The sequence below is a fragment of the Streptomyces sp. NBC_00370 genome (assembly GCF_036084755.1).
Taxonomy (GTDB): domain Bacteria; phylum Actinomycetota; class Actinomycetes; order Streptomycetales; family Streptomycetaceae; genus Streptomyces.
This window is the reverse complement of record NZ_CP107968.1, coordinates 3,601,610-4,058,013: the sequence shown is the minus strand read 5'-3', so window position 1 is coordinate 4,058,013 and position 456,404 is coordinate 3,601,610. Positions and strand designations below refer to the sequence as shown.

The window sequence follows — 456,404 nt, the reverse complement described above, 5'->3', positions numbered from 1 at the left end:
TGGTCATTGGCGCAAGTCTGTTCGCGGGTAGACAGCTCTGTTGCAGGGCTTTCGCTCCTACGATCCGGCGGGGACGCCGTTTGTCGTTCCCGCTTCTGACCCGCCCCTCAACGTAGCCCGTACGCGTGGTTGTAAGGCGCTTCGGCGTCGGTGGCCCGGAGGAAGTGAGGCTGCTTCTTGGACCTGCCGCCGCTCGTACGACAGGAGACCCCAATAGGGGCGCTGCAGTCGCGGCACTCCCAGTCGAGAGCCTCCGCCAGCCCCCGCTCTTTGATCTGAGCCAGCACCGCTTCGCGCTCCTGCCGCCAGGCTTGCCTGTCGGGCCCCATTGCAGATAGCTCCGAGTCCTGCAGTCGGCGGAACGTCCGCTGGCGCTCGGGGTCTGCGAGGGGCCCCGACAGAGGCTTGGTGACGACGGCAGTCTGAGCCGCGCTTTCGCCCGCTTCCAGCTCGGCTTCCAGGTCGTCTACTCGCTGCCGCAAGTGGCGCTCGAAGTCGTCCAGCGTTGCCCCAGGGTGCGTTCCGGAGAAATCCAGGGTCTCCAGATGGAAGCGGCGAAGAACGCTAAGCGTGTATCGCGCCTTGTGGTTGGTGAACTCGCGCATTGCGGTACCTGTTTGTCCTGTCTTCTGGCGTTGTCGTGCAGGCGGGGGTCAGAGGTGCCGGGCGAGCGCGGCCTCCAGACGCTCGACTGCATCGCCATGGGCGCTCAGATACGGCTGCATCACCCACACGTCCTTGCAGAAGGGCGCGAATCCCAAGGACTGCCATATGCCCTGGACCACGGCCTTCTCTCGCGCCTCTCGCGCGTCGCCGTCCCGTTCACCGACCGGGATGTCGATCGGGTACGGATGTGTCGCCACGAGCGCCGCATGGCCTGCGACCCAGCGGAGCAGACGGCCGATCAGCAGTCGGCCGACGCCGCCCAGCCCACGCCACGCCGGTGCGATTCGTGCCCGGTCGATGATGACGACCTGGTCACCACTCACCAGGCACTCCTCCAGATCGGAGTGCAGGCCGAGATCCCCTGACTTGTCGAAGATCGGTGCGAAGTGCTCGTAGTCGGCGTCGCGCGAGTCCAGCGACTCGTAGACGTTTCCGATGCGCCACAGGTCCAGCGTCAGGCCGGACATTGTGAAGATCGTCAACTCTTGCCGCTCACCCCGGGACAATTGGGCCAGCGATACGCCAGGGGCCAGGAGCCGCGCGTTATCGGCCTCGGCTTTGTCGTCGTCCGGCTCCCACAGGGGCAGAACGGCGCGGCAGTGCCATTCGAGTGTTGCGGGATCGTCATGGGCATCGGATGCGACCACGGAAGCGGATGATTCGAAACGTAGCTCCAGGCGGTTCAGATGCGTCAGGAGGTCCGTCCTGGAGAGTGCGGCTTCGGTCATGAGGCCACACGCTAGCCACGCGGTCGGCTGCGTATGGGGCGATTCCCAAGACGGGTGGCGATCCTCTCGGCAGGCACTTCGGTGCGAGGTGGTGCGCCACGTGCCCTCCGAGCAGGGCCTCGTGCGAGATGGGGCACGCGGAGGGCACGCAGCCCTACAGGGGGTCAGATAACGACAAAGCCTCAGGCATCTGACCTGAGGCTTTACAAAAGAGCGGGTGACGAGAATCGAACTCGCGCTCTGAGCTTGGGAATCACCCGGTGCTCCGGCATCAACATGCCATCTGATCTGCGGAACAGGAAGATAGAACGCGGATCCGAGCGCCGTATCGGTGCCCGAGTCGACCGCTGTGTACCGGCGCTACTGGCACGTTATGGCACGGCCGCGGCCAGCGCGGGCCGTAGGGTCGCTCGGAGGGCGAGCAACGCCATGAGGACCGACGCTCCGCGACGGGCGGATGCCGTGCGACTGCAGCCCTATCCTTCCGAAGCCTGTCGGGGCACAGGCGGGTCACACGAAGTTACCGCGACCGTACATCGACGACGGCGTCCCAATCCGAAGAACCACTCATCTGAGTAAATTGGCTGATTGAGTGTCAGAGGCGGTGCTAGCGTCCACAAACGTCACACGGAGACTCAAAGTCCCCGTCCGCACCAAACGCCAGGACGACCGTGAAGATCAAGCGCGTGCGCATCGAGAACTTCTGCTGTCTGCACAAGGTGGACGTGACCTTCGAAGACATCACCTCCTTCATCGGGCCGACGGGAGTCGGCAAGTCCACGGTGCTGCGTGCGCTCGACTGGTTCTTCAACGGCGAGAAGGGTGTAGCCCTCAGCGACGACGACATCCACTCGGCAGCTGAGGATGGGCGCATCTCCGTGGAGGTGGAGTTCGACGGACTCACCGACCACGACCGCCAGACTCTCGGACGGTACGCGCCTGACGGCGCCGCGAGCGTGAGTATCTGGCGCACCTGGCACAACGGTGAGGACAAGATCACAGGCAAGGCGCTCGCATACGGGCCGTTCGAGGAGGTACGCAAGTGCGAGAAGGCCATGGAACTGCGTCGCGCGTATGACCAGTTGAGGGAGAGCGACACAAGCCTGGGGCTGTCGGCCGCCGGGACCAAGGACAAGGTCCTGGAGGCGATGCTTACGTGGGAGTTGGCCAACCGTGACCGTCTCACCGAGGCAGAGGTCGAGGACACTCACTTCTTCGGCTTCGCCGGGCAGAGCCGCCTCGCCCAGCTGATCGACTTCGTGTTCGTCTCCGCCGACCTGCGGGCGTACGAGGAGGCCGACGATCAGAAGGCGACTGCGCTCGGCCGTATCCTCGACCACGCTGTGGACCGCTCACAGGCAAACGAGCAGCTCGGCGAGATCGAGGAGAACGCTCATCTGGCCCGGCAGGAAGTGCACAGCAAGGTGTACGGCCCTCTGCTGGACGAGGTGTCTGCCGCGCTCTCGGCGGAGGTCGCCAAGTTCACCACCGGCCGTGAGGTGGTCGTGACCCCCACGGTGCAGGCTCCGAAGCCCGCCCGAACGACCTTCCGGGTGAGCATCCGGGACGGTGCTGCTCAAACCTCGGTGCACCGGCAAGGGCACGGCTTCCAGCGCGCCTTGATCATTGCCGCGCTGAAGTACTTGGCGGACCGAAGACGTTCGGCCGACGGAATTCGGACGTTGTGCCTAGCTATCGAGGAGCCCGAGCTCTTCCAGCACCCTCCTCAGGCGCGGACCTTCGCGAAGGTGCTCCGCGAACTGGTCGCCACCTCATCGCAGGGGTGCACTCAGGTCATGTACGCCACTCACAACCCGGTCTTCATCGATCCAAAGGGGTACCACCAGATTCGGCGCCTGCGCCGCGCTGCCGGTGAGGAGCATCCCGTCACCGAAGTGGTACAGGCCACGGAAGGGGACCTGTGCAGAGTCTTGGACGGGCTCGTCGACAAGAAGGTGATCAGGAGCAGGACCGAGGGCACGCTGAGCGGCGCGCTGGCGGAGGGCTTCTTCGCCCATGCCGTGGTCTTGGTCGAGGGGCGCGGGGACGCGGGAGTGATCACCGGTTGCGCTGACCGGTCGGGGATTAACCTCGGAGCGGAGGGCATCAGCGTCATCGAGGTTCACGGGAAGGACAACCTCATGATCTCCGACGCACTCTTCAGTGCCCTGGGTGTGTCCTGCTACGTCGTGTTCGACGGCGACGCCGGCATGGAGGAGCGCAAGCGGGCCTCGGTGCAACATCTCATCCCGCAGCAGCAGCGGCAGGAGAAGGAGCAGGAGTTCGAGCGCCAGGGAAGGAAGAACCGGAGCAAGAACGCGAATCTTCTGCAGTACCTCGGTGCGACGCCCAGTCCCCAGCCCGCCGACGACACGACCGGCCGCTACACCGTATTCGAGGACACCCTGGAGACCCACCTCGACCAGTACTGGCCTACCTGGGAGGAGCGCAGGCAGGAACTCGTTCGTGCCGGCGAGGGAGTCGACGGGAAGAATGCGGCAACGTACCTGGAGACGACCCGAACGGTCGCGACGGAGCCACCGTTCTTGCTGCACGCCTTGCTGGAGAACGTCCGGTCTCTGACCGGGCGACCGTAGCCGGCTAGTTCGACCGCCAGGCTTGTCAGGCAGGGAACGGCCTAGACAACAAACAAGGCCCGGGTCTTTGACCTGGGCCTTCGTCGTGGAGCGGGTGACGAGAAGCGAACTCGCGCTCTGAGCTTGGGAATCAACGGTCCTAGGGCAGCTGATAGGGCTCTGACATGCACTTTCCCGTGAGAAATCATGGAGCGCCATGGCCTCTGGAAGCTGCACCTGACCGCTGTTGTCCGCTCTGCTGGGCACGGATGGGGCACGGAGCTAGCGGTGCAGCGGGCCCAGGCCATGGGGAGTGCTGGGGTGGCCAGGGCAGGGGTCGATGCCGCTGACCGGGTGTGGGGCATCCCGCCGAGCAGTTGGTCTTCGGCGCCATCAGGATCGTGCCGAGCTTTGCGCCTCGGTTCCAGCGCCTATGGGTGCCGTTCGCTCATTCGGGGCGGACAGGTTTGTGCGCGGCTATGGCGAGCGACGGCCTTCGGTAGAAAAATGTGGGAAGGATGCCGCGAGTCATCAAGGTCGTTCACCCTGAACGTCTCGACGCCATAAGTAGAGGGCGATAGGCTATGGGTGGACGGAGTCATAAAAATAGGAGGATTCTGTGGGCGAGAGCGAAGAAGAGTCAATCCTAGAGCCGTTGGATCGCAAGAGCTTGCGTTTCACTAGTCTACAAGTTACGAATTGGAGAAACTTTACGAGCTTTTCGGTCGATCTCCAGCAGCGAATGTTTCTGGTTGGCCCTAACGCTGCAGGCAAATCTAATTTTCTGGATTGTTTTCGATTTCTTTCGGAAATTGTTTCTGTGGGAGGTGGTTTTGAAGCTGCAGTTACTCGTCGCGGGGGTGTCAGTATGATCAGGTCATTCGCTGCTCGAAGGTATCCTTCAATTTCGCTTCGAGTGACGCTCGGAAATGCCGCATCCCCCAACGAATGGATGTATGAACTTAAGTTCAAGCAGGACAATAATAGGCGCCCGATCATTGAGGCGGAGAATGTTCAATATCGAGGTAATGACGTGCTACGGCGCCCAGATGTTGGTGATCTTAAGGATTCGGAGAGACTGAAGCAGACGCATCTTGAGCAAGTTAATGTCAATCGAGAATTCAGAATGGTTTCTGAATTCTTTTCGAGTCTCCACTATTTGCATATCGTGCCGCAATTGGTTCGGGACCCTGATCGATCTGTAGGTAAGAGGAATGATCCGTTTGGAGGAGACTTTCTGGAGCAGATTGCGCGCACTCCTAAGCCGACGCGGGATGCGCGTTTGCGCAAGATTGTCGATTCCTTGCGAGTTGCAGTCCCGCAGCTAAAAGAGCTTGAGCTAACGGCTGACGTTCGAGGGGTTCCGCATTTGCGAGGAAAGTACCAGCATTGGCGGCCTCAGGGGGCGTGGCAGACGGAAGACCACTTCTCGGATGGCACTCTCAGGCTTCTGGGGCTTCTGTGGGCGGTGGCGGAGTCCAAGGGCCCGCTTCTACTGGAGGAGCCTGAACTATCCTTGCATCCTGAGGTGGTGCGCTATATTCCGCAGATGTTTGCCCGGGTTCAGAGGAAGTCAAGTCGGCAGATTTTGGTGAGTTCTCACTCACCTGAAATCCTGAATGACCCGGGCATTGGTTCAGATGAAGTATTGGCGCTTCTTCCTGAATCTGAAGGAACGGCAGTTTCTTCACTCGCGGAACATGGTGAACTCCAAGCGATGCGGGATGCCGGTGTTCCGCTAGGGGATATCTTGAAAGGGCTCACAGCTCCCGATGAAGCTGGTCAGCTCAGCTTTTTCGTGGGGTGAGCATGATCTCAATTACTGCTGTCGTGGAAGGCATGTCTGATGAAGGGGCTGTAAAATCCATTCTGAATGAATGCGGCTTCTCTGTCGGAATGTTCCAGGGGCGTAGTGGGTGCGCCGAGATCATCAAAAAACTTCCAGCGTACAATAATGCAGCAAAGTTCTCGCCCTGGTTTGTTTTGCTAGATCTGGACTCTGTCGACCTGTGCGTGGTTGACAAAGTCCAGAAATGGATGCCGCGACCCTCCGAATTAATGATATTTCGGGTCGCTGTGGCAGAACTTGAGTCCTGGTTGCTTGCCGACAGCGAGGCCATTGCTGATTTCCTGGGTGTGTCGCGAGCAAAGATTCCTTTCGATCCAGATGCTCTTGCTGATCCGAAGCAAGAACTCGTTAATCTGGCAAGGAGGTCACGGAAGCGAGATATTCGTGAGGGACTCGTTCCGCGTCCCAGAAGTGGAACTAGTGTCGGCCCTACGTACGTGTCCGACATCAGGGAATTTGGCCAGACTCGCTGGCGCCCACGGATCGCTGCACATAATTCGCCGAGTCTTCGCCGTTGTCTGAATCGCCTGGACGAACTGGCAGATCGGTTGAACAGCGGCTAAGTCGGCGGAGTGGGCTTGGCCAGTTTCCTGCCCGGTCATACCCGATGGGAGGGGGCTGAAGTCGTGGAGCCGACCGCCCTACATGCGCGGCTGGGTAGCCGGTGCGAGTGCCGCGTTGTGGAACGCCAGGGGCTGATTTCTCGGGGGCGCAGCGACCATCCGCGCGCCGCACGGCACGGGTTAGGCAGCCTCACGTGGGGTGGCCCACTCGAAAAAAGAAGGGCCCGGACGGATGCTCCGGGCCCTTCTGCTGCTACTGGCACTTGGCGCCTATGTACCGCCGCCCCGAGCCTTGGGTCGGCAGTTTGCGGTGCGCCCAGGAGGCCATCAGGCCGCAGCGTTGGCTTCCCTGCCCCTTCGCGTCCGGCGGTGGAGGATCTCGTCGAAGGTGGTGCGGACGCCCGTGGGGTCGATGTAGTGCATCGCCAGGAGGGCGGCGATGACGGCGCCGACCAGGTCGTTCTGGACCTCGGACCAGGTGTGGTCGTCGCCGCAGGTGGTGAGGCCCTTCAGGCCGTGGAGGGCGTGCATGGCCTCGCCGGCTTCCTCGGCGACCTTGCCGACCTGGAGGGCTTTGAGCTCCTCGTCGGGGAGGTGAGCGCCGGCCGCTCGGCAGACGGCGGAGAGCTTCTCGATGTTGTCCCACAGGGTGTCCACGTCGGACCTCCGATCGATGGGTTCGGTTATTCCTGTGCGGGGCGTCCGAGCTGGCGTACGGTCCATCCGGCCATGCGCCAGGCGTCGGCGTCGATGAGGTTGCGGAGGTCGACGAGGACCGGGGCCGCGACCAGTGGGGCGAGGGCTTTGGGGTCGGCCTCGCGGAAGTGGGGCCACTCGGTGGCCAGGACGATGAGTTCGGCGTCCTGAGCGGAGGCGTCGAGGGTGTCGGCGTAGTCGAGTTCGGGGTTACGGCGCAGCGCGGCGGATACGGCGTGCGGGTCGTGGACGGTGACCGTCGCGCCGCGCTGGTGCATCAGCGCGGCGATCGCCAGGGCTGGGGATTCGCGGACGTCGTTGGTGCCGGCCTTGAAGGAGGCGCCCCAGACGGTTACGCGTACGCCGTCCACCGGGCGGCCGAGGGTCTGCTCGATGAGCTTCAGCACGGCGGTGGGGCGTGATTCGTTGACCTCTTCCGCTGCGCGCAGCAGGGTCGCGGCCTCGGTGGCGCCCAAGGTGCGGGCGGAAGCGGTGAAGGCGCGGACGTCCTTGGGGAGGCAGCCGCCGCCGTAGCCGGGGCCGGCATTCAGGCCGCCGCGGCCGATGCGCGGGTCGACGCCGATGGCCTCGGTGAGTTGCTGGACGTCGGCACCCGCCGCGGCGCACATGTCGGCGACGCCGTTGATGAATGAGATCTTCATGCCGAGGTACGCGTTCGCGGCGCCCTTGATCAGCTCAGCGGTGGCCGGGTCGGTGACGAAGAGCGGGATGCCGTCGGCGAGGAGCGGTGCGTACACCTGGCGTACGACGTCTTCCGCGCGGGCCGAAGGGACGCCGACCACGATCCGGTCGGGTCGCAGGGTGTCGTCGATGGCGTGACCCTCGCGGAGGAACTCCGGGTTCCAGACGACCTCCACGTCCTCGCCGGCTGGAGAGAGGCGCGAGAGAAGTGCGCCGAGGTCGCGGGAGGTGCCGACGGTGACCGTTGACTTGCCGATGATCACCGTCGGGCGGGTCAGGTGCGGGGCCAGCGCACGAGCGGCGCCGAAGACCTGCCCGGTGTCGTAACTCCGCCCGTCGGCGTCGATCGGCGTGCCCACGGCCAGGAAGTGGACGTCGGCGAACTCGCCCGCCTCGGCGAGGCTGGTCGTGAACCGCAGCCGCCCGGACGCGGTGTGGGTGGCGAGGAGTTCCGGGAGGCCCTCCTCGTAGATCGGGCACTTGCCGGCGTTGAGGCGGTCGATCTTCGCCTGGTCCAGGTCCACGCCGATGACCTCGTGGCCGATCTCGGCCATGGCAGCGGCGTGGGGGATGCCCAGGTGACCACAGCCGATGACGGATACGCGCATGATGGGGTCGACGCTCCTTTCCTTGCCTCTCGCCCGCCCGGGGAATCCGGGTCGGTCGGGTGCGTCACGCTAGCGCCAACACCCGACGCGGCCCTCTTCGTGCAGGTGGATCAACCAGCTTGCTGCTTCAGCAGGTTGACGAAGGCGGGCAGCGCTTCGCCGGCGGTGGCCCGGCACACCAGGTCACCGTCCTGGGGCCCTTCCAGCGGGTACGGCATGAACTCGCCGTCGTGCCAGAAGCCCTCCGGGTCGAGGTAGACGACCTGCATGCCCCGCTCGCGGGCGCGAGCCTGCACCTTGCGTCGGTCGGCATGCAGACCAACGACGAGGAGGGTCTTGGCGCCATCGACCCATTCGACATCGGGCACGGCCTGGTCGTACCGGCGCATGAAGCACTCTTCGAGCCCGGCACGGGCGGCCAAGACATCGAAGTTGTTGGTGATGACCGGCCCCACGAGGTGGCCGGCGTCCTTCAGCTCTTTGAGCGCCAACATGGCAGCGGTGGGCTTGGCGAGGAAGCATGCGCGGAACATCTCAACGAACTCCGCCGCCTTCTCCTCCGGCTCGGTCAGTACCTCGTGGAGGAGCGTGTCGGCCGTCGGCGAGAGCGTGAAGCGGTGCTCGCGCGGTTCGTGCCCCTGGCGGTCGGTGACCCGGTAGATCTCGTGGAGCCGGTGCAGGGGCGGGATGCCCGCCTCCACCGACGTACCGCAGCCGATCTCCACCTGAAATGGTCGCAGGTTCGTCAGCACGGACAGGTCCGGGATGCGCGTCGGCGTGCCTGGGCGGTCTTTGCGCCGAATGCCGGCGGACAGCACGTTCCACGGGAGTTGCCTGACCGCGGGTGGAGGGGCATAGGCCACTGATGCGATCTGCACGTCCAGACTCTGGTAGCCACGGGGCAGCGTGCGGCCGACAGCTGCGTCCTGAGGGTGGACGTCGTGTTCGGTGATGCGGCACTTCAGGTCCCGGCGGGTCCATAAGAAGCCGCCAGGTGCTTCTCTCCAACCGCCAGCGGCGAGCGAGTCCATGAGCGCGTCATGGTGGGCGTCGATCTCGTCGGCCGGGGCGGACGTGGAGTGGTAGAGGTACAGGTCGGTCAAGCCGATGGCCGGTGCCGCTGTGGTGGGCACCAGGCCGTACCGGTAGCGGTAGTGAATGATCCGCCGCCGGGCGTCGTCGGAGGTCGCCCAGCCGGACTGGCCGGCGGTGTCCTTCTCCTGAGTGCGGCGCCAGATGCCCTCTTCGATGTAGCGGGGGCGGTCGGCGTCACCGAAGTATGTGTTCCAGACTCGCTGTTGCTCGGGGACGAGCTGGTCGATGACGATGTACGGGATGTCCACGATTCCTCCCTGAAAAATCACGCGTGGATGTTCCAGATGGCTGACGGGGTGCGGCCGAGCGGCAGACGGATCGCTCTGGAGCCGGTGCGGCATCAGCGGTCGGAAGGCGGGCTCTCGACCGCTGCGACGGCAGAGGGTCGGTGGCCGGCGCCGTCGAGAAGCGGAGTGGCCTGCTCGTGCAGTGCCCAGGCCGGACCGACCAGGCCGACGACGGCCAGGAACACGAGCGCGAGCCGGTCCCCGCCGTCGGGCCGTGGGGGGATGAATGCGGCGCTTCGTGCGTGCCGGTGTCGAGCCCCGGTCACGGGGTGCCGCCGAGAGCGCGTTCGTGCGCATCCAGGAGGCGGCTGGTCTGCGCGTACAGTCGCTCCAGCTCCGCCGTGGTGAGGATGAGTGCGCCGTCGAGGGTCGAGCCGTCGTCGAAGTGGAACTCGACGGGGACCGACCCCTGTCGGGCCCTCCGGTCGTAGACCGCGTCCCGGCCGGCCAGCAGCGTGGCGTGCGTGGCCTTCGCCGGCACGGGCCTGAGCGTCGTCCCGTCGGCGGGCGCGGACCACTGCGTTCCGCCTCCGGGCGGGCGCAAGTGGTAGGTCGTGGCGGAGCCCTCACCGGGGAGGGCGACCACGACCCCGACACGACCCTGGCGGGCGCTGTCGGTGGCGAGGTCGCCGAGCCGTGGAACGAAGGGGGATGCCGTACCTAACTCGACTCCCTGCGACGGGAGGTGGGGAAAGGCTTGTCGCGTCATGCTCTGAAGTTAGGGACACGACGACCCTCGAATATGAGCCGGAGGAATACGACCCCTATCCGTCCAGGTGGAAGCGGTCGGACATGCGCCGCAACTTCTCTCGCGTCACTGCTCGTTCCGCGTAGACGATGCTGCGCAGCGTCGAACGGGCGATGGGGTGGTTCCGTACGAGCTGGGGCGCGATCCGCTCGGCAGCCTCCAACTCGGCCAGGGCCTTTATGCGGTTTCCGTCCCACAGCCAGGCGCGCGCGACATCCATGTGGTGGTGCCCCTGGCGGGAGTTGGGCAGTGACCCGACCAGGTCTGGGCTGGTGCGGCGGTTTATCTCAAGGGCCTTGCCCTGCTTGCCCATTTCCAGAGCCACGCTGATGGCGTGGATCTGCACGTTCCCGGCGGAGAAGGTCAGCGAATGCCGGTCGTACACCGGCGCTCCGACGTACGCGTCCATGCGTTCGGCAGCAGCTTTCGCGTGACCGATCCGGTCCTCGGCCTCCGAGGCGCGGCCGGCTCGGGCGGCGGAGACCGCAGCTCGCAGTTGCAGTGTGCCCCAGGCTCTTACGGCCAGGGGTTCGCCACGGTCGTACTCCTGCTCCACCGAGGTGATCGCCTTGTCCGAGAGCGTCAGGGCGTCGGTCCAGTCCGCTGTCGCCCACATGTCCCAGACCCGCATCCAGTCGGCGACGGCGGGCAACACGGGGTCCCCCGACAGCCTGGCCGACCACGCGGCCCGCTCGCACGCCATGGCGACCAGTTCGGGATGCCCGAGGGCGTGGGCGGCGGTGTGCGCGAACTTGCAGCACACGGCGTAGACGGCGTACGCCTCCTCCCGCTCGTGCCCCTCCGACTCCTCGGCCAGGGCACGCGCCTCGCGGAACAGGTCGGGGAGAACCCGAAGAATCGCCACGTTGGAAGCGGTGTCCCGCAGGCGGTGCAGCCGGGTCACCTCACGCCACAGCTGCGATGAGGGTCGCGGAGTCCCATTGAAGACGGGGACGAGGTCGTAGCGGCGCAGTTCGCGCAGAATCGATGAGGCGGCGACCTGCCACTGGTTGTCGTCGGGGGAGTTGCTGTACGGGCGCCCGATCAGGTCGTTCGGATGGACGTGCAGCTCGGCGGCCACCTGGTTGAGGAGCCCGACCCGGTCCAGCTCGATCAGGCCACGTTCCATCTTCGACACCCAGCCCTGCGACTTCCCCAGGGCCGTTGCCAGGTCGGCCTGCGGCATGCCCAGCCGCAGCCTCGCCCTGCGAGCGCGCTTGCCGATCTCCTCGGCTTCCTCCAGCATCTGGACACCTCCCGGCCGCCGGACGTTCCGGCGCGACCGCCGGTCTGTCCGTACAGAGTTCGTCTTCTGCACGGTACCCATGACGCGGCCTCCGCGTGAGAGAGAACTCTTGCCGTACCGGCGACCGGTCGCTCGTCCGAAGCAGGCGCCGAGTCCTCCGCTGTGCTGCACTACGGCAGGGGATCATGAGACCCACTCATCACATTCCGCCGGAGGCCCAGTGACTGTCGTGACCGTCTTGCACCCTGGTGCCATGGGCGCGGCGGTCAGCGCCGAGCTGGTCGACGGCGGCCACGAGGTGCTGTGGGTGCCGAAGGAGCGCAGCGCGGAGACGCGGCGCCGTGCGAGGGACGCCCACGCCACAGCCTGTGACTCGCTTGCGGAAGCTCTGTCCCGTAGCGCGGTTATTCTCTCGGTCTGCCCACCGCAGGCAGCAGAGGACGTGGCCGCGGCCGTAGCTGCGCACGCTTTCGACGGGGTGTACGTCGATAGCAACGCCATCAGCCCTCAGCGCGTACAGCGGATCGCCGAGGGAATCCGCCCCGGCTCCGCAGTCGTCGACGGTGCCGTCTTCGGTCAGCCGCCGGGGGAGGGGCGTACGGCGCGGTTCTATGTCGCAGGGTCCGGCTCCGCCGTTGACCTGGTCGCGTCGTTGTTCACGGACACGGCCCTGCATGTGTGCCGGGTCGGTGACATGGTCGGTTCCGCTTCCGCTCTGAAGATGGCCTTCGCCGGTTACCAGAAGGCCGCTCGTACGCTCGCCGGCGTCGCGCACGCGCTCGCCGACGCCCATGGGGTCGGCGAGCAGCTGACGGCCGAAGCGGAGGTCATGGTCTCCGCGATTCTCTCCGATCCGGAGTACCTGCCGAGCGTGGCAGCTCGGGCCTGGCGGTGGGCACCCGAGATGGAGGAGGTCGCCGATGCGCTTCGTGCGGCTGACCTGCCCACGGACTTGGCGGAGGCCACCGCTAGCGTGCTCACCCTCTGGGAGAAGGACAAGGGCCAGTACGACTTGCCGGTTGCGCATGTCCTCTCCCAGCTCCGGTCAGAGAGGATCTGATCTCCTCATGTCGAGGGCGGTCACCTCCGCCAAGAGCGCGACGTGGGAGCGGTGTGCGGGGCCGCTGTCACGGGGGTCGGCGGAGGAATGGAGCGCAGAACGGTGCTGCGAGCTTGTGCCGCCAGAGCTCGCTGACTGGGAGCGGGCCTCTGCGAGAGTCGATGCACACGCCAGGCCAGGGTCCTGGCCGGAGACCGGGCGTCGTCGAGAGCGCGCTCGTCCGCTGCCTGCTGCAACAGGCGTTTGGGGTCGTGGCCCGTAGCCTCTGCATCGGCCATCGCGGTGATGAGTGCCTGCGCGGCAGGATCGGCGAGGACCTGGTCGGCATGGGCAGGGGCAGCCTGGCGGATGAGCCGGGCGTATTGGTCCGCAAGATTCTGGGGCGGGCGTTGGCCGAGGCCCAGTAGAGGCGTGGCTGCCGAGTGGTCGTAGGCGGCCTGGAGGTGAAGCAGGCTCTTGTGGGCTGCGGCGACCTGTTGCTCATGCTGTCGTCGGTCGTGCCAGCGTGCGGCGGCGATGACGACGAGGAGCGCGGCGTCGAGAAACATCGCCAAGGCGGCTCCGTCCTTCGGTGCCGGCTCGCGGAGCATCGCCTTGACCGCGCCGCGTAGTGCACGAGCGTGGTGGTGCTCGGCGCGAACGCGCGAACGGGTCGCCCGCTCGAACGCTGAGGCTGCCGAGCGAAGTTCGGTACGAATGGACGGCGGCGCGGTGAGAGCTACGGCGTCGAGCGCTTCGCCGAAGGCGGCCAGGTGGGCCTGGGCGGCCTCGGCGTCCGGCTGGTCGAGGTGGTGGGGGATGCGCTCGGTGGCTGCGGTGGCTTGATGCCATGCGTGCGGACCGAGACGCTCCTCGACGGCGGATGCTGGAACCTCCACTGCGGCGAGACGGCTCTGAATCTTCGGGAGGGAGAGGTCCGGCGCCAGGGTGGAACCGGAGAACCACACCGGCTCGGCTTTGGCATTCCGGTCGTTCTCCAAGGCGACCTTGTAGCCGCGTGGTTCTCCCGACGGGAAGTGCAAGACCTCGATGAGCACCCCCTTGGTGCGGGTGAGTAGAACCAGGAACTCGTCGGTGTCGGTGGCGGCAGCCGCCGCTGTGCGGACCATGGTGCGCAGGCGCTCGCGGGCAGCCTTGGCCTGCCCGTTTCGCAGGGCCATCTCCTGTTCGGCGCGGTGAGGCCGTTTGGCGGCCGTGCGGTCGCCGCGGATGACCTGCTGCAGCCCGTATTCCTTCTCGATGGACACGAGTTCGCGGTCGGCGGTGAGGTAGTCGTTCCAGTGACGCGCGGGGCGCAAGTCGCCTCGGACCTTCGTGGCGGCGATGTGGATGTGATCGGGCGCATGGCGTACGGCGATCCAGCGGCAGCCGTCTGGGTCGTCCGCCGGTGCGACGCCGGTGGCCGCGACAACGCGGCGGGCGATGTCCGCCCACTCTGCGTCGTCCAGGATGCGGTCGCCGGGTGCCGCGCGGAGGGAGCAGTGCCACATGTGTTGCTTCGGGGCGCGGCCCAGTCGGGCAGCTTGCTTGACGCGTAGGTCGAGGTCCTCGACGAGCTGCTGCCTGGCCGCCGCTATGTCGTCGGCGCGGCCGGGGTCGGGGGCGTAGCCGTCCCAGGAGGCGACGAGGTGGGGATCGGTGTGTTCGTTGGCGCGGCCGGGGCCGTAGAGGTAGCGGATGAGGCCGGCGGTGCTGCTGCCGCTGCTGATCTTCGCGATCATCGGGAGCCCTTGTTGGCCATGGCCTGGTTGGTGGCTGCCGCGATGTGGCGGACGGCGGCGCCGACCGTGTCGAAGGTGCGGTCTGCCTCTGCGAGGAGCGTGGTGTCCCCAGGGTGTGGGCGGTCGCCTGAGTTGAGTTTCTTGGCGATCTGGTTGATGTTGTGGCCCACCTTGGCGACCTCGGCACGCAGGGCCGTGAGTTCGTCGATGTAGTCGTCGAGCGCGGTGCGTTGGCCGGGCAGGGCCAGGTCTCCGTCGATGTGGGCCATGACGACGGCACCGACGTAGTGGGCGCCCGCGATGTTCAGCGACCGGGCCTTGGCCATGATCTCGGCCTTCTCGTCGGTGCTGTAGCGGACGTCGACGCGTTCCTTGCGCTGGGATTCTTCGCGTCGGCGGCGGCGCGCGACACGGTGGAGTGCGGCGGCTTCGGCGGCACGCGGCGGCGGAACAGCGGCGACACCGGTGTCGCCGGGGTGTTCCTGCTCGGACGCCCCCCGGTGCCCGAGTTCCTCCGCCACCCCCGGGGCGGAGGATTCCCCGTTGGACCGGCCCCTGGACGGTCCAACGGGATACCTTGCTCCGCCTTTTGCCGGGGTCTGGAGCGCCTGTTGCTGCGGGGTCGTGGGGCTGTTGTCGAGGCCGCGCATGTACGTGGGCTCCTGCGAGTGTCGGTGAGGGGCCCGCCTCTGCCGTTGCGGTACGGAGGAGGCGGGCCGGGCTGGTGGGTGCGGACGGCTGCGGGCTCAGCCGGTTTTGGGCGTGGCCTCGTCGCGTTCGGCCTGCAGCAGGTCCTTGACCTGGTCCAGGCGGCTGCGGGAGATGCCGAACTCCTCGTCCCGTATCGCTTTTTCGATGTTGCGGCGCGAGACTCGGCCGGCTCGTCCGAGGGGAGCGGTACGGCCGATGGCCAGGGCCTGCTCCAGGGGAACGCTCGGTCCGTTGCCTTGTGGCTTCCCGGGCGACGGCGTGGCTCCCGCTGCCTCCTCAGTAGGCGGCTTTTGCGGATCACCGGCGGCTGCGGTGGCCGACCCGGAATCGTTCGGAGCTTGCTGCTGGGCCGAGTTGTGGCGGTTGCCGGTGTTGTGGCCGTCGGGGGCGACAGGGCCTCGGGCCACAAGGAGGTAGAAGTGGACGGCTCCGGCCAGGGCGAGCGGCGCGATGGCGGAGATGACCCCCACGGTCACGTCGTCGAGGGCGAGTGGGCCGTTGGGATCTTGCTGGTTGAGGCGGATGGCGTGCAGGACGTTGGCCCAGATGCTCGTGGCCGTTGCCACGCCCACCAGCGCGGAGACGTAGAGGCGGGCGGACAGAGGTCCTGTCCGCAGGACGAGCAGGGCGCCGATCCCGATGGCGATGAACCCGTCGATGACGAGCGGGAAGGCGTAGGTGAGCGCGCGGTGGATGTGGCTGGCGGCGGCCATCTGGCGCAGGGCGTCGTAGGAGAGCGCGAAGGCCGCGACGGCCAGCAGCGCCACGCCCGCGCGGATCGCGGCGGCCAGCGGCGGCGGGGCAGCGGAGGACGCCGCCGCGGCGGTGGGGGAAGGCAAGGGAGGTTCTCCAGGGTGCGGGGTGTGGCTGTTGTGCTGATGGGGCTGTGGGGTCGGAGAGACCCGTCGCGACTCGTCCCGTGCCTGGTCAGAGCAGGTACGGGTGGGGGCGGTGAACCCGCGTCGACTCGTCACGGAACCGCGACTCGTCACGGCGCTGACCTGCGCGGAGACGGGTCGCGACGGGTCGTGCCGGGTCAGGCCCCGGCTGTGGCTTCCGGTGCGGGCTCGGGGCAGTACCGCGCCCAGGAGTCGGCGAACTGCAAGCGGGTGAAGCCCCGGGCCTGGACGTTCCCGTGGAAGCGGCGCGGGGCGGAGTTGATGCCGTACTCCTGGAGCAGGATCTGAAGGCCCCGAGCGCTCAGGCCCCTGTCCGTGTACTCCGGCCAGGGAGTCTCCTCGTCCTTGTTGAGGATGTCGAGGAGGCGGCTGGTCCGGAGCATCGGCGGGTTGCCCTCGGTGGCGAAGGCGCGGCGGATGTCGGCCAGGAGGCGGATGCTCAGGCTGCTCCGGTCCTGGTCCTGCGCGGCCTCGTGCTTGGCCATGACCTGGCAGGCGGCACGGGCGAGGTCGGGCCACGGACCGCCGGCGAGGTCAGCGACACAGACCAGTGGCTGCCAGGTGTCGGCGGCGCGGTCCTCGACCGGCATGGCCGGTGTCAGTTCCATCGCGTCGGTGTGGAGCGGCGCCAGCCAGGCGACGAGCCGGTCGCGCAGCGCGTGGAGTGGCGGGGTGTCGCGGAAGGTACGGAACTCCGCCACCTTCTCGCCCGGCCCCCGGCGGCGCATGCGGATGACGATCGACCGGTCCATGATCGTGTCGGGCAGGTCGCCGATGCCCGCGAGGGCCGCCATGGCGAAGGTGGGGAACTTCGCGACCTCGTGGTTGGGGCCGCTGACCCGGAGGGTGGGTCGGTTGCGCTGGTGCCCGGCGTTGAGCAGGCCGCGCATCTCCTCGTTCTTCTCCGCGACTTTGGCGGACCCGAAGAGAGTGTCCGCCTCGTCGACCAGCAAAGTGGGCGGGGTGTCGGTGATCGACCGGAACACCGCGGCGGCCGAGGCGTTGACCGTGATCAGCGGATTGTGGACGCTCTCGGTGATCACGTCCAGCAGCCGCGACTTGCCGCACCGCTTGGCCGGCCCCACAACGGCCAGCCTCGGCGCGTGTTGCCACGCGGTCTGGAGGTGGGTGGCCGCGACCCAAAGGGTCACCGCCGTGAATGCTTCCTCGCTCGGCAGTACGACGTACCGGCGGACCTGCTCGCGCAGGTCGGCCAGCACCTGCTCGCCCTCGGAGGCCGGGGCGCGACCAGGCTCGTCGGCGGGCGGCTCTGCGGGCGCAGACGGTGGTGTGGAAGCGGCTGGTTGCCCGGGTATGGCGACGGTCGGCCACACGGGGGGTGCGGCAGGGAGGGATGGCGCCTTCGGCTGTGGATCGGGCATACTCGCGTTAGCTCCTCTGCTCGCGGGCCATATGGGACGGCAATCCCGGCCACGCGGGTTGATCGCTAGGGATGGCGGTTGAGAGGTTTGCGCTTGGCCCCCCGGCTCTGTCGGGGGGCTTTTCGCGTCATCGGGGGTCGGGCGCCTTGGGCGCGGTGCTGGTGGGAGTACCAGCATGCCACACGATTGCCGATCGCAGAAGTCTCTTGCGTACCGCAGGACGCGTGCTACGCTTTCACTGTCCCTGCGAACGGCAGAGACTCGCTACGAACGGAAGGGGGTAGTCGCGGTGGACGAGGAACCCAAGCAAGGCGTCCTGATCAGCGGCGAGGAGAACGTCGCCGTACGGATCAAGCTAGAACGCGAAGCCCGCGGCTGGAGCACCAACTCTCTGTCCGACCGCCTGAACGAGGCCGGCTTCGACATGAACCCGTCCGCAGTTTGGCGCATCGAGAACCGCAAGCGCCGCATCAACGTGGACGAGGCGATCGGCTTCGCCGAGGTCTTCGGAGTCGACCTGCGCAACCTGGTCGGGCCGCCCCAGCTCGCCGCCAAGGCCCGTGCCATGGAACTCATCGACGCCGTGGCCGACGCCTTCCGCGAGACGCAGCGCGCCAACGCCGCCTTTACGAAGGCCCGGGACGGCCTCGACGCCTACCTCGTCGAACATCCCGACATCCGCGAAGAGGCCGACGTGATGGTCTCCAACGCCATGGCCCAAGCAGCCAGCAGCCACCTGCTGGAGACGTACGGACCAGCGGCGGGGGACCATCCGGCCGACGAGAACGGCCCCAGCAGCGACGCCTGACCCCACCTCCGCCTCTGGCCCGCAAACCACAGGGGCGGACGCTCGTACACAACCGCCATCCCGAACGATCAACCCCGCAGGCCGGCATTGCCGTGCCACACGCCTGCGAAGAGAGGAACCCGCCTTGCCCCGGCCGGCGATACCCCATGCCTCCGCGCAGACCGCTCCCCCGGCGAAGGAGGTGACACACACCGCTGACCGCCTCCTCACCGTGGAAGAGGCCGCCGAACGCCTCGGCACCGGAGTCCGCTTCATCCGGCGCCTCATCTCCGAGCGCCGCATCCGCTACGTGAAGCTCGGCAAACCCGTCCGCATCCCCGAGGCCGTGCTGACCGCGTTCATTGAAGAGCGCACGGTCGAACCCATGGCCAGGAGCCGCTCCACGTTCGGGAGGGCGGCTTGATGGCGCGCGTACAGAGGAGGGCGCCACGCCGGAGCTTCGGGGCGGTCCGCAAGTTGCCCTCCGGGCGGTACCAGGCGCGCTACCCCGGGTCGGACGGTGTTCTGCGCGCGGCGCCGGAGACGTACGAGACGAAGCGCGAGGCCGAGGTCTTCCTCGCGCAGGTCCAGGCCGACCAGACGCGCGGCGACTGGATGGATCCCACCGCCGGCGAGGTGCTGTTCGTCGAGTACGCCACGCGGTGGATCGACGAACGCGGTGTCGCGCCCACCACGGACGAGTTGTACCGCAGGCTGCTCCGGCTGCACCTGGAGCCCACGTTCGGCCAGTTGTACGTGAACGTGATCAGCCCCTCCAAGGTCAGGACCTGGCGCGCGGAGCGGCGGAGGGCCACGGGGGCGACGACGGTCGCCAAGTCGTACCGGCTGCTCAAGGCCATCATGGAGACGGCCGTCGAGGACGACATGATCCGCAAGAACCCGTGCCGGATCCGCGGCGCCGGACGTGAGGAGGCGGACGAGCGCCCGGTTGCCACGGTCGCTCAGGTCTTCGCCCTGGCCGACGTGATCGGACTGCGCTGGCGCCTGCTGGTGCTGCTCGGCGCCTTCGCCTCGATGCGCCCCGAGGAACTGGCCGAGCTGCGACGAGGTGACATCGACCTGGATGCCGGATTGGTGTGGGTACGCCGTGCCGCGCCCGAATTGAACACCGGTCGCCGCGTCGTCGGTGACCCCAAGTCCCGCGCGGGGAGGCGGGAGATCGTGCTGCCGGCCTTCGTGCACGTTGACGTGCGGCAGCACCTGGACTGGTTCGCCCAGCCCGGCCCGGACGGGCTGGTGTTCATCGGCGAGAAGGGGGCGGCGCTGCGCGGCACCACCTTCGGCCGCAAGTGGCGCAAGGCGCGCGACACCGTCGGCCTGCCGGGAGAATTCCGCTTCTACGACCTGCGGCACACCGGCAACACCCTGGCGGCTGACACCGGCGCCAAGTTGAAGGACCTCATGGTCCGCGCGGGCCAGTCCTCCGAAAGGGCGCAGCTGATCTACCAACACTCCAACAAGGAGCACCAGCGCAAGCTCGCAGCGGATATCGACACGGATGTACGCCGTCAGCGAGTGAGGGCGGTGGAAAGCGTCGGCGAGGGTGCCACCGTCCATCCGCTCGTTCCGCGCCCGCGTGATATCGACGGGCTCGTCTCGCGGGAGGCGTGACGTCGTGCTGAGCGCCGGACCAGTGCTCCGCTGGTCCGGCGCTTCACGTCCGCACGCATGCACGAGCCGGTCGTCGTGTGGCGCAGGTCACTCGGAATGCGTCTCGCGATGCGGGACGCCCCGACGTGAATTCGTCGCGGGAGGGCTTGCGCGCCTCAATTCGGCGCGGTAATCCGTCCCTTATGGCACGCGAATGGCACGCGGCGCCAGAATGGTCTAGACAACAAGAAAGGCCCGGGTCTTTGACCTGGGCCTTCGTCGTGGAGCGGGTGACGAGAATCGAACTCGCGCTCTGAGCTTGGGAAGCTCATGTTCTACCATTAAACTACACCCGCGCGGACAGCCTGATGGGGCGTCGCGTCGTCCCACACTCTACCTCACCCCTCGGCCACCGGTGCAGACCGGGCCGGGGGGTGCGTGTTGTTCGGGGGGTGGACGGGGGCGGTGGGGGCGGGAGTTGGGGCGTAGGTTGGGTGTCGGAGTGCCGGGGGGTGTGGTGTTCCCTTCATCCCCTAATGTGGCGTTCGTCCGCGTTTGCTTGGGGAAGGGAACCGATGGATTTGATGGAGCGCACCGTCGTCCGCTGTGCCGATGGGCATGTGTTCAGTACTACGTCGTTCCCGATGCAGCAGCTGGAGGCCGGGCGGATCGGGCCCGGGCGGCTGATCCGGTGTCCGCGTTGTGCTCGGTTGCGGCATGCCGTGCCCGTCGAGGTCCGGCAAGGCTGAGGCCCTCCACGGGTAAGGCTCGGCGGCGCTGAAGGGCGGCGCTGAGGCTGGTGGTGTGGGTGCGCGGGCTGCCCGGATTGGGGTGGTCCGCGTGTCCCCCGTATCCTCGGGGCGTGCTTCTCTCCGACAAGGACATCCGGGCCGAGCTCGACTCCGGACGCGTACGCCTCGATCCGTACGACGCCTCGATGGTGCAGCCGTCGAGTATCGATGTGCGGCTCGACCGGTTCTTCCGAGTGTTCGAGAATCACCTGTATCCGCACATCGATCCTGCCGTCGAGCAGGCCGATCTGACGCGGCTGGTGGAGCCCGAGGGGGACGACGCGTTCATCCTGCATCCCGGGGAGTTCGTGCTCGCGTCCACGTACGAGGTCATCTCGCTGCCCGACGACATCGCCTCCCGGCTGGAGGGGAAGTCCTCGCTCGGGCGGCTGGGGCTGGTGACGCACTCGACCGCCGGGTTCATCGACCCCGGGTTCTCCGGGCACGTCACCCTTGAGCTGTCGAACATGGCCACCCTGCCCATCAAGCTCTGGCCGGGGATGAAGATCGGGCAGCTGTGTCTGTTCCGGCTGAGTTCGCCGGCGGAGTTCCCTTACGGTTCCGAGCGGTACGGCTCGCGGTACCAGGGGCAGCGGGGGCCCACGGCCTCGCGGTCCTATTTGAATTTTCACCGGACTCAGGTGTGATGGTCGTATGAGTCAGCAGCGGGAGAATCTGTCGTACGAGAAGTTCGGCCGCGCGGTGCGGGAACTCGCGCAGAGTGTCGCCGACGACGGGTACGAGCCGGATGTCGTGCTGAGCATCGCCCGCGGTGGGGTGTTCGTGGCCGGCGGGCTCGCGTACGCGCTGGACTGCAAGAACATCCACCTGGTCAACGTGGAGTTCTACACCGGCGTCGGAACCACCCTCGCGATGCCCGTGATGCTCGCGCCCGTGCCCAACGTCGTCGACTTCTCGAACAAGAAGGTCCTCATCGCCGACGACGTCGCCGACACCGGCAAGACGCTCAAGCTGGTGCACGACTTCTGCCGGGCGCATGTCGCCGAGGTGCGCAGCGCCGTCATATACGAGAAGCCGCAGTCGTCGGTGAAGTGCGAGTACGTGTGGAAGCGCACCGACGAGTGGATCAACTTCCCGTGGAGCGTCGAGCAGCCTGTCGTGCGGCGTACCGGACAGGTGCTCGACGCCTGAGCGGGCGGTTCTACAGGGTGCCCAGCTTGATCAGGGACAGCAGCGCGATCAGCTCGATCGCCGACGCGCCCAGCGCCTTCGGCCACGGCAGGTCGTGCGACTTGCTCACCATCGCCGTGAACAGCGCGCCCGCGGCGATCCAGGTCAGCCAGCCCAGCACCTGGACCAGGCTGTTCTCGCCGCCCAGGAAGACGCCGAAGATCAGGCGGGGGGCGTCGGTGATCGACATGATCAGCATGGACAGGCCCACCGTCGGCTGCCACGCGCCGTCGCCGCCGAGCTGGCGGGCGAGCGTGTGGGTCACCACGCCCAGGATCAGGCTGCCCACCACGAATGCCACGCCGGTCGTCAGGACGTACGGGATCGCCGTCGACAGCGTCGCGCTTATGGCGTCCTCGCGGGCCGTGTCGAAGCCGAAGAGCGCGAGCAGTCCGTAGAGAAACGTCACCGTCAGCGCGGGGCCCCAGACCGGGTAGTCGCGCATCTGGAGGAACGTCATACGGGGCCGCATCACGATGCCGCTCAGCAGGTCCCGCCAGCCCAGCCGCGGGCCCGACGGCGCGGCGGCCGCGCCGGCGCGGTACGTCGCGCCGTCACCGTACGGGTCGTCACCGATACTGAACGCCTGTGTGTGACCAGGGTTGTTGGCGTACGGGTCGACGCCGCCGCCGACCTGCTGCGGGTGCTGGGGATGCTGCGGGTGCTGGGGCTGCTGGTACGGGTCGCCGAAGTACTCCGGCTCACCGTTGTAGCCCCCCTGCCCCGGCGGCGGTCCGCCCTGCGGCCCGCCCGGCTGCCACTGCTGCTGGCCGTACTGAGGCGGCGCCTGCCGCCCGTACGGCTGCTGCTGTTGCTGCCGTTGCGGGTGTTGCTGCGACGTGCGGTTGTCCCGGCCGCGTCCGTTCCTGAATCCAGCCACGCAATCGAACGTACCCGCTCCTGGCCGGGGCAGCGGGCGGGGACGGCGAACGCACGTACCTTTGCGGCCGACCTGTGACATCCCCTAGGGGGACCCTGGGGGGCTGTTGGGGGGGGTGTGGAGAGGGTGTGGGGGTGAGGTGTGGGGGTGGGTGCGGGTGGGATGTGGGGTGGGTGCGGGGTGGGGCGTGGGCGTGCGGGGGTTCCTCGGGTCCTCCTGGCCCGCCGGTGTCAGGGGCTGAAGATCTTCGTGCTGAATGTCAGCACCGGATGGTCCGTCCCCGCCCCCGACACGTACACCGCGATCAGATCCGTCGTCTCGCCCCTGTGCGTCCGCGTCACCAGGTCCTGCTTCTTGTCGCCGTCGAAGTCCGCCGCCCGCAGCAGCTGCGTCAACGGCTCGCCCTTGCCCTGCGGCAAGGCCGGCGCCGCCGGCAGCCGTACGGCCTTGAAGCGGTACGCGCCGCCCGGCCGGTCCGGTCCTTCGGGGCCGCCCAGCAGCAGCTCCCCACGGCCCGCCGCGCCCGTCGCCGTCGCGCGCGTGGCGTGTACGAGGTCGTCGTACCCGTCGTCGTTGACGTCCGCCGCAGGGGCCGGTGCTTCGAGTACGGGGCCGCCGCCCGGGACGGGTGCCGCGGCGCCGCGCGGGGCGCCGGTACGCGTGAACGGGCCGCGCAGGTAACTGACCTGGCCGCGGCTTGCGGTGACGGCGAGGTCTTCCTTGCCGTCACCGTCGAAGTCGCCGCACACCGGGTGGTCGGGCCACTCGTTGCCGAAGCGGGCCTTCGCCGGGATCTTGAGCACGACCGCCTTGCCGCTCAGCCCCTCCGGGCCGCCGAACAGCAGCTGGAGCGGGACGGGCGGCGCGCCCTGGCCGTCGTACGGCGGGTCCGTCGTGATGACGAGGTCCCCGAAGCCGTCGTGGTCGAGGTCGCAGGCAGCCTCCGCGTCGAAGGCTGCGGGCAGGCTCCCGTCGACGCGTGCGCCGTTGGCGCGCGGGCCGAGGGTCTGGCGTACGGCGGGGTCGAGGGTGCGGGGCGCTGCCGTGCCGTAGACGACGCCGATGCCCGCGTCGTCGCCGAGGCTGTCGTCGGCGGGCTTGACCAGGTCGTTCAGCACGAGGTCCCGGTGGCCGTCGCCGTTGAAGTCGTCCGGGAGGCGGCTGCCGTCACCGCGCGGTACGGGGCGCGCCGGCGGTGCGTCCTTGCCGGACTGCGGGGCCGTGTCGCCGTTCTTGGCGCCGGACGGTCCTTCGGCACCTGAGCCGCCGTCCCCGCCCCCCGACCCGCCGCACGACGTCAGCAGCAGCGCCGCCGCCACGACCGTCGCACCGGCCGCCAGGCGTCCGCGCGCGATCAGTCCCCGCCCCACGATCAATCCCCGCCTCGTCCACGTCATCGGTGGTCATACACCGTCATGCGTCGTCATGTGTCGTCATGTGTGACACATGATGCGGCCAAGGTCGCACGCTTCTCAACAGACGAACGGCCGGGCCCGCTTCCCACGCAGGCCCGGCCGTCCTCACCGACAAGCGGTTACTGCGCCGGCTCCGGCTCCGCCACCTTCTCCGTCTCCGGCTCCGCGGGCGTCCGCACCGAGTCGAGCAGCAGCTGCGCCACGTCGACCACCTGGAGCGATTCCTTGGCCTTGCCGCCCGTGGCGGAGCCGCTGTCCGGTGCGGCCTTCTTGGCGTTGACCGAGTCGGTCAGCATCACCAGGCAGAACGGGCACGCCGTCGACACGATGTCCGGGTTCAGCGAAAGCGCCTCGTCCACCCGCTCGTTGTTGATGCGCTTGCCGATCCGCTCCTCCATCCACATCCGCGCGCCGCCCGCGCCGCAGCAGAAGCCCCGCTCCTTGTGGCGGTGCATCTCCTCGCTGCGCAGCCCGGGCACCTTCGCGATGATCTCGCGCGGCGGGGTGTAGATCTTGTTGTGCCGGCCCAGGTAGCAGGGGTCGTGGTACGTGATGAGCCCTTCGACCGGGGTCACCGGCACCAGCTTCGCCTCGTCCACCAGGTGCTGGAGCAGCTGCGTGTGGTGGATGACCTCGTACTCGCCGCCCAGCTGCGGGTACTCGTTGGCGATCGTGTTGAAGCAGTGCGGGCAGGTCGCGATGATCTTCTTCGCCGACCTGGGCTTCTTCGACTCGGCCGTGGAGCGGCCCTCGTCGTCCAGCTCCTCGCCGAACGCCATGTTCAGCATCGCCACGTTCTCCTGGCCGAGCTGCTGGAACAGCGGCTCGTTGCCCAGGCGCCGGGCCGAGTCGCCCGTGCACTTCTCGTCGCCGCCCATGATCGCGAACTTGACGCCCGCGATGTGCAGCAGCTCGGCGAAGGCCTTCGTGGTCTTCTTCGCCCGGTCCTCCAGCGAGCCCGCGCAGCCGACCCAGTACAGGTAGTCGACCTCCGACAGGTCCTCGATGTCCTGGCCGACGACGGGCACCTCGAAGTCGACCTCCTTCGTCCACTCCAGGCGCTGCTTCTTCTGCAGCCCCCAGGGGTTGCCCTTCTTCTCCAGGTTCTTGAGCATCGTGCCCGCCTCGCTCGGGAAGGCGCTCTCGATCATCACCTGGTAGCGGCGCATGTCGACGATGTGGTCGATGTGCTCGATGTCGACGGGGCACTGCTCCACGCACGCGCCGCAGGTGGTGCAGGACCACAGCACGTCGGGGTCGATGACGCCGCCCTCTTCGAGCGTCCCGATCAGCGGCCGTTCGGCCTCGGCGAGCGCCGCCGCCGGTACGCCGGCCAGCTGCTCGGCCGACGCCTTCTCCTCGCCCTCCATGGTCTTGCCGCCGCCGGCCAGCAGGTACGGGGCCTTGGCGTGCGCGTGGTCGCGCAGCGACATGATCAGCAGCTTGGGGGAGAGCGGCTTGCCGGTGTTCCACGCGGGGCACTGCGACTGGCAGCGGCCACATTCGGTGCAGGTGGAGAAGTCGAGGATGCCCTTCCAGGAGAAGTGCTCGATCTGCGAGACGCCGAACACGTCGTCCTCGCCCGGGTCCTCGAAGTTGATCTCCTTGCCCGCCGAGACCATCGGGAGCAGCGGGCCCAGCGCCGTACCGCCCTGCGCGTCGCGCTTGAACCAGATGTTCGGGAAGGCCAGGAAGCGGTGCCAGGCGACGCCCATGTCGGTCTTGAGCGCGACGGTGATCATCCAGATGAAGGAGGTCGCGAGTTTGATCAGCGCGACCACGTAGACCAGGTTCTGCAGGGTGCTCAGGCTGAGTCCCCTGAAGGCGGCGACCAGCGGGTACGACACGAGGTACGCGGCGCCGTAGCCGTCGGTGTGGTGCAGGGCGCCTTCGAGGCCGCGCAGCGTCAGGATGCACAGGCCGATGACGAGGATCACGGCCTCGACGAAGTACGCCTGGCCGAAGTTGGAGCCGGCGAAGCGGGACTTGCGGCCCGCGCGGCCGGGCAGCGAGAGCTGGCGGATGACGATGAGCGTCAGGATGCCGAGCGTGGTGAGGATGCCGATGAGTTCGACGAACACCTCGTACGGTGTCCAGTCGCCGATGACCGGCAGCAGCCAGTCGGCCTGGAAGAGCTGGCCGAAGGCATTGACCAGGGTCAGTACGAGGGTGAAGAAGCCGACCGCCACGAACCAGTGCGCGACGCCGACGACGCCCCACTTGTTCATCCGGGTGTGGCCGAGGAACTCCTTGGCCACGGTCAGGGTGCGCCGGCCGGGTTCGTCCGTCCTGGTGCCTGCCGGTACGGGCTGGCCGAGCTGGGTGAACCGGTAGATCTGCGCGATGGCTCGGGCGAACAGCGCGACGCCGACGACGGCGAGTACCAGCGACACGATGATCGCGGCGAGTTGCATTTGGGCTCCTCGGGCCTGCGAGGTGGGAAATCCCGCACGCTACTAAGCGGTAACTTAATCAGTCCGTCCTGAGCGTACCCACTTATCTCACCGCGATGTAGCGGCGCAACCGGTGATCTGTGTCGCTCAGTGCGGCCTGGGTGCTCATTTGAGCACATCGGAGTTCGGCCGCGTGACGCGCCTCGGCGCGGGCGGGTCGGGCCAGCTGGAGCGCCGGTACGGAGCGGGCCAGGATCAGCAGGTCAAGACCGATCCAGTGGTGCTCGACGTAGTGCTGGTCGAGCAGCGGCGCCTCGTCCCAGGGCAGCGCCGAGTGCCGCCGTACCTGGGCGAGGCCGGTCAGCCCCGGCCGTACGCTCTGCCGCCAGCGCGGCGCTGCGCCCGGCGAGCCGACGACCAGCGGCGCCGGGCCTACGAGCGACATCTGGCCGCGTACGACATGGGGCAGCCGGGAGAGCAGGTCGAGCCGGAACCGCCGGGTGCGCAGCGAGCGGACGATGAACGGGTGGCCGTCGCGGCCGGTGCGGTAGTCGCTCGCGAGGATGCCGCCGGGCGGCCGGGTCGCCGCGACGGCGAGGGCGGCGACGGCGAGTGCGGGGGCGGAGACCGCCAGCAGGACGGAGCCGAGCGTCAGATCCAGGAGCCGCTTGGGGTCCGCCAGGAAACGGTTCGCCAGAAGCCGCTCGGGCGTGACCGGGAATCGTTCGAGGGACGCCGGGAATCGTTCGGGGTTCGCCGGGAATCGGTGGGGGGTCGGCAGGAACCCTTTGGGGGTCGGCGTTCGTTTGTCGTAACGATCCATCCTGAATCGAGCCATAAGGCGCACCTGCCCGTTCTGTTCCATTCGTCGGACTTGTCATAGAACGATCGCACGGCGATACGGCTCGGCCCGGGTTAGCGGCCATTCCGGGGCCGTGTCAGGCCAGGTCAGCTCCTGCGGCGCGGGGTGGCGGCACAATAGTTGAGCCACCTTGGCTCATGTCCTTTGACTCTCATGGATCTGTCATGCATCCTTGAGCCTGTTCCACTCAAGTCAGCTGGAGGAATCGAAATGGCACGTGCGGTCGGCATCGACCTGGGCACGACTAACTCCGTCGTCAGCGTTCTCGAAGGCGGCGAGCCCACCGTCATCACCAACGCCGAGGGCGCCAGGACCACGCCGTCCGTCGTCGCCTTCGCCAAGAACGGCGAGGTGCTCGTCGGCGAGGTCGCCAAGCGCCAGGCAGTCACGAACGTCGACAGGACCATCCGGTCGGTCAAGCGCCACATGGGCACCGACTGGAAGATCAACCTCGACGGCAAGGACTTCAACCCGCAGCAGATCTCGGCATTCGTGCTGCAGAAGCTGAAGCGGGACGCGGAGTCGTACCTGGGGGAGAAGGTCACCGACGCGGTGATCACCGTCCCGGCGTACTTCAACGACTCCGAGCGCCAGGCGACGAAGGAGGCCGGTGAGATCGCGGGCCTGAACGTCCTGCGTATTGTCAACGAGCCGACGGCGGCCGCCCTGGCCTACGGCCTGGACAAGGACGACCAGACGATCCTGGTCTTCGACCTCGGTGGCGGCACCTTCGACGTGTCGCTGCTGGAGATCGGTGACGGCGTCGTCGAGGTGAAGGCCACCAACGGTGACAACCACCTCGGTGGTGACGACTGGGACCAGCGCGTCGTCGACTACCTGGTGAAGCAGTTCGCCAACGGACACGGCGTGGACCTGTCCAAGGACAAGATGGCTCTCCAGCGTCTCCGCGAGGCCGCGGAGAAGGCGAAGATCGAGCTGTCGTCCTCGACGGAGACCACGATCAACCTGCCGTACATCACGGCGTCCGCCGAGGGTCCCCTGCACCTCGACGAGAAGGTCACCCGCTCGCAGTTCCAGCAGCTCACCTCCGACCTGCTGGACCGCTGCAAGACCCCGTTCCACAACGTCATCAAGGACGCCGGCATCCAGCTGTCCGAGATCGACCACGTGGTCCTGGTCGGCGGTTCGACCCGTATGCCGGCCGTGGCCGAGCTCGTCAAGGAGCTCACCGGCGGCCGTGACGCCAACAAGGGCGTCAACCCGGACGAGGTCGTGGCCATCGGTGCCGCGCTCCAGGCCGGTGTGCTCAAGGGTGAGGTCAAGGACGTCCTGCTCCTCGACGTGACCCCGCTGTCCCTGGGTATCGAGACCAAGGGCGGCATCATGACCAAGCTCATCGAGCGCAACACCACGATCCCGACGAAGCGCTCCGAGATCTTCACGACGGCCGAGGACAACCAGCCGTCGGTGCAGATCCAGGTCTACCAGGGCGAGCGCGAGATCGCGGCGTACAACAAGAAGCTCGGGATGTTCGAGCTGACCGGGCTGCCGCCGGCCCCGCGCGGCGTGCCGCAGATCGAGGTCACCTTCGACATCGACGCCAACGGCATCATGCACGTCGGCGCGAAGGACCTCGGCACCGGCAAGGAGCAGAAGATGACCGTCACCGGCGGCTCCTCGCTGCCGAAGGACGAGGTCGACCGGATGCGCCAGGAGGCGGAGCAGTACGCGGACGAGGACCACAAGCGCCGCGAGTCCGCCGAGACGCGCAACCAGGCCGAGCAGCTCGTCTACCAGACGGAGAAGTTCCTCAAGGACAACGAGGACAAGGTCCCCGGTGACGTGAAGACCGAGGTCGAGGAGTCCATCGCCGAGCTGAAGGAAAAGCTCAAGGGCGAGGACACCGCCGAGATCCGTACGTCGACCGAGAAGGTCGCCGCCGTCTCGCAGAAGCTCGGCCAGGCCATGTACGCCAACGCGCAGGCGGACGGCGCCACGGAGGCCCCGGCCGACGGCGGCACCGAGCAGCAGGCCAAGCAGGACGACGACGTGGTCGACGCCGAGATCGTCGACGACGAGCGTGACACGAAGGGTGGGGCGGCGTGACCGAGGAGACTCCGGGCTTCGACGAGAAGCCCGACGTCCCCTCCGGCGCCTCCTCGGATGACGCCACGCCGCACGCCGCCGAGCCGGACTCCGACAAGGAGCCGGGCCCGGCGGCCCCGGCCGGGGACGCAGCACAGCAGATCGCTCTGACAGCTCAGCTGGATCAGGCCCGGATGGCGCTCGGTGAGCGCACGGCGGACCTCCAGCGGCTCCAGGCGGAGTACCAGAACTACCGCCGTCGGGTGGAGCGGGACCGGATCCAGGTCAAGGAGATCGCCATCGCGAATCTGCTGACCGAACTCCTCCCCGTACTCGACGACATCGGCCGGGCACGTGACCATGACGAGCTCGTCGGCGGCTTCAAGTCCGTCGGTGAGTCGCTGGAGAACGTGGCGGCCAAGCTCGGACTGCAGACGTTCGGCAAGGAGGGCGAGCCCTTCGACCCGACGATCCACGAGGCACTGATGCACTCGTATGCGCCGGATGTCACGGAGACGACGTGCGTCGCGATCCTGCAGCCTGGGTACCGGTTCGGCGAGCGGACCATCAGGCCCGCGCGGGTCGCGGTGGCGGAGCCCCAGCCGGGGGCGCAGGCCAAGGCGGCCGACGAGCAGGGCAACCCGGCCGGTGACGTCGACAGCAAGGAGAGCGGTGGCCCGGACGAGGGCTGACGCGGCAGTGACAGCAGTGACAGGCGGAGAGGAGGGACGTCGGGAATGAGCACGAAGGACTTCGTGGAGAAGGACTACTACAAGGTTCTCGGCGTCCCCAAGGACGCCACAGAGGCCGAGATCAAGAAGGCGTACCGGAAGCTCGCCCGCGAGTTCCACCCGGACGCCAACAAGGGCGACGCCAAGGCCGAGGACCGCTTCAAGGAGATCTCCGAGGCCAACGACGTACTGGGCGACGCGAAGCGCCGCAAGGAGTACGACGAGGCGCGCGCCCTGTTCGGCAACGGCGGCTTCCGGCCGGGCCCCGGCGCGGGCGGCGGTTCGTTCAACTTCGACCTGGGGGACCTCTTCGGAGGCGGCCCCCAGGGCGGTGGCGGACAGCAGCCCGGCGGCGCCGGCGGTTTCGGCGGCGGCCTCGGGGACGTGTTCGGCGGTCTGTTCAACAGGGGCGGCGCGGGCACGCGTACGCAGCCGCGCCGCGGCCAGGACATCGAGTCCGAGGTGACGCTCAGCTTCACCGAGGCGGTCGACGGGTCCACGGTCCCGCTGCGGATGTCCAGCCAGGCGCCCTGCAAGGCGTGTTCGGGCACCGGCGACAAGAACGGCACACCCAGGGTCTGCCCGACCTGTGTCGGCACCGGCCAGGTCTCGCGCGGCACCGGCGGCGGATTCTCGCTGACCGACCCGTGCGTGGACTGCAAGGGCCGCGGGCTCATCGCCCAGGACCCCTGCGAGGTCTGCAAGGGCAGCGGGCGCGCCAAGTCGTCGCGGTCCATCCAGGTCCGTATCCCGGCGGGCGTCAGTGACGGGCAGCGGATCAGGCTGCGCGGCAAGGGCACTCCCGGCGAGCGGGGCGGCCCGGCCGGCGATCTGTACGTGGTCGTGCATGTGCACGCCCACCCGGTGTTCGGCCGCAAGGGCGACAACCTCACCGTCACCGTGCCCGTCACCTTCTCGGAGGCGGCGCTCGGCGGCGAGGTGAAGGTGCCGACCCTGGGCGGTCCCGCCGTGACCCTGAAGCTCCCGGCCGGCACCCCCAACGGCCGGACCATGCGCGCCCGTGGCAAGGGTGCGGTACGTAAGGACGGCACGCGCGGCGACCTGCTGGTCACCGTCGAGGTGGTCGTCCCCAAGGATCTCGGGACGCAGGCACGCGACGCGCTCGAGGCCTATCGGAAGGCGACCGGAGACGAGGACCCGCGGGCGGAGTTGTTCCAGGCCGCGAAGGGAGCATGACGTCATGGACAGGGACGGTCGGCGCAGCCGGCCCTCGGCGTTCACGAGGGCCTACGAACTGACCGAGGAGACGCCGGTGTACGTCATCTCGGTGGCGGCCCAGCTCTCCGGTCTGCACCCGCAGACACTCAGGCAGTACGACCGGCTCGGCCTGGTCTCCCCTGACCGCACGGCGGGCCGGGGCCGGCGTTACTCGGCCCGCGACATCGAGCTGCTCCGCCAGGTGCAGCAGCTGTCGCAGGACGAGGGCATCAACCTCGCCGGCATCAAGCGCATCATCGAGCTGGAGAACCAGGTCGCCGCGCTGCAGGCCAGGGTCGCCGAGCTGGCCGCCGCCGTGGACGGCGCCGCCGCCGCGATGCAGCAGCGTGAGGCGCAGGTGCACGCGTCGTACCGCCGTGACCTCGTGCCGTACCAGGACGTCCAGTCGGCGTCGGCGCTGGTGGTGTGGCGCCCGAAGCGGCCCACCGACTGAGCCGCGCTTGCGGATACGCACCGAGCTGCTGGACCGGGCCCCGCCACCACCTGGCGGGGCTCAGTCCAGTTCGCGTTCCTCGCACGTCGCCCACCAGTGGGTGAGCTGGTAGACGGTGCGGAAGCCCAACCGCCCGCGCAGGTCCGTCAGATGGGCGTTGACCGTACGGGCGCTGTAGCCCAGGGTCTTGGCGATCTGCTGCTGGTCGTGTCCCGCGCACAGCTCGCGCAGGATGGCGCGCTGGAGCTGCGTGCTGACCACGGGGGCGCCGGACGGCGCCGGCGTCAGCCACTCGTCGGCCCGTACCCACTGCTGCTCGAAGACATCGGCGAGGAAGGCGCAGACGGCCGGGTCGCGCACCTGCCAGGCGCCGTCGGCGGCCGGGCGGCCCTCCAGCCGGTCCACCAGGAAGGCCAGTCGGCGGTCGAAGATGATCATCAGCAGGAACGGGCTGGCCAGCGTGCGGAACTGGCCGCCCTTCGGCCGCATCGTCCTCACCCGCTCATGCACGGCGGGGTTGGTCTTGTTGCTCGCGCGGTAGAGCGTGCGGACCGACACGCCGCGCTCCAGCAGCTCGGTGTCCCGGCCCTCGGCCAGAGCCAGGGAACGGCGCGTACGCGGCCCCGGCTGGGCGCAGAGCATTTCCTCCCGCGCGCTGTCGCAGGCGGCGGCTATGGACCGGTTGACGGCGTCCTTGCCCTCCACGAAGAGTGCGCCGGGCGAAGGAGCGGCACCCGGGCGGGCCGCGGCATGGCGTGCGCGCAAGTCGTCCACGGCGGTGTGCAGTTCGGCGACGAGCCCGACGGAGTGGGTCAGGGCGTCCCGGACGGATCCGCGCAGCCGCTGCTCCACGTCGTCCAGGTCGAGCACGCTGACGTGGCCGCTCGCCGGGTCCGTACGGGCGAGTCCGCGGCGGTGCAGGCTCGCCAGGCCCTCGGCGTCGGGCGGTACGTCCTCACCGGCCGCCAGGCGCGCGTACAACTCCCGTGCCGCGAGCGGCAGCAGGCTGTCTCGCGCGGGTTCGGCCTCTCGCGCCATCCGCCGTCGTCCCCACCTTCCAAAACCGGAACTTCTGACGTGCGAAGCGTCCGCCGTCTTGCCGTCGGGTCGCCGGTCGTGAAGCGTAGCTCCCCGTGAAACGGGTCAGCCCCCGGTGGCACCCGCCGGCACCGCCCTCAGTTCTTCTCGTCAAGGATCCCCGACTGCGCTATCAGGAAACCGAGTTGTGCGCGGCTGCCGCTGCCGAGCGAGGCCGCGAGCTTCGCGATGTGCGCACGGCAGGTGCGGACGTTCATGCCGAGCCGCCGGGCGATCGTCTCGTCGACCAGGCCCTCGATGAGCAGCTTGGCGATGGACCGCTGGACGTCGGTGATGCCCTCGGGGTCGGGGGCGGACGCGATGGGTTCGAGCAGTGGGGTGGCGCGCTGCCACAGGTGCTCGAAGACCTTGGTGAGATACGACACCAGACCGGGGTGGCGCAGTTCGAGCGCGACCGTGTTGTCGTTGCGGGCCGGGATGAAGGCCACGGTGTCGTCGCAGATGATCAGCCGCTCCACGAGCTGTTCGAGCGTGCGTATCTCCACCTTCGTACCGGCCATGTGCTCGACGTAGGCGAAGGTGGACTGGGTGTAGCGCACCGTGTGCTGGTACAGCGTGCGCATGCTGATGCCCCGGTCGACCAGCGGCTTCTGCCGCGCTATCGCCTGGCTGAGGACGTTCTCGCTGCGCCCGCCGCCCGGCTGGATGGTCAGCACTTCCGTCCTGCTCTCGGCGGCGGCCACATCGAGCGCGTTGTTGATGCGGTTGGACCCTTCGAGCACCGTGATGGCGTGGATGTTGGGCGGTGCCTGCGCGCTGAGGACGATGAACTGCTCGAAGGAGTCAGCGAGGTCGACGGTCTGCCGGCGGCGCTCCTGTATCTCCCGTTCGATGGGGTGCAGCCGCTGCGCCAGTGCGGTGGCGGGAGCGACCGGACGCAGCCAGTCGGGGTCGTCGGGATCCGGGTGCAACAGGGCGAAATCGATCAGGCAAGGAGCCGATTCGACCTCGTGCCTACCGATACGTCCGGAGCGCAGAGCCTGGGTGTAGATCCGTGTCCCCTCGGCACACAGTTCCGTAAGAGCGTGCCGATGTGTCTCATTTGAGTAAGTCGTACTCAATTCTCCACCCCTCAGGTTGCTGTACCTGCAGGAACATGATGCATCGCTCCTGTGGCGTTGGGGTCTACCAATGAGTCATTGTCGTGACGGACGGGGAGAGGAACTACTTAGTGAGGACGTAGCCGTTATGGGCAGGAGATTGCTTCGTTCGGCGCTGGTCGTCGCCTTTGCCGCCCCGGTGGCACTGGGCGGACTGAGCGCGCTCGACATGGGCTGGGGCAGCGCTCCGGCCGGTGTCCGGGTCGCGGCGGAGCAGACGCACGTGTCCGGAACGGTCTCGACACTGGGCGTGGCGGACATGGGATGGGGTCGCCGCGCTGTCGGCGCCGAGCCCGTGACGCCGCCGGACATGGGCTGGGACACCACCCCCGCCGATGTCGCGCCTGTCACCCCGCCCGACATGGGGTGGGACACCACCCCGGCAGACGTAGTCGCATGAACGTCCCGTCGGATGACCGGGTCCTCCGGCGCGAGATGGCTACCGCCTATCGCTCCGGATGGCACTTCATCGATCTCGTCACCGCGATCTCACACCGCGGCGAATCGGTGACGGTCACCCTCTTCGGCGAACCGATCGTCGTCGTACGCGAAGAGGACGAAGAGGTACGTGCCTACCGCCTCCTGAGAAGGCCGCGGGGCGCGCCGCAACCGGTGCGGTGTGTCATCAGGTACGACATGATCTTCGTCAACCTCGACCAGCGTGACCACCAGCTGGTCGAGCCACAAACCAACACGGCCACCCCCCGCAGTGCCTGAACGATTCCCCCGTCGTTCAAGATCGTTCAGGCGCTTCCCCCACACAACGGCGCCATCGTGGACCTGAAACACGATGGCGCCGTTGTGCTGTCCGCGTTCAGGGCCCGGTCCGACGCGCGGCCCGGCTCCCGCTCGGTGGCCGGTTTCAGCCGCGGCCCAGCGTCCGGTCGACGGCGATCTCGATGACCACCCGGTCCGGGTTGGGCGAGGGCGTGCGCCCGTAGCGGGCCGCGTAACGGCCCTCCGCCTCGGCGACGGCCTCGGCCTCCGCGCGTACCGTCGCGCGCCCCTCAAGCGTCGACCAGCGGCGTCCCTCGGCCTGGCACACGGCGACCCGCGCGCCGCCGGCCGCCGACTGGGCCGCCAGTACGTTGCGGACCTTCTTGCTGTGCTTGTTCGCGATGACGCGCGCGATCCCCGTCCCGTGGTCGTACGTGACGCCCACCGGGACCAGGTGCGGGGTGCCGTCGGGGCGGGCGGTCGTCAGGGTGCAGACATGGCGCTCGCGCCAGAAGGCGAGGAACTCCGGGCTGTGTTCGCGGCGCTGCTCGCGGCTGGGTTCGCGCTGGTCGTCGGACATGCGGCAAATCGTAGGCGGGGAAGGCCGCCGTTTCAGGCTTGAGTGGAATAGACTCAACTTTGCGCACGCTGACACTGTCAGACCCAGTGGAGATCCGCGCAAGGAGGAGAGAGCGCACGTGGACGCCGAGCTGACCAACAGGAGCCGGGACGCGATCAATGCGGCCACCAGCCGCGCCGTAGCGGCCGGACACCCCGATCTGACCCCAGCACATCTGCTGCTCGCCCTGCTCGAAGGGCAGGACAACGAGAACATCATCGACCTGCTGGCGGCGGTCGATGCCGACCTGGCCGCTGTACGGTCAGGGGCGGAACGGCTGCTGGCCGGACAGCCCAGCGTGACCGGCTCCACCGTCGCGCCCCCGCAGCCCGACCGCGAGACGCTGGCTGTCGTCGCGGACGCCGCGCGGCGCGCGAAGGAGCTGGGGGACGAATATCTCTCCACCGAGCATCTGCTCATCGGGATCGCCGCCAAGGGCGGCCGCGCCGGGGAACTGCTGGATCAGCAGGGTGCCTCGGCCAGGAAACTGCTGGACGCGTTCGAGAAGGCAAGGGGAGGGCGCCGGGTGAGCACACCCGACCCGGAGGGTCAGTACAAGGCTCTGGAGAAGTTCGGCACCGATTTCACCGCCGCCGCCCGCGAGGGCAAGCTCGACCCGGTCATCGGCCGGGACCACGAGATCCGGCGCGTGGTGCAGGTGCTGTCACGCCGTACGAAGAACAACCCGGTGCTGATCGGCGAGCCCGGCGTCGGCAAGACGGCCGTCGTCGAGGGGCTGGCGCAGCGCATCGTGAAGGGCGACGTGCCGGAGTCGCTGAAGAACAAGCGGCTGGTCTCGCTCGACCTCGGCGCGATGGTCGCCGGCGCCAAGTACCGGGGCGAGTTCGAGGAGCGGCTGAAGACCGTCCTCTCCGAGATCAAGGAGAGCGACGGGCAGGTCATCACCTTCATCGACGAGCTGCACACCGTCGTCGGCGCGGGCGCGGGCGGTGACTCCGCCATGGACGCGGGGAACATGCTCAAGCCGATGCTGGCCCGTGGCGAGCTGCGGATGGTCGGCGCGACCACGCTGGACGAGTACCGCGAGCGGATCGAGAAGGACGCGGCGCTGGAGCGGCGCTTCCAGCAGGTGCTGGTCGCCGAGCCGAGCGTCGAGGACACCATCGCCATCCTGCGCGGGCTCAAGGGCCGCTACGAGGCCCACCACAAGGTGCAGATCGCGGACGCCTCGCTGGTCGCGGCCGCCGCGCTGTCCGACCGGTACATCACCTCGCGCTTCCTGCCCGACAAGGCCATCGACCTGGTCGACGAGGCGGCGTCCCGGCTGCGGATGGAGATCGACTCGTCCCCGCTGGAGATCGACGAGCTGCAGCGCTCCGTCGACCGGCTGCGGATGGAGGAGCTGGCCCTCAAGAACGAGTCGGACCCCGCCTCCAAGCAGCGGCTGGAGAAGCTGCGCCGCGACCTCGCCGACCGCGAGGAGGAGCTGCGCGGCCTCAACGCCCGCTGGGAGAAGGAGAAGGAAGGCCTCAACCGGGTCGGTGAGCTGAAGGAACAGCTCGACGACCTGCGCGGCCAGGCCGAACGCGCCCAGCGCGACGGCGACTTCGACACCGCTTCCAAGCTGCTGTACGGGGAGATCCCCGGCCTGGAGCGCGAGTTGGAGGAGGCGGCGGAGGCGGAGCAGGAAGCTGCTCTGGACACCATGGTCAAGGAGGAGGTCGGCCCGGACGACATCGCTGACGTGGTCGGCGCCTGGACCGGGATCCCGGCCGGCCGGCTGTTGGAGGGCGAGACGCAGAAGCTGCTGCGGATGGAGCAGGAGCTGGGCAAGCGGCTGATCGGCCAGACCGAGGCCGTACAGGCCGTCTCCGACGCCGTACGCCGCACCCGCGCCGGCATCGCCGACCCGGACCGCCCCACCGGCTCGTTCCTCTTCCTCGGCCCGACCGGTGTCGGCAAGACCGAACTGGCCAAGGCTCTCGCCGACTTCCTCTTCGACGACGAGCGGGCCATGGTCCGTATCGACATGAGCGAGTACGGCGAGAAGCACTCGGTGGCCCGGCTCGTCGGGGCGCCTCCCGGCTACGTCGGGTACGAGGAGGGCGGCCAGCTCACCGAGGCCGTCCGGCGCCGCCCGTACTCCGTCGTCCTGCTGGACGAGGTCGAGAAGGCCCACCCCGAGGTCTTCGACGTCCTGCTCCAGGTGCTGGACGACGGCCGGCTCACCGACGGACAGGGCCGCACGGTCGACTTCCGCAACACGATCCTGGTCCTGACGTCGAACCTCGGCAGCCAGTACCTGGTCGATCCGCTGCCGTCGGAGGAGACGAAGAAGCAGCAGGTGCTCGAACTGGTCCGGTCGTCCTTCAAGCCGGAGTTCCTGAACCGCCTGGACGACCTGGTGGTCTTCTCCGCGCTGGCCAAGGACGAGCTGGCCGAGATCGCCAGGCTCCAGATCGACCGGCTCGCCAAGCGCCTGGCCGAACGCAGGCTCACCCTGGACGTCACCCCGGACGCGCTGTCCTGGCTGGCCGTGGAGGGCATGGACCCGGCGTACGGCGCGCGGCCGCTGCGCCGGCTGATCCAGACGGCGATCGGCGACCAGCTGGCGAAGGAGATCCTGGCGGGCGAGATCAAGGACGGCGACACGGTCCGGGTGGACCGCTTCGACGACGGCCTGATCGTCGGCCCGACAACGGCGGTGGCATCGCCGGACGCCCCGGTCGAGGGGCCTCCGAAGACGCTCTGACGGCGGCGGCGGCGAGCGCGGACCGACACGGTCCGACACGGGCCGCATGCTCCGGGTGGGCCTGGGCAGGCGACGGGAGACTGTCCCTGCCCCGGCCCACAGCCGAGCGGCGCCGACCGGGCTTGCCACTCCCCGCCCGCGATGGGGGAGGATGGCAGGAACCGTACGAAGGGAATTCTCGGTGAGCATCGACCCGTCCTCGATTCCGAATTTCGGGGGCCAGCCCCAACCGCAGGCTGCAGGACCGGCGGGCCCCGTCGTCCCCGACCAGGATCTGGTCAAGCAGCTCCTCGAACAGATGGAGCTGAAGTACGTAGTCGACGACGAGGGCGACCTCGCGGCGCCGTGGGAGGAATTCCGTACGTACTTCATGTTCCGCGGCGAGGACGACCAGCAGGTCTTCTCCGTGCGGACGTTCTACGACCGGCCGCACCCCATGGGCGACAAGGCCAAGATCCTCGACGCGATCGACGACTGGAACCGCCGCACCCTGTGGCCCAAGGTCTACAGCCACGTCCACGAGGAGGGCGACGGCCCGCCCACCGTCCGCCTCATCGGCGAGGCCCAGATGCTGATCGGCACGGGCGTGAGCCTGGAGCACTTCGTGTCCTCCACGGTCAGCTGGGTCCGCGCCTCCATCGAGTTCGACAAGTGGCTCGTGGAGCAGTTCGGCCTGGAACCGGGCGACGAGAAGCCCGAAGACGTCTGACCCACCAGGAACCACGGCCCGGCCGGGGCGCCGATCGCTTCGATCGCGCCCCGGCCGGGTTTTTTCCGCCCGGTTCCGCTCAGCCCGCGGCCGGCTCAGCCCGTGCCCCGCCTCAGCCTGTGCGCCGCCTCAGCCTGTGCGCCGCCTCAGGACGCGAGCGTCTTGAGGCGGGTCGCCGCCTCCGTCAGGACGTCGGTGCGTTTGCAGAAGGCGAAGCGGACGAAGGGGGCGCCCTGGTCGCGGTGGTCGTAGAAGACCGCGTTGGGGACGGCGACCACGCCGCAGCGGTCCGGGAGGGCGCGGCAGAAGGCGAAGCCGTCCGATTCGCCGAGGGGGCGGATGTCGGTCGTGACGAAGTACGTGCCGGCCGGGCGGTAGACGTCGAAGCCGGCCGCCGTCAGCCCCGCCGACAGCAGGTCGCGTTTGGCGCGGAGGTCGGTGCGCAGGTCGTCGAAGTAGCTGTCGGGCAGCCGCAGGGCCTCGGCCACGGCGTACTGGAACGGGCCCGCCGAGACGTACGTCAGGAACTGCTTCGCGGCTCGTACGGTCGTCACCAGCTCCGGGGTGCTCGTCACCCAGCCGACCTTCCAGCCGGTGAACGAGAACGTCTTGCCGGCCGAGCTGATGGTGACCGTCCGCTCGCGCATGCCCGGGAAGGTGGCGATCGGGACGTGTTCGCCGTCGAAGACCAGGTGTTCGTAGACCTCGTCCGTGACCACCAGCAGGTCGCGTTCGACGGCGAGTTCGGCGATCGCGGCCAGTTCGGCGCGGGTGAGGACGGTGCCGGTCGGGTTGTGCGGGGTGTTGAGCAGGATCAGCCGGGTGTTGTCGGTGACCGCGTCCCGCAGCTCGTCCAGGTCCAGGTGGTACGCGCCGTCGCGGGGGCGCAGCGTGACCGGGACGCGTACCCCGCCCGCCATGCCGATACAGGCCGCGTACGAGTCGTAGTACGGCTCAAGGGCGATGACCTCGTCGCCCGGCTCGACCAGGGCGAGCAGCGCCGCGGCGACCGCCTCGGTGGCGCCGGCGGTGACCAGGACCTCGGTGTCGGGGTCGAAGGCCAGGTCGTAGCGGCGCTGCTGGTGGTCGGCGATCGCGGCGCGCAGCTCCGGGACGCCGGGGCCCGGCGGGTACTGGTTGCCGCGGCCGTCCCGCAGCGCGCGTACCGCCGCCTCCCTGATCTCCTCGGGACCGTCGGTGTCGGGGAAACCCTGGCCGAGGTTGATCGCCCCGGTGCGCACGGCGAGCGCGGACATCTCGGCGAAGATCGTGGTGCCGAACTCGGTGAGTCGGCGGTTGAGCAGCGGGCGCCGTCCCGGATCGCGTGCGGTCATGGCGGCCATCCTGTGCCGAACCTCTGTAGTTGCTCAAGTCAGCTTTCGGTGCGCCGGGCCCTGGGGACAACCCAGTCAGTCAGGAAGCCGGCCCGATACGGGGCCGGTACGGCGGGGTCACGGGGGCTTCGCTCCGGGGGGACGGAAGGACGGTGAGGATGATGGCACTGGGACTGGTGGTAGTACTGGTCGCGGTCGCGTTCATCGGATTCGTGGCGAAGCTCGGCGGTCGCGACAGTTCGCGGCGCAGGCCGATGAGGAAAGGCGCGAAGCGCCGCTCAAGTGACCGGAGCTGGTGGGCCGGTGGTGGGTCGGGCGCAGGCGCGACGTACTACACCCAGAACGACGCCGGCTCCGGCGGGCATTCGGGCGGTCACCACGGTGGCCACTCCGGTGGTCATTCCTGCGGCGGCGGTCATTCCTGCGGTGGCGGCTCGTCCTCCTGCGGGGGCGGTTCGTCCTGCGGCGGCGGCGGGGGATGCGGCGGAAGCAGCTGACACGGGGCAGCTGATCCGCGGTGCCGAGAACGATGCCCGGTGGAGGTCAACCTCCGCCGGGCACCGCCCTGTCGGGGGCCGGCGGCGGGGAACAGATGAACCGCACCACCCCCGAGGGGATGGAAACCCCGTCAAGTTGGGTAAAAACGCTGTGAGCCCGGCACACTTCATGATTCCCTCGCAGTTGAGAGCCTCCAGCCCTCGGACCTCACGCGGAGCCGAGCAGGCGATCTCCCCACAGTTCCCTCGCTAGTTCGTCGCTCATCCTTCCGGGATGCCGCCGGTCCATCCGTCAAGCGTGTCTGCGGAGCCGACCCATGCTCACGACCCTCAATACCGCCTACACCGACACCCGCGCCGCCGATCTGGCCTGGGCGTTGGGCCGGGATCCGCTGCCGGCGCTCGCCGTCCTCGATCTCGACCTGAGCGGGGCGAGACTCCAGCTCAGACTGCTCGGCGCCTCCCACCAGGTCCTGCTGGAGGAGCGGCGCGGCGCCTGTTCGGAGACCGTCGCCTGTATCCCCGGCAGCAGTACGCCGCTTCCGCTCGGTGTCTCCGAGCGACTCGGCGAATGGGAGTACGAATTCGCCGCCCGCGTCGAGACGCTCTCCGCCGGTTCCTTCGCCGGCCGGGCACAGGAACTGCTCGCGCTGGTCGCCGACCACCCGAACGGGCTCGCCGGCACCTTCCCCGGCTCGCCGTACGCCTTCACGGCGATGCTGGCGCAGCGCGACGAGGACGGCTCGGGCGGGGTGCGGTGGCGCACCTGGCACGCGTACCCGCAGGAGGGTCAGCTCGTCGTCACCAGGACCCGGCTGGGCGCGCGTATGCCGGCGATGCTCTAGTTACACCCTTGTGGGTGACAAACGGCGAGTGCATCGTGACGTAGCGTTACCGGCATGATCGAGCAGATCGAGCAGGTCGAGCAGCCTGGGGGGTCGCCGCCCCGAGGCGGGGCGCGGCTGCCCGTGCGCGCCGACGCCGGCCGGTTCCTGATCCTCACGGTCGTCTTCGTCTGCGCCGCGTGCGGACTGGTGTACGAGCTGGAGCTGGTCGCGCTCGCGTCGTATCTGATCGGCGATTCCGTCACGCAGGCGTCGGTCGTGCTCTCCACGATGGTCTTCGCGATGGGGATCGGCTCGCTGCTCGCCAAGCGGCTGCGGCCGCGCGCCGCCGTCGGCTTCGCCCTGGTGGAGTCCGCCCTCGCGCTGCTCGGCGGCTGCTCGGCGATCGTGCTCTACGCGAGCTTCGCGTGGATGGGCGAGTCCCGGATCGCGCTCGTCGGCTTCTCCCTGGGCATCGGCGTGCTCATCGGCGCCGAGATCCCGCTGCTGATGACGCTGATCCAGCGGGTCTCCCGGCAGGACCCGGGCGGGACCGTCGCCGACCTGTTCGCCGCCGACTACGTGGGCGCGCTCGTCGGCGGGCTCGCCTTCCCGTTCCTGCTGCTGCCCTGGCTCGGCCAGCTGACCGGCGCGCTGGTGACCGGCGCGGTCAATGTCGTCGCGGGCGGCGCGCTGGTGCTCTGGGTGTTCGGCCGCGATCTGACGCCCCGCTCGCGCTGGCTGCTGCTCACCGCCAACGTGCTGGTGCTGTCCGTGCTGGGCGCGGCGATGTGCCTCGTCGGCGACTTCGAGCGGGCCGCGCGGCGCGCGGTCTACGGCGACCGGGTGCGGGTCGCCGTCCACACCGACGTCCAGGAGGTCGTGCTCACCGGCAGCAGGCGCGGGCCGCTCGACCTGTATCTGGACGGCCGGCTGCGGGTCAGCGGGCGCGACGAGTACCGGTACCACGAAGCCCTCGTGCACCCGGCGATGCGCGGGCCGCACGCGCGCGTGCTGATCCTCGGCGGCGGTGACGGACTCGCCGCCCGCGAGGTCCTGCGCTACGGCGACGTCCGTTCGGTCACCGTCGTCGAGCTGGACCCCGGCGTGGTCCGGCTGGCCCGTACGGATCCCGCGCTGACCGAGCTGAACGAGCACGCGTACCGCGATCCGCGGCTGCGTCCGGTGAGCGCCGACGCCTTCGCCTGGCTGCGCGAGGACCGGCACGAGAGGTACGACGTGATCATCTCGGATCTGCCGAACCCCGGGATCACCCCCAGCACGAAGCTGTACTCGGAGGAGTTCTACGGGCTCGCGAGCCGGGTCCTCGCCCCCGGCGGCAGGCTCGCCGTCCACACAGGCTCGCTCAGCGGCCAGCCACGGGCGTACTGGACCGTGGACGCGACGCTGCGCGCCGCGGGCTTCAGCACCAGCCCCTACCGCGCCACAGGACGTGACGCCGGGTTCGCCGCGGGGCCCGATCGGGCGAAGCCGGGCCGGCCGGTCGCGGGCGACTGGGGATTCATCCTCGCCTCGAAGGCGCAGGACCCGCCGCCGCTCGGTCTCGCGCCGGGTGCGCCACGGCTGCGGTCGGTCTCGGGCCCTGTGCTGCGGGCCGACGGCAGGGCGGCCGAGCGCACCCGGGTGCCGGGCCTCGCCCCTTCGACGCTGGTGCATCCGCGCTACACGGGCTGACGGGGGGCGACCGGCTGAGTAGGCTCGTTTGTCATGGACCATGAGGTGTTCGTTCCGGTTCCGGCAGAGATCCTCCGGCAGACGCTGCGGGACCCCGCCCGGGTCGCCGGCTGTCTGCCAGGTCTCCAGCAGGACGCCGACGATGCGGCGGGGCAGTTCGCCGGGCGCCTCAAGGTCCGTATCGGCGGCCACACCATCACCTACCGGGGCACCCTGACCGTCACGGAGCAGGACGGGGCGTTCTCCCTCGTGGGTGAGGGCACGGAGGCGCGCGGCTCGGGCTCCGCCCGGGTGACGCTGACGATCCGGCCCACCGAGGCCCCGGAGCAGGGCGGCACCCTGCTGGCCCTGCGGGGCGAGACCGACGCCAAGGGCCGGCTGGCCGAGCTGCCGCCCGACAAGGCGGAGGCGGCCGGACGCCGGCTGCTGGACCGGTTCGCCGCACGGCTGACGGAGGAGTCGACGGCCGGGGCGGCCGGGCCCGTGGCCGCGGCGGGCGCCGTACCGGAGCAGCCCGCCGAAGCCGATCCCGCTGCGGGCGGGTCGCCGGCCGACAGCACGGCGGCCGACGACGTGGACGAGCCCGGCGCCCCCGAGCCCGGGACTGCTCCCGAGGCCGGCGCCGGTGAGATCCCCGGTGAGATCCCCGACGTCACGGGCGAGATCCCTGACCTCCCCGAAGTCCCCGACGCGCCACGGGACTCCGTCTTCGACACGCCTGTGCCCCAGCCGCCCCTCGACGGCGAGACCACCTCGGGCGAGGGCGACTTCCACCTCCCCGACGACCTCGACGGCGGGGCGTTCGACTCCGACGAGCCGCCCGCCGAGGCCGCGCACGCCCGGCGCACCATGATCGGCCGCAGTGCCGAAGAGGTCGATCACGCGCCGCCGCGCGGCCGTTACGCGCCCGTGCCCGCCCCCGAGGCGGTCGGCGCCCGCGCCACCCTCCGCTGGGTCGGGCCCGCCGCCGCGCTCGCGCTCGCCTCGGCCGTGGTGGTCGGACGCGCGCTGAGGCGCCGCAGGTAGCCGGGTAACCTCATGGCGTGAGCAGCGAAGAGAGCATCCGGCTGACGGCGGGCGACGCCGAGTTGACCATCGATCCGGCCAACGGCTGCCGCATCAGCGGCCTGCGGGTCGGCGGCACCGAACTGCTGCGCCAAGGCGAGCGGTTCGGCTGCTTCCCGATGGTGCCCTGGTGCGGGCGGATCGGGAACGGCCAGTTCCGCAACGGCGGGGTGACCCACCAGATGCCGCTGAACTCGCCGCCGCACGCCATTCACGGCACCGGACGCGACACCGCCTGGCGCACCGAGCGGCAGGACGCGAGCGGGGCGGTCTGCACGTACGAGCTGGCGGAGCCCTGGCCGTACAGCGGCAAGGTCACCCAGACCTTCCAGCTCACCGACGACTCCCTCACGCTCGGCATGGGCGTGGAGACGTACGACACGTCGTTCCCCGCCCAGGCCGGCTGGCACCCCTGGTTCCTGCGTGACCTCGGTGACGGGGGCGAGAAGGTGCGGCTCGACTTCACCGCCGCCTGGCAGGAGGAGCGCGGCGCCGACCATCTGCCCACGGGCCGCCGGATCGACCCGCGCCCGGGCCCGTGGGACGACTGCTTCGGATTCCCCGACGGCGTCGATGTCACGCTCACCTGGCCGGGCCGGCTGGAGCTGAAGGTGACCAGCCGCGAGGAGTGGGCCGTCCTCTACGACGAGCAGGACGAGGCCGTCTGTGTGGAGGCCCAGACCGGGCCGCCGAACGGGCTCAACACGCTGCCCCGGCTGGTCACCCCCGTCGAGCCGCTGGAGATCACCGCGACCTGGAGCTGGCGCCGCCTCTGAGCCCGGGTCGTAAGCTCAGGGCCATGACTGACGTACGGGCCGAGCTGCTCCAGCTGATCAAGGACATCGCCGTGGTGCACGGCAAAGTGACCCTCTCCTCCGGGCTTGAGGCCGACTGGTACATCGACCTGCGCCGGATCACGCTGGACGGCCACGCCGCTCCGCTGGTCGGTCAGGTCATGCTCGACGCCACGGCCGAGCTGGACTTCGACTGCGTGGGCGGTCTGACGCTGGGCGCCGACCCCGTGGCGACCTCGATGCTGCACGCGTCGGCCGCCCGCGGGAAGCGGCTGGACGCCTTCGTCGTCCGCAAGGCGCAGAAGGCGCACGGGATGCAGCGCCGGATCGAGGGCACCGACGTCAAGGGCCGCCGCTGCCTGGTCGTCGAGGACACGTCGACCACCGGCGGCTCGCCGCTGACCGCCGTCGAGGCCGTACGGGAAGCCGGCGGCGAGGTCGTGGCGGTCGCGGTCATCGTGGAGCGGGGTGCGGCCCCGGCCGTCGCGGAGGCGGGACTGCCGTACGTGAACGTGTACTCGGTCGAGGAGCTGGGACTCGGCTGACCCGGACGACTCGGCTGATCTGGTCATTTCGTACGGCCCGGGCTGTTTCACGTGAAACAGCCCGGAGCCCGTCGGTGTCCGTACGAGAGTCTGGAAAGATGGGGGTGACGATGATGTCGCCGCCCAGGTCAGGGACAAGCACCGCACACCCATAGATCGCATAGGAGCCGACCCATGCCCATCGCAACCCCCGAGGTCTACAACGAGATGCTCGACCGGGCGAAGGCAGGCAAGTTCGCCTACCCGGCCATCAATGTGACTTCGTCCCAGACCCTGCACGCCGCGCTGCGCGGCTTCGCCGAGGCCGAGAGTGACGGCATCATCCAGATGTCCACGGGTGGTGCGGAGTTCCTCGGCGGGCAGTACAACAAGGACATGGTGACCGGCGCCGTCGCGCTCGCCGAGTTCGCGCATGTCGTCGCCGCCAAGTACGACATCACGGTCGCGCTGCACACCGACCACTGCCCCAAGGACAAGCTGGACGGCTATGTCCGCCCGCTGCTCGACATCTCCGCCGAGCGCGTCCAGGCCGGCCGTAACCCGCTCTTCCAGTCGCACATGTGGGACGGCTCGGCCGAGACCCTGGCCGACAACCTGGCCATCGGTGAGGAACTGCTCGCCAAGGCCGCCGCCGCCAAGATCATCCTTGAGGTCGAGATCACCCCGACCGGCGGCGAGGAGGACGGCGTCAGCCACGAGATCAACGACTCGCTCTACACGACGGTCGACGACGCGCTGCGCACCGCCGAGGCGCTGGGCCTGGGCGAGAAGGGCCGCTACCTGCTGGCTGCCTCCTTCGGCAACGTCCACGGTGTCTACAAGCCGGGCAACGTCGTGCTCCGTCCCGAGCTGCTGAAGGACCTCCAGGAGGGCGTCAGCGCCAAGTACGGCAAGGCGGCCGGCAGCGAGCCGTTCGACTTCGTCTTCCACGGCGGCTCGGGCTCGTCGGCCGAGGAGATCGCCACCGCGCTGGAGAACGGCGTCGTGAAGATGAACCTCGACACCGACACCCAGTACGCCTTCACCCGCCCGGTCGTGGACCACGCGTTCCGCAACTACGACGGTGTGCTGAAGGTCGACGGCGAGGTCGGCGACAAGAAGACCTACGACCCGCGCACCTGGGGCAAGCTGGCCGAGGCCGGCATGGCCAAGCGCGTCACCGAGGCGTGTGCCGCGCTGCGCTCCACCGGCACCCGGCTCAAGTAAGTCCCCTGCCGGGGAGTTGAGCAAAGACCCGACACACCGGGCCCGGCGCCTTCTGGCGCCGGGCCCGCGCCATGTCCGCTGGAGGATCACCATGGGCTACGACTTCGACACCCCCGTCGACCGGCACGGCACCTGGTGTGTCCAGTGGGACGGCGTCGCCGAGCGGTTCGGTGTGGACGGGCTGCTGCCGTTCACCATCTCCGACATGGACTTCCGGTCACCGCCCGAGGTGCTCGACGCGTTGCAGCGCCGCGTCGCCCACGGGGTGTTCGGCTACACGGACTGGCGCAACGAGGACTTCCTGTCCGCGATCGCGCACTGGTCGAAGACCCGGTACGGCACCGACATCGCCGCCGACGGCGCCGTCGCGACCAGCCGCGTGGTGTACGCGCCGTCCGTGCTCAACCAGCTCTCGCAGCTGCTGCGGATGTGGACCGGGCCGGGGGACGGGGTCGTCGTCCACACCCCCACCTACGACGGTTTCCGCAAGGCGCTGACCGGGCTCGGCCGCGAGCTGCGCGGCGTACCCGTCGGTGACACGGCCGCCCTGGAGCGGCAACTCGCCCACCCCGACAGCAAGATCCTGCTGCTCTGTTCGCCGCACAACCCCACCGGGCGGGTGTGGACGGAGGCCGAGCTGACGCTGTTCGCCGAGCTGGCGGCGGCGCACGGCGTAGCCGTCGTCAGCGACGAGATCCACGCCGACTTCGTCCACCCGGACTTCGCACCGCCCGGCACCCGGCATCTGCCGTGGACCCGGTTCGGCAGCGGCCGGTGGGCGCTGATCACGGCCGCCACGAAGTCGTTCAACTTCGCCGCGCTGAGCGGCTCGTACGGCATCATCGGCGACCCCGACGACCACGCGGCCTTCCTCAGCCGTATGTACACCGGCGAGGGGCTGGCCTCGCCTGCCGTCCTCTCCCTGACCGCGCACATCGCCGCGTACCGCGAGGGCGCGCCCTGGCTGGACGCGCTCAACGCGTACGTCGAGGACAACCTGCGGATGGTCGCCGAGCGGCTGAACGCGGCCTTCCCCGAGCTGGACTGGCGGCCGCCGCAGGCCGGCTATCTCGCCTGGCTGGACCTGCGGCCCCTGGGCATCGACGACGACGCGCTCCAGCGGGAGCTGATCGAGCAGCAGAAGGTCGCGATCATGCCGGGCTCGGTCTACGGCTGCGACGGCTTCCTGCGGTTCAACGTGGGCTGTCCGCGCGCCAAGGCGGAGCAGGGCATGGACGCCCTCGTCAGGGCCCTGCGGCGGCTCCGGCCCTGACGGGGTCCTTTTCCGTGCGAGGAAGGGGATGATGCGCGCATGGATATCCGCCTGTCATCGGCCAAGGGCCGTTGGGTCATCCTCACGACGGTGCTCGGCTCCAGCATGGCCCTGCTGGACTCCACCGTCGTCAATGTCGCGCTGCCGCACATCGGTGACGACCTGCACGCCGATCTGCCGGCGCTGCAGTGGACCGTCAACGCCTACATGCTCACGCTGGCCGGGCTCATCCTGCTCGGCGGCTCGCTCGGTGACCGCTACGGGCGCCGCCGGGTGTTCGTGTTCGGCATCGTCTGGTTCGCGCTCGGCTCGCTGCTGTGCGGCCTCGCGCCGAACGTGGGCGTGCTGATCGTCGCGCGCGCCCTCCAGGGCATCGGCGGCGCGCTGCTCACTCCAGGGTCCCTCGCGCTGATCCAGGCGAGCTTCCACCCCGACGACCGGGCGCGGGCCGTCGGCGTCTGGTCGGGGCTCGGCGGTGTCGGCGCGGCCATCGGGCCCTTCGTCGGCGGGTGGCTGGTCGACGGGCCCGGCTGGCGCTGGGTGTTCCTGATCAATCTGCCGCTGGCCGCCCTGTGCGTGCCGGTCGCGCTGCGGCACGTACCGGAGTCCCGGGACCCGGCGCACCACGGCCGGTTCGACATGGGCGGCGCGGTGCTCGCCGCTGCGGCGCTCGGGCTCGTCACCTACTCGCTGATCGCGAAGGTCTGGTGGTCGGGGGTGCTGGGCGTGCTGGTCGGTGCGGTCTTCGTACTGGTCGAGAAGCGCCGGCCGGACCCCATGCTGCCGCTCGGCATCTTCAAGTCGCGCCAGTTCACCGCGGTGAACCTGGTGACGCTGTGCGTGTACGCGGCGTTCGGCGGGTTCTTCTTCCTCGTCACGCTCCAGCTCCAGGTCGTCGTGGGCTACTCGGCGCTCGGCGCCGGTACGGCGCTGCTGCCGACGACCGTGCTGATGCTGCTGTTCTCGGCGCGTTCCGGGCAGCTCGCTTCGAAGATCGGGCCGCGTATCCCCCTGACGGTCGGTCCTTTGCTGTGCGCCACCGGCATGCTGCTGATGCTGCGTGTCGGCGAGCACGCCTCGTACATCGCGGACGTCCTGCCCGCGCTGGTGGTGCAGGGCGTCGGCATGGTGACCCTGGTCGCGCCGCTGACGGCGACGGTCCTCGCGTCCGTGGAGACCGGCAGGGCCGGTCTTGCCAGTGGCGTCAACAACGCGGCCGCCCGCGCGGCGGGTCTGATCGCGGTGGCGGCGCTGCCGCTGCTGGCGGGCATGGGCCCCGAGGCGTACCACTCGGCGAAGGAGTTCGGGGACACGTTCCGCCGGGCGATGCCGATCTGCGCCGGGGTGCTGGTGGTGGGCGCGGTGATCGCGTTCTCGACGGTACGTACGCGGCTGCTCGAACCCGACGAGCCGCACGGGCGCAGCGAGCCGGAGTGCCGGATCCACTGCGGGGTCGCGGGGCCGCCGCTCGAACCGGTGCGGCAGCCGCGGGCAACCGGCGGACCTGGCCGCGAATCGGTCCCGGACCTGTGACACTAGAGCCCATGGCCATTCACAAAGACCTCCTGGGGGGACCGCCCCCCACCGAGCTGCCCGACGACCCCGAGCCGCGCGAACTGCTCGCGAACGGGACGTCGCCCGCCGACGTCGCGGCGAAGTACCCGACCTCATCACTGGCCTGGGCACGGCTCGCCGACGACGCGTTCGAGGGCGGCCGGGTCGTCGAGTCGTACGCGTACGCGCGGACCGGCTACCACCGCGGGCTCGACGCGCTGCGCAGGGCCGGCTGGAAGGGCCACGGCCCGGTGCCGTGGGAGCACGAGCCGAACCGCGGCTTCCTGCGCGCCCTGCACGCGCTCGCGCGCGCCGCACAGGCGATCGGCGAGCAGGAGGAGTACGAGCGCTGCGCGACGTTCCTGCGCGACTCGTCGCCCGCCGCCGCCGACACCCTGGGCTGACCGGCCGAGACAAAGATCGTTCCTGAACGGTTGCGCGATCAACCTATTGAGGGCCCCGCCCGTCTTTTCCTACGGGCGCGGGCCCTTTGGTCCGTTCAGGGGGAGGTCCGGCATGGGGAACGAGTCGGGGGCGGGGAACGAGTCCCGGACAGGCCGGTGGCGCGTGGTGCGCCGCCCGCAGGCCGTCCGCTGCGGGCTGCTCGCCCTGCTGTGCCTGCTCGTCGTCACCATGTGCGGCGGGGCGCATGCCGCGCTGCCGGGCGGCGGACAGCAGCCGGTCTTCGTCACCGCGCGGTCGGACGGCGCCCCGGTCGGCTCAGGCCCGCTGCGCCGCTACTCCGTCGAGGTCGAGAAGGGCGCCGGGATATCCGCCGAGACCGCGGCGGCCGACATCCAGCGCATCCTCGCCGACCCGCGCAGCTGGGCCGCGCACGGCCGGGGCACCTTCCAGCTGGTCTCCTCGCGGGCCGACTTCACCATCAGGATCGCCACCCCGGCCGGCGCCGACCGGCTCTGTCTCGCCCAGGGCCTGGACACCGGCGGCGAGCTGAACTGTGAGACGACGGACGGTGTCGTGGTGAATCTGCGGCGCTGGACGCAGGGCTCGCCGACCTTCGACGGGCCGCCCGCCGAGTACCGCCACCTGATCATCAACCACGAGGTCGGCCACGAGATCGGCATCCGCCACCACCTGGGCTGCGCGGGCCCCGGCAAGCTCGCGCCGGTGATGATGCAGCAGATCAAGGGCCTCGACGGATGCCGCGCCAATGCCTGGCCCTACGACGACTACGGCACGTACATCACAGGTCCGGCGCGCTGAGCTGCCTGCCTTTATGATGCGAAGCAGGGGACCGGGGCTCCGAAACCGAAGGGATGGGGCGGACCGCTACCCGGAAGCGATTCCGAGGAGACAGCCATGCCGCACGACCCGACGCCGCAGGACCCCGAGACCCCCAATCTGGACTTCGCGGGCACCACGCCGTACGAGGACTACGTCCAGGCGGACACCCTCACCCATCTCCAGCATCTGCTCTCCGACGACCCCGGTGAGATGGTCTTCCTCGTCACCACCCAGGTCATGGAGCTGTGGTTCACGGTCATCGTCCACGAGTGGGAGACCGCCTCGCGCGCGCTGCGCGAGGACCGTACGCAGGTCGCGGTCGACGCCTTCAAGCGCTCCGTGCGCGAGCTGGAGGCGCTGAACGCCTCGTGGAAGCCGCTCGGCCAGCTGACGCCCGCTCAGTTCAACTCGTACCGCAGCTCGTTGGGCGAGGGTTCCGGCTTCCAGTCGGCGATGTACCGGCGGATGGAGTTCCTGCTCGGCGACAAGTCGGCGGCCATGCTCGTACCGCACCGGGGCGCGCCGCGCGTGCACGCCGAGTTGGAGAAGGCGCTGCACGAACCGAGCGTGTACGACGAGGTGTTGGGGCTGCTCGCCCGGCGCGGGCTGCCCGTGCCCGCCGCTGTCCTCGACCGCGACCTGTCGCTCAAGTACGTGCCGTCGCCCGAGGTCGAGGCGATCTGGGCCGGTGTGTACGCCGACCCGGACCAGCATTCCGAGCTGATCAGACTGGGAGAGGCGTTGACGGACGTCGGTGAGCTGGTGTGGCGATGGCGCAACGACCATCTGGTGGCGACCCGCCGCGCGATGGGCTCCAAGACCGGCACCGGCGGCTCCGCCGGGGTGGCCTGGCTGGAGAAGCGCGCCACGAAGAACGTCTTCCCCGAGCTGTGGACGGCGCGCAGCCATGTCTGACCCCCGCGCGGCCGTACCGGCCGTCCCTGCCACTCCGACCGTCCCCGCCCTCGCGGCGCGCGCCGCCGAACTCGACGCCGCCGACGAACTGGCCTCCTGCCGCAAGCTGTTCGCCCTCGAACCGGACGCGGTCTACCTCGACGGCAACTCCCTCGGCGCGCTGCCGAGGAACGTCCCCGAACGCGTCCAGGACGTCATCACCCGCCAGTGGGGCGAGCTGCGCATCCGCTCCTGGGACGAGAGCGGCTGGTGGACGGCGCCCGAGCGGATCGGCGACCGTATCGCGCCGCTCGTCGGCGCGGGACAGGGCCGGATCGTGGTCGGTGACTCGACCAGTGTGAACGTCTTCAAGGCGCTGATGGGCGCCGTACGGCTGCTCGACCCCGCCGACCCGGCGCGGGACGAGATCGTCGTGGACGCCACGACCTTCCCCACCGACGGCTACATCGCGCGCTCGGTCGCGCGGATGACCGGCATGCCGCTCGTCCCCGTCGACCCGGCCGAACTGCCCGGCTCGCTCGGCCCCCGTACGGCCGTCGTCCTGGTCAACCACGTCGACTTCCGCACCGGCCGGCTGCACGACTTGCCGGGACTCACCGCCGCCGTCCACGAAGCGGGCGGCCTCGCCGTCTGGGACCTGTGCCACAGCGCGGGCGCGCTGCCGGTCGGCCTCGACGAGCACGGCGTGGACCTCGCGGTCGGCTGCACGTACAAGTTCCTCAACGGCGGACCCGGTTCGCCCGCCTTCCTGTACGTCGCCGAGCGCCACCAGGAGCGGTTCGACTCGCCGCTGCCCGGCTGGAACTCGCACGCGGACCCGTTCGCGATGGCGCAGGACTTCACGGCCGCCGAAGGCGCCGTACGGGGCCGGGTCGGCACGCCCGACATCCTGTCCATGCTGGCGCTCGAAGCGGCGCTGGACGTGTGGGACGGGGTGAGCATCGACGCCGTACGGGCCAAGAGCCTGGCGCTGACGGACTTCTTCCTGGAGTGCGTGACGGCGTACGCCCCTGCGGGCAGGGTCAGTTCGACGACCCCGGCCGCGCACGCGGAGCGCGGCAGCCAGGTCGCGCTGCGCTGCGCCGAGGCGCCTGCCGTGATGGCGGCGCTCATCGAGCGCGGTGTGGTGGGCGATCTGCGCAGGCCGGACGTGCTGCGGTTCGGCTTCACCCCGCTGTACGTGGGGTTCGCGGACGCGGAGCGCGCGGCGCGGACGCTGGGCGAGGTGCTGCGGGAGATCCCGGCGGCGGGTTAGGGCCTGTTGCGGCTGTACGAGGCGGTGCGGCGGGTGGCGGAATCTTGACGAGTGGCGGCGTTCCCGCCACTCGCCGGGGGTGGCCGCGGTCGGCAGGATCGTCACTATGACGAAGACACAGTTCACCCCGCTCACCCCGCCCGCCTCAACGGTCACCGCCACCCCGCCCGCCGACCCCGCCGCCGCGCTCGCGCACTTCGCCGCCCGGCTGTCCTTCGAGGCCGACGTCAGCGACGTCCACGCCGACCTGGAGGCCCGTGCCCCCGGCCTGGTCGTCGTCGACTCCCGCGGCACCGAGGCCTGGGACCAGGGCCATCTGCCCGGCGCCGTCCATCTGCCCACCGCCGAGATCGCCGCACGCGCCGCCGACGTCGTGCCGGCGGGCGCCGTCGTCGTGACGTACTGCTGGGGCCCCGGCTGCAACGGCGCCACCCGCGCCGCGCTGGCCTTCGCCCGGCTCGGCATACCGGTCAAGGAGATGATCGGCGGCTACGAGTACTGGGTGCGCGAGGGCTTCGCCGTCCGGACCGCCGACGGTGTCGAGCGGCGGCCGGTGGACGAGCTGACCGCGCCGCGCGGCGCGATCTCCTGCGGCTGCTGACTGCGGGAAACAGCCCGCCCCTGCCTGGACGCTGCAAGTGCCCCCGCGTGGCTGATACCGTCCCCGCTGGTCAGATCAATTCGGCCGCCGTACCGAAAGGTTGGAGCACCATGCCGGATCCAGCGGGGCGCGATCCCGTCGCTCTCGACGTCGCCGAGAGCGAGTCGCTCTTCTCGCATCCGGCCGTCCTGCCCGATGCGAGCGCCGCGTACGGCGAGCACCCCGATCAGGTGATCGACTTCTACGCGCCGCGCGGCGGCCAGGAGCGGGTGCCGCTCGTCGTCGTGCTGCACGGCGGCGCCTGGCGCTCGCCGTACGACCGGGCGCACCTGTCGCCGTTCGCCGACTTCCTCGCGCGGCGCGGTTTCGCCGTCGCCAACGTGGAGTACCGGCGCGGCTCGGGGCTGCCGCACCAGGACACCGAGGCGCCGGTCGCCGGCCGTTGGCCGGAGACGTTCGACGACGTGGCGGCGGCGCTGGACGCGCTGCCCGCGCTCGTCGGCGCCGCCCTGCCGCAGGCCGACGTGCGGCGGACCGTGCTGACCGGGCACTCCGCCGGCGGCCACCTCGCGCTGTGGGCCGCCGCCCGGCACGTACTGCCCGAGGGCTCGCCCTGGCGGCTGCCCGCGCCGCCGCCGCTGCGCGGGGTCGTCGCGCTGGCCCCGATCGCGGATCTGACGAGCGCCGTCGACCTCGATGTGTGCGGCGGTGCGATCGGGCAACTGCTCGGTGACGGGCCGGAGTTCAAGCGGCGTAAGGAGAGCGCGGACCCGGCGGCCCTGCTGCCCACCGGGATCGCCACCGCCGTGGTGCACGGCCGGGAGGACATCACCGTGCCGTCGGCCGTGTCCGACGCGTTCGTGGCGGCCGCGGCGGGCGCGGGGGAGATGGTCGGCTTGACCCTGCTCGACGGCGTCGGTCACTTCCCGCTGATCGACCCGGCGGCCGACGCGTGCGCCGTGGTCGCGGAGGAGCTGGCGCAGCTCGCGTGGTGAAGTCGGTCGCGGCGAGGTGATTGCGGACGGAATGTGGCCGCGAGTCTTCCTATGGTGTCTGCATGACCAACCACGCGAATGCCGCCAGCAGTATCAACAACGGCAAAACGGATGATCCGCAGACCGTGCTCGTCACCGGCGCGACCGGCACCGTCGGCCGTCAGGTCGTCGCCGAACTGCTGCGCCGGGGCCACACCGTACGCGCGCTGACCCGTGACCCGGCGCGGGCTGCGGCGGCGGGTCTGCCCGCCGAGGTCGAGATCGTACGGGGCGACCTCACCGACCCGGCGGGCCTCGGTCCCGCCCTGGACGGCGCCACCGGGCTGCATCTGATCACCTTCGGCGGCGACCTGTTCGCCTCGCTGGAGACCGGGCTCGAGATCGCCGAACTGGCGGAGAAGTCCGGGGTCCGCCGGGCCACCGTCCTCTTCGGCGGCGGCCAGACCCCGCTCCAGCAGGCCGTCGAGGCCAGCGGGCTCGACTGGACCGTACTGATGCCGGTCGAGTTCATGGCCAACGCGCTGGAGTGGGCCGGCACCATCCGCGCCGAGGACACCGTGCGCGAACCGTTCGCGGACCGGCAGAGCGCCATGGTCCACGAGGCGGACATCGGGGCCGTCGCCGCGGTCGCGCTGACCGAGGAGGGCCACGGCGGCCATCGGTATCTGCTCACCGGGCCCGAGGTGCTCACCGTCCGGGACAAGACGGAGGCGCTGGCGGCGGCGCGTGGGCAGGCGATCACGCTCGTGGAGCTGACCGAGTGGGAGGCGCGCGAGCGCTGGATCGCGGACGGGAAGCCGCGTGAGGTGGTCGATTTCCTGCTGGGCGTCTTCGCCGACACGCCGCCGGAGGGACGCACGGTCGTCGGGACCGTCGAGGAGATCACGGGCCGGCCGGCGCGCACGTTCGCGCAGTGGGCGCGGGAGCACGCGGCGGAGTTCGGGGGACGCGGCGGCGCGTGATCGCGAGGGGCGGGGGGCCGCGCGATCACGGGGGTACGCGGGCGGCCCGACGCGGGCGCGCCACGGGCCTGACGCGGCGCGCGTGACGCGATTCACGGGCGCGGCGGGGGCGGGCCGCGCGGCGCGTGGCGTGGCTGAGGGGGGAGTGTTCCGGGCCGCGTAGTACCTGGGACGGACGCGGCAGGATCCGCTTCGCTGGTGACGACCCCGTCCGCCCCGACCCCTACCGTTGCAGTGTGACCGAGACAGATACCGGGAAGACCCGGAGCCCCGAGTTCCGCCTGGCCGCCGACACCGTCGCCGGTCTGCGCCAGGGCCTCTTCCACGACGCATTCGCCTACCGGCCGCTGGCGCCGCTGCGGCCGGACGGCCCGCTCGTCAGGAGGCTGCCGGACCGGATACGCGACGGCGCCGTCTGGACGCCGCACGCGGTGATCATGTTCGGCGCGCTGATGGTGCTGTTCGTCGGCCTCGGCTCCGGGTCGCCGTTGCTCGGCCTGGTCGCCGCGGCGCCCGTGGTGCTCACGCTGGCCAGGCCGGTGGGCGCCTGGTGGCTGGCGCTCGGGGTCTCGGCGCTGACGTACCTGTTCTACCCCGACGGCGGGATGCCGTGGACGCCCGCCTGCTTCGGCGCGTACCTCATCGTGATCACCGTGGTCGCGGCCCGTACCCGCCCGCGCACCGCCGCCTGGATGTGGGTGCTGACCGCGGTGTACGGGCTGTTCGCCGAGGCATTCCTCAGCCGGGGGTACTACGGCGCGTCGACGGCAGCGCCCATGCTCTTCGTCTCCGCGCTCTCCCTGCTGACCGTCACGGCGCTGCACATCCGCAGGAACGCGGTGCAGGAGGTCGCGGCCCAGCAGAGCGTCACAGCGGTGGAACGCGACCGGCGCACGCTGCTGGAGGAGCGCACCACCATCGCGCGCGAACTGCACGACGTGGTCGCGCACCACATGTCGGTCGTCGCGATCCAGGCCGAGGCGGCCCCGTACCGGGTCGAGAACCCGCCGCCCGAACTGGAGCAGGCGTTCGTCACGATCCGCGAGAACGCCGTGGCGGCGCTGACGGAGCTGCGCCGCGTGCTGGGCGTCGTACGGGCCGAGGACTACCAGGCGCCCGACGCCCCGCAGCCCACCCTGGCCGAGCTGGACGGGCTGCTGGCGAACGTCGGCGAGGCGGGTCTGACCGTACGCAAGACGATCACCGGCGCGGTGCGGGAGCTGCCGCAGGGCGTGGAGCTGTCGGCGTACCGCATCGTCCAGGAGGCGCTCAGCAACACGCTGCGGCACGCGCCGGGCTCGACGGCGGACGTCGAGGTCAGTTACGTGCTCGGCGGGCTGGGCCTGCGGATCGTGAACACGCCGCCGCAGGGGCCGGTCAAGCCGTCGCCGGGGGCGGGACACGGGATCACCGGGATGCGGGAGCGGGTGACGATGCTGAACGGCGAGATGACGGCGGAGCCGACGGAGGACGGCGGCTACGAGGTGACGGCGTTCATCCCGGTCCCGAAGGCCGAGCGGGACGAGACCCCGCAGCGTGGGGAGGCGTCGTCGTGACGATCCGGGTGCTGATCGTCGACGACCAGGTGATGGTCCGCGAGGGTTTCTCCGTACTGCTGAACGCGATGCCGGACATCGAGGTGGTGGGCGAGGCGGTGAACGGCCGCGAGGCCGTCACCCAGGTCGCCGCGCTCCACCCCGACGTGGTGCTGATGGACATCCGCATGCCGGAACTGAACGGCATCGACGCGACCCGCGAGATCGTCGCGGCGGACGCGGCGGCGAAGGTGCTGGTCCTGACCACGTTCGACCTGGACGAGTACGTCTACCAGGCGCTGCGCGCCGGCGCTTCCGGCTTCCTGCTGAAGGACGCGTCGGCGCGGCAACTGGCCGACGGCGTACGGGTGGTGGCGTCCGGCGAGGCACTGCTCGCCCCCACGGTCACCCGCCGCCTGATCACGGAGTTCTCCCGCCTGGCGGAAACACCCCGCGCCCCGGCGCTGGCCCGGGTCGGTGACCTGACGGAGCGCGAGACGGAGGTGCTGGTGCTGATCGCCCAGGGCCTGTCGAACGCGGAGATCGCGGAGCACCTGGTGGTGGCGGAGTCCACGATCAAGACGCATGTGAGCCGCGTCCTGGTGAAGCTCGGCCTGCGGGACCGCACGCAGGCGGCGGTGTTCGCGTACGAGGCGCGGCTGGTGACGCCGGGGTGACGGGGGGCGCGGTGCGGGTCTTCGGGCCCGTCGTCACCCGAATGGGTGATTGTCTGGCATATGCCAGCGGCACCACCGAGGGTCCGGCGATGCTGGTGTTCACCTGACAGGAGGTGCACCACGACAGTTATGGCAGAGCGCTCGACCCAAATGACGGTGACCGAGTTCGAGAAGTTCGCCGCCGCAGAGTCCGAGACCGTCAGGCTGGAATTCATCGGCGGGCGGATCGGAGTCAAGAAGGTGGCGGACGGAGACCACGGGGCGATCATCATGTGGTTGTTGCGCCAGTGCATGCAGGCGCGGCCGGACCTCGACCTGGACACCATGCAGGGACTGCGGGTCGAGGAGTACCGGGAGGGGCGAGCGCGTCCGGGCGCCTCGCTCGCGCCCGTCGCACACTTCGCCGGACAGGGGGAGTGGGCGGACCCCGACGGGGTGCTGATGACCCTGGAGGTGACTTCGTACGACTCGGACACCGGCCGCCGGGACCGCGAGGAGAAGCCGGCCGCGTACGCGGCCGCCGGTATCCCGGTATATTTGCTGATCGACCGTGACACATGCGTCATCACCGTGCACAGCAACCCGGACCAGGCCACAGGTGACTACCGCGACACGCGTAAGACCCCCTTCGGGGAGAGGCTCGTGCTGCCGGACCCCGTAGGTTTCGAGCTCGACACCGAGACGCTCAAGAACTTCGTGCGCTGACGCGACAGGCGGTCGGCGCCGTTGTCCACAGCCTGTGGACAACGGCGCCGTTCCCGTTCCTCGTCAGGTCTGCATGTCCCGTCGCCGCAGCCCCGCCAGGCCCCCCGCCACCAGCACCACCGCGAGCGCCGTCAGTGTCACGACCGGCGTCCACGTCATCTCCGTGCCCGGCAGCTTCGGGAGGTGGCCGAAGGGGGACAGGTTCATCACCGGCCGGGGCAGGTCGAGTGCCGGGCCGATCCAGCCCAGTGCCAGGGCCAGACCCGCCACCGCCCAGCCCGCCGGCGCCGCCTTCGGGGCCACGCCGTACAGCAGTACGGCGAGTGCGGCCAGCGTCCAGATCGCGGGGAGCTGGACCAGCGCGGCGCCCAGGATCGGCCCCAGGTCGTGGCCGTAGCCGAGGGCCAGGCCGAGGCCGCCCAGCAGCATGATCACGGCGGCTCCGCCGAACGCGATCAGCAGATGCCCCGCCGCCCAGCGCAGCCGGCCGACCGGACCTGCGAGGACCGGCTCCGCGCGTTGGGTCGTCTCCTCGCCGTTCAGCCGCAGCACCGAGGCGACCGCGTACAGCGCCGTGACCATCCCGAGCATGCCGACCATCGCGGCCAGGAACGAGTCCGTCAGGCCCTGTTGGCCGCCCATCCTCGCGATGATGTCCTTCGTCTGCTGGTTGTCGCCGACCAGATCGCCCGCGCCGTCCGTGATCCCGCCGAAGATGACCCCGGCGGCCAGCAACCCCGCGCCCCAGCCGAACAGCGAGCCGCGCTGGAGCCGCCAGGCCAGCCCGCCCGCCGTGGCCAGCTTGCCTTCGGCGGGGCCCGGACGGGCCGGCAGGAACGACATGCCGACGTCGCGGCGGCCGGTGAGGACGTACGCCACGACCGCCTGCACGCCGATCGCCGCCAGCAGGAGCAGCAGCACCCACCACCGCTCGTCGGCGTAGGCGCGTACGTTCTCCGCCCAGCCGATCGGCGACAGCCACGTCAGCACCGACGAGCCGTCCGTGGACGACGCGTCGCCCGCAGCCTTCAGGACGAACGCCGCGCCGATGACCGCGACCGAGAGGCCGCGCGCCAGCCGTGCGTTCTCGGTGATCTGCGCGACGATCGCCGCCGTGCAGGCGAACAGCATGCCCACGGCGCCGGTCGCGAGCCCCAGCGCCAGTGAACCGGCCGTTTCCTGGCCGTTCTTGGCGAGCACCGCCGTAATCAGCAGCACCAGGCCGGTGTTGGCGATCAGTGCGGTGAGCAGCGCGGCCGTGAGCGGTGCCCGGCGCCCCACCATCGCCGAGGACAGCATTTCCTGACGGCCCGTCTCCTCTTCCTCGCGGGTGTGCCGTACGACGACGAGCAGGCTCATCACGGCCGCCAGCGCCGTGCCGAAGCTGGTGATCCGCCAGGCCGTGAGGCCGCCGATCGAATCGTCGAACACCGGTCCGTACAGGGCGCGGAGCGAGCTGTTGGTGGCCATCGAGTGCGTGATGTCCGCGCGTTTGGCGGCCGTGTCGTACAGCGTGGTGAACGACTGCGCGACGGACGAGTACGAACCGGCCAGCACCACGACCCAGACCGGGATCATGATCCGGTCGCGGCGCAGCGCGAGCCGCAACAGCGGTCGCGTACTGGCGAGTTGACGCGAGCCGCCGGTGCGGCGCGCCTGCGGCAGTGCGGCCGGAGAAGCCGCGGTCGTGGTCATCGCGCCATCGCCTCACGGTCCGAGTAGTGGCGCAGGAACAGCTCCTCCAGCGTCGGCGGCGTGCTGGTCAGCGAGCGGATCCCCGACGCGGAGAGCGAGCGGATCACCGCGTCCAACTCCTCCGTGTCGACCTGGAGTTTGACCCGCCGTCCCTCGATGTCGAGGTCGTGGACGCCCGGCAGCCCGCCGAGCGCGCCCGGCGCACCGGCCAGTTCCGCGCTGACGCTCGTACGGGTCAGGTGCCGCAGCGCGGAGAGCGTGCCCGACTCGACGGTTCGGCCGAGCCTGATGATGCTCACCCGGTCGCACAGCGCCTCGACCTCGCTGAGCACATGGCTGGAGAGCAGTACGGTCCTGCCCCGGTCGCGCTCCTCCTCGACGCAGCTCTGGAAGACCTCCTCCATCAACGGGTCGAGTCCTGACGTCGGTTCGTCCAGGATGAGCAGATCGACGTCGGAGGCGAAGGCGGCGACCAGCGCCACCTTCTGCCGGTTGCCCTTGGAGTACGTACGGCCCTTCTTCGTCGGGTCCAGCTCGAACCGCTCGACGAGCCGCGCGCGCCGTGCCGTGTCGAGTCCGCCCCGCAGCCGGCCGTAGAGGTCGATGACCTCACCGCCGGAGAGGTTGCGCCACAGGGTCACGTCCCCCGGTACGTAGGCCACCCGGCGGTGCAGGTCCACCGCGTCCTTCCAGGGGTCCCCGCCGAGCAGCTGGGCCGCGCCGGAGTCCGCGCGCAGCAGGCCGAGCAGCACCCTGATGGCGGTGGACTTCCCGGCTCCGTTGGGCCCGAGGAAGCCGTGGACCTCGCCGGCCTCGACGGCCAGGTCGAGGCCGTCCAGTGCGTGTGTCCTGCCGAACGACTTGTGCAGTCCGGCGACCGTGATTGCCTTCGTCATGTTTCGGAAAGTACGCTACTTTCACAAACTTGTGAAGTTAAGGAAGTGTAAAAAGGGCTCGGTTAGGATGGCGGGATGAGCAGCAGCAGCGTGAGCAGCGACGGGGTCGCCGCGGAGCGCGATGAGCAAGCCGTGGCGCGCTTCATCGAACGCTTCGCTTCCGAGCTGACGGCGGGCGGGATGCAGCGGACGGCCGCCCGGGTCTTCGCCGCGCTCCTCGCCTCCGACGACGCGAGCCTCACATCGGCCGAGCTGGGGATACGTCTGCAGATCAGCCCGGCCGCCGTGTCCGGCGCGATCAGCTACCTCACGCAGGCCGGCATGGTCGGCCGCGAACGCGAACCGGGCTCACGCCGCGACCGCTACCACCTGCACAACGAGCTCTGGTACGCCACCTTCGCCGACCGCGGCTCCGTGCTGGTCCGCTGGCAGCACACCCTCAGCGACGGCGCGGACTCACTGGGCCGGGACACACCGGCGGGCGCGCGGGTCGCGGAGACGCACGCGTTCTTCAAATTCCTGCACGGCGAGCTGGGCGGACTGATGGAGCGGTGGCGGCAGAACAGGGACGAGCTGATCGCGAAGGAGCGCTGAGGCCGTCCGGCCCCGGCCCCGGCCCCCTTCCCCCGGTGAACGCGGCGGCTTCACGCCTCGCGCGCCTTCGTCGTACGAACCGGGTGGTCCCGCCACCGAGGCCGATCACCGTGACCGCCAGGCCGGCGAGTATCAGGTCGTCGTTGACGTCGTTGGCGACGGTCCCTTGCCACCGGTAGTCGTACAGGTCGCCCTCCCACGGCCCGTACGAGACCACCCAGCCGAAGTCCACGTCGCCGACCAGCAGCGGGTCACGGTCCGGGTCGCACTGGAAGGGGCCGCGGTGCATGGTGCCGTTCCAGGGGTCCTTCCACTTCACGACGCAGCTGCCGTCGGGCGCTTCCTTGACCACCGTCAGCTCGACCTGCGGATCGTCGTACGCCGCCTCGGAGGCGGCGATGCCGAGGCCCAGGACCGCGAGCCCGGCCAGCAGGACCCAGCGGAAGATCCACCGGTGGTGGATCGGGACCGGGTGGGCGGACGGCGTCTTCGACAGGCTCACCCCGGGCGCGGGCTTCGGCGCCGGCCGTTCCAGCAGGCCGCGCTGTTCCGCGTCCCGTATCGTCCGCTGCCGTCGCAGCGGCCCCCGTACCGTGCGTACCCAGACCAGTTCGCCGCCGCCCGGCGGTGCGACGACGCCGCCGGTGCGCGGATCGCCGCACCACCAGAGCACGCCGTCCGACTCGGGGCTGCCGGGGTCGACCAGGTGGCGGCGGATCGTCGTCATCGGCGCGACCGGCAACAGCGCGTCGCTCGCCGGGTCCTTGAGCACCACCGCCGCCCCGTGCGGCCCGTGCGGCGTGGCCACGGCGGCGCACGATGTCCAGGTCGTGGCGGCGAGCTGCCGCGCCATCCGGCGGGCCAGCCGCAGCGAACCGAGGCCGACGGCCAGCAGGATCAACGCCAAGGCGAGCAGGGATCCGGCGCTCGCGCCGAGGCTGCCTGCCGTCGCCGTGCCGACGGTGAGCAGGACCGCCCCCGCGGCCGTCCACCGCAGCGCCCGGCGGCGGTAGCGGGACAGCGCCTCCGCCGTGGCTCCGACATCCAGTGCCGATGTGACGTGCGTACTCATCGAACGGCCCCCCGGGCGTGCGTAGCTCTACCTGACGTTAGCCCTGGCGCCGCCTGCCGTCACCGGTCGCGGACGAATACGCCGCAGGGAGCGTCAGGCCCCAGGCCTCCGGGCGCAGCGTCCAGGTCCGGCGGCGTACGGGCCCGGTGACCCGGGCGTCGGCGCGGTAGCGGAAGTCCGCGCCCGACACCGTCACCGACAGGGCGCTCGCCCGTAGCGGCTCGGGCGATCCCGCCGTGCGGATCACGACCTCGGCGCGGCCCCCGTACGAGCGGACCGTCACCGCCTCGACCGGGGCGTCCAGGTCGCTGAGCACGACACCGTCCGCCTCCACGCGGAGCTGGTACGTGTGCGCCGCGGCGCCGTGCGGATGCGGGGCGGGCCGCACCAGCGTGCGGACCAGGGACCGGCAGGCGTGCCACACCGACGGGCCCGGTGGCCCCGCGGCCTCCCCGTTGGCGCGGGCGGGCAGCGCGGGGATGCGGAGATCGCCGAGCACCACCCCGTCGCTGTCGTCCACCAGCAGATCGAGCCGGCGCACCGCCCCGTAGAGCACGGCGCGCGCCGCCGCCACCGCGCCCGCGGGGACGCCGAGCGAGGAGGCGAGCGCGAGATCAACGGCGCTGCCGATCGGGACGAGGGACAGCGCCCCCGTGGCCAGTTCTCGCTCCTTGTGGAGCAGGGCGACCGTACGCAGCAGCGCCCGGTCGTCGCCGATCACCACCGGGCGCCGGTGGCCGCGTCTGGCGAGCGCGCGTGCGAACTCCTCGGGGGTGTCCGGCAGACAGATCTTGACGGCCGCACCCGCGCTCAGCACGTCTTTCGCGATGCGCACGGATTCGCCGTCGGTCCGGCGCGCTACCGCGTCGATGACCACCAGAAGGTGCTGCGCGCCGTTTTCGGCGGGCTCCGGAGCCGACACCTCGGTCCTTCCTCGGGTAGCATCTTTGTGCAAGAGCCCCTTGCGCTATTGCGCCAGGGGCTTCGTCTATTCCGGGGCAACCGGGTCGACGGTTAGGGCTGTCTCGTACAACGTTGTGCGATGGCATGTCGTGCCTTACGGCGCACTCGCGCCGAACGTACGGCGTATGTGCGCCCCCCGACCTTGGACATGCCCCGCCCGGAAGGGGTGTACGCCTGTGCCCGCACTTGTGCTGCTCGGTGCTCAGTGGGGTGACGAAGGCAAGGGAAAGGCCACCGACCTGCTCGGTGGGTCCGTGGATTATGTCGTGCGCTATCAGGGCGGCAACAACGCCGGCCACACGGTCGTCGTAGGCGACCAGAAATACGCACTGCATCTCCTCCCTTCCGGAATCCTCTCCCCGAGCTGTGTTCCCGTGATCGCCAACGGGGTGGTGGTCGACCCGGCCGTCCTGCTCTCCGAGCTGAGCGGACTCAACGAGCGCGGTGTCGACACGTCAAAGCTGCTGATCAGCGGTAACGCTCATCTGATCACCTCGTACCACACCACGATGGACAAGGTGACGGAACGCTTCCTCGGCTCGCGGAAGATCGGTACGACGGGGCGCGGCATCGGCCCGTCCTACGCCGACAAGATCAACCGGGTCGGCATCCGGATCCAGGACCTGTACGACGAGTCGATCCTGCTCCAGAAGGTCGAGGCGGCCCTGGACTTCAAGAACCAGGTCCTCGCCAAGCTCTACAACCGGCGCGCGGTCGAGGCCGGCCAGATCGTGGAGGAGCTGCTCGGGTACGCGGATCAGCTCAAGCCGTACGTGACCGACACGGTGCTGGTCCTCAACAAGGCCATCGAGGACGACAAGGTCGTCCTGTTCGAGGGCGGCCAGGGCACGCTCCTCGACGTGGACCACGGCACGTACCCCTTCGTCACCTCGTCCAACCCGACGGCGGGCGGCGCCTGCACGGGTTCGGGCGTGGGCCCGACGAAGATCAGCCGCGTCATCGGCATCCTCAAGGCGTACACGACGCGCGTCGGCGCGGGGCCGTTCCCGACGGAGCTGTTCGACGAGGACGGCGAGGCGCTGCGCCGCATCGGCGCCGAGCGCGGCGTCACGACGGGCCGCGACCGGCGGTGCGGCTGGTTCGACGCGGTGATCGCGCGGTACGCGACGCGGGTCAACGGGCTGACGGACTTCTTCCTCACGAAGCTGGACGTGCTGACCGGCTGGGAGCAGATCCCGGTGTGCGTGGCGTACGAGATCGACGGCCGGCGGGTGGAGGAACTCCCGTACAGCCAGTCGGACTTCCACCACGCGAAGCCGATCTACGAGTACTTGCCCGGGTGGTCGGAGGACATCACGAAGGCGAAGACGTTCGCGGACCTGCCGAAGAACGCGCAGCGGTACGTGAAGTCGCTGGAGGAGATGTCGGGGGCGCCGATCTCGGCGATCGGGGTCGGACCCGGTCGTACGGAGACGATCCAGATCAACTCGTTCCTGTAGCGGGGCGGTTGGGCGCGTAGGCGCCTGGGTGGTTCGGGGCCGGACGCTTTTGTGCGTCCGGCCCCGTCGTCCTTTCCGTGGGTCGGGTGCTTGCGGGGTGTTCGTTGCGGAGCGTACATTCAAAGTGTTCGCTTAGCATTGAACACTTCAGCCGGGGGCGACAGCCATGCGCGCGATCCAGTTCGACGAAATCGGCGGACCCGAGGTCCTCAAGGTCACCGAGGTCCCCGTACCGGAGCCCGGCCCCGGCGAGGTGACCGTCGATGTGGCCTACGCCGGGGTCAACTTCGCCGACACCAAGGCCAGGGCCACCGGATACCGGGTGCCGTCGCTTCCGTTCCGGCCCGGGCTGGAGGTCGCCGGGCGGATCCGCGCGGTCGGCGCGGGTGTCGTGGGACTCGCGCCGGGCGAGCAGGTCGCCGCCCTCACCCCGCAGGGCGGGTACGCCGAAGTCGTCGTCACTCCCGCGTCCTTCGTCTTCGCGCTGCCCGACGGTGTTCCGCTGCGGGTCGGCGCGACGCTGCCGACCGTACTGCCCACGGCGCACGCGCTGTTGCACGAGGTGGGGCGGCTGCGGGCGGGCGAGACCGTACTGATCCAGGGCGCGGCCGGCGGAGTCGGCCTGGTGGCAGGGCAGTTGGCCCGGCTGGGCGGTGCGGGCGGGGTGTACGGGGTGGTGTCCCGCGAGGAGAAGGTCGCGGAAGCGCTCAAGTACGGCTACGACGAGGTGTTCGTCGGCGACGGGTTCGCCGAAGGCGTCCGGGCCGCCACGGGCGGGCGGGGGGTGGACCTGGTCCTCGACCCGGTCGGCGGCGACACGCTGCGCCGCGGCCTGGAGTCGCTGGCGATCTTCGGCCGCCTGGTCTCCTTCGGAAACGCGAGCGGCGCGGAGGCCTGGCAGGCGGGCCAGCCCGAGCTGTACCCGCGCGGTCTCTCGGTGGCCGGCTTCTCGATCCTGACCCTGGCCCAGACGGAGCCGGAGGCGCTGCGCGCGGTGGCGGAACGCTCGTTCGCGCTGGTGGCGGAGGGGCAGGTCGTACTCCCGATCACGGCGGAATTCCCGCTGGGGGAGGTGGATGAGGCACACCGGCTGATGGAAACGCGCACCACTACGGGCAAGTTGCTGCTGAGCCTGGGGTGAGCGGTCACCCCGGCGGCCCCGCGTTCCGTTCTGCGCGGTAGCGGCCGGGGGTCGTGCCGATGATGTGGGTGAACGCGGCGATGAAGCTGCTGGGGTTGGCCCAGCCGCACGCGTAGGCGGTCTGCGTGGTGTCGTGGCTGTCGGCGAGGAGTACGAGGGCGTGGTAGACGCGTAGTTGGGTGCGCCACTCGTAGAACGTCATGCCGAGTTCGTCGCGGAAGAGGCGGCTGAGGGTGCGGGTGCTGGCTCCGGTGGTCCTGCCGAGTTCGGCCAGCGTGGCATTGTCCGCCGGATTCTCGTACAGCAGCCGGGAGACGGCCCGCAGCCGGTCGTCCCGAGGTTCGGGGAGATGCAGGGGCTGTTCGTGTGCTTCGCGGAGCTCGTCGACGAGGACGCGGTGGAGGCGGGAGCGGGCGGGGCGGGTGTGGGCGGGGCGGGTGTGGTGGGGTGCGTCGGCGTCGGTGTCGTAGTTGCGGGGGCCGGTCAGGGCGAGCAGGACCTCGCGGGCGAGGTCGGAAGCCAGGAAGACGACGGGACGGTCGGGGACGAGCCGGGCGAGGGACGGCGCGAGGAAGACGATCCGCATGTCGGTGTCGCCGTGGGCGCGGTGCTGGTGCGTGAACCCGGCGGGCGTCCAGGCGACGCGGTTGGCGGGCACGACCGCCGTGCCGCGCTCGCCGTGCACGGCCAGGACGCCGCGGGCCGCGTACACCAGGTGTCCCCGGGCGTGCGATTGCACGGCGCTCGTCCCGCCGGACGGCCAGAGGTGACGGCCGCCGGACGGCCATACATGGGACGTCACGCCGGGGAGCGGGTGAGGTTGGCGGCGAACGGGCATCAGTTGGCATTCTACCGGTGGCGCGCCATGGGTGGGTCGGACGAGGGTGGTGTGCGTGCGGCGATGCCGCGTCTTGAGCGGGCTTGAGCGGGCTGCTTGAGAGGGCTTGGAGAGAAGGAGAAACGCCATGGAGACGTTCGTACTCGTACCCGGGGCATGGAAAGGGGCCTGGGCATTCGAGGCGGTGGTCCCGCCGTTGGAGCGGGCGGGGCACACCGTGCACGCCCTGACCCTGACCGGTCTGCGACCGGACGACGACGACGCGACGGTCGCGACGGCCAACCTCGACACGCACGCCGAGGACGTGCTGCGGGCCCTGGACCGGCACGACATCACCGACGGGACGCTGGTCGGGCACAGCTACGCCGGGATGGTGATCGCGGCGGCGGCCGACCGCGCGGGCGGGCGGATCTCGCGGCTGGTGCACCTGGACGCGTATGTACCGCGCGACGGTGAGTCGTGCTGGTCGGCGACGAACGACCACTTCCGGGGGGTGTTCGCCGCCGGCGCCACGGACACGGGCTACGCCGTCCGCCCCCCGGCGGGCGGCGACCCCCGCCGCCGCCCCCACCCCCTGGCCGCGTTCCTGCAGACGATCCGGCTCACGGGCGCGTTCGCGAAGGTCCCGCGCAGGGAGTTCGTCTACTGCGCGGGCTGGGAAGACCGAACACCGTTCACGCCCCTCCGCACCCGCCTCCGGACGGACCCCACCTGGCGGGTCCACGACCTCCCGACGGCCCACAACGCGATGCACGAGGCACCGGAGGCGGTGGCGAAGATCCTGCTGGGGGGTTGAGGGGGGGTGTGCGGGTGGGGGACGCACGGGCCGGGCCGGGGAGTGGTGGCGGGTGCTTTGCCGGGTGCGGGTGCCGCGCGGCGGTTGAGTGGGGGGACTCGGGCTGGCTAAGCGTCCGCCCCCGCCGGGGAGCGGTTGGGACTCATGCCCCGCTGGTCATTGTGGGGTGGCGGGTGCGGGTCAGGGCGGCATGGGCCGGGAGCTGTGCGGACCCGGAAGTTAGCCGAACCGAGGGCCGCCCCTTTCTGTTGAGTGTCGCGGTTGCGGTCCGGGCGTCAAGGGCGCTCCTGCGTCGCGTCGCTTCGCGATGGGCTGCGCCCACCCTTGACTCCCGAACCTCCACCGCAAGGGAAGGCTGGGGGGGCGGCCGGGGGGGCTCCACGGGGGAGGCCCGGGAGTGGTGGCGGGTGCTTGGCCGACTGGCAGGTGCCACGCACCAGTTGAATGGGGGGACTCGGCCCGGCTCGGCGTCCGCCCCGGCCGGGTATCGGTTGCGACTCATGCCCCGCTGGTCACTCCGGGTGGGTGAGGAGCGGGCCGGGGAGCGGGCCGGTAGGTGGAAGGGGTGTGACTGGAGTGGCAGAAGGCGGCTCCTGAGACACCGATCGGGCGTCTTTTGCGTCCTGTGTTGCGTTAGACGCGCCGCAGGGCGCATCAGGCGGGTGGGGCCAGGGAGCCCCGGTCGGCTTCGGGGCGGAAGTGGGGTGCGTGGGATGCCACCACTCACGCAAGGCTCGCCTGCCGCACCTGCCCCCTGAGTCACACCCGTCCCACCGCCCAGGGGCCCGCACCGGCCTAATGCGTCCCGCAGCGCGTCTAATGCAACGCCCCACGCATAAGGCTTCCGACGGCTGCCTCACTGGGCACTTTCGTCCCACCCGCCCCGCCGGAGTCCAGATCCATAGGGCTGATGGGCATCCGCCGCCCAATGGCGCGTTCAACGCAACACGGGACGCAAAAGGCGCCGGATGACCGCCCCACGAACCATCTCCTATCACTCCAGTCACACCCGCCCCACCCACCGGCCCGTTGCCCCGGCCCAACTACCCCCGCCAGCAGGCCATCCCGCCCCGCCCCCACTCACAGCGACCAGCGGGGCATGAGTCTCAGCCGCTGCCCGGTGGGGGTGGACGCCGAGCCGGGCCGAGTCCCCCCATGCAACCGCCGCGTGGCACCCGCCAGTCGGCAAAGCACCCGCCACCACGAACCCAGCTCCCCCGTGGAGCCCCCCGGCCGCCCCCCCTCAAAGAAGTACTTGCGGTGGAGGGCCGGGGGTCAAGGGTTAAGCGCAGCGCAATCGGCGCAGCCGACGCGACGCAGGAGCGCCCTTGACGCCCGGACCGGAGCCGCGACACTCAAACCCCAGGGGCGGCCCTCGGTTCACCTAACCTCCCGGCCCGCACAGCCCCCGGCCCATGCCGCCCTGACCCGCACCCGTCACCACGAACCCGGTGCCTCCGCAGAGCCCGCCCCCGCCGGGGGTGATCTGATCAGCGTATAAAAATCCAGCACTGTGGGACGCGGAACCACATCGACCTCTGGGACCGGCGTGTCCTGCCTGACGGGTTGGTGCCCGTGGGTTTCGGTGTGGTTCTTCGGGGGTCGTTGGTGCCGATCGTTCTGTGGCTGGCCGTTGGCGGCCTCATTGGCTCCGTCGTCAGCCCGGTCGCCGCAGGCGTCGAAGGCGGGGTCTTCCTGGCCCTCTTCCTTCTGGGCTTCGGGCTCCGAAGACGGGCCGGGCACTCCGTCGGGTGCAGCCTGCGTGGCGCTCTGGGTGGGGTGTTCGACAAGTCGATGGTGGGGTTCTGAGCTGCGTCGACCCGTCAGGCTCGGCGCGGGGCGCGGTCTTCTGGGTGTACTCCTCGTTCCTCCAGTGCCGACCTGAGGCAGCGAAGGGCGTAGTACACGCGGGACTTGACCGTTCCCTGCGGGACGCCCAGGGTGTCGGCCGCCTCCTGGGTGCTGCGGTCCGCGAAGAAGGTCTCCCTGAGTACTTCGCGGTGTGCCGGCGTCAGCGCCTGCAAGGCGTCGTGTACCACAATCGACGACAGGATCTGTTCGTTGTCGTCCGCCTTGGTGCCCAGCTCGCTCAGCCAGGTGGCGCCGCTCACCTCCAACGGCCTTGCCATCCGCGTCCGGTGGGCGTCGATGACGAGGTTGCGGGCGACCCGGAACATCCACGGGCGGACCGCCATGCCTTCGGTGTCGACCAGGTTTCGCTTGTTCCAGCAGCGCATCAGCGTCTCCTGGATGACGTCCTCCGTGCGGTGTGTGTCCCCGCCCAGCATCCGCAGCACGTACGAGTAGAGCGCGGGCCCGTGTTCCAAGTAGAGGTCGCGCAGCGCTCGTTCCTCGGGGGAGACCGCGCTGGCCGATCCGATGACCGTCACGTTCATGGTGTGCTCCTGCTCCTTGGGAGGCCCGGTCGCAGTCCTGGGGCGACTGGGACCCTTGGCCTCCTGGGGGAACGGAGTGTTCCGAGGTGCGTTCCACGTTCGTTTGACGTTGGTTGTACGAGCCCATGGACTTGTGTGTAACCGGCCCGACTTCGGGGCAGGGAGCGGGCTCCGGCGACCGATCAGACGTATGCCGCCAGTGCGTCGACGTGTCTGCGGACCTGTTCGGCGAGTTCCAGGTCGCCGGGCGACAGCAGGCCGCGGGCTTCCAACGCCTCCCACATGTGCAGGAGTTCGCGGCCGTGGGCGACGGCGGCCCGGTCGTCGTCAAGCTGCTGCCAAGCAGCCGCGGCCCGCGCCACCTCCACCGGCGCCTGGTTGTCCCCGGCGCCGCATCGGATACGGGCCACGGCCAGGGCGAGCACGATGGCCTCGCGGTGGTCGCCGCAGAGGTGTGCGAGATACGCCTCGACGGACCGCGCCTCCAGTGCGTGCGGATGGTCCGCGCCGACCGTACTGGTCAGCCGCTCGCGCAGTTCGGTCGCTTCGTCGAGCGCCTCGTCGAGCCGGCCGACGGACGCCAACGCGTTGATGTGGCCGATCTGGGCGGCGTGTTCGGTGGGCACGTCGACGGGTGCGGGCGCCACCACGGGCGCGGCGTGCACCGAGCCCGCGTGCACCGACCCCGCGCGCGCCGCCGCCGTCGCGCGGGCGCGGGCGACCGCCGTGGCGAGGGCGCCGACCCCGGCCCGCGCGACGGCCCCCGCCTTGGCGACGGCCCCGCCACCCGGCCCCGCCCCGGCATCGGCGTCCGCGTCCGCCCTCGCATGGGCCGGCTCCGGCTCGGGGGCCGATACCGCAGCCGGCTCAGGCTCGGGGGCCGACAAAGGCTCCGGCGTCGGCTCCGGTTCGGGAGCCGACATCAGCTCAGGTTCCGGCTCCTGCACCGGCTCCGCCGCTCCCAGCACCTGGCTCGACCCGTCCGGCAGCACCCGCAGGAAGAACTCCGCCGCACCCGGGCTGTCGTGCACCGTCGCGTCCACGGCGGTGCCGCGCTGCTGTGCGAACCGGTGCAACTGGTCGAGTACCGCCTCGTGCACGGACTGTTCGGGCGCGGGGACGAGCGGGTCCCCGTCGATCTCGGCGAGCCCGTTGTCGGAAATGTACACGGTGAAGGGGGCCATGGCTGCCGTCCTCATGCGGTGGGAGTGGTGATCGGGAAGGCGTGGGGGAGACGGTGGGACCGCCTGCGCCGCGTCACGGCGTCTCGCTCGGGTCGGGGGTGACGCCGGGAGTCGCGCCTGACGGCGGCGCCGCGATGCCCTGGTACTTGGCGAACTGGGCGCGGATGGCCAGGACATAGCCCTGTGCCTCGTTCGTCTGCGGCACCCCTTTTGCCGCGCGTACGGCGTCCATCCCGATGTCGTAGCCGGCCAGGGCGAGGTCGAGGGAGGTGTCGAGGGCCCCTTCGCCGTCGCCCTTGTCCTCGACCTCCCCGTTGTCGAGCATCTGCTGGCCCTGCTTGGCCAGATCGCACAGGTAGCGGCCCTGGGCCATGATCGAGTCCTCGGCGTCCAGCGCGGACGTCTTGTCGTTCTCGTCGTCGTCCTTGCCGTACTGCTTGAAGATGTCGGGCGGCAGCTGTGAGAGGCCCAGTTCACCGTTGGGTCCTTTCAGGGCCGCGTTGAAGCCGGACTCCTTCTCGATCTGCGAGGCGATGACGATCGGGCCGATGGCCGGGCACTGCTGGCCCGCCCGCTCGATGGGGTCCACCAGGTCGGCGGGGACCGTGGTGTCGTCGAGCTGGCCCTTGCCGTTGCCCTGAAGGACGTCGACCATCTGGTCCGCCGTGTCCTGGTTGGAACTGTCGCTCCCGCCGCCTCCGCCGAACAGCAGGATCAGCGCGATGAGGGGGGCGAGCAGCACCCCGAATCCGCCGATGATCAACACCACGACGAGCGTGCCGACCAGGGCGAGCGGGGACAGCAGGCAGCCGCATCCGGTGCCGGCGATGATGCCGTTCCTGACGACGTTCGAGCCGCCGCTCTCCTCGCCCGCTCCCATGCCTGCACTCATGCGCGCGTGCCTTCTTCCCTTCGCCTTGAACCGTCATGGCCACATAGCCCGTTGTGCTGTCCGACGGACTCGACAGATCCAAACGGGCCCCGTGGCAAATAAGTTCAAACCAGTGGAAAACCAGATGAGCCGCAGCAGCGGAAGCACGAGCGAAGAGGGGGGCGGGACACATATGGGCACTCCTTCGGCAACGCCGCCGGGCCCACAGTCGTGGGTACGGGGGCCGAAGTCCCCACAGCAGACGCCCCCCGGCGGGGGCACGCCGCCACCCGCGGCGGCGCCCGTGCCGCCCCGTACGACGGCGCCCGCACCACCGCCGCCCGCGGTGACACAACCGGTCGCTCAACCGGCGGCACGGCCGGTGCCACAACCGGTGCAGCCGGCGGCACCAGCACCCGCGCGGACGGCCCCGGTCGCCCCGCGCCCCGCAGCCACCGCAGCCGTCGCCGCCCCGCGTCAGCAGGCCGTTCCGCAAGCCGCCCCCAGCCCGCCCCGCACCCCGCGCCCGCCCGGCGCGCGGCCCCCGCGCCCGCCGCCGAGGCGGGCTGGGGCCAGTCGCGGCGGCCGAAGGCGGCGCGCGGGCGCTCGCGTGACGAGGTCGGCTGGGTCAAGGCGCACGGCGGCGCCGGTGTGACGTCGCTGGTCGAGGCGCTCGGCGGGGTGGACGTAGGAGCCCGCTGGCCGGAGCCCGCGCGCGGTGAGCCGCGGCGGATCGTACTGGTCGGCCGGACCAGCGCGGGCGGACTCCGGTCCGTCTCCCAGGCGTTGGGCGCGCTGAAGGACGGGAAGGCCCCGCAGGGGCTGGACCTGCTGGGCGTCGTCCTCGTCGCCGACGCCCCCGGCCGGCTGCCGCTGGTGCTGCTGCGCCGCATCCGGGTGCTGCGTTCCGTCGCCCGTGTGCACCGGGTGCCGTGGATCCCGGCCTGGCGTACGGGTGGCCGTCCGAAGCACGAACCCAGGCAACTCGTCACCCTCGCCAAGCTGGTGGGAAGCGCGAGCTACGGCGAGGGAGCCGTCTCGTGACCCGGTCCGTGGCCGCCGCACAGTTCCTGGCCGACTACGCACCGCCGACGGACGCCAACACGATCCTCGGCCTTCTCTCCTGGTGTGCGTCGGCCTGCGGTGTCGGCGGACTGATCATCGTCGGCATGCAGATGGCACTCCAGTTGCGCCGCGGTGAACCGGGTGAGGGCGGCGCGCACTTCCGCGGTGTTTTCTACATCGTCCTGAGCTGCCTCATCGCCACGACGGCGGGACCGCTCGTCACGGCCCTCGGCAACCTCACGCTGCTCGGCCCCTAGTACCTGCCCCGCACCAATCCCGACCGACCGCTCAACTGACCTTCCCGCACTGACAGTTACCCTCCCGCCCACCGCTCATGCCGGGCGCCGACTCCTCGGAGAGATCCCCATGTCACTGCTCCTCGCAGTCTCCAACATCCTGGCCGACGGCACTGTGCCCAAGCCGGTGAGCAACGCCCCCGACGAACTCACCGGCAAGGTCAACACCGTCCTCGGCATAGCCGCCTGGGCCGGTACGGCCGCCGGTGTCGCCGGTGTGCTGATCACCGGCGCGATGATGGCCGTCTCCGTCAAGCGCGGTGAGAGTTCGGAGCACATGAGCCGGCTCGGCATGGTGCTCGGCGGCTGTGTCCTCGTGGCCACTGCGGGCCCGCTGATCAGCTTCGTCTTCGCGTAGGCCGGGCGGACGGACGTGTTGTTCAAACGCAGGGAGCGGCGGGTCGAGGAATCCGGGCCGTACTACAAGCAGCGGAGCTGGCAGCTGTCGGCGGGATTCATCGGCGTCGTGGTCGTGGTGGGCATGATCGTCACACTGACGTCAGGCCACAGCGGCACCGCCGACCGTGCGAACGCGGCTGCGTCCGTCGGTCCGCTCTCCGGTAAATCGGTCCCGAAGGGCGGCCGGCCGCAGGGCTGCCGCACCGACGACAGTGCGGGCGACGCGCTGCCCAAGGCCGCCCCGAAGGACATCAGCTGGCGGACGCTCGGGGTCTCGCGGGTGCCCGTCTCGGCATCGGCGGGGCCCACCCGGATCGAGGGCGACCTGTGGTGGTGCTACGCGCACACGCCCGTCGGGGCCGTGCTGGCCGCCCACATCATCCCGTCCCAGATGAGCGGCTCCGGCTGGCGCACCGTCACCAAGCAGCAGGTCGTGGACGGGATCGGGCGCGACATGTTCGAGTTCCAGCGCGCCACCGTGCAGGACACCGACAGCGGGAGCAGTACGCCGGTCGCCTCGTACGTCGGTTTCATCGTGTCCTCCTACGGGAGCACGGGCGCGACGGTGAAGCTCCTCCTCAAGGGCGAGCAGGGCTACGCGGCGACCACCATCGTGCTGCGCTGGAGCGGTGGCGACTGGAAGGTCGTGCCTGACGACAACGGTGCGCTGCACTCGCCGGTCGCGGCCGTTCAGAACACCACCGGCTACACGCTTTGGGGGGTTTGACGTGAACTGCACGTCCGGCAATCCGGTCATCGACCTGGTGAAGGGGTTCTTCAGCTTCCTCGGCGACCCCATCGGAACCATCATCGACCTGGTCGCCAAGACCATCCTCGCCGGTGCTGTCGCGGTGTTCGGGGCGCTGGCCACCAGCGTCCCGACGCTGGAGCAGAGCCAGACGTCGAAGAACATCAGCGGCGACACCCAGTGGATCGTGGTCTACCTCGCGGTCGGCTCGCTGCTGTTCGCCGCCGCCCGGATGGCCATCGAGCGGAAGGGCGACGCGGGCACGACCGCCCTGAAGGGCATCATGCGCGTGGTGGTCGTCTCGGGCGCCGCCACCACGGTCTGCCTGGCAGCCGCCGCCGTCGCCGACGACTACTCCAGCTACTTGTTCAACGACGCCGTGCAGGAGTCCCTGCAGAACGTCGGCGCCTGCTCGGACGGCGGCGGGATCCAGTCCTTCCTGCTGCTGGTCCTCGCCTTCCTGCTGCTGATCTCCGGCATCATCCACACGGTCCTGATGTACATCAGGCTCGGCGTGATGATGCTGTTGCTCGGCACGCTGCCGATGGCGGCCGCCGCCTCGATGACGGACTGGGGCGCCGGCTGGTGGCGCAAGCACCTCGGCTGGATGATCGCCTGGCTGCTCTACAAACCTGCCGTCGCACTCGTGCTCAACGCGGGTATGGCGATGATCAATACGGGCAAGAACAGCGGCTCCGGCGACAACAGCACCATCAACACACGTATCGCCGGTATCGGCGTGATGCTGCTCTCCGCCATCGCCCTGCCCGCCCTGCTGAAGCTCATCGTGCCGGCGACGGCCGCCATGGGCACCGGCAACCCCATGTCCAGCATGGGACAGGCGGGCAGCAACCTGGCGAGCGGCGCCGTGATGCTCGGCGGCCGCGGCGGCGGTTCCGGCGGCGGTGCGCAGGCGGGTCCGAGCGGCGCTTCGGGCGCCAACGGCTCGGGCGGTTCGTCCGGTGCGGGCGGCTCGTCCGGCGCCGGCGGCGAATCGGGATCGGCCGGCGGACCCGGGTCCGGCGGTGCGAACGGCGCCGGAGGTGCCGCGGGAGCGGGCCGGGCCGGTGCCGCTGGTGCGGGTGCGGGCGGTGCCGGTGCGGGAGCGGCGGCAGCGGGCGGACCCGCGGGTGTCGCGGTGCTCGCGGCGGTGGCCGCGGCGCAGACCGCCAGTTCCGCCGTGTCGGGCGCCGTGGAAGGCGCCGACGGCGAGTTGGGCAACAACAAGTGATCCCCGGGGGAGGCGCGACGGCGGGCCGGTCGACCCGTACGTCCTGCCGTCGCCTCCCCTGACGGACGGCCGCCGAGCTCCCTTCCCCCCGGCGGGAGCTCGGCGGCTTCCGCGGTCCCACCGCCACCGCCGTACTCCGTACCCCAACCGCCGCCGTACTCCGACCACTTCATGAAAGGAAACCGGATCCTATGTCCGCGGAAGCTGTCACTCATCCGACCTACGGAAACTGGCGCAGGCCAAGGCGGCCCGGGCTCGGACCACTCGGACTCGTCGGCACCTTCGGGGCGTTCGGCGGCCTCATCGCCACCCTGCTCGCCTCGCTGATCTCGCTGTACGCCGCGCTCGTCGTGTTCGTTCCCGTGCTGCTGTTCCTGATCCCGCTCACCATCCGTACGCAGGACGGCCGCAACATCTACCAGCTGATCACGCTGCGCATCGGCTGGTCGCGCCGGAAGGCCAAGGGCGCGCACCTGTACGTGTCGGGGCCGCTGTCCGCCCGCCCCGGCGGCCGGTTCCGGCCGCCTGGCCTGCTGAACAAGGTCACGGCGACCGAGGGCCGGGACGCCTACGACCGTCCCTTCGGCGTCCTGCACCACCCGGTCCGCAACCTGTACACGATCGTCCTCGGCTGCGACCCCGACGGTGGTTCGCTCATCGACCCCGACCAGGTCGACGTCTGGGTCGCCCTGTGGGGCGAGTGGCTGGCCCGGCTGTCCCACGAACCGGGGCTGCGCGGCGCCTCCGTGATCGTGGAGACCGCCCCCGACCCGGGCACCCGGCTCGCCCACGAGGTGCTGCCCCGGATCCGCTCCGACGCCCCTCCGGCCGCACGCGCGGTGATGGAGGAGGTCGTCGACCGCTACCCCAGCGCCTCGTCCGAGATGCACACCTACATCACCCTGACCTACGGCATCCCGGGCGGCCAGAGCCGTAAGAAGGACGACATCATCACGGATCTCGCGATCCGGATCCCCGGTCTGCTCAGCGGACTCGTCGCCGCCGGCGGCGGCGCCGCCTACCCGCTGTCGGCCGAGCGGATCGCCGAGGTCGTCCGGGTCGCCTACGACCCCGCCGTCGCCGCCGACGTACTCAACGCCCGTGCCACGCACGGCGGTACGGGTCTGGAGTGGGAGGACGCCGGTCCTGCGGCAGCGGTCGAGACCGTGAACAGCTACCAGCACGACTCCGGTGTCTCCAGGACCTGGATGCTGACCCTGGCACCGCGCGGCACCATCCGGTCCTCGGTGATGCGGGGCATGCTGGAGGCGGCCCCCGGCACCCGCCGCAAGCGGGTCGCGCTGGTCTACCGGCCCATCGACCCGGCCACATCGGCGCGGATCGTCGAAGCCGACCGGCGCAGCGCCCAGTTCATGGCGACGTCCGGCAAGGGCATGGTGCAGGCCCGCGCGGCCTCCGAGGTGCGCGCGGCCGAACAGACCGCGAACGAGGAGGCGTCGGGGGCGGGCCTTGTGGAGTTCTCGCTGATGCTGACGGTCACCGTCGACAACGCCGAGGAGCTGGCCGACGCGAGCGTCACCATCCGGAACCTGACGGCGGCCTCCCGGGTGCAGATGCGCCCGGCCGACCGGATGCAGGCGGCGGCGTTCACCTGCACCCTGCCCGCCGGGATCCTGCCGTGGGAGCAGACCCTCGTACCGCACGAACTGCAGGAGGCGTTGTGAGCCGGCGCGAACAGAAGCTGGCCGAGCGGGCGGACCGGCTCGCCGAGGAGCGGGCGAGCAAGCTGGCGCCGGGGGAGCTGCTCGAACCGGAGTCGCCCTGGGCGGAGAAGCCGGGGCGGAAGAAGCCGGCAGGGGCGCAGCCCGTCACGGGGCAGAGCCTCGACAAGGGCGCGACGAAGAGCGGGACAGCGGGCGGCAAGAAGGGCGGCAAGGAGAAGGCGCCGCCCCGCCCCAAGGAGCTGTACGTCCCGCCCCGCGGCTGGTACGGAGCGGGCGGCGGGCGTGTCGGCTACATGGACCCGCCCACCATGTGGCGCGCCACCACCGTGCAGGCCTGCGGCATGTGGCCGTTCGCCGCGGGGTCCGGCTCGCCGATGACCGGAGTGCCGCTCGGACAGCACCTGTTCACCGGTGCCACCGTCTGCGGCGACCCGCTGAGCTGGTTCACCCGGGCCCGGTACATCTCCAACCCCTCGCTGTTCATGCTCGGCATGCCGGGTCTGGGCAAGTCCACGCTCATCAACCGGATGCTGATCGGACTCTCGGCAACCGGCGTCGTCCCGCTGGTACTTGGCGACCTCAAGCCGGACTACGCCGACACCGTGCGCGCGCTCGGCGGCCAGGTGATCTCCATCGGCCGTGGCCGGGGCGGCATCAACGTCCTCGACCCGGGCGCCATGGGGTCGGCGGCGGCGAAGATCGGCGGCGAGGCCGGTGAGGTGCTGAAGGCCGAGGCACACGGCCGGGTGCTGAACATGGTCGCCGCGCTCATCACCATCGTGCGCGGCCGGCCCATGGACGACCACGAGCAGTCCGTGCTCTCGGCGGTTCTGCACCACTTGCGCGAGCGCACCTTGCCCGGGCACACCGTGCTGCTGCCCGATGTGCTGCGGGTCCTCACCGAAGGCCCGCCCCGGGTGCGCGCCGTGACGCTGGACCGCGGTGACGACGCCCGTTACCGGGACGCCGTCGACCCGCTGCACCGCTCGCTGCTCGGCATCCTCGACGGCCCGCTCGGTGACACCTTCGCCTCCGAGACGTCGACCCACATCGACCCCGACGCGCCCGCCGTGTGCATCGACATCTCCGGAATCGGCGAGGCCGACACCCAGTTGACGGCGGCGGCGATGCTCGCCGCCTGGTCCGACGGGCTCGGTACGGTCGCGGCCTGCCACGCGCTGGCCGACGCCGGACTCGCCCCGCGGCGCTGGTTCTTCACCGTGCTGGACGAGCTGTGGCGCCCGCTGCGCGCGGCGTCCGGCATCGTCGACCGTATCGACGCGCTCACCCGCCTCAACCGTTCCCTCGGTCTCGGCGACGCCAAGATCACCCACACCCTCAAGGACGCCGAAGCACTCGGCACGGACGCCGACCGCGCCAAGGCGCGCGGCTTCGTCGAGCGTGCCGGGATGGTGGTGTGCGCGGGGCTGCCGAAGACCGAGATGGAGGATCTCGGCAAGGTCGTCGGGCTGTCCCGGCGCGAGATCGAACTCGTCTCCTCCTGGTCGTCGCCCCCCGGCTGGGGTGTCAACGGCGAGGACGAGGAACCGCCCGGCCGTGGCCGCTTCCTGATCAAGGTCGGTGGCCGCCCCGGCATCCCGATCAAGGTCGCCATCACCGACGCGGAGCGCCGGCTGCACAACACCAACACCCGCTGGACGCCGAACGAGCAGACGCTCGAAGAGGCCGTGGCCAAGGCCACCGGGCAGGTGCAACGGGCCGCTCAGGAAGGGCCCCCGCCCTTCCCCGGCGGACCCGGCGCCCCCGGCATCGAAGCACCCGGGAGGTGGACCGCATGAGCGGACAGCGCGGCGGCGATCTGCACGACCTGCTGCCCTGGGCCATCGTGGCCGTCGCCGGCACGGGCCTGCTGATGTTCACCGTCGCCTGGTCGGGCGGCACGATCGGCGCCGGTTTCTCCGGACACGGCTGGGACACCCCGCCGTTCGCCATGTCGACCGTCTCCAGCCTGGTCTCCGACGGGCCGGTCGCGCTGTGGCCCACGACGCCGACCACCGCCGTCTACGCGGGCATCTTCGGCCTGCTCGCGATCGTCGCGATCCCGGTCATCCTCGCCGTGATCCTGATCCTGGGCCGCAGCAACCGCCCCAAGGGCCTCGCCAACAGCCGGGACCTCGCCGCGATGTGCCCCAAGGGCATCGAGGCGCGCGCCCGCGAACTGCGGCCGACGCTCAAGGGCAGGGGGCGGCTCGACCCGGACGAGACGGGCAACCTCCTCGGCGAACTCGACCCCAAGGGGCCCGAGCTGCGCAGCAGTTACGAGGACGTGGAGCTCGACCTCATGGCGCCGCGCGCCGGCAAGTCGACCGGCATCGCCGTGCCGCGCGTGCTGCGCGCGCAGGGCGCGGTGCTGCTGACCTCCAACAAGTCCGACGTGTACGCCGTCACGCGCGCCGCCCGCGAAGAGGTAGGCACGGTCTGGACGTTCGACCCGCAGGGCATCGCGCACAGCCCGCGCGCCATGTGGTGGAACATGCTCGCCGAGTGCCACACCACCGAGGGCGCGCGCCGGCTCGCCGGGCACTTCGTGGCCTCCGTCAACGACGACACGGCGAAGAAGGACTTCTGGATCTCGGCCGCCCAGAACACCCTGACCGCCCTGTTCCTCGCGGCGGCCCGCAGCAACACCTCGGTCCAGCAGCTCCTCGGCTGGCTCGCCGACCCCGCCGACCGCACCCCGGTCGACCTGCTCCGTGACACCGGACTCGTCGCGATGGCCGAGCAGTTGCAGGGCACGGTGCGTGGCGCTGTGGAGACCAGGGACGGCATCTTCGAGACGGCGCGGCAGACCGTGTCCTGCCTCCTCGACCCCGACATCCTCGCCTGGGTCACGCCCGATCCTTCGCTGCCCGAGTTCCGCCCCGACCTGCATGTCCTGAGCTCGGACACGCTGTACCTGCTGTCCAAGGACGGCGGTGGCTCGGCGGCCGGTGTCATCGCGGGCATCGCCGACGCGACGATGCGGGCCGGTGTGGTGGCCGCCGAGCGCATGGGCGGCCGGCTCGACCCGCCGCTGACCGCGGTGCTCGACGAGGCGGCGAACGTGTGCCGCATCTCCGACCTGCCCGACCTCTACTCGCACTTCGGCTCACGTGGCATCAACGTCGTGACGCTGCTGCAGAGTTACCGGCAGGGCGCCCGGGTCTGGGGCGACGTGGGCATGGACGCGCTGTGGAGCGCGGCGACCATCAAGCTGCTCGGCGCCGGCCTGGACGACGCCGACTTCGTCCAGAAGATCTCCACGCTCGTCGGCCAGTACGACGTGCGCACCCCGAGCATCTCGCGCAGCAAGGACGGCACGTCGCGCTCGTACTCGTACCGCCAGGAGTCCGTCCTGCCGCCCGACAAGATCCGGGCCCTGCCCAAGGGCACGGCGCTGCTGCTCGCGACGGGCGTCAAGCCGGCCCTGATCCGGCTGCGCCCCTGGTACAAGGAGCCGGGCTCGGGCGCCATCGCGGCGGCGGCGAAGGCGGAGACGGCGGCGATCACGGCACGCGCCGCGGCGCGGCTGACGGGCGTGAGCCTCGGCAAACAGGCCCCGGGCCGGGTGTGACTCCCGGCTGGGTGTGACTCGCGGGCGGGGGGCCGGTCGCGGGTCACGGTCACGCCGTCATGAGCACCCCGGCGCCGAACGCCAGCGTCGAGGACAGGAACCAGCCGAAGGCGGGCGACAGCAGGTACCGCGCCGTCCACAGCCCGGCGGACGTGGGCTGGTTCCGCGCGTAGACGACCGGGACGCTGCGGCCCAGGCGCGGCAGCCCGCACCAGGGGCCGCGCCTGCCCGGGTCGAAGACGAGGCTGCGGCCGAGGTGGTCGGCGAACATCACGAGCCCGCCGCGCCGCCGGTCCGACGTGCCACGCGCCGTCACGACACCCATCACCCGCAGGCCGCGCAGCCACAGGCGCAGGGCCGCCAGCACGGACCGCACGGCGAGCAGCAGAAAGCCGAGGCCGAGCCCCGTGCACAGCGCCAGCAGCAACAACTCCACTCCCACAACGACCCTTTCGTCTGCCGTACGGCCCTCTCGCGCACAACGGATGTCGCACGCGGCCGGTTCACGCGACCTTGAACCGCCGAACTCCCACGTCCGTTGTGCGGACGGGCCCCTTGGGCCCCTACCCCGATCGACGCGGACGAAGGGAGCTTCGGCCCAGATGAGACGGCCCCTGCGCGCGCACAGCTACCGGACGGCGGCTGCCGTCGTCCTGGCCTGCGCCCTGACGGTGACGACCCAGCAGATCGCCCGTGCCGACCCCGCGACTCTCACCCAGGTACGTGCCCAACTGGACACCCTTTATCACCAAGCGGAAGTCGCCACGGACAAGTACAACGCCGCCGACGAGAAGGTGGCCAAGCAGAAGAAGCGCATCGACAAGCTCAACGCCCAGGTCAAGACGACCGAGGCGAAGCTGTCCGTCCTCAACTCGCAGGCGGCGGCGGTGGCCAGGGCCCAGTACCGGGGCGGCGGCCTGCCCGCCGAGATGCAGTTCGTCCTCGACGACGACCCGGCGACCGCCCTGGACAACGCGTCCTTGAACCGCAAGGCGCAGCAGGCCAGGCACAGCGTGCTGGCCGCGCTCGGCACCACGCGCGAGGACCTGCGGCACCGCACCGACGACGCCTCCGACGAGCTGAAGGACCTGAAGGCGACCCGTCGCACCCAGAAGGACCAGCAGCAGAAGATCGAGAAGCACATCAAGGCGGCGAAGCAGCTGGAGTCGCAGCTGGCCGCGAAGCAGCTCCAGCGGATCGCGGCGCTGGAGCGCCAGGAGGAGGCCGACGCCCAGGCGCAGTGGGTGAGCACCGGCGTCCTCAAGAAGGTCGGCAAGAAGGGGACTTCGGCCGGTCGGAAGGCCGTCGCCTACGCCGCCAAGCAGATCGGCAAGCCGTACGTGTGGGGCGCCGAAGGCCCCAGCTCCTTCGACTGCTCAGGCCTCACCTCGCAGGCCTGGCTCGCGGCGGGCCACCCCATCCCCCGTACGTCGGAGGAGCAGTGGCGGCAGTTGAAGCACATCCCGGTCGACGACATGCGCCCGGGGGACCTCATCATCTACTTCGCTGACGCCAGCCACGTCGCCATCTACGTGGGCGACGGCCAGATCATCCAGGCCCCGCGCCCGGGGCGTTGGGTGTACGAGTCACCGGCGGCGTCGATGCCGATCCTGGGAGCGGTACGCCCGGACGCCTGAGTCCCGTACGCCGAACTCACCATTGACAGGAGGGCCGATGTCTACTGCGCCGCCGGAGAAGCCCGAGGTGCCTGGGCCCGGGGGAGGCGCCGCTCCCGATCCGGAGAAGCCCCTCACGCCACCGCACTTCATCCTCTACATGGAAGGGCCCGCCTACGCGAACACGCTGCGTCAGCTGACACTGTGGACCCACCATGTACTGCTGCCGGTCTACGGCAGGGAAGTCAGCTCCCAGGCCCCTTGGTGCTCCCGCTGGTGGGAACACGCTGAAGCCGTCGCCCAGTTGCACGGCCTGTGGCTCGCCTGGGGGCATCTGACCGGGCCCGGCTCCAACATGTCAGGACCTGCCAGCTGGCATCGCGACTTCCTCTCGCCGGTCATGGCAGCGCTGCGGGACCCGCAGGGCCCCTTCGCCGGATGCAAGCCTGGTGCCCACCGCGGGAAGGAGGTTCCTCCCGTCGACGCGATGGATCCGTTCGCACCACCGCCACCGCCACCGCCACCGCCACCGCCACCGCCACCGCAGGGGCAGAAGCAGCCGAGTTGGGAAAGACCACCGACCGAGCAGCCGTCGAGCTGACCTGTCCGCCGGGGGCTGAGGGCGATGAACCGATGCTCCGGCGCACGCGTTGTGCTCGGTGAGCGGAGTCTTATCCGGTCGGCAGCGCCCGGATACGGCGCCGCCACAGGCTCCGTAGGGAGTAACCATCCAGCCCTAAGGAAGGGTGAAAATGGCAGGCTCAGAACACTCAGACGACAGCGGTAATTCCAACGATTCCGTCCAGTCCGTCATGTCGGTCCATATTGACGCGAGGAGCGGGAACATCCGCACCTCGTCCAGGCCCGTACCCAACGACGCACCCCAGCTTCCGGCCGGCACGACGCCGGGGACGGCCGTGTACGACCAGACGAGTCGTACGTACTTCGCGGGCGTGGGCGGCAAGCTCAAGACGTTCGCCGCGAACACGAAGGCCTGGGTCAGCAAGCACGACAAGAGGATCAAGAAGGCCGTGATCGACGTCGCTCCCCAGCTGGCGACTTCGATCGGGGAGGCCGTCCCTGGAAAAGCGGGCGTCGCCTTCAAGGTGGTGGGAGTCGCAGGTCAGGCCTATATGGGCGCCTCCGAACTCAACACGGAGCGGAAGCGTGTCCAGGGCGGTGGCATGCGCGACACCGCGCAGGAGGCCTTGAGCGCCGGCCGGATCGTCTCCGCGGTGGGGAACGCCTGGGGCGCCGCCGGCAGCGGGGAGGCAGCCAAGTGGGCCGGCCAGGCCGGGACCTGGATCGGCGGCGGCAGCACCGTCGGCGAGGCGACGCACCACTTCCACAAGGCGGAGCGGGAGCGGGAAGCCAGTGACCCCGCGTACGAGTTGCCGGTGTACGAGGGGAGGGCCCACAACAACACGAACATCGGATACGAGCCGGGCGAGATGGTACCCGGATCGTTCCCGTCCTCACACGACTCGACCAGCAACGTAGGCTCGCACGAGGACTGGCAGGAACAGCCTCTTTACGCCGAGCACACCCCCGCACACGACCCGCGCTTTACGCAGCAGCCGACGTACGGCGGTGGCTTTAACGCGCAGCAGTCGCCGTACGCGGGTGGCTTTGACGCGCAGCAGTCGCCGTACGGCGGTGGCTACGGCTCGCAGCAAGGGAGCAATCCCTCCATGTCGTCGTACGGGCCCGTCAATTACTCGCCGGCCGGCGGTAACTCGGCCGCGAGCTACCTTCCGCAGGGCGATTACGCCCAGAGCCAGCACAGCAACTCGAGCGTCCCGGCGGAAACAAGCGGACAGGGCGCGCAGCGGGAGAAGGGGAAGAAGGTCGTCCGCCGCTAGCCGCGGTAAACGGCCGACGCACACCGCACCAGCCAGCTCGACGTACAACGGCCGCGTCCCCGGGGCGCGGCCGTTGTGCCGGGACCACCGCCGACAGGTCGGGAGGTACGCACATGTCGGCACCGGGGTTGAACCGTTCCGCCCGGAGGTCCGTTGTCGCTCGTGTCAGCACCTCCGACCTGAAAGAGGGGCACCGTGGCGGACGCGAACACGGCTTCCTCGACCAGGAACCGGTTGACCAGGAACCGGTTCGCCAGGCAGCGCCCCGAAGTCCGGCTGGCGCGCGATCTGATCAAGACCGATCACCAGCTGGGCAAGCAGCGGGGTGAGGAAGGCCCTGCGGACCTCGGGACAGAGATCGCCGACCTCTGGCGCCGTCTCATGGACCGCATCAGGGGCCGGTCCGCGCCGGCGCCCGCGGGCGGTGGCGGTGGCGTGGGTGGCGGCGCGAGTGGCGGCGGCGACGGCGGTGGTTGGTCCGGATACCCGCAGGGCGAGCCGCAGCAGTCGGCCGGCGCCGGGATGTCGGTGCACGAGGAGCGGATGATCCGCCTCGAAAGCCAGATCAAGAAGCTGTCGCCACGCCAGCACGAGGCTTTCGAGGACGCGGTCCTGAATCTGGTCAGAACCGACAAGAAGTGGCAGAAGGTCTTCGAGGAATCCCCCGAGACCATACCGACCGTGGTGCGGTTCGCCGGCAACGCGCAGCGGAGAGAGCTGCTGCGGGACGCGCCCCCGACCGCCGCCGACCTGAGGGCGACCGCGGATCTCCGCGAGCAATGGGAGCGCCCGGCACCGGCGGTGGGTTCCTCGATCAGGTCCGGTTTCCAGGGGCCCGGTCAGAACGAATTCAGCGGCGGCCACGAATTCGAAGTGGCCGCACAGACCAACCTCAGGGAATCGACCACCCACGCCGTCTCGACGCCGCGCAGGGGCGAGCTGACCGACGGTCACACCTTCGTCGCCTCCGAGCACCGGCACATACTGGACGACAGTGCGTCGGAATCAGCCTTCGTGACCAACTCTCCTCTGATGAGCCCGGTCTCACTGCCCACCTCCCCCGAACTGCACACCAGGTCGATCGACATCCCGCAGTCCATGCTCGACAGCGAGGGCCGGTCGATCGTGCGCGAGGCGTACGACAGCCCGCTCAGTCCTACGACGCCTCGCCCGTTTGACGTGCCGTCAAATACCGCCAGTCCGCAGCACGTTCAGGCGAAAACGCAGGGCAGGGCGCGAAAATGAGCATGACATCCGTCACCGGATGAACCAACCACCCCGCCCATCCGTCGTGCCTGCGCAAGCGAAATCGATCAACCAACCCGCGTAAGCCCAATGGAGAGGCACGCTCTATGCGCAGACGCACATCATTCCTGCTGGCGCTGCTGCTGGTCATCGTCGGTGTGACAGGCACCGCCGTAGCGATCCAGACGCACCGCTCCGACAGCGGGAGCATCGCAGCGGCCGGTGCCGTCGCCGACCACACCATCACCCTGCAGAACAAGACGGACGGCCGGATCTGGGTCGGCAGCAGGGTCAACGCCGACGGTTCGGCCGAGCTCACCGGGCTGCCGACGCTCGACCCCGGCCAGGCCGCCACCATCACCATTCCCGAGCGGGAGGGTGCCGGGCACTGGCGCGGCACGTTCTTCGCCCGCCAGGGCTGCTCCGGTGACAACGGCAGCACGTTCCACTGTGCCGTCGGTGACTGCGGGCCCTTCGTGGACCACTGCTCGCTCGGCGAACAGCCCGCGAGCCTCGCCGAGTTCAACTTCGACCCGGCCGACTCCCTGGCGCCCTGGTACGACGTGAGCTACGTCAACGCCGTATCGGCCCCTGTCACCATCACCCCCAACGACGTGGCACCACCCGCGAGCGGCGAGTGCGCCGTGGCGGGCTGCCCCGAGGATCTGCTGTCCGCCTGCCCGGCCGACAACCTGCAGAAGGACCAGGCCACGGGCAAGTCGCTGGTGTGCGTCAACCCGAACCGGGACGCCAAGACGCCGTACAGCGACATGATCAACCAGAAGTGCCCCACCGCGTACGCCTGGTCCAAGCAGGACGCCGAGGCGGGCAACAAGGTGATGTACCAGTGCACCAAGTGCAGTGGTCTGACGGTGTCGTTCGGGACCGGCAGCGCCCCGGCGCCCGCCCCCGTCGTCAACAACCCGCCGCCGCCCGCCCCGGTGGCGCCGGCGTCGCACCGTAAGGGTGTCAGCCTCAACCCGGTCGACGGCGCCTCCCAGGCCCTCGCCGACTCCGGTGCGTCCTGGTACTACAACTGGGCCTCGTCCAGTGGCGCTGTGGCCAAGCCGAACGGTGTCGAGTACGTCCCGATGATCTGGGGCCCCGGCTCGGTCACCGACGACGAACTGAACCATGCCCGCCAGGAGGGCACGGAGCTGCTCGGCTTCAACGAGCCCGACTCGGGCACGCAGGCCAACATGTCCCCCGAGCAGGCCCTGGACCTGTGGCCCCGGCTGCAGTCCACCGGGCTGCGGCTCGGCGCACCCGCCGTCTCGTACGGCGGAGACGTCCCCGGCGGCTGGCTGGACCGCTTCATGCAGGGAGCGCAGCAGCGCAATCTGCGCGTCGACTTCATCCCCCTGCACTGGTACGGGTCCGACTTCGGCCCGGACGCCGCCAACCAGCTGCGCGGCTACCTCCAGGCGGTGCACGACCGCTACCACAAGCCGATCTGGCTGACCGAATACGGCCTGATCGACTGGTCCAAGGGCCCGGCTCGGTATCCCAGCGAGCAGGAGCAGACCGACTTCATCAAGTCATCGACGCAAATGCTGAACAGTCTTGACTTCATGGAGCGCTACGCCTGGTTCACCCTCTCCACCGTGACCAGCCCGACGGGTCTTTACAACGGCACGACACCCAACGCCAGTGGCCGCGCCTATCACGACGCGGGCTGACCTGGCGGTTGAACCGTTTCCGCCGGTGATCCGTTGTACCGAAGTGCAAGCTCGCCGTGGTCCGCTCCGGGACCACGGCGAGCCACGGTAAAGGGGAAATCATGTCAGGCGGTCCGTCGATGCGCTGCGCTCCTGGCGCGCGCTTCGGGCGGTCCGTCCACCGCGCCGGACCCGCCGGCCGCATCGGTGTGACCGTTTGTGCGGCCGACGTGACCGTTTACCACGCCCACGGGCCCGTTTGCCGGGTCCGTGGAGCCGTCCGCCGTTGTGCTCTCCCGCGTTGTGTTCGCCAGCCGGCCGAGCCGTTCGCGGACCTGTTCGGCGTCCGGGTGGTTGAAGTCCGCGAAGATCGCGAGCGCTTGGCGCCAGCTCACCCGCGCGGCCTCCGGCTGGTCGGCCTCCAGATGGACGTCGCCGAGATGGCCCAGCGTATGACCCTCGCCCCACCGGTTGCCGACGGCCCGGTGGGTGGCGAGCGCCTGCTCGTAGAACGCCATCGACTCGTCGTACCGGCCGAGCTTGCGGTGGATCGTGCCGAGGATGTCGAGCGCGACGCCCTCCACCCAGCTGTTACCGCTGTCGCGCAGGATGGTCAGCGACTGCTCCATGCACTCCAGGGCCTCGTCGAACCTGCCGAGCCCCTGGTAGGCGTCGCCCAGGTTGCTCAGCAGGATCCCCTCGCCCCAGACGGTGCCGACGGCCCGCTCGATGACCAGGCCACGACGGGTGTACTCCAGCGCCTTGGCGAACTGCCCGGTCTGCAGGTAGACGTCGCCGAGGTTGGCCACGGCAGAGCCGCGGCCGTCCGCGTCCCCCAGCTCCCGGTAGGCGATCATCGCCTGCCACAGATGGTCGATGGCCTCGTCGAGCCGGCCCGCGCTGCGCAGCGCGGCGGCCATGTCCGCGAGGGCCTGCGCCTCGCCCCAGCGGTGCTGGGCGGCGCGGGCGGCGGCGAGTCCGACGGCCGCGGTGTCGACCCAGTCGTGCAGATGGCTGCGGAGGTAGAAGAAACCCCACAGGACGGCGGGCAGCCGCCATGCGATGCCCGGGTGCCCGGACGTGGCGGCCTGGTTCACCGCGGTGACCAGATTGGCCCGCTCGGTCTCGCACCAGTCCAGCGCCTGCTCGTGCGTGCTGAACTCCAGCGGCAGGCACGACGCGGGCAGGGGTTCGAGCCGGATCCGGCGGCGGCGCGGTGTGATGTACGTGTACGCCGCGTCGGCGGTGTGCAGATACCAGGCGAGCAGCCGCTCGACGGCCCGGTCCCGCTCCTGCGGCTCCTCCTCCGCGCCGACGCGTTCGGTGGCGTAGACACGGAGCAGGTCGTGGAGTGTGTAGCGGCCGGGGAAGTGCTCGGTGAGCAGATGGGCACGGGTCAACTCGCCCAGCAGGGCGCGGGTTTCGCGCAGCGGGAGCCCGGCGAGCGCGGCGGCGGCCGGCGAGGAGATGTCGGGGCCGGAGTGCAGGCCCAGCAGCCGGAACAGCCGCGCCGCCGGGTCCGACAGCGCTTTGTACGACCAGGAGAAGACGGCCCGTACGTCGGTGGTGAGGTCGTCGCCGCCCGCGAAGGCGTCGAGGCTGCCGTTGCTGTCGCGCAGTTCCTCGGCGATGGCGCTGAGCGGGAAGCCGGGGTACGCGGCCGCGTGGGCGGCGACGATGGCGAGGGCCAGCGGCAGCCGGGCGCAGCGCACGATGATCTCGTCGGCCGCCTGCGGCTCGGCCGCCAGCCGTCCGGTGCCGAGGCGGCGCGCCAGCAGGTCGTGCGCCTCGGCGGGTGTCAGCTGGTCCAGCGTCAGCGGATGGGCGCCCTCACCGGCGATCAGGCCGGTGAGCTGGTTGCGGCTGGTGACGATGACCACGCAGCCGGGGGAGCCCGGCAGCAGCGGGCGGACCTGGTCGGTGTCGCGCGCGTTGTCGAGGAGGACCAGCACCCGGCGGTCGACGAGCATGCTGCGGTACAGCGCAGCCTGGGCCGCGAGTCCCGCCGGGATGCGCATCGGGGGGACCCCGAGCGCGTCGAGGAAGGTACGGATGGCCTCGTCCGGTGTCACGACCGAGCCGGTCGGGTCGAAGCCGCGGAGGTTGATGTAGAGCTGCCCGTCGGGGAAGCGGCCGGCGATCTCATGGGCCCAGTGCACGGCCAGGGTGGTCTTGCCGATGCCCGCCATGCCGCCGATGGCACTGATCACCACCGTCGTCGGTGCGTGCCCGTTCCTCGGCAACAAGGCGCGCGTGCGGTCGAGTTCGGTGTGTCGGCCCGCGAAGGTGGGCAGGTCGGCGGGGAGTTGGGCAGGCCTCGCGGGCTGCGGCACCACCGGGCCTTCGGGTTCGTCCGGCGGGTCGGAGCGCCGTGGCGGTCCGGGGACGAGAGAGGCGTCGGCGGTGAGTATGCGGTCGTGCATCTCCCGCAGCGCCGCGCCGGGTTCGATGCCCAGCTCGGCGATCAGGGTGCGCCGGGTGCTGCGGTAGACGGCAAGGGCCTCGGCCTGTCTGCCGGACCGGTACAGCGCCAGCATGAGCAGTTGGCACTGCTGTTCCCGCAGGGGGTACTGGCCGGTGAGCGAGATCAGTTCGGCGATCACCTCTTCGTGGCGGCCGAGTTCGACGTCGACGTCCAACCGGGTCTCCAGTGCGGTCAGCCGCTCCTCGCTCAGCCAGGAACGCTCCGACTCGGCCATCGGACCCGGGACTCCGGCGAGCGCGGGGCCCTGCCATCCGGCGAGCGCGGTGTGCAGCAGTTCGCCTGCCTCGGTCAGCTCGCCGGCGGCACGGAGCTTCTTCGCCGCTGTGACCTGTTGCTCGAACACGGCCAGATCCAGGCACTCTTCGGGGAACCTGGCGAGATAGCCGTCGCCGACGGAGACGATCATCCGCGGGGTGTCGGCCGCTTCCCTGCCGGCCTCCAGAACCTTGCGCAGCCGCGACACGTACGTACGCAGGACGGACACGGCCGCCGCCGGGCGTTCCTCGCCCCAGACGGCGTCGAGGAGTTCTTCGAGAGTGGCGGGTCGTCCTCTGCGTAACAGCAGTGCCACCAGCACGGCTCGCTGCTGGGGCGAGCCGAGGTCCAGCTCTCGTTCACCGCGCCACGCCCGGACCGGCCCCAGCACGGCGAAGCGTACGGAATTCGTATAGGCGTTCACATCGCGGACTCTACTGAGCGCGGAGAGCCCCTCGCACCGCCTTGACGGAATGTCTAGTTCCGTCCCCGGTGATCGTTACCGGGCCGCCATGTCCCCGACATCTTCGGGCTCGCGGTCCCGGAATTGAACCGTTCCCGCGCGGTGTGCGTTGCGGTACGCAGGGTTCGCCGTGTGCGGACCCAACCGGGCCGAGCGGCCCTTGTCCCAAGGAAAGGGGTGCGTATGAGCGAGGGTGAAGAGACGGACGAGCCGAGCACAGGAGGCGACCGCTCCGTACCCGCGGCACCACAGCCGTTGCCCCATTTCGCCGTGGTCATCACCGGCGACGGCTCCGCCGCGATCGACGGCGAACCAGTGGAGGCGGCGGAGGGCGAGGCGGTCGACGCCGCGATCCTCGACACACTGCACCGCAACGCACGCGACCGTGACACACCCGTGACGGCGGCCATCTCCGATCCCTCCGCGGGGTACGTGGCGTACGTCGAGGTCACCCCCGACGGTTCGAGCAGGCTGCTGGACCAGCAGGAACCGACCGAGGCGCAGGAAGAACAGCCGGCGCCGGAACCGGCGCCCGTACCTGTCGAACAGGCCCTGCCCGCACCGGAACCGGTGCCGTTGCCCGTCGAGGACGACCTCGTGGACGACGATTTCGGACCTGCCGACGACTTCGCTCACCAACATGAAGAAGAAGAGGAGGAGGAAGAGGACGAGGACGACCGAAACGAACTGCCACTGGCCGCCGGTGCAGGGGCCGGTGCCGGGTCGGCCGGCGGGCCGCCTCCGATGATCATCCGTAGAAACGACTCGCGTCAGTCGGACGACGAGTACAAGTCGCCCGGCCTGCTCAACCGGCCCTTCTTCGTCGGTCCCGTGGCACTCCTCGTGGCCGCCCTCGTCATCATTCCGCTGGTCATGCTGGGCAGCGGCGGCGGGGACGAGAAGCAGAGCGCCCGTTCCAGCAGTGCGACGAGCGACATCCCCAGCAAGAAGCCGAGACCGACCCACTCCGTCAGCCCGATCATGGTGCCGCCGGAGCCCAGCACCTCACCCTCGCCCTCGGCCAAGCCGAAGCCGAAGCCGAAGCACAAGAAGGTGGACACGGAGAAGACAGGCGCCGGCGTCGTCACCATCACGGCGCGACCCCCGCAGGCCACGGCGACCGTGACGGCGAAGCCGAAGCAGGACACCGCAGCCACGGCCGTCAACCGCCTTGCCAAGAACGACCCTTCGGGCCGGCACATCTGCTACCGCGCGTACGTCTCTGGACAGGGCTGGCAGAAGCCCGTCTGCGACGGCACGATGGCGGGCACCTCCGGCCGGAACCTGGCCATCAAGGCCGTCAACATCGCGGTCCACGGCGTCGGTGGCTCGGGCGCCAACGCCTTCGTCCACAACCCCAAGTCGACCGACGGCAACGGCCAGTGGAAGACGCCGTGGTCGCCGGTCACCGAGGGCAAGGACCTCTACATCGGCAGCTCGAAGCGGGGCGCGCCGAACATGTCGGGCTTCGCCATCAACGTCGGCTCCGGCCAGGTCTGCCAGGTGGCTCGTCTTCACAACGCCGAGTGGGGCGGCTTCGGTTGCGCCGACCCTCGGCCCAACTACATCTTCGGCGGCACGCTGCGCAACGACACGTACCTGGAAGCTGTGAAGTTCTCGGTCTAGTTCGCGGTGTGAGTGAAGGCCCTGTCCGGCGCGGAAGCCGGGCAGGGCCTATGTCGTCCCGTCCGCCAGCGCGATGATCTGCCCGGACAGCTCGGTCAGTGCCGGGTCGCGCCGTGCCGCCGCCCTCGCGAGGCGGGTGATGTCCGCCGCCCAGTCGCCGGTGGCCCTGTCGTCCTCGTCGATCCGGGCGAAGCCCCGGTCCAGCAGGCCGCGCGCGTCGTCGGGCCTGCGGCGGCCCACCGCCTTGACCGCGCCGAGCGCGTTCGCGAGCGCGCTCGCCGGCCGGGACCACTCGCCCTCCCCGGCCCGCGCCGCCGGGTTGTCCGCGTCGTAGTCCGCCTCGTCCGCGACCGACTCGGCCCGTACGGAGAGGTCGAGCCGCCAGAACAGCGATACGCCGGCGAAGCGGACGAACAACAGGCGCCTGCGGTCCGAGTGGTGGAACTCCGGGTCGCTGCGCACGGCCGCGACCGGCTGCACACGCGCCAGCGTCTCCGGCGCCGCGGTCACACTCGCCAGGAAGCGCGCGTCGGGCACGACCCACTCGACGTCGATGTCGCTGAAGGCGTCGGCGGTGCCGGCCGCGAGCGAGCCGAGCAGGGTCGCCCGCGAGCCGGGGCAGGCCGCCTCCAGCGTGCCCAGCACCGCTGCCGCCAGGGCCGCACGGTCCTTCCATGCCACCATATCGATCCTCCTACCAGCCGTTCCCCGTCTCCGTGGCGGGATGTGGCCACGGCGCAAACCCGCCAGCGACATCATCCCCGTCCTCCCCACCGCTCTGGGAGTGTGGCGCCACCGCAGCACCAACAGCGCCCGGCCGTACGGCCTCTGTGCCGTTTTGCCGATTCACTTGGGGAGCAACATCGATGCGCCTGATATCGCGAACGGCCCTGGGGGCGGCGGCTGCCGCAGTTCTGGCCGTCACCGCGGTCGCGCCGTCCGTGGCCACACCACGGGCCGGCGTGAGCGACGGGACCGGAAAGAGCAGCGAGACGGGCAAGAGACCCGTCGTCGGCAGCGCGGCAGCGCAGCGCAAGAGCGGGCAGAGCCACACCGTCACCCTGGTCACCGGCGACAAGGTACGGGTCAGCGAGGACAGTTCGGGCCGCGGCAGCGCCACCGTACTGCCCCGCGAGGACGGCACACAGCCGCTCGTGCAGACCCGGCAGAGCGGTGACGACCTCTACGTCTACCCGGAGGGCGCGGCTGCCGCCATCGCGTCCGGCAGGGTGGACGACGAACTCTTCAACGTCACCGGGCTGATCCGCCAGGGGTACGACGACGCGCACGCCACGTCGATCCCGCTCATCGCCACGTACGACACGCCCGCCGGGTCCGTCGCACGCGAGCTGCCCGTGACCCCCCGTGGCGCCCGGCGCGGGGTCGTCCTCGACGCGATCGGCGGGGTGGCGCTCAAGGCGGACAAGACCAAGGCGGCCGACTTCTGGGCCGATGTCACCTCGCCCCGCAACCGGGCCGCGTCCCAGCTCAAGAAGGTGTGGCTCGACGGCCAGGTCACCTCGCTGATGGACCAGTCGGCCAAGCAGGTCAACGCGCCGCAGGCGTGGGCGGCGGGTTACGACGGCAAGGGGACGAAGGTCGCCGTGCTCGACACCGGCGCCGACCTCGAACACCCCGACCTCCAGGGCCGGGTCGCCGCGACCGAGAACTTCACCGACTCGGACACCGTCGAGGACCGGCAGGGCCACGGCACCCACACCGCCTCCACGGTGGGCGGCTCGGGCGCGGCCAGCGACGGCAAGGAGAAGGGCGTCGCGCCCGGCACCGACCTGATGATCGGCAAGGTGCTGAACGACAGCGGCTCAGGTCTTGAGTCCTGGATCATCGCGGGTATGCAGTGGGCCGTCGACCAGAAGGCCGACGTCGTCTCCATGAGCCTCGGTGACCCCGGACTGCTCGACTGCACCGACCCGATGAGCCAGGCGACCGAGGAACTCGCCCACAGCAAGGACACGTTGTTCGTCATCGCCGCGGGCAACGCGGGTCCTGGCAACAACACCGTCTCCTCGCCCGGCTGCGCCCCCAGCGTGCTGACCGTCGGCGCCGTCGACAGTGCGGACGCCACCGCCTCGTTCTCCAGCCGGGGCCCGGTCCTGGACGCGCACACCCTCAAGCCCGAGATCGCGGCGCCGGGCGTCGACATCCTGGCCGCCAACATGGGCGGGCGCGGGGTGTACGCGTACCGGACCATGTCCGGCACGTCGATGGCCACCCCGCACGTCGCGGGCGCCGCGGCGATCCTCAAGGAGCGGCACCCCGACTGGAGCGCCCAGCAGCTCAAGGCGGCGCTCGTCTCGTCGGCGCAGACCGACATCCCCGGCGACGTCCGGGAGACCGGCGGCGGCCGGCTCGACGTCAAGGCGGCGATCGGCCAGAGCGTCGTCGGCGCGCCCGCGATCCAGGGCGGCAGCTTCAACTGGCCGCAGGACAAGAGCGACCGCACCAGCGTCGACGTCCCGTACACCAACTTCACCGGTAAGCCGGTGAAGTTGAACCTCTCCGTCGGGCGGGTCACCGGCAACGACGGCACCACGGTCCGGTCCGCCGTCGCCAAGCTCGGCAAGAGCAGCGTCACCGTCCCGGCAGGCGCCACCGTCAAGGTGCCGCTGGCCGTCGACCCGGTGGCGCGACTGGCCAACGGCCAGTACGGCGACGTCACAGGCCGGGTCCTGGCGACCGGCGCAGGCGGTGTCAGCGTCTCGACGCCGTTCGCGCTGTACGTACAGCCGACGACCGTCACCCTGCGGGTCAAGCTCGTCGACCGCACCGGCAAGCCGGCCGCGGGCTCCTCCTCGCTCGACGTGATCGGCACGGACACCGCGACGGGTGAGAGCCGCTTCAACGAGGGCGCCACCGACCAGGTGTTCCACCTGCGCCCCGGCGCCTACTTCCTGTCCTCCTTCGTCGTCTCGCCCGACACCACCGACGCGACCGGGCAGCAGGTCGGTTCGGTCAGCTATCTCGGCCGCCCGCAGTTCGACCTGAAGCGCGACACCACCCTCGTCCTGGACGCCAGGAAGGCGCACCGCATCTCGGTCCGTACGGACCGGCCGAGCGAGGTCCGCACGACCACCCTCAACTTCGCCCGCAGCTGGGACAACCAGTGGCTGCACGCCGGATCGGTGTCCGGCGGCCGGCTCGTCAAGGACTACTACGCGGACGTCCAGGACCCCGCCAAGGACGGCGAGTTCGAGTTCGGCAGCTACTGGCGCGCGTACGCGCCGCAGTTCCAGAAGCTGACGGCGGTCGGCGGTCCCGAGCTGCACCCGGTGACCGCGAGCGTCGGCTCGGACAACCTCGACGGTACGGGCGAGGCCCAGCTCGTCGACGCGGGCAAGGGCACCCCGGCCGAGCTGACGGCCGCCGGAGTACGGGGCAAGATCGCGCTCGTCGAGGTCCCGGACGACGGCGCCCTCGGCGACGTGGGCACCGACGCCCTGGCCGCCGGTGCGAAGGCGGTCGTCATGCACCGCCCGTCCGCCGGGCGCTGGCAGCCCGCGTACGGCTTCGCCGGCGGCCCGCTGCCGACCGTCGCCGTCGAGGCGGCGGAGGCGAAGGCGCTCGAAGCGAAGCTGGCCGCGGGCCAGGTGACCCTGCGCTGGAAGGCGACGGCCACGAGCCCGTACGTCTACAACCTGGGCTTCCCCGAGGACGGCACGATCGGCTCCGACCGTACATACCACGTGCGCGACGGGCAGCTCGGCCGCAACGACTCCACCTACAACTCCATGGGCGTGGCGGCCGACTTCATCGACGGCGTCGGCGCGTACCGTCCGTCAGGCAGCGGACTGATCAGCGTCTCGGGCATCGACCTGGTCGCCATGCCGTCGACCCGCGCCGAGTACTACACGGGCGACGGCACGACCTGGGACCACTTCGTCTCGTCCAGCTTCCCGTTCGGCGAGTACATGATGTCGCCGGCCAGGGCCTACCAGCCCGGCAAGAAGGTCAAGGAGAGCTGGTACGACGGAGTGATCGGCCCGAACGCCGGCGTCGACGCGACCGGCGCACCCGCGCTCGCCGCCGAACGTCAGGGAAACCAGATCGGGTTCGCCCCCGCCATGTGGTCCGACACCGAACACACCGCCCAGCCGGGCTCGTTCGGCGACGCGGGATCGCTGCTGCTGCGCCGTAACGGCGAGGACTTCGACAGCAGCGGCTTCCCGAACGGGGTGTTCACCGTCCCGGCGGACGACGCCGAGTACGAACTGATCAGCAACAACACCAAGATCGGCTCGTCGTCGGCCAGTTGGCAGAGGTCGACCGATGTGGTCACCGACTGGACCTTCCGCTCGCACCAGGACGACAGCGCCTTCTCGCAGGGGATCCCGCTGCTCTTCCCGCGGTACGACCTCCCGGCCGACGGGGCGAAGACGCTCCCGGCCAAGGACGGCCTGCGGATCGGTCTCTCGGTCACCGGGCACGCGGGCTACACCCCGGGCGCCGTGGTGTCCGCCGCGCTGTCGTACTCGTACGACGGCGGCAAGACCTGGACGGCCGCCGAGGTCGACCGGCGCAAGGGCGCGTGGACGGCGACGGTGAACCACGCCGGAGCCGACAGCGCGGCGAAGGTCACGCTGCGGACCACTCTGGCCGACGCCAACGGCAACAAGGTCACCCAGACGGTGACCGACGCGTACGGCCTGCGCTAGGCCCGCGCAGAGGGCTGTCGCCCCTCGAACGCCGCCCCGCTCCCGGGACTCCGCGATGTCTCCGGGACCGGGGCGGTCCCATGTCGCATCCCATGTCACCTGTCACCTGTCACCTGTCACCTGTCACCTGTCACCTGTCGCCTTCAGGCCACGGCCCGGCTCAGTTGCCCTTCGTGTACGTCAGCGCCTCTCCCGTGGTCGTCACGCGCTGGAGGTCGCCGTTGCCGAGGATCGTCAGCGTCGTGGGCGCACCGGGCGTGCACGAGGACATCGGTTCGCCCTTCGTGACCGTCGAGGAGCCGATCTGGAGGGGAGCGTCCGAGGCCGGGGCGGACGAGAGCGGCGCCTGGAAGACGCAGTGGTACGAACCGCCGCCCTCCGTCGGCCCGTCCGCCGTGAGGGTCAGGACGGTGTCCCCCACCTTGCCCTGCTCGATGGTGAGTTGACGCGCGCTGAAGCCGGTCGGGGTGTTGACCCCGCCCTTCCAGCTCCCCACGAACTTCGTCGGTACGTCCCCGTCCTTCGGCGACGCCGAGTCCGAGGAGGACGGCGAGGACGTCGGCGGGGCGGGGGAGTCCTTCTCCGGCTGCTTCGGGTCGGCCGACGCCGCCACCGTCGTGTCCTTGTCGTCCTTCGAACTGCCGCTACCCATGAACGCGTACACGGACCCGCCGGCCCCGAGCGCCACGACCAGCGCGACGGCGATCAGCACGACGGTGCTTCGGGTGCTGCGCCGCTCGGGCTCGGGCTCGGGGAACGGCGCCTGCGTCCGGCCGTACGGCGGCGGGGGCGGGATCGTGCCGTACGGGGGCGGGGGCGGCGTCTGCTGCCCGTAGCCCGGCTGGGGATAGCCGTACGCGGGGGCAGGGCCGGGGCCCGCCTGCGGGTAGCCGTAGCCGTACGGCGGGGGAGGGGCGATCGGGCCGAACTCCGCGGCGGGAGCGGGTGTCGGCGTCGGTGCGGGTGCGGGCGTGGGCGCGGGCGCCTGGACGGGGATGACCGTCGTCGAGTCGTCCTCCGCCGGTCCTGCCTGCGACGCGCCGGGCGCGGGTGGCGCGGGTGGCGCCGATACGGGCACCTCGTCGGACGGGGAAGCGTCCGGAGCCGGTGCGACGGGGGACGGGGCCGGTGTCGCTGCGGCCTCGATCGCGCCGAGCGCGGGCGCCTTCGCCAGCCGGGCGAGGCCCTGCGGCCGGCGCGCGTACGACGTCGGGTCCTCGTACTCCAGCAACTCCACCGCGTGCTGGCCCAGTTGGGCCAGGAGCGCGCCCGGCAGCCACGGTTCACCGCTGGGCCCGGCACCGGAGTCCTCGGCCTCGCCCACCCGGGCCAGGATGTCCCGCGTGGTCGGCCGCGCCGCCGGGTCCTTCTGGAGACAGGCCCTGACCACCGTCCCCAGGCCTTCGGGGAGTTGGGAGGTGTCCGGCTCCTCCTGGGCTATCCGGAACATCAGTGCGTGCGGGCTGCTGTCGGCGGCGCCGAACGCCAGCCGGCCGGTGGCCGCGTAGGCGAGGACGGAGCCGAGCGAGAACACGTCGCTGGCGGCCGTCAGCCGGTCCCCGCGCACCTGTTCGGGTGACATGAAGCCCGGGGAGCCCACCGTCGCGCCCGTCAGGGTCAGCCCGGTGGTCGTGGTGGACTCCAGGGCCCTGGCTATGCCGAAGTCGATGACGCGCGGCCCGTCGATCGTCACCATCACGTTGGACGGCTTCAGATCGCGGTGGATGAGCCCGGCGGCGTGGATGTCCTGGAGGGCGTGCGCGAGACCGGAGGCGAGTATGCGCACGGACCGCTCCGGCAGCGGCCCGTGGGTGCCCGCCCCGGGGCCCAGCGCACCGGGTCTGCGCGTGCCGACGACCGACTGGAGCGAGGGTCCGGCGACGTAACCCGTCGCGAGCCACGGCACCTCGGCCTCCGTGTCGGCGTCCAGCACGGGAGCCGTCCAGGCCCCGCCGACCCGGCGCGCCGACGCCACCTCCTGGCGGAACCGGGCGCGGAACGTCTCCTGTTCGGCCAGCTCCCGCCGTACGAGCTTGACGGCGGCCGTGCGGCCCCTGTCGGAGCGCGCCAGGAAGACCTGACCCATGCCGCCGGCGCCCAGCCGTGCCAGCAGCGTGTAGGCGCCGATGCTCTGTGGATCTTCCGGTGCCAGCTTCTCCATGGCCGAGCGGCCCTCCCGTACCCCGATGTGTCCGACCCGCGAACCCGTACCGATCCGCGGACCCGAACCGGCTTTGTTAGCGAGGAGACTGCCATGTCCCGGGCGCCGGTTCCCCAGGGGCCGTACCGCAAGCCCCCGACCAGCGGCCCGGCCCCCGCCGCACGCTACTCGGGCCAGGCGGAGTTCTCGATCACGTCAACGAAATCCGTCCGTACGAACCCGGGTGAGAAGCGCGCCAGCACATCCGCCTTCACGTTCCCGAAGGCCGTGTCCGGCCGGTGTTCGATGCCCTCGGTGAACGCCCGCAGGATCCGCCGTTTGAAGTCCGGCCGCGGGTGGGCGGCGACCACCGCGTCCCTGACCTCGCCCGGTACGGCGTCGAGCCCCATCCCCAGGACGTCGAACTCCACGCCCGCGGTCACCAGTGCCACCTCGGGCTCCATGTGGGCGGGGATGCCGGGCGTCGTGTGCAGGGCGATCGCCGTCCACACGATCCGTGCGCTGTCCCGTGTCAGGCCGTGCCGCAGCAGGAAGTCCCGCGCCGCGTCGGCGCCGTCCAGTTCGAAGCGCTGCTGGGACGCGCGGTACTCCTCGGTCAGGCCCAGGTCGTGGAACATCGCGCCGATGTAGAGCAGTTCGGGGTCGTACGCCAGGCCCTGCCGCCGGCCCTGGAGCGAGCCGAAGAGGAAGACCCGGCGGGAGTGGTCGTACAGCAGCGGGCTCGTGGTGTCGCGGATCAGCTCGGTCGCCTCGGCGGCGAGGGCGCTGTCGGGGATCTCGATGCCGGCGATGCGCTCGGACATGGCGGGACGTTCCTTTCGCGGGATGCCGGTGCCGCTTCCGGTACCGGCGCTTCTCCCACTCTCGGGCCGCTCACCACCGTCCCGCCATGTCTGTCCGGACCCATATCCCACACATCTGGCCAAGCAAGCGCGTTACCGTCCCCGTATGGAGCGTCCGGAACGCAGAGAGATCGCCGTGCTCGTCTACGAGGGCGTTCGGCTGATGGATGTCGCGGCGCCGCTGGAGGTGTTCGCTACGGCCACGACGGCGCACGGAAGCGGGAGTGGCGGCGGAGGCCGGGGTGGCGGTTACGCCCTGACCGTCTGCTCCCTCGACGGCGGCCCGGTCACCACCTCCACCGGCACCCGGCTGCACGCCGACGCCGCTGCCGCCGATGTCACGGCGCCCCACACCCTGGTCGTCCCCGGCTCCGACGACCTGCCGCACCGGCCGCCGCCCGCCGGTCTCGTCGACGCCGTCACCGCGCTGGCCGGCCGGTCCGCACGTACCGCGTCCGTCTGCACCGGCGCCTTCGCCCTCGCGGCCGCCGGGCTGCTCGACGGCCGGCGCGCCACCACGCACTGGCGGCACGCGGCGACGCTCGCCCGGCGGTTCCCCGCGGTGACGGTCGAGCCGGACGCCATCTTCGTACGGGACGGCGACGGCCGTACGTACACCTCCGCCGGAGTCACCGCGGGCATCGACCTCGCGCTGGCCCTCGTCGAGGCGGACGAGGGCGCGGGGCTCGCCCGCGAGGTCGCCCGCGACCTGGTGGTGTTCCTGCGCCGCCCCGGCGGCCAGTCGCAGTTCTCGGTGGCGGCACGGACCCCGAGCCCGCGCCACGACGCCCTGCGCGTCCTGCTGGCCGAGATCGCCGCCGATCCGGCGGCCGACCACTCGCTGTCCGCGCTCGCGCGACGCGGCGGGCTGAGCCCACGCCATCTGAGCCGGCTGTTCACCGAGCAGATCGGCAGCACACCGGCCGCGTACGTCGAGTCCGTACGGCTGGAGGCGGCGCAGGCGCTGCTGGAGGCGGGCGAGACGGTCACCGGCACCGCGGGACGCAGCGGGCTCGGCAGCGACGAGTCGCTGCGCCGGGTCTTCCTGCGGCAGCTCGGGGTGACGCCGTCGGCGTACCGCTCACGGTTCCGTACGACGCTGCGTACGGCGGGCGGCTGACCCCCGCCGCACCCTCGCGCCCCGCCGCGAGGCGACACCCTGCCCAGGAAAGTGGCGCAGTCCATACACGTTGGCCGTACCGCCCCGGCCTGCGCGTTCCTACCCTTGGCGGCCATGACCCCTCATGTCGCCCCCGACCCGCAGACCGGCGCCCCCGACCCGCAGGCGGGCGCCGCCGTCAAGGCCGCCGACCGCGCGCACGTCTTCCACTCCTGGTCGGCGCAGGAACTGATCGACCCGCTCGCTGTCGCAGGCGCCGAGGGGTCGTACTTCTGGGACTACGACGGCAACCGCTACCTCGACTTCGCCAGCGGTCTCGTCTTCACCAACATCGGCTACCAGCACCCGAAGGTCGTCGCGGCGATCCAGCGGCAGGCGGCCGAGCTGGTCACCTTCGCCCCCGCCTTCGCCGTCGAGGCGCGCTCCGAGGCGGCCCGGCTCATCGCCGCGCACACCCCGGGCGACCTCGACAAGATCTTCTTCACCAACGGCGGCGCCGAGGCCGTCGAGAACGCCGTCCGGATGGCGCGGGTGCACACCGGGCGCCCCAAGGTGCTCTCCGCGTACCGCTCGTACCACGGCTCGACCTCCACAGCGATCAACCTGACCGGCGACCCGCGCCGCTGGGCGTCGGACACCGGCTCGGCGGGCGTGGTGCGCTTCTGGGCGCCGTTCCTCTACCGCTCGCCGTTCTACGCCTCGACGGAGGCGGAGGAGTGCGCACGCGCGCTGGAGCACCTGGAGTCGACGATCGCGTACGAGGGCCCGGCCACCGTCGCCGCGATCGTCCTGGAGACGATCCCCGGCACCGCCGGTGTCATGACCCCGCCGCCCGGCTATCTCGCCGGCGTACGGGAGCTGTGCGACCGGTACGGCATCGTCTTCGTCCTCGACGAGGTGATGGCCGGGTTCGGCCGTACGGGCAAGTGGTTCGCCGCCGACCACTTCGACGTCGTACCCGACCTGCTGACCTTCGCCAAGGGCGTCAACTCCGGCTATGTGCCGCTGGGCGGTGTCGCGATCTCCGGCGAGATCGCGGACACCTTCGCGACCCGTCCGTACCCCGGCGGGCTGACGTATTCCGGCCATCCGCTGGCCTGCGCCGCCGCCGTCGCCACGATCCGGGTGATGGAGGACGAGAAGATCGTCGAGAACGCGGCGCACATCGGCGAGACGGTGCTCGGCCCCGGGCTGCGCGAGCTGGCCGAGCGCCATGTCTCGGTGGGCGAGGTGCGCGGTACGGGCGTGTTCTGGGCCCTGGACCTGGTGCGCGACCGGGAGACGCGCGAGCCGCTGGTGCCGTACAACGCCACGGGCGAGGCGAACGCGCCGATGGCCGCCTTCGCCGCCGCGTGCAAGAAGGGCGGTCTGTGGCCTTTCGTGAACATGAACCGTACGCACGCCGTGCCGCCCTGCAACATCCCCGAGGCGGAGGTGAAGGAGGGTCTCGCGGTCCTGGACGCGGCGCTGACGGTGGCCGACGGACACACCGCGTGACGGCCCGAACGCGTCCGGTGCCGGGGGCCGTTCCGCGGCTCGTCCCGCCGTGTCCTGGGGAGCCCGGTCATGCGGCCACCAGGTCGTAAGGTGTGCGGAGCCGGGTGCCCGGAGCCGTTACGAGGGGACGCACACACCATGCCCGCCAACGGAGCTGTGACCCGCCATACCCTGCGGCAGCAGATCGCGGACGCGCTGCGTGACGAGGTGCTGGCGGGCCGTCTGCTCCCCGGGCAGGAGTTCACGGTCAAGCACATCGCCGAGCAGTACGGCGTGTCGGCGACCCCCGTCAGGGAGGCGCTGGTGGACCTCTCGGCGCAGGGTTTACTCGACTCGGACCAGCATCGCGGCTTCAGCGTCCACCAGTTCTCCGTCGAGGACTTCCGGGGCATGGTCGAGGCGCGCTCGCTGATAGAGGACGGGGTCTTCCGCAAGCTGCGCGGCGACGGGCTCGCGGCCCGCGCGCACGGCGAGCCGCTGGTGGCGGTACGCAGGCGCGGCGAGGAGGCCGCGCGGGCGGCCAGGGCCGGCGATCTGAACGTCCTCATCGGCTACGACCTGCGCTTCTGGCGCGAGCTGAGCGCGCTGGTCGCCAACCGGTACGTCTCCGACTTCCTGCACCGGATGCGCGTCCAGGCGTGGGTGTTCTCCGTGCCGTTCCTGCGGACGGACCCGGACGGCGGCAGCTGGCTGTGGGGCGGGCACGGCGAGCTGGTCGAGGCGGTGACGCTGGGGGACGCGGCGGCGGTACGGGTGGTGCTGGGGAGGTACACCGACCACCTGCTGCGCTGGGCGGACCGGCTGGACGGCGGGGCGACGGGGAGCCCGGACGCGGGCCCAGGCGCGGACCGAGCGGCTGACGGACCTTGATCGCATCCCCGCCCGTGGGGTGCACGCGGCGGGGGTGAACGCGGCGGGGCCTGGGTACCCGCTGTACGGGGCGGTCCGCGGGGCCGGTACCCGTGACTCGCCCGATGCGGGCGACCGGGACTCTTCGCTGAACGTGCCCGTCGCATTACGCTGTCCCGACCATCGCGACCATCGCGCGCACGCGTACGAACCCGTTGGAGAGCGAGCCTCCCTTGGCCTGTGACCTGTGGTTGGTCCCCCTCGTCGATGTGCTGTGCCACAGCCCCGACAACCCCTTCGCCGAAGAGATCGCCGTCTACGACAAGGCCCTGGGCGACGCGGGGCTGCCGTCCGTCCCTGTTTTCGCCTACATGCCGGGCCTGTCGGGGGACGTTGCCCCCGTGGCCGGATTCGACTACGACGCCCTGCACTTCCTGCGGCGCGCGTACTTGCTGCACGTCTGCGGCCTCGCCGTCACGCCCGTGGGCGAACTGGGCGGTGACTACGAGCAGTTGCTGGAGATGTTCGAGTCGACGGCCCAGCAGTCGCATCTCGTCTGGCACTACGACCACGCGGGGGCGTACGTCCCCGTGGACTTCGCCGCGCCCCTGTCCAACGACCAACTGCTTGAGGGCGGCGGCCCGCTGGGTTCGACCCAGGGCCTGCTCCGCGAGCTCGAAACCGTGGCCGCGTCGATCGGCATCGACCCGGCGAACCCTCCGACGCCCCCCGCCCCGCCGGAACGCCCCACCTCGCTGGAGGAGCCGGCGTCCTCGACCCCGTACGACGACAGTCCGTTCGCCCGTGAACGGCACGTGTGGCTGGGGCTGCACGCGGCTGCCACCAGGAGCCTGGGTCAGGGCTCGATGATCATATTCAGCTGACGGAAAGCAGGCTGTGGTGGGCGGGGTCCGACCCCGCCCATCGCCGTCACCGCGCCCCGGGGAGACCCGCCACCGGGGGCTACCGGGGCTCGGGTGGCCGCTGGCGCGGCATGTTGGGCCGGGTGCCGGGCGGCAGCGGGAACCGGCCGCCGGGGAAGGGCGAACCGGCGTCCTGACGGGTCGCCGTGCTCATCGGCATCGACTGGAGCACCAGCGGGGTGGGGCCCGAGCGGAACTCGACCATCCAGTCCGCGGTCTCCGCCCGTACCAGCTCCGTCACGTCCTCCGAGAACCTCCGCAGCACGCTCAGACAGCGCTCCGTCGCCTCGGCCGCCGTGCCCTCGGTCGGGCCGAGGATCTCCCGTACGCACTCCGACGCCCAGTCGAACTGCAGCGTCTGCAGCCGCCGCTGCACCGCCTGCGCCGTGGCGACATGCCGCATCCAGCCCGCCGTGAAGCCGAAGTACCGGTCGCAGGCCAGGCAGGCGCCGCCGAGGAGCAGCGCGACGTACCCCCAGCCCGCCGCGCCCGTCAGGGTGCCGGTGACGTCCAGCAGGGGCAGGGTCGCGCCGACGACGACCAGGGCGGCCGTCGCCGTCCGCAGGGCGCGGGCGGCGCGCCGTTTGCGGGAGCGGTCGGCGAGATACCAGCCGGCGGTGCGCAGCGCGCCGGCCTCGACCCAGCGGTACAGCTCGTCGAGCCGTTCGGCGGGCTCGGCCCAGTCGCCGAGCGGGAACGGGCTGCCGGTGAGATCGCCGCCCGCGCTCCCGCCGTCCCCGTCGGCGGCGCCGCCCTCGGCCACCGCCTCGTCACCGCGCCCGTCCCCGTCGGCGGCACCGGACGAGGCGCTTTCCTCCCGGCCGGGGCCTGCGGGCTCCCGGCCGGGGCCTCCGGGCTGCATCTCCGGCTGGCTCACCGGGGCACTCCTCTGCGATCTGCTGTGACTCCGCGTGACGTGCGGTGGGCGCGAATGAACTGCGCGTGAACACTGATACGTGCCGACGTGCATGCACTTCCTACCGCCGAATGGCGGCCTCCGCGCCCGGTAACCCGCGCAATCCCCCCAAACGTGGGCCTTGATCAGGTGGAGGAGCCCGCAGGCCCTCACTCGAAAGAGTTGGTCCCGGTGGGGTGGGGCGAGCCGGTCGGGGAACACGTAGGCTCGCCTTACAGGAAAATCGTCGTCGAATGCCAGGAGTGACCGTGATTCCCGGTGGTGGTCAGCCGAACATGCAACAGCTGCTCCAGCAGGCCCAGCAGATGCAGCAAGATCTCGCGCGCGCACAGGAGGAGTTGGCGGCGACCGAGGTCGAGGGTCAGTCGGGCGGCGGCCTGGTGAAGGCCACCGTCAACGGCTCGGGCGAGCTCCGTGGCCTGGTGATCGACCCGAAGGCGGTCGATCCCGAGGACACCGAGACCCTCGCGGACCTCGTCGTCGCCGCCGTACAGGCGGCGAACGAGAACGCGCAGCAGCTCCAGCAGGAGAAGCTGGGCCCGCTGACGCAGGGCCTGGGCGGTATGCCGGGCATGCCGTTCTGACGTCCTTCTTACGGGACGACAGCCAGTCTGAAGCTTGTCTTACGCATGCACCCGCACAGCAACTACCGTACGAGCGCATACGAAGACAGCCCCGAAGCCAGACAGCCGAAACCGCGGCACCGCAGCACTGAGGAAGGCATCCGTTGTACGAAGGCGTGGTTCAGGACCTCATCGACGAACTGGGCAGGCTGCCCGGCGTCGGTCCCAAGAGCGCGCAGCGGATCGCCTTCCACATCCTCCAGGCGGAACCCACCGACGTACGGCGCCTTGCCCAGACGCTCCTCGAGGTCAAGGACAAGGTCCGGTTCTGCGCCGTGTGCGGCAACGTCGCGCAGGAGGAGCGGTGCGGGATCTGCCGGGACCCGCGCCGGGACACCACGGTGATCTGTGTGGTGGAGGAGCCGAAGGATGTCGTCGCCATCGAGCGCACCCGTGAGTTCCGCGGGAAGTACCACGTGCTCGGCGGCGCCATCAGCCCCATCGAGGGCGTCGGCCCCGACGATCTGCGGATCAGGGAGCTGCTGACCCGCCTCGCCGACGGCACGGTCACGGAGCTGATTCTGGCGACCGACCCGAATCTGGAGGGCGAGGCCACAGCGACGTACCTCGCCCGCATGATCAAGCCCATGGGGCTGCGGGTCACCCGCCTGGCCAGTGGTCTCCCCGTGGGGGGCGACCTGGAATATGCCGACGAGGTCACGCTCGGGCGTGCCTTCGAGGGGAGACGACTTCTCGATGTCTGACGCAACGCTGCACGACGCCACGCAGGATCCGGACGACTTCTCCGTCCAGATCGCCGACCAGATCGAAAGCTTCATCGTCGCGGTCACCGAGGTGGCGAAGGGCGACGAGCCGGACAGCGCGGTCCCGTTCCTGCTGCTCGAATTCTCCCAGCTCATGCTGGCGGGCGGCAGACTCGGCGCGCACGAGGACATCCTCCCCGACGAGCGCTACGAGCGTGATCTGGGCCCCGAGCCGGACGTGGACGACCTGCGCGAGCGCTTCGCGGTGATACTGGAGCCGATCGACGTCTACTCCGAGGTCTTCGACCCGTACGAGCCCCGCAAGGCGCCCGTCCCGTCCCGTATCTCGGACGACATCGCCGGCGTCGTCGCCGAGCTGCGCCACGGCCTGGAGCACTACCGCGCGGGCCGCGTCACCGAGGCGCTGTGGTGGTGGCAGTTCTCGTACTTCTCCAGCTGGGGCTCCACGGCCTCGGCCACCCTCCGCGCCCTCCAGTCCCTGGTGGCCCACGTCCGCCTGGACCAGCCCCTCCCGGCCCTCGACGGCCTGGACACGGACCAGGACCTGACGGAAGACGCGGAAGACCTCCTGGCGGAGGAGGCGGGCCGCGTCATGGCAGCGGAAATCGCCGGCCCCCTGGGCCTGCGCACGGTCCGCACGGTCCGCTGACCCCACGCACCGCCAGGTCACTCCGAATCAATATCATCTGCCTGCTCGGCCAAATGCGGGAATCCCGGACCAGTCACTCACCTGAGTGACTGGTCCGGGTGATGTCTTGAATGGCCCCTGCTTTCGGCCCGCAACCTCTACGCTGGATTTTTCTGCGGACGAGTCCGCGTCCGAGGCGAGAGGTGGATCTTATGCCGGGCCGTAGTGATATCGGGAGCATCGGTGAGACCGCCAGGGAAGCGATCTTAACCAAGAGCGCGTTCACTAATTTCCTGGCCGCCGCCGTGGTGATCCACAACAGTGCGGTGCTGACCGTCCGTCGCAGCAGCACGGAGCGTTTCCTGCCGGGCGTGTGGGGAGTCCCGTGCGGCAAGCTGGATCCGGGGGAGTCCCCGGAGGCCGCTGTGGCACGCGAACTCGAAGAGGAAACAAATCTGACGGGAAGAGTGATCGCCCAAGTCGGGCGCAGCACTTTCTTAAGTCAATGGAACGGCCGGGTCGTGCACAATCGGCAGACGAATTTCTTGATTTTTCCGACCACATTGGCTGTGAAGTTACCTAAATCGGACCAAGAGCACCGATGGGTTCCGATCGAGGACATCGATAAAGCGGAATTGGACGCCCACAATCGGGACACCGTTCAACAGGCACTTGTCTTCATCACGTCGCCGGGCACCGACCCGCAGGTCAGGAACTTATGTATGACCGCGCGTTCCTGAGGGCCGCCACATAGAACTCGGTATCGACGGGCTGCCTGGGGATCCATTCCGGAACGACAGCCGTCGGCGGGGCGTACACCTCGGTCGTCAGCCGGCGGTGCCGTTTGTGAGCGCTCGGAGTCTGCAGGAAAAGCGTCACGGTGGCCGTCACGGGATGCGGCAGAACCTGGTGCAGCATGTCGGCGTCGAGCCAGTATTGACTGCCGGTCGCCAGATTCAGGTCGGCCGTTCTGCGGACGGCCGACAGGCCGGTCGCCCGCAGCCGCCAGCCCAGGTCGACCTCCCCGGGTTCCTCCGCGTAGCGGGTCATCGGCTGTTCCCGCGCATCCTGGGTGAAGAGCCGCATGGTCATGCTGCCGTGCAGTACGAGCGAGGACAGACAGAACCGGTGATTGTGGATGTGCTCGGGCACCGTCACGGTCGAGGACGGCGGCCAGATGTGTATGCGCAGGGTGTAGGCGGGGTCGTCCGCGAGGAGAGTGATCTTCTCGAAGCCGAGCGGATGGTGGTACGAACAGGCCGCACGCGCCAGCGTGTCCGCCGGATGTGTCGCGGCGTCGGCGATGAGTTCGTCGATGAGTGGGCCGAGCACGTCCCCGCGGGACAACTCCCCCAGCACGTGGGCGGAATCCAGCGGTTCCGGCCCGGCCAGTAAGTGGCCGGCCTCTTGTAAGACATGTGCGCTCATGGCAGTACCTCCAATTCCACCGAGCACAGAGCGTGGTCGGACACGCTGTGGTGCACGGAGCTGCTGTTCAGGGACAGGACGGGGTCGTACAGGATGTCGTCAACGGCCAGGCCTCGGTGGGAGGTCCGTTCTCTGATCGAGCGTCGCAGGGGCCGTTCCGGCAGCAGATCCGTCAGTAACTCCCTGCGCTCGGTGTTGAAGTCGGCACACAGCACCAGTGGGGCGGTGCCCAGACGCAGCAGGAAGTTCGCCAGGTGCTGCCAGACAGGCAGTACGGCTGGAGCGTCTGCTTCGGTTCCGAGTCGCTGGAACGGGTACAAGTGTGCGCAGCCGAGCCACAGTTGCTGTTGCTGCCAGGTCAGCAGGCCGGCCAGGACGCCCTTGTCCCAGCTGGTGACGGGGTGGTGTGCCGTTCCCCCGACCAGATCCGGGTTGGGTAGCAGCGTCTCTTCCCTCGCCAGCCACGGACGCCGGCTCAGGAGAGCGATGCCTGAGCGTCCGTTCCGGTGGTGCATGGCGGAGGAGAGCGGACAGGACAGCACCTGCGTCAGCCCGGTCCTGGCCGCGACGGTGTCCAGTAGTGCCGAGCCGCCCTTGGGGCCGAACGGCACTTCCTGCAGGGCCAGTACGTCCGGTCGCTGGGCGGACGCCTCGGCTGCCAGCGCCTCAGCAGCGGTCAGGTCCGGATCGGCCAGGTGAGGACCGGCGAGGTCAGGACCGGCCAGGTCGGGGCCGTTCATGAGGATGCCCTCGCGGATGTTCCAACTGGAGACGCGCAGCGTGGTGTTCACGCCGAGGGCCGGTGCGGCTGTGGTCCGCAGGAGTGCACCGCGTGGGCGGCGAGCACGGACAGCCCCTGATACGTCATCCAGACCGGACGCCGTTGCCGGTCGTCGTCCCATTCCCAGACCCCTTCTTGCTGCAACTCCCAGACCCTGCTGACGGCAGCGGCGAGATGGGCCCGCCGCTGTGCCACCAGGGCGAGAGCGGGGTCGGCCGGGTCGGCAGGCGGGTCGGCCGCAGGCATCGGCTCGACACCGAGCAGAGCCTTCGCCACCAAGGCCGCGGTGAAGTGGCGTACCAGCAGGTGATCGGCGCCATGCGCGGGATGGAGCCGCCGCAGGTGCTCGGTCTGGTGGGTGAACGTACCGACCCGCACCAGCCAGGTGACGCCCTGCTCCATGGCGTGCCGCGCTCTGTCGTCGACACCCAGCACCTTTTCGAGCCGGGCCAGTGCGAGTACGGCGTGAGCCGTGTGCGCGACCGAGACCGGGCCCTGCCGGGCGGGGCCGCTCGATGTGTCCAACGAGTAGCCCCAGCAGAGCAGATCGTCATGATCGGCGTCCCGTACGACACCGGCGACCAGCTCGTCGCGCAGCCGGCCCAGCGACGGTGAACCGGGAGCTGCGCGCAGCAGTCCCCGGATCACCGCAGTCACCACGTAGGTGCGGGACATTCCCTCGACATCGACACCGGGAACGAGCATGCCTTCCAGTACATCCAGTCCTTCCCGCAGCCGTTGCGGATCGGCGCCTGCCTGGCTGAGCGCCCCGAGCACGAGCGCGGTCACCTCCGGCCGGCTCACCACGCCGCCGGTCCGTGCCGCCCAGCCCCCGTCGGATTTGCGCAGCCGCCACAAGGTGTCGACCAGAGCGGGCGGATCGAGCAGTCCGTTGGTGCGGTCCAGGATGAGTGTGATGTGCAGACCGTAGGCGGTACTGATGGCGGTCGCCCGTTGTCCTTCCTCGCCTTCCTCCAGAAAGTGGGGCCATCCGACGAGTCGTCCCAGCGCCGGGTCGTCCACGGCCGAGCGGCAGTGCAGCAGGGCGGTCGCCGATCCGTCCATGAGCTGGGCCAGCCGGCCGGGGCCGAAGGCGGGGACCGGATGTGGCTCGTCATCGGCCGCGCCGCGGCCGGTCCGGGGGCTGTTCCCGCGCAGCCGGACGAGGGTGCTGAGCCAGATGATGATGCCGACAGCCAGGCCGGCGCACGTGGCGAGCGCGTACCTCGCGGTGTCGGCGGAGAACGACGACGGCAGGACCCCCACCAGGGACTGGAAGACCGCGTACGCGCCGGCGATCGGACCGTACCGGCTGAGCTGGACCAGCGCTCCCGAACTGCGGCTTCCGTCGCCCGGGGGGGGCTCGTCAGGTGACCGGCGAATCGCCATGGCGCCCTCCCCCGGTGAGGCCCGCTCCTGGCGAAGGGAGCAGCCTGCCAGTGTAGAGAACTCGGCCGACGGTGCGTAGGGCGCACGCAGGGCAGGGGCACGCACGTTGTGCGCCCCCACGCTGTGGAGGGGGCGGAAGGAAGCCGGGGACGGGGAAGCGGTCGTCAGGCGCCCGTAGTTGAGCCTGGGCGGATGATCATCAGGATCGTTACCGTCGCCCATAGCAGGTTGAAGACGCCCGTGAGCATGCCCAGGCGGCCGGCGACTGCCGTGACGGAGCCCGCGTCCGGGCCCTGGGCCGTGGTGAGGGCGGTTTCCTGGGTCGGCAGGATCAGGACGACCAGGATGACGGCGGCCGCGGCCGTCAGCGCGATGGACGCGATCAGCCAGCCGCTGCCGAGGACGCCGAGGCTGCCCGCCGTGGCCGCGCCGAAGAGCGGGACGGCGATGCCGATGATCGCGTAGACGTGGCAGATGCGGTGGAGCAGCCGCAGGTGCGACAGCGCCTCGGCGGTGTCCGAGGCGGCGTCCGATGCGGCGTCCGCGGCGCTGTGCGCGCGGCGCAGTGCCGGGGGGAACATGCTCGCGGCGACGGCGACAGGGCCGATGGCCAGGACAGCGGCCAGGACGTGCAGGGACAGCAGGAGTTTCGTCACGGTCAGGCTTTCGAGGTGGCGGGACGGCGGAACAGTTCGGTCAGCGGGCGCCCGCCGGACAGGCACCACACCGCGATGACGGGATCGCAGATCGCGCAGCCCGTCGAGGAGTGCTCGGCGAAGGGCAGGATGGGTACGCCACGGACCGCGTGGACGACGTCCCAGCCGGTGTGCAGCAGCCAACCCACGCCGATCCAGCGGTAGTCGGACAGCCCGCGCCAGGCGCAGTACGTCACCACGGCGGTGAACGCGATCTCCCAGCGCCCGACGCCACCGCTGCTGAGATACGCGGCGCCGGCGCCCGCGAGCATCAGCACGTTGAGCCGGCGGCGGTGCGGTTCGCGCAGCGGCGACATCGCCGCCACATACGCGAGGCCGATCACGATCGGCGCGACGACAAGCATCAGTGCGTCCTGTCTGCGGGAGTCCGGCACGTGCCGGCCGGCGTCGACCTGTGTCGGCCGGTGTCGGCCGGTGTCGACCGGGGGTCGCTCCAGACGCTATGCGGCGGCCGGGCCGTCTCCCAGTGGCGTGAGTGACACCTTTCAACGGGATATCGCCAATCCGAATCAAGCGGCCCTGACCTGCCTGAACCAAGGGCTACGACGCCTTAGGAGCGGAATCACCCACCCGCGCAGAGGTATGTTGTCGCCATGCACACCATCGCCGTCCTCGCCCTGGACCGGGTGGTCCCGTTCGACCTGTCCACCCCGATCGAGGTCTTCACCCGCCCCCGTCTCCCGGACGGCCGCGCCGGTTACCAGATACGGGTCTGCGCCGAGCGGCCGGAGATCGACGCCGGGGCCTTCCAGCTGCGCGCGCCCTGGGGGATCGACGGGCTCAAGGGGGCGGACACGATCATCGTGCCCGGTACGAACGATCCCCTGGCCCCGCTCTCACCCGCCGTCCATGACGCGCTGCGTGCCGCCGCCGCCGACGGGACGCGTATCGCGTCCATCTGCACCGGTACGTTCCCGCTGGCCGCGACCGGGCTGCTGGACGGGCTGCGGGCCACCACCCACTGGATCGTGACCGACCTGCTGGCCGCCACGTATCCGCGTATCGACGTCGACCCGGACGTCCTGTACGTCGACAACGGGCAGTTCCTCACCTCGGCGGGCGCCGCCGCCGGGCTGGACCTCTGTCTGCACATGATCCGCGGCGACTACGGCTCGGCCGTCGCCGCCGACGCGGCCCGGCTGTCCGTCATGCCCCTGGAACGCGAGGGCGGCCAGGCGCAGTTCATCGTCCACGACCACGCGCCGACACCACAGGGCTCCGCCCTGGAATCCCTGCTGGGCTGGCTGCAGGAGAACCTGGGCTCCACGCTCACCCTCGCCGACATCGCCGCCCAGGCGGGGACCAGCACCAGGACCCTGATCCGCCGGTTCCGCGAACAGACCGGCAGCACACCGCTCCAGTGGCTGCACCGGGCCCGTATCCGCCAGGCCCAGCACCTGCTGGAGACCACCGGCCACTCCGTCGAACGCATCGGTGCCCAGGTCGGCTTCGGCTCACCGACCGCGTTCCGCGACCGCTTCAAAAAGACGACAGGCGTGAGCCCCCACACCTACCGCCGCACCTTCAGCTGACCCCTTCGGGCAGCGCGGCGCGTCTCGTCGTAACTTCTGTGACATCCCCCCGTAGGTGAACTCTGTGCAGGCCGGGCGGTGTTCCGGGCCTTGCGGCGCGGGGCTGAGGGGGCGTCAGGCGTTCACGAAGTATTGACACGCTCTTGTCAGGAGCGGAACACTCCGAGTTGGGAGAGCGCTCTCCCAGCAAGCTGGCCGGCCGCCGCGGCGAGCGCCTGTCGTGGTGGCCGTCCGGTTCCGGGAATCCGCAATGACGCAGTAGGAGGTCTCCATGGCACGGAGGTCCAGAGTCTTCTCCGGACTGCTCTTGTTCACCGCGATGAGCCTGACCACGGTTGGCGTGGGCGGTCTCGCGATGATGGGGAGCGCATCCGCAGATACGCCGGCAGCCACGCACGCGGCTGCGCCGGCGAAGAAATCGGACGGGCACTCGGGCATGCAGATGGCCGGGATGAAGATGCCCGCGTCCACGCAGGCTTCGGGCGACGACCCGGACGGCGACGGATACATCATGGCCAATCCGCCGGTCACCGGCGTCACCCCGTCGACGTATGAGCCGCCGCACGCGTACTTCCACGAGTTCCAGGCCAAGTGCGCGCCGAACCACACCCTGCCCGACGACCCGATCGTCTACCCGGGACAGCCCGGGAAGTCCCATGACCACACCTTCATGGGCAACAGCCTCACCAACGCCAACACCACGACGGCCTCGATCGAGAACGGCACCACCGCGTGCCTGGCTCCCGGTGACAAGTCCGGGTACTGGATGCCGAGTCTGTTCAACGGGGACCAGAAGGTCCTGCCGGTCGGCGAACAGACCATCTACTACAAGTCCAGCGTCAACGACTACACCAGCGTCCGCCCGTTCCCCAAGGGACTGCGGTTCGTGGTCGGCAGCCCCATGCAGACCAAGGACGAGTTCAAGAACCTCAAGGGCACGGTCGAAGGCTGGGAGTGCGGGACGTCGTACAAGAACTTCGACTTCCCGGCCAGTTGCCCGACCACCCCGGACACGCAGCTCAACCTGCGTCTCCAGGCGCCGAGTTGCTGGGACGGCATCCACCTCGACACACCGGATCACAAGGCGCACATGGCCTACCCGGTCGCTTCGGGCAACAACCAGAACGTCTGCCCGGCCGACCACCCCGTGGCGCTGCCGATGATCGAGTTCAAGATGGCCTGGCCGGTCAACGGTGACACCTCGAAGCTCCGGCTGGCCAGCGGCGCCGGGTTCTCGTTCCACTACGACTTCTTCAACGGCTGGGACAACGCGACACTCAACGCGATGGTCACCCACTGCATCAACGGTGGCCTGCAGTGTGACGCGCACGGCTACGACGAAGCCCACCCCGAGAAGGGCGCGGCGCTCAACGCCAACTACGAGCTGCCGTAACCCTCGCCACCCCACGGCGCCCTTCGGTCAAGAACCATCCCCGACCAGCCGATAGAGCGCTCTCCCAACCCGGGCGCGGCGCGCCGGACCCACCCGACCCGCCGCGCCCGACTCCATGTCCCCCCATGAAGGAGCACAGGAACCATGCACCGTCCCCCCACCCGGGCATCCGTGGCCCGTAGTGCGAAACGCGCCGTCGCCCCCGTCGCGACCGCCGCGATGCTCGCCGGGGCCCTCATCGGGCTCCAGGCCCCGGCCGCGCAGGCAGCCGGCAGCGTCGTCAAGGTGACCGGATCACAGGGCAATTGGCAGCTCACCGTCGACGGAGCGCCGTACCAGATCAAGGGGCTCACCTGGGGCCCGTCCGTCGCCGACGCGGCCAAGTACATGCCGGACGTGGCGTCGATGGGCGTCAACACCATACGTACCTGGGGCACCGACGCCACGAGCGCGCCGCTGCTGGACGCGGCCGCCGCCAACGGCGTCAAGGTCATCGCGGGCTTCTGGCTGCAGCCGGGCGGTGGTCCCGGTGCCGGTGGCTGTGTCAACTACCTGACGGACACCACGTACAAGAACGACATGCTCGCCGAGTTCCCCAAGTGGGTCGACACCTACAAGGACAACCCCGGCGTCCTGATGTGGAACGTCGGCAACGAGTCCGTGCTCGGCCTGCAGAACTGCTACAGCGGCGACGAGTTGGAGCGGCAGCGCGACGCGTACACCACCTTCGTCAACGACGTGGCGAAGAAGATCCACTCCGTCGACCCGAACCACCCGGTGACCTCGACCGACGCGTGGACCGGCGCCTGGCCGTACTACAAGAAGAACGCGCCCGACCTCGACCTGTACGCGGTCAACTCCTACAACGCCGTCTGCGACATCAAGAACACCTGGGAGCAGGGCGGTTACACCAAGCCGTACATCGTCACCGAGACGGGTCCGGCCGGTGAGTGGGAGGTGCCGGACGACGCGAACGGCGTGCCCGACGAGCCCACCGACGTGCAGAAGGCCGAGGGGTACACCAAGGCGTGGGGCTGCATCACCGGACACCAGGGTGTGGCGCTCGGCGCGACGATGTTCCACTACGGCACGGAGAACGACTTCGGCGGTGTGTGGTTCAACCTGCTGCCCGACGGTCTGAAGCGGCTGTCGTACTACGCGGTGAAGCAGGCGTACGGCGGCAACACGGCCGGTGACAACACCCCGCCGCGCATCACGGACATGGTCGTCAACGGCGCCACCGACGGAGTGGCGGCAGGCTCCGACGTGACGGTCAGCACGAAGACGACCGACCCGGACGGTGACCAGATCACCTACCAACTCCTCTTCAGCAGCAACTACATCGACGGTGACAAGGGGCTCGTCCCCGCAGCGACCACCGACCACGGCAACGGCACGCTGACCGCGAAGGTGCCGGACAAGATCGGCGTCTACAAGGTCTATGTGAAGGCCACCGACGGCAAGGGCAACGTCGGCATCGAGACCAAGTCCCTGAAGGTCGTGGCCCCGAAGCCGGCCGGTACGAACGTCGCGCAGGGCAAGCCCGCCACCGCTTCGACCTTCCAGACCGACCCGACGGGCGGCTGCCCGTGCACGGCCGCCGACGCCGTGGACGGAAACCTCGGCACCCGCTGGTCGAGCGAGTGGGCCGACCCGCAGTGGCTCCAGGTCGACCTGGGCACCTCGACGAGCTTCAACCACGTGCAGCTCGCGTGGGAGTCGGCGTACGCGAAGGGGTACGACATCCAGACGTCCGACGACGGGCAGAACTGGACGACGGTCAAGTCGGTGACGGACGGCAACGGCAACGTGGACGACATCGACGTCAACGGCACGGGACGCTACGTCCGGCTGCTGGGCACGGCGCGCGGTACGGGCTACGGGTACTCGCTCTACGAGTTCGGCGTCTACCACTGATCTGCCGAGGAGTTGACCTCTCATGAACACACGCCTCGACCAGGCTCAGCCCTACACGCTCAGTCTGTTCCGTATCGTCGTCGCCCTGCTCTTCGTCTGCCATGGTGCGTCGTCGCTCTTCGGGATCCTGGGCATGGGCCCGCTGCCCGCGGGTGAGTGGCCGGGCTGGTACGCGGCCGTCATCCAACTCGTCGGCGGGACGCTGGTGTTGCTCGGTCTCGGTACCAGGGCAGCGGCCCTGGTGAACTCGGGATCGATGGCGTTCGCCTACTTCGACGTCCATCAGGCGCGCGGGCTGTTCCCGCTGGAGAACGGTGGCGAGCTGCCGGTGTTCTTCTGCTGGGCGTTCCTGCTCATCGTGTTCACCGGGCCGGGGGCGCTGGCGCTCGACCGGGTGTTCACGGCCCGCCGCAGATCGGCGCTCGCGGCGGCGGCCGCCTGACCGAGCCGTACGCGTGAGTGAGCCGTACCGCCGGTGCCCGGGACCGAGGTGGTCCCGGGCACCGGCGTACGCACGTACGGCTCAGGCCGACTCCCGTACCACCAGCTCCGGTTCGAAGATGACCGACGTCACCGCCCGGTCCTGGCGCTCGATGTGCTCCTGGAGCAGCCGGGCCATGTCGGCGGCCATGTCCTCGACCGGCTGCCGCACGGTGGTCAGCGCCGGCCGGGCGGCGGCCGCCACCGAGCTGTCGTCGAAGCCGACGACGGCGACGTCCTCGGGGACCCGTCGGCCGCGCTCGCGCAGCACCACGCAAGCGCCCTGCGCCATCAGGTCGTTGGCGGCGAACACACCGTCCAGGTCGGGCTCCTGCGCGAGCAGGGCGGCCATCGCCTCCTCGCCGCCGCGCAGCGTGAAGTCCGCCTCGGCCACCGGGGTGTACGGGTAGCCGTGCCGCGCCATCGCGTCCTGGAAGCCGGTCAGCCGGTCGTGGCCCGCCGCGACGTCCTGCGGTCCTGCGATCGTCACCAGCCGCCGGCAGCCGCGCGCCAGCAGATGCTCGGTGGCCAGTCGCGCGCCGTCCTGGTGCGCGAGGTCCACGTAACTGATCGGTACGCGGCCGGCGGGGCGGGCGAACAGCACGGCGGGCAGGCCCGCTTCGGCGACCATCGCGGGCAGCGGGTCCTCGGCGTGCGTGGAGACGATCAGCGCGCCGTCGGCGCTGCCCTGCCGCAGGAAGTTGACGACCTGCTCACGGGCGGCCGAGGTTTCGGCGAACATCAGCACCGGATGCATCGAGCGCGGCCGCAGATAGCCGATGACGCCGCTGGCCACCCGGCCGAAGAACGGGTCGGCGAACACCCGTGACGCGAAGGCGTTCTGGCCGGCCTCCGAGGCGTCGCCCGCCCCTGACACCACCAGGGCGATGATCTCGGCGCGCCGGGTGACGAGCGATCTGGCGGCGCGGTTCGGCGCGTACCCGGTGGCGGCGACGGCCTGGCGCACGGTCTGCTGGATCGCGGGGTCGACGTTACGGATGCCGTTGATGACCCGCGAGACGGTCGCCCGCGACACCCCTGCGGCCCGCGCCACATCCTCCAGCGTGGGCCCGCCGGCCTGCGCGTCCGACTCTCTTTTCATGGCTGCACTTTACAGCGGGCGGAGAGCGCTCTCCGGTCCGCCGACGAGTCCGCCGACGGGTCCGCCGCCAGGTCCGCCGGCCGGTCTCCCCGCACAGCGACCGGCCCGTCTCCCAGGCGTCACGTGAGTCGCTCGTGCCGCAGCAGCACGACCCCGTTCCCGAAGGTCCGCGTCTCGCTCAGCCGCAGCTCGGTCACCGCCGCGTCCGAAGGACGGAACAGCGGGGTGCCACGCCCGATGAGGACCGGGTGCACATAGATGCGGTACTCGTCGATCAGGTCGTACTGCCGGAAGGCCTCCGCCAGCCGCGCCCCGCCGACGGCGAGGTCACCGCCCGGCTGCGCCTTGAGGGCCCGGACCGCGTCGGGATCGACCTCCCGCTCGACGGTGGTGTTCCAGTCGGCATGGTCCAGCGTCGTGGAGTAGACGACCTTCGGCATGTCCCGCCAGATCCGGGCGAACTCGGCCGTCGCCGGGCTGCTGTCGGGGTCGGCGTCGGCGGTGGGCCAGTAGGACGCCATCAGCTCCCAGGTGATCCGCCCGTCCAGGAAGCCGCCCATGGTCCGCAGCTCGTCGTTGAAATGGGCGGCCAGCTCCTCGTCGACCATGTGCCAGTCGATCTGCCGCTCGGGCCCCTCGAAGAACCCGTCGAGGGACACCGACATCTGCAGGACGATTTTCCGCATCACAATCCTCACCGGCGGCCCTGGCCGCCCTTGTCGGGCTCCGGCCGCCCAGGTCCGAGCCGGGGGATCCGAGGTGGGGGGCCGGACACCTTCCATTGTGCCCGGCACGGCTGTGACGTGGCTTACGTTTCGTGTGTGTGACGTGAGCCGGGGCATGGATACCGTCCGAGCGGCCGCATGCGGCGTCCGGTGATCACGGAGTGAGCGGGACATCTCATCATGTGATACATCAGAGGCGTCGTGCGGCCGCTCGTTAAACTGAGACGACCGCATCAAATGGATCGAGCGAGGAGCGCACGTGGGCCTTGTCGTGCAGAAGTACGGAGGCTCCTCCGTAGCCGATGCCGAGGGCATCAAGCGGGTCGCCAAGCGGATCGTGGACGCCAAGAAGACCGGCCATCAGGTGGTCGTCGTGGTGTCGGCGATGGGTGACACGACGGACGAGTTGATCGATCTCGCCGAGCAGGTATCGCCGATCCCTGCCGGGCGTGAGTTCGACATGCTGCTGACCGCGGGAGAGCGTATCTCCATGGCGCTGCTGGCCATGGCGATCGCCAATCTGGGCCATGAGGCCCAGTCCTTCACCGGCAGCCAGGCGGGTGTCATCACCGACTCGGTCCACAACAAAGCGCGCATCATCGATGTCACGCCGGGCCGGATCCGTACGGCGCTCGACGAGGGCAACATCGCCATCGTCGCGGGCTTCCAGGGCGTGTCCCAGGACAAGAAGGACATCACCACGCTGGGCCGTGGCGGCTCGGACACCACGGCCGTCGCGCTCGCCGCGGCCCTGGACGCCGAGGTCTGCGAGATCTATACAGATGTGGACGGCGTCTTCACCGCCGACCCCCGGGTCGTCAAGAAGGCCCAGAAGATCGACTGGATCTCCTTCGAGGACATGCTGGAGCTCGCCAGCTCCGGCTCCAAGGTGCTGCTGCACCGGTGCGTGGAGTACGCACGCCGCTACAACATCCCGATCCATGTCCGCTCGTCCTTCTCGGGACTGCAGGGCACGTGGGTCAGCAACGAGCCACAAGGGGACCGCACGGTGGAGCAGGCCATCATCTCCGGTGTCGCCCATGACACCTCCGAGGCGAAGATCACGGTCGTCGGTGTCCCCGACAAGCCGGGCGAGGCCGCGAAGATCTTCCGCGCCATCGCCGACAACCAGATCAACATCGACATGGTCGTGCAGAACGTCTCCGCGGCCGCGACAGGGCTGACCGACATCTCGTTCACGCTCCCCAAGACCGAGGGCCGCAAGGCCGTCGACGCGCTGGAGCGTACGAAGGCGGCCGTCGGCTTCACCTCGCTGCGCTACGACGACCAGATCGCCAAGATCTCGCTCGTCGGCGCCGGCATGAAGACCAACCCGGGCGTCACGGCCGGTTTCTTCGAGGCGCTGTCCGACGCAGGGGTGAACATCGAGCTGATCTCGACGTCCGAGATCCGGATCTCCGTGGTCACGCGCGCCGACGAGGTGAGCGAGGCCGTACGCGCCGTCCACACCGCCTTCGGGCTCGACAGCGACTCCGACGAGGCCGTTGTCTACGGGGGCAGCGGACGATGACCGGCAGGCCGGCACTCGCGGTCGTCGGTGCGACCGGGGCTGTCGGCGCCGTCATGCTCCAGATCCTGTCCCAGCACGCCGACGTCTGGGGCGACATCCGGCTGATCGCCTCACCCCGTACGGACGGCCGCAAGCTGTCCGTACGGGGTGAGCAGACCGAGGTGCTCGGGCTGACGGAAGAGGCGCTGGAGGGCGTCGACGTCGCCCTCTTCCTCGTACCGGACGCGGTGGCCGCCCACTGGGCGCCGATCGCGGCGGCCAAGGGCGCCGTCGTCGTGGACAACTCGGCGGCCTTCCGTGCGGACCCCGAGGTCCCGCTGGTCGTGCCGGAGCTGAATCCGCACGCCGTCAGGTCCCGGCCGCGCGGCATCATCGCCAGCCCCGGCTGCACGACGCTCGCCATGATCGTGTCCGTGGGCGCGCTGCACGCCGAGTTCGGCCTGCGCGAGCTGGTCGTCTCCTCGTACCAGGCGGTCAGCGCGGCGGGGCAGGACGGCGTGGACGCGCTGCGCGGCCAGCTGTCGGTCGTGGCCGGTACGAAGCTGGGCACGAACCCCGGCGATGTGCGGCGCGCCGTCGGCGACACCACAGGGCCCTTCTCCGGGCCGCTCGCGCTCAACGTGGTGCCGTGGTCCGGCACGCTCCAGGACGGCGGCTGGTCGTCCGAGGAGACGGGCATCCGGCAGGAGACCCGCAAGGTGCTGGACCTGCCCGAACTGGCGGTGACGGCCACCTGCGTCCAGGTGCCGGTGATCACGACGCACTCGGTCGCCGTGCACGCCCGTTTCGAGCACGAGGTGACGGTGGACAGGGCGCACGAGATCCTGGCGACCTCACCGGGCGTCGTGCTCTTCGACAACCCGGCGGCGGGCGACTTCCCGACCCCCGCCGACGTGGTGGGCACGGACCCGACCTGGGTGGGCCGGGTCCGCCGAAGTCTGGACGATCCGAGGGCACTTGAGCTGTTCGTCTGCGGCGACAACCTCCGTAAGGGTGCCGCGCTGAACATCGCGCAGATCGCCGAGGCCGTGGCGGCCGAACGGGCCACCAGGCCCACCGGCTGAACGTCACCGGCACGACGGCGTAAGGCCTTTCGGAACTCTTTGTAGGATCTGTGCACGCCCTGTGAGCAAATCGCTGGTCTGTACCACTTGAACTGGGACGTCGTCGTGTCCGACGATGCAGACCGGCCTTTCTGTGTAAGCGCTGCAACCGCCGGGCGGCGGCAAGGCGTCTATGCGGTCACCCCGTTCGGTGACGCAAATATGGGGCATTGGGGGAGATCGGGTGCACATGGGGCCAAAGAGTGCAGCGTCAAATGCCGCGACGTGCGCGTACAACCCTGACGGGGGGAAGTGTGTCAAACAGGCGTGGCAGCAGAGGTTCTCGACATCACGGCTATCGGCCCCGTACGCGGCGCGATCGGCCCGGTACGCGGCGCGATCGGCCCCGTGCTCAGCCCCGTACGCGGTGCTACGGTGCGCCCGCTCCGGCGGCCCCGCCCGGCCGGCGGTATGCCGGTGATCGCTCCTGTGCCCGCCGCCCGGCCCACGCACATACCGTCCCAACGCGACGGTGCTGACGACACGATGGCCGCAGGCACCACTGTCGATCACCTCACCGAGACCTACCGCGCCCACTACCGGTCGCTGCTGGGTCTCGCCGCGCTCCTGCTCGACGACACGGCCTCCTGCGAGGACGTGGTCCAAGAGGCCTTCATCCGGGTGCACTCCGCGCGCAACCGCGTGCGCGAACCCGAGAAGACGCTGGCGTATCTGCGGCAGACGGTGGTGAACCTCTCCCGCTCCGCGCTGCGCCGCCGCATCCTCGGACTCAAGCTGCTGTCCAAGCCGATGCCGGACATGGCGAGCGCCGAGGAGGGCGCGTACGACCAGTTGGAGCGGGACGCGCTGATCAAGGCGATGCGCGGGCTGCAACGCAGGCAGCGAGAGGTGCTGGTCCTGCGGTACTTCGCCGACATGACCGAGGCGCAGGTCGCCAAGACGCTCGGGATATCCCTGGGTTCCGTGAAGGCGTACGGCTCGCGGGGCATAGCGGCGCTCCGCGTCGCCATGGAGGCCACGACATGAGTGGCCACAGCAGGAACGGGCCCGAGGGTCCTGACGGGCCGCTGGATGACGCGAGTAGGAACGGAACAGTGGACAACGGGCCGGAGAAAGAGCCGAGCGGCCTTGACGGGCGTGCGAACGCGGAGGCCGATGCGGCCAGCCAGGTCGAAGACCCCGGCGCCGACGCTGCCGGGAACGCCGCTGCCGCCGATGGTGACAGTAGCGACGGCGGTGACGGCAGCGGCGGCAGTGCCAGCGGTGACGGCAGTGACGGCGGTGCCGCGGACCGCGCGGACGGGACCCGCGTCCGCAGCGTGAGCGGCGTCAGCACCATCGGACTCGGTGGGACCGAAGCCGACGAGTCGGCGCTGCGCCTGCTGTTCCACACCGCCGTACAGGACCTGGAGCCGTCCGAGGACGCGCTGCAACACCTGCGTACGGCCGTGCCCAACCGGCGGGCCAGGAAGCGCCAGGTCGTCGTCGGCGCCGTCGCCGCCGTCCTGCTGTGCGGCACCGCGATTCCCGCGTTCATCCACGTCGCCAACTCGGGCGGCACGTCGAACGGCCGTTCCGTCAACGCGGGACACGACGAGACGCAGGGCGGTACGGGCCCCGGCACCGACTCCGCAGGAACCGAGAAGCAGTCGGGGCAGCCCACGGACGACGATCCCTCCGGTGACGGCGATCCGTCCAGCACGCTCTCCCCGGGCGACGAAGCCGCTTCGGGCGCGGCGAGCAACGGTACGGACGACAGCACGGGCCCGGCGGACAGCTTCGCCGTCGACTCGCCGACCTGTGAGCCGAGCCAGCTCGCCGTCACCGTCGCCGAGGCGGGCCCGCCGGAGGCCAACGGCACGGTTTACGGCACCTTCCGCGTGTCCAACGTCTCCAGCAGCGACTGCGCGGTCAGCGGCGCGGGGGCGATCGGTTTCAAGGCGGGCGGCGCCGCCGACGCCAGCAAGATCAATGTCGTGGAGCACGCTTCGGGCGACGCGGCGACCCAGCTGCCCGCCCCTTCCCAGCAGACCACGACGCTCCTGCTGGCACCCGCCACGGCGTACGAGGTGAAGTTCGCCTGGGTGCCGTCCGACACCTGTCCCACGCAGAACGAGTCCCCCGACCCCTCCCAGTCGACGGACGGCCCGGCGGGCGGCGGTGGCGAGAACAACGGTGCGGTCGGCGGCTCCGACGGCGGCACGGGCCCCGGACCGATCACGGACCCGGGTGCGGGTACGGGCGGCGGCTCCGGCGGCGGGACGGCGAACACCGCCGCGGTGACGAGCCAGCTCGGCGGCAGGGACGACGGCGGTACGGAGCCGGGCACGGTGATGGTGGAGCACTCGGCGGCGCCGGGCGAGCCGATCGCCGAGGCGGAGATCCCCAACGCGTGCGCGGGCACGATCTACAAGACGGGCGTCCTGGACGCCTCGTGACGGTCGGGTTCTGAGCCGTCGGTGCTGTGGGTGTCGTCGGTGCCGTCGCGGTCTTCGGTGCTGTGGGTGTCGTCGGTGCTGTCCGTGTCGCCGGTGTCGTCAGGATCAGGGCCCGGATCGGGACCCGCAGCGAGGTCCAGGCCCAGCGCGTGGTCCTTCGCCGCCTCCGCCTCACGGCGCAGCAGCCGGAACCACATGAAGAGCACGAAGCCCGCGAAGACGAACCACTCGCCGGTGTACCCCAAGTTCTGGAACGCCTTGAGGTCGAGCCCGGTGTTCTGCGGCGCGGCGGCCGGCACGGCCCGCAGCCCGTCGGACGACCGGCTCACCGTGATCCACGCGTCGTAGACGCCGTACGGCACGACGTTGACCAGCGAAGCCGCGCTGATCATGCCGATCTGCCCGGCCGGCAGCCCGCCGCCCGCCCGCACCCCGTCGCTGCCGGTGGTCTCGGACGCCTGGAGCGCGCCCGTCACGCTCACTTCGCCCTTCGGGGGCGCGGGCGGGCGCTGGCCGGCGGGCAGCCAGCCGCGTACGACGGGCAGGGCCTTGCCGCCGTCGGTGCGCAGCATCGTCAGGACGTACGAGCCGTCCTTGCCGTCCAGTTGCCGGTCGGGCACCAGGAACTGCTGGGCGTAACGGCCCCTTGCCTCGGCGTGCCGCCCGGAGGTGTTCTGGTCGACGGGCAGCAGCGAGGCCAGCGGCTCCGCCGCGCGGCTCGCCGGGTCCGGGCGGTTCTCGGCGGCGTCGTGGCTGGCGACGCGGTCCTCGAACCGGCTGAGCTGCCAGGTCCCCATGAAGATACAGACGGGGATCGCCAGCAGCGTGAAGACATTGATCCCCCACCAACGGGGGGTCAGCAGGAACCGGTACACACCTCCACGGTACGCAGCGCCCGCCCGTGGTCCGGGCCCGGGTCCCTTTCCCGGCGCCGCGTCGGCGCGCACATGTCACATTCTCGGGTCGGCGTCCGTCATGTCTGTGTGGAGGACAACGAGGTGGCAGAGGACGAGGTATTCCTGGCGGAGCGCTTCGAGGCCGACCGCGCCCATCTGCGGGCCGTGGCCTACCGGATGCTCGGCTCGCTGAGCGAGGCCGACGACGCCGTACAGGAGGCGTGGCTGCGGCTCAGCGGGAGCGACACCCGGAAGGTCGAGAATCTGACCGGCTGGCTGACGACGGTCGTCGGGCGGGTGTGCCTGGACATGCTCCGTACGCGCAGGTCGCGCCGGGAGGATCCGCTGGACGTGTACGTCCCCGATCCGATCGTCAGCGGTACGGAGGGCGCCGATCCCGAGCACGAGGCGCTGCTGGCGGACTCGGTCGGTCTCGCGCTGCTGGTGGTGCTCGAAGCGCTGCCGCCCGCCGAGCGGCTCGCGTTCGTCCTGCACGACATGTTCGGCATGCCGTTCGACGAGATCGCGCCCATCGTGGACCGCACCCCTGCGGCGGCGCGCCAGCTCGCGAGCCGGGGCCGCCGCCGGGTGCGGGGGACGGGGAACGAACCGGCCCCGGCCCCGGAGTCGGACCCGGCGCGCGGACGTGAGGTGGTGGACGCGTTCCTCGCGGCCTCACGCGGCGGCGACTTCGAGGGGCTGCTGGCCCTCCTCGACCCGGACGTGGTGCTGCGGGTGGACGTCGGCGGGCCGACGGGAGACGCGCCGGCGGGAGACGCGGCGGCGGGAGACGCGGCGGGGGTGGGTGCGCCGGCTGCGGGCGCGTGGGCGTCGAAGGTGGTGCGCGGGGCGCGCGCCGTGAGCGAGCAGGCGCTCACCTTCCGGCGGCTCGCCCAGGTCACCCGGCCGGTGCTCGTCAACGGCGCCCCTGGCCTGGTCGCGGTCGACGCGCAGCAACGTCCGCTGTCGCTGGCGGCCTTCGTCGTCAGGGACGGAAAGATCACCGAGATCGACATCCTGGCGGATCCGGCGCGGCTGAGCAGGCTGAACCTGACGGGGCTGAGGCCGACGGGACCGGGCGCGACGGGGCTGGGGACCGTCACGTAATCCGGCAGCCGGGCAGCCGAGAGCGCGGCAGCCGACTGCCGGGCAGCCAGGAGCGCGGCAGCCGACTGCCGGGCAGCCGAGAGTCGGGCAGCCGAGAGTCGGGCAGCCGAGAGTCGGGCAGCCAACATCCGGCACCCGGCACCCGGCACCCGGCAGTCGGCTCACAAAGCGGAAGGGCGGACGGCCGGGGGGCCGCCCGCCCTTCTTCCTTCTCCTGCTTTTCCTGCTTCTCCTGGGCAGGCCGCCTACCGGAGGTGCCGGCCGGCGAAGTCCAGCTCAAGCCGTACCTGCTTGATCCGCTCCTCCACCACCAGCGAGCCGTGCCCCGCGTCGTACCGGTACACCTCGTGGACCGCGCCGCGCGCGGCCAGCCGCTCCACGTAGTTCTCCACCTGCTGGATCGGGCAGCGCGGGTCGTTGAGCCCGGCCGAGATGTAGACCGGCGCGCGCACCGCGTCCACGTACGTCAGCGGTGACGACGCCTCGAACCGCTCGGGCACCTCTTCGGGCGTACCGCCGAGCAGCGTGCGGTCCATCGCCTTCAGGGCCTCCATCTCGTCGTGGTACGCCGTCACGTAGTCGGCGACCGGTACGGCGGCCAGGCCGACCGCCCAGGCGTCCGGCTGGGTGCCGACGCCCAGCAGCGTCAGATAGCCGCCCCACGACCCGCCGGCCAGCACCAGCTTCGCCGGGTCGGCGAGGCCCGAGGACACCGCCCATTCCCGTACCGCCGCGATGTCTTCCAGCTCGATCAGACCGACCCGGTGCTTGAGCGCGTCGGTCCACTCGCGCCCGTAGCCCGTCGAGCCGCGGTAGTTGACCCGGACGACCGCGTATCCGTGGTCGACCCAGGCGGCGGGTCCCGCCGCGAACGCGTCGCTGTCGTGCCAGGTGGGGCCGCCGTGGATCTCGAAGACCGTCGGGAAGGGTCCCTCGCCGGCCGGCCGCTGCACCAGCGCGTGCACCCGGCCGCCGGGCCCTTCGACCCAGGCGTCCTCGACCGGCACGGACGGCGGCGCCGCGAACCCGGGGGCGTCGAGCACGACACCGCCCGCCGTCGAGCGGACCTCGGAGGGGCGGGCCGCCGACGACCACAGGTACTCGATGGTCCCGTCCGGCCTGGCCGTCGCGCCGGACACGGACCCCGCGGGGGTCTCGATCTGGACGAGGGCGCTCTTCGTGAAGTCGTACCGCCACAGCTCACCGCGCGCCTCGAAGCTGTGCACGATCAGCAGCCCTGAGCCGTCCGGATACCACTCGGCGCTGACGTCCCCCGGCAGGTCGATCGCGAGTTCCGTCTCCTCACCGGTCAGCGGGTTCCAGACGACCGGCTCCCAGCGGCCGCGCCGCTGATGGCCGACGAGCAGCCGGCTGTCACCCTCGACCGGCGCGAACCCCAACACTTCGAGGCCCAGCTCGCGGGTGCCGCCCGCCGTGTCGTCGAGTTCGGCGACGACGGAGCCGTCCAGCCGCAGCACGCGCAGCGCCGAGTGCATGGCGTCGCCGTGCTCGGTGTGCTCGATCGCGAGCAGCGAACCGTCGTACGACAGGTCCCCGACACCGGCGGACTCCCGGTGCCGGTAGATCTCCTGCGGCGCCTCGCCCGGCCGTACGACGTGCAGCGTCGACCCGTCCTCGTCGGTGGACCGGCCGACGACGGCCGTGCCGTCCCTGCCGAGGGCGAGACCGGCGGGGTACGACGGGTCGAGGCCGGGGGCGGCCGGCTCGTCGGCGGACTGCTGCCCGCCGAAGGGCTGCCGCATCCAGACCCCGAACTCGTCCCCGTCGGTGTCGGAGAACCACCAGATCCACTCACCGTCGAGCGACAGCACACCGTCCGTCGTCCCGGTCGGCCGGTCGGTCGCCTGTCGCTGCTCCCCGGTGGCACGGTCCCACGCGTACAGCTCGTACGTCCCGGTCGCGTTCGACACGAACAGCGCCCGGTCGGGTGCGTCCTCGGCCCAGTCGGGCAGCGATACGCGAGGCGCCCTGAAGCGCTTCTCCCAATCCGGCATCGAACCGTTGATCTCAGTCATGCCCTCCATTCTGCGCCTGCGGCCGGTGGTCGGTGCGGGGGTCCACGCTCCCGGTACGGGGGTCCACGCTCTCGGTACGGGGTGGATACCGGGGGACACACAGCCGCAAAGCCCCTAAAGTGTCCGATATCCGGATAGGGTGTCCGGGATCGCGGAACCGGCGCGGGATCGTGCGGACGGCCGGGACCCCGATCGGCACGAGGGATCCGACGGGCAGCCGCAATCCGATGGGTGGCCGGGATCCGATGAACAGCCGGGATCCGACGGGCAGTCGGAATCCGACGGACAAGGGACAGACCATGTCGGCCACAACAGCACCGAGGCCCCAAGGCTCGCGTATGTACGACGAGCTGATGGCGGTGCACGCGATCATGCGCCGGGGCACCGCTCTGGTGACCGGCTCCCTCGACCGGCTCGCACACGAGAAGTCGGTCGGCGTCAAGGCGCTGGTGGGGACGGCACGTTGGATGATCCAGTTCGTCCATCATCACCACACGATCGAGGACGACCTGTTCTGGCCGGTGCTGCGTGAGCTGTGCCCGGCGGCGGTCGACGAGTTGGCCGTGCTGACCCGGGAACATCTGGTGCTCGACGTCGAACTGCGCAGGCTGAGCAGGGAAGTTGACGCACTCGCCGCGCTGGACGGCAGCAGGGACCGGGCGGACCGCGCCGACCGGGCAGCGGCGGCGCAGGCGGCGTTGCCGTCGGCCCGCAGGGTCGGCGAACTGCTCCTCGCCCACCTGGCGTTGGAGGAACCGGTCCTGCGGAAGCTGCTGCCGTACGTCGCGGACACGGACATCGTGCGGCTGCGCAAGGCCCTCGTGCACGGCGCCCCGCGCACCGGGCCGCACCTGGTCATCGGCCTGATGGAGGACCCGGACCCGGTCCAGGGCCGCCCGGACATGCTGTCCAACTTCCCGCCGCCGATCCGCTGGGCCCGCCCGCTGCTCCTGAACCGCTACCACGCCACGACGCAGGCGCTGGGCGCGGCTCGCTAGCGGACGCGGTGCGGGTGGGGGGACGCATCGGCGGACCGTGCGGCAGCCCGCCGGACTGGAGTCCTAGGCGTTACTGGGCATTACTAGGATGGATGACGATCACGGACGGACGGATGGGCGGCGTCGAGGTGCTTGTACGCAATGCGGGGGCCCATGACTGACTCGGCTCCCGGTTCCAGCTCCGGTGCCGGTGCCGCTGTCGGCTCCGACCTCGGTCCCGGCTCCGGCTCCGGCTCCGGCTCGGGCTCCGGCTCCGAGCCCGGTCTGCGCGCGCGCAAGAAGCAGCAGCGCTACGAGGCGATCTCGGAGGTGGCGATCGCGCTCTTCCTGGAGCGCGGCTTCGACGCCGTTCCGGTCGCCGAGATCGCAGCCGCCGCCGACGTCTCCAAGCCGACCCTCTTCCGGTACTTCCCCGCGAAAGAAGACCTTGTCCTGCACCGCGTCGCCGACCACGAGGACGAGGCCGCCAGGGTCGTCGCCGGCCGGCCCGACGGCGTATCCGCGCTCGAAGCGCTGCGGCGCCACTTCCGCGCCGGGCTCGACCGGCGCGATCCGGTGACGGGGCTCAACGACCACGAGCAGGTGCTCGCGTACCACCGGCTGCTGTACGGGACGCCGAGCCTGGTCGCGCGGGCGTACGCGTACCAGCAGCGCTCCGAGGACGCGCTGGCCGTGGCGCTCGGCGGCGGGATCGAGGGGCGGCTCGACGCGGGCCAGATCGTCGCGGTCCTACGGGTCCTCGCGATGGAGAACTGGCGGCGGATCGCGGCGGGGGAGTCGGCCGGGCAGGTGTATCCGGACGCGGTGGCGGCGGCGGAGGTGGCGTTCGAGCGGCTGCGTACGGGGCTGGGAAAATAACGTGACCGAGTTAAACTTTTAACTTGGTTGCGTTATTCTTGGCGGAATGACCGCACCCGACCCTGGCCCCGCCCACTCCCCGACCCTTGCTCCGGACCCGGATCTTGCTCCGGACCGGGATCTTGCCCGCGCTCTCGACCGTGAGCGGAGCTACCACGAGACCTGTCGCACCGCCTACCTCGGCATGGTGAGCGACGCCGACGAGCAGGTCGTCACCGGCGAGAACGCCTTCGCCTCCGGGGCCGACGCCGAAGTCCTGGGCCGCCATCTGCGCAGCTACGCCAAGGAGTTGCACCTCGAACCCGAAAGCCCGCTGTTCTTCGGGCGGCTCGACTTCGCGCAGACGGGTACGGAGACGACGGCGCAGGCCGGTGCGGGGGCGACCGCGGAGCAGGTCGGTGCGGGGACGACCGCAGGGCAGGCTGCCGTAGAGACCGTGACCGGCAACCATCGCGGTCAGAGCTACCACATCGGCCGCCGCCGCATCACCGAACACCCCTCGGCCCCGCCTCTGGTGGTGGACTGGCGCGCCCCCGTCGCCCGCGCCTTCTACCGGGCGAGCCCCACCGACCCGCAGGGCGTGGCCGTACGGCGCAGATTCGGCTGGGCGCCGTGGAGCAAGGGTGACCCGGAGGATCTGACCAGCCTCGAAGACGAACGGCTGCTGCCAGGCAGCGGATTCGACGGCACGGCGGACGCCGGGTCCGCAGCGGTCGGCGGGTCCGCAGCCGCCGGCACCATCCTCACCGGCGAGATCGAGCGGCCCCGCGTCGGCCCGATGCGCGACATCGCGGCCACCATCCAGCCCGAGCAGGACGAACTCGTACGGTCCGAACTCACCGACTCCGTCTGTGTCCAGGGCGCTCCCGGCACCGGAAAGACCGCCGTCGGCCTGCACCGCGCCGCGTACCTCCTCTACACCTACCCGCAGCGGATCCGCCGCAGCGGCCTGCTGATCCTCGGGCCGAACCGCACGTTCCTGTCCTACATCGCCGAAGTGCTGCCCGCTCTCGGCGAGATCGGGATCCGCCAGTCCACCGTCGCCGACGAGATCGCCCGCCACCCCGTGGAGACGGCGGACACCCCGGCTGCGGCCGTCGTCAAACACGACGCGCGCATGGCCGAGGTGCTGCACCGGGCTCTGTACGGGCGGGTGTCGGCGCCCACCGAACCCGTGACCGTCCACGACGGCTCGTACCGCTGGCGCATCGGCCTGGACGAACTGGCGCGGATCGTGGCCGAGGTGCGCGAGGAGGCACCGCCGTACGCCGTCGGCCGGGAACGCGTGCGCAGCCGCGTCGTACGGGTGATGCAGCTCCAGGCGGAACGGCGGTCAGGGCCGAAACCGGCGAAGTGGGCGCAACGGGTGGGCAGTTCGCGCACCGTCACTGCGTACCTGGACGTCGCCTGGCCGAAGACCACGCCCGAGGAGGTACTGGCCGAGGTGCTCGACGACCCGGCGCGCTGGTCCGACGGCCTCCTCACGCCCGACGAGCAACGCGCCGTCCACCGGCCGAGGCGGGGGCGCGGCGCCGCCGCCGCGCGCACCACGCGCGCAGCCAGGGCGCGCGGGTGGTCCGCAGCCGACCTCGTACTCCTTGACGAACTCGCCGGTCTCGCCGAACACCCCGAGGGCTACGGACACATCGTCATCGACGAGGCGCAGGACCTCTCGCCGATGGAGTGCCGCGCCATCGCCCGGCGTGCGCGGTTCGGTTCACTGACGGTGCTGGGCGACCTCGCGCAGGGCACCACCCCGTGGGCCGCCACCTCCTGGCCGCGACTCCTCGCGCATCTCGGCAAACCGGACGCCGCCGTCGTCCCCCTGACCGTCGGCTTCCGGGTCCCCGCAGCGGTACTCGAACTCGCGAACCGGGTGCTCGGCACGCTGGACGTCGACGTACCGGCGGCGCGTTCGCTACGTCGTGCCGGAAAGCTGACGATCCGTCATGTGGGCTCCCTGGAGGGTGGGGTGACCGACGCCGTACGGGACGCGCTCACGTACGAGGGCTCGATCGGCGTCATCGCGGACACCGCCGAGGCGGACCGGTTGCGTACGGCCCTCGCCGCGGCCGGCATCCGTACGGCCGCGGCGGGCGAACTCGGCGCCGACGCCGCCAGGGTGACGGTGCTGCCCGCCACGGCGGCGAAGGGGCTGGAGTACGACCATGTCGTACTCGCCGAACCGGCGGCCGTCGCGGAGGCGGAGGCCCGCGGCGCGCACCGGCTCTATGTGGCACTCACCCGCGCGGTGTCCCGCCTGGACGTCGTCCACTGCCGCCCGCTGCCTGCCGCGCTGCGGCCGCCGTCAAACGGCTGATCTCGCGCGCGACTTGGCCGGGTGTGCGGCTGGTCGTGTCGAGGACGGTGGCCTCCGCCTGCAGCCAGGGCAGGGCCTCCTCGTACGGGGTGAGGTGCTTGTGCCGCCACGGCCCCGCATTCCGGCTCTCCTCCTTGGCGTCGGTGTCGATGCGGTGGACGAGGGTGTCGCGGTCGGTGTGCAGCACGAAGTGATGCACGGGGATCGACCGCTTCTCCAGGCCGGTTCTGATCTCCGTCCAGTACTGCTCGACGAGCACCGTCTGCGGGACGACGAGAGTGCCGCCGACGTAGTCGAGCAGCTGCGCCGCGGTCTCGACGACGAGGCCGCGCCAGGGCGTCCACTCCTGGAAGTCGTCGTGGGGAACGGTGTCCAGCACGTGCTGGAGCATGTATCCGACGTACTCGGAGTCGAAGATCCGCGACTCGGGGATGAGCGGGACGAGTTCACGGGCGGTGGTGGTCTTTCCGGCGCCGAAGGTGCCGTTCAGCCAGACGATCATGCGCTGTGTGCCCCTTCCGGCATCTCCAGCGGCCCGTGCTCCAGCGGCCCGTAGACGGCATGCGGCGCGCCGGTGGCGAGGGCCCAGTACCGGTCGCCGTAGGACCAGTGCCACCACTCGGTGGGGTAGTTGACGAGCCCGGCCGAGGTCAGGGCGGCACACAGGATCTCGCGGTTGGCGCGTGCCTCGGATGTGATGTTGTCCGCCGCGGTGTAACAAGCGCCCTCACTGACCTCGGGATTGGCGTCCACGGCCGTCCCCATGTCGACCTCCCGCCCGTCGGCGGCGGCGAGGGTGAGATCGACGGCGGCGCCGGCGCTGTGCGGAGCGATCTCCGGCGGCGAGACGAACCGACTGGCGGAGTCCCGCACCTGCTGCGCGGACAACTCAGGCCCGGCGGCCCGCAGCCGCGCCGCGTACCCGTCGAAGTACCGGCGCTGCAACGCCGGGGGCCGGTATCCCTCGATGAACAACAGCCGGAGGCCGGCGGGCAGAAGCCCCTGAGCCCGAACGAGCCGCGCGTGGACGCCCTCGCGCAGATACGCGAAGGAGCCAGGAAAATACGCGGGATCCGCCCCAGCCCCCTCGGTCTCCCGCAGATCGACAAGCAACACACCGCGCGACCGCACGTCGACAAGCGGCTCGTGACACTCGGCCACGGCTATGGCGGCGATCTTCGGATCGGACATGAGGACGATCTGTTTCATGCCCCAATGACGCGGGAGGACGGCCGCCGGTTGCGGGTGGGGAGGCGGCCGAACGAAGGGCCGCGGGCCCACTTACGGTCGAGCGTTCGCGGTCGCGGCTCGGGCTCGGAGTCCGCCCTGCGGGGGGCTCCACGGACCAGACCGGGGCAGGCGCCGTGCGGCAGCTGTATGGGGGGGGACTCGGCCCGGCTCGGCGTCCGCCCCCACCGGGGAGCGGCTGAGACTCATGCCCCGCTGGTCTGGGTCAGAGCGCATGGGCCGGGTCCTGTGCGGGCCGGGAGGTTAGGTGAACCGAGGGCCGCCCTTTCTGTTGAGTGTCGCGGTTCCGGTCCGGGCGTCAAGGGCGCTCCTGCGTCGCGTCGGCTTCGCCGATTGCGCTTCGCTTCACCCTTGACCCCCGGCCCTCCACCGCAAGTACTTCTTTGAGGGGGGGGCGGCCGGGGGGGGGCTCCACGGACCAGACCGGCCGTCGTGACGGCGGCTTGGCCGACTGCGGGTGCCGCGCGGCAGTTGCATGGGGGGACTCGGGCCGTCTCGGCGTCCACCCCCACCGGGTAGCGGCTGAGACTCATGCCCCGCTGGTCACTGGGGGTGGGGCGGGTGCGGGTCAGGGCGGCAGGAGCCGGGGGCTGTGCGGGCCGGGAAATTAGGCGCCCGCAGGGCCGCCCCTGGGGTTTGAGTGTCGCGGTTGCGGTCCGGGCGTCAAGGGCGCTCCTGCGTCGCGTCGGCTACGCCGATTGCGCTGCGCTTAACCCTTGACCCCCGGCCCTCCACCGCAAGGGAAGGCTGGGGGGGGGCGGCCGGGGGGGGCTCCACGGACCAGACCAGCCGTCGTGGCGGGTGCTTGGCCGGGTGCGGGTGCCGCGCGGCAGTTGCGTGGGGGGACTTGGGCTGGCTTAGCGTCCGCCCCCACCGGGTAGCGGCTGAGACTCATGCCCCGCTGGTCCGTGTCAGGGCGCATGGGCCGGGTCCTGTGCGGGCGTGGACATTAGGCGGTCGGGGGGCCGCCCCTGGGGTTTGAGTGTCGCGGTTGCGGTCCGGGCGTCAAGGGCGCTCCTGCGTCGCGTCGGCTGCGCCGATTGCGCTGCGCTTCACCCTTGACCCCCGGCCCTCCACCGCAAGGGAAGGCTGGGGGGGGCGGCCGGGGGGCTCCACGGAGGCGCTGGGCTCGCGGTGACGGCGGCTCGGCCGACTGCGGGTGCCACGCGACAGTTGCATGGGGGGACTCGGGTCAGCTCGGCGTCCGCCCCCACCGGGCAGCGGCTGAGACTCATGCCCCGCTGGTCACCGTGAGTGGGAGTGAGGCGGGAGGGCGCCCTGGCGGGGGTAGTTGGGCCGGGGGGTGGGACGGGTGTGACTGGGGTGACGAGGGATGGCCCGTGGTGCGGTCAGCGGTCGCCTTTTACGTGGGTGGTTGCGTTAGGCGCACCACAGGGCACATCAGGCGCCGAGACGGTCACGGGCGGGGTTGTCTCGTGCGGGCCGTGGGGCGACGGGTACTCATCGGCCCTGTGGGGCTGGTCCCGGCGAGGTCGGTGTGACTGGGGTAACGGGGGATGGTTCGTGGGGCGGCCCTCGGGCGTCTTTTGCGTTCGGTGTTGCGTTAGACGCGCCATCCGGCGCATCAGGACGGAGAGGGGGAGTGGGCGTGGGGCGGGTGTGACTGGTGGGCAGGGGTGGGCTTATGGGATGTGGGCAGCAGGGCCCTTGCCGCAGCCTGGTTCCGCTCCGGGACAGAAGGCCGCCGGGGCCTCGGCAGCGGCCCATCCCTCCGCCGGACGAGACTCCACACCGCCTTGGTGCGCTCTGCAGCGCATGGAATGCAACTCCCCACGCATAGGGCGCCGGACGGTTGTCTCACCGGGCACTCTCGTCACATCCACCCCACGGGCCGCACAGAACATCCAGCCCCGGGCCGGAATCGGAGCCTGGTGCGCACCATGTTGCGCCTAACGCAACACGGGACGCAAAAGGTGTCCGCTGGCCGCACCACGGGCCATCCCCCGCCACCCCAATCACACCGACCTCGCCGGGACCAGCTCCATAGGGCCGATGAGTACCCGTCGCCCCACGACCCCCACGAGACAACCACGCCCGTGGCGGTCTCGGCGGCCTGATGTGCCCTGTGGTGCGCCTAACGCAACCACCCACGCAAAAGACGTCCGACGCTCGTCCCACAGGCCATCCCCCGCCACCTCAGTCACACCCGCCCCACCCACCGGCCCGTTGCCCCGGCCCAACTGCCCCTGCCGAGCACCCTCCCGCCCCACACCCACTCGCAGTGATCAGCGGGGCATGAGTCTCAGCCGCTACCCGGTGGGGGTGGACGCCGAGGCGGCCCGAGTCCCCCCATGCAACTGCCGCGCGGCACCGGCACCCGGCCAAGCACCCGTCACCACGAGCCCAGCTCCCCCGTGGAGCCCCCCGGCCGCCCCCCCCAAAGAAGTACTTGCGGTGGAGGGCCGGGGGTCAAGGGTGGAGCGAAGCGCAATCGGCGGAGCCGACGCGACGCAGGAGCGCCCTTGACGCCCGGACCGGAACCGCGACACTCAAACCTCAGGGGCGGCCCTCCGACCGCCTAAAAGCTCCGGCCCGCACAGGTCCCGGCCCATGCCGCCCTGACCCGCACCCACCCCACCCCCAGCGACCAGCGGGGCATGAATCCCAGCCGACCACCGGCCTGGGCGGACGCTAAGCCAGCCCGAGTCCCCCCACGCAACTGCCGCGCGGCACCCACACCCGGGCAAGCCGCCCCCACCACTCCCGGGCAGCGGGCCACGTGGCATCCCCGCCCCGCTCCGCCCGCCCCCGACCTACACGCCGCGCTCCGCCAGGTTCAGCCACGTCTCCACCTCCGCCGGGGGGAAGTGTCTGATCGCCCAGTCCGTCATGCGGAGGCTCATGTGCGCCCACGACGGGCGTAGTACCTCCGGCGGGAGCGTGTCCAGGAGCGCGTCCAGGCGGGCCGTCACCCCTGCGGCGCCCCGCGTGCCGTGGAGGCCGAAGCGTAGCGTCACCAGGTCGAAGCGGCAGTCGCCGCGGGCCGCGCCGTCCCAGTCGATGACGCCGGTGATCTCGCCTTCCTCGGCCAGGAAGTTGCCCGGGTGGAAGTCGTTGTGCACCGCGTCGGACCCCGGCAGCCGGTCGGGGTACTCGCAGCCCACCGCCACGATGCGGCGCTCCAGCGCCGCGCCACGAGCGCTGTGCCGGCGTAGCGGTTCGTGCAGGCAGTAGCCCGGACCGTCGGACCGCAGATACAGCGGCAGTTGGGGGATCCCGGGGTGGTCGGCGAGGCGGCCGGTCAGTGCCTCGTTGAGTGACAGGGCCTGGTCCAGGCCGTGGTGGTCGAGGCCGTCCATCGTCGTGCCGGGCAACAACTCCTGCACCATGACCGCCGCGTGACCGACCTGCGCGGCCAACTCCGTCGCCGGGCAGGGGAATCCGTCCGCGTGCAGGATCTCGCTGACCGCGAGCGGGCCGGACCGTACCTCCGCGACCGTCGTGTGGGGGCGCCACTTCAGGACGGACCGGTGGCCGTCCGGCCGGCGTACGTACGCGGCGCCGACCTGCCCTCCCGGGCAGGGGCCCTCCACGGTGAGGCGTACGCCGGTCTCGTCGTACAGGGCCGCCACCAGGGTCTCGGCGTCAAGGCGCTCCGCGCGCCCCCAGCTCGGAGGAGTAGTCATCCGGTCGATTATTCGGCACCCGCGGCCACGTCCAGCGCTGTTCCGTACAGGCGCGAGACCCGGATCCTGATCACCGTCCGACGGTCCGTCACCATCTGCTCAAGGAACTGCCTCTCGTCCGCCAGGTCGGTGAAGCCTGGCGTCAGGGACAGCAGTTCCCTGCCGACCTCGTCGCCTGCCACGGCCGACGCCTCCGTCACCTCCGCCTCGCCCTCCGCCACGGCGAACGACATGACGTCCGGCCCCTGCACATGCAGTGCGGTGTGCGGATCGTGCCGCAGTTGGCGGACCTTGAGGCGGTCGGCCGTTGTGGAAATACGTACGACGCGCTCCGCCGCGTCCCAGTGGTAGGCGACGGTGGACAGGTGGGGATGACCCGTGCGTCGGACGCTCGCCAGTACGCCGAACTGTTGTCCGCCCAGGAGCGTGGACGACTCGCCGTCCGTGAGAGCACGCGGCCCCGGCCCGGTGCCCAGCCTCCTCTCTGGCCCTGACCCTGACTCCGGCCCCGACTCCCGCCCCGACTCTCGCCCCCGCCCCGGCCCCGACCCTCGCTCCGGCCCCAACTCGCGCCCCGGCCCCACCCCCCGCACCCGCTCCACCTCTTCCCTCATGACGCGACGTCCTTCCGTTCCGTCTTCCGCAACACCGCCACCGCCACAACGAACGCCGCCACCAGCAGTCCCGCGCCCACCGCGAACGCCAGGTGGTAGCCGCTGGTCAGCGCCTCGCGGCGGCTGTCCCCCGCCGTCAGCAGGCCTTCCGTGCGGGACGCCGCCAGGGTGGACAGGACGGCGATGCCCACCGCCATACCGACCTGTTGGGTGGTGTTGAACACCCCCGAGACGAGCCCCGCGTCGGTCTCCTTCGCCCCGGACATGCCGAGCGTCGTCAGCGCCGGCAGCGCCAGCCCGAAGCCCGCTGCGAGCAGCATCATCGGGAGGACGTCGGTGACGTAGTTCGCGTGTACCGGTACGCGGGTGAGCAGCGCGAGGAGTGCGATCAGCAGCAGCAACCCCGCGAGCAGCACGTTCCGTTCGCCGAACCGCGCGTTGACGCGCGCCGAAACGCCCAGCGAGACCGCTCCGATGACAACGGCCGCCGGGAGCATCGCGATGCCGGTCTCCGCCGCGTCGTAACCGAGCACGTTCTGGAGGTATAGCGCCACCATGATCTGGAACGAGAACAGCGCGGCCAGCATGAGCAGTTGGACCACATTGGCGCCCGTGACATTGCGCGAGCGGAAGATCCGCAGGGGCATGAGCGGGGTGCGCGCCTTGGTCTGGCGTACGACGAACGCGCCCAACAGCGCGACGGCCACCGCGCCCAGGCCCACCGTGGGTGCGGAGAGCCAGCCGTGGTCCTCGACTTTGATGACCGTGTAGATGGTCAACACCAGCCCGGCCGTGGCGAGTAGCGCGCCGGTGAGGTCAGCCCCCGCCGCCAGGCCGAGACCGCGGTCGGAGGGTAGTACGGGGACGGCGATCAGCACCGCGGCGATCCCGATCGGCAGGTTGATCATGAAGATCCAGTGCCAGCTGAGCGTGTCGGTGAGCACGCCGCCGAGCACTTGCCCGATCGACGCCCCGGCCGAGCCGGTGAAGCTGAAGACCGCTATCGCCTTGGCTCGTTCGCGCGGATCGGTGAACATCGTGATGAGGATGCCGAGCCCCACGGCGGACGCCATCGCGCTGCCGACGCCCTGGAGGAAGCGCGCCGCGATCAGGGTCGCCGGGCTGGTAGCCACGCCCGCCAGCAGCGAGGCGCCGGTGAATACTGCCGTGCCGGCGACGAACATGCGCTTGCGGCCGATGAGGTCACCGAGGCGCCCCGCGAGCAGCAGCAGTGCGCCGAACGAGATCAGGTACGCGTTCACGACCCAGCTCAGACCCGCTGGTGTGAAGCCCAGGTCGTCCTGGATGGCGGGCATGGCCACGGTGACGATGCTGCCGTCCAAGATGATCATCAGCATCGAGGAAGCGATCACGGCGAGGGCGAACCGGCGCGAGCGGGCCGACGGTGCGGCTGGTGCGAGAGAGGTGGAAGGGGCGGAGGGGGTGCCGAGCGCAGACATGCGAAATCTCCTGTCCGAAAGAGCGACAGGAGTGACCGTAGCAGATAGTCCCGTAGCAGACGATCCTTATTGGATCGATGCTGGATGCCTTCAGGCTGGATGCCTTCAAAGGGCCTACGCGCGCTGCCGAGCCCGCCTCACCTGCTGCGGATTCTCGACAGGAGTCGACAGATACCCGCTGGTCAGCCGCTCCAGGACGCTCAGGAAGACCGCGCGCTCCCGCTCGGGGATCGCGTCGAGCGCCGCCGCGTGCACACCGTCGACGATCGCCTGGCTCCGCTGCGCGACCCGCGCGCCTTCCTCCGTGACCGCGATGATCCGGGCCCGCCGGTCGGTCGTGGACGGGCGGCGCTCCGCGAGGCCGGCCTTCTCCAGCGCGTCGACCGTCACCACCATCGTGGTCTTGTCCATGTCGCCGATCTCGGCGAGCTGGATCTGGGTGCGCTCGCCTTCCAGGGCATGGACCAGTACGCAGTGCATGCGCGCGGTGAGCCCGATCTCGGCCAGCGCGGCGGACATCTGGGTCCGCAGGACATGACTCGTGTGGTCCAGCAGGAACGAGAGGTCAGGTTCGGTGCGGGCGGGTGTCATGGCGGTCATGTTCACCAGCGTAACAATTCGTCCCGTCGCGGATTATCCCGCAGAGGACGGATGGCGTACGCGGCTCGGGCCCCGCGCTGCGGTCAGCGGGCTCCCGAGCGCGGTGCCCGCCGGCGATGTGGTGAGGAGCGCGGCGACGCGCCGTGCCGGGGGTGTACCCAGCCACACCCCCGATTCGGGTTGTACGCCCAATGTGTGCGCCGCTCACTGTCCGTAGCTTCGTGAGTGGGGCGCAGGGAGTGCCCGAAGGGGAGCGATGACAATGTTTCGTCGAACCAGCAGAACCCGGCCCGCCAGGAGCCCCGAGGCCCTGCGGCTGGTGGATGTCAGCAAGGTCTACGGGTCCGTCGACAACGCGGTGACCGCGCTCGACCGGGTGTCCCTGAGCCTGTCGGCCGGGACGTTCACCGCGGTCATGGGGCCCTCGGGGTCCGGTAAGTCGACGCTCCTGCAGTGTGCCGCCGGGCTCGACCGGCCCGACAGCGGGACCGTCGTGGTCGACGGCGAGGAGATGAAGGGGCGCAGCGAGGCCGAGTTGACGAAGTTCCGCAGGCGGCGGATCGGATTCGTCTTCCAGCAGTACAACTTGCTGCCGTCGCTCACCGTCGTCCAGAACACCACCCTCCCGCTGAAGCTCGCCGGCCGCACCGTCGACAACGCGCGGGCGACGGAGATCCTGGCCCAAGTCGGGCTCGGGGACCGGCTGTCGCACCGGCCCGACGCGCTCTCCGGCGGGCAGCGGCAGCGCGTCGCCATCGCCCGCGCGCTGGTCACCCAGCCGGCCGTGATCTTCGCCGACGAGCCGACCGGTGCGCTGGACATGCGCAGTGCGCGTGACGTGCTGGGGCTGCTGCAGGAGACCGTACGGATGCACGGCGGGACCGTGGTGATGGTGACGCACGACCCGGTCGCCGCGTCCTACGCGGACTCCGTGGTGTTCCTGGCGGACGGCCGGCTGGCCGGGCAGTTGGCATCGCCCACCGTGGACGCGGTCGCCGAGCGCCTCGCGCATCTGGGCGACGCCGTGGCCGCCCGGCAGGGCGCCGGGTACGACCGCTCCCGGCACGCCACCCACCACTCCGACCGCCAGACGGGGGTGTGAATCATGTTCGCACTGGCCATGCGTTCCGTACGGCAGCGCCCCGGGCGCTTCGTCGCCACCCTCATCGCCGCGCTCCTGGGCGCCGTGATCACCATGATGTTCAGCTCGCTGCTCGATACGGGCGGCGCGGCCGGCGTCGACAGCAAGAGCGCCGAGGTACTCAACACCTCCGGCGGTGTGGTCGGCGGATACAGCAGCCTGTTGGTGTTCTTCGCCGTCGCCTCCACCCTCACCGTGAACGTGCGCCAGCGCGACGACGAGATCAAGCTGCTGCGGTCGACCGGCGCGACCCCCGCGCAGATCAAGCGGATGGTCGTCGGTGAGGCGGCCATGATCGCCGTGGTGGCAGTGGTGTTGGCGGTCGGTCCTGCGATGCTGGCGGGCCGGGCGCTGCTGAAGATGTTCCAGGACAGCGACCAGGTCGTCGACAGCGTGGACTACGTGTTCGGGCCCATGGCGCTGACCAGCGGCATCGCCATCACTCTCGTCGCGTCGATGGGTGCCGCGTTCCTCGCGGTGCGCCGGGCGACGAAGGCCATGGCGGGCGGCTCCGGTGCGGAAGGGAAGCGGCGCGGCAACCGGCTGCGTAACGTCGGCGGCGCCCTGGCGCTGCTGGTCGGCGCGGGCGCCCTCGCCACCACGTTCGCGATGAACGCGACGGACTCCGCGCTGATGGCGGCACCGGCGGCGGGTGCGATCATGCTGTCCGTCGGCTTCGCCTGCTTCGCCCCTGCGCTGCTCCGCGCGCTGCTCGGGGTGTTCGGCGGCCCGATCGCGGCGGTGGGCGGCGCGAGCGGCTATCTGACCGTGCACAACATGCGGCAGCGCGCCGAGCAGCTGTCCGGGATGCTGATGCCGCTGATCTCCTTCACCGGCGTCGCGACGGCCACGTTCTACATGCAGTTGGTGGAGAACGACGCGATCAAGGCGTCCGGGCTGACGAAGTCGATCGACGACAAGAACCTGGAGACGCTGAACCTCGTGGTCGTCGGCGTCATCGCGGCCTTCTGCTGCATCATGCTGGTCAACAGCCTGTACGCGGCGACCACTTACCGGAGCAAGGAGTTCGGCGGGCAGCGGCTCGCCGGAGCCACCCCCGGGCAGGTGCTCCGTATGGTCGGCATGGAGGGTGTCGTGCTCACGGTGACCGGGGTGTTCTTCGGCACGGTGGCAGGGCTCGCCGGGATCCTGCCCTTCACAATCGTGCGGACCGACTCGGTCCTGCCGGACCAGGGTCTCGGCGTCTGGGTGGGCGTGGTGGCGGTCGCCGCGGTGGCGACGCTGCTGACCAGCCTGCTGACGGCGGTCCGTACGCTGCGCACGCCGGCGATCACGGCGGTGGGGCTTGCCGCCTGACTGCCGGCGCCGTCGTCGCGAAGACCGGAAGGGCAGCCGCTCGAAGGCCGAAGCGGCTGCCCTTGCGGCTGCTCACTTCTCCCTCTCCGGTGCCCCGTCGTGTTCCGCTGCCCCGTCGTGCTCCGGTGCCCCGCCGTGTTCCCCGTACAACGAGGCGAGTTCGGCCGCGAGTCCGGCCATCCGGCGTCTCGCCTCCGGTGGCGCGAGCACTTCCACCCGCGCCCCGAACCCGGCCAGTTGCTGGGCCACCACCTCCGGCGAAGGCCCGTCGATCTCGATGGCCAGCCACCCGTCGGCCGCCGGCTGCCCGACCCGCAGCCGCCCGCCGAACAGCCCTGCCAGGACGGGCTCGGCGCTCGGCTCCGCCCGCGCCCGTACCGTCGCGGCGAGGATCCGGTCCTCCATCCGCCCGGCGAGGGCGCGCCAGGCCGTGGGCAGGTCGAAGTCGTCAGGCCGTACGACGAGTTCGCCGGTCGGGTCGACGGAGGTGACACGGCTCAGCCGGAACGTACGCAGTCCCTTGGGGGCGTTCGCCAGCAGGTACGGGACGCCGGCCTTCGACGCCAGGCCGAGCGGGTCGACCGTCCGTACGCCGGGCGGGCGGCCGGGACGGCCGTAGCCGAGTCTGACCTGTACGCCGTCGACCACCGCAGCCCGCAGCGCGTCGAGTTGAGGCGCTGCGACGAGGGCGGAGCCGGACCAGTCCGTGTCGTCAGTAACCGCCGCCCGCGCTGCCGCCTCCGCGCCAGCGCGTAGCGTCGAGGGCAGGGCCCGTACCAACTTCCGCAGGGCCAGGCGCAGTTCGGGCGTCACCGCCGAGGGTCCCGCGACGAGGAACAGGGCGCGGATCTCGCCGGCCGTCAGTCCCGTGAGATCCGTACGCGCGCCACCGACCAGCGCCCAGCCGCCGCCGCGCCCGCGCTGCGAGTAGACGGGGACCCCGGCGCTCGCAAGCGCCTCCAGGTCGCGGCGCGCCGTCCGCTCGGACACCTCAAGCTCTGCCGCTACGTCGGCGGCGGTGACGCGTCCGCGCGTCTGCAGGAACAGCAGTGTCGCCACGAGACGGTCGGCCTTCACGGCGGCGGATCCTCCTTCGGGAAGCGGCTGCGGGAAAGTGGCCAGAAGGTGGCCTGTTCACTCCCCAGGATGGCACTGACCCATGGGAACCCCATGATTTCGCAGGATTTCCGCGTGCTTTCCGAACGGGAGAACAACATGATCGTGGTCACAGGAGCGACCGGTAACGTCGGCCGACCGCTGCTCCAGGCGCTGGCGGCTGCCGGTGAGCGGGTCACGGCCGTCTCACGCACGGCCGCCTCCGCCGCCCAACTGCCCGACGGCGTACGGCACCAGACCGCCGACCTCGCCGACCCGGCGTCCCTCGCTCCCGCCCTGGCCGGAGCCGAGGCGCTGTACGTCCTCGTCGCCGCCGACGGCGCGCGGCTGAACCCGCGCGACATCGTCGGCGCCGCGAAGGCGGCCGGCGTCGGCCGGATCGTCCTGCAGTCCTCGCAGGGCGCCGAAACCCGCCCGCGGAACGCCTCGCACGACCACCTCCGCGCGTTCGAGGACGCCGTGCGGCAGGGCGGTACGGAGTGGACGATCCTGCGCCCCGGCGGCTTCGCCTCCAACGCGTACCAGTGGGCGGAGACGGTCCGTACGGGGCGCTCGGCGGCGGCGCCGTTCGCGGATGTCGCCCTCCCGGTCGTCGACCCGGCCGACATCGCCGACGTAGCGGCTGCCGCGCTGCGCGACGGGCGCCATGCGGGTCGTACGTACACACTCACCGGCCCTGTGGCGCTGACGCCCCAAGAACAAGTGGCGGCGATCGGGACGGCGTTGGGTGAGCCCGTACGGTTCGTCGAGCTGAGCCGTGAGGAGGCGCGGGTCAATCTGCTGCGCTTCATGCCCGAACCGGTCGTGGACGGCACCCTCGCCATCATCGGCGCGCCCACGCCCGCCGAGCAGCGGGTGAGCCCGGACGTCGAACTCGTCACCGGGCGAGCGGCCCGTACGTTCGCTGACTGGGCGGTGCGGAACGCGGCGGCATTCAAGTGAGCGTCAGGCGCGCATCGTTCGGAAGAACTCCCGGATGTCGGCGACGAGCAGGTCCGGCTGCTCCATCGCGGGGAAGTGACCGCCCCTGTCGTACTCCGTCCACCGCACGATTTTGTTGGTCCGGTCCGCGATGTGCCGCAGCGGAATGAAGTTGTCGTGCGGGAACACGGCGAGGGCGGTCGGCGCGGTGGACGGGGCGGGCGGGTCGCCCCAGTAGTCGGCGTGCGCCCGCTCGTAGTAGATACGGCCGGACGAACCGGCGGTGCCGGTCAGCCAGTACAACATCACGTTGGTGAGGAGCTGGTCGCGGTCGACCGCGTCCTCCGGTCGGTCGTGGGAGTCGGTCCACTCCTTGAACTTCTCTGCGATCCAGGCCAGTTGGCCGATGGGGGAGTCCGTGAGCCCGTACGCGAGGGTCTGCGGCCGGGTCGACTGGACGTCGGCGTACCCCTGCCGCTCCTTGCGCCACCGCTTGTTGCGCTCCCAGGACGCCTGGGTGCGCTCGCGCTCGGCCGGGCTGAGCGCGGCGAGTTCGGCGGCGTCCAGCTCAGCGGGCGCCGCCGAGTCCGGCAGCAGGTTCAGATGGACGCCGATGACATGCTCGGTGTCCGTACGCCCCAACTCCCGGGAGATCCCCGCACCCCAGTCGCCGCCCTGGGCGCCGTACCGCGCGTACCCCAGCCGCCCCATCAGCACGGCGAACGCGGCGGCCACCCGCCGGAACTCCCACCCGGTCTCCCGGGTGGGCCCGGACAGCCCGAACCCGGGAATGCTCGGCAGCACGAGATGGAACGCGTCGGACGGATCCCCGCCGTGCGCACGCGGATCGGTGAGCGCCCCCGCCACCTGCTCGAACTCGACGATCGAGCCCGGCCAGCCGTGAATCATCACCAACGGCGTCGCGCCGGGTTCCGGCGACCGCACATGCGCGAAGTGGACGTTCGCCCCGTCGATGGTGGTGGTGAACTGCGGCCAGGCGTTGAGCCGCGCCTCGGCCGCACGCCAGTCGTACTCATGCCGCCAGTACCGCGCCAACTCCCGCACGTAGCCGAGCGGAACGCCATAATCCCACCCCACCCCCGGCAACTCGTCGGGCCACCGCGCCCGATCGAGCCGCTGATGCAGATCGTCCAGATCGGCCTGGGGAACGTCGAGGTGAAAGGGGGTGAGGTGCCCAGCCGGAGAGGTCATCGGACGGATGCTAAGCGGACCCACGAAGGAACGCGACCGATATCCGCCGCCCCCGTGGCCGGGCCAGGGTCCTGTCTATGCTTGAGGCATCACATGCATGTGAAGGTCCAGGCGGTGCGAATCGATCGACGGGGTTGGTGGTTCTTGTGCGGATAGGCGAGCTGTCGGAACGTACCGGCACCCCGCGGCGGTTGCTTCGGTACTACGAGGAGCAGCAGCTGATCGTCGCCGACCGCACACCGAACGGCTATCGCGATTACGACGAGGCCTTCGTGGACCGGGTCATGCAGATCAGGGGGCTGCTCGACGCCGGGCTGCCGACCCGGATCATCAAGCAGATCCTGCCGTGCCTCGACAAGCCGCGGGTCATCCACTTCCCCGACGCGACACCGGAGATGCTCGCCACGCTGGAGCAGGAGCGCGACCGGATGACCGAGCGGATCCGGTGTCTGGTCCGCAACCGGGACGCCGTCGCCGAATACCTGGAAGCGGTGCGGGACCCCGACGCGGTGCGCGACCGTGCCGACGCCGCCTCGTAGCGGCTCAGGGCGGGGTGCTCGCCGACCGCCCAGCTCGCCGACGCCGCCGTCGGAAAATCATTGGTGTGCCAGCGCGTGCGCCGCATAGCTTGTCAGCTCGTGACCGATGATCCGGAAGCGCCGGCCGATCCCCACCGTGCGCGGGTACGGTCCCACGAGGCCGCCGAACAGGGCCTGTTCTCGCGGACGTACGCCTCCACGACCGCCAGCTTCGCCGCCGTGATGTTCCTGACCGGGCTCGCCGCGCTGGCCGTCGTACCCACCTTGCCGACCGCCGCGCGCGACCTGGACGGGGTGTCGCTCTACCCGCTGGTGGCGGGCTGTTTCGTCGCCGCGAGTCTGCTGGGCGGGGTGCTCGGCGGGCACTGGGCCGACCGGGCAGGTGCGCACCGGCCGCTGGCCGCCGGGCTGGTCCTCGCGGTGGTCACGCTGCTCGTCTCCGGCGCCAGCGTGTCCGTCTGGCAGTTGGCGGCCGGGCGCTTCCTGGACGGGCTGGCGGGCGGGATGGTCGCCGTGTCGATCAACACTGCCATCGGCCAGGCGTACCCCGACCAACTGCGCCCCCGCGTACTCGCGTTGATGAGCGCCTGCTGGATCGTGCCGTCACTCGTCGGACCACCACTGGCCGGGCTCGTCGCCGAATGGTGGTCCTGGCGTGTGGTGTTCCTCGGCCTGGCCGCGCTCACACTGCTGCCCGCACTGGTGGTGTTGACCATGCTGCGCCGCAGCCCCTGGTCGCCGACGACCGCACCACAGGCGACCGTGCCTGAGGCGACCGCACCACAGGCGCCCGCGCCCTCCGACGGCCCGACGGACACCCCGCCACGGCGCCCCGCCCTCGCCGTCGCGGCTGCGGTGAGTCTGGGCGCGGCGCTCGGGCAGTACGGCGTCTCCGGCTGGGACGTACGCCATCTGCTGTTCACGGCGGGCGGGTTGGCCCTGCTGGTGACGTGCGCGCCACGACTGCTCCCGCCCGGCACCCGCTACGCCGCGCGCGGTCTGCCGGCCACGGTGCTGCTGTGCGGCATGGGTTCGGGGGTCTTCTTCACGCTGGAGGCGTTCGTACCACTGCTGCTCGTGACCGATCGCGACGTACCGCCCGTGGCCATCGGCCTCGTCTTCACCGGCGCCGCCGTCGCCTGGGCGGCGTCGTCCTGGGTGCAGAGCCGGTTTCTGGACGGCCGCCCCCGGCACCACCTGGTCGTGGCGGGGGCGGTCGTACTGGCGGTGGCGGTCGTGATCGCCGGCATCGGCACGCTTCCCGCGACGCCCGCGGCCACCGCCGCCTCGTCGATGGTCGTCGCGGCCGTCGGCATGGGCCTGCTCGCCCCGTCCCTGACCGTACTGTCGCTACGGCACAGCCCGCGCGGCCGCCAGGGCTACGCCAGCAGCGCCATGCAGACCACCCAGAACCTGGGCCAGACAACGGTACTTGGCGCCGCATCGGCCCTGTTCAACGCCTGCCTGGGCGTCGGCTCCTCCCAAGCGACGGGCTACGCCGCGGCCTTCGGCCTGCTGCTCGTCCCGTGCGTCGCGGCCACCCTGCTGGCAGGCCGAGCCCGAGCCACCCGTCCGAGCAGGCTGCCCGGGTGAACCACGCGCTGCTGGGACTCGCGACCAACACGGCCCTGCCGCCGGCCCTGCTCGACCGGCTGATCGCGGTCGCGGTCGCCGATGACGAAACCGCCGATGCCCTCGCCACCCCGCTGGTGGCCGGTCTGGGGTCTGGCGTGGAGCCGTAGGCGTACGAACGAGGCGCGCTCAGGGGGCGGTTCGCGTCGCCACTACCGCCACCGTCGTGTACCGCATCGTGAAGCTGCCGCCCGTCGCGTCGATGGCCGCGCCTACCTCCGTCAGTACCTCGGCGAGCTTGTCCTGGGGGAGTTGGGTGAACGCGCCCTGGGTGGGCATCTGGTCCAGCCATGCGTCGCGGGTGTAGGTCCAGGTCCAGTCGTACTCCCACTGCTCCGGTTCGCCGAACCCGCCCGCCTCGGTGATTCCGGCCACGGTCTTGGGGAGCAGTGCCCGGTACCCGTCCGCAGGCGCTTTCATCATCGCCTGGAGGTCGAACGGCGAGTCAGGCATGACCCGTTGGCAGACCGCTACGAGGGCCGCCGCCACGTTCGGCGGTAGTTGGAAGGCGTTCCAGAACACGGCCAGCCGGCCGCCGGGGCGTAGCGCGGCTGCCGCCTTGGCCGCGCCCGCGAGCGGGTCCACCCAGTGCCAGGCCTGGCCTGCGACGGTCGTGTCGAACGTCCGGCCGGCCGGGTCCCAGGCCTCGAACCTGGCCACCTCGACCTCGACCCCGCTGCTCCGCGCCAGGTCGGCCATGCGCGCGTCGGGTTCGACGCCGAGTACGCGGCAGCCCGCCGCCTGGAACTGCCGGGCGGCGATACCGGTCCCGCAGCCGACGTCCAGGACGTCGGGTCCTGGACTGGCGGCGGTGATCCTGGCCACCATGGCGTCGGGATAGCGGGGCCGGGCGCGGTCGTAGCGCTCGGCGTCCGAGCCGAAGGACTCCGCCGTCCGGCGGAGGCGATGAGGCGTAGTGGGCATGCGCCCACTATGGTGGGCACGTGCCCACTCGTCAACGAGGGCAGCCGAGGACCGAAGGAACGAGGGATCGCACGGTGCCCACAGGGGTGGCCATTCGTGACGTACGCGAGCAGCTTTTCGACGCCGCGGAGCGCGTCCTGCTGCGCGACGGGCCCAACGCGCTGACCAGCCGCGCGGTCACCACGGAGGCCGGCTGCGCCAAGGGCGTACTGCACCGGCACTTCGCCGACTTCGACACCTTCCTCGCCGAACTCGTCCTGGACCGTATCGGCCGCCTCGACCAACAGGCGGCAGCGCTTCGTGAGTTGACGGGCCAGGGCACCGTCGTCGACAACCTCGCCGGTGCCCTGACCGACCTCTTCGCTTCGGTCGCCCTGGCGATCCTCGGCCTCGTCACGTCCCGCGACGAGCTACGGGCCCGGCTGCGCGCGACCACGCCGGTCGGCATCCCCGTACTGACCGAGGCGGGCGCCGTGTTCGCCTCGTACCTCACCGCCGAGCGCGCGGCGGGCCGGATCGCGGCCGACGCCGACGTCGACACGCTCGCGCTCACCCTGATCGGCACCGGGCATCTGCTGTTCGCGGGACGGGTGGGTGCGCCGCCGGACGCGGAGGAGGTCCGCAAGGTCGTTGTCTCGGTCGTCGCGGGGTTCGTACGCGAGGAGTGAGGAGTAACGCCAAGCGCGTGGCGGCGCGGCCGGTGTCACACTCCCGGCCTCGGCGGTGTCTTCATGCCGCACAGTCGCACAGTCGCACAGCCGCACAGGCAGCGGCAGACAGACGTCCGAGGAGGACACCATGGCGCTACGCGTTCCGAAGGCCGAGCTTCCCGCCGAGTTCGAGGAGAGCTTGGTCAAGCAGCTCGGCGTCGTGCCCGAGCCGGTCGCGGTGATGTGGCACAACCCCAAAGTCGCTGAGGCGGCCCAGCAGATGGGGGGCAAGGTGGGTGAGTGGGACGTGGCGGACGACAGCCTCAAGACGTTCGCGCACATGGCCGTCGCCGCGCAGGTCGGCTGCAGTTGGTGCCTCGACATCAACTACTTCCTTGCGCAGCACCAGAATCTGGACCTGGCGAAGGCGAGCCAAGTGCCGCGCTGGCGGCAGTCGGACGTGTTCACGGAGCTGGAGCGGGACGTACTGGAGTACGCCGAGGGCATGACGCAGACACCGCCGGCCGTCACGGACGAGCTGTCGGCGCGGCTGCTCGACCGGCTCGGCCCTGCGGCGCTGGTCGAGCTGACCGTGGCCGTCGCCTTCGCCAACTTCACGACCAGGAGCAACGCGACGCTCGGGATCACGTCGCAGGGCTTCTCCGAGGCGTGCGAGATCCCGCTGGCGGCACGGCCCGGGACGGCCGGTGCGGGGACGGCCGGTGCGGGGACAGCGGGGGCGGGGACCTCCGGCGTGGCGTCAGAGGCACGACAGGCACGACAGGCACGACCGGCATGACGGACGACCCCGCCCGCGACGACCCGTTCGTCACCCATCGCAGCCTGCTGTTCACGGTCGCCTACGAGATGCTCGGCTCGGCGGCCGACGCCGAGGACGTACTCCAGGAGTCCTGGCTGCGCTGGGCCGACGTCGACCACACGCAGGTGCGCGACCCGCGCGCGTACCTCGTGCGGGTCGTCACCCGCCAAGCGCTCAACCGGCTGCGGACGTTGTCCCGCAGCCGGGAGGAGTACGTCGGGGAGTGGCTGCCGGAGCCGCTGCTGACCAGCCCCGACGTCGCGGAGGACGTGGAACTCGCGGAGAGCGTGTCGATCGCGATGCTGACCGTGCTGGAGACGCTGGGGCCGACCGAGCGCGCGGTGTTCGTGCTCCGCGAGGTCTTCGAGCTGCCGTACGGCGAAATCGCCGCGGCCACGGGCAAGTCGGCGGCGACGGTACGACAGGTCGCGCGACGCGCACGCGAGCATGTCGCGGCGCGGCGGCCACGGGTGCGGGTGAGCCGGTCCGAACAGCAGGCGGTGGTGGGCCGGTTCCTGCTCGCCCTGCGGACCGGGCAGTTGGACCTGCTGATGGAGGTCCTGGCGCCGGACGTGGTCATGATCGCCGACGGTGGGGGACAGGTGCTGGCTGCCCTGGTCCCGATCAACGGAGCCGATTCCGTCGCGGAGTTGCTGGCCCGCGCCAACCAGGTGGTGTCGGGGTTCGACACGACACCGGTATGGCTCAACGGCGCGCCCGCGGGCCGTATCGAGTTCGACGGTGAGCCGTCGGCGGTGAGCCTGGAGGTGGAGGACGGCCGGATCACCCGGATCTACGTGGTGCGCAACCCGCAGAAGCTGACGCGTCTGGACGCACCGTCCCAACTCGCCAGGTAGGCCGGAGCGGTGGGTGCGCCGGGCGGCGGGATCACGTCGAGCAGGGGCAGCAACTGGGCCCGCACCCCGGCCTCGTGCCAGTCCCGCGGTCGGCAGCAACGGCTCGATCCGCCCCCACAGGGCATCCGGCACCATCCACGGAGGACCGTTCCCCTTCCCCATGACTCGTTCAACGAGCTGGCCAGGAAGGGGATATGACGACGCCCAGGCTGTCCGTCAGGTGCTCTCACTCCCGCAGCTGACGGCCTGGAAATAGGGTGCGGTCGGCTGAGCTGGGTGATAGGCAAGCGATGTGACAGAGAGCCTTGAGTTTTCCGCCCTGCTGCGACTCATCGACGAGCGGTCGGCCGCGTTCCGGAGTGCGGTTGCCGCCGCGCCCAGCCTTGACGCGCCGGTGCCGTCTTGCCCCGGATGGACGTTGTTCGATCTGGTGCAGCACCTGGGTACGGGCCAGCGCTGGTGGGCCGCGGTTGTCGCCGCGGGCCCGGCCGAGGCTCCGCCGGCCAAGGATGCCGCGGCGGCGCCGCGCGAGCTCAAGGCGCTGCTGGCCTGGTACGCCGAGTCGAACGAGCTGCTGCTGAGTGCGCTGCGTGAGGCCGGCCCGGAGCGCGAGTGCTGGGCGTGGTGGCGCGCCGGCGTGTCGCCGGCGAATGGCTGGGGCGTCGCCCGGCGCCGGGTGCACGAGGTGCTGGTGCACACCTACGACGCCCAGCTCACCGCAGGCGCCGTGCAGCCGATGCCGGCGGACGTCGCGATCGACGGCGTGGCCGAGTTTCTCGACACCTGCAACTCCACCCCGGCGGCCTGGCCGCACGAGTCCGCCACCATCCACTACCACGCCACCGAGGGCCGCTCCTGGCTCCTCACGTTGGACGGTACCGGCGCCTGGCCCGCACCCCTCACGGACGACGCCGCGCCCGCCTCCGCTTCGGCCACGGGCACGGCCGAGCAGCTGCTCCTCTTCGTCTGGGGCCGCCTCACGCTGAGCGACCTGCAGATCAAGGGCGACCAGCAGGTGTTCGAGCGGCTGATCGCCTGGGAGCCCGAGGAGTAGCCGGTCAATACCGTCGGCGGCCGGCCAGTACGTCCTCGTACAGCGATGACCTCGATGGCACACGGCTGACCTGACGCGTTCAGATCCGGAGCCGTGTGGCGATCAACTGATCCCGTACCTGCGGTCCCGTAGCCGCGGTCCCGTACCCGCGGTCCCGTACCCGCGGTCTTCTGGCGATCAGAAATAAGGAGGTGTATCCACTCCTCGCCAGTCTCAACGTATAGCGCACAGGGGGCCTTGCGGCAAGGCCCCCGTCGTGCCGCAGAATCGTGCGTCCGGGCCGGGTCTGCGCGCCCGTGGTCGAACAGTCGGCCAATCCGCGAGACCCTGAAACCCTGCACGTCAGGCCGTACGCCTTGCTGCCCGCACCAACCCGCAAGCGGCCTCAGATCGGAGCTGACCAGTGAACCCCCCGTCCACCAGCGCGTTCGACCTTCCCGAGCGGCTTTCCGCCAAGGCTGCCCCGGCGCAGATCGCCCGCGACGAGCAGCATTTCGCCGCCATCGCCCGGTCGCTCCAGCAGACGATCGACGAGCTGACCGGCCAGCTCGACGCCGCGCGCAAGGGACCCGGTGGCATCGGCCGGCAGGCGATGGACCGGGACACGGAGGTTCACCGGCTGACCGCCCGGCTGCGCGCGCTGCGCCGCTTCGGCCTGGACCTGTGCCTGGGGCACATGGTCAGCGCGGCCGACGCTGAGACGGAGGGCGTCACCGGCACAGGCACGGAGACCGACGGCGACAGCGGCACCGGCACCGGCACCGGCACCGGCACCGAAACTGAGAGCGACGGTCCCGAGCCCGTGTACGTCGGACGGCTCGGCCTCACGGACAGCACCGGACGGCGGCTGCTGCTCGACTGGCGTTCCCCGGCCGTCGAGCCGTTCTTCGGCGCCACCCACGCCAACCCGATGGGCCTGGCGAGCCGCCGCAGGTACCGCTGGACGCGCGGGCGGATCAGCGACTACTGGGACGAGGTCTTCACCGCGGACGAGTTCGCCGCGCACGCCGCCCTCGACGACCAGTCCGCCTTCATCGCCAGCCTCGGCAGCAACCGCTCCTCGCGGATGCGGGACGTGCTCGGCACGATCCAGGCCGACCAGGACGCCATCATCCGCGCCGGATCGCGTGGCGCGCTCGTCGTCGACGGCGGTCCCGGTACGGGGAAGACCGTCGTCGCCCTGCACCGCTCCGCGTACCTCCTCTACTCCGACCCCCGCCTCGGCCACCGCAAGGGCGGCGTGCTGTTCGTCGGCCCGCACCAGCCGTATCTGGGGTACGTCGCCGACGTACTGCCCAGCCTCGGCGAGGAGGGCGTGCAGACCTGCACCCTGCGGGACCTCGTCGCCGAGGGCGCGGCGGCCAAGGACGAGACCGATCCGGGCGTGGCGCTGCTGAAGTCGTCGGCGAGGCTGGTGCGGGCGATCGAGCCGGCCGTCGCGTTCTACGAGGAGCCGCCCGCCAAGGGCATGAACGTCACGACCCACTGGTCCGACATCCCGCTGAGCGCCGACGACTGGGACGCCGCTTTCGAGGCGGCGGAGCCCGGCACCCCGCACAACGAGGCGCGCGAGCAGGTCTGGGAAGAACTGCTCACGATCCTGGTGGACAAGCACGAAGGCGACGCCTCCGAGGCCCTGCTGCGCAAGTCGCTGCGGCAGAACAGGGAGCTGCTCACCGCCTTCAACCGCGCCTGGCCGCTGCTCGAAGCGGCCGACCTCGTCGGCGACCTGTGGACCGTACCCGCCTATCTGCGCAAGTGCGCGCCGTGGCTGAACCCCGACGAGGTACGGCAGCTGCAGCGCGCGGACGCCCAGGCCTGGACGGTCTCCGACCTGCCGCTCCTGGACGCGGCGCGGCAGCGGCTCGGCGACCCGGAGGCCTCGCGACGTAACCGTCGGCACAAAGCCTCTGTCGCGGCCGAGCGGGAGCAGATGGACAAGGTCGTCGACTCCCTGCTCGCCGCCCAGGACGACGGCGAAGGCGTCATGACGATGCTGAGCGGCGCGGACATCCAGAGCGCCCTGGTCGACGAGGCCGCGACGGCCACGATCGAACCCGACCTGCTGGCAGGCCCGTTCGCGCACATCGTCGTGGACGAGGCGCAGGAACTGACCGACGCGCAGTGGCAGATGCTGCTGCTCCGCTGCCCGTCCCGCAGCTTCACCATCGTCGGCGACCGCGCGCAGGCCAGGCACGGGTTCACCGAGTCGTGGCAGGAAAGGCTGGAGCGGGTCGGGTTCGACCGGATCAACCTGGCCACGCTGAGCGTCAACTACCGCACACCGGAAGGGATCATGGCGGAGGCCGAGCCGGTCATCCGCGCGGTGCTCCCGGACGCGAACGTGCCGACGTCGATCCGTACCAGCGACCTCCCCGTCGTCCACGGCCCGGCGTCGGACCTGTCCGCGATCCTCGACACGTGGCTCGCCGCGCACGACGAAGGGATCGCCTGCGTGATCGGCGATCCCACGTTCCGGGCGACGAGCCGCGTCAGGTCGCTGACTCCCGCGCTGTCGAAGGGGCTGGAGTTCGACCTGGTGGTGCTGGTGGACCCGGAGAAGTTCGGCGAGGGCATCGAGGGGGCGGTCGACCGGTACGTGGCGATGACCCGGGCCACGCAGCAGCTGGTCATCCTCACCACCGGCTGACAGCCGGTGCGCTGTGAGGCGGTCCATGAGGTGCGTCACAGCGGCGTACGGGTGCGGGGCCGCGGCCCGGAGGCCCGGCGGCCGGTAACGGGCCACGCCCGTCCGCCGATCCGAGGACGGAGTGCCACCGTCCGGCCCCGCCCGTCGCCCGACCGCGCGCCCCGGCAACTTAGGGCACCCTTCCCTCTGCCTGTTGTGCCTGGTAGAGATGGTGTGGACCCACCCAGCACGTCGGAAGTCTGCACATGAACGAGGACAACCCCGCCGAGCTCATACCCTTCTCGATCGACCTCACCTTCGAGGAAGCCCGGCGACGGACCGAGGTCGTGGCCGCGCTCGGGCCCGACTGGGACCCGGTGGCCGCCCTCCAGGGCGAGGACGAGGCGTACGCCCTGCTCTACTCGGGCCTGGACGCCGAACAGCAGCGCACCTACGACATGCTCGTGGCGGCCGGCGTCCTGCCCGGGCCGAGGCCGGAACCGGAGTCGGGACCGGAGTCGGGGGAGGGGCCGGGGCCGGAGTCGGGGGAGGGGCCGGGCCGTGCGGCTGCCCATTGACCCAAGGGCGGACTCCTCGCGGCGCGCCTGGCTTGCCTGCCCCGTCTGCGACGACGCCCGTCATTGCGCGGTCTGCGCCGACCGCCGCAACTGCGGCGAGCACTGGCGCTACCTGATCTCCAACAGCGGCCCGGTCGTCCACCTCCAGTGCCCGCGGTGCGCGCACATGTGGTCCGTGAACACGCGCCCCGGCGTGTAACGCCGCCCCCTGGGGACTGCAGGCTTCGCGTTACGCCGCGTCCCCGGGGGCGGCGGGCCCGGCGCGGCCGGTACCGCCAGGGCCGGTACCGTCGGCGTCGTCCCGTTGGTGACCGCGCCGGGCGTCGCGGTCGAAGATGCCGAGGATTTCGCACGGCCCGCCCACCGCCCCCATCGCGTGCGGGAGCATCGTGGGGAACTCGGCGGCCTGGTTGGTCTCCACCCGGAAACGCCGGTTGCCCAGCAGCAGGTCGGCGGTGCCGGAGAGGACGACGAACCACTCACGGCCGGGGTGGGCGCGCATACTTGACGGGTTGTCAGGCGCCGGCCCCGTCATCCGCCTGCGCAGGACGGTCATGCCGGGATCGGCCCGGACGGACCACCGCATCATCTGGTGGGCGGCGTCGATCACGGGGCTGGAGATGACGTCGTCGGCGCCCGTCTCGACCAGCTGGTCCAGTGTGGTGTCCAGGGCGCGGGCGAGGGTGACGAGCTGGTCGACGGCGAGGCGCCGCTGACCGTTCTCGATCCGGCTGAGGGTGGACGCGCTGAGCCGGGCGCGGGTGGCCAGCTCGTCCAGTGACCAGCCCTGCGCCACGCGCAGAGCGCGGATCCGTTTGCGTACCAGGCTGTCGAGATCGTCATTGTCTTGCGTCATAGGCAACACCTTATGCCGCAGACGCAAAACGGTGCTTGTGTGGTCGTACGAGGGCTCGCGCAGGGCCCGCTGGAGACCCGCTCACCGCAAGGGAAGTACGACCATGCCCGAGAAGACCGAGACCGTAGACGCCGTGGTGATCGGCGGCGGCGCCGCAGGCCTGAACGGCGCGCTGATGCTCGCCCGCTCCCGCCGCTCCGTCGTCGTGATCGACAGCGGTACGCCCCGCAACGCGCCGGCGGAGGGCGTGCACGGCCTGCTCGGCCTGGAGGGCGTGGCGCCGGGGGAGCTGCTGCGCAGGGGCCGGGAGGAGGTGCGTGGGTACGGCGCCGAGGTGGTGACCGGCGAAGTGACCTCGGCCCTACCGGACCCCTCCGCCGTCTCCGATTCCTCAGCAGACAGCGACCCGCGCTTCACGGTCACACTGTCGGACGGCACCACCTTGCGGGCGCGCCGCCTGCTGGTCGCCACCGGACTGCGCGACGTACTGCCCGACGTGCCGGGCCTCGCTCAGCACTGGGGGCGCGGCGTTGTGCACTGCCCGTACTGCCACGGCTGGGAGGTGCGGGACGAACCCATCGGAGTCCTGGCCGTGGGCCCGGCCTCCGTCCATCACGCGCTGTTGTTCCGGCAGTTGACCGACGACCTGGTGTACTTCACCAACAGCACCGAGCTGGACGAGGAGACCCGCGCCCGCTTCGCCGCCCGCGACATCCGCGTGGTCGACACCCCGGTGGCGGCGGTCGAGTCCGCCGCGGACGGCACCATCGCGGGCGTGCGGCTGACGGACGGGGAGATCGTGCACCGTAGTGTGCTCGCGGTGGCGACGACCCTGTGGGCCCGTACGGAGGGCCTGGCCGGGCTTGACCTGCCGATGGAGGACCTGCCGGGCGGTATGGGCCGCCACTTCGTCACCGAGGTGGCGGGCGGTACGCAGGTACGAGGCGTATGGGTGGCCGGCAACGCCACCGACCCGATGGCCCAGGTCGGCGCCTCCGCAGCCGCGGGCGCCCTGGCCGGCGCACGCATCAACGCCGATCTGGTCATGGCCGACACGGACGCGGCCCTCGCCGCGACGCGGCCCGACGGTGTTGTGGCGGCGGCAACGGTCTGACTGCCGCGAGGTTCGGGCTGTTGCTCAGGCTGTTGGCTCATCGTCTCCGTTGAACGCGGCGATCAGGCCGTGGGGTGTGTCGTCGCCGAAGAGGAACTCGTGCAGTTCGTCGCCGTCCGCGGCGGCCTCGGCGCCACGCGGGAACATCGCCTTCTCGTACGCGGCGAGGGCGACTTCGACGTCGTCGGGGTGCGCGGCAATCGCCTTGCCGAGTTCCGCGCCGTCGTACATGGCGAGGTTGGCGCCCTCGCCGTTCGGGGCCGAGAGATGGGCGGCGTCGCCGAGCAGGGTCACCCCCGGCACCCGGTCCCAACGGTGTCCGTTCGGGAGGGTGTTGAGAGTGCGCAGGACCGGCGCGATCTCGCCGTCGGTGATCAGCGCGGTCAACTCCGGTGCCCAGCCGTCGAATTCCCGCGCGATCCGCGCGGCCGCCGTGGCGCCGTCGCTGAAGTCGACGGCGGCGAACCACTCCTGCGGTTCGGCGAGCGCCACGTACGTGTGCAGGTTGCCGTCCTTCTCCCGGTGGGCCATGATCCCCTTTCCCGGCGCGAGCGCGAACAGCGATCCGCCGCCGACCGCCTTGGCGGCGACCGGGTGCCGGGTGTCGCTGTCGTAGAGGTACGTCTCGACGTACGACCTGCCGGTGTACGTGGGTACGGCGTCGGAGACCAGCGGCCTGACCCGGGACCACGCGCCGTCCGCGCCGACCAGCAGGCTCGTGACGACGGTGCTGCCGTCGGCGAACGTCACCTCGTGGCGGGAATCGCCGAGACTGCGCACCCCGCTGACCTTGTGGCCCCACCGCACGGTGCCGGCCGGGAGCGAGTCGAGCAGGGTCTGCCGCAGCTCGCCGCGCTGCACCTCGGGGCGGGCACCCGCACCGTCGTCGGCCCTGTCGAACAGGACGGTGCCGTCGCGGTCGAGGACCCGTACCGCCTCGCGGCCCTCCAGGATGAGACCGCGGAACTCCTCGGTCAGGCCCGCCGCTTCGAGCGCCAACTGACCGTTGTAGTCGTGGATGTCGAGCATGCCGCCCTGAGCGCGGGCGGTGGGTGACGCCTCCGCCTCGTAGACGGTGGCGGGTACGCCGTGTACGTGCAGTACGCGGGCCAGGACGAGACCGCCGAGGCCGGCGCCGATGATGGTGACGTGCGTGTTCATGGTGACTCCTTGCAGCGCAGGTTGGCGCACGCGCCGGCGAACGCCGGCACGGCGAGGGGATGTTGGGCATGATGGAGATGTCTTGGCCGCGCGACCGAGCTGCGCGGCGGTCGGGCTGAGGGTTACGCCGTCAATCCGCGCAGTCGCTGCTACGACCACGCAGTGGCCGCTCCGTCCGCGCAGTGGTCGCTACGACCGCGTGGGCTGCGGCAGTTCCGCCGTGACCTTCGTGAGCAGGGCGAGCAGCGTGGCCCGCTCGGCCTGGTCCAGCGGGGCGAGAATCGTCTCGTCCGCCGCGGCCATCGCGGCCTCGAACCCGGAGATGAGTTCGGCGCCGACCGGCGTCGCGTAGACGCGCTTGCTGCGTTCGTTGCCGGGCTCCGTACGGCGCTCGATCAGGCCGCGCCGCTCAAGCCCCTGCAGAAGGCTCGATACGCTCGCCGCGCTCGTGCGGGTCATCTGCGCGATGTCCCGCTGGATCGCACCGGGGTTCTTGACCAGATAGCCGAGCGCGAAGCTCTGCTCGTGGCTGAGCTCGCGTGCCCGGATCCACTCCTCGCCGGCCTTCCGCTGGGCCCAGGAGATCCAGCGGATGTGGTCGAGAGTGCCGTTGGGCCGAGGTGCGGCTGCTGCGTCCATGATGAGAACTCTAACTGTTAGTTCTCTAACTGTCAACGCTCGAACTGATCGGCCCGATGGTGATGGCCGCGGGGCCCCGGCCGCCGCCCTTGCCCCGCTGTGCGCCGGCTACCGCCCGCGATCCATCCCGCCGCAGAGCCGCAGTGCGCTTTCCGCGGGCCGCCCCGCCGCACGCGAAGTCGGTCAATCCGGCTCATGCGCGCGCCGAGGATTGTCAGAGGTGCCTGGCACAGTGCCGCCGTGGACATCGACTCCTTCTGGAGCCTCTGCCCACGCCACTCGACCTGATTGGATTCCCGCATGACGGATTGGTCGCAGCTCACCCACGCGTACGGCCCTGCCGACGACATACCCGCCCTGCTTGACCAGCTCGCGTCGGATCCGACCTCCGAACGCTGGACCGACCTCTGGTCGGCCCTGTGCCATCAAGGCAGCGTCTATTCGGCCAGCTTCGCGGCCTTGCCCTGGCTGACCCGTGTCGCCGGCTCGGAAGACCAGGGACAAGCGGTCAGTGCGCTGACCCTGGCGGGCGCGATCATGGCCGGCGCCGACCAGCCGCAGGAGGCGGCCGGGGTCCGTGCCCGGTACGCGGACGAGGTGGCCGTCCTGCTGTCGCTGGCGAACAGGCACCTTCGGACGGCTGACGACGCCGACGAGTACGTCTACCTGCTGGAAGCCGTATTGAGCTTCGAGGGCGTCGACGGCTGGAGCGAGGACCTGGCGTGGGGGCTCACGAACGAGGAGTACCAGATCGCCTGCCCCGGCTGCGAGGTGGACCTGTTCATCGCCCTCGGCGAGCGCGGGTACTTCTCGACCAGCGGTGATTACGCGCTGTCGGACGACGTGCCGACCGAACCCCTGCGCCCTGCCGACCCCACCGACCCCGCAGGTCTGACCGGCATCGGCCGACGGCTCCACGACACCGCGCTCGCCGACAATCAGCAGGGCGTGGCCAAGGCGTTGACGTACGTCTTCGGCGACGCGACCTGCCCCGACTGCGCGGAGGACTTCTCCGTGGCGGCTCAGATCAGCGCCGACTGATCCGACCGCGCACGGACGACCGCCCACGCACGACCACGCCCGCACGACCACGACCGCACGACCACGCTCGGGAACGCGGTCAGGCGAACGCGTCCCCGTCAGCGAGGCCGCCCCACCCCCGACGCCTCCACCAACACCTCCCCGGCCGCCGTCCGCACGTACAGCACCGACCGCCCCGCGCGGCGCCGCTCCACCAGGCCCGCGTCCAGCAGCACCCGCAGATGCCGGCCCACCGACCCCAGCCCCTGCCCGGTCACGGCGACCAGTTGCGTCGTACTCATCGGGGTGCCGAGCAGCGTCAGCAGCGCGGCCCGTGCCGCCCCGACGAGGGCTCCGAGCCCCGCCGGGACGGGCCGTCTGTCGTGGTCCTCGGCGAGTACGCCCAGACACGGGTAGACCACGGCGTACCGTTCGCGTCCCTCCCACGACACCCAACTCGTCCTCGGCGTCACCGGCATGAACAACAGCTCTGCCCCGGCAGCGATCTCCCGGGGCGGATACGCCAACACGTTGACCTGGAACCGGCTTTCGCCGAGCCAGCGCGTCCCCGGGTTCAGCGAGTCCAGTACGGCGGCCCAGCCTCCCTGGTTCACGCGCGCGGTCCGCGCGACCATGTCGGCCTCCAGGACGCGCCGTCGGCGCGCCCAGTACGGCCGTACGGTCTCCTCCCAGACGTACGTCAGAAGCGCAGCCGCCCGTTCGGGCAGGTCGTCCCGCTCCAGGACGGCGGTGAGCGAACCCCCTGCGGACACCCGGAGGTTGGCCCGCGCCTCCTCGGCCCCGGCAGCCCGCACCCGTTCCACGGTCTGCTCGAAGCTCTCCCCGGCACACGAGGTGGGGCAGAAGAAGTCGGAGATCCAGGACGTGCCGATCGCGGTCTGTACGAGCGGCGCGGCCACCGGATCGGCGGCGAGGCGCGCGCGGTAGCCGGGCAGATGCGCGCGCAGCCACGTCTCCTCGCCCGGATGACCGCCGGCCCCCGCGTACAGCAGCTTCAGACTCGCGAAGGTCTCGGCGAACGGCGAGAGCACGAACCGGCTGCGCGCGAGGGTGTCCGTGCCGATCTGCCACAAGCCCACGCGTACGACCTTTCGTGTGTCGGCGAAACACTACCCACGGTCCACGGCCGCTCTCAGACTCCGACGCATGCGCAGCTACCGAACCCTGTTCCGCACACCGGAGTTCACCCCGTTCCTGCTCTCCTTCGCCGCCTTCGCCGCGGCCCAGACGATCGGCGGCCTGGCCCTCGGCACGCTGGTGTTCCGGGCCACCGGCTCGCCGCTCCTGTCGGCGGTGAGCATGTTCGGGCCCCAACTGGCCCAGTTGCTGGGAGGGGTGTTCCTGCTCTCGGGCTCCGACCGGCTGCCCCCCCGCGCGATGCTGACCGGCCTCGCGCTGGCCTTCGCGGCCGGTACGGCGGTGCTGGCGCTGCCCGGTCTGCCGGTGTGGGCGGTCTTCGCCGTCGTACTCCTCCAGGGCCTGGTCGCCTCGCTGGGCGGGGGAGTACGCGGCGGGCTGCTGAACGAGATCCTCACCAAGGACGGCTATGTGCTGGGCCGTTCGGTCTACAACATGCTCTGGGGCCTGACCCAGATGGCCGGGTTCGCGACGGGCGGCGCGCTGCTGGCGCTCCTGTCCCCGCCGACCTGCCTGCTCCTCGCGGCGGGACTGTACGTGCTGTCGGCCCTCGTCAACCGTCTTGGCCTCACGGCCCGTCCACCGCGCGCCACAGGCCGCCCGTCCGTCGCGGCGACCTGGCGCGCCAACGCGCTGCTCTGGTCCTCCCGCCCGCGCCGCCTGACGTATCTCGGTCTGTGGGTCCCCAACGGCCTGATCGTCGGCAGCGATTCGCTGTACGTCTCGTACGCGCCCCAGGCAGCCGGAACGCTGTACGCGTTCGGGGCGCTCGGCATGTTCGCGGGCGACATGGCGGTGGGCCGCCTCGTACCGCCCGCGGTACGCCCCCGGCTCGCGACCCCGCTGCGCCTGCTGCTGGCCGTGCCGTACCTGTTCTTCGTCCTACGGCCGGGCGTCGCTCTGTCGGCCGTGGCCGTCACCGTCGCCTCCGTCGGCTTCGCCGCGAGCCTGGTCCTGCAAGAGCGGCTGATGTCCCTCACCCCCGACGACCTCACGGGCCAGTCCCTCGGCCTGCACGGCACGGGCATGGCAGCCCTCCAGGGCATCGGCGCCGTCCTCGCGGGCACCCTGGCCCAACTGACTTCTCCGGCCACGGCGATGACGCTGATGGCGACCGCGTCCGTCATCGCGACCCTGACCCTCGCGGCCCTGAACAGAGCCGAGGCACGACGGCCCACGCCGCTCGACCGGCCCGGCTCCGTGGCCCGCGAACCCGGCCGCTGACGTGGCTCACTCCGCCGGCGGCAGGCACTCGTTGAGCAGCCCGACGACGTCGTCCCAGGCCCGTCGTGCGTGCACCGGGTGGTGGCCGACGCCGGGAAGGACGGCCTGGTCGACGTTCGGATGGTGGAAGGCGTGCAACGCGCCGCCGTAGACGACAAGACGCCAGTCGACCCCGCCGGCCTGCATCTCGGCGGCGAACGCGTCCCGTTGGGCGGCCGGCATGATCGGGTCCTCCGACCCGACCCCGGCCCACACCGGACAACGAATCCGCGCCGCCTCGCCCGGCCGCCCGGTGGTCAACGCGTTGACCGTCCCGATCACCCGCAAGTCGACCCCGTCACGCCCGAGTTCCAGCAGGATCGCACCCCCGGTCCCGTAACCGACGCCGCCGATCCGCCCGGGATCGACCCGCGGCTCGGCGCGCAACACATCAAGCGCAGCGTGCCCGATGCCCCGCATCCGGCCGGGATCGGCAAGCAGCGGGGTGACGTGCGCCAGCATCTCCTGGGGATCGGTGAACCATCGCCCGCCGTTGATGTCGAAGGCCAGCGCCACGTACCCCAACTCGGCCAGCGCATCGGCCCGCCGCCGCTGAAAGTCGTTCAACCCGGGCCCCTCAGGCCCCACCAGCACGGCGGCCCGCCGCCCGACACCAGCCGGCAGCGCGAGATGCCGACCATCGTCATCCCGTCGGCGGGGTACTCGACCGTGCGCGTCGTAACCGTCGTCATGAACGAGACCGTAAGTGGTCACCGCCCCCGATCGGCCCGGATTTAACCGTCGGCAGAACAGCGCGGAACCTGGTCAGTCCTCAGTCCTCAGTTCTCACTCTCAGCCCTCACGCTGGGCGGCGGCGACACAGAACTCGTTGCCTTCCGGGTCGGCCATGACGATGTGGTGCCCGTCGAACTCCTCCACGGCGGTACCGCCCGCCGCTATCAGCAGCTCGGCCTTCGCCCTGATCCGTGCCCACCGTTCCTCGGGACTGCCGTGTCCCGGCACCCGGACGTCGATGTGGAGCCGGTTCTTCGCCGTCTTGGGCTCAGGGACCTTGAGGATGGAGAGCGGGGGCCCGATGCCGTCGGGATCGCAGAGCCACGCCCCGTCGTCCACCGAGTCGTCCGCCGGAAGGTCGAAACTCGCGTGCCACTCCTCGCGGGTCGTGAAGGGCGCGGGCGGCGGCTCGTCGACGTACCCCAGCGCCGTCTTCCAGAAGCGGCCGAGGAGCGTCGCGTCCGTGCAGTCCAAGGTCAGACTGATCCTGGTCGTCATGGGCCGGAGCGTACTGCGCACCTCTGACTGTCCCGTCTCAATGGAAGTGGGCCATCGTGAGGCGGTGACCTGGGGTGGCTCAGGTTGAGTGAGACGGCAATGGCTGGCCTGTCTCACTCAACCTGAGCAGCTGTCCGTTGACATCGAACCCAGTCGCTCTCCCGTCGAGCGGAGTCGTGCCGCGTCTGGTGCTCCCAAACCACGACACGAGAGGGAACCGACGACAAGCCCGTCGGCTCTGCGCTTGGCCGCGGGGGCCGCAGAAGGGGGCCCGGTCGGCGAACCCGATGACCACGCCATCGATCGGTCCCGCGGCGGACTGACTGCGGCGTCACGCCCAGCCCCAGTGAGCTGTTGCACCCTCTTCTCCGAAGTCGTGGCGTGTCCTCAAATCGGCCTTCTCGGAGAATGGCTGTCGGGCCGATTAGTCGAGGTTTGTCTCCGGGCTTGAGCCGCGCCAGCCGCCGTTGACATACCACTTGTCGGCCGCCAGGGCCTTGAACAGGGCATAGCCCATCGTGTTGGGGTTACCCCGGTAGCGCCAGCCCTCGGCCTTGTGCTCAAGCCAGGGGGCGACGGAGTTAGTGGGCATCATCGTGAGGTCGTGGTTGGTTGATGCGATGTGGCTACTCACCAGAAGGCTGTACCGGTAGTCCAGGTCGAACACCTTCAGGTGTTTCTGGAGGCGTTCTGTGAGTGTGTCGCTCCAATCAGGGTGGGGGGAAACGAAGAACTTCATCGACGGCTGCTCATTGCCGCGTGGCCTCCTGAGACGAGCTCGAAGCCAGGGGTGGTGGGAGAAGTCGTCGAAGTAGGGGTGCAGGGTCTGGTCACCCGCATTGACGGGGACTGTCGCGCGCTTGCCGGTGTTGCAGTCGCGGCAAGCCGGGATGAGGTTAACCGGTACCACGCTGAGCAGCGGGTACGTGTTCTTGGGTAGGTGGTGATCGAGCGTGGTTACCAGGCCCTCCCCGCACAGGGGACACCGGTTATCCCGTCGACGGCCTTCTTGGTCGGTCGTACCTTTGAGCGCCTCGTAGATGTGGCGGCCCGGAGCACGGTCCTTGGCCAACCGGTCGGTGTAGACCCCCTCCAGTGCCTTGCGGTCGCGACGGGTGCCAGGCGTGGCGGCGAGGCCGGTGACGGTGTGAAGAGCCTGGCCCTGAGCGGCTGCCTCGTACGCACTTGCTGCATCGGCCACCGCGTCGGTGAACGACTCCAGCCGTTTTCGGCTATTTGGGCGGGCGTTGGCGATGCAGGTGGTGTAGACGTCGCGTGCGTCGAAGGTCGGAGGATCTATGTGCTGCATCAGCCGTGTCCCTCCACGTCGTCGCGCTGGCCGAGCAAGGCGCTGAGCACCAACTGTGCCTCGCTGCCAAGCCGTCCACTGAAGTGTTCCAGGACAGCGTCGTAGGAGTAGCCGACGTCGACCAGGCGTCGTAGTTCGTGCAGAAAGCCGGCTTCGGTGAGTTCCAGACCGAAGACCTCGTGAGTCAGCACGCCGACGTTCTCGCCGTACGTTTCGATGCGGGGCTGCGCGGCTCCGAGTTGCCCGCCGTAGCGCCAGAGTTTCCAGACGCAGTGGGCAGGAATCTCTTGGAGTACAACCGGAGAGTGTGTGGCGACGATGGCCAGCCCGTTGCGCTCGGCGAGCAGATCGGACAGCGCCCGCATGAACGCGGACAGCAGGGGCGGATGGAGGTGGGTTTCCGGCTCATCGATGATGACGAGGGTCCGCTCACTCACGTGCTCGATGAGCCGGGTCATGGTGAGCAGAACGAGCCGGTGGCCGGCGCTGAGACGGCGGAAGAGCTGCCGGGCCTTATTCTCGCGGCTGTTCAGGCTTGCGGTGTTCTCGAAGTTCTCCAGCCATCCCTCCTCCAGGAGTCCGCTCCCGGGATAGTCGAGGGTGCGCAATGCCCTGATCCATTGTGGGCTGCGCTCGCGCGTCAGACATGCCTTCATGGCCTGCGCGAAGTCCTTCCTGAGCCCGCCAGGGGTCTTGAACCTGGGGGATCGTGAACCCTGAACACGCAGGCCCACGTAGGAAGCGATGAACATTTCGTCGCCCTCGACGAGCGGGAAGTCGTCAAAGGCGCTGAACGAGACAGTCACCAGGTTGTTGAAGGATCGGCCCTCGCGGCCGTACTCGATGATCCGCCCGAGCTCATATATCTGCGGTTCGACCGCAGCGACGGCGCGGGCCAAGTGGGAAAGCACATATGACTTCCCCACGCCGTTCCGTCCGGTCAGGGCGTGCACGTTGCTGGCCGGCCGGGAGCCTGGTTCGACCTTGAATTCGAACCGCACGGAACTCATTGCCGGTGGCAGCGGCGGCTCGTAGGCGATATCGAAACTTACCCGGCGCGCTCCGCCGCGTGCGATGCGCCGCAGCTGCCCGCGCACGGTCGACATCTTGACGAAGCGCAGTAGCGAAGTGCGGGTCACATCTTGGTTCCGCGCGAGGCGGAAGGAGTCCTCGTCATAGGCGATATCCCGGAGCGCGGTGAGTACTTCCTCCCGGATGGCGCTGGGTATCTCGCTCAGCGTGTAGTAATAGCTTTCATCCTGGCCCACCGAGAAATAGCGCGAGCTGTCCAGGCGGCTGAAGCGCTCCGGGAGCAGATAGTTGGCGGGAACGTTCTCGCCATCCGTCGCCACGTGGCCAATCTTCACCGTGCCGACCTCGATCCAGCCATCCCTGGTCAGAACGCGCAACGTGAACATGGTGCGGTATCCGTCGTCGTCCCAGGTGTCGTGGACGAGGAGCGCATCGAAAAGATCCTCTGCCATGGCGCCACCTTCGGCCAAGCGACGGTCGTCATAAAATACGCCGAATCGCACGGTTTTCCTGGCCCTCCCCCTGCTTACTGTGCTCCGTGGTGATGTGCGATCTTAGGCGGCGGCGCGGGTGTGCGGTGGCGGACGTCGCGAACTCAGCGGCCCGGCTGGAGTGCGACGCTGGAGTCTGGAGTAGGGCCGCCGTTGCTTTGCCGCGGGCCGGTGCGGCTATGTGTTGTCGCTGCGGTGGTGGGCGTGCCAGAGGCGTCTGAGGGCTTCGAGCTCGGTTCGTGGGAAGTGTTCGCCCCACTTGCCTCGATAGCCACTTTCGCCGTAGGTCTGCGCGACCTCGTCGAAGCAGCGGATCACGGTGCGGGCGAGCTGGTCGATGCCGAGCTGGCTGGACCAGATTTCGGTTCCCTTGTTGTCGTGATCGCTGCCGTGACGCAGCTCCAGCACGCGGGTCCAGGTGTCCACGCCTTCGCGGTAGAAGATCCACCGGTAGGCGGTCGGTTCGGCCTCAAACTGGGCACGGGTCTCCGACCCGCCCGCGACGAGCTGGGCCACCGCGGTCAGGAGCTCCTCGGGCGCACTGGTGATGTGGGACGCGGTGAGCTCGACTCTCGCCTGGCGATCTTCAAGGGTGCAGTCCGCCCACCCGGATCCCGCCAGGGTCCAGGTGATGCGCATGCCGGATGTCACTGGTGCTCCTCAGCGAGGAAGGCCCGAACATCGGCCGCCAGGGAAGTCATCTGCTCGCCGGCCTCCAGCCAGGTGGTCACAGAGGCGCCCCAGCCACCTGCGGCCTGAGGCCACGGCCGCAAGGCCCAGGTCAGGCCGACGTGGCCGCCGGACCGGAAGACTGCCGACACCGTTAGGTCGTGGTCATTGGTCTGCCAGCTCCGTTCGCCGTCCCATCCCCGGTAGTCGGCGGCGAGCTCTTCCAGGAATGCGGTGAGATCGCTGTCCCAGATCCAGGCGACGACCTCGTTGACGCGAGCGGTCAGACCGGGAGCCCGCAGCTCGACGGCATAGTGCACGGAGTCTGCGTCGAAGCTGAACCGGTCGCAGAACGTCACGCCGACGGACGCATGGTCCTGGCAGCGGATCGTCACGCTGGCCTCATCGCCGGTGCCGACGTCGGGGGTGGTCATGGGTGGAACGCTAGGTCAGCAGGATGTTCGACGTCACTTGGATTCGCTGTCGGCAGGGTGGAGAACAGCTTCGGCGATTTCACGGACACGCTCCATCGTGATGCCGGTCCGCTGTTCGACCGCGAGAGGGTGGTCGGTCGGCTCCAGCTCGATGAACGGACGCTGTCCGATGGGGCGGGTGTGGACGTGGGTCTTCAAGTTGATGGTGCTGGGCGAGTAGAGGAAGAGGTCGGTGGACAGCCATCCGAAGTACGGCTCCTCGGATTCGCGTCCCCGGGTGTCCCAGAGGTCCGCGGCTCGGGCGACGTTGTCCCGGCTGAGGGAGACCCATGCGGCCCAGGAGAAGACCTCGTCGCTGCCGATGATCGGTATCTCGATCAGACCCTTGACGAAGTAGTGCTGTGCCTGGATGACGCACTGATCCGACGAGAGCAGGCAGTCCGCACGGTCGGCGAAACGCGGATCCCAGACGTAGGGAGCCGTGGCCGAGTAGTTCATCGGCAGTTCGGCGTGATGGCTGCCGCAGCACGAGCATGTGAATCCGAGGTCGCTGGTCATGAGCGGAGCCTAATGATCGGCTCCGACGTTGCTGACGTCAGTCCCGTCTCGGTGAGGGCAGAGGCAGTTCACCGTGCGTGTGCTGGGGAACGCTTCAAGATCCTTCGGATGAGCAGGGGAGGGAACTGGTCGTGCGGGTGGGCGGTTACGAGCCCGTCGAGGCTGGCCTCATGGTGGCGGACGGCCTCGTCGACCCGTTGGGCAAGCCGCACGATCTCTTCTTGGAGCCATGGGATGGCGGTTGTCCTCAGCTTCCGCTCTGCGGGTAGTCGCCTGTCGAACTCTCGGCGGAAGCGCTGAACCTCTCCCTGGCTTCCGAGGGCTTGATTTCGCCAGTAGAAGGAAGCGAAGAGAGCGGCGACCTGGACGACGTCGGGGAAGTCGGCGGCCTCGGCGTATGGGTATGGCCGGTGCCGACTGGTCTCGTCCGGATGGATCAAGCGGAGTCTGCGCTCCGTGCGGTCTGCTGCGTAGCCGTGTCTGGTCAGGTCGCGCCAGAGCTTGGAGCATTCTTCGTAGGCGGGCAGGATCCTGCGGTATCTGCTGTGACGGCAGAGCCGGTGGAGGCGCCGTTGAGCTTCAACGATCTCGGGCGCTTGCGCAACGCTGCACTGACCGGTTGAAGGGATCTCGACGCTTCGCTCAAAGTACGAGTCGTAGGCGGTGCCACTGCCTGTCCACCGGCGGTGCTTGACGCAGAGCTGGTTGAGGTCTCGGAGCCCCCAGATCTCGATCCGCCAGCTGATCTTTCCAGTATGTGCGGCCGCGCAGAAGTCGCAGGCCCAGGTCCGGTTGATCAACGGGTAGCCCGGATGGTGCCATGCCGTGGCGGTGGTCAGCTCGGGCAGTGCCTTCCTCAGAGATTTCGGTGCCTGACCGCTGCGAACGGCGAGGAGATCCAGCCTGTCCAGGGGCCTCTCCGCCGAGTAGAAGCGGCGGAGCACGTGCTTCGGGGGAACCCCGTTGAGCAGCGCGAGCCGCGTGGCATAGGACCGAACAGTCTCATTCGGAAAGGGCGGGGAGGTCAGAGGCAGAGGCCGTGCCCGCCCGGCCGGGGCCTTGACCTCGATCATGCGGATGTCCGGTAGGCGCTCTCGCTGGCGTGATCCACGTGGATGGCGTGCAGTTGTCGCCGGGTGATGCTTTCGCTGCCGTCCAGGATCGCGGAGATGGCTGCGGCACGGACAAGATGGGAGAGGCTGCCGATCATGCCGCCGGTCCGCTGGTAGAGGTATTTGTGCAACTTGGTCAATGTGTTGGGGGCGTGCCTGTGCAGGCGAAGGGTGCCCTCCATGGTCGCGACCAGCCCTTCCCATTCGCGGCCCAGGGGAAAGGGGCCGGTGTGCAGGAGGGTGCAGCGACCTGCGATCTGGCCGCCGCGGATGCCGGTGAACAGTCCGGAGTGTTCGACGTCGATGCCGGCGTAGATGAACGTGGCCGGCAGGTGCTCGGTGAAGTACTTCAGGTGGTCGGAGAGCTCCTCTCCGGCGATCGTGCCCAAGTTCATGAGGTGGATTTCGTCGACCAGCACCAGGTCCGTGCGGGCCTCTGTCAGCACCTGACAGACGGAATGCGTGATGTCGGCTGTGTTGTGGCGAGGGGTGATGGTCGGGATGTTGAGGAAGCGGGCAAACTCCAAGGCGAGCTTCCGGGGTGATCCTTTCGGCGGTGCGGTGACATAGACCACCGGGATGCGTTGGCCTTCGCCGGATCTCTGCCGAACACGCAGTTCATGAAGGCGCCCGAGCTGCCGGAGTGCAGTGGTCTTGCCCGTGGTGCGGTCGCCAGAGATGATCAGGCCGCGGCGAGCTCCGTGCTCGCGTCGGTTGAGCAGGGTCAGAAGGCGTCCCTGATGAGCGACTTCCTTCACTGTGGACGTGCGTACCACTTGGAGTTCTGAGTGGTAGTCGATGCGAGCTTCGTCGTAGTCGGTGCGTTCCTCGTCGCTCATCGACTCCCATCGAGGGCGGGGAAGCAGGTCGAAGGGGTGCGGGTCCTTCTCCACGAACCGCTGCCAGCCAGTGAGAGTGGTGGGCGGCTCCACACGTTCGTCTTTGTCGGCCCCAGAGCGATCATTTCCGGAGGGGCTCACCACCATCTTTTCGCCTCCTCACGAGCGTCGAAGATCCCCAGCGGCACCACTTTCGCCAACTCCTCGTCCTCATCGGCGGCATCGGAGACCTGAGCTGGTTCGGCCGGAAGCGCTTGCGAGGCGGCGGGCGTCTCGGGACGAGGCCAGGCCGACTGGCTGGTGGCACGGGTGCGGCCGACGACCTTGCGGTCACGCTGCTCGGCCGCTCGGCCCGAGCTCTTCCGCCGCCGGACAGGGCGTTCCTCGGGACCGTCAGCGGCCCGGTCAAGCAGCTCGACCGCAGCCTCAGCGACCGCTTCCTCGTCCGGCTTGCGCTGTTCACGTTCGGCCAGCACCTGACGGGCCCGGTCGAAGACCAGTTCACCCATGGGGACGGGCGAAGTGCGTAGATGGCGCCAGGTCGCGATGATCCAGTCCATGCCACGGTGGTTGCGTACCCAGACGCAGGAGATGTCATAAGGGTCGTAGTGGACCTCCCAGAGCCTCCCGTCCGGACCCGCCCCGGAGGGCTGGCGCCGAAAGGGGACAAGGTCGCAGGAATCGTAAGTACGGTTGTTGATCCGCACCCCTCCGGGACCGATGACCCTCCATTCGCGGGGCATGAGCTGGATGTACTCCTCCGGGCTCAGCGCGACCGACACGTATCCGGCCGCCGCCACCAGCGCGGCGTACTTCTCGTTCGGACTCAACGGGTGATCCGGCATCAACGGGTCTCGCAGCCCGCCGTGCGGCCTGACCTGCCATGTCGAAACGACCCATTCCTGGAGCAGTTCCTGGAGCTCGTGGATGGACCAAACCGCTTGTGCGGACGGATCCCTGCCTCGCATCTCGGCACTCCGGCCTGTGTAGCCGGGCAGATCCTGGGCGAACATCGTTGCCACGGAGCCCAAGGTTCTTTCAATATGCGGCTTGTCGGTCGGGGTGTCCGGATGCGCGGGCTGGAACGAGATCCCCAAGTGGCGGCAGGCATTACGGAAGTTGTCCGAGACGAACGCCTTCCCGCGGTCGCTGACCACCATCTCCGGGACGATCACCGGCTTCGCGGCGGCCTTGGCCATCCGTTCGTCGAGCGTCAGCAGCGAGGCATAGGGCAGCACCGACCGGGACATGCGCAACGCGTCCGACCAGCCCGGCCGCACCACCTCGGGCGTCATCGCCCGCGCCAGCAGCAGGGCGGCGTCCACCGCCTTCGTCGAGGGCCGCAACACCACCGCGGCCAGCGTCCTCGTCGCCAGATCGACCAGTCCGGTCAGCTCGCAGCGGTCCACTGTCCCGTCGTCGTGGACGACCATTACGTCCAGTGGCGTGGAGTCGATCTCCATCACTTCACCTGGTCGTGCTGTCGTCAGCTGCCCAAACATCCGCTTCGGCTGTTTGCCCAGCGAGCGGCGGGTGCGGGCCGAGCCCAGCAGATGTTGCCCGGTCGAGACTGCCTCCAACAGGCGGTAGAACGTCGCCCTGGAGGGCATCGAAACCGCTCCCTTGCCGTGCTCAGCAGCCAGCAGGCGTTCGACTTTGCGCCGCAGCACCTGTGCGGACACGGTCGGCTCGTCGGTCCGGCTGCTGACGATCTTCTCGATGGCCTCGACCACCCGCGGATCGGCCCGGCTCGTGCCGGTGGCGGGCTTGCGCTGCCGACCGTCCACTAAACCCGCCACCCCTTCGCGCTCGAAGCGAGAGCGCATCCGGCGCAGCGTGCTCAGCCCCACCTCCTCGCCTATTTCGCGTAGTTCGGCGAGCTTGGCCAGCTCCCGCTGCCGCAACGAGTTCACGGCCGGGTCGTACTCGGCCTTCACTGGGGTGCGCGCATCGACGTCTGGACGGCCCGTAAGCAGTTCGGTCAGGTGCCTTCGCCACCACTCGGCCCGCTCTGCGGCGTCTTCGGACAGTCCCTCCAGGACCCCTGCATCGGGCAACGACGGGCGACTCGGCGCGCTGCTGAGTACGGTGAATCCCTCAGAGGCCAGCAAGTTCCCCAGCAGCACCACACTGGCGGCCAGGGCGTCATCCACCAGCCGCACCGAAGTGCCGTGCAAGGCAGCCACGGTGTGTTCGCGCCCGTCGTAGCGAACCCGATCACCCAGCGACAGCAACTGCGGACGCGCCGGCATCCCCGCCCACCTCCTTCGCCATCGCAGGAACGAGGTGCACGCGCGTGGCCCCCGCCAGCAACTCGCCCCCCAAGTCAGCGGCCAACACACGGCGCCACAACAGGTGGAAGAGCACCGGCAGCGTGGCGATCGGATCCCCGACTTCCCGGGCCCCCGCAAGCAGTCCCTGCGGCTCTGCGAACACCGCTTGCAGGGCATCGGCGACCGGCTCGCGCCGCACCCGCGGGTGCCTGTAGCCCGATAGCCAGCGCAGATTCGCCGCCAGCACGGGATCGAGCATCCCGACTCGCTCGAAGCCCCAGCCAACCCGGGCGCAGGCCGCGGCCGTGGCCGCGAACTTCTTCGCGTCGTCCGGCTCGATCCGATCGTCCGGACGTACGTCCAGCACCACAGCGGTGCCGTCCCGACGGCGTACGAAGTAGTCCGGCGTATGGCGGGTCCGCCGGGGCCGGTCGCTGTACCGCCACGACAGCCGGAACGGCTGCGAGGCCACCGCCACCACATCCGGATCGGCGTCCAGCCTCATCAGGTGCCCGAGCTCCACCCACGACTCATAGCCCACCAGGTCGCCACCTGTAGCAGCCCAGTACCAGCCCGGGAAGTTCCGCTGCCCTCGGTACGAAGGGAACCCGCGTACCTGCGCGGCTGCCTCGAAACGGGTCGGCCACATCACCTCAAGCGGCCCGCCGTGCGGTTCGCCGCGGGCGTCTAGGTACTCCAGCCAGAAGTCTTCCTCAGCCATCAGCCACCCCGTTCGGCACCCGCCCGATACGAAGACCGTAGGGAACCCCGGTGCGGCAGTGGGTCAAGAAGAGCGAGACAGATCGACAGATGGTCACGGTTGACTGAGACGAGCGACCAGATGGTTCAGATCGACCGAGACTGGCTCATCTTCAGCGGGACACGTCACTGACGGCGCTCGGCGGGCTGGTGCGAGGTGGAACACTTTTGCAAGCATGCGCTTGCAAAAGTTAGCGGGGGTGGCGCAGCATGGGGGCATGGCATCACTCAACGTCGGCAATCTCGGTGAGTATCTGCGCGAGCAGCGGCGCAGTGCGCAGCTCTCGCTGCGGCAGCTCGCCGACGCCGCCGGGGTGTCCAATCCGTATCTGAGCCAGATCGAGCGCGGGCTGCGTAAGCCGAGTGCGGATATTTTGCAGCAGCTCGCCAAGGCGCTGCGGATCTCGGCCGAGACCCTGTATGTGCAGGCCGGCATGCTCGACGAGCGGGAGCGTGAGGAGCTGGAGACGCGTGCCGTCATCCTCGCGGACCCCTCGATATCCGAGCGGCAGAAGCAGGTGCTTCTGCAGATCTACGAGTCGTTCCGCAAGGAGAACGGCCAAGACGCAGAGAACGCCGCGGAGAACGTCGCAGGGGACGCCTCCGCTGCCGACGGCAGTGTTTCCAACCCACCCTCAATCTGATCCGGGAGGCCCAGTCATGGCCATCGCCGATGACCTGCGCAAGACCCTTACCGACCCGACGCCGCTCTACTTCGCCGCCGGTACCGCCGAGCTTGCCGTGCAGCAGGCCAGGCGGGTGCCCGGCCTCATCGACCAGCTGCGGAGCGAGGCGCCCGGCCGGTTCGACGCGGTGCGCAACACCGACCCCAAGACCGTCCAGGACAAGGTCGCCGACCAGGCCAAGGAAGCCCAGGCCACGGTGCAGGCCAAGGTCACCGAGGTGCTCGGGTCGTTCGACACCGACCTGCGGAAGCTGGGCGAGAGCGCCCAGGACCTGGCGCTGCGGAGTGTCGGCGTCGCCGCCGAGTACGCCGTGAAGGCGCGCGAGGCGTACGAGAAGGTCGCCGAGCGCGGCGAGCAGACCGTACGGACCTGGCGCGGTGAGGCGGCCGACGACATCACGGAGATCGCCGTCGCCGTCGAGCCTGAGCCCGCTCCCAAGCCGGCCAAGCCCGCCGCCAAGCCCGCGTCCGCCACGGCCCGCCCGGCCGCCACTTCGGCGTCGGCTTCGGCTTCGGCTTCCGGCACGGCCACCGCCGACGCCAAGAAGCCGACCGCGCGCAAGACCACCCCGCGCCGCGCCACGCCGGCCCGCAAGACCTCTTCGCCGGCGGCCAAGCAGACCGTCAAGCCCGGCCAGAAGCCCGTTCAGAAGTCGGGTCCCAAGGACGAGAAGTAGGCGCGACCACCAAAGCCGCGTACGGAATTCCGGCGGGCCGGGCACCTCTAGGGTGCCCGGCCCGTTCTCCGGGTACGTTGGCGTCAAAGGCTCAGGCCACCACTCCCTAGGCGGTGCTCAGCATGTTGCTCTCCGGATTCAACACGGTTCTGTCGATCCTCAGTCTGGCCATGCTCGTTCTCGCCGTGGTCGCGCTGATCTTCGCCGCGTTGGCCCGTAAGGACGCCTACCCCGCCGCCGAGAAGAAGACCAAGACGTTCTGGGTGGCCATCCTGGCCGCCGTCGTCGCGGTCAACCTGCTCATTCCGATGCTGTTCCTGCAGATCGCGGGGCTCGTCGCGACCATCGTCTTCATGGTCGACGTACGGCCCGCCGTCCGCGCGGTGTCCGGCGGCGGCCGCAGGGGCGGGTCGAGCAGCGACGGTCCGTACGGGCCCTACAACGGCGGACGCTGAGCCGGCAGCCGCGGCAGCGCGCCCGGCCCCGCCCCCGGCCCCCGTCCCGGCACCGGCAGCACCCCCGGGGACGAGGGCGGCGCCACGGCCGGAGCCGGGGCTGAGGTCGTCGACCCGGCCGCAGTCGTGGCCTGGGCAGTGGCCGTCTCCGGGCCCCGGCCCAGCAGCAGCACCGCCACATCGTCGTTCAGCTCGCCGCCGTTCAGCTCCCGCGCGCGGGCGACAGCCGCCTCCAGCAGCTCCTCGCCGCGCAGCCCGCGGGCGAGCTGGCTGTTGATCATGCCGACCATGCCGTCCTCGCCCAGCCGCTCACTCGCGCCGGGCCCCACGCGGCCCTCGATCAGCCCGTCCGTGTACATCATCACACTCCACGACCCGCCGAGCTGCACCTGCGTACGTGGCCAGCGGGCGCGCGGCAGCAGGCCGAGGGCCGGTCCGTTGTCCCCGTGCGGCAGCAGCCGGGCCGGCTGTCCCGGCCGGTTGAACAGCGGCGCCGGATGCCCGGCCAGGCACAGCCCGGCGCTCCGGCCGTCCGGCGCGATGTCGACGGTGCAGAGCGTCGCGAAGATCTCGTCGCTCTCCCGTTCGTGCTCCAGCACCTGCTGGAGCGTGGAGAGCAGCTGGTCACCGCAGAACCCGGCCAGCGTCAGCGCCCGCCAGGCTATGCGCAGCTCGACGCCGAGCGCGGCCTCGTCCGGGCCATGGCCGCAGACGTCGCCGATCATGGCGTGCACCGTGCCGTCCGGGGTGCGGATCGTGTCGTAGAAGTCCCCGCCCAGCAGCGCGCGCGAGCGGCCGGGCCGGTAGCTGGCGGCGAAGCGCAGGTCAGAGCCTTCGAGCAGCGGGGTCGGCAGCAGGCCGCGCTCCAGCCGGGCGTTCTCCTGGGCGCGCAGCACGGACTCGGTGAGCTGGCGCTGCGCGATGTCCGCGCGCTTGCGTTCGACGGCGTAGCGGATGGCGCGGCTCAGCAGCCGGCCGTCCAGCTCGTCGCGGAACAGGTAGTCCTGCGCCCCCGCCCGTACGGCGGCGGCAGCGCGCTCGCTGTCGCCCTCGGCGGCCAGCGCCAGCACGGCGTGGCGCGGCGCGAGCCGCAGGACGCTCTTGAGCGGCGCCAGCTCGTCGCTGTCGGTCATGCCCGGCAGGGCGAGGTCCACGAGGATGCAGTGGATGTCGTCGGTGAGCAGCCGCTCGGCCTCGGTGAGGTTACGCGCGGTACGGATCCGGACGCGGGTACCTGCCCCCTCGGGCAGCTCCGGTACGGAGAAGGAGCCCGCAGGATCGTCCTCGATCACCAGGAGCATGAGGTCGCCGCCGTCGGCGGTCTCCGCGGCAGGGAGGTTCCTCTCTGTTTCTGAACCTGTGCGCTGCCGCGGTACGGGTACGGGCATCGGTCTTGGTTTCCTTCCCTCCCCCCGAGGGCGCGGTGGGACGACGATCGACGCCCCACCAGACGGGGACCTTAGCGGTAGCCGGAGCCGTAATGGAATGCCGTACGGGTGATGAGCCTCTGTCATATGCCTCCGCATATGCCCTGCCCGTAAGGCATCCGACAGTAATTCGGCGGGATTCCGGCAGGAATCGGGCGGCGGTGTGCGGCGCGCCGGCCGTCGGCCATCCGGGTTGCCATGATGAACGTCACGTGACCGGCTGCTGCTCAGCCGGTCAGAACATGCGCTGCGTCACAGCCCGTCGCACGGCCCGGGGCGCGGCCGGGGCCACGGCCTCCGTCACGGCACCGGGGGCACGGCCTGCGTCACGGCATCGGGGCGCAGCCGGGCGCACGGCCTGCGTCACGGCACGCCCGGCCGTCACTTGTCCGGCCGTACGACCCCCAGGATCTGCATCGACCCCGCGCCCGTCACCGACACGTTCCGCCCCGGCCGCGGCGCCTGGATGATCGAGCCGTCCCCTATGTACAGGGCCACATGGCTGGCGTCGTTGAAATAGATGATCAGATCGCCGGGCCGCATGTCCTTGACCGCGACATGCGGCAGCTGCCGCCACTGCTCCTGCGAGGTGCGCGGGATGGTCCGCCCGGCCGCGAGCCACGCCTGTGACGTGAGCCCCGAGCAGTCGTACGAGGCCGGTCCCTCGGCGCCCCACACGTACGGCTTGCCGATCTGCTCCGTCGCGAACGCGATGGCCTTCTTGCCCTGCGTGCTCGCGCCGCGGTTGATGTCCGTGATCGCGCCTGAGCTGAGCCAGGCGGTCTGCGCGCGGTACGCCGCGTCCTGCTCCAGCCGCGCCAGCCGGGCCCGGTCGTCCTTCTTCAGGCTCGCTTCGAGCTTCTCGGCGGCGGCGATCTGCTTGGTGATCTCCTTCTTCGCCTTGTCCCGCTTGAGCCTGTTGGCTTCGAGCTTCTGCCACTGGGAGCTGGCGTCCGCCGCGTACGTCTCCAAGTCCTGCTGCGTACCGGTCAGTTCGGCCAGCAGGTCATGGGTGGCCTTCTGGCCTTCCTTCAGCCTGCCGACACCGTCGAGGAAGAGCTGCGGGTCGTCGGTCAGGACGAGTTGGGCCTCGGGCGGCAGCCCGGAACCCCGGTACTGGGCGCGCGCCGTGGCGCCCATCCGCGTCTTCAGCCCGTCGATCCTGAGCTGCCCCCGCACGATCTGCTGGGCGATACCCACGACTTCGGACGACTGCTTGGTGGTCTGCTCCTCGGCGAGGTTGTACGCGTCGGTGGCCGAGGCCGCTTTACGGTAGAGGCCGTCGATCTCAAGTCGTACCTGGTCGAGCGTCTTCGGACCGGTGCCGGGAGCACCCGGCGGCAGTTCAATGGGCGGCGGGGCCACGGGCGCCGGGGAGTTCGACGCCAGGGGCGCGGAGTTCGGCGGTACGGCCGGGGAGTTCGAGGGGGCGGCCGGGGAGTTCGGCGGTGCGGGTGACCTGGCAGGCGTCGACGTCGGCGCCGGGCGCGGCGCCGCGTACGCGCTGTTCGTCAACTCCGGGGCTGTGAGCACGGCGAGAGCGCAGACGAGACTGATCGCGGCCGCAGCGCAGCGACGTCGGCTCACAAGCTCCCCCTCAGGACCCGCCCCAGTACCCAACTCGCGTCACAGCGGCACCCGCGCTACCGCGTCACTGCGTTACCTCGTCGTGATCGTGCCATGTCCGGCATGAAAACGACAGAGGCAGTCAGATCCTCACAGGATGGCCGCGGCGCATGTGTCGGTGCCGCGGGTATCAGTGCCGCACGTGTCGGTGTCGCGGGTGTCAGGACGAAGTCGGAGCCAGCGCCGACCAGTTCACGGTCACTTCACCCTGCCGCCACCGCCGTCTGTCACCGGCGAGCGGCCAGTCCGCCGACAGGTCGCCTACGGCCCTGATCCAGCGCTGCCGCGCGCTCAGCGAGGAGTACGGCGCCGCGGCGGCCCACGCCCGGTCGAAGTCGCGAAGGAACGCGTGCACCGGCTCGCCCGGCACATTGCGGTGGATGAGCGCCTTCGGCAGCCGTTCCGCGAGGTCGGACGGCCGGTCGAGCGACCCGAGCCGGGTCGCGAACGTCACCGTCCTGGGCCCCTCGGGGCCGAGCGCCACCCACACGTGCCGCCGACCGATCTCGTCGCAGGTCCCCTCGACCAGCAGCCCGTCCGGGGCGAGCCGTCCGCGCAGCCGCTCCCAGACCGCCGCGACCTCGTCCTCCGCGTACTGGCGCAGCACGTTGGCCGCCCGGATCAGCACCGGACGCCGCCCGACGGGCAGCGGGATCTCGAAGCCGCCGTGCACGAAGCGGAGCCCCGCCGCCTCGTACGGCAGCGCGGCGGCGACCCTGGCCTGGTCGATCTCGACGCCCACGACCTCGGTGCGCGGCTCGGCCGTACGCAACCGCCGCAGCAGCTCGACCGCCGTCCAGGGGGCCGCCCCGTACCCCAGGTCGACCACGACCGGATCGGCGGCGGCGCGCAGCGCGGGGCCGTGCACGGCGGTGATCCAGCGGTCCATCCGGCGCAGCCGGTTCTGGCCCGTGGTCCCGCGGGTCACCGTGCCCACCGGACGTCTCGTGCCGTCCCCCGGACGCCCTGTGCCGTCCCCCGGACGCCCTGTGCCGCCCACCGGACGCCCTGTGCCGCCCACCGGGCGTCCTGTGCGCGACGGGGATGCCGGGGTCGGGACGGATGCCATACGAATGAGCCTAACGACCACGGGTATCCGGAACGACGGCGTCAGTGGTTGAGTGACCGCCGGTAATGATTTGGCAAAACGGAAATGCGGAGATCCCGTCCGCTGTTGCCAGGTGGCGGAGGGCGTTAATGCCCTCTCTTTGTCGTGCGCGGAACGCGCGGACCGGGCACCACGCCCTGGCGCGCATCACGCCCCAGAGCGAGAGGACCGTCGTAGTGAGCCAGTACGTGTCCCGCATCGCCGGCACGTTGGTCGCACCTCCCCGGCTCCGCATCCCGGGCCAGTCCCGCAGACCGCGCCGTATCGCCATGCTGAGTGTGCACACCTCCCCGCTGCACCAGCCGGGGACCGGCGACGCGGGCGGCATGAACGTCTACATCGTCGAGCTGGCCAAGCGGCTGGCCGCCATCGACATCGAGGTCGAGATCTTCACCCGCGCCACGACCGGCGGCCTGCCGCCCGTGGTGGAGCTGGCGCCGGGTGTGCTCGTACGACACGTCGACGCGGGCCCGTACGAGGGCCTGGCCAAGGAGGAGCTGCCCGCGCAGCTCTGCGCCTTCACGCACGGCGTGATGCAGGCGTGGGCGGGACACCGCCCCGGCTACTACGACCTGGTCCACTCGCACTACTGGCTCTCCGGGCACGTCGGCTGGCTCGCCTCCGAGCGCTGGGGCGTCCCGCTCGTCCACGCCATGCACACCATGGCGAAGGTCAAGAATGCCTCGCTCGCCGAAGGCGACACCCCCGAACCCGCGGCCCGTGTCATCGGCGAGAGCCAGGTCGTACGGGCCGCCGACCGGCTGATCGCCAACACGGCCGAGGAAGCCGCCGACCTCGTCCGCTTCTACGACGCCGAACCGGCGAAGGCCGCCGTCGTGCACCCGGGCGTCAACCTGGACTGTTTCGCCCCCGCCGACGGCCGCGCCGCGGCGCGCGCCCGGCTCGGGCTGCCTCAGGACGCGTTCGTCCCGCTCTTCGCAGGCCGTATCCAGCCGCTCAAGGCCCCCGACATCCTGCTGCGCGCCGTCGCCGTACTGCTCGACCGCGATCCGTCGCTGCGCGGACGGCTCGTGGTGCCGGTGGTCGGCGGCCCCAGCGGGTCGGGGCTCGCCAAGCCCGAAGGGCTGCAGAAGCTCGCCGCGCGGCTCGGCATCGCCGACGTCGTACGCTTCCGGCCGCCGGTCGGGCAGACGCAGCTCGCCGACTGGTTCAGGGCCGCTTCCGTGCTCGTCATGCCCTCGTACAGCGAGTCCTTCGGCCTGGTCGCCATAGAGGCGCAGGCGGCGGGCACCCCGGTGGTGGCCGCAGCGGTGGGCGGACTGCCCGTCGCGGTACGGGACGACGAGACCGGGTTTCTGGTGTCCGGCCACGAACCGGCCGCCTACGCCGACGCGTTGGGCCGCTTCGTCGACCACCCCGAGCTGGTCGACAGCATGGGCGCCGCGGCCTCCCGGCACGCCCAGTCCTTCGGCTGGGGTACGGCGGCTTCGGCGACGGCGGACGTGTACACGGCGGCGGTGCACGACCGGCGCCGTCGCGTACGCTCGCACCATGGCTGAGGATCATGGCTGAGGAGTACGGGCAGGAGCAGAGCGAACCCCGGGGCAAGTCCGACGGCGGGTCCGGCGGCGGGGCTGCCGGCGGGTCCGGCGGCGAGTCCGGGGGTGACTCCCGGAGCGCCGAGCAGAACGCCGCCGAGATCGTCACGCGGGCGCTCCAGGGCGCCGAGCTGGAGTGGGAGAGCCCGGAGCCCGGGTCGTACGTCGTCACGCTCCCCGGCACCCGCAAGCTGTCCACGACCTGCTCCCTGCGCGTCGGAAAGCACTCGCTGTCGGTCAACGCCTTCGTCGTCCGGCACCCCGACGAGAACACCGATGGCGTCCACCGCTGGCTGCTGGAGCGCAACCTCAAGCTGTACGCGGTGAGTTACGCGGTCGACCGGCTCGGCGACATCTATCTGACCGGCAAGCTCCCGTTGGCCGCCGTGTCCGACGACGAGATCGACAGACTGCTCGGCTCGGTCCTCCAGGAGGCGGACGGGTCGTTCAACACCCTGCTTGAGCTGGGGTTCGCGACCGCGATCCGCAAGGAGTACGCGTGGCGGGTCTCGCGGGGCGAGCCGACGCGGAATCTGGACGCCTTCGCGCATCTCACGCAGCGGCCGGCCGACTGAGGCCTCTCGCGCCCGTCCCCTCCGTCCCTCTCATAACCCTTCCGTAAGCGCTTTCTTCCGTGACATGCTCGGTGCTGCAGAGGGCGATCCGAGGGGGAACAGCGCATGGGTACGTCCGAACTCTGGCGTGAGTTCGCCGGCTCGCCCTACACCCATCCGCAGATCCCCTACGTCGGACAGGCAGGGCAGCGGGGCGGCGCCGAGCGGCTGCCCGAGTATCCGGTCGTTTCCGACGTATGGGAGTACGGCGCCGTGGGCGACGGCGTCACCGACGACGCGCCCGCGATCAACCGCGCCCTCGCCGCCGCGGGGGAGCGGGGCGGCGGCACGGTCACCGTGCCGGCCGGCAGGTACCTGATCAACGACGTGATTCGGATCGGCCACAGCGGTGTCGTGCTGCGTGGCGCGGGCAGTGACCGCACCACCCTGTACGCGCCGCGCGACCTCACCGAGCTGATCGGCCCCTACGGTCCGCGCGACGGCGGCCGGAAGTCCTCCTGGTCCTGGGCGGGCGGACTGCTGTGGCTGTGCCCGCAGGACCGCTGGACCGCGCTGACCGACGCGATCAGGGCCGGACGCTCGCCGCACGAGGGCTGGACCGGCAACGAACGCGACGAGTGGCAGCCCCTCAGCGCGCTCGCACCCGCCGCGCGGGGCGACCGTACGGTCCGAGCCGCCGATGTGTCACGGCTGCGGCCGGGGCAGCTCGTACTGCTCCAGCTCGCCGACGACGCGGACCACACGCTGCTGGCGCACATGGCGGGGGACGGGCCCGGCACCGCCACGTACGACTGGACGGGCAAGACGAAGCTGACGTCGTATCTGCCGTACGAGTGGCCGGTACGGATCGTGGCGGTGGAAGCGGATACGGGTACGGACGCGGCGGGCGAAGGGGGCACGGTCCCCGGCCGCGTCACCCTGGAGCGCCCCCTGCCCCTCGACGCACGCCCCGAGTGGTCCCCGCAGCTCACCACGCTCATCACCCCACTCACCGGCTCGGGCGTCGAGGCGCTGACGCTGGAGGCGGCCGAGACTCCACAGCCGCCGCATCTGCTGGACACCGGTCACAACGGCGTCGTCCTCCAGTGCGCCTACGACTGCTGGGCCGACGACATCGTCGCCCGGCACGTCGACAACGGCTTCGGCCTGGTCGCCGCCTCCGCCTGCACCCTGCGCCGTACCCGTGTCGCCGGGCGCGGCGCGCACCACCCGTACTACTGCCGCGAGGGATCGCACGACAACCTCGTCGAGGACTTCGCGATCGAGCGCCGCACGGCACCGGCGCCCGAGAGCACCCAGTTGCACGGCGTCAACGTCGAGGGTCTGTCCAGTTACAACGTCTGGTCGCGCGGCCGGATGGAGACGGGCACGTTCGACACCCACCGGGGGCTGCCGTTCGCCGCCGTACGGACCGAGGTCACCGTCGCCAACGACGGCCGGCACGGCGGCGACGGTACGGCGGGCCCGCTCTACGGCGCGCGCTTCGTGCACTGGAACGTCACCGTCACCAACGAACGCGCCGGTCTGATCAAGATCGACGAGATCGCGCCGTACAGCGCGACGGTCGGCATCAGCGAGGTGCGCGAGTTCGACCAGATCGATGTGCCGGACTTCGAGGGCGAGTTGCACACGCGCAGCGAGTACTACGGCAGTCCCGAGGCGGTCTTGCCCGTCAATCTGTACGAGGCCCAGCGCACACTGCCCCACTGACGCCCGCGCCTCCGAGCCCACTGCCCCACTGACGCCCACACCTCCCGCCCGCCGGGTCTGCCCCCCGCCCTCGATTCGTTATCAGCACCGGTGACGGACCGTCAGGCATTGGCCTGTATTGTCGCCGGAATCTGAGACAACGACGCCCTCAGACACAACGACGCACCACGGGGACGGTATGAAACACACTCGTCTGGGCCGCAATCTCCTCGTCATAGCCGCCGGCGCCGCTCTCGGCCTGCTGCCCGCGATGTCGGCGAGTGCCGCCGGCACCCAGGTCTACTCGGGCAAGGGCTGGAAGGCCCTCGCCGACATCCACTCGCTGTCCGGCGACGGCACCGGCTACACCATCCAGTTCGCCAGCGCCGACGCCAAGACCAAACTGACCCCGGCGGCCAAGCAGGCCGCGGCGCAGCTCACTTCGGTGACGGGCATCAAGTTCACCCTGTCGACGACGATCAAGGCCTCGACGGAGGCCTGCGCGACCACCCCGCGCCATGTGCTGACCCTGGGCGCCAAGTACCGCCCGCTGGACGGCCAGGCGGGCATGTCCGGTGGCTGGAACTGCTACAACACCGCCGACCGCAGCGCGTGGGGCGGCTGGGCGTGGATCGACACCGAGTACTGGACCGAGCCCAACTGGTTCAGCACCGACGCGACGGTCAACGCGTCCAAGATCAAGAACGCGGTCGTCCACGAGATCGGCCACACGATCGGTCTCGACCACCCCAACAAGGACCTCGACGGTGACGGCACGGTCGCCTCCTTCGAGTGCGACCTGACGACGGACAAGTACCTGCCGGTGATGTGCTCGCCCAACGGCGGCTACACGGCCGCGGCCGACGGCGGCAAGTTCACCTCGCTGGAGACCCCGGGGCTCAAGCAGCTCGCCGCGAACTGGACGCTGCCGGCGCCGGCCGCGAAGAAGGGCCCCGAGACTGTGGCGCCCGGTGCGGGTGCGGGTGTGGGCGTCGAGATGGGCGCGTTCGGCGGCTCCGCCTCGTAACACGCCATGCCTGGTGTACCGGGGATAATCAGAATTCCCCGGTACACAGTGGACAATCCCGGCATGAGTCAGCATGCCGGTAAGAGCGGCGACACCAGCAGCGGCACCAGCAGCACCAGCAGCACCAGCGGCGGCACCGGCGACGGCGCCGAACACGCACCGAACCAGAAAATGGCGCTGGCGGCGATGCTCTTCGCCGTTTCGATGACCTTCATCGACCAGACCATCGTGGCCATCGCCGCGCCGGACATCATCCATGAACTCGGTCTGTCCGCGTCCGGCATGCAATGGGTCGTCAACGCCTATCTGCTGGCGCTGGCGGCCTTCTTCGCGCTCGGCGGCCGGCTGGCCGACATCTTCGGGCACCGCAGGGTGATGGTGATCGGCACGCTGGTCTTCGTCCTGTCGTCCGTCCTGTGCGGCTGCGTACCGAACAACGACTTCGCGCAGAGCTGGCTGATCATCTTCCGCGCCGTCCAGGGGCTCGGCGCCGCGCTGATGTTCCCCGCAGCGCTCGCCGTCGTCATCGCGGTGTTCCCGGTGCAGCGGCGGGGCAGGGCCCTGGCGCTGTTCTTCGGTCTGTCCGGCGCGCTGACCGCCGTCGGGCCGCTGCTCGGCGGCTGGCTCACCGACTGGACCTGGCGGGCTATTTTCTGGGTCAACGTGCCCGTCGCGCTGATCGCCCTCGTCCTGACGGCGCTGGCGAAGATCCCCAACATCGCGCGCCGCGAACCCCTCGACGTACCCGGCGCGATCCTGGTCGCCGGCGGCATGGCGCTGAGCGTCCTCGGCTTCCAGCAGGCGTCGGCCTGGGGCTGGAGCAGCGCCACGACCTGGGCCTGCATCGTGGGCGGCCTGCTGATCCTGGGGCTGTTCGGTGTGTACGAGCTGCAGCAGGCGCATCCGCTGATCAAGCTGCGGGTCTTCCAGGACCGGGCGTTCACCGTCGACATGGTGGTGCTGTTCTTCGCGATGCTCGCCTTCGTCCCGGTCTTCTTCTTCGCCTCGGTCTACGCCCAGGTCTCCCTCAGCGCTTCACCGAACCAGGCCGCGCTCTACCTCCTCTACTTCTTCATCGGCTTCGGCATCGCGTCCCAGTGGGGCGGCCGGATCCTGGACAGCCGGGGCGCGCGCCCCGCCATGAAGCTCGGCACCGCGCTGGGCGCCATCGGGTTCGCGCTGTGGGCCGGCAAGATGACCGACCTGTCCATGCACGACCAGTGGCCGTACGCCGCGCTGGCCGGCGCGGGGATCGGTTTCCTGCTGGCGCCCGCATCGACGGACGCGGTCAACCGCGCGATCGGCGCCTCGTACGGCGAGGTCACCGGCATCACCCAGACCGTACGCAACTACGCGGCGAGCATCGGTCTCGCCGTGTTCGGCACGGTCCTCACGCATGTCACCACCAACCGGGTCGTCGACACACTTGAGTCCAAAGGCGTCCCGGACGGCGCTGCGCACAGCGCCGCCCACACCATCGCCGAATCCATCACGGGCAACGCGGACTCCCGCACCCCGACCGGCTCCGGCCCGGTCGCCACTGCGCTGCGGGACTCCATCGGCGCGATCCGGATGGACTTCGCCGAGGCCAACAGGGCGGTGTTCTACGCGATGGCGGGCGCGCTCGCGGTCGCGTTCGTCTGCTCGTACCTGCACCCGGGCACGAAGGTGACGGGGACGAACGCGGTGGCGGCGCCGGGCCGCACGCAGGTCCCGTAGGGAACCCGGCCGCTCATCGCCAAGCGGCGGGCTGGCGGAAGAAGTTGGGGCGCGCCTCGATCGTCTCGTACGGCCGGTGGAACACCGGTGTGGTGGACGCCGACAGCGGCGGCACGATCCAGTGCTTGTCGGCCGACACCGGGTAGCCCTTGCGCCGCTCACGGTCCTCATGCGTGACGAACTGCCGTGTCACGGTGTGGTGGTCGACCAGATGGACCTCGGCCTGCTGGAACGAGTACAGCACGGCGCGGTTCAGCTCGACCAGCGCCCGGTCCTTCCAGAGGGTCGAGTCGTACGAGGTGTCGATGGCCATGTGCGCGGCGACGAGTGGCAGCAGGTCGTAGCGGTCGGTGTCGGCGAGGTTGCGGGCGCCGATCTCGTAGCCGACGTACCAGCCGTTGAACGGGCAGGCGGGGTAGTCGATCCCGCCGATCTCCATCCGCATGTCGGAGATCGCGGGGACGGCGTGCCAGCGCAGGTCCAGCTCCGCGAACCAGCCGAACTCCGGGTGCGTCAGCGGCACTTCGAGCACGGCGTCCGACGGCAGCTCGAACCAGCGCGGCTCCTCTCCCGGCATCTGGACGATCAGCGGCAGCACGTCGAACCGGCCGCCGCGCCCCTGCCACCCCAACGACCTTGCCATGTCGGTCAGTTCGACGTGGAGCGGGTCGCCGGTGACCGAGCCGTCCGCGTCGCGGTAGCCGGCGTACCGGATCAGCTGCGGGTTCCAGATCCGGATCGCCGAGCCGTCCGGCGCGCGCTGCGGGAAGACGGTGATGACGGGCTGGAGCCGCCCGTCGGCCGACGCCGCACGCAGATGGCCCACGCACGCGTCGAACACCTCCTCGGCGCTGGTGACATCGCGCCGGTCGACGACGCGCAGCGCCTTCCAGTGCAGCCGCCCCACGCACCGCGCGTGGTTGCGCCAGGCCGCCTTCGCGCCGTGCGCCAGCTCCTCGGGGGTGTGCCGGTACGAGCCGGTGGCACGCAGCTCGGCGCGGACGGCGGCGGTACGGACGGTGCGCTCGCTGTCCGTGAGCCAGTCGGCGCCGAGCAGGAAAGCGGCAGCCTCGGCGTAGGCAGCCGGATCCGTAACCGCATCGGCCGCAGTCAGGTCAGTCATCAAGCTCGATACGGAAGCGGACGACCGGCCCGTCGAGGGTGATCGTGGCCTGCCCCTCGGCGCCCGCGTACGCACCCGTGCCGCCGACGACGGCCGAGGGACCGGTGTAGGGCCCGGCACCGAACCGGTCGATCATCGCGCTCAGCGCGATGGTGCCGCGGTCGGTGCGCAGGACGCGCTGGCACTGGGTGATGATGCCGCGGTCGGTGACGGCGACGGCGGAGCACTTGGCACTGCCGTCCCCCATGACCGGGCGGTTCCCGCCTTTGGCAGATCCCTCACGCAACCGAAGATAGGTAACCCAACTGTCGCCGACCTCCGGATGCCGAGGCTCGGTGTCGGCCTGCTTCTCCGCCACCCACGACAGGACGGTCGTGTCGTCGTCGTGGTCGGCGGGCGCGGCCGATCGCGGCAGTACGAACCCGGCGACGGCGACCATGGCGCCGAGGCCGGCGGCAAGACCGACGAGGGCACGGCGCGAACGCGGAGCGGACAAGGGAACCTCCAGGAGGCAGGACGGGAACGGTCGGCCGGCAAGACCAACAGAAAGCAGATCCCGGCCCCATGCTGCCCACCCCCTGCCGCCGACACCGCCGCCGCCACCCGTCCGGCGGCGGCGCACAGGAAGCACACCCGGCGCGGCGGGGGCGCCGACGGGGTCTATTAGGCTCTGGCCCATGGCCGACGCACCGTACAAACTGATCCTCCTCCGCCACGGCGAGAGCGAATGGAACGAGAAGAACCTGTTCACCGGCTGGGTGGACGTCAATCTCAACGACAAGGGCGAGAAGGAGGCGGTCCGCGGCGGTGAGCTGCTCAAGGACGCCGGCCTGCTCCCCGACGTACTCCACACCTCCGTCCTGAAGCGCGCCATCCGCACGGCGCAGCTCGGCCTGGAGGCAGCCGACCGCCACTGGATCCCGGTCCGCCGCTCCTGGCGCCTGAACGAGCGCCACTACGGCGCCCTCCAGGGCAAGGACAAGGCCCAGACCCTGGCCGAGTTCGGCGAGGAGCAGTTCATGCTCTGGCGCCGCTCGTACGACACCCCGCCCCCGGTCCTCGACGCGGCGGGCGAGTACTCCCAGATCAACGACCCCCGCTACGCGACGATCCCCCCGGAGGCCCGCCCCCAGACGGAGTGCCTCAAGGACGTCGTCGTCCGCATGATGCCCTACTGGTACGACAACGTGGTCCCGGACCTCCAGGCAGGCCACACGGTCCTGGTAGTGGCCCACGGCAACAGCCTCCGCGCCCTGGTCAAGCACCTCGACAACATCTCCGACGAGGACATCGCAGCCCTGAACATCCCGACGGGCATCCCGCTGGTCTACGACCTCGACAAGGACTTCCACCCGGTAAAACAGGGCGGCACCTACCTGGACGCGGACGCGGCAGCCGCGGCGATCGAAGCGGTCAAGAACCAGGGCAAGAAGAAGTAACCAGCACAGCTCAAGGCCCCCACCTGCGGTCTTTCCGCCGGTAGGGGCCTTAATGCTGCGCCGGGGCCGTCTCTGGGCCGTCAGCGCCGAATCGACCGGCCCCGCCAAAGCTGAACGCTGACTCGGAACGTCACCAGCAGGGCGATCGGGATGGCGGCCCACGGAGGGGCCGCCGCCCATGTAGCCAGCGCGCCGCCGCCGATGCCGATCAAAGCGAACGGCAGCTCCCGGAGGCTGATGCTGATGACCACGCTGTTCCGTGGCACCATGGACTTCTCCACGCGTGTTACCTGCTTTCAATGCGCTGATGGAGAACCGGGCCGCCTCCCCTGCATGGGAGGCGGCCTCTCCATTCGTGGCTAAACTCTACGGGTATTCCCTCGATCCTTGAAATCCGCAGATGGGCGGCTTGTTCGGCGATCCGGGAACTTCAGGCAGGTAGTACCTGTCCACGTTGGAATGTCGCGTGAGCTTCCGATGAGGTCTTTCCGCTCGCAGATTGTGCGGTGCAGCGGTGCGGAGCCTCGCCAACCGACTCTCAAGCCGCCACCTGCGGAGATGTCAAGGTGGGGTGTCTTTGCACTGTGTGTCCGATAGAAGTGGCATTAGAAGTCGCATTGCAAACAGCATTGTAAGTCGCATTGAAAGCCGCGCTGCAAGTCGTACTGCAAGTCGCATTGCAAGTCGCACTAGGAGTGGCATTAGAAGCCGTAGTATTAGTTGTCGGCTTGCTGTTTGGCTTGTTCTAAGGAAGCCGCATAACAATGACCATCACCGAGTGTAATCGCCAAATTTGTGGTAGATGGTTGTTACGTGATGACTGGAATAGCTAGTACCGTTGAAAGGTCCAGGTCAGGGCTTTGGTGGTGCGCCCGCGGCTGGACGGCATCAGGTGGGCGTAGACACGCAGAGTGAGACCGGGATCGCTGTGCCCCAGGTACTCCGCGTGCGGAGCGCCGGCCGCAGGCACCGGGATGACGCCCGCCGAGGCCAGAGCCGGCTTCCACGCTTCCTCGTTGCGAGAGGTTCGCCAGACGTGACCACCGCGCGGTGCCGTGGAGCAGCTCGAACCGCGGCAGGCGAATGCCGAGGAGGCAACGCTCCTCGGCATCCAGAAGTCCGCCCTTGTCACGCACATCCGGCGGACCTACTACAGCGACCAGGGCCAACCCGTGGAAACTGCGGCCATCGTCATCCCCGCCGCGCTGTGCGAGATCGTCTACGAGATCCCCATCGGCCGGTGTGGACGATCGCGGGATTCCCCAGGCCCAAGTTCACGTAGTGCTCGTAGGGGAGACGCCTACGTTGGGGTCCGAATCAGTCCCACCAGAGCACGACGAGCAGGTGGCGCTTTGCTGCGTCGCTGTAGAAGCCACGCAGGGCGTTGAAGTGCTTTAGCAGGTACTCGCGCGGTCCGCCGGTGATGTGATCAGCCCCGTGGCCGATCAGGCATCCGGCTTCGCGGTTGTCGGTAGGCAGGGTGGCCAGGAGGGAGTGCATGTCGATCTGGTCGAGCAGCTCCGAGACGCTCGCCACTTGAGTGCTGGACAGAGCCGTAGGGGCGGGCCCGAACGGGCCGATGGCGTGCGGGTGCGTACTGAGAAAACCTAGGTCCACAGTGGTGTCGCCGTTGGTGGCCTGGCGGAGAGCGTCGAGGCGAACATCATCGAGGCCAGACACCTCGCCCAGGCGGGTGAGCAAGGCCGGCGCCCAGTCCAGGTCCACGATGTCCGATGCCGGCGGATCCCAGCGAGGATCACCGTCTGGTGAGGCGCTGGCTGACTCGCGGCACGCGGCGAGATACTCCGCCGGAATGCGGGCGAGAAGTTGGGTGACGGCCATGATGGCAGTATCTCGGCGATGTCCATCGGATTCTCTGGCAGTCGCTTGGGGCCGCGCACGATCAGCGGGCACCCATGGTCCATGGGGACACGTGACCGTCGACACCTCTACCCGGACAGCGGGCGCTCGGGAAAGTGCCTGAGTCACGCGATCCGCTCTATCACTCCTTCTGAGCGGGCTCTCGGCGGTGATTCGGGGGCGATAGGTGGGCCGTCTCTGGGCCGCCCGACGGTGCTCAGCAGCCCCGACAACTACCAACGACGACCCACCCGCGGATTCGCTGCGAGGCGGGGGGCGTTGCGGCGCGCTGGGCCGCCTGTGGGCGGGGTCCCGCGAGCGCGGTCCCGGGACGGCGCTGGGCTGCCTCGGTAGCGGCTAGAGGCCGTCCTGTGCGATCAAGACACCGTCAGGTCCCATCGTGTAACTGCGGCGGCCCAGCGCCTCTACTGCTCTCCGCTTCGCCGCCTCGCTCTCCGCAGGATCGGGGCCGTTCGGGTCTCGTACGACGAAGCCGTGGAGCTCAATGTTCTCCGCGTCGACGTCGTCAGACTCCGGCATGCCCTCCTGGATGAAGCCGCAGAGCGCACGCAGCGCGTCTTCGCCGAGCTCCAGAGGGTGGAAGGGCAGTGCGTACGGATCGCCTTCCTCGCCCGGCCACGGAATGATCTCCGCCGGACGGTCAGCGTCATGAGCCCGGCTACTCCGCGAGGCGCTTAACTGCCTGCGTGGTGAACTGGACGCAGATGCGGGACTGCTACGGGGATGTCGAACGCGTCCCCGAACTCCTGGAGTGGGTGGAGCTCGAAGAGGACGCCCAGGCGTGGGACGAACTGGGGTATCGGCTGTGCCTTGAGCACGACCTTGTCTCTCCTGCCAGCTTCGCAGCCCTGCCTCGGCTGGTGCGCCTGGCGTCGAGGAGTGCACGGGCGCGTGGACTGGCCGGGGCGATCACACAGCGCGTGGCAGGGCAGCACGGGTGCGACGATCTGCTGGCTGACTGCGCCGAAGCGATCGTGGAATTGAGTGAGTTGTTGGACCAGCACCTTCGATCGCAGCCGGCGGATTACCTCGCGACCTTCCGCCACCTGCTCGCAGCCGAGGAGCAGTACCACTGGAGCACCGTCCTTGGGGACTTCACCGACGACTTCTACCAGCTGGCCTGTCCCCGGCATCGGCCGGTGGATGTACGAGACGGCCCTCCGTGACGGAGAAGGGGCGCTCGCCGACGGAGTTGCCCATCTCTTCGGCAGCGCCGAGTGTCCACGGTGCGCCAGCGTGTTCAACATCGCAGACGAGTACACGGCCGCCAACCTCCCCGCAATGCGGTGACTTGAGGTGATCAGGTTGTGCCGTCGCCTCGGGCGGTGCGTAAGGCGCCCTGTTCCAGGCATCCTTGCGGGGTGACAGCGCCCGGAGCCAACTACGTCAAGCTTCACTTCCGACTGGAGATAGAGGACGACTGGCCTCCTGTCGGGGTGGAGGGACTATGGGCCATCGACCTTGGGGACGGCATCGTGCGATTGGACAACGTTCCCTGGTTCGTTCCAGGGGTCGCCTGTGGCGATGTGTTCCTTGCGAGTGCCGACGAGGAAGGGCTGTTCTGGGCCGGTGATGTGGTGCGGCCCTCCGAGAACTGCACCATTCGGCTGATCGTGCTGCGCGACAAGGGGTCGGTCGCCGCGCGCCAGAGCGTGCTTGACCTCTTTCGTGACCTTGGGGTTCGTGGGGAGGGGGTCGAGCAGTTCCGGATGGTTGCGCTGGACGTCCCGCCCACTGCCGATCTCGACTAGGTGCAGAGTCTGCTCAACCACGGCGTGGCCCAGGAGTGGTGGGACGTGGAAGAGGGGTGTGTCACCGCTCGGTGGCGCGTTGTCGCCGATGGGCGGTGACGTCGGTCGGAGCGCGAGCCGGAGAGGGACGGCACCGTACGTGTTGAGGGCCCCCGTCCGTAGGCAGGGGCCCTCGTCGTGCGTTGGGTCGGTGTGTCAGCCGCCGCATTGGCAGGGGGCGCCTGACTGGCAGCCGCAGCCGCAGCCTGAGCCGCAGCCGCAGGCGGCCAGCAGGGGGAGGCTGGGCACTTCGGCCGGGGCTGCGGCGGGGGTTGCTTCCGGCGGGGGATCGGTCACGGGGGAATCGGCCATGGGCCCTCCTCGAAGGCGTGCGTCCTCGTAGGCGTACGTCAGTGCCGTCGCCTTGCCCCCATTGGATGCCCAGCACGGCGGGCGCATCAACGGCGCATGTACGCAGACGCTTCCGTACGCCCCCTCGTACGCCCCGACGCGCCGCACGACCCGGTGTGCCGGCTACGCGCCCTCTACCGGGATGTCCGCCTGCTGGATTTCGTCCGCGTGTTCGCCCGTCACCAGGTAGACGACCCGCTTCGCGACCGACACCGCGTGGTCCGCGAAGCGCTCGTAGTAGCGGCCCAGCAGCGTCACGTCCACGGCGGTCTCGATGCCGTGCTTCCAGCGGTCGTCCATCAGGTGCTGGAACAGCGTGCGGTGCAGCAGGTCCATCTCGTCGTCGTCCTGCTCCAGCTGGAGCGCCAGGTCGACGTCCTTCGTGATGATGACCTCGGCGGCCTTCGCCATCAGCCGCTGCGCCAGCTGCCCCATCTCCAGCAGCGTCGTGTGCAGATCGTGCGGCACCGGCGACTCCGGGTAACGCAGCCGCGCCTGCTTGGCGACGTGCTGGGCGAGGTCGCCCGCGCGTTCCAGGTCCGCGCTCATCCGCAGTGACGTGACGACGATCCGCAGATCCGTCGCGACGGGCTGCTGGCGCGCCAGCAGTGCGATGGCGCGCGCCTCCAGCTGGTGCTGCAGGTCGTCGACCTTCTGGTCCGCGGCGATCACGTTCTCCGCGAGCTTCAGGTCGGCGTCGAGCATGGCGGTGGTGGCACGCCCGATGGCGGAACCGACCAGCCGGGCCATCTCGACCAGGTCCTCGCCTATCGAGTCAAGTTCCTCGTGGTACGCGTCCCGCATGGGTGTGTCCCTCTCTTGCTCATGCCGTCTCTTGCTCATGCTCTAGCTCATGGTGAGCTCACGGTGTCGTGCCGGGCCGGGACGGATACCGCGACGTGTCCGGCCCCACGGTCCCACGTTCGGTGCGTTACGCGTCCGGAGCCTCCCGCACAAGTGAACCGGTACTTTCTCCTCGGTGAACTCTGAGCGACGAGTGTTCGAGCAGACACCCGGACGGCTGGGAGAGTGTCCGTGTCCGTGCATAACCTGGAGGCATGGACGTGAACGCGGCTGTCGCCGCATTGGCAGCGATCGCCGGCGTGTGTACCGGCGTGATCGCCATGCTGGCGTTCCGCTGGAGCGAGCGCGACCAGGCGAGACCGACGCGCACCTCGCTCCACACGGATGCCGTACTGCCCCCGGGCGTGGACACCGTGCTCTCCGTGCTCCGCTCGTCGGCCGTCGTACTCGACGAGAGCGACGCCGTGGTCAAGGCCAGCTCCGCCGCGTACGCGCTCGGCCTGGTCCGCGGCGGCAAGCTCGCCGTCGAACCCATGCTGCACATGGCGCGCGACACCCGCAGGGACGGCGAGATACGGCAGGTGGAGCTGGACCTGCCGCGCCGCGGCACCGGCCGCGGCGAAGCCCTCGCCGTGTCGGCGCGGGTCGCGCCGCTCGGCTCCCGGCTGGTCCTGCTGCTGGTGGAGGACCTCACGGAGGCCCGCCGTATCGAAGCCGTACGACGCGACTTCGTCGCCAACGTCAGCCATGAGCTGAAGACCCCCGTCGGCGCGCTCTCGCTGCTCTCCGAGGCTGTCATGGACGCTTCGGACGACCCCGAGGCGGTCACTCGCTTCGCCGGCCGCATGCAGATCGAGGCGACCCGGCTCACCAACCTCGTACAGGAACTCATAGACCTCTCCCGGGTGCAGAACGACGACCCGCTGGAGGACGCCGAGCCGGTACGCGTGGACGAACTCGTCGCCGAGGCCATCGACAGGTCCCGGCATGCTGCGTCCACGAAACAGATCACCATGGCCGCAGGCGGTACTGTCGACCTGCGCGTATGGGGAAACCGCGGCCAGCTCGCAGCGGCCCTCGGCAATCTCGTCGAGAACGCCGTCAACTACTCCCCGGCCCGCACCCGTGTCGGGATCGCGGTGAACCGGGTGACCAACGGCGGCGACGCCGTCGAGATAGCCGTGACCGACCAGGGCATCGGCATCTCGGAAAAGGACCGCGAGCGGGTCTTCGAGCGGTTCTACCGCGTCGACCCCGCCCGCTCCCGCGCCACGGGCGGTACGGGACTCGGCCTCGCCATCGTCAAGCACGTGGCCGCCTCGCACGGCGGGGAGGTCACCGTGTGGAGCTCCGAGGGCCAGGGCTCCACCTTCACCCTGAAGCTCCCCGAGGCGGGCGCCGCACGGGACCGTTCGACACCGATGACCGGCCTGGACGAAGACGACCAGGCCTCCTACAACGCTGACACCAGCCTGGTGCTGGATCCCCCGACCGTGATTCCTGCCCCGGAGGTCCTTCCGTGACCCGAGTGCTCGTCGTCGAGGATGAGGAATCCTTCAGCGACGCTCTTTCCTACATGCTCCGCAAGGAAGGCTTCGAGGTCGCGATCGCGACCACCGGGCCCGCGGGGCTCGACGAGTTCGAACGCAACGGCGCCGACCTCGTCCTCCTCGACCTGATGCTGCCAGGGCTGCCGGGTACGGAGGTCTGCCGACAGCTGCGCGGCAAGTCCAACGTCCCGGTGATCATGGTGACCGCCAAGGACAGTGAGATCGACAAGGTCGTCGGCCTGGAGATAGGGGCCGACGACTACGTGACCAAGCCCTTCTCCTCGCGGGAGCTGGTGGCCCGCATCCGCGCGGTCCTGCGCCGCCGCGGCGAGCCGGAGGAGGTCGCCCCAGCGGCCCTGGAGGCCGGTCCGGTACGGATGGACGTGGACCGCCACGTCGTCACGGTCGCCGGCGGCAAGGTCGACCTCCCGCTCAAGGAGTTCGACCTGCTGGAGATGCTGCTGCGCAACGCGGGCCGGGTGCTGACCCGTATGCAGCTCATCGACCGGGTCTGGGGCGCCGACTACGTCGGTGACACCAAGACCCTCGACGTCCACGTCAAAAGACTCCGCGCGAAGATCGAACCCGACCCGGGCGCGCCGCGCTACCTGGTGACGGTGCGGGGTCTCGGCTACAAGTTCGAGCCGTAAACCGCGGGCCGGCGACACCGCCGGCCGGCAACACCGCGGGCCGGCGACACCGAGGGCCCGCGACACCGCGGGCCGTGAGCCTGCCCGGGGCGCATTACCTCGGGCGCGGCAAGGCGCCCTGTCCGGATCTGACCCGGACAGGGCGCCTTGCCGTACGTACCGATCGCTCAGCCGAAGGTGCTCGCGGACGCCGTCGCCGAGCCCGACGGGTTGCCGGAAGAGCTCTCCGACGGCTTGCCGGACGCGTTGCCCGACGGGGAGCCGGACGGCTCGTCCGACGAGGACTCCGACGGCGAAGCCGAGTCCGAGGCGGATTCCGACGGGGTCGGCAGCGCGCTCGGGCCCACACCCTTGAAGTAGCTCTGCGACGGGACGACCAGGGCGCGCAGCCCCACGTCACCGGTCTTGCTGAAGGTGAAGACGACCTGCTGCGCGTTGCCGTTCATCGCGGCCTCGCTGCCGTTCTCGATGACGGCCGACGCGTTGCCGGCGCCACCGAGCTGCACCGAGCCGAGGGCCGGTACGGAGACGGGGCCCGAGCCCTTGGCCGCCGAGAGCTTCACGGTCGTGTTCGTGCCCGGCAGCTTCACCGCGTCGAGGGTCTGCTTGCTGCGGCCGTTGTTGAAGAGCGTGCCCGTGACGACCGCGGGGCCACCCGCTTCGGCCTTGGGCTGCGTGACGAGGTTCACGTTCTGGAGGGTGATGTCACCGATGGAGGTGGCAGCGCTGTCCGGCTTGACTTGGAGCGTCTGCGCGTTGTTGCCCGCACCGCACGCGGCGAGCGTGGCGAGCGAGAACACGGTGGCAGTAGCGGCGAGGGCGCCGCGTCGAAGGCTGCGGCTCACGGCGGCGGCAACTCCTTGGACGTATACGAAGGAACGGAACGGGAACGGTCGGGCGGTACGGCTGGGCGGAACAGGTCGGGCGGTACGGCTGGGCGGTACAGGTCGTACGTCGTGCTGCTGGCGGCTAAAGGCCTATCAGCGCGCTTAGGTTACCGAGCCGTTGTGGCAGCCCCGCACCCGACCCGCCCCCAACGGCCACCGGCCCCGGGCGGTGCGCCATCAGGGAGCCCCGTTCCTGTCCCCGTTCTCGTCCATAGATCCCGTGGTTTCGTCCGGCGTTCACATAACTCCGTTGATCAATTGTCCCGGCGGCCTCGCATTCACCGCCAATACCGCAGCGCCGGACTATCACCGGCGTATCGCGGGGGCGGAGTGATCAAATTCAGAATCCCTTGCCCGGCGATCCGCACGGATGACCGACATCCGAACGGAGTACGGGAACTTCACCCCTCGGAATCCGGCAAATCGGGACGTTCGCCCTCATCGGAGGGTGTTGTTCGGTGCGTAACGCATGTGTTTCCGTGCGCCCGCGCAACCGCTCCGACCTGCGAATACCGTCTCCAGGAAGCTGCTCGCAGCACGTTCAGGTTGCTGTTGTCAAGCCCCGAGATGCGCCCTGACCTGCGAAAACACCATTCAGAACGGGGCATTCTCGTGTTACCCTGGATAGCCACGGAAGGGGTACCTGTCACATGACGTTCAAGGTTGGCGACACCGTGGTCTATCCCCATCACGGGGCCGCGCTGATCGAGGCCATCGAAACTCGCCAGATCAAAGGCGTGGACAAGACCTACTTGGTGCTCAAGGTCGCCCAAGGCGACTTGACGGTGCGCGTACCCGCGGACAATGCGGAGTTCGTCGGCGTGCGCGATGTGGTCGGTCAGGATGGACTGGACCGGGTCTTCGAGGTGCTTCGAGCACCGTACGCAGAGGAGCCGACAAACTGGTCCCGACGCTACAAGGCAAATCTGGAGAAGCTCGCCTCCGGGGATGTCATCAAGGTCGCGGAAGTCGTACGTGACCTGTGGCGCCGTGAGCGTGAGCGCGGACTCTCCGCCGGTGAGAAGCGCATGCTCGCCAAGGCGCGGCAGATTCTGGTGAGCGAGCTCGCTCTCGCGGAGAACACGAACGAAGACAAGGCCGAGGCTCTGCTCGACGAGGTCCTCGCGTCCTGAATCACGAATGCCGTGGTGCCCGCTGACCAGCTACGCGGAAGATGCTGAGTCGCCGGGCGCTCCGGCATGTCCGTATATCCCCACCCCGTCCGACATCCGTCGCACATTCCCCGTACACACGACCGTAGCCGATTGGTCGTCCGGCGTGCCGGGCTTATCTGGCGTGCCGGGCCCGGCAGCTGGCGCAGCTCGTCTCGACCATGTGTCACGGAAGGGTCCGGTCAAGGCGTCGCGCCCGGCACGCTCAGGCCATACCCACGTCGGCCGAGGACACAAACCTGCCGGAGTGGAACCGATGTCAGACGAAGCCAGCCCGCACCGAACCGCCGCCGTGATCCCCGCGGCGGGCCGGGGCGTACGGCTCGGCCCCGGCGCCCCCAAGGCGCTGCGCGGCCTGGGCGGCACCCCCATGCTGATCCACGCGGTACGGGCGATGGCGGCGTCCCGCGCCGTGTCGCTCGTCGTCGTGGTCGCGCCGCCCGACGGCGCGGGCGAGGTGAAGAACCTCCTCGACGAGCACGCGCTGCCGCAGCGCACCGACTACCTGGTCGTACCGGGCGGCGAGACCCGCCAGGAATCCGTACGGCTCGGCATCGAGGCGCTGCCCGAGGGCATCACCACCGTCCTCGTCCATGACGCGGCCCGCCCGCTGGTGCCGGTCGACACCGTGGACGCCGTCGTGGACGCCGTACGGGACGGCGCGGTCGCCGTCGTCCCCGCACTGCCCGTCTCCGACACCGTCAAGCAGGTCGAGCCGCGGCCGAAGGGCGAGCCGGAACCGGTCGTCGCGACGCCCGACCGGGCCACGCTGCGCGCCGTACAGACCCCCCAGGGCTTCGACAGGGCCACGCTCCAGCTGGCCCACGAGACGGTGGTCCAGCGCGGCGAAGGCGCCACGGACTGCGCGGGGATGGTCGAGCAGCTCGGCTCGCCCGTCGTGGTCGTACCGGGCCACGAGGAGGCGTTCAAGGTGACCCGGCCGCTCGACCTGGTGCTGGCCGAGGCGGTTCTCGCCCGGAGGAGGGCCAACGATGAGTTCTGACGTGACGCGTACGGACCGGGTGGTCCTCCCGCAGGTCGGGATCGGCACCGATATCCACGCCTTCGAGGAAGGCCGCGAACTCTGGTGCGCCGGTCTCCTCTGGGAGAACGAAGGCCCGGGGCTCGCCGGCCACTCCGACGCCGATGTCGTCGCCCACGCCGCCTGCAACGCGCTCTTCTCCGCGGCCGGCCTCGGCGACCTCGGCGCGCACTTCGGCACAGGCAGGCCCGAGTGGTCGGGCGCCTCCGGGCTCACGCTGCTGACCGAGGCAGCGCGGATCGTACGCGACGGCGGTTTCGCCATCGGGAACGTCGCCGTGCAGGTCGTGGGGTTGCGGCCGAAGATCGGCAAGCGCAGGGAAGAGGCGCAGAAGGTCCTCTCCGAAGCCGTCGGCGCGCCCGTCTCCGTATCGGCGGCGACCTCCGACGGTCTCGGGTTCACCGGCAGGGGCGAGGGGCTGGCCGCCGTCGCGACCGCGCTCGTCGTCCGTACGTAGAGACGTAAGCAGGAGACGTAAGCAGGAGACGTAAGGGGGGCGGCGGGCGTCACCGTACGCCGGTACGGGTGACGCCGGCGCCCCTCGCTCCATCCCCGGACCGCCCCTCACGCCGTCCCCGGATCGTTCCCCGGACCAGATTTCCGTGTCCCCGTTGCCCAAAGCGTCCCGGGGCACTGTCCCGGGCGCACTACCCTTGTCGCGTGACTATTCGGCTGTACGACACCGGCGCCCGGCAGATCCGTGACTTCGTCCCGCTCACCCCGGGCTGTGTCTCGATCTACCTCTGCGGCGCCACCGTGCAGGCCGCCCCGCACATCGGACACATCAGGTCCGGGCTGAACTTCGACATCATGCGCCGCTGGTTCACGCACCGCGGCTACGACGTCACGTTCATCCGCAACGTCACCGACATCGACGACAAGATCATCACGAAGTCGGCCGAGCAGGGCCGGCCCTGGTGGGCGATCGGGTACGAGAACGAGCGCGCGTTCAACAGCGGTTACGACGTCCTCGGCTGCCTGCCGCCCAGCTACGAGCCCCGCGCGACCGGCCACATCACCGAGATGATCGAGATGATGCGGGTCCTCATCGAGCGCGGCAACGCGTACGAGTGCGAGGGCAACGTCTACTTCGACGTGCGGTCCTTCCCCGACTACCTCCAGCTCTCCAACCAGGACATCGACGACCTGCGCCAGCCGTCCGGCGACAACGAGACGGGCAAGCGCGATCTGCGGGACTTCGCCCTGTGGAAGGCCGTCAAGCCCGGCGAGCCCAGCTGGGAGACGCCCTGGGGCCGTGGCAGGCCCGGCTGGCACCTGGAGTGCTCGGCGATGGCGCACAAGTACCTGGGCGCCGCCTTCGACATCCACGGCGGCGGACTCGACCTGATCTTCCCGCACCACGAGAACGAGATCGCGCAGGCCAAGGCGTACGGCGACGACTTCGCGCAGTACTGGGTGCACAACGCCTGGGTCACCATGAGCGGCGAGAAGATGTCCAAGTCGCTGGGCAACTCGGTGCTGGTCTCCGAGATGGTCAAGCGCTGGCGGCCCATCGTGCTGCGCTACTACCTCGGCACCCCGCACTACCGCTCGATGATCGAGTACAGCGAGGAGGCGCTGCGCGAGGCCGAGTCGGCGTTCGCGCGGATCGAGGGCTTCATCCAGCGCGTCGTGGAGAAGAACGGCGGCGCGGCCCCCGCGGCCGACGAGGTGCCGCCGGCCTTCGCCGACGCGATGGACGACGACCTCGGGGTGCCGCAGGCCCTCGCGATCGTGCACACCACCGTCCGGCAGGGGAACTCAGCGCTCGCCGCCGACGACAAGGAAGCGGCTGTCGCCCGGCTCGCCGAGGTGCGCGCCATGCTCGGTGTCCTCGGCCTCGACCCGCTGGACGAGCACTGGGCGGGCGAGACCGACCGGGGCGAGGATCTGCACGGCGTGGTCGACACCCTCGTACGGCTGGTGCTCGACCAGCGTGAGGCGGCGCGCGGCCGCAAGGACTGGGCCACCGCCGACGCCATCCGCGACCAGCTCCAGCAGTCGGGGCTGTCCGTCGAGGACAGCGCCTCGGGGCCCCGCTGGACGCTGGGCCCGCGCTGACCACGGCCGCGGTTACGTACGCTGTCACTGAACCCCGTTACACATATGAACGCCGCGTACGCCGCGTACGCATCACGGAAGCAACGAAACAGGTAGGTCATGGCCGGGAACAGCAGGAACCGCCGCACGTCCGGCAAGAAGGGCATGCAGGTCGGTAGCGGCGGCCAGCGGCGCCGGGGCCTCGAAGGCAAGGGCCCGACCCCGCCTGCCTCCGCGCGCAAGGGCCATGTCAAGAACCGCGTCGCCAACGCGAAGGCCAAGCAGACCCAGCGCCGTCAGGTCGCCCGCCGTGGCGGCAAGGGCACCAGCGAGATGGTCGTGGGCCGCAACCCGGTCTTCGAGGCGCTGCGCGACGGTGTGCCCGCCTCGATGCTCTACGTGCAGCAGTTCATCGACAACGACGAGCGGGTCCGCGAGGCGCTCCAGCTCGCGGCCGACCGCGGCGGCATCCACCTCATGGAGGCCCCCAAGCCGGAGCTGGACCGGCTGACGAACGGCCTCAACCACCAGGGCATGGTGCTCCAGGTCCCGCCGTACGAGTACGCGCACCCGGACGACCTCGCCGCCGCCGCCTTCGACGACGGCGAGGACCCGCTGATCGTCGCGCTGGACGGCGTCACCGACCCGCGCAACCTCGGCGCCGTCGTACGGTCCGTCTCCGCCTTCGGCGGCCACGGCGTCGTCGTCCCCGAGCGGCGCGCGGCCGGTATGACGGCCGGTGCCTGGAAGTCGTCGGCCGGCGCCGCCGCCCGTACGCCGGTCGCCCGCTGTACGAACCTGACGCGGACGCTTGAGGCGTACCGCAAGGCGGGCCTGACCATCGTCGGGCTCGCGGCGGACGGTGACACCGAGGTCGGCGAGCTGGCGGCGCTGAGCGGACCCGTCGTCATCGTCGTCGGCAGCGAGGGCAAGGGCCTGTCGCGGCTGGTCGGCGAGACGTGCGACTTCCGCGTCCGGATCCCGATGCCGGGCGGCGCCGAGTCGCTCAACGCCGGTGTGGCGGCGGGGATCGTGCTGTACGAGGCGTCCCGCCACCGCGTCTGACGTTCTGGCGTCAGACGCGGTGACGTGCGGCGGTCCCGGCTGGCCAGGCGCCGCCTACGTGCCGCCCGCGTGCCGGCTACGTACGGCGGTTGAGCGCGCCGCGTGCCCGCAGGACGCGGCGTCTGACCCGTAGCAGCAACGGCGGTCGCACCCCGGCCCGCAGGACCGGGGGCGCGCCGTCCTGCGGGACCGTCAGCGACACCGGCAGCTCGGTCTCCTTCTGCCGGCCGCAGTTCACGATCCGCGCCTTCAGCTCCCAACTGCCGCCCTTACGGCCCGCGTTGATGGTGTCGGGGGCGAGCCGTGCCACCGACTGCTGGACCAGTCTGAACGCGCCGTCGGTGTCGCCGCCGTCGTCGCCGCTGCTGCTACTGCCGTCGACCGGGACGCGCTTCGCCGTACTCGTACCCGGCAGGAAGAACTCCTCGCCGCCGCCGCCCCTGCGGCGCGCCACGACGTCCAGCCGCGCTTTGTTCAGCCGGTCCGTGACGTCCAGGGCCTCCGGCGGTATGCCGCCGACCGGCAGTCGCAGCAGGTCGGCGCCGCCTTCGTGCGTGTACGTCAACGGGCCGTCGGGGCCGATCAGTTCGGCCTCGACGGTGACCTCGTCCTTCCCCGTCACCCGGGCCGTCGCCTTCGCCCGGATCGCCGCCTCCCAGCGCCCCAGCTCGGCCAGTTCGTCCGCCCTGCCCTGGACGACGAGCGCCACCACGGCGCGCTGCGGCGCCGGCAGCCCTGCGGCCACCCCTGGTGCGAACCGCTCCGTCACCACGGACCGCACCTCGCGGAAGAAGTCCGCGCGCCACTCGGCCGGCGCGTCGAGATACCGCGCCGCTGTCAGCCGCGCGACCATCTCCACCCGCAGCCACCGCCGGTGCAGCCGGTCGCGCAGCGCGCCCGGCTCCGTGTTCGCGTCCACGATGTCCAGCGCCTCGCGTACGTTGCCGAAGTAGCCCGCCGGGTCGAAGCGCCGGAAACCGGCGTTCGACGCGTCGGCGCGCGCCACGTGGAAGTAGCAGACGTAGTCGGAGAGCACCGAGATCCGGTCGGCCGCGAAGTACGCGGCCGTCACGAACACATGGTCCTCCAGGCGCCGCTTGCCCTCGGGGAAGCGCAGCCCGTGCTTCAGCAGGAACGACCTGCGGAACATCTTGTGCGGGGTGAGGCTGTCGATCAGCGGATCGGCTGCGAGCGTCGCGTCCGGCCGGTTGTGCCGGAACAGCTCGCGCGGCACGTTGCGGCCGCGGCCCGCCATCTTCCCGATGACGACGTCCGCGTCGTTCTCCTTCGCGTACGCGTAGAGCCGCTCCAGCGCCTCGTCGCCGAGCCAGTCGTCGTTGTCGGCGAACTGGACGTACTCGCCGCGCGCCCGGTCGATCCCGATGTTGCGGGGGCGGGAGGGCCAGCCGGAGTTGGGGATGTGGACGACGGTGATGTTGTCCTGCTCGGCGGCCAGTGTGTCGAGCCGGGCGCCGGTGCCGTCCGTCGAGCCGTCGTCCACGAAGATCGCTTCCCAGTCGGTCTTCGGCATCGACTGGCGCAGCAGTGAAGTGATCAACTCACCGATGTCGGCGCCCGGGTTGTAGACCGGCACGACCACGCTGACCTTGGGCGGCCCACCGCTCACGGCAGGTTCCTGCGTCTCCTCGGCGGCCGTTGCGCTTAAGTCCCGTGCGGGGTGGCCGTTCTTCTGTTCGTTCGCCATGGAAGCAGGATGCCGCAAAAGGAACACTTGCGGCGCGTCCGGCCAACAGATCGGGGCGGCGCCGGATGATCTTGACGGGTCTCGGACATATCGCGCGCGTCAAGGCAGTGTCCTAAACACAAGTCACTCGGTTAGATGAGTGTGGACACCAGAACGCCCCGGCCCGGGTTCGACGATCAGCCCCCGCTGAGCATGCTCAAGGTGGACTGCGATCCCGCGCAGGTCATCGTGAACCACGCCAGCTTCCGGGTGAAACTCGCGACGCCCCAGCGCACGGGCACCGCACGCGCAGGCACCGCACGCGCGGGCGCCGACACCGCGCGTATCCCCGCCATGAGCGGCACCGCAGGCAAGGCAGGCGCCGCGGGCGCCGGCGCCGTACGCCGCCGGGCACCCGTCGTCTGGAGCGGCAGGTCCGAACCGGGTGACCCCGGAGCGACCGGGCTCCTCCAGGCCGTACGGAACTCCTCAGCGGTGCGCGCGGGCGGCGTGGCCGCCGGCGGCGGCTATCCCGAAGCGGCGGAGGGCTACGACACCGGCGCCACGCAGGTCATCCCCCGGATCGACCTCGACGACGACGGCACGACCGTCGTCCCCGCCGTCCCCGGCGGTGGCGGCCGCAGGCCCGGGGGGCCGCTGCTGCCCCCGATGCGGCAGGCCGTCGGCGCGTACGACACCCCCGAACACGACCCGGACGAACAGAGTTACGAGCTCTACCCCGACTCCGACTCCGGTTCCGACACCGGTCGCGACGGGCCGCGCAGCCAACGGCACGGCGCCGACAACGTCCGGCACGCGTACTACCCGGGCCGCCGGATGAACCTCGGCGTGGTGCTGCTCCCGCTGCGCGTGTTCCTCGGGTTCATCTCCATCTACGCCGGCATGGGCAAGCTCTGCGACCCCGTGTACTTCGACGGCGGCGAGCGCGGCTCCATGGTGAAGTGGCTCAACTCGCTGCACCCGTGGGCCCTCGCCGAGCCGCTGCGCGACTTCGCGCTCTCGCACCCGGTGGGCGCCGGGCTGAGCGTCGCGTTCCTCCAGATCGTCGCCGGTGTGCTCACGGTGCTGGGTCTGTGGCAGCGGGTCGCGGCCTCCCTCGGCACGCTGCTGTCGGCGGCGCTGATCCTCACCGTCAGCTGGCGGACCGTACCGGCGTACGACGCGCCGGACATCATCTACCTCGCCGCCTGGTCCCCGCTGATCATCGCGGGCGCGCCCGTCTACTCCGTCGACGGACGCCTCGCGGGCGAGGCCTGGCGCAAGCTCGGTCCGCGCTCCGAGATCTGGGACCTGCGCAGGCACGTACTGCGCCGTGGCACGGTCATCGCGAGCGTCGTCATCGGGCTGACCCTGCTCATCGGGTCCGTGCTCGGCGGGGCCGTACGGTCGTCCGACATGGTGACGGTGCCGGGCCCGAACCAGGACCCGGTCAACCAACTCCCGGGCGCCCCACTGCCGCAGAAGTCGCGGCACAGCAAGGCGTCGCAGTCGCCGACCGGTTCGGACCGTACGAGCGGCCGTCCGACGGAGCCGTCGGCGGGCAAGTCGCAGAGCCCCACGGCGCAGCAGTCCACGGCGGGCAGCGTGGCGCCCGCCCGGCAGAGCGGCCCGTCGGACACGTCGGGCACCGCTCAGCAGCCCAGCAGGACGCAGGGCACGGGCGGCGGCCAGGCGCCCCCGCAGACGGCCCAGCAGGCGCCTCCGGCGACCGGCAGCCAGGGTCCCGCCTCCAGCGGCGGTACGAGCGGTGGCGGCGGCAGCACGGGCGGCGGCAGCGGCAGTGACGGCGGCGACAGCGGCGGTACGAGCGGCGGGTCGACGTCGGGCGGTGGCGGCGGGGCGAAGAACCCGATCGGCGGGCTGCTCGGCTGAGCCCGGGACACACGAGGGAGGGGCGGCCACCGGGACAGGGGTGGCCGCCCCTTCGTGACGTACCCGCACGTCGTGACGTATCCGCACGTGCGGCCTTGAGGAGCCTCAAACCCCGCCGGTGGCAAGCTCCTTGGCGGCCTCGGTGAGGTCCTTCGCGGTGTCGATGGCCCGCCAGTACGCGCCCTGCGGCAGCGGGAAGCCCGCCAGCCGGCGCTCACGGGCCAGCCGGGGGAACGTCGTACGTTCGTGGTCGCCGCGGTCGGGCAGCAGCTCCACGAAGTCCGGGGCGAAGACGTACACGCCCGCGTTGATCAGATAAGGCGACGGGGGCGACTCGATGAAGTCGAGGACATGCCCGAACTCGTCGGTCTCCACGGCCCCCCAGGGGATCCGGGGCCGGGCCAGCGCCAGCGTCGCCGTGGCGTCGCGCTCCGCGTGGAACGCCGCCATCTCGCGCAGCGAGAACCGCGTCCAGATGTCGCCGTTCGTCGCGTACCAGGGCTCGGTGGGGTCCTTCAGATGCGCGGCGGCGTACTTGAGCCCGCCGCCGCGCCCGAGGGGTTCGGACTCGACCACCGTGGTGACGTGGAGCGGCAACACGGCGTCCTCCAGCCATTCCTGGAGGACTTCGGCGAGATGGCCGCAGGAGACGACGGCGTCCGTCACCCCCTCGGCGGCCAGCCAGGAAAGCTGATGGCCGATGATCGGGGTCCCCGTGCCGGGGATCTCGACCATCGGCTTGGGACGGTCATCGGTGTACGGGCGCAGCCGCGACCCCTGGCCGCCCGCCAGGACCACGGCCTGCGTCGGATAGGTATGCATGCCGTGCACGATATGCGGGGCGGGCAGGGAGCCCTCGGTCAGCTCCCCGCGGTCTGCTGGGAGACCCCGTAGGCGAACGACGTGTCGCACACGGGACGCGAGAACGACTGCGCCCGTGTGGGACCGTAGTGGGCGACGGCCGCGCGGCCCAGGGACCGGGCGATCGACATGCAGTGCTTGGCGAGCGAGGGACGGGCCTCGACCTCACGCTGGAGATGGGTCAGGGCGATCCCCGGGTCCTTCTCCTGAAGCTCGACCAGGAGCTTGTCGCGGAGAATGTCCTGCGGGGTGCGGGACTTGGCCTTCACGGACGCGGTGTCCGACGAAGCGGTCATGATCTGCGACTCGGAACTGGACGCCCACGGGACACGCGCGACAGCGAGGGTCCCGGAGAGCACCAGAACGACGGGCAGTACGAAGGCGAGAGTTCGGCCGATACGGCGGGCTGTATGGGTCACGCAGGCGAGCGTAGCGGCCAGTGATGATTTGGCGACATTTAGTCACTCTGCCGGGGGATGGTTCGAGGGGTCTTTTCGAATTACGTGTTGACGACCCTCGGTCGAAGTGGCCTGTATCCCGGGGCATTTGTCGACTTACGCCGACGGCCCCGCACCGGAGTGCGGGGCCGTGCGGACGAATTCGCGCCGGTGAACGGGGTGGGCGCGTCAGTCGTTCCAGTCGATCGCTTCGATCGGGGAATCAGTCGGTGAGGCGCTCGCCGGTGGAGGTCGAGAAGACGTGCAGCTCGCCCGGGTGCGGGGTGACGTGGACCGTCGTGCCCTTCTCCGGCACCGAACGGCCGTTGACGCGGACGACCAGTTCCTTGGTCTCGTTGTCGAGCTCGGCCGAGCCGTAGACGTAACCGTCGGCGCCCAGCTCCTCGACGACGTTGACGGCGACGGCGAGGCCGGCCGGGGCGTCGTCGGTCGCCTTCGAGAGCGACTTGGTGGCCGCGCCCTCTTCACCGGCGATGTCGAAGTGCTCGGGGCGGACACCGACCGTGACGGTGGTGTCGCCGCGGTCGGCGGCGGCGGACAGCGCCTCACGCGAGACCGGGACGATGGTGTTGCCGAACTTCACACCGCCGTCGGTGATGGGGACCTCGATCAGGTTCATCGCGGGGGAGCCGATGAAGCCGGCGACGAAGAGGTTCTTCGGGCGGTCGTACATGTTGCGCGGCGAGTCCACCTGCTGGAGGAGCCCGTCCTTGAGGACCGCGACGCGGTCACCCATGGTCATGGCCTCGACCTGGTCGTGCGTGACGTACACGGTGGTGATGCCGAGGCGGCGCTGCAGCGAGGCGATCTGGGTACGGGTGGAGACACGGAGCTTGGCGTCGAGGTTCGACAGCGGCTCGTCCATGAGGAACACCTGCGGCTCACGCACGATGGCGCGGCCCATCGCGACACGCTGACGCTGACCACCGGAGAGCGCCTTCGGCTTGCGGTCGAGGTACTCGGTGAGGTCGAGGATCTTCCCGGCCTCCTCGACCTTCTTGCGGATCTCCGCCTTGTTGACGCCGGCGATCTTGAGCGCGAAGCCCATGTTGTCGGCGACGGACATGTGCGGGTACAGCGCGTAGTTCTGGAACACCATCGCGATGTCCCGGTCCTTCGGCGGCAGGTGCGTGACGTCGCGGTCACCGATGCGGATCACTCCGTCGTTGACGTCCTCAAGACCCGCGAGCATGCGCAGGGAGGTCGACTTGCCACAACCGGAAGGACCGACGAGGACGAGGAACTCGCCGTCGGCGACATCGAGCTCAAGCTGGTCGACAGCGGGCTTCGTGGAGCCCGGGTAGACCCGGGTTGCCTTGTCGAACGAGACAGTAGCCATGATCAGTGTGTCCCTTCACCGGCAGGAACGTGCCGGACGATCCGAGTAAAGGAATGGATCTTCCACAGGGAAGCGGAAGATGGGTCTAGTCCACCTGGGTGAACTTGGGGTGACGTTACCCCCGGATTTCCGATCTGTCAGTAGGTTCACCTGCACGAAATTCTGCCGGAGCACTGATCGGAGACGGCTACACTTCTCTCGCGCGCCTCCTTAGCTCAGCTGGCCAGAGCAACGCACTTGTAATGCGTAGGTCGTCGGTTCGAATCCGACAGGAGGCTCCGAAAACCCCAGGACTCACTCGCCGTGACCTGGGGTTTTTCCTGTTTCCTGGCGGACTCCTCAGCTGTCGCGCCGCGCGCCGTAGCGGAGACCGTCGACGAGCAGCGCGACCATTCGCTCGTCGGCGGTGCGGTCCACGCCTCCCGTGCAGATCCGGGAGACGGCGTACAGCAGGTCCAGCGGGGCGATGTCGGCGCGGACCTCACCGGCGGCCGCTGCCGCTTCGAGGAGTTGGCGCAGTGCGGGCTCGAATCTCTGTTGGAAGTAGGCGGGCAGCGGCTCGAAGGCGGGGTTGCCCGAGTGCAGGGCCGCGGACAGCCCGCGTTTGGTGCCGACGAACCCGGTGAAGCGGCGCAGCCAGCGGGCCAGGGCCTCGAAGGGCTCCTGGGTCGCGGCCAGGACGGCCGCCTCGTCGGCGCAGGCGTCCACCTCATGCCGGAAGACGGCCGAGACCAGGTCCGAGCGTTCGGGGAAGTGCCGGTAGAACGTGGCGAGACCGACTCCCGCACGGCCTGCGATCTGGCGCACGGGGGCATCCACGCCCGCTTCGATGAACACCTCACGAGCCGCCTCGACCAGTGCGTCGACACTGCGCTGCGCGTCTGCGCGCACCCGGCGGGCCGGCTCGGGGCGGGGCGTGCTCATGTGTCCCTCCGATTGCTAACTGAGAAGGTGTTCCGTATCGTCTAAATGGTAAGACGTTCCGTTTTACCGATCGTAACAGCAGCAGTACCGGAGGACAGCCATGAAGTACCGCACGCTGGGCCGCACCGGCATCCAGGTCAGCCCCTACTGTCTGGGGGCCATGATGTTCGGCGCCATCGGCAATCCCGACCACGACGACTCGATCCGCATCATCCACAAGGCGCTCGACTCCGGTATCAACTTCGTCGACACCGCCGACGTGTACTCGCGCGGCGAGTCGGAGGAGATCGTCGGCAAGGCCCTCAAGGGCCGCCGCGACGACGTCGTCCTCGCCACGAAACTCAACGGCGCGATGGGCGAGGACCCCAACATGCGCGGCGGCTCCCGGCGTTGGATCATGACGGCCGTCGAAGACTCGCTGCGGCGCCTGGGCACCGACCACATCGACCTCTACCAACTGCACCGCCTCGACCCCACGGTCGACCTTGAGGAGACCCTGTCGGCCCTCACCGACCTGGTGCGCAGCGGCAAGGTCCGCGCCGTCGGCTCGTCGGCCTTCCCGGCCTCCACCATCGTCGAAGCCCAGTGGATCGCCGAGTCCCGCGGATTGCAACGCCTGCGCACCGAACAGCCCGCGTACTCCATCCTCGACCGCGGCATCGAGCGCGAGATCCTGCCCGTCGCGCAGAAGTACGGCATCGGGACCCTCGTCTGGAGCCCGCTCGCCCAGGGCATGCTCACCGGCCGCTACCGCAAGGGGCAGCAGGCCGATACCCACCGCGGCGGACTCTTCAAGCACTACAGCGACGAGCGCCGCCTCGACGTGGTCGAGCAGCTCGTCCCGCTCGCCGAACGCTCCGGCATCAAGCTCACCCACCTGGCGATGGCGTTCGCTGTCTCCCACCCCGGGGTCACCTCGGCCATCATCGGCCCGCGCACCATGGAGCACCTGGACGACCTGCTCGCCGGTGCCGACACCACGCTGGACGACGCCCTGCTGGACGAGATCGACGCCATCGTCGCTCCCGGCACCGACGTGAGCCAGCTCGACATGGCCTACAAGCCGCAAGCGCTCCAGCAGGCCGGCCTGCGCCGCCGCCCCCTCGAAGAACGCCCCGCCGCCTAGTGCCGTGACCGGGACAGGAGGCTCTGAAACCCCCGGACTTGCCTGCGGTGCCCTGGGGTTTTGTGCCGCCCGGGGGCGTGGCTACCCGGCGGCCTAGGCTGGGCGCATGACTGACGCGGGGGGACGGGGCGAGCCGTCCGGGGTGTGGGCCACCGCCGTGGGCGTGGCCAGGGTGAGGGCGTTGGAGACGGCGCGGGAGCAGCCGCTGTTCCGGGATCCGCTGGCGGCGGCCTTTGCCACGGCCGGCGGGCTGGAGCCCGGGGCGCCGTTGCCGCCGCGCGCGGACGAGGCGTCGCGGCGGCGCTGGCTCGGGGTGGCCGTCTCGATCGTCATCCGGACGAAGTTCCTGGACGACCTGCTGGAGCGGGCGGTCGCGTCCGGGGTCCGGCAGGTCGTGCTGCTCGGCGCAGGGATGGACAGCCGGGCCTTCCGGATGGACTGGCCCGCGGGGACCAGGCTGTTCGAGGTGGACACGGCCGAACCGCTGGGCTTCAAGGCCTCGGTGCTGGGTCAGGAGCGGGCCGTGCCGCGCTGCGAGCGGATCACCGTCCCGGTCGACCTGCGCGAGGACTGGCCCGGCGCCCTGACCGCCGCCGGGCACGATTCGGCGCGGCCGACCGTGTGGATCGCCGAGGGACTGCTGATCTACCTGCCCGAGGACGCGGTGCAGTTGCTGCTCGAACGGATCGGCGCGCTGTCCGCGGCAGGCAGCAGGATGGGCCTGACACTGGGCTCGCGCGGTGTGGTCGAACGTTTCCGTGGGGACGCCGGTCCGGGATCGGCGGCGTCGATGTGGCTCTCGGAGATGCCGGAGGACCCGGTCGGCTGGCTGGACAGTCTCGGCTGGGAGGCGGAGACCTTCACCTTGCGTGAGCGCGCCGAGGCCTACGGGCGTCCGGTGCTCACCCCGTCACGGCAGAACGAGGGCCCCGGCGGCCTGGTCTCGGCGGTGCGCGCGGCGCACTGAGAGGGCGCCGATCCACGGCTTATCCCCAGGTGAGGGGGTCGAGGTGGAGGTAGAAGTCCGCGCGGTCGCGGTCGAGGACGATGTCGTAGCGGTGGGCGAACGTCTCGTCCGCCGCGGTCGACTGTTGGCCGTCGGTCCACGTCTCGCCTGCGGTGGCGAGGAGAAGGGCGATGTCGGCGTAGGGGTCGGCCCGTCCCAGGCGGCCGAGGTCGATGAAGCCGGCCACGGTTATGCTCTCCGGGTCGAGGATGATGTTGGGCAGGCACAGATCCCCGTGGCAGACGACGGTTTCCGCGGCTTCCTGGGCGAGGCGGCCGTCAACTTGCGGCTCAAGACGCGCAAGCAGCTCGTCCGGAGGTGTCTGCCGCTGATCCTGCGGGAGGAAATCCGGGTTGACCGCGCCGCGCGCGACGACATCGCGGGCAGTGGTGAACATCTGCGTGAGGTCGCGAGTGAAGGGGCACTGCTCCGGCGGAAGATCGTGCAACTGACGCACCGCGCCGGCGATCGGCCGCCAGGCCGCCCGGAGCAGCGAAGCCGGCACACGATCGGCGGGGACTCCCGCGACGCTGCTGGTCAACAGGGCAGCGCCATCGGCGTTGACACGCCAGTCGAGTACGCGTGGACACGGCACCCCCTGCGTGCCGAGCCAGGCGACGCGGTCCCGCTCCGCCTCCAACGAGGCCACGTGCTCGGCTGCGACGCACTTGGCGTAGCGCGATCCGTCAGGAGAACGGAAGACCCCGGCCCCGGACTCGCCGTCCGTGACGGGCTGCCACCCGCCGCCGTCGCGGCCGACGTGCAGCAAGGCTTGGAATACGGACGTCGAATCGATCACGAACCCCAACCTAACCGGGGCGGTGGGAGCGGCAGCCGCACAGGCGTCAGGCCGAGGGCGACACGGGATAGCCGATGGTCTCGGCTGCCCCGGTCACGTCGTCCAGGGAGACGGCCGGGTTGAGGTCGGCGATCACGGATCGGGTCAGGGGGCGCAGGCCGTAGAGGTGACGGACGGCTTCGAGGTCGACGGGGGTCTCGTAGTAGTCCTTGGCAAACGACTGGAACGCCTCGGGAGTGGGGTCGACGAGCAGCCCGAACAGCCATTCCGAGCCGTCGGGGTCCGGATGCCCGCCGGGGAAGTCGATCCGGCCGGCCTGCCAGCGCTCGTCCGCCGGCTGTCGCCACACGCACACCGTCACGACGGGGGTGCCGTCCTCATCCGTGAAGGCGGGTTCGCGGACGTACTTCCGGAACACGTCCGGGACCGAGTCGACCACACCCGGCCACGGCGCCGGCGCGGCGTCGTGCTGGTACGGGCTCAACGGGGACTCGTGGTCGAAGCCGCGTATGAAGGCGCCGGCGGACGAGAAGACGATGTCGAACTCGTCGCCCGATCCGTTTCGCATCGAGGCGAGCGCTTCGGTCTCCGACCAGCGGGAGTTGAACGAGTAGTACCGCTCGCCGGCCGGATCGAGGACCGCCTCCGCCATGGCCATCGCCCGGCACAGGTCCCGCAGGGACCGGATGTCGGGCAGCGCCTCGGCGACGTCGTAAACAGTCATACGGCCCATCCAAGCGGACGCCACTGACACCGCCCTGGCGTCGCCGGTCTGCCATGTGATCAGTCCAGCCACGTGCCCTCGCGCATGAGGACCCTGCCGCGCAGTTCCGGCTCGCCGCGCCAGGCGAGCACGGTCTTCGGCGTCACGCGTATGTACAGAAAGGGGCCCTCTTCCGCGCGTGGGTCCCATCCGAACTTCTCGGCGAACGCGTCCGCGGCGTCCGCCGGCACGTCCCGGTCAGGGAAGCACTCCGCCGTCCCTTGCAGGAGCACCACGTCGAAGGTGTCCGGCAGCGCCAGCCGCACACGGGGCTCCGTGCGTACGTTGCGCGCGGTCGCTGAGGTCTCGGCGGTGCACATCCAGACGGCCTGGCCGTCCCAGCAGAACCACAGCGGCACTTGATGCGGGCCGTGCTCCGGATGGGCCGTCGACACCCACATGTCCCTCTCTGCGGCGAGGCGTTCAAGAGTGTCGCGCCTGCGCTCCGGCACATCACGACGAGCGGTTCCCGTGGTCTGCATGAACACCGACCCTCATCAGCGATTCCGTGGCGCGCATGAGGCGCCGGTCCTACTCCCGGCGACCGACCAGCCTCAAGGGCCGCCGCGTCACGGGTCTGTCCCAGCGGGCGGTGTTCGTGGGGCCGCGCGGAACGGTGCTGGGAACGGGTGTTCCTACCCGTCGGTGGCGGGCGCTCGCGCGGTTGTGGGCGGGTGGCGGGGTGTGTTGTGCCTGGCTGTGCGCGTAACAGGCGTGTCTTAGGCGGTGGTTGTGCGGAACGGATCACCGGGCGCGCTGGGTCTTGATGGTCAGCAACGTACGGAACGGTCCACGTACTGCCAACTGACATCGAGGTAGAAACGATGCGCGTTCACAAACTGACCTTCGCAGCCCTGGCCGTCGTCGCGGGTCTCTCACTGACGGCCTGTCAGAGTGACGACGACAGCGCGGGACAGAGTGCCCCGTCGTCGGCCGCCTCCAACACGCCTTCCGCAGACAGCGGTTCGGGCTCGGACAGTTCGGATCAGGGCGGCGGGAGCGATGCTGCGGGGAACGACTCGGGGGCGAGCGGCTCCAACGCGAGCAGCAAGGTCGGCAAGTGCCGCACCGACGATCTGGAGATCACGGCGACGGACAACACCATCGACGGTGACACCGACGCCACCGTCGCGGTGGAGTTGAAGAACGGCAGCGGCCGGGACTGTGTGATTTCCGGGTACGCGGGCGTCGACCTGAAGACCAACGCGGGGTCGCTCTCCGCCAAGCGCACCGGCCAGGAGACCACATCGGCCGTTCTCAAGGACGGAAAGTCGACGGCCTTCCCGATCAGCTACCCGTTCAACAAGTCGGGCGGCTCCGGCATCCGCATCACGGGCCTGGTCGTCACCCCGCCCGACGAGACGAAGTCCGTCACCCTCGACTGGCCGGGCGAGGCCGCCCTGCCCGTCACCGAAGGCGCCGGTTCTCCGGTGCGGATCGGCCCGGTCGGCAGCGCCGGTCAGGGCGGCTGACTCCTGCTCCTGCGGGAGCGCTCCGTCAAGCGGCCGTCCGACAGCAGTGTGCCCGCCTGCTTGATGTGCCGCAGGACCGGGGAGACCTCCATGGTCTGCAGACCGGGCATGGACCCGATGCGGTCCGAGGTGAACTCGAACAGCTCGTCCAGGTCACGGCAGTGTGCGACGGCGTGGAGGTTGTACGGGCCTGAGACGGCCGCGACGAAGGCGATCTCGGGCTCCTGCGCCAGGGCGCGTCCGAAGGTCTTCACCGCCGAAGGATGCACGCGCAGCCACAGGTTGGCCCGGGTGTGATAGCCGAGAGCCGCCGCGGCGATCTCGACGTCGATCTGGACGACGCGGCTCAGGAGCAGAGCGTGCAGACGGCGGGACACCCGGCCCGGAGTGGAGTCCGCAGCGGCGGCGAGGTCGGTGAGGCCGGCCCGGCCGTCCGCGCCGAGGGCGTCAAGAATCTTCTCGTCGTCGGCGGTGAGGTGTACGGGGTCGCGCGCGACGACCGGAGCTTCCGTGAACGGGGAACCGTCGCTCCCGAGGAGGGTCTCCTCCTCCGCGGACAGCGCGCCGCGCAGGGCGGCCCAGTAGTGGCCCCGGCCTCCCATGAACTGCCGCAGCATGGCGAAGGCATTGATGTCGAGCACGGCGGCGGTGCGCGGAAGCCGTTGGCCGAGCAGGTCTTCGCGCTGTTCCCGGGTGCGTGACTGCGTCGCGCAGGTGATCTCGCAGCCCGCCGCGCTCACCGCCACCCAGTTGACGTCGTCGCGCTGGGCGAGTGCGTCGGCGATGGCCGTGACACTGCCGGGGCGGCAGCGGAGCCGTACCAGCCACCGGCTCTGTCCCAGCGCCCCCGGATTGACCACCCCGGCCACACGGATGACGCCCTCGGCGCACAGCCGCCGGTAGCGGCGGTTGACGGCGCTCTCGGTGAGGCCGAGCGCGGACGCCATCGCAGTGAAGGAAGCCCGAGGAGCGATCTGTAGTGCGCGAATGATTCGCACATCATCGGGCTGCGAGGCGAAGGAATCAGACACTGATGCATCTGTCATGGGGGAAATCCTACAGATCGGCCCCGCCGTCCTGCCGCTGCGGCGGCGCGGCGGACAGACTTGGCAGGCACCCACGACGTAACGAGACGTAACGAACGGAGATGACGCCGGATGTCATCGACTGCCACAGAATCGACTCCCACGGACCGGCGGCCGCCGACCGCCCTCATCGTCGGGGCCTCGCGCGGCCTCGGCCACGCGATGGCGGCGGAATTCCTCGACCGGGGCTGGCACGTCATCGGCACGGTCCGCGACACCACCGCCCGCACACCCCTGCACGACCTCGCGGACGCGGCCGACGGGCGCGTCACCATCGAGCGTCTCGACATCAACGAGCCCGACCACCTGCCGCCCCTGCACGAGCGTCTCGCCGACCGCCGCCTCGACGTGCTCTTCGTCAACGCGGGCATCACGAACAACGAGCGGACGCCGATCGGCGCGGTCCCGGTAGCCGACTTCGTCGAGGTGATGGTCACCAACGCGCTCAGCCCGATGCGCGTCGTCGAAGCGCTCGAAGACCTCGTGGCCCCCGCAGGACTCATCGGGGCGATGACGTCCGGGCAGGGCAGCATCACCAACAACACCACCGGGGGCCGCGAGGTCTACCGGGGAAGCAAAGCGGCCTTGAACATGTTCATGCGCAGCTTCGCGGCCCGCCAGGCCGATACGCGCCGTGCCTTCGTCCTGCTGGCACCAGGCTGGATCCGCACCGAACTGGGCGGCCCTGACGCACCGTTCACGATGGAGGAGTCCGTCCCGCTCCTGGTGGACATCCTGCTGTCCAGGCTGGGCACGCCCGGCCTGGCGTATCTGGACCGCAACGGCGAGACGGTGCCCTGGTAAGCGCCGGGGACGGCACGTGCCGGCGTCGGTGCCGGCGGAGGCTGGGGCTCCGCAACTGGGGTGGTGTGCGGGGCCATACGCTGGGGAGACCCGGGCATTCGTGGGATCAGCGAGGTGCTTAGTCTGGCTTTGCCTAGGGGCGGCCCGTTGCCGAGGGGTGCCCGGCGGGGGAGGAGTGGTTCGGATGGGTGCGGTACGGCAAGGCAGTTTCCGGTCGGGGACGGTGGTCCTGGGGAGCATAGGGCTGCTGGCGGCGACGCTCGTGTCATGTTCCTCCGACCCGGACAAGCGCTGCGTTGACCCGTCGACGTACAAGAAGATCGACGACAAGCAGTGCCATGACGGCGGGACCGGGCGCTACTACTACGGCGGCAAGGTCCGTGGCGGGAAGCTGACCGGCGGCAGTTTCGACAAGTCGGCGGTCAGCCGGGGCGGCTTCGGCGGCCATGGCGATTCGCACGGCGGCTGAGTCGCCGGCCGATGCGACGCCACACCATCACACCGCGCCCGGACTGGCAGCGGATCGTCGAGGAGCAGGGTGTTGTCTATCCCCTGACCCGCTATCCCGACGACACGCTTCGCCCCTACTGGGACGAGAGCGCGTACTACTCCTTCTCGCTGCCCGAGGTGGAGGCGCTGGAAGAAGTGGTCGAGGAACTGCACGAACTGTGCCTCGACGCAGCCGCGTTCATCGTGGCCGAGGACCGCTTCGCCTCGCTGGGCATCACCGACCGGCGGGTTGCCGAGCTCGTCGCCGACTCGTGGCGGCGGCGGGCCGAACAGCCGTCCCTGTACGGGCGGTTCGACCTGCGGTACGACGGTACGGACGGCGCGCCGGCCAAGCTGCTGGAGTACAACGCCGACACACCGACGTCGCTGGTCGAGGCGGCGAGCGCGCAGTGGTTCTGGATGGAGGAGCGGTTCCCCCGAGCCGACCAGTGGAACTCGCTGCACGAACGGCTCGTGGACGGCTGGCGGAAGCAGGCGCATCTGCTGCCGCCGGGGCCGTTGCACTTCGCCCATTCCGAGGCCGACGAGCTGGGCGAGGACCTGATGACGGTCGCGTACCTGCGCGAGACCGCCGAGCAGGCGGGCATAGCCACGGCCGCGCTCTCCGTCGAGGCGATCGGCTGGGACGAGCTGTCGGGGCGTTTCGTGGACGAGCAACTGGGCTTCATACGCGCCTGTTTCAAGCTCTACCCGTGGGAATGGCTGGTGACCGACCGCTTCGGCGAGCACGTCATGGACACCCTCGACAACGGCGGCGGCACGGGTACCACCTGCTGGATAGAGCCCGCGTGGAAGATGCTGCTCTCCAACAAGGCGCTGCTGGCGATCCTTTGGGAACGCAACCCCGGCCACCCGAATCTGCTCCCGGCCTATCTGGACGGGCCGCGCGAGCTGGCCACCACCGGCGGTTACGTCGCGAAGCCGCTGCTCGGCCGCGAGGGCGCCGGTGTCAGTGTGCACGAGGCGGGGGCCGCTTCCGTCGTACGGACCGACGAGCCCTGCTGCTACCAGGAGTTGGCCCCGCTGCCCGACTTCGACGGGAACCGCGTGGTGCTGGGCGCGTGGGTGGTGGGCGACGAGTCGGCGGGCCTCGGTATCCGTGAGTCCGCAGGGCTGATCACCGACGAGTACGCGCGTTTCCTGCCGCACATCATCACGTGACCCCTGCCGGGGGCGTCCGCCGACCGGGGTGGTGGTGCGCTCAACACCACCACCGGCAGGACCGTACGCCCAGTGTGCCGAATCCGCCGCGCCCATAGCCGCGCGGCCCGTCATTATTCGCGGCCACGACGAACCGCCCGCCCCCGGGGGAGGGAGGCGGGCGGTCCGGCCTGCGGTGCGGTGTCGGTCACCGCGCGTCGGTCACCGCGCTTCGGTCACCAGCTCCGGGGTTGTCGCCGGGGCGGTCTCAGGGGCCGATTCGCTGAGGCCGAAGCGGTTGTGGAACGTGCGCAGCGGGCCCGGGGCGTACCAGGCCGCACGGCCCAGCAGGCGCATCGCCGCCGGTACGAGGATGCCGCGTACGGCCACCGCGTCGATGAGGACGGCCAGGCCGCTGCCCAGGCCGAACATCTGCATGAAGCTGAGCTTGGCCGTGCCGAAGGCGAAGAAGCTCACCGCCAGCAGGCAGGCCGCCGCTGTGACGATACGGCCGGTGTGGCCGAGGCCGTTGGTCACGGAGGACTCGTTGTCCTCGCCCTGTTCGTGGAGTTCCTTGATGCGGCTGGTGACGAACACCTCGTAGTCCATCGAGAGGCCGAAGGCGATGCAGAACATCAGCACGGTCATCGACACGTCCATGGGCTGCGCCGTGAAGCCGAGCAGGGAGGAGAGATGGCCGTCCTGGAAGATCCAGGTCATCACACCGAGGGTCGCGCCCAGGCTGATCATGTTGAGGAGCAGCGCGCGCAGGGGCTGCGTGATGCTGCCGGTGAACAGGAAGAGCAGGAGGAAGGTGGTCAGCGCGACCAGGGTGATGGCGAGCGGGAGGCGGCTGCCGATGGAGTGCTTGGAGTCGACCAGTTCGGCGTCGGCCCCGCCCACCAGGGAGTGTGTTCCGGCGGGTGCGGGTACCGCCCGCACCGTACCGACCAGGGTCTGCGCCTCGTCCGACTTCGGTGTCACGGTGCTGACGACATTGAGCTGTTGGGCGTCCGCGCGGCCCAGCGCCGGGTTGCCGCCGCCGGAGTCGCCGGCGCCGTCGCCGTAGGTGCCGGTGCTGGTCTCGACGCGTACGACGCCCTTGAGACCGGCCAGTTCGGCCGCGTACGACTCAAGTGGCGCCTTGCCCACGGGCTTGTCGATGACGACGTGGAGGGCGGCGTCGTCGTTGCCGTTGAACTTCTCCTGCAGTACGGACGACACCTGGCGGCTCTCGGCGTCCGAGCGGAGCACCCGCTCGTCCGGTGTGCCGAAGGTGATGCCGAGGAGCGGACCTGCGGCGACGAGCAGGACGGCGAGTACGGGAAGCGCGGTCAGCGCGGGGCGCCGCATGACGGTGCCTGCCAGCCGGCCCCAGAACGGCGTACGGGAGGTGGTGCGCTCAGGCTTGACCCACGGCAGCCGGCCGCTGTTGACGCGGTGGCCCAGGACGACGAGCAGCGCGGGCATGATGAACAGTGTGCTGATGGCGGCGATGACGACGACACCGATGCCGGCGTAGCCGAACGAGCGCAGGAAGTACTGCGGGAAGACCAGGAGCGCGGCGAGCGCCGCCGCGACGGTCGCCGCGGAGAACGCGATCGTACGGCCGGCGGTGCTCACCGTCCGGCGGACGGCGTCGTCCACGCTCGCCCCTGTCGCGAGCTGTTCCCGGAAGCGGCTGACCATCAACAGGGCGTAGTCGATGCCCAGTCCGAGCCCGAGGGCGGTGGTCAGGTTGATCGCGAAGACGGAGACGTCGGTGACACTGCCGAGGATGTACAGCTCGGCGAACGTGCCAGCGATGGCGACGACACCGATCACCAGCGGCAGCAGGGCCGCGACCAGGCTGCCGAAGACAAGGAGCAGCAGGACGAGGGTGATCGGGACGGCGATGGTCTCGGCGAGGGCCAGGTCGTCGGCCGACTGCGTGCCCATCTCGCTGGTCACGGCGGCGCCGCCGCCGGCCAGGACGGTGAGGCCGCCCTTGTACGGTCCTGCGTACGCCTCGACGAGGCTCTTGGTGTGCTCGTCCCGCTCGGTGTCGTTGCCCGTCACATGGGCGAGCACCATGGCCTCGCGGCCGTCCTTGGAGCGCAGGTCGGGGCTGGCCGTCTCCCAGTAGGAGACGACGTTCTCCAGGTCCTTCTCCTTCTTGAGCTCGGCCACCAGGGACTCGCCGCCCTGCCGGGCGGCCGGGGCGTCGACGCGTCCTTCGGAGGTGCGGACCAGCAGGATCAGGTTCGTCTCCCCGCCGAACTTCTCCTCGATGACCTTGCCGGCGCGGGCGGACTGGGAGGCCGGGTCGTCGTAACCGCCGCCCAGCAACTTGCCGAACGCACCGAAGCCCAAGGCGCCCATGAGAGCCACAGCCACGACGGCGACGACGAGTACCAGCCGGGATCTGCGGATCGCCAGTTCGGCTATGCGTTCAAACACGCGCCTTCTCCTTTGGTTTTCGTACGGGGTTTCCGAGCGCTGAAAGGGGCGCGAAACAGCCGGAGTTGTCGCGCTCTTCGTCGCCGCGAGTGACGTTAGTGAGCCGACGGGAAATTTGGCAGTGTTAGATTTTTCTGACACTCGGGCGCACTCGGCCTACTCGCCGGAGCGTTCGCGACCTACGGAGGAGAACGCCATGGTCCAGCCCTCCCTGCGTGAGCGGCGCAGGGCCGCAGCCACTCAGGAGATCGTGGACGCGGCCGAGCGCCATCTCGCCGAACACGGGCCCGCCGCCCTGTCGTTGCGGGCGGTCGCCCGCAGCCTCGGGATGACCGTGCAGGCGCTCTACCACTACTTCCCCAGCCGGGACGCGCTCGTCACCACGCTCGTCACGAAGGCGTACGACGACCTGGCCGACGCCGTACAGCACGCCGTGGACAACGCGGCGGACGTCGCCGCAGACACCCCCGGCCTGCCGCGGCTGGTGGTCGCCGCCGAGGGCTACCGTCGATGGGCCATTGCCCACCCGGAGCACTTCCAACTCCTCTACGGGACTCCGCTACGGGGTTACGCGGCGCCCGTCGAAGGGCCGACCACGCAGGCGACGCGCCGGATGAGCGCGATCTTCGAGCGCGAACTGTTCGGCGGCTTCACCCCCGAACAACTCGCGGCGGCCGACGCCTCCGCGCTCTCGCCCGCGCTCCACGCCTACCTGGAACAACTGCCGCACTACGGCCTGGGAAACCTGCCGCCCCCCGCGACGGCGCTGCTGCTCAGCGCCTGGGGCCACCTGCACGGACTCGTCGTCCTGGAGGTGTTCGGGCACAGCGTCTTCCTCGGTGAGCACCAGGCCGAGATCTTCCGCATGGCGATGCGGAACCTGCTCGACGACATCTACCGCCGGATCCCTCAACGTCCACACTGAGAGATCACACGCCGTGACTTCCTCGACGGGGTAGCCGTCACCGCCGTCGGCGCGACCGCGGCGATGGCGCTTCCCGGTATGGCACAGGCGGCGCCCAACACGGCACACGGACACCCCGGCGGACACGGGCAGGGACGCGGACACGGCAAGCTCAACACGCCCTATCCGCCCACCCGGACCGGCCTGCGGGGCCAGCAGCCCGGCGCGTACGACGTGGCGCACGCCGTACGTGACGGCGCGTTCGCACCGGGCGCGATATCCGACACCCGGGAGAGCTACGACCTGGTCGTGGTCGGCGGCGGCCTCAGCGGTCTGGCGGCGGCTACCTCTACCGCAAGCACGCCGGGCCGCGGGCCCGGGTGCTCGTTCTCGACGCCCTGGACGACTTCGGCGGCCACGCCCGGCGTAACGAGTTCCACGTCGCCCGCACGATGCTGCTGTCCAACGGCGGTACCGTCAACATCGATACCCCCAGCACCTGGTCGCGCGGTGCCCGTGACCTGCTCACCAAGGACCTCGGCGTCAATCTGAAGGCGCTGGAGGCGACGGTCAAGGGCGACGCGTACGCACCGTACGCGCTGCGCAGCGGCACCCTGTTCAACTCCGAGCGCTGGGGCAAGGACAAGCTGGTCATCCGTGAGACGGGCGAGTCCTGGGCGTCGTACGCGGCCAAGCTGCCGATGAGCGAGGCGAGCCGGGCCGCGCTGGTCCGGCCATCACCGTGAACCGCTGGGCCCACGGGTACGCCTACGAGTACAACTCCCTGGACGACCCCGCCGTGTTCCAGCCCGAGTCGCAGCGCCCCTACGCGAAGGCCCGGCGCCCGGTCGGCCGGATCGCCATCGCGAACTCCGACGCCGAGGCGTTCGGTTACACGCACGCCGCCTTCGACGTGGCGATCCGCGCGGTGTCGCACCTGGTGTGAGTCCGTCGAGACGATCCCTGTCGCCCCGGTCTGGCGGGTTGTCGTCCGGCAGACCCGGGTGCGCGGGATCTACGATGGTGTGAAGGGCGGAAGCCCGCCGGAAGAAGCAGGCCGGAAGAACCACGCCGGAAGAGTCATGACGGAAGACCTGAGTGTCATCGGAGCGTGGCGCGGCGCGAGCGGGTCGGCGGCGCGCGTCTGGTACGTCTCGTACGGCTCCAACATGCATCTGGACCGGCTGACTTACTACATCGCCGGGGGCCGGCCGCCGGGCACCGCCGCGACGTACCCCGGCTGCCGGGACCGGCGGCCGCCGCAGGCCTCCGTGCCGGTCGAACTGCGCGGCTGCATGTACTTCGCCACCGAGTCGGTGGTGTGGACGGGCGGCCGGGCCTTCTACGATCCGGCCGGCCGGCGGCGCGTACCGGCGCGCGCGCATCTGGTCACCGCCGAGCAGTTCTCCGACATCGCGGCCCAGGAGATGTACCGGGCCCCGGGCGCCGACCTGGATCTGACCGAGGTGCTGGAGCGCGGCCGGTCGGTGCTCGGTCCTGGACGGTACGAGACGCTGTTGTGTCCGGGGAGTGTGGACGGCTCTCCCGCGCTCACCTTCACCGCTCCGTGGAGTGTGCACGACGTCGCGTGGAACAAGCCGTCCGCCGCCTACGTCAGGCACCTGGCCGCCGGGCTCGTGGAGGCAGGCGCCTGGGACGTGGCCGACATCGCCGTCTACCTCGCGAGCTGCCCGGGCGCCGCGGGCGAGTGGAGTCCGCAGGACATCGCGGACCTGATCGCCGACCCGAGCGCCCACTGACGTCAACAGGGCTGGGCCTGCTGACCGTTCAGACGGTACGGCGCTTCAGCGCCCAGAAGGCGGCGGCGACCGCGAGCGCGGTCAGCGCGAGAAGGATGCCCGTCTCGGTCAGCTGGCGGGGCCAGAAGTCGTCGGACGGCAGGTAGCGGCGGGTGAAGCCGACCACGTCGTGGTTGGCGAGGCAGCGCAGGTTGTCGTAGCACTCCGGGTCGGCGATCCGGGCGCCGGACCTGGTGATCGCCCGGCTGTGGACGGAGAGTTCGGGCACCCCGTAGGTGTGCTGGAAGGGCCAGGTGCCACTGCGGACGGCCGTGATCGCGTACTGCACCACGCCTGCGGCGACCATGGCCGGCACCGTGCGGCGCAGCAGGAGGCCGCAGAGCGCGCCGACAGCCAGGGAGAGCAGCGGTGCGGCGACGGTGGCGAGGCCGACGGAGAAGTACAGCCGGCGGGGCGGGAAGCCGGCGAGCAGCAGATTGCTGTGGGCTGACCAGACGAGCCGGTACAGGCCGACCAGTACGGCCGTGGTCAGGACGACGACGGCGGCGGGGACGGCGAGTTTGGCGGCGAGCCAGCGGGCCGGGGATATGGACTGCGACCAGGCGAGTTTGTGGGTGCCGCTCTCCAGCTCGCGGGCGATCAGCGGGCCGGCCGCGAACAGCGCGAGGGCGAACGACGCGAGAGCCATCAGCGTGGCCGGGGTCGTAGAAGAGGTCGTTGTACGTGCCGGAGAGGACGGTGCTGAACGCCCCGCCGCTCCAGGCGTCCTCCTGCGCCCCGGCGTAGCCGAACCGGTCGAAGGCCTTCTGCGTGCCGCTCGCCCCCGGCCCGCACAGCCAGAGCAGCAGCCCCGCGGTGACGATCGCGTACCCGGCCCAGATCCACAACGCGCTGCGGTGCAGGCGCAGTTCCGACCTGAGCAGCGCGCGCCGCGAAGGGCGGCCCGCAGGGCGGTCTTCCCGCGTGGTGGGGGCGGTGGCGGCGGCTGCGGTCATGTGAGGAGTCCTTGTGAGGGGCGGTTGTCGGTGGTCCCGGCTGCGGCGTGCTCGCCGGCGTGCCCGCTCGGATCCGGCGCGCTCATGTCCGGGGTGAGGAACGCCGGCGCGTCCGGGTTGCGGAGGTGGGCCACGAGCAGCTCGTCCAGCGTCGGTCGCGCGGAGTCCCAGGTGTCGGCGAGCGGTCCACGCGGACGGATCAGCGCGGTGCGGCCACGGCCGGTGGTGCGTGACTCGACCACCGTGTGCGGAGCCAGGCCGGTGTCCCGGCCGGTGACCACGGCGTGTGCGGCGAGCAGCGCGTCGACCGAACCGCCCAGGTGGGCCCTGCCGTTGCCGAGGAGCAGCAAGTGGTCGCAGGCGTCGTCGAGTTCGGCGACTATGTGGGACGAGAGCAGGATGCTGGTGCCGTGTTCGGCCGCGTCGGACAGCAGCAGCCCCATCAACTCCCGCCGGGCGAGCGGGTCGAGGTCGGCCATCGGTTCGTCCAGCAGCAGCAGGTCGGGCCGCTTGCCCAGGGCGAGCGCGAGGGCCACCCTCGTGCGCTCCCCACCGGACAGGTCGCGGACTCTGCGCTTGGGGTCGAGGCCGCCCCGCTCGACGATCCCGGCCGCGTACGCCGCGTCCCAGCGGGCGGCGTTGAGGTCGGCGCCCATCGCGAGGGTGTCGGCGACGGAGAGATACGCGTAGAGCGGCTGGTGCTGGTCCAGATAGCCGACCCGGCCGCGGTGCGTGCCGGGGGTGGCGCCGAGGACCGTGACGCTGCCGCCGGTGGGCCGGGCAAGACCGGCGGCGATCCGCAGGAGGGTGGACTTCCCCGCGCCGTTGAGGCCGACCAGCGCGCAGACGCTGCCCGCGGGGACGCGGAAGGAGCAGCCCTCCAGGGCGCGGGTGGCGCGGCGGCCACGGCCGTAGCTCACGGCGAGACCGTCCGCCTCGATCACGGCCGGAGCGCCGCTGGTGATACTCACTGCTCCCCCTTCGGGAGATGTTCGGCCGGGGAGTTTTCCGCCGGGGAGTGTTCGGCCGGGGAGTGTTCGGCCGGGGAGGGTTCGGCCGGGAAATGCTGGTCCAGTACTGCCGTCAGGAGCGCGGCCGCGCCCTCGCGGTCGACGCCGGCCGCGAGCGCCCGGCGGGCCCAGTCGTCCAGTGCCGCCCGTAAGGCCGACTCGGCGCCGGTGTCGCCGAGCGTGGCGAGTATGAAGGTGCCCACGCCCCGTCGCGCCTCGACCAGGCCGGCGCGTTCCAGCTCGCGGTACGCCTTCAGCACGGTGTTCGGGTTGATGGCCGTGGCCTCGACGACCTCGCGCGCGGTGGGCAGTTTGTCCCCGGGTTCGAGGAGTCCCAGCCGCAGTGCCTGCTCGGTCTGCTGGACGATCTGGAGGTACGCGGGGACGCCGCTGCGCCGGTCGATGCGGTACTCAAGTCGTTGCTCGGCCACCGGCGAGGGCCCCTTTCACTAATTGACTAGTGAAAGTTCGCACAGCGGGAGCGACACCGTCAAGCCGGGGGGCGACGGCTCGGCCCAGAAGATCGGCGACGGCTCGTTCCGAGAGACCGTCGGTGTCCGGGACAATTGCCTTTCGGGTGTGGGCGGGTGGGGAGAGGTGTGGCCATATGAGTCGTCGTTCCAGCGGCCTGGTGGGGGTCTGGGCCGAGGCGCAGCGACAGCAGCAGCGGCAGCAGGAGGCGCGGATACGCTCCGCCACCCAGCAGCAGCGGGAGTACGAGCGGCAGCAGCGGGCGTACGCGCGGGACGCGGCGCGGGCCAACCGGGAGCAGCAGGCGGAGTACCGGCGGCAGCGGGAGGCGGAGGCGCAGCGCCGTACGGCCGAACTGGACGCACGCGTGGCCGCGTTGGAGGGGCTGCTGGTCGCGGGCTGCCGGGCGCCTGCCTTCCGTACGTCGGCGCTGTCGCGCGCGGCCGACGTCGAGCCTTTCGCACCGGGCCAGTTGGCGTTCCCCGTACCCATGCCGGACCCGGCGCGCTACCAGCCGCAGGGCGGCGGCTGGTCGGCGGGCCGGCGGGCGGCGGCGCAGCGCGAGGCGCAGGCGCGGTACGAGCACGACCTGCGGGCGGCCCAGCACGCCGAGGGGCAGCGGCAGCAGCACCTGGCGGCGTACCGGCAGCAGTACGACGCCTGGGCGGGCGGGCAGTTGGCCGAGGTACGCGCGCACAACGCGGGCGTCGCCACGATGGCGTCGGCCCTGCGGGACGGTGAGCCCGAGGCGGTCGTGGACTACTTCTCCGCCGCGCTGTACGCCTCGACCGCCTGGCCCGAGGGGTTTCCGCGCCAGGTGTCGGCCGCCTTCGACCGGGCGGCGGGGCAGCTGGTGCTGGACTGGGAGCTGCCCGGCTTCGACGTGGTGCCCGAGGTGAAGTCGGTGCGGTTCGTGCCGAGTCAGGACCAGGAGAAGGAGACCGCACGTCCTGTGACCCAGCGACGCGCCCTGTACCGGGGGGTGTTGGCGCAGTGTGTGCTGCTGGTGGTGCGGGACCTCTTCGTGGCGGACGAGTTCCGTACGGTGCGTTCGGTCGTCGTGAACGGCTTCGTCGACGACTTCGACCCCGCGACGGGCCAGGAGGCGCGGGTGTATCTGGCGTCGGTCCCGGCCGAGCGCACCGACTTCGACGCGTTGAACCTGGAGCTGGTCAGTGCGGTGGACTGTGTGACGGAGTCGCTGCGCGGCCAGTTGTCGGCGCGTCCCGACCAGCGGGCCGCCGTACGGCCCCCGCGCTTCCCCGACCAGGTGGGTTCGGGGGTGGTGTCGCACGGCGGCGGCGAGGAGCCGGATCTGCTGGCGATGGACCCGGTGGAGTTCGAGCGTCTGGTGGCCGAGCTGTTCCGGGCGCGCGGCATGCAGGCGCTGATGACGCAGCGGTCGAACGACGGCGGGGTGGATGTGGACGCCCTTGACCCGGACCCGATCAGCGGCGGGAAGATCATTGTGCAGGTGAAGCGGTACCGCAACACCGTGCCGCCGACGGCGGTGCGTGACCTGTACGGCACGGTGCAGGGCGCGGGCGCCAACAAGGGTGTACTGGTGACGACTTCGGGTTTCGGCCCCGGCTCGTACACCTTCGCCAACGGCAAGCCGCTGACACTGGTGTCGGGCGCGGAACTGGTGGAGCTGCTGCATGCGCACGGGCTGCGGGGGCGGCTGGGCGACGGGGCGGGGGCGGGGTCCGACGGTGCCGCGGCGTCGGACGCCGACGGTGTGGCTGCCGGCGCCGACGGTGTGGCTTCCTACGGCGACGGTGTGGCTTCCGACGGTGGCGGTGACTTCAACACCCTCGGTATGACCTGGGCGGGACCGGTACAGCTCGACGTGTGCGCGCTGGTGTGCCGGGGGAACCGGGTGCTGAGCGACGACCACTTCGTGTTCTTCAACAACGCCCGCACACCTGACGGTTCGGTCCGGATGGTCCCCGCCACGTCAGGGGACCGCGCCGCGATCCGGGTCGGCTTCGACGGGCTGCCGGGAGGCGCCGACCGGCTCGTACTCGTGGCCGCCGTGGATCCGGTGGTGAACCCGGAGGCCGACCTGTCGGGTTTCACGGACGCCGGAATCCGGCTGCGGGACACCTCAGGCGCCGAGTTGGACCGGCTGGACGTCTCGGACGGCCGCCCCGGCGAGACCGCGCTGGTGCTGGGGTCGTTCCGCCGCCGTGCGAGCGGCGACTGGGACTTCGTACCGGGCGGACAGGGCTACCGGGGCGGACTTGAGCAGCTGGTCACGGACTTCGGCATAGAGGTGGAGTGACGGCCCCGGCCATCCGTCACTCCCGCTGACCGGGCGGTGTCAGCGCCCCGAGATCCGGTCCGCCGCCCGTGCGATGCCGTGCGTCGTCGTCGTACGGGCAGTGGACTCGCGCCGGTCCGCGGTGCGGTACGCCGCGTACATGCCGTGGACGCCGAGCCAGCGCAACGGCTCCGGTTCCCACTTGCGCACCTTGTGGTTGACCCAGGGCAGTGTGGTCAGTTCGGTGGGCCCCGACTGGCCGCTGTCCTGCTGGATCAGATCGCGCAGCGTACGGGCGGCGAGGTTGGTGGTCGCGACGCCCGACCCGACGTAACCGCCCGCCCAGCCGAGCCCGGTGGCGCGGTCGAGCGTGACCGTCGCGCACCAGTCGCGCGGCACGCCGAGCACCCCCGACCAGGCGTGGTCGATCCGGACGCCAGCCGTGGTGGGGAAGAAGCGGACCAGGATCTCGCGCAGCGCCTCGATGGTGGCGGCCTGCGTGCGCCCGTCGTTGTCGGTCTTCGAGCCGAAGCGGTACGGGACGCCCCTCCCGCCGAGCGCGATGCGGTCGTCGGCGGTGCGCTGCGCGTACATGTACGCGTGGGCCATGTCGCCGAGAGTTTCGCGGCCGTCCCAGCCGATGGTGTCCCAGAGCGCTGCGGACAGCGGCTCGGTCGCGATCATCGAGGAGTTCATGGGGAGCCAGGTGCGGTGCGCGCCCTTGATACCGGCGGTGAACCCCTCGGTGCAGCGCAGGATGTACGGGGCGCGGACGGTGCCGTACGGGGTGGTCGCGTGCTTGGGCTTGATCTCCGTCACGGGCGTCGACTCGTGGATGGTGACGCCCAGCGCCTCGACGGCGGCGGCCAGCCCCTTCACCAGCTTGACGGGGTGCAGCCGCGCGCCGTGCGGGGTCCACGTCGAGCCGACGGCTCCGGTGACCCTGACCCGTTCCGCCGTCTCGCGCGCGCCGCGCAGCAACCGGTCGGTCTCGCCGAAGGCGATCTCCACGGAGTGGTAGTCCTTGAGCCGGCTGAGCTGGGCCGGGGTGTACGCGACCTCCAGCACACCGCCCTGGTGGATGTCGGCGTCGATTTTCTCCTCGGCCGCGACGCGCACGACCTCGTCGACCGTGTCGTTCATGGCCCGCTGGAGGCGTACGGCGGCCTCGTGACCGTGGAGCTTGGCGTACCGGTCACGGCCCGCGATCCCGTTGTAGAGCCAGCCGCCGTTGCGCCCCGAAGCGCCGTACCCGCAGAACTTCGCTTCGAGGACGGTGATGTTGAGGAAGGGGACGGCCTTCTTCAGGTAGTACGCCGTCCAGAGACCGGTGTAGCCGCCGCCGACGATGCAGACGTCGGCCGTCGCGTCACCGGGGAGTGGTTCCCGTGGGGCGGGGACGCCGTCCTGCGCGTACCAGAAGGAAATGCCGCCGTTGATCGTGCTGCTCATGTGGCTGTTCGTACACCTGTGCAGGTAGCTGTGTCCAGGAGTGCCGGTCGGGTGCCCGTACCTGGGTGGTGCCCGTACGTAGGATCGACGCCGTGCTGGACATTCCTGCGGAACTGGTCGCGAGCCAGACGAGGTACCAGGGCGCCGCGGGCCGCGCGTTCATCGCCGAACTGCCGGACCGGGCGGCGCGGTTCCTCGACCGCTGGCGGCTGCGGGTCACGGGGCCCTCGATGTACGGCATGTGCGCGCTGGTGCTGCCGGTGACGCGCGCGGACGGGGTGCCCGCCGTGCTGAAGCTGCAGATCCTGGACGACGAAACCGCAGGCGAGCCGGTCGCGCTGCGCGCCTGGGGCGGCGAGGGCGCCGTACGGCTGCTGGAGTACGACGGGGCGACGGGGACGCTGCTGCTCGAAGCGCTCGACCCGTCCCGTGACCTGTCGCGCGTCGAGATCCGCGAGGCGGTGCGGATCATCGCCGGGACGCTGGCCCGGCTGACGGCGGTCCCGGCCCCGGCGGGGCTGCGGACGCTCGGCGACCTCGTGGCCCGGATGCTGGAGCGCGTGCCCGGCGTACTGCGGGCGGTCGACGACCCCGGCGAGCGGCGGCTGCTCGCGGACTGCGCGGCGGCCGTACGCGAAGTGGCGGGGGAGCCGGGCGACCGGCTGCTCCACTGGGACCTGCACTTCGACAACGTACTGGCGGCCGAGCGCGCGCCCTGGCTGGCGATCGACCCGAAACCCCTCGCCGGCGACCCCGGCTTCGAGCTGCTGCCCGCGCTCCACAACCGTTTCGAGGCGGCCGACGTGCGGTGGCGGTTCGACCTGATGACGGAGGTCATGGGGCTCGACCGGCAGCGGGCGGGCGCCTGGACGCTGGCGCGGGTGCTGCAGATCGCGCTGTGGAAGCGGACGGGCGGGGAGGGACGGCTGGGACCGGACCAGGAGTACGTGGCACGGACGCTGCTCGCCCCGCGCCGGCGGCCAGGAGCCGCCGCCGGACGTCGGGTGGCGCGCCCGGCGGTCGATCGGGCAGGCTGCGGGCATGATTCGTGACGCCACACCCGCCGACGTCCCGGCCATCCACGCGATGGTCCGTGAACTCGCCGAGTACGAGAAAGCACTGGACGAGGCACGCGCCACGGAGGCGCAGCTGCACGAGGCGCTGTTCGGTGAGCGGCCCGCCGCCTTCGCGCACATCGCGCAGACGCCCGAGGGGGAGCCGGTCGGCTTCGCGCTCTGGTTCCTGAACTTCTCGACCTGGCGCGGGGTGCACGGGATCTACCTGGAGGACCTGTACGTACGGCCCGGCTCGCGCGGCCACGGCTACGGCAAGGCGCTGCTGCGTGAGCTGGCCAGGATCTGCGCCGAGCGCGGGTACGAACGCCTGGAGTGGTCGGTGCTGGACTGGAACGAGCCGTCCATCGCCTTCTACCGGTCGCTGGGGGCGCTGCCGCAGGACGAGTGGACGGTGTTCCGGCTGACGGACGACGCGCTGACCGCGCTGGGAGCCCGGCAGGAGCCGGACGACAGGTCCTAGGGCCTGTCGCGCGGACACGACCTAGCCCGACACCGCCGCCGGCTCGCTCGCCTCGCGGCTGCTGGGCGACTTGGCGTTGACCATCAGGGCCCCGATGACCGCGGCGCCCAGCAGGATGATCGACGCCCATGTGATGGCCACGGTGAAGCCGTGGACCGTACCGGTGTTGACGATCTGGTGCTTCGCCGCCGGGGTGAGCCCGCCCTCGCGGGCCGCGGCGGCGAGATGGCTCGTCAGGTACGTGGCGGTGGTGGTCGTCGCGATCGTGTTGAGCAGCGCCGTACCGATGGAGCCGCCGACCTGCTGGGCGGTGTTGATCGTCGCCGACGTGACACCCGAGTCCCGCGGCGGGACGCCCGCCGTGCCGGTGGAGATGGCCGGCATGAAGACGAGACCGAGACCGAGGCCCAGCAGCAGCGTCCCGGGCAGGATGTGCGACGGGTAGCTGGAGTGGGTGTCGATGAACCGCAGGCTGAACAGCCCGCCGGAGGCCAGCAGCAGACCGGGCACCAGCAGGAAGCGCGGTGGCACGTGCGGCAGCAGCCGGGCGGAGATCTGCGTCGAACCGATGATGAGCGCCGCCGACATCGGGAGGAACGCGAGCCCGGTCCGCAGCGGCGAGTAGCCGAGGATGTTCTGCAGGAAGAACGTCATGAACAGGAACGCGCCGAACAGGCCGATGGTCGTCAGACCCATGACGATCATGGAGCCGCCGCGGTTGCGGTCCCGCACGATGTGCAGCGGCAGCAGCGGCCCGGGGGAGCGGGTTTGCCACCACGTGAACGCGCAGAGCGCCACGACACCGATGGCGAACATCGTCAGCACGAGCGAGGACGTCCAGCCGTCGGACTCCGCCTCGCTGAGACCGTAGACGATGGCCACCAGACCGCCGCAGCCGAGGATGACGCCCGGGATGTCGAGATGCGCGCCCTTGGCGCCCTCCCGGTCGCTGAGGAGCAGCACGGCGCCGACGACGGCGAGCGCCGCGATCGGCACGTTCACGTACAGGCACCAGCGCCAGTCGAGGTACTCGGTGAGGATGCCGCCGAACAGCAGCCCGATCGCCGATCCCGCACCCGCGATGGCCGCGAAGATGCCGAAGGCCTTGGCGCGCTCGGGGCCGCTGGTGAAGGTCGTGGTCAGCAGGGACAGCGCGGACGGTGCGAGCAGCGCGGCGAAGACGCCCTGCAGGGCACGCGCCGCGAACAGCATCTCGGGGCCCTGCGCCGCACCGCCGATCGCGGAGGCGGCGGCGAAGCCGATCAGGCCGATGATGAAGGTGCGCTTACGGCCGACGAGGTCGGCGATCCGGCCGCCGAGCAGCAGCAGCCCGCCGAAGGCGAGGGTGTACGCGGTGATGACCCACTGCCGGTTGCCGTTGGTCAGGCCGAGATCGCGCTGGGCGGAGGGGAGCGCGATGTTCACGATGGTCGCGTCGAGCACGACCATCAGCTGCGCCGTCGCGATGACGGCCAGCGCCCACCACCGGTGGGCGTCCGGCTGGTCCCCCGAGCCCTGCTGCGGGGCGCCGGGCCGGGAACCGGGCTGGGAGCCGGACGAGGTGTAGGACGGGGTGCCGGACGTGGCGTCGGACGTACTGCCGGTCTGGGAACCGGGGCGGGGGCCGGGCTGTGCGCCGGAGGTCGCCGGATCGCTCATCGGGGTATTCCTCCACTGTGGACAGCGGCCTCTGCCGCGGCAGGGGCTGGGCTTCTACGCAGAGCACCTTTTGCCCAGAACACCATGGATTGTCGGTGTTCGCCCGCGCGGCGCCCGCCGCGACGGCCCCCGGCGTCCGCCGCGACGGCCCCCGGCGTCCGCCGCGACGGCCCCCGGCGTCCGCCGCGACGGCCCCCGGCGGAGCCGTCAGGCCCGGCTGCGGCTGCGGCCCGGTTCCAGGACGACCTTGCCCGTCGTCGCCCGCGTCTCCAGCGACCGGTGCGCCAGAGCGGCCTCGGCCAGCGGGAAGCGCTGTACGGCGGGGCGCACCCGGCCGGCTGCCGCGTCGGCGAGCGCGCGCGCTTCGAGTACGCGCAGGTCGCCGCCCGCCTTCTGGACCATCGGAGGGCCGAGGACGTTACGGGAGGTGATGCCGCGCGCGGCGAGGTCGTCGGCGGTGAAGGCCAAGGGCTGCCCGTCCTGGATGCCCTGGCCCGACCAGCCGAAGACGACGTGCTGGCCGCCCGTGGCGAGGAGGTCGACGGCGGCGAGCGCGGTGGGGCCGCCGACGGAGTCGTACACGATCGTGGCGCCCTTGCGGTCGTTCTCGCCGTTGTCTTCGCCGGCTCTGAGGAAATTCTTGACCTGCGCCGCCCAGTCGGGGGCCGTGTAGTCGACGGCCAGATCGGCGCCGTTGGCGGCGACCTTGGCGACCTTGGCGGGGCCGCCGGCCAGGCCGACGACGGTGGCGCCCGCGTTCTTCGCGTACTGGACCAGGAGGGTGCCGATCCCGCCGGCCGCCGCCGTGACGACGACGGTGCTGTCCGGGCCGAGATCGGTGAACTGCAGGATGCCCAGCGTCGTACGGCCCGTGCCGATCATGGCGACGGCCTCGGCCTCGTCGAGCCCGTCCGGCACGGCGTGCAGCCGGGTCACGTCGCAGACGGCGAGTTCGGCATAGCCGCCGGGCACCATGCCCAGATGGACGACGACGCGCTTCCCGAGCCAGCTCGCGTCGACACCTTCGCCGAGCGCATCGACCGTGCCCGCGACCTCACGGCCGGGGATGGTGGGCAGTTCGGTGGGGACGGGGCGGGGACCAGGGCCGGCCATGCCCTGGCGCAGGGCGGTGTCGAGCAGATGGACGCCGGCGGCCGCGACGGCGATACGCACCTGGCCGGGGGCGGGTACGGGGTCGTCGGTGCGCTCGTAGCGGAGATTCTCGGCGGGGCCGAAGGCGTGGAGGACGATGGCGTGCATGGCGGGCTCCCTGGGGTTCGGCCGGGCGGTTCGGCGTGACCGTGCGGCCGGGGTTCGGCCGGGCGGTTCGGCCGAGCGGTTCGGCCGGGCTTCCGGATCACGCACACCCTCCGACCTCAAGCGCGCTTGAGGTCAAGCTGCGCCAGATGGGTCCGCCGCGCGAGATGCCGGAGCGCCAGTGAAGCGGCGGTGATGCCGCTGTTGAACGACACCTCCGAGAGCACCCCGGGCGCCGCCACCTGGTCTCCCGCCAGATAGAGCCCCCGCCCGCGGTCGATGGCCGGCCGGTCGCGCCACGTGGTGCCCGGGTGGTCGACGGCGCCGGTACGGCCGGTCGCGAGGGCGTCGCGCCGCCATACGGTGCGTTCGCGCCAGCCGGGGAACCCCAGGTCGAGCAGGGCCTCGGCGCGAGCGGTGCCCGCCGCCCTCGACTCACCGGGACCGATCGGGAACTGCCCCTGGAGCAGCTGCTCACCGGCGGGCGCCACGGACGGATCCTGCGCGGTGAACCGCTCCAGCCAGCCCGGCGCTTCCAGGTCCGAGATGACGAAGGGCTCGCCCTTGCGGGAGCGCAGCGCGAGGTCGAGCAGTACGGTATGGCCGCTCGTCCAGTGCAGGCTGTCGTCCCCGACGAGCCGGCGGGCCGCGTCCATCGAGGTCGCGACGATCACCGGGGTGTCGTCGGGGACGGCGTCGATCCGTACGGTCGTCTCCATCCGGACGCCCAGGTTCCAGGCGCGCGCCGCCATCCGTTCGACGATCTGGCCCCAGCCGCCGACGGGGAAGTGCGCCTCGGGCGGCAGAGCGGCGGCGCGGCGCAGCCGCTCCTGGACGAAGCGGGCGGACAGCGCGCCGGGGTCGTGGTGGAAGAGGGCGACGGCGGCGTAGTGGGCGGCGGCACGCGCGGCGCGGGGGCCGGCGACGGCCGAGGCCCACTCGGTGAAGGAGGTGTCGACCGGGGCCTCTTCGACGGGACGCCGGGTCAGCCGCAGCAGGCTGAGGGGTGGGGTCCTGCGCAGGGCGCCGCCGCGGTGGAAGCGGAAGCGGGAGCCCTCGCGCAGAGGTACGGCGGCGACCGGCCCGAGCAGGTCGCGCTGCCGCAGCCAGGACCAGTGCGGGCCGCGGTTGTAGAGGGCGTGCGGCCCCTCGTTGGTGAGGTAGGGGCCTTCGGCGGTACGGGCCCGGCCGCCGAGGGTGTGATGGGCCTCGTACAGGGTCACCCGGGCGCCTCCCTCGGCGGCGGTGATGGCGGCGGTGAGGCCGGCGAGGCCCCCACCGATGACGCTGATGCGATTCATGACGCGTCGCTCCTACCTGGTCCGGTTGCTCGGTGTTGGGCACGGTGCTGGGACGGTGCTGGACATAGGACGGCCGGGAGGGCGGGGATGTGACATCGCGCGGGTACGGGTATCTGTCGTGTTGTCACGCTGTCCCGCGGTCGCTGCCGACCTCGTTGTCAGTGGCGTGCGCAACGATGGGGGCATGGCACGAAAAACGAACGGCGGACCGGCGAAGGCGCGGCGGGTGGAAGTGCGGCGGGCCGAGGTGCGGCTGCCGCCGCTGTCCCCGTACGGGGGTGGTCTTGAGCCGGACGGTGACTACGACGGGCTGGAGTTCAGAGACCTGGATCTGGCGGGCCAGGAGGGCGCAGGCGCCCGGTTCATCGACTGCGCGCTGCGCGAGTGCGCCCTGGACGAGACGTCGCTCGTCCGCGCCCGGTTCATCGACTCCGTACTGAGCGGGGTGCGCGGGGTCGGCACGGACCTCGCGGGGGCTTCGCTGCGCGATGTGGAGGTGCTGGACGCGCGGCTGGGCGGGGTGCAGTTGCACGGCGCCGTGCTGGAGCGGGTGCTGATCAAGGGCGGCAAGATCGACTATCTGAATCTGCGCAAGGCGAAGCTGAAGGACGTGGTGTTCGAGGGCTGTGTGCTGGCCGAGCCGGACTTCGGCGGGGCCGAGCTGGAGCGCGTCGAGTTCCGCGACTGCGTCCTGCGGCGCGTCGACCTGACGGCCGCTCGGCTGAAGGACGTCGATCTGCGGACGGTCGCGGAGCTGGACATCGCGCGGGGCCTGGACCGGCTGTCGGGAGCGGTGATCAGCTCGGCCCAACTGCTCTATCTGGCTCCGGCGTTCGCGGCGCAGATAGGGGTGCGCGTGGAGGACGGGGTGTGAGGACCCCGTCCCTCGGACGAGGTCCGGCGGGCCGGGGATTTTCGAAGGCCCCGACCTGGGGGGATGGGTCGGGGCCTTCGCGGTGCTCCGCAGGTACGCCGTTTGTGGGGGGAGGAAGCGGTTCACGCTTCCCGGCAGCACCTGGGCAGTCATCGTCTGCCCGAGAGGGCCTGATGTATGTCCTATGAACGCGGAATCGCTGAGGGGAGTCTGTGACCACTTTGTGAAGGATTTGAAAGCGCGTGCGTCGTGCCTGGTCAGGGGTGTGGGGTGGAGTGATTGAGGACGATTCGGAGTCGTGGATTCCGATGATTACGGCGGCTTCGGAGGCGTCGATACGTGTGGTGACGGCGTGTCGAGAAGTGAGTCGAGGCGCGTGTCGGGACGGCGTTCAGACGCGCGGGAAGCGGGACTGCAGGTCCCAGACGATCGGGTTGCCGGCGAGACCCTCGTGCATGTCGGAGAGATCGGCGACCAGATCGTGCAGGAAGTCGCGCGCCTCACGGCGCAGCAGCCGGTGACTGAACGTCAGCGGCGGCTCGTCGCCCGGCATCCAGTCCGCCTCCACGTCCACGAGCCCGAACCGCCGCATGAACAGCATGCGGTCCGCCGACTCGGTGAAGTCCAGCTCGGCATGTTGCGGCTTGGCGGCCCGGCTGCCGCGCGGATCGCGGTCGAGCTGCTCGACGATGTCACACAGCGCCCACGCGAAGTCCAGCACCGGCACCCATCCCCAGGCGGTGGACACCTCCCGGTCGGCGCCGGTGTCGGCGAGATACACGTCCCCGCAGAAGAGGTCGTGCCGCAGCGCCCGGACGTCGGCGAGGCGGTAGTCGGTCTGCGGAGGATCGGGGAAGCGACGGGAGAGGGAGTAGCCGATGTCGAGCACGGCCCGATGGTGTCACGCCCCCGCCCTGCCCCTGGCGCCCAGCCCCTCACCTGCGGAAACGCTAGGCTGACGCTGTCGTTCCGCGCGAGGGAGGTCCGCCGTCCGCCGTGACAGTGCTTGTTCCGCTACGCGCCGCAGCGCCGCGCTCTTCGTGGCGGTGGCGGCGCTGCTGGCCGGGGCCGTCTCCTGTACGGGTCCGTCGCCCACCGGCGCCTCCTCGCGCGGCGATGTGCGCGGCAGGCCCGGGGCGGCCGGGGTGGGGGATCCGTACTTCCCGGGGCTGGGCAACGGCGGCTACGACGTCCGGCACTACGGGCTGACCCTCGACTGGGACCCGGACAGCGGCCGGCTCACCGGTACGGCGGAGATCACCGCCCGCGCCACCCAGGACCTGAGTGCCTTCAACCTCGACCTCGCCGGGATGACGGTCACCTCCACGACGGTCGGCGGCGAGCGCGCCGCGAACAGCCGGGCGGGCAGTGAGCTGACCCTGCGGCCGGCGCGCCGGCTGAAGCGGGGGAGCACGTTCGTGACGGTCGTGCGGTACTCCGGCGTACCGAAGCGGATCACCGACGCGGACGGCTCGGCCGAGGGCTGGCTCAGAACCGGCGGGCGGGTGGCGGCGCTGGGGGAGCCGACGGGGTCGATGGCGTGGTTCCCCGGCAACAACCACCCGAGCGACAAGGCCACGTACGACGTCCGGGTGACCGTCCCTGACGGACTGACGGCGGTCTCCAACGGCGAGCTGACGCGCACCGCCCGCGTCGGCGGGGGACGTACTGCCTTCAGCTGGCACTCGCCCGAGCCGATGGCGAGCTACCTGGCGACCGTGGCCATCGGTCCGTACGAGACACACCGGACGGGAGGGACCGGTCCCACGGTCCCGACGTTCACCGCGGTCGATCCGGCGGTGGCGAAGAAGAGCGCGGGGCTGCTGGCGGCGCTGCCCGGGATCGTGAAGTGGGAGGAGCGGATGTTCGGTCCGTATCCCTTCTCGTCGACGGGCGTGATCATCGGCCGCGAACAGGACGCGCAGTACGCCCTGGAGACGCAGACCAGGCCGTTCCTGCCGGGCCCGACGGATGTCAGCACGCTGGTGCACGAACTGTCCCACCAGTGGTTCGGCGACTCGGTGACCCCGAAGTCATGGCGGGACATGTGGCTGAACGAGGGGTTCGCGACGTACGCGGAATGGCTCTGGAGCGAGAAGACGGACCACAAACCGGTCGCCGAAAGCTTCGACGAGGCATACGCCGACAACACGAACTGGACGTTCCCCCCGGCCCGCCCCCGCTCGGCGGCCGACATCTCCCAGCCTCCGGTCTACGGCCGGGGCGCGATGGTGCTCCAACGGGTCCGACTGGCGGTGGGAGACGCGACGTTCTTCCGCATCCTGCGCGACTGGCCGCAGAAGTACCGCCACGGCAACGCGTCGACGGCGGACTTCACGTCGTACGCGGAACAGGAGTCGGGCAAGAACCTCGCCGGGGTATGGAAGACGTGGCTGTACGGATACGGGGGGACGAAGCCGGGACGAGGGGGCGGGGGCGGGGGCGGGGGTTAGGGCGGCGTGGGCCGGGGGCTGGGTGGGTCGGGGGCTCCACGGGGGAGCTGGGCTCGTGGTGGCGGGTGCTTTGCCGGGTGCGGGTGCCGCGCGGTAGTTGCGTGGGGGGACTCGGGCCGGCTCGGCGTCCGCCCCGGCCGGTGGTCGGCTGGGATTCATGCCCCGCTGGTCCGTGTCAGGGCGCATGAGCCGCAAGCTGTGCGAACGCCGAGATTAGCCGCCCGCAGGGCCGCCCCTGAGCTTTGAGTGTCGCGGTTCCGGTCCGGGCGTCAAGGGCGCTCCTGCGTCGCGTCGGCTGCGCCGATTGCGCTCCGCTCCACCCTTGACCCCCGGCCCTCCACCGCAAGTACTTCTTTGAGGGGGGGGCGGCCGGGGGGCTCCACGGGGGAGGCCGGGGAGTGGTGGCGGGTGCTTTGCCGACTGGCGGGTGCCACGCGGCGGTTGAGTGGGGGGACTCGGCCTGGCTAAGCGTCCGCCCCCACCGGGCAGCGGCTGAGACTCATGCCCCGCTGGTCACTGGGGGTGGGTGAGGTCGGGATGGCCTGCTGGCGGGGGTAGTTGGGCCGGGCAACGGGCCGGTGGGTGGGGTGGGTGTGACTGGGGTGGTGGGGGATGGCCCTGGGGTGTGGATCGGGCGCCTTTTGCGTGGGGTGTTGCGTTGGGTGCGCCATGGGGCACATCAGGCCGGTGCGAGCCTCTGGCGGTGCGTCGGGTGTGACGGGAGTGATGGGGGGAGGCCCTGGGGTGTCGATCCAGCGCCTTATGCGTGGGGTGTTGCGTTAGGTGCGCCATGGGACACATCAGGCCGGTGCGAGCCTCTGGTGGTGCATCGGGTGTGACTGGGGTGACGGGGGATGGCCCTGGGATGCCGATCGGGCGCCTTTTGCGTGGGGTGTTGCGTTAGGGGCGCGGTAGGGCGCATCAAGCCGGTGGGAGGCCTCGGCTGTGGGGTGGGTGTGGCTGGTGGGGCGGAAGTGAGCCGTCGGTGGGCCCCGTTGTGTTGGTGAGTGCGCAAGCTGCTTCCTCGGCGCCCCGGTTGGGTGCTGATATCCCACTCGTGCCCCCCCCGAGACCGGGCCTCAGGCGCCGGGCATCCGCCTCGTCTGACAGGCGGAACGTACCCACCACTCCCGTCTCACGAGTCACATTCGTCCCAACCCCGGACCGGAATTGGACCCTGATGCGTCCCGTGGCGCACCTAGCGCAACCACTAACGCATAAGGCGTCCGACGGCCGTCCCACGGGTCATCCCCCGTCACTCCCGTCACACCCGACGCACCGCCGGGGGCTAGTACCGGCCTGATGTGTCCCATGGCGCACCCAACGCAACCACCCACGCAAAAGGCGTGGGATCGGAGCCCCACGGGCCAGCTCCCGTCACTCCAGTCACACCCGCCCCACCCACCGGCCCGCTGCCTCGGCCAACCACCCAGGGTGACCAGCGGGGCATGAGTCTCAGCCGCTCCCCGGTGGGGGTGGACGCCGAGCCGGGCCGAGTCCCCCCATGCAACTGGTGCGTGGCACCCGCAGTCGGCCAAGCACCCGTCACGACGGCCGGTCTGGTCCGTGGAGCCCCCCCCGGCCGCCCCCCCCTCAAAGAAGTACTTGCGGTGGAGGGTCGGGGGTCAAGGGTGGAGCGGAGCGGAATCGGCGTAGCCGACGCGACGCAGGAGCGCCCTTGACGCCCGGACCGGAGCCGCGACACTCAAAGATCAGGGGCGGCCCTGCGGGCAGCTAATCTCGGCGCTCGCACAGCTTGTGGCTCATGCGCCCTGACACGGACCAGCGGGGCATGAGTCTCAGCCGCTCCCCGGCGGGGGTGGACGCCGAGGCGGCCCGAGTCCCCCCATACAACTGCCGCGCCCCGGCCCGCACCCCCGGCCGCACAGCTCCCCGCTCAGGCGACCCCGTCCTTCGTCAGCCGCTTGCCCAGGATTCGGCACGGGCGGCCCGACTTTGGGTCCTCGTGCTCGGCCAGCTGGGCGTAGCCCAGGGCCGTCCAGAAGGCCAGGGCCGGGTGGTTGGTCTTCGGGACCGCGACTCTGACCGTCGTGTGGCCCGACGCACGGAAGCGGTCCTCCACCACCGTCGCCAGCTCTCGGCCGTATCCCGCGCGCTGCTCGTCCGCGTGGACCATCAAGAGGCCGATCCAGGGGTCCGGGGCAGCCGGGTCCGGGCCCGGACCCGGGTCCGGGCCAGCCGGGTCCGGGGCCAGGGTCACCGCGATTGCGACCAGGCGGCCCGCCGCGCGGGCGATGAGGACCTCGGCGTCCGGGTGGGCCAGGTCGTCGGCCAGGGACGTCGCGACCTGTTCGGGGCTGATGTGGTCCGGGTCCGGGAAGTCGCCGCTGAGTTGTTGGAACTCCCTGTTGGACGCGTACAGCGCGGCGAGGTCGGTCAGCAGCTCCCCGGGGAGCGCGCCGTCCACGGGGGTCAGCGGTTCGACGATCATCGTCGCAGCGTACCCACACGCGGAGGGCCCCCGGCCGTAATGCCGGGGGCCCTCCGTGGCGTGCTGTCCCGAAAGGGGAGGCGTGTCAGAGGTTGACGCCGAAGTCCGTCGCGATGCCCACCAGGCCCGAGGCGTAGCCCTGGCCGACCGCGCGGAACTTCCACTCCGCACCGTTGCGGTACAGCTCACCGAAGACCATCGCGGTCTCCGTGGCGGCGTCCTCGCTCAGGTCGTAGCGGGCGATCTCGCCGCCGCCGGCCTGGTTGACGATGCGGATGTACGCGTTCCGCACCTGGCCGAAGTTCTGGCTGCGGGTCTCCGCGTCGTAGATGGAGACCGGGAAGACGATCTTGTCGATGTCGGCGGGCAGGCCCGCCAGGTTCACGTTGATCGCCTCGTCGTCGCCGGCGCCTTCACCCGTGCGGTTGTCGCCGGTGTGGACGATGGTCTGGTCCGGCGTCGACTTGTTGTTGAAGAAGACGAAGTGGCCGTCGGAGAAGACCTTCCCCGTGGCGTTGACCGCGATAGCCGAGGCGTCGAGGTCGAAGTCGGTGCCGGTGGTGCTGCGGACGTCCCAGCCGAGGCCGACCGTGACGGCTGTGAGGCCCGGCGCTTCCTTGGTGAGCGAGACGTTGCCGCCCTTGGACAGGCTTACAGCCATGGGATGTGTCCCTTTCCTTGTCGTGTGTGCGGGCTTCGTGCGGTCCCGAAGCTACCGTCAACCCCTATAACGCGGGCAGGGGACTGAGAGGTTCCAGCCGCTTTACTTTCTTTACACAGTTCGAAGGTGCCCGTGACGCAGTTCGAAGGTGCCCGGGACGCCCGTGACGCCCGTGACGCCCGTGACGCCCGTGACGCCCGTGTCGCCCGTGGCTCAGCCCGCCCCCTGGCGAAAAACGGGTGACGGAAGTGGCACGGACACGCGACCATGGACGTATGTCCGGGCCTCCGTATGTCATCCGCGGTTCGGTCTCCCTGCCGGAGGCCGAGCTCATGTGGCGTTTCTCGCGTTCCTCGGGGCCCGGCGGTCAGCATGTGAACACCACGGACTCGCAGGTGGAGCTGCGCTTCGACCTCGCCAAGACCGATGCCCTGCCGCCCGTGTGGAAGGAGCGCGCGCTGGAGCGGCTCGAAGGCCGGCTCACCGGTGGCGTCGTGTCCGTACGGTCCTCGGAGCACCGCTCGCAGTGGCGCAACCGCGAGACGGCAGCCGTGCGGCTCGCCTCGCTGCTCGCCGAGGCGACGGCTCCGCCGCCCCGCCAGCGCCGCAAGTCGAAGATCCCGCGCGGGATCAACGAGCGCAGGCTGCGCGAGAAGAAGCAGCGCTCCGACACCAAGCGCGGCCGTTCCGGGCGCGGCTGGGGATAGCGCCCACGCCCGTCCGTGTCGTGGCCGCCGCCCTACGAGATCTGGTGGTAGCGGCCCTTGAAGTACGTCAAGGGCCCGCCCTCCCCGCTCGGCAGCTCCGCCGTCAGCACCCGGCCGATCACCAGCGTGTGGTCGCCCGCCTCGACCCGCTGCTCCGTACGGCACTCCAGCACCGCCAGCGCCCCGCCGACCAGCGGCGCCCCGCTCGCCTCGCCCCGTCGATAGGGGATGTCCTCGAACAGCAGCCGGTCGCTGATCCGGCCCTTCATCGCGAACCGCCCCGCGATGTGCCGCTGGCTCTCGGAGAGCAGTGACGCCGCCCACAGCGGCTGTTCGGCGAGCAGGTCGTCCATGCGCGAGCCGTTGCGGACGCTGACCAGGACCAGCGGCGGGTCGAGGGAGACCGACAGGAACGCGGTCGCCGTCATGCCGGCGTCCTCGCCGCGCGGGCCGTGCGCGCTCAGGGGTTCTTCGTGCGCCGTCACCAGCACCACTCCCGCCGCGAGCCGGGACATCGCGGCGCGGAACTCGTCGTTGCTCACCCCCTCAGCATGGGGGATCGTCCCGCCGGCGTGGGGGATCGTCCCGGCTGTCGGGCGGTCGTCGGCCTCGACGGGACGATCGTGGGCCTCAACGCGGCGGTCGTCGGCCTCGACGGGACGGTCGTGGGCCTCGAAGGAGGAAGCAGGGGTCGTCTGGGACACACCTCAGACGCTAGTCTCGGCTCTCCGGCGTCCGCATCGGGCCAGAGGACCAGTCAAGTCCTAGGACCTGGCTGACGCACCTGAGACCCCGCCGCAAGGTGGTCAACCTTGAATTGTGTTCAGGAAAACGCGTGGAGCGCTCCCACAAAGCGCCCATTACTCTTCATCATTTGATGTGACTTGAGTCACAGAGCCGACTATTTGTTGACCCTGTGTACCGGGCGCACAGCTCGCTGTGATTCAGTGGCGGTGACGGTGCAACACGAGAGCCGATGAGAATCCTGGAGTTGCTGTCGAGGTCTCGGGGAGAGCGAGCAATGGAGACCGAGTCGGAGCCCTACGTCCGTCTTGCGACCTTGCGGCAGCTGCATCAGGCGGTCGCCGACCTCAACACGGCCCGGAGCCTGGCTGACACGCTCCAGACGGTCGCCGACGGCATCGTCTCGGGGCTCGGCTACGAACTCGCCTGCGTCAACGTCGTGCAGGCCGACGGCGATCTGGTCGTCGCCGCCTTCGCCGGGAACGCCGCAGCCGAGGCCCTGATCACCGGCCGGGTCGGCTCCCGCAACTCCTGGGAGCGCCGGCTGTCGATGGGCGTGAGCTGGGGCTCGCTGCGCTTCATACCGCACACCGAGGGCTGGGTGCTGCTGGAGGACGACGTCCCGCAGTGGTACACCGAAGGCCCCGACCCCCGCTTCGCCGACGAGTGGCACCCGCAGGACCGGCTGTACGCGCCGATGTACGCGTCCGGCGGCGGCAACGAACTGCTCGGCGTCATATCCGTCGACCGTCCGCGCGGTGGCCGGCACCCCGGCGCCTGGGGCCAGGAGGCCCTGCAGATGTACGCCTCGCAGGCGGCCATCGCGATCAGCAACGCGCGCCTGCGCGCCAACATGCAGCGCGCCCTCGTCCGCCTGGAGCGCGAGCAGCAGGCGCTGCGCGCCAGCGAGGAGTCCTTCCGGCAGGCGTTCGAGTACGCCCCCAGCGGCATGGCCATCGCCGAGATGGGCGGCGACCAGCACGGTCGGCTGCTGCGCACCAACGACGCGCTGTGCCGGCTGCTCGGCCGCCCCGCCTCCGCCATGCGCCGCCATTCGTTCGCCGACCTCGTCCACCCCGAGGACATCGGCACCCTGCTCCGTACGTCCGCCGAGGGCGGCCGCGCCGAGCTGCGGCTCGCCCGCCGCGACGGCAGCTGGGTCTGGGTCTCCCTGCGGAACTCGGTGGTCGCCGACACCAGCGACGGCCCCCGGCTGCTGCTCACGCACGTCGAGGACATCGAGGAGCGCAAGAGCCGCGAACTCGCGCTCGCCCACCGCGCCTCGCACGACTCGCTGACCGGGCTGCCCAACAGCGCCGAGCTGCGCTCGCGGCTCAGCGCCCGGCTCTGCGCCCGCCCGCACGCCCTGCGCGAGACGGCGGTGGAGCAGCTGGACGCGGCGTACGGCGGCTACGAGGGCACGGTGCTGTACGAGCCGGCCTACGACGCGTACGACGGCTACGACGGCCATGACAGCTACGAGGAGCGCACCGGCGAGCGCGGCGGCCGGTACGGCGCCCTCGGCGCCCCGGGCAGCGGCCACTCCGACAGCCACGAGCACATGGTGGCGCCGAGCGAGGACGACGAAGGCGCGAAGGGGCTGGCCGTCCTCTTCTGCGACCTCGACGGTTTCAAGTCGATCAACGACAGGTTCGGGCACAACACCGGCGACGCGGTGCTGATCGAGGTCGCGCGCCGGCTGACCACCGGAGTCAGGGACGGCGACACGGTCGCCCGGCTCGGAGGTGACGAATTCGTCGTTCTCGCCGACGGGCTCGGCGCCGCGGACGCCGCCGATCTCGCCGTACGGCTGCGGAACGCGATCATTCCGCCCATCAGGGTGGACGGCAGGGCCGTGCGCGTCGGCGCCAGTTTCGGCATCGGCTGGGCGAGCTGCGGGATGTCTGTCGAGGACGTGCTGAAATCCGCCGACCAGCGCATGTACATCGAGAAGCGGGCCCGGAACAAGGTCCACCGGAGGGCCGGATAGGGCGTCCGCGCAACGACCGGCCGAGGGTCGGCGCAGGCCCCGGGGCGGCAGCGGGGCGGTTGTTCACCCGTGGTCCCGACAGCCGTCCCCCGCCGTCCATACGACCGTCGTGACAGTGATCCAATACGGCCGGAAGACCGGCCCCGCATAGCCAAGAGCCGTCCGGCGGCCCGCCCATCCGAGGTAGGCTCGGCCGGTCGGCGATGCTGGCGAGATGGTAAGGAGTGACCCAGGGATGACGGCCGGGAACGACGGCGCGAGCAAGCCCGAGGACGACGACCCGTTCGGCTATCTGTACGAGGACGGACAGGCGGCGGCCGCGGCGCAGGGACGGCAGGGCGGCTACGGCTACCCCGGCCCGGCCGCGCAGCCCGGCGTGCCCAGAACGTCGTACAACCAGGTCAGGACCGTCGGCGAGCGCCAGTACGGGCAGCAGGCCGTGCCGCCGCAGGCGCGCCAGGGCGGCTACGGCTACCCGGGCCCGGCGGCGCAGCAGCAGCCCGGTTACGGGCAGTCCGGCGGCCAGCAGGGGTACGGCCAGCAGGGCGGCCAGCCCGGCTACGGTCAGTCGGGTTACGGCCAGCAGGCGCAGTACCAGCAGCAGGGCCAGTACGGGGCCCCGGCGGCCCAGCCCGACGGTGGCTCGCCCACCCGTCAGGTGCCGGCCCAGCGCGGTGGCGGGCGTGGCAGAGGCCCGAACACGAAGGTGCTGCTGATCGGCGCCGTCGCGGTGGTCGCCGCCGTCGTGATCGGTATCACGATCGCGCTGTCCTCCAGCGGCGGCGACAAGAAGGACGACGCGTCGCCGTCGGGCCAGCCGAGCGCGGCGCAGTCGCAGCAGCCGAGCGGTCAGCCGTCCGACAAGGGCGACGCACCGGTCGCGAAGCTGCCGAAGCAAGACGCTGCGACGCTGGAACTCGGCGGCGGGGCCGCGCTCGCGAAGGACGTCACGGGCGCCGAGGGCGCCGACGGCGCCTATGTGACGGGCTTCAACGCCGTCGGATCCTCCGTCACGTGGACGGCGGACATGGACAAGGCGGGTCCGTACGCGCTGTCCGTGCGGTACGCGGTCCCCGCGAAGGACATGAACGCGACGCTCACGGTCAACGGCAAGGCCAACAGCTCCCCGATCAACCTGTCGAACTTCATCAAGTCCAGCGACCCGGACCCGGCGAAGAACTGGCAGACGACCTGGGCGCCGGTCTCGCTCCAGCAGGGCAAGAACACGATCAAGATCTCCTGCGAGAACGGCAATCAGTGCGACGTGCTCCTCGACTGGCTCGAGGTCACGCCCCCGAAGAAGCAGGACTGACCGAGACTGGTCAAGCAGGTCACAGCGTCAGCCCGCAGGTCAGCCTGCGGGCTGTTCTGTCACCGCGACCTGGGGCAGCAGCTTTTCGTACGTGACGGCGTCGAACTCGCCCGCCACCGGCGCCAGGACCGTCGCCGTGGACAGGGCGACGGCCCGCGCCAGCCGGTCCGGCCACGGGAGCCGTTCGACGAGGCCGGACAGCAGCCCCGCGACGGCCGAGTCGCCCGCACCTGTCGGATTGCCCTTCACCGAGGCCGGCGGCGCCGCGCGCCAGAGCCCTTCGGGGGTGGCGGCGAAGAGCCCTTCGGGGCCGAGCGAGGCGACGACGGCGTGGGCACCGCGTCTGCGGGCGTCGCGGGTGGCGCGCAGCGGTTCGCGTGAGCCGGTGAGCCGGGCGAGTTCGTCGGCGTTCGGCTTGACCAGGTCGGGGCGGGCGGCGACACCCCGGCGCAGGGGTTCGCCGCTGGTGTCGAGGAGTACGGGCACCCCGGCGCCCCGGGCGAGACGTACCAGCTCGGCGTAGGCGCCGACATGGATACCGGGCGGCAGGCTGCCGCAGAGCGCGACGGCGTCGGCGCCGTCGATGAGCCGGGCGTACGTGTCGAGGAAGGCGGCCCATTCGGCGGCCGAGACGACCGGTCCGGGTTCGTTGAGCTGCGTGGTGTCGCCGGTCGCCGCGTCCACGACGGCGACCGTACGGCGGGTGGCGCCCGCGACCGGCACGAGTGCGTCGGTCGTGCCGGCCTGCGACGTGCCGGCCTGTGACATGCCTGCCTGTGACGTGCCTGCCTGTGACGTGCCTGCCTGTGACGTGCCTGCCTGTGACGTGTGCGCCAGCAGTTCGCGCAGTACGTCGCCGGTCCTGCCGCCCGCGAAGCCGGTGACCACGGTCTCGTGACCGAGCGCCGCGAGCACCCGGGCCACGTTGATGCCCTTGCCGCCGGGCCGTTCGGTGACGTCGCTGACGCGGTGGGTGGTGTGCGGGACCAGTGCCGGGGTGCGGTACGTGATGTCCAGCGCAGCGTTGAGCGTGACCGTAACGATCATCTGTCACACCCCCGAGAACGCGCCTGTCGCCAACTGCCCTGCCGTTGATTGCATACTGCAGGAACGATCATGCCAAAAAGTAAGCGGTTGGCCCAGACCTCGGACCAACCGCTTCCCCTCCACCGGCATCCGCGCCGGCGTCAGCCCAGCTCGGGCTCGATGACCCATTCGCCCTTGTGCAGCACGCCCTTGAGCGTGAAGTCCGCGTCCAGCACCACCAGGTCCGCGTCCTTGCCCGGCTCCAGCGAGCCGACCTTGTCGTACAGGCCGAGCAGCTTCGCCGGGTTGGCGGAGATCGCGTTGACGATGTCCTCGACCGGCAGCCGGTCGACGGTGGCCGCCCTGCGGAACGCGGTGTCCAGCGTCAGGGTCGAGCCCGCGATCGAGCCGCCCTCCACCAGCCGCGCCACGCCGTCCTTGACCTCGACGGCCAGCGGGCCGAGCTGGTAGAGCCCGTCACCGAAGCCCGCCGCGTCCATCGCGTCCGTGATGAAGGCGACCCGGCCGGCGCCCGCGCGGTGGAACGCCAACTCCAGCGCTGCGGGGTGCAGATGGGTGCCGTCGTTGATCAGTTCGACGGTGACCCGCTCGTCCTCCAGCAGCGCGGCGATCGGCCCCGGCGCCCGGTGGCCGATCGCCGGCATGGCGTTGAACAGGTGCGTCGCGACGGTCGCGCCCGCCTCGATGGCCTCGACGGTCTGCTCGTACGTCGCGTCCGTGTGCCCGATCGCCGCGATCACGCCGTGCTCGGCGAGCAGCCGTACGGACTCGATGCCGCCGGGGAGTTCGGTGGCGAGGGTGACCATCTTCGCCGTACCGCGCGCCGCGTCGAGCAGCTTGCGCACCTCGGCGGGGTCGGGGTCGCGCAGCAGCGCCTCGCTGTGGGCGCCCTTGCGGCAGGGGGAGATGAAGGGGCCCTCGAAGTGGATCCCGGCCAGATCGCCCTGCTCGACCAGTTCGGAGAGGAATCCGGCGCGCTGCGCGAGGAAGTCCATCTCGCCGGTGACGGTGGAGGCGACGACGGTGGTCGTGCCGTGCTCGCGGTGGGTGGCGATGCCCTGGAGCACGTCGTCCGCCGAGCCGGAGGTGAAGGAGGCCCCGCCGCCGCCGTGGTTGTGCATGTCGACGAAGCCGGGGACCACCCAGTGGCCCGTCAGGTCCAGGGTGGCGGCGTCGCCGGCGGGGGCGGCCTCCGCGATCTTGCCGTCCTCGACGACCACCCGGCCGCCGTCGACGGTCCCGCCGGGCAGCACCACCCGGGCGCCGGCGAGGACTGTGCGTGCGGTGCGTACGGCGCTTGCGGCCATCAGGTGGTTACCTCCGTGGAGAGCAGATCCCAGGCGAGCAGCCCTGCGCCCAGGCGTCCGGCGGTGTCCCCGAGGGCGGCGGGGACGATGGTGGGCAGTTTCTGGAACGTCACCTTCTCCTCGACCGCGGCACGCAGCGGCGTGAACAAGGTTTCCCCCGCTTCGGCGAGTCCGCCGCCGATGATCATTGTGCTGGGGTCGAGCAGCGTGAGTGCGGTGACGAGCCCGGCGGCGAGCGCGTCGATCGTGTCGCGCCACACCTCGACGGCCGCGGGGTCGCCCGACTCCACGGCCTTGGCGCAGTCGGCGGCGTCCGCCAGCGGGTCGCCGCTGGTCTCGGCCCAGGCCCGGGTCACGGCGGCGGCCGAGGCGAGCGTCTCCAGACAGCCGCGCTGTCCGCAGCCGCACACGGGTCCGTCGGGGCGGACCACGACATGGCCGATCTCGCCCGCGTAGCCGTGCGCGCCGGCCTCGATCGAGCCGTTGATCCCGATGGCCCCGGCGATCCCGGTGCCCAGCGGCATGAACAGGAACCGGTCGGCCCCCCGGCCGGCGCCGAGCCGCCCCTCGGCGAGGCCGCCGGTGCGCACGTCGTGCCCCAGCGCCACGGGGATCCCGCCGAGGCGGGCGCCGAGCAGGTCGCGCAGCGGTACGTCCTGCCAGCCGAGATTGGCGGAGTACACGGCGATGCCGCGCTCCGCGTCGACGATGCCGGGGACGGCGACGCCGGCGGCGAGAGCGCTCTCTCCGAACTGCTGTACGCCGTAGGCGCGCAGTTCGGCGGCGAAACCGAGGATCGTCTCGACGACGGCGCCCGCGCCACGCTCCCTGCCGGTGGGCCGGCGGGCCTCGTGCAGCAACGTGCCGTCGGCGCCCATCAGGGCGGCTTTCATACCGGTGCCGCCCACATCGAGGGCGATGACGTGTTCCACGGGAGACAGTCTCCCGCGAAGACCTATGAAAGGTCTAGTCCACTGCCCGGGATTGTTCTGCACCCATACAAACTTCGATTCCGAAGAATGTCGGTGCCGCCGGGTAGCGTGGCTGCGCCATGGAACAAGACCACGCCGCTGAGGCCGAACCCGAGCCGGCCGAACCCGAGTCGGGCGAACCCGAGTCGGCCGAACCCGAGCCGGCCGAACCCGAGCCGGGCGAACGTGCGCTGTCCGACCGTGAGCTGTCGGACCGTGACCGTGCCGTGCTCGGCATGGAGCGGGTCGGCTGGCCGGGCCCCGGCGCCAAGGAGCGGGCGATACGGGAGCAGCTGGGCCTCTCGCCGACCCGCTACTACCAGCTGCTCCGAGCCCTCCTCGACGACCCGCTGGCGCTCGCGCACGACCCGGTGACGGTGAACAGGCTGCGCAGGATCAGGGAGGCCCACCGCGCGCAGCGCTGAGGCTCGATAAGGTCGTGAGCATGGGCAGCAACCCGCACTCCCTGCCGCATCCGACCACCGCCGCAGGCGCCGAAGGACTGGCCGCGCTCCTGGCCAGGCCCGGCAAAGCCGTCGTGGCGCTCGACTTCGACGGCACCCTCGCCGACATCGTCCCCGACCCCGAACAGGCCCGCGCGCACCCGCGCGCCGTGCCCGCACTCGCCGCCCTCGCGCCGCGCGTCGCTTCCGTCGCCGTGGTCACCGGCCGTCCCGCCGGGGTCGCCGTACGGTACGGCGGCTTCGCCGGCGTACCGGGCCTGGACCATCTCGTGGTCCTCGGCCATTACGGCGCCGAGCGCTGGGACGCGGTCACCGGCACCGTACGCACCCCGGCGCCGCATCCGGGCGTCGCGGCGGCCCGCGCCGAACTGCCCGGATTCCTCGACAAGTTCGGGGCCTGGCGGGGCACCTGGATAGAGGAGAAAGGCCAGGCGGTCGCCGTCCACACCCGGCGTGCCGCCGATCCGCAGGCCGCCTTCGACGCACTGCGCGAGCCGCTGGCCGAGCTGGCGGACCGGCACGGCCTGATGCTGGAACCGGGCCGGATGGTCCTAGAACTGCGCCCGCCCGGCATGGACAAGGGCGTCGCCCTCGCCGAGTACGTACGCGAGGTCGGCGCGGAGACGGTCCTGTACGCGGGCGACGACCTGGGCGACCTCCCGGCGTTCGCTGCCGTGGACCGGCTGCGCGCGGAAGGCCACCCGGGTCTGCTGGTGTGCAGCGGAGGCACGGAGGTCCCGGAGATGACGGCAGGCGCGGACCTGGTACTCCCGGGCCCGGGAGCGGTGGCGGACTTCCTGGCCGACTTGGCGGCGGCGGTGGCGGACTAGGCCCTGTCCGGCAAGCTTCGCCCGGTCGCCTTGCGGTCACACGTACCGCCGTGACCATGCGCCGGCTGCACGGCGGGCGTCCCTCACGCGCAAACAGTGCCGGTGGGATCTTGCGGTGCTCGCGGGGCCGGACAGGGCCTCGGGCCCGGTCTGCGGATCAGACCGGACGGCGGCGGCGGTCGGCGCACGCGTTGGCGGCTTTGCCGCCACGCTGGAGCGGCTCTCGCCCACAAGGGGCCAAGGGCACTCCCCGGCAGCGACGTGGCACCAGCCGCAGCCGCGGCGGGCGCCCGTCGCCGGTCCGGCACCTGCGCACCCGTTCCGGGCGGCGTCCGCCGGTACGCTCGGTCCCGTGCCGCCCCCGCCCCTGCATCACGTCGCCGTTCTCGTGCTCGAAGGCGCCAAGCCCCTCGATGTCGGTATCCCCGCGCAGGTGTTCACGACCCGCGCGAGCATGCCGTACGAGGTGCGGATGTGCGGCGCGGCGCCCGGTCTTGTGACCGGTGGTGACGGTCTCGCGTACTCCGTCGCCCACGGGCTCGAAGCGCTCGCCTGGGCCGACATCGTCTTCGTCCCCGGCTACCGGCACCCGGACCGCGACGACCCGCCGCCCGCCGTGGTCGAGGCGTTGGTCGCCGCGCACGCCCGGGGTGCGCGGCTCGCCGCCATTTCGACGGGTGCCTTCGCGCTCGCCGCCACCGGGCTGCTCGACGGCAAGCGCGCCACGACGCACTGGCACTACACGCAGGCGCTCGCGGCGAAGCGACCGCTGGTCCGGGTCGACGAGAACGTGCTGTTCGTGGACGAGGGCAGTGTGCTGACCTCGGCCGGCGCCGCGTCCGGCATCGACCTGTGTCTGCACATCCTGCGCGGCGATCTGGGGGTCGCCGCTTCCAACCACGCGGCGCGCCGCCTCGTCGCCGCCCCGTACCGCAGCGGCGGCCAGGCGCAGTACGTGCCGCGCAGTGTGCCCGAGCCGCTCGGTGAGCGGTTCGCCGCCACCCGGGAGTGGGCGCTGCACCGGCTGGGCGATCCGCTCACCCTTGAAGTGCTCGCCGGGCACGCGCGGGTGTCGCCGCGCACGTTCTCCCGGCGCTTCGTCGAGGACACCGGGTACACCCCGATGCAGTGGGTCATGCGCGCCCGCATCGACGTGGCCCGTGAGCTGCTCGAACGTTCGCAGCGGAGCGTCGAGCAGATCGCCGTGGACGTCGGTCTGGGCACCGGTGCGAATCTGCGGCTGCACTTCCACCGCGTCCTCGACACCACGCCGAGCGAGTACCGCCGCACCTTCGCCCAAGGTGACCAGCGGGAATAGTCCGTGGCGCGATCCTTGCGGACCCTGGCGATCCTGCCGCTGCCACCGGCCCGCACCGCGCGGGACGCTGATGGTGAGACAGAAAGGGACCCCACTCATGACTCGCATCGCCATCAACGGATTCGGCCGCATCGGACGCAATGTGCTGCGCGCGCTGCTCGAACGCGACACCGACCTCGACGTCGTCGCCGTCAACGACCTCACCGAACCCGCCGCTCTCGCGCGGCTGCTCGCCTTCGACACGACGGCGGGCCGGCTCGGCCGCCCCGTGACCGTGGACGGGCAGACCCTCGTCGTGGACGGCCGTCGCATCACCGTGCTCGCCGAGCGCGACCCGGCGCAGCTGCCGTGGGCCGAGCTGGGCATCGACATCGTCCTTGAGTCGACCGGCCGCTTCACATCGGCCAAGGCCGCCCGCACCCACATCGAGGCGGGCGCGAAGCGCGTGCTGGTCAGCGCGCCCGCTGACGGCGCCGATGTCACGCTCGCGTTCGGCGTCAACACCGACGCGTACGACCCGGCCACGCACACGGTCGTCTCGAACGCCTCGTGCACGACCAACGCGCTCGCGCCGCTGGCGTCCGTCCTCGACGAACTCGCCGGCATCGAGCACGGCTTCATGACGACGGTGCACGCCTACACGCAGGAGCAGAACCTGCAGGACGGTCCGCACCGCGACGCCCGCCGCGCCCGCGCTGCCGCGGTGAACATCGTGCCGACCACGACCGGTGCGGCGAAGGCGATCGGTCTCGTGCTGCCCCAGCTCGACGGCAAGCTCTCCGGCGACTCGATCCGGGTGCCCGTGCCGGTGGGTTCGATCGTCGAACTGAACACGACGGTCGCGCGCGACGTCACACGCGACGACGTGCTGGCGGCGTACCGCAAGGCGGCCGACGGGCCGCTCGCCGGCGTACTCGAATACTCCGACGACGCGCTCGTGTCGTCGGACATCACGGGCAACCCGGCGTCGGCGATCTTCGATTCGGCCCTCACCCGTGTCGACGGCAGGCACGTCAAGGTCGTCGCCTGGTACGACAACGAGTGGGGCTTCTCGAACCGCGTGATCGACACACTCGAACTGCTCGCGGCCGGCTGACGTGACAGCCGGACGGCTGTCACGACAGCCGTCGCTCACTCCAGCGCGCGCAGCGCCTCCAGCTGGTCCAGGAACCAGCGCTGCGGCGGCAGTGCCGTAGCCGCCGCCGCGAGGCGCTTCGTGCGCTGCGTGCGTTCGTCGTCCGGCATCGTCAGCGCCGTGTGCAGCGCGGCTGCCGTCGCCGAGATGTCGTACGGGTTCACCACCACCGCGTCCTCGCCCAGCTCCTCGTACGCCCCCGCCTCCCGGGACAGCACCAGCGCGCAGCCGTTGTCGGAGACCACCGGGATCTCCTTCGCGACCAGGTTCATCCCGTCCCTGATCGGGTTGACCAGCGCCACGTCCGCCAGCCGGTACGAGGCGAGCGAGCGGGCGAAGTCGTCCTCGACATGCAGCACGACCGGCAGCCAGCCCTCCTGGCCGAACTCCTCGTTGATCTCCTCGGCGACCCGCTGCACCTCCGCCGTGTACGAGCGGTAGACGGCGAGATCCTGCCGGGACGGATAGGCGAAGGCGACATGCACGACGCGTCCGCGCCACTCGGGGCGGTCGGTCAGCAGCTGCCGGTAGGCGAGCATGCCGCGCACGATGTTCTTGGACAGTTCCGTGCGGTCGACCCGGACGATCGCCTTGCGCGGCGCGCCGTCGGCCTCGCCGATCTGCTCCCGCAGCGACACGATCCTGTCGTCCACGTCCGCGCGGTGCGCACGCTCCCGCAGGAAGTCGGCGTCGGCGCCCAGGCTGTGCACCCCGATCCGGGTCTTGCCGGTGTCGCCGAGCAGTTCCGTACAGCAGGCGGTGAACGCGTCGGCCCACCGGTGGGTCAGGAAGGCGGCGCGGTCGGCGCCGAGGATGCCGCGCAGCAGCTGGCGCGCGATGTCGTCCGGCAGCAGCCGGAAGTAGTCCACCGGCGCCCACGGGGTGTGCGAGAAGTGGCCGATCCGCAGATCGGGCCGCAGCGCCCGCAGCATCCCCGGCACCAGCGCCAGGTGGTAGTCCTGCACCAGCACGGCCGCGCCGTCGCCCGCCTCGTCGGCCAGGGCCTCGGCGAAGGCGCGGTTGTACGCCTCGTACGACGCCCACTGCGCGCGGAACTCCGGGCCGAAGGCCGGTTCGAGCGGGGTCTGGTAAAGCATGTGGTGGACGAACCAGAGCGTGGAGTTCGCGACGGCGTTGTACGCGTCGGCGTACACCTCGGGCGCGATGCCGAGCATCCGTACCCGCTGGTCGCCCGTGTCGGCCTGGTCGAGCCGGCCGCCGGTGCGGCGCACCGCCTCGCGGTCGCCCTCGCCGAGCGCGGCGCAGACCCACACGGCGTCCGTGTCGGGGCCTATGGCGGACAGGCCGGAGACCAGCCCGCCCCCGCCGCGCCTGGCCTCCAGCTCCCCGTCGTCACGGAGGGTGTACGAGACGGGGCCGCGGTTGGACGCGACGAGTACCTGGGCGGCTTGCTCGGAGACCATGTGCCGAAATCTAGCCCGTCCAGGAAACGCTCAAACGTACGGGCGGGTCACTCGTCGTGCTGGCCGGGGCCGGACCCCCGGCCGGACCCGCGGCCGACCCCGCGCGCGGCGGCCAGCGCGACCACCCCCGCCGCGAGCAGCGCGAGCGCCACCCCGCCCAGCAGCCACAGCTGTTCGGCGGCGCCGCCCGCCTCGGCCATGCGCCCGCCCGACACGGCAGCGGCGTGCCGGGCGTCCAGAACGTCACTCAGACCCATGACGGTCAATCTAGGTAAAAAGAATGATTATGTGTGGTTACGCCGCGCGACGGGACGCGTACTCGACGATCTCCCGCATCGGCGGCCGCTCCTCGGTATCCACCGCGTACGTGCGCGGCACGAATCCGTCCGCGCCCCGCTCGAACTGCGTCAGCTCGGGGCGCACCAGATGCGCCCGGGACAGCCGGAGCTGCGCCGTACGGTAGATCGCCGCCGCCATCCGCCCGAGCGCCCGGTCGTCCTGGTGCCGGTGGACGCGCACCCCCACGTCGACCTGGCCCAGCGCGTCGAGCCCGACCGTGTGCAGCGCGTCCACCAGCAGCCCCAGCTCCACGCCGTACCCGACGGGGAACGCGAGCTGTTCGAGCAGCGAGCGGCGCACCGCGTACTCGCCGCCCAGCGGCTGGACGAAGCCCGCCAGCAGCGGCCAGTGCAGATTCAGCAGCGGGCGCGCCACCAGCTCCGTGACCCTGCCGCCCTGGCCGACCCTGCCGCCCTGGCCGCCGCCGCGCGGCCGCGCCGCCGCGCCGTCCAGCGGCCGGTCGTACATGGCCTTCACGAAGTGCATGTCCTGGTCGGTGAGCAGCGGGCCCACGATGCCGGAGACGAAGTCGGCGGAGAACCGCTTCAGATCGGCGTCCACGAAACACACCACGTCGCCGCTCGTCACCAGCAGCGAGCGCCACAGCACCTCGCCCTTGCCGGGCAGCGCGGGCAGCCGGGGCAGGATCTCGTCGCGGTGCACCACCCGCGCGCCGGCCTTCGCCGCCACCTCGCCCGTACGGTCCGCCGAACCGGAGTCGACCACCACCAACTCGTCGACGAGAGGCACCTTCTCCATCAGCTCGCGCCGGATCACGGACACGATCTCGCCGACCGTCTCCTCCTCGTCGAGCGCGGGGAGCACGACGCTCACCGTGGTACCCCGTGTGGCCTTTGCCACCAGCAGCTGGTCAAGACTGCGGTCCGAGGCGGACCAGGAACGCCTGGTCAGCCAGCGTTCCACCTCTTCCAGCACGATCGGCTCTCCCTGCACGTGATCCATCTCGCGACGCGGACGGCTCTCTCAACCGTCCGTTCCTTCGGTTACAGTCTTGAACAACGCAGATGTCCTTCGCATGCCGGGGTCATCACGCGGAACAAACGCACCGGACCCCGGGTCCGGCGCCATACCGCTCATCCAGAGGGGCAGAGGGAACGGCCCGTTGAAGCCCCGGCAACCCTCCCGCCGACCGCGAGGTCACGGTGGGGAAGGTGCCAATTCCGTCTTGCGGCGAAACGCGTCGCGAGGAAGATGAGGAGAAAGGGCCTCGCCTCATGGCTGTGCAGACCGTCCAGAACACTGTCGACCTCGGACCCGCCGTCGCACTCTCGTGCCGCGAATGCGGAGAGCGATTCGACCTCGGCCCGATCTTCGCCTGCGAGAGCTGTTTCGGGCCGCTCGAAGTGGCGTACGACCTGCCGAGCGGCACCCCCGAAGAGCTGAAGAAGCGCATCGCGGCCGGCCCGAACAACATCTGGCGCTACGCCCCGCTGCTGCCGGTCCCGGCCGATGTGGCCGACCACCCGAACATCAACCCCGGCTTCACGAAGCTCGTCAAGGCCGACAACCTCGCGCGTGAGCTGGGCATCACCGGCGCCCTGCACGTGAAGGACGACTCCGGCAACCCGACGCACTCCTTCAAGGACCGGGTCGTCGCCATCGCCGTCGAGGCCGCCCGTGCCTTCGGCTTCACCACCCTCTCCTGCTCCTCCACCGGCAACCTCGCGGGCGCCGTCGGCGCCGCGGCGGCGCGGGCCGGTTTCCGCTCCTGCGTCTTCATCCCGCACGACTTGGAGCAGGGCAAGGTCGTCATGGCAGCTGTGTACGGCGGCGAACTCGTCGGCATCGAGGGCAACTACGACGACGTGAACCGTTTCTGCTCCGAGCTGATCGGCGACCCGCTGGGCGAGGGCTGGGGCTTCGTCAACGTCAACCTCCGTCCTTACTACGGCGAAGGCTCCAAGACGCTCGCCTACGAGATCTGCGAGCAGCTCGGCTGGGAGCTGCCCGACCAGCTCGTCATCCCGATCGCCTCGGGCTCGCAGCTCACGAAGATCGACAAGGGGCTCAAGGAGCTGATCAAGCTCGGTCTCGTCGAGGACAAGCCGTACAAGATCTTCGGCGCCCAGGCCGAGGGCTGCTCGCCGGTCTCCGCCGCCTTCAAGGCGGGCCACGACGTCGTACGGCCGCAGAAGCCGAACACCATCGCCAAGTCGCTGGCGATCGGCAACCCGGCCGACGGTCCGTACGTCCTGGACATCGCCCGGCGCACCGGCGGCGCCGTCGAGGACGTCAACGACGAGCAGATCGTGGACGCCATCAAGCTGCTGGCGCGCACCGAGGGGATCTTCGCCGAGACCGCGGGCGGTGTGACCGTCGGCGTGACGAAGAAGCTCATCGACGCCGGCCTGCTGGACCCGACGCTCACCACCGTCGTCCTGAACACCGGCGACGGACTGAAGACCCTCGACGCGGTGGCTCCCACGACCGGGCCGACCGCGACCATCAAGCCGAGCCTCGACGCGTTCCGCAGCGCCGGCCTGGCCGGCTGAACCCGCCGCCCACTACCTAAGGAAGGCACGCCACCATGAGCGTCAAGGTCCGCATCCCCACCATCCTCCGCACGTACACCGGCGGCCAGGCCGAGGTCCCGGCGGAGGGCGCCAACCTCTCCGAGGTCATCCAGTCGCTGGAGGCGAACCACCCGGGCATCGCGGCCCGCGTCCTGGACGACGAGGGCAAGCTGCGCCGGTTCGTGAACGTGTACGTGAACGACGACGACGTGCGCTTCGAGGGCGGCCTGGAGACGGTCACCCCCGAGGGCGCCGGAATCTCCATCATCCCGGCGGTAGCGGGCGGTTGCTGACCGTCCGCCGGCTGCGCTGAGTGACCCCCGGTGCCCCCTCCGCGAGAGAAGCGGAGGGGGCACTTCCATGTGGTTGAGCGCGGTACGATTCGGGAAGCGCCGCCCTCGCCCCGTCCCCGCGCGTGCCGGGCGCATATGAGAACGCGACAACATAGCGCCAAAGTCCGGATGCCGTTTGCCACTGTTACGTGCGCTTTGCCTGGCCCGACTTGCCCTGGAACGCTGTGAATTCACCGCTTCGTGCGATCAGCCATGCCCAGAATTCTCGTCTAATTGACCTGTTGCAGAGGGCAGTTGGGCAGATACATTCAGCCGCGGTCGACGCGTTCCGGCGCGAAGTGCGGTCCCGCGCAGGGGCCAGTAATAGGGGAGTTAGGCATGGCTCAGGGCACCGTCAAGTGGTTCAACGCGGAGAAGGGGTACGGCTTCATCGCGGTCGACGGTGGTGCGGATGTATTCGTCCACTACAGCGCGATCCAGATGGACGGTTACCGCACCCTTGAAGAAGGTCAGCGAGTGGAGTTCGAGATCTCGCAGGGCCAGAAGGGTCCGCAGGCGGACATGGTCAAGCTCGCCGTCTGATCCCGGCGCGATCGGCCACCGACGCATCACCAGTACTCACGCCGAGAGGCCCGCACCCTGACACCGGGGTCCGGGCCTCTCGTGCGTCCCGGGTGTCCCCTCTCGTGCGTGTGTGCGCGGGGCGGTCCGGGCGGGGGTCGCTTGCGCCCACCCGTCGCCCGGCCGCCACCCCCCATCGATGACCCTTCGGGTCGCTTGCACTCTGGGGGGTCGAGTGCTAATCATTGGCGTTAGCACTCTGCAGGTGAGAGTGACAACTTATGGACCTCGTCAGCGAGGCCCGAGAGCCGGTGGGGCAAGGAACCGCACGGCTCTCAGGCCGTCCGTCGCGGGCGCGGACGCGGTCCGGAGAATCCACCCCAGTCCGGGAGGACCACTTCACATGGCCAAGATCATCGCGTTCGACGAGGAGGCACGGCGCGGTCTCGAGCGCGGGATGAACCAGCTCGCCGACGCCGTCAAGGTCACCCTTGGCCCCAAGGGCCGAAACGTCGTCCTCGAGAAGAAGTGGGGCGCCCCCACGATCACCAACGATGGTGTTTCCATCGCCAAGGAGATCGAGCTCGAGGACCCGTACGAGAAGATCGGCGCAGAGCTGGTCAAGGAAGTCGCCAAGAAGACGGACGACGTCGCCGGTGACGGTACGACCACGGCGACCGTGCTCGCCCAGGCGCTCGTCCGCGAGGGCCTGCGCAACGTGGCGGCCGGCGCCAACCCGATGGCTCTCAAGCGCGGCATCGAGAAGGCCGTCGAGGCCGTCTCCGGCGCCCTGCTGGAGCAGGCCAAGGACGTGGAGACCAAGGAGCAGATCGCTTCGACGGCCTCCATCTCCGCCGCCGACACCCAGATCGGCGCGCTCATCGCCGAGGCGATGGACAAGGTCGGCAAGGAAGGCGTCATCACCGTCGAGGAGTCGCAGACCTTCGGTCTTGAGCTTGAGCTCACCGAGGGCATGCGCTTCGACAAGGGCTACATCTCGGCGTACTTCGCCACGGACATGGAGCGCATGGAGTCGTCCCTCGACGACCCGTACCTCCTGATCGTCAACTCCAAGATCGGCAACGTGAAGGACCTCCTTCCGCTGCTGGAGAAGGTCATGCAGTCGGGCAAGCCCCTGCTGATCATCGCGGAGGACGTCGAGGGCGAGGCGCTGTCGACCCTGGTCGTCAACAAGATCCGTGGCACCTTCAAGTCCGTCGCCGTCAAGGCCCCGGGCTTCGGTGACCGCCGCAAGGCCATGCTCAACGACATCGCCATCCTCACCGGCGGCACGGTCATCTCCGAGGAGGTCGGTCTCAAGCTTGAGAACGCCGGCCTGGACCTGCTGGGCCGTGCCCGCAAGGTCGTCATCACCAAGGACGAGACCACGATCGTCGACGGTGCGGGCGAGAGCGACCAGGTCGCCGGGCGCGTCAACCAGATCCGTGCCGAGATCGAGAACAGCGACTCGGACTACGACCGCGAGAAGCTCCAGGAGCGCCTCGCGAAGCTGGCCGGCGGCGTGGCCGTCATCAAGGCCGGCGCCGCGACCGAGGTCGAGCTCAAGGAGCGCAAGCACCGCATCGAGGACGCGGTGCGCAACGCCAAGGCCGCCGTCGAGGAGGGCATCGTCGCCGGTGGTGGCGTGGCTCTGCTCCAGGCTTCCTCGGTCTTCGAGAAGCTCGAGCTGGACGGCGACGAGGCCACGGGCGCGAACATCGTCAAGCTCGCGCTGGAGGCCCCGCTCAAGCAGATCGCCGTCAACGGTGGTCTTGAGGGCGGCGTCATCGTCGAGAAGGTCCGCAACCTGCCGATCGGTCACGGCCTCAACGCCGCGAGCGGCGAGTACGTGGACATGATCGCCGAGGGCATCATCGACCCCGCGAAGGTCACGCGTTCCGCGCTGCAGAACGCCGCCTCCATCGCGGCGCTGTTCCTCACCACCGAGGCTGTTATCGCCGACAAGCCGGAGAAGGCCGGCGCGGCCCCGGCCGGCGGCGGTATGCCGGGCGGTGACATGGACTTCTGATCCACCACGGCTCCGGCCGCCGGTCGATCGGCTGTTCTTACCGAGGGCGGCACCCCTTCTCCCAGGGGGTGCCGCCCTCGGGCGTTTCCGCGTCCGGGTGCTCGCGTCCTGTGCCGTTCGCCCAACCGTTCCCCAACTGTCGGCCGCAGGAGGGTGGAAGGAGGCGTACGCCGGGGCAAACTGACGGCGAGAGCTCCCCCTCCCCCCCCCGGAACGTGTGTACGCGCACGACGTGCGTACGCGCACGACGAGCAGGGACGACCGAGAACGATGGACAGAGTCCTGCGGCGGGTTCCGCTGCGTCAGATCCGGCAGATCGCCTGCGTCATCCCGATCCTCGTGATCGGTCTCTTCGTCTTCCAGCACTGGCCGGTCATCGCCGACGGCGGACACCAGCTCCTCGGGGCGAACCCGTACTGGCTGCTGGTGGCCGTCACGGTCACCGGTCTCGGCTGGGTCGCCGTGTCGTTCACCCGGCAGGGCACGGTCCTGGAGCCGCTGCCTGCGGGGCGGCTGCTCGCCACCCAGTTCGCCGCGGGCGCCGCCAACCATCTGCTGCCGTCCGGGCTCGGCGCGGGCGCCGTCAATCTGCGCTTCCTCAAACGCTGCGGGGTGCCGCTGGGCCGCTCGTCCGCCGCGCTCGCGCTGTATCTGCTCGCCGAGTCCGTCGGACGGATCTTCCTGCTGGCCGTCCTGCTGCTGGCGTTCCCCGACGCGCTGCGGCTGGACGGTCTCATACCCGCCGGGGCCGTCCTGCCGCTGGCGGTGACCGCCGGGGTGGTGGCGTGCGCCGCCGTGCTCGTGGTGGCCGCCGTACGGCCGCTGCGCCGGATCGTCCGTACGTTCCTGACGACGGCGCTGACCGACGTCAGGTCCCTGCACACCAGGCCGGCCCGCGCGTTCGCGCTGTGGGGCGGCTCGCTGGCGTTCCCCGCGCTCCAGGCGGCGGCGCTGGTGACGGTCGCGCTGGCGCTGGAGATGCCGGTGCCCGTGGTGCATGTGGCGATCGCGTACCTCGCGGCGAGTGTCGCCGCCGCCGTCATCCCGACGCCGGGCGGGCTCGGGTCGGTGGACGCCGCCCTGGTGGTCACGCTCGTCACGACGGGCGCATCGGTCACCCTGGCCACCTCCGCCGTGCTGGGCTTCCGGATCATCACGGTGTGGCTGCCGTTGGTGCCGGGGGCGTTGGTGCTGGGCGCGCTGGTGCGGTGGAAGGTGGTCTGAGCGCGCAGAATGTGGTCTAGGCGGGCCTGTGGTCCCGGTAGAAGTCGGCCAGGGCGCCGAACGCGGCCTTGGGCTCCCACGGCACCCCGGGGTACGTCGTGCCGAGGCGGTCCTCCAGGACCCGGACGATGCCGTAGCTGGCGAGGTCCAGATCGTCGCGGGGATCGCCGCCGGGGCGGTGCGGGAAGTCGTACAGCGCGAAGGTGAAGACGAACGCGCTGTCGACGCCGCCGGCGTCGAACGCCGTCAGCAGCTCGCGCAGATACCCGGCCTGCCCGGCTTCGTCGCGGGCGTACACCCCGTCCAGCCGGACGGGGGCGCGGGTCGTCCCGTCCTCCTCGACGATCTCCAGCCCGCGGGCGCCCGCGTCGCCGGCGCCCCGGTAGCTCGCCGAGCCGAACTCGGTTATCGCCAGGGGAAGCTGGAGCGAGGCGACGAGAGCGGGGACGCTCTCGGCGAAGCTGTCCGCGGTCCCGGCCGACCGGTAGATGTCCATGGACGCGATGTCGAAGGGCGTCCAGTCGACGCGCTCCAGCGGTACGGAGGCGTAGGTGACCTTGCCGCCGAAGCGCTCGCGCACGAGGGCCACCGCCTCGCCCAGGAACTCGTTGACGAGCGCGCCGACTTCACCGATGTGCCGGCGCAGCAGATCCGGCTGACCCAGCAGCGCCACCCGGTCCTCCGTGCTGTCGCCGGGCAGGAAACCCTTGTTCATCAGGGACAGTTCGGCGCCGGTGACGAACACGACCTCGGCGCCCCGCCGTCGAAGCCGCTCGGCGCGCTCGGCGCAGTCGGCGAACAGCGACAGCATCTCGGCGGCGGTGAGTTCGAGCGGGTACGGCGAGAACCAGACCTCAAGGCCGAGGCCGGCCGCGTACCCGGCGGCCAGCTCCAGCCGGTCGGGGTCGCCGCCCATGACGCGGACCGCGTCGCAGTGCAGCTCGTCGCGGATGACGCGCAGCTCCTGCTCGACCAGCTCGGGGGTGAAGTTCTTGCGGCCGGTCGATCCGTTGTGGACGAAGCCGGTGTCGTAGCTGATTCCTCGGGCGCGCATGCGTCGGTCCCTCTTCTCTGTGTCGGCGATTTCTCTGTGTCGCCGATTTTAGGGTACGGCTCGTACCTTAGTTGGCTGCGGATGCGGGTGGCAATCAGAATGGGAAGGTACGAGCGGTACCGCTGGGGAGAAGGGTCAGGGCGCGTATGACGGAGCACCCGAAGCGGCAGCAGGCCGCCGCAGGCGGGACGCGGCGGCGCGGTGCTGTGCTGGAGGAGGCGATCCTGCGCGCGGCCGTGGACGAGCTGACCGAGTCCGGCTACGCCGGGCTGACGATGGACAAGGTCGCCGCCCGGGCGGGCACCAACAAGAACGCCCTGTACCGCCGTTGGCCGAACCGCCTGGCGCTCGGCATCGCCGCGTACCGGCAGCTGGTCACCACCGTCCAGCCGCCCGACACGGGCGAGCTGCGCGCCGACGTCCTTGAGTGGCTGCGCCGTGCTAACCGGCACTGGAGCTCCCCGCTCGGCGCGATCCTGCGCGAACTGCTCGGCGCCGCCGGCGGCGCTTCGGAACTTCTCGGGCAGCTGCAGGACCAGTCGGGCGAAGCGGCTGCCGCGCCCTGGCTGACGATCCTGGGGCGCGCGGTCGCCCGTGGGGAAGCGTCCCCGGAGGCGCTGCACCCGCGGGTCGCGACCGTGGCCGTCGTCCTGCTGCGCAACGAGTTCGTCGTACGGGGGGTGCCTGCCGCGCCCGACGACGTCCTCGTGGAGATCGTGGACGAGGTGTATCTGCCGCTGGTGCGGCGGCGCGGTCCGGAGAGCGGCTGACCTGGGGCCGGTTACTCCGCCGGTGGGCCGTCGGCGCCCGGGGGGATGTCGGCGCCCGGTGGGTCGTCGGCGCCCGGGGGGATGTCCAGCTCCGCCCACGCGATCTTGCCGCCCGGTGCGAACCGGGTGCCCCAGCGCCGGGACAGCTCGGAGACCAGATGCAGACCACGGCCGTGCTCGTCGGTCAGCCGCGCGTGCCGCATCCGGGGTGAGCTGGTCTCGGAGTCGGAGATCTGGCACTCCAGCGTCGTGTGCCGGATGAGCCGCAGCTGGACCGGCCCGGGGCCGCCGTACCGGATGGCGTTGGTGACCAGTTCGCTGACGATCAGCTCCATCGTCGTACTCAGCGCTTCCAGACCCCAGCGCTTCAGCTGCCCGACGGCCAGCGCGCGGGCCTCGGTGACCACGGCGGGATCGTTGGCCAGCTCCCAGGAGACGACGTGCTCGGGGCCGAGCGAGCGGGTACGGGCCAGCAGCAGCGCGACATCGTCCTGGCACGGGGTCTTCTTCGCCAGCGTGTCCACGACCTGCGAGCACAGCTCGTCCAGGGGGAGCCCGCCGTCGCCGACGGTGCGGGCGAGCTGGGCCATGCCCGAGTCGATGTCGGACGTGCGGGACTCGATGAGCCCGTCCGTGTACAGCGCGATCACGCTGCCCTCGGGCAGCACCATCTCGGCGGACTCGAACTCCAGCAGCCCCAGACCGATCGGCGCGCCGGCCGGGATCTCGGGGAAGGTGACACCGCCGTCCGGGGTGACGATCGCGGGCGGCGGGTGCCCGGCGCGCGCCATGACGCACTGCCGGCTGATCGGGTCGTAGACGACGTACACGCAGGTGGCGCTGATGCCCGGCGCATTCGTGGTGTCGGGGTCACTGTCGGCGTCGGAGAGGTGCACGACGAGTTCGTCCAGCCGCGCCAGCAGTTCGGCGGGCGGCAGGTCCATGTCGGCCAGGGTGTGTACGGCCGTACGGAGCTGCCCCATCATCGCCGCCGCGTTGATGCCGTGCCCGACGACATCCCCGATGACCAGCGCGATCCGGGCGCCGGAGAGCGGGATCACGTCGAACCAGTCGCCCCCGACGCCGTCGTGCAGATCGGCCGGCAGATAGCGGGTCGCCACCTCGACCGCCCTGCCGCCCGACAGGTTGCGGGGCAGCAGATGGCGCTGGAGGGTCAGGGCGGCCGTGCGCTCGCGGGTGTAGCGGCGGGCGTTGTCGAGGCTGAGCGAGGCCCGTACGACCAGCTCCTCGGCGAGCAGCAGATCGTCCCGGGAGAAGGGCGCCAGGGTGTCCGTACGGAGGAAGACGGCGACGCCCAGTACCGTGCCGCGCGCCTTGAGCCCGATGAGCATCAGGGAGTGGATCCCCGCCTTGGCCGTGGCCCTGGCCCGCGCCGGGTCGGCCTCGAACCAGGTCCCCGTCGTGTCCAGCACCGGCTCGAAGTGCGACTGCCCGTCGGACAGGACCTTGCTGAAGGGCGACGACGGCGGGACGTAGATGGGCTCCCCGCGCGCCCACACGGACTCGGGCGCGCCCTCGTGGATGGAGGCCACTCCGGCGCGGCGGAAGACCGTACCGCCGTCGGAGGTACCGGGCCTGCCCTGCGGCTCCTCGCCGAGCTGGACGGATTCGGCGAGATCGACGGTGACGAAGTCGGCGAGGAGCGGCACGGCCACGTCGGCCAGCTCCTGCGCGGTGTTCATGACGTCCAGCGTCGTGCCGATCCGCGTACCGGCCTCGTTGAGGATGGCCAGCCGCCGGCGCGCCCAGCTGTTGCTGATGTCCATGGCCAGCGAGCACACGCCGAGCGGCCGTCCGTCGACGCCGTCGAGCCGGAAGTACGACGAGGAGAACACGCGCTCCTCGGGTTCCGATGCGGCCGTGCTGCGGCTGCCGTCCTGGTCCGTGCCGATCCAGCGGAACTCGTGGTCGATCACCGGGACACCGTCGTCGAGGACCTGGCGCATCGCCGCCTCGACGGACGCGGTGTCGAAACCGGGCAGCGAATCGGTGAGCCTGCGTCCCAGCGCCTGGTGGGCGAGAGCGCCGCTGTCGCGCTCCGCCGTGTCGTTCAGCCACATGCAGCGCAGGTCGCGGTCCCAGATGGCGAGCTGGATCGGTGCGTGGTTGAGCAGCGTCGTCAGCACGGACTCGTCCAGCGCGGGGACGGTCCGGGCCTCGGGCAGCGGCGCCGCCGACACGAACCAGTCCGTACGGCCGCCGGGGCCCGCCATCGGCAGCGCCCGCATGCTCACCGGGAGCGGATGCCCGTCGCGGTGCCGCAGCTCCATGACCCCGGACCAGGGCTCGCGGGCGGTTACGGCGGGCGGCAGGAGCGCGCCCGGCCGGGCGGTCGGCAGCAGCAGCGCCGCTGGTCGGGACACCACGGTCTCGGCCTGATGACCGAGCAGTGCCTCCGCCGCCTCCGTCCAGCCGATCACGACCCCGTCCCCGCTGATCACGGCGACGGCGGCCTGGGCCGCACCGGAGACCGCCCCATCAGAACCGGCCATGGTCCACATGTCCAATCTGTTGCGGAATGCCGATACATATGATGGTTTCACACTCGGTGAACGAGCGGACTCCGGAGCTGCCCTCAGCGGGTGATGCGGGTGATGCGCGGTGACGCGGGTGACGGGGCTCCCCGTCGTCAGACGCGGGCCGGCTGCGCGTCGCCGCCCGGTGCCGCCGGTGCTGCCGGTGCGCCGGGCGTCGCCGGGGCATCGGGTGCGGCGGCCGGGGTGAGGCCGTCGGCGACGGAATCGGTCTCCGTCTCGACATTCAGCTCCGTCAGCATGGTCTTCGTGAAGCCGAAGTAGTACGTGGCGACGAAGCCCACCAGGTAGCCGACGAGCAGCCCGCCCGCGTACACCACGATCATCTGGCCCATGCCCTTGTTGCCGTCGAGCAGCGGGAACAGCGCCCAGCCGGACGGGCCGATCGCCGTGGAGCCCACCGCGTCACCGAGCTGGTTGAAGAGCCCGACGAAACCGCCGCCGAACGCGCCGCCGACGCAGGCCGTGATGAACGGGCGGCCCAGCGGCAGCGAGACACCGTAGATCAGCGGCTCGCCGACGCCCAGGAAACCGGCGGGGAGGGCCGACTTGATGGTCCGGCGGATCGAGCCGTTGCGGGGGAGCCGGAAGTAGACCGCCATCGCCGCGCCGACCTGTCCCGCGCCGGCCATGGCGAGGATCGGCAGCAGCACGGTGTAGCCCTGCTGCTCGATCAGTGTGGTGTGGATGGGGATCAGCGCCTGGTGCAGGCCCAGCATCACCAGCGGCAGGAACAGCCCGCCGAGGACGAAGCCTGCGCCCGCGCCGCCGTTGGACAGCAGCCAGTTGGCGAAGTCGCCGATCGCGGTGGCGATCTCACCGGCCACGTACATCAGACCGAAGATGGTGACGAGTCCGGAGACCAGCACGGTGAGGGTGGGCGTCACCAGGACGTCCAGCGCCTCCGGCACCCACTTGCGGCACCACTTCTCCACGTACACGGCGAGGACGGCGGCGCCGAGCGCGCCGAGCACACCGCCCTGGCCCGGGGCCAGCTTCTGGCCGAACGCGTCGATGTTGGCGACACCGGGGAAGACGATGATCGCGGCGACCGCGCCGCCGAGGACCGGGGTGCCGCCGAACTCCTTCGCCGTGTTGTAGCCGACGAAGACCGCGATGAGCGACATGAAGCCGGACGTGACGGCGGTGAGCGCCGGGACGACGCCGGGCAGCCAGTGCAGGTTGGTCAGCAGACCGTTGAGCCCGGCGATGATGCCGCAGCCGATGAGCGCGGGGATCAGCGGGACGAAGATGTTGGCGATCCGGCGCAGGAACAGCTTGAACGGGGTGGCGTTCTTGGCCTTGCGCTCCGCGCGCAACGCCGCGCCCTGCGCCGCCAGCTCGTCGGCGGTCGCCGCCGGGGCGTCCGGGGCGCCCGGTGCGGGAGCCGCGCCCGTCGCCGGGACGGGTTCGGCGGCGGGGGCCGCCTGCCGCTCCTCCTCGACCAGGGCCTCGAACTCGGGAGTGACCCGGGCGACGGTCCCGGGGCCGAGGACGATCTGGTACGTCTCGTCCTCGACCACCCCCAGGACGGCCGGGAGGGCTTTCAGTGCCTCGTGCTGGACGAGGGACCGGTCGCGCAGGCCCAGCCGGAGCCGGGTCATGCAGTGGGCCACCGATGTGATGTTTCCCGCGCCGCCGACGAGCGGCAGGATCGCGGCGGCTGTCGCGCGGTTCTTGTCTGTTGCCATGGTGCGTGGTGCCTTGCTGTGCGAGGAGTGGGACGTGGGTCAACCGGAGGTGGTGCTGGCGGCCCGCAGCGCGACGCGCAGATGGCCATGGGAAGCGGAGAGCAGTGCGGCGGCGGTGGAGCCTTCGACTCCGCCGAGGATGACGAGGATCGCGTTCTTCACCTCGCCGTCGGTGGCCGCGAGAGCGGCCTCGATCTCGGCGTCGGACGCGCCGGTGGCGAGCGAGACGATGCGCCGGGAGCGGGCGCGCAGCTTCTCGTTCGACGCCCGGACGTCGACCATCAGGTTTCCGTAGGTCTTGCCGAGCCGGATCATGGTGATCGTCGAGATCATGTTGAGGACGAGCTTCTGTGCCGTACCGGCCTTGAGCCGGGTCGAGCCGGTGAGCAGCTCGGGCCCCACGACCACCTCGATGCCGTGGTCGGCCGCCGCTGCCAGGGCGCTGCCCGCGTTGCAGGACAGACCGACGGTCAGCGCGCCCAGCCCGCGGGCGTGTTCGACGGCCCCCACGGCGTACGGGGTGCGGCCCGAGGCCGAGATGCCGACGACGGTGTCGTCCGGCGTCAGTCCGAGCGCGTCCAGGTCGGCGGCTGCCAGCTCCTTCGAGTCCTCGGCGCCCTCGACCGAGGTCACCATGGCGCCGGGGCCGCCCGCGATCAGGCCCACGACCTCGCCCGGGTCGGTGTTGAAGGTGGGCGGGCACTCGCTCGCGTCGAGCACGCCGAGCCGGCCGGCCGTCCCGGCGCCCGCGTAGATCAGCCGGCCGCCGCGCGCGGCGCGCTCGGCGGTCGCGTCGATCGCGGCGGCGATCGACGGCAGTTGCGCGGCGACGGCGGCGGGCACTGTGCCGTCCTCGCCGTTCATGATCCGGCTGATCTCCAGTGTGGACAGCTGGTCGATCTCGGCCAGCTCGGGGCGGAACGCCTCGGTGGTGAGGGTGTCGAGCTGCGCGCGGAGGTCGCCGTACGGGGACGTCGAGGCGTCGGCGGGCGTGGAGGTCATGAAGAAGCGGCTCTTTCTTCTGGTGAGGTGTGCGTTTTCCGGCGCGACGGCGGGACCGGGCCGGGGCCTGGCGCGCCCGGCCGGATTCCGCGGCTCAGCGCGGGCTGCGCGAGTGGCGGGGGCTGTGCCGGTGCGCCAGCGCCTCGTACGAGGCGGACAGGGCGGGCGCCGCCGTCTCGTACGTACGCTGCGCGACACCTATGAACAGGCAGTCGACCACGAGCAGCTGGCTCGTACGGCTCGACATGGCGGCCGGTCGCAGCTCGCTCTCGCGTGCGGTGGAGGTGGTCAGGACGTGGTCGGCGTACTGCGTGACGGGTCCGTCGGGCCTGCCCGTGATCGCGACGGTCGTCGCGCCGCGGTCGAAGGCGACCCGAAGGGGCTCTATGACGTCGCCGGTGGAGCCGGAGTGGGTGATCGCGATGGCGACATCGCCCGCGCGCAGCTGCACCGCGTTGGTGACGGCGAGGTGCGGGTCGGTGTGGGCGTGCGCGATCAGGCCGATGCGCAGCATCTTCTGCGCGAGGTCCATGCCGACGAGCGAGGAGGCCCCGACACCGTAGATGTCGATCCTGCGCGCCGCCGCTGCGGCCGTCACGACGGCGCCCAGCTGCACCGTGTCGAGCGAGGCGGCCGTGTCGGCGAGGGTCTGCTGTTCGTCGTAGGCGAGCTTGGCGACGACATCGGCGATGGGGTCGTCGACCGCTATGTCGGCCGTCACCGCGGGGGCGCGGCCGGACTCCTGCTGGGCGGCGAGACCGGCGAGGGCGAGGCGCAGGTCGCGGTAGCCGGGGTAGCCGAGGAGGCGGGAGGTGCGCACCACGGTCGCTTCGCTCGTGCCGGTGAGCTCGGCGAGACCGGTGACCGTGAGAGCGGCGCAGCCCGCCGGGTCACCGGCCACGGCTTCGGCGACCAGCTGCATGGAGCGGGTCATGGATGGCGCGAGGGTCCGCACCTTGGCCGCGAGAGCGGCAGGTGCGGGCGGGGCGTCACCGCTGAAAATTTCCTTCACGTCTGGGGTCACCTCTGAAAGGTATTTTCAGACTTCCGTGCGAGTCAACCCCCTCTTCGTCCTGATTCGTCGTATGGCGTCTCTTCGCCAGGCCGGTGGCGGGCGGGGGGACAATGGGTAGATGGACGACGTGAATCCCCTGGAGCAAGCACTGCACGTGGCGCGAGCGCTGGTCCTCGCCGACCTTGCCGCGCGCGATGTGGCGAGGGCCGATGTCGTCTCGCTCGTCGAGGAGTCGGTGTCGCACCGCCGCTGGTGGGTCGAGCAGTGGCCCGACGGCGTCGAGTACGTGGCGGGGCTGGTCGCCCAGGACGTCCAGGACGCCCTGCTGGAGCGGTACGGCCGCTGGCCGATCTGCCCGGTCTGCACCGAGCTTGAGCCGCACGCGCTGGACGTGGAGCCGGAGTTGGGGCCCGACCCGCACTGGGTGTGCGGGAAGGCCGGCGTGGTGATAGCCCCGGTCGGCGCGCTGGACACGACCTCGTGACGGTGTACATCGACCCGCCCACCTGGCCGGGTCACGGACGGATGTGGTCGCATCTGGTGAGCGACGTCTCGTTCGACGAGCTGCACCGGTTCGCCGCGTCGATCGGCTGTCCGCCGCGCGCTTTCGAGCGGGACCACTACGATGTCCCGTCGCACCGCTACGAGGACGCGGTGACGGCGGGCGCCGTGCGGATCGGCTCGAAGGAGCTGGTCCGCCGTATTACCGAGGCGGGGCTGCGACGGCCGAAGGGGCGCCCGGCGTCCCGGCCGCCTGAGCCTGCGTGATCCCGCCCGAACCGGCCACGAGCCGGCCGCCGCCGCCACCGCTCCTGCGGTGGTAGCGCAGCGCCAGCACGACGAGCCCGATACCGACGACGGCCATCGCCGTGCCCGCCCACGCCGTGGACGCGAAGCCGAAGTCCGCGTCGATCACGACCCCGCCGAGCCAGGGGCCCAGCGTGTTGCCCGCGTTGAAGGCCGCGGTGGCCGTGGCGGCGGCCAGCGTGGGAGCGGCGGCCGCGATGTTGAACATCCGGGCGTTGAGCGCGGGCGCGGTGTAGAAGGCCGAGAGGCCGAGGAGGAACGTCAGCGGGACGACGATCACGGGGTGCGACGCGGTGAGTGCCAGCGCGGCCAGCAGGACCGTCGTCGCGGTGATCCCGCTGATCATGACGCCGAACAGATGCGCGTCCGCGTACCGGCCGCCGATCATCGTGCCGACGAGCGCGCCGAGTCCGAACAGCGCGAGGACGAACGGCACCCAGCCGTCGCCGATACCCGCCACATCGGTCAGCAGCGGGGCCATGTAGGAGAACGCGCAGAACACGGCGCCGCCCGCGAGGGCGGTGACCGCGACCGCCAGCCAGACCTGGCGGTCGCGGTAGATCGTCAACTCCCGCTTGAGCTGCGGCTTCTCGGCAGGGAGCGGGATACGCGGGATGAGGGTGACCACCCCGACCAGGGCGACGGCCGAAGCGCCGCCGACCGACCAGAACGCCGAACGCCAGCCGAAGTTCTCCCCGAGGAAGGCGCCTGCGGGGACCCCGAGCACATTGGCGATGGACAGCCCGCCGATCATCACGGCCATGGCGCGGGCGCGTGCGTTCGGCGGGACCATGGCGATGGCGACGCTCGCGCCCACGGCCCAGAAACCGGCGCAGGCGAAGGCGCTGACGACGCGGGAGGCGAAGAGGACTTCGTAGGTCGGGGCGAGTGCGCCCGCGACCTGGCCGAGTCCGAAGACCGAGATCAGTGCGATGAGGGTGGCGCGGCGCGGCAGCCGCAGTGTGACGACGGCGAGCAGCGGGGCGCCGATCACCATGCCGATGGCGAAGGCGGAGATCAGCAGCCCCGCCGTGGGTATGGACACATCCATGTCGTCGGCGAGCGGCGGCAGAAGGCCGGAGAGCATGAACTCGCTCGTGCCGAGGGCGAAGACCGAGAGTCCCAATATGTAGACGGCCAGCGGCATACGGGAGCGACGGTCGGCGGTGTCAGGCATGACAGGCCCCAACGCCGAAGTCGGCCGTTACATTCCCGGTCACTGACCGTGCCCGTCGTCGTGCGGGGCCCGCAGGGCGCGCAGTTCGCCGGTGAGATTGGCGCGGGCGGCGGCCTCCCAGCGCTGCTCGCCGTGCGGGGTGCGGAACAGCCGTGGCAGGGCCAGCAGTTGCTCCAGCACCGCCGAGCGCCCCGCGCGGAACGCGTCGTCGGGGACGAAGCCGTACTCCTCGCGCACGGCGTCCGTGTAGGCGCGGTACGCGTCGGGGGCCGCGGCCAGGATCGCGAGATCGGCGTCACACAGGACGGCGCCGTCCCGGTCGTCGGGAGCCGCGTCGTGCGTGGTGGTGAGCAGGACGAGCCGGACCACCTCGTCCGTCTGCCGCCGGCTCAACCCGGCCTCGGCGAGGGCACGTTCGGCGAGGCGGGCCGAGCGCTCCTCGTTCTCCGAGCGGTCGGGCCGGTAGACGGCGTCGTGGAACCACGCGGCGAGCCTGACCAGGTCGGGGTCTTCGGCGTACGGGGCGAGGGTGTCGATGTGGTCCAGGACGGCGAGCAGATGAGCGGTGGTGTGGTAGCGCCGCTGCGGCTCGGCCCAGCGGCCGAGCAGGTCGTCGGCGTAGACGTACGGATCCGGCGGGCCGTCGGCGTCGGGGCCTGCGGCGTCAGGGCCGGTGGGCGGCTCGCGCAGGGCGAGCAGCGCGGCGGCGAAGCGGCTCCGCAGATCACCTGCGGGTACGGGGACGGACATGGGTACGACAATACGGCCGGGGCTGTGGACAACGCGCGACGCGCTGGGTGGTCCGGCGGCTAGCTTGGCGGCATGACACGGAACGAGACACGGAACCAGCCGCAGACCCAACCATTGGCCCAGCCGCGGGCCGGGGCGGACTACGAGCTGACGGGGATACGTGCGGGGGAGGCGGCCTCCGTCTTCGGCTGACCGCTCGCGTTCTCCAGGGCCTTGAAGCGCCGCAGCCGCAGCGAGTTGCCGACGACGAAGACCGAGGAGAAGGCCATGGCGGCGCCGGCGATCATCGGGTTGAGCATGCCGGCCGCCGCGAGGGGGATCGCGGCGACGTTGTAGCCGAAGGCCCAGACGAGATTGCCCTTGATGGTGGTGAGCGTGCGCCGGGCCAGCCGGATGGCGTCGGCGGCGGTACACAGATCGCCGCTGACCAGGGTGAGATCGCCGGCCTCGATGGCAGCGTCGGTCCCGGTGCCCATGGCGAGTCCGAGGTCGGCCTGGGCGAGGGCGGCGGCGTCGTTCACCCCGTCGCCGACCATGGCGACGGAGTGCCCCTCGTCCTGGAGGCGCTTGACGACGTCGAGCTTGTCCTCGGGCATGACGTCGGCGATGACCTCGGTCACCCCGATCTCGGCGGCGACGGCCTCGGCCACGGCCTTGTTGTCACCGGTGAGCAGGATCGGGTTCAGGCCAAGGGCGCGGAGCCTGCGGACGGCCTCGGGGCTGGACTCCTTGACCGCGTCGGCGACTTCGATCAGGGCGCGCGCGTGGCCGTCCCAGGCGACGGCGACGACCGTGCGGCCCGCCGCTTCGGCGGTGAGCCTGGCCGTCTCCAACTCCTCGGGGAGACGGATGTCCTGGCCGGCGAGGAACGCCGTACGGCCGACGAGTACGGCGCGGCCTTCCACCACGCCGCGCACACCGAGGCCGGGGACGTTCGCGAAGTCCTCGGGGGCGGGAAGGCCGTCGAAGCGGGCGGTGGCCGTCTCGGCGACGGCGCGGGCGACGGGGTGTTCCGAGGCGGCCTCCAGCGCGCCGGCGGTACGGAGCGCGTCCGGCTCGTCGACCCCGTCGGCGGTGTGGACGCGCTGGAGGGTCATCCGGCCGGTGGTGACGGTGCCGGTCTTGTCGAGGACGACGGTGTCGACCCGGCGGGTGGACTCCAGCACCTCGGGGCCCTTGATGAGGATGCCGAGCTGGGCACCGCGGCCGGTGCCGACCATGAGGGCGGTGGGAGTGGCGAGACCGAGAGCACAGGGGCAGGCGATGATCAGTACGGCGACAGCGGCGGTGAAGGCGGCGGTCATGCCCTCACCGATGGCGAGCCAGAAGGCGAGGGTGGCGAGGGCCAGCACGATGACCACGGGCACGAAGACGGCCGAGATCCGGTCCGCGAGACGCTGCACGGCGGCCTTGCCGTTCTGGGCGTCCTCGACCACCCGCGCCATCCTGGCGAGCTGGGTGTCGGAGCCGACCCGGGTCGCCTCCACGACGAGCCGGCCGCCGGCGTTGAGGGTCGCGCCGGTCACCGCGTCGCCCGCGGCGACCTCGACCGGTACGGACTCGCCGGTGAGCATCGAGGCGTCCACGGCCGACGACCCCTCGACGACGGCCCCGTCGGTGGCGATCTTCTCGCCGGGACGGACCAGGAACCGGTCGCCGACCCGCAACCGCGCGGTGGGCACGGTCACTTCCCGGCCGTCGCGCAGCAGGGTGACCTCCTTGGCGCCGAGCTCCAGCAGCGAGCGCAGCGCGGCGCCGGCGGTGCGCTTCGAGCGGGCCTCGAAGTAGCGCCCGGCCAGGATGAAGGCGGTGACGCCTGCGGCGGCCTCGAAGTAGATGTTGCTCGCGCCGTCGGAGCGGGCGATGGTCAGCTCGAAGGGGTGCCGCATGCCCGGCATACCGGCGTCGCCGAAGAACAGCGCCCACAGCGACCAGAGGAAGGCGGCGGAGGTACCGACGGAGATCAGCGTGTCCATCGTCGCGGCGCCGTGCCGCAGATTGGTCCACGCGGCGCGGTGGAACGGCCAGGCGGCGTACGTCACGACGGGGGCGGCGAGCGTCAGCGACAGCCACTGCCAGTTGTCGAACTGGAGGGCGGGGATCATCGCCATCGCGATGACCGGCACGGCGAGGACGACGGAGGTGATCAGCCGCTGCCGCAGCGTCCGCAGGGCGCCGTCCTCGGCGCTGTCCGGTCCCTCGCCGCTCAGCTCGTCCCCGGTGGGGCGGGCGGGCGCCGGTTCCTCGGCGGTGTAGCCGGTGGCCTCGACGGTGGCGATCAGATCCTGGACGGAGAGATCGGCACCCCGGTAGCTGACCTTGGCCTTCTCCGTGGCGTAATTGACGGTGGCCTCGACACCGTCCATCCGGTTCAGCTTCTTCTCGACACGGGCCGCACAGGAGGCACAGGTCATGCCGCCGATGACGAGTTCGATCTCCGCCGTCGCCGCGGTGTCAGCGGGGCCGGTGGTCCGGGTGAGGCTCATGGTGTACCGCTCCTCGTGGTCGACCAGTTCCTCCATAGTACCCCCTAGGGGTATGGATGACGGGGTCCGGTGATGCGGGGGAGCAGTACCGCCGTTTAGGCTGAGACATTGGACTAGACCTATAGCCGGGCGCTTTGTCCGGACACGAGCTGAATGGGATCCCATGAGCAAGCGTGCAGTCCTGGAGGTGATCGCGCTCGACGCCGACGACGCGACCGCCGCCCGGAACGGGGGTGCGGACCGCCTTGAGCTCGTCACCGACATGGCGGCCGACGGGCTGACCCCGACCCGCGAGACCTTCGCCGAGATCCGCGCCGCGGTCGACATCCCGCTGCGCGTGATGCTCAGACTGGCCGACGGCTTCGCGGCCGGCGGCCCACGACAGGTCGACGAACTGGTCGGCAGGGCGCGGGCGATGCGGGCCGAGGGCGCGGAGGAGTTCGTCTTCGGCTTCCTCGACGCCGACGGCACCCCCGACCTGGTGACCGTGGAGCGCCTGGTCGCCGAGCTGGACGGCTGCCGCTGGACGTTCCACCGCGCGATCGACCGCGCCGTGGACCGCGACACCCTCCGCAAGGAACTCGCCGACATGCCCGGCCTCGACACCTACCTCACAGCGGGCTCCCCGGCCGGCGTCGACGACGGCATGCCGATCCTGCTGGCCGAGGCCGACGCGGCGAACCGCGCCGAAGCGGGCTACGGACACCACATCCTGGTGGGCGGCGGGCTGCGCCTCGGCCATCTCCCGCAGCTGCTGACCGCCGGTATCGACGGCTTCCACATCGGCAGCGCGGCCAGGCCCGACGGATGGGACGCCCCGGTGTCCGCGACGGCGGTACGCGAATGGCGCGAAGCACTCGACGCACCGCGCCAGGACGGCTGACCCGCCGGAGCGGCCGAGGCCAGGCCGGGGCTCGGGTTCATGGGCTCAAGGGTTCACCGCTGTGCGTGCGCGCCGCGCCTGCCCGTATCGACCTGCGCACCGGCTGGATCATCGCGCCGCCGCGCGGCCGACCTGGGCAATGCCGTCCTGCCCCAGCTGGTCCTGGTCGAGCTGATGGAGTCGGGCGCGCCGGCGCGCCAGCTGCGCGGTCGTCACCGCCGCCGCCGTGACGCCATGACGGCGGCGATCGGCGCGCACCTCCCGCAGGCGACGGTGCACGGCGCTGCGGCGCTCGCGCGCGGCGTCCTCGGCTACGCGGCGAGCACCCGCACGGACATCGCGGAGGGCGTCGCGGCCGTCGCGGCAGCCGTCAGGGACCTGTGACCCCGGCCGCCGCCAGCGCCTCGGGCAGCGGCTCCCCGTGCAGCACGATCAGCCCCGACACCGCACGCGTCAGCGCCACATACAACCGCCGCAGCCCCGTGCGCTCATCCGGCTCGCCCGCGACCACGGCCGCCGGCTCGTCCAGGACGACGTAGTCGTACTCAAGTCCCTTGGCCAGCGAGGCGGGTACGAGCGTCAGCCGCGACTCGGCCGTCGTCTCCTCGCCCGGCGACAGATACGGCAGGTCCGCGGCCGTCAGCGCCTTCGCCAGCGCCGGGACGCGCGCGTCCGCCGCGATCAGCCCCGTCGACCCCTCGTGCGTCAGCGACTCCACGCACGCCGCCACCACCGCGTCGTCCAGGCCGCCGGCCGCCGTACGCACCGACAGCGAGCCCGGCGACTCACGCACCGACTCCACCTCGGCCAGCCCCGGCGAGATCACCGGCAGCAGCCGCGACGCGTACGCGATCACCTCGCGCGGCACACGGAAGCCCGCCGTCAGCTCCTCCACCACCGCTTCCGACTTGCCCAGATGCTTCAGCGCCTCCGCCCAGCTGCCCGTCGCCCACGGCGTGGTCCCCTGCGCCAGATCCCCCAGCACCGTCGCCGACCCTGTCGAGCAGCGCCGGCCCACCGCGCGGTACTGCATCGGGGAGAGGTCCTGCGCCTCGTCGAGGACCACATGCCCCAGCGAGTGCGTACGGGCCACGAGATCGCCCACCTCGTCGATCAGCACGGCGTCGGCGGGCGACCACCTCACCGACTTCAGGCTCCGCGCCGGCTTCTCCCACAGGATCGTCCGCTGCTCGTCCGCCGTCAGCAGCCCCTCCGCGTGCTCGGCGAGGAACTCCGCGTCGGACAGCAGCCGCAGCACCAGCTTCGCCGGATCGACCGGCGGCCAGACCGCCTTGACCACGGCCTTCACCGCGGGATTACGGGCGACGGCGTCCTGCACCCGGTCGTCCGGCGCCTCACCCGCCTGTTCCATCCGGACCAGCACGGCATGCGCGATGCGCTGCGGCAGCGCCTCGCGCGCCGCCCCGTAGCGGATGTCGCGGTCCAGCAACTGCCGGACCAGCTCCTCGATCTCGTACGCGGGGACCCGCCAGCGCCGCGAACCGCGCACCACCACCAGCGGCTCGACGGGCATCGACACGTGCGAGCGCACCGCGCGCCGCAGCACCTCCGCCAGCCGCGCGTCCCCCTTGACGACGGCGGCGGGCGCCGCGTCCGTACCCCGTACCTGCACGGCCGAACCGACCAGCTCGTCGACCGTCGCCTGCTTCACCTCCAGCTCGCCCAGGGCGGGCAGCACCTGCTCGATGTAGTGCAGGAAGGACGCGTTAGGACCGATGACGAGCGTGCCGGTACGGGCCAGCCGTTCGCGGTGCGCGTACAGCAGATACGCCACCCGGTGCAGCCCCACGGCGGTCTTGCCGGTGCCGGGCCCTCCCTGGACACAGACGCTGCCGCTGAGCCCGGAGCGGACGATCTCGTCCTGCTCGGGCTGGATCGTCGCCACGATGTCCCGCATCGGGCCGACGCGCGGCCGTTCGATCTCGGCCTGCAGCAGCTTGCTCGACGTGGCGGTCTCGGCCGGGTCGGACAGATGCTCGTCCTCGTACGCGGTCAGCTCGCCCGACGTGTAACCGAAGCGGCGGCGCAGCCCCACGTCCAGCGCGTCCTTCTTCGACGCGCGGTAGAACGGCTGCGAGACGGGCGCGCGCCAGTCGACGACCATCGGGTTGCCGTCCGCGTCGTGCACATGCCGTCTGCCGATGTAGAAGCGCTCGCCCTCGGCGCCTTCGGCCTGCTCGGCGCCGACCGCGTGCAGATAGTCGAGCCGGCCGAAGAAGAGCGGGGTGTGGGACAGGTCGGCGAGCGCCTTGATGCGGTCCTCGATCTGCGCCTCCAGGGCGGCCGCGTTGACCCAGTTCGCCGTCACGTCGCGGATGTCGAGGGACTTCACGTCCTCGCGCATGGCGCGCAGCGCGGCGCGCGAGGCAAGGAGATGGGCCCGTTCCCGTTCGAGCGGACCGGGGCCGGGTGTTGATTCAGGGGCGTGCGCGGGCACGGTGCTGCCTCCGGGGAGTGGTACACGTCAAGGGCGGCCGTCCGGTTTCCGTCCGGACAGCGGCACTCCGCAGAGGGAGGCGGGGAAGGGGGAGATTCTAGTCAGCGGCCCACGTACGGCGCGAATGCTTTTCCGGCGGCGACTCCCGTGAGGACTACACGGCCGCCTCCGTCCCGTAGGGGATGCCGTACGACTCAGGGCATACGCGGCCGGCCGTACGGTTCAATCTGCGGAGCGATGCCGGGGACGGGCCCCGCGGCCATGCTGGACACATGACCACAACGACCTTCACCCCCACGCACGGCGCGGCCGGAACCGCCGCCGCCGGCCACTCCACTCCCCGGCTCGGCGGCGCGCTGCGCGCGGTCAAGTCGTTCGTCAGCGCCGCGATCGGCGTGGCCGTACTCGGCGAGTTCGCCGAAGAAGCGGGCGTCAAGCGCCGCTGACGCCCGGCCGGCCCGTGGTCGGTCCGCCCCCGGGATCAGTTCCCGGCCAGCAGCTCGTCCGCGTCGATGATGCGGTACGCGTAACCCTGCTCGGCCAGGAAGCGCTGCCGGTGTGCGGCGAAGTCCTGGTCGATCGTGTCCCGCGCGACGACCGAGTAGAACCGCGCCTCGTGCCCGTCCGCCTTCGGACGCAGCACCCGGCCGAGCCGCTGCGCCTCCTCCTGGCGCGAGCCGAACGTCCCGGACACCTGGATCGCGACCGTCGCCTCCGGCAGGTCGATCGAGAAGTTCGCGACCTTCGACACCACCAGCACCGAGATCTCGCCCTGCCGGAACGAATCGAAGAGCTTCTCGCGCTGCGCGTTGCTCGTCTCGCCCTTGATGACCGGCGCGTCCAGATGCTCACCCAGCTCGTCGAGCTGGTCGATGTACTGCCCGATGACCAAGGTCTGCTCGCCCTGGTGCTTGCGCACCAGCGCCTCGGTCACCTTCCGCTTCGTCGCCGTCGTCGCGCAGAAGCGGTACTTCTCCTCGGTCTCGGCCGTCGCGTACGCGAGCCGCTCGCTGTCCGTGAGATTGACGCGTACCTCGACGCAGTCGGCGGGCGCGATGTAGCCCTGCGCCTCGATCTCCTTCCACGGCGCGTCGAAACGCTTCGGACCGATCAGCGAGAACACGTCCGACTCGCGGCCGTCCTCCCGTACCAGCGTGGCCGTGAGCCCCAGCCGCCTACGCGCCTGGAGGTCGGCGGTGAACTTGAACACGGGCGCGGGCAGCAGATGCACCTCGTCGTAGAGGATCAGCCCCCAGTCGCGCGAGTCGAACAGCTCCAGATGCGGATAGACGCCCTTACGGCGCGTCGTCAGCACCTGGTACGTGGCGATGGTGACCGGGCGGATCTCCTTGCGCGTACCGCTGTACTCGCCGATCTCCTCCTCGGTCAGCGAGGTGCGCTTCACCAGTTCGTGCTTCCACTGCCTGGCCGAGACGGTGTTGGTCACCAGGATCAGCGTCGTCGCCTTGGCCTGCGCCATCGCACCGGCGCCCACCAGGGTCTTGCCCGCGCCGCAGGGCAGCACGACCACGCCTGAGCCGCCGTGCCAGAAGTTCTCCACTGCCTGCTTCTGGTACGGGCGCAGCGCCCACCCTTCCTCGTGCAGCTCGATCGCGTGCGCCTCGCCGTCGACGTAACCGGCCAGGTCCTCGGCGGGCCAGCCGAGCTTCAGCAGCGTCTGCTTGATCTGGCCGCGCTCGGAGGGATGGACGGCGACGGTGTCCGGGTCGATCCGCGTGCCGACCAGCGGCGCGACCTTCTTGGAGCGGAGGATCTCCTCCAGCACCGGGCGGTCGGTCGAGGTCAGCACCAGACCGTGCGAGGGGTGCTTGGAGAGCGTGAGCCGCCCGTAGCGCGCCATCGTCTCGGCGACGTCCACGAGCAGGGCATGCGGAACGGGATAGCGGGAGAACTCCACCAGCGCGTCGACCACCTGCTCGGCGTCGTGCCCGGCCGCGCGCGCGTTCCACAGCCCGAGCGGGGTCAGCCGGTAGGTGTGGATGTGCTCGGGAGCCCGCTCCAGCTCGGCGAACGGAGCGATGGCGCGGCGGCAGGCGTCAGCCTGTTCGTGGTCGACCTCAAGCAGCAGTGTCTTGTCGCTCTGGACGATGAGAGGTCCATTCACAGCGGCGCCCTTTCCGTATGCCAAACGTCCAGTGTCGCGCATCGGGAACCGATACGGGGCGGTGCGCTCCCAACCGCTTATCCGGGCGCTGTGCGGGCAGCAGGGTGTCATGACCGCTGAAACGGAACGGGCCACGTCCGGAGTCGCCGCCCCGGCCAGAAATCCATGGCGCCGAACCGCCTTAAGAGTGCTGATACTTGTGGTGGCCTTCGTCGCGCTGGTCGCCTTCTCCGTCGTCCTGGCGGAGCTGACGCTGACCCCCTCGCCCGCCTCCGCGCAGATCGCCGGATCGAACCTGCACCCGGGCCGCTCGCTGCGGCAATACCTGGAGGACTACACCTTCCTGGCCGCCTGCAAGCAGATAGGCGGCAACATCGTGATGGGGGTGCCCTTCGGGCTGATCCTTCCGGTGCTCGTGCCGCGCAGGCTGCGGATGATCCGGGTCGTGCTGCTGACGGCCGTGGTCATGGTGCTGGTGGAGCTGGCGCAGGGCTCGATCGTCGAGGGCCGCGCCTTCGACGTGGACGACGTGATCATGAACACGAGCGGTGCGCTGATCGGGTACCTGCTGCTGGGCCGCCGTATCGGCCGCAAGTACCACTCGCTGGGTGTGGCGCCGGTGGAGAGGGATTCGCAGAAGCGGTCGGAGCGGACGAAGCGGTCGGCCCGTTCGGAGCGTTCCGAGCGTTCCGAGCCGAAGACGACGGTGGACACGAAGACGGAGCGCGGGCCGGCCTCCAGGCTGCGGCCGAAGTCGAAGCCGACGACGAAGGCGGGCACGACGAAGGCGAGTACGAAGACGCTCACGAAGCCGAAGACCGCCAAGCCCAAACTCACCCCCAAGGCGACATCCGCCAAGGTCGAGGCCCCCTCGTGGAGCGAACGGATCAACCGTTTGGCACGATCCAGGCGTTGACCTGGGCGAACGCCCGTTGTCAGTGGTCGCTGGTACGCATAGGGACATGAGCGAAGCCGCGGTGCGATCCAGGACGGATCGCACCGCGGCTTCCTTCATGTCCGTCGCGAGTTCGTCAGGCCGGGTCGTCGGCCAGTTCGGCTACTCCTGTGATGCGGTGCAGGGGGAAGGTTCGTACGACGTCCGCCGTGTGGTCGTACGCGGTGACGAAACCGCCCTCGACCCGTACCGGGGCGATGACGCGCTGGCTGGCCGCGCCGTCCACGTTGACGTAGCCGATCCAGATGGTCGCGCCGGTCATCGCCGCCGCCTGGACGGTGGCCAGGGTCTCGGCCGCGTTCGTCCGGGGCAGGTCGCCGGTGGCCACCGGTTCCGAGCCCGGTTTACGGACGGCCGTCGCCGCCAGGTCGCCGGCCCTGATCGCCTTCACCGCAGCGCCCAGCAGGACGGGTTCGGGGGCGCGTGGGCCGTCGGGGACCGGGGCGGGGGCGGTGCGGGCCGGGGTGCGGTGGGCGAAGGCCCGGGTGATCAGTACGTCGCCCTCGGCGGACTCGGCGGCGGGCGCGAGGCCCATCGACCGGAGGCCTTCGAGCAGCGTCGTCGGGTCGGCCTGCGCGGCCAGCACCGTCGGGGCGATGCGCCGCAGCCGCAGTCCCTGCGACCGCTTGTCGGCGAGGATTTCGCCGAGCAGCGCGTCGTCGTCGCAGCGTACGTACGCGGACGCGGCGCCGACCCGCAGGTGGCCGTGTCTGCGGGCCACATCGTCGATGAGATAGGAGAGCGGCTGCGGTACGGGCGTACGGCTGTGCGTCTTGAGGAATTCGTGCAGGTCGGAGGCGGTCTGTCCGGCGTCGAGTGCGCGCCGTACGGATCCGGGTGTGAACCGGTAGACGGTCGCGCCGCCCTTCGACTCGATCTCGGCGGCGACGGAGAGGAGTTCGGCCAGGGGGCGCAGCAGCGGGCCGGGGGCGACGGCGGTGAGGTCGGCCTGGAGGAGGACGTGGTCGAGGGGTTCAGGAAGGAGCGGGGCGAGCGCGTGGGCGGCGCGCTGGGTGGCGGCGGAGAGTTCGGCGTCGGTGAGGGTGAGGGCGGGGGCGCCGGGGTCGGCGGCGGATGCGGTGCCGGACGCGGCGCCGGGGGGTGTCAGCAGCGCGCGGCCCTGTGACGACAGCGCTCCGCGCCCGGTGACGCCCAGCAGTTCGGCGTCGCCGAGGGTCCAGGCGGCCAGCCTGGACCGCAGGTCCTCGGGCCGGCCCGCCGCTGCGGCGGTGCGCAGCGGGCGCTCCCAGCGCAGCCGCTCCAGCAGCGACTCCGGGTCGGCGGCCGAGTCCTCGGGCAGGGTGGCGAGCAGGTGCAGCACCCGCTGCCGTACTTCGGGAGCCGGACCGCGGTCGAGGTCGGGGCCGAGCGCGGCGAGGGTGCGGCCCTTGGTGTCCTGGGTGCCGACGAGACCGGGCGTGCGGGTCGCCGTCAGCCAGGCGGTGACGAGACGTGCCCACTTCTCGGGGTCGGGCAGTTCCTGCCAGTCGTCGTACGCGGGGGTCGGTGCGTACCGCTCGTCGGACTCGCCGTCCGCCGCCAGCAGCCCTGCGGCGAAGGCCAGTTCGACCCAGAAGGCCGCCAGGGTCTCGGTGACGCCGAGGGCTGTCGCCGTGCGCTTGAGGTCGCGTACGGACAGGCCGCCGGCCCGCAGCACGTTCGGGCCGCCCTCGTTCCAGTCCTTCGCCAGCTCCTCGATGGTGCCGAGCGCGGTGAACGCCTGGGCCGCCGCCGCGCTGTCCACAACCTGTGGACGGTATTCGGCGCGGGCGGCGACGGCGGGCGCGGCCGGCTCGACCACGCGGTGCGCGCGGCCCGCGCGCAGATGCAGCGCGACCTCGCGCGGCAGCACGACCGTGCGGGTCGACGCGGGCAGCAGCAGGCCACGGTCGCGCAGCCACTGCACGGGCGGCGTGGGGCTGGAGGTGACCTCGCCGTACGGCGGGCCCCACACCAGCCGGTCCAGCACCGACAGGGCCTCCATCGGCGCGGTGTCCAGCAGGGCCGCCATTCGCGTGCGGTCCGTGAACAGCTCGGTGAGGGAGGCGACGGCCGAGACCGGGTCGTGCGTGCTCGGCAGCCACGCGGCGGTCAGGATCTCCTGCAGCCGCGTCGGCGACATGCCGACCGTGGCCTCGGCGACGGTCGGGCCGAGCCCGGTCGGCGAGGGGTGGGTGGGGGAGGGGGCCAGGATCTCCCGTGCGGTGCGGACCAGCCGCAGCCGGTCGTCGTCGCCCCAGATCAGCGCCTGGTCGCGGAGGGTCGCCACGGCGGTGGCGACGCCCTGCGCGATCCGCTCGTCACCCTCGTCGCCGGTGAGCAGCGCGCGCAGCGTGTCGTACTCGGCGGGCTCGGGGGCGACGGCGAGCGCCTCGGCGGTCTGCAGCGTGAACCGGTCGAGCCGCTCCAGCGCGCGTACGACGGAGGCGCGGGTGCCGGCCCGGGTCGCGAGCTGCGAGATGTCGTTCGGCACGGGCGACAGCAGGTCGGGCCGCGCGCGCAGCAGGGCGGTGAGTGACTCGTCCCCCCGGCCGCGCAGGGCCTCCGCGAGCGTGCGCGGTGGCGTACCGCCGGTTCCTTGTGACACGTGCGCCTCCTGTTCGGGCTCGCTGGTTCCCCATCCGCCCCAAGGTAGCCCCTCGGCGGGTCCCGGCCCGCGCGCCGCCGTCGCGCGAGGGGCCCGTACCGGCCGTCACGGGCTGGACGTACGGGGATGACTCCGACACCATCGCGAGCGGACGTCATGTGTGAAGTGGTCTGTGCGGAGGGCTGTGTGGGGATCGAGAGCGATCAGCTCGTCTACGACTATCTGAGCCGCGTCGGGGATGTGGCCCAGCAACAGCAGCTGCCTTCCGGGACCCGGATGAGACTGGTCTCGACCCTGCGTAACGAGATCGACCGGCAGCGCGGCAAGTTCGGCAGCGACAACCCCGCGTCCGTGCGCCGCATCCTGGGCCGCCTCGGTGAGCCGGACGAGGTGGTGCGCGCGGCGACCGGAGCGGGTGACGGCGGCGCCGTCACGTACTCACCGCCCCCCGAACCGCCCGCGCCCGCCGTCCCCGAGCAGCGCACCCGCTGGGGCCGCGCGCCGGGGCGCGGGCGCCGGGCCGACATCCCGCGCCAGAAGTCGGACTCCCCGCCGCCGGCCCCGGAAGGGGCGCCGCCGCATCTGGCGGGCATGGACGAGATGGGCCCGACCGGCGCGGCCCCCGACTGGTGGCGGGTCGAACCGGGTCCGCTGGGCGGCCTGGGCTCGATGGGCGCGGGCACGGACGTGCCGGGGTTCGTGGGCGGGGTCGAGATCCCCGAACTCCTCAAGCCGCCGATGCGGCCCCGGAAACCGCCGGGCGCGGCGGAGTCCGACGAAGCGGACGAAGACACCGGCCCGGTGGAAGCGGCCCCGCCGCCGCTCGTCGTCCGCCGGCTGCGTCTGCGCCGCCGCCGCGGCGCGGAGGGCAAACCGGAGAAGGCCCGAGCCGGCCTGTCGAACCCGCTCCTGCTGCTGGCGGCGGCCCTGCTGGTGGCCGGTGCGTTCCTGGGCTCCTGGCTGGCCCTGGGCGGTGGCTGGCTCCTCGCCTACGCCTCACGAACGCTGTCCCGCGCGGAAGCGAAATGGGCGGTCTTCGGCCTCCCGGGCGTGGCGGCGGCGGGCGGCCTGGTCTGGCTCTGGGGCGAAACGGCGGGCCGCTGGGGCAACCCCATCCCGCAGGGCGGCATGGGCGAAGCCCTGTCAGGCCTCTGGCCGGTAGTGGTCCGCACGGCGGCCGTGGCCTCGGCCCTGTACCTGGTCTGGCGAGCGAGGCGCCGCGGCTGACGGTTTCCGCAGCCGCGAACCTTCGCGCCGCGCCCGCCTCGGACGCCACGGGTGCGCCCGTCGCAGGGACGGCGAGATGCCGGCCCGGTACGCGTGCGCGTTGCTCTGATCGGCCGGACGGCGGTCCTGACACGGGCCCGACCAGGGCCCGTTGGCACGGTCCGGGAGCCGGCACCCGCGCACAGCCGTGCCGGTGGCGCGCTACGGCCGCCCCGGGGTCGGCAGCCCTCGGCCCGCACCCCGTCTGCCCCTTCGCGGCCCGGCGAGCGGCCCGCCCTCCGGGCGCTGACGCACAGCCGCACGGGCCCGCGCCCCCGCCAAGGGGCACGCGCCTATCCCTTCGCCGGCTCCGTGGCCTCCGGCACCTCCGAGCCCTCCCCGCCCTCCGGGCGGTACGGCTCTCCCGGGACCACCAGCGGCGCGCCGGTCACCGGGCAGGGGATGACCACCGACTCCAGGCCGAAGACCTCGCGTACCAGGGCCGCCGTCACCACCTCCGACGGTGGGCCCTCCGCCACCACGTGGCCCTCTTTCATCGCCACCAGGTGGTCCGCGTAGCGGGCTGCCTGGTTGAGGTCGTGGAGGACGATGACGACCGTGCGGCCCTGGTCGTGGTTGAGGCGCCGGACCAGGTCCAGGACTTCCACCTGATGGGCGATGTCCAGGAACGTCGTCGGCTCGTCCAGCAGCAGCAGGTCCGTCTCCTGGGCCAGGGCCATCGCGATCCAGACGCGCTGCCGCTGGCCGCCGGACAGTTCGTCCACCGGGCGGTCGGCGAGCGCCGTCACGTCCGTGCGGCGCATCGCCTCCGTGACGGCGCGTTCGTCCTCGTCCGACCACTGCTGCCACCAGCTCTGGTGCGGCTGGCGGCCCCGTGAGACCAGGTCGGCGACGGTGATCGCCTCCGGGGCTGCGGGGGACTGCGGCAGCAGACCGATCGCCCGGGCGATCTTCTTCGTCGGTATCTTCGCCAGCTCCGCGCCGTCCAGCAGCACCGCGCCCCGGCGCGGCTTCAGCAGCCGCCCCAGCGCCCGCAGCGTCGTGGACTTGCCGCAGGCGTTCGGGCCGACGATCACCGTCACCCGGCCGTCGGGGACGGCCAGATCGAGGTCGTGGACCACCGTGCGGTCGTCGTAGGCGAGCGTCAGATCGCGGGCCGTGAGCCTGCTCATCACTTTCCTCCTGCGGTACGGCTGCGAATGATGAGCCAGATCAGGTACGGCGCGCCCACCGCCGCCGTCAGGACGCCCACCGGCAGCTCCGTCGGCGCCAGCACCACCCGCGCCAGCAGATCGGCGAACACGACGACGAACGCGCCCATCAGCGCCGACGACAGCAGCGGGATCTGCGCGGTACGGGTCATCCGCCGCGCGATCTGTGGCGCCAGCAGCGCCACGAAGTCGACGGGACCGGCCGCGCCCGTCGCGACCGACGCCAGGATCACGCCCAGGACGACGAGGCCGAGCCGGACCCGGCCGAGCCGTACGCCCAGCGCCAGCGCCGTGTCGTCGTCCATGGAGACCGTGCGCTGCGCGTACGCCGCCCACAGCACGGCGGGCGTCAGCACCAGCAGGACGAGTGCGAGCGGCGCCGCCTCGTCGTAGCCACGGCCGTTGAGCGAGCCCGTCATCCACACCTGGGCCTGCTGGGCGACCAGCACGTCGCCCTTCGTCATGAACAGGGTCGTGACGGACCGCAGCGCGATGGCGAAGCCGATGCCGATGAGCACGAAGCGCGTCGCGTGCAGCCCGCCGCGCCACGCGAAGGCGTACACCAGCGCCGCTGCCAGCAGTCCGCCGCCGACCGACAGGTACGGGAGCGCCGTGTATGAGGTGACGCCGAACGTCATCGCGCCGACCGTCACCGCGCCAGCGCCCTGGCTGATGCCGATGATGTCGGGGCTCGCGAGCGGATTGCGGGCGACGGTCTGGATCAGCGCGCCCGCGATCCCGAAGGCCACCCCGACCAGCAGCCCCAGCACCATCCGGGGCAACCGCAGCGTGCCGACGACCAGTTGGTCGGGGGACGGCCGGCCGAAGACGACCTTCAGCACCTCGCCGGGCGCCACGAAGCTCTCGCCCACGCACAGATACGCGACGCACACGGCGGCCAGCAGCACCGCCAGCACGCCGGCCACCGCTGCCGCCCGCCGGTGCAGCAGGAACGAGCCGCGCCCCGCCCGCACCCGCGCGTAACCGGCGGGCCGTACCGGGACAGCCACAGGCGCCGTCATGCCGGTACCGCCTTCCTGCGGACGAGAAAGACCAGGAACGGGACGCCGATCAGCGCCGTCATCACCCCTGCGGGGACCTCGCTCGGCGGGAAGACGATCCGGCCGATCACGTCCGACACGAGCAGCATCACCGGACCGACGAGCGCCGCCATCGGCAGCACCCACCGGTGGTCGCTGCCGACGATGGCCCGCGCGATGTGCGGTACGGCGAGGCCGACGAACGCGATGGGCCCGGCGGCAGCGACCCCGGCGCCGGTGAGCAGCGTCGCACCGACGCCGCCCACGATCCGTACGGTGGCGACGTTCTGGCCGAGCCCCTTCGCGACGTCGTCGCCCAGCGCCAGCGCGTCCAGCCCGCGCGCGACCGACACCACCAGCACCGCGCCGATCAGCAGGAACGGCCAGACCTGGCCCGCGACTCCGGCATCGCGCCCCGCCACGGACCCCACCTGCCAGAAGCGGAACTCGTCGAGCGTCGCCGCGTTCGTGGTCAGTACGCCCTGAGTCACCGACACCAGCAGCGCGTTGACGGCCGCGCCGCCCAGCGCCAGCTTCACCGGCGTCGCACCGCCCCGGCCGCTCGAAGCGATGGCGTACACCACCACCGAAGCGACGGCCGCGCCCGCGAAGGCGAACCACACATAACCGGACAGGGTGTGCACACCGGCCACCGAGATGGCCAGCACCACCCCCACCGACGAGCCCTGGCTGATGCCGAGGATGCCCGGGTCGGCGATCGGGTTACGGGTGATGCCCTGCAAGGCGGTGCCCGCCAGCGCCAGCGCCGCACCGACCATCAGCCCCAGCAGGGTGCGGGGCACCCGGAGTTGGCGGACGACTTCGGCGTCGTCGCTGTGCCCGCCGTGCAGCAGCGCGTCGAACACGGCGGACGGGCCGACGGCCCGCGCCCCGACGCCGAGGCTCAGCAGCACCGCGAGCAGCAGGGCGACGACCGCCGCCGCGGTCCAGCCGGCCCGGCGGGCGAGCACGGCCCGCCGGGCACCGGGAGCGCCTTCGTCCTGGGTCCTTCGACCGGTGTTCGGGGTGGCACTCGGGCTCGTCGGGGCGGCGGCTGGCATCAGGACCAATCAACAAGATCAGCGGGCGGAGACAGCGAAGACGTGTCCCCGGGATGGTTAGGCTTGGCTAAGTCTAGCCAGCCGGATCCGGCCGCCGACCTGGGCACAATGGGTCTCATGGCATCCCTCACGGCGCGGCAAGGACCCACTGTCGGTTTCGACCTCGATATGACGCTCATCGACTCGCGACCCGGCATCCACGCCGCCTACCAGGCACTTTCCGCCGAGACCGGCGTCTTCATCGACGCGGACCTCGCCGTGACGCGGCTCGGTCCGCCGCTCGACGAGGAGTTGGCGCAGTGGTTCCCGGAGGACCGGATAGAGGAGATGGGTGACCGTTACCGGGAGATCTATCCCACATTCGCGATCACCCCGACCCTCGCGATGCCCGGCGCCCGCGCCGCCGTCGCCGCCGTCCAGGAACTCGGCGGCCGGGCGATCGTCGTGACGGCCAAGCACGAGCCGAACGCCGAACTCCACCTCTCCCACCTCGGCATCGAACCCGACGCCGTGGTCGGTTGGCTGTGGGCCGAGGCGAAAGCGGAAGCGCTCCGCGAGTACGGCGCGACGGTGTACGTCGGCGACCACACCGGTGACGTACGCGGCGCCCGCGCGGCCGGCGCGCTCTCCGTCGGCGTACCGACAGGGCCCTGCGACGAGCAGGAGCTGCGCGCCGCCGGCGCCGAGGTGATCCTGCGTGACCTGACGGCCTTCCCCAACTGGCTGCGCGGTTACGCGGCCGAGCGCCCCGCGCGCGACGCGGCCGCGGCCGACTTCGCCTGACGGCGCTGCGCGCCGATCGTGCGCAGTATGCCGACGGCGGCGATGACGAACCCGACCGCCATCAGCATGCAGATCGCGTAGGCCACCGAAGGAAACGGACGCGTGCCGAGGAACAGCGGCGCGACGGTCACCAGCGTGGCGACGGCGCCGACGATGAAGACGATCGCGCCGATACGGACCAGGCCGTCGCCGGGAGCGGCTTCGTCCGCGGTGCGGGGTGCAGGAGTAGCAGTCACCTCACCAGGGTAGTTCCATGCCGACGGGAGCGGACAGGAACCGTCCGGCGACGTCTTGTCACCAGCCCCTGGACCACTAGCCTTGGGGATGGCGGGTCAACGGGCCCGCTGTAGTGCTCTCCAGAGCGTTTTTTCCGTGCTGCGCGCGCCCCGGCGGGCCGGAGCGCGCCCCTTACGAGAACGAGGACGAGGACAGACGTGCCTACCGGCAAGGTCAAGTGGTTCAACAGCGAGAAGGGCTTCGGCTTTCTCTCCCGCGACGACGGCGGCGACGTCTTCGTGCACTCGTCCGTCCTGCCCGCCGGAGTCGACGCGCTCAAGCCGGGCCAGCGTGTGGAGTTCGGCGTCGTGGCCGGCCAGCGCGGCGACCAGGCCCTGTCGGTCACGGTGCTGGACCCCGCGCCCTCCGTCGCCGCCGCGCAGCGCCGCAAGCCCGACGAACTCGCCTCGATCGTCCAGGACCTGACGACCCTGCTGGAGAACATCTCCCCGATGCTGGAGCGCGGCCGCTACCCCGACAAGGTGCACGGCAAGAAGATCGCCGGACTGCTCCGCGCGGTGGCCGACCAGCTCGACGTCTGACCGGCCCGCCCACCCGACGGCACGGCTACACGAAACGCAGCGCGTCAGGGCCGAGGGGCGGTACGAGCCCCTCGGTCGCCGCCCGCGTCAGCAGGCCGCGTACGGCCGCGTAGCCGTCCTCGCCCAGGTCGGCGGTGAACTCGTTGACGTACAGGGCGATGTGCTGGTCGGCGACGGCCGGGTCCATCTCCTGGGAGTGCTCGTCCACGTACGGCCGCGCCGCCGCCGGGTCGTCCCACGCCATCCGCACCGACGTACGGGCCGATTCGGCGAGCAGCCGCAGCGTCTCCTCGCCCAGCGAGCGCTTCGCGATGATCGCGCCCAGCGGGATCGGCAGCCCCGTCGTCGTCTCCCAGTGCTCGCCCATGTCGGCCAGCGAATTCAGCCCGTAATCCTGATAGGTGAAACGCGCCTCGTGGATGACGAGACCGGCGTCCACCTTGCCGTCGCGCACCGCAGGCATGATCTCGTTGAACGGCATGACGACGATCTCGCCGACCCCGCCGGGGACGACGTCCGCAGCCCACAGCCGGAACAGCAGATACGCCGTCGAGCGCTCGCTCGGCACGGCGACGGTCTTCCCCGTCAGATCGGTGTCCGCGTCCCGCGTGAGGACCAGCGGCCCGTTGCCACGGCCCAGGGCCCCGCCGCACGGCAGCAGCGCGTACTCGTCCAGTACCCACGGCAGCACGGCGTACGAGACCTTCAGTACGTCGAACTCACCCCGCTCCGCCATGCCGTTGGTGATGTCGATGTCCGCGAACGTCACATCGAGCGCCGGCGCGCCCGGCACCCGGCCGTGCGCCCAGGCGTCGAAGACGAACGTGTCGTTGGGGCAGGGCGAATAGGCGATCTGCAGGGTCATGACGACTCCTCGAAAACGGGGGTGAGCAGCGTGACCGCGCGCCGCAGCGACTCCAGCGCCGCGCCGATCCGCCAGGCGTCCCGGTCGCGCGGTCCTACGACGTTGGAGATCGCGCGCAGCTCGGCACAGGGAAGGGCGTACCCGGCCGCGGCCTCGGCGACGCCGAAGCCCTCCATCCCCTCGGCGGCTGCCCGGGGGTGACGTGCGGTCAGCTCCGCCGTACGGGCGGCCGTGCCGGTCACGGTCGAGACGGTCAGTACGGGGGCGAGTACGGCCCCGGTCGCCACGGCCATCCGGGCCGTCAGCTCCGCGGGCGGCAGATGGACGCCGCGGCCGAAACCCAGTTCCTCGACGGCGAGAAAGCCGTCGGGCGTGTCGGCGCCCAGATCGGCGGCCACCACGGCGTCGGCCACGACGACCGAGCCGAGCGGGGCATGCGGCGCGAAGCCGCCGCCGATGCCGGCGGAGACCACCAGGTCGTACGGGTCACCGACAGCCAGCGCCGTGGCCGTGGCCGCGGCGACGGCGGCCGGTCCGACCCCGCCCGCGAGGACGCCCACCAGGGCGCCGCCCCCCGTCGTACCGGCGGTCAGGGTGCGACCACCGGGCAGCGGGGGCACCTCGCGGCGCTCGAACCCGGTCAGCCCGGCGACGACGGAGTCCGCCTCCGCCGCGACCGCCGTCACCACCAGTACGCGCATGGCAGCGTCAGGACTTCTTCTTCTTGAGCTCGAAGTGCCAGACACCGAAGATCTCCTGGCCGCCGGCGCCGCCGATCTCCACGACGCTGACCTGGAGGCTGTCCGGGGCGGGCTGGCCGGTCTGCTGGTTGGCCTGGAAGAACGAGGCGCCGGGGAAGGTGCGGTACGTCGTCTTGCTCGGCGTGCCCTCGGCCTGCTGGCCGTTGAGGAACAGCTCCCAGCCGTGGTCGGCGATCTTCGGGTCGACCCCGAACCTGACCGTGTCCTCGCTGGCGACCTTGATGCTGTGGCCGGCCTTCTCGTTCAGGCAGGGCTTGACGTCGCCCGACTTGATCGCGTTGCCGTCGTTGTAGCAGGACGCCTCGGTGTGGGTCGTACTCGTCCCGACCGTCACGGTGGCGATGGGGGTGGGCTTGTCACAGGCGGCGAGGACGAGGAGCCCGGCCGACACGGCACCGAGGGCGACACCGGCCCTGCGGCCCTTACCAGAGAAGAACGCAACGGTCATGGGCCGAAGGCTATCGGTCGTTCCGGCTCAGGCGGCGCGGGGGTGCGGCGAGCCGCGTCTGGCCGCACCCAGCAGCCCCCGTACAGCGGCGATCGCGCCGACCGCGATGACGCTCGCCGCGACCGACATCCCCAGCACCCCGTTGAGCGGCAGCGCGATACCCACCGCGCCGCCCACCACCCAGGCCATCTGGAGCACCGTCTCGGACCGCGCGAACGCCGACGTACGGACCTGTTCCGGCACGTCACGCTGGATCACCGCGTCCAGCGACAGCTTCGACAGCGCCTGCGTCAGACCCGCGACGGCGCACAGGATCGCCACCATCACCCCGCCGAAGAACAGCGCGGCGAAGACAGCCGCGGTCAGCGCGATCCCCAGCATCGAGGCGATGATCACCTCGGGACCCCGGGACTTCAGCGCGGCGCCCACCGCCGTACCCAGCGCGTTCCCCGCCCCGGCCGACACCCCCACGATGCCGAGCGAGACGGCCTCGCTCAGCCCGGACAGCGGCTGTTCCCGCAGCAGGAACGCGAGAAAGAAGATCAAGAAGCCGGACAGCGCGCGATGCGCCGAGTTCGCCTCAAGGCCGTGCAGCACCGAAGGCCCCACCGACCGCAGACTGGGCCGCTTCGTCTTCCCGTGCGCCAGCAGCTGCGCCTTGCGCTCACCCTTCGCCGAGTCGACCTTGGCGGGCATCGACAGCGCCAGGAACGTACCCCCGAGGAAGATCGCGCACGCCCCGTACAGCGGATACGGCGACCCCAGCGACTGCAGCCCCGCCCCGATCGGGGCGGCGATCCCCGTCGCCAGCAGCCCGGCCAGCGTCACCCGCGAATTCGCCCGCACCAGCGGGAAGCGCGGCGGCAGCAGCCGCGGTACGACCGCGCTGCGCACCACCCCGTACGCCTTCGACGCGACCAGCACGCCGAGCGCCGCCGGATACAGCTCAAGCCCCCCGGTCGCCACGGCGCTCGACATCGCGATGGCCAGGACGGCCCTGGTGAGCATCGCGATGGCCATGGCGGCGCGCCTGCCGTGCGGCACCCGGTCCAGGAGCGGACCGATCACCGGGGCCAGCAGGGTGAAGGGCGCCATCGTCACAGCCAGATACAGGGCGACCCGGCCGCGCGCCTCGTCCGTCGGCACGGAGAAGAACACCGTGGAAGCGAGCGCGACCGTGATCATGACGTCGCCCGCGCCGTTCACGGCGTGCAGCTCGATCAGTTTTCCCAGCCCGGACTCGCCCGCCCCATGGGCGTGCGTGACCTTGCGGATCCCCTTCGCCGTGCGGGTGAACGGCGCCCTCAGGGCACGACTCATGGCCCGCGCCGTCTTGCGGAGCGAGCCGGCGTCATCGGACGACCTTGCGGCTGCCACCCCGTCATAGTGCCCCACACGCCGGGAAACCGAACCGATCTCGGCCATGACGGGGCCGGGCGCCGCGCCGCTCCGACCCCTCCTCACCCGGCCCTCCGTAGGGTCACGGCCTTGTTGCGGTGTTGTCCGAACTGCGGGAAGAGACGGCGTGCAGGTGGGCGGGGGGCGAGAGAGGGGGTAGCGTGCGTAGCGCGCCACCGGCGGTTGTTCTCGGCCGCGCGCCTCTTCGTCATCCCGCAGAATGGATGACGGTAGGTGTGCCCGGGAAGTGGTCGGGCGTTGGACGTCGATGCGGTCCCCAGGTCCGCTCCGCCCTCGGCTCGTACACCGCTGATCGGCCGGCGCACCCGTGATACGGCGTAGGAGAGAAGCGAGACCTGTGAGTGCTGCGACGACGCGAAGCCGTACCCCTGACCGTCTGTGCGCCGAGGCGGTAGACCTCGCCAGGGCGGCCGCCGAGGAAACGGCGGCGCCCGCCGTCGTGGGGGAGCATGTTTCGGCGGTGGCCGACGGGGACCGCGTGGTCACCCACTTCTTCGAATGCAAGGAGCCCGGCTACCGGGGCTGGCGCTGGGCCGTGACGGTGACCCGCGCGTCCCGCTCCAAGCTCGTCACGCTGGACGAGACGGTTCTGCTGCCGGGCCCCGACTCGCTGCTGGCCCCCGAATGGGTGCCGTGGAGCGAACGGCTGCGCCCCGGCGACATGGGCCCGGGCGACCTGCTGCCCACCGAGGCGGAGGATCTGCGCCTGGAGCCCGGCTACACGGGCGAGGACGCGCCGCCGCCGAACTCGGTGGTCCCGGAAGTGGTCACTCCGCAGAACCTGGCGGACCTGGTGGAGGCGGAGGACGCGGAGCTGACGCCGCCGCTGTCGTCGCCGGCGCCCCCCTCGGAGCTGCCGGTGCGCGGCACGATCGCGGCCGTCGCCGAGGAGCTGGGCATGCGCCGGGCGCGTGTGCTGTCCCGGTACGGCCTGCACGTCGCCGCCGACCGGTGGGACGAATCGTTCGGCCCCAAGACGGCGATGGCGCAGGCGGCGCCCGCCCCGTGCGTCTCCTGCGGCTTCCTGATGCCGCTGGCGGGCTCGCTGAGGCAGGCCTTCGGCGTCTGCGCGAACGAGTTCTCGCCGGCGGACGGGCATGTCGTCTCGCTGGCGTACGGCTGCGGCGGCCACTCGGAGGCGGCGGTCATGCCGGCGCCGTTGCGGCCACCGCCGCCGGTACTGGACTCGATGGGCGCGGACGCGTTCCCGCTGGGCACGGGCCGTGAGCCGACGGACGGCCCGAGCCAGCCGTAGCCCTCGGGCGGGTTCCTGGTTGCGGTCTCGCTGTCTGGTGGCGGGTTCCGGGTCCTGCGGAGGGGGGTGTCCGGACTGCTTGTCGCATGAGCTCCTTCGCTTTACGTCCGGACACCCCCCTCCTCCGGCCCCGGCCCCCTCCCCCCGGCGGGTCCCAGCAGACCACCGCGTCAGCGCGGGTGAGCGGTGCCCTGCGGGCCGAGGTGTTGCCGCCCTGTGGGCCGGGGGGTGAAGGGGGTCGTGCAGGGGTGGTGTCCGGAGCGTAGAGCGTGATTTGTGGCGCATCTCGGCGGTGGCTCCGCGTCTCGGGAGTACGCGCCGTAAATCATGCAGCGCAGGACACGACCCCGGAACGGCCCCCGGCGACAACCGCAACCAAGACCCGCAACCACGGACCCGCACCCAAGGCACCGCACCCCGCCGGACGGCGACCCGGTACCTTCGGCCGGATACACGTCGGCCAGAACAAGAGCGGAGTCACAGCGTGAGCGTCAGGACGACCGAGGGTTCCGACCCGTTCGGAACTGCGCGGCTGCGGCGGGGAGTGCTCGACGCCTGGGGCGCCAGTCCCGCGCGGTTCAGGGAGGACGCCAACGCCGAGGAGGACCTCGCGCTCGGCGGCTACCGCGACCGGCTCGTCATCGAGCTGGCCCAGAACGCCGCGGACGCCGCCGCGCGGGCCGGTACCGAAGGGCAGCTGCGGCTCACGCTGCGGCGCCCCACAGACGGCGACGCCGTGCTCGTCGCCGCCAACACCGGCGCTCCCCTCGACGCCGTCGGCGTCGAGTCGCTGTCCACGCTGCGCGCCTCCGCCAAGCGGGACGACAACGAGACCGCCGTGGGCAGGTTCGGCGTCGGGTTCGCCGCTGTGCTGGCCGTCAGCGACGAGCCCGCGGTGATCGGGCGGGACGGCGGCGTGCGCTGGTCGCTCACCGACGCCCGCGCGCTGACCGAGGAGGCCGCGCAGGACAGCCCGGGGCTCGGGGACGAGCTGCGGCGCCGTGACGGGCACGTACCGCTGCTGCGGCTGCCGCTGCCCGCCGAGGGCACCGTGCCGGACGGGTACGACACCGCCGTGGTCCTGCCGCTGCGGGACGCCGCCGCGCTCGATCTGGTCGAGCGGCTGCTCGCCGGTATCGACGACGCGCTGCTGCTGACCCTCGCCGGGCTCGCCGAGGTCGTCGTCGAGACGCCCGAGGGCGACCGGGTGCTGCGGCGCTCCGAGGACGGGCCGTACGTGCATGTGGACGACAGCGCGGGCGGCGGGGACATCCACCGCTGGCGGGTGGTGGCCCGCAGCGGGGTCACCGAGGCCGCGCTGCTGGAGGGGCGGCCCGTGGAGGAGCGGCTGCGGCCGCACTGGTCGGTCACCTGGGCGGTGCCGGTGGACGGCGACGGCGCGCCCGCGCGGCCGCGTACGGCGCCGTTCGTGCACGCGCCGACGCCGACCGACGAGCCGCTGGGCGTTCCGGCGCTGCTGATCGCCTCGTTCCCGCTGGATCCGACGCGTCGTCATCCGGCGCCGGGACCGCTGACCGACTTCCTCGTGGGGCAGGCGGCCGAGGGCTTCGCGGAGCTGCTGGGCGGCTGGGAGCCGGTGTCGACGGGGACCATCGACCTGGTGCCGGGGCCGCTCGGCAAGGGGGAGCTGGACGGGCGGCTGCGGGCGGCGATCCTGGAGCGGCTGCCGAGGGTCGCCTTCCTGGCTCCCGCGGGGCCGGGTGACGAGGAGGAGCCGGCGAAGGCGCTGCGGCCGTTCGAGGCCGAGGTCGTGGAGGGCGCGAGCGCCGAGACCGTGCTGGTGCTGGCCGAGGTGCTGCCGACGCTGCTGCCGGGGGGACTTGAGCGCCGCACGGAGCTGCGGACGCTCGGCGTGGGCCGGCTGCCGCTGGGCGACGCCGTCGAGCGGATCGCGGGGGCCGAGCGGGCGCCCGAGTGGTGGCGCAGGCTGTACGAGTCGCTGACGGGGGTGGATCCGGACCGGCTGTCCGGGCTTCCGGTGCCGCTGGCCAACGGGCGGACGGCGATCGGGCCGCGGCAGATCCTGCTGCCGCTGCCCGACACGGAGGCACCGGCGGAGCTGGCCAGGCTGGGGCTGAAGGTCGCGCATCCCGACGCGGCGCATCCGCTGCTGGAGAAGCTGGGCGCGCTGCCGGCGACGCCGCGCGCGGTGCTGACGACCCCGCAGGTACGGGCCGCCGTGGCGGCCTCGATGGACGCGGGTGAGGTGTGGGACGAGGACGCGGACACGCCGGACGCCGACGAGCTGGCCGAGACGGTGCTGCGGCTCGTCCGGGACGCGGGACTTGAGCCGGGCGACGAGCCGTGGCTGGGGGCGCTGGCGCTGACCGACGAGGACGGCGAGCTGGCACCGGCCGGTGAACTGGTGCTGCCCGGCAGCCCGTTCGCGGCTGTGATGCGCGAGGACGAACTGGCCTTCTGCGACGGCGAGCTGGCCGAGCGCTGGGGCGAGCAGCCGCTCGCCGCGTGCGGGGTGCTCGCCAACTTCGCGCTGGTGCGGGCCTCGGACATAGTGCTGGACCCGGACGAACTGGAGCCCCGCGAGGGCGACTTCGCCGAGCCCGACGACGCCGGGCTGCTGGACGCCGTCGACGTGTGGTGCGAGGACGTGCTGGACCGGCTGCCCGAGACGCCGGTGCCGCCGGTCGCGACGGAGATCGTCGCCGTACGGGACCTGGATCTCGTGGACGACGATGCCTGGCCGCAGGCGCTGGCCCTGCTGGCGCGGCCGCCGCTGCGGGACGCGCTGACCTCGCCCGTACGGGTGCTGCTGCCCGACGGGACGACGGAGAGCGTCCGTTCGTACACGGCGTGGTGGCTGCGTGACCATCCGGTGCTCGACGGGCGGCGGCCTGCCGGGCTGCGTTCGGCGAACGGTGATCCGCTGCTGGCCGGGCTCTACGACCCGGTGGACGCGACCGGCTTCGACGACGTGCAGGTGCTGCGCGCGCTCGGGGTGCGGACCTCGGTCGCCGCGCTGCTGGACGAACCGGGCGGCGCCGCCGAGCTGTTGGGCCGGCTGGCCGAGCCGGAGCGGGACGTGACCCCGGCGCAGCTGCACGCGCTGTATTCGGCGCTCGCCGATCTCGATCCCGAACAGGTCACGCTGCCGGACGAGTTGCGGGTCGTCGTGGACGGCGTCGTGCGCGTCGTGGACGCCGCTGACGCGGTCGTCGCCGACGCGCCCGATCTGCTGCCGCTGGCGGCGGGGCAGGCGCTGCTGCCGGTGTCCCCGGTGCGGGTGGCCGAGTTGGCCGAGCTGTTGCAGGTGCGGCGGCTCAGTGAGGTGGTCGCCGCCGAGGTGACGTCCGAGGGTGAGGAGCATGCCGTACCGGCCTCGGTACGGGCGCTGCTGGGCGCCGCGACCCCGCAGACGTATGTGGAGCACGACGAGCTGGTCGCGGGCGGTGTCGAGTTGGACTGGCGCAGGACACCGGACGGGGTGCTGCACGCGGCGACGCTCGAAGGCGTGGCGGCCGGCCTCGCCTGGGCCGCGGGGCAGTGGCCGAGGCGGTTCGAGGTGGCCGCGCTGATCGAAGACCCCTCGCGCACCGAGGAGTTGGAGCGCGACCGATGGTTCGACTGATCTTCACGGCACGTCCATCTTCAGCAGGCCCCCTTTACGTGCCGGTCATGTGTGATCTGTCGGGTCATCACTCGTAGAACACATTTCCCAGGGGGGAAACACATGCGTATTCGCGCTGCTGTCGCAGTCGTGTCCGGCGCCCTGGCCCTGTCGGCACTGACCATGCCGGCATCCCAGGCCGCCCCGTCCCACGCCCGCCCGGGCGGGGGCCACCTCGGCTTCACACTGGACGGGCACACCGTCGCGCCGCAGGCGAAGCGGGCCGCCGCCGCGAGCGTCCCGACGATCGACAAGGTCGTCGTGAACGCCGGTGCGCCCACCGTGGTCGGCGCCGCCGCGCTGAAGACGGTGACCGTCTCCGTCACGGCCTCCGACGACTCGGGCATCTCCGACGCCTCCACGTTCCTGTGGATCGGCGCCGACGTGAACGACCCCGACGCCTTCGGCTTCGACCAGAACGAGGAAGCGGCCAGCTGCGTCGCGGCCAGTGCCACCACGTCGACCTGCACACTCACCGTCAGCCTCGACCCGGGCTGGATGCTCAACACCGACGCCCAGACCTGGCACGCGAGCGCCGCGGTGCTGGCGAACGACGGGGACGTCGTGCAGGACACCGTCGCGGGGTCGACAGCGGTCCAGCGGCTCGCGAAGCTGACCGCCGACGTCACCCCCGAGCCGCCGACGGCCGGTTCGACCGTGACCATCACGGGGCTGCTCACCCGCGCCAACTGGGAGACCAGGAAGTACGAGGGTTACGCGGGCCGTTCGGTGCGGCTGCAGTTCCGGCCGCCGACGACGACCACGTACGCCAACGTCAAGGGCATCAAGTCGACCACCACCGGTTCGTTGAAGACCACGTCGACGGCCACGGTCACCGGCTTCTGGCGCTTCGACTACCTCGGTGACGCGGTGACCAACCCGATCTCGTCGCCGGCCGACGGTGTCACCGTGAAGTAGACGTCAGCAGAAACTTCACTTCGAGTTCACATCGAACACAACCATTTGTGCCCTGTTGTTGTCTGATCCTTCGAGCCACCAGGCTCCAGACCAGACAGTCATTGGGGAACACATGCGTATTCGCGCCACCGTCGCCGTCGTGTCCGGCGCCCTGGCCCTGTCGGCCCTGGCGATACCTGCCTCGCAGGCCGCCCCGGCCAAGGACCGCCCGGGCGCCGGTCACCTCGCCTACTCGAAGCTGGGCGGGCACACCGTCGGCCCGCAGGCGCGCCAGCGCGCGCGGGCCGCCGCGACCGCCCCGGTGGTCAGCAAGGTCGTCGTGAACGGCGGCGCCAAGATCGTCGTCGGCACGACGGCGCCGAAGACGGTCACCGTCGCCATCACCGCGTCGGACGACTCGGGGATCATCGACGCCTCCACGGTCCTGTGGACGGGCACGACGCTGGACGATCCGAACAGCTTCGGCTTCGGGCAGAACGAGGACGCGGCCACCTGCAAGGCGGCCAGCGCCACCACGTCGACCTGCACGCTGACCGTGACGGTCGACCCGGCGTTCCTGCTCAACAGCGACTCCAAGTCGTGGCACGTCGGCGCGGCCGTGCTCGCCAACGACGGAGAGATCACGCAGAACGACACCGCGGGCACGACGGGGCTGCAGCGGCTGTCGAAGATCACGGTCGACGCGACTCCCGAGCCGGCCAAGAAGGGCGCGACGATCACGATCGCCGGCAAGCTCTCCCGCGCCAACTGGGAGACGTACAAGTACGCGGGCTACACCGGCCAGTCGGTGCAGCTCCAGTTCCGCCCGAAGACCAGCAGCACCTACACGACCGTCAAGACGGTCACCACCAACAGCACCGGAAACCTGAAGACCACCGCCAAGGCGACGGTCACCGGCTACTGGCGCTGGAACTTCGCGGGCACGTCCACCACCCCGGCGGTCATCGCCGCGGGTGACGGCCTCACCGTCAAGTAACCGCGCGGGTGGACCGCGGGCCGGCGTTCGCCGTCCTGTGGTCCACCCACCGCCACGCCAGCTCCAGCAGTACGGCGCCGACCGCCGCGATGACGACGGCGGTCCACGGCAGGACCGAGCCCACCAGCTTCAGCGCGAAGAAGTTCTGCAGCCACGGCACCGCCAGCACGAGCAGGAACGCCACCACCATCGCCACCACCAGGCCGATGCGCCACCACGTGTAGGGGCGGGCGATGATGGCCAGCACCCAGATCGTCACGAGGAACAGTGTGAGCGTGGCCGCACTGGTCTCCGCGCCCAACGAGCCCGGTCCCGAGTAGTACTGACGGGCCAGCAGATACGTGACGAACGTCGTCACCCCCGCGATCACCCCGCTGGGGATCGAGTACCGCATCACCCGGCGCACGAAGTGCGGCCTCGCCCGCTCCTTGTTGGGCGCCAGCGCCAGGAAGAACGCGGGCACACCGATCGTCAGCGTGGACAGCAGCGTCAAGTGCCGTGGCAGGAACGGGTACTCGACCTGGAAGCACACCACCAGGATCGCCAGCAGCACCGAGTAGACCGTCTTCGTCAGGAAGAGCGTCGCGACCCGGGTGATGTTGCCGATGACGCGGCGGCCCTCGGCCACCACCGAAGGCAGCGTCGCGAAGCTGTTGTTGAGCAGCACGATCTGCGCCACGGCCCGGGTCGCCTCCGAACCCGCGCCCATCGCCACACCGATGTCCGCGTCCTTCAGCGCCAGGACGTCGTTCACACCGTCGCCGGTCATCGCGACCGTGTGCCCGCGTGACTGGAGCGCGGCGACCATCTCCCGCTTCTGCTGCGGGGTGACCCGGCCGAAGACCGTGCCGGCCTCCATCGCCTCGGCCAGCTCGGATTTCTCGGAGGGCAGCCGACGGGCGTCGACCGCCCGGTCCGCCCCGGCCAGGCCCAGCTTGCCCGCCACGGCGCCCACCGACACGGCGTTGTCGCCCGAGATGACCTTGGTGGCGACGCGCTGTTCGGCGAAGTACGCGAGTGTCGCCGCGGCGTCGGGCCGCAGCCGCTGCTCCAGCACGACGAGCGCGGTCGCCGTCGCCCCGGCCGCCGCTTCGGGGGCGGTCAGATCCACTCCGTCGGCGGTACGGGCGAGCAACAGGACGCGCAGCCCCTGCTCGTTGAGCCGGTCGACGTCGGCGAGCGTGGGGTCGCCCTCGGGCAGCAGCACATCGGGCGCGCCCAGCAGCCAGCCGGTCACGGTGCCGTCGCCGTCCTCGAAGGCCGCCCCGCTGTACTTGCGCGCCGACGAGAACGGCAGCGTCCGGGCCGGCCTGCCGCCGTCGCCGTCGCCGTGCGGATACGCGTCCACGATCGCCTGGAGGCTGGCGTTGGGACGCGGGTCGGACGCGCCGAGCGCGGCCAGCACCCGGCGTACGGACGACTCGTCGGCGCCGCCCAGCGGGCGCAGCTCCGTGACGTCCATCCCGCCCTCCGTCAGCGTGCCCGTCTTGTCGAGGCACACGACGTCCACCCGTGCCAGGCCCTCGATCGCGGGCAGTTCCTGGACGAGACACTGCTTGCGGCCGAGCCGGATGACACCGATCGCGAAGGCGACCGACGTCAGCAGGACCAGGCCCTCGGGGATCATCGGGATGATACCGCCGACCGTGCGCGCGACCGCGTTCTTGAAGTCGTTCTGTTTGACGACCAGCTGACTGATGATCAGCCCGATCGCCGTCGGAACCATCATCCACGTCACGTACTTGAGGATCGTGCTGATGCCGATGCGCAGTTCGGAGTGGACGAGGGTGAAGCGCGACGCCTCCTCGGCCAACTGGGCGGCGTACGCCTCGCGGCCCACCCGGGTGGCCCGGAAGGCGCCGCTGCCCGCGACGACGAAGCTGCCGGACATCACGGGATCGCCGGGGTGCTTCAGTACGGGGTCGGGCTCGCCGGTGAGCAGCGACTCGTCGACCTCAAGACCGTCGGCCTCGACCGTCTCGCCGTCGACCACCGCCTTGTCCCCCGGCCCCAGCTCGATGAGGTCGCCCAGGACGATCTCCGAGGTGGCCAAGCCCGCGGTGGCGCCGTCCCGGCGTACCGCGGGCTTGGCCTCGCCGATGACGGCGAGCCCTTCGAGTGTCTTCTTGGCGCGCAGCTCCTGGACGATGCCGATCCCGGTGTTGGCGATGATCACGAAGCCGAAGAGGCTGTCCTGGATCGGCGCGACCAGCAGCACGATCGCCCACAGCACGCCGATGATCGCGTTGAAGCGGGTGAAGACGTTGGCGCGGACGATGTCGGCGGTGGAGCGGCTGTTGCGGGCCGGTACGTCGTTGACCTCGCCACGCGCGACCCGTTCGGCGACCTCCGCGGTGGAGAGGCCGGTGGCGCGGCCGAGCCCGGGGTCCGTGTCGTCTTTCGCCCGCTGCGTCATGGTTCCGACCGTACGACCGGAAGGGCGCGGTCACGCGCCGGACAGGCCGGGGCGGGCGCGTCGGGCCGTGCCGGTGGCCGGCTACCGGGGCGGTTCGGCTCCCGGGCCGCTGTCGGATCGGGGGTCGGGTCCGGTTCCGGCCTCGGCGGCGGCCTCGGCGCGCTTGATCGCCGCGTCCCTGCCCCGTACGTACCAGATGCCGATGAGGCCGAGCCCGCCGCCGGCCAGGCAGGTCCAGATCCACCAGGCGTGCCCGTGGTCGGAGTACCAGCCGTAGAACGGGAGCTGCACGAGGAACAGGACGAACCAGATGATCGTGCCGCCGGTGACGGTGCCGACGATCGGCCCCTCAAGGGGCTCGGGCGCCTCGCGCCGGGGCGTTCCCGCCGAAGAACTGGTCATGGCCGTCAGTCTATGGCCGGGCGGGACGGGGCCGACCGGGGCGGTTCTGTTCGGGGCCACTGCGCTGTCTACGCGCGGAGATAGCAATCTGCGCTTGATCTATTCATACTGAAACGGTTTTCGGCCAATCTGGCCCGATCTTGCTGTTTCTTGTACGTCCCCACGGCTACTTCTCCACTCCTTCCCCCACGACGACTGAGGTTCCGCATGCCGCCCCTCGACCGCTACTTCAGGATCTCGGAGCGCGGCTCCTCGGTCGCCCGCGAGGTGCGCGGCGGCTTCGCCACCTTCTTCGCGATGGCCTACATCATCGTGCTGAACCCGATCATCCTCGGCAGCGCGAAGGACATGTACGGGCACCACCTGGACAGCGGCCAGCTGGCCACCGCCACGGTGCTGACCGCCGCCTTCTCCACCCTCCTGATGGGCGTCATCGGCAACGTGCCGATCGCGCTGGCCGCCGGGCTCGGCGTGAACTCCGTCGTCGCCCTCCAGCTCGCCCCGAGGATGAGCTGGCCCGACGCGATGGGCATGGTCGTACTCGCCGGTGTCGTGGTGATGCTGCTGGTCGCGACCGGGCTGCGGGAGCGCGTCATGAACGCCGTGCCGACCGGGCTGCGCAAGGGCATCGCCATCGGTATCGGCCTCTTCATCATGCTGATCGGCCTGGTCGACTCCGGTTTCGTCTCCCGCATCCCGGACGTCGCCCAGACCACGGTGCCGCTCCAGCTCGGCGGCGACGGGCATCTGAACGGCTGGCCGGTGCTGGTCTTCGTGCTCGGGGTGCTGCTCACCCTCGCGCTGATCGTCCGCAAGGTGCCGGGCGCGATCCTGATCTCCATCATCGCCATGACGGTCCTCGCGCTGATCATCAACGCCGTCGTCTCGAAGCAGCCCAACTGGGGGCTGACCACCCCCAAGTGGCCGGGCAACCCGGTCGCCGCCCCGGACTTCGGCCTCTTCGGTCACTTCAGTCTCTTCGGCGGCTTCCACAAGGTCGGCATCCTGACCGGGGTCCTCTTCGTCTTCACCGTGCTGCTGTCCTGCTTCTTCGACGCCATGGGCACGATCCTCGGCGTCGGCGACGAGGCCAAGCTCATGGACGACAAGGGCCGGCTGCCGGGCATGAACAAGGTCCTGTTCATCGACGGCATCGCGGTCGCGGCCGGCGGCTCGACGTCGGCGTCCGCCGGCACCTGCTTCGTGGAGTCGACGGCCGGTGTCGGTGAGGGGGCCAGGACCGGTCTGGCGTCCGTCGTCACCGGGGCGCTGTTCGGGCTCGCGCTGTTCCTCACCCCGCTCGCGACGATGGTTCCCTCCCAGGCGGCCACCCCCGCGCTGATCGCCGTCGGCTTCCTGATCCTCGCCGGATCGGTCAGGGACATCGACTGGGGCGACTTCACCATCGCCGTGCCGGCCTTCCTGGCCATGGTGCTGATGCCGTTCACGTACTCGATCACCAACGGTATCGGCGTCGGCTTCATCACCTTCTGCGTCCTGCGGCTGGCCGTCGGGCGCGGCAGGGACGTACCGGTGCCGATGTACGTGGTGTCGGCGGTGTTCGTCTTCTACTACCTGATGCCGGCGCTGGGCCTGACGTAAGGCGCGCGCCGGACCGACCCTGGACCGGCGCCCGGCCAGGCGCCCGGCGCTAGGCCGTCGAGCCGTAGAACTTCTCCGTCTCGTCGACGGCCACCTTGAACCGTTCGTCGAAATCGTCCCGGACGAGCGCCTGGACGACGTAGTCCTGGACGCTCATCCCCCTTATGGCGGCATGGCGCCGGAGCCGGTCGAGCAGCTCACCGTCGATCCGCAGACTGAGCACTGTCGATCCCATGCGGACCAGGGTCAGGGGCGGGCCGGGCCCGGCGTGTCGCTTTCCGCCGCAGTCTCACTCGTACGAGTGATGTGGGGGTAAATGGCCCCCGATCCGTGTGTGCCAGACCACCGCTGCGCCCCGTGCGCGCCGGTAGTATTTAGCATGGGTAATGAGTTACGCTAAATACATGCCTGACCTGACCCACGGCGACGAGAATGACGCCGCCGTGAACGCCATCCGCTCCGCCGTCATGCGGCTGGGCCGGCGTCTGAAGCATCAACACGTGGACGAGTCGCTGAGTCCCACCGAGATCTCGGTGCTCGGCACCCTTGCCCGGTGCGGCTCTGCCACACCCGGCGAACTGGCCCGCAAGGAACACGTCCAGCCGCCCTCGATGACCCGGATCGTCGCGCTGCTGGAAGCGAAGGGGCTCGTCAGGCTGGAGCCGCATCCCGACGACCGCCGGCAGAAGGTCGTCAGCCAGACCGAAGAGGCAGAGGCGATGCTCGAACAGAGCCGCCGCAAGCGCAACGTCTGGCTGACCACGCTCGCCGAGGGCCTGGACGAGGACGAGTGGGCGAAGCTGCGCGCTGCCGCCCCCGTGCTGGAGAAGCTCGCGCATCTGTAAACGCTGAAATCCGCGCGCCGTATTGGAGGCGAACCCACTTTGAGTACGGGATCCGGAGCAGACTCCGCCCCCGCACCGAATTCCACCCTCGACAGCAAGACCGGCGGCGGAACGTTCTCGTCGCTGAGGATCCGCAACTACCGCCTCTTCGCGACGGGCGCCGTCGTCTCCAACATCGGCACCTGGATGTCCAGGGTCACGCAGGACTGGCTGGTCCTGAGCCTGACCGGCTCCTCGGCGGCCGTGGGTATCACCACCGCGCTGCAGTTCCTGCCGATGCTTCTCTTCGGCCTCTACGGCGGTGTCATCGCCGACCGCTATCCCAAGCGGCGCATCCTGATTGTCAGCCAGGGACTGATGGGCCTGTGCGGCCTCGTCCTCGCCGTACTGACGCTCTCCGGACACATCCAGGTCTGGCACGTGTACCTGATCGCCTTCATGGTCGGCATGGTCACGGTCGTCGACAACCCGAGCCGGCAGTCCTTCGTCTCGGAGATGGTCGGCCCCGACCAGCTGCGTAACGCCGTCAGCCTCAACTCGGCCAACTTCCAGACCGCCCGGCTGATCGGCCCCGCCGTCGCCGGTGTCCTCATCACCTCGATCGGCAGCGGCTACTCGTTCCTGCTGAACGGCCTGTCGTTCCTCGCCCCGCTCACCGGCCTGCTGCTGATGCGTCAGAGCGAGCTGCACAAGGCCCACCGCGTCGCGCGCGGCAAGGGGCAGCTGAGAGAAGGGCTGCGCTACGTGAAGGGGCGGCCCGACCTGATCGGGCCGATCGTCCTTGTCGGCTTCATCGGCACGTTCGGCTTCAACTTCCCGATCTGGCTGACGGCCTTCGCCAACGACGTCTACCACGGCGGCGCCGGGATGTACGCCTTCTTCAACATCCTGATGGCGGCCGGCTCCCTGGCCGGAGCCCTGCTCGCGGCCCGCCGCCGCGCCACGAAGCTGCGGCTGCTGATCATCGCGGCGATGGGCTTCGGGCTGCTGGAGGTCCTGGTCTCCCTGTCGCCCACCGTGTGGCTGTTCTCGCTGCTGCTGGTGCCGATCGGCGTGCTGGGCATGACGACCAACATCACCACCAACACCCGCGTCCAGATGGCCGCTGAACCGGCCATGCGCGGCCGGGTGATGAGCCTCTACATGATGGTCTTCGTCGGCGGTACCCCCGTCGGCGGCCCGCTGCTGGGCTGGGTGTCCGACACCTTCGGCGCCCGCATCGCGTTCGCCGCCGGCGGCGCGGTCTCCCTGATAGCGGCGGCGGTCATCGGACTGGTGATGGCACGCGTGGTCGGCGTACGGCTCAAGGTGGGCCTACGTGACGGCCGTCCGCACGTGGAGTTCGTCCCACGGGGGGAGCTGGCGACGGCGGCGTGAGCCCGTCACGTCTCTCTCGGCGCGCACGTACGACAACGGCCCCGCCCGGCACGTCCGGGCGGGGCCGTCGTCGTCACTGCGGCGATCGGCGGGCGCGTCAGTCGCGGGGGAAGTCGTCCGTCTTGAGGGTCAGTCCCACCTTCGTGTTCGTGAGATCGATGTCCTCGCCGAACGCGACGATCCGGTCCACGGTGTACTCGCCCTTCTTGGGCTCCGTGTAGAGATGGCACCTGCCGGTGTACGGGTTGGCGACCAGGTACACCGGAACGGCCGCCTCGGCGTACGCGTCCTTCTTCGGGCCGAAGTCGTTGGCCGCGGTCCGCTTGGAGATCACCTCGACGACGAACTCGACGTCCTGGTAGCGCCAGCGGCCGTTCACGTCAGGGGTCGCACTCTCGGCCATGGCGGCGACGTCGCAGGCGAAGCCGTTGAGCAGGCCGGGGAAGTCGATCCGCACGTCGGAGGCGAGGCGGTTCGGTGGGTACTTGGCCTGCAACTGGTTGACGACACTCAGGATGATCTGCCAATGAGTCTGGCGCTGTGGCGCCATGAAGATGTTCCCCTGGACGATCTCGACCTTGTATCCCTGGGGGACGGGCATCTTTTCGAGCGTCTCGAACATCGTGTCCAGAGTCAGCTCGTCGCTCTCGTCGGCCATGTCGATCCTGTCGGTCTCTACGACGGTCATCGTGGCGCTCCTCCCCGTTGCCGCATCCGTACGACAACCGCGCAGTACAACGATAGGCGCGGGTGTTCGGTTACGGGCGCCCCAGCGGCGGGGCTGCGGCGGGTAGTGGCTAACCTCGGAGCGTGGATCCCAAAACGCGGAACCGGATCATGGCCGGTGTGCTTGTGCTGATGTTGCTTGTCGTCGCCATCGCGGCGGCGGTCGGCTGACGCCGCCGTAGCGGCGTCAGCACGCGAGCCCGTTGCGGGCTCCTACCGCCTTACCGTCCTACCAGGCGAAGGCCTCCGGCGAGGGGCCCGGGCCCGGGAAGATCTCTTCGAGCGAGGCCAGTACCTCGTCCGACAGCTCCAGGTCCACCGCGCGCACGGCGGACTCCAGCTGCTCCAGCGTCCGCGGGCCGGAGATCGGGCCCGTCACGCCGGGGCGGGTGAGCAGCCAGGCCAGCGCCGCCTCGCCCGGGTCGATGCCGTGCTTGTCGAGCAGGTCCTCGTACGACTGGATCTGCGACCTGAGCGACGAGTCCGTCAGCCGGCCGGCCGTGCGGCCGCCCGCACCGCTGCCGTCGCGCTCCTTGCGGATCGCACCGCCCAGCAGGCCGCCCTGGAGCGGCGACCACGGGATGACACCGAGGCCGTACTCCTGCGCGGCCGGGATGATCTCCATCTCGGCGCGGCGCTCGGCCAGGTTGTACAGGCACTGCTCGCTGACCAGGCCGTACGAGCCGACGCGGCGCGCGTTCTCGTTGGTCTGGGCGATCTTCCAGCCGGGGAAGTTGGACGAGCCCGCGTAGAGGATCTTGCCCTGGGCGATCAGGGTGTCGATCGCCTGCCAGATCTCCTCGACCGGGGTGGCGCGGTCGATGTGGTGGAACTGGTAGATGTCGATGTGGTCCGTCTGCAGCCGCTTGAGGCTGGCGTCGACGGCACGACGGATGTTGAAGGCGGAGAGCTTGTCGTGGTTCGGCCACGGCGGGCCGTCCCCGCCGGCCATGTTCCCGTTGACCTTGGTGCCGAGGACGACCTTGTCGCGCCGGTCACCGCCCTTGGCGAACCAGGTGCCGATGATCTCTTCGGTGCGGCCCTTGTTCTCGCCCCAGCCGTAGACGTTGGCGGTGTCGAAGAAGTTGATACCGGCGTCGAGCGCGGCGTCCATGATGGCGTGACTGTCGGCCTCGTTGGTGAGAGGCCCGAAGTTCATCGTCCCGAGGACGAGTCGGCTGACCTTGAGTCCGGTGCGTCCGAGCTGCGTGTACTTCATGACTCACCAGCCAACGTCTTCGAGTGCACTCGAAGCAAGCCCCCGTCCGGGGTGGTGCGGAGGCTTGCGGCTCTCGCCGGTCCCGCCCCGCCCGTCGCTACTTCGCGAAGCCGTCCAGGGCGGCCAGCACCTCGCGCCGCTCGGTCGCGCTCCCCTTGTGTCCCGCGTCCTCGACGATCACCAGCCGCGCGTCCGGCCAGGCCGCCGCCAGATCGACGGGCACCTCGGGCCGGGTGCCGAGGTCGAACCGGCCGTGCACCAGCACGGCGGGGATCCCGGCCAGCCGGCCGGCGTCGCGCAGCAGCGCGCCCTCCTCCAGCCAGGCGCCGTGCGAGAAGTAGTGCGCGCAGATCCGGACGAGAGCCAGCCGGTCGGCGGCCGGACGGTCGCCGTACGGATGGGCCGAACCGTTCGGCTCCTCGGACAGGACCGCGTCCTCCCACGCGCACCAGTCGCGCGCGGCCTGCTCCCGCACGGCGGCGTCGGGGCTCTCCATCAGGAGCGAGTAGGCGGCGGGCAGCGCGAGAGGTTCGTTCAGGTCGCCGCCGACCTGCGCGCGCACGCGGTCGGGGACGGCGTCGCGGAAGCGCGCCCACTCGTCGGGGAAGTTCGCGCCGACGCCCCGGTACAGCCAGTCGACGTCCGAGCGGCGGGTCATCGTGACGGACGCGATGACGATCTCCGACACCCGCTCCGGGTGGCGCTCCGCGTACGCGAGGATCAGCGTCGAGCCCCAGGAGTAGCCGTACAACAGCCAGCTCTCGACGCCGAGATGGACCCGCAGCCGCTCCATGTCGGCGATGAGGTCGTCGGTGGTGTTGTGCGCCATGTCGGCGGCGGGGTCGCTCGCGTGCGGGGTGGAGCGCCCGCAGTTGCGCTGGTCGAACAGGACGACGCGGTAGCGCTCGGGGTCGAACCACTGCCGGGTGCCGGGCCTGCACCCGGACCCGGGACCGCCGTGGACGACGAGGGCGGGCTTGCCGTGCGGGTTGCCGCAGGCCTCCCAGAAGACGAGGTTGCCGTCGCCGACGTCGAGCATGCCGTGGTCGTAGGGCTCGACGGGGGGATAGAGGGTGGCTTCCTGCGGCATGGTGTTGCTCCTGGGGTCGGGGCGGGATCGCCCCGACCCTACAGATGCAACAGCGCTGTCACATTCTATTTGTCTGCTGACTGTTGTACGGGCCAGGGCATCTCGGGCCAGGGCTCCTTGGGCCAGGGCATCTCGGGTCAGGGCTCCTTGGGCCAGGGCATCTCGGGTCAGGGGATGAGGACGAGCCGGCCCCGTACCCCGCCCTCCGCCAGCCGGGTGTGCGCCTTCGCCACATCGGCGAGCGGGTACGTCCCGGCGACGCGCGTCGTCAGCACCCCCGCGTCCAGCAGCTTCACCAGCTCGGCGAGACGGGCGCCGTCGGGGCTGACCTCCACGGTCTCGACCCGCACGGACCGCACGGGGGCGGGAGAGGCGCCGGGGATGACACCCACGTGCGCGCCGCCGTCCCGTACGTACGCCAGCGCCGGCTCGCCCATCACCGCCGCGTCGAGTACGGCGTCCGCGGCGGCCGGTGCGACGGTCGCGCCGCGCGGTACGAAGGTGTCGGCGCCCAGCGACCGTACGAGCTGCTCGTCGTCCGGCCCTGCGAGGGCGGTGACGGTGATTCCGGCGCGGTGCGCGAGCTGCACGGCGAACCCGCCGAGCGCCCCGGCGGCGCCCGTGATCAGTAGCGAGTCCCCGGGGCTCAGGGCGAGCAGGTCGAGTGCCTGCGCGGCGGTGAGCGCGTTGAGCGCGAGCGTGGCCGCGTGGACGGTGTCGACGGTGGTGGGCGCCGGTGCGACGGCGGACGCGTCCACGACGACGTGGTCGGCGTGGGACTTCGTCGCCGCGGGCCCGTACGACAGCCCGACGACCGCGGCGCCAGGCGTGAACCCGGCGCCCTCGCCCGCCGCGTCGACGGTCCCGGCGAAGTCCCAGCCGAGGCCCAACTGCCCGTCCGTGAGCGGCGCGATGTACCCGTCCCGGAACGCGGCGTCCACGGGGTTGAGGGCGGCGGCGGCCACCTTGACCCGCACCTGGCCGGGTCCGGGCTCGGGGAGCGGGGTCTCGACGACCTCCAGGACCTCGGGGCCACCGAAGGACTTGATGACGACAGCGCGCATGGCGGAACTCCTGAACAAGGATTGGGAGGCGGTCCGTTGACGTACGAACCCTTCAGGTACGAACTTAAAGAGAGCTACAGTCCGTTGGTAAGTACGTACGGCAAGGTGCGTTCGGTACCCGGAGGTAAGACATGCCGACCAAGACGGCAGCAGCCCGCCGCGACGAGGCGCGCCGCGCCTACGACGCGTTCCTGAAGGAGTGCCCCACACACCAGTTGCTCGGCGCGATAAGCGACAAGTGGGTCAGCTTGATCGTGACGGCGCTGGGCGAGAGCGAGGGCGCGATGCGCTACAGCGACTTGGGCCGGCGGATCCCGGGGGTCAGCCAGAAGATGCTCACGCAGTCCCTCCGCTCCCTGGAACGCGACGGCCTGGTCACCCGCGAGGTAACCCCGTCGGTCCCGGTGCGGGTCGACTACGAACTGACGCCGCTGGGGCGGAGTTTGCGGGGGCTGCTGTCCGCGATCAAGGACTGGGCGGAGACGCACTTCGAGCAGGTGGACGAGGCGAGGAGCCGCTACGACGGGGGTGACGTGACGGCGGGTGCGGTTGCGGGTGCCGCGTGACGGGGGCGGTTGCGGGGGACGGGGCCCAAGGCCCGCCGGCGGCCCCGCTCCGGGATCGCCAGGACGAGGGCGGCGAACCGGCCTGCATGCTGAACAAGGTCTGCCCGGCCTGCGGCCGCCTGTCGGAAGAACGCCACCCGACGAGGTGCGAGAACTGCGGCGAGGGTTTTCCGACGGAGGAGGACTGACGGGGCATGGGCCGGGGGCGTGCGGGCCGGGAGTTGGGTGCGGCTGTGGGGCCGCCCCTTTCTGTTGAGTGTCGCGGCTCCGGTCCGGGCGTCAAGGGCGCTCCTGCGTCGCGTCGGCTTCGCCGATTGCGCTGCGCTCCACCCTTGACGCCCGGCCCTCCACCGCAAGGGAAGGCTGGGGGGGCGGCCGGGGGGGGGCTCCACGGGGGAGGCCCGGGAGTGGTGGCGGGTGCTTGCCCGGGTGCGGGTGCCACGCGGCAGTTGCATGGGGGGACTCGGCCCGGCTAAGCGTCCACCCCCACCGGGTAGCGGTGAGACCCATGCCCCGCTGGTCGCTGGGGGTGGGGTGGGTGCGGGTCAGGGCGGCATGGGCCGGGGGCTGTGCGGGCCGGGGAGTTAGCTGGTCGGAGGGCCGCCCCTGAGGTTTGAGTGTCGCGGTTGCGGTCCGGGCGTCAAGGGCGCTCCTACGTCGCGTCGGCTGCGCCGATTGCGCTTCGCTCCACCCTTGACCCCCGGCCCTCCACCGCAAGGGAAGGCTGGGGGGGGCGGCCGGGGGGCTCCACGGGGGAGCTGGGTTCGTGGTGGCGGGTGCTTGGCCGACTGGCGGGTGCCGCGCGGCAGTTGTATGGGGGGACTCGGCTCGGCTCGGCGTCCACTCAGGCCGGGTATCGGCTGAGACTCATGCCCTGCTGGTCACTGGGGGTGGGTGATGGGCGGGAGGGCGCCCTGGTGGGGGTAGTTGGGCCGGGCAAGGGGCCCGGTAGGTGGAACGGGTGTGACTGGAGTGACGATGAGTGGCTACTGAGACGGTGATGGGGCGCCTTTTGTGTGGGTGGTTGCGTTGGGTGCGCCATGGGACACATCAGGCTGGTGCTAGCCCCCGGCGGTGCGTCGGGTGTGACTGGGGTGACGGAGGGTGCCTCTGGGGTGTCGATCGGGCGCCTTTTGCGTGGGTGGTTGCGTTGGGTGCGCCTTGGGACACATCAGGCCGGTGCGAGCCTCTGGCGGTGCGTCGGGTGTGACGGGAGTGATGGGGGGTGGCCCTGGGGTGTCGATCCGGCGTCTTATGCGTGGGGTGTTGCGTTGGGCGCGCGGTAGGGCGCATCAGGCCGGTGGGAGGTCCGGCGGTGGGGTGGGTGTGACTGGTGGGGCGGAAGTGAGCCGTCGGTGGGCCCCGTTGGGTCGGTGAGTGCACAGACTGTCCCTTCGGCGCCCCGGTTGGGCGCTGATGTCCCACTCGTGCCGTCCGAGACCGGGCCTCAGGGCCGCCGGGCATCCGCCTCGTCTGGCTGGCGGAACGTACCCCCCACTCCCGTCTCACGAGTCACACTCGTCCCAACCCCGGACCGGAATTGGACCCTGATGCGCCCCGTGGCGCACCTAACGCAACCACTCACGCATAAGGCGTCCGACGGCCGTCCCACGGGTCATCCCTCGTCACTCCAGTCACACCCGACGCACCGCCGGGGGCTCAGACCGGCCTGGTGTGCCCCGTGGCGCGTCTAACGCAACACGGGACGCAAAAGGCTCCCGACGCTCGTCCCACGGGGCCGCCCCCCGTCACCCCAGTCACACCCACCCCACCCACCGGCCCGTTGCCCCGCCCCTCACCCACTCCCAGTGACCAGCGGGGCATGAGTCTCAGCCACTACCCGGTGGGGGTGGACGCCGAGCCGACCCGAGTCCCCCCATACAACTGCCGCGCGGCACCCGCCAGTCGGCCAAGCACCCGCCACCACGAACCCAGCCTGCCCGTGGTACCCCGGCCGCCCCCCCCCAAAAAAGTGCACTTGCGGTGGAGGTTCGGGAGTCAAGGGTGACCGCAGGTCATCGGCGAAGCCGACGCGACGCAGGAGCGCCCTTGACGCCCGGGCCGCAACCGCGACACTCAAACCCCAGGGGCGGCCCCACGGGCGGCAAATCCCTCCGGCCCACACAGCTCCCGGCCCATGCGCCCGCACCCGCACTCCCCCCACCCACGGTGACCAGCGGGGCATGAGTCTCAGCTACTACCCGGTGGGGGTGGACGCCGAGCCGACCCGAGTCCCCCCATGCAACTGCCGCGTGGCACCCGCAGTCGGCCAAGCCGCAGTCACCACGAGCCCAGCTCCCCCGTGGAGCCCCCCCGGCCGCCCCCCCTCAAAGAAGCACTTGCGGTGGAGGTTCGGGGGTCAAGGGTGACCGCAGGTCATCGGCGAAGCCGACGCGACGCAGGAGCGCCCTTGACGCCCGGACCGGAGCCGCGACACTCAAAGATCAGGGGCGGCCCCACGGGCAGCTAATCTCGGCGCTCGCACAGCTCCCGGCTCATGCGCCCTGACCCGCACACACCAACCCGGGTGACCAGCGGGGCATGAGTCCCAACCGCTCCCCGGCCGGGGCGGACGCCGAGCCGACCCGAGTCCCCCCACGCAACTGCCGCGTGGCACCCGCCAGTCGGCCAAGCACCCGTCACCACGAGCCCGGCGCCCCCGTGTAGCACTCCGGTCGGCTGGCTTCCGGGCCCGCCCCGTTCCCGGTGTCCGTACCCGCTACGACGTCGGCGCGACCACCCGGCGCCCCAAAGCGTCGCCGAACGCGACCAGCTCAGATGCTGGACGCGGCTTCAGAAGGGAACGACCAGCCCGGCTTCCCGCAGTCTGAGCAATGCCCGGCCCATGCATTCGGCCGCCGAGGCTCCATCAGCCCTCATCCCGCCGTCCAGGGGTCCACCAGAGGCTGCGAAGGTCCATGCCGGCTGACCGTCACGCAGGCGTTCCGCGTCGACCCGGATCATGGCACCTACACCCTGCTCGCCCAGCCATTCCAGGATGAGCAGCGTCGCGTCCTCAACACCGCTGTCCAGATCCCCCTTGGGCCACTGCCGCATCCCCTTGGCCATGGCCACAACACTACGCAGCATCCGAGCGGGTCCGCGTCACGCACGCCTGAGGCGTTCGGACCGTGAGAACAAGCTTGGACGTCGGGCTTACGCCTCCAGCCAGCCCGCCGCGTCCAGGGGGAAGGTGGACTCAGGGGTCAGCGTTCGCAGGTCTGCTTCCAGTTCTCGTAGACGGCTTGGGCCCAGTCTTGTGGACCAGTCCGCTCTCAGCTCGTCGAAGATCGCGGCCGAGCGGGACAGGGCGTCCAGGCCGTGGGGGGTCAGGTGGACCAGTTTGCGGCGGGCGTCCGTGGGGTCTGTGGTGCGTTCCGCGTAGCCCAGGGACTCCAGGCGGTCGATCGTCTTGCCCGCCGCCTGTTTGGAGACGCCCAGGCGGCGGCCGACCGTTACCGCCGTCGCGCCGTCCAGGCCGATGGCCTGCATCGCGAAGCCGTGGGCCGGGCGCATGTCCGGGTGGCCCTGGCGGGCCAGTTCGGCGTGCGTGCGGTCGATCAGGGAGCGGAACCCCGCGAACAGGAGCAGGGGGAGTTCGTAGCCGGGAGTGTCACGGCGGCCCTCGGCCGACCCGGCGTCGCGTTCAGACATCCTCGGCCTCGACAAAATCGACAACCTCATTTACTGTTTTTCCGTCAACCATGTTGTCCATTCTAGGAGCGCCACCGTGTTCGTCGACCACACCCCCGAAACCGCTCCCCCCGCCTCCCGCCGCGCCATGGAAGCCACCACCCGCCACCTCGGCTACCTCCCCTCCGCCGTCGCCCGCCTCGCCACCTCGCCGCAGCTGCTCGACGGGTTCCAGAAGCTGACCGCGCTCTTCGACGCCACCACCCTCGACCCCCTCGCGCGCGAGGTCGTCGTGATGACGGTCGCCGCGCGCAACGACTGTCACGTCTGCGTCCTCATGCACACCGCCCGGCTCCGTGCCCTCGGTGCCGACGACGCGTTGATATCCGCGCTCCGTACGGGGGCGGACGTGACCGATCAACGTCTCGATGCCGTCCGGCAGTTCACCCTCGCCGTCCTCGACACCGCCGGCGGTGTCGACGACGCCACCCTCGTCGCCTTCCTCGACCACGGCTTCACGCGGCAGAACGCCCTCGAAGTCGTCCTCGGCGTCGGTACCTACACGCTGTCCACCTTCGCCAACCGGCTGACCCGCGCCCCCGCCGATCCTCAGCTCACGGCCGCGGCCGGCTCGTAGCGGTAGCGGCCGCCCAGGCCCCACGCCTCGTGCATCGCGTCCGCGAAGGCCGCCGCCAGTTTGTGTTCGCCGGACGGCGCCGGGTGCGTGCCGTCGTACGTGTCATCGGCCAGGTCGTACGTGGGCGGGTGCGACGCCAGGAGCAGCGGCGACGTCGGCTCGTCCAGGTTGGCGACCGCCTTCGCCAGCAGCTCGTTGAAGCGCTCGACCTCGGCGGCGAAGGCCGCGTCCGTCACGGCCCTGACGTTCGGTATCACCGGCAGCAGGACCATCCTGATCCGCGGATTGGCCGCACGCGCCTCCGCGACGAACGTCCGCGCGTTCAGCGCCGCGCTGTCGCTGTCCGTGTAGAAGCCGAGGTCGATCAGGCCCAGCGAGACCAGCAGCACGTCCGCCCGCTGCGCCGCCACCGCCGCGCGTATCCGGGGCGCCAGGTGGCACCAGCCCTCGCCCCACGCGGCGAGATGGCCACGGGCCTCCACGGGGAAGTCCGGGGCGGCGTAGTCGTACGAGACGGGCGCGTCGGCCGCCGCGTCGTACAGGCCGGTCGACGGGCCGACCACTCGGTACGGGGCGCCGAGCGACGCCTCCAGGTGCTGCCACATCCGGTAGCGCCAGGTGAAGTCGCCGGCGCGTCCGATGGTCATGGAGTCACCGACGAACATGAAACGCATCGGATCATCATCCCCGCAGGCGGCGCGGGATGGCAGGCTGGGGGGTATGCGTCCGCTTCCGCGCCATCTTGGCCTGCGTCTTTCCGGGTTCTGCGCCGCCGTCTTACTGGCTGCGGGGGCCGCTGTGACGCTCGCGCCGGCCCCCACGGCCTCGGCCGACGACGGTTCGCCGGACCAGAGCTTCACGATCAAGGACCCGCGGATCACCGAATCCAGCGGGCTGGCGGCGAGCCGTATCCACCGCGGTATCTACTGGACGCACAACGACAGCAACGACGGGCCGTACGTCTACGCCGTCGACTCCCGGACCGGCGAGACCGTCGCCACGGTCACCATGAAGGGGATCGGCTCGCCCCGCGACGTCGAGGCCATCTCCATCGGCCCCGACGGCGACATCTACGTGGGTGACATCGGCGACAACCTCGGCGGTAAGTGGGACCACGTCTGGATCTACCGCTTCCCCGAGCCCAAGCAGCTCAGGAACGAGACGGTGCGCGCGACGCAGTTCACCGTCAAGTACGCCGACGGCCCCCGCAACGCCGAGTCGATGATGGTCGACCCCAAGTCCGGCCGGGTGTACATCGCGTCGAAGAACGAGGACGGCGGCGGGCTCTACGCCGGTCCCACGCGGCTCACCACGTCGCGCACGAACGTCTTCCGGCGGATCGGCGACGTGCCGTGGGTGACGGACGGCGCGTTCTCCCCGGACGGCCAACAGCTCGTGCTGCGCTCGTACTTCAGCGCCCGCAGCTACGACTGGAAGAACGGGAGGCTGGGGGAGGAGCACTCGGTGAGCGCGCCGTTCCAGGCGCAGGCGGAGTCGGTGACGTTCACCGCTGACGGCAGCGCCCTGATGTTCGGCTCGGAGGGCGAGGACAGCGGGGTGCGGCGGGTGGACGTCGCCAAGAAGGAGAAGCCGGAGCGGGAGGAGCCCGGGACGGGCGGCAAGTCCTCACCTGCGGGCGGTGGTTCACCGTCAGGCACCGGCGCCGGCAGCACCGGCGCCGACGACTCCTCCGACAGCAGGACGACGCTCGGTGCCGTCGTCCTCGCCGGCGTGGCCGCGCTGTTCTTCGGCTTCAGGCGGCTGCGTCGGAAGGAGTAGCCGGACGGAGCAGCCGGAAGGAGTAGCCGGACGGAGTAGCCGGACGGAGTAGCCGGACGGAGCAGTCCAGAGGAGCGGGCAGTGGGCCCGCTCACTCGATCATGTCCAGCTTGATCACCGGGAACGTCCGCTCCGTACGCGTCTCGTACTGCCGGAAGTCCGGCCAGTACGCCACCATCACCGCGTACAGCCGCTCCCGCTCGGGCCCCTCCCGCAGGACGGTCGGCTTCGCCCTCAGCGTGCGGTCGCCGACCTCGATGGTCGTCTCGGCCATCGCCTCGACGTTCGCCACCCACTGCGGGTCCTTCTCCGCGCCGCCGTTCGAGCCGCCGACCAGGAAGCTGCCCGCGTCCGTCGTGTAGACCAGCGGGTTCACCCTCGGCAGCCCGGTGCGCCTGCCGGCCGTGTGCAGCAGGAGCATGTTCTTGCCCTCGAAGTGACCGCCCACATGACCGGCGTTGGCCCTGAACTCGGCAATGATCGGCTCGTTGAAATCGCTCATTGCGCCATGCTAGGTCGCACAGTTGAGCCAGGGCCCACGCCGCGCCACTGCGGTCAGAGGTGCTCGATCACGTAGTCGACGCACGCCGTCAGCGCCTCGACGTCCGCCGGGTCGATCGCCGGGAACATCGCCACGCGCAGCTGGTTGCGGCCCAGCTTGCGGTACGGCTCGGTGTCCACGATGCCGTTGGCGCGCAGTGCCTTGGCGACCGCCGACGCGTCGATCTCGTCGTCGAAGTCGATCGTGCCGATGACCTGCGAGCGCTTGGCCGGGTCGACGACGAACGGGGTGGCGTACTTGGACGCCTCGGCCCAGCCGTACAGCGTGCGCGACGACGTGGCCGTACGGCGTACGGACCAGTCGAGGCCGCCCTGCGAGTTCAGCCAGTTCAGCTGCTCGTTGAGCAGGAACAGGGTGGCGAGCGCGGGGGTGTTGTACGTCTGGTTCTTCAGCGAGTTGTCGATCGCCGTCGGCAGCGAGAAGAACTCCGGTACGTGCCGGCCGGAGGCGTGCACGCGCGCGGCGCGCTCCAGGGCGGCCGGGGAGAAGACACCGATCCACAGGCCGCCGTCGGAGGCGAAGGACTTCTGCGGCGCGAAGTAGTAGACATCGGTCTCGGAGATGTCCACGGGCAGCCCGCCCGCGCCGGACGTCGCGTCGACCAGGACCAGCGATCCGGCGTCGGCGCCGGCGACGCGCTTGACGGGCGCCGCGACACCGGTGGAGGTCTCGTTGTGGGTGAGCGCGTAGACGTCGACACCCGCCTCCGCCTTCGAGTCCGGGTGCGAGCCGGGGTCGGCGGTGATGATGGTCGGCTCGGCCAGCCACGGGGCGAGCTTGGACGCCTTCGCGAACTTGGAGGAGAACTCGCCGAACGACAGGTGCTGGGACTTGTTGTCGATCAGTCCGTGCGTCGCGACGTCCCAGAACGCGGTCGAGCCGCCGTTGCCCAGGATCACCTCGTAGCCCTCGGGGAGCTGGAAGAGGTCGCGTACGCCGTCACGTACCGCGCCGACCAGGTTCTTGACCGGGGCCTGGCGATGGGACGTGCCGAGCAGTGACGTGCCGGTGGCGGCCAGTGCGTCCACCGCCTCCGTCCTTACCTTGGAGGGGCCAGCGCCGAAACGGCCGTCGGCGGGCTTGATGTCAGCAGGAATCTGGATATCGGCCACGGCCGGAGCGTAGTCCCTCGCGTGCGACGCCGGACAACTGTGTCCGTCGGATGAGACGCATCCGGCCAATTCCGCAGGTGCGGGTGGGGTGCGTGGGGCGCGTGGGGCGCGGGGCGTGTCGCTGTGTGCTGTTGACAGCCGAAGGCGCGCGTTGTCTTATGTCCGGAATACTCCTCTATCAGTTGCCCGCCGCCGTGCCCGCCACGGCGCTGAACGGCCCTCAACGGCGGCACGCGCTTACGAGGCGGCGGCCACCGTGTCGCCGCCCAGCCGCACCGGCAGCTCGTACAGGTCGTTCTGCGTCACCACCGGCTTGTTGCGCAGCTCCGTCGCCGGGACCGCCAGGTCCAGCTCGGGGAAGCGGGTGAACAGCGCGGGCAGTGCCACCGCCGCCTCAAGCCGGGACAGCGCGGCGCCGGGGCAGACATGGGCGCCGTGGCCGAACGCGATGTGCCGGTTCGGGGTGCGGGTCGCGTCGAACTCCCCGGCCGTCGGGCCGAACTGCCGCTCGTCGCGGCCGATCGCGCCGTACGACACGATCAGCGCCTCGCCCTTCGGCAGGACGGAGTCGCCGACCTCGACATCCTCCGTCGCGAACCGGAACAGCACGTGCGACGTCGGGCTCGACCAGCGCAGCGTCTCCTCGATCACGTCCTCCCAGCTGACCTTGCCCGCCATGACGAGGGCGCGCTGCTCCGGGTGGGTCTGCAGGGCCACGACGGCGTTGGTGATCAGGCTGATCGTCGTCTCGTGACCGGCCGCGATCATCAACTGGAGCGTGTTGACGATCTCGTCGGTGGTGAAGTGGTCACCCTCCGCCGACGCCGCGATCAGCGCGCTCGTCAGATCGTCGCCCGGGTTCGCCTGCTTGGCCTCGACGGTCCGCAGGAACAGCGCGGAGATGTCCGCCATCAGCTGCGGAACCTCGGCGGGCGGTGTCTGCGTGGAGAAGAACTTGTCGAAGTAGTCCTTGAGTTGCGGATGGTCGGCCCGGTCGACCCCCATCAGGTCGCCGACCACGCTCATCGGCAGCGGGTAGGCGAACTCCGCCTTGAGGTCGACGGACGCGTCCGCCCCCGCCGCCTCGTACGCGGCGGCCAGCCGGTCCAGCAGATCAGCCGTCAGTTTCTCGATGCCCTCGCGCAGTTCGGCGACCCGGCGTACGGTCAGCGCCTGCGCGACGAGGGTGCGCATACGGCGGTGCTCGGCGCCGTCCACCGTCAGCATCGAACGGGGCGGGTTGGCGAGCCCGATCAGCGGCCAGTCCAGGGGTATGTCGCCGCGCTGCCACGCGCCCCACACGTTGATGTCCTTCACCAGCCGCGCGTCACCGAGGAGTTGGCGAGCCTCCGCGTGGTGCGTGACCGACCAGCAGGCCACCCCGCCCGGCAGCACGACCCGGGCGAGCGGGCCTGCGGCGCGCAGCGCGGCGCTCTCCCCGTCGAGGTCCGCGACGAACGGGTCCAGGACGACGGGGCAGCCGCCCGCAGCACCGGCCTGGGCTTCACCACCGGCTCCCGCAGCCGCAGCGCCGTGCTCGTGGGGACAGGTCATCTCAGGCCTCCGTGGGCTGTCGCGCTTCCGAGAGCGGGGGTCGGGGTGAAGGTGACCGGCAGTTCCGTCAGCCCCCGCAGCCAGGGGGACGGCCGCCGGGTGAGCGATTCGGCCGGCACGGCGAGGTCGATGTCCGGCAGCCGGTCGAGGAGCACCTCGATGGCCGTACGGGCGATGACCTCGGCCACCTCCTGCGCCGGGAACGGACAGCGGTGCTCGCCGTGGCCGAACGAGAAGAAGGCGTTGTTGCCGCCGGTGAGCGTGGAGCCGTCCGTACGGACCTGCGGGTCATAGTTGGCAGCGGCGAAGCTGAGGATGAGCAGGTCACCGGCCTTGATGTCGCGGTTGCCCAGCCGGGTGTCGCGGGCGGCCCAGCGGCCCGCGATGTTCTGCGAGGGGGTGTCCTCCCACAGGACCTCGTTCATGGCCTCGGCGACGCTGTGCCGGCCGCCGGACAGGGAAGCGGCGAACCGGTCGTCGGTGAGCATCAGCCGCAGCGAGTTGCCGATCCAGTCGGCGGTCGGCTGGTGCCCGGCCGCCATCATCACCATCAGGTCCTGGACGATCTCCTCGTCCGTGAAGTCGGCCGGGTCGCGCATCATCCGCGAGGCGACGTCGGCGCCCGGCACCGCGTGCTTCTCGATGAGCAGCCCCGCCATCGACTCGCCGAGGTGCTGCTGGCCGGCGATGGCGCGTTCGCGGCCGTCGATCATGTCGTTGAGCGCGGTGACCAGGCCGGGGCCCTGGGCGTCGGGGAAGCCGTACATCTTCGCCAGGATCCGCACCGGCAGGAGCATCGCGTACTGGCCGATGATGTCGGTCGATCCGCGCGTGCAGAACTCGTCGATCAGCTCGTCCGCGTACTGCTCCGCGTACTCCTTGAGCGTGAACGGGTCCTGCGCCTCAAGCGCGTTGCTGATCATCGCCGCTCGCTCGCGGTGCCGTTCGCCGACGGTGTAGAGGATCGACGGCTGCCGGTGGCCGATCATCGGCAGCAGCGGCCAGTCGGCGGGGATGTTCTCCCACTGGTTCCACAGCTCGGAGTCGCGGCTGAAGAGGACCGGGTCGCTGGTGAGCTGGTGCAGTTCGCGGTAGCCGAGCACCAGCCAGGCGGGGATGTCCCCGTCGAGCACGACAGGGGCGACCGAGCCGTGGTCACGCCGCATGTCCCGGTACAGCTCGTGCGGATCGGTCTGGAACCGCGCACCGCTCAGCGGTACGGCGGCGGGCGCGCCGGATCCCGCGGCGCCCGCGTGCGCGGGGCAGCCGGGCGGCGGGCCCACCGGTGTCGTCGGTTCGGTCGGGGTCGTCACGCTGCGCCCTCCGGGGGCAGGTCCGCGGCGTCGGCCGCGGCGGCGACGGCGGACGAGGACAGGGAGTGGAGGTACTCGACCAGCGTGATCAGGACGTACTTGCTGGACGACCGGTCGCGTGCGTCGCACTCCACGAGCGGCACCCCGGGCGACAGATCCAGCGCCTCCCGGATCTGCTGCTCGCTGTGGACGGGACCGCCGAAGTCGTTGCAGGCCACGATGAACGGCGTCCCGTGGTGCTCCAGGCGGTCGATGGCGTACCAGGAGTCGGCGAGGCGCCGGGTGTCGACGAGTACGACGGCGCCGAGCGTCCCGGAGAACAGCCGGTCCCACAGGAACCAGAAGCGCTCCTGTCCCGGCGCGCCGAACAGGTAGAGCACGGAGCGCTCGTCGAGCGAGATACGGCCGAAGTCGAAGGCGACGGTGGTCGCCGTCTTCGCCCGCAGCCCTTCGAGGCCGCCGAGTTCGTCGATGCCCTCACCGGCGCGGGTCATCGTCTCTTCGGTGTTGAGCGGACGGATTTCACTGACGGAACGGACCATGGTCGTCTTGCCGACGCCGAAACCTCCGACGATGACGATCTTCAGACCGTTGTCGGCCGTGCTGGCCAGCGCCGGCCGGCCGGTGGTCCGTTCAGAGGTTGCGGAGTCCAACGAGCACCTGCTCCAGGATGTCGGGATCGGGAAGTCGGTCGGCCGCGCGGTCGGTGCGCGGGTGCCGGGCGCTGATCCGGCCGGTGTCCTGCAGGTCGCAGAGCATGATCCGGACGATGCTGACGGGCAGCTTCAGCTCGGCCGCGATCTCCACCACGGCCGTCGGGCGGCCGCACATGCGCAGGATCGCGGCGTGCTCGGACTGCATGCCCGGGGTCCGTTCCGACTCCGCGACCACGAGCGTCACCAGGTCGAACGTGTCCGAGTGGGGCCGGCTGCGCCCTCCTGTGAGGGTGTACAGCCGGTCGGGCGAGTCGTCCCGGCCGGGCCGGCTCATACCGGCACGCCGCCTTCTTCGGACGTGCGCGGGGGAGTGCTGAGATGGTCACCCAGCTGCTCGACCAGCTCGCTCATGTTGTGGCCGACGAGGCCGACGTCGGAGTCCTCGGCGGCGACGACGGCCAGATGGGCGCCGCTGCCCGCCTCGACGATCAGCAGGACGCCGCCGTAGAACTCGGCCATGGCGGACCGTACGCCGCCCCCGCCGTTGCCGAACTCGACGGATGCGCCGTGCGAGAGGCTCTGGATGCCGGCGGCGATGGCGGCGAGCTGGTCGGCCTGGTCGACGGAGAGCTCGGGCGTGCGGCACAGCTTCAGTCCGTCGCGGGACAGGACGAGCGCGTGGCGCGCGCCCGGGGTGCGCTGGAGCAGGTTCTCCAGGAGCCAGTTGAGCTTCTCGTCGGTGGGGGTGCCGGTCATCGAGTGGTGCCTTCCGTGGTCGTGGAAGAGGGCTGGTCGGCCTGGTGGGCCTGGGTGACCTGATCGGCCTCGTCGGCCGGTGCGGCCGGTGCGGGCGAGGTCTGTGCGGATGTGGTCTTCGCCTGGGCGGGCCGTACGGCGTCGCGGAAGCGGCCGAACCGGGTCGCCTGCGTGGTGGAGGAGTCCGCCGACGGCGCGGCCTCGGCGGCGCGGGCCGCCGCGGCTTCGGCGGCGCCGGTACGCGCCTGGGCGGCGGCGAGCGTACGGCCGCGCCGGCGCTTGGGCAGCCCGCTGTCGCCGAGCTGCGCCTCGGCCTCCGCGAAGCTGTGTTCGGCGGAGTCCGGCGCCGCCACCTCGGGCGGAAGCTCGGCGGACGGCGCGGTCGCGGCGCGTGACGTGGCCGGGCGGCCTGTCGCGGCCGGTGCCGGGGTCGTGAGAGGCGTCGCGGTCGGTGCCGTGGCCGGTGTCGTGCGCCGGGCGGGCGCCGCCACCGGGGCCGTCACCGGCGCCGGGCCCTCCCGGTGCAGCTGGGTGAGCACGTCCTGCGGCAGCATCAGCAGCGCGCCGGTCCCGCCGCGCGCCGATGGCCGGAAGGACACGGTCAGTCCGTGCTTGCGCGCCAGCCGGCCCACGACGGCGAGCCCGAGCCGGGTGCCGGAGAATCCGGTGAGGTCGGACTGTTCGCTGCCCACGGCGCGTTCCGCGCGGCGCAGCTGTACGTCGCTCATGACCAGGCCGCTGTCCTCGACGGTGATGACGATCCCGGCGGGGACCTCCTCCACGTACACATGGACCTCGGCGGTGGGCGGCGAGAAGTTCGCGGCGTTGTCGAGGAGTTCGGCGAGCGCGTGCATGACGCCCTCGGCGGCGTGACCCGCGACGGCCGCGTCGCTGGTGGAGTGCAGCCGCACCCGCTGGTAACCGCTGATGCGGCCCATCGCGCCGCGCAGGATGGACTCCATCACGATGGGCTTCGCCCAGCGCCGTCCGGAGCGCGCGCCGGTCAGTACGGCGACGGAGTCGGCGAGCCGGCCCGCCTGGGCCGTGCGGTGGTCGAGGTGCAGCAGGTCGGCCAGGACGTCCTCGTCGGCGTGCCGGTTCTCCATCTCGCGGAGGTCGGCGAGCATGCCGGTCGCGAGTGCCTGCATCCGTCCTGCGGCGTTGGAGCTGACGGAGACGGCGGCGGCGCGTCTGGCGGCGCTCTTCGCGGCCTCCTCGAAGGCGCGTCGCACGTCTGCCTCGCCCCTGCGGGTCTCCTCCTTCGCCGCGCGGGTCTCGGCGGCGAACTGGTCCGCGCGGGCGGCGAGCGACTCGTTGTGCTCACGCAGCTGCCGGGCCGTCCACAGGGCGTGGGCCGCGACGGTGACCGCGGCGGTCAGCGCGACGGCTGCCGCGGCCGAACCCCAGGCCAGCGGCGTCCGTACGGACGCGGGTGCGGCGGAGACGGCCCACAGGCACAGGAGGGCGCAGACTGCGGCCGATATCAGCAGAGCCGGTGCTGTGGGCCGGAGTGAGGGGCGCAAATCGGCTACCTCGTAAAGAAGGGGGGACGGGGGGTGGCGGTCGGTCGGCGACGGTCTGAAGCGACATGGTCATGTTGAATAATGATCAAACCGTGCCCACTATAGGAGAATTGACGATCAGTTTGGGAGCTTCCTGTTGGGATTCTTCTGTGCTGTAGCCGTGGTGCCGGTGTGCCATACGTGACGAAACGGGCTCCTGTTTCGCTTTAGGGGGCATCCTGGAGCCATGGCTGAGCAGCGGAGGACGGCGACGGCGACGGCGCTCGCACGGGAACTGCGCGGAGCGGTGCGCGGCGATGTGGAGTTCGGTGTGGCCGCGCGCGCACTGCACACGATGGACGCGTCCAACTACCGGCGGGTGCCGGTCGGCGTCGTCGCGCCGCGCGACGCGGCGGACGTGGCGGCGGCGCTCGCCGTGTGCCGCGAGCACGGCGTGCCGGTGGTGGCGCGCGGCGCGGGGACCTCCATCGCCGGGCAGGCCACCGGCGTCGGGGTGGTCCTCGACTTCACCCGCCACATGCGCGGCATCCTCGCCGTGGACGCGCAGGCCCGTACGGCCGTCGTCCAGCCCGGCGTCGTCCTGGACGACCTGCGCGCCGCCGTACGGCACCACGGGCTGACCTTCGGACCCGATCCGTCCACGCACAGCCGCTGCACGCTCGGCGGGATGATCGGCAACAACTCCTGCGGATCACACTCGGTCGCCTGGGGGACGACGGCCGACAACGTCCACGCCCTGTCCGTCATCACCTACGGGGGCCGGCCCCTGGAGCTGGCCAAGGGCCGGCACGGCGCGGACGGCGCCCCCGAAGGCCTGCGCGAACTGGTCGACCACAACCTCGCCCTGCTGCGCACCGGTTACCCCACCGGGCTGCCCCGCCGGATCTCCGGCTACGCCCTGGACGCCCTGCTGCCCGAGTCGGGCGTGGACGTCGCCCGCGCCTACTGCGGCAGCGAGGGCACCCTCGGCGTGCTCACCGAAGCGACCGTACGGCTCGTCGACGCGCCCGCCGCACGCGCGCTCGCCGTCATCGGCTACGCCGACGAGAGCGCGGCGGCGGAGGCGGCGGCAGGACTGCTCCCGTACCACCCGCTCACCGTCGAGGGCATGGCGGAAGACCTGGTCAGCCCCGGCCACGACCTGCCGCGCGGCGCCGCCTGGCTGTTCGTGGAGACCGGTGGCACGACACCGGCCGAGGCGCGGGCGCGCGCAGCGGAGATCCTTGGCGCCGCCGACGCGCTGGACGGCCGGATCGTCACCGACCCGGCCGGACAGCGCGCGCTGTGGCGGGTACGGGAGGACGCGTCCGGCACGGCGACCCGGATGCCCGACGGCAGCGAGGCATGGCCCGGTTGGGAGGACTGCGCCGTGCCGCCCGCCCGACTCGGCCCGTACCTGCGGGAGTTCCGCGCGCTGCTCGCCCAACATGGCCTGCGCGGAACCCCGTACGGGCACTTCGGGGACGGCTGCATCCATGTCCGCATCGACTTCGACCTGATGAGTGAGGACGGCGTACGGCGCTTTCGCGCCTTCTCGCAGGACACGGCCGAACTGGTCGTCGCCCACGGCGGATCGCTGTCGGGGGAGCACGGCGACGGGCTGGCGCGCGCCGAGCTGCTGCCGAAGATGTACGGCGACGAACTGGTCGCCCTCTTCGGCCGGTTCAAGGACCTGTGGGACCCGGCGGGCGGACTGAACCCCGGCGTGCTGGCCCGTCCGGCCCGGCTCGACGAGAACCTGCGCTTCGCCGTACTGCCCCGGCGGCCGGTCGACGTGGCCTTCGGCTACCCGCACGACGGTCCGGAGGGCGGCGACTTCTCCGCGGCGGTACGACGCTGTGTGGGCGTCGCCAAGTGCCGTGTCGCCGGGCCGAGTTCGGGGGCGGGGGTGATGTGTCCCTCGTTCCGCGCGACGGGCGAGGAGCAGCACTCCACCCGCGGCCGGGCCCGGCTGCTGCACGAGATGCTGGCAGGCGACGCGAGCGGCCCCGAAGGGAGCGCGACCGAGGGCATCGTGACCGACGGCTGGCGCTCGACGGAGGTACGGGACGCGCTCGACCTGTGCCTGTCCTGCAAGGGCTGCCGCAGCGACTGCCCGGTGGGCGTCGACATGGCCACGTACAAGGCGGAGTTCCTGCACCAGCACTACCGGGGCAGGCGCAGGCCCATGGCGCACTACACGATGGGCCTGCTGCCGCGCTGGCTGCGGCTGGCGGCGCCGTACGCCCGGCTGCTCAACGCGGGCGCGCGGGTCGCGCCGCTGGCGGCGCTCGCGAAGCGGCTCGGCGGGATCACCCCGGAGCGTACGATCCCGCGGCTGGCGCCCGAGACGTTCACGCGCTGGTGGCGGCGGCACACGAAGGGCCGGTCGACGGAGCAGGCCCGTACCGCCGTGCTGTGGCCCGACACCTTCACCGACCATCTCTCGCCCTCGGTCGGCCGGGCCGCCGTACGCGTGATGGAGGCGGCCGGGATGGGCCTGGTCGCGCCGCCGGACGGCGGTCAGGTGTGCTGCGGGCTGACGTACGTCTCCACCGGCCAGCTCGACCGGGCGCGCACGGTCATGCGCCGCACACTCGACGTCATGGAACCGCTGCTCGACGAGGGGCTGCCGGTGGTGGTGCTGGAACCGAGCTGCGCCGCCGCGCTGAAGACGGACCTGCCGGAGCTGCTGGGCGACGACCCGCGCGCGGCGCGGCTGGCCGCGTCGGTGCGTACCTTCGCGCAGGCGCTGGAGGAGTGCGCGGGGGACTGGCAGCCGCCCCGCGTCGACCGTCCGGTGGCCGGCCAGACGCACTGCCACCAGCACGCCGTGCTCGGCGACGCCGCCGAGCGCAGACTGCGTGAACGGGCCGGACTGACGGGCGAGTTGAGCGGCGGCTGCTGCGGTCTCGCGGGCAACTTCGGTTTCGAGAAGGGCCACTACGACGTGTCGGTGGCCTGCGCCGAGGACCAACTCCTGCCGGCCGTGCGGGCGGCAGGGGAGAGCATGGAGCTGCTGGCGGACGGTTTCTCGTGCCGTACCCAGCTGGAACAGCTGGCGGGACGCGAGGCACACCATCTGGCGGAGGTGCTGGCGCGGGCCCTGGACGCGCGGTCCTGAGACGCGACGACGCCGGGGCGGGATGGAGACCATCCCGCCCCGGCGCCGGTGTGCGGAGAATGCGTGCGGAGCGTCCTACGCCTTGGCCTCGGCCTCGGCAGGCTCCTTGCTGAACGCGGCGGCCGTGGTCCGCAGCGGTACTTCCTTGATGAACATGGCCAGCACGAACGCGATCACCAGCACGGCCGCACCCACCAGGAACGCGACGGATATCGCCCCGGTGAAGCCCACCTTGAACGGCTGCGCCAGCGCCGGGTCGAGGTGGCTCAGGAACGAGGTGTCGTTGAGCGTGCCCGCCGACCCCGACGAAGCCGACGTCAGCGTCTTGAGCTGGTCCGGATGGGCCTTGGCCGCCGCCTGGAAGGCGGCGCTGCCACGGGCGTCGGCGAACGCCGAGCTGATCTTGTCGCCGACGATCGAGTAGACGATCGACAGGAAGACCGCGACGCCGAGGGTGCCGCCCATCTGCCGGAAGAACGTCGTGGACGAGGTCGCGACCCCGATGTCACGTGGCGACACGGCGTTCTGCATGGCCAGCACGATGGTCTGCATGTTCAGACCCAGTCCGGCGCCGACCACGAACATCGCGACGTCCGTGTAGACCAGACCGCTGTCGGCCTTCAGCTGCCACAGCAGCAGCATGCCGATCACCAGCAGTCCGCCGCCGATGATCGGGAAGATCTTGTAACGCCCGGTGCGCGAGGTTATCTGACCCGCCACGACCGAGAGCGACATGATGCCGAGCACGAGCGGCAGGGTCAGCAGCCCGGCCTTCGTCGGGGAGTTGCCCTTGACGAGCTGGAGGTAGAGCGGCAGCAGCGTGATGCCGCCGAACATGCCGATACCGATGATCAGCGACTGCGCGGCGCCGACGGAGAAGACGCTGTTGCGGAACAGCCGCATGGGCAGCAGCGCCTCGTCCCCCGCGCGCCGTTCGGCGAACAGGAAGGCGACGATGCCGACAACGCCGATGATGTAGCAGGTGACCGAGGAACCGGCACCCCAGCCCCAGGTCCTGCCCTGCTCGGCGACGATCAGCAGCGGCACGAGCGCGACCATCAGGCTCAGGGCGCCCGCGAAGTCGATGCGGTGCTTGCGCGGTGTGTGCTCCAGGTGCAGGACCTTGGTCACGACGACCAGCGCGCCGATGCCGATCGGGACGTTGATGAGGAAGATCCAGCGCCAGCCGTCGATGCCGGCCAGCGTGTCCTGGCCGGCCAGTGCGCCGCCCACCACCGGGCCGAGGACGCTGGACGTACCGAAGACGGCCATGAAGTAGCCCTGGTACTTGGCACGTTCACGCGGCGGGATGATGTCGCCGATGATCGCGAGGGCCAGCGAGAACAGACCGCCGGCGCCTATGCCCTGGAAGGCACGGAAGGCGGCCAGCATGTACATCGACGTGGACAGCGTGCAGAGCGCGGAGCCCGCGATGAAGACGGCGATGGCGAAGATGAAGAACGGCTTGCGGCCGTACTGGTCCGACAGCTTGCCGTAGAGCGGCGTCGCGATCGTCGAGGTGATGAGGAAGGCCGTGGTCACCCACGCCTGTGCGGTGAGCCCGTTGAGACTCTCGCCGATCTTGTAGATCGCCGTCGAGACGACGGTCTGGTCGAGTGCTGCGAGAAACATGCCCAGGAGCAGCCCGGACAGGATCACCAGGATCTGACGGTGCGTGTAGCCGGTCCGGTTCGCCTCCCCTGGGGTCTCCGGGCCGGCGTTGGCCGATGCGGCGCCGGCGGTGGTACTCATTGCCTGGTCTCCTCTCGACCCGCCGGTCGGACCGTGGTCCAGTCGGTGCCGGCGAGTGCGGTCTTGTAGGTCTCGAAGTCGTCGATGAACCGCATCAGCAGCGCGGAGAGCTGGTTGCGGTCGTGGCTGTTCCAGGTGTGCAGCATCCGGTCGTAGTGCAGGTCCCGTAGCTGCTTGCGGTCGGCGACCGCCTGCCGGGCCTTGTCGGTCGCCAGCAGCAGACTGGCACGCCCGTCCACCGCGTCGGCGCGGCGTTCCACGAAGCCGTCGCGCACGAGCTGCGCCACCTGCCGGCTCACCGTGGACGGGTCGGACTGCACCAGGCCGGCCAGCTCCTTGAGGCGCATCGGGCCGTGCGTGACGAGCGTCCCCATCAGCAGCTGGGCCGACCAGACGACGTCGTGGCGGGCCTTGTCCAGCATGTGCGCGCGGGTTCTGACGAACAGGTTCATCAGTCGCTCCACTCCCTCCGCGAGCGGAGTGACGAGTCCGTCGTCGTCGCCCATGCTGCTGTCCCTCCCCGGCGGAGCCACATAACTTGCATGTGCCATGCAAGTGCCTGATACGGGCAACTATATCGGTGGATGACCGCTACACCTACTGCGTATTGTCGAGTGCATTACGTTGGACTGCGAGTCCGCTATGGTGGACTGGCATCACGGGGCGAGTGGGGAGGATTTCGGTGGAAGAGCCGCGAACGGGCACGGTGGCGGGCGGGCCAGGCCTGTCGGCGGGTGCGGCGCCTGGAACCGCGCCTGGAACCGCACCCGACGCCGCGCCTGGTGCCGCGTCGGCTGCCACGCGGCCCGGCGGAGGCCACAGCTCCCTCGGCTCGCTCGCGCTCGTCGTGTCCGGCGGGCTCTCCGTCCAGTTCGGCGCCGCCGTCGCCGTCCTGCTGATGCCGCGGGCCGGCGCCCTCGGTGTCGTGTCGTTGCGGCTCGCGCTCGCCGCCGTCGTGATGCTGGTCGTCTGCCGGCCGACCCTGCGCGGTCACTCGCGCGCCGACTGGGGGACGGTCCTGGCGTTCGGCGCCGTGATGGCCGCCATGAACTGCAGCTTCTACCAGGCCGCCGACCGGATCCCGCTCGGCGCCGCCGTGACCCTGGAAGTCCTCGGCCCGCTCGCGCTCTCCGTGATCGTCTCCCGCCGGCTGGTCAGCGTCGTGTGGGCCGGGTGCGCGCTCGCCGGGGTGGTGCTGCTGAACGGCGGGACGTTCGACCGGCTCGACCCGCTGGGTACGGCGTACGCGCTCGGCGCGGGCGCCATGTGGGCGGCGTACATCCTCTTCAGCGCGCGTACCGGGCGGCGCTTCCCGCAGGCCGACGGGCTCGCGCTGGCCATGGCGGTCGGCGCCGTGCTGGCCATGCCGCTGGGCATCGTGGAGTCCGGGGCGAAGCTGGTGGTGCCGTCCACGCTGGGGCTCGCGCTCTGCGTCGCCGTCATGTCGTCCGTACTGCCCTACACGCTGGAGCTGCTGGCCCTGCGGCGGCTGCCCGCCCAGACGTTCGCCGTGCTGATGAGCCTGGAGCCCGCCATCGCCGCGGGCGCCGGCTTCCTCGTACTGAACCAGGCGCTGTCGGCGACGGACGCGCTGGCCATCGCGCTGGTGATCGCGGCCAGCATCGGCGCGGTACGCAGCCAGTTGCGCAACCGTCCCGGCGGGGCGGCGGGCGGCCGGTGGCGTGACGCGGCGCGCGGCCGGTGGCGTGGCCGTAACAAGCAAACCAAGCATGCTTGATTGTTTCTACGGGCACTGCCATGCTCCGGGACACGCACACCGCCGTGTTGTCCCGAGGGGAGTTCGCCCGTGGCCGACCCTGTCGCCGTCCTTGACGATCTGCGCGACGAGAGCGCCGAACTCGACCGGCTGGTAGGGGAGCTGGGCCCGGCGGACTGGGCGCTGCCGACCTCCGCCGCGGGCTGGACGATCGCCCACCAGATCGCCCATCTCCACTGGACCGACACGGCCGCCCTGCTCGCCGCGACCGACGAGACCGCCTTCGCGGGAGAGGCGGCGAAGGCCCTGGCCGCCCCCGACTCCTTCGTGGACGACGGCGCCGAAACGGGCGCCGCGCTCCCGCCCGCCGAGCTGCTCGACCGCTGGCGCACCGGCCGCGAACAGCTCCAACTGGCCCTGCGCGAGGCCCCGTCCGGCGCGCGCTTCCCCTGGTACGGGCCGCCGATGAGCGCCGCTTCGATGGCGACCGCCCGGCTGATGGAGACCTGGGCGCACGGCCTGGACGTCGCCGAGGCCCTGGGGGTCACCCCGCCACCGACCGCCCGGCTGCGGCACGTCGCCTGGATCGGCGTACGGGCCCGCGACTACGCCTATCTCGTACGCGGCGAGCAGCCGCCCGCCGAGCCGTTCCGGGTGGAGATCACCGGCCCGGCCGGCGAGCTGTGGACGTACGGGCCCGAGGGCGCGGCCCAGCGGATCACCGGCCCCGCCCTCGACTTCGCCCTGCTGGTGACACAGCGCGCCCACCGGGCGGACCTCGCGGTACGGGCCGTCGGCGCCGACGCCGACCGCTGGCTGGACATCGCGCAGGCGTTCGCGGGCCCGCCGGGGCCCGGCAGGCCGCGGAAGGGCGGGCGATGAGCGTGGCAGGCGTCACCCCGGGCGCCCCCGACGTCCTCCGGATCGGGAACGCGTCCGGCTTCTACGGCGATCGGTTCGACGCCCTGCGCGACATGCTCACCGGTGGCCGGCTCGACGTCCTCACCGGCGACTACCTCGCTGAGCTGACCATGCTGATCCTCGGCCGCGACCGGCTGAAGAACCCGGAAGCCGGCTACGCCAAGACGTTCCTGCGCCAGCTGGAGGACGGCCTCGGGCTCGCCCATGAGCGCGGGGTGAAGATCGTCGCCAACGCGGGCGGACTGAACCCGGCGGGGCTGGCCGCCGCCGTGCGCGCGCTGGCCGACCGCGTCGGCGTACCGGTCACCGTCGCCCATGTCGAAGGCGACGACCTGCTCGCACGCGGCGGCTGGGGCGACGGCGTGCTGACCGCCAACGCCTATCTCGGCGGCGCCGGTATCGCCGCGTGCCTTCGGGCCGGCGCCGACGTCGTGGTCACGGGCCGGGTCACCGACGCCGCCCTCGTCACAGGACCGGCCGCCGCACACTTCGGCTGGGGCCCCGACGACCTCGACGCGCTCGCCGGGGCCGTCGTCGCCGGGCACGTACTGGAGTGCGGGACGCAGGCGACCGGCGGCAACTACTCGTTCTTCCGGCAGCACGACATCCGCCGCCCCGGGTTCCCGCTCGCCGAGATCCACCCGGACGGCTCGGCCGTCGTCACCAAACACGACGGCACCGGCGGCGTCGTCGATGTCGGCACCGTCACCGCGCAGTTGCTGTACGAGACGGCCGGCGCCCGGTACGCGGGCCCCGACGTCACCGCGCGCCTCGACACCGTACGGCTGTCGCAGCAGGGCCCCGACCGGGTCAGGATCTCCGGCGTACGCGGCGAACCGCCGCCGCCCACCCTCAAGGTGGGGCTCACCCGGATCGGCGGCTGGCGCAACGAGGTCGTGTTCGTCCTCACCGGACTCGACATCGACGCCAAGGCGCGGCTGGTGCGCGAACAGGTGACGGACGCGTTCGCCCGCACCAAGAAGGCTCCGGGGGAAGTGCGTTGGGAACTGGCGCGCACCGACAGCGCGGACGCCGAAACGGAGGAGACGGCCAGCGCCCTGCTGCGGCTGGTCGTGCGCGACAGCGATCCGGACGCGGTGGGGCGTGCGGTGAGCGGCGCAGCGATCGAGCTGGCGCTGGGCAGTTACCCGGGCTTCCATGTGACGGCCCCGCCGGGCAAGGGCGCGCCGTACGGGGTCTTCGAGGCGGCATATGTGGACGCGGGCGAGGTGGCGCACACTGCGGTGCTGCCGGACGGGCGCCGCGTGCCGGTGCCATCTCCGCCACATACGGCCGTACTTGAGCCGATGACCGCCGCCGCGCTTCCCGAGCCCCTGCCCGCCGGGCTCCCGGTCCGCCCGGCGCCGCTCGGGCTGATCGCCGGCGCCCGCAGCGGCGACAAGGGCGGCGACGCCAACGTCGGGGTCTGGGCGCGGACCGAGGACGCCTGGCGCTGGCTCGCACACGAGCTGACCGTCGACCTGTTCCGCGAACTGATACCTGAAGCAAGGGAGTTGCCGATCGACCGGCATGTGCTGCCCCAGTTGAACGCGCTGAACTTCGTCGTGACGGGACTGCTCGGCGAAGGCGTCGCAGCGGCGGCCCGGTTCGACCCGCAGGCCAAGGCGCTCGGTGAATGGCTGCGGTCCCGGCACGTCGACCTACCGGAGGTACTGCTGTGACCGTCCTCGCGTCGGCCCTCGACCCCGCGTCCGCCGAACACACCGCCCACCGCGACGCGATGCTCGCCAAGCTCACCGAACTGGACGCCGAACACGCCAAGGCGCTCGCGGGCGGCGGTGAGAAGTACGTCGCCCGGCACCGAAAGCGGGGGAAGCTGCTGGCGCGGGAGCGGATCGAGCTGCTGCTCGACCCCGACACCCCGTTCCTCGAACTGTCACCGCTCGCTGCGTGGGGGAGCGACTACCCCGTGGGTGCGTCGATGGTCACCGGGATCGGTGTGGTCGAGGGCGTGGAGTGTCTGATCACCGCCAACGACCCGACGGTACGCGGTGGTTCGTCGAACCCGTGGACGTTGAAGAAGGCCCTGCGAGCCAACCAGATCGCCTTCGAGAACCGGCTGCCGGTCATCAGCCTGGTCGAGTCGGGCGGCGCCGATCTGCCGTCCCAGAAGGAGATATTCATCCCGGGCGGGGCGCTCTTCCGCGACCTCACCCGGCTGTCCGCCGCCGGCATCCCCACCGTCGCCGTCGTCTTCGGCAACTCGACGGCCGGCGGGGCCTACGTGCCCGGGATGTCCGACCACACCGTCATGATCAAGGAGCGGTCGAAGGTCTTCCTCGGCGGACCGCCGCTGGTGAAGATGGCCACGGGCGAGGAGAGCGACGACGAGTCGCTGGGCGGCGCCGAGATGCACGCCCGTACGTCGGGGCTCGCCGACCACTTCGCCGAGGACGAGCCGGACGCGCTGCGCCAGGCCCGCCGTATCGTCGCCCGGCTCAACTGGCGCAAGGCGCAGCCGGATCCAGGGCCCGCCGAGGAGCCGAAGTACGACGGGGAGGAGCTGCTCGGCATCGTCCCCGGCGATCTGAAGGTCCCCTTCGACCCGCGCGAGGTGATCGCGCGGATCGTGGACGGCTCGGACTTCGACGAGTTCAAGGCGCTGTACGGACCGAGCCTGGTGACCGGCTGGGCGCGGCTGCACGGCTACCCGGTGGGCGTACTCGCCAACGCCCAGGGCGTGTTGTTCAGCGCCGAGTCGCAGAAGGCGGCGCAGTTCATCCAGCTCGCCAACCAGCGCGACATTCCGCTGCTGTTCCTGCACAACACCACCGGCTACATGGTCGGCAGGGAGTACGAGCAGGGCGGCATCATCAAACACGGCGCGATGATGATCAACGCCGTCGCCAACTCCAAGGTGCCACACCTGTCGGTGCTGATGGGCGCCTCGTACGGGGCAGGGCACTACGGCATGTGCGGCCGGGCGTACGACCCGCGCTTCCTGTTCGCGTGGCCGAGCGCCAAGTCGGCGGTGATGGGACCGCAGCAACTGGCCGGCGTGCTCTCGATCGTGGCCCGCGCATCGGCGGCGGCGAAGGGACAGCGATACGTCGACCAGGCTGCCGAGGGCGACGCGGCGCTGCGCGCGATGGTGGAGGCGCAGATCGAGTCGGAGTCGCTGCCCACGTTCCTGTCCGGGCGGCTGTACGACGACGGGGTCATCGACCCGCGCGACACCCGCACGGTCCTTGGCCTGTGCCTGTCCGCCATCCACACCGCCCCGGTCGAGGGCGTGCGGGGCGGCTTCGGCGTCTTCCGGATGTGAGGGCTTCCACCATGATCTCCACCACGGTCTCCACCACGATCGAGTCTGTCCTTGTCGCGAACCGCGGCGAAATCGCCTGCCGGGTCTTCCGCACCTGCCGCGAACTGGGCATCGCGACGGTGGCGGTGTTCTCCGACGCCGACGCCGAAGCGCTGCATGTGCGCGAGGCGGACGCGGCGGTACGGCTGCCGGGCGCCGCGCCGTCCGACACGTACCTGCGCGGCGATCTGATCGTGAAGGCGGCGCTGGCGGCGGGCGCCGACGCGGTCCATCCGGGGTACGGATTCCTGTCCGAGAACGCGGAGTTCGCACAGGCCGTGCAGGACGCGGGCCTGGTGTGGATCGGGCCGCCGCCGGCCGCGATCGAGTCGATGGCGTCGAAGACGCGCGCGAAGGAGCTGATGGGTGAGGCGGGCGTCCCCCTGTTCGCCCCGGTCGACCCGGCGGCGGCGACGGAGCACGATCTGCCGCTGCTGCTGAAGGCGGCGGCGGGCGGCGGCGGACGTGGCATGCGCGTCGTACGGTCACTGGCCGCGCTGCCCGAGGAGTTGACGGCGGCCCGCGCCGAGGCGCGGTCCGCCTTCGGGGACGGCGAGGTCTTCGCCGAGCCGTACGTGGAGGACGGCCGCCATGTGGAGGTCCAGATCCTCGCCGACGCGCACGGCACGGTCTGGGCGCTCGGCACCCGCGACTGCTCGCTGCAACGCAGACACCAGAAGGTCGTCGAGGAGTCCCCGGCCCCCGGCCTTCCGCCCGAGCTGCGCACGGCCCTGGCGGAGGCGGCGGTCACGGCGGCCCGCGCCGTCGACTACCGGGGCGCGGGCACGGTCGAGTTCCTGGTCTCGGCGGCGGGGCGGCCGTACTTCTTGGAGATGAACACCCGGCTCCAGGTCGAACACCCCGTCACCGAGGAGGTGTTCGGCCTCGACCTGGTGGCCCTGCAACTCGCGGTGGCGGAGGGGGCGGAGCTCCCGCCCGAGCCGCCGGAGCCGGCGGGCCACGCGGTGGAGGCGCGGCTGTACGCGGAGGACCCGGCGGCCGACTGGACCCCGCAGACCGGCCAGTTGTACTCGCTCGCCGTGCCGGCGACGACCGCGCCGGGCGGCGGCGCCCGCGTCCGTGTCGACAGCGGCTACGCCGACGGCGACACCATTGGCGTCCACTACGACCCCATGCTCGCCAAGGTCGTCGCGTGGGCCCCGACGCGCGACGCGGCGCTGCGGCTGCTGCGGACCGCGCTGCGCCGGGCGAGGGTGCACGGGCCCGTGACCAACCGGGACTTGCTCGTACGCTCGCTCGGCCACCCGGACTTCGTGGCGGGCCGGTTCGACACCGGTTTCTACGGACGTCACCTCGCCGGACTCACCACCCGGGCCCCGGGCGAGGACATCGCCGCCGTCGCTGCGGCGCTCGCCGACGCGGTCCGGCAGCGGGCGGGCGGTACGAGCGTCACCGCCCGGCTCGGCGGCTGGCGGAACGTACCGTCGCAGCCGCAGGCGCGGACGTACGGCGGGCACGAGGTGCGGTACCGCGCCACCAGGGACGGCTTCGCCGTGGAGCGCGAAGGCGCCGACCCGGCGATCCGGGTCGTCGAGGCCCACCCGCACCGGGTGCGGCTCGAAGTGGACGGCTCGGTACGGCAGTTCGACGTCGCCCGGCACGGCGGGCAGGTGTACGTCGACACCGCCGCCGGCTCGTACCGCCTCGCCGTCGAGCCGCGCTTCGCCGACCCGCTCGCCCGCACCGGCCCCGGGTCGCTGCTCGCGCCGATGCCCGGGACCGTCGTACGGGTCGCGGACGGGCTGGCCGAGGGCAGCGCCGTCACCGCCGGACAGCCGCTGATCTGGCTGGAGGCGATGAAGATGGAACACCGGATCGTCGCCCCCGCCTCCGGCACCCTCACCGCTCTCCACGCCGCACCCGGCCGTCAGGTCGAGGTGGGCGCCCTGCTCGCCGTCGTTGCCAGTGACGCACCGGTTGCCAGTGGCGCACCCGATGCCCGTGACGCACAGGAGGACACGTCCGCATGAGCGACCGCACTCTCGTCGAGACCGAAGAACAGGCCGCGCTGCGCGCCGCCGTCGCCGCCCTCGGCCATCGCCACGGCCGCGGCTACGACCGGGCCACCCTGTGGGAGGAGGCGGGAAAGCTCGGCTATCTCGGCGTGAACCTCCCCGAGGAGTACGGCGGCGGAGGCAGCGGCCTGGCCGAACTGTCCATAGTGCTGGAGGAGTTGGGCGCGGCGGGCTGCCCCCTGCTGCTGATGATCGTGTCCCCGGCCATCTGCGGCACGGTCATCGCCCGCTTCGGCACCGAAGCGCAGAAGCAGCAGTGGCTGCCGGGGCTCGCCGACGGCTCCCTCACGATGGCCTTCGGCATCACCGAACCCGACGCGGGGTCCAACTCCCACCGCATCACCACCACCGCCCGCAGGGCGCAGACCGGGGACGGCTGGATACTCAACGGCCGCAAGGTCTTCGTCTCCGGCGTCGACATCGCGGACGCCACCCTCATCGTCGGCCGCACCGAGGACGCCCGTACCGGCAGGCTGAAGCCGTGCCTGTTCATCGTCCCGCGCGAGGCGCAGGGCTTCCAGCGCTCCCAGATCGACATGGAACTCACCGCGGTCGAGAAGCAGTTCGAGCTGGTGCTGGACGACGTACGCCTCCCCGCCGACGCGCTGGTCGGCGACGAGGACGCGGGGCTGCTCCAGCTGTTCGCCGGACTCAACCCGGAGCGTGTCATGACCGCCGCGTTCGCGATCGGCATGGGCCGGTACGCGCTCGCCAAGGCCGTCGACTACGCGAAGACCCGCCAGGTCTGGAAGGAACCGATCGGCGCCCACCAGGCCATCGCCCACCCGCTGGCCCAGGCCCACATCGAACTGGAACTGGCCGCCCTGATGATGCGCAAGGCGGCGTACCTGTACGACGCGGGCGACGACGCGGGCGCGGGCGAGGCGGCGAACATGGCCAAGTACGCGGCGGGCGAGGCCTGTGTGAAGGCCGTGGACCAGGCCGTACAGACCCTGGGCGGCAACGGTCTGACCCGCGAGTACGGCCTGGCGTCCCTGATCACGGCGTCCCGGGTGGCCCGTATCGCGCCCGTGAGCCGGGAGATGATCCTGAACTACGTCTCGCATCAGATCCTGGGCCTTCCGAAGTCGTACTGACAGCGACGGGCGGGCCGGGCGGGTCGGGCCGGGGCGGGCGCGGGACGGCGTTGAATGGGGCGGAGTCCTGACGTTGCTTCGAGGACCTGACGTTGCTTCGAGAAAGAGAGCCGACGCGTGGCCGCTGCCACCTTCACCCCCGACGGGCCGTTCTCCCTGGCCGCCGCCGTCCGCTTCCTGGAGGGCTTCACCCCGGCCTCCTACGACGACGCCCGCGACGGTGTGCTCCGGCTGGCGTTCCCCACGGACGACGGTGAGGCCGTCGTCGGATGCGCCCTGCGGCAGAAGGAGAGGCCGGCGGACGGAGCCGCCTCCTCCGTCGTACGCGCCGAGTACACCGTCCTCATCGACGGGAAGGAGACCCGGCCCGCCGCCGGTACGCCGGCCGCCACGGCGGTCCGGGCCCAGATCGCCCGGATTCTCTCCCTCGACGTGGACGGCACCGGATTCGGCGCCCTCGGCGACCACGACCCCGTCGTCGCCGGGCTCCAGGCAGAGTTCCCGGGCCTGCGGCCCGTCCTGTTCTACTCGCCGTACGAGGCAGCCGCCTGGACGATCATCGGCAACCGCATCCGGCGGACCCAGGCCGCCCGGGTCAAGGCCCGGCTTGCCGAAGAACGCGGCCAGGCCGTCGACGTGGCCGGCCGGAGACTCCACGCCTTCCCGGTCCCGTCGGTGCTGCGCCGGCTCGACCAGTTCCCCGGACTCACCGGCATCAAGGTCGAGCGGCTGCGCGCACTTGCCGAAGCGGCGCTGGACGGGCGCCTCGATGCCGCTCAACTGCGTTCGCAGCCGGCGGAGTTGGCCTTGTCCGGCCTGCAAGAGCTGCCGGGCGTCGGACCGTTCTCGGCTCAACTGACCCTGGTACGCGGAGCCGGACACCCCGACCTCTTCCCCGGCCACGAACCCCGGCTGTACGAGGCGATGGCGGCCGCGTACGGCCTCGATGCCGTCACGGCCGCCGATCCGGAGCGCCTCGCCGCCGTCGCGGACGGCTGGCGCCCGTACCGCAGTTGGGTCGCCCTGCTTCTGCGTGCCCGTTACGACGGGTCGCTGTTGAACTTGGCGGCCGACCAGAAGTAGCCGAGCACCGCGAGACCCACGCACCAGCCCAGCGCGAGCCAGCCGTTGTTGCCGATCCCGGTCCCGAGCAGCAGCCCGCGCAGCGTCTCGATGGCCGGGGTGAAGGGCTGGTACTCGGCGATCGGCTGGAACCAGCCGGGCATGGTGTCGACGGGGATGAAAGCGCTGGACAGCAGCGGCAGCAGGATCAGCGGAATGGCGTTGTTGCTGGCGGCCTCGGCGTTGGGGCTGATCAGGCCCATGCCCACGGCGATCCAGGTGAGCGCGGTGGCGAAGAGCACGAGGAGGCCGAAGGCGGCGATCCACTCCAGGACGGTGGCGTCGGTGGAGCGGAAACCGATGGCCACGGCGATGGCGCCGACGAGGACCACGCTGGCGATGCACTGCAGCACACTGCCGATGACATGGCCGACGATCACGGAGCCGCGGTGGATGGCCATGGTGCGGAAGCGGGCGATGATGCCCTCGGTCATGTCGTTGGAGACGGACACCGCCGTCCCGATCGTGGTGCTGCCGATGGTCATCAGCAGCAGGCCGGGGACGATGTAGGCGATGTACGCGGAGCGGTCCGCGCCGCCGCCGCCGATGCCCGCGCTCATCACGTCACCGAAGATGTAGACGAAGAGCAGCAGCAGCATGATCGGCGTGAGCAGCAGGTTCAGGGTCATGGACGGGTAGCGCCGGGCGTGCAGGAGGTTGCGGCGCAGCATCGTGGACGAGTCGCGCACGGCGAGGGAGAGGGTACTCATCTGACAGCCTCCTCAGGCTGGTTGGCGGGGCCGGGCCGGCCGGGTACGGCGGGTCCTGTCAGGGCGAAGAAGACGTCGTCCAGGTCGGGGGTGTGCACGCTCAGTTCCGCTGCCTCGATGCCGGCGGAGTCGAGCCGGTCGAGGACGGCGCGCAGCGCGCGCTGGGTGCCGTCGCTGGGGATCTGCAAGGACAGCGCCTCGTCGTCCTGGGTGACCTCGCCCAGGACGGCGGCGGCGGAGCGGTAGGCGGCCGGGTCGGTGAAGCGGAGCCGGACGTGTCCGCCGGGGACGAGCCGCTTCAGCTCGTCGGCTGTGCCTTCGGCGGCGATCTTGCCGTTGTGCAACACGGCGATGCGGTCGGCGAGTTCGTCGGCCTCGTCCAGGTACTGGGTGGTGAGCAGGACGGTGACACCGTCCGCGACCAGGCCCCGGATGATCTGCCACATGGTGTGGCGGCTGCGCGGGTCGAGGCCGGTGGTGGGCTCGTCGAGGAAGATGATCCGCGGGTCGCCGACGAGCGTCATGGCGATGTCGAGGCGGCGCTTCATGCCGCCGGAGTAGGTGGAGGCGGGCTTCTGCGCGGCCTCCACCAGGTCGAAGCGGTCCAGCAGTTCGGCGGCGACCCGCCGTCCCTCGCCGCGGGAGAGGTGGTGCAGGTCCGCCATGAGGAGCATGTTCTCCTCGCCGGTGATCAGGCCGTCCACGGCGGAGAACTGCCCGGTGACACCGATCGTGCCGCGTACGGCCTGGGCGTCGGTGGTGAGGTCGTGGCCGCCGATGCGGATCGAACCGGAGCCGGGTCCCGGGGAGATGAGGGTGGAGAGGATGTTGACGGCGGTGGTCTTGCCGGCGCCGTTCGGGCCGAGCAGGGCGAAGACCGTTCCTTCGGGGACGGTCAGGTCGATCCCGTCGAGGACGACCTTGTCGCCGTAGGACTTGCGCAGTCCGCTCGCCGCGATGGCCGGGCTGGTCGTGGCCGGGCTGGTCATGAGGGGGTGCTCCTTCAACGGACTGCTCCTTCAGAGGCTGCGGGCGGTGATGTCGCCGTAGGCGGTGGTCGCGTGGATGGTCAGGCCCGCGGCGGCGCCGTCGGTGTTCTTGAGCGCGTTGTGGATCCGCCCGTGGGTGGCGCCCGCGTCCAGGGACGCGGAGACGCCGTGGGCGGCGCCGACCGTGATCTCGCCGTACTCGGTGTGGAGTTGGACCGTGCCGCGGACGGCTTCGGCGATGTGTACGTCGCCCTTGCGGGTGCCGATCTCGGCGGGGCCGCCCAGGCGGCCGACCGAGACGTCGCCGGCGAGGAGTGTGAGGCGGGCGGCGGCCGTCTCGTCGATCTTGACCTTGCCCTGCGAGACGTCGAGGACGACGTCGCCGAGGCGCCCGACGCCGCGGAACTCGCCGCTGGCAGCCTTCGCCTCGACGCTGGATCCGGCGGGCAGTTGGACGGTCACCTCGACCGATCCCGAGCTGCCGAGGATCCGGTTCTTGGCCGGTGCCCCCGTGATGCGCAGGACGCCGTCGGCGTATTCGACGGTGGTCTGCCCGGCCGCCTTCACGTCGCCGCTCTTCGACGCGTCGGCGGGCAGGACCTCGACCGTGGTGTCGGTCCGTTCGGCCCCGATGAACCGGATGAGGCCGGCCGGGATGTCGAGGACGGCGGAGATGGGGGCGGGGGTGTCGAACTTCTGCATCGTGCTCTCCTTCGTTGTTTCCGTTGATGGAAAGCTACGTTGCGTTCATGGATCTGACAACAGATTCATTGCGTATAAAGCCAGTAGGTGCAGGTGAGAGCCTGAATATCGTTGCAACGGTTCTGAATCTAACGCAACGTCGGATACTCGAACGTTGCAATGGATTGAAGGTGAACGCTATGCTGGAGGCGCCAAGGACACGACACAGCACAAAGGAGACCGCGATGCCGGGCGGCAGGCTCACCGAGCAGGAACGCCAGCAGATCGCGCTGGGGCTGGCCGACGGCCTCGCCTACGCGGAGATCGCCAGACGCCTCGACCGGCCGACCTCGACGGTCACGCGCGAAGTGCTGCGCAACGGCGGCCCGGGCGGCTACCGCGCCGATCTGGCCCACCGCGCCACCGAACGCCGCACCCACCGCCGCAGGCAGCCCGTGGCCCAGGGCCCGCAGCCGCTCCCGCCGACGGACGGACGCGACGCCGAGGCCGTGCGGGAGTACGAGGAGACGTTCACCACCGTCCTCATGCAGTCGGGGCTGCCCAAGATGATGTCCCGGGTGCTGGTCTGCCTCTTCACCGCCGACTCCGGCAGCCTCACCGCCGCCGAACTCGTCCAGCGCCTCCAGGTCAGCCCGGCGTCCATCTCGAAGGCGATGGCGTTCCTGGAGAGCCAGGACCTCGCCCGCAGGGAACGCGACGAACGCCGCCGCGAGCGCTACTTCGTCGACGAAGACGTCTGGTACGAGGCGACGATGGCCAGCGCCCGCGCCAACGACCAACTGGTCGCGACCGCACGCCAGGGCGTCGCCGTCCTCGGCCCCGGCACCCCGGCCGCCGCCCGGCTCGAAAACATCGCCCGCTTCCTCGACTTCGTCTCCGAAGGCATCGTCCGCGCGGCGGAGCAGGGCCGCGAAGTCCTCTACACGAAAGCCGAAACGCCGCCGGGCGGCTGATTGGGCGGGTCGCGGGTCTCCCCAAGCCGTACCGGCCGGGGTGATTCTGGGCGTCCACCGTCGAAGGGGTCGCCATGGTGTTCCACAGCGAGTACGCGGATGTCCCGGCCGTCGATCTGCCCATCCACGACGCCGTGCTCGGCCGCGCCGCCGAGTTCGGGGACGCCGTCGCGCTGATCGACGGGGCCGCCGGGACGAGTGTCAGCTACGCCCAGCTCGACGTCGCGCACCGGCGGCTGGCCGCCGCGTTCGCCGTCGCCGGGGTGGTGAAGGGGGACGTGCTCGCGCTGCACAGTCCCAACACCGTCGCCTACCCGGTGGTGTTCTACGCGGCGACCCGCGCCGGTGCCTCCGTCACCACCGTGCATCCGCTCTGTACGGCCGAGGAGTTGGCGACGCAGCTGCGGGACTCCCGGGCGCGGTGGATCGTCACCGTGTCGCCGCTGCTCGATGTGGCGCGCAGGGCAGCCGAGTTGGTCGGCGGGATCGAGGAAGTGTTCGTCTGTGACCGCGCCGAGGGACATCAGTCGGTCCTCGACATGGCCGGGTCGGCGGCGCCGGAGCCCGACGTCGCCCTCGACCCCGGCGAGGACGTCGCCGTACTGCCGTACTCCTCGGGCACCACCGGCGTTCCCAAGGGGGTGATGCTCACACACCGCTCGATCGCCACCAACCTGGCGCAGCTGGAGCCCGTCATACCGATGGCGCCGGGGCACCGCATCCTCGCCGTGCTGCCGTTCTTCCACATCTACGGGCTGACCGCGCTGATGAACGCGCCGCTGCGGCACGGCGCCACCGTCGTCGTACTGCCCCGCTTCGACCTCGAACAGTTCCTTGAGGCGATCGAGAAGCACCGCATCAACGGGCTGTTCGTGGCGCCGCCCATCGTCCTCGCCCTGGCCAAGCACCCCGCCGTCGCCCGGTACGACCTGTCCTCGCTCGACTACATCGTCAGCGCCGCCGCCCCGCTGGACGCCCGGCTCGCCGCCGCCTGTTCGGAGCGGCTGGGGCTGCCGCCGCTGCGGCAGGCGTACGGCATGACGGAACTCTCGCCCGGCACCCATGTCGTACCGCTGTCGGCCGCCGAGCCGCCGCCCGGCACCGTCGGCAAGCTGATCGCCGGCACCGAGATGCGGATCGTCTCCCTCGACGACCCGGCGCAGGACGTAGGACCCGGCGCCGAGGGCGAGATCCTCATCCGCGGTCCGCAGGTGATGAAGGGCTATCTCGGCCGGCCCGAGGAGACCGCGGCGATGATCGACGCCGACGGCTGGGCGCACACCGGCGATGTGGGCCGGGTGGACGGCGACGGATGGCTGTTCGTCGTCGACCGGGTCAAGGAACTCATCAAGTACAAGGGGTTCCAGGTCGCCCCCGCCGACCTGGAAGCTCTGCTGCTCACCCACGAATCCGTCGCCGACGCGGCCGTGATCGGTGTTTACGACGAAGACGGGAACGAGGTCCCCAAGGCATACATTGTCCGTCGGCCCGGTGCCGAAGCGCTCACGGAGGGCGACGTCATGGCGTTCGTCGCCGAACGCGTCGCCCCCTACAAGAAGGTCCGCCGGGTCGAGTTCATCGGCGGCGTGCCGCGCGCCACCACCGGCAAGATCCTCAGACGTGAACTGAGAGATCGCGAGAGGGAGAGCACGTGACAGAACAAACGCCGGGACAGCCGAGAGAGCCGCGGGGACAACGGGGAGCGGTGGCCGTCGCGCACGAGCGCGGCATCACCACCCTCACCCTGGACTCGGCGGAGAACCGCAACGCCCTCTCGGCCCAGCTCGTCGCCGCGCTCGGCGAAGCCCTCGGCGCCTGCGGCAAGGACCCGTCGGTGCGCGCCGTGGTGCTCACCCACAGCGGCTCCACCTTCAGCGCCGGCGCCGACCTCAAGAGCCCGGCCAACCCGTACACCTTCGTCGGTCTCATGCGGCAGATCGTCGAACTGCCCAAGCCCGTCGTGGCCCGGGTGAGCGGCCATGTCAGAGCCGGCGGGCTCGGTCTGCTCGGCGCGTGCGACATCGCGCTCGCCGACCGCACGTCCGACTTCGCCTTCACCGAGGTACGCATCGGCGTCGCACCCGCCGTGATCTCGCTGCCGCTGCTGCCGCGCATAGAGCCGCGCGCCGCCTCCCGCTACTACCTCACGGGGGAGCGCTTCGACGCGGCGGCCGCCGTCAGGGCGGGGCTGATCACCGAGGCCGCCGACGATGTGGACGCCGCGCTCGACGTCGTACTCGACGGGCTGCGCCGGGCGTCGCCGCGCGGCCTCGCGGAGTCCAAGAAACTGCTCAACGCGGCGGTGCTGGCCGGGTTCGACGAGCACGCGGAGGATCTGGTGCAGCGGTCCGCCTCGTACTTCATCACCACCGAGGCCAGGGAAGGCATCGCGGCGTTCCTCGAACGGCGGGACCCCGTATGGGTACGGTAGCCGCGCCCAAACAGGACCGCAGCCGGGCCACCAGGCGGCGGCTGCTGGAGGCCGCCGTGGCCTGTCTCGCCGAGGTCGGCTGGGCGGGCTCCACGGTCGCCGTCGTGGCCGAGCGCGCCGGGGTCTCGCGCGGCGCGGCGCAGCACCATTTCCCCACCCGGGAGGACCTGTTCACCGCCGCGGTCGAGTACGTAGCGGAGGAACGCTCCAGCGCGCTGCGCGCCCTCGTACCGGCCGGGCCTGGCCACCGCAGGGAAGCGGTCGACGGGATCGTCGCGCTGTTCACGGGGCCGCTGTTCCGGGCCGCGCTCCAACTCTGGGTCGCCGCCGCCAACGAGGACCAACTACGGCCGCGCGTAACCGAGTTGGAGGCTCATGTCGGGCGTGAGGCACACCGCATCGCGGTGGAGCTGCTGGCCGCAGACGAGTCGCTGCCCGGCGTACGGGAAACCGTCCAGGGGCTGTTGGACATGGCGCGCGGCCTCGGCCTCGCCAATCTGCTGACGGACGACGGCAGGCGCCGCGAGCGGGTGGTCGCGCAGTGGTCCGCGCTGATCGAGGAGGCGCTGCGGCCACCCGCCGTGTGACGACCGCGCACGGTCAGATCGCGTCGTACCCGTCGATCTCCCGGGGGTCGCGCGACGCGGGGCCCACATAGCGCGCCGAAGGGCGCACCAGCCGTCCGGTGCGTTTCTGCTCCAGGATGTGCGCCGACCAGCCCGCCGTACGGGCACAGGTGAACATCGACGTGAACATGGGCGCGGGCACCTCCGCGAAGTCCAGCACGATCGCCGCCCAGAACTCCACGTTCGTCGCCAGCACCCGGTCGGGCCTGCGCGCGTGCAGCTCGTCCAGCGCCGCCCGCTCCAGCGCCTCCGCCACCTCGAAGCGCGGCGCGCCCAACTCCTTGGCCGTACGGCGCAGTACGCGCGCCCGCGGGTCCTCGGCCCGGTACACCCGGTGCCCGAAGCCCATCAGCCGCTCGCCCCTGTCCAGGGCCTGCCGTACGTACGCGGCGGCGTCGCCGGTGCGCTCGATCTCCTCGATCATGCCGAGGACCCGCGAGGGCGCCCCGCCGTGCAGCGGACCCGACATCGCGCCGACGGCGCCCGACAGGGCCGCCGCCACGTCCGCGCCGGTCGACGCGATCACGCGCGCGGTGAACGTCGAGGCGTTCATGCCGTGTTCGGCGGCCGACGTCCAGTACGCGTCGACGGCCTTCACATGCTTCGGGTCCGGCTCACCGCGCCAGCGGATCATGAACCGCTCGACGACCGTCTCCGCCTGGTCTATCTCCCGCTGCGGCACCATCGGCACGCCCTGCCCGCGCGCCGACTGCGCCACGTACGACAGCGCCATGACGGCGGCGCGCGCCAGATCGTCGCGCGCCGTGGCCTCGTCGATGTCGAGCAGCGGCTTCAGCCCCCAGGCAGGCGCGAGCATCGCCAGCGCCGCCTGCACGTCGACCCGGATGTCGCCCGAGTGCACGGGCAGCGGGAACGGCTCGGCGGGCGGCAGCCCGGGGTTGAAGGCGCCGTCGACCAGCAGCCCCCACACGTTCCCGAACGAGACGTGGCCCACCAGGTCCTCGATGTCGACGCCGCGGTAGCGCAGCGCGCCGCCTTCCTTGTCGGGTTCGGCGATCTCCGTCTCGAACGCGACGACTCCTTCGAGTCCGGGTACGAAGTCGGACATCGGGCGGCTCCTCAGCGGTTGGTATCGGCTCGGGCGTGCGAGCAGGAGGCAGGAACGATAGCGGCTGCGCCGGGCGCGGGCGGCGGCCGGGCGGCGTGATGTCCGGCACTGCCCGGCGGCCACGGCTCCCCCTGGTGCAGGATGAGCCCGTGCCTCACGAGAACCACGATCCCGCCGCCATGCGCGAGCAGTACCGCTCGACCCCGCTCCTGGAGTCGGACCTCGCGGCCGACCCCATGGACCAGTTCGCCCGCTGGTTCAAGGAGACGGCGGAGTGCGGACTTCACGAACCGAACGCGATGGTCGTCTCCACCGCGACCCCCGACGGCCGTCCGTCGTCCCGGACGGTGCTGCTCAAGCACTACGACGGCCAGGGCTTCGTCTTCTTCACCAACTACACGTCCCGCAAGGGCCAGGAGATCGCGGCGAACCCGTACGTCTCGCTGCTCTTCCCCTGGCACCAGCTGGCCCGCCAGGTCGTCGTCACCGGCAGGGTGGCGCGGATCGGCCGCGACGAGACGGCCGCGTACTTCCGCACCCGCCCGCACGGCTCGCAGCTCGGCGCCTGGGCGAGCGACCAGTCGGCGCCGATCGGCACGCGCGAGGAGCTGCTGGCGCGGTACGAGCAGCTCGCCGCCCGCTACCCGGAGGGCGAGCAGGTGCCGGTGCCGCCGCGCTGGGGCGGGCTGCGGATCACGCCGGGCACGGTCGAGTTCTGGCAGGGCCACGAGAACCGGCTGCACGACCGGCTGCGGTACGTGGCGGAGGGACGGCACTGGCGCGTCGAGCGCCTCTGCCCGTAGCCGCCGCTGCTCGTAACGACAAGAGGCCCGCGACAAGGGCGGGCCGGAACGCAGACGATCCGCGGGCCATGGTCCCTCCGTGGAGGGAGCCGGCCGGACTTACCGGCGGCCCGCGGATCGGGTGACTGCTTGGGATTTCGGCCGTAGACCGGCCGAGCACTACGAGAGTGCGACAGCGAGCCGTTAGCCCGCAGCCACCTCACTTGTCCGGACTGAATGCATCTTCCGGATCACCTCCTTTCGGTGTGCGTCACACGTTAGGCCGCTGTCGCGGAAGGCTCAAGGGATTTAAGGGCCTGTCGTTTGGATCAGGCCCTAAGTCCTGATTGTTGAGCGGCCCGATTTGCGGGAACCTTGTGTGTGGTGTGTCACGTTCTAGTTGAATGATCTGGACGCGCGTAGCGTCCTGTAGGGGGTGCCGGCATGAGTGCTTCTCGGAGCGAGACCACCAACGTGCCCGGCCCGGATCCGGCGTCAGGGCCTGGGTCCGACCTGCTCGCCGCCCTGCTGGACGGCATGGACGCGGCGCTCTGCGCCTTCGACGCCGACGGCGTGATCACCCACTGGAACCGCGAGGCCGAGCGCGTGCTCGGCTGGTCCGCCGAGGAAGCCGTCGGCCGGCACGGCTTCGCGGGCTGGGCCGTCCGTACGGCCGACGCGGACGAGGTGCAGTCGCGGCTGATGTCCGCCATGACCACCCCCGGCCGCCAGGTGCACGAATTCGCGCTGCTGCGCAAGGACGGCGGCCGGGTGCTCGTACGGACCCAGTCGGCCGGGGTGCGCAGCGCCGACGGCGCACCCGCCGGGGTCTACTGCGCCTTCAGCGAGGTCCACGCCCAGATCGATCTTGAGCGCTCCATAGCCCTGAGCGAGGCGCTGTTCGAGGAGGCGGCCTGGGGCGTCGTCCTCGTGGACGTCGATCTGCGGCCGACCGTCGTCAACGGACACGCGGCCCGCGCGCTCGGCTCCGGGCGTACGGCGGTGCTGGGCAGGCCCCTGGGCGAGCTGATCGCCCAGGGCGTGGACGAGCTGGAGGCGGCGCTGCACCACGTACTCGCCGAGGGCGCGCCCAGCGGTCTCGTCGAGCTGTGGGTGACGGTCCGTACGGCCGAGGGGGAGCGGCGGCGCTGCTGGCGCAGCGGCTTCCTGCGGCTGGCGTCGCCGCTCGCCGAGGAGCCGGTGCCGCTGGGCGTCGGCTGGCTGTTCATGGACGTGACGGATGTGAAGGTCGCCGCGCAGGAGGGCGACCGGCTGCGGTTCCGCTCCAGCCAGCTCCACCGGGCGGGCCGGGCGGCAGCCGAGTGCGAGGACCCGACGGAGGCGGCGACGGTCTATCTCGACTTCGCGCTGGCCGGCTTCGCCGACCACGCCCTGATCGACCTGGTCGCCGAACCGCGGACCGGACCCGGCGCCGGTCTGTCCGGCCTCGACGCGCCCGTACGGCTGGTACGGGCGGCGGCGACGCCCACCGGCGCCTCGGGGCCGAGCATGCCGGTGGAGGCGGGCGGCATACCGGTGCGGTACATGGACGGGCATCCGGCGCTCCAGGCGATGGAGCGCATCGGTTCCGTACGGGCGAGCGCGCCCGCCAGGCCCGGCGGCGGCGCGCCGTCGCCGACCTGGGCGGCGTCCCGGCAGTGGCCGCCGGACGCGACGCACGCGCTGTGCACGGTGCTGCGCAGCCGCGGCAGGTCGCTCGGTGTCGTGACGTTCCTGCGCGGCGCCAGCAGGGCCGCGTTCGAACGGCCCGACGCGGCGTACGCGGAGGACGTGACGATCAGGATCGCGACGTCACTGGATCTCGCCCGCGCGCTGCCCGAGCACTGACCCCGGGCCGATCGCCCGAGCGCCGCGTCCGCTCATCGCCGCACGGCGGCTGCGTCAGTGGTGGTAGAAGATCCGGTCGCGGTACTCGTCCATGACCCGGCTGTTCCATTCGCGCCCGCCGCTGACATTGGCCGACCGCAGCAGCGGCGGCTCGATGCCGCGCTCGGCGAGCTGCCCGGCGGCGGCGGCCATCGTCGCCTGCATCAGCGAGCTGGTGACGACGGTCGAGGCGGGGGCGAACGGCGCCTCGATGCCGTCGGCGGTCAGCTCGGCGTCACCGATCGCGATCTTGCTGTCCAGCACGACGTCGCAGTGGTCCTTGAGGAAGGTGCCCGTGGCGTTCCGGGACTCCGTCCCGGCCGCGTACGCGACGGACGTCACGCCGATCACCTTCAGACCGCGCTCGCGCGCGGCCGTCGCCATCTCGACGGGCAGTGTGTTGCGCCCGGACAGCGAGATGACCACGAGCACATCGCCCGAGGTCGCGGGCGACGCGCGGAGCACGGTACCGGCCAGCCCCTCGACGTGTTCGAGACCTGAGCCGAGCGTCGCGGGGATCACGTCGACACCCGTCGTGCCCGGTACGCACAGGAGGTTCATCAGGGCGAAGCCGCCGGCCCGGTAGACGACGTCCTGCGCGGCGAGCGAGGAGTGTCCCGCGCCGAAGGCGAACAGCCGGTTCCCCCCGGCGACGGCGTCGGCGATCAGGGCGCCGGCCGCCGCGACGGACTCCGTCTCCTCGTCCCGTACGCGCTGCAGCAGACCGATCGCGGCATCGAGGAACTGACCGGCCAGCTTGCTCTCGCTCATCGAGGAGCCCTTCGAAGGGGGTGGGGAATGCCTGTGCCGCCGATCACGTTGAGGTCTGGACCATTGCTCTGTCAATACGCCTCTCGTCGCCGCGGCACGGTTGTCAGCGGTATGCGTCAGAATTGGGGTCAGGGCCAGCGCACGATTTACCGAGGGGCACGTATGTCCGGACTGATCGACACGACGGAGATGTACCTCCGCACCATCCTCGAACTCGAAGAGGAAGGTGTGGTCCCGATGCGCGCCCGGATCGCGGAGCGCCTGGACCAGAGCGGCCCGACGGTCAGCCAGACCGTGGCGCGCATGGAGCGCGACGGTCTGGTGCAGGTCGCGGGTGACCGGCATCTGGAGCTGACCGACGAAGGCCGCATGCTGGCGACGCGCGTGATGCGCAAGCACAGGCTCGCCGAGTGTCTCCTGGTCGACGTGATCGGCCTGGAGTGGGAGCAGGTGCACGCCGAGGCGTGCCGCTGGGAGCATGTGATGAGTGAGGCGGTGGAGCTGCGGGTGATGGAGCTTTTGCGCCACCCGACGGAGTCGCCGTACGGAAACCCGATCCCGGGTCTCGAAGAGCTGGGCGAGGCGGCCAAGGCGGATCCGTTCCTGGACGCCGGCATGGTGAGCCTGGCCGAGCTGGACCCGGGCAGCGAGGGCAAGACCGTGGTCGTCCGCCGCATCGGCGAGCCGATCCAGACGGACGCGCAGCTCATGCACTCGCTGCGGCGCGCGGGCGTCCAGCCCGGCTCCGTCGTGAGCGTGACGGCGTCCCCCGGCGGCGTGATGGTCGGCAGCAGCGGCGAGGCCGCCGAGCTGGGCTCGGAGGTCGCCTCGCACGTGTTCGTCGCCAAGCGCTGACGAATGCGCCCGCGCACGCCGGGAGATTTCCGGCCGGAATGGCAGCGGTCGGGCGAATCGCGTGCCAGGCTGTCGCTGTGGCGATGACCTGAAGCGTCGGCCCGGGGTTCGCCCCTCGGTCGGGGAGGGAGCAGGGTTGTGCGCCGTTCGCGCGTCCGCGCCTGCCTTGTGCGACCCCGTGCGCCGCTGCGCGGGTACGGAGTGGGGACGGCTCCGGCACCTCGCGGTACCGGAGCCCGTCCTCCCCTGCGCCGACCCGGAGCCCCGAGCTCCCAGGGCCGGCTCCCGCGGACCGTCATCCCCGAGCGGTCCGCCTCCCGAAGAAGATCTCCCCTCGGCCACGGGCTCCAATCCTTGAGCGTGGTCACTCGAACGAGCGATGTTGGGTGGCGGAACCGTATTTTCGAATGCTAGTTCGATAGTCTGGCGGTATCCGGGGCGACCACCCGGAACGTGAGCTCAGATCAGAGAACCGAAGGGGGTGCCAGGGACAGTGGCGCAACGCATCGATGTGACCGGAGCCGATGGCGTACGCCTGGCTGCCTGGGACTTCACGGCGCCGGGAGCGCCGTCCGCCTCCGGCGTCTTAATGCTCCACGGACTCATGGGCCAGGCCTCGCACTGGGCCTCCACGGCCCACTGGCTCGCGGGCCGGCACCGCGCGGTCGCCCTGGACCAGCGGGGCCACGGCGCCAGCGACAAACCGACGGAGGGCCCGTTCAGCCGGGACGTGTACGTGTCCGACGCGGAAGCCGCGATCGAACAGCTCGGCCTGGGCCCCGTCACCCTCATCGGCCACGCGATGGGCGCGCTGACCGCGTGGCAGCTCGCCGCGAAGCGCCCCGACCTGGTGCGGGCCCTGGTGATCTGCGACATGCGCGCGTCGGCCCCCGGCGCGGCGTCCCAGCGGGCCTGGGAGGACTGGTTCAGCACCTGGCCCGTCCCCTTCGCCTCGCTCGCGGATGTCAGACAGTTCTTCGGCGAGGACGACGCCTGGCTGGAACAGCCGAGCGCGACGCGCGGCGAGTTCTTCGCGGAGGTCATGACGGAGCGGGCGGACGGCTGGTACCCGGTCTTCTCCCGCCGCCAGATGCTCACGACGCGCGAGACGTGGGTCCACGACGCGCACTGGGAGGAACTGGCCCAGGTCCAGTGCCCGTCGCTGGTGGTCCGCGGCCCGGACAGCGAACTGGGCCGCGCGGAGGCGCAGGAGATGGTGCGGGTGCTGCCGCGCGGGCAGTACGCGGAGATAGCGGACGGCGGGAACTTGCTGCACTACAGCCGCCCGGAGGAATGGCGAGCGGCGATAGAGCCGTTCCTGAACGGCGTGCTGACGCGCTGACGCGCTGACGCCGTCCGGCGCGGTGTCGCCGTCCGGCGGGGGCGGCCGGGTCCGGTGGTTGCGGTTGTTGTCGTTCGTGCCGGTGTCCGGGTCCTGCGGAGGGGGGTGTCCGGACTGCTTGTCGCATGAGCTCCTTCGCTTTACGTCCGGACACCCCCCTCCTCCGGCCCCGGCCCCCTCCCCCCGGCGGTCAGCCACACCCGCCCGCGTCACCGCGGGTGAGCGGTGACCTGCGGGCCGGGGACACGTCCCTGGCGTGGACGCCCGGCCGCCGTCCCTTGGTGGTCGGGCACGCGTGTCTGTGACGGCTGGGGTGAAGGGGGTCGTGCAGGGGTGGTGTCCGGAGCGTAGAGCGTGATTTGTGGCGCATCTCGGCGGTGGCTCCGCGTCAGACGAGCACGCGCCGTAAATCATGCAGCGCAGGACGCGACCCCGGAACGGCACCCGGCAACGACCGCAACCACAACCGCCAACCGACCCGCGCCGGACGGCGACACCGCGCAGGACGCGACCCCGGAACGACACCCGGCGACGACAGCAACCAAGGCCCGCAACCCCGAACCGCGCCGGACGGCGACACCGCAGCGCAGGACACGACCCCGGAACGGCACCCGGCGACAACCGCAACCAAGACCCGCAACCAAACGTCAGCCCTTGCTGACGGCCAGCAAGATTTCCGGTAGGCGTGACGACGTCTGCGGGGCCGCCAGTTTCAGGCCCGTCCACGCGATCAGCGCCCCGTACGCCGCGCCCACCGGGAGCAGGAGCCAGGTCCAGGACGTCTGGCCCGACACGTGGAGCCAGATCGTCACGGCCAGGACCGGCGCGCACAGCAGCGCCGCGCCCAGCATGCCGCCGAAGATGGAGATCCAGGCCAGGCCCGCCTGGCCGGGGGCCACGTTCTTGTAGCCGCTGTCCTGCGGGATGGAGTACGGGAACCGCGCCGACGCCACAGCGCCCGTCGCCAGCATCGCGCCCAGCAGCGCGAACGAGAGGCCCAGCGCCTCGGTGAACGCGCTCCAGTCGCCGAGCAGCGCCGCCGTCGCCAGCGTGACAAGCGCCGAGTACGGCAGCGTGATCAGCAGCAACGCCAAGGCGCGCGCCCGCAGTTCGGCGTACGCGTCGCGCGTCGTAGAGATCGTCTGCGCGACCATCCAGAACGCGGACGTGTCCTGGCCGAACTGGTTGTACATCTGGATGCCGAGCATCCCCGCGGCGAAGCACGCGAAGTAGATCGTGCCCGCCCCCTGAAGCGCGTTGAACAGCGGCACGATCAGGCCGATCACCAGCGAAGTGACCCACGCCGCCTTCGTCTTCGGGTCGCGCCACACGTACCGCAGGCTGCGCAGCATCACCGTGCCCGTACGGCCCTCCGGCAGCAGCCGGCTGAATCCGCCCGCCGACTCCTTCCTGGACGGCTCCGCCGCGGCGAGCGTGGAGCCGTCAGGGGACGTCATCAGCTTCACCAGCGAACGCCGCCAGGCGTTCACCGCGAGGGCCAGGGCCGCGAAGGCCAGCAGGAGTTGGGCCACCGCCCGGCCGTACGAGCCGTCGCTCGCCGACTGCACCGCGCCGATCGCCGAGGCCGGCGGGATCCAGCGGACGACGTCGGCCGTCGGGGTGAGCGCCGAGAGGCCGCCCGCGTCGCCGAGGCGCTGGATGCCGAAGTTGACGACCTGGATACCGACCGCGATGACCAGGCCGCTCAGCACGGCGAGGTCGCGGCCCTTGCGGGAGGTCAGCAGCCGGATGTTGGCCGCCGCCACCGCGCGGGCCAGCGCCACGGCGACGAGCAGCACCAGCGGTACGGCGATGACGGCCACGACCACGGCGGCGGCGCCGTGCGCCGTCGCGAGGGCCGAGCCGATCAGCAGGCAGAGGCTGAAGAGGGGGCCGATCCCCACCAGCGACGTGATCAGCAGCGCGCCGATCAGCGGGCGCGGCCGCAGCGGCAGCATCACCAGCCGGGTGGGGTCGAGGGTTTCGTCGCCGCTGGGGAAGAACAGCGGCATCACGGTCCAGCCGATGGCGAGCACCAGCGTCAGCAGCACCGTCAGCGACGCCGCGTGGTCCTGGCCGCGCAGCAGGACGAGGCCGAGGAGTTCGCCGGCGGCGAGGAGCAGCACGACGACGACCGAGGCGATGTACGCGGCGGCCCTGCCGGACGACTGGCGCAGGCCGTTGCGCAGGAGCGAGAGCTTCAGCCGGACGAAGACGGGGGTGAGGGCTGCGGTGTTCACCGGGCGCCGCCCAGCCAGTCGAGCGTCTCGCCGCTGTCGCGGCCCTGCGCGCCGACCAGTTCGAGGAACGCGTTCTGCAGCGACGTCGCGTCGCCCCGTACCTCGGCGAGTGTGCCCTGCGCGCGGATGCGGCCGGCGGCCATCACGGCCACCCAGTCGCACAGCGACTCGACCAGCTCCATCACGTGGCTGGAGAAGACGACGGTGGCGCCTGACGTCGTGTACCGCTCCAGGACCCCGCGAATCGTCTGTGCCGAGACCGGGTCGACGCCCTCGAACGGCTCGTCGAGGAAAAGGACTTCGGGGTTGTGCAGCAGCGCTGCGGCGAGCCCGATCTTCTTCCGCATGCCGGTCGAGTAGTCGACGACGAGTTTGTGCTGGGCGCCCGCCAGGTCCAGTACGTCCAGGAGCTGCGTGGCGCGCTTGTCGACCTCGGCGCCGGGCAGTCCCCGCAACCGGCCCATGTAGCCGAGGAGTTCACGCCCGGACAGCCGCTCGAAGAGCCGCAGGCCCTCGGGCAGGACCCCGATCCGGGCCTTGACCTCGGCCGGGTCGCGCCACACGTCGTACCCGGCCACGTTCACCCGGCCCTGGTCGGGCCGCAGCAGGCCCGTGATCATCGACAGGGTGGTGGTCTTTCCCGCGCCGTTGGGGCCGACCAGACCGATGAACTGGCCTGCGGGCAGCTCCAGATCGATACCGGCGACGGCGATCTGCTCACCGAAGCGCTTCCACAGCCCCTCGACGCGGACCGCTGGTGCCTTTTCCTCTGTCTGCTGCGACATCGCCCGCACAGCCCCTTTCATGTCCCCCATGGACGACCCACCTTAGGGGGCATCCAGGGGGCTCCTGAAGGTCACGGACGGCTCAAGGTCACGCGCGTCGCGACCGTTCCGCCGCGGCCTCCTGGCCGCACGCGTACGTCAGGGGGCTGATCAGCTCGTCGGCATCCGGCAGCCAGCGGTTCGCCTGGGTGGGGCGGCGGGCCCACTGCACGGCGGCGCCGCCGATCCGGGTCGGCGGGGCGGCCACGTAATGCCCCTCGCCGCGGCCGACCAGGTCGATCGAGGCAGGCGCCCAGCCCAGCTTCCGCACCAGGTCGTCGACCTTGGGGGCGGCGCCAGGGAGGACGAAGAACAGCATCCGGCGGTCCGGGGTGCGGGTCACGGGTCCGAGTGTGAGGTCCATCCGCTCCATCCGGGCGAGCGCGAGGAAGCCGGCCGACTCCGGTACGTCCAGGGCGTCGAAGGTGCGGCCCGTCGGCAACAGGATCGAGGCCAGGGGCTGCTGGGACCAGAGTTCGCGGGCGGCGACGGCGCTGCCCGTCGCCTGCGTCGCCCAGTCGGGACCCGTGGCGTGCGCCCCCGGCGCCACGCAGTCACTCGCGCCGCAGGAGCACCGCTCCGCGCCCTCCACCGGTTCGAGCCAGGTGCCGGGGCACACGTCCCAATGCCGCTCTTCCGCGTACCTCACCGCACTGTCGAGCAGCAGGTCGCCCCGCTGCTTCGGGATCTGGGCGGCGTCCGTGAGTCCGATGGTCTCTTCCACGAACAGCACAACTCCCGGCACCACCTCGGGTTACGGGCGCGCGCCCCCTGCGCCGTAATGCGTCGATCCCGCATCCGGGGCGCACCGGTGCATGGGCGGGGGCGCGCGTGGGGGAGCGTGCCGATCAGGGGGTAACCCTGTGCGGGGGACAGTGCGAGAGTTCTGTCTGCCCGGGTTCCGGGCCATGTTTCCGGAAGAAATTCGAATTTCTCCGATATCACCGAACATGCGCATTCTTCGGACCACTGCCGGGCAGTGATCGCTGAGCTGATCACTGCGGCCACAGGGGGTATCCATGGCAGCCAGACCTCTCGTAGCGCGCCAGCCGAACGAGCGGCTCCAGGCGCTCATCCAGGAGGCCGGGTGCTCCAACGCCGGGCTGGCCCGGCGGGTCAACCTGGTCGGGACCGAGCGCGGTCTCGACCTGCGCTACGACAAGACGTCGGTGGCGCGCTGGCTGCGCGGGCAGCAGCCGCGCGGGCGCGCGCCGGGCATCATCGCCGAGGCGCTGGGCCGCAAGCTGGCCCGTACGGTCACGATCGACGAGATCGGCATGGCCAACGGCAAGAACCTCGCCTCGGGCATCGGCCTGCAGTTCGCGCCGACGGTCATCGGCGCGATCGAGCAGGTCAGCGAGTTGTGGCGGAGCGACGTCGGCAGACGCGACTTCCTGTCGGGCTCGGCCGTCGCCTCGTCCGCGCTCGTCGAGCCCAGCAGGGACTGGCTGATCACCGGCGCTGACGCGGCGGTGGCGCGTACCACCGGCGCGCGGGTGGGCGATTCGGACGTCGAGGCGGTACGGGCCATGACGGCGGCCCTCACCGACCTGGACCACCGCTTCGGCAGCGGCCATGTGCGCCCGGTCGTCGTGCACTACCTGAACAGCGTCGTCTCGGGCCTGCTGGCCGGGTCGTACCGCGAGGCGGTCGGCCGCCGGCTCTTCGGCGCGGTCGCCCGACTCACCGAACTCGCCGGGTACATGGCGATCGACACCGGCCAGCCGGGGCTGGCGCAGCGCTACTACATCCAGGCGCTGCGGCTGGCGCAGGCGTCGGGGGACCGCGGCTACGGCGGGTACGTACTGGCCGCGTCCATGAGCCATCTCGCCGCGCAGCTCGGCAACCCCCGGGAGATCGCGCAGCTCGCGCGGGCGGCGCAGGAGGGGGCGCGCGGCCAGGTGCCGCCGCGCGCGCAGGCCATGTTCTACGCGGCGGAGGCGCGCGGCCACGCCCTGCTGGGCGACGACCGCACCTGCCAGGCGGTCGCCGGGCGGGCGCTGACGGCGCTGGAGCATGCCGGCGACGGGGAGAACGAGGTCTCGGGCGACGACCCGGACTGGATCACCCACTTCGACCGGGCCTATCTCGCCGACGAGTTGGCGCACTGCTACCGGGACCTGGGCCGTCCCGAGGCGGCGGCCCGGCATGCGGGCGAGGCGCTGGAGGGGCACCCGGAGAGCCGCGCGCGGCGCCGGGCGATCGGGCTGGTCCTGCTGGCCACGGCCCAGGTGCAGGCGCGCGAGGTGGAGGAGGCGTGCCAGACCGGCACCCGCGCGGTGGAACTGCTGGGCACGCTGCGCTCCAGCAGGGGCGCCGAGTATCTGGACGATCTCCAGCAGCGTCTTGAGCCGTACGGGAACGAGCCCGCGGTGCGGGAGTTCGGCGCGCGGCTGGAGATCCAGGCGGCGTGAGGAGCGGTCGCCGGGGCAGACGTACGGGGTGGGTTCACGCGGTGGCCCGACGGGTGGGTCGACGCAGTGGGTTGACGGCGTGGGTTGACGGGTGCCGAGAGGACGGTAGGAGGGACGAATTCCGGCCGTATGGCGGCGTTTTGACGGGCCGGAGCCCTGCCGGGACGACTCGCGTGGCCGAGCCCCTGATTCACCCGGTAGCGTGAACCGACGATTCGGTAGGTCCACACGTTCCACACGTAGGAGTCCCGGTGACGCACAGCGGACAAGGGGATGAGCCGCAGCACCCCGCCGCTCGGCCCGCGCACGAAGGCGTTGTGCTGCCGGGTGACGGCAGCGAGCCCTGGCACCCCGCCAGCGCGCGGGAGCAGGCGGCCCAGCAGGCCGGGGAGCACATCGCCCCCGCCGGCGGCCAGCCGTGGGGGCAGCCCTGGGGGCCGCAGGACGGCCCGCAGGAGCAGGAGACCTACCAGGACAGCTCCGGGTACCCCCAGCAGTCGTACGGCCCGCAGGACGGCGCCTCGTACGGCGGCCAGCCGCAGGGCGTCAGTTACGGCGGCCCGCAGCCGCTGCCGCAGCCCCTGCCCGCTGAGGTGCCCGCGCCGGGCAGCGCCGACGCGACGCAGTACCTGCCACCGGTGCCCGGCGGCGACCAGGACGCGACGCAGTACATCGCCCACATGCCGCCGCAGATGTCCCAGCAGCACATGCCGGCCCACATGCCGCAGCAGCACGGCTCGGGGCCCGACGAGCAGGCCACGCAGTTCATCGCGCCCGTCCCCGCCCAGGACCCCCCGACGCCGCCGCCCGGCGACGCGTACGGAATCCGGCAGGGGGAGCCGGAGGACCGGACGCCGCCCGCCGAGTTCGACAGCCTCTTCCGCACCGAGGGCCCGGCGGGGCAGAACGGGCAGGAGAGCCCGGACTCGACCCAGCAGCTCCCGCAGTTCGACCAGTACAACGCGGGCCCGCCGCGCCCGCCGCGGGCGTACGAGCCCCAGCCGGCCGGCTACGAACCGCAGCCGCCGCAGGGCAGGGGCGCGGGGCGCCGCAAATCGTCCAAGGGCCCGCTGATCGCCGCCGTCGTCGTCGGCTGCGCCATCATCGGGCTCGGCGCCGGCGCGCTGATGAGCGGTGGCGACGACAAGAAGCAGGACGACAGCGACAACGTCTCTTCGGCGAGTTCACCCGCCACGGCGCCGTCCTCGCAGACGGCGGACGACCCGGCGAAGCCGCAGGCCGAATCACTCGACAAGCTCCTCGCGACCAGCAACAACAGCCGCGCGGCGGTCATCAGGGCGGTCGGCAACATCGGGTCCTGCGACAACCTGGACCAGGCGTCCGACGACCTGCGTGACGCGGCGGGCCAGCGCAGGGCGCTCGTCGACCAGCTCAAGGGCCTGTCGATCGACCAGCTCCCGAACCACGAGGAGCTGGCGTCCTCCCTCACCGACGGCTGGCAGGCCTCGGCCGCGGCCGACGACCACTACGCGGACTGGGCCGACCAGTCCAAGCGCGGCAAGAACTGCAAGGGCGGCCACCCGCGCAGGACGCAGGCCGCCGCCCAGGCCAACCGGTCGAGCGGCGACGCCACGAAGGCCAAGAACCAGGCGTCGAAGCTGTGGAACTCGATCGCGACGAAGTACGGGCTCACGAAGCGGGCCTCGACGGAGCTGTGAGGCCCGCTCGCCTCAGGAGCTGACGTCGGTGCCGGCGAGGATCTTGCCGACGTCCACGAAGCCCTTCCGCTGAGCCACCAGCCGCCCCTGGCGCACCACCTGGAACGTCACGTCACTGTTGACGATCCTGGGGAAGCCGGGGGCGCCGAGCATGTCCTCGTACCGCCAGCGCAGCGGCGGGGTGAGGCCGCCCGTGTCGACCGTCACACCGCGGCTCAGCGCGTTCATGATCTTCCGCGCCGTGACGGTGTCGTCGTCGATCGACTCGATGACCTTCTTGAGCGCCGTGTACGCGATCCAGGTCGTCTGCACCCCGGTGCTGTCCGGGTCGATCGAGTTGTCCCCGAACGCTTCCTTGTCGATCACGTCCCGCATCGGCCCCCACGCGGCGGAACTCGACTCCGGGTACCAGCCGGTGACCAGCGCGCCTTCCAGCGGGCCCTTCTTGCCGCCGGTGCTGTCGACGAGCGGCTGGTCGACCGAGCCGATCACCGACGACAGCTTGATGTCCCTGCCGTCGTAGGGGAGCCGCCGGTAGGAGTCGAAGAACGTCTCCGTACGGTCGCCGAGCTGCGTCGTGACACAGCCGCCGTCCTCGGCGTCGTCCCGGGCCTTCTCGGCCTGCTTGGTGTAGTCGGTCGCGTCCTCGGGGGCCCGGATGTCGAAGGTCGCGGGCCGGCGGCCCTGGGCCAGGCCCGCGTCGAGGAGGCTCGGCAGGTCGAGCCCCGCGATGGTGTCGGGCCGTACCAGCGCCGTCTTCTCGCAGCCGGCCGACAGCTGCCTGCCGTTGCCCGCGAGGAGCGTCGCCTGGCCGCCGTTGACCGGGTACGAGACGAAGCTGCTGAACTCCTCGTCGGTGAGGCCGTAACCGCCCAGGTACGGGATGGAGGCGCCCTCCAGCGGCGCCAGGAACTGCTGGCCGAACTGGCTGTACGAACCGACGACCGCCGCCACGTCCTTGTCCACGGCCTCCCGCGCGCAGGCGGCGGCACCCGAGGCGGTGTTGCGTTCGTTGCACGTCACGATGCGCAGCTGATGGCCGTCGACACCGCCCGCGTTGTTGACCCAGCGGGCGAACGCCTTCGCCATCGCCGGCATGCCCGGCTGGTTCGTCGCGTTCGTACCCACCGGCGCCCAGGTCATGACGGTGACGGGCTGCCGGGAGTTGTCCGAGGTGCCGGGGAGCGTGCCGCATCCGGCGAGGAGCGGGACACCGGCCAGCGCCGCGCACAGGGCGCGGATCTTGGTGGTACGGAAGGGGTGAGGCAAGGTGGGGCGTCGCCGACCAGTCATGGACAGGCAGGCTTCCGGCTCACGGGTAACGCTGGTGTGTAGGAGGATCAACACCGGGTGACGGCGCGGTGAATTGCGGGGGGACGAACCGTCGCATCCGTACGGACCGTACGATCAACGACCGTGCAGCAAGCTTCCGATAACTCTTCCCGTCGTGCCCGTCGCTCATCCACCATGGTCGGCATGCCGCCTACTGACATGCCGTGGTGGCGCTGGCGCAGCAACGTGCGCTCGGCGCTGCACATGCTTTCCGATCCCGCTTTCCATCAGGACTACTGGCTGGCCGGCCGCGAGGGGTACGGCGACGTCACCGACGCCGTGTACCGGCTCGTCGAGGACACCTGGCTGGACAACTGGTCCGCCGAGAAATACGTCGGCACGATATTCCGCGACTCGGGCGAGGCCGCGCTCGTGGACGTGGCCGTGCTGCGGGTGCTGCGCATCATGCACCAGGTCGGGGCCGACGCGCCCGTGTCGGCCTATCTGGAGCATCACGGCTGGCCGGAGGCCGTACGGGCCGCCCGTGAGGCGCACGTACGGCTGGCGGCGAACGACGCCGAGGACCCGGACACGGTGCCCCAGTCGCTCGACGTGCTGCGGATCATGACGCGTACGGCCTGACCCGGCGGTGGCGGGTGTGGGATCCTCTGGGGTCATGAGCTCCGTCCCGCAGCCACCGGCCGTCGCCGGGCCGGCACCTGCCCCGTCCGAGCAGTCCGAGCAGTACGTGCTGACGCTGTCGTGCCCCGACCGGCAGGGCATCGTGCACGCCGTGTCGAGCTATCTCTTCATGACCGGCTGCAACATCGAGGACAGCCAACAGTTCGGCGACCACGACACGGGGCTGTTCTTCATGCGGGTGCACTTCTCCGCGGGGACGCCGGTCACCGTGGAGAAACTGCGCGCCAGCTTCGCCGCCGTGGGCGACTCGTTCCGGATGGAGTGGGCGATCCACCGCGCCGAGGAGCGGATGCGGGTCGTGCTGATGGTGTCCAAGTTCGGCCACTGCCTGAACGACCTGCTGTTCCGGGCGAGCATCGGCGCCCTGCCGGTGGAGATCGCCGCCGTCGTGTCCAACCACACCGACTTCGCCGAACTCGCCGCGTCCTACAACATCCCGTTCCGGCACATTCCGGTCACCAAGGACAGCAAGGCGCTCGCCGAGGCCGAGCTGCTCCAGCTGGTCAGGGACGAGGGCGTGGAACTCGTCGTGCTCGCCCGCTACATGCAGGTGATCTCGGACGACCTGTGCAAGCAGCTGTCCGGCCGGCTCATCAACATCCACCACTCCTTCCTGCCGAGCTTCAAGGGCGCGAAGCCCTACCACCAGGCGCACGCGCGCGGGGTGAAGGTCATCGGCGCGACGGCGCACTATGTGACGGCGGAGCTGGACGAGGGCCCGATCATCGAGCAGGAGGTCGAGCGCGTCGGCCACCAGGTCACCCCTGAGCAGCTGGTGGCGATCGGCCGTGACGTCGAATGCCAGGCGCTGGCCCGCGCCGTCAAGTGGCACGCGGAGCACCGCATTCTGCTCAACGGGCACCGGACGGTCGTCTTCACCTGACGGTCGCCTCGCTGGCTGGTCCGGGGCTCAGAGCCGGCTCATCGCCGCCGCGGCGAACAGGACGTCCCTGATCGCCTCGCGGTCGCCGTCCTGGCCCGCCGCCGCTTCCTCCGGCGCGACATGCCCCGCCACCAGCTGGCAGAACTCGATGCCGTCCAGCGCGACCTGGGCCACCGCGCGGTCGGGGGAGCCGATCGCGCCCGGCGAGTCCAGCGGGATGTACCAGTCACCGCCGCCCGCCCCCTCGACCTCCAGATGCAGCGACCGCCCCTCGGCCCCCGCCGCGACCAGATGCCGGGCGGGCGCCGCGAGCCCGCCGCGGCGCCGCGCCGCCAGCGTGGCGGGCAGCAGCCGGGCCGCCAGGTCGACCATGCCGTGCAGATGGGCCGCGCTCGGCGGGTCGTACGGGTACGCCACCGCCTCCGCGATGTCGGCGCCGTGCACCCAGCACTCGAAGGCGCGCTCCAGCAGCGCGTCACGCAGCGGCAGCGCGAAGTCCCCGTACGACACGGACAGCTCGGCCGCGCCCCGGCCGGCGAACGACACCGTACGGACGAGACTGTGACTCTGCTCACGCCAGCGCTCATGGGTGCTGCCGACGGCCGGCTGCCGCGTACCGGCCCGCCAGAACCGCTCCGTGCGCTCGGTGGGCGCCACGGGCGGCGTCCTGAGCCCTGCGGGACGGCCTGCCCCGTGTTCCTCGGGCTCGGCGCCTTCAGGGTCCGTCAGCGGGTCGTCCAGGCCGAGCGCGGCGGCCACCAGACCGTCCACGGTGAAGAGATGGCCGATGACCCCGGCGACCGTGGTGTTCCGGGACACGGGCTTGTCGTGCTCGAACCACCTGAGCCGCACGGCCGTGTGCCACTCGGACTCGCCGATGTCACGCAGCAGCGCGTCGAGCCGGGCGGTCTCGGCGTCGTAGGGAGCGGCCCAGTCGGGCACCGGTATCCGGGCGGGCCTGCGGCTGAGGCAGCTCGCCAGCACCCGGGAGCGCAGCCGGGGGTCGAGGTCCAGGCTGCGGTCGGTCCTGAGCAGTTCGACGGCGTCACGCAGCCGCAGCGCCTCATCGGCGCAGGCAGCGCATTCGGTGAGGTGGTCCTCGACGAGGGTGGTCTCGTCGGCGGAACAGGCGGAGAGGGCCCAGGCCCCGAGGAGCGACATGAGCACGGCGTGCGGCACCTCTTCGTGCGGGACGTCTTCCCGCGCCTCGGTCCCGGCCGGTGCGGCGGTCGGCAGGGGCGGCGGGGTCTCGTCCGGGAGCGGGTCCAGGTTGTCCGCAGCCGGGCGCGGCCCGGGTATCCGGGGAAACCCGGACCCGCCGCTGCCGCTCGCTCCGTCGCCGTCCAAGGGTCCCGTCACAGCGCACGTCCGTCCGGCGGGGTGTTGGCGGCCGTCGACAGCAGCTGCAGACCCAGCCGCAGCCTGCGGCGGGTCTCCTCTTCCGTCACGCCGAGGTCTTCCGCCGTCTCACGGCAGCTCCTGCGCTGGTGGTACGCCAGGTCGAGTGCGGCCCGCAGCGGCGCGGGCATGGACGTGACGATGAAGTCGGCGCGTGCGGCGGCCGACGCCCTGCGCACCTTCTGCTCCAGCTCGGCCGCCTGCGCCGGATCGACGTCCCGGGCGTCGCCGCCGCCCGCCTCGTACGCGGCGGTCTCCGTCTGACGCAGCCGCAGGACCGCCTGCCGGTGTGTGACTTTCGCCACCCACGACTTCATGGAGCCCTGCTTCGGGTCGTACCCGTCGGGGTTCTCCCAGACGTAGCCGAAGACCTCGCGGGTGACGGCGTCGGCCGCCGCGTCGTCGTCGAGCACGCGCTGGGCCTGGCTGTGGACCAGGGACGCGAAGCGGTCGTACAGCTCTCCGAGCGCGGCCGCCTCACCCCGCGCGAGCCGCTGTTGCATCCTGCGGTCCCAGCGGGGTGGTGTGTCCTTCGCCATCCGACCCCCCAACGCCTGTGGTTCTGCTTCGAATGTAGTCGGCATGACGGACAACGCACGCCCCTTTGCGTCAAGTGCGCCCCCGTCACGGCCAGCCTCGCCGGCAAGAGGTTTCGTCGTACGGGCACCGGGCAGGGGCCCCGGAACAGCGATCCGCGGAAGGGTACGTTCCGGATTGCTTCCGGACGAGGAAGGGTCCAGATCCGTGACGCTCAAGGTGGACGAGACGGCATTCGGTCCGTGGACCGTGCTGCACATCATCGGCGAGCTGGATCTGATCACGTCACCCGAAGTGCGCCAGCACGTCCACGAAGCGGTCGCCGCCGGGCAGCGGGATCTGGTGCTGGACCTGTCCGAGGTGTTCTTCTGCGACTCCAGCGGGGTCGGCGTCCTGATCGCCTCACGCCGGCTGATGCGCTCCTGCCACGGCCGGTTCCACCTGATCCTGCCCGACCAGGGCGCCGCCGAAGGCTCCCATGTCAACCGGGTGCTGGCGGCGCTGGGAGTGCGCCGTCTGTTCGATATCTATCCGGATGTGCCGTCGGCCGTCGACGACCGGGCTCAGCCGCTGTCCGCGTAAGTGGACACATCGCCCCTCAGGAGTCGTACGCTCCCGACATGGACAGCGCAGAATACGAAGGCAAGATCACTTCCCGTTTCGCCGCCTTCGACCAGGACCACAGCGGCTACATCGATCGTGAGGACTTCAGCGCGGCGGCGGCGGCTCTGCTCGCCGAGTTCGGCACGACAGCCCGCTCCGACAAGGGCCAGGCGCTCTACAGCGGTGCCGAGGCGTTCTGGCAGGGCATGGCCGGGATCGCCGATGTGGACGGTGACCAGCGGGTCACGCGGCTGGAGTTCGTCACAGGCGCTGTGAAGCGGCTGCGGGACAGCCCCCAGCGGTTCGCCGAGATCGCCCGGCCGTTCCTCAGCGCGGCGGTCGCCATCGCGGAGGAGAGCGACGGCGGGGTGGCGCTCGAATCGCTGGGCCGTGCGCTGCGCGTCCTGGGCGTCGACCCCGACCTGGCGGCCCAGGTGGGCCCCCGGCTCGACACCGACGGCGACGGGAAGGTCAGCGAGGACGAGATCCTCGCCGCGTTCGCCGAGTACTACGTCACGCCGGAGCCGTAAACCGCCGGAGCGCCGTAGACCGCCGGAGCCGTAGACCGCCGGAGCCGTAGACCTCCGGATCCGTGGACTGTCGGCGCCGCGGGCCGCAGGACCGCCTCCGCCGGCAACTCGGCCTGGAGGGGCGGCAGGCGGCAGCTCTGGCCTGAGCACTCTGCTGCGTCACTGAGCGTGGTGTGCGCGCCGCCCCGCGGTCGATACCGGGTTGTGTCCTTACGGCGTACCGTCACAGGCCGGAGTCGTGTCACGGCTCCGGTACGCTCCGTGGGGTGCGAGAAGTTGTGAGGCGCGACGGTCGCGGTGTTGCCGGTACGGCGACTCCGGTGAGCCGAATGTGCGCCGCTCGCACGGTGCGAGGGCGCCGTACGCGCCCATGTTCGACTCCCCGCAATGTGCGTCGCACAGTATGCACCACGCGTACTCCTTCGCGCTGGAATATGCCCGAAGCGCTTGTTGCGGTGACTGTACGTCAACCATGCTGTCTCGCAAGGAAATCACGTTGTGTGACCCTGTCGAGGACCCTGTCGAGGCGCGAGGCGATGTGTCCGCCGGTTCGGATGGTGTGAGCGGTGCAGGTGCTTCAGGTTCAGTTGGAGGTCGGGCCCGACCCGGCGGAAGTGGGACGAGCCCGCAGGTGGGCCCGGTCGAGGCTCGTCGGCTCCGGGATAGAGGATGACGAGCCGGTCGCCGAGACGCTGATCCTGCTCATCTCGGAGCTGGTGACCAACGCGGTGGTGCACACGGGCTGCCCGGCCGTGCTGCGGATGCTGTTCGGGCTGGGGGCCGCCGACGCCGGGACCGTACGGGTCGAGGTCGCCGACCTCAGCTCCTGTCCGCCGACCCCACGGCACGCGGAGGGCGAGGACACCAACGGCCGCGGGCTCGAACTGGTCGACGGGCTCGCCGACCGCTGGGGCTGGCAGCCGGAGGGCGGCGGCAAGCAGATCTGGTGCGAGGTGGACCGGGTGAGCGGCTGTACGGCGGCGGCGGGCGAAGGGGCCACGGCTGCGGCTCCGGCTCCGGTGGTCGCGACGGCCGCCGCGGTGGCGTGCGACTGCGAGCCGTCCCGGCCGGTCACGACGGCACGTCTGGCGTGAGCGGGCCGCCTCCGGACGGGGGGCGGCGGTGCGGCACGGCGCGCCAGCTGTCGACGGACTCCGCCCTGAAGGTGCGCCGGTAGACGGTCGGCGGCACGCCGAGCGCCGACTGGACGTGCTGGCGCATCGACTGCGCCGTACCGAACCCCGCGTCCCTGGCGACCTGGTCGACCGACAGGTCGGTCGACTCCAGGAGATGCCTGGCCCGTTCGACCCGCTGCTGCGTCAGCCACTGGCCGGGGCTGACGCCGGCCTCCTCGCGGAAGCGCCGCGTGAAGGTCCGTACCGACATGGACTCCTGCTCGGCCATGTCGCGCAGCTGGATCGGCTCGTGCAGCCGGGCCAGCGCCCAGGCGCGCGCCGCCGTGGTCGTCGCCAGCTGCGGCTCGGGCACCGGGCGTTCGATGTACTGCGCCTGGCCGCCCTCGCGGTAGGGCGGTACGACGGTGCGCCGCGCGACGTCGTTGGCGACGCCCGTGCCGAAGTCGCGCCGCACGATGTGCAGACAGAGGTCGATGCCGGCCGCCACCCCGGCCGAGGTCAGTACGTCACCGTCGTCGATGAACAGCACGTCGGCGTCGACCTTCACCAGCGGATACAGCCGCTGGAAGTGGGCTGCGGACGACCAGTGGGTGGTGGCGGGCCGGCCGTCCAGCAGCCCTGCGGCGGCCAGGTAGAAGCTGCCCGTGCAGATCGACACCATGCGGGTGCCGGGCCGGATGTGGCCGAAGGCGGCGGCGAGTTCGTCGCTGAGGCGGCCCTCGGTATGGGCCGGGTCGGACTCGTAGGAGGCCGGGATGATCACGGTGTCCGCCGTGGCCAGCACCTCGGGGCCGTTCTCGACGTTGATGGTGAAGTCGGCGTCCGTACGGACCGGACCCGGCGCGCGTACGGAGCAGGTCACGACCTCGTACAGCGGCTCGCCCGCCGGATCCTTGGCGCGGTTGAAGATCCGCTGGGGGATGCCGAGTTCGAAGGGGATGACCCCGTCGAGCACGAGGACGGCGATCCGGTGCACGGGCTGGTTCGGCATGGTGGTCTCCTTCGCGCTCCACAGTACCCACTGGTGGTTTAGACCTTTACTTGATAAGTGTCGGGTCTGTGAATCAAAAGCAGCCGACCGGCGAGATCCTCGACCAGCCGCTGACGGCGGTGGCGGAGGCGGACACCGGCCTCTGGAACAGGAACTTCCGGTACTTCTTCGTCGCCCGCACGGTCTCCCGCTTCGGCGACGGCATGGTGCCCGTCGCGCTGGCCGCCGGGCTCCTCGACACCGGGCACGGTGCTTCGGCGGTCAGCTTCGCACTCGGCGCGTGGATGGCGTGTTTCGCCGGATTCGTCCTGGTCGGCGGGGTGTTGGCCGACCGGTTCACGCCGCGCAGGATGATGGTCCTGGCCGACGCCGTACGGCTGGTCTGCGCGGTCGCGCTGGCGGCGCTGTTCGCCGGCGGCGCGCCGTCGCTCCCGCTCGTCTACGCGCTCAGCGCGCTGGGCGGGCTCGGCGCCGCCGTCTTCCAGCCGGGCGTGGCCAGCATGCTGCCGCTGATGGCGCCGGACGTGCAGCGCGGCAACGCGGTGCTGCGGGTGGCCGAGTCGCTGACGACGATGGCGGGCCCCGCCGTCGCGGGCGCGCTGGCCGGATTCGCCGGGCCCGGCGCGATCTTCGGGGTCGACGCGGGCACGTTCGCGGTCAGCGGGCTCTGTCTGTTCCTGATCCGGATGCCCACGGCTGTGGTGCGCACCGGCGAGTCGATGCTCGCGGAACTGATCGGCGGCTGGCGGGAGTTCGCGGCGCGGCCGTGGCTGTGGGGGGTCATCGCCGTCTGGTCGGTGTACGGCATCACCGTGCTCGGCCCGCTCACCCCGCTGGAGGCGGTCGTCGTCACCGAGCGGCACAGCTCGGCGATGTTCGGGCTGATGATGACGGTCAACGGCGCGGGCAGCGTGGCCGGCGGGCTGGTGGCGATACGACTGCGCCCGCGCAGGCCGCTGTTCGCCGGGACGTTCGCGCTGTTCGGCGTCATCGGGAACGTGCTGGTGCTGGCGTACGACGTACCGGTGCCGCTGCTGGCCGCAGGATTCTTCGTGGGCGGGGTGTCGCTGGCGTTCTGGCTGGTGATGTGGTCGACCACGGTCCAGACCCAGATACCCAACGAGGCGCTCAACCGGCTGCACGCCTACGACGTGGCGGGCTCGCTGATCATGCTCGCCGTCGGCCGGGCGCTGGCGGGTCCTGTCGCCGAAGCGGTCGGGGTGCGGCGGGTGCTGGTGGCGGGGGCGCTGATCAATGTGGGGGTGTGCGGGGTGCTGTTCGCGGTACGGGCGATCCGCGGCCTGAACCGGACGGCATGACTCCATGGCCCGATCATATCGAAGGGTGTCCCTCGGGCCACTCGTCGGGACGGACGGGTTCGCGGATGCTGATGGACGTGACTCAGACAACCGAACGAGGCGCAGAGGGCACCCCGACCGACCAGCGCCGTGGGGCGACCGCCTCGCCGCGCCCGCAGCGCGACCCGGGCCGGATCCACCGGGCGTGGTTCGTCGCCGCCGTGGCGTTCGTGACCATCATCGGCGGGGCGGCCTTCGCCTCGATGCCGGGACTGCTGATCGAGCCGCTGCACGCGGAGTTCGACTGGTCGCGCGGCACGATCGGCTTCGCCGTCTCCGTCAACCTCGCGCTGTACGGCCTGACGGCGCCGTTCGCCGCGGCGCTGATGGACCGGTTCGGCATCCGCCGGGTGGTGGCCATCGCGCTCACCATCATCTCGATCGGCTCGCTGCTCACGGTCTGGATGACGGCGGCCTGGCAACTGATCATGTGCTGGGGCCTGTTGGTCGGCCTGGGCAGCGGCTCGATGGCGCTGGCCTTCGCCGCGACCGTCACCAACCGCTGGTTCGTCGCCCGGCGCGGCCTGGTCACCGGCATCCTCACGGCGGCCGGCGCATCCGGCCAACTGGTCTTCCTGCCGCTGCTGTCCTGGCTGGTGGAACACCACGGCTGGCGGCCCGCCTCGATCACGGTCGCGCTGACGGCGATAGCCGTCGTCCCGTTCGTCTGGCTGCTGCTGCGCGACCACCCGGCGGACGTGGGCCTGCCGGCCTACGGCGCACCGGAGTTCGTACCCAAGCCGGCCCCGATGCACGGAGCGGCGGGCCGCGCGGTGAAGGTGCTGTTCAAGGCGGCGCGCACCGGCCCGTTCTGGCTGCTCGCCGGCACCTTCGCGATCTGCGGCGCCTCCACGAACGGCCTCGTCAAGACCCACTTCGTACCGGCGGCCCACGACCACGGCATGCCGATGACAGCGGCCGCCTCACTGCTCGCGGTGATCGGCGTCTTCGACGTCGTCGGCACGATCGCCTCGGGCTGGTTCACCGACCGCTTCGAAGCCCGCCGCCTGCTGGCGGTCTACTACGCGCTGCGCGGCGTCTCCCTGATCTTCCTGCCGATGCTGATGGCCCCGACCGTGCACCCGCCGATGGTCTTCTTCATCGTCTTCTACGGCCTCGACTGGGTCGCCACGGTCCCCCCGACGATCGCCCTGTGCCGCGAGTACTACGGCGAGGACAGCGCCATCGTCTTCGGCTGGGTCTTCGCCTCCCACCAGGTAGGCGCGGCCCTCGTAGCCTTCCTGGGCGGCGTCGCCCGCGACACCTTCGGCTCCTACGACGTGGTCTGGTACGCCTCGGGCGCCCTGTGCGCTGCGGCAGCCCTGATGGCCCTGGTCATCCGCCGCCGCCCCCAACTCCCCCTGAAGGTAAGCCCGTCGACGGCCTGACCTTCCGATCCGAGTCCGTCGGGGCGATGACTGTGTCGGGGGAGCGCAGCCATACGTCCTGACGGCGGGCGGTGACCGTGAGACCGAACGCGTCGGCCGCCGGCCGCCCCAGGGCGACGTACTCCGCGTACACCAGCTCCAGTTCGGCCCACAGGCCGCGCGGACCGTACTGCCACACCTGTGACACTCCGGTCCGTTCGACGAAGGCTCCGGAACCGTCTTTGTCCTGCAGCCAGACGCGTACGGTCCGGTCCTGCTCCGTGTGCGTCATCGAGACACCGGGCAGCCGGGCGCCCGCGTAGAGGGCGAAGCCCAGGCCGAGGAGCCGGCGCGGATCGACCGAGCCGGTCGCCGCCCGCGCGGTGCTCTCGTCCACCCGGACGGCGGGTGCCGCCCGGTGCGCACGCATCGGCATGTAGGAGGCCCCACCCCCGAACGGCCCCGATGCCGTGCCGTCCGGCAGGACCGAAAGCCGGACCAGCGCCCCGCTCCAGAACTCCCGGGCCATCGGCGCGACCACGATCCCGCCGGGACGTACCTGCCGCACCAGCTCGTACGGGACGTGGCGCAGGGCGCAGGTGGCGATGAGCCGGTCGTACGGTGCGCCGGCCGGCCAGCCCTGTTCACCGTCCGCCGTGACCACGGTGGGCGCGTATCCGGCGACGGCGAGGTTCTTCACCGCCTGGCGGGTCAGCTCGTGGTCGATCTCGACGCTGACGACGCGGTCGTCGCCGAGGCGCTCGGAGAGCAGTGCGGCGACGTGACCGGTCGCCGTTCCGATTTCCAGCACCCGCTGACCGTCGTCGACATCCAGAAGGTTGAGCATGATGGCGACCATCGACGGTTTGCTGTTGGCGGAAGTGGCAGTGCCGGGGCCATCGTCGCGGCCGTCGTCCAGCTGGGTCACGATCGGCTCGTCGCTGCCCACGAGTTCGCGCCAGCCGGTGCCCGCCCTGACCGGCTCACACCGATCAGGGCCCTGACGCCAGACACGCGGCGGGATGAACAGATGCCGGGGAACCGCCTCCCACACATCCCGCCAGCGCGGCGACAACAGCCCCCGCTCGGCGAGCGTTTCGACGAGTGCGGCGTGCGCCGCCCGCAGAGCGGCCGGCATCGCTCACTCCTCCGGGGCGGTCGTACGGGGACCCGATCCGTCAGGTGTCGGGGGTGTCGGCGGTGGCGTCCAAGGCTTGATGGGTGCGGGGCTTCCGCCGTGCTTGCCGTCGTTGGTCATGGCACGACGGTAGGCACGGCACGGGTGCTCCGGAAAGTGATGTGCATGAATGTGCACAAAGACAATTGGTCTCGTGGAAAGGCTGAATTCACTCTCTTGACTTGGCGTCAAGAGGCGTTGATGGTTATGCACATCGGTGCACCGGATGCACAGGAGAGAGTACGGGAGGCACGCCATGCCTTTACGGTTCGTCGGCATCGACCCCGAAACCGGCCAGAACGGTTCACCCACCGCATGGGTGGACACCGAGACCGCGGACATCGTGATCCAGGGCTACACGGCGGACGACGCCACGCGCCTGGAGTGCGTCCGGAACACCGCACCTGGGCATGCGGAGGGCATTCCTGACCACGAGACCGTCATCCGGATCCCCGTCCGTCTGACGGGCCTGCTGAGGGAGGCGTGCGATGTCGCAGAAAGTGCCGGACTTTAAGGACTTCATGGAGGCGGCGCGGCACTCCGCCGTCCATCTGGAGATGCGCGACGTCTACGGCGTGGGCGACGAACTCGACGATTTCGAAGCCTGGAAGCGGACCGGCCTGCGGGACGCCGATCCCGGGTCCGCCTACTGGGCGCCTTGGGTCGACCTCGTCAGCCGTGCCACTGCCCGTGGGGTGCTGGTACGGCGCGCACGCGTCGTCTCCGAACCCGTCACCGACTACATCCGGTACGAGCACGCCGGGTCCGGCGTCAATGTGCATGCCGGGGAGCAGGTGCGCTGGCTGCCACGGCGGCGCGCTGCGACGCTGCTGCTGCCCGGCGCCGATCTGTGGATCTTCGACGGGACGACCGTCCTGTTCAATCACTTCGGCGGCGACGGCAATTGGGCCGCCCCCGGCATCGAGCCGCGGACCGAGTCCAGCATCGTGAAACAGTGCGCGGACGCCTTCGAGTCCGTGTGGGAACTCGCCGTACCGCACGAGCAGTACGACATCCGCTGACCAGGAAGTACCGGTAGGCCCGTTCATGCCCAGCTCCCCGTCGTCCTCGGCACAGGCAGCCCGCGAAGGCGTCGCGCGCCGGCTGCGTGAGATCAGGAAGGACGCCGGGCTGACCGTCAAGGAACTCGCGGCGACGTGCGGCTGGCACCATGCCAAGACCTCCCGCGTCGAGAACGCCCGAACACCCCCTTCCCCCACGGACATACGCCTGTGGTGCAGGGCCTGTACCGCCACCGACCAGGTGGACGATCTCATCGCCGCGTCGCTGCATGCGGAGTCCCTGTATACGGAATGGCGCCGTCGTGCGCGTACCGGGCTGCGACAGCTCCAGGACAGTTACCTGGAGTTGTACCGATCCACCGCACTGTTCCGGGTGTATTCGACGACGCTGGTACCCGGTCTGCTGCAGACAGAGGGGTACGCCCGCACGTTGCTCAGTACGAACGCCCGGTTCCTGGACGTCCCCGACGACGGAGCAGCTGCGGCTGCCGCGCGCCTGGAGCGGTCGCGGATCGTCCACGAACCGGGGCACCGTTTCCTGCTGCTCGTCGAGGAGGCGGTGCTTCGCTACCAAATAGGCGACAGCGATGCGATGGCCGCGCAGTTGGGCCACCTGCTCAGCGCGGGGGCGTTGCCCGCCGTGTCCCTGGGAGTGATCCCCCTGCGGACCCGGCAGCGGCGGCTGTGGGCCCAAGAGACGTTCAACATCTACGACGACAGCCTCGTATCCGTGGAACTCCTCTCGGCCCAGGTGAACATCACCCAGCCGTCCGAGATAGCCCTGTATCTGAAAGCGTTCGACGAACTGCGCGCCATGGCGGTGTACGGCTCCGACGCCCGCGCCCTGATCGTCCGAGCCATCGACGCGCTTGCCTGAGCGGCGCCGACAGGCGTGGTCCCGTGATCGGCCGGCCCGGACTGCGGTCGAGATCAGCTCAGGCTGGTGCGGGCTTTCAGGATGACCTCTGTGACGGCGTCGGGCTGGGAGATCATGATGACGTGGGAGCCGCGGATCTCGGTGATGTCCGCTCCCGCGCGCTGGGCCATTTCGCGGACCACGTCGCTGCCCGCCGCCGTGTCCTCCGTGCCGACCGCCGCCCACACGGGCAGGTTCCTCCAGGCGGGCGGGCCGCTCTTCTCGGCGAAGGCGCCTGCGGCGATGGGGCGTTGGGAGAGGCCGTACACGTCGGACTGCAGTTGGGGGAGGTCGGCGGTGAAGACCGAGCGGAACTTGGCGGCCTGGATCTGGAGCTCCGTGGCGGTCTCGGAGCCGTTGCCCGTCGGGTACTGGTACTCCTCCAGGGCGGTCGTCAGGACGCTGTCCTTCGAGCGGCCCACGATGTCGCCCAGCAGTTCGTCCTCGTCCGGCGCGAACGCCGCTACGTAGACCAGGCCGACCACGTTGGGCGTCCGGGTCGCGGCGTTGGTGATGACCGCGCCGCCGTAGGAGTGGCCGACGGCGAGGACCGGGCCGGGGATCTGGTTGATCATGCTCGCCACGTACGCGGCGTCGGCGGCGACCCCGCGCAGCGGGTTGACGACGGCTCGTACGGGTACTCCGGCGGCCACCAGGCGCTCGGTGACCGCCGCCCAGCTGCCGGCGTCGGCGAACGCGCCGTGCACGAGGACGACGGTGGGGGCGTTCTGGGGGCTGGTCGGGTCGCTCATGATGCTCTCCTTCGAGAGATGAGCTTCATGTCCGGCGCGTCGCCGCTCATGTCGGACCTGGACACATGGAATTTCCAGTTTGCCCCATTGATGCGGATCGCGCGCAGCGAACCCCCCGGACGCCTGGACGCGCCGGGGGAGGTGGTGAACTGACGGGTAGTCAGCGAGCCGCTTTGGCCAGGGCCTTCGCTATGCGGTTCGCGTCGATGGACAGTTCGCGGAACATGCCGCTGATCGGGTTCGTGAAGCCCGTGAAGTACAGGCCAGGCGCCTTCGGCGAGGTGCGGGGGCCGTGGACCACCGGGCGGCCCCGGGGGTCCAGGATGTCGAGCGGGCCGACCAGGGGTTCCAGGGCGCGGTGGTAACCCGTTGCCGCGATCACCACGTCCGGGGTGATGTGGGAGCCGTCCGCCAGGACGACCTTCGTCTCCTCGAAGGACTCCACCGCCGCCACCGGTTCGACCCGGCCCTTGCGTACCGCCTTGAGCAGGCCCACGTCCTGGACCGGGATCGCGCCTTCGCGTACCCGGGTGTAGAGGCCGGTGTCGGGGCGGGGCAGGCCCTTGTCGGACAGGTCGGGGACGGCGAGCTTGGCCATCAGGCGGCCCGCGCGGTCGACGAGGCGGGTCGGCAGGCGGCGGACCAGGATGCCCGTCGACTGGGCCGGCCAGCCCAGGGTCGAGCGGCGGACGATGTGCGGGACCGTGCGGATCGCCAGGCGGACCCGGGACGCGCCGCCCTCCGTCAGGTCCACGGCGATCTCCGCGCCCGTGTTGCCCGCGCCGACGACCAGGACGTCCTTGTCCTTGTACGGCTCGGCGTTGCGGTAGTCGCCCGCGTGCAGGAGTTCGCCGGTGAAGGAGTCCATGCCCGGCCAGGACGGCAGGCGCTCGGTGTGGTTGTAGCCGGTCGCCACGACCACCGCGCTGCCCGTCAACTCCCTGCCGCCGGTGGCGTGCAGCAGCCAGCCGGTGTCGTCGGCGGTGCGCTCGATCCCCATCACCTCGACGCCGGTGACGATCTCCAGCCGGTGGTGCTCCGCGTACTTCTCCAGGTAGCGCACGACCTTGTCCCGGGGGACCCACCGGCCGAAGGAGCGCGGGATCGGCAGGCCCGGCAGCGAGGACATCCGGCGGGTGGTGTGCAGGCGCAGCCGGTCGTAGTGGCCGCGCCAGGACGCGCCGACGGCTTCGGACTTTTCCAGTACGACGGCACGTATCCCGCGCTCGCGCAGGGCGACCGCGACGGCGAGCCCGCCAGGGCCGCCGCCGATGACGTACACGGGGCGGTCGGTGGTGAGGTCGGTATCCGCGCGCATGAAACCTGAGCGTAATCTCGCGCTCATTTGTTGGGTCTCGGTCAAGACCTGAATCGGTTGCGAATCGATCACGCGCGCAGGGCCGTGCGAGCGCCACTGTGCCCGTAGATGTGTTGAATGGGCTGATGAGCGATCTCACCGACTCCGCCGTACCGCGTCTGCCGCCGCCCGGCGAGATCAGCGGATTCGGCGTACGGCTGCGCCTGTGGCGCGCCGGCGACGAGGCGGCGCTGCTGCGGGGGCTCAGCGACGCCGAGTTCCAGCGCTGGAACACCCCGCTGGTGCGGGTGCGTACGGAGGAGGGCGCCGCGGAACTCGTCCGGCGGCGCCGCGAGGGCTGGGAGCGCGCCGAAATGGCGCAGTTCTGCGTGGTGGCCGACGGGGACGGGAGCGGGAGCGGGGGAGGGGCGTACGGGCCGGGCGGCGGCCCTTACGGGCCTGACGGCGCGATCCTCGGCAGCGTCGGCCTCGGCATGCTCGATCTGCGCCAGCGCAGCGGCCGCGTCGGGTACTGGGTCCTGCCCGAGGCGCGCGGCCACGGCGTGGCCAGGCGCGCGCTGGAGGTCTGCACCCGGTGGGCCTTCGAGCAGGCCGGACTGCACCGGATCGAGCTGGGCCACGCCATCGGCCACGACGCCTCCTGCCGGATCGCCGAGCGCTGCGGGTACCGGTACGAGGGGACGCAGCGCGACGCGATGTTCCAGGAGGGCAGGCTCGACCTGTTCCGGGACGTGCACATGCACGCCAGGATCGCCACGGACCCCGCGCCCGACCCCACCGTGACTGCCACAACGGCCGGTCAGGGCGCGACGGGTCAAAGTGAGACCGGTCAGGGCCAGAGCAGTTCCTTCTCCCACAGGTCCGGTTCGTCGTCGCGCCGGTAGCGCAGCCGGATGTGCCGTCTGCGATCGTCGCCCTGGAAGAACTCGACCTCGTCCGGGTCGAGGATGTATCCCGCCCACGACGGCACCGGCGCCTCCGGGTCGCGCTCGGCCCGTTCCCACGCGGCCTGACTCGCCTGTGCCAACTCGTCCGTCGAGGTGAGGACTTCGCTCTGCCGGCCGACGAGCGCCGAGGCCAGCGCGCCCGTCGAGCGGGCCCGCAGGTCCGCGTCGCTCTCCGATTCCGGCGCCGCGAAGACCCGGCCCCTGATCCGTACGGCCCGGCCCTGCGTCGGCCAGTAGAAGTTGAGCGCGGCATGCGAGCGTTCGGCCAGCTGGCGGCCCTTGCGGCTGGTCCTGTGCGTCCCGAAGTGCAGCCCCCGCCGGTCCGCGTCGTGCAGCATGAGCGTCCGTACGTCGGGACGGCCGTCGGCGTCGGCCGTCGCCAGGGTCATGGTGTGCGGTTCGGGCTGCCCGGCGGCGACCGCCTCGGCGAACCAGCGGCGGAACAGCTGCAGGGGCCGCTCGGGCGTCGTGGCGGGGTCGAAGTCGGGCAGTTCGTTCTCCCAGACCCGCTGGGTGTGCAGAAGGGCGCGGAACGCGTCCCGCTGTTCGTCCTGATCGTCGTCCATGCGTCCATTCAACCGGTCTGACGGTTGTCGCGCCTTGGGACGGAAGCGCCGGCGGGGATCAGCTGGTTGATCCGCCGCCGGCGTGACAGGACAGGGACCTTCACTCGGTGTCGCTTCGATGCGTTGGTGCCCTACGGGCTTCCGTCTGTTCCGACGGGGTCGCCGTTACTTGACGGGCTTCTTTCCCGTGATGCCCAGATGGACCAACAGGGCGAGGTTCGGGCGCAGTTCGGCCTGCTTCACACCCCAGGCCTGGAAGCCCTTCTGGTGCGAGGCGACGCCCGCGAGCATCACGACCAGGGAGCCGGCCACGGCGGCGGGGACGACGTCCTTGTCGACCTTGCCCTTGGACTGGAGCTCCTTGACCGATTCCGTAAGGGAGTTGGTGACGGAGTTCATGATCCGCGTACGGATCCTGTTGAACCGCTTGTCCCCTTCGGCCGCGCCGAGATCGATGACACGCAGAATCGCGTCGTGCCGGCGCCAGAAGTCGAGGAATCCCTCGACCAGTTCCTCGGCTGTCTGCCAGCCGGCCTTGCCGGCCCAGGAGCGGCCGGAGACCAGTTCGGTCAACCCGGTGCCTTCCTTGGCCATTTCCTCGGCGAGTTCGAGGACGGCGCCCTCGACATCCGGGAAGTACTGGTAGAAGGTCGCGGGTGAAGTGCCCGCCTTCCGGGCCACATCGATGACTTTGACATCCCGATACGGCGAGGAGCTGAGCATCTCGCCGAGGCAGTCGAGTAGCTTCTGTCGCGTCGCCTGGCCGCGCCGACCAGCCACGCGGCCGTCGACGGTGCGTACTTGTCCTGTCATGCCGTCAGCTTACCGACGGGTGATCGGAGCGCGATTTGGCCGACTGCAAATGGGTTTCGGCCGCCTGGTTCCGGTGCGTGGACGGGCCCCGATATCCACACTCATTAGTGTTATCAACAGCCTGTGGACAACTTCGGTGGACAAGTTCGCGCGGGACCGGGGATCGGGTGGGGACAATTGGGCAATTGTTCTATTTAAGCGGGAAGGGAGTGGCGCGAGGGCGTGGAGAGAGCAGGGAGGGAGCGGGGGAGAGCGCGGAGAGGGCTGATGGGGTGGCGCGATCGGGACGAGACACCCCGTTCTGCCCCCGGGTTCGCAACCGGTGCCCCGGACAGGAAGAATCAGGGGGCACGGGGCCGTACCTTTGTGGCCCGTACGGGGAGGTGGCAGGCAAGTGGAGCAGCTGACGCAGCACGACCCGAGACGTATCGGCCCTTTCGAGGTGCTGGGACGGCTCGGAGCCGGCGGCATGGGGCTGGTCTATCTCGCGCGCTCGGCGTCCGGACGCCGGGTGGCGATCAAGACCGTACGGACCGAGCTTGCCGAGGACCAGCTGTTCCGGGTGCGCTTCACGCGTGAAGTGGAGGCGGCGCGCGCCGTCAGCGGCTTCTACACCGCGGCCGTCGTGGACGCGGACCCGCGGGCCGCCGTGCCCTGGCTGGCCACCGCGTACGTGCCCGCCCCCTCGCTCGAAGAGATCGTCAACGAATGCGGGCCCATGCCGGCCCAGGCCGTGCGCTGGCTGGCCGCGGGGATCGCCGAGGCCCTGCAGTCCATCCACGGCGCCAGCCTCGTGCACCGCGACCTCAAGCCGTCGAACGTGCTGGTGGTGGAGGACGGACCGCGCGTCATCGACTTCGGCATCGCGTCCGGCGTCTCCAACACCCGGCTGACCATGACGAACGTCGCCGTCGGCACCCCCGCGTACATGTCGCCCGAGCAGGCCAGGGACTCCCGCAGCGTGACGGGCGCGAGCGACGTGTTCTCGCTCGGCTCCACGCTGGTCTTCGCCGCCACCGGACACGCACCCTTCCACGGCGCCAACCCCGTCGAGACCGTCTTCATGCTGCTGCGCGAGGGCCCCGACCTGGCGGGCCTGCCCGCCGAGCTGCGGCCGCTCATCGAGTCCTGCATGCAGATGGACCCGCTGCGCAGGCCCTCGCCGGCCGATCTCCAGTCCCAGCTGGCCCCGCACCTCTTCGCCTCCGGCAGTGACGACAGCGGTACGGCATCGGCCTGGCTGCCCGATCTCGCCACGGCGATGATCGAGCGCCGCCGGGCCGGCGTACGCACCCCGTCGCCCGCCGCCGCCCGCCCCGACCCCGCGCAGGGACCGCCCCGGCCACCGCTGCCGCCCCAGCAGGGCCGGCCGCCGTCGCAGGTGCAGCCCCCGCAGGCGGGACAGCGCCAGGTGGGCGCGGGGCGTACGCCCGACTGGGACGCGGCCTGGCAGCCCGCAGGCGGCGGAAAGCACGGCGCGGGCGGCAGGGACGGTCAGCGCGGCCCAGGTCAGCAGGGCGGCGGACCGCAGGCCGGCGGCCAGCACGCCACGCCCGGCGGCCCCGTCCGGCTCTCCGGCTCACCCGTCCCCATCGGCCCGGGACCCCGCGCGGGGGACGGCCGCGGGGGCGCCGTCGCCGAGGCTGGCCCCGCCACCGGCTGGATCAGGCCCCCCGCGGGGCTGAACGGCACGGAGGCGCCCACCAGCGCCGTACCGTCACCGACCGCTGCTCACGGGCCAGGACCCACGCAGCCGGTCGTGCCGTCCCCCGAGGTGGCCCCGGCGCCCGGCCACGGCCGCTGGCGGCCCTGGCGGTTCCGGATGTCGAACGACGTCTGGGGAACGCCCGTCGTCGACGGCGATCTGCTGTACGTGACGTCCTTCGAGGTGCACGCCCTGGACGTGGCCAGCGGGCGGCGCCAGTTCAAGACCAGGGACGTGGCCTGGGCGATGGCCGTCGCCCAGGGCCGTATCCACGCCTCCGACGGACCCACGCTGTACGCGCTCGACGGCAAGGACGGCAGCGAGCGCTGGCGGCTCCAGACGGACGCCTGGGTGTACTCGCTCAAGGTCGACCGGGGCACGGTCGTCACCGGCACGCGCGGCGGCGGCGTCCAGGCCTGGGAGGCGTCGAGCGGCGAGAAGCTGTGGGAGACGAGCGGCGCGCAGAGCGACTTCGAGACGCCGGAGGCGGGCCCCGCCGTCTTCGACGGCACCGTCTACGTATGGCAGGACGCCCGCCTGCGCGCGCTGGACGCGCGCACGGGCACCGAGCGCTGGTCGTATCCCGTCGGTGACGCCGCGTCCTGCGGCGGTGTGCCCTTGCGGGTCACCCCCGCGCCGGACGGGTATCTGTACGTCTCGGCCGGGACCCGCGTCCTGTCCGTGGACATCGCGAGCGGCCGGGTGCGCTGGCACTTCGAGGCGCCCGCCGTTTTCCTTTCCCCGCCCGCCTTTGCGCCGGGGCCCGCCGTCACCGGCGGCGGGGTGTATCTCGCCGACTACCTCGGCACGGTCTACGCGCTCGACGCGACCACCGGCAAGGACCGCTGGCGCATCGCCACGGAGTCGCGCCAGTCGATCGAGCCGGTCCTGGTCGCCGACGGCAATGTGCACGTGGGCAGCGGCAGCGCGCTCTACACGCTCGACGCGGTGACGGGCACGCCCAAATGGCGCTTCGCCGCGGGCGGCGAGGTCATCGGCGCCCCGGTCGTCGCGGACGGGCGGCTGCACTTCGGCTCGGCCGACCACGTGCTGTACACCCTGGACGCGACCGGCGGGCAGCTGCGCTGGAAGCTGGCGACGGGCGGCGAGATCACGGGCTCGCCCGTGGCGCAGCGCGGTGTGGTGTACGCGTGCAGCAAGGACCGCTGCGTGTACGCGCTGGACGCGGTCAAGGGGACGGCGACGGGGCGCAGCGGCAGCCGCTGAGGCGGGGCGGGAGCCGCTGCGGCGGGGCGGCCTGCCCGGCCCGGGTGCCGGTCAGTGGCGCTGCGGGTCCCACGGCTCGGTCTTGCCCCAGGTCTGGGTGTCGCCGCTCTGCGCCGACGGGGGAGTGGGCCATTCGGGGTCGGACCGTCCGTCGGACCGTCCGTCCGGCGTCGGCTGCGGGTCTCCGTACGTCGGCTCGGTGTGCGACCCGTCCGTACCGTGCGACCCGTTGAGCGTGTGCGCGCCGCCCGACCCGTTGACTCCGGTGCCGTCGTACGCGGGCTCCCGCCGGCTGCGGACCGACTGCCGGCCGCTCATCACCACGGCGCCCAGCAGCAGCAGGACACCACCGGCCGCCGCGGCGCCGACGCCGAGCGCGAGGCCCGTGCCGTCGGTGTTGAGCGTGAGGCTGCCGCCGTTGGCCTGGCCCTGGCGGACCGTCCACAGGGCGGTCGCGGCGAGGGAGACCAGTCCTGCCAGCGCCACCAGCAGCCGTGAGCGCATCACGAGCCCGACCAGGGTGACCAGCGCGGCGAACGCGAAGGGCAGCACGATCGACTCGACGAGGCTGGGGGTTCCGGCGGAGATGCCGTCGAACAGGTCGCTGACGCGGTAGTCATGACCCACCCGGTGGTCGTACCAGGGCTTGAACACGCTCGCCACGCCTGCTGCCGCTCCGACGAGGGCGAGCACCGAGCCTATGACGTTCCGGACCATCGTCGGCCTCCTTGACTGGACTGCCGTGCGGACTGTCGTGCTGGTCGCCTGCCGCGTCTGCCGCGCGTCGTGCCGACGTTACGTCGGTTACCCCGTCCAGGCCGGATCACGCCCGGAACCACCCGGCCGTCGCTGGGCGTGTACATGCTGTTAGGAATGATCGGCAACACCTGAACGACTGACCAACTGGACCAACGGGGAAGGGACTCGGCCTTGCTGCGTCGACGTCTGAAATTCACGGCCGCCGTGGCTGTGGTGATGCTGGGACTGACGGGATTCTCGTCGTCCCACGGCCATGGACACGGTTCGAAGAGCAGCGGTCACTCCAGCGGAGGCGGCTGCTCCAGCTCGAAGACCAAGAACGGCACATACTCGGACCACGACTACGACGACGATGACGACTACGGCTCGTCGGGCGCCGACACGGCGGCGGACGACACGTACGACGACACGTACACGCAGAGTCCGACGCCCTCGGCGTCAGCTTCCGAACCGGTGGCCGAGACGGTCAGTTGCGCTCGCGGCGCCAAGGGCAAGAAGAAGGCCGTCACGTACAGCATGGTCCGGGTGACGGCACCGGACGGCGCGTTCGACGGACTGGACACCTACCGGGTCGACGTCGAATTCCAGGGCGCTTCCGGCACGAAGGTCGACACGGGGAGCGCGCTGGTCACCCTGGACGGCGGGGAGTCCCGGACGACGCGGGTGACGATGGACCACCCGGGCCGCGTCGCGCGGGTACGGGACTGCTACCCGACCGCCGTGCTGGACAACTGAGTTCAGGGGCTCTGGGATTCAAGGGCCGCACGCACTGCCGGGACGGCGACGTGGTCGGCCGCGGCGGCTCCCCCTCCGCGCCGCCGCGGCCGTTCCCCCGTCCCGAGAAGGTCTGTCAGATTGTGCGGATCGTGCTGCTGGTGCCGGTCGTGCTACGGCGCCGGCGGCGCGGGAGTGTGGTTGTCCTGCGTCGTGGCGGTGGACTTTCCCTTCGCCGGAGCCACGGGCGTGTGGTTGTCGAGCGGCTTCGGCACGCCGGCGTTCGCGGGCGGTGCGGGCGTGTGGTTGTCCATGGTGGTGAGTTCTTCGTTGTTCTCGGCAGTCATGGCTCGTCTCCCGTGTGTTCGGCGGCGCTGGCGGGGGACCCCTGCGCGGCGACTCCCCCGGGTGTCGCCGCGCAGGGATCCAGGGGGCCTCACTCGAACCGAGGAGTCCCCCCGGCGATCCGTCAGCTGCCCCCCGACGCGACGAATCGACACACTCAGCATGTCTTGTGAGCATAAACAATCGATGAACGCCCCGGTGCGGGGCTTGCGCCGCCTGTGCGCCACGTCACTGACGTGCTAGACGGACGCGCCGCCCATGCCGCTTACGCCGCCACCCGAGCCGCCTACGCCGCCGACAGCGGGCTGAGCAGACTCCGTACGTTCGACGCCTCCGGGGCGTCGCACTCCTCGTACAGCGCCAGGGCCTCGCGCCAGCAGACCCGCGCGCGGTCGCTCTGGCCGACGGTCTCCAGCGCCCGGCCCAGCACCGTCAGCACGCTCGCGCGGATCCGGTCTCCGCCGATGCACCCTATGGCGAGGGCCTGTTCGGCGTGCTGCGCCGCCTTGGCCGGCTGCCGGGCCGTGAGGTACGCCTCGGCCACGCGGAAGTGGGTCGTGCCCTCCCACAGCCGCTGCCGGTTCTTGCCGAACGTCGTCAGGGCCTCGTTGAGCTGGGTCAGGGCCTCTTGGTGGTTGCCCGCCTGGGTGAGCGCGACACCGAGCGCGTAACGGGCGTTCGCCAGCCGGAGGGTGAGGCCGAGGTGGTCGTAGATGTCGATGCCCTGCTGGGCGAGTTCGATGGCCTTGGCCGTACTGCCCTGGGAGAGGTGTATCCGGGAGAGGTTGCACAGGGCGCTCGCCTCGGCCGGACGGTTGTTGTCGGCGCGCGAACTCTCGATGGCGCGCAGCAGGAACGACTCGGCGTCGGCGAGCCGCCCCTGGTTGAAGGCGATGATGCCGCGGTCGTTCTCGGCCCAGAAGACCGGCGCCGGGTCGCCCGCGGCGCGGGCCAGCGGCTCGATGTGCCGGGCCTCCTCGTCGGCCTCGGCGTAACGGCCCGCCACCAGATGGACGTTGGTCAGGGTGGTCCTGGCCCGGCCCTCCGCGTGACGGTCGCCCGTCGCGTGCGCGGTCGCCCGCGCGGACAGGGCGGCCGACTCGTACTGCTTCGAGTTGGCGCCCGACTCGGCGAGGTCCTTCGCCGCCCACAACAGGTCGACGGCCTTGCGGAGTTGCGTGCCACGCGAGGCGTGATGGGCACAGGCGAGCAGACAGTCCGCCTCGGTGTAGAGCCAGTCGAGGGCCGTCTGCCGGTCGTCGAACGACAGGCCCTGGTACGCGGTCGGCGCCAGGTGGTCGATGAGCCGGTCACCCGGCCGCTCGATCGCGTAGACCTCCGCCGCCGTCGCCAGATAGAAGTCCAGCAGCCGGGAGAGCGCCGAGGCGCAGTTGCTGGAGGAGTCTTCGTCCCGCTGGGCGCATACACGCGCGTAGAGACGGACCAGGTCGTGGTAGCGGTAACGGCCCGGCGCGGCGGATTCGAGGAGCGAGGTGTCGACCAGCGACTCCAGCACGTCCTCCGCGTCGTGCAGCGGCAGGTCCAGCACGGCAGCGGCGGCGGCGAGGGACATGTCGGGCCCGTCGGCCAGGCCGAGGAGCCGGAACGCCCGTGCCTGGGCGGGTTCGAGCTGTCCGTACCCCAGCTCGAACGTCGCCTTGACGGCCAGATCGCCCGCCTGCAGTTCGTCCAGCCGCCGCCGTTCGTCGGCGAGCTTCGCGGCGAAGACGGACACGGTCCAGGTGGGGCGGGCGGCCAGCCGGGACGCGGCGATCCGGATCGCCAGCGGCAGGAACCCGCACGCGGCGACCACGTCCAGCGCGGCCTTGCGCTCCGAACTCACCCGCTCCTCACCGACTATGCGGATGAACAACTGGAGCGCTTCTTCGGGCGACATCACGTCCAGGTCGACCAGATGCGCCCCCGCCAGGTCGACCATCCGGACCCGGCTGGTGACGAGCGCCGCGCACCCGGTGGTGCCGGGCAGCAGCGGACGGATCTGCGCCGCGTCCCGCGCGTTGTCCAGCAGGACGAGGATGCGCCGGCCGTCGAGGGTGGAGCGGTAGAGCGCGGAACGCTCGTCGAGGGTGTCGGGGATGGCCGTGTCCGGGGTGCCGAGCGCGCGCAGGAAGGCGCCCAGGACCGTCTCCGGCTCCGCCGCGCGGGCGCCCGCGCCCATGAGGTCGACGTACAACTGCCCGTCGGGGAAGTGCGGTCGCGCCTCGTGCGCGATGTGCACGGCGAGCGTCGTCTTGCCGACACCGCCGATGCCGGCGAGCGCGGACACCGCCATGACGGACCCCTCGGCGGCGGTCAGCCGCCGTCCCAGATCCCGTACGAAGGCGGCGCGTCCGGTGAAGTCCGGCACGGTCGCCGGGAGTTGCGCGGGCCTCATGACGGCCTGGATCGGTACGGGCTCCTCGACGGGCCGGGCCAGCTCGGCGTCGGCCTGGAGGATGCGCTGCTGCAACTGGGACAGTTCGGGGCGCGGATCGACGCCCAGCTCGTCGGCGAGCAGCCGGCGCGTGTCCGCGTACACGGCAAGCGCCTCGGCCTGCCGCCCGCTGCGGTAGAGGGCGAGCATCAGCAGCTCGCGCAGCCGCTCCCGCAGCGGCTGCGCCGCGGTGAGGGCGGTCAGTTGGGAGATCGCCTCGGCGTGCGAGCCCAGCTCCAGATCCAGGTCCAGCAGCGCCTCGGTGAGCTGGAGCCGCCACTCTTCGAGGCGGGCGCGCTGCGCCTCGGCGTACGGGCCCGGTACGGAGGCGAGGGGTTCGCCGTCCCAGAGCCCGAGGGACTTGCTGATCAGCTCACGCGCGGTGGAACGGTCGCCCGCTGACCGCGCCTTCTCGGCGTCGGACGCCAACTCCTGCGCCACGTTCAGGTCGAGGGCTTCGGGGCTGGTGCGCATCGCGTACCCGCCGGACTCGCTGACGAGCACTCCTGCGGACAGGATCTTGCGGAGCCGGGACGCGTACGTACGAACGGCGGCGAGCGCCTGCGACGGCGGCTCGTCGCCCCACAGCGCGTCGATCAACTCGCCGGAGGTGGCGGTACGTCCGTCGCGCAGGAGCAGGGCGGCCAACAGGGCGCGCTGCTGCGGCGACCCCGAAGGCAGCACTTCACCACCGCGCCAGGCCCGCACGGGCCCGAGCACGCTGAAGCGCAACTCGCCTTCCTGGTCAACTACCGCCGGAGCCCACTGCTCCGGTACACGCGGCCCGATGTCCCGGTCCATAGCTCCCCCTGCCCTGCACTGCTGGTTTCGCCTTCGACAGTCTGCCTTGTCCAGGGCGGGTGCGTCAGCTGTGGGTAGCGGTCTGCACAAGCCCTCGACAGGTGGGGAGGGTCGATTTGGGCGGTTGTGGGGCGGGGGCCGGGGGTTGACGGGGCGACGCGGCAGCCTGCCGAGGAGCTGGCCTCCGGGTCTGGGCGGGGTGTCAGGCCGTCCAGGGTGAGATCGGGCAGGCGTTCGGCCTGCGGACGCCGCTCGGGGCTCGCCGAGGTGAGGGCGATGCCTTCGAGTGCGGCACCCAGGTCGGTGGGGCCGATGTCGGTACGGATCGCGCCGGCGGCCGTGCAGGCTTCCATCAGGGTGGTGATGGCGGCCTGGGCGGGCATCGACGTGAGCGAGGTCGTGGTGCGCCCGACGGTGCAGGGCTGAGGGCGCGGGGTGCATGAGCCGGGGGCTGTGCGGGCCCGGAAGTTAGGTGAACCGGGGGCCGCCCCTTTCTGTTGAGTGTCGCGGTTGCGGTCCGGCCGTCAAGGGCGCTCCTGCGTCGCGTCGCTTCGCGATGGGCTGCGCCCACCCTTGACGCCCGAACCTCCACCGCAAAGGAAGGCTGGGGGGGGGCGGCCGGGGGGCTCCACGGACCAGACCGGCCGTCGTGACGGGTGCTTGGCCGACTGCGGGTGCCACGCGGCAGTTGCATGGGGGGACTCGGCCCGGCCAAGCGTCCACCCAAGCCGGGTATCGGGTGAGACTCATGCCCCGCTGGTCACCGTGAGCGGGTGTGGAACTCGGCTTGTCCCCCCTGCGAGCTACGTGCAGGTGTCCACTGCGTGGTGACGAATGTGCGCCGTCAGATCCATAGCGTTCAACACATGCCGCGGCGCTCCGGCCGCGGGTTCTGAACGAAGGGTTTTCACGATGAGCCGCAACGGCAAGGCATCCGCTGTCATCGCACTGTGCTGCACCGTGGCCGGTGCCGGGCTTGTCGGTGTCGGGAGCGTAGCGACTGCGGCGGCGGACACGGTCGCCGTGGCCGGTGCCCAGGGCAGGGCGCACGGCGGGGACGTGTTCACCGGCACCAAGAAGATCAAGGTCGACGGCAAGTCCGTGAACGTCTCCTGCGCGGGCCGCCCGGTGCGGCACCAGCCCGTCGTCGTTCTTCTGCACGGCGGCGGGGACTCGCTGGAGACCATGGCCGGCATCCAGCAGACCCTGAGCGAGAAGAACCGGGTCTGCTCCTATGACCGGCTCGGCGCCGGTGCCAGCGACCAGCCCGACGGACCCCAGTCCATCAAGGACAGCGGAAAGATCCTGACCGGCGTACTCGACCGGGTCGCCGGTGACGCTCCGGTGGTGCTGGCCGGACACTCGCTGGGCGGGCTGTTCGCCGCCAGGTACGCCCCCGATCACCGCGACAGGGTCAAGGGCCTGGTCCTGATGGACGCCACCTCACCGACCCAGAGCGCCGATCTCATCAACGAGGTCCCGGCGTCCGCCACCGGCATGGCACCCGAACTGCGCGACCAGACCCTGGCGATCCTCAAGGGCGACAACCCGGAGAAGCTGGTGGTACCGGATGGCAAGGTCCGCTCCGCGGGGCACATCCCGGTCGAGGTGATCAAGCACGGCAAGCAGTACCTCGCAGCCGTTCCCGAGTACGGCCAGGCGATGGAAGACGGCTGGACCAAGGGGCAGCACAAGTGGCTGGGCGTCTCCAGCCGCAGCCACCTGAGCGTTGCCAAGAACAGCGAGCACTACATCTACGTCGACCAGCCCGAGCTTGCCGTCAAGGCGATCCAGCGAGTCACCGCTCAGGTTGCCTCGCACCAGGCGTAGCCCCGGATCATCTAGGCGGGGTGCGTCGTGAAACGCCTCAGGCGGTAGGTGGTCGGTTGCGCCAGGCGGCTCTCTCGGCCGTTAGCCGCCGTCGTCTCTTCCCCTGCCCAGGCACCCACCCAGGATCGCCCCTCCGTGTCGGCCTGATGTGCCCTGAGGCGCGCCTAACGCAACACGGGACGCAAGAGATGCCCGATGGTCGCCCCACGAACCATCCCCCGTCCCTCCAGTCACACGTGTCCCACCGAGGGTGACCAGCGGGGCATGAGTCTCAGCCGCTACCCGGTGGGGGTGGACGCCGAGCTGGCCCGAGTCCCCCCATGCAACTGGTGCGTGGCACCTGCCAGTCGGCCAAGCACCCGTCACGACGGCCGGTCTGGTCCGTGGAGCCCCCCGGCCGCCCCCCCTCAAAGAAGCACTTGCGGTGGAGGGGCGGGGGTCAAGGGTGAAGCGAAGCGCAATCGGCGAAGCCGACGCGACGAAGGAGCGCCCTTGACGCCCGGACCGGAGCCGCGACACTCAAACCTCAGGGGCGGCCCTGCGGGCGGCTAATCTCGGCGGTCGCGGAGGTTCGGGATCATGCGTCCTGACCCGCTGTCGGGGCACAGCGAGTGGCCGCACTCGCACTTGGGCCAGCGCAGTGCGGACCCGGGGACGAGGTCGGCCCCTTCGGCTTCGTAGCCGTCGTCCCCGCCGTTCAGTCCGTCCGCCGACTTCTGCACGATGAGCATCCCGTTCGTGCCGAACTCCGCCGTCAGGCGCGACAGGAAGCGTCGTGCCTTGCTCTGTGTCATTCCGACCATCGCCTCAATCCGTCGAGTACGCGTTCCAGGAGTTCCGTGGTGACGGGGTCGGGCGCCAATCGCCAGAAGCCCCAGCCCTGGACGGTGGCCTGAAGTTCCCTCAGGTCGGGCGGGTGCTGCTGGTCGACGTCCTGGTCGCACATGAGAGCTGTGCCTTCCGTCATCGCTTTCATCACTGTCTGTGCCTCAAGCGTCGGCTTCTGTGAGTACGCTCAACAGGGGGGAAGCGTTGACATTCGGACGTTTCAATGAAAGAGGGTGCGACGTGGCGTACGCAGACGATCTGGACCCGTCCGATTCCGTGCTGGCGTTCTACGCCACGGATTTACGACGGCGTCGCGAGGCTGCGGGCATGTCGCAACGGGCGCTGGCGAAAGCGGCGTTGATGGCGCCCTCACTGCTCAACAAGATCGAAGCCGCGAAGCGGCTACCGACGAAAGAACTGTCGGTGCTGGCCGACGAGCTGTTCGGGACGGGTGACCACTTCCGGCGGCTGTGGCCGCTGGTGATGAAGTACGCCTACCCGAAGTGGTTCCGGCCGTTCGTTGAGCTTGAGGAAGCCGCCTCGCAGATCCGGTCGTTCCAAGTGCAGGTCGTGCCCGGGTTGTTGCAGACAGAGGACTATGCACGCGCGGTGCTATCCGAGGGCCGGATCAACCGGGACAGGGTTGAGGAGCTGGTCACAGCCCGGCTCGAACGGCAGCGCATCTTGGAGCGTGAGGAGCCTCCGGAGCTGTGGATGGTGCTCGATGAGAATGTGCTTCGCCGCCGCATCGGGAGCGTTGACACGATGCGTGGTCAACTAGAACGTCTTCTGACCGCCGCTCAGACGCCCAGCAACGTCGTGCAGATTGTTCCGTTCGATGTCGGAGGGCATGCGGGGGTTGGCGGACCGTTCTCTGCTCTTGCGATGGACGAGGGGCCGGATGTCGTCTACGTAGACGGCTTTTTGCAGGGGCAGATCTTCGCTGAAATTGAGCACGTCAGGGCCGCGACGCGCACCTATGATTTGCTCACGGCCGATGCCCTTTCGACCGACCGGTCGATCCACATGATCGCCAACGCCTTGAAGGAACTGAGACCATGATCAGCGCGAGCAGCCTGCCGGACGTGGTGTGGCTCAAGTCCAGCTACAGCAGCAATAACGGCGGCGACTGCGTCGAGGTCGCCCCCAACCTTCCCGGTGTCGTCCCCGTCCGCGACTCCAAGCGGCCCGCCGGCCCCGTGCTCATGCTCGCTCCCGCCGCCTGGGCCGACTTCGTCGCGTACGCCGGGCTTCAGGAACGACGCTGATGGCCGTACGCCGTGTCGTGCCCAACCTCCCGGCCGAGTCGGAGTCTGAGACCCCGGAGAAGAACCGGGAGTTCTACGGGCTGCTCGGCTTCGAGGAGGTCATGAACCACGGGTGGATCATGACGCTCGCCTCTCCCTCGACCCCGGCCGCGCAGATCAGCTTCATGACCCGCGACAAGACCGCGCCCGTCAACCCCGACCTGAGCGTCGAGGTGGACGATGTGGATGCCGCCTACGCGGTCGTGCTGGAGAGCGGGGCGGAGATCATCCACCCGTTGCAGGACGAGGAATGGGGCGTGCGGCGGTTCTTCGTTCGCGATCCCGGCGGACGCGTCATCAACGTGCTGGGCCACCGCTGACCGTCACCCCGCGCCAGACCCGCGATGACTTTGCGGGCCCGCCTCCGTCTTACCTGGTGCAAGCCACTCCCGACGAACTACGAACTACGAACTACGGGCTCCGGCGGCGGATCTCCTCCGCCGGGTACGGCGTCTGTCTGCTCTCGTCCCGCAGCTCGCGGAAGAATTCCGTCACCACCACGGCGAGTGGCGCGTACCGCGTCAAAATCGACGCCGCGGCCGCCGGGACTCCTGTGGGGTGCTTGCCTTGCGCGTACGCCCCCAGCAGCTCCTGCCGTTCTCTCCCTCCCAGCCCCTTCAACCCCGTGACCAGCCAGTTCGCCAAGTACGAGAGCGCGTACACGCGGTCGTACGACGGGTGCTCGTCGATGAAGTCGACCTCGGCGGGGGACAGGTCGAAGCGCGGCGACGTCGCCAGGCCGTAGTCCGTGAAGTACAGCCGGCTGCCGTCCGTGAGGATGTTCTCGAAGTGGACGTCCATGTGCAGCAGCCCGTTGTCGTTCATGAAGGCCGTCCCGGCCTCCAGCTCCGCCTCCACCATCGCGCACGCCGCGTCCACCGCCGCGTCGCCCGCCTCCACCTGCTGCCCCAGCCACTGGTGCAGGTTCCGCGGGATGTATTCCAGGAACAGCGCCACGCTCGCCGAGGAACCCCGGCGGGCTTCGATCTGGTTCCGTACGGCCGATCCGCCGCCCCAGTAGGCGACGGACGCTTCGACGTCGGCCAGTTCGTCCGGCAGGGGAGCCGAGTCCGGCAGCACCCGCCAGTGGTACATCAAGGGGAAGCCCTCGTATGCGCCGGCGAGCACCCAGTTCGTGGTCATCGTATGCGCGGCGAGTTCTCGCCAAGTCCCGAAGCTCGGCCCGGCGATGTTGTACTGGCAGAAGGGCTGCAGGTCGAACAGGTTCGCCGTGGAGTGCACGTTCTCCGGCTGTCGCTCCAGGTCGGTCAGCGGCACCCGCTTCACGAAGACAGGACTGCCCGCCACCTCCAGCAGCGCCGACTTCCCGCCGATCCCCGTACCGAGCGGCTCGGCCGCCTCCAGCAGCTCCCGCAGCGCGCGGTCGCTGATCAGGGCCAGAGCGGTGGAGACGGCACCGTAGGCGGCGAGTCGGGACTGGTGCGCGAGGCGCGCCTGGTGCGCGAGGCGGGCATCGCGCGTATCGCCGGCATCGTGCGTGTCGCCGGCGTTGTGCGCGAGATGCGGCATGTTACGAGGCTCCCGGTGCGGCGGATTCCAGCTCGGCGATGCTGCCGGACATGATCGTCCGTACGTGCTCGGTGATGTGCTCCGGCGACCAGTCCCACCATGCCACTGCCAGCAGCCGGGCCACGTCCTCCGCGCTGTAGCGGGTGCGGATGAGCCGGGCCGGGTTGCCGCCGACGATCCCGTAGTCCGGCACGTCCGACGTGACCACCGAGCCCGCGCCGATGATCGCGCCGTGGCCGATCCGTACGCCCGGCAGCACCGTCGAGCCGTACCCGAACCAGACGTCGTTGCCGACGACGGTGTCGCCGCGGCTCGGCAGGCCGGTCAGCAGGTCGAAGTGGTCGGACCACGAGCCGCCCACCGTCGGGAAGGGGAAGGTCGACGGGCCGTCCATACGGTGGTTGGCGCCGTTCATGATGAACCGCACGCCCGTCCCCAGCGCGCAGAACTTCCCGATGACCAGCTTCTCCGGGCCGTAGTGGTACAGCACATTGCGCGTCTCGAAGGCGGTCGCGTCGTCCGGGTCGTCGTAGTACGAGTACTCCCCGACGTCGATCAGCGGTGACGTGATCAGCGGCCGGAGCAGCACCACCCGTGGCTGGCCGGGCATGGGATGGAGCACCGTCGGGTCGGCGGGCACAGGCATGGCGGGCGGTTCCTTCCTACGGCTGGGCGGGGCCCGCCCCATGATCTGGCTGGGCGGGACGCCCCATGATCGCAGCGCCGTGCCCGCCGGGACACGGAATTACCGCGGGTGCGGCCCGGCCCCGAGGCCCCACAGCGACGCCCACTGCCCCGCCGTCAGGTCCTTCGGCAGTGTCCGCTGTGACACCTGGTTGGCCCGCAGCCAGCCGGCGAGGTCCCTGCGGTCGAACTGCCCGGTCCTGGTGAGGATGTCGGGCAGTCCGCGCCCCCGCCCCGTGAAGACCCGCCCCACGAAGTCCTGGTACCGCTTGCGGTCGTCGACGAGCGGTCGCGGTCTGCGGTGCACCGTGAGCAGTCCGCCGTCGACCGACGGCACGGGACGGAAGGCGCGGGCCGGGACGCGGGAGTGCAGGGCGAAGTCGTACCAGGGCCACCAGCGCGCGGTCATCATGCTCGCGCCGCCCACCCCGGCCCTGCGCCGCGCGACCTCCCACTGGACCAGCAGGACGGCCGACTGCCAGTGGTCGGCTGCGAGTACGCGCCGGACGATCGCGGTCGTGAGATGGAACGGCAGGTTCCCGACGAGTACGTACGGGTCCCGCGGCAGCGCGCAGCGCAGGATGTCGTCGCATACGACGGTGACATGACCGGGGGTACGGCTGTGCAGGCGGCGGGCGCGGCGCGGGTCGATCTCGATCGCCGTCATCGGGTGGCCGAGCCGGCTCAACGGGACGGTCAACGCGCCGTCGCCTGGGCCGATTTCGACGATCCGGCTGCTCGTACGGCCGACCGAGTCGGCCACCTCGTCAGCGATGGCGGCAATGACGGCGCGGTCGGTGAGGAAGTTCTGGCCGAGCTCGTGTCGGCCGCCCGGATAGGGCTGATGCATGGGAGTGCTCCGCGTGGAATCTTCGGAGCCGGGGCGGGGCAGTACGGAACACCGCACCGGCGAGGACTCGTTACGCGGCGGAGCTGAGCGATGGAGAGGGAATCAGACCAGCTCGCCGCATGCGCGGCGCAGCTTTACGAAGAAGGCGCAAGACATGACGGCGACCCTAGCCGCCGACCGCGTCCGGGCGCTCGGTATTTTCCGCCGCCGCGACCGTACTGACATGGCGCTGCTGTCCAACCGCTTGACGCGCTGCGGTGGGGGCACTAGAAATCACATGCTGAGAGAGCGCTCTCAGCTACCTGAACAGAGTCAGCTACCTGAACAGAGTCAGCTACCTGAACAGAGTCAGACAACTGAACAGAGTTGGAGAGTCACAGAGTTCGATCCGTGCACGCCCCCACCGTGCACACGCCGTCCGCCCTGCACACGGTCCCCACCCGGCAGGCGACGGCGGCTTCGATTCCCCCCACATGGGCCCGCACGACTGAGCCCATTCGGAACAGGAGAACTCGCATGTTCAGCGGACACCATCAGCTCCAACCAGGCAGCGACGGCCGCCGGCCGCGCCGCTCCCGGGCGCGGATCGTCCTCACCGCGCTGACCGTCGGCGCCCTCGGCGTGGCCGGCCTCGCAGCCGTCGCGCCGACCGGTGGCGCCGCCACCCCCGCGGAAGCGCCCGTCGTGGCGAAGGCGGCCGCGGCCCCGGCCGCCGTACCCGCGCCGCCCTCGGGCTTCACCACCACGTGGAGCGACGAGTTCGACGGCCCGGCCGACACCGGCGTCGACACCGGTACGTGGAAGTACGACACCGGACCCGGCAGCAACTTCGGTACGGGCGAGATCGAGACGATGACCGACAGCACGGCCAACGTCTTCCACGACGGCAACGGGCACCTCGTCCTGCGCGCCCTGCACGACGGCACCGACCCCAACACCGGCTGGACCTCCGGCCGGATCGAGACGCAGGACGACTCGTTCGGCGCGCCTCCCGGTGGCGTCGTCATGATGGAGTCGTCCATCCAGCAGCCGGACGTCACCACCGAGAACGGCGCGGGCTACTGGCCGGCGTTCTGGATGCTGGGCCAGCCCCTGCGGACCGGCACCACCTGGCCGACCTCCGGCGAGGTGGACATCCTGGAGGACGTCAACGGCCGCAGCTCGGTCTTCGGCACCCTGCACTGCGGGGTCTCGCCGGGCGGACCGTGCAACGAGTCCAGCGGTATCGGCAGCGGTGAACACGCCTGCCCCGGCTGCCAGTCGGGCTACCACACGTACGCGGTGCAGATCGACCGCTCGACCTCACCCGAGCAGATCCGCTGGTACCTCGACGGTGACAACTACTACACGCTCGACGCCACCGCTGTGGACGCCGACACCTGGGCGAAGGCCGTCGACCACCCGTTCTTCATCATCTACGACCTCGCCATGGGCGGCGGCTTCCCCGGCGCGTTCGGGGGCGGACCCAACGCCGCCACGATTTCCGGTGGTCAGATGAACATCGACTACGTCGCCGTCTACAACAAGGCGCCGTAACAAGGCTTCGTAGCCGGTAGAACAGCCGGTAGAACAGCCGCGGAACAGCCGAGAGAACAGCCGACAGAACATCCAGAAGAGACGGGGCGGTCCGGACCTCACGTCCGGGCCGCCCCGCCCGCTGTCCCGCACGCCGCCTCGTCCGCTGTCCCGCAAGCCGTCCGGTTCAGCCGCAGATACAGCAGCGCACCGCCCGTCACCACCAGCGGCCAGAGCAGATAGACGCCCGACATCACGAGCAGGGCCACCACGGCGACCAGCGCGGCGACCGCCGCCGCCCGTCCCTTGCTGCGCCTCGGCAGCAGCCGTACGGCGGCGGCGACACCGATCGCGTACACCGCGACGAACGAGCCCGTCGTCATCAGTACCAGCGGCCGGGGGCCGACCCCCGCCATGCTCACCCCGGCCAACGCGCAGAACCCCAGGGCCGATACGACCGCGAGGCTGCGCCTCGGCACCTCGCCGACCACGCTGCCGCGCGTCAGCCAGCCGGGCAGCGCGCCGTCCCTGCCGAGGGCGGCGCCGAGTTTGGCAGCGCCCGCGTAGTAGGCGTTCATCGCGCCGAGCGTCAGCAGCACGGCTGCCGCCGCCGCGAGGTACCGCGCGTTCCCGCCGATGCCCCGCGCCATCAACTCGCCGAGCGGCGCGTCCGATCGGGCGGCCGACGGGCCGAGTACGGTGACGACGGCGAAGGCGACGCCCAGATACAGCACCCCGACCACCACGACGGCGATCCCGGCCGCCCGGGGCAAGTCCCGCTCCGGGCGCCGGAATTCGGCCGCGAGGTGGGTGATCGCCTCCCATCCTGCGAAGCTCCAGACCAGCAGCGCCGCCGCTGGACCGACCGCCGTCCAGCCGTGCGGTGCGAACGGATGGAGGTTCGCCGTGTGCGCATGCGGCAGCGACAGCCCGACCGCGAGCAGCAGCAGGACGACGAGCAGCGCGGCCAGGGCGAGTTGGATCCGGCCCGTCACCTGGAGGCCGACGGCGTTGGCCACCGTGACGACCACCATCAGCGCCGCCGCCGTGATGACGGTGGTCGGGGTGCCGCCACCGAGCGCCGACGAGACGTACGCACCGCCGAAGAGCGCGGCGGCGCTCGCGCCCGGCGGTACGGCGAGGTAGAAGCACCAGCCGACCGTCGCCGCCGTACGGTCGCCGAAGGCCAGCCGGGCGTACGTCGAGACGCCTCCGGCGTCGGGGTAGCGGGCGCCGAGCGCTGCGAACGTCGCGGCGAGCGGCGCCGACAGGACGACCAGCGCCAGCCAGGCGAGCAGCGAAGCGGGGCCCGCCGTCTCGGCGGCGAGTGCGGGCAGGGCGATGACGCCCGTGCCCAGTACGGCCCCTACGTAGAGGGCGGCGCCTTGGAGGGTGCTGAGCCGGCCGACGGCGGCGGTACCGGCGGCGGAAGGGCCGGGGACGGCTGTTTCGCTGGTCATGAGGGCCAGCTTCACGGCCTCCGCCGCCACCGGCCATCGGCAGAAACGACAGGGTGCGCATAATTACCGCCATGAGCGCCACCAGCCGTGCCGATCGCCCCAGCCGTCCCCACGTCGTCGCCCTCGCCGTCACCGACGCCGCGCCCATCTTCGAACTGGCCATCCCCTGCGAGGTCTTCGGCGTCGACCGCGACGACCTCGTCTCGCCCTGGTACGAACTGCGCCTGTGCGCCGCCGAGCCGGGGCCGCTGCGCACGGCGGCCGGGCTGCGCGTCGACACCCCGTACGGTCTGGACGACATGGCGGCAGCGGACACCGTGATCGTCGCCGCCTGCGCACGCCGCGTACAACTCGCGCCGCCCCAGGGTCTGCTGGAAGCGGTGCGCGCCGCGCACGGTCTCGGCCGCCGGATCGTGTCGCTGTGCAGTGGCGCCTACGTACTCGCGCAGGCCGGCGTGCTGAAGGGGCGGGCCGCCACGACGCACTGGATGAACACGGGCGACTTCGGGCACCGCTTCCCCGACGTCGACTTCCGGCCCTCCGCGCTCTACACCGAGGACGGCACGGTCCTGACCTCGGCGGGCAGCGGGGCCGCCGTCGACCTGTGCCTGCATCTGGTGCGCGGCGACTTCGGCTCGGCGGTCGCCAACGAGGTGGCGCGCCGCATGGTCGTACCGCCGCACCGGGAGGGCGGGCAGACGCAGTACGTCACTCCGCTGGTGCGGCCGACGGAGGACGCGGGGCTCGAACCCGTACTGCGCTGGGCGCGGGGCAACCTCCACGAGCCGCTGACCGTACGGCGGTTGGCGCGGGAGGCGCAGCTCGGTGAGCGCACCTTCGCCCGCCGGTTCCGCGAGACGATGGGCACGACACCGTTGCAGTGGGTGCTCCAGCAGCGGGTGCGCTTCGCGCAGGAGCTGCTGGAGACCACGGACGAGCCGGTGGAGGTCGTCGCGCGGCGTACCGGCTTCGGTTCGGCGACCAACCTGCGCTACCACTTCAGCAGGACGACGACGGTCTCACCGCAGACGTACCGGCACGTGTTCCGGCACCGCGCCGCTGCCGCCGGGTGACGTGCCCCGCTCGTCAGGCCGGGCCGCCGCCGGGTGACGCGCCCCGCTCGTCCGGCCGTGCCACCCCGGGGCTGAAGCGGCACTCCACCGTCACTCGCCCAGGAACACCGGGTTCGTGAAGGCCGCCAGCGGGCCCGGCAGCCCCGGGACCGTCGGCGCGTGGCGGACCTCGGCGCGTACGTAACTCGCGTACGAGGCCGTCGTCGTCCACTCGACCGTGCCCGCGCCCGACTCCGGCAGCGGCGCGGTGTAGAGCGTGCCCTGGTCGGTGACGAACTGGGCCGTGCAGCCGGGGGCGCCGGTCACCTCCAGCCGTACCGTCACGCTGTCCTTCTCGTCGACCCGCAGCCGGTCGCCGATGCCGGCGTGCTTGCCGCGGCCGCCCGAAGCGCCGAAGGTGAGCGACACCTTCGCCGATTCGGCGACGTAGCTGTGCCCGGCGCGCAGACCGGCCAGGATCGCCGTGCGGGAGAGGTCGTCGGCCAGGACGACGGTCTGCGGCGTGCCGATGGCGTCGGGGTCCCGGTGCGCGTCGCTGTTGCCCATCGCGGGCGTCCAGGCGCGGCCCGAACGGGCCGAGGTCACCAGGCTGTTGTCCCAGTCGGCGAGGGAGACCTCGTCGTCCACGGTGTAGGGGCCGTTCCAGACCTCGACGGCGTCCGCGTCACCGAAGCCGAACTTCCAGTTGCAGCCGATGCAGGTGGAGTGCGGGTGCGCGGGTACGACCAGGCCGCCGGCGCGGCGTACCTCGCGCGCGTAGTGGCCGAAGCGGTTGTCGCGTGCGCGGTAGCGCCAGTCGATGAAGGTGCCCGGGTCGGTGGAGATGGCGAGGACGTGGCCGTTGCGGGTGGTGATCTCCTCGCCGACGAGGATCAGCAGGTCGTCGTCCCACAGGCCGTCCCACGCGCCGTGCGCCGAGTACGTGTTGTGGTCGCTGCTGTGCATGAAGTCGAGTCCGGCGGCGCGGGCCAGCGCCGCGATCTCGGCGGGGGTGCGCTTGCCGTCGGAGTGCACGGAGTGCAGATGGCAGTCGCCCCGGTACCAGGCCCTGCCGCGGCCCTTGGCGCGCTCCGGCGGGTAGACCGGCTTCGGGGTGGCCGCCGTGGGGCCGTAGGTGAGCGTGATGGTGATCGAGTACGCGAGGCCCTGCGGCGCCACCGTGTAGGGGCCGAGCGCGATGTGCCAGGTCCCGGCGCGCACCGGGCCCGCGATGTAGCCGGGCGTCGCCTCGTCGGCGCGGAGGAAGAACTCCGTGCGCGCGCCGCCCGACCAGCCGCGGAAGCCCCGGCCGCCGAGATCGGTGCCGCGCTCGTCGAAGATGCCGATGTCGAGGGCGTTGCCCTGGGTGCCGGCCGGGACGGCGGGCCGCTCGTAGCTGTACGCGACGCGGATCTCGCTGGTCCCGCGCGGTACCTCGACGGGCAGATGGACGAAGTCGGGGGAGCCGGGCGGCAGGGTGCCGGTGACGGTCCTGGTCGTGGTCCGACCGGCACCGGTCCCGTCACCGCCGGCGGCACCGGCACCGGCGCCTGCTGAAGGTGCGGCGTTCGCGAAGCTCACAGTGGACAACGTAAGCGCGGCGGCGGCTCCCGTCATCACGAGACCCCTCCTGCCGAGGGATCCGGTTGACGACTCTTTATCCGCATGGTCATTTTCGGTCATGCCGGCGACTCCCGGGAGGTCTGGACGCGGTCAGCTGCCACTGTTGTGCCGGGGGGTGAACCCCACGGCAAGGCAAGGGGGTCGGCCGGTTTCCGGCAGGCGGACGGCCGTCGCCGACCGGGCCGCGTTCCGTCGCGGGTCGGGGCAGCGGCCGGATCAGGCGGGGGCTGAAGGGGGTCGTGCAGGGGTGGTGTCCGGAGCGTAGAGCGTGATGTGTGGCGCGTCTCGGCGGTGGCTCCGCGTCTGGCGAGTACGCGCCGTAAATCATGCAGCGCAGGACACGACCCCGGAACGGCCTCCGGCAACAACGGCAACCACAACCCCGCACCCCGAGCCGCGCCGGACGGCGACCCCGTGCCGGACGGCGACACCGCGCAGGACACGACCCCGGAGCGGCACCCGGCAACAACCGCAACCAAGACCCGCACCCCCGCCGGACGGCGACCCCGTACGGTGAGCTGCGTCTCTGACCAGGCTCGTCACCGATCAGAACCCGGCGCCGTACGTATCCTCGAAGGATGACTACGCGCGTGCCTGAGGATTCCGGGACCGACCAGCCCGCCGGACCCGCCGGACCACCGACCGCCAACTCCATGCGGCGCGCCCTCAAACGGGCGCGGGACGGTGTCGCGCTGGACGTCGCCGAGGCTGCCGTACTGCTCCAGGCCCGCGGCGACGACCTCACCGATCTCACCGCGTCCGCCGCCAAGGTCCGTGACGCCGGTCTCGCCGCCGTCGGGCGGCCCGGCGTGATCACGTACTCCCGCAAGGTGTTCATCCCGCTGACGCGGCTGTGCCGCGACAAATGCCACTACTGCACCTTCGTCACCGTCCCCGGCAAGCTCCGCCGCGCCGGGCACGGCATGTTCCTCTCGCCCGACGAGGTCCTGGACATCGCCCGGCAGGGCGCCGCGATGGGCTGCAAGGAGGCCCTGTTCACGCTCGGCGACCGGCCGGAGGACCGCTGGCCGGAGGCCCGGGAGTGGCTGGAGGCCGAGGGGTACGACGACACGCTCGCCTACGTACGGGCGATGGCGATCCGGGTCCTGGAGGAGACGGGGCTGCTGCCGCACCTCAACCCGGGCGTGATGTCGTGGACCGACCTCCAGCGGCTCAAGCCCGTCGCGCCCTCCATGGGGATGATGCTGGAGACCACGGCGACCCGGCTGTGGTCCGAGCCCGGCGGTCCGCACCACGGTTCGCCGGACAAGGAGCCCGCCGTTCGGCTGCGGGTCATCGAGGACGCGGGCCGCTCCAACGTCCCGTTCACGACCGGGATCCTGATCGGCATCGGGGAGTCGTACGAGGAGCGCGCCGACTCGCTGTTCGAGCTGCGCAGGACGGCGCGCGCCTATCACGGCATCCAGGAAGTCATCGTCCAGAACTTCCGCGCCAAGCCCGACACGGCCATGCGCGGCATGCCGGACGCCGAGTTGGAGGAGCTGGCGGCGGCCGTCGCGGTCGCGCGGCACATCCTCGGCCCTTCGGCCCGTATCCAGGCGCCGCCGAATCTGGTCGACGCCGAGTACGCGCTGCTCATCGGCGCCGGGATCGACGACTGGGGCGGGGTGTCGCCGTTGACCCCGGACCATGTCAACCCGGAGCGGCCCTGGCCGCACATCGACGAACTGGCCGCGCGTACCGCCGAGTCCGGCTTCGAGCTGCGCGAACGGCTCACCATCTACCCGGAGTTCATCCAGCGCGGCGAGCCGTGGCTGGACCCCCGGCTGATGCCGCACGTCCGGGCGCTGGCCGACGATGAGACCGGTCTCGCGCGCGAGGGCGTCAACCCGGTGGGGCTGCCCTGGCAGGAGCCCGACGAGGGGTTCACGGCGACCGGCCGTACCGATCTGCACGTCACGATCGACACCGAGGGCCGCACGTCGGACCGCCGCGAGGACTTCCAGGACGTGTACGGGGACTGGGACGCGCTGCGCGAGGCCGCCGCGCCCGGGATGGTGCCCTCGCGGATCGACGGGGACGTGAAGCAGGCGCTGGCGCAGGCCGCGGACGACCCGACGAAGCTCAGCGACGACGAGGCGCTGGCGCTGCTGCACGCCGACGGGCCGGCGCTGGACGCGCTGACCAGGATCGCCGACGAGCTGCGCCGTGACGTGGTCGGTGACGACGTGACGTACATCGTCACGCGCAACATCAACTTCACCAACGTCTGCTACACCGGCTGCCGGTTCTGCGCGTTCGCGCAGCGCCGTACCGACGCCGACGCGTACACCCTCTCGCTCGACCAGGTCGCGGACCGGGCGGCGCAGGCGTGGGAGGTGGGCGCCGTCGAGGTGTGCATGCAGGGCGGTATCCACCCGGACCTGCCGGGCACCGCGTACTTCGACATCGCGCGCGCGGTGAAGAAGCGCGTCCCCGGGATGCATGTGCACGCGTTCTCCCCGATGGAGGTCGTCAACGGCGCCTCGCGCACGGGCCTTTCGATCCGCGAGTGGCTGACGGCCGCCAAGGAGGCGGGACTCGACTCGATCCCCGGCACGGCCGCGGAGATCCTGGACGACGAGGTGCGCTGGGTCCTCACCAAGGGCAAGCTGCCGACGGCGACCTGGATCGAGGTGGTCAAGACCGCCCACGAGCTGGGCATCCGCTCCAGCTCCACGATGATGTACGGGCACGTCGACCAGCCGCGCCACTGGCTGGGCCATCTGCGGACGCTGGCCGGTATCCAGCAGGAGACGGGCGGCTTCACGGAGTTCGTGACGCTGCCCTTCATCCACACCAACGCGCCCGTCTATCTGGCGGGCATCGCGCGGCCCGGTCCCACGGACCGTGACAACCGTGCGGTGATGGCGATGGCGCGGCTGCTGCTGCACCCGCACATCACCAACATCCAGACCAGCTGGGTGAAGCTGGGCACGGAGGGCGCGGCCGAGATGCTCCGCTCGGGCGCCAACGACCTGGGCGGCACGCTGATGGAGGAGACCATCTCCCGGATGGCCGGGTCCAGTTACGGCTCGTACCGCTCGGTCAAGGACCTGGTCGCCATCGCTGAGGCGGCCGGCCGGCCGGCGAAGCCCCGGACGACGCTGTACGGGGAGGTGCCGGACGAGCGGGTACGGGCGGCTGCCGCATCCGACGGTCATCTGCCCGAGCTGCTGCCGCTGGTGAGCGACTGACCGACGTACCGCCCCCGTGGCCGCCGATCCGGATGTCGATCCGGGTCGGTGGCCATTTTTGTGCCCCCGGACGCCTACATAGTTTCGGGCGGGTTGCCGAAACTTTCGACATGCGCGACCGGATCCCGGTCGAGGCATTTCTGCGCCGAACTGTCAGTTCAACCCCGTTCCCGCCCCCTCGCAAGACCCTCGACACGGATTAGTTTGCTCCGAAGCGAAATCGATATCTTTCGTCAGGCGGAAGTGATTGACCGCCTTGTGGAACCAAAAGGTATGCCCTACGTTTCGTGCTCGTGGCCGAAACATCGCCGCCGTATGGCGTGCGTGTTCGTCGGAACGGGAGTGAAGACCCACAGGAGTGACGACGTAGATGACAGGAATCAGTCGCAGAAAGGTGCTGTCAGGGATCGGCGGACTGGCAGCAGGGGCGGCGGTCGCCGGCTGCGGCGGCAGCGCCTCCGCATCGGACGACTCGACCATCACGCTGATGAACTGGGAAGCGCTCGACGGGTCGCCCTACCCGAAGGTGTTCGACGCCTTCGAGAAGCAGACGGGCAAGAAGATCAAGTACCAGTTCGCCGCTTCGGGAACGGACTACTGGGTCAAGTGCCGGACGGTGCTCGGCGCGAGCAACCCGCCGGACATCATGCGCATCGACGACGACTTCGTCGCCTCGTACGCCAAGACGGGCCGGCTGCACGACCTGCGGGACTTCATGCGGGACAGCGGTCTCCAGGAGGCCGACTACTTCACCACGGTCTACAACAACGCCCGGCAGCCCGACGGCTCTTACGTCGGCTGGAGCCTCGGTATGCAGCCCCGGGTGATCTTCTACAACAAGACCATGTTCAAGGAGGCGGGCGTCCCCCTCCCGCCGGACAGCTGGACCGACGAGGGCTGGAAGTGGGACGACTTCCTCGCCGCGGCCAAGAAGCTCTCCATCCCCGGCAAGCGCTGGGGCGCGTGCGTCCTCGACGACGCGGGCTTCGAGATGATCTACACGGTCAACAACGGGGGCACCGGCCGCTGGTCGAAGGACGGCAAGCGGTTCACGCTGGCCGACCCGCCCGACGCCGCCGGCTACCAGTTCGTCGCCGACCTCACCTGCGAGCACGACGCCCAGCCCCGCTGGTCCGAGCTGCAACAGAGCGGCCGGGGCGCGGAGATGTTCGCGGCCGGGCAGATCGGCATGATCCAGCGGGTCTCCACCTTCGTCGACTTCTTCCAGCAGAACGTCAAGGACTTCGAGTGGGACATCGCCCCGATCCCGGGGCAGGTCAGGCAACAGACCTACGCCAACCAGCTGGTGTTCGCGATCCCCGCCAAGGCCGCCCACAAAGAGGCCGCGTGGCAGCTGCTGAACTACCTCACCACGACCCCGGGCGCCACGGCCTTCGCCGAGGCCGGCGCCTTCGTCCCCGGACTGCGCTCGGCCGCCGACCACATGGCGGGCGGCGGGAGTGACGGCGGGCCGCAGAACATGGGCCTGGTGCTGGAGGCCGCCAACCACGCCGTCCTGCCCGGCCGGGTGGTGGAGGTCCAGCAGGCGCTCCAGATCTACCGGCCCGCCCTGGACGACGTACGCAACTGCCGTGCCTCGGCGCCCGACGTGCTGAACAAGCTCCGCCCGCAGATCCAGGAGATCATCGGATGAGCCCATGTCTGTGAACACGCCGACGCAGAACATGCCCGCGCGGAACACGCCGACGCAGGGCACGCCCCCGCGCAAGGTGCGCCGCGCGCCGGGACGCAAGCGCCGCAATCTCGTCGGATACGCCTTCGTCGCGCCGCTGATGCTCGGCATCGGCGTCTTCCACCTCTACCCCATGGCGGTCACGACCTACTCGTCGTTCACCGACTGGGACGGCTTCAACTCCCGCCATTTCGTGGGGTTCGCGAACTACAGCAAACTGATCCTGCACGACACGCTGTTCCACACCGTCGTCACGAACACGCTGCTGTTCATGCTGGGCGCGATACCGCTCACCATGATCCTCGCGCTGTGCCTCGCGACGCTGGTCAGCCCGCAGCGGCGGATCATGACGGTGTTCCGGCTGGCGTTCTTCGTCCCGTACGTGGCGAACGTCGTCGCGGTGAGCGTTGTGTGGTTCCGGCTCTACTCGGGGCAGGACGGCGTCTTCGACACCCTCCTCGCCCATCTGGGCATCGACGGCCCCGACTGGCTGGTCACGTCCCCCTGGGCGCTGATCGCGGTCATCTTCGTCAGCGTCTGGCAGGGCGTCGGCTACCCGATGATCGTGCTCATGGCGGGCATCCAGGCCATCCCCGCCGAGCTGTACGAGGCGGCGAGCCTCGACGGCGCTTCCAGGGCGCGGCGGTTCTTCAGCATCACCCTGCCGCTGCTGACGCCCTCGCTGTTCTTCGTCAGCATCAGCCAGTTCGTCGCCAGCTTCCAGGTCTTCGGCATCGTCTACGTGATGACCAAGGGCGGCCCCGGCAACGACACCAACACGTACATGCTCCAACTCTTCAACACGTCCTTCGCCGACGGCGAGCTGGGCTACGCGTCCGCCATGGCCTGGCTGTTGTTCCTGGTCATCGCCGCACTGACGGTCATTCAATGGAGACTGCAACGAAGGTGGGTGTTCTACGGGTGAGCGCGACCGGCACGACAGAGAGCGGCGGCCGTACGGTCGCCGGCGCACTGCAGAACCAGAAGGTGCTGCGCGGCATCTACTACGCCTTCCTCACGGTCCTGGGGCTCGGCTTCCTCTTCCCGCTGCTCTGGATGATCGGCACCTCGCTCAAGAGCGGCCCCGAGTCGCTGTCGGACGCGACGTCCGTCATCCCGCGCCACCCGACGCTCGAGGGCTACCGGCAGGCGATCGACGTGCTGCCGCGCTACTTCTGGAACAGCGTCAAGCTCGCCTTCCTCAATGTGGTCGGGCTGCTCGTGGTGGCGTCCCTCGCCGGGTACGGCTTCGCGCGGATCAAGTTCCCCGGGCGGGACGTCCTGTTCCTCGTGGTGCTGGGCTCGGCCCTCATCCCGGGCATCGTCTATCTGATCCCGCAGTACGTGGTCTTCCGGGACTTCGGCTGGGTCGACACGCACTACCCGCTCTGGGTGCCGCGGGTGATGACGCCGGTGTTCGGCACGTTCCTGATGCGCCAGTTCTTCCTGGGCATCCCCAAGGAGATCGAGGAGGCGGCCAGGATCGACGGCGCCTCCGTCTTCACCACCTTCCGGCGGGTCATGCTGCCGCTCGCCAAGCCGGCCCTCGCGACGGTGGCGCTGTTCACCTTCGTGGACTCCTGGAACGACCTGCTGGGCCCGCTGGTCTTCCTGAACTCGCCCGACCTGCAGACCCTGCCCGTCGCCCTCGCCCTGTTCCAGGGGGAGTTCTTCACCAACACCCCGGGGCTGATGGCGGCGGCGACGCTCACCATCATCCCGATCTTCGTGGTCTTCCTGCTCGCCCAGCGGTACTTCGTGCAGGGCGTCGTCATGTCCGGAATGAAAGGCTGAAGTCAGTTGATTTCCTCGGTCGAGACCTATATCTCCGGCAACGTCTGCGTCGTCAAGGTCACTACGGACGACGGGCAGTTCGGCTACGGCCAGACCGCCCCTTCGGAGCCGGAGATCACCGCCCAGGTCCTGCACCGGCTGGTCGCGAAGCACTTCCTCGGCCGTAACCCGTGGGACATCGCCACACTGGTCGAAAAGGCGGTCCGCGCGGAGTACAAGTACCTCGGCGGATTCCTGATGCGGGCGATCAGCGGTATCGACACCGCGCTGTGGGACCTCCAGGGCCGGGCCACGGGACAGCCCGTGTACCGGCTGCTCGGCGGCAAGTTCCGCGACAAGGTGGGGGTGTACGCGTCCAGCATGAGCCGCGAGACCCCGGTCGAGGACGAGCTGCGGCGCATCGGCGACGCCGTCGAGAACTACGGCTTCACGGCGGCGAAGATCAAGGTGGGGGTGCGCAACGGCCGGGACGCCGAGCTGTGGAACGGCCGCACGGCCGCTCTCGTACCGGCCATGCGCAAGACCTTCGGTGACGCGTTCCTGCTCAACGCCGATGCCAACGGCGCGTATTCGCCCGGCGGCGCCGTCATGGTCGGCCGCCGGCTGGAGGAGTACGGCTTCTACCACCTGGAGGAGCCGAACCCCAGCTGGGAACTGGACAACATGGGGTATGTGGCCCAGCAGTTGGACCTGCCCATCGGAGCGGCCGAGCAGGAGTTCTCGCTGGAGATCGTGCGGCGGATGATCGCCGAGCGGCTGGTCGACGTGATCCAGCCGGACGTCTGCTACATCGGCGGTCTGAGCCGGGCCAGGCGCGTCGCCGAGCTGGCCGACACGGCGGGCATCCCCTGCACACCGCACTCCTCGGGCCACTCGCTGATCCCGATGTTCACCGCGCATCTGGTGCTGGCCATGCCGGCCTGTACGCAGTTGCAGGAGTGGTCGATCGAGCAGGCCGGCTCGCAGTTCTTCGCACCGGTGCCCGTGGTGAAGGACGGTTTCGTGGAGATCTCCGACGCGCCGGGCTGGGGCGTGGAGATCCTGCCGTCCTTCCTGGAGTCGGCGGCGCGGCAGACGTCGGCGCTGTCATGAGCGACGTACCGGAAGCCGATCAGCTGTGGGGGGAGGCGACCGGGCACGCGGTCCGGGCGTTCCCGGTCAGCGGCGTCCCGATGCCGGAGGAATTCCTCACCGCGCTGGTACGGGTCAAACGCGCGGCGGCGCAGGCCAACGTGGAGCTGGGGCTGATCAGTCACGCGCAGGCGAAGGCGATCGTCGCCGCGGTCGATCTGCTGCTGGACGGGGAGCTGTGGGACCAGTTCCCCGTGGACGTCTACCAGACGGGCTCGGCGACGTCGAGCAACATGAACGCCAACGAGGTCATCGCGGAACTCGCCCGCCGCGCCGAGCCGCCGGTGGAGCTGCTGCCGCACGAGCACGTCAACCGCTGCCAGTCGTCCAACGATGTCGTGCCGACGGCGATGCGGATCGCGACGGCGGTCGCGCTGCGCACGCGGCTGCTGCCCGCACTTGACGCCTTCGAAGCCGAACTGGCCGTGAAGGCAGTCGAGTTCTGGGACGTGCTGAAGGTCGCCAGGACCCATCTGCAGGACGCCACCCCGATGCGGCTCGGCCAGGAGTTCCACGGCTACGCGGGACAGGTCGCCCGGTCGCGGCGGCGGATCGAGGCCGCGATCACCGGACTGTCCGAGCTGCCGCTCGGCGGTACGGCGGTCGGTACGGGGCTCAACGCGCACCCGGAGTTCGCCGCGCGCACCTGCGCCCGGCTCGCCGCCGAGCTGGGCATCGGCTTTGTGGAGACCGACAACCACTTCTGCGGCCAGAGCACCCTGGACGACATGATCTCGGCGCACGCCGCCGTGACCACGGCGGCGCTGGCGCTGCACAAGATCGGCTGCGACATCAGGCTCCTGGCGACGGGACCGCGCGCGGGACTGGGCGAACTGCGGGTGCCCGACGTGCGGGTGTCGAGCAGCATCATGCCCGGCAAGGTGCCGCCGTCGGTGATCGAGTCGCTGACGATGGTGGTGGCGCGGGTCGTCGGCAACGACGCCGCCGTCACGTTCGCGCAGACCGGCAGTGTGCTGGAGCTGAACGTGATGATGCCGGTCGTCATCGACGCCGCGCTGCAGTCGGTACGGCTGCTGTCGGCGGCCGTATGGAACGTCAACCGGCAGTGCCTCCAGGGCCTGGCGGCGACGGACGCGGGCCCCGCGAACGTACGGCGCAGTGTGATGCTGACGACCGCGCTCTCCCCGCACATCGGGTACCACGCGGCGGCGGAGATCACCGCCGACGCGCTCGCGTCCGGCGACGAGATCGAAGAGGTCGCGGCCCGGCACGGGATCACGCCTCAGCAGTTCGCCGAGTGGGTGGATCCGGTGGCGATGGCGGGGGACCCGCGACCGCCGGGGCGCGAAGTGTCCGGGTAGCGACCCCGGGCAGGGACGACGGCTGATCCGCGCCCTCAACCCGGAGTTCCTGTTCGATTACAGTGCTGCGCAGCCGTCATCGGCTCCGGGGGCACTCGTGGGACAGGAGGGGCGCATGAGCATTCCGTCCGGAGCCGTCTGGGGGCGTGCCGAGCAGCAGGATTTCCGCAGCCGGGTACGGGGCTGTCTGCTCGGCGGCGCCATCGGCGACGCGCTGGGCGCGGGGGTCGCCGGACTGAGCCTCGAAGAGATCAGGGCGGTGCACGGGGCGGACGCGGTCGTCGACTTCGTCCCCGTGTACGGGCGCAGGGGCGCCGTCACGGCGGCCACCCAGCTGACCCTGTTCACCGTGGACGGACTGATCCGCGCGCAGGTGCGCAGGGACACCGGCGCCTGGCACCCGCCGACCGATGTGCACCGCGCGCATCTGCGCTGGGCGGCGACCCAGCACGACTGGGGACCCGACGTACGCCGCAAGGACAACGGCTGGCTCGCCCAGGAGGAGTGGCTGTACGCGCGCCGCGACCCGACCCGCTCCTGTCTCTCCGGGCTCGGCGACGAGTACATGGGCACCCTGGAGCGGCCCAAGAACCCCACGGCGCGCGACGCGGGCGCGCTCGTACGCTCGGCGCCGTTCGGGCTGCTCGTCGGCTGGGAGCCGCAACTGGTCTGCCAGCTCGCCCTGGAGTGCGCGGCGCAGACACACGGCCACCCCGCCGCGTACCTCTCGGCGGGTGCCTTCGCCGTGATCGTGCACGGCCTGGCCCGTGGCGAGAGCGTCGACGCTGCCGTCCAGCGCACCCTCGGCCTGCTCGCCGCACGCCCCGGGCACGAACCGGTGACGCAGGCGCTCCGACAGGCGCTCGGCGCGGTACGCCAGGGCATCCCCGGCCCGGGGAGGATCGCGGCGCTCGGCGACGGGCACGCGCCCGAGGACGCGCTCGCCGTCGCCGTCTACTGCGCGCTCGTCGGCGAGGACATCCGGCACGGGCTGCGGCTCGCGGTGAACCACGACGGCCCCTCCGGCGCCACCGGCACCCTGTGCGGCGCACTGCTCGGCACCATGCACGGCGAGACGGCGCTGCCGCCCGCCTGGCTGGCCGAACTGGAAGGGCGCGGAACGCTGCTGGAAATCGCCGACGACTTCGCGATGGAGATGACCCAGGGCCCGGCACTGCACAGCCCCGGCGTCGCCGCGTCCGGCTGGCTGGCCCGCTACCCGCGCGGCTGAACGGCAGCGGCCAGCCGTACGCGCGGACCACCCGGCCGGTGCCGTCGCCCTCGACGCAGTCCAGGCAGTGGCTGACGCGTTCTTCCATCGGCACCGGACGCATACCGGGGAAGTGCCGGCCCCGGCACCCGCCGGTGCGTGGCGCCGGGGGCGACGCCCGCCGCCTCGGGGGTCGGGCGGGCGCGGCGGCTGCGCGGGAAGCCGCCGAGATCGTTCGCTGCGTTGTCGGCCACCGGCCCATCGTCGCGCGCGTGGCCGGGCGGTGCGTACCGCCCGGCCACGCGCTGTGACGGGTGGCTCAGCTCTCCGTACCGGTGCTTCCCGCGCCGCCAGAGGACTCCCGTCCCGCGGTCGTCGCGTCGGCCGGTCCGGCAGGTGCCGGGATGCCGGCGGCTGCGGTCGCGAGGCCCGAACCGTCGCCGTCCCCTTCGCCGTTGATCCGGGCCAGCAGCACGTCGCGCTCCGGGGTGTCCTCCGGGTGCAGCTGGCCGAGCACGATGTAGAGGACGAGGGAGAGCGCGCACGGCACCGACACCTGGTACTCCAGCGGCACCCCGCCGTCGACGCTCCAGTTGATCGGGTAGTTGACCAGCCAGAAGGCCACGAGTCCGGACGCCCAGCTGATGATCGCCGCCACCGGTCCCGACTTACGGAACGGCTTGAGCAGACCGAGGATGAACGGGATGGCGATCGGACCCATCAGACCCGCCACCCACTTGATCACGACGGTGATGATGTCCTTGAACGTCGGCGAGTTGACCTGGGTGGCGACCGCCATCGACAGCGCGAGGAACGAGATCGTGGACAGCCGCGCCGCGATCAGTGCCGCGCGCTGCGTCCAACTGCGGGCCGCCTTCGAGAGGGTGGGCGCGATGTCGCGGGTGAAGACGGCCGAGATGGCGTTGGCGTCGGACGAGCACATCGCCATCGTGTGGGAGAAGAAGCCGACGACGACCAGGCCCAACAGCCCGTGCGGCAGCAGCTTCTCGGTCATCAGCGCGTACGAGTCGGAGGCGTCCGGCTTCTGCGCGTGCACGATGAGCGGGGCGCACCACATCGGGAAGAACAGCACGGCGGGCCAGACCAGCCACAGGATCGCCGACAGCCGGGCCGAACGGCTGGCCGCAGCGGCGCTGGTGGTGGCCATGTAGCGCTGGGCCTGGTTCCACATGCCGCCGTTGTACTCGAAGGTCTTGATGAAGAGGAACGCGACGAGGAAGGTCACCGTGTAGGGCCCTGCCGTCGGGTTGCCGTGGCCGTCGGGCAGCTTGTCCCAGACCGTCCACAGCGAGCTGAAGCCGCCGAGTTCGCCCATGACGGCGATCAGCATCGCGACACCGGCGAACAACTGGATGATGAACTGGCCGAGTTCGGTGAGCGCGTCGGCCCACAGCCCGCCGATCGTGCAGTAGACGGCCGTGATGGCGCCGGTGACGAGGATGCCCTGGGTGAGGGTGAGCCCGGTGAAGACGGAGAGCAGGGTGGCGATGGCGGCCCACTTGGCTCCCACGTCCACGATCTTCAGCAGCAGCCCCGACCAGGCCAGCGCCTGCTGGGTCTTGAGGTCGTAGCGCTCCTTCAGATATTCGAGCGGTGAGGCGACGTGCAGCCGTGAGCGCAGCCGGTTGAGCCGCGGCGCGAAGAGCTTGACGCCGATCGCGACGCCCACGGCGATCGGGAACGACCACGTGGCGAACGAGGTGACGCCGTAGGTGTAGGCGATGCCGGCGTAACCGGTGAACATCACCGCGCTGTAGCCGGACATGTGGTGCGAGATGCCCGAGAGCCACCACGGCATCTTGCCGCCCGCGGTGAAGAAGTCGCCGACGTTGTCGACGCGCTTGTGCGACCAGATACCGATCGCGACCATCACAGCGAAGTATGCGATGAGCACGACCCAGTCGAGGCTGTTCATATGCCCCCTCCAGGGGTCCGCCTTGTGAACGTCCGGTGCTCTTCGTCAGGTACGTCCGGCATGCGGGGTCCCGTGCGGGAAGGGGGACTTGGGGGATTGAACCGTCTGTCGCAGCAGCTGGTCAAGGGTCTCTGCGGTCACGAGTGTGAACTCAGGTCAGAAAGCAGAACGATTTTACTTGTTCTTGGTGTGTGGGGCGGTTGTCGTGCACGCGACGATCGCCCCACCATGAACGAGCACTTCGTCAGCTTCCAGAGGTATCCGGGTACGCGAACGACCGCACGGGATGCGGGTCCCGTGCGGTCGAGAGGAAGGTGAGACGTGACAAGGCCCCCTCGGCCAAGACGGCGATCGGTCGAGAGGGCCCGGTCAGCGGTGCCGGACTAAATCACGCCCGAGTTCACATCGCGCACGAACGCGTTCCATGACGTCGGGACGAAAGAGATCGAGGGGCCCTCGGGGGCCTTGGAGTCCCGGACCGCGATGGCCTGGACCTCGGGGGACTTGACCTCTACGCACGCGCCATTTCCGCCGGAGTACGAAGACTTCGTCCACGTGTCCGTAGCGCCCTGAATGATTGCCATGTTCACTCCGGTTCAGCAGCGTTATCACATCGCGCCAACGTCTTGCTGGCTTGATCGACGCTACTCGCCTCACTCGTTGTGCGGGACAGGCGTTCACTCGTTCGAGTGACATATGCCAGGAGAGTCTTACGCGTTGCGGCAGTTGGGGTGTACGGTGCCCAACTTCGCTGCCGATGCGAGGGCGTGGGTCCCTAGCGGGCGTATTCCTTGGCGATGTCGGCGATGAACGCGCGTGTTTGATCAACGTTCAGGGCCTGGGCGCGCAGATGCTCGTACATCACGCTGTACCGGTGCACGTCGTTCGCCTTTTCCAGATAGAGATCGCTGGTCACGCCCTCGATGTAGACGACGCTCGAATCCGAGGTGTCGGGGAATTCCAGAATCGCGTAATGCCCGCTGATTCCTGGATGCGCGCCCATGTCGAAAGGCAGCACCTGCACCGTGACGTGCGGCAGTTGTGACTGCTCGACCAGATACTCCAGCTGCTCCCGCATCAGTTGCTTGTTGCCCACCACGCGGCGCAGCGCGGCCTCGTCGACCACGGCCCAGAGCCTGAGCGGCTCGTCGGGGGTGTTGACCCGGTCCTGCCGGCGCATCCGCACCCCGACGCGCTTCTCGACGTCGGCCACGGCCGTCTCGGGCAGCGCGCCGTTGATCAGCGCCTCCGCGTACGGCCGGGTCTGCAGCAGCCCGGGGACGACCTGGGGCTCGAAGACGCGCAGCGAGGCCGCGTCGGTCTCCAGGCCGATGTAGACGCTGTACGGGATGTCGCCGAAGGCGTGCCACCAGCCTTGCTGGCGTGAGTCCTTGGCCATCTGCATCAGCGAGTCCACGATGCGGTGGTCCTCGACCTCGTACACCCCGCACAGGTCGCGTACGTCGCGCTGGCTGATGGAGCGGCGGCCGTTCTCCAGCCGGCTGATCTTCGACTGGGAGACGAGCAGGCGCTCGGCGACCTCCTCGGCCGTCATGCCCTTGAGCTCGCGGAGCCGGCGCAACTCCTGGCCCAATCGGCGTCGCCTGACGGTGGGATTGACACTGGACGCCACGGGAACTGCACCTCCGGCTGCTGATAGCTGTACGTATCTACTGCTCAGCAGACTGCCACCAATGGTCCCGGCGGCGCTGGGAAATGGCCACAGAGGCGGTGGCCACAGCGGGGGAACGGCGCGCGGGGCAGCCCTCAAGAGGACTGCCCCGCGCGTCTTGTGCGGCTCCCGAACCGGGTCATTGGGGACGGCGGTGCTGCGTGCCGGTGTGGTGACGCCGTGCGGTGGTGCGACCTACGGTGCTGCGGTGGTGCGACCTACGGTGCTGCGACTTGCTGTGCTGCGAGGCGATCGGTCAGTGCGCCGCTACGCGAGCCATGGACCCGCCGCGCTGCGGCTGCATCGGCACGCCCCCTGGTCGGCCGCCCGGAGCGACTGGCGCGCTCTGGGTGGGATTACGGCGTGGCTGAGCCGCCACACCGTTCTGGACGTCCATCACGGCATGCGCCACGAGTCCGCCCATGGGGTCGTGTCTGATCAGATCCCGGAGCCGGGAGCGCGATGAGCGCCCTTCGTTGCCGGGATACAGGTGCTTGCCGAGTCCGACCGCGTGGGCCAGCGCGGCAAGCGCCGCGGTCCGCGGGTCCGGCGGTACGCCGGTGCGGATCGCACTGTCCAGCCGGGCCTTGATCTCCCGGCTGATCGCCGTCTCCGTCGCTTGGTAGCGAGTCGTCGGCAGCACTCCGCACATCTGGCCCGCGACGGCATGAACCATGCCGCACCGCTCCAGATGCGAGAGGTACGTCTGGCGCAGCCCCAGTCGGGGCCCGCCAATCCAGTGGACCGCCCGAACCGGGCTGCCGCGTCTGCGCAGCAGTTCCAGTGCGGAGTCCAGAGTCGGATCTCCGGTCGGCCGCGGCATCACCACGGCGATACGATCCCCGTCAGGGGCTATCCGTCCTGCCAGAGCCAGCTCCACTAGCTGAGCTCCGGCCAGGCCGAGGTCGAGCGACTGCGGCTGCGCTGTGGTACCCGTGGCCGGGTCCAGAGCGAGCAACAGGAGCTCCTCCGGAATACTTCTGCGGCTCTTGCCCATCCATGCCTCCCCGCGTGGATGAATGACAGGGTGACCCCTCTCACAATGGTCTGTCGAGGGTGCCTGGGTGCTTTGTACGGGAACCGTTATGTATGTCGTTCTCGTCTAGCACCAGGGCTGCGGTCTCGAACAGGAAACTGAGAGATGGTTCGGACAGCGTGGTACGGCGCATGCGACATGAAGGAGACACGGTGGCGGGCGAGTCCCCCGGCAAGTCGGAACAGCGGAAGTCGTCGGGGGAGACGACGGCGAGCGAACGGGATCCGCGGCTAGCGGTCTTCCGTGATGCGGAAGCTGACGATACCCCGAGTGACGGCACGGACACGGACGCGGTGATTCCGCCGCCGGCCGAGGAGGACGCGCGGCTGCGGGAGGCGGTGGCGACGTGGGTGTCGACCCCGACCCCGGCGCCGCCGTCGGCGGAGCCCGAACGGGCGGAGCCGACGTCGCGGGAGCCCGACTCCGGGCCGACGCCTGAGGCCGAGCGAGCCGCGGAGCCGGATTCCGCGGGGGAGGACCCGGACGCGACCCCCGACGACGAGGCCCCTGCCGGGGAGGACGCCACGGACGAGCCCACCTCCGGTGGTGCCGCCTCCGGCCGTGACGCCGGCGGCGACTGGGCGGCCTCCGACAAGGCAGCCGCTGACGGGGACGATTCCGGCGATGCGGCGGTGGACGACGCGGCTCCCGACGACAAGACCGACGCCGACGTCGCGGACCGCGAGGAGGAGGAAGCCCCCGCGGAGGCTGCCTCCGGTGGAGACACCCCGGGCGACAGCGACGCGGCCTCCGACGAGGCCGCCTCCGACGACGCCGCTGACGACGAAGCCCCTGCCGGGGACGCGGACGACGACGAGGTGGCCTCCGACAAGGCGGGCGCCGAAGAGGCAGGTGCCGAGCCCGAAGCGGGCGACGGCGGCGACGCGGCCCGTGCCGGGCGCGCCGGCACGTCGCCCGACACCTTGGTCGTCGGCAACGTCGTCGGCAACAAGGGCGCCCGGAGCGCTCTGAAGGCGCCTGAGGGGGCGTCCGAGCGCGCGGCGGGCTCCAAGGGCGGCGAGGACGGCGAAGGCCGTCAGGAGGGCTCTGACGGGCCTGAGGAGGGCGACGGGCCGGTCGATCAGCCCACCGCCGTCTTCAAGGCGCTCAAGCGCCCGGGTGCCGAGGCGCCCGTCGCCGAGCCGCCCGTCGCCGAGCCGCCCGTCGACCAGCCCACCACCGCGCTCAAGCTGCCCGACCGTGGCGGCAGCACGTTCGTACCGCTGAAGCGCGACGACCAGCCGTCCGGCACGTCCGGCACGGCAGGCACGGCAGGCACGGCAGGCACGGCAGGCACGGCAGGCACGTCCGGTACGGCAGGCACGGCCGTGCGGCCCGGTGCCGTGCCGTCGACGCCGTTGCCCGCGCCCGGCGCCTTCGCCGGGGCCGAGCAGACCCGGCAGCAGCCGCTGCCGCCCAAGCCGCCGCTCGATCTGCTCGCCGAGCTGACCAACACGCCGCCCCCGCCGCAGACCCCCGCCCGCACCGCGTTCCGCCGGGTCAAGATCTGGACGCCGCTGGTCGTGCTGCTGCTGATCGTCTTTGCGGTCGTACAGGCCGTACGCCCGCTGCCCGCGCCCACGCTCGCCCTGACCGCCAAGCCGACGTTCTCCTTCGGCGGCAAGAACCCCACGCTGCCCTGGCCGGGCGAGGGGCAGGGCTACATGGTGGCGAACGGGCTCGGCACGATGGACTCGTTCGGCGAGCAGAAAGCCGTGCCCATCGGCAGTGTCGCCAAGGCGATGACCGCCTACCTGGTGCTCAAGGACCACCCGCTGAAGCCCAAGCAGAACGGTCCCTCCGTCCCCGTCGACGCCAAGGCGGAGTCCGACGGGCAGCTCTTCACCGAGGACGAGTCCACGCTGGACACCGTCAAGGCCGGCGACAAGCTGAGCCTGCGTGACGCGCTGTCGGCCCTGATGATTCCGTCTGCGAACAACATCGCCCGGCTGCTGGCCCGCTGGGACGCGGGTTCCGAGAAGGCGTTCGTCAAGAAGATGAACGACACCGCCAAGGAACTCGGCATGAAGAACACGACGTACACGGATCCGTCGGGGCTGATCGCGACGACCGTCAGCACGTCGGAGGACCAGGTGAAGCTCGGACAGCGGCTCGTCGAGATCCCGGCGCTGATGAACATCACCAAGCTGCCGTCCTGGACGGACCCGTCCGGCAAGACCTGGCGCAACTACAACACGCTCGTCCCGTACAACGGCGCGCTCGGCATCAAGACCGGTACGACCACGAAGGCGGGCGGCTGCCTGCTGTTCGCCGCGCACAAGATGGTCGGCGGTACGGACCAGCTGATCGTCGGCGCGGTGCTCGGCCAGCACAAGGCGCCGATCATCGACACCGTCAACGCGGTCAGCAAGACCGCGATGATGGGCGCGCAGGACGCGTTGGAGAGCAAGAAGATCGTCCGCAAGGGCCAGGTCGTCGGGAACGTGGACGACGGCATGGGCGGCTCCGTGCCCGTCGTCGCGACGAAGGACGTCGACGCCGTCGGCTGGTCGGGGCTCACCGTCAAGCTGGACCTCGACGCGACCGGGACCCTGCCGCACGCGGCGGCGGCCGGCACCCACGTCGGCACGCTGTCCGTCGGCGAGGGCGCCAGTCAGGTGAAGGTCGCCGTCGCGCTCAAGAGCGACCTCGTGGAGCCCGGCTTCGGCTCCAAGCTCACCCGGGTGAGCTGAGCGAACGGCCACGGACGGACCGGGCGAACGACCACGGACGGGCCGCCGCGCGAGATATCGGGCGGCGGCCCGCCGGGACCACGTGCTAGCGTCCCGAGACGGACAGTTTGCGCAAGCAGGGCAACTGCCGGGCGCGCGGGCGGCGTCCTTCCGAACGGCGGATGAGCGCCAGTCGAACGACACGTGGAGAGCCGCAGTGACCACCGCTGAGCCGACCCGCACGGACGGCAGTACCGTCCCCGCCACCGGGGCGCGAATACGGCCGTCCGCGCCGCCGCGTCCCGTGGAGCCGGGCGCGGGTCTGCGGGCGCGGCTGCGCAGGCACCCCGTCCTGCTGACCGCCCTGGTCGCGGCCGTGGTGCATCTGGTGTGGTTCTTCTTCCTCGCGAACAGCGGCGGCGACATCGCGGCCCAGGACGCCTGGGCCGAGTTCGTCGGCCGCCACCCGGACTCCGCGTACAACCTCGCCTGGTACGGCGGCATGCACCCCGTCTCGTACAGCGTGGTGTCGCCCTATCTGATGTCGGTGCTCGGCGTCCGTACGACGATGATGGTCGTCGGGACGGTGTCGGCGGCGCTGACCGCGCTGATCCTGGTCCGGGTCCCGGCCGTCCGTAACCCCGTGTGGTGTTCGTTCGCCGGGGTCTTCGCCTTCCTGTGCAACGCGCTCTCCGGCCGGGTGACCTTCGGCCTCGGCGTGATGTTCGCGCTGGGCGCCGTGGCCGCCGTCTTCTGCTGGCCGCACCGCTGGCGTACGAAACGGTGGGCCAAGGCGGCGGCGGCAGCGCCGCTGGCCGGTCTCGCGACGGCGGCGAGCCCGGTGGCCGGGCTGTTCCTCGGCGTGGTGGCCGCAGCGCTCTTCCTCAACAAGCGCCGGCCGGGGGCGTACGCGCTCGGGCTCGCGCCGGTCGTCGTCGTGGCGGTCTCGGCCTGGCTGTTCCCGTTCTCCGGGACGCAGCCGCTGTCCATCGGGTCGGCCTCGCTGCCGTTCATCTTCGCCGTGCTGGTCTTCGTCCTCGTACCCGTCAACTGGCGCACGGTGCGTACGGCCGCCGCCGTCTACGGCATCGGTACGCTGCTGACCTTCCTGATCAGCTCGCAGATCGGGTCGAACGTGTCCCGGCTCGCGATGATCATCGGGGGCGTCGTCCTGCTGGCGGCGCTGCCGTACGCCGTGCCGCGCTCCCGCCGCTGGTACGCGGTGCTGATCGCCTTCGCCGGGCTCAACGCCTGGATCGGCTTCAAGGGCATCGACGACATGGTCATCACGGCCCCCACCGCCTCCTGGACCCGCGAGCTCGCGCCGCTGGTGCACCAGTTGCAGCAGAAGGGCGCGGAGAAGGGCCGGGTCGAGGTCGTCCCCGCCAGGAGCCACCGCGAGGCGTCGGCCCTCGCCCCGTACGTGAACCTGGCGCGCGGCTGGAACCGCCAGGCGGACATGGAACGCAACCCGATCTTCTACGACGACACGCTCACCAGCGACAACTACCGGGGCTGGCTGGACCGCTGGGCCGTGCACTACGTGGTGCTGCCGAAGGGCGACCCGGACACCGGCGCGACGATCGAGACGACGCTGGTGAAGCAGGGCCAGCCCTATCTGAAGCGGCTGTGGGGCGACGCCAACTGGCAGCTCTACGCCGTCGAGGACCCGATGCCGATGGCCGACCCGCCGGCCACGGTCGACCGGGCGGGCGCCGGGGAGCTGACCATCCATGTGAAGGCGCCGGGCCGGGTGCTGATCCGGATCCCGTACTCGCCGTGGCTGGGGCTCGTGGACGAGAAGGGCAAGAGCGTCCTGCCGCCGCAGGAGACCGAGAAGTCGAAGGCGGACGACAACGACGACCACCCGAAGGTCTTCACCAACCCCAACGGCTGTCTGATGAAGGCGGAGAAGGACGAGGAGGGGGACGAGTGGACGGAACTGCTCGCCCCCCGGCCCGGGGTCTACCGGCTGGCCGCCCCGTACCAGCTGCCGCGCGGCACGGGCTGTCCCGAGGAGCTGCGCCCGGAGGAACTGCGCTGACGCGCCGAGCCGGACGCCGTCGTTACTTCGCGGCCGACGGGTCCGCGTGCTCGGCGGGTACGGGTTCCGCCTTGACGCGGCGGACCAGCGCCTGGAGCGGCCCTGCCAGGATCCACCAGTACTTGGCCGCGCTCGGGGAGAGCAGGGCGATCGGGACGGACGTGAGGAAGACGGAGACGATCACGACCGACTGCCACACCGACAGCTCGATCTTGCGGCGCGACACGTCCGGCTTGCGCATCCCGGGCCGCAGCAGACGCAGCGCCATCGCGCCCAGCAGGAGGCTGGCGAGGCCGATGCTCGCCGCGTAGACGGAGGTGGCGACGGCGGTGCTCCCGTAGTCGCTGAGGAGCTTCGTCGGGAACGGCAGCCCGGCGACGACGGCCAGCAGGGCCATGTCGAGATAGAGCAGTGTGCGGTCGAGCTCGGCGGCCATACCGAGCAGTCCGTGGTACGAGATCCACAGAATGCCGATGACGAGGAAGCTGAGCAGGAAGCCGCCGACGGAGCCGAGCGCGTCGTTGATGGCATCGCCGACCTCGTCGGCCGACAGCCCTTCCGGGACCTTCATGTCCAGGGCGAGCAGGGTGATGGCGATCGCGAAAACCGCGTCTCCGAACGCCCGCAGGCGCTCCACATCCAGCCCGAGGTCCTGTCGGCTCATCGTGCGCTCCGCATCGTCAACGTCTCGATCACCGGGGGAGTGTACGCGCTGTGACCGGCCCAACTGACGCATGCCGTTTGAGGGTTCAAGTAATACGGATGGCAGGGGCATCTTGTTCAGCCGGCGGCCTGCGGGATTACTCACGTTGACGCAGATTTAGGTTTGCCTAACCTAAGTCGTGTTGATCCCGTCCTGTCCCGTCCCCGCCGCTCCCCACCCCTCTGCTGAGAACGGATGCCTCCCGTGTCATCTCGGACCGTCACCCCGACGACCACCACCACGACCGCTTCGTCCCCCGCGCTGCGCCGGCTGCACGGCGCCGCTGTCGTACGGATCGGCTTCGGCGTCCTGTGGGCCGTCGACGCCACCTTCAAGTGGCTGCCCGGCTTCATCCACGGCCAGACGCTCGGCGACGAGCTGGGCAAGGCCGCCGAGGTGCAGACCCCCGTCATCCACCAGTGGCTCTCGATGTGGCACTCGATCGGCACGTCGAGCCCCACCGCGTTCGCCGTCGGCACCGCCGTCGTGGAGACGCTCATCGCCCTCGGCCTGATCTTCGGGGCCTTCAGCAACCTGGTCTTCGTCGGCAGCGCGATCTTCTCCTTCGGCATCTGGTCGTCGGCCGAGGGCTTCCACCTGCCGTGGAAGTCGGGCATGACGGACCTCGGCCCCTCGGTCGGCTACATCTTCGCGTCGCTGGCGCTCGCCTACGCCTTCGCCGGTGCGACCTGGAGCGTCGACGGCAAGCTCCGCCCGAAGCTCGGCAAGTACGGCTGGCTGAGCAGCCGCAGCCCCGAGGAGATCCCCACCGCCATCTGAGCCCGTTCCGGGCGGCCCGCCCCTGTGACGCCGCTCATGACGGCCGCTGTCACAGGGGCGCCGGCCCGCCCGTCCTGTTGTCGAAAGCCGCCCGGAGCACGCCGGGCGGCCCGGCAGCAGGAGGAGACATGCGCGTACTGGTAGCAGGCGCCACCGGCGTGATCGGCAGCCAACTGGTGCCGCTGCTCGGCTCGGTGGGGCACGAGGTGATCGCGCTCGTCAGAACCGACGGCGGCAGGGCGGCCGCGCTGCGCTCGGCGGGGGCGACGACCGTCACGGCGGACGCGCTGGACGGTCCCGCGACCGCCCGCGCCGTACGGCATGCCCGGCCGGACGCCATCGTCAACATGCTCACCGCCATCCCGGCCGAGCTGAACCCCAAACACCTCGCCAGGGACTTCGAGCAGACCAACCGGCTGCGGACCGTCGGCACCGCGCAGTTGCTTGAGGCGGGCCGCGCCGCCGGGGTGACCCGGGTGATCTCGCAGGGCCTGGCCTACGCGTACGACCCCGGCGGCGCCCCGGAGGGCGGTACCGACGACGGCAGCGGTCCCGCGACCGAGTCGGCGCCGCTGTGGCGTCGGCCGCCGAAGCAGTTCGTGCCCGTCCTGGCCGCGCTGACGGAGCTGGAGCGGCACACCCGCGAGGCGGACGGCCTGGTGCTGCGGTTCGGCCACCTCTACGGCCCCGGTTCCCTCTATGCGGCCGACGGCTCGTTCACCGCGCAGGTCAGGGCCGGCAAGGTGCCGCTGGTCGGCGGCGGCACCGCCACCTTCTCCTTCACGCACGCGCACGACGCGGCCACCGCGATCGTGGCCGCGCTCGACAAGAACGTCACCGGCGTGCTGAACATCGTGGACGACGAACCCGCCAGGATGAGCACGTGGCTGCCCGTCCTCGCCGACCTGCTCGGCGCCAAGCGCCCGAAGTCCGTACCCGCCGCCGTCGCCCGGCTGGCCGTCGGCGGCTGGGGCGTCGCCTTCATGACCCGGCTGCGCGGCGCCGACAACGCACGGGCCAAGGGGACACTTGACTGGCGTCCCCGGTACGCGTCGTGGCGTACCGGCTTCGGGAACGAACTGACCGACAGGGCCGACACGGAGAGCAGGTAGCGGGATGGGCCAGGGACACGACCCGGCGGGGGACGAGGTCGGGGACCGGTCGACCGAGGAGTTCGAGCGGTACCGGCCGCTGCTGCTGGGGCTCGCCTACCGGCTCCTCGGCAGCATGTGGGACGCCGAGGACATCGTCCAGGACGCGTATCTGCGCTGGACCCGGACCGACACGTCCGCCGTACGCGAGCCGCGCGCCTTCCTGGTGACCGTCGTGTCGCGGCTCGCGCTGGACGAGTTGAGGTCCGCCCGGGTCACCCGGGAGGCGTACCCGGGCCCTTGGCTGCCCGAGCCCGTACCGACCGACGACCTCGGCCCGCTGGAGACGGCGGCGCTGCGCGACACCGTCTCGTACGCGACCGTCCATCTGCTGGAGCGGCTCACCCCGCCCGAGCGCGCGGTGTTCGTCCTGCGGGAGGCCTTCGACCTGCCGTACGACGTCATCGCCACGACCATCGGCGCCACGCAGGCCAACTGCCGGCAGATGTACCACCGGGCGCGCGGCCATCTCGCCGAGGACCGCGAGCGGTTCAGGCCCTCGCGGGAGGAGCACGTCACCCTCCTCAACCGGTTCCTGGAGGCGGCGAGCAGTGGCGACCTGGGGGAGCTGACCGCCCTGCTCAGCGAGGACGTCGTCTCCTGGAACGACGGCGGGGGCAAGGTCAAGGCCGCGCTGCGGCCGGTGGCGGGACGCGACAACGTCATCGCCTTCTTCGCCGGACTGGTGCGCCGCTACGCCATGGGTGACCCGCGGATCGTCGAGGTCAACGGCGAGCCCGCGCTGCTCACGAGCATGGACGGCAAGCACCAGTACGTCGGGATCGAGATCGCCGGGGGGCGGATCCGGACGATCTACGCGGTGCTCAACCCGGACAAGCTCACCCGCTTCACCGCGGAGGCGCACTGACCGCGGCGACGACCCCGGCCACCACCTCCGCCGTGGTGAACGTCGGCGCCAAGAACTGCGGCGGCGGTGCCCGTGGCGGCCCTCTCCATGGAGAGGAGATTACGCCCGGGTGATGACCCGGCCCTGCTCGGCGCGTCCTCCTGTTGCTGTTAACGTGCACCTGCATAAGATGTGCAATAAGCAGTCGGAGGGCTTCGGCATGGCCACATACACGCTTCCTGAACTTCCGTACGACTACGCGGCGCTCGAACCGGTCATCAACCCGCAGATCGTCGAGCTGCACCACGACAAGCACCACGCGGCCTATGTGAAGGGCGCCAACGACACGCTCGACCAGCTGGCCGAGGCGCGCGACAAGGAGTCGTGGGGAGCGATCAACGGGCTGGAGAAGAACCTCGCGTTCCATCTCTCCGGCCACATCCTGCATTCGATCTACTGGCACAACATGACCGGCGACGGCGGCGGCGAGCCGCTGGCCGCCGACGGTGTCGGCGAACTGGCCGACGCGATCACCGAGTCGTTCGGCTCCTTCGCCGGCTTCAAGGCCCAGCTGACGAAGGCGGCGGCGACGACCCAGGGCTCCGGGTGGGGCGTCCTCGCGTACGAGCCGGTCAGCGGCCGGCTGATCGTCGAGCAGATCTACGACCACCAGGGCAACGTCGGGCAGGGCTCGGTGCCCGTGCTCGTCTTCGACGCCTGGGAGCACGCCTTCTACCTGCAGTACAAGAACCAGAAGGTGGACTTCGTCGAGGCGATGTGGAAGGTCGTCAACTGGCAGGACGTCGCGAAGCGGTACACCGCCGCCAAGCAGCGCGCCAACAACTTGCTGCTCGCGCCGTAGAAGCGTCCTGCGCGTGCGGAGAGCGTCCTGCTCGTGATCGTCTTCTCACCTTTCACGTGCGGGCGGAAGAACGAAGGGCCCCGGCGAGGACATGACTCGCCGGGGCCCTTCTGCCGGCCGTGCGCGTGGTCGTGTCCGGGGGCGAGTCCGTTGGCCGTGGATTTGGCGGCAGTTCACCTGGTGTTCAGATACAGCTCAGACACGGAACGGATATCGATCGGTCAAAGGTCTCGCGCCGCGCCATGTGATGCGCGTAGACAAACGATGCCCCGGCGCCGAGCCGGGGCACGTCGACCCGAAAGGCATCCCCCCATGCGCAAGTCCCTCCAGGCGGCGGGCGTCCTCGCCTCCGTCGCCGTCGCGGGCGCCGTTCTGTACGGCACGGGCGCCGCGAGCGCCGACGGTCACGCGGCCGACCGCCACAGCGCCGAGCCCGAGAACATCGGTCTGCTCGTCGGCGAGATAGACAACTACTACGGCGCGACCCAGGCCGCCGACGGCACCTGGCAGGCGTCGGCGCACAGCCCGTACGCCAAGGACCTCGCCCGCGTCGAGGCGCGCGCGGAGAAGGACATCAGGAACGCGACCGCCACCACCCGGCACCACGGGAAGAAGCCGGCGATCGTCCTGGACGTGGACGACACCTCACTGCTGAGCTTCGACTACGAGCGCGCCACCAACTACGTCTACAACGACGCCACCTGGAACGCGTATGTGGCGAAGGCGAACCGTCCCGCCGTCTTCGGCATGCCCGAACTGGTCGCCTACGCCAAGCAGCGGGGGGTCGAGGTCTTCTTCCTGACCGGACTGAGCGAACCGCTGCGCGCCCCCGCCGTACAGAACCTGACCAAGGCCGGCTACCACACCCCGCTGGACACCGCGCACCTGTTCACCAAGGACAAGGCCAACCCGCCGGCGTACCTGGCCGACTGCGCCACGGCCGCCGCGTGGAACTGCACCACCGTCCAGTTCAAGGAGGGCACCCGCAAGCACCTGGAGGCTTCCGGTTACGACATCGTCGGCAACTTCGGCGACCAGCAGTCGGACCTGACGGGCGGTCACGCCGACAAGGCGTACAAGCTGCCCAACCCGACGTACTACGTCGAGTAGACAAGACTCACGCCCGGCAGCCTTCCGGCCCCGCCCTGGCCTTTCCCCGGTCTGTCTCCGGTCTCCCGCGGTCCTGTGGACCGGTCGTCGCGTCGGCGGCGCTCATCTGTGGAGATCCGGAGACGCCTGCGTGTGAGCCTTGACGAAGCTGAAGCAGACGTTCCGGTCGGGGCTTCCGCTGCCTTGCGGACAGGGGTACCGTTCTGCGCAGTGATCATGGTCCTGCCCTGGACATCACGACCGACGCCCATGGCTGTGAGGATGAGTCTGCCGCGTGACGACCGACCAGAGCACGACAGCCGACACCGAGCAGCGGCCCCCGACGCTGCTCCGGGTCCTGCTGGAGCGGCTCAACTGGGCCAAGTTCGCCGTCTTCGACGTGCAGTTCAACCTCGCGGCGCGCAGGGCGGCCAAGGAGTACGAGAACAGCCGCCTCGGCAGCGTCTCGGTGTCCAGGATCACCTTCAAGCGCTGGCTGGCCGGCACCCAGTCGCCGCAGGGCGACGCGGCGACGGTGCTGGCCTTCATGCTCGGCGTCGAGGTGGACCTGCTGCTCCAGCGGGTGCCCAGTCGTGAGGTCGTGCCGGCCCGGCTGCCGCACGGCGCCTCGCTCACGGCCGCGCGCACCCTGGACGCCCTGTGGTCCACCTCGTCCCTGTCGCCCACCGAGTCGGCCCCGGGCACCGGCGGGCTCTGGTACCTGGACGGGCTCGGCATCTTCGACGGCACGGCCGTGCCGGTCCAGATGTACGAGGCCACCCCGCACGACGACTGCGTCCTGATCGAGATGGCCGACAACCCCCATCTGCGCGCTTTCGTCCAGCCGGCCAGACGCGCCCTGCTGCTGGCCTCGCTCGGCGGGCACGGCGGCGAGGGGCTGTTCGTGCTGGACTCGGGCAGGGCGCGCAGCCAGCTCAACAGCGACCCGCGCGAGATGCTGCCCGTCCCCGAGCCCTACCGGCTGGACGACCTGACCTTCGGCATCCTGTGGGCGACGCTCAACCTGGAGGACAGCCTCCTCGCCGACGACCACGTCCTGGACTACGAGATGCGGGAGTTGTCGCACCACCACGCGCGGCCCCGCTCGGCCGTGGCCAGGTCGGCGGTGCCCGAGCTGTCGGGGGTGGGCGCCGCCTGGCTCGGCTCCGCCTTCTGCTCCCTGCACATCGACCGCCACCTCGAAGAGGCCACCGAGCCACCGCTGTTCTGGTCGCGCGAGCAGACGGGCGAGGAGGCGGCCGGCTGGCTGTTCTTCCGGCACAAGCACCTGTATCTCACCCAGGCGACCGACCGGTTCGCCGGAACGCGTGACCAACTCGGCCACGCCTTCTGCGTCCCGGAGATGGCCGTCAAGAACAGCGAGCGGTACGAGCGGATCCTGCTCTTCCTCGCCGTCGCGATGATGGAGATGTACGGCTTATCGGTGTGGGTCTGCACGGAGGAGGAGTACACCCAGATCGACGGATTCGTCCTGACGCCGTCCCACCGGGCGATCGTGGCCAACTGGCTCCGCTCGGACGGCATCTGGCAGGTCGACATCACCGAACAGCGCTCCCAGGTCCGCACGTACACCGAGGCGCTGCAGCATGCCCGTACGCACAGCGTCATGGCGGGTCCGACCCCGGCGTACCGGCTGCGGGCGCTCGCCGCGTACCTGGACATCGACTGGGCCTGGCTGGTGCGCCGTTGCGCCGAGATGGGCGCGTACGGCAGCAGCGGCATGCTCAGGCCGCGCAGCCGGCTGCTGAGCATGGAGAAGCTCGACGGCGTCCTGCGGTTCGTCGGTGAGCTGGGTGTGATGGCTTGAACCGGCGCTGTCCCGGGCAAGAATGCTTTGGGACGTTTCTCCCTTCACAGCCGCCACACGCACTCCACAGCGACCCCACACCGAGTGGTCGTCCCGGTCGCCGTTTCTGGCCGTACGGGTCGTTCGGCGATCGTTTCGGCGTCGCCGCGCGCCCTCGGAGCGGTCGCGTTCCGGGTGCGGTGCCGCATTTGTCGCCTTCGTGGGGCGGGGGTCGGTGGCGGGGTCCGCCGGATCCGAAGCGAAACGACCATAAAACGATCCCGCTCGGCCGTGGCGACGATCACGGATAACCAGCAGGGTTGGTCCTGCTACCGGAAGCGGACGACGCCGGACCTCCGCGCGCTCGAACCGGCTGCGCGTGCCGACAACGGAATCCGGCTGTCCGTCCCTCTGTGAAGGCTGCCCTGTCTTAAACGCCGGCTCGGCGGTGGTCCCGTGTGACCCCGCACCCGCCGGTCCCTGTCGTACCGAGGACACAGATGCCTGAACTCTCCCCGCACGCCCCGCAGGCCGACCGCCGCGAGGGCGGCAGGCGGCGCGGAAAAGCGCCCGCCCGGAATCTGGCGACGGAGAGCGGTCTGCGCTCCCGGATCAGACGGATACTCCTGGCGCCCGCTGTCGCCGTCGTGGTGGGTGCCGCCGCCGTCTGGGGCGCGACGCGCTACTCCCACGACACCCAGGTGAAATGGGGCGTCGCCGCGATAGCGGCGGCCGTGTGCGCGGTGAGCTTGATCCTGGCCGGCCGGCAGGCGGCGCGCGTCGCCTCCGCCGTGCACAAGCAGCGGGTGGAGAACGCCACCGTCGCCCGGCAGTGGGTCGAGCGCTTCGAGGCCGTATCCGTCGAGGGCCAGAAGAACGTGGCCCGGCTGCTGGAGCAGGTCAGCCGCGGCGAGCGGCCGCAACTGCCCGCCGACTCGGCCGAGTCGGTGCCGGGCGGCAACCCCTTCGCCGACTTCGAGCACACGCTGCGCACCGGCCAGCACGAAGCGCTGGAAGCCGTCGCCCAGGCAGCCGCCCGCCAGCAGGTCGACGTCTTCGTCAACATCGCCCAGCGGCTGCACGCCCTGGTCAACCGGGCGCTGGCCCGGCTGGACGAGCTGGAGAGCGAGGTCGAGGACCCGGACCTGCTCGGCGGTCTGTTCGGCGTCGACCACCTCGTCACCCAGTTCCGCCGCCAGGTGGAAAGCCTCGCCGTGATGGGCGGTGCCGTGCCCCGCCGGATCAACAAGCCCGTCCCGCTGCCGACCGTGCTGCGCCAGGGCGTCGCCGAGATCGAGCAGTACGCGCGGGTACGAGTGATCCAGCCGCCCGAGGGCACGCTGCCCGGGTTCGCCGCGGCCGAGGTCATCCACCTGCTCGCCGAACTGGTCGAGAACGCGGCCCGGTTCTCCTCGCCCGACACCCAAGTCACGCTGCGCGCCGAGCGGGTGCCCGCGGGTCTCGCCATCGAGATCGACGACCGGGGTCTGCCGATGCCGGCAGACAAGCTGGTCCGGATGAACGAACTGCTCGCCAAGCCGGACCACTTCGACATCCGCGCGCAGCTGGAGGACGGCCGGATCGGGCTGTTCGTGGTCGCGCAGATCGCCCGGCGCCACAACATCGAGGTCGCGCTGCGGCGCAACATCTACGGCGGCAACCAGGCCGTCGTCGTCCTGCCGAACGCCCTGATCAACGCGCTGCCCGACGAGGCAGGACCCGCCGTGGTGGCGAACACCGCAGCGGCGCCCGCCCCCGTACAGGCCCAGTCCCAGGCCCAGGGCGCGGGGCACGCGCAGCAGGGGCACGCGCCTGTGGCGACCGCCGCCCGGCCCGCCGCCTCCGTACCCGCGCAGCGCCGCGGCGAGTCGTCGCGGCCGCTGCCGGCGGAGTCGGCGAGCGGTTCGGTCCACAGCATCGGCTCGCAGTCGCAGTCGCGGCAGTCCACGGCGCCGAGGCACGGCCAGTCGCGCGGCGGGGCACAGAGCCAGCCGCAGTCGCAGCCGCGCGGACCGGTACCCGCGCAGGTGTCGGCGCAGCCGTCCCGGGCCCCCGCCTCGTCGTCGGCGGGCTCGCCGTCCGACCCGTCGCCGGCACCGCTGCCCCAGCGGCGTACCGCACCGCCCGCCCCCGAGGTCGAGGAAACACCGGCCGCCGACGGCAGACCGCTGCTGCCCAAGCGCAGCGAGATGTTCCGGCCGCCGGAGCTACCGAGCCTCACCGAGGACCGCGACCGCGAAGTCGTCGCCCCCAACCCGCAGCTGATGGCCCGCTTCGCCTCAGGTATCAGGCTCGCCACGGCGGACGACAGCGCAACAGGACCGACGGAACCCGACAGCGACCACAGCGACCGCACCCGCTGACCACGCGCGACCGGGACTTCCGGGTCCGACCAACCATTTACGGAGTCACTCATGCCGAACGACGTTTTTCCTGCGCCACAGTCAGACCTTGACTGGCTGATGGCCGATTTCATCAGGCGCGTCCCCGGTACGGAAGGCGCCGTCCTGGCGTCCAGCGACGGTGTGCGCAAGCACTCGCACGGCCTCAGCATCGACGAGGCCGACAAGCTCAGCGCCATCAGCACCGCCCTGTGCTCGCTGGCGGGCGGCGTCCGTGACATCAAGGGACCCGCCGACGGCAGAGTCCGGCAGGTCGTCGTCGAGCACGACAACGCGCTGCTGTTCGTGTCGATGGCGGGCCCCGGCGCCGTCCTCGGCGTCCTCGCCTCCGACACCGCCGACCTGGGCGCCGTCGGCTTCGAGATGGGGCAGCTCGTCAAGAGCGTCCCCGAACACCTCAGTACACCACCGAGGTTGCGGACCTCCCCGGCCAGCGACGCGGCGCGCTGACATGGGAGCTTTAGACGGCACCCCCTGGGTGGACGACGACGAGCACGAGGTCCGTCCGTACGCGCTGACCGGCGGCCGGACCGTTCCGACGAACAACATGAGCCTGACCTCGCTGCTCAAGGCGCGTGCCACGGCGCCCTCGGGCTATCTGAGTCCCGAGGCGGCCCAGGCGCTGGCGCTGTGCCGCGGCGAGGCCCGCTCGGTCGCCGAGGTGGCTGCCACGCTCCAGCAGCCCGTACAGGTGGCCAAGATCCTGCTGTCCGATCTGCTCGACGCGGGCGCCCTGATCATGGCGATGCCCAGCAGAACCGCAGATCCCAAAGACCCGCACCTCCTGGAGGCAGTGCTTGAGGGCCTACGAACCTATGTCATCTGACGATCCCATCGCCCTGAAGATCGTGGTCGGGGGCGGGTTCGGCGTCGGCAAGACCACCATGATCGGCGCGGTCAGCGAGATCAAGCCGCTGTCGACCGAGGAGACGCTCACCGCAGCGAGCAGCGGCACGGACCGGCTGGAGGGGGTGGAGAACAAATCCACCACCACCGTGGCGCTGGACTTCGGCCGCATCACGCTGCGGCGGCAGAACCTGGTCCTGCTGCTGTTCGGCACCCCCGGCCAGGAGCGCTTCTGGTTCACCTGGGACGACCTGTCCCTGGGCGCCATCGGCGCGGTCGTCCTCGCCGACACCCGCCGGCTGCTGGACTGCTTCGCCGCCGTCGAGTACTTCGAACGCCGCAACGTCCCCTTCGTCGTCGCGGTCAACGAGTTCGAGGCCGACGACGCCTACCGCTACAGCCCGGAAGAGGTGCGGGACGCGCTCGAACTCAAGCCTGACGTACCGGTCCTGCTCTGCGACGCCCGGGACCCGGCGTCGGCCAGGCAGGTACTGATCACGCTCGTGTCGTACGCGCACTCCGTCTCCGTCCGTGCCGCGCAGACGGCGCAGACCGCGCAGACCGCGCAGACCTCCGCACAGACCGTTCAGCATTCCAGCAGCCTGGGAGCTCCCCAATGACCTATGACACCGAAGCGGGTCTCTACCTGCCGTCGCCCGACTCCGAGCTGGGGCGGCGTGAGCAACGACTGCGCGAGCTGGGTCTGGGGGACGTACCCGACACGGAGTTCGACGCGTTCGCCTCCCGGCTCGCCGAGGCGGCGGGCGCGCCGTACGCGATGGTCAACTTCATCACCGGGCACCAGTTCTTCGCCGGCCTGCACACGCCGACGGGACCGCCGGACGCCCGGGGTCTCGACCCGGCGGGCAACGTCGCCGAGGTGGGCCGGTCCATGTCGCGCGACCACGGGTACTGCCCGGACGTGCTGAACCGCCGCCGCGCGCTGGTGCTGCCGGACGTCTACGCCTACCCGAGGTTCGCCTCGAACGAGGTCGTCGACCTGATCGGGATCCGTACGTACGCGGGTGCCCCGCTCATCGACGAGCGTACGGACACGGTGCTCGGCACCGTCTGCTTTGTCGGCACGGAGCCGCGCGGCAAGGAGACGGGCCGGGACACCCTGCAGCTGATCAAGGAGAGCAGGGACCAGCTCATGGACCTCATCTACGACCGCACGGGCGGCGCACCGAGGTAGCGGAGAAGGCCTGCCGCTGACCGATGGCCGGACTTCATCGGCCGGTCATCGGTTGGGGGCGGGCCTTTTCGTTTTACGGCCGGGTCAGCGGAGGGCTTCGGCCGCCACCGGGACGGCCGCCAGCCGCTGTGACCAGGCACCCTTCGAGGTGCCCATCGCCACCTCGGCGAGCCGGATGAGCTGGACGTCGGAGGTGCCCGCCGGCGCGAAGATATGGAACGCGTCGCGGGTGTAGCGCTCGATCGGCCGGTCGGTCGAGAGACCGATCCCGGCGTGGATCTCCATGGCGGCGCGCGCCGAGTCCATCGCCGACTCGACGTTGATGAGCTTGGCGTTCATCAACTCGGCGTCGCAGGGCAGGCCTTGGTCCAGCAGATGCACCGCGTGGTACGCGGTGAGCTTGGCCGTCATCAGCCGGGACTGCATCTGTCCCAGCTTCTGCTTGATGGTGGGCAGTTCGGCGAGCGCGGCACCGTACCGCTGACGGTTCGTCACGAACTTGACGGTCTCCTCGACGATCGCCCGGTGGATACCGAGGGAGACCGCGGTCAGATTCGCCCGCCCGTAGAGGATGCTGGACGAGTAGGCGACCGGCAGTCCGTCGCCCTCGTTCCCCAGCAGGTTCGCCGCCGGGACGCGGCAGTTGTCGAAGATGAGCTCGCCGAAGGAGAAGCCGTGCAGCCCCATCGCGGGGCGGTGCGGGGCGAGCGAGAAGCCGGGCCGGTCGGACTCCACCAGGAACGCGGAGAGCCCCTTGCTGCCGGGTCCTGTCCTGACGACGACCCCGTGCAGATCGCCGACGTGGGAATTGCCGACGAACACCTTGCGACCGTTGAGGAGGTAGTCGTCACCGTCGCGGACGGCCGTCGCCTCCATGCCGAGGACATGGCCGCCTGAACCGGCCTCGGTGACGGCGATGGTGGGCAGACAGTCACCGGCCGCGATCTCGGGGAGCCAGGCCTTCTTCTGCGTGTCGCTGCCGAAGTGGATGATCTTCGCGACGCCGAGCTGGGACGCCTGGACCATGGCGCCCATGGCGCCGCTGACGCGGGCCAGTTCCTCGATGATGATGGTCTTCGACAGATGGCCGGCCCCCATGCCGCCGTACGTGCCGTCGATCGTGACGCCGAGCCACCCCTGCCGGGCGATGAGACGGGAAAGTTCGTACTGGACGGCCCGTGACGCTTCCATCTCGGGGATCCGGGGCCGTACCTCGGCTTCGGCGAAAGTTCTGACCTGATTCCTCAGACGTTCATGGCTCTCTGTGGTGAAGTAGCCGCTCATTCTTCTAACAGCCCTCTCTTGCGGGTCATCAGTCAGCGTGCCTGAGCTAGGTTCACGAAGCGATTTGCGCATGGCCGGTGGGGGTGACCACTCCACAGTGACGAGCAAACGCTTTCGTTGCAGCAGCGCCCTGGGGTCGTTTGAGGGTCGCTTGCGGAACCGGTTACACCACGTGCATGTCTGACTATCGACCGTTCATGGGCCTTCTTGGCGTTTTGTCGACTCAGCCACAATCGGCAAACGACCACGAAACGATCCCGAAGGGATCTGGGAACGACCGGTAACGCCAACTAACGATCAGTGAGCGTGTCCGAAGACGGCTCCGTGGACGTGTCGGAGGACACGTTTGAGGGGGCGTCGGGCGGGGTCGGGTATGCGGGGGGCATGTGCCGGGAGCTGTGCGGGCGGCGCTTTCAGGCGAGCGCGGGGCCGCCCCTTTTTGTTGAGTGTCGCGGCTCCGGTCCGGGCGTCAAGGGCGCTCCTACGTCGCGTCGGCTGCGCCGATGACCTGCGGTCACCCTTGACCCCCGGCCCTCCACCGCAAGTGAAGGCTGGGGGGGGCGGCCGGGGGGCTCCACGGAGGAGCTGGGCTCGTGATGACGGGTGCTTGGCCGGGCGGCGGGTGCCACGCGGCAGTTGCATGAGGGGACTCGGGCCGTCTCGGCGTCCACCCCCACCGGGGAGCGGTTGCGACTCATGCCCCGCTGGTCACTGAGGGTGGGTGGAACGGGTGTGACCCGGGTGACGGGAAGTGGCTCGTGGGGCGGCGGTCGGGCGCCTTTTGCGTCCCGTGTTGCGTGAGGCGCGCCATGGGGAACATCCAACCGGTGCGGAGCCCCTGATGGCGGGGTGGGGGCAAATCGGTGGCCGGAACGCGGCGGCGTCAGCAGGATGGGCGGTGCAGGATCCGACCAACGAGGGGAACACCGATGAACCGGCAGTGGGAACAGCGGAACAGCGAGTTGTGGGCATCCATAGACGAGCTGCCGGAGGAGGAGTTTCTGGCGGCGATGGACAAGCTCGTCGGCGAACTGCCCGCCGGTGATCCGGTGGCCTTCTTCGAGCGGGCCGCAGCCCTGGACTCGACCGGGCACACGAGCCGCGCGGTGCCGCTGTACGAGGAGGCGCTGAAGGGGGAGCTGCCGGGGGAGCGGCGCCGACGGGCGGTCATCCAGATGGCCAGCTCGCTCCGGAGTCTGGGCCATCCGGAGAAGACCATCGAGCTGTTGACGAAGGAACAGGCCGCTGGCGAGGACCACTTGAGCGACGCGATCAGCGCGGTCCTGGCGCTGGCCCTGACGGACGTGGGCCGTGAGCGGGAGGCGGTGGCCATCGCCGTAACAGCCCTGGCCCCCCACCTGCCCCGCTACCAGAGGTCCATGGCGAACTACGCCCGCCTCCTCGTCACCCCCACCGACACCTGAGCCCTCCGACGCCGGGCGGGTGTGCGGGAGCGCGGATTCATCCCTGCCTCACGAGCCACACCCGCCCCGCGTCGGCGGCTCCACACCGCCTGATGTGCCCCTACGACGCGCCTAACGCAACAGGGGACGCAAAAGACGCCCGACGGCCGCCCCACAAACCACACGGGGATACCCCAGTCACACCCGTCCCATCCCCGCGCCCCATGCCCGGCCCCATGACCCAAGCCGGGCACCCTCCCGCCCCACCCCCACCCCCAGTGACCAGCGGGGCATGAGTGGCACTGCTCCCCGGCGGGGGCGGACGCCGAGCCGACCCGAGTCCCCCCACGCAACTGCCGCGTGGCACCCGCCGCCCGGCCAAGCACCCGCCACCACTCCCGGGCCTGGCCCGTGGAGCCCCCCGGCCGCCCCCCCGAAGATGCACTTGCGGTGGAGGGCCGGGGGTCAAGGGTGGAGCGGAGCGGAATCGGCGTAGCCGACGCGACGGAGGAGCGCCCTTGATGCCCGGACCGGAACCGCGACACTCAAAGCCCAGGGGCGGCCTTCCGACCGCCTGGCCTCCTGGTTCGCGGCGTCCGCCTGTTCGTACCGGTATCCCTATTTGCCGGGCATCCGCCGACCTGACCCTCCATCATGTGGGGACATCACGGGAGGCATGAATGATCACGAACCTTGCCAAGGGTGGCAACGCGCCCCTGTCGGCGCTGACCTGCGAAGTCACCCTCCAGGCCCCCACGACGGGGATCGATGTCTCGGCCGTGCTGCTGGCCCCGGACGGCAAGGTACGGTCCGACGACGACCTCGTGTTCTACAACCACCGCTCGCAGGACGGCGTCGCCCTCCGCGGCCAGACCATCGCCGTCGATCTCGCGGCGCTGCCGGCCCACGTCGACCGGATCGCCGTCGTGGCGAGCATCGATCCGGAGCTGACCGTCCCGTACTTCGACTCCCGCAGTACCCCGACCGCCGTGATCGACTGCGGCGGTACGCGGCTGGCGTTCGTACCGCCGCCGCTCGCCCACCGGGAGACCGTTGCGGTCCTGGTCGAGCTGTACCGTCGCGCCGGGGCGTGGAAGGTCCGTGCTGTCGGGCAGGGCTGGGACACCGGACTCGCAGGCCTGGCACAGGACTTCGGCATCGTCGTGGACGACCCCACCCCGGCGCCCACCCCGGCCCCCACCCCGGCCCCCACCCCAACCCCCGCCGTGCCCCTCCCCGCCGCCGTGCCCTTCCCCCTCCCCACCCCCACGTCCCCGCCCTCCAAGCCCACCACGCAGGCAGACAGCGGCCGGCCCCTCGGCAAGGTCCTGCTCACCAAGGGCGGCCAGGCCAGCATCAGCATGCGCAAGGGCGACTCCACTGTCGTCGTCACCGCCACCCTCGAATGGGACGGCGGCAACGCGCGGCGCCGGCAGGCGGGGCCGACCTCGATCTGTACGCGCTGTTCGTCCCCCGGCAGTCCGTCACACCCCGGGGCACCAAGCCCAACAAGTCGGAAGAGGCCGTGTACTACCGGGACTTGGGGTCCGCCACGGCCCCGCCGTACATCGCCCTGGACGGCGACGCGCAGGCGCCGGGCAGAGAGACGATCACCATCCGCCGTCCCGACACCCAGGGGTACGTTCTCATCTGCGCCTACAGCGCGGTCGAGAACGGCACGGGATCGTTCGCGTCGTACGGCGCGCGGGCGGTGGTGACCGACGGGCGCGGGTCCACGGTCACGGCGCCCCTGTTCAACAACCGCAATCTCTCCTACTGGGTCGCCATCGCGCTGATCGACTTCACCACACCCGACCGCATCGACATCCGGCACGTCGAGCGGTACAGCGGGAATCACGTGGAGGCGCGCCCGCTCCTCTACACCAACGGGAACTTCCGAATGAGCGCGGGCAAGGTCGAGTTCAAGACCGTCGGCTGACCGATCACGGCGGTATGCTGTATGCACAATCCATAACTCCCGAAGTGCATACAGGAACGTGCGGAGCCACCCAGAGCTACGGAAAGAGGGCGCCATGCTCACCAAGCAAGAAGCAGCCGAAGCCGTTCGCGCCGCGAAGGTGCAGACCGGGATCACCTGGGCTCAGCTCGCCGAGGCCGTGGGGCGACCGCTCGCGTGGACCACCGCCGCGTTGCTCGGGCAGCATCCGATGCCCAAGGAGGAGGCCGAGACGGCGGCGGCGCTGCTCGAACTGGACAAGGACGTCGCGGTCGCCTTCCAACTCCAGCCCACCCGCGGCGCCCTCGACGCGGCCGTCCCCGTCGACCCCACCATCTACCGGCTCTACGAGGTCGTCCAGGTCTACGGGCCGACCATCAAGGAGCTGATCCACGAGCAGTGCGGCGACGGCATCATGAGCGCCATCAACTTCCGGCTCGACGTCAAGCGGGTCCCCGACCCGGCAGGCGACCGCGTCGTCATCACCCTCGACGGGAAGTACCTTCCCTACCAGTGGTAGGGACACCGGCCTCCGCCAGCGCCAGCCACACCCGGTCGCTCGTGAGCGGGAGTTCCGTGAAGCGCACCCCCGTCGCGTCCCGCAGCGCGTTCGCCAGCGCGGGGGCGACGGGGTTGAACGGGCTCTCGCTCATCGACTTCGCGCCCAACGGACCGATCTCGTCCGTCGTTTCCATGAAGTGGACCTCCGTGCGCGGTACGTCGGCGAAGGCCGGCAGCCGGTAGCGGCGGAAGGCCGCCGTGCTGACCTGGCCGCGTGCGTCGAGCCGTACGTTCTCGAAGAGTGTGGCACCCAGCGCCTGCGCCACGCCGCCCTCGACCTGGCCCCTGCACTGCATCGGGTTCATGACCTTGCCCGCGTCGGCCGCGTGCACACTGCGCAGGATGCGGATCTGGCCCGTGCCCGGGTCGACGGCGACCCGGAACCACTGGGCGTTGAAGGCCACCGAGCGCGGTGTCCCGCCGAAGTGCCCGTCCGCCGCCAGCTCGCGGCCCGCCGACTGTGCGGCCGTGTACAGCTCCTTGAGCAGGACGCGCCGCCCCGGCGCCTGCACCGCCTCCTCCACCAGCCGGCACTCGGCGCGCTCCGCGCCCAGCACCTCGGCGGCGAAGTCCAGGATCCGCACGGCGAGTTCCTGTGACGCGCGCAGCGTCGCCTTGCCCGCCACGACCGTGCCCGTCGAGGCGAACGCGCCCGTGTCGTGCCGTACGACATCGGTGTCCGACTGGCGGATGGTGATCCGCTCCGCCGTGGTGGACAGTTCGCCCGCCGCGATCTGCCGGTGCACGGTGGTGGTGCCGTTGCCGAACTCCGCCGTACCTACCGCGAGATCGAAGGTGCCGTCGGCGCTCAAGGCCACCCGTGCGTCCGCGATATGGCCGCCGGGCGGCCCTGTCGCGATCATCGAAAGTGCCGCACCCTCACCCACCAGCCAGCCCGCCAACCCCTCTTCACCGTCCGAGGAAGCTCCCTCCGAAAAGGATCCCTCCGAAGAAGATCCCTCCGAGGAAGCACTCTCCGAAGACGCTCCCTCCGGAGCGGCATCGCCCGGAACAGCCTCCGCCCGCGCCCGCCGCACGATCCCCAGGCACTGGTCGAGGCCGTAACTCGCGATGTGCAGGTCCTCCTCCTCACCCCCCGGGGTGACCATGGGCTCGCCGGCGCCGATGATGTTCTTCTCGCGCAGCGTGAGCGGGTCCAGGTCCAACCGCCGCGCCAGCTCGTCCAGTACGGACTCCATCGCGAAGACGACCTGGCCGAGACCGTAACCCCGGAACGCGCCCGCGGGGACCGCGTGCGTGTAGACGGAGTAGCCGTCGGCCTTCTTGTTCGGGCAGCGGTAGACGGACAGGGACTCGCCGCAGGCGTGGAACATCACGGCGGGCCCGTGGTTCCCGTACGCCCCGGTGTTCGAGACCACCCGGATCTGAAGGGCCGTCAGCACACCGTCCGCCCGCGCCCCCGCCTTCACGCGGACCGTGAACGGGTGCCGGGTGGTGGCGCCGTAGAACTGCTCCGCGCGGGTGTACTCCAGCTTCACCGGCCGCTTCGTACGCAGCGCCGCAAGCGCCACGATGTCCTCGACCAGCATCTCCTGCTTCCCGCCGAAGCCGCCGCCGACCCGTCCCGCGACCACCCGCACCTGCTCCTCGGGCAGTTCGAACAGCGCGCACAGCGCGCGCCGGGTCAGGAACGGCGTCTGGGTGCTGGAGCGTACGGTCAGCCGCTCGCCGCCGCCCTCCGCCAGCTCCTCGAACCAGGCCACGGCGCCGTGCGTCTCCAGGCTGGCGTGCTGGACGCGCTGGGTGCGGAACGTCTTCTCGTACACGAGGTCCGCATCGGCGAACCCGGCCGCCACATCGCCGACCTCGCCGTGCACCTCACCCACCACGTTGTTCTGCGGGCGCGCGATCCGGGCCGTGGCCGCGTCCTTGGCGTGGACGACGGGCGCACCCGGGCGCATCGCCTCCTCCGGGTCGAGCACGGCGGGCAGCACCTCGTACGTGACCTCGATCCGCCGGCAGCCCTCCTCCGCCGCAGCCTCGCTGTCCGCGACGACGGCGGCGACGCGCTGGCCCACGTACCGCACCGTGTCGTCGAGGAGCCGGGTGTCGTCCGGGTCCTCCTCCGGATGCTCGTGGCGGGCGGACGAGTACAGCCGCTCCGGAGCGTCGTAGTGAGTGAAGACCGCCTCAACTCCCCTGATCCGCAGGGCAGCTGAGGTGTCGATCGCGACGATGCGGGCGTGCGCGTGCGGTGAGCGCAGCAGCTTCATGTGCAGCAGACCGGGGATGTCGACGTCGAAGGTGTAGCGGGCGGTGCCCGTGACGACCTGCGGCCCGGCGGGGGCGGGCAGATTGCGCCCCACGGCCTGCCCGGCCTCCGGCGCCTCGGCGTGCCGGACCCCGCGTACGGCGTCCTCGATCGCCCGATAGCCCGTGCAGCGGCACAAGTTGCCCTTGAACGCGCGCGGCAGGTCGGTCAGCTGGTCCGCGTCGAGCGCTGCGGTGGTCATCAGGAACCCCGCCGTGCAGAACCCGCACTGGAAACCCTGCGCGTCGAGGAACCGCTGCTGTACGGGGTGGAGTTCGCCGCTCTTCGACGCAAGACCCTCGACGGTCGTCACCGCGCGCCCTTCGGCCCGTACGGCCGGGTAGAGGCAGCTGTGCACCGGCTCACCGTCCACATGCACGGTGCAGGCGCCGCAGTCGCCCGCGTCGCAGCCCTTCTTCACCCCGAACCAGCCGCGCTCTCGCAGATAGGTGCGCAGACACTGGCCGGGGCGCGGCTCGGCGTCGAAGGGCTGCTCGTTGACGTTGATGTGAAAGGCCATCAGGAACCACTCTCGCCGCTAGGTTTGCTCAGCTCGGCCCGTACTTCCTCCGCCAGCCGCAGCGCCATGTGCCGTCGCCAGGCGGGCAGTCCATGGATGTCGTCGAACCAGTTGCTGTCTCCGGCCTCACCCCTGTCACCGCCGCCCGTACCGACATCCCCGACGGCCTCCTCGATCGCCGCGCGCAGCTCCCCGGCCCGTGGCGGCAGCGGGAACCAGAACCGGTACGGCCGTACGGTCGCCGCCGTGACCGTCACCGTCAGCGAGCCGTCCCTGGCGTCCAGCGTGCCGATGACGAGCGCCCCGGAGCGGCCGAGCCCGTACAGGGACGTCTGGCGGAACGCCGTACGCGAGGCCAGCGCGGCGGCAGGCAGCGTGACCGAGCGCAGCAGCTCGCCCTCGGCCAGGTCCTTGCGTCCCGCTCCGGTGACGAAGTCGGCGACCGGCGTGGTGCGCAGTGAGCCGTCCTGCGCCTGGAGGAGACAGACGCCGTCGAGCGCGGCGGTCAGCGAGATCATGGGGCCCGCAGGCAGCGCGTTGCAGAGGTTCCCGCCGACGGTGGCCATGTTCCAGATCTTGAACGATGCGAGGAAGGCCCGGCAGCACTGCTCGAAGAGCGGGGCCGCCGTCGGGTGCCAGTTCCTCGCGAACCGCGACAGCCGCGCGATCGTGCAGGTCGCCGCGATCTCCAGGGACCCGTCCGGCAGCTCCCGCAGGGGCTCCCAGTCCAGCCGGGTCAGATCGATCAGGCGCCGCAGGTGCGGCTGAGGCTCGGAGAACAGGTAGGTGCCGCCGGCCAGCCAGGCATCGCCCGGCTGCCACGGCACGCGGTGACGCGCGTCCCGTACCTCAAGCACGGTGTTCAGATCCATGCCGGTCAGTGAAGCAACGCCGTGGCGGGCGGCGACATCGGCGCGGGGCACGGAAAAACATGAGTGTCATCGCTCATGGTTGGAGGATCAACCAAGAGGGTCACCATCCTGAGTCGCTGGCATTTACGATGCATTAACTCGCATTCTCCTCGTGAATGTGAGGTGCCGGGCGGCTCAGCGACCGGCAGTCGCCCTAGGAGCACCCGCATGCACGTCACCGATCTCCTCCAGCTCGAAGCCCTCGACCTCGCCGTCCTCTGGGCGGAGGACGACCTGCTCGCCCGGGAGATCAGCGGTGTGACGGCGACCGACCTCGCCGACCCCTCCCGGTTCCTGCAGCAGGGGGAGATCGTGCTGAGCGGTCTCGTGTGGTGGCAGGACGGCGACAGCCGGGCGAAGGCCGACCGCTTCGTCACGGCACTGCGGACCGCGGGCGCGCCCGCGCTGCTCGCCGGGGAGGAGACGCACGGCGCCGTCCCCGACGCGCTCGTCGAGTCCTGCCGCGCACACGGGCTCGCGCTGTTGGCCGTCCCGGCGCACACCAGTTTCCGCGCCATCACGGACGAGGTGTATCTGCGGCAGTGGGGGGACCTCAGCCGCCGGCAGGACGACCATTACGCGCTGCCGGGGAACGTACGCACCGAGCTGAGCCGTCTGCTCGCGGCGTCCGCGCCTCTCGACGCCCTGCTCGACCAGGCCCTCGCGCATCTGGGCGGACCGGCCTGCTCCGTCGTGTCGGCGACGGGCCGTACGGTCGCCGTCGCCGCGAGCGCGGCAGCCGACGCGCGTGCTGCGGGCCCGGCGGGGACGGGGGCAAGGACGGGGCTGCGCGTCGACGCGGAGTCGTCGGCGTACGACGCCTGGTACCTGCGTCTGCCGGGCGGCGCTGACCAGGTGCCGCCGCGTGTGCTGTACGAGATAGCCGACGTCGTCGCCCGGTACCGGCAGGGACGCGCGGGGCGGGATGCGGCGGTACGGCGGCGGGCGACGGAGCTGCTCGCGGCGATCGACTCAACTCCCGCTACTGGTGGTGATTCTGACGGCAAGTCACTAATGACGCCACTGCGCGCGTGCGGGCTGCCGGAGCAGGGGCCGTACCGGGTGATCAGCGCCGTGGCGGGACAGCGCCCGGACGACGCGACGGCCGCACTCACCGAGGCGCTGCGGCACCTGCCCGGTGTACGGTTCGCCGTCGGCCAACTGCCGGACGGCGGGACGGCGGCGGTACTGCACGAGCCGGGCGCGGGGGAACCCGACGCGGTGCGTCGACTGGCCGACCTGTGGCCCGCACTCCACGCCTGCGCTCCGAGTCGCGCGCTGCACGCGGGGGCCGGTGATCCGGCGGCCACGGCGGCGGACCTGCACGGCAGCCTGGTGCAGGCGCGCTACGCGCTGTCGGCGGTGCGACTGGAGCGGCCGTCGGTGGAACCCGGCGCCGCCGCCCGGCTGGTGACGATGGCTGACCTCACCAGCCTGGACGCCCTGCTCGCCGGCATCCCCACCGACGTACGCGCCGTCTTCAGTGCGCGGACCCTGGGCCCGCTGGCGGACGAGAGCCGCGCGGCACACCGGGTGCTGCTGGAGACACTGGAGGCCTTCCTCGCACACAACGCGTCGTGGGCGCGTACGGCGGAGGCCATGCATCTGCACGTCAACACCGTCCACTACCGCGTCCAGCGCATCGAGTTCCTGACCGGGCGCGATCTCTCCCGCCTCGACCACAAACTGGACCTGCGGGCGGCTCTCATCTGCCGCCCGGGGCGGTGAAGGGTACGGCGGACAAGAGACAGCTCAGCTCAGCGCGGACCGATACGCACGTCAGCGCAGATCGATATGCACATTGGTCGACTTCACCCGTGCGGTGACCATCACACCCACCGCGATCTCCAGCTCGTCGACAGCTTCGCGCGTCACCAGCGACACCACCCGGTGCGGCCCCGACTGGATCTCCACCTGCGCCACCACGTCGTCGACGACGATCCCGGTCACGATCCCGGAGAACGAGTTACGGACCGACGTGGCCACGTCGTCCGGCACCGGAAGCACACCCACCGCGCGGTCCTTGGCGAACGACGCGAGGCTCACGCCGTCGATGGTCCGGTTCCCCGCACCGTCCCGCTCCATGAGCAGCTGACCTCCGTCGGCCCACCGGCGGACGGTCTCCGAACTGACACCGAGCAGCCCCGCTGCCCGGCCGATGCTGTACGAGGCCACCACCGCACCCTAGTACGCCGCAGCCCCCGATCATCGCGGCGCCGAACGCGGCGCCGAACGCGGCGCCGAACGCGGCGAGGGCGCCGAACCGGCCAACGCCACTTTGCGCTGGCCAGGTTGACAGCCCACTGCGCCAGGCACAACGATGCTGATACCACCGAGGCCGTTGTGTCCCGAGTGGTAATCGACCATCAGCCCGATACCGCCTCGGCACGCCCTTCTCTAGAAGGTTCCTGTGCGGCGGACTCTCGTCGGGCGTTGTGAAGTCACGATTGGATTCGCATGCCCATAGCGCGTCATGTCACCCTGTGGCGTTTTGTCGGGGTGGGTGCTGCCGCCCTCGCCCTGTCCACCGCAGCGGCCACCTCCGCCTACGCGGGCGACTGCCCCGGCGGCCACGGCTGGAACAAGGGCCACCAGACCGGATACAAGCCGGGTAAGGGCGCCGGTGTGAAGACCCCGACCGACCTGTGCGAGTTCTCCCTGGACGGCCAGACCTGGAAGGGTTCCGTCCAGGTCGACGACCTGAACCTGAAGCCGTCCGACGACGGCAAGGTGCACGTGAAGGTGCGGGCCGCGAAGGACGCCACGTCCTGCACGGCGTCGCTCGCCTCGTACCGTACCCACGGTGCCACCTGGGAGAGCTCGGGCAACCAGGTCTTCCACGACTTCGACACGGTGAAGGTGAAGCCGGGCGGCGGTGACACCCTCGACATCGCGGTGCCCGACGTCGGCTGCTTCGCGCAGGTCGACCTGTACCGCGGTGCGGTCAAGTACGACGGTCTCAAGAACGCCAACGACGGCTTCGAGCACGGCGATCTGCCGGTCGGCCCGCAGCACGCCGTCATCCTGGACAAGCTGATCGCGTCGTGGAACGGCGGGACGAAGAACTGCACCGAGCAGACCATCCCGAGCACACCGCCGTCGAGCCCGTCGTCCCCCGCGACCTCGACGCCGTCGGACACCCCGACGGACGAGACCTCCACCGCACCGGCCCCGCCGGCGTCGTCGACCCCCGCGCCGTCCGAGACGGTCTCCGGTGCGGAGTCGAGCCCGGCCGCCGCCAACTCGGCGAGCCCCGCGGGTGACGTGGACGCGGTCGCGTCCGAGAGCCCCGCCGGTGGTCTGGCCGAGACCGGCAGCAGCAACGTCGGTATCACCGTGGGCGGCGCCGCCGTCCTGCTCGCAGCGGGTGGTGCCGCACTCCTGATCACGCGCCGTCGTCAGGCTGCCCGCCGCCACTGACGGCAGGCCGACCGCTGACCGACCGGGCTACCGAGCTACCCAGTCACCGGGCGGCCGGAGCCAGGGCCCAACAGCCCTGGCTCCGGCCGCCTTTTGGTGCCGCCTGCCACTGCCGCTTGCCGCTGCCGCTTGACCTTCACACCAGTGTGACGGTTCGAGCATGGAGCCACCGAGACCTTCGCTGCGGACATGAGGTGGCACCCATGGACAACCAGCTCTTCGACTACACCCCGATCACCGAACGGGACGCGATCCACTGGCCGGGCGGCGCCCGGATCGCCTTCTACGTCGGGCTCAACATCGAGCACTACCAAGTCGACCTGCCTTCCACGAGCATCTTCCCCGGCACCGCCCAGCTGGCGCCCGACCCGCTGAACTACGGCTGGCGCGACTACGGCCCGCGGGCCGGCATCTGGCGGCTGATCGAGAGCCTCGACCGCCATCAGGTACGCGCGAGTGTGATGCTCAACTCCGATGTCGGCGAGCGCTATCCGCAGATCATCCAGGCGGGCAGGGACCGCGACTGGGCCTGGGTCGCGCACGGGAAGAACAACTCCATCTTCCAGGCCGACATGACGCCCGACGAAGAACGCGCCTATCTCGGCGAGGTGATCGCCGCCACCGAGAAGGCCACCCGCCAACGGCCGCGCGGCTGGCTCGGACCCGCGCTCACGGAGACCTTCCGGACCCCGGAGCTGCTGGCCGAACTGGGCCTGGAGTACGTCCTGGACTGGGCCAACGACGACCAGCCGTACCGGCTGAACGTGCCGGGCATGCTGAGTGTGCCGTACTCGATCGAGGTCAACGACATCAGCCTGTTCGTCGGAAAGGCTGTCAGCGGGCCTGACTTCGTGCGCATCGTCAAGGACCAGTTCGACCAGCTCTACGCAGAGTCGGCGGAGAGCGGCCGGGTGATGTCGCTGGTCCTGCACCCGTTCGTGATCGGCCAGCCGTTCCGCCACAAGTACCTCGACCAGGCGCTGGAGTACGTCGTCAACCACACCGGAGTGTGGCTGACGACGACGGACGAGATCGCGGAGCACTACGCGCGGACGGCGGCGGCTCCCGCGTCCTGACCGGTGTGGGAGTGGGCGGAACGCTCAGTGCCGGCCCGGCTCGCACGCGAGCGCTCCGCCCACCGTACGGCCGGGCCGGTCGCGGCCCCCGCGCCCAGGAAGACCGCACCGAGGAGCAGCCAGCCCGGTACGCCCCAGGTCACCAGCAGCGCGGTCAGCAACAGCGGCCCGAGGGTCCGCGCCACCGGCACACCCGTACCGAAGAAGCCCTGGTACTGGCCCACTTGGTGGGCCGGTGCGAGCGCGAAGCTGATCTGCCACGACCCCGCCGACTGCCGCATCTCGGCGACGACTTGCAGCGTCGCGCCGACGACGAGGATCGCTGCCGCCGCCCAGCCGGGCAGTCCGGCCGCCGACAGGGCGAACACCAGGCACGAGGCGAACATGATGACGGACGAGTGCCACACGGCACGCGACGCGGTACGCAGCCCGGTCACCGCACGCGCGGTGCGGACCTGGAAGGCCATCACCGCAAGGGTGTTGAGGACGAACAGCGCCGATACGAGCCAGCTCGGCGCGTTCGTACGCTCCACGATCCACAGCGGCATCGCCAGGCTGAGCAGCGGCATGCGCAGCAACAGCACGGCGTTGATCAGCGTCACCACGGCGTACGGCCGGTCGCGCAGCACGGCGAGCCGCGGCTCGCCGCTGCCACGGTCCGGTACGGGGGCGACAGTTGGCAGCCTGAGCAGCACGACGGCACAGACCAGGAAGCTCACCGCGTCCATCGCGAACACCGCGAGATACGCCCCTGCGGTGTCCCGGCTCAGCGCGAGCCCACCGAGCGCGGCCCCCAGCGCCAGGCCCGCGTTGAGGGTCGACTGGAGGTGGGCCAGTACGCCGGTACGGTCGGGCGGTGCGACCAGCCCCGCGAGCAACGCCTGCCGCGTCGCGGCGAGTCCGCACTGGGCGACGGCGTACACGCAGGCGGCGACGAGGAACAGCGAGAACGACCGAATCGTCAGGAACGAGGCAACCGCCGCGCTGGTGGCCAGGGCGAGCAGCACAGCGGTCCCACGCGGCCCCCGCCGATCGGCCAGCGCCCCGAGCGGCACCCCGGCCACCGACCCGACGGCCCAGGCGACGGTCAGCCCGAGCCCGATCTGGGTGGGGGAGAGGCCGACGACCCGCACGAAGTAGAGGGCGGAGCAGACGTAGTACGCACCGTCACCGACGGAGTTGCTGAGCTGCGCGGCGGCGAGGACGCGCGGCGCACCGGGCGGCGGCAGGATCCGGATCGGCATGGCGCGTTCCCCCTGGCACGTGGTGGTTGCCTGTGGAACGAAACTAGCGGCCGGACCTGCCCAGCCGGCAGTTCCAATCAGCGCCGGGAAATGTGGGCCACTTCTAGTGGATCCGTCCGGCACACGCCACGCAGGTCCGCACGGCGGGCAGGATCTCCAGCCGCTCCAGGGGAATGGCACCCCCGCACACCTCACACCGCGCGTACACGCCTGCCTCCAGCCGTTCGAGCGCCAGCTCCAGATCAACAAGCTGCTGCCGCGCCCGCCCCAGCATGGCGCCGAGATGCGCCCGCTCGAAGGCGGTGTTGGACCCCTCGGGGTCGTGCTCGTCATCGACGGCGATGAGGGCGTTGGCTTCCACGATGCCGTCGTACTCACGCTGGAGCGCCACGATCTGGGCAGCGGTACTGGCGCGCTCGGCGGCGAGCCGCGCGCGTACGCCCTCAAAATCGACGGAATCACTCATCAGGGGGCAAACGCCATCGCCTGGATCCGCATTCCCCGACGGCCGCTATTCGACCTGATCACGGTAGCGCGACGAAAGATCACGAACCGGCAACTACCCCCATCAGTCAACTACTTCCCTGTCACGCTGCTCCAGCTGAATCCAGCGCAGGCAAATATGGAGTACACACCACATGACTGACATCCAGCCCACCGCCGAGTCCACCCGTAGCGACTCGGCTCCGGCCGGGGGCGCTCTCGCGCCCAGCGCCACCGACAACCCGATCGCGAGCCGCTTGACCGGCCTGGCCATGAAGCGTCGCGGGTCTGTCGCGGTGTGGATCGGGCTGCCGCTGGTCACCCTCGGGATCTACCAGTTCGTCTGGTACTTCAAAATCCACAAGGAGCTGCAGCAGTTCGACCGCCGCCAGAAGCTCAACCCCGCAGGCAGCCTGCTGGTCCTGATCTTCCTGGGCTGGACCCTGATCGCTCCGCTGATCTCCTTCCACAACACCGGAAAGGCGATAGCGAACGCGCAGCGCGCGGCCGGCCTCCCGGTGACGTGCAGCCCCGCCGCGAGCACGTTCCTGGCGTTCGTCTTCGGTCTGAACATCTGGTACATGCAGCGTCAGCTCAACCTGGTCGTCGACGCGTACCAGGAAGCCGCCCCGGGCACCGAGGTGCCGCTGGCGGCCTGACCGTCCTCGTAACAGCCGCTGCCGGAACGCTCGTTGAGCGTTCCGGCAGCGACGTAACAGGGGGAGATCCCTAGGGCTTACGGGCGACGGCGCCGTACATCGCGATGTCCTCGTCCCTGATCTCCTCCGTGACCGTCCCGTCCGGCCGCCACTTGTGGACCTGCGCGATGCCCGGCTCCACCAGGTCGAGCCCCTGGAAGAACTCCTCGGCCTCGGCCATGGTCCGCAGCCGCATCGGCATGCCGCGCTTCGCGTACTCGCGGGCGACCCGGCCGACCTCGTCAGGCGCGAACTCGGCGGTGCCGATGGACATCGCCAGGTAGCTGCCGGAGGGGAGGGGCTCCAGCAGCCGGCGGACGACGCCGACGGCGTCGTCCTCGTCCATGACGAAGTGCACGATCGCGATGACCATCAGCGCGACCGGCCGGCTGAGGTCGAGGGTGTCCCGCAGCTCCGGGGCGGCCAGGATCGCCGCCGGGTCGCGCATGTCCGCCTCGACGTAGGCGGTCTTGCCGGCGGGGTCACTGGCCAGCAGGTCCTGCGAGAGCGTCAGGACGATCGGGTCGCTGTCCACGTAGACGACCCGCGAGTCGGGGGCCGCGGCCTGGGCCGTCTCGTGCACGTTCGGCGAGGTCGGGATCCCCGTACCGATGTCGAGGAACTGCCGGACCCCGGCCTCTTCGGCGAGGTACCGCACGGCCCGGTGCATGAAGTCCCTGTTGGCCCGCATATGGATCGGCATGGCGGGCCACTCCCGGGACATGGCGTCCCCCGCCTCCTTGTCCGCGGGGTAGTAGTCCGTGCCGCCGATGATGTAGTCGTAGATGCGCGCGGAATGCGCGGTGCTGGTGTCGATGTGGCCGCCGGGCGACCCCTCGTCGGACAAGATGCCCCTCCTCTACCCGCGAGCTGGACCACCATCCTCCCCCTGAAAGCCCCCACAGGACCCATGCCTGATCCACCCGGGCCAGGGCGCTGAGCTGGGCCGAGCTGGTGCGGGTCACGGTCCGCCGTGCTGTACTGACGACGTGGAGCGAAAGCACGCACTGGCAGCGGTGACCCACCTCAGGCGGCCCGGTGGCGCAGCTTCGGACCCTGCGACCGACCGGCGGGCCGAGCGGGTGCGTACCCGGGTCCGGCTCATGATCGAGATCACGGCGCGGTCCGGGGCGTACCGGAAGGGGCTCGTCGCGGCGACCCGCCGGCTCAGCCCGGAGGAAGCGGCGATCCTCTCTGATCTGGAAGGCCACGGGCTCCAGGTGCCCCAGTTGCACGACGTGCTGTGCGGCGGGCATGTGCTGGTGGACGCACCGGAGCTGTACGACAAGTGGCGGTTCGCCGGTGTGAGTCACGAGCGCCTGTCGAGCCACCACCGCGACATCGACAAGACGCGCTATCCCGACATCGGGATGCGCGGGGACGTGGTGCGGGAGAAGCTGCACGGGCGCACCGCGCAGGGGACCTGGGTGCAGCTGGAGAAGACACCGGCCGCTTTCGGCGGCAAGAAGATGCCCAGTGTGGACGACCTCCGCCACCTCATGGATTACGTGGTCTACCGGATCACGCGCAGCAATGTCGGGCCCTGGGGACTGTCCCGGATGACCGAACGCCGCCCGCTGTACCTGTCGCCGTTCCTCGCCGTGCCGACGTCCCTGACGCCGCCGGTCGCGCGGGTGCTGACCCAGGCGCTGCGCCGGGTGGAGGAGGCCGACGACGTCACCGCCGTCTCCGCGGACCTGGCGGCCAGGTTCCCGCCGCCTGACCGGCAGGACCTGGCCGGTGAGCTGGGACAGTCGCTGTCCGGCAGGGCGGGCCGCGGGCTGTTCGGCAACTCCGAGGTGTGGGTGACCGAGACCCCTTCGCGCAGCGCCGCCGAGGTGCTGCGGGAGAGCCATGTACCGCCCGTGGTGGAACTGCTGCAGCCGGGAGGACCGTCATGAGCGACGACGATCAGCGCGACGTCCCGCCGGCCGTTCTGCCGGACGCCGGTGCGGCGCCGTCGGACCCCGGCGCGGCGACCGCCCCTGAGGGGCTGGTGACGGCCGTGGTGGACCTGGTCGACACGGGCCCGGTGCTGCTCGGCGCGTACACCATCGCCGAGCTGACCGCGGTGGACGCGATCGTGGACTTCCTGGAGGCCAGGCCCTCGGACGACGTGATCGCCGAGGCCGTACGCTCGCTGGCGGCCCGGCAGCTGCTGCTGGCGGGAGACACGGGCGAGCAGGTCCAGGTGCAGGGCGACCTGGGCATCGCGGTGGCCTTCCAGCAAAGGGCCCGCAGGGTGCTCGACGCCCGTACGACGGGGTCGGGACCGGGCGAGCCGTGGCGGATCCTGTTGCTCCCCCAGCCCGAGCACATCTGCCTCATGGTCCGCATCGACGCACTCGGCGTCCACCAGATGGGCCTGTACAAGCTCGACGAAGCCCTCGACACGCTCACCGAATGGCTGCCGCGCGGCTCGTCGGCGGACCGCGACGAGTCGGCGGACACCGACGCCGTACTCGCCGCGGCGGAGCGCTCCGCGCTGATCACCGTCACCGAATACACGGCGGAGGGATCGGCCGAGACCGCGGGCAGCAGCCGGGATCTGGTCCTGGCCCGCAGCGGCGGACGACTGCACGTCCTGGCCCGCGACCCCGAACACCGCGAGCAACTGGTCCCGGACCCGGAGGCACACAAGGACAACGTCCGCGAACGCCTCGAAGGCATGCTGACCTAGGGGCAGGGGAGCGCCCCCAAAGCTGAGGCCCAGGCCGCCGGTGCTGTACCGGTCGACCTGGGCCTTTGTCCTGCTCGCCGCTCGCACGGCCGGTGGTGCCCCCGGCAGGATTCGAACCTGCGACACCCGCTTTAGGAGTGGGATTGGATCCTTGCCGGGGGGTGCCTGGCCGTTCTACACGGTGCTGTTCTGCCTGTTCAGGCACTTGTTGCCTTCCCTGGCGTGACAGCCGGATCTACCCGATGCTAACCCGTCCGCTCACGCATCGCTCACGCATCGCTCACGCATCGCTCACGCATCGCTCACGCATCGCTCACGCAACGCGAGCCCGTGCGATCAGCGCTTCCACAGGTCCTCGTGAGACAGGAGAAGGGTGCTGCCTCCCGCCCACTTCGTTCTACACACGTGGCGGATCCATACCAGTCCTCGCCCGGCCCGCTCTCGTCCATGTGACCATGCTGACCGGGGCGGTTCACTTCGGCGGCGGTTATCCAGCCTGGGAAGGGCTCAGGAGACGATTTGGGCGAGAGCGCCGGTCAGGGCGGCCGCAAGGGTGAGTGCGGCAGCGAACGTGGTGGCGGCCCGCATGACGGCAGCGGGATAGGTGGCGCCATCCAGCCGGGCGAGCAAGCCTGCAGCGGCGGCAGCCAGTAGGGCAAACATGACGACCAGCGCAGTGACGAGGAGGACAACGACGAGGCGGGTCACGGCAAGCTCCTTGTAGAGGTGAGGCATTGACGTGACGAAGGTCGCGGAAGCGATGTTCGCCGGGGCCCGGCTGGACAATGATGAACACCGGCGAACACATCGAGCCGGGACGGGACGAATGCACGACGAACGTAGCGAGCTGGCGGCGCTTATCGAGCTGCGCAAGAGGCTCGCCGACGGTCTGGCTCGTGCCGGGCTGAACAAGACTCAGCTTGCCGCGCGAGCAGAACTGGGCCGCACTACCGTGCAGGAGGCGTTCCAGGCGGGCAAACCTGCCCCATCGGCCGAGACGGTTGTCGCGCTGGCCCGCGTGCTACGTCTGCCAGACCAGCAACTGCTAGATCTGCGTCGCGGTGCCGTCCGAGAGATCGACCTTGCCCTTGGAAAGGACCACGGCTTGGGCAAGCCGATCGCAGAGTGGGACCCTCACGACTTGGAGGTCCACCCCGCCGGGGTCGGTTCTGCGGCCGTGCCACAGCGGGTGCTGCCCGGCTACGTCCCGCGTGGCCATGACCGGATCCTCGCTGACGCGGCGCTGGAGGCAGAACAAGGCAACAGCCAGATGCTGGTCCTGGTCGGCACGTCCTCCACCGGCAAGACAAGAGCCTGCTGGGAGGCCATTCAACCGCTCGCACCCCGAGGGTGGCGGCTGTGGCACCCGTTCGACCCGACCCGAGCCGATGCTGCCCTTGACGACCTCGAACGCGTCGGGCCTCGCACAGTGGTCTGGCTCAACGAAGCCCAGCACTACCTCGGCAACCCCCAGCTTGGCGAGCGCATCGCGGCCGCAGTCCATACCCTCCTCACCCATCCCAAGCGCCGACCGGTCCTTGTTCTGGGCACCCTCTGGCCCGAGTACGCCGACCAGTACACAGCCTTGCCCCCCGCTGGCTCCCCGGATTCGCACAGCCGGGTCCGAGAGCTACTCTCTGGACGCACCCTCACCATCCCCGACACCTTCGGCCAGGACGCACTGCGGACCGCAGCTGTCCTAGCGCAAGCTGGCGACCAGCTGCTCGTTGATGCTCTCACCCGAGCGCACGCCCACGGACACATCACCCAGGACCTCGCTGGCGCCCCCGAACTGTTACGCCGCTACGAGCACAGCACGCCGACCGTCAAGGCCGTACTGCAGGCGGCTATGGACGCACGCCGACTTGGCGTGGGCCTCCACCTTCCGCAAGCCTTCCTCGCCGATGCCGCGATCGACTACTTCAGCGACCGGGACTACGACGAACTCACAGACGACTGGGCAGAGGCGGCCTTCGCCGACCTCGCCCGCCCCGTGCACGGCAAGCAGGCACCCCTGCGCCGCACCGGAGCCCGGCCAAGGCGCCGCCCGCCCGGCGGCCCGGCATCGGCACCCACGCCTTCCTCAGTGACGGGGCCAGCGTTTCGGCTTGCCGACTACCTCGAACAGCACGGCCGCACCACTCGGTTGAGACTGTGCCCACCCGCATCGTTCTGGGCCGCCGCCCACGCCCACCTCACCCGCCCCGACGACCTCGGCAACCTTGCGATCGCCGCTGAACAAAAGCACCGCCTGCAATGGGCACACCACCTCCGGCTCCGCGCCGCCGACGCAGGCCACCCCTACTCCCTCAACTACCTGGCCCGGATTTGGGAGGCGGCTGGGGACACGGAAGGCGCTGAAACCCTCTACCAGCGAGCCGCAGAGGCTGGCGACCCCAGCGGTCTGAATGACCTCGCGGAGCAAAGGAGAGAGGCGGGGGATCCGGAGGGTGCTGAAGCGCTCTATCGGCGGGCCGCCGACGCTGGCGACGCAGACGCCTTGTTCATCGTGGCGAGCCGCCGGAAGGCAGCCGGAGACCGTGAGGGCGCCGAAGCCTTTTACCGGCAAGCCGTAGACGCTGGCCGGCCTGACGCCCTTGTCGACCTAGTGGAGTTGAAGGAGGAGGCCGGGGATTGGGGGGGTGTCAGGGCGCTCTACGAACGGGCCGCCGACTCTGGCGACACCTACGCCATTGCCCGTTTGGCAGACATGAGGGCGGAGGCCGAGGACCAGGAAGGTGCCGAAGCCCTCTTCCAGCAGGTCGCCGATGCCGGCGACACAGATGCCCTGATCTTCCTGGCCGAGCTAAAAGAGGATGATGGAGACTTCGACGGCGCCGAAGCTCTCTATCAACGGGCCGCCGAAGCTGGCGACGCCAGTGCCTTGGTTTACCTAGCCCAGATGAGGGAGGAGGCCGGGGACTGGGAGAGTGTCAACGCCCTCTACCAACGGGCCGCCGATGCCGGCGACACCGGTGCTCTGACCTACCTGGCCCAGCTGAGGGAGGAACATGGAGACCTCGACGGCGCCCAAGCTCTCTACCAGCAGGTTGCCGACACCGGCGATACCTACGCCGTGGTCCACTTGGCCCAGATGAAGGAGAAAGCCGGAGACGTCGAGGGTGCCGAGACCCTCTACCAGCAGGCTGCTACCAACCCAGGCGCACTGACAGTCCTGGCGCGGACGTGGGAGCAGGCCGGGCACTGGGAGGGCGCCAATGCCGTCTACCAGCGAGCCGCAGACGCGGGCCACGCTGGCGCCTTGGTCCGCCTGGCAGAGCTGCGAGAGCGGGCCGGGAACCAGAAGGGCGCCGAGACCTTCTACCAGCAGGCCGCCGCTACCGGAGACCCCGATACGCTGATCGGCCTAGCACGGATGCGAGACGAGGCAGGAGACCGGGAGGGTGCTGAGACCTTCTACCGGCAAGCCGCCGATACCGGCGAACTCCCCGATGACGAGGCCAAGATGAGGTGGCCGTACGGACTAGACCCGGACGGCTCGCCTTCGCCCGCTTGGTCGTGACCTACAACCACCGACAACACGTCGAAAGCCTCAGCAATCCGTGTCGGGGTAGCCGTAACCGAGGAGCCCTGAAGGACCGGCAGCCGGGCCAAAAATTAACGTCCAGCAGGGTAGCTTACGTTGGATGCCATGCTGCAGGTTAACGCGGCGGCAATTTCAGTACGGTGCCGGCGGCCCAGTGGAACTGGGTGAGAACGAGGCGGGTGAGTCGCACATCCGGATGGGTTGGGCCCAATTCTCGGAGCCCCCTCTCCAGGAGATCCGAGAGGATCGCTATAGCCCCCGAGAGGTCCCCGGACTTGCCCTTCCAGTAGCCAAGATTATGAAGGAGCGCTCGGATGTTCGGATGATGGGTCTCAAGGTCTGATTCCTCCTCCAGGAGAGCGGTATAGTCCGCGATTGCTCCCGAGACGTCGCCCGAGCATCCCTTCCACCAGGCAAGGCTTGTACGCAGGGAACGGACGGTTCCGTGGTTCAAGCCCACATACTGGCCGAGCCCCTCGATAAGCTCGGCGTATTGATCGACTGCTCCCGCTGCGTCTCCAGCTCTCCCGCGCTGTTCGGTGAGGCTGGTGAGCCCACTCAAAATTGCTTCGAATTCCTCCTCCGTCATCCGTTCGGTATCGATTTTCTGGTGACGTATGGAGAGCACTTCCCGGATGCCAACCGTGGCCAGCGTCGAGTCGCCGGCCAGACCTCGCCAGTAGGAAAGGTTATGGCGAACGTCCAGAGTAAAGGAATCTATCGCCCCGCGGGCCTTCATGGAATCCTCAAGAACTTCCGCGAGTTCTGCTATGGCAGTGGCTGCTTCTCCGACTTCTCCCCTGACGTTGGCTAGGACTCGGCGAGTGGCCAACGTCAGGTGGTCCATCGACCCAACTACGCGTTGCGCGTCGCCCAACAGATCTTCGAGCGCAGCGGCAGCGCCATTCAGGTCTCCCGCGCGCCACTGCCAATAGGCAAGGTTATAACGCATGGCGAGCGTGTGCCGACTGTCCGCACCTAGTCGGCGGTTGACCGCCTCCACCAGTTGGCGAAAATGATCCAGAGCCGCATCGAATTGGCAATCAGCCCCTAGGGTGGCGCCGAGCCGCAGGAGCAACGGGTGCGGCTTAGGGTCCCACAGATCTCCTTGTGCGTTCTGAATAACAGCTTGAGCATTGGAGAGAAATTCCCCCCTATTGGCCCTGTCGTCCCGGTATTCGTTAACGGTAGCCAAAAGCGAGTCAGCGGCTGAACGGATCGCATTAGGGTGATCGATGGGTGAAAGTGACTCGCGTGTGGCGCGTTGGATGAGTTGATGGACTCGAACGCGTGGGTGGGTCGCTTCCGGCGAGTGCTCGATCAAGCTGAGACGGTGCAGGACACGCAGTGCCGCACGTGCTTCGTCGCCAGAGACGCTGTTCTCCGCCTGATCGCCATCAGAGCAGGCTCTGTGAGCGGTGAGGTAGGTGAGGGCGGGCTGGCTGGTAAGAACGTGTTCAGGAATACCGTTCGGGTCCATGGCCGAGGCAAGCTGGAGCACCGACCGGGCCAGTCCAGCGGGGCGCAAGGTATCGGCGCGGTCGAGGGACAGGCTCCAGGCAGCAGCCACGGTGTGGGTTTGGTCGTCGGGCAGGACGTCGGGGGCAGCGTCGGCCAGGGAACGGGTGCGGTCGGCCAGCAGGCCCCGGTATTCCCGGCAGCTGATGCCGGCGTCCATGAGGTAGGCGGCAGCCTGGGACAGCGCAAGCGGCAGCTGGCCCAAGTCGTGGGCGAGGGCGATAAGTTGCTCTTTGGGCTCGATGCGGCCGTAGTCGGCCAGAGCACTCGTGAGGTAGGCCAGGGCTTGGGTTTCAGTGAACAGACCGATCTCGATCAGGCGTCTACCGGCCCCGGCCAGGGCGGCGTCCTTGCGGCGAGTGGTAGCCAGGGTGCGGCCGTGCGGGCTGGCTGGCGGCCACCACCCCCTCATGTCGACGGGGTCGGCGACGTCATCCAGAACCACGAGCCAGCGGCACGGGCTCGGCTGCGGCTTGGGCTCCAGCCAGGCCAGGAACGTCCTCGCCGCCTCCGGATCACCGGGGTCGGCGCCCAAGATCTCTACCGCGGCCTGGGCATAGCCAGCTACGACGGCGCTACGGCTGCCCGCAGTGATCCACACCAGCAAATCCAGCGTGCCGGCCTGCCATGCAGTGCGCGCGTAGTGGGCGGCCAGCTGAGTCTTACCAACCCCGCCCATCCCTGCCAGCACCCCGCCCGCCGGCACTTGGTCTGCAGATTCGACGACCGCGGTACCGCCGCCGGCCAGCAGCTGGGCCAGTCGGCTGGTCTCGACCCGGTCCTGGAACCACTCCGCTTGAGATGGGATCACCCCGACCTGACACGGCCATGTGGCAGGCATGCGTGGCGCGGCCTGGTAGATGACCCCGACTGCTGTGCTGCTGTGGGCGGCGTGGACCACTATCCTCTCGGGCATAGCGGTGCTCGCGGACTGTGGTGGTGGGCTTGGAGCTGCCGGTCCGTTCAGCCCTGGGACGGATCCGGCGCCGGAGGGGGGCCGATCTGCGCGCCTCCGTGAATGATTCCGGCTGCGATCGAGCCTCCCTCTGCGCGGATGCCTATGCTGCCACCAACGGCCAGCCCACCCGGGCCGGCCGATACTCCGCTGTGGGGGGTGTGCTGGGCCAGCAGGGCACGCAGTTCGTCGGCGGCCTGGTCGCACTCCGTCTCATCCAGGCTCTCCAACATGGCTTCGATCCGGGCCTGCCAGGTCGCCTCTTGGCGAATGCGTACCCGATCCACTGTGTCCGCATCAGAGGCTTCGAGTGCAGATGCGGTCTGGTCCAAGCGCTCCAGCTCTGCCTGCTCGCGTTGTCCGTCGCCGCGCCCGAACCACCGTGCAATCGCCTGCCGCAACCCTGTCCATGCCTCCGTTCCGGCGGCCTCCACCACCGCGATGCCGCCCGCTGCGGCTACAGCCGCCAACGCTTCCTCCAGCACCTTGTGCCCCCTTGCTTTGCCGCCGATCCGTGGTAGATGACTGAAGAGTGCATCGGTCAACAACCGTCTGGTCCTGGCTATATCACGCTGAGCGGCATCCTATAGTCGCGAATCCACGCGAAGTTCACGCCCCGGGCAGGTAATCAACAGCTCGAATCGGTGGGTCAGTCATCGCATGACACGCCACGATGCCGAAGACGCCGTTCTGGGCCGTTGACGGAGGCCCAGAGTCGGGTGATCAGCCGTCAGGCAGTCATGCGGCGACCCTGAGTGGGACTTGCCCTTGGAGGGGGTGGGCCCCCGTCATGGACTGATGTCATCGCCCAGCGCCCGGTCGTCAACACCCTGATGATGAAGTGCCGTTGAGCTCTGTGCAGTATCATCGGCAACAGTGGGCCACTAACCCCGCGCACCTGTGCGCCCCGGTAAAACGGGAGGGCAGGACAAGCCAGCAACGCTGACGGGGATGTGACCGCCAAGGCACCCCGCGACGCTAGTCAGCGGAGTTGGTGGGTTTCCGCCACGTCGTTTCATGCCGGACAGTAGTGCCCCGGGCTGAGAGCAACAGTCCAAACGAGAACATTTTGCGTGCAGCGTCAGCGCAGGTGTCTCGACCCGAATGAAGGAACGCCCATTCGGTTCGAGCTGCCTGCAGCGTGGACCTTTGGGTGTTCCCCTGAACACGAAAGGGACGTCGGTGGACGGCGCAGCCATCCTCTTCATTCTCGCCATCGCTGGTGTGGTCGCAATCTTCCTCTTCTCCGTGAAGGGGGTGCTGGACCAAGTCCCCGGTGTGCTCGACTCCGCTGGGCGCGCGCGTGATGCGTGGGAACGATTCAAGGGCGAGGGTGACAGCCCTCGTGAGCTGCCGCCCTGCGCGGACGACGAGGAGCCGCCCATTGCCGGGTAGGGCGTCCCGGGTTCCGGTAGCACCACGGAGCGCATGAGACTCCGGGCCTCCCAGGCCCGGCGTGCACGCAGAGGCCCGGGAGAATG

The 456,404-nt window shown here is 70.7% G+C and carries 408 protein-coding genes, 2 tRNA genes, 6 pseudogenes and 1 riboswitch; of the genes and pseudogenes, 229 read left to right on the top strand and 187 right to left on the bottom strand.

Annotated elements, in window-relative coordinates; genetic code table 11:
• Positions 1-107 precede the first annotated feature (107 nt).
• Together OHS57_RS18070 and OHS57_RS18065 are read right to left on the bottom strand one after the other, a co-directional pair.
• On the bottom strand, positions 108-605 hold the full coding sequence (locus OHS57_RS18070) for a zinc finger domain-containing protein (RefSeq protein WP_328582639.1): 498 nt from the start codon (positions 603-605) through the stop codon (positions 108-110).
• A 48-nt stretch (positions 606-653) separates the two neighbouring features.
• Complete coding sequence (locus tag OHS57_RS18065) at positions 654-1,394, bottom strand: hypothetical protein (protein ID WP_328582638.1); 741 nt, start codon at positions 1,392-1,394, stop codon at positions 654-656.
• A 671-nt stretch (positions 1,395-2,065) separates the two neighbouring features.
• Here OHS57_RS18065 and OHS57_RS18060 point away from each other — a divergent pair.
• From OHS57_RS18060 to OHS57_RS18050, 3 genes are all read left to right on the top strand, one after another.
• Positions 2,066-3,991, top strand: coding sequence for an AAA family ATPase (locus OHS57_RS18060; RefSeq protein WP_328582637.1), 1,926 nt, complete (start codon positions 2,066-2,068; stop codon positions 3,989-3,991).
• Between the two features lie 598 nt (positions 3,992-4,589).
• On the top strand, positions 4,590-5,777 hold the full coding sequence (locus OHS57_RS18055) for an AAA family ATPase (RefSeq protein WP_328582636.1): 1,188 nt from the start codon (positions 4,590-4,592) through the stop codon (positions 5,775-5,777).
• A 2-nt stretch (positions 5,778-5,779) separates the two neighbouring features.
• Positions 5,780-6,382, top strand: a complete 603-nt coding sequence (locus OHS57_RS18050; protein WP_328582635.1) for a hypothetical protein — start codon at positions 5,780-5,782, stop codon at positions 6,380-6,382.
• Positions 6,383-6,709: 327 nt separating this feature from the next.
• Here the strand turns inward: OHS57_RS18050 and OHS57_RS18045 are convergent, their stop codons facing one another.
• From OHS57_RS18045 to OHS57_RS18025, 5 genes are all read right to left on the bottom strand, one after another.
• A complete protein-coding gene (locus OHS57_RS18045) occupies positions 6,710-7,039 on the bottom strand; it encodes a MazG-like family protein (protein ID WP_328582634.1) in 330 nt (109 codons plus the stop codon).
• 26 nt (positions 7,040-7,065) lie between these two features.
• Complete coding sequence (locus tag OHS57_RS18040; protein WP_328582633.1) at positions 7,066-8,388, bottom strand: UDP-glucose dehydrogenase family protein; 1,323 nt, start codon at positions 8,386-8,388, stop codon at positions 7,066-7,068.
• Positions 8,389-8,498: 110 nt separating this feature from the next.
• Complete coding sequence (locus OHS57_RS18035) at positions 8,499-9,731, bottom strand: hypothetical protein (RefSeq protein ID WP_328582632.1); 1,233 nt, start codon at positions 9,729-9,731, stop codon at positions 8,499-8,501.
• Positions 9,732-10,032: 301 nt separating this feature from the next.
• Complete coding sequence (locus OHS57_RS18030) at positions 10,033-10,479, bottom strand: hypothetical protein (RefSeq protein ID WP_328582631.1); 447 nt, start codon at positions 10,477-10,479, stop codon at positions 10,033-10,035.
• A gap of 55 nt (positions 10,480-10,534) precedes the next feature.
• Positions 10,535-11,764 (bottom strand): helix-turn-helix domain-containing protein, encoded by a 1,230-nt coding sequence (locus OHS57_RS18025; RefSeq protein WP_328582630.1) that lies wholly within the window; start codon positions 11,762-11,764, stop codon positions 10,535-10,537.
• A gap of 220 nt (positions 11,765-11,984) precedes the next feature.
• Here OHS57_RS18025 and OHS57_RS18020 point away from each other — a divergent pair, with 220 nt between their 5' ends.
• Entirely contained in the window at positions 11,985-12,824 is an 840-nt protein-coding gene (locus OHS57_RS18020; RefSeq protein ID WP_328582629.1) for a DUF1932 domain-containing protein, read from the top strand.
• A gap of 20 nt (positions 12,825-12,844) precedes the next feature.
• Here OHS57_RS18020 and OHS57_RS18015 read toward each other — a convergent pair whose 3' ends face one another.
• The 4 genes from OHS57_RS18015 to OHS57_RS18000 all read right to left on the bottom strand — a co-directional run bounded on the left by OHS57_RS18015 (position 12,845) and on the right by OHS57_RS18000 (position 17,537).
• On the bottom strand, positions 12,845-14,545 hold the full coding sequence (locus OHS57_RS18015; RefSeq protein WP_328582628.1) for a relaxase/mobilization nuclease domain-containing protein: 1,701 nt from the start codon (positions 14,543-14,545) through the stop codon (positions 12,845-12,847).
• Entirely contained in the window at positions 14,542-15,066 is a 525-nt protein-coding gene (gene mobC / locus OHS57_RS18010) for a plasmid mobilization relaxosome protein MobC (RefSeq protein WP_328582627.1), read from the bottom strand. Before mobC ends, OHS57_RS18015 begins: the two co-directional genes overlap by 4 nt.
• Before the next feature lie 225 nt (positions 15,067-15,291).
• Entirely contained in the window at positions 15,292-16,095 is an 804-nt protein-coding gene (locus OHS57_RS18005) for a DUF2637 domain-containing protein (protein ID WP_328582626.1), read from the bottom strand.
• 197 nt (positions 16,096-16,292) lie between these two features.
• Positions 16,293-17,537, bottom strand: a complete 1,245-nt coding sequence (locus OHS57_RS18000) for a DUF3631 domain-containing protein (RefSeq protein WP_328582625.1) — start codon at positions 17,535-17,537, stop codon at positions 16,293-16,295.
• 289 nt (positions 17,538-17,826) lie between these two features.
• On the opposite strand from OHS57_RS18000, the gene OHS57_RS17995 reads away from it, so the two are divergent.
• The 3 genes from OHS57_RS17995 to OHS57_RS17985 all read left to right on the top strand — a co-directional run bounded on the left by OHS57_RS17995 (position 17,827) and on the right by OHS57_RS17985 (position 19,956).
• Positions 17,827-18,345 carry a helix-turn-helix domain-containing protein gene (locus OHS57_RS17995; RefSeq protein ID WP_328582624.1) on the top strand — a complete coding sequence of 173 codons (519 nt, stop codon included), beginning with the start codon at positions 17,827-17,829 and terminating at the stop codon, positions 18,343-18,345.
• Positions 18,346-18,526: 181 nt separating this feature from the next.
• Positions 18,527-18,748 carry a helix-turn-helix domain-containing protein gene (locus OHS57_RS17990; RefSeq protein WP_328582623.1) on the top strand — a complete coding sequence of 74 codons (222 nt, stop codon included), beginning with the start codon at positions 18,527-18,529 and terminating at the stop codon, positions 18,746-18,748.
• Complete coding sequence (locus OHS57_RS17985) at positions 18,748-19,956, top strand: tyrosine-type recombinase/integrase (RefSeq protein WP_328582622.1); 1,209 nt, start codon at positions 18,748-18,750, stop codon at positions 19,954-19,956. Before OHS57_RS17990 ends, OHS57_RS17985 begins: the two co-directional genes overlap by 1 nt.
• Before the next feature lie 261 nt (positions 19,957-20,217).
• Here OHS57_RS17985 and OHS57_RS17980 read toward each other — a convergent pair.
• Positions 20,218-20,291: transfer RNA gene (locus OHS57_RS17980), tRNA-Gly, on the bottom strand.
• Between the two features lie 506 nt (positions 20,292-20,797).
• Between OHS57_RS17980 and dcd the strand changes: the two genes are divergently transcribed.
• Positions 20,798-21,373, top strand: coding sequence for a dCTP deaminase (gene dcd, locus OHS57_RS17975; RefSeq protein WP_041987775.1), 576 nt, complete (start codon positions 20,798-20,800; stop codon positions 21,371-21,373).
• 7 nt (positions 21,374-21,380) lie between these two features.
• A complete protein-coding gene (locus OHS57_RS17970; protein ID WP_328582621.1) occupies positions 21,381-21,878 on the top strand; it encodes a phosphoribosyltransferase in 498 nt (165 codons plus the stop codon).
• Between the two features lie 10 nt (positions 21,879-21,888).
• Here OHS57_RS17970 and OHS57_RS17965 read toward each other — a convergent pair whose 3' ends face one another.
• From OHS57_RS17965 to OHS57_RS17950, 4 genes are all read right to left on the bottom strand, one after another.
• On the bottom strand, positions 21,889-22,797 hold the full coding sequence (locus OHS57_RS17965) for a Yip1 family protein (RefSeq protein WP_328582620.1): 909 nt from the start codon (positions 22,795-22,797) through the stop codon (positions 21,889-21,891).
• 230 nt (positions 22,798-23,027) lie between these two features.
• The gene (locus OHS57_RS17960; RefSeq protein WP_443042912.1) at positions 23,028-24,194 is read right to left on the bottom strand and encodes an FG-GAP repeat domain-containing protein; all 1,167 of its coding nucleotides are present in this window, start codon (positions 24,192-24,194) and stop codon (positions 23,028-23,030) included.
• A 137-nt stretch (positions 24,195-24,331) separates the two neighbouring features.
• Positions 24,332-26,626 (bottom strand): (Fe-S)-binding protein, encoded by a 2,295-nt coding sequence (locus tag OHS57_RS17955; RefSeq protein ID WP_041987784.1) that lies wholly within the window; start codon positions 26,624-26,626, stop codon positions 24,332-24,334.
• 82 nt (positions 26,627-26,708) lie between these two features.
• Positions 26,709-27,443, bottom strand: a complete 735-nt coding sequence (locus tag OHS57_RS17950; RefSeq protein WP_328582618.1) for a sugar transferase — start codon at positions 27,441-27,443, stop codon at positions 26,709-26,711.
• A gap of 234 nt (positions 27,444-27,677) precedes the next feature.
• Here OHS57_RS17950 and dnaK point away from each other — a divergent pair, with 234 nt between their 5' ends.
• Genes dnaK through OHS57_RS17930 form a run of 4 tightly spaced genes read left to right on the top strand, consistent with a single transcriptional unit; the run spans position 27,678 to position 31,916 of the window.
• A complete protein-coding gene (gene dnaK, locus OHS57_RS17945; RefSeq protein WP_041987787.1) occupies positions 27,678-29,534 on the top strand; it encodes a molecular chaperone DnaK in 1,857 nt (618 codons plus the stop codon).
• Positions 29,531-30,205, top strand: a complete 675-nt coding sequence (grpE, locus tag OHS57_RS17940; protein WP_041987788.1) for a nucleotide exchange factor GrpE — start codon at positions 29,531-29,533, stop codon at positions 30,203-30,205. Before dnaK ends, grpE begins: the two co-directional genes overlap by 4 nt.
• A gap of 45 nt (positions 30,206-30,250) precedes the next feature.
• On the top strand, positions 30,251-31,441 hold the full coding sequence (gene dnaJ, locus OHS57_RS17935; protein ID WP_328582617.1) for a molecular chaperone DnaJ: 1,191 nt from the start codon (positions 30,251-30,253) through the stop codon (positions 31,439-31,441).
• 4 nt (positions 31,442-31,445) lie between these two features.
• Positions 31,446-31,916 carry a heat shock protein transcriptional repressor HspR gene (locus OHS57_RS17930; RefSeq protein ID WP_041987794.1) on the top strand — a complete coding sequence of 157 codons (471 nt, stop codon included), beginning with the start codon at positions 31,446-31,448 and terminating at the stop codon, positions 31,914-31,916.
• A gap of 60 nt (positions 31,917-31,976) precedes the next feature.
• On the opposite strand, the gene OHS57_RS17925 is transcribed toward OHS57_RS17930, so the two are convergent.
• Both OHS57_RS17925 and OHS57_RS17920 read right to left on the bottom strand, forming a co-directional pair.
• Positions 31,977-32,954: a helix-turn-helix transcriptional regulator gene (locus OHS57_RS17925; protein WP_041987797.1), complete on the bottom strand. Its 978-nt coding sequence runs from the start codon at positions 32,952-32,954 to the stop codon at positions 31,977-31,979.
• Positions 32,955-33,091: 137 nt separating this feature from the next.
• Positions 33,092-34,075 (bottom strand): helix-turn-helix transcriptional regulator, encoded by a 984-nt coding sequence (locus tag OHS57_RS17920; protein ID WP_078863554.1) that lies wholly within the window; start codon positions 34,073-34,075, stop codon positions 33,092-33,094.
• Between the two features lie 127 nt (positions 34,076-34,202).
• On the opposite strand from OHS57_RS17920, the gene OHS57_RS17915 reads away from it, so the two are divergent.
• Entirely contained in the window at positions 34,203-34,514 is a 312-nt protein-coding gene (locus OHS57_RS17915; protein ID WP_041987798.1) for a hypothetical protein, read from the top strand.
• Positions 34,511-34,831 carry a hypothetical protein gene (locus tag OHS57_RS17910; protein ID WP_041987799.1) on the top strand — a complete coding sequence of 107 codons (321 nt, stop codon included), beginning with the start codon at positions 34,511-34,513 and terminating at the stop codon, positions 34,829-34,831. Before OHS57_RS17915 ends, OHS57_RS17910 begins: the two co-directional genes overlap by 4 nt.
• 145 nt (positions 34,832-34,976) lie before the next feature.
• Here OHS57_RS17910 and OHS57_RS17905 read toward each other — a convergent pair whose 3' ends face one another.
• Positions 34,977-35,411, bottom strand: a complete 435-nt coding sequence (locus OHS57_RS17905) for a pyridoxamine 5'-phosphate oxidase family protein (RefSeq protein ID WP_041987800.1) — start codon at positions 35,409-35,411, stop codon at positions 34,977-34,979.
• Positions 35,412-35,529: 118 nt separating this feature from the next.
• On the opposite strand from OHS57_RS17905, the gene clpB reads away from it, so the two are divergent.
• Positions 35,530-38,163: an ATP-dependent chaperone ClpB gene (clpB, locus tag OHS57_RS17900; RefSeq protein WP_328582616.1), complete on the top strand. Its 2,634-nt coding sequence runs from the start codon at positions 35,530-35,532 to the stop codon at positions 38,161-38,163.
• Positions 38,164-38,344: 181 nt separating this feature from the next.
• Complete coding sequence (locus OHS57_RS17895) at positions 38,345-38,872, top strand: YbjN domain-containing protein (RefSeq protein WP_041987803.1); 528 nt, start codon at positions 38,345-38,347, stop codon at positions 38,870-38,872.
• A 146-nt stretch (positions 38,873-39,018) separates the two neighbouring features.
• Here the strand turns inward: OHS57_RS17895 and OHS57_RS17890 are convergent, their stop codons facing one another.
• The gene (locus OHS57_RS17890) at positions 39,019-40,206 is read right to left on the bottom strand and encodes a pyridoxal phosphate-dependent aminotransferase (RefSeq protein ID WP_328582615.1); all 1,188 of its coding nucleotides are present in this window, start codon (positions 40,204-40,206) and stop codon (positions 39,019-39,021) included.
• Positions 40,207-41,020: 814 nt separating this feature from the next.
• On the opposite strand from OHS57_RS17890, the gene OHS57_RS17885 reads away from it, so the two are divergent.
• From OHS57_RS17885 to OHS57_RS17800, 18 genes are all read left to right on the top strand, one after another.
• The gene (locus OHS57_RS17885; RefSeq protein WP_041987806.1) at positions 41,021-41,548 is read left to right on the top strand and encodes a DUF2617 family protein; all 528 of its coding nucleotides are present in this window, start codon (positions 41,021-41,023) and stop codon (positions 41,546-41,548) included.
• 54 nt (positions 41,549-41,602) lie between these two features.
• On the top strand, positions 41,603-43,222 hold the full coding sequence (locus tag OHS57_RS17880; protein WP_328582614.1) for a polyamine aminopropyltransferase: 1,620 nt from the start codon (positions 41,603-41,605) through the stop codon (positions 43,220-43,222).
• A 33-nt stretch (positions 43,223-43,255) separates the two neighbouring features.
• Positions 43,256-44,248: an SRPBCC domain-containing protein gene (locus tag OHS57_RS17875; protein ID WP_328582613.1), complete on the top strand. Its 993-nt coding sequence runs from the start codon at positions 43,256-43,258 to the stop codon at positions 44,246-44,248.
• A 17-nt stretch (positions 44,249-44,265) separates the two neighbouring features.
• A complete protein-coding gene (locus OHS57_RS17870) occupies positions 44,266-45,063 on the top strand; it encodes an aldose epimerase family protein (RefSeq protein ID WP_041987809.1) in 798 nt (265 codons plus the stop codon).
• Positions 45,064-45,086: 23 nt separating this feature from the next.
• The gene (gene pyrE / locus OHS57_RS17865; protein ID WP_041987812.1) at positions 45,087-45,626 is read left to right on the top strand and encodes an orotate phosphoribosyltransferase; all 540 of its coding nucleotides are present in this window, start codon (positions 45,087-45,089) and stop codon (positions 45,624-45,626) included.
• Between the two features lie 174 nt (positions 45,627-45,800).
• A complete protein-coding gene (gene fbaA / locus OHS57_RS17860; protein ID WP_041987814.1) occupies positions 45,801-46,832 on the top strand; it encodes a class II fructose-bisphosphate aldolase in 1,032 nt (343 codons plus the stop codon).
• 91 nt (positions 46,833-46,923) lie between these two features.
• Positions 46,924-48,105: a MalY/PatB family protein gene (locus OHS57_RS17855; protein WP_328582612.1), complete on the top strand. Its 1,182-nt coding sequence runs from the start codon at positions 46,924-46,926 to the stop codon at positions 48,103-48,105.
• A 39-nt stretch (positions 48,106-48,144) separates the two neighbouring features.
• Positions 48,145-49,638 (top strand): MFS transporter, encoded by a 1,494-nt coding sequence (locus tag OHS57_RS17850; RefSeq protein WP_041987817.1) that lies wholly within the window; start codon positions 48,145-48,147, stop codon positions 49,636-49,638.
• A gap of 11 nt (positions 49,639-49,649) precedes the next feature.
• Positions 49,650-50,063: a DUF3151 domain-containing protein gene (locus OHS57_RS17845; RefSeq protein WP_041987819.1), complete on the top strand. Its 414-nt coding sequence runs from the start codon at positions 49,650-49,652 to the stop codon at positions 50,061-50,063.
• A gap of 112 nt (positions 50,064-50,175) precedes the next feature.
• A complete protein-coding gene (locus tag OHS57_RS17840) occupies positions 50,176-50,883 on the top strand; it encodes a DUF3152 domain-containing protein (RefSeq protein WP_328582611.1) in 708 nt (235 codons plus the stop codon).
• Positions 50,884-50,979: 96 nt separating this feature from the next.
• Entirely contained in the window at positions 50,980-51,819 is an 840-nt protein-coding gene (locus OHS57_RS17835) for a tryptophan 2,3-dioxygenase family protein (protein ID WP_041987821.1), read from the top strand.
• Positions 51,812-53,074: a kynureninase gene (gene kynU / locus OHS57_RS17830; protein WP_328582610.1), complete on the top strand. Its 1,263-nt coding sequence runs from the start codon at positions 51,812-51,814 to the stop codon at positions 53,072-53,074. Before OHS57_RS17835 ends, kynU begins: the two co-directional genes overlap by 8 nt.
• Positions 53,075-53,180: 106 nt before the next feature.
• Positions 53,181-53,675: a rhodanese-like domain-containing protein gene (locus tag OHS57_RS17825; RefSeq protein WP_328582609.1), complete on the top strand. Its 495-nt coding sequence runs from the start codon at positions 53,181-53,183 to the stop codon at positions 53,673-53,675.
• Between the two features lie 110 nt (positions 53,676-53,785).
• The gene (locus tag OHS57_RS17820) at positions 53,786-54,670 is read left to right on the top strand and encodes an alpha/beta hydrolase (protein WP_328582608.1); all 885 of its coding nucleotides are present in this window, start codon (positions 53,786-53,788) and stop codon (positions 54,668-54,670) included.
• 62 nt (positions 54,671-54,732) lie between these two features.
• Complete coding sequence (locus tag OHS57_RS17815; RefSeq protein ID WP_328582607.1) at positions 54,733-55,632, top strand: SDR family oxidoreductase; 900 nt, start codon at positions 54,733-54,735, stop codon at positions 55,630-55,632.
• A 236-nt stretch (positions 55,633-55,868) separates the two neighbouring features.
• Positions 55,869-57,188 carry a sensor histidine kinase gene (locus OHS57_RS17810; RefSeq protein WP_041987837.1) on the top strand — a complete coding sequence of 440 codons (1,320 nt, stop codon included), beginning with the start codon at positions 55,869-55,871 and terminating at the stop codon, positions 57,186-57,188.
• The gene (locus OHS57_RS17805; protein ID WP_078863558.1) at positions 57,185-57,844 is read left to right on the top strand and encodes a response regulator; all 660 of its coding nucleotides are present in this window, start codon (positions 57,185-57,187) and stop codon (positions 57,842-57,844) included. Before OHS57_RS17810 ends, OHS57_RS17805 begins: the two co-directional genes overlap by 4 nt.
• 129 nt (positions 57,845-57,973) lie before the next feature.
• Positions 57,974-58,549: a Uma2 family endonuclease gene (locus OHS57_RS17800; RefSeq protein WP_041987838.1), complete on the top strand. Its 576-nt coding sequence runs from the start codon at positions 57,974-57,976 to the stop codon at positions 58,547-58,549.
• A 63-nt stretch (positions 58,550-58,612) separates the two neighbouring features.
• On the opposite strand, the gene OHS57_RS17795 is transcribed toward OHS57_RS17800, so the two are convergent.
• Together OHS57_RS17795 and OHS57_RS17790 are read right to left on the bottom strand one after the other, a co-directional pair.
• Entirely contained in the window at positions 58,613-60,244 is a 1,632-nt protein-coding gene (locus OHS57_RS17795) for an ABC transporter permease (RefSeq protein ID WP_328582606.1), read from the bottom strand.
• On the bottom strand, positions 60,241-61,140 hold the full coding sequence (locus OHS57_RS17790; RefSeq protein ID WP_328582605.1) for an ABC transporter ATP-binding protein: 900 nt from the start codon (positions 61,138-61,140) through the stop codon (positions 60,241-60,243). Before OHS57_RS17790 ends, OHS57_RS17795 begins: the two co-directional genes overlap by 4 nt.
• A gap of 75 nt (positions 61,141-61,215) precedes the next feature.
• On the opposite strand from OHS57_RS17790, the gene OHS57_RS17785 reads away from it, so the two are divergent.
• Complete coding sequence (locus tag OHS57_RS17785) at positions 61,216-61,734, top strand: GbsR/MarR family transcriptional regulator (protein ID WP_041987845.1); 519 nt, start codon at positions 61,216-61,218, stop codon at positions 61,732-61,734.
• Here the strand turns inward: OHS57_RS17785 and OHS57_RS17780 are convergent.
• Together OHS57_RS17780 and OHS57_RS17775 are read right to left on the bottom strand one after the other, a co-directional pair.
• Positions 61,652-62,806: a hypothetical protein gene (locus tag OHS57_RS17780; protein ID WP_328582604.1), complete on the bottom strand. Its 1,155-nt coding sequence runs from the start codon at positions 62,804-62,806 to the stop codon at positions 61,652-61,654. The two genes, OHS57_RS17785 and OHS57_RS17780, sit on opposite strands and share 83 nt — an antisense overlap.
• A 37-nt stretch (positions 62,807-62,843) precedes the next feature.
• Complete coding sequence (locus OHS57_RS17775) at positions 62,844-63,728, bottom strand: hypothetical protein (RefSeq protein WP_041987850.1); 885 nt, start codon at positions 63,726-63,728, stop codon at positions 62,844-62,846.
• 217 nt (positions 63,729-63,945) lie between these two features.
• Between OHS57_RS17775 and OHS57_RS17770 the strand changes: the two genes are divergently transcribed.
• Both OHS57_RS17770 and OHS57_RS17765 read left to right on the top strand, forming a co-directional pair.
• Positions 63,946-65,229: an adenylosuccinate synthase gene (locus OHS57_RS17770; RefSeq protein ID WP_041987853.1), complete on the top strand. Its 1,284-nt coding sequence runs from the start codon at positions 63,946-63,948 to the stop codon at positions 65,227-65,229.
• A 166-nt stretch (positions 65,230-65,395) separates the two neighbouring features.
• Positions 65,396-66,370: a quinone oxidoreductase family protein gene (locus OHS57_RS17765; protein WP_328582603.1), complete on the top strand. Its 975-nt coding sequence runs from the start codon at positions 65,396-65,398 to the stop codon at positions 66,368-66,370.
• Between the two features lie 4 nt (positions 66,371-66,374).
• On the opposite strand, the gene OHS57_RS17760 is transcribed toward OHS57_RS17765, so the two are convergent.
• A complete protein-coding gene (locus tag OHS57_RS17760; RefSeq protein WP_328582602.1) occupies positions 66,375-67,109 on the bottom strand; it encodes a helix-turn-helix transcriptional regulator in 735 nt (244 codons plus the stop codon).
• 226 nt (positions 67,110-67,335) lie between these two features.
• On the opposite strand from OHS57_RS17760, the gene OHS57_RS17755 reads away from it, so the two are divergent.
• Together OHS57_RS17755 and OHS57_RS17750 are read left to right on the top strand one after the other, a co-directional pair.
• Positions 67,336-68,004: an alpha/beta fold hydrolase gene (locus OHS57_RS17755; protein ID WP_328582601.1), complete on the top strand. Its 669-nt coding sequence runs from the start codon at positions 67,336-67,338 to the stop codon at positions 68,002-68,004.
• A 1,608-nt stretch (positions 68,005-69,612) separates the two neighbouring features.
• The gene (locus OHS57_RS17750; protein WP_328582600.1) at positions 69,613-69,813 is read left to right on the top strand and encodes a hypothetical protein; all 201 of its coding nucleotides are present in this window, start codon (positions 69,613-69,615) and stop codon (positions 69,811-69,813) included.
• 14 nt (positions 69,814-69,827) lie between these two features.
• Here the strand turns inward: OHS57_RS17750 and OHS57_RS17745 are convergent, their stop codons facing one another.
• The 3 genes from OHS57_RS17745 to OHS57_RS17735 form a co-directional block, all read right to left on the bottom strand.
• Entirely contained in the window at positions 69,828-70,400 is a 573-nt protein-coding gene (locus OHS57_RS17745; RefSeq protein ID WP_328582599.1) for a sigma-70 family RNA polymerase sigma factor, read from the bottom strand.
• 182 nt (positions 70,401-70,582) lie between these two features.
• Positions 70,583-71,584, bottom strand: a complete 1,002-nt coding sequence (locus tag OHS57_RS17740) for a hypothetical protein (RefSeq protein WP_328582598.1) — start codon at positions 71,582-71,584, stop codon at positions 70,583-70,585.
• Positions 71,585-71,657: 73 nt separating this feature from the next.
• Positions 71,658-72,476 carry a lytic transglycosylase domain-containing protein gene (locus OHS57_RS17735; protein WP_041987871.1) on the bottom strand — a complete coding sequence of 273 codons (819 nt, stop codon included), beginning with the start codon at positions 72,474-72,476 and terminating at the stop codon, positions 71,658-71,660.
• Between the two features lie 210 nt (positions 72,477-72,686).
• Here OHS57_RS17735 and OHS57_RS17730 point away from each other — a divergent pair, with 210 nt between their 5' ends.
• From OHS57_RS17730 to OHS57_RS17695, 8 genes are all read left to right on the top strand, one after another.
• The gene (locus OHS57_RS17730) at positions 72,687-73,499 is read left to right on the top strand and encodes a hypothetical protein (protein WP_328582597.1); all 813 of its coding nucleotides are present in this window, start codon (positions 72,687-72,689) and stop codon (positions 73,497-73,499) included.
• Complete coding sequence (locus tag OHS57_RS17725) at positions 73,496-73,777, top strand: hypothetical protein (protein WP_041987876.1); 282 nt, start codon at positions 73,496-73,498, stop codon at positions 73,775-73,777. The genes OHS57_RS17730 and OHS57_RS17725 overlap by 4 nt, the downstream gene beginning before the upstream one ends.
• A gap of 109 nt (positions 73,778-73,886) precedes the next feature.
• A complete protein-coding gene (locus OHS57_RS17720) occupies positions 73,887-74,174 on the top strand; it encodes a hypothetical protein (protein WP_041987878.1) in 288 nt (95 codons plus the stop codon).
• A 15-nt stretch (positions 74,175-74,189) separates the two neighbouring features.
• Entirely contained in the window at positions 74,190-74,942 is a 753-nt protein-coding gene (locus tag OHS57_RS17715) for a hypothetical protein (protein WP_241778546.1), read from the top strand.
• 1 nt (position 74,943) lies between these two features.
• Positions 74,944-76,194: a hypothetical protein gene (locus OHS57_RS17710; protein ID WP_328582596.1), complete on the top strand. Its 1,251-nt coding sequence runs from the start codon at positions 74,944-74,946 to the stop codon at positions 76,192-76,194.
• 191 nt (positions 76,195-76,385) lie between these two features.
• Entirely contained in the window at positions 76,386-77,879 is a 1,494-nt protein-coding gene (locus OHS57_RS17705; protein ID WP_041987880.1) for an SCO6880 family protein, read from the top strand.
• Positions 77,876-79,678 carry an ATP/GTP-binding protein gene (locus OHS57_RS17700; RefSeq protein WP_328582595.1) on the top strand — a complete coding sequence of 601 codons (1,803 nt, stop codon included), beginning with the start codon at positions 77,876-77,878 and terminating at the stop codon, positions 79,676-79,678. The genes OHS57_RS17705 and OHS57_RS17700 overlap by 4 nt, the downstream gene beginning before the upstream one ends.
• On the top strand, positions 79,675-81,453 hold the full coding sequence (locus OHS57_RS17695; RefSeq protein ID WP_328582594.1) for a TraM recognition domain-containing protein: 1,779 nt from the start codon (positions 79,675-79,677) through the stop codon (positions 81,451-81,453). Before OHS57_RS17700 ends, OHS57_RS17695 begins: the two co-directional genes overlap by 4 nt.
• A gap of 49 nt (positions 81,454-81,502) precedes the next feature.
• Here OHS57_RS17695 and OHS57_RS17690 read toward each other — a convergent pair whose 3' ends face one another.
• On the bottom strand, positions 81,503-81,889 hold the full coding sequence (locus OHS57_RS17690) for a hypothetical protein (protein WP_328582593.1): 387 nt from the start codon (positions 81,887-81,889) through the stop codon (positions 81,503-81,505).
• A gap of 166 nt (positions 81,890-82,055) precedes the next feature.
• Here OHS57_RS17690 and OHS57_RS17685 point away from each other — a divergent pair, with 166 nt between their 5' ends.
• From OHS57_RS17685 to OHS57_RS17665, 5 genes are all read left to right on the top strand, one after another.
• A complete protein-coding gene (locus OHS57_RS17685) occupies positions 82,056-83,090 on the top strand; it encodes a C40 family peptidase (RefSeq protein WP_052457079.1) in 1,035 nt (344 codons plus the stop codon).
• Positions 83,091-83,127: 37 nt separating this feature from the next.
• The gene (locus OHS57_RS17680; protein ID WP_443042911.1) at positions 83,128-83,670 is read left to right on the top strand and encodes a DUF4913 domain-containing protein; all 543 of its coding nucleotides are present in this window, start codon (positions 83,128-83,130) and stop codon (positions 83,668-83,670) included.
• 211 nt (positions 83,671-83,881) lie between these two features.
• Positions 83,882-84,931, top strand: a complete 1,050-nt coding sequence (locus tag OHS57_RS17675) for a hypothetical protein (protein ID WP_328582592.1) — start codon at positions 83,882-83,884, stop codon at positions 84,929-84,931.
• A 195-nt stretch (positions 84,932-85,126) separates the two neighbouring features.
• Positions 85,127-86,176: a hypothetical protein gene (locus OHS57_RS17670; protein WP_328582591.1), complete on the top strand. Its 1,050-nt coding sequence runs from the start codon at positions 85,127-85,129 to the stop codon at positions 86,174-86,176.
• 107 nt (positions 86,177-86,283) lie between these two features.
• On the top strand, positions 86,284-87,855 hold the full coding sequence (locus OHS57_RS17665; protein ID WP_328582590.1) for a glycosyl hydrolase: 1,572 nt from the start codon (positions 86,284-86,286) through the stop codon (positions 87,853-87,855).
• Positions 87,856-87,959: 104 nt separating this feature from the next.
• Here OHS57_RS17665 and OHS57_RS17660 read toward each other — a convergent pair whose 3' ends face one another.
• The gene (locus OHS57_RS17660; protein ID WP_328582589.1) at positions 87,960-90,998 is read right to left on the bottom strand and encodes an AfsR/SARP family transcriptional regulator; all 3,039 of its coding nucleotides are present in this window, start codon (positions 90,996-90,998) and stop codon (positions 87,960-87,962) included.
• Between the two features lie 222 nt (positions 90,999-91,220).
• Here OHS57_RS17660 and OHS57_RS17655 point away from each other — a divergent pair, with 222 nt between their 5' ends.
• Entirely contained in the window at positions 91,221-92,663 is a 1,443-nt protein-coding gene (locus OHS57_RS17655; protein ID WP_328582588.1) for a hypothetical protein, read from the top strand.
• 48 nt (positions 92,664-92,711) lie between these two features.
• On the opposite strand, the gene OHS57_RS17650 is transcribed toward OHS57_RS17655, so the two are convergent.
• Positions 92,712-93,347 (bottom strand): hypothetical protein, encoded by a 636-nt coding sequence (locus tag OHS57_RS17650; protein WP_041987900.1) that lies wholly within the window; start codon positions 93,345-93,347, stop codon positions 92,712-92,714.
• Positions 93,348-93,529: 182 nt separating this feature from the next.
• On the opposite strand from OHS57_RS17650, the gene OHS57_RS17645 reads away from it, so the two are divergent.
• Positions 93,530-97,336, top strand: coding sequence for a S8 family peptidase (locus OHS57_RS17645; RefSeq protein WP_328582587.1), 3,807 nt, complete (start codon positions 93,530-93,532; stop codon positions 97,334-97,336).
• A 160-nt stretch (positions 97,337-97,496) separates the two neighbouring features.
• Here the strand turns inward: OHS57_RS17645 and OHS57_RS17640 are convergent, their stop codons facing one another.
• Both OHS57_RS17640 and OHS57_RS17635 read right to left on the bottom strand, forming a co-directional pair.
• Entirely contained in the window at positions 97,497-99,497 is a 2,001-nt protein-coding gene (locus OHS57_RS17640) for a serine/threonine-protein kinase (RefSeq protein ID WP_328582586.1), read from the bottom strand.
• 164 nt (positions 99,498-99,661) lie between these two features.
• The gene (locus OHS57_RS17635) at positions 99,662-100,300 is read right to left on the bottom strand and encodes an HD domain-containing protein (protein WP_328582585.1); all 639 of its coding nucleotides are present in this window, start codon (positions 100,298-100,300) and stop codon (positions 99,662-99,664) included.
• Positions 100,301-100,445: 145 nt separating this feature from the next.
• Here OHS57_RS17635 and OHS57_RS17630 point away from each other — a divergent pair, with 145 nt between their 5' ends.
• The 4 genes from OHS57_RS17630 (at position 100,446) to OHS57_RS17615 (ending at position 104,689) form a co-directional block, all read left to right on the top strand.
• Complete coding sequence (locus tag OHS57_RS17630) at positions 100,446-101,459, top strand: GlxA family transcriptional regulator (RefSeq protein WP_041987909.1); 1,014 nt, start codon at positions 100,446-100,448, stop codon at positions 101,457-101,459.
• A 114-nt stretch (positions 101,460-101,573) separates the two neighbouring features.
• The gene (locus OHS57_RS17625; protein ID WP_328582584.1) at positions 101,574-102,956 is read left to right on the top strand and encodes an aspartate aminotransferase family protein; all 1,383 of its coding nucleotides are present in this window, start codon (positions 101,574-101,576) and stop codon (positions 102,954-102,956) included.
• A gap of 138 nt (positions 102,957-103,094) precedes the next feature.
• The gene (locus OHS57_RS17620) at positions 103,095-103,826 is read left to right on the top strand and encodes a GntR family transcriptional regulator (protein ID WP_328582583.1); all 732 of its coding nucleotides are present in this window, start codon (positions 103,095-103,097) and stop codon (positions 103,824-103,826) included.
• 212 nt (positions 103,827-104,038) lie between these two features.
• Positions 104,039-104,689, top strand: coding sequence for a hypothetical protein (locus tag OHS57_RS17615; RefSeq protein ID WP_041987917.1), 651 nt, complete (start codon positions 104,039-104,041; stop codon positions 104,687-104,689).
• Positions 104,690-104,768: 79 nt separating this feature from the next.
• Here OHS57_RS17615 and OHS57_RS17610 read toward each other — a convergent pair whose 3' ends face one another.
• The gene (locus OHS57_RS17610; RefSeq protein ID WP_328582582.1) at positions 104,769-105,605 is read right to left on the bottom strand and encodes an SLATT domain-containing protein; all 837 of its coding nucleotides are present in this window, start codon (positions 105,603-105,605) and stop codon (positions 104,769-104,771) included.
• Positions 105,606-105,892: 287 nt separating this feature from the next.
• Here OHS57_RS17610 and OHS57_RS17605 point away from each other — a divergent pair, with 287 nt between their 5' ends.
• The 4 genes from OHS57_RS17605 to OHS57_RS17590 all read left to right on the top strand — a co-directional run bounded on the left by OHS57_RS17605 (position 105,893) and on the right by OHS57_RS17590 (position 108,360).
• Positions 105,893-106,228 (top strand): YbaB/EbfC family nucleoid-associated protein, encoded by a 336-nt coding sequence (locus tag OHS57_RS17605; RefSeq protein ID WP_078863919.1) that lies wholly within the window; start codon positions 105,893-105,895, stop codon positions 106,226-106,228.
• A 143-nt stretch (positions 106,229-106,371) separates the two neighbouring features.
• Positions 106,372-106,971 carry a recombination mediator RecR gene (recR, locus tag OHS57_RS17600; protein WP_041987921.1) on the top strand — a complete coding sequence of 200 codons (600 nt, stop codon included), beginning with the start codon at positions 106,372-106,374 and terminating at the stop codon, positions 106,969-106,971.
• Positions 106,964-107,641, top strand: coding sequence for a DUF5063 domain-containing protein (locus OHS57_RS17595; protein WP_041987923.1), 678 nt, complete (start codon positions 106,964-106,966; stop codon positions 107,639-107,641). Before recR ends, OHS57_RS17595 begins: the two co-directional genes overlap by 8 nt.
• Before the next feature lie 191 nt (positions 107,642-107,832).
• The gene (locus OHS57_RS17590; RefSeq protein ID WP_328582581.1) at positions 107,833-108,360 is read left to right on the top strand and encodes an NUDIX hydrolase; all 528 of its coding nucleotides are present in this window, start codon (positions 107,833-107,835) and stop codon (positions 108,358-108,360) included.
• Here OHS57_RS17590 and OHS57_RS17585 read toward each other — a convergent pair.
• From OHS57_RS17585 to OHS57_RS17565, 5 genes are all read right to left on the bottom strand, one after another.
• On the bottom strand, positions 108,329-109,048 hold the full coding sequence (locus OHS57_RS17585) for a hypothetical protein (protein WP_328582580.1): 720 nt from the start codon (positions 109,046-109,048) through the stop codon (positions 108,329-108,331). The genes OHS57_RS17590 and OHS57_RS17585 overlap by 32 nt on opposite strands.
• Entirely contained in the window at positions 109,045-109,839 is a 795-nt protein-coding gene (locus tag OHS57_RS17580) for an endonuclease/exonuclease/phosphatase family protein (protein WP_328582579.1), read from the bottom strand. Before OHS57_RS17580 ends, OHS57_RS17585 begins: the two co-directional genes overlap by 4 nt.
• The gene (locus tag OHS57_RS17575) at positions 109,836-111,218 is read right to left on the bottom strand and encodes a hypothetical protein (RefSeq protein ID WP_328582578.1); all 1,383 of its coding nucleotides are present in this window, start codon (positions 111,216-111,218) and stop codon (positions 109,836-109,838) included. Before OHS57_RS17575 ends, OHS57_RS17580 begins: the two co-directional genes overlap by 4 nt.
• Positions 111,219-111,382: 164 nt before the next feature.
• On the bottom strand, positions 111,383-111,874 hold the full coding sequence (locus OHS57_RS17570; RefSeq protein ID WP_328582577.1) for a hypothetical protein: 492 nt from the start codon (positions 111,872-111,874) through the stop codon (positions 111,383-111,385).
• A gap of 2 nt (positions 111,875-111,876) precedes the next feature.
• Complete coding sequence (locus OHS57_RS17565; protein ID WP_328582576.1) at positions 111,877-112,278, bottom strand: DUF6010 family protein; 402 nt, start codon at positions 112,276-112,278, stop codon at positions 111,877-111,879.
• A gap of 249 nt (positions 112,279-112,527) precedes the next feature.
• Here OHS57_RS17565 and OHS57_RS17560 point away from each other — a divergent pair, with 249 nt between their 5' ends.
• The 4 genes from OHS57_RS17560 (at position 112,528) to OHS57_RS17545 (ending at position 117,218) form a co-directional block, all read left to right on the top strand.
• Positions 112,528-113,466 (top strand): GlxA family transcriptional regulator, encoded by a 939-nt coding sequence (locus OHS57_RS17560; protein WP_328582575.1) that lies wholly within the window; start codon positions 112,528-112,530, stop codon positions 113,464-113,466.
• 271 nt (positions 113,467-113,737) lie between these two features.
• Positions 113,738-114,859, top strand: a complete 1,122-nt coding sequence (locus OHS57_RS17555; protein WP_041987940.1) for a DUF1996 domain-containing protein — start codon at positions 113,738-113,740, stop codon at positions 114,857-114,859.
• A 144-nt stretch (positions 114,860-115,003) separates the two neighbouring features.
• Complete coding sequence (locus OHS57_RS17550; RefSeq protein WP_328582574.1) at positions 115,004-116,776, top strand: discoidin domain-containing protein; 1,773 nt, start codon at positions 115,004-115,006, stop codon at positions 116,774-116,776.
• Positions 116,777-116,798: 22 nt separating this feature from the next.
• Positions 116,799-117,218 (top strand): DoxX family protein, encoded by a 420-nt coding sequence (locus OHS57_RS17545; RefSeq protein WP_041987946.1) that lies wholly within the window; start codon positions 116,799-116,801, stop codon positions 117,216-117,218.
• Positions 117,219-117,299: 81 nt separating this feature from the next.
• Here the strand turns inward: OHS57_RS17545 and OHS57_RS17540 are convergent, their stop codons facing one another.
• Positions 117,300-118,358, bottom strand: a complete 1,059-nt coding sequence (locus OHS57_RS17540) for a LacI family DNA-binding transcriptional regulator (protein WP_328582573.1) — start codon at positions 118,356-118,358, stop codon at positions 117,300-117,302.
• Between the two features lie 119 nt (positions 118,359-118,477).
• Positions 118,478-119,044, bottom strand: coding sequence for a dihydrofolate reductase family protein (locus OHS57_RS17535; protein WP_041987949.1), 567 nt, complete (start codon positions 119,042-119,044; stop codon positions 118,478-118,480).
• A 298-nt stretch (positions 119,045-119,342) separates the two neighbouring features.
• Between OHS57_RS17535 and OHS57_RS17530 the strand changes: the two genes are divergently transcribed.
• The 4 genes from OHS57_RS17530 to OHS57_RS17515 all read left to right on the top strand — a co-directional run bounded on the left by OHS57_RS17530 (position 119,343) and on the right by OHS57_RS17515 (position 124,116).
• A complete protein-coding gene (locus tag OHS57_RS17530) occupies positions 119,343-120,614 on the top strand; it encodes an aspartate kinase (RefSeq protein WP_041987952.1) in 1,272 nt (423 codons plus the stop codon).
• The gene (locus OHS57_RS17525; protein ID WP_041987955.1) at positions 120,611-121,678 is read left to right on the top strand and encodes an aspartate-semialdehyde dehydrogenase; all 1,068 of its coding nucleotides are present in this window, start codon (positions 120,611-120,613) and stop codon (positions 121,676-121,678) included. The genes OHS57_RS17530 and OHS57_RS17525 overlap by 4 nt, the downstream gene beginning before the upstream one ends.
• A gap of 450 nt (positions 121,679-122,128) precedes the next feature.
• A complete protein-coding gene (locus OHS57_RS17520) occupies positions 122,129-122,704 on the top strand; it encodes a SigE family RNA polymerase sigma factor (protein WP_041995834.1) in 576 nt (191 codons plus the stop codon).
• Entirely contained in the window at positions 122,701-124,116 is a 1,416-nt protein-coding gene (locus tag OHS57_RS17515) for a hypothetical protein (RefSeq protein WP_328582572.1), read from the top strand. Before OHS57_RS17520 ends, OHS57_RS17515 begins: the two co-directional genes overlap by 4 nt.
• Here the strand turns inward: OHS57_RS17515 and OHS57_RS17510 are convergent.
• A complete protein-coding gene (locus OHS57_RS17510) occupies positions 124,086-124,991 on the bottom strand; it encodes an SURF1 family protein (RefSeq protein WP_328582571.1) in 906 nt (301 codons plus the stop codon). The genes OHS57_RS17515 and OHS57_RS17510 overlap by 31 nt on opposite strands.
• 72 nt (positions 124,992-125,063) lie before the next feature.
• Between OHS57_RS17510 and OHS57_RS17505 the strand changes: the two genes are divergently transcribed.
• Positions 125,064-126,119: a sigma-70 family RNA polymerase sigma factor gene (locus tag OHS57_RS17505; RefSeq protein ID WP_443042910.1), complete on the top strand. Its 1,056-nt coding sequence runs from the start codon at positions 125,064-125,066 to the stop codon at positions 126,117-126,119.
• Positions 126,120-126,364: 245 nt separating this feature from the next.
• Here the strand turns inward: OHS57_RS17505 and OHS57_RS17500 are convergent, their stop codons facing one another.
• Positions 126,365-128,164, bottom strand: coding sequence for a S9 family peptidase (locus tag OHS57_RS17500; RefSeq protein ID WP_328582569.1), 1,800 nt, complete (start codon positions 128,162-128,164; stop codon positions 126,365-126,367).
• 329 nt (positions 128,165-128,493) lie between these two features.
• Between OHS57_RS17500 and OHS57_RS17495 the strand changes: the two genes are divergently transcribed.
• The 3 genes from OHS57_RS17495 to OHS57_RS17485 all read left to right on the top strand — a co-directional run bounded on the left by OHS57_RS17495 (position 128,494) and on the right by OHS57_RS17485 (position 132,331).
• Positions 128,494-129,153, top strand: coding sequence for a hemerythrin domain-containing protein (locus OHS57_RS17495; protein ID WP_328582568.1), 660 nt, complete (start codon positions 128,494-128,496; stop codon positions 129,151-129,153).
• Positions 129,154-129,306: 153 nt separating this feature from the next.
• The gene (locus OHS57_RS17490; protein WP_328582567.1) at positions 129,307-130,011 is read left to right on the top strand and encodes a TetR/AcrR family transcriptional regulator; all 705 of its coding nucleotides are present in this window, start codon (positions 129,307-129,309) and stop codon (positions 130,009-130,011) included.
• A 46-nt stretch (positions 130,012-130,057) separates the two neighbouring features.
• Entirely contained in the window at positions 130,058-132,331 is a 2,274-nt protein-coding gene (locus OHS57_RS17485; protein ID WP_443042909.1) for a HelD family protein, read from the top strand.
• Here the strand turns inward: OHS57_RS17485 and OHS57_RS17480 are convergent.
• The 6 genes from OHS57_RS17480 to OHS57_RS17455 all read right to left on the bottom strand — a co-directional run bounded on the left by OHS57_RS17480 (position 132,252) and on the right by OHS57_RS17455 (position 139,900).
• Complete coding sequence (locus OHS57_RS17480; RefSeq protein ID WP_328582566.1) at positions 132,252-132,833, bottom strand: AAA family ATPase; 582 nt, start codon at positions 132,831-132,833, stop codon at positions 132,252-132,254. The genes OHS57_RS17485 and OHS57_RS17480 overlap by 80 nt on opposite strands.
• Complete coding sequence (locus tag OHS57_RS17475) at positions 132,830-133,540, bottom strand: M15 family metallopeptidase (RefSeq protein ID WP_328582565.1); 711 nt, start codon at positions 133,538-133,540, stop codon at positions 132,830-132,832. The genes OHS57_RS17480 and OHS57_RS17475 overlap by 4 nt, the downstream gene beginning before the upstream one ends.
• A gap of 2,813 nt (positions 133,541-136,353) precedes the next feature.
• Positions 136,354-137,226, bottom strand: coding sequence for an aminoglycoside phosphotransferase family protein (locus tag OHS57_RS17470; RefSeq protein ID WP_328582564.1), 873 nt, complete (start codon positions 137,224-137,226; stop codon positions 136,354-136,356).
• A gap of 8 nt (positions 137,227-137,234) precedes the next feature.
• Positions 137,235-137,702, bottom strand: a complete 468-nt coding sequence (locus OHS57_RS17465; RefSeq protein ID WP_328585094.1) for a TIGR03618 family F420-dependent PPOX class oxidoreductase — start codon at positions 137,700-137,702, stop codon at positions 137,235-137,237.
• A gap of 134 nt (positions 137,703-137,836) precedes the next feature.
• The gene (locus OHS57_RS17460) at positions 137,837-139,300 is read right to left on the bottom strand and encodes an MFS transporter (RefSeq protein ID WP_328582563.1); all 1,464 of its coding nucleotides are present in this window, start codon (positions 139,298-139,300) and stop codon (positions 137,837-137,839) included.
• A gap of 114 nt (positions 139,301-139,414) precedes the next feature.
• On the bottom strand, positions 139,415-139,900 hold the full coding sequence (locus OHS57_RS17455; RefSeq protein ID WP_328582562.1) for a MarR family winged helix-turn-helix transcriptional regulator: 486 nt from the start codon (positions 139,898-139,900) through the stop codon (positions 139,415-139,417).
• Between the two features lie 256 nt (positions 139,901-140,156).
• On the opposite strand from OHS57_RS17455, the gene OHS57_RS17450 reads away from it, so the two are divergent.
• Positions 140,157-141,002, top strand: a complete 846-nt coding sequence (locus OHS57_RS17450; protein WP_328582561.1) for an ABC transporter ATP-binding protein — start codon at positions 140,157-140,159, stop codon at positions 141,000-141,002.
• Between the two features lie 3 nt (positions 141,003-141,005).
• The gene (locus OHS57_RS17445; RefSeq protein ID WP_328582560.1) at positions 141,006-142,358 is read left to right on the top strand and encodes an ABC transporter permease; all 1,353 of its coding nucleotides are present in this window, start codon (positions 141,006-141,008) and stop codon (positions 142,356-142,358) included.
• 72 nt (positions 142,359-142,430) lie between these two features.
• Here OHS57_RS17445 and OHS57_RS17440 read toward each other — a convergent pair whose 3' ends face one another.
• Positions 142,431-143,435 (bottom strand): helix-turn-helix transcriptional regulator, encoded by a 1,005-nt coding sequence (locus tag OHS57_RS17440; protein WP_328582559.1) that lies wholly within the window; start codon positions 143,433-143,435, stop codon positions 142,431-142,433.
• A gap of 138 nt (positions 143,436-143,573) precedes the next feature.
• Here OHS57_RS17440 and OHS57_RS17435 point away from each other — a divergent pair, with 138 nt between their 5' ends.
• Positions 143,574-144,416: an NAD(P)H-binding protein gene (locus OHS57_RS17435; protein WP_328585093.1), complete on the top strand. Its 843-nt coding sequence runs from the start codon at positions 143,574-143,576 to the stop codon at positions 144,414-144,416.
• A gap of 3 nt (positions 144,417-144,419) precedes the next feature.
• Here OHS57_RS17435 and OHS57_RS17430 read toward each other — a convergent pair whose 3' ends face one another.
• Positions 144,420-145,607, bottom strand: a complete 1,188-nt coding sequence (locus OHS57_RS17430; protein WP_328582558.1) for an epoxide hydrolase family protein — start codon at positions 145,605-145,607, stop codon at positions 144,420-144,422.
• 146 nt (positions 145,608-145,753) lie between these two features.
• Between OHS57_RS17430 and OHS57_RS17425 the strand changes: the two genes are divergently transcribed.
• The 3 genes from OHS57_RS17425 to OHS57_RS17415 all read left to right on the top strand — a co-directional run bounded on the left by OHS57_RS17425 (position 145,754) and on the right by OHS57_RS17415 (position 147,888).
• Entirely contained in the window at positions 145,754-146,146 is a 393-nt protein-coding gene (locus OHS57_RS17425; protein WP_328582557.1) for a MerR family transcriptional regulator, read from the top strand.
• A 222-nt stretch (positions 146,147-146,368) separates the two neighbouring features.
• Positions 146,369-147,739, top strand: coding sequence for an MFS transporter (locus OHS57_RS17420; protein ID WP_328585092.1), 1,371 nt, complete (start codon positions 146,369-146,371; stop codon positions 147,737-147,739).
• Complete coding sequence (locus tag OHS57_RS17415) at positions 147,736-147,888, top strand: hypothetical protein (protein ID WP_328582556.1); 153 nt, start codon at positions 147,736-147,738, stop codon at positions 147,886-147,888. Before OHS57_RS17420 ends, OHS57_RS17415 begins: the two co-directional genes overlap by 4 nt.
• 19 nt (positions 147,889-147,907) lie before the next feature.
• Here the strand turns inward: OHS57_RS17415 and OHS57_RS17410 are convergent, their stop codons facing one another.
• A complete protein-coding gene (locus tag OHS57_RS17410) occupies positions 147,908-148,702 on the bottom strand; it encodes a class I SAM-dependent methyltransferase (RefSeq protein ID WP_328582555.1) in 795 nt (264 codons plus the stop codon).
• A gap of 74 nt (positions 148,703-148,776) precedes the next feature.
• On the opposite strand from OHS57_RS17410, the gene OHS57_RS17405 reads away from it, so the two are divergent.
• The 6 genes from OHS57_RS17405 (at position 148,777) to OHS57_RS17380 (ending at position 155,290) form a co-directional block, all read left to right on the top strand.
• A complete protein-coding gene (locus tag OHS57_RS17405) occupies positions 148,777-149,370 on the top strand; it encodes a TetR/AcrR family transcriptional regulator (protein WP_328582554.1) in 594 nt (197 codons plus the stop codon).
• A 130-nt stretch (positions 149,371-149,500) separates the two neighbouring features.
• A complete protein-coding gene (locus OHS57_RS17400; RefSeq protein ID WP_328582553.1) occupies positions 149,501-150,151 on the top strand; it encodes a carboxymuconolactone decarboxylase family protein in 651 nt (216 codons plus the stop codon).
• Positions 150,148-151,029 (top strand): RNA polymerase sigma-70 factor, encoded by an 882-nt coding sequence (locus OHS57_RS17395; RefSeq protein ID WP_328582552.1) that lies wholly within the window; start codon positions 150,148-150,150, stop codon positions 151,027-151,029. The genes OHS57_RS17400 and OHS57_RS17395 overlap by 4 nt, the downstream gene beginning before the upstream one ends.
• A gap of 292 nt (positions 151,030-151,321) precedes the next feature.
• Entirely contained in the window at positions 151,322-152,083 is a 762-nt protein-coding gene (locus OHS57_RS17390) for a maleylpyruvate isomerase family mycothiol-dependent enzyme (RefSeq protein WP_328582551.1), read from the top strand.
• A 403-nt stretch (positions 152,084-152,486) separates the two neighbouring features.
• Entirely contained in the window at positions 152,487-154,733 is a 2,247-nt protein-coding gene (gene helR / locus OHS57_RS17385) for an RNA polymerase recycling motor ATPase HelR (RefSeq protein ID WP_328582550.1), read from the top strand.
• Positions 154,734-154,978: 245 nt separating this feature from the next.
• Positions 154,979-155,290, top strand: a complete 312-nt coding sequence (locus OHS57_RS17380; RefSeq protein WP_443042908.1) for a DUF6400 family protein — start codon at positions 154,979-154,981, stop codon at positions 155,288-155,290.
• Between the two features lie 229 nt (positions 155,291-155,519).
• Here the strand turns inward: OHS57_RS17380 and OHS57_RS17370 are convergent, their stop codons facing one another.
• Complete coding sequence (locus OHS57_RS17370) at positions 155,520-156,146, bottom strand: helix-turn-helix transcriptional regulator (protein WP_328582549.1); 627 nt, start codon at positions 156,144-156,146, stop codon at positions 155,520-155,522.
• Between the two features lie 103 nt (positions 156,147-156,249).
• Between OHS57_RS17370 and OHS57_RS17365 the strand changes: the two genes are divergently transcribed.
• A complete protein-coding gene (locus OHS57_RS17365; protein ID WP_328582548.1) occupies positions 156,250-157,260 on the top strand; it encodes an NAD(P)/FAD-dependent oxidoreductase in 1,011 nt (336 codons plus the stop codon).
• 24 nt (positions 157,261-157,284) lie between these two features.
• Here OHS57_RS17365 and OHS57_RS17360 read toward each other — a convergent pair whose 3' ends face one another.
• Positions 157,285-158,421 (bottom strand): FAD-dependent oxidoreductase, encoded by a 1,137-nt coding sequence (locus OHS57_RS17360; RefSeq protein ID WP_328582547.1) that lies wholly within the window; start codon positions 158,419-158,421, stop codon positions 157,285-157,287.
• Between the two features lie 189 nt (positions 158,422-158,610).
• On the bottom strand, positions 158,611-159,060 hold the full coding sequence (locus OHS57_RS17355; RefSeq protein ID WP_041988005.1) for a MarR family winged helix-turn-helix transcriptional regulator: 450 nt from the start codon (positions 159,058-159,060) through the stop codon (positions 158,611-158,613).
• 300 nt (positions 159,061-159,360) lie between these two features.
• On the opposite strand from OHS57_RS17355, the gene OHS57_RS17350 reads away from it, so the two are divergent.
• Complete coding sequence (locus tag OHS57_RS17350) at positions 159,361-160,101, top strand: hypothetical protein (protein WP_328582546.1); 741 nt, start codon at positions 159,361-159,363, stop codon at positions 160,099-160,101.
• Positions 160,102-160,199: 98 nt separating this feature from the next.
• Here OHS57_RS17350 and OHS57_RS17345 read toward each other — a convergent pair whose 3' ends face one another.
• The gene (locus OHS57_RS17345) at positions 160,200-161,180 is read right to left on the bottom strand and encodes a helix-turn-helix domain-containing protein (protein WP_328582545.1); all 981 of its coding nucleotides are present in this window, start codon (positions 161,178-161,180) and stop codon (positions 160,200-160,202) included.
• A 67-nt stretch (positions 161,181-161,247) separates the two neighbouring features.
• On the opposite strand from OHS57_RS17345, the gene OHS57_RS17340 reads away from it, so the two are divergent.
• Positions 161,248-162,462, top strand: a complete 1,215-nt coding sequence (locus OHS57_RS17340; RefSeq protein ID WP_328582544.1) for an MFS transporter — start codon at positions 161,248-161,250, stop codon at positions 162,460-162,462.
• A gap of 6 nt (positions 162,463-162,468) precedes the next feature.
• Here the strand turns inward: OHS57_RS17340 and OHS57_RS17335 are convergent.
• The 11 genes and pseudogenes from OHS57_RS17335 to OHS57_RS17285 form a co-directional block, all read right to left on the bottom strand.
• A pseudogene (locus OHS57_RS17335) lies at positions 162,469-163,193 on the bottom strand (dienelactone hydrolase family protein).
• A gap of 100 nt (positions 163,194-163,293) precedes the next feature.
• Positions 163,294-163,734 (bottom strand): VOC family protein, encoded by a 441-nt coding sequence (locus OHS57_RS17330; RefSeq protein ID WP_328582543.1) that lies wholly within the window; start codon positions 163,732-163,734, stop codon positions 163,294-163,296.
• A 424-nt stretch (positions 163,735-164,158) separates the two neighbouring features.
• On the bottom strand, positions 164,159-165,043 hold the full coding sequence (locus tag OHS57_RS17325) for an HNH endonuclease (protein WP_328582542.1): 885 nt from the start codon (positions 165,041-165,043) through the stop codon (positions 164,159-164,161).
• Positions 165,043-166,527 (bottom strand): AAA family ATPase, encoded by a 1,485-nt coding sequence (locus OHS57_RS17320; protein ID WP_328582541.1) that lies wholly within the window; start codon positions 166,525-166,527, stop codon positions 165,043-165,045. Before OHS57_RS17320 ends, OHS57_RS17325 begins: the two co-directional genes overlap by 1 nt.
• Positions 166,528-166,743: 216 nt before the next feature.
• The gene (locus tag OHS57_RS17315; protein WP_328582540.1) at positions 166,744-167,217 is read right to left on the bottom strand and encodes a hypothetical protein; all 474 of its coding nucleotides are present in this window, start codon (positions 167,215-167,217) and stop codon (positions 166,744-166,746) included.
• Complete coding sequence (locus tag OHS57_RS17310) at positions 167,214-167,669, bottom strand: DUF6228 family protein (RefSeq protein WP_328582539.1); 456 nt, start codon at positions 167,667-167,669, stop codon at positions 167,214-167,216. The genes OHS57_RS17315 and OHS57_RS17310 overlap by 4 nt, the downstream gene beginning before the upstream one ends.
• Before the next feature lie 33 nt (positions 167,670-167,702).
• On the bottom strand, positions 167,703-168,167 hold the full coding sequence (locus OHS57_RS17305) for a DUF2199 domain-containing protein (protein ID WP_328585091.1): 465 nt from the start codon (positions 168,165-168,167) through the stop codon (positions 167,703-167,705).
• Positions 168,168-168,295: 128 nt separating this feature from the next.
• Complete coding sequence (locus OHS57_RS17300; protein WP_328582538.1) at positions 168,296-169,300, bottom strand: TniQ family protein; 1,005 nt, start codon at positions 169,298-169,300, stop codon at positions 168,296-168,298.
• Positions 169,297-170,325, bottom strand: coding sequence for an ATP-binding protein (locus OHS57_RS17295; RefSeq protein ID WP_328582537.1), 1,029 nt, complete (start codon positions 170,323-170,325; stop codon positions 169,297-169,299). Before OHS57_RS17295 ends, OHS57_RS17300 begins: the two co-directional genes overlap by 4 nt.
• Positions 170,316-172,430, bottom strand: coding sequence for a Mu transposase C-terminal domain-containing protein (locus tag OHS57_RS17290; protein WP_328582536.1), 2,115 nt, complete (start codon positions 172,428-172,430; stop codon positions 170,316-170,318). The genes OHS57_RS17295 and OHS57_RS17290 overlap by 10 nt, the downstream gene beginning before the upstream one ends.
• Positions 172,396-173,172 carry a TnsA-like heteromeric transposase endonuclease subunit gene (locus OHS57_RS17285; protein WP_328582535.1) on the bottom strand — a complete coding sequence of 259 codons (777 nt, stop codon included), beginning with the start codon at positions 173,170-173,172 and terminating at the stop codon, positions 172,396-172,398. The genes OHS57_RS17290 and OHS57_RS17285 overlap by 35 nt, the downstream gene beginning before the upstream one ends.
• A gap of 256 nt (positions 173,173-173,428) precedes the next feature.
• Here OHS57_RS17285 and OHS57_RS17280 point away from each other — a divergent pair, with 256 nt between their 5' ends.
• The 3 genes from OHS57_RS17280 to OHS57_RS17270 all read left to right on the top strand — a co-directional run bounded on the left by OHS57_RS17280 (position 173,429) and on the right by OHS57_RS17270 (position 175,027).
• Positions 173,429-173,854 (top strand): helix-turn-helix domain-containing protein, encoded by a 426-nt coding sequence (locus OHS57_RS17280; protein WP_328582534.1) that lies wholly within the window; start codon positions 173,429-173,431, stop codon positions 173,852-173,854.
• Between the two features lie 16 nt (positions 173,855-173,870).
• The gene (locus OHS57_RS17275; RefSeq protein WP_328582533.1) at positions 173,871-174,572 is read left to right on the top strand and encodes a hypothetical protein; all 702 of its coding nucleotides are present in this window, start codon (positions 173,871-173,873) and stop codon (positions 174,570-174,572) included.
• A gap of 122 nt (positions 174,573-174,694) precedes the next feature.
• Positions 174,695-175,027, top strand: a complete 333-nt coding sequence (locus OHS57_RS17270) for a DUF2516 family protein (RefSeq protein WP_328582532.1) — start codon at positions 174,695-174,697, stop codon at positions 175,025-175,027.
• Here OHS57_RS17270 and OHS57_RS17265 read toward each other — a convergent pair.
• The 3 genes from OHS57_RS17265 to OHS57_RS17255 all read right to left on the bottom strand — a co-directional run bounded on the left by OHS57_RS17265 (position 175,009) and on the right by OHS57_RS17255 (position 178,969).
• Positions 175,009-176,415: a PP2C family protein-serine/threonine phosphatase gene (locus OHS57_RS17265; RefSeq protein ID WP_328582531.1), complete on the bottom strand. Its 1,407-nt coding sequence runs from the start codon at positions 176,413-176,415 to the stop codon at positions 175,009-175,011. The two genes, OHS57_RS17270 and OHS57_RS17265, sit on opposite strands and share 19 nt — an antisense overlap.
• Positions 176,416-176,835: 420 nt before the next feature.
• Positions 176,836-178,041, bottom strand: a complete 1,206-nt coding sequence (locus OHS57_RS17260; RefSeq protein WP_328582530.1) for a C40 family peptidase — start codon at positions 178,039-178,041, stop codon at positions 176,836-176,838.
• 199 nt (positions 178,042-178,240) lie between these two features.
• A complete protein-coding gene (locus OHS57_RS17255; protein ID WP_328585090.1) occupies positions 178,241-178,969 on the bottom strand; it encodes a class I SAM-dependent methyltransferase in 729 nt (242 codons plus the stop codon).
• Between the two features lie 395 nt (positions 178,970-179,364).
• On the opposite strand from OHS57_RS17255, the gene mshA reads away from it, so the two are divergent.
• From mshA to OHS57_RS17230, 5 genes are all read left to right on the top strand, one after another.
• On the top strand, positions 179,365-180,708 hold the full coding sequence (mshA, locus tag OHS57_RS17250; protein WP_041988035.1) for a D-inositol-3-phosphate glycosyltransferase: 1,344 nt from the start codon (positions 179,365-179,367) through the stop codon (positions 180,706-180,708).
• Positions 180,709-180,713: 5 nt separating this feature from the next.
• Positions 180,714-181,322 (top strand): YbjN domain-containing protein, encoded by a 609-nt coding sequence (locus tag OHS57_RS17245; RefSeq protein ID WP_328582529.1) that lies wholly within the window; start codon positions 180,714-180,716, stop codon positions 181,320-181,322.
• A gap of 105 nt (positions 181,323-181,427) precedes the next feature.
• The gene (locus OHS57_RS17240) at positions 181,428-183,032 is read left to right on the top strand and encodes a glycosyl hydrolase family 28-related protein (RefSeq protein ID WP_328582528.1); all 1,605 of its coding nucleotides are present in this window, start codon (positions 181,428-181,430) and stop codon (positions 183,030-183,032) included.
• Positions 183,033-183,210: 178 nt separating this feature from the next.
• The gene (locus OHS57_RS17235; RefSeq protein ID WP_328582527.1) at positions 183,211-184,038 is read left to right on the top strand and encodes a M12 family metallo-peptidase; all 828 of its coding nucleotides are present in this window, start codon (positions 183,211-183,213) and stop codon (positions 184,036-184,038) included.
• Positions 184,039-184,101: 63 nt separating this feature from the next.
• Positions 184,102-185,757: an MFS transporter gene (locus tag OHS57_RS17230; RefSeq protein ID WP_443042907.1), complete on the top strand. Its 1,656-nt coding sequence runs from the start codon at positions 184,102-184,104 to the stop codon at positions 185,755-185,757.
• Between the two features lie 13 nt (positions 185,758-185,770).
• Here OHS57_RS17230 and OHS57_RS17225 read toward each other — a convergent pair whose 3' ends face one another.
• Positions 185,771-186,880, bottom strand: coding sequence for a nitric oxide synthase oxygenase (locus OHS57_RS17225; RefSeq protein ID WP_328582526.1), 1,110 nt, complete (start codon positions 186,878-186,880; stop codon positions 185,771-185,773).
• The gene (locus tag OHS57_RS17220) at positions 186,873-187,376 is read right to left on the bottom strand and encodes a hypothetical protein (RefSeq protein ID WP_328582525.1); all 504 of its coding nucleotides are present in this window, start codon (positions 187,374-187,376) and stop codon (positions 186,873-186,875) included. Before OHS57_RS17220 ends, OHS57_RS17225 begins: the two co-directional genes overlap by 8 nt.
• Positions 187,377-187,557: 181 nt before the next feature.
• On the opposite strand from OHS57_RS17220, the gene OHS57_RS17215 reads away from it, so the two are divergent.
• On the top strand, positions 187,558-188,319 hold the full coding sequence (locus OHS57_RS17215; RefSeq protein ID WP_328582524.1) for a phosphoglyceromutase: 762 nt from the start codon (positions 187,558-187,560) through the stop codon (positions 188,317-188,319).
• Between the two features lie 80 nt (positions 188,320-188,399).
• Here the strand turns inward: OHS57_RS17215 and OHS57_RS17210 are convergent, their stop codons facing one another.
• Positions 188,400-188,600, bottom strand: a complete 201-nt coding sequence (locus tag OHS57_RS17210) for a hypothetical protein (protein WP_328582523.1) — start codon at positions 188,598-188,600, stop codon at positions 188,400-188,402.
• A gap of 548 nt (positions 188,601-189,148) precedes the next feature.
• Positions 189,149-189,376 (bottom strand): annotated as a pseudogene (locus OHS57_RS17205) (site-specific integrase); the annotation flags it as partial.
• On the opposite strand from OHS57_RS17205, the pseudogene OHS57_RS17200 reads away from it, so the two are divergent.
• Positions 189,372-189,560: pseudogene (locus tag OHS57_RS17200) on the top strand (UTRA domain-containing protein); the annotation flags it as partial. The pseudogenes OHS57_RS17205 and OHS57_RS17200 sit on opposite strands and share 5 nt — an antisense overlap.
• Positions 189,561-189,636: 76 nt before the next feature.
• Here OHS57_RS17200 and OHS57_RS17195 read toward each other — a convergent pair.
• On the bottom strand, positions 189,637-190,161 hold the full coding sequence (locus tag OHS57_RS17195; RefSeq protein WP_328582522.1) for a DUF1877 domain-containing protein: 525 nt from the start codon (positions 190,159-190,161) through the stop codon (positions 189,637-189,639).
• A 375-nt stretch (positions 190,162-190,536) separates the two neighbouring features.
• Entirely contained in the window at positions 190,537-190,824 is a 288-nt protein-coding gene (locus OHS57_RS17190; RefSeq protein ID WP_443043076.1) for a DUF6928 family protein, read from the bottom strand.
• A 62-nt stretch (positions 190,825-190,886) separates the two neighbouring features.
• On the opposite strand from OHS57_RS17190, the gene OHS57_RS17185 reads away from it, so the two are divergent.
• A complete protein-coding gene (locus OHS57_RS17185; protein WP_328585260.1) occupies positions 190,887-191,366 on the top strand; it encodes a hypothetical protein in 480 nt (159 codons plus the stop codon).
• Between the two features lie 195 nt (positions 191,367-191,561).
• The gene (locus OHS57_RS17180; protein ID WP_328582521.1) at positions 191,562-191,951 is read left to right on the top strand and encodes a DUF4265 domain-containing protein; all 390 of its coding nucleotides are present in this window, start codon (positions 191,562-191,564) and stop codon (positions 191,949-191,951) included.
• Between the two features lie 513 nt (positions 191,952-192,464).
• On the opposite strand, the gene phoU is transcribed toward OHS57_RS17180, so the two are convergent.
• Positions 192,465-193,145 carry a phosphate signaling complex protein PhoU gene (phoU, locus tag OHS57_RS17175; protein ID WP_041988051.1) on the bottom strand — a complete coding sequence of 227 codons (681 nt, stop codon included), beginning with the start codon at positions 193,143-193,145 and terminating at the stop codon, positions 192,465-192,467.
• 254 nt (positions 193,146-193,399) lie between these two features.
• On the opposite strand from phoU, the gene OHS57_RS17170 reads away from it, so the two are divergent.
• Positions 193,400-194,668: a sensor histidine kinase gene (locus OHS57_RS17170; RefSeq protein ID WP_041988053.1), complete on the top strand. Its 1,269-nt coding sequence runs from the start codon at positions 193,400-193,402 to the stop codon at positions 194,666-194,668.
• On the top strand, positions 194,665-195,345 hold the full coding sequence (locus OHS57_RS17165) for a response regulator transcription factor (RefSeq protein WP_041988055.1): 681 nt from the start codon (positions 194,665-194,667) through the stop codon (positions 195,343-195,345). Before OHS57_RS17170 ends, OHS57_RS17165 begins: the two co-directional genes overlap by 4 nt.
• A gap of 167 nt (positions 195,346-195,512) precedes the next feature.
• Here the strand turns inward: OHS57_RS17165 and OHS57_RS17160 are convergent, their stop codons facing one another.
• Complete coding sequence (locus OHS57_RS17160) at positions 195,513-196,190, bottom strand: DUF461 domain-containing protein (protein WP_328582520.1); 678 nt, start codon at positions 196,188-196,190, stop codon at positions 195,513-195,515.
• Positions 196,191-196,882: 692 nt separating this feature from the next.
• On the opposite strand from OHS57_RS17160, the gene OHS57_RS17155 reads away from it, so the two are divergent.
• The 5 genes from OHS57_RS17155 to rlmB all read left to right on the top strand — a co-directional run bounded on the left by OHS57_RS17155 (position 196,883) and on the right by rlmB (position 201,551).
• A complete protein-coding gene (locus OHS57_RS17155; protein WP_003953493.1) occupies positions 196,883-197,365 on the top strand; it encodes a CarD family transcriptional regulator in 483 nt (160 codons plus the stop codon).
• A 295-nt stretch (positions 197,366-197,660) separates the two neighbouring features.
• Positions 197,661-198,407, top strand: a complete 747-nt coding sequence (ispD, locus tag OHS57_RS17150; protein WP_041995885.1) for a 2-C-methyl-D-erythritol 4-phosphate cytidylyltransferase — start codon at positions 197,661-197,663, stop codon at positions 198,405-198,407.
• Positions 198,397-198,903, top strand: coding sequence for a 2-C-methyl-D-erythritol 2,4-cyclodiphosphate synthase (gene ispF, locus OHS57_RS17145; protein WP_041988072.1), 507 nt, complete (start codon positions 198,397-198,399; stop codon positions 198,901-198,903). Before ispD ends, ispF begins: the two co-directional genes overlap by 11 nt.
• Positions 198,904-199,106: 203 nt before the next feature.
• A complete protein-coding gene (gene cysS / locus OHS57_RS17140) occupies positions 199,107-200,507 on the top strand; it encodes a cysteine--tRNA ligase (RefSeq protein WP_041988075.1) in 1,401 nt (466 codons plus the stop codon).
• Positions 200,508-200,606: 99 nt separating this feature from the next.
• Positions 200,607-201,551: a 23S rRNA (guanosine(2251)-2'-O)-methyltransferase RlmB gene (rlmB, locus tag OHS57_RS17135; protein WP_041988078.1), complete on the top strand. Its 945-nt coding sequence runs from the start codon at positions 200,607-200,609 to the stop codon at positions 201,549-201,551.
• Positions 201,552-201,627: 76 nt separating this feature from the next.
• On the opposite strand, the gene OHS57_RS17130 is transcribed toward rlmB, so the two are convergent.
• A complete protein-coding gene (locus OHS57_RS17130) occupies positions 201,628-203,256 on the bottom strand; it encodes a glycosyltransferase family 2 protein (protein ID WP_328582519.1) in 1,629 nt (542 codons plus the stop codon).
• A 192-nt stretch (positions 203,257-203,448) separates the two neighbouring features.
• Here OHS57_RS17130 and OHS57_RS17125 point away from each other — a divergent pair, with 192 nt between their 5' ends.
• Positions 203,449-205,128 (top strand): DoxX family membrane protein, encoded by a 1,680-nt coding sequence (locus OHS57_RS17125; protein WP_443043075.1) that lies wholly within the window; start codon positions 203,449-203,451, stop codon positions 205,126-205,128.
• Between the two features lie 105 nt (positions 205,129-205,233).
• On the opposite strand, the gene OHS57_RS17120 is transcribed toward OHS57_RS17125, so the two are convergent.
• From OHS57_RS17120 to OHS57_RS17110, 3 genes are all read right to left on the bottom strand, one after another.
• Positions 205,234-205,950 (bottom strand): nucleotidyltransferase family protein, encoded by a 717-nt coding sequence (locus OHS57_RS17120; RefSeq protein WP_041988090.1) that lies wholly within the window; start codon positions 205,948-205,950, stop codon positions 205,234-205,236.
• A 38-nt stretch (positions 205,951-205,988) separates the two neighbouring features.
• Positions 205,989-206,408: a hypothetical protein gene (locus OHS57_RS17115; protein WP_041988093.1), complete on the bottom strand. Its 420-nt coding sequence runs from the start codon at positions 206,406-206,408 to the stop codon at positions 205,989-205,991.
• A gap of 241 nt (positions 206,409-206,649) precedes the next feature.
• On the bottom strand, positions 206,650-207,786 hold the full coding sequence (locus tag OHS57_RS17110; RefSeq protein ID WP_041988096.1) for an ABC transporter ATP-binding protein: 1,137 nt from the start codon (positions 207,784-207,786) through the stop codon (positions 206,650-206,652).
• A 204-nt stretch (positions 207,787-207,990) separates the two neighbouring features.
• Between OHS57_RS17110 and OHS57_RS17105 the strand changes: the two genes are divergently transcribed.
• Positions 207,991-208,064: transfer RNA gene (locus OHS57_RS17105), tRNA-Thr, on the top strand.
• Positions 208,065-208,125: 61 nt separating this feature from the next.
• On the opposite strand, the gene OHS57_RS17100 is transcribed toward OHS57_RS17105, so the two are convergent.
• Positions 208,126-208,710 (bottom strand): TetR/AcrR family transcriptional regulator, encoded by a 585-nt coding sequence (locus OHS57_RS17100; protein WP_328582517.1) that lies wholly within the window; start codon positions 208,708-208,710, stop codon positions 208,126-208,128.
• Between the two features lie 100 nt (positions 208,711-208,810).
• On the opposite strand from OHS57_RS17100, the gene OHS57_RS17095 reads away from it, so the two are divergent.
• Positions 208,811-209,836, top strand: coding sequence for an aldo/keto reductase (locus tag OHS57_RS17095; RefSeq protein ID WP_041988277.1), 1,026 nt, complete (start codon positions 208,811-208,813; stop codon positions 209,834-209,836).
• A gap of 106 nt (positions 209,837-209,942) precedes the next feature.
• Positions 209,943-210,803: a class I SAM-dependent methyltransferase gene (locus OHS57_RS17090; protein ID WP_041988280.1), complete on the top strand. Its 861-nt coding sequence runs from the start codon at positions 209,943-209,945 to the stop codon at positions 210,801-210,803.
• A gap of 19 nt (positions 210,804-210,822) precedes the next feature.
• Here the strand turns inward: OHS57_RS17090 and OHS57_RS17085 are convergent, their stop codons facing one another.
• From OHS57_RS17085 to OHS57_RS17075, 3 genes are read right to left on the bottom strand one after another with little or no spacing between them, the layout of a single operon-like run.
• Positions 210,823-211,641, bottom strand: coding sequence for an APH(3'') family aminoglycoside O-phosphotransferase (locus tag OHS57_RS17085; RefSeq protein ID WP_328582516.1), 819 nt, complete (start codon positions 211,639-211,641; stop codon positions 210,823-210,825).
• Between the two features lie 46 nt (positions 211,642-211,687).
• Positions 211,688-212,365, bottom strand: a complete 678-nt coding sequence (locus OHS57_RS17080) for a hypothetical protein (protein ID WP_328582515.1) — start codon at positions 212,363-212,365, stop codon at positions 211,688-211,690.
• Positions 212,366-212,424: 59 nt separating this feature from the next.
• Positions 212,425-212,886: a pyridoxamine 5'-phosphate oxidase family protein gene (locus OHS57_RS17075; RefSeq protein WP_041995912.1), complete on the bottom strand. Its 462-nt coding sequence runs from the start codon at positions 212,884-212,886 to the stop codon at positions 212,425-212,427.
• A 342-nt stretch (positions 212,887-213,228) separates the two neighbouring features.
• On the opposite strand from OHS57_RS17075, the gene OHS57_RS17070 reads away from it, so the two are divergent.
• Complete coding sequence (locus OHS57_RS17070; protein ID WP_041988288.1) at positions 213,229-213,876, top strand: DUF4232 domain-containing protein; 648 nt, start codon at positions 213,229-213,231, stop codon at positions 213,874-213,876.
• Here OHS57_RS17070 and OHS57_RS17065 read toward each other — a convergent pair.
• Complete coding sequence (locus OHS57_RS17065) at positions 213,864-214,922, bottom strand: Lrp/AsnC family transcriptional regulator (RefSeq protein WP_328582514.1); 1,059 nt, start codon at positions 214,920-214,922, stop codon at positions 213,864-213,866. The two genes, OHS57_RS17070 and OHS57_RS17065, sit on opposite strands and share 13 nt — an antisense overlap.
• Positions 214,923-215,033: 111 nt before the next feature.
• Here OHS57_RS17065 and OHS57_RS17060 point away from each other — a divergent pair, with 111 nt between their 5' ends.
• The 3 genes from OHS57_RS17060 to OHS57_RS17050 all read left to right on the top strand — a co-directional run bounded on the left by OHS57_RS17060 (position 215,034) and on the right by OHS57_RS17050 (position 217,436).
• Positions 215,034-215,765 (top strand): SDR family NAD(P)-dependent oxidoreductase, encoded by a 732-nt coding sequence (locus tag OHS57_RS17060; RefSeq protein WP_328582513.1) that lies wholly within the window; start codon positions 215,034-215,036, stop codon positions 215,763-215,765.
• Between the two features lie 184 nt (positions 215,766-215,949).
• The gene (locus OHS57_RS17055) at positions 215,950-216,234 is read left to right on the top strand and encodes a hypothetical protein (protein WP_041988297.1); all 285 of its coding nucleotides are present in this window, start codon (positions 215,950-215,952) and stop codon (positions 216,232-216,234) included.
• Positions 216,235-216,245: 11 nt separating this feature from the next.
• A complete protein-coding gene (locus tag OHS57_RS17050) occupies positions 216,246-217,436 on the top strand; it encodes a glutathionylspermidine synthase family protein (protein ID WP_328582512.1) in 1,191 nt (396 codons plus the stop codon).
• A 201-nt stretch (positions 217,437-217,637) separates the two neighbouring features.
• Here the strand turns inward: OHS57_RS17050 and OHS57_RS17045 are convergent, their stop codons facing one another.
• Entirely contained in the window at positions 217,638-219,854 is a 2,217-nt protein-coding gene (locus tag OHS57_RS17045; protein ID WP_328582511.1) for an MMPL family transporter, read from the bottom strand.
• A 196-nt stretch (positions 219,855-220,050) separates the two neighbouring features.
• Here OHS57_RS17045 and OHS57_RS17040 point away from each other — a divergent pair, with 196 nt between their 5' ends.
• From OHS57_RS17040 to OHS57_RS17025, 5 genes and pseudogenes are all read left to right on the top strand, one after another.
• Positions 220,051-220,779: a TetR/AcrR family transcriptional regulator gene (locus OHS57_RS17040; RefSeq protein WP_328582510.1), complete on the top strand. Its 729-nt coding sequence runs from the start codon at positions 220,051-220,053 to the stop codon at positions 220,777-220,779.
• 3 nt (positions 220,780-220,782) lie between these two features.
• Positions 220,783-220,851 (top strand): annotated as a pseudogene (locus OHS57_RS37780) (twin-arginine translocation signal domain-containing protein); the annotation flags it as partial.
• Between the two features lie 287 nt (positions 220,852-221,138).
• Positions 221,139-221,504: a hypothetical protein gene (locus tag OHS57_RS17035; RefSeq protein ID WP_328582509.1), complete on the top strand. Its 366-nt coding sequence runs from the start codon at positions 221,139-221,141 to the stop codon at positions 221,502-221,504.
• Positions 221,501-221,704, top strand: a complete 204-nt coding sequence (locus OHS57_RS17030) for a hypothetical protein (protein ID WP_328582508.1) — start codon at positions 221,501-221,503, stop codon at positions 221,702-221,704. Before OHS57_RS17035 ends, OHS57_RS17030 begins: the two co-directional genes overlap by 4 nt.
• A gap of 136 nt (positions 221,705-221,840) precedes the next feature.
• Positions 221,841-222,518 carry a histone deacetylase gene (locus tag OHS57_RS17025; RefSeq protein WP_328582507.1) on the top strand — a complete coding sequence of 226 codons (678 nt, stop codon included), beginning with the start codon at positions 221,841-221,843 and terminating at the stop codon, positions 222,516-222,518.
• 28 nt (positions 222,519-222,546) lie between these two features.
• Here OHS57_RS17025 and OHS57_RS17020 read toward each other — a convergent pair whose 3' ends face one another.
• Positions 222,547-223,206, bottom strand: a complete 660-nt coding sequence (locus OHS57_RS17020) for an ABC transporter permease subunit (protein ID WP_328582506.1) — start codon at positions 223,204-223,206, stop codon at positions 222,547-222,549.
• A gap of 122 nt (positions 223,207-223,328) precedes the next feature.
• Here OHS57_RS17020 and OHS57_RS17015 point away from each other — a divergent pair, with 122 nt between their 5' ends.
• Positions 223,329-223,517: a hypothetical protein gene (locus tag OHS57_RS17015; protein WP_328582505.1), complete on the top strand. Its 189-nt coding sequence runs from the start codon at positions 223,329-223,331 to the stop codon at positions 223,515-223,517.
• Here OHS57_RS17015 and OHS57_RS17010 read toward each other — a convergent pair.
• Together OHS57_RS17010 and OHS57_RS17005 are read right to left on the bottom strand one after the other, a co-directional pair.
• Positions 223,510-224,484 (bottom strand): ABC transporter ATP-binding protein, encoded by a 975-nt coding sequence (locus tag OHS57_RS17010; RefSeq protein ID WP_328582504.1) that lies wholly within the window; start codon positions 224,482-224,484, stop codon positions 223,510-223,512. The genes OHS57_RS17015 and OHS57_RS17010 overlap by 8 nt on opposite strands.
• Positions 224,481-224,954: a GntR family transcriptional regulator gene (locus OHS57_RS17005; protein ID WP_328582503.1), complete on the bottom strand. Its 474-nt coding sequence runs from the start codon at positions 224,952-224,954 to the stop codon at positions 224,481-224,483. Before OHS57_RS17005 ends, OHS57_RS17010 begins: the two co-directional genes overlap by 4 nt.
• Before the next feature lie 176 nt (positions 224,955-225,130).
• Between OHS57_RS17005 and OHS57_RS17000 the strand changes: the two genes are divergently transcribed.
• Positions 225,131-227,278, top strand: a complete 2,148-nt coding sequence (locus OHS57_RS17000; RefSeq protein WP_328582502.1) for a restriction endonuclease — start codon at positions 225,131-225,133, stop codon at positions 227,276-227,278.
• A 39-nt stretch (positions 227,279-227,317) separates the two neighbouring features.
• Here the strand turns inward: OHS57_RS17000 and OHS57_RS16995 are convergent, their stop codons facing one another.
• A complete protein-coding gene (locus OHS57_RS16995; RefSeq protein WP_328582501.1) occupies positions 227,318-228,709 on the bottom strand; it encodes an NAD(P)/FAD-dependent oxidoreductase in 1,392 nt (463 codons plus the stop codon).
• Positions 228,710-228,792: 83 nt separating this feature from the next.
• Here OHS57_RS16995 and OHS57_RS16990 point away from each other — a divergent pair.
• Positions 228,793-229,671, top strand: a pseudogene (locus tag OHS57_RS16990) (aminoglycoside phosphotransferase family protein); the annotation flags it as partial.
• A gap of 79 nt (positions 229,672-229,750) precedes the next feature.
• The gene (locus tag OHS57_RS16985) at positions 229,751-230,245 is read left to right on the top strand and encodes a GNAT family N-acetyltransferase (protein WP_041988326.1); all 495 of its coding nucleotides are present in this window, start codon (positions 229,751-229,753) and stop codon (positions 230,243-230,245) included.
• 21 nt (positions 230,246-230,266) lie between these two features.
• On the opposite strand, the gene OHS57_RS16980 is transcribed toward OHS57_RS16985, so the two are convergent.
• The 3 genes from OHS57_RS16980 to OHS57_RS16970 all read right to left on the bottom strand — a co-directional run bounded on the left by OHS57_RS16980 (position 230,267) and on the right by OHS57_RS16970 (position 234,462).
• The gene (locus tag OHS57_RS16980; protein ID WP_078863582.1) at positions 230,267-231,904 is read right to left on the bottom strand and encodes an MFS transporter; all 1,638 of its coding nucleotides are present in this window, start codon (positions 231,902-231,904) and stop codon (positions 230,267-230,269) included.
• A 207-nt stretch (positions 231,905-232,111) separates the two neighbouring features.
• Positions 232,112-233,164: a zinc-binding dehydrogenase gene (locus OHS57_RS16975; protein ID WP_328582499.1), complete on the bottom strand. Its 1,053-nt coding sequence runs from the start codon at positions 233,162-233,164 to the stop codon at positions 232,112-232,114.
• A gap of 116 nt (positions 233,165-233,280) precedes the next feature.
• Positions 233,281-234,462: an NAD(P)-binding protein gene (locus OHS57_RS16970; RefSeq protein ID WP_328582498.1), complete on the bottom strand. Its 1,182-nt coding sequence runs from the start codon at positions 234,460-234,462 to the stop codon at positions 233,281-233,283.
• Between the two features lie 184 nt (positions 234,463-234,646).
• Here OHS57_RS16970 and OHS57_RS16965 point away from each other — a divergent pair, with 184 nt between their 5' ends.
• Positions 234,647-235,336: a pentapeptide repeat-containing protein gene (locus OHS57_RS16965; RefSeq protein WP_328582497.1), complete on the top strand. Its 690-nt coding sequence runs from the start codon at positions 234,647-234,649 to the stop codon at positions 235,334-235,336.
• Between the two features lie 391 nt (positions 235,337-235,727).
• On the opposite strand, the gene OHS57_RS16960 is transcribed toward OHS57_RS16965, so the two are convergent.
• Positions 235,728-236,225: a hypothetical protein gene (locus OHS57_RS16960; protein ID WP_041988336.1), complete on the bottom strand. Its 498-nt coding sequence runs from the start codon at positions 236,223-236,225 to the stop codon at positions 235,728-235,730.
• A gap of 151 nt (positions 236,226-236,376) precedes the next feature.
• On the opposite strand from OHS57_RS16960, the gene OHS57_RS16955 reads away from it, so the two are divergent.
• Entirely contained in the window at positions 236,377-237,789 is a 1,413-nt protein-coding gene (locus OHS57_RS16955) for a M1 family metallopeptidase (RefSeq protein ID WP_443042906.1), read from the top strand.
• A 1,897-nt stretch (positions 237,790-239,686) separates the two neighbouring features.
• On the opposite strand, the gene OHS57_RS16950 is transcribed toward OHS57_RS16955, so the two are convergent.
• Both OHS57_RS16950 and OHS57_RS16945 read right to left on the bottom strand, forming a co-directional pair.
• Positions 239,687-240,241: a GNAT family N-acetyltransferase gene (locus tag OHS57_RS16950; protein WP_328582496.1), complete on the bottom strand. Its 555-nt coding sequence runs from the start codon at positions 240,239-240,241 to the stop codon at positions 239,687-239,689.
• An 85-nt stretch (positions 240,242-240,326) separates the two neighbouring features.
• Positions 240,327-240,902: a TerD family protein gene (locus tag OHS57_RS16945; protein ID WP_041988340.1), complete on the bottom strand. Its 576-nt coding sequence runs from the start codon at positions 240,900-240,902 to the stop codon at positions 240,327-240,329.
• 275 nt (positions 240,903-241,177) lie between these two features.
• Here OHS57_RS16945 and arfB point away from each other — a divergent pair, with 275 nt between their 5' ends.
• Complete coding sequence (arfB, locus tag OHS57_RS16940) at positions 241,178-241,609, top strand: alternative ribosome rescue aminoacyl-tRNA hydrolase ArfB (RefSeq protein WP_328582495.1); 432 nt, start codon at positions 241,178-241,180, stop codon at positions 241,607-241,609.
• 32 nt (positions 241,610-241,641) lie between these two features.
• Here arfB and OHS57_RS16935 read toward each other — a convergent pair whose 3' ends face one another.
• Entirely contained in the window at positions 241,642-242,124 is a 483-nt protein-coding gene (locus OHS57_RS16935) for a flavin reductase (RefSeq protein ID WP_107070178.1), read from the bottom strand.
• Positions 242,125-242,630: 506 nt separating this feature from the next.
• Here OHS57_RS16935 and cdgB point away from each other — a divergent pair.
• Positions 242,631-244,343 (top strand): diguanylate cyclase CdgB, encoded by a 1,713-nt coding sequence (gene cdgB / locus OHS57_RS16930; RefSeq protein WP_041988345.1) that lies wholly within the window; start codon positions 242,631-242,633, stop codon positions 244,341-244,343.
• A 235-nt stretch (positions 244,344-244,578) separates the two neighbouring features.
• A complete protein-coding gene (locus OHS57_RS16925) occupies positions 244,579-245,655 on the top strand; it encodes a CBM35 domain-containing protein (RefSeq protein WP_041988347.1) in 1,077 nt (358 codons plus the stop codon).
• Between the two features lie 39 nt (positions 245,656-245,694).
• Here the strand turns inward: OHS57_RS16925 and OHS57_RS16920 are convergent, their stop codons facing one another.
• The 3 genes from OHS57_RS16920 to OHS57_RS16910 all read right to left on the bottom strand — a co-directional run bounded on the left by OHS57_RS16920 (position 245,695) and on the right by OHS57_RS16910 (position 248,941).
• Complete coding sequence (locus OHS57_RS16920) at positions 245,695-246,702, bottom strand: 1-phosphofructokinase family hexose kinase (RefSeq protein ID WP_328582494.1); 1,008 nt, start codon at positions 246,700-246,702, stop codon at positions 245,695-245,697.
• A 140-nt stretch (positions 246,703-246,842) separates the two neighbouring features.
• Positions 246,843-248,009, bottom strand: a complete 1,167-nt coding sequence (gene nagA / locus OHS57_RS16915; protein WP_041988352.1) for an N-acetylglucosamine-6-phosphate deacetylase — start codon at positions 248,007-248,009, stop codon at positions 246,843-246,845.
• Positions 248,009-248,941, bottom strand: coding sequence for an ROK family protein (locus OHS57_RS16910; protein WP_328582493.1), 933 nt, complete (start codon positions 248,939-248,941; stop codon positions 248,009-248,011). Before OHS57_RS16910 ends, nagA begins: the two co-directional genes overlap by 1 nt.
• 119 nt (positions 248,942-249,060) lie before the next feature.
• On the opposite strand from OHS57_RS16910, the gene OHS57_RS16905 reads away from it, so the two are divergent.
• From OHS57_RS16905 to gap, 4 genes are all read left to right on the top strand, one after another.
• Positions 249,061-249,405, top strand: a complete 345-nt coding sequence (locus OHS57_RS16905) for a DUF3263 domain-containing protein (protein ID WP_328582492.1) — start codon at positions 249,061-249,063, stop codon at positions 249,403-249,405.
• A gap of 20 nt (positions 249,406-249,425) precedes the next feature.
• Positions 249,426-250,274 carry a trehalose-phosphatase gene (gene otsB / locus OHS57_RS16900; RefSeq protein ID WP_041988357.1) on the top strand — a complete coding sequence of 283 codons (849 nt, stop codon included), beginning with the start codon at positions 249,426-249,428 and terminating at the stop codon, positions 250,272-250,274.
• A gap of 352 nt (positions 250,275-250,626) precedes the next feature.
• Positions 250,627-251,592 carry a GlxA family transcriptional regulator gene (locus tag OHS57_RS16895; protein ID WP_328582491.1) on the top strand — a complete coding sequence of 322 codons (966 nt, stop codon included), beginning with the start codon at positions 250,627-250,629 and terminating at the stop codon, positions 251,590-251,592.
• A gap of 97 nt (positions 251,593-251,689) precedes the next feature.
• A complete protein-coding gene (gap, locus tag OHS57_RS16890) occupies positions 251,690-252,688 on the top strand; it encodes a type I glyceraldehyde-3-phosphate dehydrogenase (protein ID WP_328582490.1) in 999 nt (332 codons plus the stop codon).
• 35 nt (positions 252,689-252,723) lie between these two features.
• Here the strand turns inward: gap and OHS57_RS16885 are convergent, their stop codons facing one another.
• The 3 genes from OHS57_RS16885 to OHS57_RS16875 are packed head-to-tail and all read right to left on the bottom strand — an operon-like array spanning position 252,724 to position 255,426.
• Positions 252,724-254,151 carry an alpha,alpha-trehalose-phosphate synthase (UDP-forming) gene (locus OHS57_RS16885; protein WP_328582489.1) on the bottom strand — a complete coding sequence of 476 codons (1,428 nt, stop codon included), beginning with the start codon at positions 254,149-254,151 and terminating at the stop codon, positions 252,724-252,726.
• Between the two features lie 47 nt (positions 254,152-254,198).
• Positions 254,199-254,408 carry a hypothetical protein gene (locus tag OHS57_RS16880; RefSeq protein ID WP_328582488.1) on the bottom strand — a complete coding sequence of 70 codons (210 nt, stop codon included), beginning with the start codon at positions 254,406-254,408 and terminating at the stop codon, positions 254,199-254,201.
• 37 nt (positions 254,409-254,445) lie between these two features.
• Positions 254,446-255,426, bottom strand: a complete 981-nt coding sequence (locus OHS57_RS16875; RefSeq protein WP_328585087.1) for a glucosyl-3-phosphoglycerate synthase — start codon at positions 255,424-255,426, stop codon at positions 254,446-254,448.
• A 155-nt stretch (positions 255,427-255,581) separates the two neighbouring features.
• A riboswitch (SAM riboswitch) is annotated at positions 255,582-255,709 on the top strand.
• Positions 255,710-255,725: 16 nt separating this feature from the next.
• Between OHS57_RS16875 and thrC the strand changes: the two genes are divergently transcribed.
• The 5 genes from thrC to OHS57_RS16850 all read left to right on the top strand — a co-directional run bounded on the left by thrC (position 255,726) and on the right by OHS57_RS16850 (position 261,131).
• Positions 255,726-257,003, top strand: a complete 1,278-nt coding sequence (gene thrC / locus OHS57_RS16870; RefSeq protein WP_328582487.1) for a threonine synthase — start codon at positions 255,726-255,728, stop codon at positions 257,001-257,003.
• 35 nt (positions 257,004-257,038) lie between these two features.
• Complete coding sequence (locus tag OHS57_RS16865) at positions 257,039-257,317, top strand: MoaD/ThiS family protein (protein WP_041988367.1); 279 nt, start codon at positions 257,039-257,041, stop codon at positions 257,315-257,317.
• Positions 257,318-257,695: 378 nt separating this feature from the next.
• A complete protein-coding gene (locus tag OHS57_RS16860) occupies positions 257,696-257,899 on the top strand; it encodes a cold-shock protein (protein WP_005315736.1) in 204 nt (67 codons plus the stop codon).
• 382 nt (positions 257,900-258,281) lie between these two features.
• A complete protein-coding gene (groL, locus tag OHS57_RS16855; RefSeq protein WP_041988372.1) occupies positions 258,282-259,907 on the top strand; it encodes a chaperonin GroEL in 1,626 nt (541 codons plus the stop codon).
• Between the two features lie 270 nt (positions 259,908-260,177).
• Positions 260,178-261,131 carry a lysylphosphatidylglycerol synthase transmembrane domain-containing protein gene (locus OHS57_RS16850; RefSeq protein ID WP_328582486.1) on the top strand — a complete coding sequence of 318 codons (954 nt, stop codon included), beginning with the start codon at positions 260,178-260,180 and terminating at the stop codon, positions 261,129-261,131.
• A 16-nt stretch (positions 261,132-261,147) separates the two neighbouring features.
• On the opposite strand, the gene OHS57_RS16845 is transcribed toward OHS57_RS16850, so the two are convergent.
• Positions 261,148-262,185: a hypothetical protein gene (locus tag OHS57_RS16845; RefSeq protein WP_328582485.1), complete on the bottom strand. Its 1,038-nt coding sequence runs from the start codon at positions 262,183-262,185 to the stop codon at positions 261,148-261,150.
• A gap of 146 nt (positions 262,186-262,331) precedes the next feature.
• On the opposite strand from OHS57_RS16845, the gene OHS57_RS16840 reads away from it, so the two are divergent.
• Positions 262,332-262,955 (top strand): TetR/AcrR family transcriptional regulator, encoded by a 624-nt coding sequence (locus tag OHS57_RS16840; protein ID WP_328582484.1) that lies wholly within the window; start codon positions 262,332-262,334, stop codon positions 262,953-262,955.
• Positions 262,956-262,966: 11 nt separating this feature from the next.
• Here the strand turns inward: OHS57_RS16840 and OHS57_RS16835 are convergent, their stop codons facing one another.
• The 4 genes from OHS57_RS16835 to OHS57_RS16820 form a co-directional block, all read right to left on the bottom strand.
• Complete coding sequence (locus OHS57_RS16835; protein WP_328582483.1) at positions 262,967-265,468, bottom strand: SpoIIE family protein phosphatase; 2,502 nt, start codon at positions 265,466-265,468, stop codon at positions 262,967-262,969.
• A 137-nt stretch (positions 265,469-265,605) separates the two neighbouring features.
• Positions 265,606-267,201, bottom strand: a complete 1,596-nt coding sequence (locus OHS57_RS16830) for a PTS transporter subunit EIIC (protein WP_328582482.1) — start codon at positions 267,199-267,201, stop codon at positions 265,606-265,608.
• A 39-nt stretch (positions 267,202-267,240) separates the two neighbouring features.
• Positions 267,241-268,203, bottom strand: coding sequence for an N-acetylmuramic acid 6-phosphate etherase (gene murQ, locus OHS57_RS16825; RefSeq protein ID WP_328582481.1), 963 nt, complete (start codon positions 268,201-268,203; stop codon positions 267,241-267,243).
• A 94-nt stretch (positions 268,204-268,297) separates the two neighbouring features.
• A complete protein-coding gene (locus OHS57_RS16820; RefSeq protein WP_041988383.1) occupies positions 268,298-269,227 on the bottom strand; it encodes a MurR/RpiR family transcriptional regulator in 930 nt (309 codons plus the stop codon).
• A 109-nt stretch (positions 269,228-269,336) separates the two neighbouring features.
• On the opposite strand from OHS57_RS16820, the gene OHS57_RS16815 reads away from it, so the two are divergent.
• Entirely contained in the window at positions 269,337-269,702 is a 366-nt protein-coding gene (locus OHS57_RS16815; protein ID WP_041988385.1) for a hypothetical protein, read from the top strand.
• Positions 269,699-269,986: a DUF4031 domain-containing protein gene (locus tag OHS57_RS16810; protein ID WP_328582480.1), complete on the top strand. Its 288-nt coding sequence runs from the start codon at positions 269,699-269,701 to the stop codon at positions 269,984-269,986. The genes OHS57_RS16815 and OHS57_RS16810 overlap by 4 nt, the downstream gene beginning before the upstream one ends.
• Here the strand turns inward: OHS57_RS16810 and OHS57_RS16805 are convergent.
• The 3 genes from OHS57_RS16805 to OHS57_RS16795 all read right to left on the bottom strand — a co-directional run bounded on the left by OHS57_RS16805 (position 269,922) and on the right by OHS57_RS16795 (position 274,438).
• Positions 269,922-271,172 carry a Cmx/CmrA family chloramphenicol efflux MFS transporter gene (locus tag OHS57_RS16805; protein WP_328585086.1) on the bottom strand — a complete coding sequence of 417 codons (1,251 nt, stop codon included), beginning with the start codon at positions 271,170-271,172 and terminating at the stop codon, positions 269,922-269,924. The genes OHS57_RS16810 and OHS57_RS16805 overlap by 65 nt on opposite strands.
• A gap of 69 nt (positions 271,173-271,241) precedes the next feature.
• Positions 271,242-271,952: an HD domain-containing protein gene (locus OHS57_RS16800; protein ID WP_328582479.1), complete on the bottom strand. Its 711-nt coding sequence runs from the start codon at positions 271,950-271,952 to the stop codon at positions 271,242-271,244.
• 140 nt (positions 271,953-272,092) lie between these two features.
• Positions 272,093-274,438, bottom strand: coding sequence for a heavy metal translocating P-type ATPase (locus OHS57_RS16795; protein WP_328585085.1), 2,346 nt, complete (start codon positions 274,436-274,438; stop codon positions 272,093-272,095).
• 163 nt (positions 274,439-274,601) lie between these two features.
• Between OHS57_RS16795 and OHS57_RS16790 the strand changes: the two genes are divergently transcribed.
• Positions 274,602-275,321, top strand: a complete 720-nt coding sequence (locus OHS57_RS16790; protein WP_328582478.1) for a copper homeostasis protein CutC — start codon at positions 274,602-274,604, stop codon at positions 275,319-275,321.
• Between the two features lie 39 nt (positions 275,322-275,360).
• Positions 275,361-275,705: a hypothetical protein gene (locus OHS57_RS16785; protein ID WP_443042905.1), complete on the top strand. Its 345-nt coding sequence runs from the start codon at positions 275,361-275,363 to the stop codon at positions 275,703-275,705.
• On the opposite strand, the gene OHS57_RS16780 is transcribed toward OHS57_RS16785, so the two are convergent.
• Positions 275,692-277,779: a HelD family protein gene (locus OHS57_RS16780; protein ID WP_443042904.1), complete on the bottom strand. Its 2,088-nt coding sequence runs from the start codon at positions 277,777-277,779 to the stop codon at positions 275,692-275,694. The two genes, OHS57_RS16785 and OHS57_RS16780, sit on opposite strands and share 14 nt — an antisense overlap.
• Positions 277,780-278,051: 272 nt before the next feature.
• On the opposite strand from OHS57_RS16780, the gene OHS57_RS16775 reads away from it, so the two are divergent.
• The gene (locus OHS57_RS16775; protein ID WP_328582477.1) at positions 278,052-278,225 is read left to right on the top strand and encodes a hypothetical protein; all 174 of its coding nucleotides are present in this window, start codon (positions 278,052-278,054) and stop codon (positions 278,223-278,225) included.
• A 35-nt stretch (positions 278,226-278,260) separates the two neighbouring features.
• Here OHS57_RS16775 and OHS57_RS16770 read toward each other — a convergent pair whose 3' ends face one another.
• Positions 278,261-279,904: a DNA repair helicase XPB gene (locus OHS57_RS16770; protein ID WP_041988397.1), complete on the bottom strand. Its 1,644-nt coding sequence runs from the start codon at positions 279,902-279,904 to the stop codon at positions 278,261-278,263.
• A 187-nt stretch (positions 279,905-280,091) separates the two neighbouring features.
• Here OHS57_RS16770 and OHS57_RS16765 point away from each other — a divergent pair, with 187 nt between their 5' ends.
• Positions 280,092-280,820 carry a VanZ family protein gene (locus tag OHS57_RS16765; protein ID WP_328582476.1) on the top strand — a complete coding sequence of 243 codons (729 nt, stop codon included), beginning with the start codon at positions 280,092-280,094 and terminating at the stop codon, positions 280,818-280,820.
• Positions 280,821-280,935: 115 nt separating this feature from the next.
• Here OHS57_RS16765 and OHS57_RS16760 read toward each other — a convergent pair whose 3' ends face one another.
• Positions 280,936-283,446, bottom strand: a complete 2,511-nt coding sequence (locus OHS57_RS16760) for a helicase-associated domain-containing protein (protein WP_328582475.1) — start codon at positions 283,444-283,446, stop codon at positions 280,936-280,938.
• Positions 283,447-283,632: 186 nt separating this feature from the next.
• Between OHS57_RS16760 and OHS57_RS16755 the strand changes: the two genes are divergently transcribed.
• Positions 283,633-284,673, top strand: a complete 1,041-nt coding sequence (locus OHS57_RS16755) for a hypothetical protein (RefSeq protein ID WP_328582474.1) — start codon at positions 283,633-283,635, stop codon at positions 284,671-284,673.
• A 332-nt stretch (positions 284,674-285,005) separates the two neighbouring features.
• Here OHS57_RS16755 and OHS57_RS16750 read toward each other — a convergent pair whose 3' ends face one another.
• Genes OHS57_RS16750 through OHS57_RS16740 form a run of 3 tightly spaced genes read right to left on the bottom strand, consistent with a single transcriptional unit; the run spans position 285,006 to position 287,985 of the window.
• The gene (locus OHS57_RS16750; RefSeq protein WP_328582473.1) at positions 285,006-285,845 is read right to left on the bottom strand and encodes an ABC transporter ATP-binding protein; all 840 of its coding nucleotides are present in this window, start codon (positions 285,843-285,845) and stop codon (positions 285,006-285,008) included.
• Positions 285,845-286,906, bottom strand: a complete 1,062-nt coding sequence (locus OHS57_RS16745; RefSeq protein ID WP_328582472.1) for a FecCD family ABC transporter permease — start codon at positions 286,904-286,906, stop codon at positions 285,845-285,847. Before OHS57_RS16745 ends, OHS57_RS16750 begins: the two co-directional genes overlap by 1 nt.
• Positions 286,903-287,985 (bottom strand): FecCD family ABC transporter permease, encoded by a 1,083-nt coding sequence (locus OHS57_RS16740; protein WP_328582471.1) that lies wholly within the window; start codon positions 287,983-287,985, stop codon positions 286,903-286,905. Before OHS57_RS16740 ends, OHS57_RS16745 begins: the two co-directional genes overlap by 4 nt.
• Positions 287,986-288,102: 117 nt before the next feature.
• On the opposite strand from OHS57_RS16740, the gene OHS57_RS16735 reads away from it, so the two are divergent.
• Positions 288,103-288,768 (top strand): HAD family hydrolase, encoded by a 666-nt coding sequence (locus OHS57_RS16735; protein WP_041988411.1) that lies wholly within the window; start codon positions 288,103-288,105, stop codon positions 288,766-288,768.
• Here OHS57_RS16735 and OHS57_RS16730 read toward each other — a convergent pair.
• Positions 288,717-289,004, bottom strand: coding sequence for a hypothetical protein (locus tag OHS57_RS16730; protein ID WP_041988414.1), 288 nt, complete (start codon positions 289,002-289,004; stop codon positions 288,717-288,719). The two genes, OHS57_RS16735 and OHS57_RS16730, sit on opposite strands and share 52 nt — an antisense overlap.
• Before the next feature lie 198 nt (positions 289,005-289,202).
• On the opposite strand from OHS57_RS16730, the gene OHS57_RS16725 reads away from it, so the two are divergent.
• On the top strand, positions 289,203-289,586 hold the full coding sequence (locus OHS57_RS16725) for a cold-shock protein (RefSeq protein ID WP_041988417.1): 384 nt from the start codon (positions 289,203-289,205) through the stop codon (positions 289,584-289,586).
• Positions 289,587-289,611: 25 nt separating this feature from the next.
• On the opposite strand, the gene OHS57_RS16720 is transcribed toward OHS57_RS16725, so the two are convergent.
• Genes OHS57_RS16720 through OHS57_RS16705 form a run of 4 tightly spaced genes read right to left on the bottom strand, consistent with a single transcriptional unit; the run spans position 289,612 to position 293,037 of the window.
• A complete protein-coding gene (locus OHS57_RS16720) occupies positions 289,612-290,451 on the bottom strand; it encodes a 1,4-dihydroxy-6-naphthoate synthase (protein ID WP_041988419.1) in 840 nt (279 codons plus the stop codon).
• Positions 290,448-291,152: a futalosine hydrolase gene (locus OHS57_RS16715; RefSeq protein WP_328582470.1), complete on the bottom strand. Its 705-nt coding sequence runs from the start codon at positions 291,150-291,152 to the stop codon at positions 290,448-290,450. The genes OHS57_RS16720 and OHS57_RS16715 overlap by 4 nt, the downstream gene beginning before the upstream one ends.
• Positions 291,153-291,159: 7 nt before the next feature.
• Complete coding sequence (locus OHS57_RS16710; RefSeq protein WP_041988424.1) at positions 291,160-291,660, bottom strand: hypothetical protein; 501 nt, start codon at positions 291,658-291,660, stop codon at positions 291,160-291,162.
• 27 nt (positions 291,661-291,687) lie between these two features.
• Positions 291,688-293,037 carry an MFS transporter gene (locus OHS57_RS16705; protein ID WP_041995948.1) on the bottom strand — a complete coding sequence of 450 codons (1,350 nt, stop codon included), beginning with the start codon at positions 293,035-293,037 and terminating at the stop codon, positions 291,688-291,690.
• A gap of 379 nt (positions 293,038-293,416) precedes the next feature.
• Here OHS57_RS16705 and OHS57_RS16700 point away from each other — a divergent pair, with 379 nt between their 5' ends.
• From OHS57_RS16700 to OHS57_RS16685, 4 genes are all read left to right on the top strand, one after another.
• Complete coding sequence (locus tag OHS57_RS16700; RefSeq protein ID WP_041988427.1) at positions 293,417-294,334, top strand: DUF3027 domain-containing protein; 918 nt, start codon at positions 293,417-293,419, stop codon at positions 294,332-294,334.
• 484 nt (positions 294,335-294,818) lie between these two features.
• On the top strand, positions 294,819-297,941 hold the full coding sequence (locus OHS57_RS16695; RefSeq protein WP_328582469.1) for a sacsin N-terminal ATP-binding-like domain-containing protein: 3,123 nt from the start codon (positions 294,819-294,821) through the stop codon (positions 297,939-297,941).
• 102 nt (positions 297,942-298,043) lie between these two features.
• Positions 298,044-298,898 carry a DUF5707 domain-containing protein gene (locus OHS57_RS16690; protein ID WP_328582468.1) on the top strand — a complete coding sequence of 285 codons (855 nt, stop codon included), beginning with the start codon at positions 298,044-298,046 and terminating at the stop codon, positions 298,896-298,898.
• A gap of 112 nt (positions 298,899-299,010) precedes the next feature.
• Positions 299,011-299,874, top strand: a complete 864-nt coding sequence (locus OHS57_RS16685; protein ID WP_328582467.1) for a DUF5707 domain-containing protein — start codon at positions 299,011-299,013, stop codon at positions 299,872-299,874.
• Here OHS57_RS16685 and OHS57_RS16680 read toward each other — a convergent pair.
• Together OHS57_RS16680 and OHS57_RS16675 are read right to left on the bottom strand one after the other, a co-directional pair.
• A complete protein-coding gene (locus OHS57_RS16680) occupies positions 299,867-302,290 on the bottom strand; it encodes an HAD-IC family P-type ATPase (RefSeq protein ID WP_328582466.1) in 2,424 nt (807 codons plus the stop codon). The two genes, OHS57_RS16685 and OHS57_RS16680, sit on opposite strands and share 8 nt — an antisense overlap.
• 81 nt (positions 302,291-302,371) lie before the next feature.
• Positions 302,372-302,692: a DUF2530 domain-containing protein gene (locus OHS57_RS16675; RefSeq protein WP_041988437.1), complete on the bottom strand. Its 321-nt coding sequence runs from the start codon at positions 302,690-302,692 to the stop codon at positions 302,372-302,374.
• Between the two features lie 207 nt (positions 302,693-302,899).
• Between OHS57_RS16675 and OHS57_RS16670 the strand changes: the two genes are divergently transcribed.
• On the top strand, positions 302,900-304,294 hold the full coding sequence (locus OHS57_RS16670; protein WP_041988439.1) for an NCS2 family permease: 1,395 nt from the start codon (positions 302,900-302,902) through the stop codon (positions 304,292-304,294).
• A gap of 49 nt (positions 304,295-304,343) precedes the next feature.
• Here the strand turns inward: OHS57_RS16670 and OHS57_RS16665 are convergent, their stop codons facing one another.
• Entirely contained in the window at positions 304,344-304,529 is a 186-nt protein-coding gene (locus OHS57_RS16665; protein ID WP_041995956.1) for a hypothetical protein, read from the bottom strand.
• Between the two features lie 169 nt (positions 304,530-304,698).
• On the opposite strand from OHS57_RS16665, the gene OHS57_RS16660 reads away from it, so the two are divergent.
• Complete coding sequence (locus tag OHS57_RS16660) at positions 304,699-305,139, top strand: MarR family winged helix-turn-helix transcriptional regulator (RefSeq protein WP_041988442.1); 441 nt, start codon at positions 304,699-304,701, stop codon at positions 305,137-305,139.
• Between the two features lie 39 nt (positions 305,140-305,178).
• Positions 305,179-306,516, top strand: a complete 1,338-nt coding sequence (locus tag OHS57_RS16655) for an MFS transporter (RefSeq protein ID WP_041988444.1) — start codon at positions 305,179-305,181, stop codon at positions 306,514-306,516.
• A gap of 97 nt (positions 306,517-306,613) precedes the next feature.
• Here OHS57_RS16655 and OHS57_RS16650 read toward each other — a convergent pair whose 3' ends face one another.
• The 4 genes from OHS57_RS16650 to OHS57_RS16635 all read right to left on the bottom strand — a co-directional run bounded on the left by OHS57_RS16650 (position 306,614) and on the right by OHS57_RS16635 (position 310,615).
• Positions 306,614-307,204: a Uma2 family endonuclease gene (locus OHS57_RS16650; RefSeq protein WP_328582465.1), complete on the bottom strand. Its 591-nt coding sequence runs from the start codon at positions 307,202-307,204 to the stop codon at positions 306,614-306,616.
• Positions 307,205-307,471: 267 nt separating this feature from the next.
• A complete protein-coding gene (locus tag OHS57_RS16645; protein WP_041988449.1) occupies positions 307,472-308,461 on the bottom strand; it encodes an aldo/keto reductase in 990 nt (329 codons plus the stop codon).
• Positions 308,462-308,558: 97 nt separating this feature from the next.
• Positions 308,559-309,551, bottom strand: coding sequence for a prolyl aminopeptidase (gene pip / locus OHS57_RS16640; protein WP_328582464.1), 993 nt, complete (start codon positions 309,549-309,551; stop codon positions 308,559-308,561).
• Between the two features lie 167 nt (positions 309,552-309,718).
• Entirely contained in the window at positions 309,719-310,615 is an 897-nt protein-coding gene (locus tag OHS57_RS16635; RefSeq protein ID WP_328582463.1) for an NADP-dependent oxidoreductase, read from the bottom strand.
• 131 nt (positions 310,616-310,746) lie between these two features.
• Here OHS57_RS16635 and OHS57_RS16630 point away from each other — a divergent pair, with 131 nt between their 5' ends.
• Positions 310,747-311,181 (top strand): winged helix-turn-helix transcriptional regulator, encoded by a 435-nt coding sequence (locus OHS57_RS16630; RefSeq protein ID WP_328582462.1) that lies wholly within the window; start codon positions 310,747-310,749, stop codon positions 311,179-311,181.
• A gap of 2,793 nt (positions 311,182-313,974) precedes the next feature.
• Here OHS57_RS16630 and OHS57_RS16625 read toward each other — a convergent pair.
• Positions 313,975-314,250 carry a hypothetical protein gene (locus OHS57_RS16625; protein ID WP_328582461.1) on the bottom strand — a complete coding sequence of 92 codons (276 nt, stop codon included), beginning with the start codon at positions 314,248-314,250 and terminating at the stop codon, positions 313,975-313,977.
• A gap of 87 nt (positions 314,251-314,337) precedes the next feature.
• Positions 314,338-314,835, bottom strand: coding sequence for a MarR family winged helix-turn-helix transcriptional regulator (locus OHS57_RS16620; protein ID WP_041988456.1), 498 nt, complete (start codon positions 314,833-314,835; stop codon positions 314,338-314,340).
• 127 nt (positions 314,836-314,962) lie between these two features.
• Here OHS57_RS16620 and OHS57_RS16615 point away from each other — a divergent pair, with 127 nt between their 5' ends.
• Positions 314,963-315,451: a carboxymuconolactone decarboxylase family protein gene (locus tag OHS57_RS16615; protein WP_328585083.1), complete on the top strand. Its 489-nt coding sequence runs from the start codon at positions 314,963-314,965 to the stop codon at positions 315,449-315,451.
• Here OHS57_RS16615 and OHS57_RS16610 read toward each other — a convergent pair.
• Entirely contained in the window at positions 315,424-316,125 is a 702-nt protein-coding gene (locus tag OHS57_RS16610; protein WP_328582460.1) for a GDSL-type esterase/lipase family protein, read from the bottom strand. The two genes, OHS57_RS16615 and OHS57_RS16610, sit on opposite strands and share 28 nt — an antisense overlap.
• A 46-nt stretch (positions 316,126-316,171) precedes the next feature.
• Between OHS57_RS16610 and OHS57_RS16605 the strand changes: the two genes are divergently transcribed.
• Complete coding sequence (locus OHS57_RS16605) at positions 316,172-317,230, top strand: hypothetical protein (RefSeq protein ID WP_041988459.1); 1,059 nt, start codon at positions 316,172-316,174, stop codon at positions 317,228-317,230.
• Between the two features lie 91 nt (positions 317,231-317,321).
• Here the strand turns inward: OHS57_RS16605 and OHS57_RS16600 are convergent, their stop codons facing one another.
• The 8 genes from OHS57_RS16600 to OHS57_RS16565 form a co-directional block, all read right to left on the bottom strand.
• Positions 317,322-317,732 (bottom strand): nitroreductase/quinone reductase family protein, encoded by a 411-nt coding sequence (locus tag OHS57_RS16600; RefSeq protein WP_041988461.1) that lies wholly within the window; start codon positions 317,730-317,732, stop codon positions 317,322-317,324.
• Positions 317,733-317,785: 53 nt separating this feature from the next.
• Positions 317,786-318,904 carry a phosphoserine transaminase gene (gene serC / locus OHS57_RS16595; protein WP_328582459.1) on the bottom strand — a complete coding sequence of 373 codons (1,119 nt, stop codon included), beginning with the start codon at positions 318,902-318,904 and terminating at the stop codon, positions 317,786-317,788.
• A 237-nt stretch (positions 318,905-319,141) separates the two neighbouring features.
• Positions 319,142-320,458, bottom strand: coding sequence for a cytochrome P450 family protein (locus OHS57_RS16590; protein ID WP_078863588.1), 1,317 nt, complete (start codon positions 320,456-320,458; stop codon positions 319,142-319,144).
• Positions 320,455-321,741 carry a cytochrome P450 gene (locus tag OHS57_RS16585; RefSeq protein WP_107070180.1) on the bottom strand — a complete coding sequence of 429 codons (1,287 nt, stop codon included), beginning with the start codon at positions 321,739-321,741 and terminating at the stop codon, positions 320,455-320,457. The genes OHS57_RS16590 and OHS57_RS16585 overlap by 4 nt, the downstream gene beginning before the upstream one ends.
• A 26-nt stretch (positions 321,742-321,767) precedes the next feature.
• Positions 321,768-322,424, bottom strand: coding sequence for a GTP-binding protein (locus tag OHS57_RS16580; protein ID WP_328582458.1), 657 nt, complete (start codon positions 322,422-322,424; stop codon positions 321,768-321,770).
• On the bottom strand, positions 322,405-322,761 hold the full coding sequence (locus tag OHS57_RS16575) for a DUF742 domain-containing protein (RefSeq protein ID WP_041988464.1): 357 nt from the start codon (positions 322,759-322,761) through the stop codon (positions 322,405-322,407). Before OHS57_RS16575 ends, OHS57_RS16580 begins: the two co-directional genes overlap by 20 nt.
• On the bottom strand, positions 322,758-323,183 hold the full coding sequence (locus OHS57_RS16570; RefSeq protein ID WP_041988466.1) for a roadblock/LC7 domain-containing protein: 426 nt from the start codon (positions 323,181-323,183) through the stop codon (positions 322,758-322,760). Before OHS57_RS16570 ends, OHS57_RS16575 begins: the two co-directional genes overlap by 4 nt.
• Positions 323,180-324,706, bottom strand: a complete 1,527-nt coding sequence (locus OHS57_RS16565; RefSeq protein ID WP_328582457.1) for a sensor histidine kinase — start codon at positions 324,704-324,706, stop codon at positions 323,180-323,182. The genes OHS57_RS16570 and OHS57_RS16565 overlap by 4 nt, the downstream gene beginning before the upstream one ends.
• 226 nt (positions 324,707-324,932) lie before the next feature.
• Here OHS57_RS16565 and OHS57_RS16560 point away from each other — a divergent pair, with 226 nt between their 5' ends.
• Positions 324,933-327,809, top strand: coding sequence for an FAD-binding and (Fe-S)-binding domain-containing protein (locus tag OHS57_RS16560; protein ID WP_328582456.1), 2,877 nt, complete (start codon positions 324,933-324,935; stop codon positions 327,807-327,809).
• A 75-nt stretch (positions 327,810-327,884) separates the two neighbouring features.
• On the opposite strand, the gene OHS57_RS16555 is transcribed toward OHS57_RS16560, so the two are convergent.
• Together OHS57_RS16555 and OHS57_RS16550 are read right to left on the bottom strand one after the other, a co-directional pair.
• Positions 327,885-329,561 (bottom strand): MDR family MFS transporter, encoded by a 1,677-nt coding sequence (locus tag OHS57_RS16555; protein ID WP_041988472.1) that lies wholly within the window; start codon positions 329,559-329,561, stop codon positions 327,885-327,887.
• Positions 329,558-330,067, bottom strand: coding sequence for a MarR family winged helix-turn-helix transcriptional regulator (locus OHS57_RS16550; protein ID WP_052457088.1), 510 nt, complete (start codon positions 330,065-330,067; stop codon positions 329,558-329,560). The genes OHS57_RS16555 and OHS57_RS16550 overlap by 4 nt, the downstream gene beginning before the upstream one ends.
• A gap of 218 nt (positions 330,068-330,285) precedes the next feature.
• Between OHS57_RS16550 and OHS57_RS16545 the strand changes: the two genes are divergently transcribed.
• From OHS57_RS16545 to OHS57_RS16515, 7 genes are all read left to right on the top strand, one after another.
• Positions 330,286-331,299, top strand: coding sequence for an EamA family transporter (locus tag OHS57_RS16545; RefSeq protein WP_443043074.1), 1,014 nt, complete (start codon positions 330,286-330,288; stop codon positions 331,297-331,299).
• Between the two features lie 69 nt (positions 331,300-331,368).
• Entirely contained in the window at positions 331,369-332,160 is a 792-nt protein-coding gene (locus OHS57_RS16540) for a TIGR03084 family metal-binding protein (protein ID WP_328582454.1), read from the top strand.
• The gene (locus tag OHS57_RS16535) at positions 332,157-333,881 is read left to right on the top strand and encodes an acyclic terpene utilization AtuA family protein (protein WP_328582453.1); all 1,725 of its coding nucleotides are present in this window, start codon (positions 332,157-332,159) and stop codon (positions 333,879-333,881) included. Before OHS57_RS16540 ends, OHS57_RS16535 begins: the two co-directional genes overlap by 4 nt.
• Positions 333,878-335,485, top strand: a complete 1,608-nt coding sequence (locus tag OHS57_RS16530; RefSeq protein ID WP_328582452.1) for an acyl-CoA carboxylase subunit beta — start codon at positions 333,878-333,880, stop codon at positions 335,483-335,485. Before OHS57_RS16535 ends, OHS57_RS16530 begins: the two co-directional genes overlap by 4 nt.
• An 11-nt stretch (positions 335,486-335,496) precedes the next feature.
• Positions 335,497-337,515: an acetyl/propionyl/methylcrotonyl-CoA carboxylase subunit alpha gene (locus OHS57_RS16525; protein ID WP_328582451.1), complete on the top strand. Its 2,019-nt coding sequence runs from the start codon at positions 335,497-335,499 to the stop codon at positions 337,513-337,515.
• Positions 337,512-338,657 carry an acyl-CoA dehydrogenase family protein gene (locus OHS57_RS16520; RefSeq protein WP_328582450.1) on the top strand — a complete coding sequence of 382 codons (1,146 nt, stop codon included), beginning with the start codon at positions 337,512-337,514 and terminating at the stop codon, positions 338,655-338,657. The genes OHS57_RS16525 and OHS57_RS16520 overlap by 4 nt, the downstream gene beginning before the upstream one ends.
• 117 nt (positions 338,658-338,774) lie before the next feature.
• A complete protein-coding gene (locus OHS57_RS16515; RefSeq protein WP_328582449.1) occupies positions 338,775-339,740 on the top strand; it encodes a DNA-3-methyladenine glycosylase family protein in 966 nt (321 codons plus the stop codon).
• On the opposite strand, the gene OHS57_RS16510 is transcribed toward OHS57_RS16515, so the two are convergent.
• The 3 genes from OHS57_RS16510 to OHS57_RS16500 are packed head-to-tail and all read right to left on the bottom strand — an operon-like array spanning position 339,698 to position 342,180.
• Positions 339,698-340,489 carry an ABC transporter permease gene (locus OHS57_RS16510; RefSeq protein ID WP_041988489.1) on the bottom strand — a complete coding sequence of 264 codons (792 nt, stop codon included), beginning with the start codon at positions 340,487-340,489 and terminating at the stop codon, positions 339,698-339,700. The genes OHS57_RS16515 and OHS57_RS16510 overlap by 43 nt on opposite strands.
• Positions 340,486-341,478: an ATP-binding cassette domain-containing protein gene (locus tag OHS57_RS16505; protein ID WP_328582448.1), complete on the bottom strand. Its 993-nt coding sequence runs from the start codon at positions 341,476-341,478 to the stop codon at positions 340,486-340,488. The genes OHS57_RS16510 and OHS57_RS16505 overlap by 4 nt, the downstream gene beginning before the upstream one ends.
• Before the next feature lie 30 nt (positions 341,479-341,508).
• On the bottom strand, positions 341,509-342,180 hold the full coding sequence (locus OHS57_RS16500; RefSeq protein ID WP_328582447.1) for a DUF4097 family beta strand repeat-containing protein: 672 nt from the start codon (positions 342,178-342,180) through the stop codon (positions 341,509-341,511).
• A 224-nt stretch (positions 342,181-342,404) separates the two neighbouring features.
• Here OHS57_RS16500 and OHS57_RS16495 point away from each other — a divergent pair, with 224 nt between their 5' ends.
• From OHS57_RS16495 to OHS57_RS16480, 4 genes are all read left to right on the top strand, one after another.
• Positions 342,405-343,133 carry a GbsR/MarR family transcriptional regulator gene (locus OHS57_RS16495; protein WP_328582446.1) on the top strand — a complete coding sequence of 243 codons (729 nt, stop codon included), beginning with the start codon at positions 342,405-342,407 and terminating at the stop codon, positions 343,131-343,133.
• Between the two features lie 74 nt (positions 343,134-343,207).
• Complete coding sequence (locus OHS57_RS16490; RefSeq protein WP_328582445.1) at positions 343,208-344,788, top strand: 4-coumarate--CoA ligase family protein; 1,581 nt, start codon at positions 343,208-343,210, stop codon at positions 344,786-344,788.
• Positions 344,789-344,838: 50 nt separating this feature from the next.
• Entirely contained in the window at positions 344,839-345,564 is a 726-nt protein-coding gene (locus OHS57_RS16485; RefSeq protein WP_041988502.1) for an enoyl-CoA hydratase family protein, read from the top strand.
• Positions 345,552-346,151 (top strand): TetR/AcrR family transcriptional regulator, encoded by a 600-nt coding sequence (locus OHS57_RS16480; protein ID WP_328582444.1) that lies wholly within the window; start codon positions 345,552-345,554, stop codon positions 346,149-346,151. Before OHS57_RS16485 ends, OHS57_RS16480 begins: the two co-directional genes overlap by 13 nt.
• Before the next feature lie 13 nt (positions 346,152-346,164).
• Here OHS57_RS16480 and OHS57_RS16475 read toward each other — a convergent pair whose 3' ends face one another.
• Positions 346,165-347,259 carry a citrate synthase 2 gene (locus OHS57_RS16475; protein WP_328582443.1) on the bottom strand — a complete coding sequence of 365 codons (1,095 nt, stop codon included), beginning with the start codon at positions 347,257-347,259 and terminating at the stop codon, positions 346,165-346,167.
• A 179-nt stretch (positions 347,260-347,438) separates the two neighbouring features.
• Here OHS57_RS16475 and pdxH point away from each other — a divergent pair, with 179 nt between their 5' ends.
• Both pdxH and OHS57_RS16465 read left to right on the top strand, forming a co-directional pair.
• On the top strand, positions 347,439-348,062 hold the full coding sequence (pdxH, locus tag OHS57_RS16470) for a pyridoxamine 5'-phosphate oxidase (protein ID WP_328585082.1): 624 nt from the start codon (positions 347,439-347,441) through the stop codon (positions 348,060-348,062).
• Positions 348,063-348,485: 423 nt separating this feature from the next.
• The gene (locus OHS57_RS16465) at positions 348,486-349,889 is read left to right on the top strand and encodes a PAS domain-containing protein (RefSeq protein ID WP_328582442.1); all 1,404 of its coding nucleotides are present in this window, start codon (positions 348,486-348,488) and stop codon (positions 349,887-349,889) included.
• 54 nt (positions 349,890-349,943) lie between these two features.
• Here OHS57_RS16465 and OHS57_RS16460 read toward each other — a convergent pair whose 3' ends face one another.
• A complete protein-coding gene (locus OHS57_RS16460) occupies positions 349,944-350,699 on the bottom strand; it encodes an SIS domain-containing protein (RefSeq protein WP_328582441.1) in 756 nt (251 codons plus the stop codon).
• 162 nt (positions 350,700-350,861) lie between these two features.
• On the opposite strand from OHS57_RS16460, the gene OHS57_RS16455 reads away from it, so the two are divergent.
• Positions 350,862-351,554, top strand: coding sequence for a metal-dependent transcriptional regulator (locus OHS57_RS16455; protein WP_041988514.1), 693 nt, complete (start codon positions 350,862-350,864; stop codon positions 351,552-351,554).
• Positions 351,555-352,047: 493 nt separating this feature from the next.
• A complete protein-coding gene (locus OHS57_RS16450) occupies positions 352,048-352,896 on the top strand; it encodes an alpha/beta fold hydrolase (protein ID WP_328582440.1) in 849 nt (282 codons plus the stop codon).
• A gap of 647 nt (positions 352,897-353,543) precedes the next feature.
• Here OHS57_RS16450 and OHS57_RS16445 read toward each other — a convergent pair.
• The 3 genes from OHS57_RS16445 to OHS57_RS16435 all read right to left on the bottom strand — a co-directional run bounded on the left by OHS57_RS16445 (position 353,544) and on the right by OHS57_RS16435 (position 356,693).
• Positions 353,544-355,136 carry a transporter gene (locus OHS57_RS16445; protein WP_328582439.1) on the bottom strand — a complete coding sequence of 531 codons (1,593 nt, stop codon included), beginning with the start codon at positions 355,134-355,136 and terminating at the stop codon, positions 353,544-353,546.
• Positions 355,133-355,921, bottom strand: a complete 789-nt coding sequence (locus tag OHS57_RS16440; RefSeq protein WP_328582438.1) for an ABC transporter ATP-binding protein — start codon at positions 355,919-355,921, stop codon at positions 355,133-355,135. Before OHS57_RS16440 ends, OHS57_RS16445 begins: the two co-directional genes overlap by 4 nt.
• 88 nt (positions 355,922-356,009) lie before the next feature.
• Positions 356,010-356,693 (bottom strand): bifunctional DNA primase/polymerase, encoded by a 684-nt coding sequence (locus OHS57_RS16435; protein ID WP_328582437.1) that lies wholly within the window; start codon positions 356,691-356,693, stop codon positions 356,010-356,012.
• Positions 356,694-356,979: 286 nt separating this feature from the next.
• Here OHS57_RS16435 and OHS57_RS16430 point away from each other — a divergent pair, with 286 nt between their 5' ends.
• Both OHS57_RS16430 and OHS57_RS16425 read left to right on the top strand, forming a co-directional pair.
• Complete coding sequence (locus OHS57_RS16430; protein WP_328582436.1) at positions 356,980-358,374, top strand: transcriptional regulator; 1,395 nt, start codon at positions 356,980-356,982, stop codon at positions 358,372-358,374.
• A 251-nt stretch (positions 358,375-358,625) separates the two neighbouring features.
• Entirely contained in the window at positions 358,626-360,053 is a 1,428-nt protein-coding gene (locus tag OHS57_RS16425) for a hypothetical protein (RefSeq protein WP_328582435.1), read from the top strand.
• A gap of 12 nt (positions 360,054-360,065) precedes the next feature.
• Here OHS57_RS16425 and OHS57_RS16420 read toward each other — a convergent pair whose 3' ends face one another.
• Positions 360,066-361,346, bottom strand: a complete 1,281-nt coding sequence (locus OHS57_RS16420; RefSeq protein ID WP_328582434.1) for an ABC transporter substrate-binding protein — start codon at positions 361,344-361,346, stop codon at positions 360,066-360,068.
• 174 nt (positions 361,347-361,520) lie between these two features.
• Between OHS57_RS16420 and OHS57_RS16415 the strand changes: the two genes are divergently transcribed.
• Positions 361,521-361,967: an SCO4402 family protein gene (locus OHS57_RS16415; protein WP_041988526.1), complete on the top strand. Its 447-nt coding sequence runs from the start codon at positions 361,521-361,523 to the stop codon at positions 361,965-361,967.
• A 34-nt stretch (positions 361,968-362,001) separates the two neighbouring features.
• A complete protein-coding gene (purU, locus tag OHS57_RS16410) occupies positions 362,002-362,910 on the top strand; it encodes a formyltetrahydrofolate deformylase (protein WP_041988529.1) in 909 nt (302 codons plus the stop codon).
• Positions 362,911-362,937: 27 nt separating this feature from the next.
• On the opposite strand, the gene OHS57_RS16405 is transcribed toward purU, so the two are convergent.
• Together OHS57_RS16405 and OHS57_RS16400 are read right to left on the bottom strand one after the other, a co-directional pair.
• Positions 362,938-364,269, bottom strand: coding sequence for a zf-HC2 domain-containing protein (locus OHS57_RS16405; RefSeq protein ID WP_328582433.1), 1,332 nt, complete (start codon positions 364,267-364,269; stop codon positions 362,938-362,940).
• Positions 364,266-364,847: a sigma-70 family RNA polymerase sigma factor gene (locus tag OHS57_RS16400; RefSeq protein WP_328582432.1), complete on the bottom strand. Its 582-nt coding sequence runs from the start codon at positions 364,845-364,847 to the stop codon at positions 364,266-364,268. Before OHS57_RS16400 ends, OHS57_RS16405 begins: the two co-directional genes overlap by 4 nt.
• Positions 364,848-365,052: 205 nt before the next feature.
• Here OHS57_RS16400 and OHS57_RS16395 point away from each other — a divergent pair, with 205 nt between their 5' ends.
• The 3 genes from OHS57_RS16395 (at position 365,053) to OHS57_RS16385 (ending at position 367,072) form a co-directional block, all read left to right on the top strand.
• Positions 365,053-365,427 (top strand): STAS domain-containing protein, encoded by a 375-nt coding sequence (locus tag OHS57_RS16395; protein ID WP_041988540.1) that lies wholly within the window; start codon positions 365,053-365,055, stop codon positions 365,425-365,427.
• A 38-nt stretch (positions 365,428-365,465) separates the two neighbouring features.
• A complete protein-coding gene (locus tag OHS57_RS16390; protein WP_041988541.1) occupies positions 365,466-365,978 on the top strand; it encodes an EF-hand domain-containing protein in 513 nt (170 codons plus the stop codon).
• A 566-nt stretch (positions 365,979-366,544) separates the two neighbouring features.
• Positions 366,545-367,072 carry an ATP-binding protein gene (locus OHS57_RS16385; RefSeq protein WP_328582431.1) on the top strand — a complete coding sequence of 176 codons (528 nt, stop codon included), beginning with the start codon at positions 366,545-366,547 and terminating at the stop codon, positions 367,070-367,072.
• Here the strand turns inward: OHS57_RS16385 and OHS57_RS16380 are convergent.
• The gene (locus tag OHS57_RS16380; RefSeq protein WP_328582430.1) at positions 367,050-368,105 is read right to left on the bottom strand and encodes a GlxA family transcriptional regulator; all 1,056 of its coding nucleotides are present in this window, start codon (positions 368,103-368,105) and stop codon (positions 367,050-367,052) included. The two genes, OHS57_RS16385 and OHS57_RS16380, sit on opposite strands and share 23 nt — an antisense overlap.
• A 110-nt stretch (positions 368,106-368,215) precedes the next feature.
• Here OHS57_RS16380 and OHS57_RS16375 point away from each other — a divergent pair, with 110 nt between their 5' ends.
• Together OHS57_RS16375 and OHS57_RS16370 are read left to right on the top strand one after the other, a co-directional pair.
• The gene (locus OHS57_RS16375; protein ID WP_328585081.1) at positions 368,216-369,424 is read left to right on the top strand and encodes an MFS transporter; all 1,209 of its coding nucleotides are present in this window, start codon (positions 368,216-368,218) and stop codon (positions 369,422-369,424) included.
• Between the two features lie 65 nt (positions 369,425-369,489).
• Complete coding sequence (locus OHS57_RS16370; protein ID WP_443042903.1) at positions 369,490-370,851, top strand: MFS transporter; 1,362 nt, start codon at positions 369,490-369,492, stop codon at positions 370,849-370,851.
• Here the strand turns inward: OHS57_RS16370 and OHS57_RS16365 are convergent.
• Positions 370,799-371,968 carry a methyltransferase domain-containing protein gene (locus OHS57_RS16365; protein WP_328582428.1) on the bottom strand — a complete coding sequence of 390 codons (1,170 nt, stop codon included), beginning with the start codon at positions 371,966-371,968 and terminating at the stop codon, positions 370,799-370,801. The two genes, OHS57_RS16370 and OHS57_RS16365, sit on opposite strands and share 53 nt — an antisense overlap.
• Before the next feature lie 527 nt (positions 371,969-372,495).
• Between OHS57_RS16365 and OHS57_RS16355 the strand changes: the two genes are divergently transcribed.
• Both OHS57_RS16355 and OHS57_RS16350 read left to right on the top strand, forming a co-directional pair.
• The gene (locus OHS57_RS16355; protein WP_328582426.1) at positions 372,496-373,029 is read left to right on the top strand and encodes a DUF6879 family protein; all 534 of its coding nucleotides are present in this window, start codon (positions 372,496-372,498) and stop codon (positions 373,027-373,029) included.
• A 25-nt stretch (positions 373,030-373,054) separates the two neighbouring features.
• Entirely contained in the window at positions 373,055-373,906 is an 852-nt protein-coding gene (locus OHS57_RS16350; protein ID WP_328582425.1) for a helix-turn-helix domain-containing protein, read from the top strand.
• 53 nt (positions 373,907-373,959) lie between these two features.
• On the opposite strand, the gene OHS57_RS16345 is transcribed toward OHS57_RS16350, so the two are convergent.
• Positions 373,960-374,697: an alpha/beta fold hydrolase gene (locus tag OHS57_RS16345; RefSeq protein ID WP_041988547.1), complete on the bottom strand. Its 738-nt coding sequence runs from the start codon at positions 374,695-374,697 to the stop codon at positions 373,960-373,962.
• Between the two features lie 18 nt (positions 374,698-374,715).
• Here OHS57_RS16345 and OHS57_RS16340 point away from each other — a divergent pair, with 18 nt between their 5' ends.
• Positions 374,716-374,850: a hypothetical protein gene (locus OHS57_RS16340; protein WP_328582424.1), complete on the top strand. Its 135-nt coding sequence runs from the start codon at positions 374,716-374,718 to the stop codon at positions 374,848-374,850.
• Positions 374,851-374,857: 7 nt separating this feature from the next.
• Here OHS57_RS16340 and OHS57_RS16335 read toward each other — a convergent pair whose 3' ends face one another.
• A complete protein-coding gene (locus OHS57_RS16335) occupies positions 374,858-376,015 on the bottom strand; it encodes a flavin-containing monooxygenase (RefSeq protein WP_328582423.1) in 1,158 nt (385 codons plus the stop codon).
• Between the two features lie 125 nt (positions 376,016-376,140).
• Between OHS57_RS16335 and OHS57_RS16330 the strand changes: the two genes are divergently transcribed.
• The gene (locus tag OHS57_RS16330; protein WP_328582422.1) at positions 376,141-376,899 is read left to right on the top strand and encodes a GNAT family N-acetyltransferase; all 759 of its coding nucleotides are present in this window, start codon (positions 376,141-376,143) and stop codon (positions 376,897-376,899) included.
• Here the strand turns inward: OHS57_RS16330 and OHS57_RS16325 are convergent.
• Together OHS57_RS16325 and OHS57_RS16320 are read right to left on the bottom strand one after the other, a co-directional pair.
• Positions 376,845-377,528 (bottom strand): pyridoxine/pyridoxamine 5'-phosphate oxidase, encoded by a 684-nt coding sequence (locus OHS57_RS16325; RefSeq protein ID WP_041988552.1) that lies wholly within the window; start codon positions 377,526-377,528, stop codon positions 376,845-376,847. The genes OHS57_RS16330 and OHS57_RS16325 overlap by 55 nt on opposite strands.
• A 165-nt stretch (positions 377,529-377,693) precedes the next feature.
• Complete coding sequence (locus OHS57_RS16320) at positions 377,694-378,341, bottom strand: TetR family transcriptional regulator (protein ID WP_078863592.1); 648 nt, start codon at positions 378,339-378,341, stop codon at positions 377,694-377,696.
• 394 nt (positions 378,342-378,735) lie between these two features.
• Here OHS57_RS16320 and OHS57_RS16315 point away from each other — a divergent pair, with 394 nt between their 5' ends.
• On the top strand, positions 378,736-381,273 hold the full coding sequence (locus OHS57_RS16315; RefSeq protein ID WP_328582421.1) for an outer membrane protein assembly factor BamB family protein: 2,538 nt from the start codon (positions 378,736-378,738) through the stop codon (positions 381,271-381,273).
• 51 nt (positions 381,274-381,324) lie between these two features.
• Here the strand turns inward: OHS57_RS16315 and OHS57_RS16310 are convergent, their stop codons facing one another.
• Positions 381,325-381,990, bottom strand: a complete 666-nt coding sequence (locus OHS57_RS16310; protein ID WP_328582420.1) for a hypothetical protein — start codon at positions 381,988-381,990, stop codon at positions 381,325-381,327.
• 213 nt (positions 381,991-382,203) lie between these two features.
• Between OHS57_RS16310 and OHS57_RS16305 the strand changes: the two genes are divergently transcribed.
• The gene (locus tag OHS57_RS16305; protein WP_328582419.1) at positions 382,204-382,767 is read left to right on the top strand and encodes a hypothetical protein; all 564 of its coding nucleotides are present in this window, start codon (positions 382,204-382,206) and stop codon (positions 382,765-382,767) included.
• 152 nt (positions 382,768-382,919) lie between these two features.
• Here the strand turns inward: OHS57_RS16305 and OHS57_RS16300 are convergent, their stop codons facing one another.
• The 3 genes and pseudogenes from OHS57_RS16300 to OHS57_RS16290 all read right to left on the bottom strand — a co-directional run.
• Complete coding sequence (locus OHS57_RS16300; protein ID WP_107070081.1) at positions 382,920-383,093, bottom strand: sigma-like protein; 174 nt, start codon at positions 383,091-383,093, stop codon at positions 382,920-382,922.
• A 284-nt stretch (positions 383,094-383,377) separates the two neighbouring features.
• Positions 383,378-386,326 (bottom strand): AfsR/SARP family transcriptional regulator, encoded by a 2,949-nt coding sequence (locus OHS57_RS16295; protein WP_328582418.1) that lies wholly within the window; start codon positions 386,324-386,326, stop codon positions 383,378-383,380.
• A 191-nt stretch (positions 386,327-386,517) separates the two neighbouring features.
• Positions 386,518-386,700 (bottom strand): annotated as a pseudogene (locus tag OHS57_RS16290) (SbtR family transcriptional regulator); the annotation flags it as partial.
• Between the two features lie 538 nt (positions 386,701-387,238).
• On the opposite strand from OHS57_RS16290, the gene OHS57_RS16285 reads away from it, so the two are divergent.
• Positions 387,239-388,156 carry an alpha/beta fold hydrolase gene (locus OHS57_RS16285; RefSeq protein WP_328582417.1) on the top strand — a complete coding sequence of 306 codons (918 nt, stop codon included), beginning with the start codon at positions 387,239-387,241 and terminating at the stop codon, positions 388,154-388,156.
• Positions 388,157-388,704: 548 nt separating this feature from the next.
• Here the strand turns inward: OHS57_RS16285 and OHS57_RS16280 are convergent.
• Positions 388,705-388,950, bottom strand: a complete 246-nt coding sequence (locus tag OHS57_RS16280; RefSeq protein ID WP_041988563.1) for a hypothetical protein — start codon at positions 388,948-388,950, stop codon at positions 388,705-388,707.
• Positions 388,947-389,123: a hypothetical protein gene (locus OHS57_RS16275; RefSeq protein WP_157874342.1), complete on the bottom strand. Its 177-nt coding sequence runs from the start codon at positions 389,121-389,123 to the stop codon at positions 388,947-388,949. The genes OHS57_RS16280 and OHS57_RS16275 overlap by 4 nt, the downstream gene beginning before the upstream one ends.
• 101 nt (positions 389,124-389,224) lie before the next feature.
• Between OHS57_RS16275 and OHS57_RS16270 the strand changes: the two genes are divergently transcribed.
• The 3 genes from OHS57_RS16270 to OHS57_RS16260 are packed head-to-tail and all read left to right on the top strand — an operon-like array spanning position 389,225 to position 390,611.
• Positions 389,225-390,046 carry a helix-turn-helix domain-containing protein gene (locus tag OHS57_RS16270; protein WP_328582416.1) on the top strand — a complete coding sequence of 274 codons (822 nt, stop codon included), beginning with the start codon at positions 389,225-389,227 and terminating at the stop codon, positions 390,044-390,046.
• The gene (locus OHS57_RS16265) at positions 390,043-390,252 is read left to right on the top strand and encodes a DUF397 domain-containing protein (RefSeq protein ID WP_328582415.1); all 210 of its coding nucleotides are present in this window, start codon (positions 390,043-390,045) and stop codon (positions 390,250-390,252) included. The genes OHS57_RS16270 and OHS57_RS16265 overlap by 4 nt, the downstream gene beginning before the upstream one ends.
• Positions 390,252-390,611 carry a VOC family protein gene (locus OHS57_RS16260; RefSeq protein WP_041988567.1) on the top strand — a complete coding sequence of 120 codons (360 nt, stop codon included), beginning with the start codon at positions 390,252-390,254 and terminating at the stop codon, positions 390,609-390,611. The genes OHS57_RS16265 and OHS57_RS16260 overlap by 1 nt, the downstream gene beginning before the upstream one ends.
• Positions 390,612-390,702: 91 nt before the next feature.
• On the opposite strand, the gene OHS57_RS16255 is transcribed toward OHS57_RS16260, so the two are convergent.
• The 3 genes from OHS57_RS16255 to erm all read right to left on the bottom strand — a co-directional run bounded on the left by OHS57_RS16255 (position 390,703) and on the right by erm (position 393,355).
• Positions 390,703-391,821, bottom strand: coding sequence for a protein kinase family protein (locus tag OHS57_RS16255; RefSeq protein WP_328582414.1), 1,119 nt, complete (start codon positions 391,819-391,821; stop codon positions 390,703-390,705).
• A 1-nt stretch (position 391,822) separates the two neighbouring features.
• Positions 391,823-392,467 (bottom strand): CatB-related O-acetyltransferase, encoded by a 645-nt coding sequence (locus OHS57_RS16250; RefSeq protein ID WP_328582413.1) that lies wholly within the window; start codon positions 392,465-392,467, stop codon positions 391,823-391,825.
• A gap of 99 nt (positions 392,468-392,566) precedes the next feature.
• Positions 392,567-393,355: a 23S ribosomal RNA methyltransferase Erm gene (gene erm / locus OHS57_RS16245; protein ID WP_328582412.1), complete on the bottom strand. Its 789-nt coding sequence runs from the start codon at positions 393,353-393,355 to the stop codon at positions 392,567-392,569.
• Positions 393,356-393,871: 516 nt separating this feature from the next.
• On the opposite strand from erm, the gene OHS57_RS16240 reads away from it, so the two are divergent.
• Complete coding sequence (locus OHS57_RS16240; RefSeq protein ID WP_078863593.1) at positions 393,872-394,891, top strand: glycoside hydrolase family 16 protein; 1,020 nt, start codon at positions 393,872-393,874, stop codon at positions 394,889-394,891.
• A gap of 98 nt (positions 394,892-394,989) precedes the next feature.
• Here OHS57_RS16240 and OHS57_RS16235 read toward each other — a convergent pair whose 3' ends face one another.
• Complete coding sequence (locus OHS57_RS16235) at positions 394,990-396,330, bottom strand: APC family permease (protein WP_328582411.1); 1,341 nt, start codon at positions 396,328-396,330, stop codon at positions 394,990-394,992.
• A gap of 71 nt (positions 396,331-396,401) precedes the next feature.
• Here OHS57_RS16235 and OHS57_RS16230 point away from each other — a divergent pair, with 71 nt between their 5' ends.
• Complete coding sequence (locus tag OHS57_RS16230; RefSeq protein ID WP_328582410.1) at positions 396,402-397,403, top strand: helix-turn-helix domain-containing protein; 1,002 nt, start codon at positions 396,402-396,404, stop codon at positions 397,401-397,403.
• Positions 397,404-397,493: 90 nt separating this feature from the next.
• Here the strand turns inward: OHS57_RS16230 and OHS57_RS16225 are convergent, their stop codons facing one another.
• Complete coding sequence (locus tag OHS57_RS16225; protein ID WP_328582409.1) at positions 397,494-399,065, bottom strand: CehA/McbA family metallohydrolase; 1,572 nt, start codon at positions 399,063-399,065, stop codon at positions 397,494-397,496.
• Positions 399,066-399,595: 530 nt separating this feature from the next.
• On the opposite strand from OHS57_RS16225, the gene OHS57_RS16220 reads away from it, so the two are divergent.
• The 7 genes from OHS57_RS16220 (at position 399,596) to OHS57_RS16190 (ending at position 409,373) form a co-directional block, all read left to right on the top strand.
• Complete coding sequence (locus tag OHS57_RS16220; protein WP_443042901.1) at positions 399,596-402,202, top strand: bifunctional FO biosynthesis protein CofGH; 2,607 nt, start codon at positions 399,596-399,598, stop codon at positions 402,200-402,202.
• 370 nt (positions 402,203-402,572) lie between these two features.
• Complete coding sequence (locus OHS57_RS16215) at positions 402,573-403,856, top strand: ABC transporter substrate-binding protein (RefSeq protein WP_328582407.1); 1,284 nt, start codon at positions 402,573-402,575, stop codon at positions 403,854-403,856.
• A 4-nt stretch (positions 403,857-403,860) separates the two neighbouring features.
• Complete coding sequence (locus OHS57_RS16210) at positions 403,861-404,820, top strand: carbohydrate ABC transporter permease (protein WP_078863596.1); 960 nt, start codon at positions 403,861-403,863, stop codon at positions 404,818-404,820.
• Complete coding sequence (locus OHS57_RS16205; RefSeq protein WP_198533266.1) at positions 404,784-405,689, top strand: carbohydrate ABC transporter permease; 906 nt, start codon at positions 404,784-404,786, stop codon at positions 405,687-405,689. Before OHS57_RS16210 ends, OHS57_RS16205 begins: the two co-directional genes overlap by 37 nt.
• A gap of 6 nt (positions 405,690-405,695) precedes the next feature.
• Complete coding sequence (locus OHS57_RS16200; RefSeq protein ID WP_328582406.1) at positions 405,696-406,781, top strand: mandelate racemase/muconate lactonizing enzyme family protein; 1,086 nt, start codon at positions 405,696-405,698, stop codon at positions 406,779-406,781.
• A complete protein-coding gene (locus OHS57_RS16195) occupies positions 406,778-408,142 on the top strand; it encodes a class II fumarate hydratase (protein WP_328582405.1) in 1,365 nt (454 codons plus the stop codon). The genes OHS57_RS16200 and OHS57_RS16195 overlap by 4 nt, the downstream gene beginning before the upstream one ends.
• Before the next feature lie 115 nt (positions 408,143-408,257).
• Positions 408,258-409,373, top strand: coding sequence for an ADP-ribosylglycohydrolase family protein (locus tag OHS57_RS16190; protein WP_041988587.1), 1,116 nt, complete (start codon positions 408,258-408,260; stop codon positions 409,371-409,373).
• 298 nt (positions 409,374-409,671) lie between these two features.
• Here OHS57_RS16190 and OHS57_RS16185 read toward each other — a convergent pair whose 3' ends face one another.
• The 4 genes from OHS57_RS16185 to OHS57_RS16170 form a co-directional block, all read right to left on the bottom strand.
• Positions 409,672-411,288: a sodium:solute symporter family protein gene (locus tag OHS57_RS16185; protein WP_328582404.1), complete on the bottom strand. Its 1,617-nt coding sequence runs from the start codon at positions 411,286-411,288 to the stop codon at positions 409,672-409,674.
• Positions 411,289-411,671: 383 nt separating this feature from the next.
• Complete coding sequence (locus tag OHS57_RS16180) at positions 411,672-411,872, bottom strand: DUF397 domain-containing protein (RefSeq protein ID WP_041988593.1); 201 nt, start codon at positions 411,870-411,872, stop codon at positions 411,672-411,674.
• A gap of 191 nt (positions 411,873-412,063) precedes the next feature.
• Entirely contained in the window at positions 412,064-412,921 is an 858-nt protein-coding gene (locus OHS57_RS16175) for a helix-turn-helix domain-containing protein (protein ID WP_041988596.1), read from the bottom strand.
• A gap of 295 nt (positions 412,922-413,216) precedes the next feature.
• Positions 413,217-413,957, bottom strand: coding sequence for a GOLPH3/VPS74 family protein (locus OHS57_RS16170; RefSeq protein ID WP_041988598.1), 741 nt, complete (start codon positions 413,955-413,957; stop codon positions 413,217-413,219).
• 170 nt (positions 413,958-414,127) lie between these two features.
• Here OHS57_RS16170 and OHS57_RS16165 point away from each other — a divergent pair, with 170 nt between their 5' ends.
• Positions 414,128-416,689 carry a D-alanyl-D-alanine carboxypeptidase gene (locus OHS57_RS16165; RefSeq protein ID WP_328582403.1) on the top strand — a complete coding sequence of 854 codons (2,562 nt, stop codon included), beginning with the start codon at positions 414,128-414,130 and terminating at the stop codon, positions 416,687-416,689.
• Between the two features lie 196 nt (positions 416,690-416,885).
• Positions 416,886-418,712: an MFS transporter gene (locus OHS57_RS16160; protein WP_443042900.1), complete on the top strand. Its 1,827-nt coding sequence runs from the start codon at positions 416,886-416,888 to the stop codon at positions 418,710-418,712.
• Positions 418,713-418,734: 22 nt separating this feature from the next.
• On the opposite strand, the gene OHS57_RS16155 is transcribed toward OHS57_RS16160, so the two are convergent.
• Positions 418,735-419,376 carry a TMEM175 family protein gene (locus OHS57_RS16155; RefSeq protein WP_328582402.1) on the bottom strand — a complete coding sequence of 214 codons (642 nt, stop codon included), beginning with the start codon at positions 419,374-419,376 and terminating at the stop codon, positions 418,735-418,737.
• A gap of 243 nt (positions 419,377-419,619) precedes the next feature.
• On the opposite strand from OHS57_RS16155, the gene OHS57_RS16150 reads away from it, so the two are divergent.
• The 11 genes from OHS57_RS16150 (at position 419,620) to OHS57_RS16100 (ending at position 430,394) form a co-directional block, all read left to right on the top strand.
• Positions 419,620-420,195: a DoxX family protein gene (locus tag OHS57_RS16150; protein WP_328582401.1), complete on the top strand. Its 576-nt coding sequence runs from the start codon at positions 419,620-419,622 to the stop codon at positions 420,193-420,195.
• A gap of 128 nt (positions 420,196-420,323) precedes the next feature.
• Positions 420,324-421,307 carry an NAD-dependent epimerase/dehydratase family protein gene (locus OHS57_RS16145; protein WP_328582400.1) on the top strand — a complete coding sequence of 328 codons (984 nt, stop codon included), beginning with the start codon at positions 420,324-420,326 and terminating at the stop codon, positions 421,305-421,307.
• A gap of 4 nt (positions 421,308-421,311) precedes the next feature.
• On the top strand, positions 421,312-422,214 hold the full coding sequence (locus OHS57_RS16140; protein ID WP_328582399.1) for an RNA polymerase sigma-70 factor: 903 nt from the start codon (positions 421,312-421,314) through the stop codon (positions 422,212-422,214).
• Positions 422,215-422,413: 199 nt separating this feature from the next.
• Positions 422,414-423,055: a superoxide dismutase gene (locus OHS57_RS16135; protein ID WP_041988617.1), complete on the top strand. Its 642-nt coding sequence runs from the start codon at positions 422,414-422,416 to the stop codon at positions 423,053-423,055.
• Between the two features lie 312 nt (positions 423,056-423,367).
• On the top strand, positions 423,368-424,165 hold the full coding sequence (locus OHS57_RS16130) for an HAD family acid phosphatase (RefSeq protein WP_328582398.1): 798 nt from the start codon (positions 423,368-423,370) through the stop codon (positions 424,163-424,165).
• A 274-nt stretch (positions 424,166-424,439) separates the two neighbouring features.
• Positions 424,440-425,972 carry a hypothetical protein gene (locus OHS57_RS16125; RefSeq protein ID WP_041988623.1) on the top strand — a complete coding sequence of 511 codons (1,533 nt, stop codon included), beginning with the start codon at positions 424,440-424,442 and terminating at the stop codon, positions 425,970-425,972.
• 479 nt (positions 425,973-426,451) lie between these two features.
• Complete coding sequence (locus OHS57_RS16120) at positions 426,452-428,314, top strand: ATP-binding protein (RefSeq protein WP_328582397.1); 1,863 nt, start codon at positions 426,452-426,454, stop codon at positions 428,312-428,314.
• 51 nt (positions 428,315-428,365) lie between these two features.
• Positions 428,366-428,803, top strand: coding sequence for a roadblock/LC7 domain-containing protein (locus tag OHS57_RS16115; protein WP_041988628.1), 438 nt, complete (start codon positions 428,366-428,368; stop codon positions 428,801-428,803).
• 1 nt (position 428,804) lies between these two features.
• A complete protein-coding gene (locus OHS57_RS16110; RefSeq protein ID WP_041988631.1) occupies positions 428,805-429,179 on the top strand; it encodes a DUF742 domain-containing protein in 375 nt (124 codons plus the stop codon).
• Positions 429,169-429,819 carry a GTP-binding protein gene (locus tag OHS57_RS16105; protein WP_328582396.1) on the top strand — a complete coding sequence of 217 codons (651 nt, stop codon included), beginning with the start codon at positions 429,169-429,171 and terminating at the stop codon, positions 429,817-429,819. Before OHS57_RS16110 ends, OHS57_RS16105 begins: the two co-directional genes overlap by 11 nt.
• Positions 429,816-430,394, top strand: a complete 579-nt coding sequence (locus tag OHS57_RS16100; protein WP_041988635.1) for a GAF domain-containing protein — start codon at positions 429,816-429,818, stop codon at positions 430,392-430,394. The genes OHS57_RS16105 and OHS57_RS16100 overlap by 4 nt, the downstream gene beginning before the upstream one ends.
• 84 nt (positions 430,395-430,478) lie before the next feature.
• On the opposite strand, the gene OHS57_RS16095 is transcribed toward OHS57_RS16100, so the two are convergent.
• Complete coding sequence (locus OHS57_RS16095) at positions 430,479-431,678, bottom strand: acyl-CoA dehydrogenase family protein (protein ID WP_041988638.1); 1,200 nt, start codon at positions 431,676-431,678, stop codon at positions 430,479-430,481.
• 929 nt (positions 431,679-432,607) lie between these two features.
• Here OHS57_RS16095 and OHS57_RS16090 point away from each other — a divergent pair.
• The 4 genes from OHS57_RS16090 to cynS all read left to right on the top strand — a co-directional run bounded on the left by OHS57_RS16090 (position 432,608) and on the right by cynS (position 435,558).
• The gene (locus OHS57_RS16090) at positions 432,608-433,102 is read left to right on the top strand and encodes a tetratricopeptide repeat protein (protein WP_328582395.1); all 495 of its coding nucleotides are present in this window, start codon (positions 432,608-432,610) and stop codon (positions 433,100-433,102) included.
• 659 nt (positions 433,103-433,761) lie between these two features.
• Entirely contained in the window at positions 433,762-434,799 is a 1,038-nt protein-coding gene (locus OHS57_RS16085; protein ID WP_328582394.1) for a TerD family protein, read from the top strand.
• Positions 434,796-435,020, top strand: a complete 225-nt coding sequence (locus OHS57_RS16080; RefSeq protein WP_328582393.1) for a hypothetical protein — start codon at positions 434,796-434,798, stop codon at positions 435,018-435,020. The genes OHS57_RS16085 and OHS57_RS16080 overlap by 4 nt, the downstream gene beginning before the upstream one ends.
• 94 nt (positions 435,021-435,114) lie before the next feature.
• A complete protein-coding gene (cynS, locus tag OHS57_RS16075) occupies positions 435,115-435,558 on the top strand; it encodes a cyanase (protein ID WP_041988644.1) in 444 nt (147 codons plus the stop codon).
• Here cynS and OHS57_RS16070 read toward each other — a convergent pair.
• Positions 435,521-438,391, bottom strand: coding sequence for a molybdopterin-dependent oxidoreductase (locus tag OHS57_RS16070; RefSeq protein WP_328582392.1), 2,871 nt, complete (start codon positions 438,389-438,391; stop codon positions 435,521-435,523). The genes cynS and OHS57_RS16070 overlap by 38 nt on opposite strands.
• A complete protein-coding gene (locus tag OHS57_RS16065) occupies positions 438,391-439,263 on the bottom strand; it encodes an FAD binding domain-containing protein (RefSeq protein ID WP_328582391.1) in 873 nt (290 codons plus the stop codon). Before OHS57_RS16065 ends, OHS57_RS16070 begins: the two co-directional genes overlap by 1 nt.
• 207 nt (positions 439,264-439,470) lie before the next feature.
• Between OHS57_RS16065 and OHS57_RS16060 the strand changes: the two genes are divergently transcribed.
• The gene (locus tag OHS57_RS16060) at positions 439,471-441,030 is read left to right on the top strand and encodes a PucR family transcriptional regulator (protein WP_328582390.1); all 1,560 of its coding nucleotides are present in this window, start codon (positions 439,471-439,473) and stop codon (positions 441,028-441,030) included.
• Between the two features lie 51 nt (positions 441,031-441,081).
• Here OHS57_RS16060 and OHS57_RS16055 read toward each other — a convergent pair whose 3' ends face one another.
• A complete protein-coding gene (locus OHS57_RS16055; RefSeq protein WP_328582389.1) occupies positions 441,082-441,477 on the bottom strand; it encodes a TOBE domain-containing protein in 396 nt (131 codons plus the stop codon).
• Between the two features lie 282 nt (positions 441,478-441,759).
• Here OHS57_RS16055 and OHS57_RS16050 point away from each other — a divergent pair, with 282 nt between their 5' ends.
• Both OHS57_RS16050 and OHS57_RS16045 read left to right on the top strand, forming a co-directional pair.
• Entirely contained in the window at positions 441,760-442,722 is a 963-nt protein-coding gene (locus OHS57_RS16050) for an LPXTG cell wall anchor domain-containing protein (RefSeq protein ID WP_328582388.1), read from the top strand.
• Between the two features lie 203 nt (positions 442,723-442,925).
• Complete coding sequence (locus OHS57_RS16045) at positions 442,926-443,798, top strand: polysaccharide deacetylase family protein (protein ID WP_328582387.1); 873 nt, start codon at positions 442,926-442,928, stop codon at positions 443,796-443,798.
• Here OHS57_RS16045 and OHS57_RS16040 read toward each other — a convergent pair.
• Together OHS57_RS16040 and OHS57_RS16035 are read right to left on the bottom strand one after the other, a co-directional pair.
• Entirely contained in the window at positions 443,765-445,042 is a 1,278-nt protein-coding gene (locus OHS57_RS16040) for an MFS transporter (protein WP_328582386.1), read from the bottom strand. The genes OHS57_RS16045 and OHS57_RS16040 overlap by 34 nt on opposite strands.
• Before the next feature lie 103 nt (positions 445,043-445,145).
• Positions 445,146-445,508, bottom strand: coding sequence for a TraR/DksA family transcriptional regulator (locus OHS57_RS16035; RefSeq protein WP_328582385.1), 363 nt, complete (start codon positions 445,506-445,508; stop codon positions 445,146-445,148).
• Between the two features lie 172 nt (positions 445,509-445,680).
• Here OHS57_RS16035 and OHS57_RS16030 point away from each other — a divergent pair, with 172 nt between their 5' ends.
• Complete coding sequence (locus tag OHS57_RS16030; protein ID WP_041988662.1) at positions 445,681-446,184, top strand: DUF4234 domain-containing protein; 504 nt, start codon at positions 445,681-445,683, stop codon at positions 446,182-446,184.
• 70 nt (positions 446,185-446,254) lie between these two features.
• On the opposite strand, the gene OHS57_RS16025 is transcribed toward OHS57_RS16030, so the two are convergent.
• Complete coding sequence (locus OHS57_RS16025; RefSeq protein WP_328582384.1) at positions 446,255-447,070, bottom strand: SAM-dependent methyltransferase; 816 nt, start codon at positions 447,068-447,070, stop codon at positions 446,255-446,257.
• Between the two features lie 142 nt (positions 447,071-447,212).
• Between OHS57_RS16025 and OHS57_RS16020 the strand changes: the two genes are divergently transcribed.
• A complete protein-coding gene (locus OHS57_RS16020; protein ID WP_328582383.1) occupies positions 447,213-448,124 on the top strand; it encodes a hypothetical protein in 912 nt (303 codons plus the stop codon).
• Entirely contained in the window at positions 448,121-448,903 is a 783-nt protein-coding gene (locus tag OHS57_RS16015) for a hypothetical protein (protein WP_328582382.1), read from the top strand. The genes OHS57_RS16020 and OHS57_RS16015 overlap by 4 nt, the downstream gene beginning before the upstream one ends.
• Before the next feature lie 507 nt (positions 448,904-449,410).
• On the opposite strand, the gene OHS57_RS16010 is transcribed toward OHS57_RS16015, so the two are convergent.
• Positions 449,411-449,611 carry a hypothetical protein gene (locus OHS57_RS16010; RefSeq protein ID WP_328585259.1) on the bottom strand — a complete coding sequence of 67 codons (201 nt, stop codon included), beginning with the start codon at positions 449,609-449,611 and terminating at the stop codon, positions 449,411-449,413.
• 118 nt (positions 449,612-449,729) lie between these two features.
• Between OHS57_RS16010 and OHS57_RS16005 the strand changes: the two genes are divergently transcribed.
• Positions 449,730-452,426, top strand: coding sequence for a tetratricopeptide repeat protein (locus OHS57_RS16005; RefSeq protein WP_328582381.1), 2,697 nt, complete (start codon positions 449,730-449,732; stop codon positions 452,424-452,426).
• A gap of 139 nt (positions 452,427-452,565) precedes the next feature.
• On the opposite strand, the gene OHS57_RS16000 is transcribed toward OHS57_RS16005, so the two are convergent.
• On the bottom strand, positions 452,566-454,809 hold the full coding sequence (locus tag OHS57_RS16000) for a DUF7779 domain-containing protein (RefSeq protein ID WP_328582380.1): 2,244 nt from the start codon (positions 454,807-454,809) through the stop codon (positions 452,566-452,568).
• A 122-nt stretch (positions 454,810-454,931) separates the two neighbouring features.
• Positions 454,932-455,468 (bottom strand): hypothetical protein, encoded by a 537-nt coding sequence (locus tag OHS57_RS15995; RefSeq protein WP_328582379.1) that lies wholly within the window; start codon positions 455,466-455,468, stop codon positions 454,932-454,934.
• A 637-nt stretch (positions 455,469-456,105) separates the two neighbouring features.
• Between OHS57_RS15995 and OHS57_RS15990 the strand changes: the two genes are divergently transcribed.
• Positions 456,106-456,318, top strand: coding sequence for a hypothetical protein (locus OHS57_RS15990; RefSeq protein WP_328582378.1), 213 nt, complete (start codon positions 456,106-456,108; stop codon positions 456,316-456,318).
• Positions 456,319-456,404 lie beyond the last annotated feature (86 nt).

Excerpts from the sequence above, each read along its gene's own strand:
- OHS57_RS17705 (WP_041987880.1), top strand. The coding sequence starts at position 76,386 with ATGTCCGCGGAAGCTGTCACTCATCCGACCTACGGAAACTGGCGCAGG.
- OHS57_RS17240 (WP_328582528.1), top strand. The coding sequence starts at position 181,428 with ATGGGTACGTCCGAACTCTGGCGTGAGTTCGCCGGCTCGCCCTACACC.
- OHS57_RS17745 (WP_328582599.1), bottom strand. The coding sequence starts at position 70,400 with ATGAACGTGACGGTCATCGGATCGGCCAGCGCGGTCTCCCCCGAGGAA.
- OHS57_RS17380 (WP_443042908.1), top strand. The coding sequence starts at position 154,979 with ATGAACGAGGACAACCCCGCCGAGCTCATACCCTTCTCGATCGACCTC.
- OHS57_RS16830 (WP_328582482.1), bottom strand. The coding sequence starts at position 267,201 with ATGGCAACAGACAAGAACCGCGCGACAGCCGCCGCGATCCTGCCGCTC.
- OHS57_RS16980 (WP_078863582.1), bottom strand. The coding sequence starts at position 231,904 with ATGAGCGATCCGGCGACCTCCGGCGCACAGCCCGGCCCCCGCCCCGGT.
- OHS57_RS17295 (WP_328582537.1), bottom strand. The coding sequence starts at position 170,325 with ATGGTGGTGAGCCCCTCCGGAAATGATCGCTCTGGGGCCGACAAAGAC.
- OHS57_RS16440 (WP_328582438.1), bottom strand. The coding sequence starts at position 355,921 with ATGTCGCAGCAGACAGAGGAAAAGGCACCAGCGGTCCGCGTCGAGGGG.
- gap (WP_328582490.1), top strand. The coding sequence starts at position 251,690 with ATGACTCGCATCGCCATCAACGGATTCGGCCGCATCGGACGCAATGTG.
- OHS57_RS16490 (WP_328582445.1), top strand. The coding sequence starts at position 343,208 with ATGGTGTTCCACAGCGAGTACGCGGATGTCCCGGCCGTCGATCTGCCC.
- OHS57_RS17285 (WP_328582535.1), bottom strand. The coding sequence starts at position 173,172 with ATGGCTGAGGAAGACTTCTGGCTGGAGTACCTAGACGCCCGCGGCGAA.
- OHS57_RS17960 (WP_443042912.1), bottom strand. The coding sequence starts at position 24,194 with ATGACGTGGACGAGGCGGGGATTGATCGTGGGGCGGGGACTGATCGCG.
- OHS57_RS16460 (WP_328582441.1), bottom strand. The coding sequence starts at position 350,699 with ATGAGCGAGAGCAAGCTGGCCGGTCAGTTCCTCGATGCCGCGATCGGT.
- OHS57_RS18065 (WP_328582638.1), bottom strand. The coding sequence starts at position 1,394 with ATGACCGAAGCCGCACTCTCCAGGACGGACCTCCTGACGCATCTGAAC.
- OHS57_RS16985 (WP_041988326.1), top strand. The coding sequence starts at position 229,751 with ATGATTCGTGACGCCACACCCGCCGACGTCCCGGCCATCCACGCGATG.
- OHS57_RS17650 (WP_041987900.1), bottom strand. The coding sequence starts at position 93,347 with ATGGTGGCATGGAAGGACCGTGCGGCCCTGGCGGCAGCGGTGCTGGGC.
- OHS57_RS16995 (WP_328582501.1), bottom strand. The coding sequence starts at position 228,709 with ATGAGCAGCACGATCAACGGCGGCATTTCCTTCTGGTACGCGCAGGAC.
- OHS57_RS17825 (WP_328582609.1), top strand. The coding sequence starts at position 53,181 with ATGACGAAGACACAGTTCACCCCGCTCACCCCGCCCGCCTCAACGGTC.
- OHS57_RS16570 (WP_041988466.1), bottom strand. The coding sequence starts at position 323,183 with ATGACCGGCACCCCCACCGACGAGAAGCTCAACTGGCTCCTGGAGAAC.
- OHS57_RS17265 (WP_328582531.1), bottom strand. The coding sequence starts at position 176,415 with ATGCCCGTACCCGTACCGCGGCAGCGCACAGGTTCAGAAACAGAGAGG.
- OHS57_RS16615 (WP_328585083.1), top strand. The coding sequence starts at position 314,963 with ATGGAAGCCACCACCCGCCACCTCGGCTACCTCCCCTCCGCCGTCGCC.
- OHS57_RS17300 (WP_328582538.1), bottom strand. The coding sequence starts at position 169,300 with ATGATCGAGGTCAAGGCCCCGGCCGGGCGGGCACGGCCTCTGCCTCTG.
- OHS57_RS17020 (WP_328582506.1), bottom strand. The coding sequence starts at position 223,206 with ATGGCTCTCGCGTCGTTCGCCCTCGCGCTGTTCGCGGCCGGCCCGCTG.
- OHS57_RS16085 (WP_328582394.1), top strand. The coding sequence starts at position 433,762 with ATGATCACGAACCTTGCCAAGGGTGGCAACGCGCCCCTGTCGGCGCTG.
- OHS57_RS16805 (WP_328585086.1), bottom strand. The coding sequence starts at position 271,172 with ATGCCGCTGGCCGTCTACATATTGGGACTCTCGGTCTTCGCCCTCGGC.
- OHS57_RS16250 (WP_328582413.1), bottom strand. The coding sequence starts at position 392,467 with ATGCCTGTGCCCGCCGACCCGACGGTGCTCCATCCCATGCCCGGCCAG.
- OHS57_RS17495 (WP_328582568.1), top strand. The coding sequence starts at position 128,494 with ATGTACGACGAGCTGATGGCGGTGCACGCGATCATGCGCCGGGGCACC.
- OHS57_RS16300 (WP_107070081.1), bottom strand. The coding sequence starts at position 383,093 with ATGACTGCCGAGAACAACGAAGAACTCACCACCATGGACAACCACACG.
- ispD (WP_041995885.1), top strand. The coding sequence starts at position 197,661 with ATGTCAGACGAAGCCAGCCCGCACCGAACCGCCGCCGTGATCCCCGCG.
- OHS57_RS16035 (WP_328582385.1), bottom strand. The coding sequence starts at position 445,508 with ATGAGTGATTCCGTCGATTTTGAGGGCGTACGCGCGCGGCTCGCCGCC.
- OHS57_RS16745 (WP_328582472.1), bottom strand. The coding sequence starts at position 286,906 with ATGACGGCGCCTGTGGCTGTCCCGGTACGGCCCGCCGGTTACGCGCGG.
- OHS57_RS17765 (WP_328582603.1), top strand. The coding sequence starts at position 65,396 with ATGCGCGCGATCCAGTTCGACGAAATCGGCGGACCCGAGGTCCTCAAG.
- OHS57_RS17365 (WP_328582548.1), top strand. The coding sequence starts at position 156,250 with ATGCCCGAGAAGACCGAGACCGTAGACGCCGTGGTGATCGGCGGCGGC.
- OHS57_RS16295 (WP_328582418.1), bottom strand. The coding sequence starts at position 386,326 with ATGGACCGGGACATCGGGCCGCGTGTACCGGAGCAGTGGGCTCCGGCG.
- OHS57_RS16920 (WP_328582494.1), bottom strand. The coding sequence starts at position 246,702 with ATGATCGTTACGGTCACGCTCAACGCTGCGCTGGACATCACGTACCGC.
- OHS57_RS16215 (WP_328582407.1), top strand. The coding sequence starts at position 402,573 with ATGACAGGAATCAGTCGCAGAAAGGTGCTGTCAGGGATCGGCGGACTG.
- OHS57_RS16600 (WP_041988461.1), bottom strand. The coding sequence starts at position 317,732 with ATGAGCGATTTCAACGAGCCGATCATTGCCGAGTTCAGGGCCAACGCC.
- OHS57_RS16390 (WP_041988541.1), top strand. The coding sequence starts at position 365,466 with ATGGACAGCGCAGAATACGAAGGCAAGATCACTTCCCGTTTCGCCGCC.
- OHS57_RS17350 (WP_328582546.1), top strand. The coding sequence starts at position 159,361 with ATGACGGATTGGTCGCAGCTCACCCACGCGTACGGCCCTGCCGACGAC.
- OHS57_RS18070 (WP_328582639.1), bottom strand. The coding sequence starts at position 605 with ATGCGCGAGTTCACCAACCACAAGGCGCGATACACGCTTAGCGTTCTT.
- OHS57_RS17640 (WP_328582586.1), bottom strand. The coding sequence starts at position 99,497 with ATGGAGAAGCTGGCACCGGAAGATCCACAGAGCATCGGCGCCTACACG.
- OHS57_RS17515 (WP_328582572.1), top strand. The coding sequence starts at position 122,701 with ATGAGTGGCCACAGCAGGAACGGGCCCGAGGGTCCTGACGGGCCGCTG.
- OHS57_RS16550 (WP_052457088.1), bottom strand. The coding sequence starts at position 330,067 with ATGGGCGACGACGACGGACTCGTCACTCCGCTCGCGGAGGGAGTGGAG.
- cynS (WP_041988644.1), top strand. The coding sequence starts at position 435,115 with ATGCTCACCAAGCAAGAAGCAGCCGAAGCCGTTCGCGCCGCGAAGGTG.
- OHS57_RS17395 (WP_328582552.1), top strand. The coding sequence starts at position 150,148 with ATGACGGACGACCCCGCCCGCGACGACCCGTTCGTCACCCATCGCAGC.
- arfB (WP_328582495.1), top strand. The coding sequence starts at position 241,178 with ATGTCCGGGCCTCCGTATGTCATCCGCGGTTCGGTCTCCCTGCCGGAG.
- OHS57_RS16335 (WP_328582423.1), bottom strand. The coding sequence starts at position 376,015 with ATGCGCGCGGATACCGACCTCACCACCGACCGCCCCGTGTACGTCATC.
- OHS57_RS17095 (WP_041988277.1), top strand. The coding sequence starts at position 208,811 with ATGAAGTACCGCACGCTGGGCCGCACCGGCATCCAGGTCAGCCCCTAC.
- OHS57_RS17065 (WP_328582514.1), bottom strand. The coding sequence starts at position 214,922 with ATGACAGATGCATCAGTGTCTGATTCCTTCGCCTCGCAGCCCGATGAT.
- pip (WP_328582464.1), bottom strand. The coding sequence starts at position 309,551 with ATGCCGCAGGAAGCCACCCTCTATCCCCCCGTCGAGCCCTACGACCAC.
- OHS57_RS17460 (WP_328582563.1), bottom strand. The coding sequence starts at position 139,300 with ATGTCTGCGCTCGGCACCCCCTCCGCCCCTTCCACCTCTCTCGCACCA.
- OHS57_RS17060 (WP_328582513.1), top strand. The coding sequence starts at position 215,034 with ATGTCATCGACTGCCACAGAATCGACTCCCACGGACCGGCGGCCGCCG.
- OHS57_RS17875 (WP_328582613.1), top strand. The coding sequence starts at position 43,256 with ATGGACCATGAGGTGTTCGTTCCGGTTCCGGCAGAGATCCTCCGGCAG.
- OHS57_RS16685 (WP_328582467.1), top strand. The coding sequence starts at position 299,011 with ATGCGTATTCGCGCCACCGTCGCCGTCGTGTCCGGCGCCCTGGCCCTG.
- OHS57_RS16015 (WP_328582382.1), top strand. The coding sequence starts at position 448,121 with ATGAGCGACGACGATCAGCGCGACGTCCCGCCGGCCGTTCTGCCGGAC.
- OHS57_RS16665 (WP_041995956.1), bottom strand. The coding sequence starts at position 304,529 with ATGGGATCGACAGTGCTCAGTCTGCGGATCGACGGTGAGCTGCTCGAC.
- OHS57_RS17355 (WP_041988005.1), bottom strand. The coding sequence starts at position 159,060 with ATGGACGCAGCAGCCGCACCTCGGCCCAACGGCACTCTCGACCACATC.
- OHS57_RS16255 (WP_328582414.1), bottom strand. The coding sequence starts at position 391,821 with ATGCCGCATCTCGCGCACAACGCCGGCGACACGCACGATGCCGGCGAT.
- OHS57_RS16800 (WP_328582479.1), bottom strand. The coding sequence starts at position 271,952 with ATGTCCGTCCCCGTACCCGCAGGTGATCTGCGGAGCCGCTTCGCCGCC.
- OHS57_RS17410 (WP_328582555.1), bottom strand. The coding sequence starts at position 148,702 with ATGCCCACTACGCCTCATCGCCTCCGCCGGACGGCGGAGTCCTTCGGC.
- cdgB (WP_041988345.1), top strand. The coding sequence starts at position 242,631 with ATGGAGACCGAGTCGGAGCCCTACGTCCGTCTTGCGACCTTGCGGCAG.
- OHS57_RS17310 (WP_328582539.1), bottom strand. The coding sequence starts at position 167,669 with ATGACCACCCCCGACGTCGGCACCGGCGATGAGGCCAGCGTGACGATC.
- OHS57_RS17930 (WP_041987794.1), top strand. The coding sequence starts at position 31,446 with ATGGACAGGGACGGTCGGCGCAGCCGGCCCTCGGCGTTCACGAGGGCC.
- OHS57_RS17880 (WP_328582614.1), top strand. The coding sequence starts at position 41,603 with ATGATCGAGCAGATCGAGCAGGTCGAGCAGCCTGGGGGGTCGCCGCCC.
- OHS57_RS16365 (WP_328582428.1), bottom strand. The coding sequence starts at position 371,968 with ATGCCGGCCGCTCTGCGGGCGGCGCACGCCGCACTCGTCGAAACGCTC.
- OHS57_RS16835 (WP_328582483.1), bottom strand. The coding sequence starts at position 265,468 with ATGGCCGGTTCTGATGGGGCGGTCTCCGGTGCGGCCCAGGCCGCCGTC.
- OHS57_RS17120 (WP_041988090.1), bottom strand. The coding sequence starts at position 205,950 with ATGCATACCTATCCGACGCAGGCCGTGGTCCTGGCGGGCGGCCAGGGG.
- OHS57_RS17970 (WP_328582621.1), top strand. The coding sequence starts at position 21,381 with ATGAGTCAGCAGCGGGAGAATCTGTCGTACGAGAAGTTCGGCCGCGCG.
- OHS57_RS16380 (WP_328582430.1), bottom strand. The coding sequence starts at position 368,105 with ATGCCGAACCAGCCCGTGCACCGGATCGCCGTCCTCGTGCTCGACGGG.
- OHS57_RS18030 (WP_328582631.1), bottom strand. The coding sequence starts at position 10,479 with ATGACGCGACAAGCCTTTCCCCACCTCCCGTCGCAGGGAGTCGAGTTA.
- OHS57_RS17225 (WP_328582526.1), bottom strand. The coding sequence starts at position 186,880 with ATGACTGACCTGACTGCGGCCGATGCGGTTACGGATCCGGCTGCCTAC.
- OHS57_RS17130 (WP_328582519.1), bottom strand. The coding sequence starts at position 203,256 with ATGGCGAACGAACAGAAGAACGGCCACCCCGCACGGGACTTAAGCGCA.
- OHS57_RS17840 (WP_328582611.1), top strand. The coding sequence starts at position 50,176 with ATGGGGAACGAGTCGGGGGCGGGGAACGAGTCCCGGACAGGCCGGTGG.
- OHS57_RS16620 (WP_041988456.1), bottom strand. The coding sequence starts at position 314,835 with ATGTCTGAACGCGACGCCGGGTCGGCCGAGGGCCGCCGTGACACTCCC.
- OHS57_RS17055 (WP_041988297.1), top strand. The coding sequence starts at position 215,950 with ATGGGTGCGGTACGGCAAGGCAGTTTCCGGTCGGGGACGGTGGTCCTG.
- OHS57_RS16465 (WP_328582442.1), top strand. The coding sequence starts at position 348,486 with ATGAGTGCTTCTCGGAGCGAGACCACCAACGTGCCCGGCCCGGATCCG.
- rlmB (WP_041988078.1), top strand. The coding sequence starts at position 200,607 with ATGGCCGGGAACAGCAGGAACCGCCGCACGTCCGGCAAGAAGGGCATG.
- OHS57_RS16645 (WP_041988449.1), bottom strand. The coding sequence starts at position 308,461 with ATGAAGTACACGCAGCTCGGACGCACCGGACTCAAGGTCAGCCGACTC.
- murQ (WP_328582481.1), bottom strand. The coding sequence starts at position 268,203 with ATGACCTCCACGCCCGCCGACGCCTCGACGTCCCCGTACGGCGACCTC.
- OHS57_RS16720 (WP_041988419.1), bottom strand. The coding sequence starts at position 290,451 with ATGACCCTGCAGATCGCCTATTCGCCCTGCCCCAACGACACGTTCGTC.
- OHS57_RS16630 (WP_328582462.1), top strand. The coding sequence starts at position 310,747 with ATGCCGACCAAGACGGCAGCAGCCCGCCGCGACGAGGCGCGCCGCGCC.
- OHS57_RS16415 (WP_041988526.1), top strand. The coding sequence starts at position 361,521 with ATGGTCGGCATGCCGCCTACTGACATGCCGTGGTGGCGCTGGCGCAGC.
- OHS57_RS16795 (WP_328585085.1), bottom strand. The coding sequence starts at position 274,438 with ATGAGCCTCACCCGGACCACCGGCCCCGCTGACACCGCGGCGACGGCG.
- OHS57_RS17280 (WP_328582534.1), top strand. The coding sequence starts at position 173,429 with ATGGCATCACTCAACGTCGGCAATCTCGGTGAGTATCTGCGCGAGCAG.
- OHS57_RS17330 (WP_328582543.1), bottom strand. The coding sequence starts at position 163,734 with ATGACGACCAGGATCAGTCTGACCTTGGACTGCACGGACGCGACGCTC.
- OHS57_RS16340 (WP_328582424.1), top strand. The coding sequence starts at position 374,716 with ATGAGCTTCATGTCCGGCGCGTCGCCGCTCATGTCGGACCTGGACACA.
- thrC (WP_328582487.1), top strand. The coding sequence starts at position 255,726 with ATGGCTGTGCAGACCGTCCAGAACACTGTCGACCTCGGACCCGCCGTC.
- OHS57_RS17635 (WP_328582585.1), bottom strand. The coding sequence starts at position 100,300 with ATGTCCGAGCGCATCGCCGGCATCGAGATCCCCGACAGCGCCCTCGCC.
- OHS57_RS17370 (WP_328582549.1), bottom strand. The coding sequence starts at position 156,146 with ATGACGCAAGACAATGACGATCTCGACAGCCTGGTACGCAAACGGATC.
- OHS57_RS16030 (WP_041988662.1), top strand. The coding sequence starts at position 445,681 with ATGACTGACATCCAGCCCACCGCCGAGTCCACCCGTAGCGACTCGGCT.
- OHS57_RS16095 (WP_041988638.1), bottom strand. The coding sequence starts at position 431,678 with ATGAGCGGCTACTTCACCACAGAGAGCCATGAACGTCTGAGGAATCAG.
- OHS57_RS17080 (WP_328582515.1), bottom strand. The coding sequence starts at position 212,365 with ATGACTGTTTACGACGTCGCCGAGGCGCTGCCCGACATCCGGTCCCTG.
- OHS57_RS16675 (WP_041988437.1), bottom strand. The coding sequence starts at position 302,692 with ATGACCAGTTCTTCGGCGGGAACGCCCCGGCGCGAGGCGCCCGAGCCC.
- OHS57_RS17925 (WP_041987797.1), bottom strand. The coding sequence starts at position 32,954 with ATGGCGCGAGAGGCCGAACCCGCGCGAGACAGCCTGCTGCCGCTCGCG.
- OHS57_RS16195 (WP_328582405.1), top strand. The coding sequence starts at position 406,778 with ATGAGCGACGTACCGGAAGCCGATCAGCTGTGGGGGGAGGCGACCGGG.
- OHS57_RS17665 (WP_328582590.1), top strand. The coding sequence starts at position 86,284 with ATGCGCAGACGCACATCATTCCTGCTGGCGCTGCTGCTGGTCATCGTC.
- OHS57_RS16230 (WP_328582410.1), top strand. The coding sequence starts at position 396,402 with ATGAGCGCCACCAGCCGTGCCGATCGCCCCAGCCGTCCCCACGTCGTC.
- OHS57_RS16275 (WP_157874342.1), bottom strand. The coding sequence starts at position 389,123 with ATGACGGAAGGCACAGCTCTCATGTGCGACCAGGACGTCGACCAGCAG.
- OHS57_RS16710 (WP_041988424.1), bottom strand. The coding sequence starts at position 291,660 with ATGACCGTTGCGTTCTTCTCTGGTAAGGGCCGCAGGGCCGGTGTCGCC.
- OHS57_RS17500 (WP_328582569.1), bottom strand. The coding sequence starts at position 128,164 with ATGGAGGGCATGACTGAGATCAACGGTTCGATGCCGGATTGGGAGAAG.
- OHS57_RS17835 (WP_041987821.1), top strand. The coding sequence starts at position 50,980 with ATGCCGCACGACCCGACGCCGCAGGACCCCGAGACCCCCAATCTGGAC.
- OHS57_RS17525 (WP_041987955.1), top strand. The coding sequence starts at position 120,611 with ATGACCGGCAGGCCGGCACTCGCGGTCGTCGGTGCGACCGGGGCTGTC.
- OHS57_RS16140 (WP_328582399.1), top strand. The coding sequence starts at position 421,312 with ATGGGCCAGGGACACGACCCGGCGGGGGACGAGGTCGGGGACCGGTCG.
- OHS57_RS17815 (WP_328582607.1), top strand. The coding sequence starts at position 54,733 with ATGACCAACCACGCGAATGCCGCCAGCAGTATCAACAACGGCAAAACG.
- OHS57_RS17795 (WP_328582606.1), bottom strand. The coding sequence starts at position 60,244 with ATGACCACGACCGCGGCTTCTCCGGCCGCACTGCCGCAGGCGCGCCGC.
- OHS57_RS17630 (WP_041987909.1), top strand. The coding sequence starts at position 100,446 with ATGGAGCGTCCGGAACGCAGAGAGATCGCCGTGCTCGTCTACGAGGGC.
- OHS57_RS16115 (WP_041988628.1), top strand. The coding sequence starts at position 428,366 with ATGCCGAACGACGTTTTTCCTGCGCCACAGTCAGACCTTGACTGGCTG.
- OHS57_RS17890 (WP_328582615.1), bottom strand. The coding sequence starts at position 40,206 with ATGACCGCACGCGATCCGGGACGGCGCCCGCTGCTCAACCGCCGACTC.
- OHS57_RS16950 (WP_328582496.1), bottom strand. The coding sequence starts at position 240,241 with ATGATCGTCGAACCGCTGACCCCCGTGGACGGCGCGCTCCCCGGGGAG.
- OHS57_RS17755 (WP_328582601.1), top strand. The coding sequence starts at position 67,336 with ATGGAGACGTTCGTACTCGTACCCGGGGCATGGAAAGGGGCCTGGGCA.
- OHS57_RS16850 (WP_328582486.1), top strand. The coding sequence starts at position 260,178 with ATGGACAGAGTCCTGCGGCGGGTTCCGCTGCGTCAGATCCGGCAGATC.
- OHS57_RS16265 (WP_328582415.1), top strand. The coding sequence starts at position 390,043 with ATGATCAGCGCGAGCAGCCTGCCGGACGTGGTGTGGCTCAAGTCCAGC.
- OHS57_RS16750 (WP_328582473.1), bottom strand. The coding sequence starts at position 285,845 with ATGAGCAGGCTCACGGCCCGCGATCTGACGCTCGCCTACGACGACCGC.
- OHS57_RS16135 (WP_041988617.1), top strand. The coding sequence starts at position 422,414 with ATGGCCACATACACGCTTCCTGAACTTCCGTACGACTACGCGGCGCTC.
- OHS57_RS16650 (WP_328582465.1), bottom strand. The coding sequence starts at position 307,204 with ATGACCGTCGTAGAGACCGACAGGATCGACATGGCCGACGAGAGCGAC.
- groL (WP_041988372.1), top strand. The coding sequence starts at position 258,282 with ATGGCCAAGATCATCGCGTTCGACGAGGAGGCACGGCGCGGTCTCGAG.
- OHS57_RS16535 (WP_328582453.1), top strand. The coding sequence starts at position 332,157 with ATGAGCGTGGCAGGCGTCACCCCGGGCGCCCCCGACGTCCTCCGGATC.
- OHS57_RS16840 (WP_328582484.1), top strand. The coding sequence starts at position 262,332 with ATGACGGAGCACCCGAAGCGGCAGCAGGCCGCCGCAGGCGGGACGCGG.
- OHS57_RS18000 (WP_328582625.1), bottom strand. The coding sequence starts at position 17,537 with ATGCCCGATCCACAGCCGAAGGCGCCATCCCTCCCTGCCGCACCCCCC.
- ispF (WP_041988072.1), top strand. The coding sequence starts at position 198,397 with ATGAGTTCTGACGTGACGCGTACGGACCGGGTGGTCCTCCCGCAGGTC.
- OHS57_RS17575 (WP_328582578.1), bottom strand. The coding sequence starts at position 111,218 with ATGGCGATTCGCCGGTCACCTGACGAGCCCCCCCCGGGCGACGGAAGC.
- OHS57_RS17420 (WP_328585092.1), top strand. The coding sequence starts at position 146,369 with ATGTTCCTGACCGGGCTCGCCGCGCTGGCCGTCGTACCCACCTTGCCG.
- OHS57_RS16370 (WP_443042903.1), top strand. The coding sequence starts at position 369,490 with ATGCTGATGGACGTGACTCAGACAACCGAACGAGGCGCAGAGGGCACC.
- OHS57_RS16785 (WP_443042905.1), top strand. The coding sequence starts at position 275,361 with ATGGGCTCAAGGGTTCACCGCTGTGCGTGCGCGCCGCGCCTGCCCGTA.
- OHS57_RS17450 (WP_328582561.1), top strand. The coding sequence starts at position 140,157 with ATGACAATGTTTCGTCGAACCAGCAGAACCCGGCCCGCCAGGAGCCCC.
- OHS57_RS18050 (WP_328582635.1), top strand. The coding sequence starts at position 5,780 with ATGATCTCAATTACTGCTGTCGTGGAAGGCATGTCTGATGAAGGGGCT.
- OHS57_RS16965 (WP_328582497.1), top strand. The coding sequence starts at position 234,647 with ATGGCACGAAAAACGAACGGCGGACCGGCGAAGGCGCGGCGGGTGGAA.
- pdxH (WP_328585082.1), top strand. The coding sequence starts at position 347,439 with ATGCGCGAGCAGTACCGCTCGACCCCGCTCCTGGAGTCGGACCTCGCG.
- OHS57_RS16400 (WP_328582432.1), bottom strand. The coding sequence starts at position 364,847 with ATGGCGAAGGACACACCACCCCGCTGGGACCGCAGGATGCAACAGCGG.
- OHS57_RS17915 (WP_041987798.1), top strand. The coding sequence starts at position 34,203 with ATGGGCAGGAGATTGCTTCGTTCGGCGCTGGTCGTCGCCTTTGCCGCC.
- OHS57_RS17320 (WP_328582541.1), bottom strand. The coding sequence starts at position 166,527 with ATGGCAGAGGATCTTTTCGATGCGCTCCTCGTCCACGACACCTGGGAC.
- OHS57_RS16505 (WP_328582448.1), bottom strand. The coding sequence starts at position 341,478 with ATGACCAGCCCGGCCACGACCAGCCCGGCCATCGCGGCGAGCGGACTG.
- OHS57_RS17675 (WP_328582592.1), top strand. The coding sequence starts at position 83,882 with ATGTCGGTCCATATTGACGCGAGGAGCGGGAACATCCGCACCTCGTCC.
- OHS57_RS17955 (WP_041987784.1), bottom strand. The coding sequence starts at position 26,626 with ATGCAACTCGCCGCGATCATCGTGTCGCTGGTACTCGCCGTCGTCGGC.
- OHS57_RS17595 (WP_041987923.1), top strand. The coding sequence starts at position 106,964 with ATGTCTGACGCAACGCTGCACGACGCCACGCAGGATCCGGACGACTTC.
- OHS57_RS16905 (WP_328582492.1), top strand. The coding sequence starts at position 249,061 with ATGGAACAAGACCACGCCGCTGAGGCCGAACCCGAGCCGGCCGAACCC.
- OHS57_RS16350 (WP_328582425.1), top strand. The coding sequence starts at position 373,055 with ATGCCCAGCTCCCCGTCGTCCTCGGCACAGGCAGCCCGCGAAGGCGTC.
- OHS57_RS17400 (WP_328582553.1), top strand. The coding sequence starts at position 149,501 with ATGGCGCTACGCGTTCCGAAGGCCGAGCTTCCCGCCGAGTTCGAGGAG.
- OHS57_RS17540 (WP_328582573.1), bottom strand. The coding sequence starts at position 118,358 with ATGAAAAGAGAGTCGGACGCGCAGGCCGGCGGGCCCACGCTGGAGGAT.
- OHS57_RS16945 (WP_041988340.1), bottom strand. The coding sequence starts at position 240,902 with ATGGCTGTAAGCCTGTCCAAGGGCGGCAACGTCTCGCTCACCAAGGAA.
- OHS57_RS17535 (WP_041987949.1), bottom strand. The coding sequence starts at position 119,044 with ATGCGGAAAATCGTCCTGCAGATGTCGGTGTCCCTCGACGGGTTCTTC.
- dnaJ (WP_328582617.1), top strand. The coding sequence starts at position 30,251 with ATGAGCACGAAGGACTTCGTGGAGAAGGACTACTACAAGGTTCTCGGC.
- phoU (WP_041988051.1), bottom strand. The coding sequence starts at position 193,145 with ATGCGGGACGCGTACCACGAGGAACTTGACTCGATAGGCGAGGACCTG.
- OHS57_RS16555 (WP_041988472.1), bottom strand. The coding sequence starts at position 329,561 with ATGAGTACCACCGCCGGCGCCGCATCGGCCAACGCCGGCCCGGAGACC.
- OHS57_RS16120 (WP_328582397.1), top strand. The coding sequence starts at position 426,452 with ATGCCTGAACTCTCCCCGCACGCCCCGCAGGCCGACCGCCGCGAGGGC.
- OHS57_RS17585 (WP_328582580.1), bottom strand. The coding sequence starts at position 109,048 with ATGAGCGCACATGTCTTACAAGAGGCCGGCCACTTACTGGCCGGGCCG.
- OHS57_RS16155 (WP_328582402.1), bottom strand. The coding sequence starts at position 419,376 with ATGAGCCGACAGGACCTCGGGCTGGATGTGGAGCGCCTGCGGGCGTTC.
- OHS57_RS17195 (WP_328582522.1), bottom strand. The coding sequence starts at position 190,161 with ATGGCCGTCACCCAACTTCTCGCCCGCATTCCGGCGGAGTATCTCGCC.
- OHS57_RS16260 (WP_041988567.1), top strand. The coding sequence starts at position 390,252 with ATGGCCGTACGCCGTGTCGTGCCCAACCTCCCGGCCGAGTCGGAGTCT.
- OHS57_RS16235 (WP_328582411.1), bottom strand. The coding sequence starts at position 396,330 with ATGACCAGCGAAACAGCCGTCCCCGGCCCTTCCGCCGCCGGTACCGCC.
- OHS57_RS17255 (WP_328585090.1), bottom strand. The coding sequence starts at position 178,969 with ATGGACCGCTGGATCACCGCCGTGCACGGCCCCGCGCTGCGCGCCGCC.
- OHS57_RS17075 (WP_041995912.1), bottom strand. The coding sequence starts at position 212,886 with ATGCAGACCACGGGAACCGCTCGTCGTGATGTGCCGGAGCGCAGGCGC.
- OHS57_RS17455 (WP_328582562.1), bottom strand. The coding sequence starts at position 139,900 with ATGACCGCCATGACACCCGCCCGCACCGAACCTGACCTCTCGTTCCTG.
- pyrE (WP_041987812.1), top strand. The coding sequence starts at position 45,087 with ATGACTGACGTACGGGCCGAGCTGCTCCAGCTGATCAAGGACATCGCC.
- OHS57_RS17435 (WP_328585093.1), top strand. The coding sequence starts at position 143,574 with ATGATCGTGGTCACAGGAGCGACCGGTAACGTCGGCCGACCGCTGCTC.
- OHS57_RS17490 (WP_328582567.1), top strand. The coding sequence starts at position 129,307 with ATGACTGACTCGGCTCCCGGTTCCAGCTCCGGTGCCGGTGCCGCTGTC.
- OHS57_RS16690 (WP_328582468.1), top strand. The coding sequence starts at position 298,044 with ATGCGTATTCGCGCTGCTGTCGCAGTCGTGTCCGGCGCCCTGGCCCTG.
- OHS57_RS17290 (WP_328582536.1), bottom strand. The coding sequence starts at position 172,430 with ATGCCGGCGCGTCCGCAGTTGCTGTCGCTGGGTGATCGGGTTCGCTAC.
- OHS57_RS17485 (WP_443042909.1), top strand. The coding sequence starts at position 130,058 with ATGACCGCACCCGACCCTGGCCCCGCCCACTCCCCGACCCTTGCTCCG.
- OHS57_RS17025 (WP_328582507.1), top strand. The coding sequence starts at position 221,841 with ATGACGGAAGACCTGAGTGTCATCGGAGCGTGGCGCGGCGCGAGCGGG.
- kynU (WP_328582610.1), top strand. The coding sequence starts at position 51,812 with ATGTCTGACCCCCGCGCGGCCGTACCGGCCGTCCCTGCCACTCCGACC.
- OHS57_RS16790 (WP_328582478.1), top strand. The coding sequence starts at position 274,602 with ATGAGCAAGCGTGCAGTCCTGGAGGTGATCGCGCTCGACGCCGACGAC.
- OHS57_RS16105 (WP_328582396.1), top strand. The coding sequence starts at position 429,169 with ATGTCATCTGACGATCCCATCGCCCTGAAGATCGTGGTCGGGGGCGGG.
- OHS57_RS17090 (WP_041988280.1), top strand. The coding sequence starts at position 209,943 with ATGACTGACGCGGGGGGACGGGGCGAGCCGTCCGGGGTGTGGGCCACC.
- OHS57_RS16355 (WP_328582426.1), top strand. The coding sequence starts at position 372,496 with ATGTCGCAGAAAGTGCCGGACTTTAAGGACTTCATGGAGGCGGCGCGG.
- OHS57_RS16225 (WP_328582409.1), bottom strand. The coding sequence starts at position 399,065 with ATGACCGAAAATGACCATGCGGATAAAGAGTCGTCAACCGGATCCCTC.
- OHS57_RS17820 (WP_328582608.1), top strand. The coding sequence starts at position 53,786 with ATGCCGGATCCAGCGGGGCGCGATCCCGTCGCTCTCGACGTCGCCGAG.
- OHS57_RS18015 (WP_328582628.1), bottom strand. The coding sequence starts at position 14,545 with ATGATCGCGAAGATCAGCAGCGGCAGCAGCACCGCCGGCCTCATCCGC.
- OHS57_RS17050 (WP_328582512.1), top strand. The coding sequence starts at position 216,246 with ATGCGACGCCACACCATCACACCGCGCCCGGACTGGCAGCGGATCGTC.
- OHS57_RS17855 (WP_328582612.1), top strand. The coding sequence starts at position 46,924 with ATGGGCTACGACTTCGACACCCCCGTCGACCGGCACGGCACCTGGTGT.
- OHS57_RS17430 (WP_328582558.1), bottom strand. The coding sequence starts at position 145,607 with ATGACCTCTCCGGCTGGGCACCTCACCCCCTTTCACCTCGACGTTCCC.
- OHS57_RS17230 (WP_443042907.1), top strand. The coding sequence starts at position 184,102 with ATGAGTCAGCATGCCGGTAAGAGCGGCGACACCAGCAGCGGCACCAGC.
- OHS57_RS17950 (WP_328582618.1), bottom strand. The coding sequence starts at position 27,443 with ATGGCTCGATTCAGGATGGATCGTTACGACAAACGAACGCCGACCCCC.
- OHS57_RS16455 (WP_041988514.1), top strand. The coding sequence starts at position 350,862 with ATGTCCGGACTGATCGACACGACGGAGATGTACCTCCGCACCATCCTC.
- OHS57_RS16480 (WP_328582444.1), top strand. The coding sequence starts at position 345,552 with ATGGGTACGGTAGCCGCGCCCAAACAGGACCGCAGCCGGGCCACCAGG.
- OHS57_RS17985 (WP_328582622.1), top strand. The coding sequence starts at position 18,748 with ATGGCGCGCGTACAGAGGAGGGCGCCACGCCGGAGCTTCGGGGCGGTC.
- OHS57_RS17270 (WP_328582532.1), top strand. The coding sequence starts at position 174,695 with ATGTTGCTCTCCGGATTCAACACGGTTCTGTCGATCCTCAGTCTGGCC.
- OHS57_RS16090 (WP_328582395.1), top strand. The coding sequence starts at position 432,608 with ATGAACCGGCAGTGGGAACAGCGGAACAGCGAGTTGTGGGCATCCATA.
- OHS57_RS16635 (WP_328582463.1), bottom strand. The coding sequence starts at position 310,615 with ATGCGCGCTGTCGTCATCAAGTCCTTCGGTGGCCCCGAGGTCCTGGAG.
- OHS57_RS17645 (WP_328582587.1), top strand. The coding sequence starts at position 93,530 with ATGCGCCTGATATCGCGAACGGCCCTGGGGGCGGCGGCTGCCGCAGTT.
- OHS57_RS17785 (WP_041987845.1), top strand. The coding sequence starts at position 61,216 with ATGAGCAGCAGCAGCGTGAGCAGCGACGGGGTCGCCGCGGAGCGCGAT.
- OHS57_RS17040 (WP_328582510.1), top strand. The coding sequence starts at position 220,051 with ATGGTCCAGCCCTCCCTGCGTGAGCGGCGCAGGGCCGCAGCCACTCAG.
- OHS57_RS16045 (WP_328582387.1), top strand. The coding sequence starts at position 442,926 with ATGGACAACCAGCTCTTCGACTACACCCCGATCACCGAACGGGACGCG.
- OHS57_RS17325 (WP_328582542.1), bottom strand. The coding sequence starts at position 165,043 with ATGCAGCACATAGATCCTCCGACCTTCGACGCACGCGACGTCTACACC.
- OHS57_RS17620 (WP_328582583.1), top strand. The coding sequence starts at position 103,095 with ATGCCCGCCAACGGAGCTGTGACCCGCCATACCCTGCGGCAGCAGATC.
- OHS57_RS17850 (WP_041987817.1), top strand. The coding sequence starts at position 48,145 with ATGGATATCCGCCTGTCATCGGCCAAGGGCCGTTGGGTCATCCTCACG.
- OHS57_RS16590 (WP_078863588.1), bottom strand. The coding sequence starts at position 320,458 with ATGACCTGTCCCCACGAGCACGGCGCTGCGGCTGCGGGAGCCGGTGGT.
- OHS57_RS17685 (WP_052457079.1), top strand. The coding sequence starts at position 82,056 with ATGAGACGGCCCCTGCGCGCGCACAGCTACCGGACGGCGGCTGCCGTC.
- OHS57_RS17545 (WP_041987946.1), top strand. The coding sequence starts at position 116,799 with ATGAACACACGCCTCGACCAGGCTCAGCCCTACACGCTCAGTCTGTTC.
- OHS57_RS16130 (WP_328582398.1), top strand. The coding sequence starts at position 423,368 with ATGCGCAAGTCCCTCCAGGCGGCGGGCGTCCTCGCCTCCGTCGCCGTC.
- OHS57_RS16775 (WP_328582477.1), top strand. The coding sequence starts at position 278,052 with ATGACCACAACGACCTTCACCCCCACGCACGGCGCGGCCGGAACCGCC.
- OHS57_RS17910 (WP_041987799.1), top strand. The coding sequence starts at position 34,511 with ATGAACGTCCCGTCGGATGACCGGGTCCTCCGGCGCGAGATGGCTACC.
- OHS57_RS16560 (WP_328582456.1), top strand. The coding sequence starts at position 324,933 with ATGGCTGAGCAGCGGAGGACGGCGACGGCGACGGCGCTCGCACGGGAA.
- dnaK (WP_041987787.1), top strand. The coding sequence starts at position 27,678 with ATGGCACGTGCGGTCGGCATCGACCTGGGCACGACTAACTCCGTCGTC.
- OHS57_RS17560 (WP_328582575.1), top strand. The coding sequence starts at position 112,528 with ATGCACACCATCGCCGTCCTCGCCCTGGACCGGGTGGTCCCGTTCGAC.
- OHS57_RS16715 (WP_328582470.1), bottom strand. The coding sequence starts at position 291,152 with ATGCGCGTACTGGTGGTGACGGCGGTCGCGGCGGAGGCGGACTCCGTC.
- OHS57_RS16060 (WP_328582390.1), top strand. The coding sequence starts at position 439,471 with ATGCACGTCACCGATCTCCTCCAGCTCGAAGCCCTCGACCTCGCCGTC.
- OHS57_RS16975 (WP_328582499.1), bottom strand. The coding sequence starts at position 233,164 with ATGCACGCCATCGTCCTCCACGCCTTCGGCCCCGCCGAGAATCTCCGC.
- OHS57_RS17720 (WP_041987878.1), top strand. The coding sequence starts at position 73,887 with ATGTCACTGCTCCTCGCAGTCTCCAACATCCTGGCCGACGGCACTGTG.
- OHS57_RS16185 (WP_328582404.1), bottom strand. The coding sequence starts at position 411,288 with ATGAACAGCCTCGACTGGGTCGTGCTCATCGCATACTTCGCTGTGATG.
- OHS57_RS16885 (WP_328582489.1), bottom strand. The coding sequence starts at position 254,151 with ATGGTCTCCGAGCAAGCCGCCCAGGTACTCGTCGCGTCCAACCGCGGC.
- OHS57_RS17275 (WP_328582533.1), top strand. The coding sequence starts at position 173,871 with ATGGCCATCGCCGATGACCTGCGCAAGACCCTTACCGACCCGACGCCG.
- OHS57_RS18040 (WP_328582633.1), bottom strand. The coding sequence starts at position 8,388 with ATGCGCGTATCCGTCATCGGCTGTGGTCACCTGGGCATCCCCCACGCC.
- OHS57_RS16605 (WP_041988459.1), top strand. The coding sequence starts at position 316,172 with ATGCGTCCGCTTCCGCGCCATCTTGGCCTGCGTCTTTCCGGGTTCTGC.
- OHS57_RS17505 (WP_443042910.1), top strand. The coding sequence starts at position 125,064 with ATGTCACATTCTCGGGTCGGCGTCCGTCATGTCTGTGTGGAGGACAAC.
- OHS57_RS16610 (WP_328582460.1), bottom strand. The coding sequence starts at position 316,125 with ATGCGTTTCATGTTCGTCGGTGACTCCATGACCATCGGACGCGCCGGC.
- OHS57_RS17445 (WP_328582560.1), top strand. The coding sequence starts at position 141,006 with ATGTTCGCACTGGCCATGCGTTCCGTACGGCAGCGCCCCGGGCGCTTC.
- OHS57_RS17695 (WP_328582594.1), top strand. The coding sequence starts at position 79,675 with ATGAGCGGACAGCGCGGCGGCGATCTGCACGACCTGCTGCCCTGGGCC.
- OHS57_RS16050 (WP_328582388.1), top strand. The coding sequence starts at position 441,760 with ATGCCCATAGCGCGTCATGTCACCCTGTGGCGTTTTGTCGGGGTGGGT.
- OHS57_RS17470 (WP_328582564.1), bottom strand. The coding sequence starts at position 137,226 with ATGACTACTCCTCCGAGCTGGGGGCGCGCGGAGCGCCTTGACGCCGAG.
- otsB (WP_041988357.1), top strand. The coding sequence starts at position 249,426 with ATGGGCAGCAACCCGCACTCCCTGCCGCATCCGACCACCGCCGCAGGC.
- OHS57_RS17125 (WP_443043075.1), top strand. The coding sequence starts at position 203,449 with ATGCTCAAGGTGGACTGCGATCCCGCGCAGGTCATCGTGAACCACGCC.
- OHS57_RS16005 (WP_328582381.1), top strand. The coding sequence starts at position 449,730 with ATGCACGACGAACGTAGCGAGCTGGCGGCGCTTATCGAGCTGCGCAAG.
- OHS57_RS17110 (WP_041988096.1), bottom strand. The coding sequence starts at position 207,786 with ATGGCTACTGTCTCGTTCGACAAGGCAACCCGGGTCTACCCGGGCTCC.
- OHS57_RS17305 (WP_328585091.1), bottom strand. The coding sequence starts at position 168,167 with ATGAACTACTCGGCCACGGCTCCCTACGTCTGGGATCCGCGTTTCGCC.
- OHS57_RS16815 (WP_041988385.1), top strand. The coding sequence starts at position 269,337 with ATGGACGACGTGAATCCCCTGGAGCAAGCACTGCACGTGGCGCGAGCG.
- OHS57_RS17245 (WP_328582529.1), top strand. The coding sequence starts at position 180,714 with ATGGCTGAGGAGTACGGGCAGGAGCAGAGCGAACCCCGGGGCAAGTCC.
- OHS57_RS17845 (WP_041987819.1), top strand. The coding sequence starts at position 49,650 with ATGGCCATTCACAAAGACCTCCTGGGGGGACCGCCCCCCACCGAGCTG.
- OHS57_RS16165 (WP_328582403.1), top strand. The coding sequence starts at position 414,128 with ATGCGACATGAAGGAGACACGGTGGCGGGCGAGTCCCCCGGCAAGTCG.
- OHS57_RS16320 (WP_078863592.1), bottom strand. The coding sequence starts at position 378,341 with ATGACAGGACAAGTACGCACCGTCGACGGCCGCGTGGCTGGTCGGCGC.
- OHS57_RS16660 (WP_041988442.1), top strand. The coding sequence starts at position 304,699 with ATGCCTGACCTGACCCACGGCGACGAGAATGACGCCGCCGTGAACGCC.
- OHS57_RS17475 (WP_328582565.1), bottom strand. The coding sequence starts at position 133,540 with ATGAAACAGATCGTCCTCATGTCCGATCCGAAGATCGCCGCCATAGCC.
- OHS57_RS16285 (WP_328582417.1), top strand. The coding sequence starts at position 387,239 with ATGAGCCGCAACGGCAAGGCATCCGCTGTCATCGCACTGTGCTGCACC.
- OHS57_RS16040 (WP_328582386.1), bottom strand. The coding sequence starts at position 445,042 with ATGCCGATCCGGATCCTGCCGCCGCCCGGTGCGCCGCGCGTCCTCGCC.
- OHS57_RS17155 (WP_003953493.1), top strand. The coding sequence starts at position 196,883 with ATGACGTTCAAGGTTGGCGACACCGTGGTCTATCCCCATCACGGGGCC.
- OHS57_RS17885 (WP_041987806.1), top strand. The coding sequence starts at position 41,021 with ATGCTCACGACCCTCAATACCGCCTACACCGACACCCGCGCCGCCGAT.
- OHS57_RS17565 (WP_328582576.1), bottom strand. The coding sequence starts at position 112,278 with ATGCTTGTCGTCGCGCCGATCGTGATCGGCCTCGCGTATGTGGCGGCG.
- OHS57_RS16670 (WP_041988439.1), top strand. The coding sequence starts at position 302,900 with ATGCCGCCCCTCGACCGCTACTTCAGGATCTCGGAGCGCGGCTCCTCG.
- purU (WP_041988529.1), top strand. The coding sequence starts at position 362,002 with ATGAGCTCCGTCCCGCAGCCACCGGCCGTCGCCGGGCCGGCACCTGCC.
- OHS57_RS16865 (WP_041988367.1), top strand. The coding sequence starts at position 257,039 with ATGAGCGTCAAGGTCCGCATCCCCACCATCCTCCGCACGTACACCGGC.
- OHS57_RS18025 (WP_328582630.1), bottom strand. The coding sequence starts at position 11,764 with ATGCTGGAGGAAGCCGAGGAGATCGGCAAGCGCGCTCGCAGGGCGAGG.
- OHS57_RS16000 (WP_328582380.1), bottom strand. The coding sequence starts at position 454,809 with ATGCCTGCCACATGGCCGTGTCAGGTCGGGGTGATCCCATCTCAAGCG.
- OHS57_RS16680 (WP_328582466.1), bottom strand. The coding sequence starts at position 302,290 with ATGACGCAGCGGGCGAAAGACGACACGGACCCCGGGCTCGGCCGCGCC.
- OHS57_RS16880 (WP_328582488.1), bottom strand. The coding sequence starts at position 254,408 with ATGGGTCTGAGTGACGTTCTGGACGCCCGGCACGCCGCTGCCGTGTCG.
- OHS57_RS16330 (WP_328582422.1), top strand. The coding sequence starts at position 376,141 with ATGAGCGATCTCACCGACTCCGCCGTACCGCGTCTGCCGCCGCCCGGC.
- OHS57_RS16170 (WP_041988598.1), bottom strand. The coding sequence starts at position 413,957 with ATGGGCAAGAGCCGCAGAAGTATTCCGGAGGAGCTCCTGTTGCTCGCT.
- OHS57_RS16925 (WP_041988347.1), top strand. The coding sequence starts at position 244,579 with ATGACGGCCGGGAACGACGGCGCGAGCAAGCCCGAGGACGACGACCCG.
- OHS57_RS17780 (WP_328582604.1), bottom strand. The coding sequence starts at position 62,806 with ATGAGTACGCACGTCACATCGGCACTGGATGTCGGAGCCACGGCGGAG.
- OHS57_RS16430 (WP_328582436.1), top strand. The coding sequence starts at position 356,980 with ATGGCAGCCAGACCTCTCGTAGCGCGCCAGCCGAACGAGCGGCTCCAG.
- OHS57_RS16065 (WP_328582391.1), bottom strand. The coding sequence starts at position 439,263 with ATGGATCTGAACACCGTGCTTGAGGTACGGGACGCGCGTCACCGCGTG.
- erm (WP_328582412.1), bottom strand. The coding sequence starts at position 393,355 with ATGCATCAGCCCTATCCGGGCGGCCGACACGAGCTCGGCCAGAACTTC.
- OHS57_RS17340 (WP_328582544.1), top strand. The coding sequence starts at position 161,248 with ATGCGCAGCTACCGAACCCTGTTCCGCACACCGGAGTTCACCCCGTTC.
- OHS57_RS17520 (WP_041995834.1), top strand. The coding sequence starts at position 122,129 with ATGCCGGTGATCGCTCCTGTGCCCGCCGCCCGGCCCACGCACATACCG.
- OHS57_RS16240 (WP_078863593.1), top strand. The coding sequence starts at position 393,872 with ATGTTCAGCGGACACCATCAGCTCCAACCAGGCAGCGACGGCCGCCGG.
- OHS57_RS17170 (WP_041988053.1), top strand. The coding sequence starts at position 193,400 with ATGGACGTGAACGCGGCTGTCGCCGCATTGGCAGCGATCGCCGGCGTG.
- OHS57_RS16735 (WP_041988411.1), top strand. The coding sequence starts at position 288,103 with ATGGCATCCCTCACGGCGCGGCAAGGACCCACTGTCGGTTTCGACCTC.
- OHS57_RS17590 (WP_328582581.1), top strand. The coding sequence starts at position 107,833 with ATGCCGGGCCGTAGTGATATCGGGAGCATCGGTGAGACCGCCAGGGAA.
- OHS57_RS16520 (WP_328582450.1), top strand. The coding sequence starts at position 337,512 with ATGAGCGACCGCACTCTCGTCGAGACCGAAGAACAGGCCGCGCTGCGC.
- OHS57_RS17000 (WP_328582502.1), top strand. The coding sequence starts at position 225,131 with ATGAGTCGTCGTTCCAGCGGCCTGGTGGGGGTCTGGGCCGAGGCGCAG.
- OHS57_RS16100 (WP_041988635.1), top strand. The coding sequence starts at position 429,816 with ATGACCTATGACACCGAAGCGGGTCTCTACCTGCCGTCGCCCGACTCC.
- OHS57_RS17625 (WP_328582584.1), top strand. The coding sequence starts at position 101,574 with ATGACCCCTCATGTCGCCCCCGACCCGCAGACCGGCGCCCCCGACCCG.
- OHS57_RS16145 (WP_328582400.1), top strand. The coding sequence starts at position 420,324 with ATGCGCGTACTGGTAGCAGGCGCCACCGGCGTGATCGGCAGCCAACTG.
- OHS57_RS17480 (WP_328582566.1), bottom strand. The coding sequence starts at position 132,833 with ATGATCGTCTGGCTGAACGGCACCTTCGGCGCCGGAAAGACCACCACC.
- OHS57_RS17740 (WP_328582598.1), bottom strand. The coding sequence starts at position 71,584 with ATGGCCCCCTTCACCGTGTACATTTCCGACAACGGGCTCGCCGAGATC.
- OHS57_RS17800 (WP_041987838.1), top strand. The coding sequence starts at position 57,974 with ATGGCAGAGCGCTCGACCCAAATGACGGTGACCGAGTTCGAGAAGTTC.
- OHS57_RS17235 (WP_328582527.1), top strand. The coding sequence starts at position 183,211 with ATGAAACACACTCGTCTGGGCCGCAATCTCCTCGTCATAGCCGCCGGC.
- OHS57_RS16740 (WP_328582471.1), bottom strand. The coding sequence starts at position 287,985 with ATGCCAGCCGCCGCCCCGACGAGCCCGAGTGCCACCCCGAACACCGGT.
- OHS57_RS16205 (WP_198533266.1), top strand. The coding sequence starts at position 404,784 with ATGGAGACTGCAACGAAGGTGGGTGTTCTACGGGTGAGCGCGACCGGC.
- OHS57_RS17735 (WP_041987871.1), bottom strand. The coding sequence starts at position 72,476 with ATGAGTGCAGGCATGGGAGCGGGCGAGGAGAGCGGCGGCTCGAACGTC.
- OHS57_RS16180 (WP_041988593.1), bottom strand. The coding sequence starts at position 411,872 with ATGGCAATCATTCAGGGCGCTACGGACACGTGGACGAAGTCTTCGTAC.
- OHS57_RS16625 (WP_328582461.1), bottom strand. The coding sequence starts at position 314,250 with ATGGCCAAGGGGATGCGGCAGTGGCCCAAGGGGGATCTGGACAGCGGT.
- OHS57_RS16325 (WP_041988552.1), bottom strand. The coding sequence starts at position 377,528 with ATGGACGACGATCAGGACGAACAGCGGGACGCGTTCCGCGCCCTTCTG.
- OHS57_RS16110 (WP_041988631.1), top strand. The coding sequence starts at position 428,805 with ATGGGAGCTTTAGACGGCACCCCCTGGGTGGACGACGACGAGCACGAG.
- OHS57_RS17550 (WP_328582574.1), top strand. The coding sequence starts at position 115,004 with ATGCACCGTCCCCCCACCCGGGCATCCGTGGCCCGTAGTGCGAAACGC.
- OHS57_RS16495 (WP_328582446.1), top strand. The coding sequence starts at position 342,405 with ATGCCGGGCGGCAGGCTCACCGAGCAGGAACGCCAGCAGATCGCGCTG.
- OHS57_RS16860 (WP_005315736.1), top strand. The coding sequence starts at position 257,696 with ATGGCTCAGGGCACCGTCAAGTGGTTCAACGCGGAGAAGGGGTACGGC.
- OHS57_RS17555 (WP_041987940.1), top strand. The coding sequence starts at position 113,738 with ATGGCACGGAGGTCCAGAGTCTTCTCCGGACTGCTCTTGTTCACCGCG.
- OHS57_RS17215 (WP_328582524.1), top strand. The coding sequence starts at position 187,558 with ATGGCCGACGCACCGTACAAACTGATCCTCCTCCGCCACGGCGAGAGC.
- OHS57_RS17680 (WP_443042911.1), top strand. The coding sequence starts at position 83,128 with ATGTCTACTGCGCCGCCGGAGAAGCCCGAGGTGCCTGGGCCCGGGGGA.
- OHS57_RS16575 (WP_041988464.1), bottom strand. The coding sequence starts at position 322,761 with ATGAGCCGGCCCGGCCGGGACGACTCGCCCGACCGGCTGTACACCCTC.
- OHS57_RS17905 (WP_041987800.1), bottom strand. The coding sequence starts at position 35,411 with ATGTCCGACGACCAGCGCGAACCCAGCCGCGAGCAGCGCCGCGAACAC.
- OHS57_RS16190 (WP_041988587.1), top strand. The coding sequence starts at position 408,258 with ATGAGCATTCCGTCCGGAGCCGTCTGGGGGCGTGCCGAGCAGCAGGAT.
- OHS57_RS16510 (WP_041988489.1), bottom strand. The coding sequence starts at position 340,489 with ATGAGTACCCTCTCCCTCGCCGTGCGCGACTCGTCCACGATGCTGCGC.
- OHS57_RS16420 (WP_328582434.1), bottom strand. The coding sequence starts at position 361,346 with ATGACTGGTCGGCGACGCCCCACCTTGCCTCACCCCTTCCGTACCACC.
- OHS57_RS16845 (WP_328582485.1), bottom strand. The coding sequence starts at position 262,185 with ATGCGCGCCCGAGGAATCAGCTACGACACCGGCTTCGTCCACAACGGA.
- OHS57_RS16210 (WP_078863596.1), top strand. The coding sequence starts at position 403,861 with ATGTCTGTGAACACGCCGACGCAGAACATGCCCGCGCGGAACACGCCG.
- OHS57_RS17655 (WP_328582588.1), top strand. The coding sequence starts at position 91,221 with ATGAGCGAGGGTGAAGAGACGGACGAGCCGAGCACAGGAGGCGACCGC.
- OHS57_RS16935 (WP_107070178.1), bottom strand. The coding sequence starts at position 242,124 with ATGTCCCGGCTCGCGGCGGGAGTGGTGCTGGTGACGGCGCACGAAGAA.
- OHS57_RS16070 (WP_328582392.1), bottom strand. The coding sequence starts at position 438,391 with ATGGCCTTTCACATCAACGTCAACGAGCAGCCCTTCGACGCCGAGCCG.
- OHS57_RS16525 (WP_328582451.1), top strand. The coding sequence starts at position 335,497 with ATGATCTCCACCACGGTCTCCACCACGATCGAGTCTGTCCTTGTCGCG.
- OHS57_RS17790 (WP_328582605.1), bottom strand. The coding sequence starts at position 61,140 with ATGACGAAGGCAATCACGGTCGCCGGACTGCACAAGTCGTTCGGCAGG.
- OHS57_RS17070 (WP_041988288.1), top strand. The coding sequence starts at position 213,229 with ATGCGCGTTCACAAACTGACCTTCGCAGCCCTGGCCGTCGTCGCGGGT.
- OHS57_RS16500 (WP_328582447.1), bottom strand. The coding sequence starts at position 342,180 with ATGCAGAAGTTCGACACCCCCGCCCCCATCTCCGCCGTCCTCGACATC.
- OHS57_RS17100 (WP_328582517.1), bottom strand. The coding sequence starts at position 208,710 with ATGAGCACGCCCCGCCCCGAGCCGGCCCGCCGGGTGCGCGCAGACGCG.
- OHS57_RS17360 (WP_328582547.1), bottom strand. The coding sequence starts at position 158,421 with ATGAACACGCACGTCACCATCATCGGCGCCGGCCTCGGCGGTCTCGTC.
- OHS57_RS16280 (WP_041988563.1), bottom strand. The coding sequence starts at position 388,950 with ATGACACAGAGCAAGGCACGACGCTTCCTGTCGCGCCTGACGGCGGAG.
- OHS57_RS16345 (WP_041988547.1), bottom strand. The coding sequence starts at position 374,697 with ATGAGCGACCCGACCAGCCCCCAGAACGCCCCCACCGTCGTCCTCGTG.
- OHS57_RS16475 (WP_328582443.1), bottom strand. The coding sequence starts at position 347,259 with ATGTCCGACTTCGTACCCGGACTCGAAGGAGTCGTCGCGTTCGAGACG.
- OHS57_RS16970 (WP_328582498.1), bottom strand. The coding sequence starts at position 234,462 with ATGAATCGCATCAGCGTCATCGGTGGGGGCCTCGCCGGCCTCACCGCC.
- nagA (WP_041988352.1), bottom strand. The coding sequence starts at position 248,009 with ATGGCCGCAAGCGCCGTACGCACCGCACGCACAGTCCTCGCCGGCGCC.
- OHS57_RS16310 (WP_328582420.1), bottom strand. The coding sequence starts at position 381,990 with ATGGTCCGGAACGTCATAGGCTCGGTGCTCGCCCTCGTCGGAGCGGCA.
- fbaA (WP_041987814.1), top strand. The coding sequence starts at position 45,801 with ATGCCCATCGCAACCCCCGAGGTCTACAACGAGATGCTCGACCGGGCG.